Raw genomic sequence first — 455,713 nt, 5'->3', positions numbered from 1 at the left:
CGGCCCGGTTGCGCATTGCGCTGTCTGCCGCGCACACGGCGGCGGATGTGGATGCGTTGCTGGCAGCGCTGGCGGCACATGCCGCCGACTGCGTGGTGGCTCTTCACCAAAAAACCGCAGACACCAGCGTGGCGCCTGCGGCAGTTGTCGCCTGAACATCGACCTGCGACTCAGCCGCCCCCTGGAACCCGCGGACCGGCTGGTCACAGTCAGGTGCTTTCTTTCACGATGCGGCCATTGAGCGGCTGCACTGGGCGGGCGTTGGCGTTATAGAGCTGGCGGAACGCCTTGATCTGCTGGGCACCCAGTTTCACGGGTTCCTTGAGCACCATCCACTGCACGCCTTCGGAACAGGGCGGCGTGGTCAACGACCCTGCAAAGCTGTAGTAACCCTTCTTGGCGGGCAACAGGGTGCTGGCGTCCAGCGTGAGCCCGTCCACCGTCACCTGCTCACCCATACGCGGAAGGTGCGCAAAGATGGGGGCCCAGGCCGCATTCGTCTTGCCCGGCTGGATCAGCACCGCCACCACGCCCAGTCCTCCGTCCGCAGCCTTGTGCACAAAGTGGGCCACCATGGCCGCGTGCTTGCCGCCAATGGCCTCTTCGCTGGGGGTGTGGAAGTGGAACTGCAGCAGCTCCATCGCCTTGCCGTCCACCACCAGCTTGCTGCCCGCAGGCATGTTCACCTGCACCGTGTGCCCGTTGTTGACCAGCGTGGGGGCACCTGCCGTGTACTGGAAATCCAGCGCAGGCAGCGCCTCTTTCACGGTATTGCGAATGTCGATGGGGCTTTGCGCCGCACCACGTGCACAGGCCTCAAAACCAGGCTCCAGCGCGCCCCAGTGGGCGGCGCCGTGTTTGCCCTTGTATTCCCAGTGCGGGTGGGCGCCCTCGGCGCTGGCCCAGGTGGCGGCGCACAGCAGGAGGGCAAACAATGTGGTTTTTTGGATCAAGAAGGGGGGTGTCATGGCTCTTAAGGAACAACAAGTTGATGAAAAACAAGCTGCTGCAAGCAGCCGCGTGATAGTCAGCAGCCTTGCTTAACGGCGGCTTAAACTGCTGGGTGCCACTGACGGCCCAAGGGTTGCTGGCTTAAGAACCTGTTCAGAATCTTTTCGGGGATCGCATTGGAGTGCCATCGTGATGGACGTGGATGCTTCGGAGGCGCCGCATGGGCTCATGCCCATGCAAGCAGCAGAGGCTTCCAATCGCCCGATTTCACTCCAACCCTTCGGGCAAGTGCCTTGCCGGGCGGCCTGCGGCGTTGCGGCACTTGTGCGACCCTGAAAAGATCTTGAACAGGTTCTTAGAACCTGTCTACCATGGCTTTGAAGTGAATTCACTCGACCGAACCGGACCCCCTCCATGCCCCACCTGACCATTGAATACTCGGCCAACCTGCCCCACTACCCAGAGGCCGAAACGCTGACGGCCCTGAATGCCACCCTGTGCGCCCACCCCCAGGTGCAGGACGAGGCGGACCTGAAGACCCGCTTCATCGTGGCCGACAGCTTCGAGATCGGCATCGCGCCCGCCAACCGCGCTTTTGTGCATGCCCAACTGCGCCTGCTCGCGGGCCGCACGCCCGAGGCCAAGAAGGAGCTGTCCGACCGCATCGCCGCCGTGCTGCGCGAACGCACGCCCAAGCCCCAGGGCGTGATGGTGCAGCTGAGCGTGGAGATCGTCGATATGGACCGGGGCTCATACGCCAAGGAGCGGCTCTGAACCAGCGGCGGCAATTTTTGAATAAATTCGGCCCTATCGCTTATCCATAGCCATTAATAGCTATTATTTTGATAGCATAACTCTTTCCCCCCAAAAGGCTGGCGGGTGCCTTGATGCATCAGCCAGGGTCTTCTGCCACCAACTCGGCAGCCAACCAGCCGCGCAGGCTGTTGATGAACGCCCAGCCCTGCACGCGGGGCAGGTCCTGCAGCCGCACCACGGCTTCTGTCACACGCCCCTCGCGCAGCGCCACCGCGCGGCCCACGCCGGGCAGCAGGCCACAGGCCAGCGGCGGCGTGACCCAGCGGCCATCGAGCAGCAGGGCGATATTGCCGAAGGTACTTTCGGTGATCTCACCCGCCTCGTTCCACAACACCGTGTCGAACACCCCGGCGGCCGTGGGCGCAAAGGCCGCGTAGTGCGCGCGGCGCGTGGTCTTGTGGCGCACGAATTCGCCATGGGCCTCCGGTAGTGGGCTGCGCGCCAGCTGCAGGCGCACGGGCTCGGGCGTGGGGGCCAGTGCAAAGGCCTCGGCCCGGGGCTCACCTGCGGCATTGAGCAGCAGGCGCACACGCCAGAGGCCTGCGCCATGTCCCGCTGCCAGCATCCGCACGCACTGCTCGACCAGCTTGTCATCAAAGGGGTAGCCAAAATGCACCGCCGCCGCCTGCAGTCGCGCCAGGTGTTCGGGCAGATGGCGCCACTGGCCGTCCACCAGCGCCAAAGTTTCCAGCAGGTCAAAAGGCTGGCTCGCACGCTCCACGAAGGCGCGCTTGTGGCGCCACTCGTTCCATTCGGCGTCCGCTTGCGCCCCCGAGGTGATGCCACTGCCAATGCCGCAGGTGGCCTGGGTGTGGCCGCCGTCGGTGCGCAGCACCACGGTGCGAATGGGTACGTTGAAGGTGGCCGCCACGCGGTGCTGCCCATCCGCCCCGGCGGCACCCACAGGCCGCACCACGCCCACGGCGCCGCAGTACACGCCGCGCGGTGCGGGCTCCACCGCATGGATCATCTGCATGGCGCGCACCTTGGGCGCACCGGTGATGGAGCCGCAGGGAAACAGCGCAGCAAACACGTCGGTCAGCGTGGTACCGGGCCGCGTGCGGGCCGTCACGTCCGACGTCATCTGCCACACGGTGGGCAGGGCTTCGGTGGCAAACAGCGCGGGCACACGCACGCTGTGCGGCAGCGCGATGCGGGATATGTCATTGCGCAGCAGGTCCACGATCATCACGTTCTCAGCCCGCTCCTTGGGCGACGAGCGCAGGTGCTCAGCGTTGGCCACATCCTGCGCAGGCGTGGCGCCACGTGGCGCGGTGCCTTTCATGGGGCGCGCCAGGATGGCCCCACCCGCCGGGTCACCATGGGCTCCGCTTTCCCAGTCAAAGAACAATTCGGGCGACACCGAAAGCACCTGTTCGTTGCCGGTGTCGATGAACGCGGCATAGCCGCCGGGCTGCGAGCGCTGCAAAGCCTGGAACAAGGCCTGTGCACTGCCCTGCAGCAACGGGCCCGACAGCGGCGCGGTGTAGTTGACCTGGTACAGCTCGCCATCGCCGATGGCCTGGTGGATGCGGTTCAGGGCTGCATCGAATTCCGCGCGCGAGGGGCCCGAGGTCCACTCCACATGGGCCCCATCGGCCGAATCTGCAGCGGCTTCCCCGGGCCACGGCAGCGCTTCGTCATGGACGGCAAACCAGGCCAGCGGCCCCTGGGCGGCATGCACCTGCAAGGCTGCATCGAAGGCCGGAGCCGCCTCGTAGCGGACGTAGCCCACGCACCATGCGCCTGCCTGCGCGGCAGCAAACACGGCATCGAGAACGGGGCGCACCTCGGCCAGGTCGCGGGCTGACAGCACGGCGCGGGGCGCGCGGAAGGCATGGCGAAGGCGGGGCGCTGACGGGGCCAGCGCGGCACTGAAGTCGATGCAGGAATTCATGGAAATGGCGGGCGCGGCGGCAGCACCTTGAAGGAAACAGGCGCCTTGAGGCAAACAAGGGCAGCTGCCTATCGTAAACGCCGCAGGGCACGGACTCTGCGGAGGGTGGGCAGCGCGGTCCTGTTGCAAGTGCAAGCAAAAAATCCATCAAATGCGAATAATTCTTGTTTATAATTTTTGCCACACGGTGCATTGCCATGCACCCCAAGCAGCCAGCCGTCGCCAGCCAGCCTCCTGTCCCCTCAAGGAACCACTGTGCTGCCACCGACCGTGCCAGGCTCTCTGCCTTCTTCTTCGTTGGACGCCGCTCGCGCGGCCCCCCTTCACCCCCTCGCGGCCGCCACACGCCTGGCGCTCGCCAGTCTGGTCACGGCCGGCATCATGGCCCCGGCAGGCGCTCAGACCGCATCTCCGGACGCCACCGACCGCCCCCGTGCCCTGCCCGAGGTCCAGGTCACGGCAGACGGCGATGCAGGGCTGCCCGCCACCATCGGCAACGGGCACACAGCGCGCGGCGGCCGACTGGGGCTGCTGGGCAACACCGACACCCTGAACGCACCGCTCAGCGCCACCAGCTACACCTCGCAGATGGTGCAGGACCAACAGGCCGTCACCATTGCCGACATCGTGAAGAACGATTCGTCGGTCCGGCTCTCGGGCCACTCCGGCGACCAGCTGGACTCGTTCTTCATCCGCGGCTTCCCGGTGGGTGACCAGAACTCGGGCGAAATCGCCTTTGACGGCGTCTATGGCATCGCCCCCAACTACCGCGTGCTGGCCGACTACGCGGAGCGCATCGAGCTGGTCAAAGGGCCCGCAGCGCTGCTGTTTGGCATCTCCCCGGCCAGCAGCGTGGGCGGCACCATCAACATCGTGCCCAAGCGTGCCACCAGCGACCCGCTCACACGCATCTCCGCCGACGTTGGCCCCTCCGCACAGGGGGGTGGCCAGATCGACCTGAGCCGCCGGTTTGGCCCCGAACGCCAGTGGGGCGTGCGCATCAACGGCAGCCACCACCAGGGCGACACGCTGCTGGACAACCAGTCGCGCAAGGCGGACGTGGGAGCGATCGCGCTCGACTACCAGGGAGAACGGCTGCGCGCCACCGTGGACGCCATCGCGCAAAAGGAAAGTGTCGATGCGCCACAGCGTCGGCCGTTTCTGGCCGCAGGGGCCACGGCCGTACCGGTCGCACCCGATGGCCGGCGCAACGTGAGCCAGCCCTGGGAATGGTTTGAAACCACCGACCGCTCCCTGCTGCTGCGCCTGGAATACGACCTGAACGACCAGACCACCGCGTTCGCCAACGCAGGCGGCGGACGCACACGGGTAGACCGACTCTTTGGCAACCCCACCCTGCTCAATGTGCAGGGCGACACCAGCACGTTGCCGCAGCGCTTTCAGTTCGAGGTGGACCGGAGCACGGCGGACGCCGGGCTGCGCACCAAGTTCGCCACCGGCGGCGTCCGCCACACGGTCACGCTGCAGGCCAGCACCTACCACGACCGCCTGGGTCGTGGTTCCGTCAACGGCACCACCGTGTTGTCCAACATCTACGCGCCGGTGAACAGCCCGGCGCAGAACGTGGCCGCCCCGGCCCAGGTCGCGCGGGTGGCCGACACAGAGCTGTCCAGCATCGCGCTGGCCGACACCCTGTCGATGCTGGACGACCGGGTGCAGGTGCTGCTGGGCGTGCGCCGCCAGCGTGTGGAATCCGACAACTTCAACACCACCACGGGCGCCGTCGCCTCGTCGTACGACCAGAGCGCAGTGACGCCGCTGGCGGGCCTGGTGGTCAAGCCCTGGCAGAACGTATCGCTCTACGCCAACTACATCGAAGGCCTGAGCAAGGGCGACATCGCTCCGGCCACGGCCTCCAACGCGGGCGAGGTGTTTGCGCCCTACAAGGCCAAACAAAAGGAAATCGGCGCCAAGTTCGAATGGGGCCGGATGATCAGCTCGCTGAGCCTGTTCGAGATCACCAAGCCCAGCGGCCAGCAGACCAACGGCCTGTTTGCAGTGGATGCCAAGCAGCGCAATCGGGGGGTGGAACTGAACGCCTCCGGCCGTGTGGTGCCTGGCGTGTCCGTCACCGGCGGCGTGACGCTGCTGCAAGGTGTGCTGAGCCAGACTAACAGCGCGGCCACGCAGGGCAAGAAAGCCATCGGCGTCCCCTCGGTGCAGGCCAACCTGGGGCTGGAGTGGGATCTGCCCTGGGTGCCGGGCCTGGCACTGAGCGGGGGTATCACCCACACCGGAAAGCAGTATGTGGACCGCGCGAACACGCTGGGCATTCCATCGTGGACCACCGCAGACCTGGGCGCCCGCTACCGCACACAGATCGCCGGCAAGCCCACGACGTTCCGTGCCAACCTGCGCAACGTGGCAGACCGCGCTTACTGGGCCAGCGTATCGCAGTACGGCAGCCTGGTGCAGGGTGCGCCACGTTCCCTGGTGGTGTCGGCCACCGTTGATTTCTGAGGCACCACCATGCGAGCCCAGCACCATGGTGAGTTGGCGGACCTGGCGGGCATGAACAAAGTTACGGCGGCGCACCGGCATGCACCCCCTGCACGCGCGGCGGCGCCAACGCCGCAGCCCCAGCCGGCAGCCACTGCAGCCAAGGTGTACCCAGCCCTGCCACCGCTGCTGGATGAAGCGGTGGCAGCACTGGTGCACGCATCACCCGCAATGCTGCCGGGCCTGGTTGCCCAATACGGCTCGCCGCTGCACCTCGTCTGGCCGCAGCGGCTGGAAGACAACGTGCGCAAGCTGGTGGCCGTGCTGCAGTCCCACCCCATGCCCTTTGAGATCTTTTACGGGGCCAAGGTCAACAAGTCGCCCGCCCTGGTCCGCGCGGCCGTGCAGGCTGGCATCGGCGTGGACGTATCCAGCCTCTACGAGGCGGGTGACGCACTGCGTGCTGGTGCAGACCCCACGCGGCTGTGCGCCACCGGCCCGGCCAAGACCCGGGCGTTCCACAAGCTGCTGCTGGACAACGCATCCCTCATTTCCGTCGACTCGCTGCAGGAGTTGCAGGACCTGGATCACTGCCTCCAGTCTGCTGGCGCGGGCCAGGGGGCGCGCGTGCTGCTGCGCTACCGGCCCCACTCCTTACCCACCAGTCGCTTTGGCATGGGCGCTGGCGACCTGCGCGCAGGCCTTGCCCGATTGGCCAACCCAGAAGCACGCATGGTTCTGGAGGGCTTTCACTTTCATCTGTCGGGCTATGCGGTCGAGCCGCGTGTGCAGGCCGTGCGCGAGCTGCTGCCCTGGGTGCATGAAGCCCGCCGCATGGGGCTGAGCGCCCGGATGCTGGACATCGGCGGTGGCCTGCCCATCCGGTATGTGGACACCGCCGCCTACAGCGCTTTTCTCGCAGCGCAGGATGGCGCGCACTACCGCAGCGGCAAGGTGCCCACATCGTTCTACCCCTATGGCGGGCCTGTGGACGCCTGCATGTGGATGGAGCAACTGCTGTGCTCGGCGTGCACGGAGGGCATGACCGTGGCACAGGCCCTGAACGCGGCAGGCCTGACACTGGCCATCGAACCCGGGCGCAGCCTGGTGGACCAGGCCGCCATTTCGGTCTTTCGCGCCACGCGGGTGAAACCGCTGGCCGACGGACGGTATGTGATTTTTGTGGAAGGCAGCAGCTTCAGCGCCTGCGAGACCTGGTTCGGCTCCGAGTTCCTGGTGGACCCGGTGCTGGTGCCAGGGAGTGCCCATGGATCGCCCCCCACGCCGCCACAGGCTTGCCATGCCTACATCGCCGGGCACAGCTGCCTGGACGACGATGTTCTGACCCACCGCTGGATCGGCTTTGCGCGTGTACCGCAGGCCGGTGACCTGCTGGTGTATGCCAACACAGCGGGCTACCAGATGGACCTGCTGGAAAACGAGTTTCACCGCCATCCCATGCCCCGCCGCATTGCAGTCACCCGCACTGCGGCAGGTGCCATGGCCTTTTCGCCAGACGACGACCGAACGGAGTAAAGACATGATTCTCAGCAAAGTGACGGACCTGATCGGAAACACGCCCATCCTGGGGATCCCGATTCCTTCGAAGAAAACGCGGCTGCTGCTCAAGATCGAGAAGAACAACCCGGGCGGGAGCATCAAGGACCGCATGGCGCGCAACATGATCGTCGCGGCGATGCGCTCCGGCCGCCTGCAGCCCGGGGGCGTGGTGGTGGAGTCTTCGTCAGGCAACACCGGCATTGGACTGGCCATTGCCGCCATCGAGTTCGGCCTGCGCTTTATCGCGGTGGTAGACCACCATGCCGCGCCCGACAAGATCGCCGTGATGCGCGCACTGGGCGCGGAGATCCGCTACGTGGAGGGCGACTACCGCGAGGACGAGGTGGCCGTGGTGGAGCGCCAGCGCCTGGCGGCCGAGGTGGCCTCCAAGATTCCCGGTGCGGTGTTCATGAACCAGTCGGACAACGTGGCCAATGCGGGCGGCTACTTCGACTTCGTGCGCGAAGTGATCGACCAGGTCCAAGGCCCGGTGGACGCGTATGTGGGCTGCGTGGGCACGGGCGGCTCGATGACGGGCATTGCACGCGGGCTCAAGCTGCACAACCCCCGCACCCGCACCATCGCGGTCGAGCCTGCAGGTTCCATCATCTTTGGGCAGCCAGGGCGGCCGTACTACCAGTCGGGCACGGGCACGCCCAAGGGAGACACCGTGGGCCTGGTGCTGGACTACAGCTGCATCGACCTGGGCGTGCAGGTGACCGATGCGCAGGCCTTTGAAACCGCCCGCTATTTCGCACAGCACACGGGCCTGCTGGTGGGCGGCTCCACCGGCGGCGTGCTCTACAAGGCCCTGGAGTTCATCCACAGCGGCATGATCGCGGGCAACGTGGTGGCGGTGGTGGCGGACGGGGGCGAGAAGTACCTGCACACCGTGTTCAACGAGGCATGGCTCAAGGAACGCAACATCATCGACCCCACGGTCTGGGCGCAGCTCGACGGCTGGCTGGCCAAGGACGTGGTGGAAGAACTGCCGCGTACCAACGACCGGCTGAAGGTGGCCTGAACGTGGATGCCGTGCAAGACCTGGACGTGGTTGTCTGCGGCGGCGGGCGAACGGGGCACCTGAACGCGGTGCTGTTCAAGCAGGTGCCCGGCGTTCGCGTGTCGCTGCTCACCACGCGGCAGGATGTCATCGCGCGCCACCAGAAGAGTCCCGACGGCCTGACCGCCTTGGTGCCGGACTCGCCCCCGCTGCGGGCGCGGCTGGACACAGTGGGCCACGATGCCACCCTGGTCGCCAACGCAGACCTCGTGATCCTCACCGTGCCGGCCCACGTGCGCGCCGCCTGGCTGCGCGGCATGGTGCAGGCGCTCCCGCGCGACAAACCCGTGTATGTGGGGGCCATCCCGGGCTTTTGCGGCTTTGACTGGCTGGCCGAGCAGATCCTGGCAGAACGGCCCAACGCGGTGATCTGGGGCATGAAGGACGTGCCCCACACCGCGTACGACCTGCATCCCGGTGTTTCGGTGCGCATGGGGGGCGCCAAGCAGGTGCTGCACGTGGGCACCCACGCCCGAGAAGGCGCCAGCGCACGCACCGCCCTGCAACGGATGCTGCAGCGCCTGTACGCAGCACCGGTGGAGTTGCTCGACCACTACCTCGAAATCACGCTGACGCCGGGCAATCCCATCATGCACAGCTCGGTGGTCTATGGATTGGCAGGCCCCTACAGCCAGTGGCACGAGCGCACCTTTCCTGCACCCGTCTGCTGGTGGACGGACTGCACCGAGCTGGGCGCGTATTTCCTCGCGCGCAGCGACGAAGAAAACCAGCGGCTGTGCAAGGCCGCCGAGCAACGCCTGGGCATCAACCTGTCGTCGGTCAGACCCCTGCACCAGGAGATCGTCGAAGCCTACGGAGACCAGATACGCGACCCCCGCACCCTGCTGTCCGTGCTGCGCTCCAACCAGGCCTATGACGCGATCGAAGCCCCGATGGTGCAGGCCGCTGGCCAGCCCGGCTACGTGATCGACAAGGACAGCCGCGCGTTCCAGGAGGATGTCGCCTATGGCCTGGCCGTGCTGGTGGAAATGGGACGGCGGCTCAACGTGCCACTGCCCCACATCCAGGAGATCTTCGACTGGAACGTGGGCTACATGCAGGGCCTGCGCGGCTCGGCGCTCGACTACTTCCCATCCACCTGGCCCGCCTGACGGGCGTGCCCAGCCCTGTTGTCCCATGCACCTCTCTACCAACCCCCTGGCCCGGCCGGAACCCAACTCGGCCTTCATTCCTCAGCCACAAGACGCACAGGCTCTCGCGCAGCACAACGCGCTGCGGCGCCTGGTGCGCTGCCTGTTTGCCGAAGGCATTCTCGACAGTGGATCACTGGTCTTTGCTCCGCACGGCAATACGGCCTGGTTCCCGCTGTGGGAGCACCATGCCCTGGTGTATTTCTCCGCGCTGCGGGCTGCGCCCGCCCGCACGTTCCTGCTCGACGGCACGATCACCCTGGTGGAGCCGAGCGGCAAGAAGACGGCCATCGACACACCCGGCCAGCTCATCGATCTGCTCGCGCCCCACTTTGATTTCACCGCCACAGCGCAGGGCCTCGCCGGGCTGAAGAACGACATGGCCAACAGCGTCGCCAATGACGCACTGGCACGCGGCCACCGCCGCCGCTGGAACGAAGAACTGCGGCAAGCCATTTTGGATACCGGCTCCAAGGGCCTGGTGGACTATGTGCGCCACCACCGTACCGCGCGGGATGCTGCGGTGCTGCTGGAGCAGTGGGGCTCGCTCGAAGGGCACCCCTTCTACCCCACCTGGAAAACCAAGCCCCAGCTGAGCCCCACCGAAGTCGCACAGCTGTCACCGGAATTCAATGCGTGCGTGCCCGTGCGCATCGCAGCACTGCGGGCCGACATGGCCTATGTGGAACGCATGCCTCATGTGCAGGACTACCGCACCTGGTTTTCCAAGCAGTTCCCGGACGTGTGGCAGCGCTGGAGCGATAGCCTTCGGGCACGGCAGCAGAACGCTGACGACTGGCTGCCCCTGCCCATCCACACGTGGCACCTGGAGCACTACGTGACGGAAGCCTACGCGGACGAAATTGCCGAGGGGGTGCTCATCACCGACGGCATCGACATCGACACCCGCCCCACCATGTCGTTTCGCACCATGGTGCCGCAGCTGCCCGGGGCCACGCCGTTCATCAAGCTGCCCCTGGCGCTGTGGCTCACCAGCGAACAACGCAGCCTGCAGGCCAAGTCGATCCACATGGGGCCGCGCATCAGCGCAGTGATCGAACGCATCCTGGCCGAGGAAAACGGCTTTGACCGCCGCCTTGAAATTTTTCCCGAAGAAGTGGCGCTGCACTACCGCCACGCAGTCCGCCAGGAGGACCGCCCGGGGAGGCACCTCTCTGTGGCCTACCGAGGGGCCCGCCAGGCGCTGGACCGCAGCGACGGTCTGCTGCCCATCACGGTGGCCACCTTGTTCACGGCTTCGCCGCTGGACGCACGGCCGCTGGTAACGGAACTGATCGAACGCGCAGCGGGCCGTGCCACGCCTGAAACGGTGGGCGCGTATTTCAGGCAGTACGCGCGCGCCGTCACACGGCCTGTGGTCGCGATCTACCTGCTTTACGGCATCGGCCTGGAGGCCCACCAGCAAAACACGTCCGTGCTGTGTTCCGAGGATGGCAGCCCCCGGGGTTTGCTGATCCGGGACTTTGGCGACGGACGCACGTTTGCCCCGCTCCTGGAAGCGCACGGATACACACTGCAGCCCTATGTGCACCCGGGCATCCTGCCCACTGTTTTCCGGGACGACATAGAGCCCGTGCGCACCTTCGTGCTCGACGCCTGTTTTGTGTGCCATCTGCATGAGCTGGCCCTGGCGCTCACGCACGAGTACCAATTGCCCACCACCTGGCTGTGGGAGATTCTTCGCGAGGAAACCGAGGGCGCCTTCGATGCGGTGCAGGCGCGTGTCGAGCCGCAGTTGTGGCGCGCGGAGCGCGAGCAGTTTCTGCACGCGGCCTGGCCCACGCGCTCGGTGTTGCGCATGCACCTGCAGCAATACGCAGACTACCGCCTGCAGCACCGGCTACCCAACCCGCTGGGTGCGGCCCCGACCTGCGGGAAGGTTTGATGGTCTCCACGCCAGCCGCATCCAGCGCCCTGCCCCGCCTGGTTCACGCACTGTTCGTGATCCAGCTCATTTCCATGGGCGCCATGGAAATGAGCGGGCCCTTCTGGCCGGTGCACCTGCAGTCCCTGGGCGCATCGCCCGGCGTGCTGGCGTTTGCGGGCATTGCCGTGTATGTGGGCCCCATGCTGGGCGTGGCGCTCACCAGCACGTTCTGGGGCAAGGTGGGGGACCGCTTCGGGCACAAGCCCATGATGGTCCGTGCGCTCCTGGGGCTGGCCATCACACAGCTGGCCCTGGCCTTTACGCAGGATGTCTGGACAATCCTGGCACTGCGCTTTCTGCAAGGGGCGTGCGCAGGCTATCTGGCACCGGCGCAGGCCTACGGTGTGAGCGCCGTGGTCCCAGCGGTCCGGGGGCGCCTGTTTGCCTACCTGCAGGTGTCCACGAACGTGGGCTCGTTGGCAGGGGCGCTGGCGGGCGGGCTCATCCTGGACCACGCCACGTTCTTCTGGATCAACCTCATCGCAGCGCTGCTGTGCGCACTGTGCGCCGTCGCCGTAGCCGCACTGCTGCCGCGTCGTCCTTTCACAGGCAGCGCCCTGGGCGTGACGGCAATCCCATCGCCACCATCGTCATCAGGCAACGCAGCGCCGCTGCAACCACCATCCTGGTTTGCGTCCCCCGTGGCCGGGCTGCTGGCCGTGTTGGGCATCCTGCTGGTGGCCCGCATGCTCACGCAAACCCCATTTGCGATGTATGTCCGCTCGGTGTTTGCCGTGGACAACTGGGTGGTGGGCCTGTGCTACGGGCTTCTTTCCATGGGGTTCATCGTGTCGGCCACGCTCTGGGCGCGCTACTTCGAGCGCTTGCAGGGCCCCGGCGCCCTGGTCCGCATGGCCTGGGTGGCTGCCGCCTGCGCCTTGCTGACGGTGCTGGCGGGGGCTACCCACAGCGTGGCTTTTTTTATCGCACTGCACTTTGCCTGGGGCGTGCTGCTGGGCGCCACCACACCGGTGCTGATGGCCCAGATTTCGCATGCCACGAGCGGGCAGCACCAGGGGCGCATTCTGGGCGTGGCACAGAGCACCGCCCAGTTCTCGTCCATGGCCGGCATCGCACTGGGCGGGGGCCTGACCCAACTGCTGGGCCTGCACACCACCTACTTCCTCGTAGCGGGGGCCTATGCCTGCGCCCTCGCGGTCATCGTCGCCGTGCTGCGCATGCGCGGCACCCGGCAAGGCGCAGCCGGCCTTGCCGGGCCATGACCTCCACTGCGCATCGCATCTTTTTCCTCCCCACCCCTTCATTCACAAAGAGTCTTTGACATGGCAATGGGTCACCGCTGGCGCATCGCGCTTCTTATCCTTGTGCTGGCAGGCATCGCCGCCGCCGGCATTTTTCTGGTTTCTCCGGCCGCAGCCCCCGAAGGCGCTGCATCCCCCCCGCCCTCCGGCAGCCACCACGTCACGGTGACCGACCTGCTGGGGCGCAATGTGCAGGTGCGGTTACCTGTGCAGCGCGTGATCCTGGGCGAAGGGCGGCAGTTGTACCTGGTGGCCGCACTCGATACGGACAACCCGATCCAGCGCATCGTGGGCTGGCGCAAGGATCTGATCCAGGCCGACCCTGACACCTATTCGGCGTACGCCAAGAAATTTCCGCGCATCGCCGACATTCCCACCTTTGGCGGCTTTGAAGACGGCACCTTCGACATCGAGCAGGCCATTGCGCAGAAGCCCGACGTGATCCTGCTGAACATCGAAGCCCAACGGGCCACCGATGACGCCCGCTACATCGAGAAACTGGCGGCGCTGGGAATTCCGGTGGTGTATGTGGATTTTCGCCATCGCCCCATGGAGAACACCGAGCCCACCATGCGCCTGATGGGCCGGCTGTTTGGCAAGGAAGCGCGCGCCGAAGAGTTCATCGCGTACCGCGCGGCGCAGATCCGGCGCGTGGCAGACACCATCGCCGCCGAGCAGCCCCCGCGCCCCAAGGTGTTCATCGAACGCATCGGCGGCTACACCGAAGACTGCTGCTTGAGCTTTGGCAACGAGAACTTCGGCAAATACGTGGAAGTGGCGGGGGGCACGAACGTTGCCAAGGGCGTGATTCCCGGCACCTTCGGCCAACTCAACCCCGAGCAGGTGATCGCCTCCAACCCCGACCAGGTCGTGGTCACCAGCGCCAACTGGGAGGCCTACGTACCCTCGGGCCACTGGATTGGCGTGGGCCCCGGTGCCGACCTGGCAGAGGCCCGGCGCAAGCTCGAAACCTATACCCGCCGCCCCGCCTACGCAGGCACCCGAGCTGTGCAAGACCGCGCGTTCCATGCCATCTGGCACCAGTTTTACAACAGCCCGTACGAGTTTGTGGCCATCCAGCAGTTGGCCAAGTGGTTCCACCCAGCCTTGTTCACAGACCTCGACCCGGACGCCACCTACCGTGAGATGCACAAGCGCTTTCTGCCCGTGCCCTATGAACCCGGCTACTTCGTGAGCCTGGATGGCGCAACACCCACAGCCTCCGCAGCGCCCTCCACCACCAAGGCTGCCCCATGACGGCCACTGCGATGGCCCCCCCTGCAAGCCAGGGCGCTGGCTACCGTGCCCTGGTGCGCCTCAAGCGCTGGCTGCTGCTGGGGTTTTTCGTGCTGACGACCTTGAGCCTGCTGCTGGACCTGGCACTCGGGCCGGTGGGCTACAGCGTGAGGGACGTGGTGCAGGCTGTGCTGTGGCCCGACAGCGTGCCCGTGCAACTGCGCGTGGTGGTGTGGGACATCCGCCTGCCCACCGCGCTCATGGCGCTGGCTGTGGGTGCTGCGCTGTCGGTGGCGGGCGCACAGATGCAGACCACGCTCAACAACCCGCTGGCCAGCCCGTTCACGCTGGGTATTTCGGCGGCGGCCAGCTTTGGCGCCGCGCTCGGGCTGGCCTTCGGCGTTGCCCTGTTCCCCACGGTGGCCGGGTATGTGGTGCCGCTGAATGCCTTTGTGATGGCGATGCTGTCGGCCGGGTTGATCCACCTGCTGAGCATGAAACGCGGCGTGACCACCGAGACCATCGTGCTGCTGGGAATTGCGCTGGTGTTCACCTTCAATGCACTGCTGGCGCTGGTGCAGTATTTCGCCACCGAGCAGGCCGTGGCGGCCGTAGTGTTCTGGACCATGGGCAGCCTGACCAAGGCCACCTGGCCGAAGCTGGGTGTGACCTGCCTGGTTCTTGTGGTCACGCTGCCCCTTTTTGCGCGCAACAGCTGGGCACTGACGGCCCTGCGCCTGGGCGATGAGAAGGCCGCCAGCTTCGGCATCAACGTGGCGCGCCTGCGGCTGCAAACGCTGGTGCTGATCAGCCTTCTGGCGGCCTTCCCGGTGGCGTTTGTGGGCACCATCGGCTTTGTGGGTCTGGTGGGCCCGCACATTGCACGCATGCTGATCGGCGAAGACCAGCGGTTCTTCCTGCCTGCGTCGGTCATGACCGGCGCATTGCTGCTGTCGATCAGCTCGGTGGTCAGCAAAACGCTGATCCCTGGGGCCATCTTTCCCATCGGCGTCGTGACCTCGCTCATAGGAGTGCCCTTCTTCATCTCGCTCATCCTGGGCCGCAGGGAGCGCTCATGGTGACGCTCCAGCTGCAAGGGGTGGGCGCGCACTATGGCAGCCGCACGGTGCTTGCGAACGTCAACACCCCCGTCTTCCACGCGGGGCAGGTGGTGGCAGTGATCGGGCCCAACGCGGCGGGCAAATCCACCCTGTTCAAGCGCGTGGCCGGCATGCTCAAGGGGCCTGGCCAGATCGTGCTGCAGGGCACCCGCAAGGGGTCCGAGGGCATCTGCTACATGCCGCAGGACATCAGCGCCACCGCGCGGCTCACGGTGGTTGAATCCATACTGCTGGCCGCCAAACAGCAGCACCAGGGCTGGGCGGTGAGCGATGCCGAACTGGCGCAGGTGGACGCCATCACCGTGTCACTGGGCATCGCAGACCTTGCCTTTCGCAATCTGGGGGAACTCAGTGGCGGCCAGCGGCAACTGGTGTCCATCGCCCAGACGCTGGCGCGCGACCCCGAGATCCTGCTCATGGACGAGCCCACCAGCGCGCTCGACCTGCACCGCCAGATCCAGGTGCTGGACTTCATGCGCTCGCTGGCACAGGAGCGGGGGCTGATCGTGTTCATCGCGCTGCACGACATCAACCAGGCCCTGCGCTACTGCGACCACGCCCTGGTGATCGCCAACGGCCAGGCGCAGCACAGCGGGCCTTGCGAGCAGGTGATCACGGCAGCCATGCTGCGCGAGGTCTATCGCATCCGGGCCCGCATTGAAAGCTGCTCGGCGGGCACGCGGCACGTCATTGTGGACGGCGTGGCGTAGTCCGCGCCCGTCGGGTGCGCCACGATTCAATACCTGCGTGATGCCTCAGGCGGCCCCGATGCCAGGGACCAGGCCCGCCGTGGGCAGCCCGTTCCTCAGCGCGGCCGTGAAGGCCAACATGCGGTCAATCGGCTGGCGCGCGCGCGGGATCAGCGCCGGGTCCACATGGATCGCGTTGGCGCCGGTCTCCAGCACCCGCGCCACATCGGCCAGGCCGTTCATCGCCATCCAGGGGCAGTGTGCGCAACTCTTGCAGGTGGCGCTGTTGCCGGCGGTGGGGGCCTCAATGAACACCTTGCCGGGGTTCAGCGTGCGCAGCTTGTGCATCATCCCGTTGTCGGTGGCTACGATGAATTCGGTGGCATCCATCTCGCGTGCGGCCTTGAGGATGGCGCTGGTGGAGCCCACGGCATCGGCCAGGGCGATCACGTCTGCAGGGCTTTCAGGATGGACCAGCACCTTGGCGTGGGGGTGTTCTTTTTTGAGCGCCTCCAGCTCGAAGGCTTTGAACTCGTCGTGCACGATGCAGGCGCCGTTCCAGAACACCATGTCGGCCCCGGTTTCGCGCTGGATGTAGGCGCCCAGGTGGCGGTCGGGCGCCCACAGGATCTTTTGCCCTGCTGCCTTCAAGGCGCCGACGATGTCGAGCGCGCAGCTGGATGTGACCAGCCAATCGGCCCGCGCCTTCACGGCCGCGCTGGTGTTGGCGTAGACCACCACGGCGCGGTCGGGGTGGGCGTCGCAGAACGCGCTGAATTCCTCCACAGGACAGCCCAGGTCGAGCGAGCAGGTCGCATCCAGGTCGGGCATGAGCACCGTCTTTTCGGGGCTCAAAATCTTGGCCGTCTCACCCATGAAGCGTACGCCGCTCACCACCAGGGTCTGCGCGGCATGGTCGCGGCCAAACCGCGCCATCTCCAGCGAGTCGCTCACCAGGCCGCCGGTTTCTTCGGCCAGGTCCTGCAGGTCGGGGTGCACGTAGTAGTGCGACACCATCACCGCATTTTTCTCTTTGAGCAGGCGGCGAATCTTGTCCTTGAGCGCGAGGCGTTCGGCCTGCGTGGGTTCGGGTGGCACGCGCGCCCAGGCGTGTTTGGTGGAGCAGACGGAGCCTTCCTCGGTATCGAGCGGCTGCTCGTACTCCACGTCGATGCGGTTCATTACAGCGGTGGTCATGACAGCTCCTGCAGGCGCATGGAAAAGTCCGTCGCCTTGACGTCTTTGGTCAGCGTGCCGATGGAGATGCGGTCCACCCCCGTTTCGGCCAGTTCGCGCAAGCCTTCGAGCGTGACGCCACCCGATATTTCCAAAATTGCACGGCCCGCGTTGATGCGCACCGCCTCGCGCAGCGTGGGCAGCGGCATGTTGTCGAGCAGCACCATCTTGGCACCTGCATCCAGCGCCTCGGTCAGTTGCTCCAGGGTTTCCACTTCAATCTCGACGAACTTTGCTTGAGCTGCCACAGTCTGGGCGGCATTGAGCACAGCCGTCACGCCTCCGGCGGCGGCGATGTGGTTTTCCTTGATGAGCACTGCGTCGTGCAGACCGATGCGGTGATTGGTGCCGCCGCCCACGCGCACGGCGTACTTTTGCGCCAGGCGCAGGCCGGGGATGGTCTTGCGCGTGTCCACGATGTGGGCGCGGGTGCCCGCCACCACATCCACATAGGTGCGGGTCTTGGTGGCCACGGCCGACAGCAGTTGCAGAAAGTTGAGCGCAGTGCGCTCGGCCGACAGTAGTGCGCGGGCATTGCCTTCCAGCTCCAGCACCACCTGATCGGGCGCGCAGCGCTGGCCTTCGGCCACATGCCAGGTGATCTGCACCGTAGGATCGAGTGCGCGCAGCGCGGCTTCGGCCCAGGGGGCGCCGCAGATCACGGCGGATTCGCGCGCCAGGATGCGGGCACGGGCGCGGCGGGTGGGGTCGATCAGGCCGGCGGTCAGGTCACCGCTGCCCACGTCTTCTTGCAGGGCGCGGTGCACATCCTCGCGCGCCAGTGTCGCCAGGGCTTCAGGAGTCATCGGGTTGTCGCGGCGTTTGTTCATGGGGCGCCAAGCATAGCGGCATCGCTCCCCCCACCGGGGCAAATGCTATAAAGCCCCGCCACCGACGTGCCGGGTGCGGCCCGCACGCCGGCACCCGCAGCCCGCACAGACGGGCCTATCCACAGAGGGAGTCCACATGGAAAACAATGCCACGGCTTCGGCGCAGCCCGCCCCTGCGCACGCGCCGCCATGGGCGCTGGCGGCCGAGCACGCACTGGGCGCAGGCCAATGGCACGGCGCCTGGCGCACGCTGCTGGACGCAGCCCTGCCCGTACCTCCGTCCGTGCAGCAGCAGGTGCTGGCCAGCCTGGATGCCTGGGATGCACTACCAGCCCAGGCCCCGGCAGCACAACGCGCCGCGCTGCTGCACACCGCTCTCGCCGCCGTCCGCGGCGCCCACCACCACACCCACAGCGCAACGCTCACAGCAGCAGGCAGGCAGGCCCGGCGGGTGCAGGGCTCGGGGCTGGTCAAGCGCTTTCGCAAGGGGGCTTTCACCCTGGGCCCGGTGGACGTGCAGGTGGCGCCAGGCCACATCCTGGGCCTGGTGGGCGAGAACGGCAATGGCAAGACCACCCTGCTGCGCCTGCTCGCGGCCGACCTGGCGCCAGACGCCGGCCAGCTCGACTGGGGCGCCACTGCCCGCGACCCCTATGCCTTGCGATCACAGCTGGCTTACATCCCGCAGCGCCCACACCCCTGGGGCGGGCAGCTCATGGACCACCTGCAGTTCGCCGCGCGCAGCCACGGCGTGGTGGGCGAGGCCAACCGCTGCCTGGTGGAGCTGGTGATTGCCCGGCTGTCGCTGCGGCCCTTTCGCGGCCACCAGTGGAAGCAGCTCTCCTCGGGCTACAAGATGCGCTTTGAACTCGCCCGCGTGCTGCTCACCCAGCCATGCGTGCTGTTGCTTGATGAACCGCTGGCCAACCTGGACATCAACGCCCAGCAGACCTTGCTGTCTGATCTGCAATCGCTGGCGCGCTCGCCCTGGCGCCCGATGGCACTGGTGCTCAGCTCTCAGCAACTGTATGAGGTGGAGAAAGTGGCCGATGCCGTGCTGTTCCTGGAGCACGGCCAGCCGCGCAGCGTGCAGGAACGCTTTGCGCAGATGGTGGGTTGCGCGATCGAGTTCGAGACAAGCTGGTCGGAGCCCGCCCTGAGCGCCTGGCTGGGCCAGTTGCCCCCGCACACGCACCAGGTCAACGGGCACACACACATCGTGAGCTTTCAGGGCGACACCAGCGCCGCCGACTTCCTGCGCGCCGCCGTGGATGCGGGGCTGCCGCTGGGCTATTTGCGCGACATCACCGACTCGACCCGCCGCCTTTTCGTGAAAGATTGACACACCATGCGCCGCCTGACCACTGCCTGGGATCAATGGTTTTTGATGCACAGCCCGCTGCTGTGGCAGTTGCGCCTGCACTGGTATCTGCCGCTGGCGCTGCTGTGGTGCCTGCTGATGTTCGGCGGGTGGATTGGCTGGACGGCCGAACCCGCGCGCTGGATGGGCAGCCCCGAAGGCACTGTGGTCGCCACGTGGAACCGGCCCGAGGACACCACGCGGCAGGTGGGCGGCATCATCGCCTGGATGATCGCCTTTGGCCTGGCGCTGTGGTGGCTGTGGCGGGTGCGCATCCACAACCGCTGGCGCGAGATCGCACCCGCGCCGCGCCTGGGCCTGTGGTGCGAATACCTGTGGGGCGCACTTTTTTTTGCCCTGCTGCTGGCCCCAACGCTGCTGCTGGACGCGGCCTACCGCGACCGCATCCAGCGCCTGTGGCAGGGCCAGGACACCGCCGCCCAGCAGCAGGCGGCGTGGCATGTGCGCCGCTGGGAGCTGCTGCTGGCGCCGGACAACGCGGCGCGGCTGGTCGAGTGGACACAGGCCGCACAGGCCATGCAGGCTGCTGAGCCGTCCACAGCCGCCGCCGAGATCCATGACAACGACAAGTGCAACGAGAACCAGAGGTACAGGGAATACGACCCCGGCTGCGCAACCAACGCGCTGCAATCCCTGCATTGGCTGGCCCAGGCCGACACCGATGCCATTGCGCAGCAACTGGCGCACTACGGCGCGGCGCTGAGCCGATGGGGATACGCACCCGTGCGGCGGGGGGCGTCGGCGCAGGACCAGGCGCAGCAGCTCGTCAGCGCCTACCAGGCCGCCCTGCAATCGCCCCTGGCCCAAGAGTGGCGCAACTACAAGGCGCAGCATGCAGGCACCGCGCAGCCGCAGGACCGCGCCCGGGCTGCCCAGTCTCCCGGGGATGGGCGGGATTGCGATGTCGCCGTTTCTCGCGACCCCCGTGCCTGCTTTGCCGGCGACCTCGCGCGTTCGCCCAGCCAATGGCGCGACAACCTGCACAGCGCGCTGCAACAGCACCTCAGTCCGCCGCCCCGCCTGGTGCAATGGGCACACCCCCGCTACGGCATGGCACAGCCCGGCCTCGTCGCCCACCACCTGGAAGGCGCCACGCCGTCGCAAAGGGCGCAGGAGCGCCAGCGCGGCAGTGTGCTGGCCGCCGCCAGCGCAGGCTTCTTCGCGGCGCTGACGCTGATCGCCGCGCGGCTGCTGTCGCTGCGGCAGATTGCTGCCCTGTGTGGCGCGCTCACGCTGGCCGCCCCCGCGCTGATGCTTCTGGGCGTGGCGGGCCTGGCCAACAACATCCTGCTGCCGCTGGTGCCGGCCACGCTGCTGGCGCTGGCCTGGGTGCGGATTGCGCTGCTGCGCCGCCCGTGGGGGGGCTCCACGCTGCTGGGCCTGGGCCTGGCGCTGTCCCTGGCGGGGTCGGCCAGCGTGTGGGACGAAGCCGCCCGCGCGCTGGAGCTGCCCGACGGCTCGTGGCCGGAGCTGCTGATGGGCGCGCCCGCCGTAGCCGTCAGCACGGCCCTGCTGGTGGCCGCCTTGTCGCCCCTGTGGCGCCGTTGGCGCGCATTGCCCGAGCGTTGACACCCGCCCTGGTGGCGCACGCCGTGCAGCCCTAACCCAAGCCAAATAGCTTTCTGGGCATTGCACAGAAAGCGCAATCAGCTATTAAATAAGTAGCAATTTCTCAAGTATGGGGTGTGGCGAGCGCCGCGCCCATCTCGCATAGACTCGGCCGCAATTTCACAGCCCCCGACCGGAACGCCCCATGACCAGCCCTGCAGCCCCCCCAGCCACGCCCTACGGCACATTGCCGCCCGCATCCCCCCTGCCCCAACGCCGCCCGGTCAGCCTGCCGCGCCTGGCGCAGATGCGCGCAGCGGGCGAGAAGATCACCATGCTCACCGCCTACGACGCCACGTTTGCGGCCGTGGCCGATGCGGCGGGGGTGGAATGCATCCTGGTGGGCGATTCGCTGGGCATGGTGTGCCAGGGTCTGCCCAGCACGGTGGGCGTGGCGCTGGACACCATGGCCTACCACACGTCCAGCGTAGCGCGTGGCCTGCACCGGGTGCAGGGCACGGCCTGGCTCGTGGCCGACCTGCCCTATGGAACCTATGCCGAGAGCCGAGAGCAGGCGCTGCGCAGCGCCTGCGTGCTGATGCAGGCGGGAGCGCACATGGTCAAGCTCGAAGGCGGGGGCTGGACAGCGCCCACGGTGGAGTTTTTAGTGCGGCGCGGCGTGCCGGTGTGCGCCCACCTGGGCCTCACCCCGCAGACGGTGCATGCCCTGGGCGGCTACCGCGTTCAGGGCAAGACCGACGATGACGCCCGCACCCTGCGCAAGGAGGCGCACGAGCTGCAAGACGCAGGCGCCGCCATGCTGGTGCTGGAGATGGTGCCCGCCGCGCTGGCCGCAGAGCTGACGGCCGAGCTGCTGCACTGCCACACCATCGGCATCGGCGCGGGCAACGGCACTGCCGGCCAGGTGCTGGTGTTGCACGACATGCTGGGCATGAACCTCGGAAAGATGCCGAAGTTCGTCCACAACTTCATGCAGGACGCAGGCAGCGTGCGCGGCGCCATGGAGGCCTATGTGCAGGCTGTGAAGCAGGGGCAGTTCCCGGATAACGCCTTGCACGCCTGGTGAGCCTTCACCGCATTTCTTCATTTCTTTTCGACCTCTCCCACCCCATGCTGATTGCCCGTTCCATTGCAGACCTGCGCCAGGCCCTGGCCTCCTATCGCCACCCCGCCTTTGTGCCCACCATGGGCAACCTGCACGACGGGCACATCGCCCTGGTGCGCCAGGCCAAGCTCCTGGGCGACGTGACGGTGGCCAGCATCTTTGTGAACCGTCTGCAGTTTTTGCCGCACGAGGACTTTGACAGCTACCCCCGCACCTGGGAGGCCGATTGCGCACAGCTGCAAGCTGCGGGCTGTGATGTGCTGTTTGCCCCGCGCGAGGCCGACCTGTACCCACAGCCCCAGACCTTCAAGGTGCACCCCGACGCAGCACTGGCCGACATGCTGGAAGGCCATTTCCGCCCCGGCTTCTTCACAGGCGTGAGCACGGTGGTGATGAAGCTCTTTGCCTGCGTGCTCGGCCAGACGGGCGGCACCGCCGTGTTCGGCAAAAAAGACTACCAGCAGCTCATGGTGATCCGCCACATGGTGCAGCAGTTTGCGCTGCCGATTGAGGTGGTAGCGGGCGAGACCTGCCGCGCGGCCGATGGCCTGGCACTGAGTTCACGCAACGGCTACCTCAGCCTGGAAGAGCGGCAAGAAGCCGTAGCCCTGTCGCAGGCATTGAAGCAACTGGCACAGCAATGGCTGAACGCTGCGCCCAACGACCGCAGCGCGGTGGAGCCCCGGGCCTTGGACGCCCTGCGCGCGAGGGGCTGGGCACCGGACTACCTCACCGTGCGCCGCCGCGCTGATCTGTTGCCCGCCACAGCGGCCGATGCAGCGGGCTCGCTGGTGGCACTGGGGGCTGCGCGGCTGGGCAGCACGCGGTTGATTGACAACCTGGAGTTTTAGAGCGGCTCACAAAAACCCTGCAGGTCGTTGTCCGGCCTTATCGCTCTGCTTGGACTGCTTGTTGTACTGCCCACGACAGAGCGCGGAGCCAGGGCCATGCTCTGTCGCAGTGAATGCGCTATCGAACAGATAACATCCGACTCCGGGAAACTGCGCTGAAAGGCCCCTCGCAGGGATGGGTGGGCGAGAGGGAAAAACAGCCGATGCGGTGTTGCCCTCTCTGCTCCACCCTCTCTGGCAATGGGAGAACAAGCCAAGCACCCGCCCACCGTCCGCGATTATTCGGCAAAAAATGTCCCTAGCGCTTATCTGCATTGCGCAATAAGCTATTTATTTGATAGCAAAGACTCCTCCATGTCCTGGCACGCCCGCCTGCAGCTCGACTACACGGCACAAAACAACAACGCCCGCACCGTAGCCCGCTATGAGCACAACGGGCCGCTGCGCATCCTGCAAAGCCTGTACCCCGAGGGCGACGCCATCTGCCACAACGTGCTGGTGCATCCACCCGGCGGCCTGGTGGGCGGCGACACGCTGGACATCACCACCACCGTCGGCCCCGGCGCCCACGGCCTGGTCACCACCCCCGGCGCCACGCGCTTCTACCGCTCCACCGGCCCGCTGGCCTTGCAGCGCAGCCACCTCACCCTGGCCGAGGGCGCACGCCTGGAATGGCTGCCGCTGGAGGCCCTGTGCTACAGCGCCTGCCACGCCGAAAACCACCTCACGCTGAACCTCGCCCCCGGCGCCGAATGCATTGCCTGGGACGTGACCGCACTGGGCCTGCCGCACGCGGGCCAGCCGTTTGAGCAAGGCCGCTTCACCCAGCACCTGGAAGTGCCAGGCCTGTGGCTGGAGCGGGGCGTGATCGACGCCGCAGACGACCGGCTGCTGAGCAGCCCCTTGGGTTTAGCAGGCCACCGCTGCATGGCCAGCATGTTCTTTGCCGCAGGCACGCCGCTCGACCGCACGCGCCGCGACGCGGCCCTGGACGCGGCCCGTGCAGTGATGGATCAGCACCCCCAGGTCAAAGCCACCGCCGGCGCCACCAGCCCCAACGAACGCATGGCGGTGGTGCGCGTGCTGGCTCCGCAGGTGGAGCCCGCGATGAAGCTGCTCAAGGCGGTGCGGGTGGCCTGGAGGGAGGTGTTGTGGGGGTTGGACGGGGAAGCGCCTAGGATTTGGGCGATGTGAGGTGGTGGTCTATGAGACGGCAGGACAAATCTTTCGGTTATCAATAACCTCGAAAAATACACGCCCATTTTTCTCTCCAAGGCGCTGAAAGCCGCACTTCTCTGCAACCCTTATAGAGCCGATGTTTTGGCTTCTAGCAGATGCTCTCAGCTTAGAAATGCCTTTTGCGAAGGCATCTTCTACTAATAAGGCAACAGCCTTCGTGCCAATGCCTTTACCCCAAAAGTTCTTACGCAAGAACCACCCACAGTCAGCGCTACCACCGCTGAGCAACGTGAACCCCACGCTCCCCGCCACGATGGAGTCCACTTCGACAGCGTAGAAAAATCGGCTTCTGATCGGCATAACCTGCTGCTCCAGCGCATCCCAGAAAGCAACCTCCGCTTGATAGCGCGTTCGTGGCAACCAATCTACAAACTGACCTACGTCTTGATCTTCCTGCAGCGAACAGAACACCTCCTGATCGCGCGGGAGGAATTCTCGGAGCAGCACGTAGTTCTGAAGCATGGGTTCCTCGCACAACCGAATAGTAGTGAGAACTTCAAGACCGCTATGGCCCCAAGGAGGGGGCAAGCCCCAATCCCCATTCAGAATCAATTGGAGTTCAGTCCCCAAACGGCCTCTTCCAATGTCAGGCCGCCGCTGTCGTAGGCGCCATGAGCAACCCATCCGCCTTGAACATTGCGCGAATCCCCCGCACCGCCTGCCGGATCCGCGCCTCGTTTTCAATCAGCGCAAAGCGCACGTATTCGTCCCCTTGGTCGCCAAAGCCAATGCCCGGCGACACACACACCTTGGCCTTGTCCAGCAGTTGCCTCGCAAATTCCAGCGAGCCCAGCGCGCGATACGGCTCGGGGATGCGGGCCCAGATGTACATGCTGGCCTTGGGGCAGTCCACCGCCCAGCCCGCTTCGGTGAGCCCCTTGTAGAGCACGTCGCGGCGGCGCTGGTACTGGGCGGCGATGTCTTTCACGCACTGCTGGTCGCCCTCGAGCGCAGCGATGGCGGCCACCTGCAGGGGGGTGAAGGTGCCGTAGTCGTGGTAGCTCTTGATGCGGGCCAGGGCGGCCACCAGGTCGGGGTTGCCCACCATGAAGCCCACGCGCCAGCCGGCCATGTTGTAGCTTTTGCTCAGGGTGAAAAACTCCACCGCCACGTCCTTGGCGCCGGGCACTTCCATGATGCTGGGGGCGCGGTAGCCGTCGTACACGATGTCGGCATAGGCCAGGTCGTGCACCACCAGGATGTCGTGCTTCTTGGCCAGGGCGATCACGCGCTCGAAGAAACTCAGCTCCACACACTGCGCGGTGGGGTTGCTGGGAAAGCCAAAGATCATCATCTTGGGCTTGGGGTAGCTGCCGCGGATGGCTTTTTCCAGCTCGGCAAAAAAGTCCACATCGGGCGCCACGGGCACGCTGCGGATGTCGGCACCGGCAATCACCGCGCCGTAGATGTGGATGGGGTAGCTGGGGTCGGGCACCAGCACGGTGTCGCCCCGGTCCAGCGTGGCCAGCATCAGATGGGCCAGGCCTTCCTTGGAGCCGATGGTGACGATGGCCTCGGTGTCGGGGTTGATGTCCACCGCGTAGCGGTCCTTGTACCAGTGGCTGATGGCGCGGCGCAGGCGCGGGATGCCCTTGCTGGCGCTGTAGCCGTGGGTGTCGGGCCGCTGGGCCACTTCGGTGAGCTTGGCGACGATGTGCGGCGGCGTGGCCCCGTCGGGGTTGCCCATGCTCATGTCGATGATGTCTTCGCCACGGCGGCGGGCAGCGAGTTTCAACTCGGCCGTGATGTTGAAGACGTAGGGAGGGAGGCGATCGATGCGCGCAAAGCGGCGCTTGCCTTGAGAAGCAGACATGCTGTGGTGACTTTCACGTAAGCGCCCGGAACCGTCCGAGCGACGTGGCTGGCAGAAAGGCCGGCCCTCTGCCACTTTAAGGCACAACGCGGTCATTTCTCCGTGGATTGCGGCAGTGTCGCACCGCCGCGACACGACACAGGTCAGTGGCCCGTGGTCGTCAGGCGGCAAAGCGCTTGGTGTTCCGCTCGCTAACCAGCGCCCACGCAAACATGCCCACGCCGCCAAGCCCCAGCAACACGCCCACCCACCCGGTAGACGTCCAGCCCAAGCCTGCCGCAATGCCCACGCCGCCCAGCCACGCGCCCAGCGCATTGGCGGCGTTGAAGGCCGAGTGGTTGAGCGCGGCGGCCAGGGTCTGAGCGTCGCCCGCCACGTCCATCAGGCGGATCTGCAGCGCGGGGCCGATGGCCACCAAGGTTCCCAAAAAGAACGTGGCCAGCGCGGCGCTGGCAGGGTGGTGTGCGGCGGGCACAAACAGCGCCAGTACGAGGATGGACCACACCAGCACCTTGCCCACAGCAGGCATCAGCGCCTTGTCGGCCATGCGCGAGCCCACGATGTTGCCCACCACCATACCCAGGCCAAACAGCGACAGCACAAAGGGCATGAGCGCGGGCGGCATGCCGGCCACCTCGATCAAGGTGGGCTTGATGTAGCTGAACACTGCAAACATGCCACCAAAACCGATGGCGCCAATGCCCAGCGTGAACCACACCTGCTTGCGCGCCAGCGCGCCCAGCTCGCGCAGCGGGCTGGCGCCGTGCGACGCGGGCATGGCGGGCACCCAAAGGCGCACCATGACCACGGCGGCCACCGCGATCAACCCCACAAACACAAATGCAGCGCGCCAGCCAAACGCCTCGCCCAACGCGGCGGCAATGGGCACACCCACCAGCGTGGCGGTGGTGAGGCCCAACATGACCCAGCCCACTGCGCGTGCGCGGCGCCCCGGTGGCGCCAGTGCGGCGGCCACCAGCGCGGCCACGCCAAAGTAGGTGCCGTGTGGCAGACCGGTGAACAGGCGCATGGCGCTCAGCGACCCATAGCCCGGAGCCAGCGCCGATGCGAAATTGCCCAGCGCATACACCACCATCAGCGCCATCAGCAGCGCGCGCCGCCCCCAGTGGGCGCACAGCACGGCCAGCACGGGCGCGCCCACCACTACGCCCAGCGCATAGGCGCTGATGACATGCCCGGCCTGCGGAATGCTCACACCAATGTCGCGCGCCACCTCAGGCAGCAGGCCCATGATGACGAACTCACCCGTGCCGATGGAAAAGCCACCGACCCCGAGGGCCAGCACGGCACGCACCAGGGTGCGGTCGTCGGTGGGAGTGGCGGAGATGGACGTGGGGGAAAGGGGCGCGGTCATGGCAACAACAGGGGAGACGCTGCACCGGCAAGCGACGGCAGGGCGCAGGAGGTAGACGAGACAGGGAGAAGGAGAGAAAGAAACGCAGTTACGGGGGTAAACCCGATTTTTGTAACCATAGCATGCAAAGCACCGCCTTGCTGAAGCGGGGAAATATGTAACCCAGGTTCAAAGCCATTTCAGCTATGGCTGCTACGCTGACGCCCTGACCACGCCCTTCCTCCTTTTTCAAGGACTGCGAATGACGACCACCCCAAGCACAGCAGACCACATCGCCAGCACCGTGAAGGTGCTGGCGTTCGACATCTTTGGCACCGTGGTGGACTGGCACGGCAGCATCGTGCGCGAGATGCAGTCGCTGTACCCTGCGGTAGATGGAGACGCGTTTGCGCTGGCGTGGCGCGCGGGCTACCGGCCGGCCATGGCCCGCGTGATGCGGGGTGAGCAGGGCTGGACACTGGTCGACGACCTGCACCGAAGCATCCTCGACGAGATCCTGCCGCGCTTTGGCCTGGCACAACTGTCTGACGCCGAACGCCGCAACCTCAACCATGTGTGGCACCGGCTCGATGCCTGGCCCGACAGCGTGGAAGGCCTCACGCGGCTCAAGACACGCTTCACCATCACCACGCTGTCCAACGGCAACATCGGCCTGCTCACCAACATGGCCAAGCGTGCCAGGCTACCGTGGGACTGCGTGCTGAGCGCCGAGGTGTTCAAGGCCTACAAACCCAGCCCGGAGACCTACCTGGGCGTAGCGCGCGTTTTCGACCTGCAGCCCGAACAGGTGGCGCTGGTAGCTACGCACCACGACGACTTGGCCGCCGCGCGCGCCTGCGGCCTGCGCACGGCCTACGTCGAGCGCCCCCTGGAACTGGGCGCCACCCAGCCCAAGGACAGTACGCCACAGCCTGGCAACGATCTGCACGCCACAGACCTGAACGATCTAGCGCAGATGCTGGGCTGTTGAATGTGCCCCGGGGCACACCCGCGTCGATCAGTGCGCTACCAGCAGCTGCACAAACATCTGCACCTTGGCATGGCATTCGGCGCTGATCGAGGTGAACTCCAACCCCGCCACCCACTCGTCGCCTTCCTGCTTGAGGGTGATGACGCGCGCGTAAACATCAGCCACGCGGTAGTCCACCAGTGGCAGCTCAAACTCCAGCTTGATCTCGCTGTGCGGCTCCAGCGGCTCGATCAGCTCCACCAGCAGGCCGTGGTAGCCGATGTCGCGAATGGCGCCGTGCACGATGTGGGGTACCACGATCTTGTCCTGCATGCGCTGGCACAGGCAGGGCAGGCGCGCATCCACACGGTGGCTGCGGCGAAACTCCTGGCGCGGCACCTTGAGTTTTTGCGATGGGATGGCGATCAGCTCGCGCAGGCTCACCGGCTGCGTGCGGCCCTTGACGTAGACCTGCATGGGGGCAGACGCCGACACCAGGCCCCAGCAGCGCTGGTATGTGGTGTCGCTGATGAGCACCTGGCCGCGCAGGCTCAGCGCCTCGATGCGCGAGGCCAGATTGACGGCCTCGCCGATCACTGTGTATTCGGAATACACGTCCGAGCCAAAACGCCCCGCCATCACCGTGCCCGTGTTCACGCCAATGCCCAAAAAAACCTCGGGCAGCCGCTCGCGCAGGTGGGCGAGGTTCAGCTCGCGCATGGCCATCTGCATCTCCACGGCACACAGCAGCGCGCGATCCACATCGTCCTTGCGCGCCACAGGCGCACCGAACAGCACCATGATCGAGTCGCCCATGAACTTGTCGATGCTGCCCTGGTACTTGAACACCACTTCAGACAACCGCGACAGGCAGCGGTTGAGCGCCGCAATCACCACCGACGCCGGTTGCGAGCCCGACAGAGCGGTGAACCCGCGCAGGTCGGCCAGCAGGATGGTGACCTCACGTGGGGCCACAGACCGGTCATCGGTGGCGGCACCTTCCGGGCCGTCGCCCTGGCGCAGGATGGCAGCCATCTCGGCGAGGGCTTCTTCGCGCAGCGGCGTGCCGGTCTCGCGCTCGATCAGCGTCTGCAGGCGGCGCACCGCATCGTGGTGGAATTCTTTGTGCATGGCGCGGGGGAGGTGGGGGAGTTCGTTGATATAGGGGCATCACCGGCCCCTGCCAGCCAGAATAGGCGGGGCAGAGCCCGACGGTCAACCAGTGAAAACACTCCGGGCAAAACCGCAACAGCGAGCGCGGCCGGCCCCCCCCGCGGTGGAGGGTTGGGGAGAGGGGGAGGCCAAGCGCCACGCGGTACAGCCCCGTCCCCTGCCCCTTTCGCACAAGATGGGAGGAGTGATGCGCCTGCTCAGAACCTGCGCTCTGAATATTTAGTGTTCTTTTGGCATCTAGCGCTTATCCAGAAAGCGCTTATAGCTACCAAAATAGGAGTATCTTGATGGGCAACACTGCTTGTACAGCGTGTGGCTCACTCCGCCCCCACCGCCTGCCGCAGCACACACACAAACTCCCCCGCCGCTTCGTCGTAATCCCAGCGCGCGGCATAGCGGGCCCAGCCCCCCACGGCGGCGCCTGAGGCTTCTACCGTCAGCACCACCAGGCTGTTGGGGCTGCCGTGGCGCAGGCGATGCGACACCGCCGTGCCCGCGCGGCAGGCCCACAGACCCGGCAGGGGCTGCAACACGCTGGGTTCGTGCACGTGGCCTGACAGCAGCATATGGGCGCCCGCCGCGCGCCAGCGTTGCAACGCTTCGTCCGCCCGGTGGGGTCGGTGCGCGCGGTCGGCGGCGTCGCGGGACACCAGGGGGTGGTGGCTGGCCACGATGCGCCAGGCATCTGGCGGGGCGCGCGCCAGCAGCATGGCCACATGATCGATCTGCGCCGACGACAGGCTGCCCCGCTCGTGCCGCCAGGCGCGGGTGGTGTTCACGCCCACCACATAAAAGGCGCCCATCTGCCGCACGGGCTCCTGGTCGATGCCGAACTGGTGGGTATAGCGCTCGTAGGCTCGGCCCCAGCGCATCCACCAGGCAAACAGCGGCAGGTCGTGGTTGCCCGCCAGCACCAGGGTAGAGCGGGCATGCAGGCCTTTGACAAATCGCGCGGCCTGCTCAAACTGCACCGCGGTGGCGCGCTGCGTAAGGTCACCGGACACCACCACCATCGCCACGCCCAGCCGCTGCGCCAGCCGTTGGGCCGCCGCACACACCGCAGGATCGTGTGCACCAAAGTGCAGATCCGAGAGGTGCATCAAAACGGTCATCGGTGCTTTCTGAAGAGGTGTCTTTTGCCCTGGGACGTGCTGGCGTTAGAGGCTGAGAGTTTTTTAGCCGGGCTCGAGTCGCGACGTTTTTGCGTGCAAGGCGGGCATGGATAAAGGACTTTCAGTCTCTCAAACCAGTGTCATGCAGGCATGAGACCGGGCACCGACGCGGGCTCTGGCGCTGCAACTGGCGCACTCTGGGACTCGCCTTCCTGCTCATCATCGCGCATCAAGGTGGTGGGCGCCACCAGCCACAGCGGGCGCTCGCTCAGGCGGAAATGCAGGGGCGGCACCATCCATTCGCGCTCGCCATCAAACGCCAGCTTGACTTGCGGTGGACGCCAACTGGCGGGGGTAACGGTCAGCTCGGTACAGGCCATGCTGACCACGGCATTGTCTTTGTGCAGCTGCCCTGTGGCCGCGTTCCACACCGTGCGCGCTATGGCCCAGCGGCCTTGGGGCTTGAGCATGACCACGGCCAGCTTGCCACCGTCGGCCACTGTTTGCGCCTGCGGCAGGCCCATGCGGTCGAGCTGCAAAGGGTTGTTGCCCACAAACAGCGTGGTGACCAGGTGCTCCTCTTGCTGCGCCTGGGCACCACGGTCTGTCTTCATCACTACGCGCCACCGGCGGCCCGCCGAGGGGCGGAACATGCTCCACACCGCAGCCGCCACGGCCACCCAGCGCTTTCGACCAAAGCGGCGCGAGGCCATTTCGCGGTCGGCCAGCATCTTGGGGTACAGGCCCACACTGGCGTTGACGACAAACATGCGCCGGTTGACAAAACCGCCCTGCACCGGGCGCAGGTCGCCGTTGCGCAGCGCCTGCAGCATGTCTTGCACGGCGGCTTCGGGGTCCAGCGCCAGGCCGTGTTCGCGACTGAAGTAGTTGAACGTGCCCATGGGCACCACCCCCAGTGACACCCCCGCCAGCAGCGCAGCCGAGGCCACGGCGTTGATGGTGCCGTCACCCCCTGCCGCCACCACCAGCCCGCCATCGGCCAGCGCAGCCTGCGCAGCATCGCGCGCCAGCTGCACGATGTCGCCGCGCTGGTCGGGCACATGCCAGACCACGTCGTGCTCCTGCAAGGCAGGCACGCCCTCCAGCTTGGCGCGCAGCAGGTCCAGGTCGGCCCCGGGGCGCTTGGGCACCACCAGGTGGATGGGCCCGTGGGGACGGACAGGATGGGGATGCTCGGAAGGGGTCATGGTTCGACGGCTGCGTCAGGAGGCAACGCCTGGAGCGTCGGGCACGGATTGTGCCCGGGAGCCCCCTGCAGCCATCCTGAATTGTGTAATGCGGTGACCTGAATGATCGCCCCGCCGCGCCCCTGCCGCAGCCAGCAGCTGCGCCCTTGCCCTGTCAGAGTTTGCCGACAGACGCCGCATGGCAAGGGGGCATACACCTTCGCTGTGGCGGGGTGTAGGGAACTCGGTTACAACGCCCGGCTCCCTCCTATTGACTTCCAAAACAAAACGCAGAAAGCCACCAGCACCCGATGACGACAACGACACTCACGACCCCGATGGACCTTGCCGCGCTGGGGGCGCTGCTGGCGCGCTACCCGATGGAATGGTGGGTGGCAGGCATGGTGGCCTCGGCCCTGGTGGGCGCGCTGGCCTTGGTCGGCTTGCGAACCGCGCAGCACCACAGCCCGCCGCTGCGCAGGTTTTTGCCCGCGCAGGCGTATGGGGTGGTGCTGGCCGCCATGGGAGCCAGCGCATTCGCACTGGTGCTGGCGGGCGCCACGATGGCCGAACTGGCCGAAAGCTGGAGCGAGGGCGGCCGTTGGGGAACACTGGACGATGCCATTGCGCAAGGACTGCGCACGCACGCCGACACGGCCGTGCTGCAGTGGTTTGCGGTGCTAACGCACCTGGGCGATTCGTGGGTGCTGACTGGGTGCACCGTGGTGGTGGCGGCGCTGCTGTGGGCGTGCCAGCAGCGCCTACTGGCCACCGGCTGGCTGGTGGCCCTGGCGGGCAATGGTGCACTGACCAAGATCCTGAAAAAACTATTCGAACGCGTGCGGCCGGAACACGAACATGGCATTGCACAGGCCCACGGTTTCAGCTTTCCAAGCGGGCACAGCAGCGCGTCGATGGCGGCCTTCGCCATGCTGGCCTACCTGGCTACCCGCCTGCTGCCAAGGCCCTGGCACCTGCCTGCGGTGCTGGCAGCGGGTGCGCTCATCTTCACCACTGGCTGGAGCCGCGTGGTGCTGCAGGTGCACTACGCCAGCGATGTGCTGGCGGGCTGGCTGCTGGCGGGCACCTGGGTGCTGTGCACGGTGCTGATCATGGAGAGTGTGTCGCGCTGGCGTGGTTCACAAAACCGCCTGGTGCAGGCCTGAGCGTCTGTCGCCTTCATTCAGATGGCGACCAGATTGCGAATTCCCTTGGCTTCCATCTCGCTGCCCGGGCCGCGCGCAATCACTTCGCCGCGCTCCATCACCAGGTAGTCGTCGGCCAGCTCCTGCGCGAAGTCGTAGTACTGCTCGCACAGCAGGATGGCCATTTCACCCTTGTCGGCCAGCATGCGAATGACGCGGCCGATGTCTTTGATGATGCTGGGCTGGATGCCTTCGGTGGGCTCGTCGAGGATCAGCAAACGCGGGCCGGGGGCCAGGGCACGGGCGATGGCCAGCTGCTGCTGTTGCCCGCCGGATAGGTCACCACCCCGGCGCTTGAGCATCTGCTTGAGCACGGGAAACAGCTCGTACAGGTGCGGGGGCACGGGCGTGGAGCCGCTTTTGTAGGCCAGGCCCATGCGCAGGTTTTCTTCTACCGTGAGGCGGCCGAAGATCTCGCGGCCTTGGGGGACGAAGCCGATGCCTGCTCTCGCCCGGTCGTAGGGAGTGGTTTTGTCGATGGGTTTTCCGTCGAACGTGATGCCCCCGCTTTTGATAGGGACGAGGCCCATGAGGCTTTTGAGTAGCGTGGTCTTGCCCACACCGTTGCGGCCTAGCAGGACGGTGACTTTGCCGGCCTGGGCGGTGAGGCTCACGTCGCGCAGGATGTGGGAGCCGCCGTAGTACTGGTTGATGTTTTGGACGGTGAGCATGGTGGTTTCTTGAGTGTTTTTGGCCTATGGCGCTTATTCAGCAAGCGGTAATAGCTATATTTTTGATAGCTTTCACTACCCGTTTGGGCTGAGCTTGTCGAAGCCGGGGCTCTCGTGCTGATCTGGCCGCGTGCCTTTGTTGAGGGCGGGAGCCGGGGTGTGCGCCCGGCGGCGCAGTAACTTTCTCTTGCCTCGCCAAGAGAAAGTCACCAAAGAGAAGGCGACCCTACTGTGCGCGTCCCTTCGCTGCGCTACGGGCAACCTGTGATGCTCGGGCAGAGGGTGCCACCGCAGAACTCGCTGCGCGCCTGTGGCGCTCCGCTCGGACAACTGCGGTGAGTCAGTGCACGAAGTGCGTGTGTCCTTCGGCACACGCACGCACCCCCTGCCCTGCGCTTCTCGGCACGCACAGAAGGGAACCCTGGGGATCGGACATCCATACAGGCCATCGCTGCGCTCGGCCCCATCTCGCGGGCGCAAGCGCCACGCGCTGCGCACACGCGGCCGAGCGAAGCAAAGGCCCGTGTGGATGTTTGGATGTTCGGCTGTCCCACCCCTGCTGGCTGCGCCTGCGACGGGGCGGTTGCGGGGTGAGCATGGGCGTCGAAGCGCCCATGCTTCGTGAACTGACTCGCCGTGGTTGTCCGAGCGGCGCGCCGCAGGCGCAAAGCGAGTTCCACGGCGCACCCCGCAACCGCCCCGCCGCAGGTTTTCCCTTTCGCAACGCGAAGGGGTCGCAGACTGGGGGTCGCCTTTCTTTTGCTTACTTTTCTTTGGCGAAGCAAAGAAAAGTGAGTCGCCTGCCGGGGCGACAACCCGGCCTCCGCCCTCAACACAAGCACACCGCCCAAAACAGCGCGCAAGCCCCAGCTTCGACAAGCTCAGCCCGAACGGATCGCGGGCGTTCACAAGACCAAAGGAACCAGAGCGGCAAAGCACCATCACCGCCCCAAATAAACCTCAATCACCCGCTCATCCGCCTGCACCTGATCCAGCGTCCCCTGTGCCAGCACCGCCCCATCGCACAACACCGTCACGATCTCCGAAATGGTGCGAATGAAAGACATGTCGTGCTCTACCACCATCAGCGAATGCTTGCCCTTGAGTGTCAAAAACAGCTCCGCAGTGCGCGCGGTTTCCTCATCCGTCATCCCCGCCACCGGCTCATCCAGCAACAACAACTTGGGGTCCTGCATCAGCAGCATGCCAATCTCGAGCCACTGCTTTTGCCCATGGCTCAGATTCCCCGCCATGCGCGCCACGCTGTCTGCCAGATGAATCGTGTGCAGGATCTCGGCCAGCCGGTCCGACTGCATTGAGTCGAGACGGAAGAACATGCTCGACGTCACGCCCTTGTGCGTCTTCAAGGCCAGTTCCAGGTTCTCGAACACACTGAGCTGCTCAAACACCGTGGGCTTCTGAAACTTGCGGCCGATCCCCAGGCTAGCGATCTCCGGCTCGTTGTGGCGCAGCAGGTCGATGGTCGAGCCGAAATACACCGTGCCGCTGTCCGGCCGCGTCTTGCCGGTGATGATGTCCATCATCGTCGTCTTGCCCGCACCATTGGGGCCGATGATGCAGCGCAGCTCGCCGGGTGCGATGTCCAGGCTCAGGTTATTGATGGCTTTGAAGCCGTCAAAGCTTACGTTCACATCTTCCAGGTACAGGATGCGGCCGTGGGTGATATCCACCTCGCCGGGCGTGGCGATGCGCGAGAAGCCTGCAGTGCGGCCACCGGATTCGGTCTGGCCCAGCGCAGCAGGTGCCAGCCGGGCCTGAATGCGCCGCGCGCCTTCGTCCATCAGATCAGGCGTCATGGCGCGGCTCCTTCGGTTTTCTTGTTGTTGTTCTTCTTCAACTTCTTCACCAGGCCCACCACACCATCGGGCAGGAACAGCGTGACGGCGATGAACAGCGCGCCCAGAAAGTACAGCCAGAATTCTGGCGCCGTCACGGTGAGCCAGCTCTTGGCACCATTGACGATGAACGCCCCCACGATGGGCCCGATCAGCGTGGCGCGGCCACCCACTGCAGCCCACACCGCGATCTCGATGGAGTTGGCGGCGCTCATCTCGCCGGGGTTGATGATGCCGACCTGGGGCACATACAGCGCGCCCGCCACGCCGCACATCATCGCGCTGATGGTCCAGATGGTGAGCTTGTAGGGCAGCGGCGAGTAGCCCGAGAACATGACGCGCGTTTCGGCATCGCGCACCGCCTGCAGCACGCGGCCGAACTTGCTGCGCACCAGCCAGCGGGCCAGCAAAAAGAACACCAGCAACGTCACGCCCGTGAGCACGAACAGCGTCATGCGCATGTTCTGCGTGGCCAGGGGCATGCCCAGAATGCGCTTGAAGTCGGTAAAGCCGTTGTTCCCGCCAAAGCCCGTCTCGTTGCGAAAGAACAGCAGCATGGCCGCATAGGTCATGGCCTGGGTGATGATGGAGAAATACACACCCTTGATGCGCGAGCGGAAGGCGAAGTAGCCGAACACAAACGCGATCACGCCGGGCACCGCCACGATGAGGATTAAGGTGGCCACAAAGCTGTCGGACAGCGCCCAGTGCCAGGGCAGCTCCTTCCAGTCGAGGAACACCATGAAGTCGGGCAGGTCGCTCTTGTAGTTGCCGTCGCGGCCGATCTGGCGCATGAGGTACATGCCCATCACATAGCCCCCCAAAGCGAAGAACAGGCCGTGGCCCAGGCTCAGGATGCCGGTGTAGCCCCAGATCAAGTCCATGGCGAGTGCGCAGATGGCGTAGCACATGATCTTGCCGAGCAGCGCCACGGCGTAGTCCGACAGGTGGAACATGCTGCCTGCGGGCACCCACAGGTTGAGCACGGGGGCCACGGCGCACACCACGATGAGCGCAACGAAGAAGGCCGACCAGCCGCCGCGCGTGAGCAGCGGCGCCGGAGCAGGAAGTTGGATAGGAGATGGCGTAGTCATATCAGTCTGTCTCTATCGGCCTCAATCGGCCGTACGCCCCTTGACCGCAAAGATGCCCTGCGGCCGCTTCTGGATGAAGATGATGATGAATACCAGCACGGCGATCTTGGCCAGCACGGCGCCCGTCCAGCCTTCGAGGAACTTGTTGAGCACACCAAGGCCCAGCGCGGCATACACGGTGCCGGCCAGCTGGCCCACGCCGCCCAGCACTACCACCATGAACGAGTCCACGATGTAGCTCTGCCCCAGGTCGGGCCCCACGTTGCCCACCTGGCTCAGCGCGCAGCCCGCCAGGCCCGCGATGCCCGAGCCCAGCGCAAAGGCATAGGTATCCACCCGCGCCGTGTTCACGCCCATGCACGAGGCAATGGGCCGGTTCTGCGTCACGCCGCGCACAAACAGGCCAAGGCGCGTTTTGCTGATGAGGAAGGCCACACCGGCCAGCACCGCCAGCGCGAAGGCGACGATGATCACGCGGTTCCAGGGCAGCTGCAGGTTTTCCATGAGCTGCACGCCGCCGCTCATCCACGCGGGGTTTTCCACGCCCACGTTTTGCGCACCGAACACGGTGCGCACCAGCTGCTGGAGCATCAGGCTGATGCCCCAGGTGGCCAGCAACGTCTCCAGCGGGCGGCCATACAAGAAGCGGATCACGCTTCGCTCCAGCACCGCGCCCATCAGGGCCGACGCCATGAATGCCACCGGCACGGCCGCGACCAAGTACCAGTCGAACGCACCCGGAAAGTACCGCTGGAACACGCCCTGCATCACATAGGTGGCATAGGCGCCGATCATCATCAGCTCGCCGTGGGCCATGTTGATCACGCCCATCAGCCCGTAGGTGATGGCCAGGCCCAGCGCCACCAACAGCAGGATGGAGCCCAGGCTGATGCCGGTGAACAGCGCGGCCAGCTTCTCGCCCCACTGCAGACGGCCTTCCACCGCTGTCAGCGCGGCCTGGATGGCGGCTTTGACCTGAGGATCCTGTTCATTGCGCAGCTGCTCCAGCAGCACGGTGCGCGTGCCGGGGTTGCCGCTGGTGGCCAGATACTGCGCGGCCTTCAGGCGTTGCGACGCATCGCTGCTCGCCAGCAGGATGCGCGCGCGGATGGCTTCGAGTCGGGCTTGCAGGTCGGCGTTCTTCTCGGCGGCCAGGGCCTTCTCGATGAGGGGCAGACGCGCCTCGTCGGTCTCTTCGCGCAGCGCGTCGATGGCGGTGCGGCGCTGGGCCACATCGGGCGACAGCAGTTGCAGCGAAGCCAGCGCTGCGTCGAACTCGCCCCGCATGCGGTTGTTGTTGACGATGTCTTCGGCATCGTCGGGCACGAGCACCTCGGCGCCACTCACCGGGTCGTAGCCCTTGTCGTCCTTCATGACGATGGCCTTGTCGCCTGCGATTTTGACAGCGTCTTCACCCATGGCGCGGATAAAGGCCAGCGTGGCGTCGTCGGGGGTGGCAATGGCCTGCTGCAGCGCGGCGATGCGCTCGTCGGTATCGCCACTGGCCATGGCCCGCGCCGCCTCGGCCGTGAGTGCGTGCGCCTGCACGGCTGCACACAGCAGCAGGCAGGCGATCAGGCGAGAAAAAATGGAAGCAAGCATGACGAGGGCTGTATGAAAAAGCAGTGGGCCGCAGAGCACGCACGATCTAAAAGCGAGGGCCGCCGCGCAAGGGCCGCCCCGCCGCGCTGGCGGCGTCCCCCCTCCCACGCGCAAGCGTGAGAGAGGGGGTGAAGGCGCGCAAGCGCCTCAGGGGGGTGCTCAGAGTTTCGACTTGCCGTCCGGCTCGTCCTTCTTCTTGTCGTTGCCTTCGATATATGGAGACCATGGCTTGGCCTTTACCGGGCCGGGGGTCTTCCACACCACGTTGAACTGACCGTCGGCCTTGATCTCTCCGATGAACACGCTCTTGTGCAGGTGGTGGTTCTTCTCGTCCATCTTGCTCACGATGCCCGAGGGCGCCTTGAAGGTCTGGCCGGCCATGGCGGCAATCACCTTGTCGGTGTCAGTGCTCTTGGCCTTGGTCACGGCCTGGGCCCACATGTTGATACCGATGTAGGTAGCTTCCATCGGGTCGTTGGTGAGCGGCTTGTCTTTGTGGCCGGCAATGCCCTTGGCCTTGGCGTAGTCGCTCCACTTCTTGATGAACTCGGTGTTGGCCGGGCTCTTGATGGACTGGAAGTAGTTCCATGCGGCGAGGTGGCCCACCAGCGGCTTGGTGTCCACGCCGCGCAGTTCTTCCTCGCCCACCGAGAAGGCGACCACAGGCACGTCCTTGGCCTTCAGGCCTGCGTTGCCCAGTTCCTTGTAGAACGGCACGTTCGAGTCGCCGTTGATGGTGGAGACCACAGCCGTCTTGCCGCCCTGGCTGAACTTCTTGATGTCCGCCACGATGGTCTGGTAGTCGGAGTGGCCGAACGGGGTGTACTTCTCGTCGATGTCGCTGTCCTTCACGCCCTTGGACTTGAGGTAGGCGCGCAGGATCTTGTTGGTGGTGCGGGGGTACACATAGTCTGTGCCCAAGAGCACCCAGCGCTTGGCGCTGCCGCCGTCCTTACTCATCAGGTAGTCCACCGCAGGGATGGCTTGCTGGTTGGGCGCGGCGCCGGTGTAGAACACGTTCTTGGACAGTTCTTCACCCTCGTACTGCACGGGGTAGAACAGCAGGCCGTTCATTTCTTCAACCACGGGCAGCACCGACTTGCGCGACACCGAGGTCCAGCAGCCGAAGATGACCGAGACCTTGTCCTGGCCGAGCAGCTGCTTGGTTTTTTCGGCAAACAGGGGCCAGTTGGAGGCCGGGTCCACCACCACGGGTTCGAGCTTCTTGCCCAGCACGCCGCCCTTGGCGTTGATCTCGTCGATGGCCATGAGCACCGTGTCTTTCAACACGGTCTCGGAGATGGCCATGGTGCCCGACAGGCTGTGCAGGATACCGACCTTGATGGTGTCCTGCGCGTGGGCTGGCAGCGCAGACAGGCCAGCGAGCGTAGCGACGGCCGCAAGGGCCTTGAGGGAATAACGACGTTGCATGTGTGCTTCTCCGGTGGTGGTTTCAATCAATCCAACAATCAAACCGCTTCGCTCGCCGGGCTCCCTCCGGAGGCCCTGGGTGATCGAGCGATGGAATGGATTCTGGAGAGCGAGGCCTTCTTCGGAAATACGCCGGGTGGCGTACACGGAGGTCCGGCTGCCCATGCGCAGAGCTTGGGCACCTGCGTTGTGTCGGGTAGGCGAAACGCTATGCAATCAGTAGCTAATAGCGCTTTATATATAAGCGCCAGGGGCCAAAAACACTCAAAATCTGCGGCAATCCCGGTGGTGGAGAAACGCCCCTCGGATTTACGATGGGCGGCTAAGGCCCCAATAAGGAATGAACCCATGGTGAAACGACGCACAGTGCTCCTCGGCGGCGCCGCAACAGCGGGCGCGCTGGTCATTGGCTGGGGCGTGATGCCGCCGCGCCAGCGCCTGCACCCGTCTGACCCGCTGCCGCAGACCCGCGGACAGGCCGCGCTGAACGGCTGGGTCAAAGTGGGGGCCGACAACACCGTGACGGTGATGATGGCCAAGTCCGAAATGGGCCAGGGCGCACACACGGGCCTGGCCGCCATCCTGGCCGAAGAGCTGGACGCCGACTGGGCGCAGGTGCGGCTGGAGATGACGCCCATCGACGATATCTACAACAACCTCGCCACGGTGGTGGACGGCCTGCCCTTTCACCCCGACAACGATGGCTCGATGAAGGCCGTGGCCGGCTGGCTGACTGCCAAGACGATGCGCGAGGTGGGCGTGATGATGACGGGCGGATCGAGCAGCATCAAGGACCTGTGGCTGCCCATGCGCGAAGCTGGCGCCCATGCGCGTGCGATGCTGATCCGCGCTGCCGCTGCGCAGTGGGGCGTGCAGGCGACCGAGTGCACGGCCAACGCAGGCTGGGTAGAACACTCTGCAGGGCAGCGCGCCACCTTTGGCGAACTGGCCGCCCTGGCCGCGCAGCAGCCCATGCCGGGCAAGGTCACGCTGAAGGAGCCCGCGCAGTTCAAGCTGATCGGCAAGCCGCTCACGCGCATCGAGGCGCCGTCCAAACTCGATGGCACGGCCGTGTTCGGCATCGACGCCAACCCGCCCGGCCTGCTGCACGCCTGTCTCGTGATGTGTCCCACACGCGGCGGCAAGGTGGCCCGCTTTGATGCAGCCGCCGCCCAGAAGCTGCCCGGCGTGAAGCACGTGCTCGAAGTGGCGCCCTACCACGGCGGCACGGGCGGCGTGGCCGTGATTGCCGACACGCCGTGGCACGCCAAAAAGGCCGCCGCCGCAGTCACCGTGGAATGGGACCACGGCCCCGCCGCCACCTTGTCGAGCGAAACCGTGATGGCGCGACTGGCCCAGGCGCTGGACCAGGCCAAAGGCTTTGGCTACCACAGCGCGGGCGATGTGGACGCGGCCATGCAAGGCGCTGCGACCACCATCACCGCCGACTACCGCGCGCCCTACCTGGCCCACGCCGCGCTGGAGCCGATCAACTGCACGGTGCAGTTCAAAGACGGCGCTGCCACCGTGTGGACATCCACCCAGGTGCCGGGCCTGGCGCGCCGCGCGGCGGCCAAGGCGCTAGGCATCGACGACGAAAAAGTGACCTTGCACCAGCTGCTGCTGGGTGGCGGCTTTGGCCGCAGGCTGGAGGCCGACTACGTGGCCCAGGCCGCCGCCATAGCCAAGGTGGCCGGTGGTGCGCCGGTGCAAACGCTGTGGAGCCGCGAGCAGGACACGCAGCACGACTTCTACCGCCCGGCGTGCATGGCCCGCTTCAAGGCGGGGTTTGACGCGCAGGGCCAGCTGGTGGCGTGGCACAACGTGTCGGTGGGCCAGGCCATCGTGCCGCAGGTGCTGGTGCGCACCTTTGGCCTCGCAGGCGCAGGGCCGGACAAGACCACGTCCGAAGGCGCGTTCGACCAGCCCTACGAATGGCCCCATGCGCGCATTGCGCACGAGATCGTCGACCTGCCGCTGCCGGTGGGCTTCTGGCGCTCGGTCGGGCATTCGCACCAGGCGTTTTTCAAGGAAAGTTTTGTGGACGAGGCCGCAGCAGCGGCCAAGCAGGACCCGGTGGCGTTTCGCGCCGCACTGCTGCAAAAGCACCCGCGCCATCTGAAGGTGCTGCAAAAGGCGGCCGAGCTGGCGGGCTGGGGCACGCCGCTGGCGCCCGGCGCGGCAGGCGAGCAGCGTGCGCGCGGTGTGGCGCTGCACCAGTCGTTCGGCTCCATCGTGGCGCAGGTGGCCGAGGTGTCGGTGGGGGCGGACAAGGCCATACGCGTGCACCGCGTGGTGTGCGTTGTCGACTGCGGTGCGGCCATCAACCCCAACCTGATTGCGCAGCAGATGGAAAGCGGCGTGGTGTTTGGCCTCACGGCGGCGCTGTATGGCGAGATCACCCTGAAGGACGGGCAGGTGCAGCAGAGCAATTTTCACGACGTGCCACTGCTCCGCATGGCCGACTGCCCACGGGTGGAGACCCACATCATCGACAGCGCCGAACCGCCCGAGGGCGTGGGCGAGCCCGGCGTGCCGCCCATTGCGCCTGCGGTGGCCAACGCCCTCTTCGCACTCACCGGCCAGCGCCTGCGCGCCCTGCCACTGAAGCTGGCCTGAATCGATTCAAGGAACCACCATGTCCACAACCTTGCGCATCAACGGCAAAGCTATCGCCGTCACCGCCGAACCCGACACGCCCCTGCTGTGGGTGCTGCGCGGCGAGCTGCACATGAACGGCACCAAGTTTGGCTGCGGCATGGCGCTGTGCGGCGCCTGCACCGTGCATCTGAACGGCGAGCCCGTGCGCGCCTGCATCACGCCCCTGTCGGCCGTGGGCGATGCCGATGTGACCACCATCGAGGGCCTGCAAGGCCCAGAGGCCACGGCCCTGCGCACCGCATGGACGGTGCTGGATGTGGCGCAGTGCGGCTACTGCCAGAGCGGGCAGCTGATGTCGGCCTGCGCGCTGCTGAAGAAGACCCCGAAGCCCAGCGATGCGGACATTGATGCCGCGATGGGTGGCAATGCGTGCCGGTGTGGGACGTATCCGAGGATTCGGGCGGCGATTCATCGGGTGGCTGAGGGGCGGGGTTAATTTTTGGTTGTTTCTGCCGCTGGCGCTTGTCCATAAAGCGCTTATAGCTATTATTTTTGCAGCATACCCCATGCTGTCGGCCATTCGGGCTGAGTTTGTCAGGGTCTGATCGGTTCATCTGCCCGTTCGGGCTGAGCTTGACGAAGCCTGGGCTTGTGCACTGGATTTGCCGCATGCCTGGTTGGAGGGCGGAGGCCGGGGTGTGCGCCCGGCGGCGCAGTAACTTTCTCTTGCCTCGCCAAGAGAAAGTCACCAAAGAGAACGCGACCCTACACGCTGCGTCCCCACACGCCCTTGCGGGCGTGTGGGGAAACCTGCGGTACTCGCGCCCAGCGGGGTCTCGCTCGAACTCGCTTCGTTTCACTGCGCTCAAACAATCGCGAGCCCTGATCCGCTGGCCGCTGCGCTCCTCGGCGCATCCTGAAGGGAACCCGGGGAGCAGACATCCATTCGGGCCATTGCTTCGCTCGGCCCAGTTTGCGCAGCGCGTGGCGCTTGCGCCCGCGAGGTGAGGCCGAGCGAAGCAAAGGCCCGTGTGGCTGTTCGGCTGTTGGATGTTCGGGTGCCCAACCCCCTGCTGGCTGCGCCTGCGGCGGGGCGGTTGCGGGGTGAGCATGGGCGTCGAAGCGCCCATGCTTCGTTAACTGACTCGCCGTGGTTGTCCGAGCGGCGCGCGCCAGCGCAAAGCGAGTTCCACGGCGCACCCCGCAACCGCCCCGCCGCAGGTTGCCCCTTCGCAACGCGAAGGGGTCGCAGACTGGGGGTCGCCCTTTCTTTGGTGACTTTCTTTCGGCGACGCGAAAGAAAGTTACCGCGCTGCCGGGCGCGCTCCCCGGCCTCCGCCCACAAACCAGGCACACCGCCCCCATACACACAACCCAGTTAGAGTATCGACCTCGCGCAACCCCTGGCCCGCCCAGGCCTCTTCTCCTCCCTCCCCATGTCCAACCTCGTCGTCCACGGCGGCACCCCGCTGCGGGGCCGCATCACCCCTTCTGCCAACAAGAACGCCGTGCTGCCCGTGCTGTGCGCCACGCTGCTCACCAACGAGCCGCTGCGCCTGCTGGGCGTGCCCGACATTACCGACGTGCGCAAGATCCTCGACATCTTCCGCACCCTGGGCAGCGATGTGCGCATGGACCACGCCACCGGCACGCTGGAGTTGCACCACCACGCCACCACGTTCGATGCCGCCCTCCACCGCCTGCCCGAGGAAATGCGCTCGTCCATCATGCTGGTGCCCCCGCTGCTGGCGCGCTTTGGCGTGGCGCGGCTGGAGGACAACGTCAAGGGTTGCACCCTGGGCGTGCGCGAGATCGACCCGCATGTGGAGGTGTTCCACCGCTTTGGTGGCCGCGTGGAGCGGGCGGAGGGCTCGCTGCTAATCCGCAGCGCGGGCCGGCTGCAGGCCAACCACCACTGGCTGGACTACGCATCGGTCACCACCACCGAGAACTTCGTGCTGTGCGCCGCCACGGCCGAGGGCACGTCGGTGCTGACGAACGCCGCGTCGGAGCCCCACGTGCAGGAGTTCTGCCGCTTCATGGCCATGATCGGCGTGCGCATTGAGGGCATGGGCACCTCGCGCATCACGGTGCATGGTGGCACCACCCTGCGCGGTGGCGAGTTCCGCTTTGACGAAGACTTTCACGAGATCACGACCTTCCTCGCCTTGGGCGCGATCACCGGTGGCGACGTGGTGGTGAAAAACAGCGCGCCCGAGAACTTTCCGCTCATCGACCGCACGTTTGCCAAGTTTGGCGTCACGATCACGCACGAGGACGGCTGGTCGCGCGCCCGGTGCGACGGCCCGCTCAAGGTGCAGACGCCGTTCACCAGCAACGTGCTGACCAAGGTCGAGGCCGCGCCCTGGCCGTATTTTCCGGTGGATCTGCTGCCCATCTTCATTGCGCTGGGGGTGCGGGCCGAGGGCAATGCACTGTTCTGGAACAAGGTCTACGACGGCGCCCTGGGCTGGGCGGGCGAGCTGTCCAAATTTGGCGCACACGTGTTCCAGTCCGACCCGCACCGGCTCGTCACCTTTGGCGGCAACCCGCTGACCCCTGCGGTGGTAGAGAGCCCTTACATCATCCGCGTGGCCATTGCGCTCTTCATGGTGGCGGCGAGCACGCCCGGGCGCTCGGAGATCCGCAACGCCACACCCATCCGCCGTGCCCACCCGCACTTTGTGGAGAACCTGCGCAGCCTGGGCGTGCAGGTAGAGTGGACGAGCGAAGAGTAAAGAGCGAGGGGGCCTTAGGCGGCGAAAACGCCGTCTGCGTCTTCGTCCGGCTCAATGAGTACATGGACCGCCGGGGCCCCAACCTGCTGCACATCGGCGCAGTACACGGCGTTGCGCCCCGTGCCCTTGGCGCGGTACAGGGCCTTGTCGGCACGGTTGACCAGCTCTTCAAAGCCGATGCCCGAGCCCTTGTGCATCGTGGCCACACCGATGCTCACGGTGACCGAAGCACTCGCACCCTGCTCATTCACGGGCACGCTCAACGCGGCCACATCGTGGCGCAGTGATTCGGCCACACGCAAGGCGCTGACGCCATCGGTTTCGGGCAATACGATCACAAACTCCTCGCCCCCGAACCGCGCCACGATGTCCACACCGCTGCGCTTGCGCGCCGCGCAGGCCTGGGCCACGGCGCAGATCACGCGGTCTCCCGCAAGGTGCCCCCAGGCGTCGTTGACCGTCTTGAACAGGTCAATATCCACCACCAGCAGGGACAGCGGGTGGTCAAAACGCTCGGTGCGTTTGCATTCGTTCGCGCCCAGTTCCATCAGCGTGCGCCGGTTGGCCAGGCCCGTCAGAGAGTCATTGGCGGCCAGCAACTCCAGCGCGGTATTGAGCTCCTGCAGCAGCTTGTTCTGCTCCAGCAGCTGCTGGTTGATCTGCGCAATCTCGTCTTCCTTCTGCTTGCGGTCATGGATGTTGAAGGTGACACCTATCAACCGCTTGCCGGGGGTGGCGCTGCTGCGGTCCATGATGCGGCCGTAGTTGGCAAACCAGATCCACTCGCCCGCCTTGGAGCGCAGCCGGAACTCGGCACGGTACTGCGGCGTGATGCCTGCCACGTGGTCGGCCACCGCCTGCTTGACCTTGTCCAGATCGCCAGGGTGGAACAGGCCAAAGATGTCCTGCACGCCCGTCACGATTTCGTCCTGGGTAAAACCCAGCTCCTCAAAGGTCTTGGAGGCCTTGTGGGTGACCTGGCCGCTGACCAGGTCGTTCTCCCACAGGTCCAGCCCGGCGGCCTCCAGCACCAGCTCCAGCCGCTCCTTGTTCAGGTCTGCTTCATCACCCATGGCGGCAAAAACCCTTGATTCTTCAGGCCGACGGCATGGCCCCGGCGTAACCCATATTGCGCAGCAAACCGGCAAACGACGCCACCACACCCGGGGTGTTGTAAAGCTGGGGGGCCGTCCGTACGGCGATCACGCTGACCATCTGGCCCGTGCTTTTGCCCGTGGTGGGATCGAAGTACAGGGCCAGGTCGTCGCTGGCGTTGGAGAAGCCGCGGCCCGTGCTTTCCGAGTAGTAGCAGATGGAGTCGGGGGCGATGACATCGGGCGCCACGCTCGCAGACGAGTACATGATGAGGTTCTCGTTCAGGTTGTACAGATAGTGCGTCTCGGTGCTCAGGCTCGGGTCCTGTGTGTTGTCCAGGCGGATGATGCCCGAATCCAGCGACGCGCTGGAGGTGGACTGCGTGACCGAGGTGATGAAAAAATTGGTCACCACCGCGCTGGCTGGGCGGCCGGTGATCATGGTGATCACACCGGCCACTGCAGCGGTGGCGGGCGGCGTGGCGGCCTGTAGCAGAAACTGCCCCAGGCCCCGCGCCTGCTCCAGCGTGCCCGGTATGTAGCTGCCCGACAACGCAAAGCCGTTGCCCGCGTTGGAGGGCCACATGGCGATGCCCGAATACCCGCCAAACCCGGCCACCACGCCACCCGCCAGGGTTTCCACGCGCGCAGCGGTGGAGGCGCCCAGCACGGCGGATTCCAGATCCACCAGCGTAGAGGCATCGCTGGCCAGCACAGCGGGGCACGGCGCAAGCTGCGCACCGCCGGTGAAGGTGGTCTGGGGCAGTTCGGGCACGGCACGGCCGGCGCCATCGCCGTTGACCACCCAGACCGCGCCCTGCGACATGGCCGCGCCAATGAGCGGCACCAGCGAATTGATGGGCCCGATCTCCACAGGGATCAAGGCGCCCAGCAGGGCACCGGTGCTGGCCTCCATCACGGCCACGGTGTTGCTGACCGAGTTTTGCACCGCAGACAGCGTGAGGCTGTCGGCCGCATCGGGCGAGCCCATGATGGCGAGCACACAGGCGTTGGTGGCGCCGTCATAGTCCTGCACCGTGACCGTGCCGCTCCAGCCCTGACCAGCCAGCTCCTGAAGGATCGAACAAGCGTCGTGGTAGCTGCCGCCCCCCCCACTGGCCAAAACCGCTGCGCCCGCCGCAATCGACTGGAAATCAGCCAACCCATAGTTATAGACAACACCCATCTGGCGCCCCTCTCTTTTGGTATGGGAGGCACGATACGCCTGCCCGGTTGGTTGTCAATCCGCTGCATCCCATGCGGGCCCAGGGCGCCAACGTGGTATGACCCGGATCAAGGGCACGCAAGTTCTGCGCCCAAGAACCGCACGGCCAACACCCGCAGCTGAGCGCACCAGGGCGGAAAGCACTCTGGCCTCGCGGTGCGCCATCGCCTATGCTCTGTCTGCGTTGCAGTTTTGTTGTTGTTTTTCCTGGCAGATGCCTACCCACACCATGAGCCTCCCCGATAAATCCCCCGTCTACGGCACCGAAGATCTGCTGATCAGCCTGTGCAACTCCGTCACCCGGGTCTTGAACGTGGCCACCCACAGCCAGATCCACTACTCCGGCATGGTGCAACGCATCAGCAAGACGTGCCTCAAGCCCGACATCGGCTGTTTTGTGCTGTTCGATGGCGGCTTCTCGGGGCTGGTCATCATCAACTTCTCGGCCCAGGCCGCGATGGAGCTGTATGCCAACTACCTGCTGAACATGGGCATGTCCAAGGACGATCTGGTCAGCTCCTACACGTCGGACGAAGTGAGCAACGTGATGGGCGAGCTGATGAACCAGGTGGTGGGCGACTTCACCGGCAAGGTGCGCCGCGAGCTGCAGACCCACATCACCCAGAACCAGCCCAAGATGCTGGTGCTGAACAAGCAGGTGATGCTGAGCGTGGACGCCAACCTGGACAAGCCCGAAGCCCGGCGTGTGACCTTCTACACCAGCAACAACAACATCTTCTACCTGGAACTGGCCATCGACCGCACCGAGTTCATCAAGCTCTACGACTTCGAGGCGCAGGAAGTGCCGGATGCCGACGCGCTGATGGCCCAGTCGCAAGAAGCCCCTCCCGTGCCCGCGCCACCGCCTGCGGGGCAGGACGACACAGACGCGCTGCTGAAGTCGCTGGGGATGTAGTTGATTCAAAAATAATAGCTATAAGCGCTTGTCAAATAAGCGCTAAAGCCGATTTTTGACCCAACTAGTCCACTGAAACCGAGAAATCGGCTGTGCGCCGAGGTGGCAGCGGGTGCAGCGCAAGGCGCGGACTGCGGCCAAGGCTGACCGCCTTGGCAAAGTCCGCAACGCCGCGATGCGCCTGCTGCCACCCCGGCCCGAAGGGTGAGGGTCTGGCAGGGCCGCCCTCGTCGTTGCCGTGCTCGCCGGGTGTGCAACCCGGCTGCGCCCGCCGCCTAGAGTGCGGCCCTGCCAGACCCTCACGCTCAGCCGATTTCTCGGTTTCAGTGGACTAGGGCTACCACTCCCTTCAGAAGACATGCGGGGCATGCGTCCTACACCCGCCCCCGCGCAACACTGACCGGGGCCGCCGGGCCAGGGCCTAAGCTGAAACGCTCATCACCCTGCCACTCGGAAGAGCCCACCATGCCACGCGGAACCTGGAGCGCCAAACGCGAGCGCCAGTACGAACACATCAAGGACAGCCTGCTGGAACGCGGCAAGGACGAAGACACGGCCGAGGAAATCGCGGCCCGCACGGTCAACAAGGAACGCGCACAGAACGGCGAAAGTAAAACCGTCGCCCCCAAGACCCTGCATGCCACGCCTGCGCCCGTGCGCGGAGGCAGGAACTCGCACCGTGGCCCGCAGGGGCGCACCCGGGATCAGCTCTACGAAGACGCCAAACGGCAGGGGATCAAGGGGCGCTCAAAGATGAACAAGCAAGAGCTGGAGAAGGCTGTGGGCCGCTGACGCGCGGCCTAGGCGGTCACACTGGCTCTTCAAAATTCATAGCTACCAGCGCTTTAGCAACCAGCGCTAGCGGCCAAAAACACCAAAATCTATCCCTCAAACTGCGGGTGCAGCTGCCGGATGCGGTTCATGGCCATGGCCGCCGCTGCGGTGCGCGTCTCCACCCCCAGCTTGGCGAACACGCGCTCCAAGTGTTTCTTCACCGTGGCGGGGCTCGCGCCCAGGATGTCGCCGATGTCGCGGTTGATCTTGCCCTTGACCACCCAGTACAGCACCTCGGCCTCGCGCGCGGTGAGCTTGAAGGACAGGCTCATGGATTCGATGATCTTCGCGTCCGACACCTCGCGCATCACGATGAGCCAGTCGCCGCCGCCGGCGCTGTCCCCCGCCTGCTGGTGCAGGCGGAAGGTGAGGCGGCGCGCGCCCTGTTCCACCGCCAGACGTGGCGGTTCCGCCAGCGATGCGGCCAGCAGCTCGGCGGCGTTGTCGGCCAGCACATGGCGGCGCAGCCAGGCCTGCACCGGCTCGGGCGCCCATTGGCCAAATGCGGTGGGCGTGCCATCGGGGCTCACTTCGCCAAAGTAGCTTTGCAGCAGCTCGCGCGCCAGCGGGGTTTGCCAGACGATGCGGCCGTCCGACGCACGCACGGTGATGCTGGCGTAGCCAAACGCATCGAGCGCGTTGCGCGCCTCGCGGGCCTGGCGGGCGTCCTGCCGGGCCTTGCGGGCTGCGCCCAGGTGCACGCCCATGCGCGCCATCACCTCGCGGGGCTTGATGGGCTTGGTGACGTAGTCCACACCACCCGCCTCCAGCGCGGCCACAAGGTGCTCGGTTTCGGTGAGGCCCGTCATGAAGATGATGGGGATGTGTGCCGTGGCGGGCGATGCCTTCAGGCGCCGCGCCACTTCAAAGCCGTCCATGCCAGGCATCATGGCGTCGAGCAGAACAATGTCGGGCAGGGCCTGCGCTGCGCGCTGCAGGGCTGCCTCGCCATGCGTGGCGACCAGCACGGTGTAGCCCGACTCATCGAGCGCGTCGTGCAGCACGGCCAGGTTGTCGGGCACATCGTCCACGATGAGCACCACGTCGCTGTCGCTGCGGTCCAGCGCCGCGCCGGGCGCTGCGGATGCGTGAATGGGTAGTGGGTTGGTGGTGGTCATCACGATGGCGCCTGCTCCAGGATCTGGCCCATGGCATCGAACTGGAACTGCTTGGCCAGCTGCCGCATGGTGCCCACAAAAGCGCTGTGCGCGGGCTGGCTGCGTTCAATGTCGTCCAGCGTGTTGAGGATGCCACGGTAGTAGCCCAAAGACACTGCCTGGGCCAAGGCGGCAAGGGCGGTGGTGTCGGGGTATGTGAGGGGCGCATCCGCTGCCGCAGGCAAGGCGGGGGTCGTATTGGCTTCGCCGTATTGCCACAGCAACCCCAAACGGCGCTCCAGCCAGTCGAGCAGCTCGCTATGGCGCACGGGCTTGACGATGAAGTCTTCGGGGCGGATGTCCACGTCGTTGTCCAGCGCCTTGTCAAACGCATTGGCGGAAACAATGGCGCAATGCACGTTCGGCAACCGCATCTGCCGCACGCGCCGCAAGGTCTCCCACCCGTCGATGCCCGGCATGGCCAGGTCCATGAAGATTGCGTGCGGCCGGTAGCCGGTGGCCAGGAGATCCAGCGCATCGTGGCCGCTGGCCGCCTGGCGCAGCTCAAAGCCCAGGGGTTCGAGCAGTTGCACCAGCAGCTCGCGGTCGGGCTCTTCGTTGTCCACGACCAGGATGCGGCGGCGCTCGCCGGCATACCCTCTGCGCGCGCGCTGGGCTTGCACAGCCACAGGCGCCGCCGCCTTGCCCAGCGCATCCCCATGCACCTCGGGCAGAAACAGCTTGACGTGGAACACAGAGCCCACGCCTGGGGTGCTGCTCACCGTCAGCTCGCCGCCCATGAGCGCGGTGAGCATCTTGGCAATGGTCAGGCCCAGGCCTGCGCCCGGCGCGGCCGCGGTGTTGCCACCGCCCGAGCCGCCGCGCGCAAAGGGCTCGAAGATGCGCTCGATCTCCTCGGACGTGAGGCCTGGTCCGGTGTCCTGCACCTCGATGCGCGCCATTTCGCGTGCATAGCGCACGCGCAGCGTGACGGTGCCGTGCGCGGTGAATTTGACGGCGTTGCCCAGCAGGTTGATGAGGATCTGGCGCAGGCGCTTTTCGTCGGCACGCACCACTTCCGGAATCACGCCCAGCACATCAAACTGGAAGGCCAGGCCCTTGGCCGCGGCCTGCAGTTCAAACAGGCTGGCCATCTCATGCAGGCCATCGGAAAAACGCATGGGCGTCACGTCCAGCGTGAGCTTGCCGGATTCGATGCGCGCGATGTCGAGCGTGCCCTCGATGAGCGAGAGCAGGTGCTCGCCCCCCCGGCGGATCACATGTACCGCCTGCTTGCGGTGCGGGGGCACGCCCGCGTCCTCGCCCATCAGCTGCGCGTAGCCCAGGATGGAGTTGAGCGGCGTGCGGATCTCGTGGCTGATGGCGCTGATGTAGCGGCTCTTGGCCTGGTTGGCCTGGTCGGCAGCGCGCTTGGCTTCTTCGGCCACCTGGCGCGCCTGCTCGGCCACGCTGCGCGCGGTCTGCAGGGCCTCGTCGGTCTGGCGGTGCAGCTCGATCTCGCGCACCAATAGGCCCGTCTGCCGGTTGGATTCCTCCTGCGCCACCTGGCGGCTTTTGTGCGCCAGCACCAGCCACCAGGCCACGATGCCCGAAATGACCAGCAGTGCAAGATAGGCCTTGAGCAGGCCCGAGCGCAGCGCCACTTCGGGTGCCGCCATCACCTCGGTGTCAGTGGCCGCCTGGGCGATGGTGTTGAGCTCCTGGTGGTACAGCAGCCCCATCACCGAGGCCAGCAGCGGCGCTATCACCAGCATCAGCAGCAGGAAGTGACCCAGGCCCGTGTCCAGGTAGCGCCACATGGCGCGCGGCAGCACCCAGCGCAGCGCGGCCGACCATTGCACCGCCATGCTCGCGTGGGGTTTGCACAGGTCGCCGCATCGCGCATCGAGCGTGCAGCACAGCGAGCAGATAGCCCCCCGGTAAGCAGGGCACTGGGCCATGTCCGGGGCTTCGTACTCGCGCTCGCAGATCACGCAGCGCTGCACGGTGTAACGCACGTAGCTGCCCAGGTCAGCACCTTGTTTGCCGCTGACCGGACCGTGCATGGGCACCGCCACCACATCGGTCACCGCAGCGGGATCGGGCTGGCGCGCAATGTAGTAGCGCCCTCCAGTGGCCCAGGCAATGAGCGGTGCGGTGACAAAGGCCACCGCCATCGCAATCACCGCCGAGAACGCCTGCGGCAGCGGTCCGAACAGGCCCAGGTGCGCGCTGATGGACAGGATGGACGCGAGCGCCATCGAGCCCACGCCCACCGGATTGATGTCGTACAGGTGCGCGCGCTTGAACTCGATGCCCTTGGGCGACAGGCCCAGCGGCTTGTTGATGACGAGGTCGGCCACCACCGACATGATCCAGGCGATGGCGATGTTGGAGTACAGCCCCAGCACCTCGCCCATGGCGCGGAACACGTTCATCTCCATCAGCATGAATGCGATGAGGGTGTTGAACACCACCCACACCACGCGCCCCGGGTGGCTGTGGGTAAGGCGCGAGAAGAAGTTCGACCACGCCAGCGAGCCTGCGTAGGCGTTGGTCACATTGATCTTGAGCTGCGAGACCACCACAAACAACGCCGTGGCCGCCACCGCCCAGCCGTAGTGGGGGAACACGTATTCATACGCGGCCAGGTACATCTGGTTGGGGTCCACCGCACGCTCGGCAGGCACCATGTGCGTGAGCGCCAGATAAGCCAGCAGCGCGCCGCCCAGCATCTTGAGCACGCCCAGCACCACCCAGCCCGGCCCGCCCACCAGCACGCCCAGCCACCAGCGCCCACGTGTGGCGGGGGTGGATGCGGGCATGAAGCGCAGGTAGTCGGCCTGCTCCCCCATCTGGGTAATGAGCGCAATACCGACCGTGAGCGCCGCACCAAACAAGGGCAGCTGGAATGTGGCGCCCCGCATTGACTCACCACCGTAGTGCACGATGCCAGAAAACGCACCAGGATCGCGCACGATCACATACACAAACGGCACCACCAGCATCACCAGCCACAGCGGCTGTGTCCACACCTGCAGGCGGCTGATGGCCGACACGCCATGCGTGACCAGCGGAATCACCACAATGGCGCAGATGAGGTAACCCCAGGTGGGCGGGATGTCGAGCGCCAGCTCCAGTGCGTAGGCCATCACGGCGGCCTCCAGCGCGAAGAAGATGAAGGTGAAGCTCGCGTAGATCAGCGAGGTGAGCGTGGAGCCGATGTAGCCAAACCCCGCGCCGCGCGTGAGCAGGTCCATGTCCACCCCATAGCGCGCCGCATACACGCTGATGGGCAGCCCCGCCAGGAAGATGATGAGCCCCGTGGCCACGATGGCCCAGAAGGCATTGATGAAGCCGTACTGCACCAGCAGCGTGGCGCCCACGGCTTCCAGGATCAGGAAAGACGCAGCCCCGAACGCTGTGTTGGCCACGCGCCATTCAGACCATTTGCGAAAGCGCTGGGGGGTGTAGCGCAGTGCGTAGTCCTCCATGGTCTCGGTGGCGACCCAGCTGTTGTAGTCGCGGCGCACCTTGACGACCTGCTGCGGCGCTTGCGCGTCGGCATCCGGCCCCAATGCGGGCGCCGAGGCCACGTCGGGCGGGACAAGAGAGGCGGTGGAGGGAGGCATGGACAGGGGTTGCGACAAGCCCTGCAAGTGCAGTTTCCATGCCACGGCCGCCGCGGGTGGGCACCACCCCTGCGCCCTCTGGCGTATGGCGGGCACGGGGCTTGCTGCCTATGATGAATCCGCTGCCCTTCGGACCGCACGGCCATCGATGACGATTGCCCCGTGTGTCCGGCCTGGACAACCCGCCACACGAGCCCACCCCTCCTTACATTGAGCAGAACGACATGGAACTGACCCCTCGTGAGAAAGACAAGCTGCTGATCTTTACCGCCGCCCTGCTGGCCGAGCGCCGCAAGGCCCGGGGCCTGAAGCTCAACTACCCCGAGGCCATGGCCCTGATCAGCGCCGCTGTGATGGAAGGCGCGCGCGACGGCAAGACCGTGGCGCAATTGATGAGCGAGGGCCGCACCGTGCTCACCCGCGCGGACGTGATGGACGGCATCGCCGAGATGATTCCTGACATCCAGGTCGAGGCCACCTTCCCCGACGGCACCAAGCTGGTCACCGTCCATCAACCGATCGTCTGACCCCCTTTCTCTCTGTCCCTCGTTCTTTCTGTGGAGCCCCCATGCGCATCGCACTCTCACACCGCCACACAGCCGCTCTCCTTTTCATAGCTGCCAGCGCAATCAGCACGTGCGCCAACGCCCATACAGGCGCTGAATCCCACATCCACAACAGTTTCTTCAGCGGCCTTGCCCACCCCCTGTTCGGCCTGGACCACCTGGCCGCCATGGTGGCCGTGGGCCTGTGGAGCGCCCTGGCCGCGCGCAGCGCCGGGCGCGAACTGCTATGGGGCCCCGTGGGCTTTGCGGCCATGCTGCTGGTGGGCGCCGTGCTGGGCCTGCAGGGTGTGGCGCTGCCTGCTGTGGAGCCGATGATTGCTGCGTCGCTGCTGGTCACAGGCCTGCTCGTCGTGTCGCGCCTGCGCGTGCCCGGACTGGTGGCGGCGCTGGGTGTGGGCGTGTTCGCTGTCTTCCACGGCGTGGCCCATGGCCACGAACTGGCAGGCAGCGACAGCGCCTGGCAAACCCTTGCGGGCATGCTGACCGCCACCGTGCTGCTGCATGGCACGGGTCTCGCGGCGGGGTGGGCACTGCGCCACCGCCATGTGTGGCTGGCGCGCGCCGCAGGTGCGGGCGTGGCGGTGTTCGGTGGTGCGCTGCTCGCGCAAATGGCCTGACCCGTTGACCCACCAGGAGCACGCAATGATCCCAGGCGAACTCTTCACCGAACCCGGTGAACACCCGCTCAACACCGGCCGCCGCACCCTCACGCTGGTGGTACGCAACACCGGCGACCGCCCGATCCAGGTGGGCTCGCACTACCACTTTGCCGAGACCAACAATGCGCTGGGCTTTGACCGCGCGGCTGCGCGCGGCATGCGGCTGCACATTGCGTCGGGTACCGCCGTGCGCTTTGAGCCCGGCCAGGAGCGCACCGTGGAGCTGGTGGATTACGCCGGCGACCGCCGCGTGTTCGGCTTTCAGGGCCTCACGCAAGGTGCGCTCTAGCACTGAACCGCCAAGATTTGAGCCAAATTGGCCTCTAGCGCTTTATGGATAAGCGCTAGCAGCTATTAAAACAATAGTATTTATCGCCCACCGGAAAGCGGAGCACCCCACCATGGCAACCATTGGACGACGCGCCTACGCCGAAATGTTTGGCCCCACCGTGGGCGACCGCGTGCGCCTGGCCGACACCGAACTCATTCTCGAAGTCGAAGCCGATCACACGCTGCGCGCAGGCAGCTACGGCGAAGAGGTGAAGTTTGGCGGCGGCAAGACCATTCGCGACGGCATGGCACAAAGCCAGCGCAGCAACGCCCAGGGCGCGGTGGACACGGTGCTGACCAATGCCCTCGTGGTGGACCACACCGGCATCTTCAAGGCCGACATCGGCTTGCGCGCAGGCCGCATCGCATCCATCGGCAAGGCCGGCAACCCCGACACCCAGCCCGGCGTGGACATCATCATCGGCCCCGGCACCGAGGTCATCAGCTGCGAGGGCAACATCGTCACTGCAGGCGGCATCGACAGCCACATCCACTTCATCTGCCCGCAGCAGATCGAAGAGGCCCTGGCCAGCGGCGTGACCACCATGCTGGGCGGCGGCACCGGCCCCGCCACGGGCACGCTGGCCACCACCTGCACGTCGGGCCCCTTCAACATGGAGCGCATGCTGCAGGCCGCCGACGCCTTCCCCATGAACCTCGGCTTCCTCGGCAAAGGCAATGCCAGCCTGCCCGATGCGCTGCACGAGCAGATCAACGCGGGCGCCATCGGCCTCAAGCTGCACGAAGACTGGGGCACTACGCCCTCGGCCATCAGCAACTGCCTGGACGTGGCCGAAGAAACCGACACGCAGGTGGCCATCCACAGCGACACGCTCAACGAATCGGGCTTTGTGGAGAACACCATTGCCGCCGTGGGTGGGCGCGGCATCTGCGCCTTTCATACCGAAGGCGCGGGCGGCGGCCATGCCCCCGACATCCTGCGCGTAGTGGGCGAGGACAACTTCCTGCCCAGCTCCACCAACCCCACCATGCCGTACACGCACAACACGCTGGACGAGCATGTGGACATGCTCATGGTGTGCCACCACCTCGATGCCAGCATTGCCGAAGACCTGGCCTTTGCCGAGAGCCGCATCCGCAAGGAGACCATCGCGGCCGAGGACATCCTGCACGACCTGGGCGCCATCAGCATGATGAGCAGCGACAGCCAGGCCATGGGCCGCGTGGGCGAGGTCATCCTGCGCACCTGGCAGACCGCGCACAAGATGAAGGTGCAGCGCGGCAGCCTGCAAGGCGACAGCGCCCGCAACGACAACACGCGCATCAAGCGCTACGTGGCCAAGTACACCATCAACCCCGCCATCGCCCACGGCATCAGCCATGAAGTGGGTTCGCTCGAAGTGGGCAAATGGGCCGACATCGTCATCTGGAAGCCCGCATTCTTCGGCGTGAAGCCCGCGCTGATCCTGAAGGGCGGCCTGATCGCCATGGCGGCGATGGGTGACCCGAACGCCTCCATCCCCACGCCCCAGCCCGTGCACTACCGGCCGATGTTTGGCGCGTTTGGCGGAGCGATTGCCAAGACCTCCCTCACCTTTGTCTCGCAGGCAGGTTTGGCGGCGGGCATCGGTGAGCGCTTCGGCCTGCGCAAAACGCTGAGCGCGGTGCGCAACATCCGCAGCGTGCGCAAGCAGCACATGGTGCACAACAGCTACACGCCCAAGATGGAAATCGACGCGCAGACTTATTCGGTACGCGCAGATGGGCAGCTGCTCACTTGCGAGCCCGCCACCGTACTGCCCATGGCGCAGCGCTACTTTTTGTTCTGAGGCCCACGTCCCATGAGCGCCGTATTGCAAGACCTGATGATCCGCCTGGACGACCTGAGCGACCCGCGCATTGAAGCCTTCATGCAAGAGCACCTGGTGGACATGCGTGCCGTTTCACCGCCTGAAAGCGTGCACGCGCTGGACATGGACCAGCTGCGTCAGCCGAACATCGCGTTCTGGTCTGCCTGGCTGACCGGAGTGGATGGCGACATGCTGGTGGGCACGGGCGCGCTCAAGCGGCTCGATGCCGGCCACGCTGAACTCAAATCCATGCGCACCAGCACCCGCCATCGCGGCCGGGGCATTGCGCGCCAGCTCCTGAACCATTTGCTGCAAGAGGCCCGTGCACGCGGCTTTGCCCGCGTGAGCCTGGAGACCGGCACGCAACCGTTCTTCGAACCCGCGCGGCAGCTCTACCTGCAGAACGGCTTCGTCGAATGCGGCCCTTTTGCCGGCTACTGCCTCGACCCTTACAGCTTCTTCATGACCCGTACGCTGTAAACAAACGCGCTGCCCAGGGTTGAGCCCCTGGCACACAATGCACGTTTGCCCGCTGCAACAAAGAATCTCCATGATCCAAGCCTCCAAACTCATCCCCCAAGGCAAGGGCCTTGCGCCCATACTGGTCAAGCGCGCCACCACCATCGAGCTGGACTGGGACGTGCGCCAGAAAAGCCGCTTTGCCGCCACCGACTCCGCCGGGCGCGAACTGGGCATCTTCCTGCCGCGCGGCACGCTGGTGCGCGGCGGTGACGTGCTGGTGGCCGAAGACGGCTCCATGGTCCGCGTCATCGCCGCACCGCAGCCCGTGCTGGTCATCACGCACAGCACACAGCACGGCACCCCCTTCGACCTGACCCGCGCCGCCTACCACCTGGGCAACCGGCACGTGCCCATCGAGCTGCAGCCCGACCACCTCAAGATCGAACCCGACCACGTGCTGGCCGACATGCTGCGCGCGATGCACCTGATCGTGACTGAGCAGAACTTGCCCTTTGAACCCGAAGGCGGGGCCTATGCGGCGGGACACGGTGGCGGGCACCACCATGGTGGGCATGACCACGGACATGACCATGGGCACGATCACGATCACGATCACGATCACGATCACGATCACAGCCATGATCACAGCCACGCAGCAGCAAACACCGCAGCCCCAGGCCCCGGGCGCACCGTATCCATCCCCGTGGTGGCCCAGGGGCATGTGCACGGCCCCCACTGCAACCACGACCACTGACTCCCCGCTCCATGCGCCTGGACCGCCCCGCGCGCCTGCCCGCCGCCAGCTTCCTGCAGCTGATGTGGCTCGCTTCCCCCGCGCTGCCCGTGGGCGGGTTCTCGTATTCCGAAGGGCTGGAAAGCGCCATTGAAAACGCGGGCCTCGCCAGCGAAACCGCCGTGGGCGACTGGCTGCTGGACCAGTTGCACATCACGCAGGCGCGCGGCGACATGGCCCTCATCGCCAAAGCAGCAGGCGCCTGGCGCCGCGCCGACTGGGCGCACGTGCGGGAACTCAACGACTGGGTGCTACACACCCGCGAAACGAGCGAACTGCGCCTGCAGACCGAGCAGATGGGCCGGTCGATGACCGACTGGCTGCGCAACCAGCACCAGGGTAACGAAGAGTCCCTGCCCGCCATCCGCCACCTGGCCGCCCTGCCCCCCACATACCCCGTGGCATTTGCACTGGCCGCCTCCACCACCCAGGCGCCCGTGCGCGATGTTCTGCTGGCCTACGCCTTCGGCTGGGCCGAAAACATGGTGCAGGCCGCCCTCAAATCCATGCAGCTGGGCCAAAGCGCGGGCCAGCGCATCCTCGCAAAACTGGCCGATGCCATACCTGCCGCCGCCGACCACGCCATAGGCCTGATGGATAGCGAGCGCCAGGCCTTCTCGCCGATGCTGGCCATCCTGAGCGCCCAGCACGAAGTGCAATATTCAAGACTTTTTCGCTCCTAGCGCTTGCGAATCCTGCGCTAGCAGCTATTGATTTGATAGTAAATTACGCCATGACCAACACACTGCACCACATCCCGAACCGCACCAAAAACCTGCCCCCGCTGCGCGTCGGCATCGGCGGCCCCGTGGGCTCCGGCAAGACCACGCTGCTGGAAATGCTGTGCAAGACCATGCGCGATGAATACGACCTCATCGCCATCACCAACGACATCTACACCAAGGAAGACCAACGCCTGCTGACAGTGAGCGGTGCCCTGCCCGCCGAACGCATCCTGGGTGTGGAAACCGGCGGCTGCCCCCACACCGCCATCCGCGAAGACTGCTCCATCAACCTCGAAGCCATCGACCGCATGTTGGGCGAGTTTCCCAACGCCGACATCGTGTTTGTGGAAAGTGGCGGGGACAACCTGGCCGCCACCTTCAGCCCCGAGCTCTCGGACCTCACCATCTACGTGATCGACGTGGCCGCTGGCGAAAAAATTCCCCGCAAGGGCGGCCCCGGCATCACCAAGAGCGATCTGTTCATCATCAACAAGACCGACTTGGCCCCCCACGTGGGCGCCAACCTGGACGTGATGCACGCCGACACCACCCGCATGCGCACCAACGCCCAGGGCCTCAAGCCGTTTGTGATGACCAATCTCAAAACCCTGGCAGGCGTGGCCGATGTGGTGAAGTTCATCGAGACCCGGGGCATGCTGAAAAAATCAGCACCCGCAGTCAGCTAGAATTCGCGCCTTCCCTCCCGGAGACTTGGGTGAGTGGTTTAAACCAGCAGTCTTGAAAACTGCCGACGGGCAACCGTCCGTGAGTTCGAATCTCACAGTCTCCGCCAAAACATCCAACACAACGGGCCTTCACGGCCCGTTGTGCTTTGTGCCCCACCACCCTACCCGCCGTCAGTGGCGGCCTTCGGGCAAGCCAGAAGCATGGGGCGAAATGGGTGTCAGATCTTCTGGTCGGCACACCTCCTCACTGCCGGCCAATCGGACCCACAGGCCCGTTCTTCGGATGATGACGTAGTCCACGCTGACACGTCGGCCCTTGTAGATGAATTGCGCCCCGGGCTTGTACAGAATCATTCTGGTTTTGTAATCAAAAGCGGTGGCCCCACGATGACACCCCACTTGGCTGTGAATGATGCAGCCCCCTAGCGCAACGTGCAGAGGATGGGGTCAAAGAACCCAGTATTCACCTGCTCATTCACGACAAGCCCCATGTCTTGCGGTTAGCGGTGCAGGCACTGGCAGGACGGGAAACGGGCAAAAAAAAGCCCGCTGGGTGCGGGCTGAACACTTGCTTGTGCAAGCGGGAGGGATGTCGACGGGGTATCGACGGACAAATAGTAGGCCGCCCCGTGACCGAGGTGTGTAGGACATCTTCGACTTTCTGAAGGACGTCTTCCAAGCCCGCTGACCCGGCGCGTGCACGCTGGGCGGTCACGCACCATAAATCCGCACACAACCGCGCCCAGAGGCTTTCGCCAGGTACATCGCGGAATCGGCCTTGCGCAGCAGCTCTTCGGCGTTCGTGGCGTCGGCGGACGACATCACGATGCCTACAGAGGCTCCGATCTGGATGAAATGCGATTCAATCTCCGTCGGCTGGGCAATGGCCTGCACCAGGCGCTCGCCCAGCCGGAGAGCGCTGTCGCGGTCAGAGACGCCACGCTGCAGCAGGGCAAATTCGTCGCCCCCGAGCCGCGCCACCACGTCGTTTTCGCGCGCCGCCTGGGCGAGCTGCCGGGCCACCCACGCCAGCAATTGGTCGCCCACGGCATGTCCGAAGCGGTCGTTGATGGGCTTGAAGCCGTCCAGGTCCACATACAACACGGCAAAGCCCTGGCCCTGGCGCCGCGCATCGGGCACCGCCGCCTGAAGGGTTTGCAGGAAGGCCGAGCGGTTCAGCAACCCCGTGAGTCCATCGTGTTCGGCAACATGCCGTATGCGGTGCTCGGCCTGTTTGCGCTGGGTCACGTCGGTGAAGGTGCGCAGCGCACCTCCACCTTTGATGGGCACGGTCTGGACCTCCAGGATGCGCCCGTCGGGCCGGGGGCGGTCATAGACCTGCTGCTGATCGACCCCGCCGTCACTGTTCAGCAGCATGTCTTGGATCTCTTGCGAGGCCCCGTCAAACTCGCCCCGTGCGCGCAGGTAGGCCAGTACATTCACCAGCGAGGGCTTGGAGGCCATCAGTTCGACGGGCAAATCCAGCAGCTCTAGCGCGCGGCGATTGCACAGCTCCACAATGCCCGTGGCACTGATCTTGGCCACGCCCTGGTCCATGTTTTCCAACGTGGCTTCCAGCAGGATGGACTTCTCACGCAGTTGCGCCTCGCTGTCGCGGGCACTGCGCTCGGCCTGGGCAAGCCGACGCTGCTGGCGCTTGAACTCGGTGATATCCACATGTGCATAGAACACGGTCCCGTCCAAACCCTGCTTGGCGATCACGCGGCTCCAGCGGTTGCGGGGCAAGGGCACCTCAAACGGTGCGCCTGCAAATCGCATGTGTTCGTGCAGGATGGTGAGCCCCTCATAAAAGGGCGCCATGTCACCCGGCCCATCCGCAGCCCAGGCCCCCCGGTAAATGTCCTCAAAGCTCAGGCCCGTTGCAGCGGCGCGATCAACAAGGCTGTACATCTGCATGAACGGCTCGTTGACCCATTGAATGCGCTGGTCCTCCCCACAGATCATCAAGCCATCGGGAATGCGGTCAAAAAGCTCTGTACTTTCCACCATGGGGCTGCGCGGATAGCCGGGCTCGTGGATGCTGGCATCGCCCACCTTGTCCAGCTTTTCCTGTTCTTGTGGACTTTGCACCGCCTCTGCACGCCAGACCCGCACGCGCCCCACCCCGGCGATCGGCAACGACGATACGTGGACCCGCAGGCCCCGGTGCTCAAAGCTGTAGGGGCGCGTCTGTGCACGGTGCCGCTCCACGCCTGCCGCGATGTAGCGGTCGATATTGGGCAGCTCCTGCGCATCCAGCCGCTCGGTGTAAAAGCGCCGCAGATTGGCGTGGTAGGGCTCGCCCACGTAGACATGCCCCTCATGCTCCGGGAAGAACTTGAAGAACGTACGGTTCCATGCGAGCGTGCAATCGTTTTCGTCAAACGCGCACAAGGCGACGTCCAGACCATCCAGGGTGTCGCCGAGAGAGTGGATGAGGCTGAAGATGGGATCGTCGGACATGGTGGTTCGGGGATGCACAAACTCGGTTGCCAGAAGCCCGTGCGCTCCACACTGGCCCCGGTGTTCTGCCTACCCAGTGCGGGGCGCAGACCACCAACAGTCCATTGTGCGGACAGGGCCTTACGGCAAACCATCGCCGGGCACCCTTCGTGCAAGGGAGGCGCACTGCCTGTCGCATTCAGTCAACATTTTCTTGACCCTCATCAAGTCATCCAACCAGCTGGAGGGACAACCGCCCTCCCCCCGTGTTACGCGTGGACACCCGCGCTCACAGGGCTTCCGGTATGGTGAGGGTCTTGTTTTCTGGAGCCTCACCCATGACGAAAATCCCTTTTGGCATCTCTGGCAGCCTGGTGGTTGCGGCGCTGATGACGGGTTGCGCCAGCCAAGGCCAGCCCCCGGCCCCCTCTGGCAGCCCGGCGCCGGCAGAGCCCGCGCCAGGCGGCCTGTGCAACGCCCAGCCGGCCCAGTCGGCGGTGGGGCAGAACAGCACGGCATCGGTGGTGGAACTGGCCCGGGTGCGGTCGGGCGCACAAATGGCCCGCGTCCTGCGCCCCGGCCAGATCATCACCAAGGAATTCAATGCCCAGCGGCTCAATCTGGAGGTGGATGCCAACGGCCGCATTGTGGCGGTGCGCTGCGGCTGACCACGCGGGGGACGGTGCGCTGCACACAGCGCCAACCATAGGCAGGTGCGGCGGCGCCACGGCATCGGCGGTAGCCCCGGTCAGTCCGCCAGGAACAGCTCCTGCAGGTCGCTCAGAAAATCAAAGCCCCGCTCTGTCGGGCGAACATGGGTCAGGTCGCGCTCGATCAAACCTTTGCTTTCGGCCGCCTTCAACCCCTTGGCGATGGTGGTCAGCGGCAAACCCGTGCGATCCATGAAATCCTGCAGCGCAAAACCACCGCGCAGGCGCAGGGCGTTGAGCATGTATTCAAACGGAAGTTCGGCCCGGCGCACGTCTTCATCCTGCGCCACAGCCCTGCCGGCCAGGGCGTTGTCCATGTAGCGGCCTGGGTCGCGAAAGCGCACCTGGCGCACCACGCGGTGCGCAAAACTGAGTTTGCTGTGTGCGCCCGCGCCAATGCCCAGGTAGTCACCAAACTGCCAGTAGTTGGTGTTGTGGAAACACTGGTGGCCGGGCTGCGCGTAGGCCGATATTTCGTAGCGCGCCATGCCCACCTGGCCCGTCATCTCGGTGATGCGGTCGAGCATGGCGTAGGCCTGGTCGTCCTCGGGGATGGCCGGCGGAAACTTGGCGAAGTAGGTGTTGGGCTCGATGGTGAGGTGGTAGATGGAGATGTGCGGCGGTTTGAAGGCCAATGCCGTCAACATGTCCTGCTCCAGCTCTTGCGGCGTCTGGCCCGGCAACGCGTACATGATGTCGAGGTTGTAGGTGTCAAACGACGCGGCAGCCTCTTCCACCGCCGCCAAGGCCTGGCTGCGGTCATGCACGCGGCCCAGGGCCTTGAGGTGCTGGTCGTTGAAGCTTTGCACCCCCACCGACAGGCGCGTGACGCCCGCAGAGCGGAAGGCGCGGAAGCGGTCTTTCTCGAACGTGCCGGGGTTGGCCTCCAAGGTGATCTCGCAGTCGGGCGCAAGGAGCAGGCGGGCGCGGATGTCGCCGATCAGCCGGTCAATGGCGGCTGGTGAAAACAGGCTGGGCGTGCCCCCACCGATAAAGATGCTGTGCACCGTGCGGCCCCAGATGAGCGGCAGCGCGGCCTCCAGGTCGGCCATCAGCGCGTCGATGTAGCGCTGCTCGGGCACCCCTGCATTGCCCGCCGCATCGCGGCCACCTTCGCGGTACTCATGCGAGTTGAAGTCGCAGTACGGGCATTTCTTGAGGCACCACGGCAGGTGCACATACAGCGACAGGGGCGGCAGGCTGGGCAGCTGCAGCAGGCCGGGGCGCATGTAGTGCTGGATGTCGCGCACCACGGCGGGTTCGGCCTCAGCCTGCGGCGTGATCGGGATGTGGGCCACGTTCTTGTCGTCCCTTCTACAGCCAGCGTTCGCGCATCAGCGCCAGCATCTGCGCGGCCGAGCGGCCCCGGTGGCTGTGGGCGTTCTTCACTTCCACAGGCAGCTCGGCAAAGGTCTTGCCGAATTCGGGGATAAACATCACAGGGTCAAAACCAAATCCGTTGCTGCCCCGGGGTTCGGTGGTGATCTCGCCCACCACCCGGCCCACGGCAATCAGCGGCTCAGGGTCTTGCGGGCTGCGCACGGCAACCAGGGTGCTGACCATGGCGGCGCGGCGGTTGGCGACGCCCTGCAGCTGCTCCAGCAGGGCGCGCACATTGTTGTCGTCGCTTTTCTCGTAGCCAAACTGGGTGCAGTAGTAGGCGGTATCGACGCCCGGCAGGCCGCCAAAGGCATCCACACACATACCGGCGTCATCCGCCAAGGCGGGCAGGCCGGTGTGGGCCGAGGCAAAGCGGGCTTTGGCCAAGGCATTCTCCACAAAGGTGCGAAATGGCTCTTCGGCCTCACCCACGCCCAAGTCGGCCTGGCGAACCAGCTCGACCCCGAGTGGCGCGAACATGGACTGCAGCTCGGCCAGCTTGCCACGGTTGTTGGATGCTAGAACGATTTTCATGATTCAAATTGGCATCTAGCGCTTATCCAGCAAGCGCAAGTAGCTATCAATTAGTGAGTATCAACGGGTTACGGGGTTTGCAGCAGCGCCCGCTGCTGCAACTGCACCAGCTCTGCGATGCCTTTTTCGGCCAGCGCGAGCAGCTGGTCCATCTCCGTCCGGGTAAACGCCACGCCTTCGGCCGTGCCCTGCACTTCCACAAAGTGGCCTGCGCCCGTCATCACGACGTTCATGTCGGTGTCGCAGTCCACGTCTTCCACATATTCCAGGTCCAGCAGCGGCGTGCCCTGCACGATGCCGACCGAGATGGCGGCCACGGGCTGCACCAGGGGGGACTGCGTGATCTTGCCGCTGGCCAGCAGCTGGTTAACCGCATCCTGCGCCGCGACCCAGGCGCCGGTAATGGCGGCGGTGCGGGTTCCGCCATCGGCCTGGATCACGTCGCAATCGAGCTGGATGGTGCGCTCGCCCAGCAGCTTGAGGTCAAACACCGCGCGCAGGCTGCGACCGATGAGGCGCTGGATCTCTTGCGTGCGGCCGGTCTGCTTGCCGCGCGCGGCCTCGCGGTCGCTGCGGCTGTGGGTGGCACGCGGCAGCATGCCGTATTCGGCCGTGACCCAGCCCTCGCCGCTGCCGCGCTTGTGGGGCGGCACGCGCTCTTCCACCGAAGCGGTGCAAAGCACTTTGGTGTTGCCGAACTCGATCAGCACCGAACCTTCGGCATGCATGGTGTAGCGGCGGGTGATGCGCACGGGGCGCAGCTGGTGGGCGGCTCGGTCGCCGGTGCGGGTGAAGGTGGTCATAGAATTTTCAGTAGAAAAATGGGCGTGCCTCATGCATGACCAAAGGCTCGCCCGAAACGCGCGGCCGAGGCCAGCGATCGCCGTGCGAGGGCCGCCCAGGCTGCGTAGCTGCGTCTCCCTTGCGTGCACTGGCAGTGTCCCTTTTCCCGAATCGCACAGCGATTCGAGAGAAGGGGGAAGACGCGCAGCGACTCAGGGGGGTGTCATGCTTTCCGTGCGGCCGAGCGGCGAATGGCTTCGTTGATTTCGGCGATGGACCGCTCGATGGCGGCATCGTCCAGGTCATCCACCAGGCCATCGAGTGGCCCTGCCTGGATAGTGGACGCAAATACGTCGTCGCTGATACTGTCGGTCGAGACGCCCTGGGTGGATTCGAACGCGTCGGGCGTCTCCCACTCCAGAGCGATCACGGTCACGTTGTCGCTGCTGTCCCCCGCCTTGCGCAGTGCGTCTTCCACCAGCTCGGGCACAGCATGCGACACGGTGTTGCGGCCGAGTTGGGTGGAAATCTCCTCGTCGCTGAGGGTGCCCCACAGCCCATCCGAACACAGCAAAATGCGGTCGCCCTGCTCCAGGTAAACCGGGCCGGTGATGTCATAGATGGGCTTGGTGGGCGAGCCCAGGCAGGTGAACAGCACGTTGCGGTTGATGCGCTCCAGGCCCGGCGGTGGGGAGTTGCGCAGCTCCATGTAGGAATGGTCGCGGGTGCGTGTGAGCAAATCACCGTCGCGCACCATGTACAGCCGCGAATCGCCACAATGCACCCAAGTGGCCGTGCCGCCCTGCAAAACCGCTGCCACCAGCGTGGTGCGCGGCGTGTCGAGCATGCCCTTGTCGGTGGCGTAGCGCAGGATCTGGTGGTGCGCCGCCAGCAGCGCGCCCGACAGAAACTCCTGCACATCCTTGAGCTGCGGCTTGGCTTGGCGCTGGAACAAAGCCGAGATGGTCTGCAGTGCAATCTGTGCAGCCACTTCGCCTTCCGGGTGGCCACCCATGCCGTCGGCCAACACAAACAGGCCCGATTCGCGCGTGTAGCAATAGCCCATGCGGTCTTCGTTCTTCTCGCGGCCACCACGGCGGCTGATCTGGAAAACCGAGAATTTCATAGCGACTCACGCAAAGAGGGCTTCGGGTTCATTTGGGTTTGGCTCCGATACCGGTGGCTTCACCCACCTTTTGCACATTCTTCTTGGTGTCGGACACCAGGGTGTCGAGCTGCAGGCGCATCTTCTCGGCCACCGTCAGTTTGGTGTAGCGGCGCTCGCCCTCGCGGCTCAGTTCCTTTTGCAGCGCAAACACCGACTGCGGGCGCGACAGCGGATCGAGCGCCATGCACCATTCCACCACCTCGATGAGGTTGTCGGAGTACACGCCACGCAGCTTGGTCAAGGCCAGCGAGAGGCGGTCCTTTTCGATGCGCTGGGGCGCCTCGTTGGGCGGAAAGCCTTGCATGCAGGCGTAGATGCAGGCACCAATCGCGTAAATATCGGTCCAGGGGCCCATGGACGAATCGCGCCGGTACATCTCGGGAGCGGCAAAGCCGGGCGTGTACATCGGGCGGATGAAATTGCCCTCTTTGGACAGCACTTCACGCGCAGCGCCAAAGTCGATCATCACGGCCTTGTTGTCGTCGGTGATGAAGATGTTGGCCGGCTTGATATCAAGATGCAGCATCTTGTGCTGGTGCACGATGCGCAGCCCGCGCAGCACCTCGTCGAACAGCGAGCGGATGGTGGATTCGCGGAAGACCTTCTGTGTTTTCAGGTCGCGCGCGGTGATGATGAAGTCCTGCAGGGTCGCACCCTCCAGGTAGTTCATCACCATGTAGACGGTTTCGTTCTCGCGGAAGAAGTTGAGCACGCTCACCACAGAGGCGTGCGAGATCTGGGCCAGCGCCCGGCCTTCTTCAAAGAAGCTCTTGAGCCCCAGGCGGTAGAGCGAGAGTTTTTCGGACTGCACCTTGGGCAGCAGCTCGCCCGGTGCACGCGTGGCCAGCGACGAAGGAAGGTATTCCTTGATGGCGACCTGTTGCCCTTCGGCATCCAGGGCCAGATAGACCACACCAAAGCCGCCAGAAGACAACCGGCGCACCACGCGGTAGCCGCCAATTGCGGTATCGGGCGGCAAAGGAGCCGGCTTGATTTTTGACATATTTTGCGAAGATGACTCGGGGGTGGAGCGGAACCCGGATAATCGCCGGATCGCAAGCAACCATCAAAAAGTCCAATGCCAGTTTACAGCATGACCGGATACGCCAGCGCACAGCATGGCGCATCTGCCACTGGCGCTGAAAACGACACCCGCGCGCCCCAATCACGCAGACTGGGGCTGGAAATCCGCTCGGTCAACAGCCGCTTCCTAGACCTTTCGTTCCGCCTCCCCGATGAACTGCGTGCCATGGAGCCCGCGCTGCGCAGCCTGCTGACCGCCCGCCTCAAGCGCGGCAAGGTTGAAGTCCGCGCCGCCCTGGAAAACGAGGACAGCAACACCCTGCAAGACCCGCCCGCGCGGCTGCTGCAACGGCTCAATTCTTTGCAAGATTCCGTCAAGGCATGGCTGCCGACCGCGGCGCCCCTCACGGTAGCCGACGCCCTGCGCCTGTGCGCCAACGCCCCATCGGGCTCTGAAGACTGGAGCGATGCCGTTCCTGCTTTGGCCGAAGAAGCCCTGACCGCCCTGATGGCCGCCCGCGAACGGGAGGGCAAGCGCCTGGCCACCATGCTGCTGGACCGGGTCAAGCAATTGCGCGCCCTGGCCGAACAGGCCGTCCCCATGGTGCCGCTGCTGGTCGAGCAACAGCGACTGCGCTTCATGGAGCGCTGGAAGGAAGCCATGGCGCTGACCGACGGTGCCACCCTGCCCGAGGCCGCCCGCGACCGCGCGCTGACCGAAGCCACGGCGTTTGCCATCCGCATTGATGTGGCGGAGGAAATCACCCGGCTGGACTCCCACCTGGACGAGATCGAACGCCTGCTCAAGAAGGGCGGCGAGGTGGGCAAGCGCCTGGACTTCCTGATCCAGGAACTCCACCGCGAGGCCAATACGCTGGGCTCCAAATCTGCCGCTCTTGACCTGACCCGCATCAGCGTGGACATGAAAGTGCTGATAGAGCAGATGCGTGAGCAAGTACAGAACATCGAATAACACTCATTTTTTGATAGCGCTTCGCGCACATCAACTATGGACTATCCCGGAAATCTCATCGTAGTTGCAGCCCCCAGCGGCGCAGGCAAATCCAGCCTGGTCAAGGCCTTGCTGGAACTGGACTCCCACGTCCACCTGTCGATCTCCCACACCACCCGCGCTCCGCGCGGGCAAGAAAAACATGGCCGCGACTACTACTTTGCGTCGCAATCCGAGTTTGATGCCATGGTGGAAGGCAACGCCTTCGTGGAATGGGCGCATGTACATGGCAACCGCTATGGCACCTCCAAGAAGGCGATCGAGGAGCGCATTGCACAAGGCTCGGACGTGATCCTGGAAATCGACTTTCAGGGCGCGCTGCAGATCAAGGAAGCCTTCGCGAATGCCATCCTCGTGTTCATCCTGCCCCCCAGCTGGGAAGAACTGCGTTCGCGCCTGGAACGACGGGGCGAAGACTCCCCCGATGTCATCGAAGTCCGTCTCAAGAACGCGGCTACCGAGATGGCCCAGGTGAGCAAATTTGACTTCGTTATAATCAATGAGTTGTTTGAGCGCGCGCTTTTCGACCTGAAAGCCGTAGTTCACGCCCAGCGACTCAAGTACGCCGCCCAGCGCCGCGCCCGTGCTGACACCTTCCAGTCGCTCAATATCACCTGAATCCCCGGAGTAAAACGATGGCACGCATCACCGTAGAAGACTGTCTGGAAAAGATCCCCAACCGCTTCCAGCTCGTGTTGGCCGCCACGTACCGTGCCCGCATGCTGAGCCAGGGCCACGCCCCCCGCATCGAAAGCCGCAACAAGCCTGCCGTGACCGCCCTGCGCGAAATCGCAGAAGGCAAGGTTGGCCTGGAAATGCTCAAGAAGGTTCCTGGTTGAGCTTCTTCCTGGGCGCAGCCCGCAAAGAGCACCGCGACAGCGGTGCTTTTTTTTGCCCCAAAGTCTCCTGATGCGCTCTCGCGCTACATTTAAGGCATGAACGCGGTGCTCAACTCACCTTCTGCAACGCAAGCCCGCCCCGGCGAAGTACCAACGGCGGGAACTTTGTCGGCAGCCGCAGCGGCAGCCAATGCGGCTGCGGCCAGCTTTGCTGCGCTGACAGACAGCCTCGACTACCTGGACGCGACCAGCATCGAACAGGTGCGCCAAGCCTATCGCTTCGCTGACGAGGCCCACCTGGGTCAGTTGCGCAACAGCGGTGAGCCCTACATCACGCACCCCATTGCCGTGGCTGCACAGTGCGCCACCTGGAAATTGGACGCCCAGGCGCTGATGGCCGCACTGCTGCACGATGCCATGGAAGACTGTGGCGTCACCAAAGCAGACCTGATAGACCGCTTTGGCGCCCCCGTGGCTGAACTGGTAGATGGGCTGACCAAGCTCGACAAGCTGCAGTTCAACACCCGCGAAGAGAACCAGGCCGAGTCTTTCCGCAAGATGCTGCTGGCCATGGCGCGCGACGTGCGCGTCATCCTCATCAAGCTGGCGGACCGCACGCACAACATGCGCACGCTGTCGGACATGCCGCGCAGCAAATGGGGCCGCATCTCCTCGGAGACGCTGGAGATCTATGCACCCATTGCCCACCGCCTGGGCCTTAACCAGACTTACCGGGAATTGCAGGATCTGGCCTTTCGGCACCTGCACCCATGGCGCTACGCCACGCTATCCAAGGCAGTCAACAAATCACGCAACCGCAGGCGCGATCTGGTGCAAAAGGTTCAGGCCGAGGTGGACACCGCCTTCTCCAAGATCGGTATGAAGGTCCGCCTTGCCGGCCGCGAGAAAACGCTGTATGCCATCTACCAGAAGATGGACCTCAAGCACCTGAGTTTTGCCCAGGTCACCGATATTTACGGATTCAGGGTGATCGTACCCACGGTGACAGACTGCTACACCGCCCTGGGCGTGCTCCACCAGATGTACAAGCCGGTTCCTGGCAAGTTCAAGGACCACATCGCCATCGCCAAGCTCAATGGCTACCAATCCCTGCACACCACCTTGGTGGGCCCTTCCGGCGTGAACATCGAATTCCAGATGCGTACGGACGAGATGCATGTCATCGCCGAGGCTGGTGTGGCCGCTCACTGGTTGTACAAGGCGCAGGACGGCGATGGCACATCGGCCGAGCGACTAGGGACCAAGTGGCTGCAGTCCCTGCTGGACATCCAGAACGAGACCCGCGATGCCGCCGAGTTCTGGGACCATGTCAAGGTGGACCTGTTCCCGGACGCTGTCTACGTTTTCACCCCCAAGAGCCAGATCATGGCCCTGCCTCGCGGAGCTACCGTGGTGGACTTTGCCTACGCCATCCACAGCAACGTTGGCGACCGCACCACGGCGGCAAAAATCAACAATGAGCAAGTGCCCCTGCGCACCGAACTCAAGAATGGCGATGTGGTGGAGATCATCACAGCCCCGGTATCCACGCCCAACCCGGCGTGGCTGGGTTTTGTGCGCACGGGCCGCGCACGCTCCAAGATCCGGCACTACCTGAAAACGCTGGCACAGACCGAATCGGAAGGCCTGGGCGAGAAACTGCTGACCCAGGCCATCCGGGCGGAAGGCCTGGAGCAGCTCCCTCCCCAGGACGCAGAGACCCAACCGATGTGGGACAAACTGCTGCGCTTTACAGGAAACCGCACCCGCAGCGAACTGATGACGGACCTGGGCCTGGGCAAGCGCATCGCCAGCATCGTGGCCAAGCGACTCATGGTGCTGATGTCCGAACACGGCCATCGTCCTGATGCGCTGCTCATGACACGGGAGCGCTACACATCCCACGAGACGCTTTCGCAAGGAGCGGTAACTCTGGATGGCAGCGAAAATGCCTCGGTGCAGTACGCATCCTGTTGCCGCCCAGTACCTGGCGACAGCATCGTGGGCTATCTGGGCCGTGGCGAGGGCCTGGTGGTTCACAACGCCCACTGCACGGTGGCCAAGCGGCTGCAGCACAAGGACAGCGAGCGCTTCATTGCGGTGGACTGGTCGGACGAGCCCACGCGCATGTTCGAAACCGGGGTCGTGGTGACTGTCACCAACGGCAAAGGTGTGCTCGCCCGCGTGGCCGCTGAACTGGCCAATTCAGAAGCTGACATCACCCATGTGGACATGGATGACGAGGCGGCCCTCGACACCACGGACTTGCGCTTCATTGTGGCGGTGCGAGATCAGACCCACCTCGAAACCGCACTGCGCAACTTGCGGCGCACCCAGGCCGTCATTCGCGCTGCACGCATCACCCCGCAGGCCACGTAAGCACTTCACAGCGCTGAGCGGCGCCATCAACCCATGCTGGGCTTGGCGCAAAGCGGCGCTGCGGACCCCGCTCAGTCCGCATGCGCGGCGCGCTGCGGATACTGCACTGCCACCACTTCAAGGCTTCGCACGCCTCCTGGCGTAGGCAGCAGCACCTCGTCACCCACATGGGCCTTCAAGAGCGCACGCGCCACCGGCGAGATCCAGCTCACCTGCGATTCCCGGCTGTCTGCCTCATCGATGCCCATGATGGTGATCGTGCGCTTTATACCTTCGTCATCGATGTACGTGACTGTGGAGCCGAAAAACACCTGATTGCTGCCCGCATGCAGGCTGGGATCCACCACTTCGGCAATCTCGAGCCGCTTGGTGAGAAAGCGGATGCGCCGATCAATCTCTCGCAAACGTTTCTTGCCGTAGAGATAGTCGCCATTTTCAGACCGATCTCCGTTGCTGGCAGCCCAGTGCACGGCTTCGACCACTTTGGGCCGCTCGTTGTCAATCAGGTCCAGCAACTCATCACGCAGGCGCGCGTATCCTGCCGGAGTGATGTAGTTCTTGCCGCCCGCAGGCAACGCAGGCAACACCAATTCATCCTCATCGGAAGCATCGGTTTCTTTGGTAAAGGCCTTGCTCATGGAAGATCTCCCCCGTCAGCGAGAAACGCTTTGACAAATGAAAAAGCCTGCAATCTTGCGATTGCAGGCTTTAAACATTGGTGCGGCTGGCAGGAATCGAACCCACGACCCCTTGGTTCGTAGCCAAGTACTCTATCCAGCTGAGCTACAGCCGCTAAGCTTCGAATTATAGCATGATTTCTTGGCAACCCTTGAAATCAACTTTTTTCACTGTAACCATGCCGCATGGGCCTGACCAGCAAAAGCTCAACTCAACGCAAGCCGCAATTGTAATGCACTCCAGCGACTCCAAAAGAAGAAAGGCGCACATTGCGACAAGAAAACTGGCCGTGATCGTGATGATCGCCCATTCGAATGAATGGGTGGTAGGGCGTGTTGGACTTGAACCAACGACCAAAGGATTATGAGTCCTCTGCTCTAACCAACTGAGCTAACGCCCCAAGCCATGCTCCAGCGCTATACAACGGGGCAAGCGCCGTATTGTAGGGGCTTTACTTGCGATGGCTGAGTGCGTTGGACACCAGCTTTGATGTGATGTCCACGATCTGAATCATCCGGTCGTACGGCATGCGCGTGGGGCCGATCACGCCTAGCGTCCCGACCACTTTGCCGTCCACCTCATACGGAGCACTGACGATGGACAGCTCTTCAAAAGGCACGACATGGCTTTCACCGCCAATGTAGATGCGTACTCCCTCGGCCTGGCTGGAGATATCCAGCAACCGCAGAATCTGGGTTTTCTGTTCGAACAGATCGAAGGCACGTCGCAAGTTGCCCATGTCGCTGGAGAAATCACTGACCGCCAGCAGGTTGCGCTCACCAGAAATCACGACCTCGTCTTGCGCTTGGGACAAAGCCTCAGACCCCACATTCACCGCAGCCTGCATGAGCGAAGCGATCTCGCCGCGCAGCACATCCACCTCAGATTTCAGGCGCTCACGCACTTGCTCCATCGCAAGCCCCGCGTAATGCGCGTTCAGAAAGTTGGAAGCCTCGATGAGTTGCGACTGGGAGTAGTCCACGTCCGTGAAGATGACGCGATTTTGAACGTCGCCCTCGGGCGAAACGATGATGACCAAAAATCTTCGCTCGGACAGCCTCAAGAACTCGATATGGCGGAACACCGATGTTCTGCGTGGTGCCATAACGACACCGACGAACTGCGAAAGATTGGATAGCAACTGGGCAGCGTTGGCGATCACCTTTTGCGGCTGTTCGGGCGCAAGCTGGGGAGGGGTTAGAGGGTCCCGCTGCACTGTCAGCATGGTGTCCACAAACAGCCGATAACCTCGTGCAGTAGGAATGCGACCGGCTGAGGTGTGGGGACTCGCGATCAGCCCTAACTCCTCCAGATCCGCCATGACGTTACGGATAGTGGCTGGAGATAAATCCAGCCCAGACGCGCGCGACAACGTGCGGGATCCGACGGGCTGCCCATCGGCGATGTAGCGCTCGACCAGCGCTTTGAGCAACAACTTGGCACGGTCATCGAGCATGGAATGATTTTAATGATGTAATTTCGCGATGACGTCCAATTTCCGCCATGTCGCACTGATAGGCAAGTACCAAGCTTCTTCGGCGGGCTCCATCGGTGAAAGCTCCCGCCAGGCCCTGGAAGACATCGCCCATTTTCTTGAACGCCAGGGTTGCGAAGTGATGCTGGAAGCTGAGACCGCAAGCAACACCGGGCTCACACACTATCCAGTCCTGAATGTAGACGAGATAGGCAGTCGATGCGATCTGGGCCTGGTGGTCGGGGGTGACGGCACCATGCTGGGCATAGGTCGGCGGCTCGCCCGGTTTGGGACACCCCTGATCGGCATCAACCAGGGACGGCTTGGCTTCATCACCGACATTCCTTTCGATACCTATCAGGCCACTCTGCCCCCCATGCTCCAGGGCGAATACGAGGAAGACTTGCGACCGCTGATGCACGCAACGGTCGTGCGCGACGAGCGCGTCGTCTTCGAAGCCCTCGCGATGAACGATGTCGTTGTGAACCGAGGCGCGACTTCAGGCATGGTGGAATTGCGGGTCGAGGTCGGCGGCCGATTTGTGGCGAACCAACGCGCAGACGGGCTCATCATCGCCTCACCCACAGGGTCAACGGCGTATTCGCTGTCAGCCGGTGGCCCCATGCTTCATCCCTCCATTCCTGGATGGGTGCTGGTGCCCATCGCCCCTCATACGCTCTCCAACCGACCGATTGTTCTGTCGGATGCCACCGAGGTGGCGGTTGAGGTTGTGAGTGGTCGGGATGTCAGTGCCAACTTTGACATGCAGTCACTGGCCTCACTGCTACATGGTGACCGCATTCTGGTGAAAAGGTCAGAGCACTGCGTGCGGTTTCTCCATCCTCAAGGCTGGAACTACTTTGCCACCCTGCGCAAAAAATTGCGCTGGAACGAAGGGGGCTCCTGACCATGGCGCTCCGGCGGATTACCCTGCGCGATTTTGTGATCGTTCAAGCGCTTGAACTTGACCTAAGTTCCGGTTTCACCGTGCTGACGGGAGAAACAGGCGCTGGGAAATCCATCCTGATTGATGCACTGCAACTCGTTTTGGGCGCACGCTCCGATGCAGGTGTGGTTCGCGAAGGCGCTGACAAAGCGGATCTTTGCGCTGAGTTCGATTGCCCACCCCATCTCCAGCCATGGCTCGAGGACGCGGGTTTTGACATTGATGAGCTGTTGCTTTTGCGTCGGACCGTGGACTCTCAGGGCAAAAGCAGGGCTTGGATCAATGGCACCCCAGCCACTGCTGCCCAGCTGCGGACTTTGGGAGACAGCCTGCTAGACATCCACGGGCAGCATGCTTGGCAAAGCCTTACAAGACCCGACTCGGTACGCGGCCTGCTGGACGCATTTGCAGGGGTGCACACAGCAGAAACCGCAGCGCTCTGGGCCCAATGGCGAAAGAATCAAAAAGCCCTGGAGCAAGCACGCCTAGCCCAGGCTAATTTGCAGCAGGAAAGTGAGCGTCTGCAATGGCAGATCAACGAGGTGGACAAGCTCGCACCCATTGATGGCGAATGGGAAGAACTCGACGCACAACATAAACGCCTCTCACATGCGCAGGCGCTGCTGGAAGGGGCAGAGGGCGCCATCCAAGCCCTCCAAGATGAAGATGCTGGTGCACTGACTGGGCTTGCACGCGCGCACGATCTTCTCCAAAGCCACGAGCATATTGAGCCCGAGTTCGCACCGCTCGCAGACATCCTTTCTTCCAGCCTCGCACAAGCCAGCGACGTGCTCCACTCGCTGCAGCTGTATCTGAGGCACGTGGAAATAGATCCACAGCGTCTGGCCGAACTCGACACCCGCATTTCGCTCTGGATGACCTTGGCACGCCGTTACAAGCGCACGCCAGCAGAGCTGCCGGCTCTACACCAGAGCTGGAAGGAGGAGATGCGCCGGCTGGACGCAGCGACAGATCTGGAACGACTGGAGACCGCCGAGGTCGCCAGTGCCAAGGCCTACCACGCGTCGGCACGCGTGCTGTCTCTGGGTCGCGCCAAAGCCGCCCCGAAACTGTCTCACGCCATTACCCAAGCCATGCAGGGCCTGGGCATGGAGGGAGGTAAATTCGAGGTTTCCATGACCAAGGCCTCAGAGCCCTCGCACCACGGTATCGATGACGTGGTATTCCTCGTCGCGGGCCATCCCGGGATGACACCCAAACCCATCGGCAAAGTCGCATCGGGCGGCGAACTCTCCCGCATTTCGCTGGCCATCGCTGTAACAACCAGTGAATTGGGTATGGCCCCCACGCTCATCTTTGATGAAGTGGACTCTGGCGTAGGGGGGGCGGTGGCTGAAACAGTGGGGCGGCTGATGCAGCAGCTTGGCAGCGACCGTCAGGTGCTCGCGGTCACCCACCTGCCGCAGGTGGCGGCTTGCGCACACCACCACCTCAAGGTGGCCAAACGCAAGAGCCCGAATGGCACCACCAGCGCCGTATCGACGGTACAGGGCGAGAACCGTGTGGCAGAAATTGCCCGCATGCTGGGCGGCGAACGATCCACCCAGACTACGCTCGCCCACGCGAGCGAGATGCTGGATCTCGCGGCCGTTGCACGAGAAGGACATGGCTGATGGCACTTGAAATCGTTTTGATCACGGGTATGTCGGGATCAGGAAAGTCCGTGGCGCTGCATGCGCTGGAGGACGCAGGGTATTACTGCGTAGACAACCTGCCCCCAGAACTGCTGCCAGCTTTTGTGGCGCTGGAACACCGTCACCACGGCAACCGCGTTGCTATCGCGATGGATGTTCGAAGTGCCACCTCATTGCATCAGGTTCCACAGGAGCTGAGTCGGCTAAGGAGCGAGGGCGTTTCGGTGCAATCGGTTTTCCTCGACGCCACCATCGATACGCTTGTCAGGCGTTTCTCAGAAACACGCAGACGCCACCCGCTGTCGCACGACGATCTCCAACAGGGTCGAAAAGCGCTCGTGCAGATTATCGAGTTGGAGCGCGAGCTGCTGGCGGAACTGCGAGAACAGTCGCATGTGATCGACACAAGCACCATACGGGCTTCACAGCTCCAAAGCTACGTGAAGAGTTTGCTTGTCACCACCCGGGGACAGATGACCCTGGTATTCCAGTCTTTTGCATTCAAGCGTGGCATACCGATGGACGCTGACTACGTCTTTGATGTGCGAATGTTGCCGAACCCACACTATGAACCTGCGCTGCGGGATCTGACGGGGCTGGACGAACCTGTCGCCCATTTCCTGCGCCAGCAACCCGATGTGTCGCTGATGCAGGCGCATATCGAGCAATTTCTCGCGCACTGGCTGGAAATGCTTGACCGGAACCACCGCAGTTATGTCACGGTCGCGGTGGGCTGCACTGGCGGCCAGCACCGCTCGGTCTACTTGGTGGAACGACTAGCCGATGTTTTGAGCAGCCGCTGGGCAACCCTGAAGAGACACCGAGAGCTGGACGGACGCTGACATCTACGCAACAAAGCCCGGGTACGCTCACCACAACTGAGCTTGGGTCGAATCAAGCAGCTTGCGGATGGGGGCAGGCAGGCCGATAGAGGACCACTCATTGACCCCAAACCACGCCCCTTCTTCAGTGGGCTGATCCGGAACCTCCCCCGTGACCAACACGGGGTGAAGATGCAAATCCCTGTGTGTCAGCACATGGAGAAAAGGCTGGAGCTCGTTGCAGGCAATGCGAGAAGCATCACCTAGGAATTTGACATATCCGTTCAAAGAGGCGCCGTCGGCGAAGACCGGCACACAATGCATGCCAGCCCATATCCCAGGAGAGGGGCGACGTTGCAACCACACCTGCCCAGCAGAATTTCGAAGAACCAGAAGCTGCCAGGATTCAGACCGGCGTGCCAGCTTGCGCGTCTTGACAGGGTAGCGTTGTGGATCTCCGTCTTTGAATGCCACACAGCGGCCCGCCAAAGGACACCGGTCGCAACGTGGTAATCGTGGCGTACAAATCGACGCTCCCAGATCCATGAGTCCCTGGGTATAGCGGGGCATGGCCGTAAGCAGATTTTTCTGCGGCAGCAGTGACTCCGCCTCCTTCCAGAGCAGACGCTCGTTTCCCGACGACGCGAGGTCCTTTTCAAAGCCGAGCAAACGCGTCAAAACCCTGCGCACGTTGGCATCAAGAATAGGCACGCGTTCAGAGAAACAGAATGCTGCAATCGCTCCAGCGGTGGAGCGACCAATCCCCGGCAAGGTAGCCAGCATCTCGGCGGTGCGAGGAAAGGCGCCTCCGTGCTCTGCCACAACCTGCTGGGCGCAGCGATGCAGGTTACGGGCCCGGGTGTAGTAGCCCAGCCCGCTCCAGAGGCCCATCACTTCATCCTGCTCTGCCTGCGACAGGGCCACTACGTCGGGAAAACGCTCCAGAAAGCGCGCGTAGTAGTCAAGCACCGTAGTAACCTGCGTTTGCTGCAGCATGATCTCGGACAGCCAGACCCGGTACGGATCGCGCGTCTGTTGCCAAGGCAGGTGATTGCGGCCATGAGACGCCTGCCATGCGACCACGAGCCCAGCCACATCCTCCCGCCCGCCGCCGCTCATGCAGATACCAGATGGCTACCCGATGTCACGGAGTCAAGACCGGGCAGAGCAACAAGCTGAGAGGTCAGCTCCTGCAGCCTTTGCTCCAGTTGGACCAACTCATCCTCACTCGCTTCAATTTCCGCAATGCGCTCCACCAAACCGCTGGCAGCCTGCTGGATGCGATCCACAGCCTCGATACGACGCGCAAAACTACGGCGACGCTCACGCAGCTGCGCATCCAGTTGGGCCGTAGCAGATTTGCTCCACAGTTCAAGATCGTTCGCGGCCGATTCGTATACGGTGCGCAAACGCATGGCAAGAGCCCGGACCAGACGTTCCGCAAACTCGGGCTGGGCCAGCTTGAGCGCATTACCCATGCCGAGGTACTGGAGATGGCTCTGTTCGATCTGATTGAGATCGTGCGTAAAGTGCTCCAGCTGCGGAGGCGAGGGGACCTGCAGAGAAAAGCCGAACTCGGCATTGAGTTGCCTGAAGGTGCCACCCAACATGGCCTGAATCTCAGTGCCTGACGCTTGTGCTTTGTCCAGCGTACCGCGCAACTTGTCGAAAGTCTGAAGATAGATTTTCTTCACACCCAGCTTGAGCCCTTTTTGCTGCAGGGTCTGTGCCAATTCCGAAAGCTCGACTTTGAGCGCCTTGGCTCCCAACTGCTGAAATACATCTCGAAGCAGCTTCAGATGGACCGCACGCACCGCCTGGATTTTGGAAGTGCTCAGGTCAAACTCCCGCTGTTCCTGTTCGATGCGGTGCCGCATCGATTCGATCACAGACGCATTCTTGCCGCGCAAGCTTCGCAATTCGGCCATCTGGTCGTCAAGATCTCGGCGTCGGATATTGATGACCCGAGAAGTCTCAGTGCGCAAACTGGCCACGCCGTTGGCCACAGCCGCCCGCAAAATAGACTGCCGCCGCCCCATGATTCCTTTGGCCAGCGCCTCTTCCAGAACAGGCAGGCCGCTGGTCTCCAGCAGCAGATCATCAGCAGTGATCTTGGCGACCAACCCTTTCTGCGCAGACACGGGCACAACCCTGTCCAACGGAACACCCAGCATTTCTGCAGACGTACTGCACTGGCGCTCCATCTGCGCCTGCACCTGCTCTGCAGAATTGAGCGTGTCCCACAAGGTGTCTATCTTGTTGAGCACCACCAGCCGGGCATCCATGCTGTCCGCCGAAATGGCAAGGTGCTCGCGCCAGATGGACAAATCAGAGCGGGTAACTCCGGTATCAGCGCTCAGAATGAAGACCACCGCATGCGCCTGCGGAATCAGGTTGACGGTCAGTTCAGGCTCAGCGCCCACGGCATTCAGCCCTGGCGTGTCCAGAATCACCAGCCCCTGTTTCAGCAAAGGATGGGGAATATTGATGAGGGCGTGGCGCCACATGGGCACCTCCACCAAGCCCTGGGCATCAGGCACAGGGTTTTCATCGGTCAGATCATCGTGCCAAAAGCCCAATGCCCGCGCGTTGTCCAGGCTGACCTTTCGTACTTCGGCCACCTTTTCGAGCGCCTTGGCAATCTGGTCCGCGTTTCCGACATCCAGGGGGATCTCCTGCCACCGGTCCGTTTTAACCCGCCACTCCGCTAGGCTCTGCATCTGCAGTCGGGTTTCAATGGGCAGCAGCCGAAGGCTGGGCGCCACGCTGGCATCGTACCCAAGTTCGGTGGGGCACATGGTGGTGCGCCCCGCACTCGCAGGCATGATGCGGCGGCCATAGTCTGCAAAGAAGATCGCGTTGATCAACTCAGATTTGCCGCGCGAAAATTCGGCAACAAACGCCACCATGACCTTGTCGCTGCGAACCTGCTCCTCCAGGCGTTGCAGCCGCTCCTGGACGGCTGCGTCCATGAGTTCGTGCGAGGACATCCACTCGGCCAGCCGCTTGAGTTGCTGGGCGAACTCACGCCGCCAGGCACCATGCTGGTCGAACTGTTCGTTGAATGAAGGTCCCACTTTGCTCCCAGAGATCTAAGAATGGCCTGCAGGGCAGGCATACACAAAATATAGCATCGACCGCTCGCGGGCCGTCATGCCACGGCGAATTGGTACTTGACCTGATTCAAGGCCGCTGGCACATCGGGCAAAAATAGCTGCTCCGCTGCCCCTGGCGCAGCACCTTTATCGAAGTGCCACAAACATGGCATGGCGCTCCATCGCGTCCATAAACGTTGGTCTGGGTCTGAAAGTGGCCTGCCATTCCATCTGCATTGGAAAAATCGCGCAGCGTGCTGCCCCCCATATCCACGGCCCGCGCCAATACAGACCGAATGGCAGCGTGCAATTTGAGCACCCGCGCAGGCCCGATACGCGACGCACTCGTCGTGGGACGGATTCCAGCCAGAAAAAGCACTTCTGACGCATAGATATTGCCAACCCCCACCACCAGCCGGCCAGCCAAGAGCAACTGTTTGATGGGCATCTGGCTCTTTTTCAGACCAGCCTGGAAAACAGCAAGAGAGAATCCGTCAGACAGCGGCTCCATTCCCAGCCCGCCCAGAAGCTTGGTCGCAACAGGGTCTTGTTCCCCATGAACGTACACCACGGCACCGAATCGGCGCGGATCGTGCAGCCGCAGCGTCCCCTGGCTGGTCAGCATGTCAAAGTGATCGTGGACTCCGGCCGCCGGTAACCCCTGGCTGAAGCGCAGGCTGCCCGACATCCCAAGATGCACAAGCAGAACTCCTCGACTGGTATCGGCCAGCAAATATTTTCCGCGCCGGCGCAGGCCCATCACCTGCTGCCCCACCAAAGTCTGTGGCGCGCACCCCAGAGGCCAGCGCAAGGGTTTGCCGAGCGTGACCGCCTCAATGCGGGCGCCAGTGATGGCCTGAACCAAACTGCGGCGGGTCACTTCCACTTCGGGCAACTCAGGCATACAAAGACCCCGGCAATGGGTTAACAGGCATGGATTATTATGACCCGATGGTGCTATTTCACAGCTTTCGGATTGCCGCATTGACGACCGTGATCGCGGTATCCGCCCACTCAGCATGGGCACAACAGACCGGCAGTGACAGCCGCCCCGCCACAGATGAATCTCCAGTGGTATCCAACCCGGCACTGGATGCTGAATTGTTCTACGAGATTTTCCTGGGCGAAATCAGCGCCCGGACAGGCGACCCCGGTGCTGGTTATGCCTTCATGCTGGAGGCTGCACGCCGCAGCGCAGACGGCCAACTCTACCAAAGGGCCGCAGATATCGCCTTGCAGTCACGATCGGGTGAATATGCACTGGCAGCTGCCAAGGCATGGAAAGAGGCCCTGCCACAGTCGCGCGAGGCGAATCGCTATGTGCTGCAAATTCTTGTTGCTCTGAACCGTATTGGCGAAACACCCGATCTGCTGCGCCAGGAACTCGCCCAATCATCCCCCCGCGCAAAGGCTTCGACCCTATCTGCACTGCCCCAGATGTATGGGCGTGCCAGCGACAAGGCGCTGGCAGCGAAGGTGGTGGAAGCCGCCCTCGTGGACGAGCTTTCCCACCCTGCCACCGGCCCTGTGGCCTGGGTATCCCTGGGTCGCCTTCGCCTCGCGGCGGGCGATAAATCGGGGGCGCTGGATGCCGCTCGGCGCACGCAGGCCCTTGACGACGCTAACGAGGGGGCCGCCAGGCTGGCGCTGGAGCTGATGGAAGAGAACACCCCCGAGGCCGAACCACTGGTAACACAAGCACTTGCCAAACAACCCGTGCCAGAGTTGCGAATGGGCTATGCGCGGGTTCTTTTGGGTTTGCAGCGCTACCCCGATGCTGCCCGTCAACTGGAATACGTCACCAAAGAGAAACCGGACTTGGTAGAGGCCTGGCTGGTGCTGGCCACCCTGCAGTTGCAAGACAACAGGCTCTCCGCTGCAGAGAGTGCACTGCAGCGCTTCATGGAGCTCACCTCCGCTGCTACCGATCCTGAAGTGCGCCAGAAAGGGCTTACGCAAGCCTATTTACTGTCCGCACAGCTCGCAGAGAAGAAGGGCGATTTTGCCGCTGCAGAAGCGTGGCTCAACCGCATCGACAACGTGGACGAAGCCTTCAGTGCGCAAAGCCGCCGCGCGTCCCTGCTGGCACGGCAGGGCAAAGTGGCCCAGGCGCGGGAACTGCTGCGAAACCTGCCAGGAACCTCTGCTGACGACAAACGCATGAAGCTGCTGGCCGAGGTGCAGCTGCTGCGTGACCTTCGGCTTTACCAAGAAGCCTACCAAGTCCAGAGCGAGCTTGTGGCGCTCGCACCTGATGACGCCGAACTGGTGTATGACCAAGCCATGCTGGCCGAAAAAGCGGGTCACCCGGAGACTATGGAGAAGCTGCTGAGGCAGGTGATTTCCCAGAAGCCTCAATACCACCATGCTTACAACGCCCTCGGTTATTCATTGGCAGACCGGGGCGTGCGCTTGGACGAAGCCAAACAGCTGATTCTGAAAGCTATGGAGTTCGCCCCCTCCGATCCCTTCATTACCGACAGCCTAGGCTGGGTGGAATTTCGCATGGGCAACAAGGCAGAGGCCAAGCGGCACCTGGAAACCGCTTACAAAGCTCGCCCGGATGTAGAAATCGCAGCGCATCTCGGTGAGGTGCTTTGGAGCCTGGGTGACAAGGAGGCTGCTCTCAAGGTCTGGAAAGAAGGCGCGCGGACAAGCCCTGAGAATGAAACGCTGAAAGAAACGCTGAAGCGCCTTGGGGTGAGCCTTTGATGCACGGAGTTTCAGGAACTCCTTTTCAACGCGTTGCGCGCGTCATGGTCGGCCCACGTGTCGCCGGAATGCTGTTGTGGGTGGCCTGCGCACTGTGGCTGGTCGGCTGCGCGCAGCCGCCACAGGTACCTGCAGGCGAAGAAGATGCCTGGAATGGGCGTATCGCCCTGCAGGTGGAAGGACAGGCATCGCAGTCGTTCTCTGCAATATTTGAACTGCGGGGCAATGCACAGACCGGGGGGCTTGCACTGATCAGCCCGCTCGGCAGCCGCATCGCACAGCTGGAATGGAAAGATGGCCATGCACAGCTGACCAGCGCGCAGGAATCGCGGACCTCTGATTCGCTCGACGCACTGCTGCAGGATGTGACGGGCACGCGCATCCCCGTGGCCGCCCTGTTCGCCTGGCTCAAGGGTGTACAAACCACTGTGCCAGGTTGGAGGGCCGATCTTTCGGCCCTGGAACAGGGGCGACTGGTGGCACACCGCGACGACCCCGCCCCCCAGGCCACTTTGCGCATCGCACTGACCCGCTAGCCGCCCTCCTCACGCGCCCAATTCGTTGCCATGCAATCCCTGTATGACGTGCCGGCTCCGGCAAAGCTCAACCTTTTCCTTCACATCACAGGCCAACGCGCGGACGGGTACCACCTGCTGCAGTCGGTCTTCATGTTGATCGACTGGTGCGACACCCTCCATTTCGAGCGCCGCGCCGGTGGCGCTATCACACGCGAAGACCTGGGCACGGCACTGCCAGAGCTAGACCTGACGATCAAGGCCGCGTTCGCACTGCAGCAAGCCACCGGCTGCGCCCAGGGTGCACACATTGGCATCTTGAAAGACATCCCCTCCCAGGCGGGCATGGGTGGTGGCTCTTCCGATGCAGCAAGCACCCTGCTTGCCCTTAACAGGTTGTGGGGTCTGAACCTGTCGCAATCGGCACTGGAAGCTATTGGCCTGAAGCTCGGTGCAGACATTCCATTTTTTTTACGCGGCCACAACGCCTGGGTCGCAGGAATTGGTGAGACAATCACGCCGCTTGAGAAAGCACAGCAACTACCGCAAGCGCGCTTTGCCATCGTGAAGCCTGCTGCAGGCTTGGAGACAAAAGCAATTTTTTCGTCACCAAGTTTGAAACGCGATTCAGATAGTGCTACAATCTTAGGCTTTGCTGCAGCACACTTTGACTTCGGTCGAAACGACTTGCAGCCAGTCGCCCAGGCACTTTGCCCCGAGGTTACCAAAGCCATTGAATGGCTCGATGCCCGAGGATTGCAAGGCAGGATGACAGGCTCAGGAAGTGCAGTGTTTGCGCATATGTCACATGCAGTTGACTTGAGTGGAGCCCCACAGGGCTGGCAAGTTAAGGAATGTGAAAATCTGATGGTCCATCCTCTGGCAGGTTGGGCATCAGGCAAGAATTAAGGTTAGCTGCCTTCGGTAGTTGACCTGTGTAGGGGAGTCGCCAAGCTGGTTAAGGCACCGGATTTTGATTCCGGCATGCGAAGGTTCGAATCCTTCTTCCCCTGCCAAACGCTTTCCGCGTACGGGCTTTTATTTCAGACTGCTGGGACGCTCATGCAAGCCAACCACCCCGACTTCATGGTTTTCACCGGCAATGCCAATCCAGGCATGGCAGCTGAAATTGCCCAACACCTCGGCACCACCCTCGGTGCGGCTGACGTGGGTCGATTCTCCGACGGTGAAGTCACCGTTGAAATCAAGCAAAACGTGCGTGCACGCGATGTTTTCGTGGTGCAGTCCACCTGCGCCCCCACCAACGAAAACCTCATGGAACTGCTGATCATGGTTGATGCGCTCAAGCGTGCATCGGCTGAACGCATCAGCGCCGTGATCCCCTACTTCGGCTATGCCCGCCAGGACCGCCGCCCGCGTTCGACGCGCGTGCCCATCACCGCCAAGGTGGTGGCCAACATGCTGCAAGCCGTGGGCGTGGCACGCGTGCTGACCATGGACTTGCATGCCGACCAGATCCAGGGCTTTTTCGACATTCCGGTTGACAACATCTACGCGTCGCCCGTGCTGCTGGGCGACCTGCGCCAGAAGAACTATGAAGACCTGATTGTGGTCTCGCCCGACGTGGGTGGCGTGGTGCGTGCCCGTGCACTGGCCAAGCAGCTCAACTGCGATCTGGCCATCATCGACAAGCGCCGCCCCAAAGCCAACGTGTCCGAAGTCATGCACGTGATCGGCGAAATCGAAGGCCGCAACTGCGTGATCATGGACGACATGATCGACACCGCCGGCACGCTGGTAAAGGCCGCTGAAGTGCTCAAGGAGCGTGGTGCCAAGAAGGTGTACGCCTACTGTACGCACCCCATTTTTTCGGGTCCTGCCATCGAACGCATCGCCAAGGGCTCAGCCCTCGATGAAGTGGTGGTGACCAACACCATCCCGCTGAGCGACAACGCCCGGGGATGCGCCAAGATTCGCCAACTTTCCGTGGCCCCGCTGATCGCAGAGACGATCCAGCGCATTGCCAAGGGTGAGTCGGTGATGAGTCTGTTCTCGGACCAAGACAACCTGTTCTAACAAACGCAGGTCTCGCAAGAGGCCTTCGGCTTGGAAAGACGGTTGAACAGGACACCAAGCCTCCTTCGGGAGGCTTGTCTGTTGGTTCGGGAACGAAGTGTGGCCTGCTATCGCGGGCCTTTTTAAAACAGGGCAAGACTGGTCGCGGTCTGTCCTTTTCAGGAGCTAGTTATGAACTTCGTCGCTTTTGAGCGCGCCAAGCAAGGTACGGGTGCGAGCCGCCGTCTGCGCAATTCGGGCAAGACGCCTGGCATCGTCTACGGTGGCACCGCCGAACCCCAACTCATCGAGGTGGACCACAATGCACTGTGGCACGCCCTCAAGAAGGAAGCTTTCCACTCCAGCGTGCTGGACATGGAAGTTGCCGGCACGACCTCCAAGGTTCTGCTGCGTGACGTGCAATACCACCCCTACAAGCAACTCGTGCTGCACATCGACTTCCAGCGCGTGGACGAAAAGACCAAGCTGCACATGAAGGTGCCACTGCACTACAGCGGTGCTGACGAGTCCAACGCCGTCAAGGTCGACAAGTGCATGGTCAACCCGATCGTGAACGAGTTGGACGTGACCTGCATGCCTTCGGACCTGCCTGAGTTCATCGCTGTGGACCTGTCCAAGCTGGAAAAGGGCGCATCCCTGCACCTGAAGGACATCAAGCTGCCCAAGGGCGTGACGGCCAAGATCCGTGGCGGTCAGAACAACAACCCCGTGCTGGTGTCCGTGGTGCCTCCAGTGGTGGTCGTTGAGACCCCTGCCGAAGCCGCTCCTGCTGCCGACGCCAAGGGCAAGGGCAAGGGCAAGAAGTAATCGGTCAACGACCTCGATGACTTCACCCGGTCAGCCCGCCCTGCGGCGTTGACCCCCAACGGCCCACCTTGTGTGGGCCGTTTTCATTGGCGCAAAGCCATTCGCATCTGCAAACCGTCTGGCTCTAACCACCCCACACCCACCGATAATCCCGCCAATGATCAAGCTGTTTGTAGGCCTTGGAAACCCCGGGCCAGACTACGAAGCCACCCGCCACAACGCCGGTTTCTGGTGGATTGATGCGCTGGCGCGCGAACTCAAGGCCACGCTGGTGCCCGAGCGCAGCTACCACGGGCTGGTGGCGCGCACGACGGTGCATGGGCAAAGCGTCTGGCTGCTGCAGCCACAGACTTTCATGAACCTCTCGGGCAAGTCGGTGGCTTCGCTGGCGCGCTTCTTCAAGATCCAGCCCGAAGAAATCCTGGTGGTGCATGACGAACTGGACATTCCGCCAGGACAGGTCAAGCTCAAGCGCGGCGGCAGCCATGCAGGGCACAACGGCCTGCGCGACATCCATGGCCAGCTCGGTTCCCCTGACTATTGGCGCCTGCGCGTGGGCATCGGCCACCCGGGCGTGAAAAGCGAAGTCGCCAACTGGGTGCTCAAAAAGCCCTCCCCCGACCAGCGCACGCTGATCGAAGACAGCATCGTCCATTCGCTGAAGGCCTACCCGGCCATGCTGGCGGGCGAGATGGACAAGGCCACCTTACTCATCCACACCACCAAACCGCCGCGCCCCAAGCCCCCCCGCCCTGCAGAAGACTGAGCGGCGCGGCTGGAAAAAGGGTAACGACGGTCCGCCGCATCCCTTTCTGTCAATAGCTATTATTTTTATAGCGTCTTACGCTTGATGGATAAGCGCTAGAGCCAAAAAAACACTACAAACTAACTCGAAGCTTGCGTCTGTAACCGCTGGAACTTCTGCCACAGGGTTTCGCGGTTCTCGACGTGCTGCGGGTTCACGGGGATGCAGGCGACGGGGCAGACCTGCACACATTGGGGCTCGTCAAAGTGCCCCACACATTCCGTGCACTTGTTCGGGTCGATCTCGTAGATCTCCTGCCCCAGATAGATGGCCTGGTTAGGGCATTCGGGCTCGCACACATCACAGTTGATGCACTCGTCGGTGATCATCAGCGCCATACGGCCTCCCTGGGCACAGGGCCAAAAACAATGGAGACGGGGTACGCGGCGCGGTTCATGCTCCGTATTATCCCGCGCTGGTGGCATGTGCCTTGCATGCCACACTGCAACCCACCACCGCTGACGGGGATGTTTTTACCGTTATGCTGTGTATACACATTAATTTTGACGCCCGCGCGCCCTAACCCTCTCCTCACCCACCTCACCCATGGGCCTGTTTTTTCTCAAGCGGTTTATTACCCTCCTGGCCACGCTTATCGGCGCGTCCATTGTTGTGTTTCTGGTGCTGGAGATCCTTCCGGGCAACGCCGCCCAAATGCTCATGGGACCCGACGCCTCGCCCGAAGCCGTGGCTGCGCTGGCCAGCAAGCTGGGGTTAGACCAGCCCGCCAGCCTGCGCTACTGGCAATGGGTGAGCGGGCTGGTGGTCGGCAACATGGGCGACAGCTATGCCTACAGCTCACCCGTGCTCGACCTGGTGCTGGAACGCCTGGCCCTCACGGTGCCCCTGGCACTGATGGCCATGGTCATCACCACCGTGCTGGCCCTGGTGGCAGGTGTGTATGCAGCATCGCGCCACAACAAGATCGGTGATGTCGGCGTGATGGGGCTGGCACAGATCGGAATTGCCATCCCCAATTTCTGGTTCGCCATTCTGCTGATCCTGCTGTTCTCCGTGAAACTGCAGTGGTTCTCGGCCGGTGGCTTCCCCGGCTGGACCGAAGACGCTGGCGGTAGTCCACTCGAAGCCCTCAAGGCCCTGCTGCTGCCCGCCATTGCGCTGGCCGTGGTGCAGGCCGCCATCCTCGCGCGCATCACGCGCTCGGCCGTGCTGGAGGTGCTGCGCGAAGACTTTGTGCGCACTGCCCGCGCCAAGGGCCTGTCGCAGCGCGCGGCGCTCTGGGGCCATGTGCTGCGCAACGCCATGATCCCGGTAATCACCGTGATGGGGCTGCAGTTTGCCAACCTGCTGGCCGGCACCATCGTGGTGGAGAACGTGTTCTACCTGCCCGGCCTGGGGCGGCTGATCTTCCAGTCCATCTCCAACCGCGACCTGATCGTGGTGCGCAACTGCGTGATGCTGCTCGCCGCCATGGTGGTCATCGTGAATTTCGTGGTGGACATCCTTTACGCCGTGATCGACCCGCGCGTGAAGGCCTCCGACATCTGATCCCCCCATGAACGCTGTCATTCCTTCGCCTTCTGTCACCTCTGCCCCCAGCTGGCTGCACCGCGCGCTGCGCCACCGCAGCTTCGTGATCGGCGCCGTCCTGTCGCTGCTGCTCCTGCTGGCCGCTGCACTGTCGCTGGTCTGGACACCCTGGTCGCCCTACGAGATGGACCTGGCCTCCAAGCTGCAGTCGCCCACCGGCACACACTGGCTGGGCACCGATGCCTTTGGGCGTGATGTGGCGTCGCTGTTGCTGGTGGGTGCGCGCAATTCCATTCTGGTGGGCGTGATCGCCGTGGGCATCGGGCTGACCGTTGGCACGGCGCTGGGCCTGCTGGCTGCGGCCAAGCGCGGCTGGGTCGAAGAACTCATCATGCGGCTGGCCGACTTTACGTTTGCCTTCCCGGCCATCCTGTCCGCCATCATGCTCACCGCTGTGTTCGGCGCGGGCATCGTCAACTCCATCATTGCCATCGGCATCTTCAACATCCCGACGTTTGCGCGCGTCACCCGTGCATCGGCCAACGCGGTGTGGTCGCGCGAATACATCCTGGCCTCGCGCGCCTGCGGCAAGGGCAGCTTGCGCATCACGCTGGAGCATGTGCTGCCCAACATCCTGTCGGTGCTCATCGTGCAGGCCACCATCCAGTTCGCCATTGCCATCCTGGCCGAAGCCGCCCTCTCCTATTTGGGCCTGGGCACCCAGCCGCCCCAACCCTCCTGGGGCCGCATGCTCAGCGAAGCGCAGACGCTGATGTTCCAGGCCCCGCTGCTGGCCGTCTGGCCTGGTGTGGCGATTGCGCTGGCCGTGCTGGGGCTGAACCTGCTGGGCGATGGTCTGCGCGACCTGCTGGACCCACGCTTGTCGCGCAAGCGCTGAAACCTCCGCCGAACCTTGCACGAACTGTTCTCCATGTCTTTCCTGCTCGAAGTCTCCAACCTCCGCATCCGCCTGCAGACGCACCGGGGCCCGGCCGATGCCGTGCGCGGCGTGAGCTTTTCGCTGGCGCGCGGTGAAACCCTGGGCCTGATTGGTGAATCGGGCTGTGGCAAATCCATCACCGCCATGTCGCTCATGGGCCTGCTGCCTGACAGCGCGCAGGTCACCGGCAGCATCCGCTTTGATGGCCAAGAGCTGGTGGGCCGCACCGATGCACAGATGTGCCAGATGCGCGGCAACCGCATTGGCATGGTGTTCCAGGAGCCCATGACGGCCCTGAACCCCGTGCACACCATCGGCCGCCAGGTGGCAGAGCCGCTGCGCCTGCACCGGGGCATGAATGCGGCAGCCGCACGCACCGAAGCCATTGCCCTGCTGGACCGCGTGGGCATCCCCAACGCCGCGCAGCGCTTTGACGCCTATCCGCACCAGTTCTCCGGCGGGCAGCGCCAGCGCATCACCATCGCAATGGCGCTGGCCTGCGGGCCTGATCTGCTGATTGCCGACGAGCCCACCACGGCGCTCGATGTGACCATCCAGCAGCAGATCCTGGACCTCATCAGCGATCTGGTGGCCGAGCGCAACATGGCGCTCATCCTGATCTCGCACGACCTGGGCGTGATCTCGCAGAACGTGGACCGCATGATGGTGATGTACGGCGGCAGCGTGGTCGAAAGCGGCTCCACCGCCTCGGTCTTCTCGGCCATGGCCCACCCCTACACACGCGGCCTGTTTGCCGCCCGGCCTCACCTGGGCGCCGTGCACGCGCCCGGCCAGCGCCCGCGCCTGTCCACCATTCCGGGCACGGTGCCTGAGCTGGTCGACCTGCCTTCAGGTTGCCCTTTTGCGGGCCGCTGCAGCTACACGGTGGATGCCTGCCACCACAACCAGCCCGAGGCCACGCTCGTGGCCACCGATGCCGATGGCGACCACGAGGTGCGCTGTCTGCGGCGCGAGGCCATTGCCGAAGCCCAGAGTGCCCAGGTGGTGAACATCGTCGAGGTGGCCGCATGACCCAGGCGCTGCACAGCACCCATCCCGCAGAAACGCCGCTGCTGCAGGTCAAAGACCTGGTGCGTGAATACACGCTGCCGCGCGACCATCTGTTCAAGCCACCCGGCAAGGTGCATGCGCTCAACGGCGTGAACTTCTCGATTGCCTCTGGCCGCAGCCTCGGCATCGTCGGCGAATCGGGCTCGGGCAAGTCCACCCTGGCACGGCTGGTGATGGCGCTCGATACCCCCACCTCCGGCACGGTGGAGCTGCTGGGCCGCAACCTGCACCAGTTGCCCGCCGAGCAGCTGCGCCAGGCGCGCCGCGATTTTCAGATGGTGTTTCAGGACCCGTACGGATCGCTGGACCCGCGCCAGACCGTGGAGCGCATCGTGACCGAGCCACTGCAGGCGCAAGGACAGACCACGCGCGCCGAGCAGCGCGAGCAGGCCGCCCAGGTGCTGGCCCAGGTGGGCCTGCGCACCAACGACCTGGGCAAGTACCCGCACGAATTTTCTGGCGGCCAGCGCCAGCGCATCGCCATTGCACGCGCCCTCATCACCCGGCCCCGCCTCATCGTGGCGGACGAACCCGTGAGCGCACTCGACGTGTCGGTACAGGCCCAGGTGCTCAACCTGATGCAGGACCTGCAGCAGCAGTTCGGCATCACCTACATGCTCATCAGCCACGACCTCGCCGTGGTGAATCACTTGTGTGATGAGGTGGTGGTGCTCTACCAGGGCCGAATCGTAGAGCGGGGCTCTCCCGGAGAGCTGTTCCGCAACGCGCAGCACCCGTACACGCAATCGCTGGTGGGTGCGGTGCCGCAGGTGCTGCCGGGCCGTGCAAGGGCGCGCCGTGCCGCTGCTGCGGCCGCAGCAAAAATCGTGTAACCAAATACCGATGTGATGGTGTAAAAAGCTTTTGTGCTCCCCGGTAACCCATTGCAAAGGCGCCGGGGTCTTCGTCTGGTTTTTTGTCTGGAGAGTCCGAACATGCTGAACCGCCGTACCGTCCTTGCCACTGGCGCCATCGCCGCTGTGCCCTTGTCCACCTCGCTTGGCGCCATGGCGCAAAGCCGCAAAGATGCGGTGACGCTGGCGATGACGCTGGAGCCCCCAGGCCTGGACCCCACCGCCGGTGCGGCATCTGCCATCGCCGAGATCGTTCAGTACAACATCTTCGAGACGCTCACCAAGATCAACCCCGACGGCAGCGTGTCGCCCCTGCTGGCCGAAAGCTGGGAGGTCTCGCCCGACCTCAAGACCTACACCTTCAAGCTGCGCCGTGGCGTGAAGTTCCAGAACGGCGAGCCCTTCACCGCTGCGGCCGTCAAGTTCTCGTACGACCGCGCAGGCGGTGAGAAGAGCACCAACAAGGACAAGCGCACCTTTGCCGGCATCACCACCCAGGTGGTAGACGACTACACCGTGGTGCTGCTCAACAAGGAGATCGACCCCGACCTGCTGTTCATCCTCGGCCAGGCCACCTCCATCATCGTGGAGCCCAAGAGCGCCGACACCAACGCGAACAAGCCCGTGGGCACCGGCCCCTACCAGCTGCAGGCCTGGAACAAGGGGTCGTCCGTGGTGCTGACCGCGTGGGACGGCTACCGCGACGCCAAGGCCATCAAGATCAAGCGCGCCACCTTCCGCTTCATCTCCGACCCCGCCGCCCAGGTGGCCGCCCTGCTGGCCGGTGACGTGGACGCCTTCCCGCGCGTCACACCGCGCAGCGTGGCACAGTTCAAGGCCAACCCGAAGTACCAGGTGATCGTGGCAGGCTCGCGCGCCAAGACCATTCTGGCCATCAACAACGGCAAGAAGCCGCTGGACGATGTGCGCGTGCGCCGCGCCATTGCCGCAGCCATTGACCGCAAGGCCGTGATCGAAGGCGCGGGCGACGGCTACGGTGCGCCCATTGGCAGCCACTACGTGCCTGGCGCCTTTGGCTATGTGGACACCACGGGCGTGAACCCCTACGACCCCGAGAAGGCCAAGAAGCTGCTTGCCGAAGCCGGTATCAAGACACCGCTGGAGCTGACCATGACGCTGCCCCCCACGCCTTACGCCCGCCAGGGCGGCGAGGTGGTGGCCGCCCAGCTGGCCAAGGTCGGCATCGTCGCCAAGATCCAGAACGTGGAATGGGCGCAGTGGCTCAGCGGCACCTATGGCAGCAAGAACTACGACCTGACCATCATCAGCCACGTGGAGCCCTTCGACCTGGGCAACTTTGCCAAGCCCGACTACTACTGGGCCTACAACTCGCCCAAGTTCAACGACCTGTTCACCCAGATCAAGAACGCAGCCCGCCCCGCCGACCGCGCCAAGCTGCTGGGCGATGCGCAGCGCCTGTTGGCCAACGATGCAGTGCACGCCTTCCTGTACTCCAACCAATGGATCACGGTGGCCAACAAGAACCTCAAGGGCCTGTGGAAAGACATGCCCGTGTTCGTGAACGACATCTCCGCGCTGTCCTGGTCTTGAGATGGGGCACCCCCCTGAGGCCCTTCGGGCCTTCCCCCCGCTCTCGCATTGCTGCGCAATGCGGGCAGGGGGACGCAGCCCTCGCTGCGGGGCGGCCCTTGCTCGGCTGCCCGCGCCTGGGCCGCGCCAGTTTCGCGGGCAGCGCACAGCGCAGTGAATAGCTGAAGCCCGCAGAAGCAGACAGCTCCCAAAATAATAGCTGCCAGCGCTTTACCAATAAGCGCTAGCAGCCATTTTTATTGATAAAACTCCCCAACCCCCGCCATGACAGCCCTGCACGACCTGCCCGCCCACGACCTCCTTGCCGCCTACCGCCAGCGCACGCTGTCCCCCGTCGAGGTCACGCAGGCCGTGCTGGCCCACATTGAGCGGTGGGAGCCCCACATCCGCGCCACCTACCTGCTGCGCCCTGAGATGGCCCTGGCGCAAGCCCGCGAATCAGAAGCCCGCTGGCTGCGTGGTGAGCCCAAGGGCGCGCTGGACGGCGTGCCCAGCACCATCAAGGAAAACATCGCCACCGAAGGCGATCCAACGCCGCTGGGCACCGCCGCCGTCGAGCTGGTGCCCGCCGCTGCCGATGCACCGCCCGCCGCCCGCATGCGCGAGGCGGGCGCCGTCATCGTGGCCAAGACCACCATGCCTGACTACGGCATGTTGTCCTCGGGCCTGTCCACCTTTCACCCCCTGTCGCGCAACCCGTGGGACACCCGCAAGGGCCCCGGTGGCTCCAGCGCCGGCGGTGGCGCTGCCGCAGCCGCAGGCTACGGCCCACTGCACATCGGCACCGACATAGGCGGCTCGCTGCGCCTGCCCGCCAGCTGGTGCGGCATCTTCAGCCTGAAGCCCAGCCTGGGCCGCATTCCGATCGATCCACCCTACACCGGCCGCGCCGCAGGCCCCATGACCCGCACCGTGGCCGACGCAGCGCTGATGATGCAGGTGCTGAGCCAGCCCGACGCGCGCGACAGCATGAGCCTGCCCTACCAGGACATCGCGTGGAGCCAGTTCAACAAGGGCGCCGAACGCTTGCGCGGCCTGCGCATTGGTTTGCTGCTGGACGCCGGATGCGGCCTGCCGGTGGAGCCCGAGGTGAAAGCCGCCGTAGAACGCGCAGCAAAACTCATGGAGGCGGCGGGCGCCACCATCGTGCCCATGGCGCCTTTCATGACCCAGGCCATGCTCGACGGCATGGACCATTTCTGGCGCATGCGCTCGCACATCGACCTGCAGGCCCTGCCCGCCGCGCGGCGCGACAAGGTGCTGCCCTACATCCGCACCTGGGCCGACAGCGCAGCGGGCATGAGCGGCACCGAAGTCTTCAACGCCAGCCACCAGTTCCACCTGACGCGGGTCAACACCGTGAAGGCCTGCAGTGCCTTTGACTATGTGATCTCCCCCGTGGCGCCCATGCCCGCCTTCCAGGCCGAACTGCCCTCGCCCACCAACGACCCGCTTCGCCCGCTGGAGCACATCGGGTTTACCGTGCCCTTCAACATGTCCGAGCAGCCCGCCGCGTCGGTCAACTGCGGCTACACCACAAGCGGCCTGCCCATTGGCCTGCAGATTGCGGGTGCACGTTTTGACGACCTGGGCGTGCTGCAGGTGGCACACGCGTTCGAGCTGATCCGTGAACCCCAGCGGGCCTGGCCCCAGCCGCCAGCGGGCTGAAAGCATGGCCGGAGGTTGTTGGTAACCTTGGGGGTTTGTTGGCAGACACCGGGCCACCCTGGGCCACCACTCTCCCACCCCCTGTACGAACGCACCACACCGCATGGACATCCTCATCCTGGCGATCCTGATCGCCACCGGCACCTACATGCTCAATGCCAAAGAGCAGCGCAAGCGCATTGCGCTGCTGGGCAGCCACCTGGCCAACTACCAGATCGAAAAGCTCATGGAAGCCCTGACCGACGGCTACCTGCGCGCCCTGGGCGAAAGCACGGACGAGCGCCGCCAGCAGATCTGGAGCCTGCTGAGCACCACCGAGGCGCAACTCACCGAGCAATTCAGCCGGTTTGCCGCCGACTTTGCCAAGGAGCCCGAGGCCACCACACGCGTCAGCCGCCTGGCAATGGCGATCCCCTTTGCCGAGAAGATATTGCCCAGCTTCACCTTCGACATGCGCAAGGCCCTGGCCATCCACGCGCGCGGCATTGCGCACGTGGTGCAGAACACCAGCCACCTCGCGCCCAAGGACCGGGCCTTCATGATGACGGCAGAACTGTTCCTCATGCAGCACACCTGCCACTGGTTCTGCAAATCCAAGACCATTGCCACCGCCCGCATGCTGGCGCGCCACCAGACGCCGCACGAGCAGCTCGTGGCCTCGGTGTCTGCCGACACCCGCAAAGCCTATCTGACGCTGATCAAGGGCGGCTGATCCACCACCCCTAACAATGCCCCATGCCATCCTCCACGCACACCCGCACGACCGATAGCCTGGGCAACCCCGTCACCTTGCAGGACACCGCCAGCGCGGCGGCCTTGAATGACTTTGTCGAAGGCTTCATCGCCTGCGAAGCCCGCGCGGTGAATGTGCTGAACGCAGCCGCAGACACCAGCCCCATCGTGCAAGCCAGTTGCGCGGCGCTGCACATGTTTGCCGAATCGGCCGACGCACCGCGCAACGCACGCCCCTTCATCAACCAGGCGCTGGCCAACGCCCCACAAGCCAGTGACCGCGAGCAACGTTTTGTCGCTGCCGTGGCTGCCTGGGTGGATGGCGACCTGCCCCGTGCGATTGCGCTGCATGAGGAGCAGGCACGCCTGTTTCCACGCGACCTGGCATCGCTCAAGCTCGGTCAATACCATTTGTTCAACCGGGGCGACTCGCCCGGCATGCTGCGCCTGGCGCTGCAGGCTGTGCCTGCCGCCGCCGATGTGCCCTACCTGCACGGCATGCTGGCCTTTGGCTGGGAGCAATGCCATTTGCTCGACCGCGCCGAGGCCTCCGCCCGCCACGCCATCGCCCTTTGCCGCAAGGAGCCCTGGGCCCACCACGCCCTGGCCCACGTGATGCTGACGCAGGGACGCATCCGCGAAGGTACCGACTTCATGGCCAGCATGAGCGACACCTGGACGGGCCTGAACTCCTTCATGGTCACGCACAACTGGTGGCACCAGGCGCTCTTTCTGCTGGAGCAGGACCGGCACGCCGAAGTGCTGGCGCTGTATGACAGCCAAGTCTGGGGGGTGGTCAAGGAATACACGCAGGACCAGATCGGCGCCGTGTCACTGCTCGCTCGGCTGGAGCTGGCGGGCGTAGACGTGGGCAACCGCTGGGCCGATGTGGCCGACCACCTGGCACTGCGTCTGGCCGACCACGTGTTGCCATTCCTGGACCTGCAATACCTCTACGGCCTGGCCCGCGCCGGGCGCATGGAGGCCGTGCACACGCTGCACAACAACATCGCAGCCCACGCCGCCACCCGCACCGAGGCGCATGAACGCACCGTGTGGCAACAGGTGTGTGTACCCGCAGCGCAGGGCTTGCTGGCGCATGCGCAGGGCGACTGGGCGACTGCAGCGGAGCAACTGGGCGCGGCCCTGCCCCGGCTGGTGGAGATTGGCGGCAGCCACGCGCAGCGGGATTTGTTTCACCAGATCTGGCTGGATGCACTGCAGCGCAATGGGCAGTGGGCGGCGGTGCAGAATTTGTTGCAGCCGTTGGTGAATGGGCAGCCGGAATCGAAGAGGCTGGCGCGGCAGGTGGGGGTGGTGAATGGGGTGTTGGGATTGCCGGAGGGTTGCGGCGGACGGGCCTTTCAATGACTCATCAAGGCATGCTTTGGCGCCTCAATGTCTGTTCGAGAGGGCGTCTGCAGGCTTTGCGGACAACCGCCCATAAATGCGAATGCTGGTCTCGTTCACATCGCACACCACTTGCTAGTAGATAAATTTTGCTTGGAAAAAATATGGCTTGCTATGGAGATGCCGCTGTAAGAGCGGTGGCGCTCGTTCGTCAGGGCGATGATCAATCACCGGTTCGCGCGTGGGACACCGCGGTAGTGGAAGCTTTCCCACACAGCAAGTCCTCGCAGGAAAAAGGTTGTCCTCGCAGCGCCTTCCTAGGCCTCTGCGAAAGTGGGCGGGTGAAAGGCGTACCAGCCGGAACCTACACACGGTCGAAGAAGAACAAGGAATACGCACTAATAGCCATGGATCTTCTGAAACAGAATCCTGCCTTGGTAAGCGACGTCAGTCTTCTATGGAATATGGTGGTCGCTGGTACGCCGAAGGCGCCGAATCACCAGATGGCAGTTGTTGGCGCGCTTTGGACGGCTGATCTCCTCTTGCCATAGAAAGCCCGCAAGCTCATTTCAGAGCACCCATTGACGGTCGCTGAACTTCGACCTCACCGCACCACCAACTTCGTCTGGTCATACACCGGCTGCTCCGGCAAATCCGCCAGGTGCCGCACGTCGGCCCAGTCCAGCACCTCCACCGCATCGCCACTCACCCGCACGCGGTTGAGCCCCGCGTTGGGAATGTCGCTCTGGCGCGGGCCGTCCAGCCCGGTGCCACGCGCAGTGCGCCAGATCATGTCGAGCACGCCGCCATGGGTGACCACCATCACCGTCTGGCCGCTGTGCTGCTGCGCGATGCGGTAGACAGCGTCCATCACGCGGGTGTGGAACTGGCGGGTGGTCTCGCCGCCGGGCATGCCGTAGTCGGCTTCAAAACGCAGCCACTGGTTCCATGCGTCGGCGTGCTCCAGCTTGACGTCGTCCACGCGCTTGCCGTCCACCACGCCAAAGTTTTGCTCGCGCAGGGCGCTGTCGGTGAGGGTGTCGATGCGGGCCTGGGGGAACAGCACCTGCAGGCTCGGCGTGGCAGTCTGCTGGGTGCGGATGAGGTCGCTGCAGATGAGGTGGTGCACCACGGGGCGCTCTGCAGCCAGGCGCTCTGCAAGACGGCGGGCCTGTTCGTGGCCAGTGGCGTTGAGGGGTACGTCCACATGGCCCTGAAAGCGCAGCTCGCGGTTCCAGTCGGTCTCTCCGTGGCGGATCAGGATGAGTTCGGTCATGCATGTCATTATCGAATGTACACACATTAATGCAAGCAATTTTGGCCTCTAGCGCTTATCCAGCAAGCGCTAGCAGCTATTATTTTTATAACAAGCACCGCAATCACCAGAAGCCATAGGCGGACAGCCACAGCTACCGCATGGGCACGATGAGCACCTTGCGCCGGGGCTGGCAGCCAGGGCCTTCATAGGCAGCGCTGTCGCGCTCCCAGCCGTGGCCGGGCGAGGTTTGTGCACACACGCGCTGGCCATCGACCAAGCTGCGCCAGTAAAACCAGGGCGCGGGGGCGGCCTGCACCAGCAGCGGGGCCAGCAGGACCAGCGCGAACAAAAAGCGGGGGGCGAAAGGCATGGGCAAACAAAGCATCCAGCGACTGCACCCCATGCTACTGAGCCTGCGCAGGGCCGATGCCCTGAAAAGCGGCGGAATCGTTGGTCAGGGCTTGTCCGCTGTGACGATCCAGCCTTCGAGCGGGTCCAGCCCTGGGGGCAGGCCATAGAGCGCATCGCCCTCGGCATGGCGCTGCTCGGCCCAGGCGGCCTGCAGCAGGCACAGCACAGCGTCCAGGCTGTCGCCGCTGGCGTCCTGAACCAGCGCATCGCGCTGGGCGTGGCTGAGCTTGAGGCGCAGGCCCAGGCGGTTCTGACCCAGTTCCAAGGCGTTGATCAGGTCCTTGCGGGCAATGAGGCGGTCCGGCGTCTGCTTGGCGCGATCGTCGCTTTTGTAGCTGCGCCGCTGCAGCACCTCGCGCGCAAGCAGGCCGGGGTAGGCCTCCAGCGCCACGCGGTGAGGGGCGCCAGGGTGCAGGCCGGGCAGGTGCACACCCGCATCCAGCAGCAGTGGCAGGCCCGCGTGCAGCATGTAGGCCACGGGCGGGTTCACCCATTTCATCGAGGGGCTGGAGCCTGCGGGCCCGTCGGTGGCGCGGTGGGCAAACTTGCCCCCCACAGGGCGTGCATCGCAGAACGCCGCAAACTGCGCGCGGATCTGGTCGCGGCTGAGGCTGCGGTAGTGCTGCATGCACGCCAGCCAGTCGGTGGGCCACCCCAGCGCCTGCACCAGCTCGCGCGGCAGGCCGAAGGGCAGGTCGAACCCGCCCACCCAGTCGCCGGGCTGGGCCAGCCATTGGCCGAACGCGGCCAGGGTGTCGAACGGCTGCAGCGCGGTGAGCGACACGCGCGCGCCCTGGCGCTGGCCCAGCGCCAGCACGATGGGTTTGCGCCGCGTGGGGCTGCTGGAGAAGTCGCAGCCCAGCAGCAGGGTTTGTGGTGCGGCGGCCGTCATCCCAGTGCCAACGCCGTGACACCGGCCGCAATGCACAGCGCGCCAAAAATGCGCGCCACGCGGTCACCCTCGCCCAGCAGGTGCCCACCGATGAGGGCAGCAAACAGCATGGACACCTCGCGCGCCGGGGCCACGTGCGACAGGGGCGCCTGCTGCATGGCGTACAGCACCAGCACATAGGCCACCGGGCTCACCACCGCCACGGCCAGCGCAAAACGCCACTGCGCCAGCCAGAGCGTGCGGGCGGTGGGCAGGTCGCGCAGCACCACGGGCGCCAGCAGGCCCACGCGCACAAAGTTGCCCATGTAGTCCACCAGGATGGGTGACATGAGCAAGAACTTGACGGCATAGCCATCGACCACCGTGTAGCTGGCAATGAACGCGCCTGTGAGCAAGCCATACAACATGCCCTTGTGCACCCGAGCCCGCGCAGCGGGGTCGTGGGCGGCGCGCAGCAGGCCCGGGCCACCCGCGATCAGAAACACGCCCCCGACCACACCCACGATGCCCAAAGCGCCCAGCGCAGAGATCTGCTCGCCCAGCAGCGTGATGGCCACCAGCGACGACAAGAGCGGCCCCGAGCCGCGCGCCAGCGGATAGACCACGGTGAGGTCCGCCACACGGTAGCCGCGCAGCAGGATGACGAAATACGCCACATGCAGCAGCCCGCTGGCGGCGACAAAACCCCACTCCACCGCGCCCCACTGCGGCACCGCATCGCGCCCCAGCCACCAGCCCAGCGGCGCCCAGACGACCATCATGATCACCGAGGTGAAGAACGCGAACCGCGAGTCCCCCCCGGCCTTCTTGGCCACGATGTTCCAGCACGCGTGGATGAGGCCGGCGAGGATGATGAGGGCGAAGGCGGTGAAGGTCACGGTTCAGAAAGAGAGAGGGCTTTTGAATGCAAAAAGCCGCAGCGCTGTAGCGGCTGCGGCTTGGAGGGCGCGAAAGGGTCGATCGATTGAAGGGCTGAATATCGCTCAAGGCATCTGCAACTGGCGCGACCCAAGCCGGGAGCCACCGTGCAAGGGCCGCCCCGCCGCACTGGTGGCGTCCCCCTGCCCGCACCGCCCAGCGGTGCGAGAGCGGGGGGAAGGCGCGCAGCGCCTCAGGGGGGTGATCTCTAAGCTCTTCCGATGATGGAGGCCGTGGCCATCAACTCTTCGAGCAGCGCAAACGACACCTTGCCCGACACCGCATACGGGTCCAGTTCGGGCTTCTCTGAATACTTGAGCAGGATCGAGTGGTTGATCTTGGACAGGTTGACCTGCCCCATCGTCCAGCCACCAAAGCGGCGCTCGGCAATTTCTTCGTAGTGCAGCAGTTCCACGTTCTTGTGGCGCGGGTCCTTCTGGATGTGGCCATACAGCTCGCTCACCGCAGAGCGCCCGCCCTCGATGGCTTGCAGGAACACACCGCCCCCATAGCACAGCACGCCGGTGATGCCGCTGCCTGGGTTGTGCTGGCGCGACTGCGTCAGGATGGCTTCGATGGCGGCGGGCGAGGTATCGACCGCGCGACTGGCGTAAAGCAGGCGTACCAGCATGGTCAGTTCTTTCCAGGAATGAGGGACAAAAATTCACGACGCAGAGCGCTGTCCTTGAGGAACACGCCGCGCATGACCGAGTTGATCATCCGGCTGTCGTTGTCCCGCACACCGCGCCAGGACATGCAGAAGTGGCTGGCTTCCATGACGATGGCCAGGCCGTCGGGCTGGGTCTTTTCCATGATCAGGTCGGCCAGTTGCACCACGGCTTCTTCCTGGATCTGGGGGCGGCCCATGATCCAGTCCACCAGGCGTGCGTATTTGCTCAGGCCGATCACGTTGGTGTGCTCGTTGGGCATCACGCCGATCCAGATCTTGCCGATGACGGGGCAGAAGTGGTGGCTGCAGGCGCTGCGCACGGTGAGCGGGCCCACGATCATCAGTTCGTTGAGGTGCTCGGCGTTGGGGAACTCGGTGATGGGCGGCTGCGCCACGTAGCGGCCCTTGAACACCTCGTTGAGGTACATCTTGGCCACGCGGCGCGCGGTGTTGTTGGTGTTGTGGTCGCCCTGGGTGTTGATCACCAGGCTGTCGAGCACGCCCTGCATCTTGACTTCGACCTCGTCGAGCAGCTTTTCAAGCTCGCCGGGTTCGATGAATTCGGCAATGTTGTCATTGGCATGAAAGCGCTTGCGGGCGGCGGCAAGGCGTTCGCGAATCTTCACGGAGACAGGCGTGCCTTCATCATCCGGCGGGGTGGGCGTCATATCGGCGGCGGGTTGGCTGGACATGGCCAGAATCGTAACAGCGAACGCTGGCGCATGGATTTCAAGGGTTTTAGGCATCCAGCGCTTGATGGACAAGCGCAAATAGCTATCAAAACAATAGCGCAATGCCTTGCAGGATTCCGTCGTTCATGCCACCTGCCCACGGCCCAGGCGCAGGCAAATGGCGCGTCCGGTGCGCGCAGCGCCCCATGGGGGCCTGCTCAATACCTGTTTCCGGTAACCCACAACGCCAGCCGCATGAGGCCAAAGGCAACGCGGTCGAGCACGCGCTGGCGCAGGGGGCGGCCTGCGTACCGGGCCGGGTCCATGCGCCGACCAGCATGCTGCATGGCATGCACCAGGCGCTGGCGCAGGTCGGTGGCAAAGGCGGCGTCTTCCACCACCACGTTGGCCTCGCGCGCCAGCAGCAGGCTCAGGGGGTCGAGGTTGGACGAGCCCACGGTAGCCCAGGGTTTGTCGCCCAGCGCGTCGATGACAGCCACCTTGGCGTGCAAAAAGCTGGGCGCGTATTCATGTATCTCCACCCCCGCCTCCAGCAGCGCGCCATACACCGGCCGCGCCGCGTGGTACTGCATGAAGTACTCATAACGCCCCTGCAGCAGCAGGCGCACGCGCACGCCCCGGCGCGCTGCCATCACCAGCGCACGGCGCAGCTTGCCGCCGGGCATGAAATACGCGTTGGCGATGATCACTTCGTGCCGCGCCGCGCCAATGGCCTTGCGGTAGGCCTTCTCGATGCGGCTGCGGTTGCGCACATTGTCGCGCAGCACCAGCGCAGCCCGCATGGGCGGGCCTGACTCGGCGACCCGGGCCGCGTGCTGGGCGGCGCTGGCCGCGCGCAGGGCCTGCAAGGCCTCAGGCAGGCGGCGCTGGCGCGCGTCGCGCACGGCCTGCATGCGCCACCACAGCTGGTCCATGGTCTCGCTGGCCGACGCCACCAGGCTGCCCGTGGCCAGCACCGCAAAGTCGAAACGCGGCGCATCCAGCGTGCCGTAGTTGGGGTCGTGAAAATCATCCAGCACGTTGATGCCGCCGCAAAACAGCATGCGCCCATCGACCACACACAACTTGCGGTGCAGCCTGCGCCACCGGTGCGGCAGCAGCAACCCCAGCGGGCCGAGCGGCGAGTACACGCGGTATTGCACGCCGGCCGCCTGCAGGCGCTGCGCCCAGTCGTGCGGCAAGGCGCCGGTGCCCACGCCGTCCACCACCAGCTGGGTGCGCACGCCGCGCTGCGCCGCGCGCATCAGGGCCTCGGCCACCGCCGCACCGGCACCGGTGAAATCAAAAATGTAGGTCTCGAACTGGATGTCCGACAAGGCCGCATCCATGGCCTGGATCAAGGCAGGGAACAGCTCCTCGGCCCCTTGCAGCAGGCGCACCTGGTGGTCATCGGCAAACTCGAATCCACGCAGCGTGGCGGAAGACTTTCTTCTCATCTCTGCAGGCCGCCACCAACTCGCGGCGAAACTGGCGCGGCCAAGGCGCGGGACACCAAGCAAGGGCCGCCCCGCAGCGTGGGTGTCGTCCCCCTCAGGGGGAAGGCGCCGAAGGCGACACAGGGGGGGAGCATCACAGCCTGAACTCGGCAATCAGCGGCAAATGGTCGGACATGCGCCACCAGATGCGGCCCTTGGGCACGTGCAGGGACAGCGGCGTCAGGCCGCGCACATAGACATGGTCCAGCTGCGCCAGCGGCAGCCGAGCCGGGTAGGTGAAGGTGCGCGGTGCATCAAACTCGTACAGAAAATAGCCCGCGAGCATGCGCTTGATCTGCTGGCCCCAGTCGTTGAAGTCTCCGGCCACCACCAACGGGGCGCCACCGGGCACCTCGCGTTCGATAAAACGCTGCAAGCGTTCGATCTGGCGGATGCGGCTGCCCGGGATGAGCCCCAGGTGCACCACGATCACATGCACGCGGCGGCCATGGGCGTCCACCTCCACATGCAGCAGCCCCCGCTGCTCGAAGCGGTGGTCAGAGATGTCTTCGTGCTGGTGGCCGATCACGGGCCAGCGCGATAGCAGGGCATTCCCGTGCTCGCCGTGTTTGGTGATGGCGTTGGTGCGGTACACCGCCTCGTAGCCCTCGGGGGCCAGGAACTCGGCCTGGGGCAACTCGGGCCAGCGCTGGAAATACGCCTGTTCCCGCCGGTGAAGTTTGCGCACCTCCTGCAGGCAGACGATGTCGGCGTCGAGCTGCTCCACCGCCAGCCCCAGGTTGTGGATCTCCAGCCGGCGCGCCGGGCCGATGCCTTGTACGCCCTTGTGGATGTTGTAGGTGGCCACCCGCAGAATGTCGTCGTGTTCCATGAGCCTCATCGGAGTAGTTGAGCGCGCTTGCCAGTCCCCATGCGGGGCCTGCGATGGGGGATTGTGTCGCAAGCCGCGCACGCAGCGGGTTTGCCCGGCATTTGCGCCGTGCGGGTCGCCCTTACACTGGGGGCTTCCCCTATCCACGCCAGCAGCAGGGCCGGTACACACCACCGATGGCAACCGAGAAAGAACAATCCGCCCCACCCCAGGTGCTGGCCTTGATTGTTGACAGCAATGCCACATCACGCAGCATTCTGGTGGGGCAGCTGCGTGAGTACGGCGTGACCCGCATCGTGCAATGCAGCCGTGTGCAGGACGCACGCAACCGGCTGGAGCACACCGTGTTTGACTACGTGCTGTGCGAACAATACTTTGGCGAAAGCGGCTACTCGGGCCAGACCTTGCTGGACGATCTGCGGCGCGCACAGCTGCTGCCGTTTTCCACCGTGTTTTTCATGGTCACGGCCGAGGCGTCGTATGCCGCCGTGGCCGAGGCCGCCGAGTCGGCGCTGGACGGGTATCTGCTCAAGCCCTTCACCCCCAGCGCACTGTTTGAGCGCCTCAGCCTGGCGCGGCTGCGCAAGATCCATCTGCGACCCATTTTTGACGCCATCGAAGCCGAAGATTTTGAGCGTGCCGCCCAACTGTGTGTGGAGCGATTTGAGTCTCGCCAACCCTATTGGCTGTATGCCGCGCGCATTGGCTCCGAGTTGCTGCTGCGCCTGGGTCGCCACGACGAGGCCCGCACGCTGTTTGAAGCCGTGATTGCCGCGCGCGCCCTGCCCTGGGCCAAACTGGGCGTGGCACGTGCGCAGATCGAGTCGGGCCAGGCGGCGCGCGCCGTGACCACCTTGCAGGAGCTGATTGGCGAAGACGCCTCGTTTGCCGATGCCTACGACGTGCTGGGCCGGGCGCAGGTGGAGCTGGGCAATTTCTCGCAGGCCATCGAAACCTACCGCACGGCCAGCGGCCTGACGCCCGACTCGGTGGTGCGGCTGCAGAAGCTGGGGATGATGTCGTATTACATGGGCGACCGCGAAACCGCCACCAAGGTGCTGGCGCGGGCTGCCATCCTGGGCATCGACTCCAAGCTGTTTGACTTCCAGTCGCTGGTGCTGCTCACGTTCTCGTACTTTGCCGAGAACGACCGCAAGGGCATCGAACGCTGCATGGCCGACTTTGGCCGCATTCTGGAGCGCCACCAGGGCAGCGCCCGCGTGCAGCGTTTTGCCGAGGTGGCCCGCACGCTGCAGCTCATCCAGCAGCGGCAGTTCTCGCAAGCAGTGGAGTCGGTGCGCAGCATGGCACGCGAGATCACGGCCAGCAGCTTTGATTTCGAGGCCGCTTGCAACCTGGGCAGCCTGCTGGCGGTGCTGGCCGTCACGTCGATTGATCTGGCCGACGGCGAAGGCTGGGTGCGTGCGCTGGGCATGCGCTATGCCAACACGCGCGGCCTGACCGAGCTTCTGGCCAATGCCTGCAACCTGCACACGCCGTATGGCGACCTTGTGCGCGAATGCCTGGTCCACATCAACAAAACCGCCGAGGCCGCCATCGCGCAAAGCCTGCACGGAGACCCGACCGGTGCCGTCCATCATCTGCTGGCAGAGGCCGAGCGAACGCTCAACTCCAAGCTGGTGGACATGTCCCAGCAGGTGCTGCTGCGCCACCGTGCACGCATGGCCTCGCCCGAGCCATTGCAGGAGGCCATTGACGCGCTGCGCGCCCGCGTGGGCTCCACCCCGGCACGGGCTATCCTGGGGCAGGACAGCGAGCGGCACCCAGGGGGCGTGGCCATCCGCTCGCGCAACGCCGCCGAGCCAGCTTCAGCGGCCAGGCCGCCGCTGGGCGACGATCCCAGGGCCCCTGCCAGCGCTGCCAGCGCTACGCCAGACAATCCAGCGGACAAGCTTCGGCTGCGGCCACCAGGGTAGGCCACCGGTCGCTGGCCCTGCGCCTGCCAGGATCAGTACACGGCCACCGATCGTGCATTGCTGGAGGGAGCCAGGCTCACCGGCCTGCCGTAGCGTGCCGCCAGGTCCCGCGTGGCCGCCACCAGTACGCTGGTGTCCACCCCCACAGCGACGAAGACGGCGCCCAGCTCCAGATAGCGGCGTGCCAGCTTCTCGTCCGCCATCAGAATACCCGGGGCCTTGCCCGCCGCCAGCACGCGGCGTATTCCGTCTTCGATCACGGCCTGGACATCGGGGTGCCCAGGGTTGCCAACGTGACCCATGCTGGCTGACAGATCCGCCGGGCCAAAGAAGACGCCATCCACCCCCGGCGTGGCGGCGATCGCATCCAGGTTTTGCATGGCCTGCGTGCTCTCGGCCTGCACCAGCAGACAGACCTGGGCATTGGCCTCCGTGAGGTAGCCCGGGTAGCGCATCCACTGCGAGGCACGCGCCAGGCCTGCGCCCAGGCCACGGATGCCACCTTGCCCGTCGTCTTGGGGGTAGCGCATGGCGCGCACCAGTTGCGCGGCCTGTTCGGGGGTATCCACCATGGGCACCAGCAGCGTCTGCGCACCAATGTCCAGGTACTGCTTGATCAACGCCGTGTCGCCCACGGGCACGCGCGCCACCGGGTGGGGCCCGGTGCCCAACAGGGCACGCGCGCTGGCGATACCTTGCAACTGGGCAAGCATGAGCGGCACATCGTTGGGGGCATGTTCGCCATCGAGCAGCAACCAGTCAAAACCAGCACCCGCCACCAGCTCGGCCGCATAACCATGGGCCAGGCCAAACCACAGACCGATCTGCGGCGTGCGCGCAGCCAGGGCTGCCTTGAAGGTGTTCACAGGGGTGTGCATACCCAAGCCCTCAAACAAAGCGAAAAGCGATATTGCCCAGCGACCCGTAGTCCGCATGGAAGGTGTCGCCCGCTGCGGCGGCCACGGGGCGCGTGAAGGAGCCACCCAGCACCACCTCCCCCGCCTCCAGGCCTTCTCCATACGGGGCGAGCTTGTTGACCAACCACGCCACGCCCGTAGCCGGGTGGTTGAGCACGGCAGCCGCCAGCCCGGACTCTTCGATCACGCCGTTCTTGTAGAGCAGTGCGCCACACCAGCGCAGGTCCACCGCATCGGGGCGCACCGGGCGTCCGCCGGTGACGATGCCGGCGTTGGCGGCGTTGTCGGAGATGGTGTCGAATACCTTGCGCATCACACCCGTGTGGCGGTCGTGCTGTTCGATGCGCGCGTCGATGATCTCGATGGCAGGCACCACGTACTCGGTGGCGGCCAGCACGTCGAAGATGTTTAGCGGAGGGCGCCCAGGTTCTCCACGCAGCGGCTTGTTGAGCACGAAGGCCAGCTCCACCTCCACGCGCGGCAGGATAAAGCGCTGCAGGGGTATGTCGCCACCTTCGGCAAAAAACATGTCGTCCAGCAACGTGCCGAAGTCAGGTTCGGTGATCTGGCTGGCGACCTGCATGGCGCGCGAGGTCAGCCCGATCTTGTGGCCGCGCACCGTGCGGCCCTCGGCGATCTTCATCGCCACCCAGGCGCGCGAGATGGCATAGCCGTCCTGCACCGTCATGCCGGGGTGGCGTTTGGAGAAATGCTCCACCTGCACGCGGGTCTTCTCGGCCTGGTGCAGTTCACGGGCCAGTTGCTGGATCAATGCATCGTCAAACATCTGTTGTTCTCTCTTCAGGGTTGTGCACCGTAGCAACCGCGCGAAGACTGGCGCGACCAAGGCCCGCGGCCGCCGCGCAAGGGCCGCCCCGCCGCGCTGGCGGCGTCCCCCTTGAGAGGGAAGGCGCGAAGCGACTCAGGGGGTGTATTCAAGACTCAGCGGTGAAGCCGATGGCCTTCACGATGGGGCCCCACTTCTCGCCATCGGCCTTGAGCAGCGCCGCCAGTTCGGCAGGCGTGGACGAACGGGCCTCCAGCCCCATGGCAGCCAGCCCGGCGATCACCTCCTTGTCGGCCAGCGCGGCACGAATGGCGGTGTTGGCCTTCTGCACCAGATCCGCAGGTGCCTTGCCCGGCAGGAAGAAACCAAACCACTCGCCGTAGACCATGTCCTTGAAGCCCTGCTCCACCAGCGTGCTCACACCGGGCACGAACTTGTTGCGTGTGGCACCCGAAGTGGCCAACAAACGCACCTTGCCGCCCGCCAGGTGGGGCAAGAACTCGCCCACAGGCGCCGACGCAGCGGCGATCTGGCCGCCCATCAAATCCAGAATGGCAGGCTGCGATCCGCGAAAGCCCACGTGCCTCATGTCCACCTTGCCGGCGCGGGCGATGAGTTCACCCACGAAGTGAGGGACCGAGCCTGGCGCAGGAGAGCCAAAATTTGCGCCGTTCGAGTTGGCCTTGCACCACTCCAGAAACTCCGGCACGGTCTTCACCGACGCTGGCACCTGTGGCCCCACGGCAAACCCCATGTCGAACACCACGCCCAGCGAGACGGGAGTGACATCGACCGCCGGGTCGTAGGGCAGCTTTTTGTAGGTGTGGGGGTAGATGCCCAGCATGGACATGGGGGTGACCAGCAGGGTGGTACCGTCTGCCGGAGCTGCCTTAAGCGTCGCAATGGCGATCTGCCCGCCTGCCCCGGTCTTGTTCTCCACCACAGCCGACTTGGCGTAGACCGGTGCCAGCTGGGTGGCCACACGGCGGGCCAGGGTGTCTACCGTGCCGCCAGCGGCAAAACCGGCCAGTATCTTGACGGTGTCGATGGACTGCGCACGGCCCATCAGCGGCAAAGACCCAGCTGCGCCCGCCAGCGCAAATTGCAAAACACTGCGGCGCGAAGCGGAAAAGGAAGGTTTCATGGTTTGTCTCCAGGTTGTTGTGGCGTGATCACGGTGGAAGCAAAAGCAAAGGCGGAGCACTAGGGCGATGGGGTCCGCCCTCTTGCCGCCTGCCGGTAGTTGGCTTTCAAGGGGTCGGGCACCCGTTCGTCAAATCCAAAGGCGACGCGCCGCACTTCGGGGCTGTCGGTGGGCTGGTGGCCTACGCCCAGGGCTGACGCGCGCGGCGCCGGGATGGCAACCACCGTGCCTGCCAGGCGCCCCAGGCCTGTGATCTCGCACTCCACCAGGTCGCCCGGGTCTACCGAGCGCGAATGGCAAGGCGTCCCCATCAGGATCACGTCGCCCGGCACCAGGGTGATGTGGCGTGCGATATCGGCCACCACGTAGTGCGGGCCCCAGATGGTCTCGTCGCCGATGTGCGCCTCCTGCACCACCAGACCGTTGCGATAGGTGCGCAGCGTCTGTTCGAAAATGTTCACGCCGCGCACAATGCCGGGGCCGATGGGCAGCAGCGTGTCCGCGCCTTTGACACGCAGCATGCTGCCCTGGTCGGTGTCGCGGTAGTTCTGAAGGCCCATGTCCAGGGCAGGGCAAAAGCCTTCGATGTAGTCCCAAGCTTCATCGGGCAACACGTTGCGGCAGGTCTTGCCAATGACAATGGCGTATTCGCCTTCGTAGTTGAGGTACAGGCTGTCAGCGGGCTTGTGGATCTCGCAGCCATGGCCGTTGACCGAAGTCGGCGGCTTGGTGAAGTAGGTGGGCGTCTCGGTCGGCCTGGGCTGGTTACGCGTCTCGAAGCTGCGCGAGCTGTACGAGATGTGCACGGCGATGATCTTGCTGGGCGACACCGGTGGCAGGTGCTGCACGGTCGCCAAGTCCACCACGCGGCCATCGTCCAGGCGCAATTGCCCTTGTTGTGCGCCCTCTTCCACAATGCTGCCCCAGCAGGCACTGCCACCCACCAGAACGCGGCGGCGCTCCATGCGCGGTCCACGCATCACGGCGGGCAGTTCTTTCAGCGGGAATTCGAAATTCATGCCGCCACCTCTTGCATATCGAACCACATATGCACATTGCCGGTGCCGCGCGCGTTCTCGTAAGCGGACAGCGTCTCACCCCGCGCGCGGCAGTCCGCGCCCCCCATGGCACCCACCATCTGCAGGTAGTGGGCGCCAAAGGCCTCCCAGGGGAGCTTTCGGTATTCGTCTTGCCAACGGTCGAGCACAGTGCCGTGGCGGCCCTGCTGCAGCAGCTCGATCGCACCCTTGTCACTCGCGATGTTCTCTGGGCGCGAGACATTGCTCTCATGGAAGATACGCGGGTGGTTGGGCTTCCAGTCGATGGGGTTGAACTTGTGGCTGAGCGCCCCGGAGGCAAGCAGCGCCACACGCAGGTTGCTGCGGCGCACGGCCTCGCCAATGGCCTCTCCCGATTTCACGAAATGCATCCAGTCGCAGTTCTGGCATGAACTCACGGTGACAACCGGCGTGTCGCTGTGCTCCAACCGCAGGTGCTTGACCAGGTTGATGGTGGCGTACTGTCGGCCCAGTTCGGGATGGTTGATGACGCGGTTGTAGCCCCCCAGTTCGCGCGAGACGGCCTCGATCTCCAGCGCCAATCCTGGATGGCCCCGGTAGTTGTAGGGCACGCCGTGCAGATACCAGGGCATCTCATCCGAGATGTAGTTGCCCTGATAGCGTGAGGCCCCATCCACCAGGTGGTAGCCCGTGGTGAACCAGTGTGAATCGAAGATGACGACCACGTCAGGCCGGGCTTCGGCGAGCTTGGCGCGCAGCCGGGCATAGCCGGGGATAAGGTCCGAGTCGGCCCCCGCGCCCTGCAGCACGCGAAACTCTTCGCATTGCATCAGGCCGGGATGGTGCGAGACGATGGCTGCGCCAACAATGCTTCCCATGGTGGTGTTCTCCTGCATGTGATTGGGGTGGGGTCAGCGGTGGCTGAAACTTGCGCGGAACGGCTTTTTGGGCAGCACCACATCCTTGACATCGCAGAAGAACTCGAAGCTCCAGTCCCCGCCCTCGCGGCCCACACCGCTGCGCTTGATGCCGCCAAACGGCGCAGCCAGATCGCGGATGCCAAAGCTGTTGACCCAGATGAAGCCGGTGCGCACCTGCTGCGCCACGGCGCTCGCATGCTCCACCTCGCCGTAGCAGACGCCACCCAGGCCGTAGTCCGTGCCGTTGGCCAGGGCGATAGCGTCTTCGTCGCTGTCAAAGACCTGCAGGGTGAGTACAGGTCCGAAGACCTCGTTCTGCACGATCTCGCTGTCCTGGCGCACCCCAGCCAGCAGCGTGGGCTGGTAATACTGCGCACCGAAGGAATGGTGCGCGCCACCCCAGAGCAGCGTGGCGCCATCGGCCACGGCGCGCTGCACAAAACCGTGCACGCGCTCCACCTGGCGCGGGTGGATGATCGGCCCGACCTCGGTGGCATCCTCGCGCGGGTCGCCCACGGTGAGCTTTTCCACATGGCCGCGCAAGGCCGCTACGAAGGCGTCGTGCACCTTGCGGTGCACCAGGAAGCGCGTGCCCGCCAGGCACACCTGGCCAGCGTTGCGGTACATCAGAGCGCCGGTGGCAGCGGCATTGTCGATGTCGGCGTCCTCCAGCACGATGAAGGCCGACTTGCCACCAAGCTCCAGGCTGCAAGGCACGAGGTTGGCCCCGGCAGACTGGGCAATCCACTTGGCCGTGGGGACCGATCCGGTGAACGAGATACGCGCCAGGCGCGGGTCGCTGACCAGGCGCGCCCCGGTGCTGGCGCCCCCGCCCTGCACGATGTTGAAAACCCCAGGCGGCAGGCCGGCGGCGTGCGCACAGTCGGCCAGCAGACTGCTGGTCAGCGGTGCCCATTCCGGCGGCTTGACGATGACGCAGTTGCCCGCGGCCAGGGCCGGTCCTAGCTTCCAGGTGGCCAACATCAGCGGCGCATTCCAGGGCGTGATGATGGCCACCACACCGGCCGGATCGTGGCGCACGAGGTGGGTGGCCTGATCCGTCTCGATGGGCCGGTCTTGCAGCGTGAGCGCATGCTCGGCGAACCAGCTGATGTTGAGCACGGCGCGCGGCACCACGCCATGCTTCATGCGCGAGAGCAGCACGCCAGCGTCGTTGGATTCGAGCGTGCAGAAGGCCTCGGCGCGTTTTCCAATCTCGGCGGCGAAACGATCCAGGTAGGGTTTGCGCTCCGCCGCCGTGAGCGCGCTCCAGGCAGGGAAGGCGCGCGCCGCCGCGGTGACAGCTGCGTCCACATGGGCAGGCGATCCTTCGCTGATGGAGCCCAGCAGCGCCTGGTCGATGGGCGAGTGCAGATCGAACCGCATCTCGGACGCAACACGCTGGCAGTCGATGTAGTGGTGGGGCGACACCGCGATGCCGGCGACATTCAGCATGTCATTGCTCAAGGGAGTTCTCCAGTCAGACAACAGAGCCGGGCAACCTTGCCCGATCCGTCGCGAAGTATCTGCAGCGCCTTCCTTGACCACAATCAATGCTTTATGACGGATTGTGAAGATGTTCTAATGAATGGCATGAATCCCAGCGATTCCATCGCACCAGCCATGTCTCTGCCCCATTTCACGCCACGCCAGCTCGAAGCCTTTGTCAACGTGGCAGAACTGCGCAGCTTCGCGGCCACCGCAGAGCGTTTGGCCCTTACACCGTCTGCAGTAAGCCAACTCGTGAGCGAGTTGGAAGACGCGCTCGGCTTCAAACTGCTTGAGCGCAGCACGCGCAGGGTTGACATCACCAGCGCGGGGCGGGAGTTTCTGGCCTCGGCAGAGTCGGTGCTCAAGCACCTGCGCATAGCGCAGTCGGCCGCCAGCGATGTCCGCAACCGCGCAGCGGGCATCGTGCGAATCGCAGCACCACTGGTCGTCGCCAGCGTGATCCTGCCCAAAGCCATCAAGGCCTATACACAAACCAGGCCCAAGGTGCACATCCGCATTCGCGACGTGCCGGTGGAAAAACTCGTCGATGCAGTCGCCAGCGGCGACGCCGATCTGGCCCTGGGTCCGGATCGCGCCTGTGGCGATGACATCGTGCGTACCCAGCTGTTCGAGAGCCCCTGGGTGTTGTGGTGTGCGCCCACCCATCCCCTGGCCCACAAACGCAACGTGACCTGGGCGCAGCTGCACGCCTACCCACTGGTGGCTGCCGGGCGGGATCACGAACGCAGCGTGGCGCAGATGCACACCGGGCTGCCCAGCGAGCAGCGTGTGACCCCCGTAGAGATCGTGGACAACATCTCCACCGCCATGGGCCTGGCTGCCGCCGATGTGGCCGCTACGCTGGCGCCCGACTATGTGGGTGCACTGGCCAAGCCACTCGGACTGGTGCGCCGCCGCATCCTGTCGCCCGAAGTCATGCGCTACGTGTGCCTCTACAGCCCCGCACGGCGGGCCACCTCGCCTGCAGCGGAGGGCTTCGCAGACCACCTGATCCGCATCCTCGCCCAGCGCAAGTGAGCTGCCGGCGCCGCCGCGCGCAGTGCGGGGCGCGCACCAACGTCTGCCTACACAAAACGAGGAAGCAGTAAGCAGGCCTCAGCATTGGAGGCCGAGAAGCAGCGCTCGGCCGCGCGCTGCCACGGCAACCATTCGAAAGCATCGTGTTCACGAGGACTCAGTACCACGGGCGTAGCTGCTGGCACACACAAGCCAAACACCCGCTCGCGATTGCGCACGACCCCCGGAGCGTATCGGTGCAGCCATTGCGGCCAGATGTCGTAGACGTTCTCCAAGGCCCAGTCGGTCAGCAGGCAGCCGGGCGCCCGCGCATCAATGCCGGTTTCCTCGGCCACTTCGCGGCGGGCGGTTTCTTCAAACGACTCATCAAGGCGGTCTTTGCTCCCGGTGACAGATTGCCAGTGCCCATCACCGCCCGTGCGGCGGATCAGCAGCACCTCCAGGGCGGGCGTGTGGATGACCACCAGCACCGACTCTGGAAGCTTGTAGGGCCTGTGCTGCGCTGTCGGCACCATGGGCGACACCTTCCCTCTCTACCCGGCCTTGGAACGCGGGGCTGAAGTGGTGGGAACGGGCGGCGGCAGCTCCTTGGCCTGCAGCGCCCTGACCTGCACCACCAACTGGTTGTGCGCGTCCAGGAAGGCAGCGGCAATGACCTTGCCCTCGTTGGTATTGCTCCAGCCCGCACCCGCTGCGCCCCCGAGCTTGCCGAACACGAGCCCGCCCACGCCCAGGTCAGTGGTGCGTGCGGACCCGGTGGCGGCGGCAACCTGCTCGGTGGTTTCGTTGTCGGACAGCAGCAGTGCCGTTTGCGCCTCCTTGAATTTGACCTGCTCCACCATGCCGGCCAGGCCCGCGATGTCGCGCAGCACCGGAATCATGGCAATCACGCCCGCAAGGCCCCGTCCCGCGTCCTGCTCACTGAACGTGAGGCTGGGTGTGAGCGTGTACTGCGCCTCGTAGCCCTTGCCCTTTGCCACGGTGGAGTTGTTCTTGCGCAGCACGCCGGAGTCCTTGAGGTCCTGCTCCTGGATGGTTCCGCGCAGCCCGGCCGACCGGTCCACCACACGAAAGCAGCCACTTTGCTGGGCCAGCAGCTTGACCAGGGGCACGGGGGATGGCGGGAGGCTGTAGCCCGAACCCATGGTGTAGCCGCTGGGGTTTTCTGCCAGCGCCAGCGTGGCCACGGGCGCCTCGCAGCGCACCAGTTCGCGCGCAGCGTTGCTGGCCCCCGCCGGCCCTGCCGAGCCAGTGACCACGGAGCCGCCCTGGCCCAGTTCGGTCTTCTTTTCGCCGCAACCTGCCAGGGCCAGCAGCACGGCGCCCATCCACAAAGCCCGGGTCGTCATTGAACGCATGGAAAGTGTCCTTTCAGTGCCAGCGCCACATCGCCGTGGGCATGGGCTGGCCAAGAAAAAAGCGGCGCAGGCTGCCAAGCCCTTGCCGCTTTGTCGTGCGATGCCACGAGAGTGGATCCGCGCCGGGTTCGGGGAAAGCCCCGGATCAGGCTGCCTTGACAGCGTCGATGTTGCGCAGGCGGATGTGCAGCTCGCGCAACTGCTTTTCGTCCACGGGCGAAGGTGCCTGCGTGAGCAGGTCCTGAGCGCGCTGGGTCTTGGGGAAAGCGATCACGTCACGGATCGATTCCGCACCGGTCATCAGCGTGATCAGGCGGTCCAGACCGAAGGCCAGGCCACCGTGTGGGGGCGCGCCGTACTGCAGGGCATCCAGCAGGTAGCCGAACTTGGCCTGTGCGTCTTCGGGTGTGATCTTGAGCGCATCGAACACCTTCTTTTGCACATCGGCGCGGTGGATACGCACCGAGCCACCGCCCAGCTCCCAGCCGTTGAGCACCATGTCGTAGGCCTTGGCGATGCACTTGCCAGGGTCCGTGTCCATCAGGTCTTCATGGCCATCCTTCGGCGACGTGAAGGGGTGGTGCACTGCGGCCCAGCGGTCGTTTTCTTCGTCATGCTCGAACATGGGGAAGTCCACCACCCACAGAGGCGCCCAGCGGCTCTCGAACAGGCCGTTCTTCTTGCCGAACTCGCTGTGGCCCACCTTCAGGCGCAGCGCGCCGATGGAGTCGTTGACGATTTTTTCCTTGTCGGCACCGAAGAACAGCAGGTCGCCGTCCTGCGCACCCGTGCGCTTGAGGATTTCAGCGATGGCCGCGTCATGCAGGTTCTTCACGATGGGCGACTGCAGCCCTTCGCGACCCTGGGCCACTTCATTGACCTTGATCCAGGCCAGGCCCTTGGCACCATAGATCTTCACGAACTCGGTGTAGGCATCGATCTCACCGCGCGAGATCTGTGCGCCGCCGGGCACGCGCAGGGCAACCACACGACCGCCTTTGGTGGTGGCGGGGGCAGAGAAGACCTTGAAGTCCACGTCCTTCATCACTTCGGTCAGCTCGGTGAATTCGAGCTTTACGCGCAGGTCAGGCTTGTCCGAGCCAAAGCGGAAAGCCGCTTCCTGGTAAGTCATGATGGGGAATTCGCCAAGGTCCACGCCCAGTTGCTGCTGGAACACCTCGGTGATCATGCGTTGGAAAATCGCACGGATTTCTTCTTCGCCCAGGAACGACGTCTCGCAGTCGATCTGCGTGAATTCGGGCTGGCGGTCGGCGCGCAGGTCTTCGTCGCGGAAGCACTTGGTGATCTGGTAGTAGCGGTCGTAGCCAGCCACCATCAGCATCTGCTTGTAGAGCTGGGGCGACTGGGGCAGCGCGAAGAACTGGCCGTCGTGCACGCGGCTGGGCACCAGGTAGTCGCGCGCGCCTTCGGGCGTGCTCTTGCCCAGCATGGGCGTTTCGATGTCGATGAAGCCTTCCTTGTCCAGGAAGTTGCGCACCTGGATGGAGGTCTTGTAGCGCAGCATCATGTTGCGCTGCATGTGCGGGCGGCGCAGGTCCATCACACGGTGCGTGAGGCGCGTGGTTTCCGACAGGTTCTCATCGTCCATCTGGAACGGAGGCGTGACCGAGGGGTTGAGCACGTTCAGCTCGTGGCACAACACTTCGATCTGGCCGCTCTTGAGCTTGTCGTTGGTCGTGCCGTCAGGGCGGGGGCGCACCAGGCCTACCACCTGCACGCAAAATTCGTTGCGCACGTCTTCGGCGGTCTTGAACATCTCGGCACGGTCGGGGTCACACACCACCTGCACGTAGCCTTCGCGGTCGCGCAGGTCGATGAAGATCACGCCGCCATGGTCACGACGACGGTTCACCCAGCCAGACAGGGTAACGGTTTGGCCCATCAGGGCTTCGGTCACAAGACCGCAATAGTGGGAACGCATGGCCATGGCAGAAACTTCCGGCGCCCAAGGGGCGCGTTAAAGGGATTTACTTACTGTGGGAAACAAGCGTGGGGTCAGCCGGAGCGACCACGCCCATCGAAACAATGTATTTGAGGGCGGCGTCCACGCTCATGTCGAGCTCGACGCAGTCGCTCTTGCGCAGCATCACAAAATACCCGCCAGTGGGGTTAGGCGTGGTGGGCACATACACGCTCACGAATTCATCGCGCAGGTATGCCGCCACCTCGCCATTGGGCGCGCCAGTGACGAAGGCCACGGTCCAGACGCCCTCGCGCGGCCACTGCACCAGCACGGCCTTGCGAAAGGCATTGCCGCTTTCGGAAAAAAGCGTGTCGGACACCTGCTTAACGCTGGAATAGATCGAACGCACCACCGGGATGCGGTGCACCACCGCATCGCCCCACTGCACGAGCTTGCGGCCCGCGAAGTTGCTGGCGACGGCACCGACCACCAACAGGATCAGCAGCGTGAGAACCACGCCAAAGCCCGGGACGTGAAAGCCCAGCAGCTTGTCGGGATGCCATGCAACAGGCAGGATTTGCAGGGTCTGGTCCAGCGTGCTCACGATCCAGTTGAGCACCCAGGCCGTGATAACCCCCGGCACAATCACCAGAAGGCCGGTCAACAGCCACTTGCGCAAGGCAGCCATGAGGGTCACTCAGCTCGCAGAGGAGGTGGAAGTGGTAGAACTGCCACCAGCGCCTGATGCTGCTGCACCAGATGCTTCTTTTTTAGGAGCATCACCAGAACTTGCCGGCGCCGCGGCCTCGGTTTTCGGTTCTGTCTTGCTGTCCGTCGCAGGAGCAGAACTGCCGCCGCTGCCACCGCGAAAATCGGTCACATACCAGCCCGAGCCCTTGAGCTGGAAGCCGGCCGCTGTGACCTGCTTGGAAAATGCTTCCGCGCCGCAGGCGGGGCACACCGTGAGGGGCGCATCAGAGATTTTTTGCAGCACATCCTTGGCATGGCCGCAGGAGCCGCATTTGTAGGCGTAAATAGGCATGTCAGTGTGTTGAGGGAAAGTGCAAAACCCTCAATTATAGGCGGCATGCCCATCCTCAAGCCCCACGCACTGGGCATGGGGCAATGCAATCAGCTTGCGCTGCCCTCGTAGTGGGTGACGTGGCCTTTGTGGTCGTCGATCCACTGCGGTGCCAGCGAGCCCCCGATCATGCCGACCAACGCCGCCAGCACCCCAGCCAGTTGCTGCGGGAACGCTTCGGACAGCATGGGGCTGGCCACAAACAGCAGCCACACACCCAGGCCCATGGCCACCGCCAGGATGGCGCCCTGGGTGGTCGCGCGCTTCCAGTACAGGCCGAACACCAGGGGGACAAAAGCCCCCACCAGCGGTACCTGGTAAGCGCCCGACACCAGTTCATAGATCGACGTTCCCTGCATGGTGATCGCGTAAGTGAGCACGCAGGCGGTAAACACGAGCACCGATATGCGCATGGCCTTCAGTGTCTGGGCATCGGTCATGCCAGGCCGCAGGTTGTGCAGGATGTTCTCCACAAAAGTGGTGGACGGTGCGAGCAACGTGGCCGATGCGGTGGACATGATGGCCGACAGCAGCGCGCCAAAGAAGGCGATCTGAAGAATCAGCGGCATGCGTTCCATCACCAGCGTGGGCAGCACTTTCTGGGGGTCGTCCTTGAGCAGCGCCTGGGCGGTTTCGGGCATGACCAACACGGCGGCCGTAACGACAAACATGGGGATGAAGGCAAACAGCAGGTACAGCACCCCTCCGATGACCGGGCCGGTGCGCGCTGTCTCGGCGCTGTTGGACGACATCACGCGCTGAAAAACATCCTGCTGGGGTATGGAGCCCAGCATCATCGTGATCGCGGCGGCAAAGAAAAAGGTCCACTCCTTGAGCCCACCAGTGGGAAAGAACTGGAACTTGCCTTCACGCGCGGCATATTCCACGACCTTGCCCGCCCCTCCGGCCAGTTCCGCCGCGTACCAGGCAATGGCCAGCAGCCCCACGGCGATCACAATCATCTGGACAAAGTCAGTCATGGCCACCGACCACATGCCGCCATACAGGGTGTAGACCAGAACGATGACCGTACCGATGACCATGCCCATGGTGACGGACACATACCCCTGCGTCAGCAGGTTGAACACCAGCCCCAGAGCTGTGATCTGCGCTGCCACCCAGCCCAGGTAGCTGAACATGATGATGGCTGAACAAGCCACCTCGATCACACGCCCGTAACGCTGGCGGTAGTAGTCACCCAGGGTGATGAGGTTCTTCTTATAAAGCTTGTAGGCAAAAAACAGCCCCACAAGAACCAGGCACATGGAGGCGCCAAATGGGTCCTCCACCACCGCACCCAGCCCACCATCCACAAACCGGGCTGACACGCCGAGAACGGTTTCCGATCCAAACCAGGTCGCAAAGGTCGTGGCTATCACCACAGCCAGGGGCAGGCTGCGGCCCGCCACCGCATAGTCGGCCGTGTTGTGCACGCGCGTGGCGGCATACAGGCCGATACCAATCGAGACCAGCAGGTACAGAACGATGAATGTGATCAGCATGGCGCCGCTCCGAAACTCCAAGGAAGGTTACAAAAAGCAGGTGTGCGCCCGGCGTGCCGTGGGCCGACACGCCGAGGCCCCTGCAGATCCAGGGGTGACCACTTTGCTACAAAATTCGTAACAAAAGTTGCAGCGGATTATGAAGGCAACTTTCGTGCCGTTCGCACCGTTTCAGAAAATCCGCATCCGCACAAACAACTGCATCGCCAGAAGGCCCAGCACAAAACCGACGCCGCCATAAATGATGGACTGGAGCAGCCGGTTGGTACGGTGCTGGACTTCCAGCAGTTCGCGCAAGGCTTGCTGCTGGTCCGCCGGGCGCTGCCGCAAGGCGTCGTGCAGCAGGCGCGGCAGCTCGGGAATCAGCTTGGCATAGTGGGGAGCCTCGGCCCGCAGCTCCCGCCACAGGCGCTGCGGCCCCATCTGCTCCAGCATCCACTTTTCCAGGAAGGGCTTGGCCGTGCTCCACAGGTCCAGCTCCGGGTCCAGCTCGCGACCCAGGCCTTCGATATTGAGCAGGGTTTTTTGCAGCAGCACCAGCTGGGGCTGAATCTCGACGTGGAAGCGGCGCGAGGTCTGGAACAGGCGCATCAGCACCATGCCCAATGAGATCTCCTTGAGCGGGCGATCAAAGTACGGCTCGCACACGGCGCGGATGGCCGATTCGAGGTCGTTCACCCGCGTCTCGGGCGGCACCCAGCCACTTTCGATGTGCAGCTCCGCCACGCGCTTGTAGTCGCGCCGGAAGAACGCCACGAAGTTCTGCGCCAGGTACTCCTTGTCAGACTCGGTGAGCGTGCCCACGATGCCGAAATCCAGCGAGATATAGCGCCCAAAGGTGGCCGGATCCAGGCTCACCTGGATGTTGCCGGGGTGCATGTCGGCATGAAAGAAGCCGTCACGGAACACCTGGGTGAAGAAGATGGTGACGCCGTCGCGCGCGAGTTTGGGGATGTCCACCCCGGCTTCCCGCAGGCGCTCGATCTGGCTGATGGGCACACCGTTCATGCGCTGCATCACCATGACCTCGGGGTGGCAGAAGTCCCAGAAAATCTCAGGGATCAGCACCAGGTCCAGCCCCTGCATGTTGCGGCGCAGCTGCGCGGCGTTGGCGGCCTCCCGCACCAGATCCAGTTCGTCGTGCAGATAGTTGTCGAACTCGGCCACCACCTCGCGGGGCTTGAGGCGCTTGCCGTCGGCCGACAGGCTCTCCACCCACCCGGCCATCATGCGCATGAGACTCAGGTCTTTCTCGATCACGGGCAACATGCCCGGGCGCAGTACCTTGACCGCCACCTCGCGCTCGATGCCATGGCGGTCCCGCAGCGTGGCGAAATGCACCTGCGCAATGGAGGCACTGGCCACCGGCACGCGATCGAAGAATGTGAAAACCTCATCCACCGGCCGCCGGAATGCCCGCTCGATCGTGGCGATGGCGATCTCCGGGTCGAACGGCGGCACGCGGTCCTGCAGCCGGGCCAGCTCGTCGGCCACATCGGGCGGCAGCAGGTCGCGGCGTGTCGAAAGCACCTGACCAAACTTGACGAAGATGGGGCCCAGGCGCTCCAGCGCCAAGCGCAGCCGCTGGCCGCGCGGTGCATCCAGGTTGCGTCCGAACGACAGGACGCGCGATACCGATCGCAGCCAGGGCTTCTGGAAACTGTCCAGCACCATGGCGTCCAGGCCGTACCGGAACACCACCCACAGGATGGCGCCGCCCCTCAGGAACTGCTTCATGCGCCAGCCCGGTCGGAACCGCTGTTTGGCGCGGAAGGCGTGGAGGGTCCGGATGGCATGGGCGCGACGGCTGACGACGTTGGTGCAACGCGCGTGCCCACGAACTGGCGCAGCGCTTGCGCAGCGCGGCTCGCCACCTGCGCCACAGTGTGGGCGGGAGCGTCACCGATCACACGCGCCAAGTCCTCCTCAACATCCCAGCGCACGTGATCGACCAGCCAGTTGATTTCGGCGGCCAGTTGCACATCGCCCTCGATGCGGATGGCGGGCTTGTCACCCCGCAGGGCCGTCTGGGCCAGCGCAAAGGGAGAGGTCTCGGTGACGTGAAGCTGCAGATCGGGCGCGGCAGTTTCGGGCGCCAGGTTGAACAGCCCAGCGGGCGTGATGACCAGGGCCATCGAATACGCACGCCACTGCACGCGGGCGATGCGGCCCTTCTGACGCACCAGGCGGTCCATGGCCTCTTTTTCCTGCATCAGTACATGGTTGAGGAACAGCACCATGCGCTGCTGCACCTCATGCACGAGCCACTGGGGGGGTTGGGGGCCGGCGGCCACACGCTCAAAGAGGCCGTCCAGAAACGAAAAAGGGGACTGTGGTGTTGCCATAGTCCCCGATTATTCCCTGAACTGGGATAGCCCCACAGCGGGGCATTTCCTTTATTACTGCAGGGCCTGCACGCCGGCCACCAGCCAGCCGCTGCTGCCGGCCTTGGGCTTGGTCATGTTCCAGACCTCGCGGAAGGGGCTCGGGCCGGCTGAGGGCTCTTCGCGGATCATGCCGGAGAACTCGACGCTGGCCATGTAGCCGTCGCCCAGGTCTTCAATGCCCAGCAACTGGGCTTCGATCATGACCACATCGGTGTGGTTGGGCTGCATGCCACGGTGGTCTTCGCGCTCCGTGAGCTGGGTGCGAATCTCGCCGAGCATGCTGTCGGTCATCATGGAGCGCAGGGTGGCGATGTCCGAACGGTCCCAGGCCGCTTGCAGCGTGACGAAGTTGCGCTTGGCGGCAGACAGGAAGCCCTCGGTATCAAAGCCTTCAGGAATCCCCCAGTTCTGCGAGCCGGACAGGCCCGAGCCGATCACCACGCCCGAACCCGCACCGCCTTGTGCAGCGCGCGAGGCATCAAACGCCATGCTGCTGCGCTCCCAGGGGCGCGCCGAGGCGTCGTTGCCCACGTTGTTAGGGCTGTACTGCGGAGGCACCTGCGCTGCGGCGGGCGTGGCAGCACCCGCGCCCTGGAACGCGAACGGCGCACCACCGGCAGCAGCGCCACCGTTGCCACCGCCACTGCGTGCGCGCATCACCATCTTGAAGATGGCAAACGCGGCCACGGCCAGCAACGCAATCATCAGAATGTTGGCAAACCCTGCACCCAGCCCCAACGAGCTGGCCAGCCAAGCCAAGCCCAGGCCAGCGGCCAGGCCACCCAGCATCGCGCCCCAAGGCTTCTTGGCCGCAGCAGCGGCCGGAGCTGCACCCGCAGCAGGCGGCTTGGCAGCCGCCGCATTGGTCGCATTCTGGGCGGGCGCACCCGGCGCTGCCGACTCACGCTGCGTAACGTTGCTCGATTGCTGCCCCGTCGATTTACCACCGCCCAGTCGCCGGGCGTCGGCATCGGCGTGCGCAAACGCCAGCATCGCAACCAACACCACAGACCACAGTTTCATCATGACTTCTCCGTCTCCGTTAATGACTGAGCGAAACGCTCAGCACTTGATTCCAACATGCAAGGCCACAATGCCCCCAGTCATGTTGTGATAGTCCACATGCCCAAAGCCATTTTTTTGCATGAGGCTTTTGAGCTCTTCCTGCCCGGGGTGCATGCGGATGGACTCGGCCAAGTAGCGGTAGCTGGCGTCGTCGCCCGCCACCAGCTTGCCCAACTGGGGCAGCACATTGAACGAATACCAGTCGTACACCTTTTCGAGTGGCTTTGCGACCTTTGAAAACTCCAGCACCAGCAGCTTGCCGCCAGGCTTGAGCACGCGGCACATTTCGGCAATCGCCTGGTCCTTGTGCGTCATGTTGCGCAGGCCAAAAGCAACGCTCACCACATCGAAATGTGCGTCGGGGAACGGCAGCTTCTCGGCATCGCAGACCAGTGTCGGCAACACCACACCCGCATCAATCAGGCGGTCGCGCCCCACGCGCAGCATGGCTTCGTTGATGTCGGTGTGCACCACACGGCCGGTGGCGCCCACCTTCTTGGAGAACGCCAGCGCCAGGTCGCCCGTCCCCCCTGCAATATCGAGCACCTGGCTGCCTTCGCTGAGGTTGGCCACCATCACGGTGTAGGCCTTCCAGGCACGGTGCAGGCCCGCCGACATGAGGTCGTTCATCACGTCGTACTTGGAGGCCACGGAGTCGAACACGCCGCGCACGCGGCGCGCTTTTTCCTGCTCGTCCACCGACTGAAAACCGAAATGCGTGGTGCTCATAAGATTCATGCTAGGCGCGTGAACGCCAGAGGTACAGCGACAACCCCGCACTGAAATGGGGCATCTGTCGCAATTTGGACAACGCTATTGAAAAGAAATCAGCCGCCAGCGCCTTTCTATATTGCACCAACAGCTATTATTTCAATAGCACCTTGACAGACAAGGGCTTCCGCCGTGTTCTGTGCTCCTCCAGAAAAACACCCGGCCCGCAGCCTCAATGGCTGCCACAGGCATGGCCACCGGCACCACCCTGAGGCGCCATCGGCGCATCGCGGTCCGCCCCCGCAGCGGCCAGCCGCTCGGTGTACTGGGTCCACAGCGCGTCTTGCTTGTCGCCCAGTTCGTAGAGGTAGTCCCAGGTGAAGATGCCGCTGTCATGCCCGTCAGAAAACGTGGGCTTGACCGCATAGTTGCCCACGGGTTCCAGGTTGACCAGCGTGACCTCCCGCTTGCCCGTCTGCAGCACTTCCTGGCCTGGGCCATGGCCCTGCACTTCTGCCGAGGGTGAATACACGCGCATCAGCTCAAACGGAATGCGGAACGTGGTGCCATCGGAGAACCCTACTTCGAGCACCCGCGATGCCTCATGCACCGTGATTGCCTGCGGCGTGGGCGCACCCGCTTTCAAACCTGCCATGGATTCACCTGTGAGAAAACTGTTGTCAGAAACGACCTCTGCGATTGTCCCACCCGCTCTGGGGCACACCGCAAACAGGGTTACCGGGTAGGCAACTGGGCCAGCCGCGATTGCAACTGCGCCTCCAGCGCGGGCAGCAGGGTCCGCACGCCGGCCTCTTGCGCCGCCGGGCTGGGCCGCTGCGCCGCCGCCCACACAGGCGATGGAAAGTGACTGTCCCAGTCAAACCGCGCAATCACATGCCAGTGCAGGTGCGGCACCATGTTGCCCAGCGCCGCGATGTTGACTTTGGTGGGCGACAGGTGCTGGCGCAGGGCCTGCTCCACCAGGGCCACTGCCTCCATGCAGTGCACACGATCAACGGCAGCCAGGTCCGAGAACTCGGCCACATGTGCATTCCACACCACGCGATAGAAGGCAGGAAACCCCGCCTCCTGCGCACGGATGACCCGCAGGCGCTCGCCACGCCAGACCAATGCGCCGCCGTCTTCAGCGCACAAGGGGCAGGTCATCAGACCAGCACCCGCTCAATGCCGCCGTTGTTGGCACGGTGTACGTACTCAGGCATCCAGTTCTCGCCCAGAATCTCGCGCGCCATCTCGACCACGATGTAGTCGGCTTCGAGCAGGCCGTTGTTCAGATCGCCTTCGTAGCGGTTCAGGCCCTGCAGGCAGCTGGGGCAGCTGGTGAGAATCTTCACGTTGTCCTGGGCGCCCACAGCACCGATCTCGCGCAGTTTGGCCTCGCCCTTCTTGATTTCTTCTTCCTTGCGGAAACGCACCTGCGTGGACACGTCGGGCCGCGTCACACCCAGCGTGCCCGATTCGCCGCAACAACGCTCGCTCTTCAAGACCTGCTCGCCCACCAGCGCCTTCACGGTCTTCATAGAGTCCTGCAGCTTCATGGGGTTGTGGCAGGGCTCGTGGTACAGGTAGGCGCCCTTGCCTTGCAACTGGATACCCTTTTCGAGCAGGTACTCGTGGATGTCGATGATGCGGCTGCCCGGGAAGATCTTGTCAAACTCGTAGCCCTGCAGCTGGTCGTAGCAGGTGCCGCAGCTCACCACCACGGTCTTGATGTCCAGGTAGTTGAGCGTGTTCGCCACGCGGTGGAAGAGCACGCGGTTGTCCGTGATCATCTTTTCGGCCTTGTCGAACTGGCCCGAACCGCGCTGCGGGTAGCCGCAGCACAGGTACCCGGGCGGCAGCACCGTCTGCACACCGGCGTGCCACAGCATGGCCTGGGTGGCCAGGCCCACTTGCGAGAACAGCCGCTCCGACCCGCAACCGGGAAAGTAGAACACCGCCTCCGTCTCGGCCGTGGTGGCCTGCGGGTTGCGGATGATCGGCACGTAGTCCTTGTCCTCGATGTCGAGCAGCGCGCGCGCCGTCTTCTTGGGCAGGCCGCCCGGCAGCTTCTTGTTGATGAAATGGATCACCTGCTCCTTGATCGGAGCGGTGCCCACCGTCGCAGGCGGCTTGGCCGTTTGCTTGCGGCCCACCTTGCGCAGCAGGTCCACGGCCAGGCGCTGAGCCTTGAAGCCCACATCCACCATGGCCGAACGCATGAACTTGATGGTGTCCGGGTTGGTGGCGTTGAGCATGGTCATCGCCAGCGCGTTGCCAGGCCGGAACGTCTTCTTGCCCATCTTGCGCAGCAGGTTGCGCATGTTCATGGTGACGTCGCCGAAGTCGATCTTCACCGGGCAGGGACTTTCGCACTTGTGGCACACCGTGCAATGGTCGGCCACATCCTCGAACTCCTGCCAGTGCTTGATGCTCACACCCCGGCGGGTCTGCTCTTCGTACAAAAACGCCTCGACCAGCAGCGAGGTGGCCAGGATCTTGTTGCGCGGGCTGTAGAGCAAATTGGCGCGTGGCACGTGCGTGGAGCACACGGGCTTGCACTTGCCGCAGCGCAGGCAGTCCTTGACGCTGTCGGCAATCGCGCCGATGTCGCTCTGCTGCATGATCAGCGACTCGTGGCCCATCAGCCCGAAGCTGGGCGTGTAGGCATTCGTCAAATCGGCGTGCATCAACGCAGCGTTTGAAGCATTCGAAGCATTTTTGGCCTGCAGCGCTTGTCCATCAAGCGCTGGCAGCTCCTGATTTCGGAGCAACTTACCCTTGTTGAAGCGACCTTCCGGGTCCACCTTGCGCTTGTACTCGGCAAAGGGGCGCAGCTCTTCGTCGGTCAGAAACTCCAGCTTGGTGATGCCAATGCCGTGTTCGCCCGAGATCACGCCGTCCAGGCTGCGCGCCAGCACCATGATGCGCGCCACGGCCTCGTGCGCGGTCTGCAGCATCTCATAGTCGTCGCTGTTGACGGGCAGGTTAGTGTGCACATTGCCGTCGCCCGCATGCATGTGCAGCGCCACCCACACCCGGCCCTTGAGCACGCGCTTGTGGATGGCCACAGCCTCGTCCAGGATGGGCTTGAACGCCGCGCCGGTGAAGATGCCTTGCAGCGGCGCCCGCAGCTGGGTCTTCCAGCTCGCACGCAGGGTGTGGTCCTGCAGTTGAGCGAACAGTGTTTCCACATCGTGCAACCAGCCTTGCCACAGCGCGCGCACCCCTTCCACCAGGGCGATGGCCTGGGCTACGCGCTCCTGCAGCAGCTCGGGCGATGGGACTTCGTCGTCGGCGTCATGCTTGCCCAGGGGCAGGTTGCCGCGCTCGAAGAACTCGGTCAGCGCATCGCACAGCTTGATCTTGTTGCGCAGGCTCAGCTCGATGTTGATGCGCTCGATGCCGTCGGTGTACTCGGCCATGCGCGGCAGCGGGATCACCACGTCTTCGTTGATCTTGAAGGCGTTGGTGTGGCGGCTGATGGCCGCCGTCTTCTTGCGGTCGGCCCAGAATTTCTTGCGCGCGTCGGCCGTGATGGCCACAAAACCTTCACCGCTGCGGGTGTTGGCCAGGCGCACGACCTCGCTGGTCACGCGGGCCACGTCGTCGGCGTTGTCGCCCGCGATGTCGCCAATCAGCACCATCTTGGGCAGGCCGCCGTTGCCCTTCTTGCTCTTGGTGGCGTAGCCCACGGCCTTCAGGTAGCGGTCATCCAGGTGCTCCAGGCCCGCCAGCAGCACGCCACTGCGCTTTTGCTCGGCGAACATGAAGTCCTTGATCTCGACGATGCTGGGCACGGCGTCCTTGGCGTTGCCGAAGAACTCCAGGCACACGGTGCGCGTGTGCTCGGGCATGCGGTGCACCACCCAGCGTGCGCTGGTGATCAGGCCGTCGCAGCCTTCCTTCTGGATGCCGGGCAGGCCCGCCAGGAACTTGTCCGTCACGTCCTTGCCCAGGCCTTCCTTGCGGAAAGTCTTGCCCGGGATGCTCAGGCGCTCGGTGCGCACGGGCGTCTTGCCATCGGCCTCGAAATACTGCAGCTCGAAGGTGGCCGTCTCCACGTCATGGATCTTGCCCATGTTGTGGTCCAGGCGCGTCACTTCGAGCCACTGGGCGTCGGGCGTAACCATGCGCCAGCTGGCCAGGTTGTCCAGCGCCGTGCCCCACAGCACGGCCTTCTTGCCGCCCGCGTTCATGGCGATGTTGCCGCCAATGCAGGAAGCCTCGGCACTGGTCGGGTCCACCGCAAACACAAAACCTGCACGCTCGGCGGCATCGGCCACGCGCTGGGTGACCACGCCGGCTTCGGTCCACACCGTGCCCACCTCGCGGTCCAGGCCCGGCAGGCGGCGCATTTCCACCTCGGTCATGGCTTCAAGCTTTTCGGTGTTGATGACCACGCTCTTCCAGGTCAGCGGGATCGCGCCGCCGGTGTAGCCGGTGCCGCCCCCACGGGGAATGATGGTCAGGCCCAGCTCGATACAGCCCTTGACCAGGCCCGCCATCTCGACCTCAGTGTCGGGGGTCAGCACCACAAACGGGTACTCGACGCGCCAGTCGGTCGCATCGGTCACATGGCTCACGCGGGAGAGGCCGTCGAACTTGATGTTGTCCTTGGCCGTCAGGCGGCCCAGAGTCTTCTGGATCTGGCGGCGCAGCTGCGCGGCCTGCTCGAAGGTGGCATTGAACTCGGCCACTGCGCGGCGCGCAGCGACGACCAGTTCACCCACCAGACGGTCGCGCCCGGCGTCATCGGCAGGGGTGCGGCGCTTTTCGATCTCGCCCAGGCGGTGCTGAAGGGCATCGACCAGCAGCTTGCGGCGGTTGGGGTTGTCCAGCAGGTCGTCCTGCAGGTAAGGGTTGCGCTGCACGACCCAGATATCGCCCAGCACTTCATACAGCATGCGGGCCGAGCGGCCGGTGCGGCGCTCTTTGCGCAATTGGTCCAGCACCTCCCAGGATGAGGACCCCAGCAGGCGGATCACGATCTCCCGGTCGGAGAACGAGGTGTAGTTATAGGGAATTTCTCGCAGACGGGCAGGCTCGGCGGCCTGCGTCTGCAAGGCCGCCAACGCGATCGGAACATTCATGGGGGTCTACCTGGGGTGGGGGCGTGATTTTATGCCACGGTGCCCTCCCCGCGTCGGCCCCCACTCTGGCGCTCAGAACAGCACGCGGCTGCGCAGGGTTCCACCGACCTGCGCAAGCTTGTCCAATGCCAGGTCCGACGAGGCGGCGTCGATGTCGATCACCACATAGCCGATCTTCTCGTTGGTCTGCAGGTACTGGGCCGAGATGTTGATCTGGTTGTCCGAGAAGATGCGGTTGATTTCGGACAACACACCCGGCACATTGCGGTGGATGTGCAGCAGGCGGTGCTTGCCGGGGTGGGCGGGCAGCGCGACCTCTGGAAAGTTCACCGACGAGGTGCTGGTGCCGTTGTCGCTGTATTTCACCAACTTTTCCGCCACTTCGAGGCCGATGTTGGCCTGTGCCTCCATGGTGGAGCCGCCGATGTGGGGAGTCAGGATCACGTTGTCCAGGCCACGCAGGGGGGACTGGAACTCGTCCTTGTTGGTGCGTGGCTCGACCGGGAACACGTCGATGGCGGCGCCCAGCAGCTTCTTGGCCTTGAGCGATGCGGCCAGCGCTTCAATATCCACCACCGTGCCCCGCGCGGCGTTGATGAGGATGCCGCCTGGCTTCATGGCCGCGATCTCGGCTGCGCCGATCATTCCCTCGGTGGACGGCAACTCGGGAACGTGCAGGCTCACGATGTCGCTCTGGCCCAGCAGGTCGTGCAGGTGCTGCACCTGGCGGGCATTGCCCAGGGGCAGCTTGTTGACCACATCAAAGAAGGCCACGTGCATGCCCATGGCCTCGGCCAGCACCGACAGCTGGGTGCCGATGGAGCCGTAGCCCACGATGCCCAGGGTCTTGCCCCGGATTTCATACGCGTTGTCGGCCGACTTGAGCCAGCCGCCCCGATGCGCCACCGCGTTCTTTTCGGGGATACCGCGCAGCAGCAGGATGGCTTCCGCCAGCACCAGCTCGGCCACCGAGCGGGTGTTGGAGTACGGCGCGTTGAACACCGCAATGCCACGCTCGCGCGCTGCATTCAGATCCACCTGGTTGGTGCCAATGCAAAAGCAGCCCACGGCCACGAGCTTGTGGGCCTGGGCAAACACTTCCTCGGTGAGCTGCGTGCGCGAGCGGATGCCCACAAAGTGCACATCCGCGATCTTGCGCTTGAGCTCATCGTCGGGCAGTGCGCCAGACACCGTCTCGATCTGCGTATAGCCCGCCGCGCGGATCACATCCACCGCAGAGGAGTGAATGCCTTCGAGAAGCAGAAATTTGATCTTGTTCTTGTCCAGCGAATTGGTGGCCATGGCAATAAGAAGGAAGGAAATGGAGAAGGAAGAAACCGGCGCGCTGCGGCGCGAACGAACCGGTGCGACAGGGACCAGCGAACAGTCACCAGCATGGTGCATTGCACAAAACCTTGCAAGCCTCGGCAAATGCGCCACACCTTGTCACAAAAGAGTCACAATCCCTCCCCTTGCGGGTTACCCAAGGGGTTTCCCGGTTGTTGCAAGCGCTGGGGTCATGCGACAACGACATATCAATGTCACATCGGCTGCATAGCATCCAGCCTTTGTGCTTTTCGTCATCCTCGGAGGAAATATTCATGCAAACGAAGCATCTGGCGGTCTGCGCTGCCATTGCCCTGTCGGTCTGCGCACCTGCGCAAGCCCAGGCGCAGCAAGTTGAGATTCAGTGGTGGCATTCGATGAGCGCAGCGCTGGGCGACTGGGTCAATGACTTGGCCAAGCAGTACAACGCCAGCCAGACCAAGTACAAGGTCGTGCCCACCTACAAGGGCACGTATGACGAATCCATGACAGGCGCCATCGCCGCCTTCCGTGCGGGCAACGCCCCCCACATCCTGCAGGTGTTTGAAGTGGGCACCGCCACCATGATGGCCAGCAAGGGCGCCATCGTTCCCGTCGCCAAGGTATTGAACGACGGCGGCTTCAAGTTCGACCCCACCCAGTACGTGTCGGCTGTGGCTGGCTACTACACCGCGCCCAATGGCCAGATGCTGAGCTACCCGCTCAACAGCTCCACCACGGTGTTCTATTACAACAAGGACGCCTTCAAGAAGGCCGGCCTGGACGCCGACAAGCCGCCCAAGACCTGGCCCGAAGTGTTTGCCGCCGCGTCCAAGCTCAAGGCCAGCGGTCACAGCTGCCCGTTCACCACCAGCTGGATCAGCTGGACGCAGCTTGAAAGCTTCTCGCTGTGGCACAACACGCTGTTCGCGTCCAAGAACAACGGCTTTGACGGCAACGACGCCCAGCTGCAGGTCAACTCGCCATTACACGTGCGCCACTTTGAGAACCTGGCCAAGGCCTCCAAGGACGGCAGCTTCGTCTACAAGGGCCGTGGCAACGTGCCGGACGCATCCTTCCCCTCGGGCGAGTGCGCCATGATGACGGGCTCCTCGGGCCTGTACGCCCGCGTGGCCAAGGAAGCCAAGTTTGCCTACGGCATCTCGGCCCTGCCCTACTACCCTGACGTGAAGGGTGCCCCCCAGAACACCGCCATTGGTGGTGCCAGCCTGTGGGTGATGTCTGGCAAGAAGGCCGAGGAATACAAGGGCGTGGCCGATTTCCTGAACTTCCTGAACGACACCAAGGTGCAGGCTGCGAGCCACCAGCGCACCGGCTACCTGCCTGTGACCATGGGCGCCTACCAGCTGACTGAGGCGTCGGGCTTCTACACCAAGAACCCCGGCACCGACGTGGCCGTGACGCAGATGATCAAGAAGGCCACGGACAAGTCGCGCGGCATCCGCCTGGGCAACTTCGTGCAGATCCGCGCCATCATCGACGAGGAAACCGAGCAGATCTGGTCGGGCAAGAAGTCGCCCAAGGAAGCACTGGACACCGCCGTGACCCGTGGCAACGAGCAACTGGGCCGCTTCGCCCGCGCCAACAAGTAAACACTGCCGAACATCTGCCGATACCGCCCAGCAGCACTGCCGGGTGGCATCGAAAGCCCGCCGCCCCGTCAACCCTATTGGTTCACGGGGCGGCGGGGTTTTCTTTTTGAGAGTTTCGACATGGAAAAACGCGTTTTATTCCGCTCTGCATGGCTGCCATGGGTGCTTCTGGCACCCCAACTGGCCATCATCAGCGTCTTCTTTTTCTGGCCAGCCGGCCAAGCCCTGGTGCAGTCGTTCCAGATGCAGGACTCCTTCGGGTTTTCGAAGGAATGGGTCGGTTTCGACAATTTCCGGGACCTGTTCCAGGACCCGGGTTACCTGGCATCGTTCAAGACCACGGCCTTCTTCTCGATCCTGGTGGCGGTGAGCGGCATCACGCTGTCGCTGTTCCTCGCGATCTTTGCCGACCGCATCATCAAGGGCGCCATGGTCTACAAGACCGCGCTGCTGCTGCCCTACGCCGTGGCACCTGCGGTGGCGGGCGTGCTGTGGATGTTCATGTTCTCGCCCTCGCTGGGCGTGGTGGCCTACATGCTGCGCCAGTCGGGTTTCGACTGGAACCACATGCTCAACTCCGACCACGCGATGGCGCTGATCGTGATTGCGGCGGTGTGGAAGCAGATCTCCTACAACTTCCTGTTCTTCCTGGCGGGCTTGCAGTCCATCCCCAAGTCGCTCATCGAGGCGGCCGCGATTGACGGTGCAGGCCCCTGGCGCCGCTTCTGGAGCATCCAGTTCCCGCTGCTGTCGCCCACCACGTTCTTCCTGCTGGTGATCAATGTGGTGTATGCATTCTTCGACACCTTCGCCATCGTGGACGCCACCACGCAGGGCGGACCGGGCCGCGACACTTCCATCCTGGTCTACAAGGTGTACCACGATGGCTTCAAGGCCATGGACATGGGCGGATCTGCCGCACAGTCGGTGGTGCTGATGGCCATCGTCGTTGTGCTGACGGTCATCCAATTCCGCTACGTCGAGAAGAAAGTGCAGTACTGATATGAAGCACCCCCTGAGTCGCTTCGCGCCTTCCCCCTCCAGCGGGACGCCGCCCTCACTGCGGGGCGGCCCTTGCTCGGCGGCCCTCGCCTGCGTCGTGTCTTTTGCGGGCGCAGTGGGCCAAGCTTCGATCCTGAAAGATTCCAATGGTTGAACGTAGTCCCTACCTCACCGCGTTCTCGCACCTCATCATGGTGCTGGGCGTGATCATCGTCGGCTTCCCGCTGTACCTGGCCTTCGTGGCCTCCACCCACACGGCGCAGGACATCGTGCAGGTGCCCATGCCCATGGTGCCCGGCGGCAACTTCTGGCAGACCTACCACGACGCCTTGTTCGGCGGCGGAACCGGCGCGGGCTCTACCGCACCCGTGGCGCACATGATGTGGGTGAGTTTTGTCACCGCCATGGTCATCACGCTGGGCAAGATCGCCATCTCGCTGTTGTCGGCGTTTGCCATCGTGTACTTCCGCTTCCCCTTCAAGGGCATCTGCTTCTGGCTGATCTTCATCACGCTGATGCTGCCCGTGGAAGTGCGCATCGGGCCCACCTACCAGGTGGTGTCGGACCTGGGCATGCTCAACACCTATGCGGGCCTCACGGTGCCGCTGATCGCCTCGGCCACGGCCACGTTCCTGTTCCGGCAGTTCTTCCTCACGGTGCCCGATGAACTGGTCGAAGCCGCGCGGGTGGATGGCGCCGGCCCGATGCGCTTTTTCAAGGACATCCTGGTGCCACTGTCGCGCACCTCGATTGCCGCGCTGTTCGTGATCCAGTTCATCTATGGCTGGAACCAGTATCTGTGGCCCCTGTTGGTGACCACGTCCGAAGACATGTACCCCGTGGTGATCGGCATCAAGCGCATGCTGGCCGGCGGCGACGCAGGCAACGAGTGGAACATCGTGATGGCTACGGCCCTGCTGGCCATGCTGCCACCTGCCTTTGTGGTGGTGGTCATGCAGCGCTGGTTCGTCAAGGGCCTGGTGGACACCGAAAAATAAAGATAAAACAGGCCCTACCGCTTCATACATCTGCGCTAGCAGCTACATATTTAATAGCAAAATGGCATCCATCTCTCTTCGCAACATCATCAAGCGCTACGGGCACGGCCCCAAGGCCAACCAGGTCATCCACGGCGTGAACGCCGAGGTCAAGGACGGTGAATTCATCGTGATCGTCGGCCCCTCGGGCTGCGGCAAATCCACCCTGCTGCGCATGGTGGCAGGCCTGGAAGAAATCTCCGGCGGCGAGCTGCGCATCGGCGACCGTGTGGTGAACAACCTGGAACCTGCCCAGCGCGACATCGCGATGGTGTTCCAGAACTACGCGCTGTACCCGCACATGACGAACTTCGACAACATGGCGTATGGCCTGAAGATCGCCAAGGTGCCCAAGGACGAGATCAAGGCGCGCGTGGATAAGGCCGCCAAGATCCTCGAACTGGGCCACCTGCTGGAGCGCAAGCCGCGCGAACTCTCGGGCGGCCAGCGCCAGCGCGTGGCCATGGGCCGCGCCATCGTGCGCCAGCCCCAGGTGTTTCTGTTCGACGAGCCGCTGTCCAACCTGGACGCCAAGCTGCGCGCCCAGACCCGCCTGGAGATCCAGAAGCTGCACCGCGAGCTGGGCATCACCAGCCTGTTCGTCACACACGACCAGGTCGAGGCCATGACATTGGCTGAACGCATGATCGTGATGAACGCCGGCAACATGGAACAGTTCGGCACGCCCGAAGAGGTCTACCACACGCCCGCGTCCACCTTCGTGGCCAGCTTCATCGGCTCGCCGCCCATGAACCTGCTCAAGAACGCGCCGAGCGCCGCCCCCGGCACCATCCTGGGCATCCGCCCCGAGCACCTGGATGTGCGCAGTGAAGGCTGGGCGGTCACGGTCGAGACGGTGGAGCTGCTGGGCGCCGAGCGCCTGATCTATGGCCGCATCAATGGCGAGCAGATCATCGTGCGCGTTGAAGAAGGCACGCACTCCCCTGCGCCCGATTCCGTGATCCATGTTCAGCCCCGCGCAGATCGCCTGCACGCGTTCGATGCCACCACCGGCAAGCGCATCGCGGCCTGAACCGATGCCACCCAAGCCAGCTGCCAGTACCGGGGGCAAGGTTCAGGCCACAGTCCCGGTGCTGGCGTCTCTGGACCTTGCAGAAACCCTGCGGTTCTACACCAGGCACCTGGGCTTTGATCCGCTGCTGGAGATGGACAACTACCTGATCCTGCAGCGCGATGGCTGCGAGCTGCACTTCTGGCCCTGCACCGAGCGCCACATTGCAGAGAACACCTCGTGTTATGTGCGTGCCGACACAGAAGCGCTGCACGCGGATTTCACGGCGCGCGGCCTGCAGCTGGCGCCACCTGTTGTCCAGCCCTGGGGCATGAAGGAGATGTTCGTCATCGACCCCCACGGCAACCTGCTGAAATTTGGTGAACCCGCATGAGCGCCCCATCTCCCATCCTCGCCCCCTGGCCCTACCCCCGCTGGATCGCCCACCGCGGCGCCGGCAAGCTCGCCCCTGAAAACACCCTGGCCGCCTTCCGGCTGGGAGCACAGTATGGCTATCGCATGTTCGAGTGCGATGCCAAGCTGAGTGCCGACGGCGTACCGTTTCTGATGCACGATGCCACGCTGGACCGCACGACCAATGGCGCGCCGGCACTGGGCTCGGCAGCGAGCGCGGTCGGGGGCGATCACCCCTGGGCGGCCCTGTCACAGCTGGATGCTGGCGCCTGGCATTCACGCAGCTACGCCGGCGAGCCGCTCCCCACGCTGGAGAACATTGCGCACTACTGCATCGCCAACGGGTTCTTGCTGAACATCGAGATCAAGCCAACACCCGGTGTGGAGGAAAAGACTGGGCAGGTAGTGGGCGAGCATGCGGCGCGGCTGTGGCACGGCCAGGCGGTGTTGCCCCTGTTCTCGTCATTCCGACCCGAAGCGCTGGCTGGCGCCCGCACCACAGCACCCCACATCCCCCGCGCCCTGTTGCTGGACACGCTGTGGGACGGCTGGCACAACACGGCCCGCGAGCTGGGCTGCGTGGCCATCGTCTGCAACCACGCGCTGTGGGATGCGGCGCTGGTTGCGCGCGTCCACGGCGACGGCCTGCGCGCGCTGAGCTACACGGTGAACGACGACTGGGCCGCACAGCGGCTCATCGCCCTGGGCACGGACGGCATCATCACCGACCGCGTGGACTTCTTTTCGCCCGCCACGCCATAGGGCGCGCCTTCAAACCATCCACGCCCCAAGCCAGTGCCACCGTGGAACCGGCTTCGCCGGGCCAGGGGTGGCGTCCCCCTTCAGGGGGAAGGCGCGCAGCGCCTCAGGGGGTCAGTCCAGCTTCGCGCCCGACTTTTTCACCGCCTCGGCCCAGCGTGGCATCTCGGACGCCAGGAATTTCGCGAAGTCCTCAGAGCCCAGAAACGCCGGGTCGGCCCCCTGGCTCACCATGCGGTTGCGCACATCGGGCATCTGCAGCACCTGGCCGAAGGCCTCGCTGAGCTTGTTCACAGCCTCCTTGGGCGTGCCGGCCGGGGCCAGAAAGCCATAGAAACCCACCACCTCGAATCCCTTGATGCCGCTCTCGATTACCGTGGGCACATCGGGCAGTGCGGGGTTGCGCTCCTTGCTGGTCACCGCCAGGGCGCGCACCTTGCCCTGTTTGTGGTACGCGGCGGCCTGCGGAATGCTCTCGGCCATGAACTGCACCTGCCCGCCCATGAGGTCGGTGAACGCCGGGGCACTACCCCGGTAGGGGATGTGCACCATGAACAGACCCGTGGCGGTCTTGAACATCTCGGGCACCAGGTGGCTGATGCCACCATTGCCCGCCGAGCCAAAGTTGACCTGGCCCGGCTTGGCCCGGGCGTAGTCCATGAACTCCTTGAGGCTCTTGGCAGGCACGTTGGGGTTCACCAGCAGCGCCAGCGGCTGCATGGCGGTGCGCGCAATCGGCACAAAGTCCTTGAGGGTCGAATACGGCAACCGGCTGTAGAGCCCCGGGTTGATCACCATCACACCCGTGTTGGCCAGCATGATGGTGTGACCGTCGGGCGGTGCTTTCATCACGTCCTGCGCGCCCACGGTGCCACCGGCACCGGCCTTGTAGTCCAGCACCACCGGCTGGCCGAGCACGGCCTGCAGCTTGTCCGACAGCAGGCGCGCGTGCTGGTCCAGCGGCCCACCGGCCGGAAAACCGATCACGATGCGAACGGGCTTGGAGGGAAAGGCCTGGGCCTGCGCGGCGGCAGACAAAACAAGGCCTGCGGCAAGGGTGATCCAGGTGCGCATCATCTTCATGGGGGTGTCTCCAGCAATCGGTGGGGTTGTCTTGCGTCAGCGGACTTCCGTTGACACGGGCCACTGACGCGCAACCAAGGCTATCAGACACCAAGGTGAAAGAGGCCCATGGACCGCCCCTCGCAAACCCTCAAAACACGTGACGGCTTGCTGAAAGCTTCAAGCTTTCCAGCCCCGCACCAGCACCCACTGGCAGGTAGCGCAGGCCACAACCAGGGCGGCATAGGTCAGCATCTTGCCGTCACGCCCCCACAGCACCAGCCCCGCTGCGAGCACCGCCACACCCACGGCAAACAGAATCACCCAGCGCAGCCACACCGACATCGCCGAGGCACTGCGGGAGCCCACCAGACGGCCCGAAAGCACCAACACCAGCGCCATGGCGGCGGCGGGTGCAACAAAGTTGAGAAGGTGGTTGGCGATGTCCAGTGGACCCATGGAATTGACCCAAATCAAGGCTTGAACAAGCAAGGCCGCCTGTTCGGGCCAACAATTTTATAATCGCAGCTTATGGCAGTCTGGGCCCTCGGCATCAACCACACCACCGCGCCGCTCGATCTGCGTGGCCGGTTCGCGTTCGCGCTCGACCAGATTGCCCCCACGTTGCACGGTTTGCGCCAGTCGCTGGGCACCACCAGCCGCCACCCCGGGGTGGAAACAGCCATCATCTCCACCTGCAACCGCACCGAAATTTACTGCGCGGGCGAGCAGGCAGCCATGGACCATACGCTGGGCTGGCTCGCACAGAGCGGCGGCGTCAGCCCCGCGCTGCTGCGCTCGCACTCGTACACCCTGGAAGACAGCCTCGTCGCACGCCACGCCTTCCGCGTGGCCAGCGGGCTCGATTCGATGGTGCTGGGCGAGGCCCAGATCCTTGGCCAGATGAAAGACGCCGTGCGCGCCGCCGAAACCGCTGGCGCCCTGGGCACCACGCTCAACCAGCTGTTCCAGCGCAGCTTTGCCGTGGCCAAGGAAGTGCGCAGTAGCACCGAGATTGGCGCGCACAGCATCAGCATGGCCGCCGCCGCAGTGCGTCTGGCGGGCCAGCTGTTTGAAGACATCTCCGAGACCAAGATTTTGTTCGTCGGCGCGGGCGAGATGATCGAGCTGTGTGCCACGCACTTCGCCGCCAAGAACCCCAAGGCCATCGCCATTGCCAACCGCACCCTGGAGCGCGGCGAAAAGCTCGCCACCCGCTTTGGCGGCGAGGTGATGCGCCTGGCCGACCTGCCCGAGCGCCTGCACGAGTTTGACGCCGTCATCAGCTGCACCGCGAGCAGCCTGCCCATCATCGGCCTGGGTGCCGTGGAGCGCGCCCTCAAGAAGCGCCGCCACCGCCCCATGTTCATGGTCGATCTGGCCGTGCCGCGCGACATCGAGCCCGAGGTCAAGGCCTTGGGCGACGTGTACCTCTACACCGTGGACGACCTGGCCAGTGTGGTGCAGACCGCGCAGGCCAACCGCCAGGCCGCCGTGGCCCAGGCCGAGGCCATCATCGACGCGGGCGTGCAGAGCTTCATGCACTGGATGGAGCTGCGCAGCCCTGTCGGCCAAGCCGGTGGTGTGGTACCTCTGATTCAGCAGCTCAACGCCCAGACCGACGAGTGGCGTGCACTGGAAATCGCGCGCGCCAAGAAGCTGCTGGCCAAGGGCGAGGATGTCGACGCCGTGCTCGAAGCCCTCTCGCGCGGCCTCACGCAGAAGATGCTGCACGGCACCTTGGCCGAGCTGCGGGCGGGCGACGCCGAGATGCGCGCCCAGACGGCCCAGACCGTCTCGCGCCTGTTCCTGCGCTCGCAAAGCAAGACGCCCAACAACAACGGCCTGTAGCGGCGCTCGCCCGCTCCGCAGCCGCCCCGGTTTTCATCAAAATCGGCCCCTAGCGCTTGATAGATAAGCGCCACCAGCTACCAAATATGTAGCAAACCATTTTTCCAGAATTCCATGAAACCCTTTCTCCGCAGCCAACTGGAGCGCTACGCACAGCGCCTGGGCGAACTCGACTTCCTGCTCTCGCGCGAAGACATCATGAGCGACATGGCGCAGTACCGCCGCATCTCCGTCGAGCACGCCGAGGTCACGCAGGTCGCAGGCCGCTACGCCCGCTACCAGCAGCGCGAGGCCGACCTGGCGGGTGCGCGCGAGATGCTGGCCGACCCCGACATGGCCGAGATGGCACAGGAAGAAATCACCGCTGCCTCCGCCGAGCTGCTGCAGCTCGAAGACGAACTGCAGCGCCTGCTGCTGCCCAAGGACCCCGACGACGCCCGCAGCGCCTTCGTCGAAATCCGCGCGGGCACGGGCGGCGACGAATCCGCCCTGTTCGCAGGCGACTTGACCCGCATGTACACCCGCTACGCCGCCAACGTGGGGTGGAAGGTGGAGGTGGTGAGCGAGAACGCCGCCGAGCTGGGCGGCTACAAGGAAATCGTGCTGCGCATTGAAGGCCAGCCCGGTACGGGCCCCTCCGGTAGCGGTGTGTATGGCGCGCTCAAATTCGAATCCGGCGGCCACCGCGTGCAACGCGTGCCCGCCACCGAAACGCAAGGCCGCATCCACACCAGCGCCTGCACCGTGGCCGTGATGCCCGAGCCCGACGAGCACGAGGCCATCAAGCTCAACCCGGCGGACCTGCGCATCGACACCTTCCGCGCCAGCGGCGCTGGCGGCCAGCACATCAACAAGACCGATTCGGCCGTGCGCGTGGTGCACTTGCCCACCGGCATCGTGGCCGAATGCCAAGACGGCCGCAGCCAGCACAGCAACAAGGCCAAGGCGCTGCAAGTGCTACAGGCGCGCATCCAGGAGAAGGAGCGCAGCGAGCGCGCCGCCAAGGAGGCCGCGCTGCGCAAGGGCCTGATCGGCAGCGGCGACCGCAGCGACCGCATCCGCACCTACAACTTCCCGCAAGGGCGCCTCACCGACCACCGCATCAACCTCACGCTGTACAAACTGCTGCAGGTGATGGAAGGCGACCTGGGCGATGTGCTGCGGGCCCTGGCCCACGCCCGCGAGGCCGAGCAGCTTGAAGAGCTGGAGATGGGCACCACCAGCTGAGCCCCATTCAAAATTTGAATCAAATTGGCCTCTAGCGCTTATCCATCATGCGCTAGCCGCTATTAAATCAATAGTGACCAACACATCCCCCACCCTCGCCCAGGCACTGAACCAGGCCCACACCCTGGGACTGGCGCGCATCGACGCGCAACTGCTGCTGCTGCACACCCTGGCGCGCCACGACGCAGGCCGCGCCTGGCTGCTGGCGCACGACACGGATGCGATGGAAGAGGCAGCACATGCCCAATTCATCGCCCTGTGCCAGCGCCGCTTGGCGGGCGAGCCGGTGGCCTACCTCACCGGACGCAAGGAGTTCTACGGCCTACCGCTGCAGGTGGACGCCCGCGTGCTGGACCCACGCCCCGACACCGAAACCCTGGTGGACTGGGCCCTGGAAGTGATCGCCCCGCTGACATCGCCGCGCGTGGTGGACCTGGGCACTGGCAGCGGCGCCATTGCGTTGGCGCTGCAAAGCCAGCGCGCTGACGCCAGGGTACTGGCGGTGGACGCGAGTGCCGATGCATTGGCCGTGGCCCAGGCCAATGCACAGCGGCTGGGTTTGCCGGCGCGGTTTCAGCGCAGTGATTGGCTGCGAGGCGTGGATGGTTTTTTTGACGCGATCATCTCCAACCCCCCCTACATCGCCAGTGCCGACCCCCACCTGGCCGCGCTGACGCACGAACCCCTGCAGGCCCTGGCCAGCGGCGCAGACGGCCTCGAAGACATCCGCACCATCGTCGCCCAGGCGCCCGCGCACCTGCAGCCGGGCGGCTGGCTGCTGCTGGAGCATGGCTACGACCAGGCCGAAGCCGTGCAGGCCCTGCTCGCCACCCAGGGTTTTGCCCTGGTACAAAGCCGCAATGACCTCGCGGGCATTGCGCGTTGCACGGGCGGGCAGTGGGCGCTGGCGCAGACAGTGAAATAATCCACCCCATTGCGGGCTTTCAAAACCTCACGCCCGCCAGCCCCTTTCAAGGAGTATTCCCATGAGCGACACCCAACAACGCATCGACACCCTCGTCAAATCCAGCGACATCCTGCTGTTCATGAAGGGCAACGCCAGCTTCCCCATGTGTGGCTTCTCGGGCCGCGCAATCCAGATCCTCAAGGCCTGCGGCGTGGACCCCAAGAGCGTGGTGACCGTCAACGTGCTCGAAGACGACGAAATCCGCCAGGGCATCAAGGAATACAGTAACTGGCCCACGATCCCCCAGCTGTACGTGAAGGGCGAGTTCATCGGTGGCTCGGACATCATGATGGAGATGTACGAGTCGGGCGAACTCAAGCAGGTGCTGGGCACCGAAGGCTGATCGACGCGGCCACTACCCCGTGCAAACCAGGCCGCCTTCGGGCGGCCTTTTTGTTTGCCCGCAACAGTGGCACCAATCAGGGGCTTTTCCGGTGCTGAAGCGGGCATGTTGTGTGCTTGAATGGTTGCGTGACGTAACCATCACAGGAGCATGCAATGACCAGCCATAGCCTTGTTCCCCAGCCACCCGCCCTGCGCTTGCCGGTGGCCCAGATGCGCAATGTGTTCCACCCCGGTGACGTCGAGCGCAAGCTCGCACGGTTGCAGGAGTCGGGCAACCAGCGCGAATACGAAACCCTGCGCACCGTGTACGAACGCATGCTGGAACGTGGTCCGGAGCGCTTTCAGGTCAAGCCCTCGGGCATCCCCGACATGGCCAGCCTGTATGAGCAGTTGCCCAACTTCACCGAGGTGCTGGACGACGTCAAGCGCCACGTGGCGCTGGCGCAGGACAGCAGCGATGGCCTGGAGGTCACGCCCATGCTGCTGCTGGGCCCGCCCGGCATCGGCAAGACCCACTTTGCGCGCCACCTGGCCGAGCTGCTGGGCACGGGCATGAACCTCTTGCCCATGAGCTCCATGACCGCAGGCTGGCTGCTGTCGGGCTCGTCCGCACAATGGAAAGGCGCACGCCCGGGCAAGGTGTTCGAGGCGCTGGTGGAGGGCGAATACGCCAACCCTGTGATCGTGGTGGACGAGATCGACAAGGCCAGCAGCGATGCACAGTACGACCCGCTGGGCGCGCTGTACAGCTTGCTGGAGTACGACACCGCCCAGAGCTTTACCGATGAGTTTGCGGAGGTGGCCATCGACGCCAGCCAGGTGATCTGGATCACCACCGCCAACGACACGCGCGGCATCCCCGACCCCATCCTGAACCGCATGAACGTGTTCGAGGTGGAGGCGCCCACACTGGAGCAGGCGCGCACCATTGCCCGCAACCTGTACCAGGGCATCCGCGCAGGGCACGACTGGGGCCGCCTGCTGGATCCGGAGCCGACGGACGACGTGCTGGACCACCTGGCACAGATGCCCCCCCGTGAGATGCGGCGCGCGCTGATGACGGGCTTTGGCAATGCGCGGCTGGACCGCCGGTCCACCGTGGAGATTGCTGATCTGCCCAAGGCGGCGTCAGGGCGCAGCCGCATCGGTTTCGTGCAATAACAAGGCCCCCGCCGCCAGTCCTGCGCTCGCCTGCAGGACTGGCCTTCGGGGCCCCACCCCCGAAGGCCCACCAGGCCCCCCGGTGTGTGCACACCTGGGGTAGGTGCCTGCGGAACGCCCAGATACACTCAGTCATCCGGTGTGCCGCAGCGCCACGCTCCGTCGCCATTCATGACCCTCTCCCAAAGCCTCTTTGTCATCGGACTGCTGATTGCAGCCAGCGCCTTCTTCTCCATGGCCGAGATCTCGCTCGCCGCAGCGCGCCGCCTGCGCCTGCGGCAGATGGCCGACGAAGGGGATGCCAGGGCGGACCAGGTGCTGCGCATGCAGGAGCAGCCGGGCGACTACTTCACCGTGGTGCAGGTGGGGCAGAACGCCGTGGCCATCCTGGGCGGTATCGTGGGCGAAGGTGCGCTGAGCCCCCACTTCACCACGCTGTTCGGCCTGTGGCTGTCGGAATCAGCCGCGCAGAAGGCGGGCTTTCTCGCCTCGTTCCTGGTCATCACCTCCCTTTTCATCCTGTTTGCCGACCTGTTCCCAAAACGCCTTGGCATGGCCGATCCCGAGCGGCTGGTGGTGCGGCTGGCGCAGCCCATGGCCTGGTGCATGGCGCTGCTGCGCCCTGTGGTGTGGTTCTACAGTCGGGGGGCGGATGCGCTGTTCCGGGTGCTGGGCATGTCGTCGTTGCGGGACGACCGCATCACCTCGGATGACATCCTGGCGATGATGGAAGCGGGTGCGCGTGCCGGTGTGCTGGCCGCCCGCGAGCAGCAGGTCATCACGAATGTGTTCGAGCTGGACACGCGCATGGTGTCCAGCGCCATGTCGCCGCGCGACCGTGTGGCCTTCTTCTTGCGCGACGAGCCGGACTCCGTGATCCGCCTGCGCATTGCGGCCGAGCCTTTCTCAACCTACCCCGTGTGCGAGGGGGACATCGACCATGTGGTGGGCTATGTGGATGCCAAGGACCTGTTCCAGCGCGTGCTGAACAACCAGCCCATTTCGCTGGCCGATGACAGTCTGGTGCGCAAGGTGCTGATCGTCCCAGACCGGCTCACGCTGTCGGAGGTGCTGGAACAGTTCCGCCAGGTGCACGAAGACTTTGCCGTCATCGTCAACGAATACAGCCTGGTGGTGGGCGTGGTCACGCTGAACGACGTGATGAGCACCGTGATGGGCGACCTGGTCGGCCCGGCGGATGAAGAGCAGATTGTGCGGCGCGATGAAAACTCGTGGCTCATCGACGGCGTCACACCGGTCGAGGACGTGCTGCGCGCACTGTCGCTGGACGAGCTGCCCCACGCGGGCGACTACGAAACCCTGGCCGGGTTCCTGATGGTGATGCTGCGGCGCGTTCCGCGCCGGACGGACAGCGTGAGCTGGGGTGGCTACAAGTTCGAGGTGCTGGACGTGGACAGCTACCGCATCGACCAGGTCATGGTGTCCCGCCTCGGTACCGCACAGTCAGCAGGCTCCGGCCAGACCATCCAGGCCACCCCAGCAGACATCGCCACGCCGACTTCGACCTAGGCCTGCGGGCGAATGGGCTCCAGCGGCTTGGCGGGAGGTGACGGCTTTTGCCGCATGCAGAATTTCAGAAATATCAGCCCAATTGGCCTTTAGCGCTTGATGGATAAGCGCAAGCAGCTATATAAAAAATAGCAAATTAGGCAGCGGGCAGCTGTGAACCCTCGGCGAACAACCAGTTGCGCTGTGCGCGAAACACGGCGTCCGGGTACGGCGAACGCCCGCGGCTGCCGTTATAGCGCCCCAGAGCCATGAACAGGTCGCCCCGCTCCCGGTCGATGTAGTGCCGCAAGATCACACAACCAAAGCGCAGATTGGTCTGCATGTGAAACAGCTTGCCGGGGTCACCATCCCCAATCACCCGTGTCCAGAAGGGCATGACCTGCATGTAACCACGTGCGCCCACGCTGGACACCGCGTATTTGCGGAACGCACTCTCCACCTGGATCAGGCCCAGCACCAGGGACACATCCAGCCCGGCACGCTTGGATTCGTACCAGGCGGTCTGCAGGAAGTCGCGGCGGACCTCCCATTCGGGCTTGCGGCGGCGCAGGCGGTCGCTCATGGCGGCGAGCCAGCGCACGTAGTGAATGCGGGCTTCGGTGGTGAAAAAATGGGGCTCTGGCGGTGCCTGGTTGGCAATGGCCGAACTGAGGGCGGTGCGCACAGAGTCCATCAGGGGCTCTTCCAGCTGCCCGCCCGCATAGGCCAGCGAGGGCGCCGCCAGCCAAGCCGCAGGTGCAGACAGAGCCGACAGCGCCGTCAGGCAGACGCGCCGGGATACACAGCCCCCATCATCGGGAGCCCTGCCCACTGCAGAAACCAGCCGCGCCGCGTTCATACCGCCATGCGGCCCTTCACGTGGGCCAGGATGTCTGCCACCGCCACCTTGGTGGCCGCAGGGTCGCGGCGGTGCTGGTACTCGACCACGCCGTCTTTGAGGCTCTTGTCGCCAATGGTCACGCGGTGGGGCACACCGATCAGTTCCCAGTCGGCAAACATGGCACCGGGGCGCTCACCCCGGTCGTCCAGGATCACGTCGACGCCCGCAGCCAGCAGGTCGGCATAGAGCTGCTCGGCCGTGGCCTTGACGGCTTCGCTGCGGTCCATGCCCACGGGGCAGACCACCACGGTGAAGGGGGCAATCGCGTCGGGCCAGATGATGCCGCGCTCGTCGTGGTTTTGCTCGATGGCCGCAGCGGGCAAGCGCGTGACGCCAATGCCGTAGCAGCCCATTTCAAAAAATGCGGGCCTGCCGTCGTCACCAAGGAAGGTGGCGTTCATGTCCTTGCTGTATTTGGTGCCCAGGTAGAACACATGACCCACTTCAATACCGCGCTCAATCGCCAGCTCACCCTTGCCGTCGGGCGAGCGGTCGCCCGCCACCACATTGCGCAGGTCGGCCACGGCGTCGGGCTCCGGCAGGTCGCGGCCCCAGTTCACGCCGGTGATGTGGAAGTCCACCTCATTGGCGCCGCAGATCCAGTCAGCCATCAGGGCGACTTCGCGGTCGGCCACGATCTTCAAAGGCTTCTTCAGGCCGATGGGGCCCAGGTAACCGGGCTTGCAGCCGAAATGGTCTTCGATTTCGCCCACCGTGGCAAAACGGAAACCCGCCAGCCCCGGCACCTTACCCACCTTGATCTCGTTCATGTCGTGGTCGCCGCGCAGCAGCAGCAGCCAGACCTGGGTCTTGACAATTTCGCCGGCTTCGCTGGTTTCGTCTGTGGCCAGCACGAGCGACTTGACCGTAGTGTTCAGAGGCACTCCCAGCAGTTCTGCCACATCGGCGCAAGTGCTCTTGCCAGGCGTGGCCGTTTTGGTCAACGCCTGAGTGGCTGCACCGCGTGGGCCGGCAGGGGCCAGCGCTTCGGCTTTTTCCATGTTGGCGGCGTAGTCGCTCTGTGGGCAGTAGACGATGGCGTCTTCGCCCGTGGCAGCGATCACCTGGAACTCTTCGGAGAGGTCGCCACCGATGGCACCACTGTCGGCCGCCACGGCGCGGTAGGTCAGGCCAAAGCGGTCAAAAATGCGGCGGTAAGCCTGCGCCATGATTTGGTAGCTGGCCTTGGCCGAGGCTTGGTCGCGGTCGAAGCTGTAAGCATCCTTCATGATGAACTCGCGTCCGCGCATCAGGCCGAAGCGCGGACGGCGCTCGTCGCGAAACTTGGTCTGGATCTGGTAGAAGTTCTTGGGCAGCTGCTTGTAGCTCTTGAGTTCCTGGCGCGCGATGTCAGTGATCACTTCTTCGCTGGTGGGCTGCACCACGAAGTCGCGGCCGTGACGGTCCTGAATGCGCAACAGTTCAGGGCCCATCTTGTCGAAACGGCCCGTTTCATGCCACAGCTCAGCAGGCTGGACTACGGGCATGGTCAGTTCCACGGCGCCTGCACGGTTCATTTCCTCGCGCACGATGGCTTCCACCTTGCGGATCACCCGCAGCCCCATGGGCATGTAGTTATAGATGCCAGCGCCCAGCTTCTTGATCAGCCCCGCCCGCGTCATGAGTTTGTGGCTGACCACTTCGGCATCCGCCGGAGCTTCCTTGAGGGTGGAAATAAAGAATTGGGAGGCTTTCATCGGAATCGATTGCAGGCAGAACGGGGCCGTCCACTTGCTGCGCGCTAGGCGCCGTGCATAATGGACACAGTTTAAAAATTTGGGGTTTGATTATGCTTGACCGGGACGGCTTTCGGCCGAACGTCGGCATCATCCTGCTCAACCAGAAAAACCAGGTGTTCTGGGGCAAGCGTATACGCACCCACAGCTGGCAGTTTCCGCAGGGTGGCATTGACCGGGGAGAAACTCCCGAGCAAGCCATGTTCCGTGAGCTGCATGAAGAAGTGGGCTTATTGCCCAACCACGTACGCGTGGTGGCCCGCACCCGGGACTGGTTGCGCTATGAGGTGCCTGACCGGTACATCCGCCGCGATGCACGCGGACACTACAAGGGCCAGAAACAAATCTGGTATCTGCTTCAACTGGTAGGACACGACTGGGACCTGAACCTGCGTGCCACCAACCATCCGGAATTCGACGCCTGGCGCTGGAATGACTACTGGGTTCCGCTGGATGTCGTGGTCGAATTCAAGCGTGGCGTCTATGAAATGGCGCTGACGGAACTGGCCCGCTTCCTGCCTCGCCACGAGCAGCGCAACCGCTACCTGCGCAGTGGCATGCGCACGCGCGAGGGCGAACACGCGGGCACCATGTTTCGGACGGGGTCCATGCTGATCAATCCGGGCATGGAGCTTCCACCGGGGGCCAGTTTCGATCCAGATCCGCAGAACAGTGTGCCCGGAGAGCTAGACGGACTGCCTGCGGTCACCACGCCGCGTTAATTCATTGGCGAGGTGATCGCCAGTCCCATGAAAAACGCCTGCAAATCGCAGGCGTTTTTGTTGGTGGACTGATGGTGTCTTTGAGAAGCTACGTTGGCTGCTGGCTTTCGCCGTCAGCTGGCGGCCAGCACCATGTTGTCTCGATGCACCATCTCTGGCTCGGCAACGTAACCCAGAAGCTTTTCGAATTCGGTCGAAGGCTTGCGGCACAACATTCTGGCTTCGGCCGCAGCATAGTTGGCCAGGCCACGGGCAATTTCGGTGCCGGATGCGTCGCGCACGGCAATCACGTCGCCGCGCGAAAAGTCACCCTCCACAGCCGTCATACCGATAGGCAGCAGACTCTTGCCTTCATCACGCACCTTGGCCGCAGCCCCCGCGTCCACCACCACCGAGCCGCGCAATTGAAGGTGGTCGGCCATCCACTGTTTGCGGGCTTGCTTTTTTTGCGTCTGGGCCACAAGGAGCGTACCCAGCGCCTCCCCTTGAACGAGGCGAACCAGCACATCGGATTCGCGCCCCCAGGCAATGACCGTGGAGGCGCCAGAACCAGCAGCACGCTTGGCCGCGAGGATCTTGGTGATCATGCCGCCCTTGCCAATGCTGGAACCCGCACCACCGGCCATGGCCTCCAGCGCTGGGTCGCCAGCCTTGGCTTCGTGCACAAACTGCGCGGACGCATCGCGGCGCGGGTCGGCCGTGTACAGGCCCTTTTGGTCGGTGAGGATGATCAGCGCATCGGCCTCGACCAGGTTCGCCACCAAGGCGCCCAGGGTGTCGTTGTCGCCGAACTTGATTTCGTCGTTGACGACGGTGTCGTTCTCATTGATCACCGGCACCACGCCCAGGCGCAAGAGCGTCAGCAGGGTCGAGCGCGCATTCAGGTAGCGCTCGCGGTCGGCAAGGTCCGCATGGGTGAGCAACACCTGCGCGCTGCCCATGCCTTGCTCGCGCAGCTTGGTTTCGTACATCTGCGCCAACCCCATCTGCCCAACGGCAGCGGCAGCCTGCAGCTCGTGAACTTCGTTCGGCCGCGTGGTCCAGCCCAGGCGCTTCATGCCTTCGGCAATGGCGCCACTGGACACCATCACAACCTCGCGCGGCAACCCGCCATCGCCACGCACCAGAGCCGCCAGCTGACGACTCCACTCGCCAATGGCGGTTTCGTCGAGGCCACGACCCTCGTTGGTCACAAGACTGGAGCCCACCTTGACCACGATGCGGCGGGCGTCACGCAATACGCTGGAAACCATTTTTTAAGTTTTTTTGGCCGCTAGCGCTTATCCAAAAAGCGCCAATAGCTATTATTAATATAGCAAATGAGAACGCAGACTGTGACTGCAAATCAGGCTGGCGCATCCCCTGCAAAACGTGGATCAATTTCCACTGGCTCGTTCTCCACCCGCTGTTCGGACTGCACATGGCGGAAGATGGCATGGATCAGCGGCTCGCAGCCTTCACGCGTCAGGGCAGAAATCTCAAACACCGGCCCCTTCCACTTAAAGCGCTTGACGAAATCCTTCACACGGGCTTCTCGCCCTTCGGTGGGCACCATGTCCAGCTTGTTCAGCACCAGCCAGCGCGGCTTGTTGTACAACTGCTGGTCATACTTCTTGAGCTCGTTGACGATGGCTTTGGCCTGAGCCACTGGGTCCACCGCATCGTCGAAAGGCGCCAGATCCACAATGTGCAGCAGCAGGCGGGTGCGCTGCAGATGGCGCAGAAACTGGTGCCCGAGGCCCGCACCTTCCGAAGCGCCTTCGATGAGACCGGGAATATCAGCCACCACAAAACTCTGCTCCGGCCCCACGCGAACCACACCCAAGTTGGGGTGCAGCGTCGTAAAGGGGTAGTCTGCAATCTTGGGGCGGGCGTTGGACACCGCCGTGATGAAGGTGGATTTACCCGCATTGGGCATGCCCAGCAGGCCCACGTCGGCCAGCACCTTCAACTCCAGCTTCAGGTTCTTCTTCTCGCCGGGCCAGCCTGGTGTCTTCTGGCGCGGGGCCCGGTTGATAGCGCTCTTGAAGCGCATATTGCCAAAGCCGCCATCACCACCCTTTGCAATGGTGATGACCTCGCCCGGGTTCAGCAGCTCGTAGAGCACCTCGCCCGTTTCGGCGTCTGTGATGATGGTGCCGACCGGCATCTTGAGGGTGATGTCGGCACCAGCCGCACCAAACATATCCGATCCCATGCCATGCTCGCCCCGCTTGGCCTCGTGCCTGCGCGAATAGCGAAAGTCCACCAGGGTGTTCAGGTTCGGATCAGCCACGGCAAACACATGCCCACCGCGACCACCATCCCCACCGTTGGGACCGCCGAATTCCTTGTACTTTTCGTGCCGAAAAGACACGCAGCCATTGCCACCATCACCGGCGGCAATGTCAATAAAGGCTTCATCGACGAACTTCATGGGATATCCAGTTTACAAAAGGGCGCAGCACCGGCAGCAGACTGCCTGATTCTGTCGGAACTGCGGAACGCCTTGCAGGCGCCGTCTGCCGACGACTTGAGCGCCATCGTACAGACCAAACAACAAAGCCCCGGCAAAGCGGGGCTTCGATGGCTACCAGAGGAATGAACCTCAGGCAGGAGTCACATTGACCGTGGACTTGGACAACGCACCCTTGGTACCGAACGACACGTGGCCGTCCACCAGTGCGAACAAGGTGTGGTCCTTGCCCACGCCGACATTGTTGCCGGGGTGGAAACGTGTGCCCCGTTGGCGCACGATGATCGAGCCAGCGCTGATCAGTTCACCACCGAACGCCTTGACACCCAGCATCTTTGGCTTGGAGTCACGTCCGTTTCGCGTAGAGCCGCCGCCTTTTTTCTGTGCCATGACTAGCTCCTTCGATTAAGCAGCAATCGCACCGATTTGCAGCTCAGTGAACTGCTGGCGATGGCCTTGGCGTTTTTGATAGTGCTTGCGACGGCGCATCTTGAAGATGTGCACTTTGTCGTGCTTGCCGTGGGCCACGACAGTGGCTTTCACGGTTGCGCCGGACACCAGGGGCGTACCAACCTTCAGTTCAGCGCCGTTGCCGACAGCCAGAACCTGGTCGATCACAATTTCCTGGCCTACGTCCGCAGCAATCTGTTCTACTTTAATTTTTTCGCCGGAAGCAACGCGATACTGCTTGCCGCCGGTTTTTATGACCGCGTACATGTTGACCTCTTGATATGAGTTCTGCAGACGAATTTCCGCAGAGCCCAAGAGTATAGCGCATTGCAATACAACACACCACCCCCGCTTTCAGCGACAGCGCCGCCGCCTCGATGGTCGCAACGAAGCGCCTCCGGGGCTTCCTATAATCCGGTCTCTTTCTGTGACCACCATCTTGACTGACCACACCGCCCCCGCAGCATCCCCTCTCTTGCTCGTTGCACAAGACATGCACGAGGTCGACAAGGTCATTGGTCAGCGCCTGACGTCCAGCGTCCCTCTGGTGGCCCAGATATCGCAGTACATCATTGCCGCTGGCGGAAAACGCCTGCGACCGGCACTGCTGCTGATGGTCTGCGGCGCCCTGGGGTATCGGGGCGCACATCGGCACAGCCTCGCGGCCGTTGTGGAACTGATCCACACCGCTACACTGCTGCACGACGATGTCGTGGACGCATCCACCCTGCGCAGAGGCCGACCCACGGCGAACGAAACCTTTGGCAACCCCGCCAGCGTGCTTGTTGGGGATTTTCTGCACACCCGCTCCTTCCAGATGATGGTCGAGGCAGGCAGCATGCGGATCATGGAGATACTCTCGGAGGCCACCAACGTGATCGCCGAGGGTGAGGTGTTGCAGCTGATGAACATGCATGACGCATCGCTCGACGAAGCGGGTTACCTGCGCGTCATTCGCTCTAAAACCGCCAAACTGTTTGAAGCCAGCGCACGCCTCGGCGCAGTACTCGCCGAGAGCTCGCCTGAAATTGAGGAAGCTTGCGCAACCTACGGACAAGCGTTGGGCACCGCTTTCCAGATCATTGACGACGTCCTCGACTACGACGGGGATGCGACTGAGATGGGGAAAAACCTGGGGGACGATCTGCGCGAAGGCAAGTCCACCCTCCCCCTCATCGCTGCCATGGAGCGCGGCACCGAAATTCAGGCGCAGGTCGTGCGCCAAGCCATTGAACAAGGCTCGACCGACCAACTGGCAGACATCGTGCAAATCGTCCGCGAGACCGGCGCACTGGAAGTCACACGGGCCGCCGCCTTTAGCGAGGCCCGCCGAGCCATGGCGGCTGCAGAGCAACTACCAACCAATGCATATTCAGCAGCTTTGCTAGAATTGGCCGCACAGTTGCTTACAAGACGCAACTGATCTGCCCATTGCATCAGCTTCTGAGCGCAATAGCGGCACACGGGGTGTAGCTTAGCCTGGTAGAGCGCTACGTTCGGGACGTAGAGGCCGGAGGTTCGAATCCTCTCACCCCGACCATAAATACCAGTGCATTTTCAGCAATAGCACCCTTTTTGTGGTGCTGTTGCCAATCTCGAATCTCTGTACAGCCTTCAGATGATCGGTGATGATAGGATGGTTTCTTTTCCACACCTAACATATTTCCGGTTACATGGCCGCTGTCGATACTGCCCCCAAAGAAGCCTCCGCAGTGGCCCTCCCCGGATTGGGCAGGGCCCTGATGTCTGCTGGCAAGCTGACCCAGAAGGCAGCAGAGGACATTTACAAAAAATCACAAACTAGCCGGACCAGCTTTATTGCCGAACTGACCGGTTCTGGCGCGGTGTCAGCTGCCGACTTGGCCCATACCGTGTCGGCTGTGTTTGGCGCACCCTTACTCGATCTGGATGCGATTGATCCATTACGGCTGCCGAAAGAACTGCTCGACGGCAAGATATGCCAAGCATATCGGGTTGTTGTGCTCAGCAAGCGCAATAATCGCCTGATTGTTGCGACTGCAGACCCTACGGACCAGGAAGCAGCCGAAAAAATAAAATTCACCACCCAGATGGGGGTGGACTGGATTATTGCGGAGTATGACAAGCTCAGCCGCCTAGTAGAAACCACCACCAAATCGGCCAGTGAATCTTTGGAAACGCTGACGGGTGGTGGTGGTGATTTTGAATTTGACGACTCACCCATCGAAGAGGCACCAGACAACAACGATACTGGGGCTACTGATGTAGAAGATGCTCCCATCGTCAAATTCTTGCACAAAATGCTGCTGGACGCATTCAATATGCGTGCGTCCGATTTACATTTTGAACCTTATGAGCATCAATACCGCGTGAGATTTCGGATTGATGGTGAATTACGAGAAATCGCGTCCCCACCAATAGCCATCAAGGACAAGCTGGCATCTCGTATCAAGGTTATTTCTCGCCTGGATATTTCTGAAAAGCGGGTACCGCAAGACGGGCGCATGAAACTCAAGGTGGGCCCGGACAGAGTCATTGATTTCCGGGTCAGTACCCTCCCGACCTTGTTTGGGGAAAAGATTGTTATCCGTATTCTGGACCCCAGCAGCGCCAAGCTGGGTATTGATGCATTGGGCTATGAACCCCAAGAGAAAGAGCGCCTGCTCGAAGCCATTGGGCGGCCCTATGGAATGATCTTGGTCACAGGCCCCACGGGCTCCGGTAAAACCGTTTCCCTTTATACCTGCCTGAATCTTCTCAACAAGCCAGGCGTCAATATTGCCACAGCGGAAGACCCATCCGAAATCAATCTTCCAGGCGTTAACCAAGTTAATGTGAATGAAAAGGCTGGACTAACCTTTGCGGTCGCCCTCAAGTCCTTTCTGCGGCAAGATCCCGACATTATCATGGTCGGCGAAATCCGTGATCTGGAAACTGCGGACATTTCCATCAAGGCAGCACAAACGGGGCATTTGGTGTTATCAACGCTTCACACCAATGACGCCCCCACTACTTTGACGCGCATGCGCAATATGGGGATCGCCCCGTTCAATATTGCTTCCAGCGTTATTCTCATCACAGCGCAGCGCTTGGCCCGCAGGTTGTGCCCCACCTGCAAGGCGCCGGCCGATATACCGCATGAATCGCTGCTCGAAGCAGGGTACAAAGAAGAAGAAATTGATGGAAGCTGGGTCACGTACCGCCCCATAGGCTGCTCCGCTTGTAACAACGGATATAAGGGACGGGTCGGCATCTACCAAGTCATGCCGATCTCTGAGGACATCCAACGTATCATCCTACGCGACGGGAGTGCACTAGAAATCGCCGAACAGGCGAGAGCAGAAGGCGTGCGCTCGCTCCGCGAATCCGGCCTGCACAAGGCAAGACTGGGCTTCACTTCACTGGAAGAAGTGCTTGCCGTCACCAACGAATAACGACTAGAGGGTCCAGCATGGCAACCGCTGCATCACGGGATATCAAGGATTTTGTTTTTGAATGGGAAGGCAAAGATCGCCACGGCAAGATAGTGCGGGGCGAGGTGCGTGCGTCTGGCGAGAACCAGGTGCAAGCCACGCTCCGCCGCCAGGGCGTTTTTCCCACAAAGATCAAGAAACGCCGGATGCGCTCTGGCAAGAAGATAAAGCCCAAAGACATCGCTTTGTTCACGCGCCAGCTTGCCACAATGATGAAAGCAGGCGTTCCACTTCTGCAATCGTTTGATATTGTGGGGCGAGGGAATACCAACGCAAGTGTTACCAAACTACTCAACGACATCCGCTCCGATGTCGAAACAGGCACTTCCCTGAATGCTGCATTCCGCAAGCATCCCATGTATTTCGATAGCCTCTACTGCAACCTTGTGGAAGCAGGCGAAGCCGCCGGTATTTTGGAAGCCCTGCTGGACCGTTTGGCCACCTACATGGAAAAAACGGAGGCCATCAAATCAAAAATTAAATCAGCTTTGATGTATCCCATTTCCGTGATCATCGTTGCCTTTGTGGTAGTTACGATCATCATGATTTTTGTGATTCCTGCATTCAAGGAAGTTTTTTCATCGTTTGGGGCCGATTTGCCTGCCCCTACACTTTTCGTGATGGGTATTAGTGAAATCTTCGTTAAGTGGTGGTGGTTAATCTTCGGTGTGATTGGTGGAGGTTTTTTCTTTTTCATGCAGGCCTGGAAAAGAAATGAAAAGATGCAGATGTTCATGGACCGCGTGCTATTGAAGATTCCAATTTTTGGGGCTTTGATCGATAAATCCTGCGTTGCGCGTTGGACACGTACTCTGTCCACGATGTTTGCGGCAGGGGTGCCACTGGTTGAAGCTCTGGACTCCGTCGGTGGTGCTTCGGGCAATTCTGTGTATTCCATGGCAACCGAAAAAATCCAGCAGGAAGTCTCTACCGGTACCAGCCTGACCGCAGCCATGGGCAACGCAAATATTTTTCCCTCCATGGTCCTTCAGATGTGCGCCATCGGGGAAGAATCAGGTTCCATTGACCACATGCTGGGCAAAGCTGCGGATTTCTATGAGGCCGAAGTGGACGAAATGGTGGCGGGCTTGTCCAGTCTGATGGAGCCCATCATCATCGTGTTCCTGGGTACGCTGATTGGCGGCATCGTCGTCTCCATGTACCTCCCAATCTTCAAACTCGGCCAAGTTGTGTAATGGAGATGCCCGTTTGGTGGAATGCAAGTTTGGGCGGGGTAATGGGACTTCTAATCGGTAGCTTTCTCAATGTGGTCATCTACCGGCTTCCCAAAATCATGGAACGCCAGTGGGCTGAGGAAATCCGGGCAGCGCAGGCGCAGAGCGCGCCAGGAGATGCCGGTGCCGCACCTCCTGAACAGGAGCGGTTCAACCTCATGGTTCCCCGTTCCCGCTGCCCATCGTGTGGGCACATGGTCCAGTGGTACGAGAACATCCCTGTTTTGAGCTACCTTTTTCTGCGCGGGCGCTGCTCCGCGTGCAAGGAGCGGATCTCGGTACGCTATCCCTTGATCGAGATGGCGACGGGGGCCCTTTTCTTCCTGTGCATCCAGCGCTGGGGGATGACGCCCACGGGGCTCGTCTGGTGCGGGTTCTCGGCAGCCTTGGTCGCCTTGGCGTTCATCGACTGGGACACGACCCTGCTCCCGGACGACATCACTTTGCCGTTGCTGTGGGCTGGCCTGCTCGCTTCCGCGCTGCAGTGGATTGAGGTGCCCTTGTATGCCTCCGTGCTCGGCGCGGCAGCGGGGTATCTTTCGCTCTGGCTGGTTTACTGGGGATTCAAGCTCGCCACGGGCAAGGAAGGCATGGGCTATGGGGATTTCAAGCTGTTTGCCGCATTGGGTGCTTGGTTTGGCTGGCAGGCCCTGATCCCCATCATCCTGATGTCCTCAGTCATCGGTGCCGTCATCGGTATCGGGATGAAAGTCTTCAGCAGCCTGCGTGAAGGCGGCTACATCCCTTTCGGCCCCTTCCTGGTCGGCGCTGGTTTTACCGCCATGGTGTTTGGCCCCAACGCTATCCTTAACTCTGTCTTGAACCTTCTGGGCCTATAAACGATGAATCCGCGCAGGCGCCCCTTGCGCCTTGGCTTGACCGGGGGCATTGGCAGCGGAAAGAGCACCGTGGGCGGCATGTTCGCCGCGCTGGGAGGCAGCCTGATCGATGCAGACCAGCTAGCTCGCGACGTGACAGGCCCTCAAGGAGCGGCCATGGACGCAATCAGCGCCACTTTCGGGGCAGACTTCGTGGATGCGTCCGGCGCACTGGACCGCGCGCGAATGCGGGCTCTGGTCTTCAGCCACCCCGAGGCACGCGCCCAACTCGAAGGGATCGTGCACCCTCTGGTTACCCTGCATAGCAACGCGAAGGCCCAGCAGGCTGCGGACCAAGGCCATGCCCTGATCGTGTTTGACATCCCGTTGCTGGCGGAATCCGGCCGGTGGGCCCGCAGGCTCGATGCGGTCGTGGTGGTGGATTGCTCTGAAGAAACTCAGATCCAGCGGGTCATGCAACGCAGCGGCCTGGCGCGAGAGGTGGTGCAAGGCATCATCGCCTCGCAGGCAAGCCGCACGGCGCGCCGCGCCGTGGCAGATGCCGTGATTGCCAACGACAGGGATTGCTCGCTAGAGGACCTGCGCCTGCAGACCCAGCAAGTGGCCACGCTGTTCGGGCTATGATGCGAACGAAACCGTTTGTGCTTTCACCCCATGCCGTGCGCCACCGGCGTCAGAATACTCCCTGAGCCCCCAGGAACCCGCCAGCGTGATCCTTTACGAATATCCCTTTAACGAGCGTCTCAGAACCTATCTGCGGCTTGAGCAGTTGTTCCGCCGGTTGGGAGAACTGATTCCCCGCTCCCACGCGCTCGACCACCACTTTGCGCTGGTAACCATCTTCGAAATCATGGATGTGGCGGCACGGGCCGACCTCAAGTCGGATGTGCTCAAGGACATCGAGAAGCACAAGCACCAGCTCGATAGCTACCGTGGCAATCCCTCGATCTCCGAAGCGGCCCTTGACGCAGTCATTGCCCAGCTCGACCGTTGTTTCACAGCTCTCAACACCCAATCAGGCAAGTCCGGACACTTGCTCACCGAAAACGACTGGCTGATGAGCATCCGCAGCCGGGTGGGCATTCCCGGTGGCACCTGCGGGTTCGATTTGCCTGCGTATTACGCGTGGCAGCACCATGAACCAGGTGTGCGCCAGCAGGCCCTCGAAGAGTGGGCATCGACCCTGGCCCCGCTGGCCGAATCCATTTATGTGTTGCTCAAGCTGCTGCGCGACTCTGGCGTTCCCCAGAAGGTGGCAGCAGAGCGCGGTCAATTTCAGCAGAACCTGCCGCAGGGCCGTACATTCCAGTTGCTGCGTCTGCGCATTGACCCGGCCCTGAACCTGATTCCCGAGATCAGCGGCAACCGCCTGATCGTCTCGGTGCGGCTCATGCGGCTGGAAAGTGACGGGCGCCTGCATGCCAGCAATGAAGATGCGGCCTTCGAGCTGACCCTGTGCGCGTAAGCTGCGGCGCCGGATAGGTAGCAGGCAAGGACATTGAGAACGACGACGAGCATGGCCAACTCTACGCACACCCAACCACGAGCACGCATCGTCACCTGCCCCAGTTGTGGCGGTGACAGTGTCTACAGCCCCGCCAACGTGTACCGCCCATTCTGCAGCGAGCGGTGCAAGCAGATCGACCTCGGCGCCTGGGCCAGCGAGGACTTCCGCATGCCTGCAGAGGCTCCACCCGCCGACGAAACTTATGGCGATCCTCGCCTGCAGCACTGACCTCGACTGGGAATTGCCCAGGATTTCAAACAAAATTGGGCTCTAGCGCTTACCAATGAAGCGCTAGCAGCTATAAATTCGGCAGCAAAGGAAAGTCACTCCGGCGAATATTCCAGGCCACGCTCTTCAGCGAGCCACTGCAGCACAGGGTAGGCACCGGGCAGCACCGGTGACACCGTCAGTGGCATCTGCTGCCACTCCATGGTCTGCCCTTCGCGCATTTCGAATTCGCCCGACCATTCCCAGACCTTGCACCAGTGCAAGCGCACCAGGGCATGTGGGTAGTCGTGTTCCGTGACTTTCCAGACACTGGCAGCGCCGATGGTCACGCCCAGCTCTTCCACCAGCTCTCTGCGCAGCGCCTGCTCCACAGTTTCGCCCGCTTCGACCTTGCCGCCCGGAAACTCCCAATACCCGGCATAAGGTTTTCCCGGCGGGCGTGTGGAGAGCAACATCGCGCCATCGGCCCGCAAGAGGATACCGACAGCCACCTCGGTGTGCTTGCGCGCCGTAGTCGCGGCCGGTGTTGCAGGCGCAGCAGCGGATCCGGCAACAGAATCAACCATCGTGGCGCCCCGCATAGTCACGCGCAAACTGGTAGGCCACACGGCCACTGCGCGAGCCGCGCTCCAGCGCCCAGACCAGCGCCTCGGGCCGGGCCGCAGCAGTCGCGGCGCCAGAGACCCCGAAGGAGGCCAGCCACTGGGCGACGATGGTCAGGTACTCCTCCTGGCTGAAGGGGTAGAAGCTCACCCACAGGCCAAACCGCTCTGACAGCGAAATCTTCTCCTCCACCACTTCACCGGGGTGCACTTCGCCATCAGCGGTGTGGGTGTACGTGAGGTTTTCAGCCATGTATTCGGGCAACAGGTGGCGCCGGTTGCTGGTGGCGTAGATCAGCACATTGGGCGTGGCGGCGGCCACCGATCCATCCAGGATCGACTTGAGCGCCTTGTAGCCTGGCTCGCCGTCTTCAAAGCTCAGGTCATCGCAAAAGATGATGAATTTCTCCGGCCGGTCGGCCACCACATCCACGATATCCGGCAGGTCGACCAGATCCGCCTTGTCCACCTCGATCAGGCGCAGGCCCTGTCCGGCGTACGCATTCAGGCAGGCCTTGATGAGCGACGACTTGCCGGTTCCACGCGCACCGGTCAGCAGCACGTTGTTGGCGGGCTTGCCCAACACAAACTGCTCGGTATTGCGCTGAATCTTTTCCTTTTGCCCGTCGATCTCTTTGAGATCCGCCAGCTGCATCGCAGCCACATGGCGCACGGGCTCCAGGGTGCCGTGGCCACTGCTGCGCTTGCGGTAACGCCAGGCGATGGACAAAGACCAGTCCGGCGCTCCCAGGGGCTGGGGCAGCACAGACTCGATGCGGGCGATCAGCTGCTCGGCCCGCTCGATCAGATGTTCAAATTTTTGATTCATTTCGGGCCTAGCGCTTATCTATCAAGCGCCAAAAGCTATCAAATTAGGAGCATTCTTTACGAACGATAGTCCGCATTGATGGTGACGTATTCGTGACTGAAATCGCAGGTCCACACCGTGTCGGAGGCCTCGCCCCGACCCAGCAGCACGCGCACTGTGATCTCGCTTTGCTTCATCACGCGCTGGCCGTCTTCCTCGCGGTAGGCGGGGTTGCGTCCGCCCTGAATGGCCACGTGTACGTCGTCCAGGTACAGATCAATACCGGTCTGGTCGAGGTCGTCAATGCCTGCGTAGCCCACGGCCGCGAGAATACGGCCCAGGTTTGGGTCGCTGGCATAGAACGCGGTTTTGACCAAGGGCGAATGGGCGATGGCGTACGCCACCTTGCGGCACTCTTCGCCGGTCTTGCCACCTTGTACCTGCACGGTGATGAACTTGGTAGCGCCTTCGCCGTCGCGCACAATGGCCTGGGCAAGCTTTTGCGATACCGCCAGCATGGCGGCCTTGAGGGCCTGGCCCTCGGTGCTTGCCAGAGAAGTGATGGGCGCATGCGCGGCCTTGTTGGTCGCCACCACCACAAACGAATCGTTGGTGGAGGTGTCGCCATCGATGGTGACGCGGTTGAACGAGCCATCGGCCAGTTCGCGAGCCAGCTGCTGCATGACCACAGGGGCCACGCAAGCGTCCGTGGCCATGAAGCCGAGCATGGTGGCCATGTTGGGCCGGATCATGCCCGCGCCCTTGCTGATGCCGGTGATGGACACGGTGGCACCACCAATCTGCACTTGGGCAGAAAAGGCCTTGGGCAAGGTGTCCGTGGTCATGATGCCTTCTGCAGCGCGCGCCCAGTGGCCCGGCTGCGCGTCGGCAATGGCGGCGGGCAGGCCTGCCTCGATGCGGTCATTGGGCAGCGGCTCCATGATCACACCGGTGGAAAACGGCAATATCTGCTCGGGCGCTACGCTGAGCTGGCGCGCGAGGGCAACGCAGGTGGCGCGCGCACGCGCCAGGCCATCAGCGCCCGTGCCAGCGTTGGCATTGCCGGTGTTGATCAGCATGGCGCGGATGGGCTGCCCGCTGGCAAGGTGGTCGCGGCTGATCTGCACCGGCGCCGCACAAAAACGGTTCTGCGTGAACACGCCCGCCACGCTGGCGCCCGCATCCAGCAGGAACACGGTGAGATCCTTGCGGTTGGCTTTGCGCACACCGGCTTCGGCAACGCCAATGCGCACTCCAGCAATCGGGTGCAGATCAGCGGCAACGGGGGCAACGAGATTGACGGGCATGGGGGTCCTTCTGAAAAACTGCGGCCGATTATCCGGAAAACCGTGGCACGCCAATGAAAACACGGGCCGAAGCCCGTGTTGTGTGGATCAGGAAATCAGGCGAGCTTGCCGTGGCACTGCTTGTACTTCTTGCCGCTGCCACAAGGGCAAGGATCGTTGCGGCCCACACGCATGCCCTCCGGCAGCGCCAAGTCCTGCGCCTGCACATCCACCGTGGTTTCGACCTCGCCCGTTTCGGTCGGCGCGGTATAGGTCACGTTGGCAATGCTTTCGCCACGGTTTTCCATCTCTTGCGCGGCCTGGTCCAGCTGCTCCTGCGATTGCACCTGCACGGTCATGAGAATCTTGGTGACTTCGTTCTTGACCTGGTCGATCAGCTGGCGGAACAGCTCGAAGGCCTCGCGCTTGTATTCCTGCTTGGGTTGCTTCTGCGCATAGCCACGCAGGTGAATGCCCTGGCGCAGATAGTCCAGTGCGGAGAGGTGGTCGCGCCAGTTGGAGTCGAAGCTCTGCAGCAGCACCATGCGCTCGAACTGCGTGAAGTTCTCGCGCCCAACCTGCGCCACCTTGGCGTCAAACGAGGCATGGGCAGCGGCCAGCACCTTCTCCAGGATTTCATCGTCGGTGATGGCGCTGGCGCCCTGCACCACCTGCTGCAAGGCAATCGACACCTGCCATTCTTCAGCCAGCACCTTTTCCAGCGCGGCGAGGTCCCACTGCTCTTCCACCGATTCGGCGGGCACATACTGGCGCACCAGATCGGTCATGCAGTCTTCGCGCATGGCAGCGATCACGTCCGACAGGTCGGCAGCATCCAGAATGTCGTTGCGCTGCTGATAGATCACCTTGCGCTGGTCGTTGGATACATCGTCGTATTCCAGCAGCTGTTTGCGGATGTCGAAGTTGCGGGCTTCCACCTTGCGCTGGGCCGACTCGATGCTGCGCGTCACGATGCCGGCTTCGATGGCTTCGCCATCGGGCATCTTCAGGCGGTCCATGATGGCCTTGACGCGGTCGCCCGCGAAGATGCGCATCAGGGAATCGTCCAGGCTCAGGTAGAAACGCGACGAGCCGGGGTCGCCCTGACGGCCCGAGCGGCCGCGCAGCTGGTTGTCGATGCGGCGGGACTCATGGCGTTCGGTCGCAATGATGCGCAAGCCACCCAGTTCCTTGACCTTCTCGTGATCGATCTTCCACTGCTCGCGCAACGCCGCCACCTTGGCAGCGCGCTCCGTTTCAGACAGGGTCTCATCGGCCTCGATGGCCGCCACATCCTTTTCAATGTTGCCGCCCAGCACGATGTCGGTCCCGCGCCCGGCCATGTTGGTCGCGATGGTGATCATGCCCGCACGGCCTGCCTGGGCCACGATGTCCGCCTCCCGTGCATGCTGCTTGGCGTTCAGCACCTGATGCGGCAGGCCTTCCTTGTTCAGGAGCTGGTCGATGATTTCAGAGTTCTCGATCGACGTGGTGCCCACCAGAACGGGCTGGCCGCGCTCGTGGCATTCACGGATGTCCTTGATGGCGGCTTCGTACTTCTCGCGCGTGGTCTTGTAAACGCGGTCCAGCTGGTCGTCGCGGCGGCTGGGGCGGTTCGGCGGGATGACCACGGTTTCCAGGCCGTAGATTTCCTGGAACTCGTAGGCTTCCGTATCGGCCGTACCGGTCATGCCGGCGAGCTTGTTGTACAGGCGGAAGTAGTTCTGGAACGTGATCGAGGCCAGCGTCTGGTTCTCGGCCTGGATGTTCACGCCTTCCTTGGCTTCCACGGCCTGGTGCAGGCCTTCGCTCCAGCGGCGGCCCGACATCAGGCGGCCGGTGAACTCGTCCACGATCACGATCTCACCGTTTTGCACCACATAGTGCTGGTCGCGGTGATACAGGTGGTTGGCACGCAGCGCCGCATACAGGTGGTGCATCAGCGTGATGTTGGCCGGGTCGTACACCGAGGCCCCCTCGGCAATCAGGCCCTGGCTAGCCAGGATGCGCTCAGCGCTCTCGTGGCCCTGCTCTGTCAGGAACACCTGGTGCGTCTTCTCATCCAGCGTAAAGTCGCCAGGCTTGGTCACGCCTTCACCCGTGCGCGGGTCGGCTTCGCCTTCCTGGCGCACCAGCAGCGGCACCACCTTGTTCATTGCGATGTACATCGCTGTGTGGTCTTCGGCCTGGCCGCTGATGATCAGCGGTGTGCGGGCTTCGTCGATCAGGATCGAGTCCACCTCATCGACGATGGCGAAGTTCAGGCCTTGCTGCACGCGGTCCTGCGCTTCGTAGACCATGTTGTCGCGCAGGTAGTCAAAGCCGTATTCGTTGTTGGTACCGTAAGTGATATCAGCGCGGTAGGCTTCCTGCTTTTGCTCGCGCGGCATGTTGGGCAGGTTGATGCCCACCGTGAGGCCCAGGAAGTTGTACAGGCGCCCCATCCACTGCGCATCGCGGTTGGCGAGGTAGTCGTTGACTGTCACCACATGCACACCCTTGCCCGACAGGGCATTGAGGTACACGGGCAAGGTGGCGGTGAGGGTCTTGCCCTCGCCCGTCCGCATTTCGGAGATCTTGCCAAAGTGCAGCGCCATGCCTCCCAGCAGCTGCACATCAAAGTGCCGCATCTTCATGATGCGCTTGGAGCCCTCGCGCACCACGGCAAAGGCTTCGGGCAGGATGTCATCCAGCGATTCGCCCTTGGCCACGCGCTCCTTGAACTCCTGCGTCTTGGCCTTGAGCTGCTCGTCCGACAGTTTCTCGTAGTCGGGCTCCATCGCGTTGATGCGGGTCACCGTCTTGCGGTACTGCTTGAGGAGCCGGTCGTTGCGGCTGCCGAATAGTTTGGTGAGGAAGTTGGTGGCCATGCGAACAGGACCGCCTGCCCCGCTGCAAGCAGCGCGTCAAGCGACCGAAATCCCTAAGATGAATTGAGTTCAGGTGGGTCCATCACCAAGGATTGCAAGCACTGCAATCCCGGGCCGTGAACACCGGACCCGCGATTTTACCTGCCCGCTGCAGGTGTGGCCGGCTGGCCGGGCGATGCGTGCGGCTGGATCGCCGCAACCTGCGCGCCCGCAGCCGTGCCACCAGCGCTGAGAAACTTCTGTGGGTCCTGGAAAACCCCTTGCACCAGCACCTCAAAGTGAAGGTGGGGACCGGTGGAACGCCCTGTGGTTCCCACTTCGGCAATCTTCTGGCCACGGCGTACGATGTCGCCCTGCTTGACCAAGGTGCGCGATGCGTGGGCGTAGCGCGTGACCAGCTGGTTGCCGTGGTCCACCTCGATCATGTTGCCGTAAGCCGGATGGTATTCCTGCGTCACGACTACACCCCCCGCAGCTGCCAGGATCGGTGTTCCGGTATCTGCCTGAAAATCCAGGCCCGTGTGCAAGGCCGACTGGCCGGTGATTGGGTCTACGCGCCAGCCAAACGCCGAGCCCGGCACCCGTCCGGTGACAGGCGCATGGGTAGGAATCATCTTCTTGCGGATGTGCTGGTCAAAAAGGCGCGATTCGAGCACGGTCATCAAATCCACACGCTGGTTGGTCAGGCGCTCCAGCTCGTCAAGGGTGGATTGCAGTTCCTCCATGGAGAGATTGCGTGCACTGACCAACACCCCTCCACGCCCATCGGACTTCTGGACATCGGCCGGCGCCATGCCTGCAAGGCCCAGCACGCGGTCGCCCAAGGATTCCAGCTGCACCATGCGGGCCTGCATCTCGCCAACGCGGCGGGCCATGGCATCCAGATTGGCACGCATGAAACGGTCCCGCTCTGCAAACTCGTCCTTGACGACCAGCCGTACCAATGACCCCACAATGGGCCAGCCTTCACGCGCGCCCTTGAGAAACACCCAGTGGTACAGCGTCACAGCCACCAGCATGAGGCACAGCGACAGCAAGAGCCCTGCCAGGATCAGGCGGGTGCCCGACAAGTGAATGGCCCGGCTGCGCGCCAGCCTGGCGTCCGTGATAATCAGATGCACTACGAATTCTCCACGCCCGAAGACGCACACCATGAACCGCCGCCACTACGCCGTCACCCTGCAGCAAGCCAGCGAGGACTCTCCCACGCTGGCCAAGCTCACAGCGCTGACACGCGACTCCAGTGATCGGCTCAAGGCCATTGAAATGCTGATTCCTGCGGCGCTGCGCCCAGCGATCCAGGCCGGCCCCATTGATGGAGACTCCTGGTGCCTGCTGGTCAAAAGCAATGCCGCCGCGGCAAAAATACGCCAACTGCTGCCTGCTTTGCAGGCGCATTTGCGCAGCCGGGGGTGGGAGGTTAACGCGATTCGCCTGAAAGTTCAAACCTGACGGTCAACGCCAGGATCAGGGAATGCGGTGAGGAACAGGAGAAAACTGGTGCCGGTTGTCGGAATCGAACTGACGACCTACCGCTTACAAGGCGGGTGCTCTACCAACTGAGCTAAACCGGCGAAGGCTGCATTTTATCGTGGAAAAAGCAGCCTCAAAAAAACAAGGGGCGGTTATTTCACCCGCTTGAGCGATGGCCGAGCACCACCCGCAGCCGGAGGTGGTCGCGGTGCGTCACCCCCTTCGTCGCCATCTTTCCTGCCGTCATCCGCAGACACCAACTGCACCACGCGGTCCTCGGAAGTTTGCGCTCCACTTGCAGCAGTAGCATCTTCGGAAGACACCGCTTCTGCCAGCATGGGCGCGATGGCCCCGGCAGCAGCCGCACCACCAGCCAGCACATCCACCGGGGGCGGAAACGCCATACCCTGCCCGTTTTCACGGGCATAGATGGCGATCACCCGCCCCACCGGCACGAGGATCTCACGCGGCTTGCCGCCAAACCGGGCCTTGAACTCGATGAAATCGTTGCCCAGTTGCAAGGCGCTTGTCGCATCAAAACTGATGTTCAGGACGATCTCACCATCCTTCACGTATTCACGAGGCACCTGCACCGAGTCATCGACACGCACCGCCACATACGGCGTCAGCCCGTTGTCGGTGCACCACTCGTACAAGGCACGAATGAGGTACGGGCGTGTGGACGTAGATTCCTGTGCGGTCATGAAGGTGAAAGGCAACTGCTGTGAATAGGGAACGGGGCAGGCCGCAAGTTACTTGCGCATGACCTTCTCGGATGGGGTCAACGCCTCGATGTACGCAGGGCGCGAGAAGATGCGTTCTGCATACTTGAGCAGCGGAGCTGCATTCTTGCTGAGGTCGATGCCATAGTAGTCGAGGCGCCACAGCAGCGGGGCAATGGCCACGTCGAGCATGGAGAAGTTGTCGCCCAGCATGTACTTGTTCTTGAGGAACACAGGAGCCAGCTGCGTCAGGCGGTCACGGATGTGCGCACGCGCCTTTTCCAGCGCCTTTTCGTTGCCCTTGGTCGCGCGCGACTCCAGGATGTTCACGTGCACGAACAACTCCTTCTCGAAGTTGAGCAGGAACAGGCGCACACGGGCGCGGTCTACGGGGTCGCCGGGCATCAGCTGGGGATGGGGGAAGCGCTCGTCGATGTACTCGTTGATGATGTTCGACTCGTACAGGATCAGATCGCGCTCGACCAGAATGGGAACCTGGCCGTAGGGGTTCATCACGCTGATGTCTTCGGGCTTGTTGTACAGGTCCACATCGCGGATTTCAAAGTCCATGCCCTTTTCGAACAAGACAAAACGGCAGCGGTGGGAGAAGGGACAGGTCGTACCCGAGTAAAGCACCATCATGGTGGGAGGCTCCTAAAAATCAAAAGAGTGGGACGCCAAAAGCGCCCACTCTGCAAAAAAACCAAGGCACCCCGAAGGGTGCTTTCAATGGATATGACTGCTGCGCGCGTTACTTCACATCTTTCCAGAAGGCTGCGTTGAGCCTCCAGGCAATCACCGTGAACACACCCAGGAAAATCAGCACCCAGACACCCACTCGCTTGCGGGTGTTTTGCGCGGGTTCTGCCATCCACTGCATGTAGTTCACCAGGTCACCCACAGTCTGGTCGTACTGCAGTGGGGTCATCAGACCAGGCCTGACCTGCTCCCAACCCTTGAAAACCTGGGTCTTGTGGCCATGGCTTTCGTGCTCTTCAAACACTGGGCGGCGATCACCCTGCAGCTCCCACAACACGTGGGGCATGCCCACGTTGGGGAACACGAGATTGTTCCAGCCGGTCGGCTTGGTTTCGTCGCGGTAGTAAGTACGCAGGTAGGTGTACAGGTAATCCGCACCCGAACCACCGGCGCCAGCACGCGAACGGGCGATCACGGTCAGATCGGGGGGATTGGCACCAAACCAGGCCTTGGCCTGCTTGGGATCAATCGCCGCCTTCATGGTTTCGCCGACCTTGTCCGTAGTGAACAGCAGGTTGTCCTTGACCTGCTGATCGGTCAAACCGATGTCTTTCAGGCGATTGAACCGCATGAACGCTGCGGAGTGGCAATTCAGGCAATAGTTGACGAAAACCTTGGCGCCATTTTGCAGCGAGGCCAGATCGTTCGTCTTGACGGGGGCCTTGTCCAGCGGAATGCCACCGCCCGCAGCCAGTGCAGAGCCAGCAGCCAGACCCAGGGCGGCCACCAACGTGAGGATGATTTTCTTCATTGTTGTTATCTCCTGGGGCTCAGTGCGCCACAAAGGTCACGCGGTCGGGCACGGCCTTGGCCTCGCCAATACGGCTCCACCAGGGCATCAGCAGGAAGAACCCAAAGTAGAACAGCGTACCCACCTGCGACACACGTTCGCCAATGGGCGAAGGGGGTTGCACACCCAGGTAGCCCAGGATCAGGAAGATGATCACGAACACGCCGTACAGGTACTTGTGCCAGTCGGGACGGTAGCGGATCGACTTCACCGGGCTGTGGTCCAGCCAGGGCAGGAAGAACAGGATGATCACGGCACCCCCCATCACCACCACACCCCAGAACTTGGCATCGATCGACAGCATCAGCACCGCCGCCACGACGGCAGCACCAGCGATGCCGACCTTGATGAAGCTGGGCAACTTGGCCTTGAACACACCAAAGGCAGCACCCGCCAGCACACACAGCACCAGAACGTACATCATCTCGGTCGTGATGGCACGCAGCATCGAGTAGAACGGTGTGAAGTACCAGACCGGCGCGATGTGCAACGGCGTCACCAGCGGATCGGCCGGGATGAAGTTGTTGTACTCCAGGAAGTAGCCACCAAACTCAGGCGCAAAGAACACCACGGCCGTGAACGCCATCAGGAACATGCTCAGCGCGAAGATGTCGTGCACCGTGTAGTAGGGATGGAAAGGCACGCCATCGAGCGGCTTGCCATTGGCATCCTTGGGCGCCTTGGGGCCCTTGATTTCCACGCCATCGGGATTGTTGGAACCCACGTCGTGCAACGCCAGCAAGTGGGCCACCACCAAGCCGAGCAGCACCAGCGGGACAGCGATCACATGGAAGCTGAAGAAGCGGTTCAGCGTGGCATCGCCCACCACGAAGTCGCCACGGATCAGCAAGGCCAGATCAGGACCGATGAAGGGAATGGCAGCGAACAGGTTCACGATCACCTGGGCGCCCCAGTACGACATCTGGCCCCAGGGCAGCAGATAGCCCATGAAGGCCTCGGCCATCAGGCACAGGAAGATGGCGCAGCCGAAGATCCAGACCAGTTCGCGCGGCTTGCGGTAGCTGCCGTAGATAAGGCCACGGAACATGTGCAGGTACACCACCACAAAGAACGCTGAGGCGCCTGTGGAGTGCATGTAGCGGATCAGCCAGCCCCAGGGCACATCGCGCATGATGTACTCGACCGAAGCAAACGCTAGGCTGGCGTCGGGCTTGTAGTGCATGACCAGGAAGATGCCGGTCACGATCTGGATCACCAGCACAACGAGGGCCAGCGAGCCGAAGATGTACCAGAAGTTGAAGTTCTTCGGAGCGTAGTACTCCGACATGTGCACCTTGTAGGCGTCAAAAGCGGTCGGGAAGCGGTTCTCGAACCAGTTCGTGACCTTGGCGCCTGCCGAGGCGTTGGGGGAGATTTCCTTGAATTCAGCCATGTCGATTTACCTCAGGCCTTCTTGTCTTCGCCGATCAACAGCAGCGTGTCGGACAGGTACATGTGCGGCGGCACTTCCAGGTTGTCAGGCGCCGGCTTGTTTTTGAAGACCCGGCCAGCCACGTCGAACGTGGAGCCGTGGCAGGCGCACAGGAAGCCACCGTGCCAGTCGTCTGGCAGCGAGGGCTGTGGGCCGGTCTGGAACTTGTCTCCGGGCGAGCAACCCAGGTGGGTGCAGATGCCCACGCCCACAAACACTTCCGGCTTGATCGAACGGTGCTGGTTCTTGGCGTACTCGGGGGTGGGGTACGTCTTGCGATCCGACTTGGGATCGGCCAGCTGCGATTCCGTCTGAGCGAGAGACTCCAGCTGCTGGGGAGTGCGCTTCAGGATCCACACAGGCTTGCCACGCCATTCAACGGTCAGCTTTTCGCCGGGCTGAAGGGCGGAGATGTCCACCTCTACAGCGGCACCGGCCGCTCTGGCTTTTTCCGAAGGCTGAAAACTACTGACGAAAGGCACTGCAACTGCCACTCCGCCAGCGGCACCGGCACATCCGGACGCAATCAGCCACGTCCTTTTACTGGTGTCGACTGGTGTGTCACTCATGGGGATCCTCGGTAAACATCGCTATTGTTGGGTCAACCGCGAATTGTAGCGGAGTGAAAATGGTTATTTCAAAGTGGGTGACTGTCTTGACAGGGCACCGCGCCGGGCAATACTCCGGCATCACCATTCAAACAAGGAGCACACCATGGGGATGATGCAGGAGTTCAGGGAGTTTGCGGTCAAGGGCAATGTGATCGACCTTGCCGTCGGCGTGATCATTGGAGGGGCGTTCGGCAAGATCGTGGATTCGGTCGTGTCCGACCTGATCATGCCGGTGGTGGGGCTGGTGTTCGGCAAACTCGACTTTTCCAACCTCTTCGTGGTGCTGGGGTCCGTGCCACCGGGCACGGCCATGACGCTCGATGCCCTCAAGAAGGCGGGCGTGCCGGTGTTTGCCTATGGAAACTTCCTGACCGTGGCCGTCAACTTCATCATTCTGGCGTTCATCATCTTCATGATGATCAAGCAGATCAACCGCCTCAAGCGCGAAGCCCCTGCGCCAGCCCCCGAAGCCCCAGCCGCGCCCGCCGAAGACATCGTCCTGTTGCGCGAGATCAGAGATAGCTTGAAAAAATAACGCCCCTTTGAGTCGCTACGCGCCTTCCCCCTGAAGGGGGACGCCGCCAGCGCGGCGGAGTGTCCCTTGCGCGGTGGCTGCTGGCTCGGGGCGCGCCAGTTTGAAGCCCCATCCCTCAACAATCCGCTATCGAATTGATAGTTTTTTGTTTTTGCGCCTAGCCACAGCGCCATGGGACTGTTTCATCCACAAAGGGTCCGCGCCATGCGCACGGCCTCGATGAGGCTTGCAGCATCGGCAATACCCTGCCCCGCTATGTCAAACGCGGTGCCGTGGTCGGGGCTGGTGCGCACCAGGGGCAAGCCCAGGGTCACGTTCACCCCCTTGTCCACCCCGAGGTACTTCACCGGGATAAGCCCCTGGTCGTGGTACATGGCAATGACCACGTCGAACTCTCCAGCGCGATGGGGCGTACTGCGCGCGCGCCTGAACACCGTGTCAGGAGCGAAGGGCCCCCGTACATCCAGCCCCTGCGCGCGCGCAGCGGCGATGGCCGGCGCAATCACCTCGGCTTCCTCGTTACCAAACAGCCCGCCTTCGCCCGCGTGGGGATTGAGCCCTGCCACCGCGATGCGCGGCGCCCGCCCCAGGCTGCGCACCAGGGCAGCGTGCGTGATTTGCAACGTCTGCAGGACGTTGTCCGTGGTGACCGCCGCAATGGCATCGCGCAGCGACATGTGGATGCTGACCAGCACCGTGCGCAACTCGTCGCTGGCGAGCATCATGCGCACGGGCATTTGCGCCAGCGATACCCCCTGGTGCGCGGCGGCCTCGGCCTGCAGCAGCTCGGTGTGGCCCGGAAATGCCACGCCCGCTGCCGCCAAGGCCTCCTTGTGCAAGGGCCCCGTGACCAGCCCCGCCACCTCGCCCCGCAGCGCCGCGCGGGCGGCCCAGACCACGCTGTCTGCGGCGGCACGGCCAGCGGCGGCGCCAATGTGCCCCCAGGGCTGCGGGCCAGGAATGCCTGGCAACTGCAACACCGGAACACAGCGGGGCGGCACGTCCAGCACATCGGCGGGCGCAGCAATCTGTGCCACGGGTACCATGGGCACGCCGGGCCGCACGATGGCCTGGGCCGCACGCCGCAAGGTGGCGACATCGCCCACCACGAAGCAACCCACCAAATCGGCTGGCGCATCGCGAAAGGCCTTGGCCACGATTTCGGGGCCGATGCCGGCAGGATCACCCTGGGTAATGGCGAGAGGCTTCATGGAAGTTTGATTTCAGATAAAAAGTGACCCTAGCGCTTTATTGATAAGCGCAAATAGCTATTATTTTTATAGCGAAAAACCCAGGCTACCAGCGATCAGGCAGGATTGTCGATCTCGATGAATTGGTGGCCCAGCCCCAACCGCCCTGCAACCTGCGCCGCCACCGCAGGCGCCCCATAACGCTCGGTCGCGTGGTGCCCTGCGGCGATAAAACCCACCCCCATCTCGCGGGCCAGATGCGCCTGGGGCTCGGAAATCTCGCCGGTGATGAACACGTCGGCCCCAGCCGCAATCGCCGCCTCGAAGTAGCCCTGCGCGCCTCCTGTGCACCAGGCCACGCGGCAGACTGGCCGCTGCGCAGCAGCGCCTTCCGGCGGCACCCAGGTGACGGGACGGCCCAGGGCCTGCGCGACATGGTCTGCCAGGGCCTGCCCATCGGCAAACGCGGCAGGCCCGGCAAAGCCCAGATCGTTCTCGCCAAACCGCGCGTCGGCCACGAGCCCCAGCACCCGTCCTAGCTGGGCGTTGTTGCCCAGTTCCGGGTGGGCATCCAGCGGCAGGTGGTAGGCAAACAGGTTGATGTCATGCGCGAGCAGCAACTGCAAACGCTGCTTCATCCAGCCCGTCACCCGGCCGTCTTGCCCGCGCCAGAACAGGCCATGGTGCACGAAGATGGCATCCGCTTGGGCAGCAATGGCCGCGTCGATCAGGGCGCGGCTGGCCGTCACGCCGCTGACGATGCGGCTGATCTCGGCCTTGCCCTCCACCTGCAAGCCGTTGGGGCCATAGTCCTTGAAGCGCTCGGGTTGCAGCAGGCTGTCAAACGCCTGCAAAAGTTTGGTGCGGGAAATGCTCATGCAGCTATTGTCGCGCGTGGCCCACGCCCACACATGGGGGACAATGCTTTTCTCCGGGAGGCAGCCGTGGCATGCACACCGCCCGCCGCCCCTTCTCCAGCCCATCACCTGTACAGAATTTCATGAAACGCATCTGGCTGTTGTTTTCGCAGGCCGTCACGGTGTTCGTTGCGGCCTACTTCGTTGTCGCCACCCTGCAGCCGAGCTGGCTGGGCCGGGGCGCCACCACACGCTCCGGCGCGGGCATTGCGCTGCTCGAAGCACCCCCTGCCCCGGCCAATGCGCAGCCTGCGGCGGGCAGCTTCAGCGCTGCGGCGCGCCAGGCGGCGCCTGCGGTGGTCAGCATCAACACCAGCAAGGCCGTGCGCCATCCGCGCAGCAACGACCCCTGGTTCCAGTTCTTCTTTGGCGACCAGGGTGCCCAGGCGCAGGCCGGGCTGGGCAGCGGGGTGATCGTGAGCCCCGACGGCTACATCCTGACCAACAACCACGTGGTGGAAGGCGCCGACGAGATCGAAGTGACGCTGACCGACAGCCGCCGCGCCCGCGCCCGCGTGATCGGCACCGACCCCGACACCGACCTGGCCATCCTCAAGATCGAACTCGACAAGCTGCCCGTCATCGTGCTGGGCAACTCGGACGTACTCGCCGTGGGCGACCAGGTGCTGGCCATAGGCAACCCGTTTGGCGTGGGCCAGACGGTGACCAGCGGCATCGTGAGCGCGCTGGGCCGCACACAGCTCGGGATCAACACCTTCGAGAACTTCATCCAGACCGATGCGGCCATCAACCCTGGCAACTCGGGCGGCGCGCTGGTGGATGTAAATGGCAACCTCATGGGCATCAACACGGCCATCTACTCGCGCTCGGGCGGCAGCATGGGCATCGGCTTTGCAATCCCCGTGTCTACGGCCCGCATGGTGCTGGATGGCATCGTGCAGGACGGCCAGGTCACACGCGGCTGGATTGGCGTGGAGCCCAACGAACTCTCACCCGAACTGGCAGAAACCTTCGGCGTGAAAGCCACCGAGGGCGTGATCATCACCGGCGTGCTGCAGGACGGCCCCGCCGCCCAGGCGGGCATGCGGCCCGGCGATGTGATCGTGCGGGTTGAAGGTAGGAAGGTGAGCAATGTGTCCGAGTTGCTGACCGCCGTGGCGGGGCTCAAGCCCGGCACTGCGGCACCATTCAACGTGCAGCGTGGCGACAAGATGGTGGAACTGAGCATCAACCCCGGCGTGCGCCCCAAGCCTCAGCGCAATGTGAGGCGGTAAGCCCCCTCTGAGCCGCTGCGCGTTTTCCCAAAGGGAGACGCCTCCAGCGGCCTCGCAAAGCCGGTTCCGCGGTGGCACTGGTATTGGGCACGCGCCAGTTTTTAGGGGCTGCGCGCAGAACACTGCGGCATGGCCGCTGATGCAACCCGTCAGCTATTAAAAATATAGCTTGGAGCGCTTATCCAACAAGCGCTAGAGCTCATTTTCACGAGAAACTCAACCTTCAGGCGTTGGAGGCGGGCTCGCTACCCTCTTCCGGGGCTTTGGTGTGCTTGATGAAGATCTGCGCCGCCCAGATGCCCACCTCGTACAGCAGACACATGGGGATCGCCAGTGACAGCTGCGACACCACATCGGGCGGCGTGACGACGGCGGCGATCACAAACGCGATCACGATGAAGTAGCCACGGAATTCGCGCAGCTTCTGCACGCTCACGATGCCCATGCGCGCCAGCACCACCACGGCAATCGGCACCTCGAAGGACAAGCCAAACGCCAGGAACATCGACAGCACAAAGCTCAGGTAGGCCTCGATGTCTGGCGCGGCGGTGATGCTCTTGGGCGCAAAGCTCTGGATAAACGCAAACACCTGGCCAAACACCAGGTAGTAGCAAAACGCCACCCCGATGAAGAACAGCAGCGTGCTGGAGATCACGAGCGGCAGCACCAGCTTCTTTTCGTGGGAATACAGGCCAGGCGCCACAAAGGCCCACACCTGCCACAGCACAAACGGCAGTGCCAGCAAAAAGGCCGACATCAACAAGATCTTGAGCGGCACCATGAACGGCGAGATCACCGACGTGGCGATCAGCGTGGCGCCCTTGGGAAGGTGGGCCACCAGCGGCGCCGCCAGAAAGTCATACAGCGCGCCAGGGCCAGGGAAGAAGAACAAAATCGCCGCCGCAATCGCGATGGCAATGATGGCCTTGACCATCCGGTCGCGCAGCTCCATCAGGTGCTGCACAAACGGCTGCTCGGTACCGGCCAGCTCGTCTTCTTTGGAAGGGGTTTCGGACATGTTGGGTTTTCGTGGGCGTCAGGGCCGCCCATGCAGCGCGCGGTGCGCTGGTGGCTGCTGCATCAATGGAATTTACGGGGACGGAAACGCGCCACACGGGCCGCGCCGGACTGTGCCTTGGTGCGCACACCGCTTCGGGCCTTGTACCACTGGGGCACCGCACCCCGCTTGAGGCGCCAGTTCTTGCCGGGGTGTTTGTAGGCCGGCACGACGGCGGTCTGGTCCTGCAACGCCGAGCTGGCGGTGTCGGTAGCCTCGGCCCAGTCCTTTTCGAACTCGCTGGCGCTGGTCTGGATGGAGTTGTGCACATCGCGTGCGGCGTTCTCCACCGTGTCCTTCATTTTCTTGAGCTCGTCGAGCTCCATGGACCGGTTGACCTCGGCCTTCACATCGGACACGTAACGCTGGGCCTTGCCCAGCAGGGTGCCCACCGTGCGGGCCACACGGGGGAGCTTCTCGGGCCCGATGACTATAAGAGCCACCGCGCCGATCAGCGCCATCTTGGACAGGCCAATATCAATCATGGATCAAGCGCAAAGCGTGCGGGTGCCAGCGGGAACAGCCCGCTCAGCTCTTTTGCTTGGCTTCGACATCGATGGTGGTCTTGTCGGTCGCAGGGTTGTTGGCAACCTGGCCCGCGGGTGGGGTGGTGGTGGCAGCCGCGTCGGCCGAACCGTCTTTCATGCCGTCCTTGAAGCCCTTTACGGCGCCCCCGAGATCGGAGCCCATGTTCTTGAGCTTCTTGGTGCCGAACACCATGACGACGATCAGCAGCACGATCAGCCAGTGCCAGATGGAAAAAGAGCCCATGGAATATCTCCTAACGAATTGCAATCATTTTAGACGGGGGGCGTGACAGGAGTTCACAGCCCAAGCAGAACTGCGGGAATCTCCCTGCACGACCCGTCAGCCTGGTTCAGCCTTTGAGCCACGGACGGGGACCGCCCATCACATGGATATGGAGGTGGTGGATTTCCTGCCCACCTTCAAGCCCCGTGTTTACCACGACGCGAAAGCCACCCTCCGGGTACGGGTTGCAGCCCTGCTCCATTGCCAGCTTCGGCGCCAGCGCCATCATGCGCCCCAGCACACCCGCGTGTTCCTCGGTGACCTGCGCCATCGAAGGGATATGCAGCTTGGGCACCATCAGAAAGTGCACCGGCGCCCAGGGGTGGATGTCGTGGAAGGCGAAAATTTCTTCGTCTTCATAGACCTTTTTCGAAGGAATCTGGCCTGCGATGATTTTGCAGAAGAGGCAGTTCGGATCGTGCATGAGGAAAATGTCAGTACAAAATTAACAGGTCACCAGGCGCTGCTCGCCATCCAAAGCGGTCGCAACCGGCGCGCGCGAAGCCAGTGCCACCGTGGAACTGGCTTTGCCAGGCCACGGGTGGCGTCCCCCAAGGGGGAAGGCGCCGTAGGCGGCACAGGGGGGCTTCATGTATTTTCAGCGATATTGATGGTGGGCCGCACACCCACATCCTTGCGGTGCGCGTGCAGCCATTCCTGCCCGGCCGTGCGGCCGAGGGCGAAAAGCTTGCGCACAAAGGCCATGTCTGCACGGGCCTTGCTGTCGGCGCCAAAGGGCGCCAGCACGGCGCCGCCGTCGATGCGGTGCATGCGCACGCTTTTGTAGCGGCGCGCATCCAGCTTGCCCTCGGCCAGCAGACGGCGCACGAACTCGATGGCGCGCAACTCGGCCAGCAGGCTGGCATTGAAGGTGACTTCGTTCATGCGCTCCATGATTTCCTGGCCTGAGTGGGGCAGATCCAGATGTTCGATGGGGTTGATCTGCACAAGCAGGATGTCGGAGGTCTCGGTCTGATAGATCAGCGGGTGCAACGCAGGGTTGCCCGAATAGCCGCCGTCCCAGTAATGCTCACCGTCGATTTCCACGGCCTTGAACAGCGCTGGCAGGCAGGCCGACGCCATCACGGCATCCGCGCTCAGCCGGGGGCCAGAGAAGATTTCGCCGCGCCCGGTGCGCACGTTGGTGGCGCACACAAACACCTTGGGCCCGCCCGCCGCAGCGCTGGCGCGGCGCACAGTGCACAACAGGTCAAAGTCCACCTCGCGCTCCAGCAGGCGGCGCAGCGGGTTGATGTCGAGCGGATTGGTCTGGTAGGGCGAGAGCCACTGGCGCATCAGCCCCATCATGGGGTTGGCGGCCGACAGGGGCGAGCCCCACATCAGGCTGCCCAGCGTGCCCACGCCCTCCCACAGCCGGGTAAGCGTTTCACGCGCCTGGACGCAACCGGCCAGGTGCGCTTCGTGCGGGTCTTTGTGCTCCTGCGCGGCTTTGGCAAAGCCGTGCGCCATGGCCACGGCATTCATCGCGCCGGCGCTGGTGCCGCTCACGCCATCAAACTGCCACTGGCCATCCTCCAGCAAGGCATCCAGCACACCCCAGGTGAGCGCACCGTGGGAGCCCCCACCCTGCAGGGCCAGGTTCAGCCGTGGCAGGGATGACAAGTGCGACAGGGACGCCGTCGGTTCAGGCATCCACCGCCTGGTTCTTGCTCATGGCCAGCATGCCGCGCACGATGCGGTACAGGAACCACAGGGAGATCACAACCCATACGGGGTTAAAGAGAAACAATCCCAGCAGCCAGAACGGCGCGGTGACGATGTAAAGCACGCCCGCCCAGATCACGGTGCGGATGCGCCACGAAAAATGATTGGCCTGCCAGGTGCCTTCGGCATCGCCGCGTTTGACGAGATCGAGCACCAGCGCAATGACGAGCAGCAGCGCGCTGGCTTGCGCACCCGGCAGCACGGCCCCCACGGCCACGATGAGGTGCAGCACATAGCTGACCCAGCCGATGTTCTTCAGGCCCTGGGCTTTTTGCTCATTGCTTTGCACGTCGATGATGTCGTTCATGGTGCTCCTTCTTCGGCAGTGCGCGCAACCACCTTGCGCAAGGCTTTTTCCTCGATGCCGCTGGTGCCCTCGCGGCGCTCCAGCTCGGTCAGAACATCGGCAGGCGTGAGGCCATAGTGGGCCAGCGCCACCATGGAGTGGAACCAGAGGTCGGCCACTTCGTAAACCAGCTTGGACTTGTCGGCGCCGTGGTCCACATCCTTGGCCGCCATGACGACTTCGGTGGCCTCCTCGCCGATCTTCTTCAAAAACGCATCCGGCCCTTTGTGCAGCAGGCGCGAGACATAGCTCTTATCGGGATCGCCGCCGTTGGCAGGCTTGCGGCTTTCAATCACATCGGCAAGGCGTGCGAGGGAATCGTTGGAACTCATGGTCTTGTCGTCCATTGCCATTACTTGTAGATGGATTCAGGGTCTTTCAAGACCGGATCGACCGCGTGCCAGGCTCCGTCCTTGAGCACGCTGAAAAAACAGCTGTGGCGGCCTGTGTGGCAGGCGATGCCAGGCTCGTGGCCGAGCTGGGTGACCTTGAGCAGCACTACATCGTTGTCGCAGTCCAGGCGGATCTCGTGCACGGTCTGCACGTGGCCGGACTCTTCGCCCTTGAACCACAGCTTCTTGCGCGAGCGGCTGAAGTACACGGCGCGGCCGAGTTCTGCCGTCTTGGCAAGGGCCTCGCGGTTCATCCAGGCAAACATCAGCACGTCGCCCGTGCCCTGCTCCTGCGCAATCACGGGCACCAGGCCCTGCGCGTCCCATTTCACTTCGTTGAGCCAGTTCATGGGCGGGATTGTCGGTGATTTGAATGACCAGCCCGCCTGCCGGGCGAGCGGTTTTGAGGTCATTTTTGCCTCTAGCGCTTATCCATCAAGCGCTAGCAGCTATCAAAATGAGAGTTCAATGAAAAAACAGATGCTTCACCGGGCAGCTTGCAGCCAATTGCAGCACTGCGCAGCGCGTAAATCTGACTACAAAAACAATAGCTATTAGCGCTTTCACACTCAGCGCCAGAACCACTTTTGATCGAAGATTTACTTCGCCACGGTCAAAAACACCCACTTGCGATCCCAGTTCTTGCGGCCCAGGTACTTGATGGCAAACGCATAGCGCCCCGGGGGCAGAAAATCCTGCGTGAGGGTTTCCTGCTGCGTCACCACGGGCTGGCCATTCACGCGCACGCTTTGCTGCGCTACCAGCTCCGATTCGCTCTCCAGATCTTGGCCGTCGAGGGCATAGACGGTGACATCGGGCTCTTCCTTCTCATCGCCCACCAGCGGCAAACCCAGCGTGTTGGCGCGGGTTTCCACGTCCAGCGCGAGCGTGCCCAACACGGGTTCGCGCACGATCCAGTGCACGTCACGCACATTGCTGTTCAGCGTCTGGAGCAGGGCCTTGAGCTTCTCGAATTCGGCCTTGTCGGCAATCACCTCCACCGGCTTGCCGCCGATGGTCGCGTCAAAGCAGCGGCCAATGCGGTGCACACAGGGCAGGCGCTCAGAAAAACTCGCATACGACGGGGGCGGCACCTGCTGCGCCGCAGCGGGCAGTGCCGTGGCCGCCAGGGCCACCACCAGCGCCCAACGCGCGCCCGCGAATGGCGTCGTCACAGACGCACCGGAATGCCGCGCTCGGCCATGCGGGCCTTGGCCTGGCCCACGGTGTATTCGCCGTAATGGAAGATGCTGGCGGCCAGCACCGCGTCGGCACCACCGGTCTGGATGCCGTCGGCCAGGTGGTCCAGGTTACCCACCCCGCCCGAGGCGATCACGGGCACGCTCACCGCATCGCTCACTGCGCGGGTCAGCTCCAGGTCAAAGCCTGCCTTGGTGCCGTCGCGGTCCATGCTGGTCAGCAGGATTTCGCCCGCACCGCGCCGCGCCATCTCAGTGGCCCAGGCAATGGCGTCCAGGCCGGTGTTCTTGCGCCCCCCGTGGCTGTACACGTCCCAGCCCGCACCCACGGGCTGACCGTTGGCGCCCAGGCGCTGCGCATCCTCGGCCGAGCGGCGCTTGGCGTCGATGGCCACCACGATGCATTGAGCACCGTACTTGGCAGACACGGCGTTGATGACGTCAGGGTTGGCAATCGCGGCCGAGTTGAAACTGGTCTTGTCGGCGCCCGCATTGAGCAGCCTGCGCACGTCTTCCACAGTGCGCACGCCGCCACCCACGGTGAGTGGAATGAACACCTGGCTGGCCACGGCCTCGATGATGTGCAGGATGAGGTCACGGCCATCGCTGGTGGCGGTGATATCGAGGAAGGTGAGCTCGTCAGCGCCCTGCGCGTTGTAGCGCGCGGCAATTTCGACCGGGTCGCCTGCGTCGCGCAGCTCGACGAAATTGACGCCCTTGACCACACGGCCTCCGGTGACGTCAAGACAGGGAATGATTCGTTTTGCGAGCATGTCAGTGAGCGATTCGTTGATTAGGCGCTACCGAGGCCAGCAGACGCCGTGGAACTGACTTCGCCAGGCCACTGGCGTCGTCCCCGGGGGGAAGCGGCGAAGCCGCTCAGGGGGTGATCGGTTTCAGCCGTTCAGTTCGTCGGCACGCGCTTGCGCCGCAGCAAAGTCGAGGTCGCCGCTGTATATGGCACGGCCGCAGATCACACCTTCAACGCCTTCGCTCTCCACCGCGCACAGCTGCTCGATATCGGCCATGTTCGACAGGCCGCCCGAGGCGATCACGGGGATGCTCAAAGCCTGGGCCAGCTTCACCGTGGCGTCGATGTTGATGCCCGAGAGCATGCCGTCGCGGCCGATGTCGGTGTAGATGATGGATTCGACGCCCCAGTCCTCGAACTTCTTGGCCAGGTCCACGACCTCGTGGCCGGTGAGCTTGCTCCAGCCGTCGGTAGCGACCTTGCCGTCCTTGGCGTCGAGCCCCACGATGATGTGGCCGCCGAAGGCGCTGCAGGCGTCCTTCAGAAAACCGGGGTTCTTGACCGCAGCCGTGCCGATGATCACGTAGCGCAGGCCGCCGTCGATGTATTTCTCGATGGTGTCCAGGTCACGGATGCCGCCGCCCAGCTGCACGGGAATGTCGTCGCCCACCTCTTTCAGGATGGACTTGATGGCGCTGTAGTTCTTGGGCACGCCCGCAAACGCACCGTTCAAGTCCACCAGGTGCAGGCGGCGTGCACCGGCATCCACCCATTTGCGCGCCATGGCGGCGGGGTCTTCACCAAAGGTGGTGGATTGGTCCATATCGCCTTGTTTGAGGCGTACGCAGTGGCCGTCTTTGAGGTCGATGGCGGGGATGAGCAGCATGGTGGTGAAGTTCGGGTGAAAAAGGGCGAGACGCAGCTCGGCCCGAACGGGTGGCGGTTAAGGGATCAGGGATTCCAGTGCAGAAAATTGCGGTACAGGGCCAAGCCATGCTCCGCGCTTTTCTCCGGGTGAAACTGGGTCGCAAAAATATTATCGCGTGCAATGGCGGCGGCGAACAAACCGCCGTAGTCCGTTTGCCCTGCGCAGTGGGCAGGATTTTGCGGCACGGCGTAGAAACTGTGCACAAAGTAAAAGTAGCTGCTGTCCGGCACGCCAGCCCACACCGGGTGCACGCCACCGCCGTGGTGGGCGTGGGGCATCTGCCGCACCTGGTTCCAGCCCATCTGGGGCACCTTGAAGCGGCTGCCGTCAGGCTGGGTGCGGCCTGCCAGGTCGAACTTGAGCACATCGCCAGGGATGAGGCCAAGGCCCGGCGTATCCCCCTCGGCGCTGTGGTCCAGCAGCATCTGCATGCCCACGCACACGCCGAACATTGGCTTGGAGGCCGCGGCTTCGAGCACCGATTCCTGCAGGCCGGACTCGCGCAGCTCGCGCATGCAGTCGGGCATGGCGCCCTGCCCTGGCAGCACGATGCGCTGGGCGGCGCGCACGTCTTCGGGGCGCTGGGTGACGACCACGGTCCAGCCCGTGCCCTCGGCGGCGGCCTGCACGGCCTGCGACACCGAGCGCAGGTTGCCCATGCCGTAGTCCACGACCGCCACTGTTTTTGCTTCCATATTCATAGCTACTAGCGCTTATCCATCAAGCGATAGCGCCTGATTTAACCCAAAATTTCACAACGAACCCTTGGTGGAGGGGATGACACCGGCCGAGCGCGGATCACGCTCCAGCGCCGCACGCAGCGTGCGCCCGAACGCCTTGAAGATGGTCTCGCACTGGTGGTGTGCGTTGACGCCCTTGAGGTTGTCGATGTGCAGCGTGACGCCCGCGTGGTTCACAAAGCCCTGGAAGAACTCGAACACCAGTTGCGTGTCGAGCTGGCCGATGCTGCCGGAGGTGAACTTCACATCCATGTGCAGCCCGGGGCGGCCCGAGAAATCCACCACCACACGCGACAGCGCTTCGTCCAGCGGCACGTAGGCATGCCCGTAGCGGCGGATGCCTTTCTTGTCGCCCACGGCGCGCGCAAAAGCCTGGCCCAGCGTGATGCCCACGTCTTCCACGGTGTGGTGGCCGTCGATGTGCAGGTCACCCTCGCAGTCGATGTCGAGGTCGATCAGCCCATGGCGGGCGATCTGGTCGAGCATGTGGTCGAAGAAGCCGATGCCGGTGTGCAGCTTCGCCTGGCCGGTGCCGTCGAGGTTGATGCGCACACTGATGCGCGTTTCGGCGGTGTTGCGGCTGACCTCGGCGATGCGGTCGGCCATCGGGTCGGCCGATGGGGCGGAAGGTACGAGTGCGGAGGAAGTCATAGGGAGGCTTGGAGTGCGGCCAGCATCTGCGCGTTGTCTTCGGCATTGCCTACCGTCAGGCGCAGGCAGTTGGCCAGCAATGGGTGCATTGTAGAAACGTTCTTGACGAGCACCTTGCGGTTTTTCATGCCCTCGTAGGCCTTGGCGGAATCCGCCACACGGATCAGCACCATGTTGGCCTCGCTGTCCCAGCACTTTTCGACACCCGGCATCTGGCGCAGGGCTGCGATGAGCGTGGTGCGTTCGGCACGGATCTCAGCGGCCTGGGCGGCAAAAACCTCGGTATGTTCCAGCGCAAACAGGGCGGCTTCGCAGTTGAGCACGCTCACGTTGTAGGGCGGGCGCACCTTGTCGATCTCGCTCACGAACGCCGAGGGCCCGATGAGGTAGCCAAGGCGCACGCCTGCCAGACCAAACTTGCTGAGCGTGCGCATGAGCAGCACATGGGCGTTGCGCGCGGGCTCGGCCCGCATGCGGTCGATCCAGGTGCGGCTGGCAAAGGGCTGGTAGGCCTCGTCCATGACGACGATGCCGCCCTGAGCGCCCGCGGCGTCGATGATGCGCTGCACTGCGCCCTCGTCCCACAGCGTGGCCGTGGGGTTGTTGGGGTAGGCGATGTAGGTGATGGCGGGGTTGTGCTGCGCGATGGCGGCCAGCATGGCGGGCTCATCCAGCTCGAAGTCGGGCGTGAGCGGCACGCCGACAAAGTCCAGGCCCTGCAGCTGCGCAGACAGCGGGTACATCACAAAACCCGGCATGGGCGCCAGCATGGTGGCGCGCTGGCCCGTGCCGGGCTGTGCGCAGGCCAGGGCCAGCAGGGTGATGAGTTCGTCCGAGCCATTGCCCAGCACCACGCCGTAGCCCTCGGGCATCCCGGCGTATTTCGCGAGCGCCGCCTTCAGGTCCAGCAGGCGGTCGCCGGGGTACCGGTTGAGTGCCACCGCACCCAGGCGCTGGCCCAGCGCGGCCTGGAGGTGCGCGGGCAGGCGGAACGGGTTCTCCATCGCGTCCATCTTGAGCATGCCGGTGGAGGGCTGCACGCCGTAAGCGTGCATGGCGCGCACGTCGGGGCGGATACGGGCCAGGGCTTGGAGAGGAGACGACGCAGGAGTAGTCATTCGGTGGTGTCCAGTTCGTTGGGGGTGACAAGAAAAGGGTTGATCGGCCGCACGGCGTCCATCGGCTGGTCGTGTGGCAACGCTTCGGTGAGCAGGTAGCGGCAGCCCTGCTGATGGGCGGACGAGAGGATGAGCGCATCCCAGTAGCCCAGGCGGTAGCGGTCCTGCAGGTCCCAGGCGCCGTCCACCGTGTAGGAGTCGAGGTGCGGCGGCAGCCACACGCGCAGGCGGCGCACCTGGGCGCGCACCTGCTGCAGCACGTGGGGGCCATCAAAACGCTGGATGGCCTGGTTGTACAGCTCGTTGAGCACCTGCGAGCTGATGCGGCCGCTGCGCGTCTGCCAGCAAAAGCTGATCCATTCACGCGCCCGCGCCTGGCGCCCGGTATCGCGGTCGTCCACGCTGGCGAGCAGGATTTCGGTATCGACAAAGATGGGGACGGTGGCCATGCGTTTTGCCCGGTTCAGCGCAGAAACAGGGTTTCGCGCGGCACATAGGGCCCACTGGACGCGCCCCAGGATTCAAACCCAAGAGCCTCGCGCATGGCCTGTGCGTAGGCGTCTTCCTGGCGCATCTTTTCGGCCAGCCATTCACCGAGCAGGCGCGAGACGCTGCTGCCGCGCTTGGCGGCTTCCACGCGCACCCATTCGGCAACGGTGTCGTCCATGGTCACGGTGATGTTTTTCATGGATTAAATATTACACGAACTTCGTGCACCACGAACTTCGTGTTGATTAAAACACCACAATCAAGCCGCCTTGCGCTGTGCCCCGCCCTGCAGCATCTGGCACGCCATGTCACCCACGGTGCGCAGCGCCTCCAGATGGGCAGGCGACCAGTCGCCCCCCACGCCAATGCGCAGGCAGTTGCGGAACCGCCCGCTGGCGCTGAACACCGTGCCGGGTGCGATCAGAATCTGCCGGGCCAGGCAGGCCTCGTGCAGTTGCACGGAATCGAGCGCGCGCGGCAGCTCCAGCCACAGCAGCAGGCCGCCGGGCGGGTCACTCACGCGCGTACCCTGCGGGAAGTGCGCGGCAATCACATGGCGCACCTCATCCATGCGCGCCGCCACGGCCGCACGCAGCTGGCGCATGGCGGCGGCGTGGCCCGTCTGGGTGATGAGGTCGGCCAGGGCCAGCTCCAGCACGGCGGACTGGCCACCCGCCTGCAGGTCCTTGATGGCGCGCAGCTTGTCGGCCCAGCGGCCGGCCTCCAGCCAGCCCAGGCGCAGGCCCGGCGCCAGCGTCTTGGAGAACGAGTCGCACAACATCACATGGCCTGTGGTGTCGTACGACTTGACGGTGCGGCGCATCTCGTCCACCTCGACCAGATCGTTGTAGATCGCGTCCTCGATGACCGCCATGTCGTGCCGCGCCGCCATCTGCACCAGGCGCCTGCGCTCGGCCTGGGGCATGCAGCTGCCCAGCGGGTTGCTGAGCGTGGGCACCACCATCACCGCCTTGACGGGCTGGGTGTCCAACGCCAGTTGCAGCGCATCCAGCGAGAGGCCGTTGCGCGGGTGGGTGGGAATCTCCAGCGCCTTGAGGTGCAGGCCCTGCAGCACCTCCAGAAAAGAAAAATGCGTGGGTGACTCCAGCGCAACCACGTCGCCCGGCTGCGTCACCGCGCGCAGGCACAGCGCAATGCTGTCCATGCAGCCGCCTGTGATCACGATGTTCTCGGGGTCCAGGCTGCAGCCCAGGCTGACGGCATAGCGCGCCAGGGCGCGGCGCGCGTCCTCATGGCCCGACGAACCGGGGTAAGTGCACAGCAGGTTGCGGTGGCGCTGCGCGGCGCGCACCACGGCGCGGCGCACGCGGTCGGGGTTGAACAGCTCGGGGCCGGGCGTGCCGCTACTGTACGAGATTATGTCCACCGGCTGGTTGCGCCCCAGGATACGCTGGCCCAGCCAGTCCACCGACACCTCGCGCGGGCGGCGCATCGGGCGCGGTGTGCTGGGCTCGGGCAGGCTCACCGGCCGCGCCGCAACAAAAAAGCCGGAGCGCGGGCGCGCGGTGATCAGGCGCGCATCTTCGAGCCAGTGGTAGGCCTGCACCACCGTTGTCTGCGCCACGCCGTGCTGGCGGGCCAGTTCGCGCACCGACGGCAGCTTTTCGCCGCGCGCGAGCGTGCCATTGCGGATCAGCTGCGCGAGTTGCTCGGCAATCTGGAGGTACAGCGGGGGTGCGTCATCGGTGGCCATGCTGCATTCTGTACTGGCCCTCTGGTCGATAGACAGTACAGAGGCATCCCAGTACGACCAGTACAGATGGGTTGGTTTGCTGTTCTGTACTGGCCCAGATTGTGCAGGCCTGTGGCTGGTGGCGCATCGCAGGTGGCCGCACAGTGAAGGCATGAACACGCTGCACACCCCCACCCCACCGTCGCCCGCACTGCCCAGCCAGCCTGCGGTTCCTCTCACGCTGCAATGGAAGCGCCAGCCCCTGCCGCCGCTGCAGGCCGTCCAGGTGCTGGACTTCCGCGCGGGCGAGATCGCCCTGCTCGAAGTCGAACAGGGCCGCGTCTGGGTGACCTGTGATGGTCTTCTGGAGGACTATTTTCTGGAGGCCGGCCAGCGCCTGTCCTTCACCGGACCCGTGCGACTGCGGGTCAGTGCCGAAGGCCACCGGCCCGCGCGGCTGAACTGGGCGCAGCACCGGGCGGTGGCAGGAGCCGCCTGTCCGCCTGCACCCGCCGCATCTCAGCCCAAGGCGTCGGCACCCACACAGGGTGCCCTGCCCCGGGGGGCGATCAGCGCGGCTTAACTCCAGCTTTGAGCCGCATCTCGGCCGCCTGCGCGTGGGCCTGCAGGCCCTCGCCATAGGCCAGCTCGGCAGCAATGGCGCCCAGCACCTGGGCACCGGCTTCGCTCACTTCGATGATGCTGCTGCGCTTCTGGAAGTCGTACACGCCCAGCGGGGACGAGAAGCGTGCCGTGCCGCTGGTGGGCAGCACGTGGTTGGGGCCTGCGCAGTAGTCGCCCAGGCTTTCGGAGGTGTAGGCCCCCAGGAAGATCGCGCCCGCGTGGCGCAGCAACGGCTCCCAGCGGTGTGGGTCCGTGCTGCTCACTTCCAGGTGTTCCGGTGCGATGCGGTTGCTGATGGCGCAGGCTTCTTCCATGTCCTTGGTGAGGATCAGTGCGCCCCGGCCAGTGAGGCTCTTGGCGATGATCTCGGCGCGCGGCATGGTGGGCAGCAGGCGGTCGATCTCGCGCTGCACGGCGTCGAGGTAGGCGGCGTCGGGGCACAGCAGAATGCTCTGGGCCAGCTCGTCATGTTCCGCCTGGCTGAAGAGGTCCATGGCCACCCAGTCGGGCGGTGTGGTGCCATCGGCCAGCACCAGGATTTCGCTCGGGCCCGCGATCATGTCGATGCCCACGGTGCCGAACACGCGCTTCTTGGCGCTGGCCACATAGGCGTTGCCGGGGCCGGTGATCTTGTCCACCTTGGGCACGGTGGCCGTGCCGTAGGCCAGCGCGGCCACGGCCTGGGCGCCGCCGATGGTGAAGGCGCGGGTCACACCGGCCACGTAGGCGGCGGCCAGCACCAGCTCGTTGCGCTCGCCCTTCGTCGAGGTGCCCTCGCCCGTTCCGCCGGTCGCCACGCTGCCACGCACGGGGGTGGGCACGACCATGATGATTTCCTGCACTCCCGCTACGTGGGCCGGGATGGCGTTCATCAGCAGGCTCGACGGGTAGGCGGCCTTGCCGCCGGGCACGTAGATGCCCACGCGGTCCAGCGGCGTGACCTTCTGGCCCAGCAGAGTGCCGTCCTCGTCGCGGTAGCTCCAGCTCTCGCCCGAAGCCTTCTTCTGCGCTTCGTGGTAGCTGCGCACGCGCTTGGCGGCGGCCTGCAGCGCGTCGCGCTGGGCCTGGGGGATGGCGTCAAACGCGGCCTTGAAGTCGGCCTGGGTCAGCTCCAGCGCGGCCATGTCGGGCGCCGAGAGGCCGTCGAAGCGGGCGGTGTACTCCAGCACCGCCGCGTCGCCGCGCTTTTGCACGTCGGCCAGGATGTCGGCCACGCGCTGCTCGATGGCCGCGTCGGTGTCGGCAGACCAATGCAGGCGGGCTGCAAAATCAGCCTCAAAAGTGGCCGCAGCGGTGGACAGACGGGCGGGAGCAGCTACCAAAGTCATAGTGGGTTCTACGGTGGGTTCAGTTCTTGGGGGCAGGGATGGCCGAAGCAAACGCATCAATGATGCGGCGCAGCGGTGCCTGCTTGAGCTTGAGCGCGGCCTGGTTGACCACGAGGTAGGAGCTGATGTCCATAATGCGCTCCACCTCCACCAGATGGTTGGCCTTGAGCGTGTTGCCGGTGGACACCAGGTCGACGATGGCATCGGCCAGGCCGATGAGCGGCGCCAGTTCCATGCTGCCGTAAAGCTTGACCATGTCGACATGCACGCCCTTGGTGGCAAAGAAGTCACGCGCAATCGACGTGTACTTGGTGGCGACCTTCAGGCGCGAGCCCTGCTTGACAGCGCGCTCGTAGTCAAAATCATTGCGCACGGCAACGCTCACGCGGCACTTGGCAATCTGCAGGTCCAGCGGCTGGTACAGCCCCTGGCCACCATGTTCGATCAGGGTGTCCTTGCCGGTCACGCCGATGTCGGCGCCGCCGTATTCCACATAGGTGGGAACGTCGGTGGCGCGCACCAGCACCACGCGCACGTTGGGCTGGTTCGTGGGCAGGATGAGCTTGCGCGATTTTTCGGGGTCTTCGAGCACCTCGATGCCTGCAGCGGCCAGCAGCGGCAGGGTTTCGTCAAAGATGCGGCCCTTGGAAAGCGCCAGGGTGATCATCGTCATGTTTTCTAATTACTCCACTGTTTCTTGCCTGCTACTGCACTGTGATCCGTGAGCGCCCCATGCCAGGGACGCCGTGCAAGGGCCGCCCCGCCGCACTGGCGTCGTCCCCCTTCCCACGCGCAGCGTGAGAGAAGGGGGAAGCGGCGAAGCCGCTCAGGGGGTTGTTCTTCATGCCACTCGTTCGATGTCGGCGCCAATGCCGCGCAGTTTGGCTTCCATGCAGTCGTAGCCGCGGTCCAGGTGGTAGATGCGGTCCACCACGGTTTCGCCGTCGGCCACCAAGCCGGCAATGACGAGGCTGGCCGATGCACGCAGGTCAGTGGCCATCACGGTGGCGCCGGACAGGCGGGGCACGCCTTCGATCACAGCCACCTTGCCATCGGTCTGGATCTTGGCACCCAGCCGCACCAGCTCATTGACATGCATGAAGCGGTTTTCAAAAATTGTCTCGGTCACCGTGGCCGTGCCCTGCGCAATGCAAATGAGCGCCATGAACTGGGCCTGCATGTCGGTGGGGAAACCGGGGTACTCGGTGGTGCGAAAGCCCTGGGCCTTGAGCGTGGCGCCGCCCGCGCTTTGCACGCGGATACCGCCCTCGACCGCTTGCACGGTGGCACCGGCCTCACGCAGCTTTTCGATCACCGCATCCAGGTGGTCGGCGCGGCCATGGCGCAGCACCACATCACCGCCCGTGGCTGCCACAGCGCAGAGGAAGGTGCCAGCCTCGATGCGGTCGGCCACCACGCGGTGGGTGCAGCCGTGCAGTTGGTCCACGCCCTGGATGCGGATGCGGCTGGTGCCATGGCCTTCGATCTTCGCGCCCATGGCGATCAGCATCTCGGCCAGGTCCGAAATCTCAGGTTCTTGCGCGGCGTTTTCCAGCACCGTCTCGCCTTCGGCCAGCGCAGCGGCCATGAGGAAGTTTTCGGTGCCCGTCACCGTGACCATGTCGGTGGTGATGCGCGCGCCCTTCAAACGCGTCCAACCCGCAGGCAACTTGGCGATCATGTAGCCGTGTTCGACCACGATCTCGGCGCCCATGGCGGCCAGGCCCTTGATGTGCTGGTCCACCGGGCGCGAACCGATGGCGCAGCCGCCGGGCAGCGACACCGTGGCCTCGCCAAAGCGGGCCAGCAGCGGGCCCAGCGCCAGCACCGAGGCACGCATGGTCTTGACCAACTCGTACGGCGCCTCGGGCGTGTTGAGCGCACTGGCGTCGATGCGCACCGTGCCGTCGTCGGCGCGCTCTGCGGTCACGCCCATATTGCGGATGAGCTTGAGCATGGTGCTCACATCCTGCAGCTGGGGCACGTTGAGCAGGGTCACCGGGTCGGCGGTGAGCAGCGCGGCACACAACTCCGGCAAGGCGGCGTTCTTGGCGCCAGAGACCAGCACCTCGCCTTGCAAGGTGCGTCCGCCGCGAATCAGGAGTTTGTCCATCTCTATCTAACAACCAAAATATGAATGAAAATGGCCCTTAGCGCTTATCTATCAAGCACCAACTGCTATCAATAAATGAGTAACCAGACAGGCAGTGTCACTGCGCTTGCGCCGCCCACTCGGCGGGGGTGAAGGTCTTCATCGACAGCGCGTGAACTTCATCCGTATGCATTTTCGCGCCCAGCGTGGCGTACACGCGCTGGTGGCGTTGGATGGCGCGCTTGCCCTCGAACTCGGCCGAGACGATGGTGGCGTACCAGTGGCGCCCATCGCCCTCCAGCGTGATGTGTTCGCAGGCCAGGCCGGCGGCGATGATGTCTTTGAGTTGGTCAGCGGTCATGTTGGGCTCGGAATCAGTTGCGAATTTTGTAGCCGGTGCGCAGCAGGTGCACGGCGAGAAAGCTCACGGCCAGCCAGGCGATGCCCACGATGCTGAGGCTGAGCCAGGGCGAGGTATCGCTCTGGCCAAAGAAGCCATAGCGGAACCCGTCAATCATGTAGAAAAACGGGTTGAGGTGGCTCACGGTCTGCCAGAACGGCGGCAGCGACTGGATGGAATAGAACACGCCCGAGAGGAACGTCATGGGCACGACCACGAAGTTTTGGAACGCGGCGAGCTGATCAAACTTGTCGGCCCACAGCCCGGCAATGAGCCCCAACGTGGCCAGCAGGCCCGCGCCCAGCACCGCAAACACCAGTATCCACAGCGGCGCCGCAAACTCTGGCCGCGCAAAAGCCAGCGTGACGATGAACACACCCAGCCCCACCACCAGCCCGCGCACCATGGACGAGCCCACATAGGCCACAAACCAGGCCCAGTGCGACAGCGGCGTGAGCAGCACAAACACCAGACTGCCCATGATCTTGCTCTGGATCAGGCTCGACGAGCTGTTGGCAAAGGCGTTTTGCAGCACGCTCATCATCACGAGGCCGGGCACCAGAAAGGCGGTGTAGCTGATGCGGTCGTAGACCTTGACGTGATCTTCGAGCACGTGACCGAAGATCAGCAGGTACAACACGGCCGTGAGCACCGGCGCGGCAACGGTCTGGAAGCTGACCTTCCAGAACCGCAGGACTTCCTTGTAGAACAGGGTCTGCCAGCCGGTCATAGCGCGACACCTTCGAGTGGGATGTTGGACGCAGACGTACCGGACATCACCTGCAAGAACACATCCTCCAGGTCCGGCCTGCGGATCTCCATGTCATGCACCTCTACGCCCGCTACGCGCAGCGCTGCCAGGTGGCTTTCGATCTCTGCGGCGTCGTGCGCGGGCAGTTGCACGATACGACCGGTGACACGCGCCGCCATCGCCAGGGCGGGTGGCAAAGCCGCATCGGTCTTGAACTGCAGGATGCTGCCTGAAGCCGCCTGCAGCAGTTCGCTGGTGCGGTTCAGCGCTACGATCTGGCCGGACTTGAGCATGGCAATGCGGCCACACAGGGCTTCGGCTTCTTCCAGGTAATGCGTGGTCAGCAACACCGTGTGGCCTTCCTTGTTCAGGCGCGCGACAAAGTGCCAAAGGGTCTGGCGCAGCTCCACGTCCACGCCAGCCGTTGGTTCATCGAGCACGATGATGGGCGGCTTGTGCACCAGCGCCTGCGCCACGAGCACGCGGCGCTTCATACCGCCCGAGAGTTGCCGCATGTTGGCGTTGGCCTTGTCGGTAAGGCCCAGGTTCTCCAGCAGCTCGTCGATCCAGGCGTCGTTGTTCTTCACGCCGAAATAGCCGGACTGGATGCGCAGCGATTCGCGCACGTTGAAGAAGGGGTCGAACACCAGTTCCTGCGGCACCACACCGAGCTTGCGGCGCGCCTCGGCAAAGTCGGCCTGCACGTCGCTGCCCTGCACCAGCACACGGCCGCTGCTGGCGCGCGCCAGGCCCGCGAGGATGCTGATCAGGGTGGTTTTACCGGCACCGTTGGGGCCGAGGAGTCCGAAGAACTCGCCCTCCTCAATGTCCAGGTTGACCTGGTTCAGTGCCTGAAAAGGGCCTTTGGGCGTGGCAAAGGTCTTGGAGATGGCTTGGAAGGAGACTGCGGGCATGAAGCCCCTGATTTTACGGCCTTGCCCCGAACTGCGTTATGGCGGAGGGTATGCAGCCTCAGGACACGGGCGTGAGCAAGGTGCCAACGCCGTACAAGCCCGCCATGCCGCGCAGCGCCGTGGGCAACCCCTGCACGGCAAAGGTCTTGCCCACTGACAGCGCCTCACGCCGGCATTCCAGCAGCACGGCCAGGGCCGAGCTGTCAAACACCGTCATCGCGCTCGCATCCACCACCACACCACTTTCACGGTGCACGCGCAGCCCCTGCAGAAGCATCTGCAGGCAGGCTGTGGCCTGGCGGTGGGTCAGCTCGGGGGGGAGAACCAGCATGGAGGAGGCTCAGCCCTTGGCGGTGGAGTTGGCTTTGTTGCGCGCAGCCAGGGTCTCGATCAGGCCATCAATACCCTTGGCGTTGATCTCCTGGGCAAACTGGCCCCGGTAGGTTTCCACCAGCCAGACACCCAGCACATTCAGGTTGTAGATCTTCCAGCCTGCGCCGTCGCCAGGGGTTTTTTCGAGGCGGTAGTCAAGCTGAATGGGGTCGCCACGGCCCACGATTTCGGTGCGCACCAGCACGTCCTTGTCTTCGGGCGCAGCGCGCAACGGCTTGACCTGGATGCTTTGGTCGTTGACCTGCGCCAGCGCACCCGCATAGGTGCGCACCAGCAAGATCTTGAACTCGTCCTGCAGGCGTTTTTGCTGCTCGGGCGTGGCCTGGCGCCAGCCTGGCCCCACGGCAGCGGCAGTCATGCGGCGAAAGTTGACGTTGGGCATCACGGTCTTGTCCACCAGCGCGATCACCTTGGTCAAGTCGCCGCCCTGAATCGCCTTGTCGGACTTCACAGTGTTGAGCACGTCGGTGGACAGGCGCTTGATCATCGCGTCCGGCGCTTCGTCTGCCGCCAGAGCGGCCAGCGGCAAGCCCAGAGATGCCACGGCGGCAGCACACAGTGCCAGGTGGCCCAGGGAACGTCGGTTCATCATGTCCTCTATCCTCTACTTTCTCATTCAGTCATGAGCCGCCATCCGGCATGCCCGTGTTGCATTGTGGTGGCCGCAGAAACAACGCATGCGTCGCGGGCGTTGCGGTGTGCAAGCAAGTGCAACACGATCGCCCGCGCTATGGCCGCCATCGGCGGGCAGCCCCCTGGAAATCACCTCAACGGGGAGGCTCTTGCGGCAGCACGCCGTCGTTGCCGTCTTTGCCATCCGAGCCCTTGCTGTTCTGGGGCTCGCCAGCCTGGCTGCGCACCTGCAGGAAAACGTCCCGCGTGAAGCTGTACTTGTCCAGCGCGGCACTGTCGAGGACGGAGCTTGCCCGCAAAAGATTGGCGCGCGTGTCCACCACTCGCAGTGCATACAGCGTGTTCCGGGCCGAGACCGGGTCCACATAGCTCACCACGTTGCCCTTCATGTCCACCGGGAGCGCAAAGGTGTCGCGCACCGTGGACGGGCCGAGAACCGGCAGCACCAGGTATGGGCCAGTTCCCACGCCCCATCGGCCCAGCGTCAGGCCAAAGTCCTGCTTGTAGCGGTCTATGCCCAGCTCACTGGCGATATCGAGCACCCCGCCGAGACCCATGAAGGTGTTGACATTGACGCGCATGAACGTCGAGGCGGCAGCCTCCGCGCGCAGTTGCAGCACGTTGTTCACAAACGACCAGACATCGCCGATGTTGGCGAAAAAGTTGCTCACCCCCGTGCGCACGGGGGCGGGCGCGATGTCCTGGTAGGCAATCGCTACCGGCTTGAGCACCATGGCATCAACTTGCTCGTTGAAGTTGGTCATGCTCCGGTTGTAGGATTCCAGCGGATCACGCGGGTCGGGATTGGCCACGGTGGCACAGCCCGAAAGCAGCGCACCGGCCAACAGCAGCGCCGAACCGCCCAGCGCACGTGGCAAGCCCTGCTGCTTGGAGCCGGTGGGCAGGGTGGTTGTTTCAAAGTTCTTCATTTCTTGTCACCTGCCCCTGCGGGCTTACCGCCGTCTTCGGCTTTGCTGTAGAGAAACTGTCCAATGAGGTTTTCGAGCACCACGGCAGACTGGGTCGCGGTGACCATGTCGCCCGCAACAAGGTTCTTCTCGTCCGCCCCGGCCTCAATACCGATGTACTGCTCACCCAACAGGCCGCTGGTGAGAATCTTGAGGGAGCTGTCCTTCGGGAAAGCGTAGCGGTTTTCCATCGCCAGCGTCACCCGCGCCTGGTAGGTCTTGTCGTCGAACGTGATGGACTCCACACGCCCGACCACCACGCCCGCACCGCGCACCGCAGCCTGGGGCTTGAGCCCGCCGATGTTGTCAAAACGCGCCGTGATGCGGTAGCCGGACTGGAAATTCAGGCTCAGCAAATTGGCGGACTGGAGCGCCAGAAACACCAGCGCCACGGCACCCAGCATCACGAACAGCCCAACCCAGAGATCGTTTTTGGAGCGTTGCATTGTTTATTTCCTCTTCACTGCCAGCATCGCCAGCTCAGATACTGAACATCAGGGCCGTGAGGACGAAGTCGAGCCCCAGCACGGCCAGGCACGCCATCACCACGGTGCGCGTAGTGGCACGCGACACGCCCTCGGGCGTGGGCTTGGCAGTAAAGCCCTGCAGCAACGCCACAAAGGTGACGGCAACGCCGAACACCACGCTTTTGAGCACCCCGTTGCCCACGTCTTTCCACACGTCAACGCCGCCCTGCGTCTGGCTCCAGAAAGCGCCGGGGTCGATGCCGATCATGAGCACGCCCACGCTCCAGCCACCAATCACCCCCACCGCACTGAACACCGTCGCCAGCAGGGGCATGGTGATCACGCCGGCCCAGAAGCGGGGCGCCAGAATGCGCTGGACGGGGTCCACCGCCATCATTTCCATCGCGCTGAGCTGCTCGCCAGCACGCATCAAACCAATCTCGGCCGTCAGCGACGTGCCCGCCCGCCCCGCAAACAGCAAGGCGGTGACCACGGGCCCCAGCTCCCGCACCAGCGACAGCGTGACCAGAAGACCCAGCGCTTCTGCTGAACCGTAGCGCTGCAGCGTGTAATACCCCTGCAGCCCCAGCACCAGCCCTACAAACAGGCCGGACACTGCGATGATGGCCAGCGAGTAGTTGCCCAGAAAATGCACCTGGTCGCGCACCAGCGAAGGCCGCATGAAGGTGGCACCCACCATCCGCACCAGCCGTACAAAAAGACGCGCGCCCATGCCAATGTCAGCCAGCTTTTGGCGCACGGCAAAACCGACATCGGAGGGGTTGTACCAGCTCACCGTGCACGCCCTCCCACAGGTCCGAAGTCCTGCACCTCGTCAGGGCCAGGGTAATGAAAGGGTACCGGCCCTGTGGGCAAGGCATTGACAAACTGGTGGACCAGGGGGTCCGTGCTGGCACGCACCTCATCTGGCGTGCCCTGAGCAGCCACCACGCCAGCCCCGAGGATGATCACGTGGTCTGCCAACCGGAAGGTTTCTTCCAGGTCGTGCGAGACCACGATGCTCGTGAGGCCCATGGCGTCATTGAGCTGGCGGATCAGCTGCGCCGCCGTTCCCAGGGAAATGGGGTCCAGCCCCGCAAAAGGCTCGTCGTACATGACCAGCTCCGGGTCCAGCGCAATGGCACGGGCCAGGGCCACCCGCCGGGCCATTCCCCCCGAAATCTCGCTGGGCATGAGGTCACGTGCGCCGCGCAGGCCCACGGCATGCAGTTTCATGAGGACCACGTCGCGGATCAGCGCTTCGGAAAGGTCGGTGTGCTCCCTGAGCGGAAAGGCCACATTCTCGAAAACACTCAGGTCAGTGAACAACGCCCCGAACTGGAACAGCATCCCCATCCGGCGACGGACGGCGTACAAGCCAGACGCATCAAGGCGACCAACGTCCTGCCCATCAAACAGGACTTCACCGCCCGAAGCCCGCTGCTGCCCCCCTATCAGGCGCAGCACCGTGGTCTTGCCCCCACCGGAGGCACCCATCAGCGCCGTGACCTTGCCACGCGGCACGGTCAGCGAAACGTCGCGCAGGATGTCGCGGTCTCCGTAGGAGAACGTGACACTGCGCAGTTCGGCAAGGAGGGAGGGGTCAGGCATGCAAAAAAGATTCAGGATTCCGGGTCATCCGCCACCACACAGTGATTCCTCGGGCCGCAGGAACCCGCGATAGTAGCTCAAGATGCAAACATACATACATGTATGTTTGCATCTTGAAGCATCTGCATCATGAGATGGATGATCGCTCAGACGCCATACAACCCCGGATTGACAGAACCCTCGATTGTGCCAATAAAGATGCGCAGACGTGGAAGGCGGGGCCATCCACCTGGACTGGCGGGCGCGCGCCGGGTCCAGTCGGTGGCCTCGCCCAATAATGCGTCCGCCGCCCCTCCCCTCCCAACTGCCAGGGGCATATCCACCGATCGCTTTACGCCCTGACTAACCCGCAATGAAAAACGGCGCCGCAGCGCCGTTTCGATTGCATGTTCCGCAGCCGATCAGCGTGGCAGATCTGAATAGCCCATGAGGAACTCATCGACTGCACGCGCGGCCTGGCGGCCTTCGCGGATGGCCCAGACGACCAGCGACTGACCACGCCGAATGTCGCCAGCTGCGAACACCTTGGGCACGTTGGTGGCATAACCGCCATCGAAGTCGGTCGTGGCGCGGGCATTGCCCCGGGCATCCTTGTCCACGCCAAAAGCTTCCAGCACGGCAGCCACCGGGCTCACAAAGCCCATGGCCAGCAGCACCAGATCGGCGTTCAGGATCTTCTCAGACCCGGCCACCTCGACCATCTTGCCGTCCTTGAACTCCACACGCACGGTCTTGAGGCCGGTAACCTTGCCCTTTTCGCCGATGAACTCCTTGGTGGAGATGGCGAACTCGCGCTCGCAACCCTCTTCGTGGCTGGAGCTGGTGCGCAGCTTGATCGGCCAGTAAGGCCAGGTCAGCGGGCGGTTTTCCTCTTCGGGCGGCTGGGGCATCAACTCAAACTGGGTGACGCTCACGGCGCCATGGCGGTTGCTGGTACCCACGCAGTCGCTACCGGTGTCGCCGCCACCAATCACGATGACGTGTTTGCCATCGGCGCGCAACTGGCCCTTGAGCTTGTCGCCGGCGTTGACCTTGTTCTGCTGCGGCAAGAACTCCATGGCGAAGTGGATGCCATCGAGATCACGGCCCGGCACGGGCAGATCGCGCGATTGCTCAGCGCCACCGGTCAGCAGCACGGCATCGAACTCCTTGTTCAACTGCTCGGGAGTGACGGTTTCCTTGGCCCAGTTGGTGACCTTGGAATCTTTGCCCAGTCCGTCCTTGGCGGCGCCCACGAACACGCCGGTGCGAAACACCACGCCTTCGGCTTCCATCTGCTTGACGCGGCGGTCAATGTGCGACTTCTCCATCTTGAAGTCCGGAATGCCGTAGCGCAGCAGCCCGCCCACGCGGTCGTTCTTTTCAAACAGCGTGACGCTGTGGCCAGCGCGCGCGAGTTGCTGTGCTGCCGCCATGCCCGCAGGGCCAGAGCCCACCACGGCCACCTTCTTGCCCGTTTTGTGCTTGGCAACGCGTGGCTGTACCCAGCCCTCCTCCCACGCACGGTCAATGATCGCGTGCTCGATGGACTTGATGCCCACGGCGTCGTCGTTCACATTGAGCACGCAGGCGGCCTCGCAGGGTGCGGGGCAGATGCGGCCGGTGAACTCGGGGAAGTTGTTGGTGCTGTGCAGCACCTCGATCGCGCTCTTCCAGTCCGCGTGGTACACCAGATCGTTGAAGTCCGGAATGATGTTGTTTACCGGGCAGCCGTTGTTGCAGAATGGCGTGCCGCAGTCCATGCAGCGCGCGCCTTGCACCTTGGCCTGGCTTTCATCCAGCCCGATGACAAATTCCTTGTAGTGCTTCAAGCGCTCGGGCACAGGCTTGTAGCCCTCTTCGATGCGCTCGTATTCCATGAAGCCGGTAGTTTTTCCCATGACGATGTCCTTGTTTATGAATGCTGTGCGAAAGTGGGTGACGTCGCCTTACTTGGCGGGTGCCACTTCTTTTTTGGTAGCAGCTACCGCTGGTGTAGCGGACTCCTCCAGCACTTTTCGTTCATAAATTTCAGCCAACGCACGCTTGTACTCGGTCGGGAAGACCTTGACGAACTTGCTGCGCGATGCGGCCCAGTTGTCGAGCAGTTCGCGTGCGCGCTTGCTGCCCGTCCAGCGGTTGTGGTCTTCCAGCAGCTTCTTGAGCTGGGCTTCGTCGGTCTGTCCGTTGTGCCAGATCGAGCGTGGCACCGTGGCTTCCTGCTCGGTGGCGGGCAGGATGCGCTCCAGCGTCACCATGGACATGTTGCAGCGGGTGTCGAACTGACCGTCTTCGTCGTACACGTACGCCACGCCGCCGCTCATGCCCGCCGCAAAGTTGCGACCGGTCTTGCCAAGCACCACCACGGTGCCCCCGGTCATGTATTCGCAACCGTGGTCGCCCGTGCCCTCCACCACTGCGGTGGCGCCCGACAGACGCACGGCGAAACGCTCACCGGCAACGCCGCTGAAGAAGGCTTCGCCCGTGGTGGCGCCGTACATCACGGTGTTGCCAACGATGGTGTTGCGCACGGCGTCACCGCGGAAATCGATGCTGGGGCGCACGACCACGCGGCCTCCCGACAGACCCTTGCCCGTGTAGTCGTTGGCGTCGCCGATCAGGTACAGCGTGATGCCGCGCGTGAGGAACGCACCGAACGACTGGCCGCCCGTGCCTTCGAGCTGGATACGGATGCTGTCGTCGGGCAGGCCTTCGGGGTGCACGCGGGTGACAGCGCCGGACAGCATGGCGCCGACCGAGCGGTTCACGTTGCGCGCCACCTCGATGAACTGCACGCGCTCGCCCTTTTCAATGGCGGGCTTGCTGCGCTCGATGAGCTTGCGGTCCAGCGTGTGCTCGATGTTGTGGTCCTGCACGTCCACGTGGAAGCGCGGCACATCGGCGGGCACGTTGGGCTGGGCGAACAGGCGGCTGAAGTCCAGGCCACGTGCCTTCCAGTGTTCCAGTCCCTGGCGCATGTCGAGCAGATCGGTGCGGCCGATCAGGTCGTCGAACTTGCGAATGCCCAGTTGGGCCATGATCTGGCGCACTTCTTCGGCGATGAAGAAGAAATAGTTCACCACGTGCTCGGGCTTGCCCGAGAACTTCTTGCGCAGCTCGGGGTCCTGGGTGGCCACGCCCACGGGGCAGGTGTTCAGGTGGCACTTGCGCATCATGATGCAGCCTTCCACCACCAGCGGTGCCGTGGCAAAGCCGAATTCGTCCGCGCCCAGCAGCGCGCCGATGGCGACGTCGCGGCCGGTCTTCATCTGGCCGTCGGCCTGCACACGGATGCGGCCGCGCAGGCGGTTCAGCACCAGCGTCTGCTGGGTTTCGGCCAGGCCGATTTCCCAGGGGCCACCCGCGTGCTTGATGGACGACCAGGGCGAAGCGCCCGTGCCGCCGTCATGCCCTGCGATCACCACGTGGTCGCTCTTGCACTTGGCCACGCCTGCGGCGATGGTGCCCACGCCCACTTCAGAGACCAGCTTGACGCTGATGCCAGCGTGTGGTGCCACGTTCTTCAGATCGTGGATCAGTTGGGCCAGATCCTCAATGGAGTAGATGTCGTGGTGCGGCGGGGGCGAGATCAGGCCCACGCCGGGCACGCTGTGGCGCAGCTTGCCGATGTAATTGGAGACCTTGCCACCCGGCAGCTGACCACCCTCGCCGGGCTTGGCACCCTGGGCCATCTTGATCTGGATCTGGTCGGCCGACGAAAGGTATTCGGCCGTCACACCGAAGCGGCCCGATGCCACCTGCTTGATGCGGCTGCGCAGCGAGTCGCCGTCCTGCAGGGGCAGGTCGACCTCCACGTTCTCGGCACCGATCACGCTCTTGAGGGTATCGCCCTTCTTGATCGGGATGCCCTTGAGTTCGTTGCGGTAGCGTGCGGCGTCCTCACCACCTTCGCCGGTGTTGCTCTTGCCGCCGATGCGGTTCATGGCCACGGCCAGCGTGGCGTGGGCCTCGGTGGAGATGGAACCCAACGACATGGCGCCCGTGGCGAAGCGCTTGACGATTTCCTTGGCGGGCTCGACCTCGTCGACCGGGATCGCCTTGGCGGGGTCGATCTTGAACTCGAACAGACCGCGCAGCGTCATGTGGCGCTTGCTCTGGTCGTTGATCAGCTGGGCGTATTCCTTGTACGTGTTCCAGTTGTTGGCGCGCGTGCTGTGCTGCAGCTTGGCAATCGCATCGGGCGTCCACATGTGGTCTTCGCCCCGGGCGCGCCAGGCGTATTCGCCACCGGCGTCCAGCATGGTCTCGAGCACGGGGTCGTCACCAAACGCCGCCTTGTGCATGCGGATGGCTTCTTCGGCGATCTCGAACACGCCGATGCCTTCCACGCGGCTGGCGGTGCCGGTGAAGTACTTGCCCACGGTTTCCGTGTTGAGGCCGATGGCCTCGAACAACTGGGCGCCGCAGTAGCTCATGTAGGTGCTCACACCCATCTTGGACATGATCTTGGACAGGCCCTTGCCGATCGCCTTGACGTAGTTGTAGATGGCCTTGTCGGCCGACAGGTCGCCGCCCAGGTCCTTGTGCATCTCGGCCAGGGTTTCCATGGCGAGGTAGGGGTGCACGGCCTCGGCGCCGTAACCCGCCAGCACGGCGAAGTGGTGCACTTCGCGCGCGGTGCCCGTCTCGACCACCAGACCGGCCGTGGTGCGCAGGCCCGCTCCCACCAAGTGCTGGTGGATGGCGGACAACGCCAGCAGCGCAGGGATCGCCACCTGGGTAGCGCTCACGGCGCGGTCGCTCACGATCAGGATGTTGGCGCCGCCCTTGATGGCATCCACAGCCTGCGCGCACAACGAGGCGAGCTTGGCTTCCACCCCCTCACGGCCCCAGTTCAGTGGGTAGGTGATGTCGATGGTCACGCTCTTGAACTTGCCTTGCGTGTACTTTTCGATGTCGCGCAGCTTGGCCATGCCGGCAAAGTCGAGCACGGGCTGGCTCACTTCGAGCCGCATCGGCGGGTTGACCTGGTTAATGTCCAGCAGGTTCGGCTTGGGTCCGATGAAGCTGTTGAGCGACATCACGATGGCTTCGCGGATCGGATCGATCGGCGGGTTCGTCACCTGGGCGAACAGCTGCTTGAAGTAGTTGTACAGCGGCTTGTTCTTGCCCGACAGCACAGCCAGCGGACTGTCATTGCCCATCGAGCCAATGCCCTCTTCACCATTCTTGGCCATGGGCGCCATCAGGAACTTGATGTCTTCCTGCGTGTAACCAAAGGCCTGCTGGCGGTCGAGCAGCGGCAGATCGGCAGGCTGCGGTGCGGCCACTTGCGCGCCCGCGTCAATGCTGTCGAGCTTGATCCGCAGGTTTTCGATCCACTGCTTGTAGGGCTTGGTGTTGACGATGTTGGCTTTTAGCTCGTCGTCGTCGATCATGCGGCCTTGTTCCAGGTCGATCAGGAACATCTTGCCGGGCTGCAGGCGCCACTTGCGCACGATCTTGTTCTCGGGCACCGGCAACACACCCGACTCGGAGCCCATGATGACCAGATCGTCGTCGGTGATGCAGTAGCGCGAGGGGCGCAGGCCGTTGCGGTCCAGCGTAGCGCCGATCTGGCGTCCGTCGGTGAACACGATGGAGGCGGGGCCGTCCCAAGGCTCCAGCATGGCAGCGTGGTATTCATAGAAGGCGCGGCGGCGCTCGTCCATGGTGGTGTGCTGCTCCCAGGGCTCGGGGATCATCATCATCACGGCCTGGCTGATGGGGTAACCGGCCATGGTCAGCAGTTCGAGGCAGTTGTCGAACGTGGCGGTGTCGGACTGGTCGGCGAAGCTGATGGGGTAGAGCTTTTGCAGGTCGGCCGCGAGCACAGGCGAGGCCATTACGCCTTCGCGCGCCTTCATCCAGTTGTAGTTGCCCTTGACGGTGTTGATTTCACCGTTGTGCGCCACATAGCGGTAGGGGTGGGCCAGCGGCCACTCGGGAAAGGTGTTGGTGGAGAAACGCTGGTGCACCAGACCGATGGCCGAGACGCAGCGCTCGTCGGACAGGTCTTTGTAGTACACGCCCACCTGGTCGGCCAGCAGCAGGCCCTTGTAGACCACGGTGCGGCTGGACATGGAGGGGACGTAGTATTCCTTGCTGTGCTTGAGCTTGAGGGCCTGGATGTTGGCGCTGGCCGTCTTGCGGATCACGTACAGCTTGCGCTCCAGCGCGTCCTGCACGATCACGTCGTTGCCACGGCCGATGAATACCTGGCGCAGGATGGGCTCCTTCTTGCGCACGGTGGGGGACATGGGCATGTCAACATTGACCGGCACATCGCGCCAGCCCAGCAGCACCTGGCCTTCAGCCTTGATGGCGCGCTCCATCTCCTGCTCGCAGGCCAGACGCGAGGCATGCTCCTTGGGCAGGAAGATCATGCCCACACCGTATTCGCCCGCTGCTGGCAAGGTCACGCCTTGCTTGGCCATCTCTTCGCGGTACAGCGCGTCAGGGATCTGGATCAGGATGCCGGCGCCGTCGCCCATCAGCGGGTCGGCACCCACCGCGCCACGGTGGTCGATGTTTTCCAGAATCTTCAGAGCCTGCGTCACGATGTCGTGGCGCTTGATGCCCTTGATGTGGGCCACAAACCCGAGGCCGCAGGCGTCGTGTTCGTTACCCGATGAATACAAACCGTGTTGTTGCAGATGCTGGATCTCGGCAGCCGTGGTCATGGCGCACTCCTATATTTTTCGCAGGGAGTGGAAGATTAGTGCATTGCAACATCTTTTGGCAAGAAAATTAATTAGGGTCAGATTCTTAATTTACGAATGAAAATTGAATTTCATTTTTTATTAGGGACACATCAAATTTAATAGCAATTAAACCAACAACAGCAAGCGCTAATGCCATATTTATTCAGACTTTTGGCGAAGCGCCGGCCTACCGGCTTGTCCCTGGGCTACCCGGCGCGGTGTGTGCTTTTGCAACTCTTTAACAAATTCTGCGTCGCCCAGCGCCCAACCACTGAGTGCGGATGACGTCAGCACAGTCTGCTCCTGCGAGCCGATGCCCGCCTGCACCAGCGCGGCGTACGCCGCCTCGCGCGCAAACGGCGTGTTACCCAGCGCCCAGTACAAAGCATGCGGTGTGAGCAAACGGTCATGGCGCAGTCCCAGCCAATGGGCATGGCTGGACCACGGGTAGTCGCCAGGCTGCGCCACCTGCCCGGCCCGCACCGGGTTCAGATCAAGGTAGACCATGCAAGGCAGGAGATACCGCTCGGGCTGCAGCACCGTGGAACGATAGCGCCCCTCCCACAGGGTGCCCGTACGGGCGTGGCGCCGGTTGAAATACTGCACGTAGCGCCGCCCTACCGCCTGCATCATCTGCGGAAGGCCGTCAGCAGTAGTGGGCGTGCACAGCAGATGAAAGTGGTTGTCCATCAGCACATAGGCATGCACAGCAACACCAAATTTCTGCGCATTGTCTGCCAGCAGCGAAAGCATGGTCTCGAAGTCTTCGCGGTCCGCGAAGATGCTTTGGCGGTTGTTTCCGCGCTGGATGACGTGGTGCAGATGACCCGGCAGGGTCAGGCGCGGCAGGCGGGCCATGGATGTGGATGGGAGCTAGGGGGAGGATGATCATAAATCCGTCCCCGATTTCTTCTCACCCCGGCAACAACGTACGGCGCGACGTCAGTCCTGCAACAATTCCACGGCAACCTGGGTATCGCGAGCCTCCGGCTTCAGACCAAAGCGAGCCCCCAGCGCCTTGTCGAGGCCAAACTCTTCCAGAATGGCGCGCAGGCGCTCCGAGGCGCTGCGCTTTTTCTGTCCCGTGTAGCGGGCAATGATCAGCTCATTCTTCATGCTGTGCTCCCAGCCTACCAGCTCCGTCACGGTGACCTGGTAGCCACTCGCCTCGAGGTACAGGCAGCGCAGCACATTGGTGACCTGGCTGCCCAGTTCGCGCGTGTGCAGCGGGTGGCGCCACAGCTCGGCCAAGGGCGTGCGCGACAGCTGCAAGGCCTTGCCCTGCCGCAGGCAGGCGGCCATCTCAGCCTGGCAGCACGGCACCAGCACCATCGCCCGGGCCTGTTTCTGCAGGCCGAAAGCAATGGCATCGTCCGTGGCGGTGTCACAGGCATGCAGGGCGGTGACCACATCGATCCTGGCTGGCAATTCATCTGCACCGGTGGATTCCGCCACCGACACATTCAGGAACGACATGCGTTCAAAGCCCAGCTTCTGCGCCAGCAGGCGGGATTTGTCCACCAGCTCGGCGCGCGTTTCCACCCCGTAGATGTGCCCATGCCCCAGGGCCTTGAAGTACAGGTCGTACAGGATAAAACCCAGATACGACTTGCCCGCCCCATGGTCTGCGAGCGTCGGCCCCTGGTCGGTGGTGGCAAGCTCCGTGAGCAGCGGCTCGATGAAGTTGAACAGGTGGTAGACCTGCTTGAGCTTGCGCCGCGAGTCCTGATTCAGGCGTCCATCGCGCGTGAGGATGTGCAATTCCTTGAGCAGTTCTATCGACTGGCCCGGCCGCAGTTCGGAAAGCTCCGCAGACTCGGCCTTGGAGGCGGCCGCCTTCGGGCGGGAAGCATGTGGCTGCTGCACGCGGGCTGCAGAGAGGTCTTTGGTCTTTCTCATCATCGAACGTCCTGGTTCGCTTCCGGCAGCGATGGCGTGCCAGCGCTGGGGCCCACATCCAGCGCAGACCAGCCCTGCATGCCCAATGCCTGCAGCACCTCAATATTTCGCTCAAAAATTGTTTCCGCCTCCGGAAACACCTCCACGGCGCGGTCGATGCTCTCCTCCCGCAGCAGATGCAGCGTGGGGTATGGCGAACGGTTGGTGCAATTGGTCACGTCATCCACGTCGGTGCCCGCAAACTGAAACTGGGGGTGAAAACTCGCGATCTGCAGCGTGCCGTCGAGCTCCATTGCCTCCAGCAGTGCCTCCGCATCTCCCAGAAAATCGTTGAAATCAAGAAACTCCTGGAGGCAGTGGGGGAGTATCAACAAGGTGGTGTCCCGCGTTTCGGCGGGGGTCGCCACCAGGGCAGACAGCTCACTGCGCAGAAGAGCCTGCACTTCCGTCAAGTCTTCGGTCAGCGCGACCACGTAGTGAATCTGCCCCTTGACATGAACGCCCTTGGCAAATGGGCACAGGTTGAGCCCAATCACTGCCCGCTCCAGCCAACGGACGGTGTTGCGAACGAACAAGTCGGCAGGCTCCGAAGAGGCCGCCGAGGCCGTAAAGGGGGGGGAGGAAGTCATGAAACGGGCGCACGGGGCGCGAAGAAGTGCGGGGTTGATTTTACCGGGCGCCCTGCCCACCCCCACAGCCGCTAGTCGAAAAGCCGCCGCCCCGTCAGGCGCTCATGCTCCCGCGCTGCAAACCGGTCTGTCATGCCCGCAATGAAATCCGCCACAGCCCTTGCCCGCAGCGGGCCGCAGTCCACAGAGGCCTGCTCGGCAAACGCCGCCTTCATTTCTTGGGGGGAGGCCGTGTACGCTGCAAACAGGTCGCGCACGACCTCCTGCGCACGTCCCGTGGTCTCCATGACGCGTGGATGGCGGTACAGGTTTTTGAAGAGGAACTGCTTGAGTTCCAGCGAGCGCGCACGCATGGCATCGCCAAACATCACGAGCGACGGCGATTGGCGCACAGCCTGCACATCAGTGGGCGCGTGCCTGGCCAGTGCTGCCTGCGTGGCATCAATCACGTCATAAACCTGCGCGCTGAGCATGCGCCGTATGGCTTCAAACAACAGGCGCCGTTGCAGCAGCGGCTGCACAAGATCCGGGTACTCGGCCTGGGCCGCAGCGCGGTACTGGTCGAACAAGGGCACGTCCTGCAATTGCGCCAGCGTGATCAGCCCAGAGCGCACGCCGTCATCGATGTCGTGCGCGTTGTAGGCGATTTCATCGGCTAAGTTGCACAGCTGCGCCTCCAGGCTGGGCTGCTCCCGGCGCAAAAACCTTGCACCGACGCCACCGGGCTCTTCCCGCTCCAGCTGCTGTGCGTGTTGCCTGGAACAGTGCTTGAGCACGCCTTCACGCGTCTCGAAGGTCAAGTTCAGTCCGTCGTACTGTGGATAACGCTCCTCCAGCTTGTCCACCACCCGCAAACTCTGCAGGTTGTGCTCAAAGCCCCCGTGCTCCGCCATGCACCCATGCAGCGCATCCTGGCCGGCATGTCCAAACGGCGTGTGCCCAAGATCGTGGGCCAACGAGATCGCTTCCACCAGGTCTTCGTTGATGCGCAAGGAGCGAGCGATGGACCGCCCCAATTGGGCGACCTCCAGCGAGTGCGTCAGGCGTGTGCGAAACAGGTCCCCTTCATGGTTGAGAAAGACCTGCGTCTTGTAGACCAATCGCCGAAATGCAGTGGAGTGCACGATCCGGTCCCGATCACGCTGGTATTCGGTCCGTGTGGGTGCCGGTGTTTCGGGGTAGCGCCGCCCCCTGGTCGCAGCAGGGTGGCAGGCGTACGGGGCTAGGTCAGAGATCGGAATCAAAATTGCGCCCAGCGCTTATCTATAAAGCGCAAATGGCTATATTATTTATAGCAATTGGTGACAAGCACCTTCTAGGCACAGCAGGCATCAATCACTTCGCGCACCAGGCTGTCCGGTGCAGCGCGCACTGCCGCCTTGCCCGGGCCATCGATCACGACAAATCGGATCTCACCGGCTTCAGATTTCTTATCAATGCGCATCAGTTCCAAATAACGGCCGGCATTGTCTGCGGCATCCAGAATGGGCCCCTTGGTGGGCAACCCCGCGCGCTGGATCAGCAGATTCAGGCGGGCCACAAACTCGCCGTCCACCAAGCCAAGCCTGCGAGAAAGCTCTGCCGCCATCACCATGCCGGCACCAACGCCCTCACCATGCAGCCACACGCCATAACCCATGCCAGCTTCAATGGCGTGCCCAAAGGTATGGCCAAAATTGAGGATGGCACGAAGGCCCGTCTCTTTTTCATCTTGGCCGACAACCCAGGCCTTGATCTCGCAACTGCGCCGCACAGCGTGCGCCAGGGCCTCTCGGTCATGCGCCAACAGCACATCCATGTTCAGCTCCAGCCAATCGAAAAAGGCCATGTCCGAAATGGGTCCGTACTTGATGACCTCCGCGAGACCAGCGCTGAACTCACGTGGGGGCAAAGTGTCAAGCACTGCCAGGTCACACACCACCAACTGCGGCTGGTAGAACGCACCAATCATGTTCTTACCGAGTGGATGGTTGATCGCCGTCTTGCCACCCACAGAAGAATCCACCTGGGCCAGTAGCGTGGTAGGTACTTGCACAAAAGGCACTCCCCGCATGTAACTGGCCGCAGCAAAGCCTGTCATGTCACCGACGACTCCCCCTCCTAGCGCAAAAACGGTTGTCTTCCGATCACACGTGTTGGACAGCAGCGAGTCGAAAATGAGCTGCAAAGTCTGCCAATTCTTATGCTCTTCTCCGTCAGGCAGGTGCAACTCATGAATCTGCGCATAACGGCCCGCAAGTGCTTTCCGCAAAGCATCTGCAAACAAAGGCGCGACCGTGGTGTTACTCACAATCAACGCCGTGCTCGCGCGAGGCAAACCGGCGTAGGACGCCGCGTCGGCCAAAAGGCCATCTCCGATCAGTATGCGATAGCTACGCTCAGCCAGCTCAATGGTGACGGCTTGATCAATCTGGGACATGGAATATTGTTGCAGTTTGGTTGAAAGACTGTGAAACATCACAGCCCTGGATCCGTTTTTATCTCAATGAACTTCGCATATGGGCCAGGTTGGTCCCTGCTATCGGGCGGACTACGCAGTGGGTAGCTAGACAGCTAACGCACACGAATCGCATAGGGTCTTGGCCCAGGAAATTGAGGTCTACCGACTCAGTGCGCGCCATTCTCCCTTACCCCAAGGGTCTAACCGTCAATGCATCCCTCTCGAGCGATGTACAGCAACGCTGACCCTCGTCGGCAGCTACGCCCAAGAAAAACAGGGATCAACAAGCCAATTTCTCAAAAAAAAACCCCAGGATATACCAGGGGTTTAGTGTCATCATTGCTCAGAAGGCGTTGCGAAAAGCCTTCTGAGCATGAGGCTGACTACACTCGATCAGGGGCAGATGTAAGCGAGAGGATCTCCTCCGGGCGGAATAGTGCTTGCACTCACTACGGTGATGCTGAATGTCCGTGTCACTTTCGCGGCTCCCTTCGTTGCGGTCACCAGGAACCGCTGCTGTCCGCAGTTCGCCACTTTAGGCACGCCGTTCAAAACACCCGCCGTGCTTGTGGTACCACTGGTCAGCCATGAAGGCAGGCTGGTGAAACTCCAGGTCACATCGCTGACAGATGCCACGAAGGAATACGTAAAGTTCGCACCGACAGGCGCAGAGCCCAACGAACACACCGTATCGGAGTTGCAATCGCCAATCGCGAAGTCTTCAGGCAATCCGCCCACCACCTTGAGCTTTAGGACCGCAGTGTCAACGATCTTGTTCCTGTCGACGACAGTAACGGTCGCACGGTAATCACGCTCTTCAGCGGAGCTGCTTACAGTTCCACTGATCATTCCGGTACTGGAATTGATTGACAAGCCTGCGGGCAAACCGGTAGCGGACCACGTGAATGGCGGCAAACCGCCGCTCGCAGCCAGCAGTGAGGTGAATGGCACACCCTTGGTCACTGTCCCTAGATCGGCATCAGCGAGGGTCAGTGGATCTGTCACAGCCGCGATCACGGAGAATACGTCGATGGACACAATAGGATCCTGAATTCCGTTCGCAACGTTGTTGTCGAAACGATCTGCCGTGAATTCGACAAATATAGGACCAGTTTCTTCACCACTCAGCAAGCTGAACAACGCAACACCTCCAGTAGACGGCAGCTGCAAAATGCTACCCGACTGGTTGCCCGAAACCAATCGGGCGCCATTGGCTGCGTCTGTACCCGCCATGATTCTCGCTTGGACTTTGGCACCAGCAGAATCTGGCATAGGTTGGTTGCCATCGTCGAGAACAAACGCTTGAATACCAACTTGATTGATCAACCCATTTGGATTGGACTTGGTACCCAGGAATCTTTGGCTCACGTACTCTGGAGTCGCAGCAATGACGCGCAGACTTGCGGCCTTCCCGGTCGCAGCGCCCGAGCCTACAGAAATATTGATGCTAGCTCTCTCCACCCGCCCCGACCGGGGGTCTGTGACCGAGCAAGTAATAGTTGCGGTACCTGCTTGATTTCCAGCGTGAAAATGGAACGACGCCCCACCCGAGTTGGCGTCCAATGTAATGCTGCGGAATGCGAGCGGGTTACCGTCGTCATCTTCATGCTCGCTATCGCCATCTAAATAATAGAGGGGACCGGAGCTCAGCCCGTAGTCGGTGTTACATCCAAAGATATTCTCGCCACCAGGAATTGGAGAAGAACCCTTTGTGGCATTCACGTACAAAACCGTCGTGAACGGCGCATAGACTCCAATACCGACAGGATAATTTCCAACATTGACAGGCAGAGTAGTTTTCTCCGCACGCAAAGTGATAGCATAATTTTCATCCGTTTGACCCGGATTCCCCCCGCCGCCACCACAAGCCGCAAGTGCAGCCCCCAGTGCAAGTGGTACAAATTTGATAAATTTCAACATTTATATTCCTATTCAAAGATTAAATTCAGCGAATTGCAGCACGCTCGGTAAGAACTTTTGGAGTAATAAAAATCAACATTTCCTGCTTGTTGGCTTGCTTAGTTTTTGTTTTAAATAAATTACCAACGCCGGGAATGTCACCCAAAAATGGAACCTTTGCCTCAGCATCATCCTCGAATAATTCAAAAATCCCACCAATTACGACCGTACCACCATTTTCAACCAACACCTGAGTTTTGATGTGCTTGGTGTTAATAGCCCGTACATTCTGAAGAATTTCACCTGGACTATCTTTATTTACATCAAGATCCAAGATGATATTACCCTCTGGAGTTATTTGAGGCAGGACCTCCAATTTCAAAACCGCCTTCTTAAACGCGATAACCGTTCCACCATTAGGAGCTGTAACAGGGTATGGAAACTCAGTTCCTTGTTCGATGGATGCTTTGGTTTGATCAGCTGTCACGACACGAGGGCTAGACACAATCTTGCCTTTGCCGTCTGCTTCCATCGCAGATATTTCAAGATTCAAGAATCGATTGGCGGCTGAGTTAAAAATTGATATGGCGAAACTAGCCGGATCGAATCCACCTTGAGCGCTCGCAGGAAGGTTAACAAAAGTACCCGAAGTATTAGTAGCTCCACCAGCGCCAGACGAAGCTACCGCATTGTTATAACTAGTACCGAACGCCATGCTGTTCCCACCGCCGATATTATATCCACCAGTACCACCACGATTAGCACGCAAGTCCGTCCCACCCAATCGAACGCCCAAAGAGCGCCCAAAAGTATCAGATGCCTCAACAATTCTCGCTTCAATCATCACTTGCCGAACAGCGACATCCAGGGTCGAAAGCAACTGACGCACTTCTTCCAGTTTACTTGCGGTGTCAGTCACAAAAAGCTGATTAGTTCTGGGTTCCGCAATAGCGCTACCTCGCTCCGACAGGAATCTATTTGAGGTAGCCCCAGATGCACCACCGCTCGTGGCCGTCAGTTGAGCGACCATATCAACCGCTTTTGCATAATTCATTTGGAACGCTTGCGTTCGAAGCGGCTCCAGCTTTTGAATAGCTAACGCAGCCTCGTAGTCTTTCTTCGTCCTGTCATCAATTTCATCTTTAGGTGCAATCCACAACACAGTGCCAGATTTCCGCATCCCCAAGCCTTTGGCCTCCATTATGATTTGAAGCGCTTGATCCCAAGGCACATCTTTGAGACGCAATGTCAGCGAACCAGTGACCGTATCCGAGGTCACAATATTGAAATTGGTAAAATCAGCAATAACTTGCAGAAGTGATCGAACCTCAATATTTTGAAAATTCAGCGATAGCTTCTCTCCGCTATATCCAGGGCCTTGTGTTAGCTTGTTCAGGTCGATCTTCTTCTGACGGATTTCAACCACAAATTGGCTATCACTTTGATACGCGCTATGCTCCCATTCACCAACAGGATCGATGGTCATGCGGACCCGCTCACCTTGCTGAACGGTGGTAATAGCTTGCACTGGCGTGCCAAAATCACCCACATCCAAACGCCGACGCAACCCTTCCGGCAATGAAGACTTGAGAAAATCCACCACCAAGCCTTTTCCCTGTTGACGAATATCAACGCCCACTTGGCTTGAAGGAAGCATCACCACCACACGCCCAGAGCCATCCGCGCCTCGTCTGAAGTCAACATCTTTCAGCGTCTGAATATCAGAATTTGCAGGATCAGCAAACACTGGCGCAGACACTGCCTGAGTTGCTGAAGTGGCAGACTGCACCGTACCCAAAGAAATCAGTAGTGATTTCCCTTGAATTTCAGCCTGGTAGGAGGTGGATTGCTTAAGATTCAGGACAATTCTGGACCGGTCACCAGCCTGCACCACATTGACCGACTTAACGTTGCCCTGATTCACTTCAAAAACATTTTTTCCGGTTGCATTAGATGCATCCGGAAAGTCCAAGGCAATGCGAGGAGGCGATTGGATGGAAAATCCAGCGGGCACGGTCTTTAGTGGTTCAGAAAAATCAATCCGAACCACATCTACACCGTTCTGCACACTCCCCACTACAGATTGAACCACCACCTGCGCAAACACGCTAATAGGCGTCAATACAGCAAATGTGAATCCCACTGCAATTTGACAAATCTTTGACGGATAAATTTTCAGATATTTCATTTTTTGTCCTCTTGCAGATCGAGGGAGGCCGCACGTTCAATCCAATCACCAGTCGCATCCTGAACAATTTCGCGCAACTGAATCGAATTCTCAGTAATTTTTATTATTCGCCCGTAGTTTTGCCCAATATAGTTTCCAACTCGCACTTGATAAAGTAACCTATCAACTTTTAATAGTGCGGTCGGCGCACCTTTTTTATCAAGACTGCCTACCATTGCCATTACATCCAACGGATACGACTCTAGAGGCTCCTTTCGTCTGGCCATCTCTGGAGCAATTAAAGCTGCGTTAGAGGCAGACTGGGTAGACTCTCGTCTCAACGCCTGTGTGAGCTTTATCGAATTAAACGGTTCGATTCCTGAATCCATCGCATAAGTTTGAGGTAAAAATTGCTTGGGCTCAGTTAAAGGGGTAACTTTAGGTTTGGTTGTTGCCCGCAACTCCGACATCCACTGACGCAATTCGTCATCACCTGAAGAACCACAACCGGGTAAGCCAAGAGCAATCACCATTAATGGAATCAGTCTATGTGACGTCATTTTTTTTCGCCCTTCGCCACCTGCTTTTGAGCCTGAATCTCCTCAGGATCAAGGTACCTGAACGTACGGGCTGTGGCCTCCATAGTTAACGTAGCCCCATCTTTTTCCTTCCCTAGTGGGGCAATGGAAATATCGTTCAAAGTAACAATTCGCGACAGATGCGCAATATCAGATGCAAATGATCCCATGTCGTGATATTTTCCAGTGACACGAACTTGAATAGGCAATTCAGCATAATACTCTTTAACCACCACTTGCCCTGGCCGGAACAAATCAAACTGCAAACTTCTTCCAAGCCCAGCCTGATTGATATCAGAGAGCAACGCTGCCATCTCGGCCTTGCTGGGCAGTTGTTTTTCCAGCTGAATCACGTACTGCTGGACCTGTTCTCGTTGACGCTTTAAAGCCTCCAAACTCACAGCTTTAATCAATTTTGCTTGATAATCTTGGCGTAGGGTTTGCTCTTTAGCGATCTCGGTTTCAAGTTCGACTTCATACTCATTGATCTTGGCAAACCAGAGAACGGCAGCCACTGCAATAGAAATAAAGAGACATAGCAGAATCTTTGGAGCTACTGGCCACAAAGAGGGGTCTTTGGGATCCAAATTCCGAAACTGCCGAGAAATATTTTCCTGCAAGGCAGAGAAATCAATATCTTTTTTTGATTTTTTTGCCATGTTTATTTCCCAATCGCGGCGCTAGCCGAGTCTTTGGCTTTTTGCGCTTCACCAGTACGCATCAGACGGAAGCGCAAATTGAACGTGGACACTCGCCGCTGGTCTCTGGACGACAAAGCAATATTGCTCGCCACAATTTCCACCAATTCCGGCTTTGACAGCCAAGGAGTGTTATCGGTCAAATTCCGAAGCATCTCAGAAACACGCTCGTTGGATTGGGCAACCCCTTGCATAGCGATTACTTGCTCAGTTTGCTTAATGCTTGTCACATACGCGCCTTCTGGTATCTGACGCACGAGTTCATTGAGCAAGTGAACAGGGAGATTTCGATCTGACTGAAGATCTTCCACAGCCTTCTGCCTAGCCCGCAAAGCCGCAATTTCGTCTTCTATGGTGGCAATTTCCTTGATTTGTTCTTCAAGGACCTTAATTTCACTCTGAAGAAAAGCATTTCGCTCTTGCTGTGCGGTGATCATCATTTGAAACCACCAATACACTGCCCCAGCGATTGCCAGACCAATCAGAAATGATGCGAACATCGTCGCCTGAAAGGCTTCCTTCCGACGTTTGCGCGCAGCTTCCCGGTGCGGAAGTAAATTGATCAGAATCACTGCAGGAACCTCCGCATGGCCAGACCGCACGAGGTCAGATAGGACGGCGCCTCACGCACCATTTTTTTCAAACGAACGGAACTTCCGATTTCCATACCGTCAAAAGGATTGACTGCGCTGCACGCAAAGCCGGTCTGCTGGGTAACAGCCTCTGTCAGGCCTGGCAGTGGCGCTGAGCCACCTGCAAGCATGATGTGATCAACACGGTTATGGGGTGTACTGGTGAAGAAAAACTGCAAAGCTCGCCCAATCTCTTGGGCCATGCTGTCTACAAACGGCCGCAGCACAGCCGATTGATAGTCTTCTGGGAGGTCACCATTTCGCTTTTTACTTTCCGCCTCTTCCACTGAGAAACCGTATTGACGGACGATCAATTGGGTCAGCTGCGCTCCTCCAAAAGCTTGGTCCCGGTCATAAAGAACTTCTTCGTTGCGGATAACCTGCATGCTGGTGGTAAGTGCTCCCACCTCAAAAAGAGCAACCATTGCGTCGACGCCTTTCTTGGGCAAGGCCTCAATGAGACGCCCCGCAGCCAATCGGGAGGCATGGGATTCAATGTCCACCACCACCGGCTTGAGGCCTGCAGCCTCTGCCAAACCTTGGCGGTCTTGGACCTTCTCTCGCCGAGATGCGGCAATGAGAACATCGACGTCCCCCGGCGCATTTTTGCTGGGGCCGATGACGCAGAAGTCCAAACTCACTTCGTCGAGCGAGAAAGGAATGTACTGATTGGCCTCCGACTCGACTTGAACCTCAAGCTCTTGTTCTGTCATGCCCCCTGGCAGCGTAATCTTCTTGGTGATGACGGCCGATGGCGGCAGTGCCAAGGCGACGTTCTTCGTGCGCGTTCCACTTTTTTTGACCAGGCGGCGCAGTGCGTCCGCAACTTCGTCGAATTTTTCGATGTTGCCATCCGTGATCCAGCCACGCTCCAGCGGTTCGATCGCGCAACGCTCCAGAACCAAGCCGCCTGCCTTATCGCGCCCAAGCTCCACCAGTTTGACACTGGAGGAACTGATGTCGATTCCCAGCAGCGGCGGAGACTGGCGACTGAACAAAGACCCCATTGAGCTCAAGATTGGTCCCCTGTAACTTGCCAAAATGAGGCAACAAAACTTAACACTTCACATGAATGCTATCAGTAAGATAGTTCTCCAGCAAAGATTTTTCCCCGCGTAACACTTGCGGAGCGTTGCCAAAAGCAGACGAATTTAGCCGCCCTTGCAACACCGTTTGGCAACGATGACGCACCTTTGGGCAGACGGGCACGGGCCGGGCATTGTGATTTTCAGTGGGGTGCAGCGGACATTTTTATAATGGGCCGTCTTACCCCTCCGGAGCGATATGCCGCCCTCTTCATCGAAGTCCTCTGACAAGCAGGACTCTCCTTCCGCTCCCACCCGCCCCACTTGGCTCCGTTGGCTGGTGCGCGCCACTCTTTGGATGGTGGGCCTGGCGACTGCCGCCGCCGTGGGATTGGCTCTGACCATTGCAGTGGCGCTGGCGGTGGCCTATCCGAACCTGCCGGACATCTCTGATCTCGCTGACTATCGCCCCAAGTTGCCTTTGCGCGTTTACTCAGCCGAAGGCGCTTTGCTGGGCGAATTCGGCGAGGAGCGCCGCAACCTCACCCCCATTGGTGAAATCCCCAAAGTCATGAAGGACGCGGTATTGGCCATTGAAGATGCCCGCTTCTTCCAGCATGGCGGCGTTGACTACAAAGGCGTAATTCGCGCAGCCTTGGCTAATCTTGGCCGGGTAAAAAGTCAGGGTGCCTCCACTATCACAATGCAGGTGGCGCGGAATGTTTACCTCTCGTCAGAGAAAACATTTACACGCAAAATTTACGAAATCTTACTGACATTCAAACTCGAGCATTTACTGACCAAAGATCAGATTCTTGAGATTTACATGAATCAGATTTATTTGGGCAATCGTGCCTATGGATTCGCTGCGGCGTCAGAAGCCTATTTTGGCAAGCCCCTGAAATCGGTGTCCGTGGCTGAGGCGGCCATGCTTGCAGGTCTGCCCAAAGCGCCCTCTGCGTACAACCCCATCAGCAACCCCAAGCGGGCTCGCTCCAGGCAGCTTTACATCATTGAGCGCATGGAGGAAAACGGCTTCATCACCGCCGAGCAGGCGACAGATGCCAAGAAAGAAGAACTCAAGATCCGTACCGGCCCGGACAGTACCCGGATTCATGCAGAGTACGTGGCCGAGATGGCGCGCCAGCTGATCTTCACGCAGTATGGCAACGAGGCCTACACACGCGGACTCAACGTCTACACGACACTTAACGCTGCGGAACAAGAGGCTGCGTACGCGGCGCTGCGCCGAGGCATCATGGACTACGAGCGGCGCCAGCAGTACCGAGGACCGGAAAAGTTCGTGGTGTTGCCGACGGCGGCCCAGGAGGTGGAAGACGCCATTGACGACGCGCTGGCCAACCACCCGGACAACGGCGACGTCCTTTCTGCAGTGGTTCTGGAGGCCTCGCCGCGCAAAATTGTTGCAGCCCGCGCGAACGGCGACACACTGGAAATCACCGGCGATGGACTGAAGCCCGCACAGTCCGGCCTGAGTGACAAGGCCGCGCCCAACATCAAGATCCGCCGTGGAGCAGTGATCCGGGTGGTGAAAACACCCAAGAACGCCTGGGAAATTACACAGCTTCCCGAAGTCGAAGGAGCCTTGGTGGCATTGGACCCGCGCACTGGAGCCATCCGGGCGCTGGTCGGCGGATTTGATTTCGACAAGAACAAGTTCAACCACGCCGCACAGGCATGGCGCCAACCCGGGTCGAGCTTCAAACCCTTCATCTACTCTGCGGCACTGGAGAAAGGGTTCACGCCCGCAACGGTCATCAACGACGCCCCTCTGTTCTTTGATGCAGGGGTGACCGGTGGCCAACCATGGGAGCCCAAGAACTACGATGGCAAGTACGACGGCCCCATGAGCATGCGCACGGGACTGGCCAAGTCCAAGAACATGATCTCGATCCGCATCTTGCAGGCCGTGGGGCCGAAGACCGCGCAGGAGTGGGTATCCCGCTTTGGCTTCGATGCTGAAAAGCACCCGGCCTACCTCACCATGGCATTGGGCGCGGGCTCCGTCACCCCCCTGCAAATGGCTACGGCCTATTCCGTGTTTGCCAACGGCGGATACCGCGTGAACCCCTGGCTGATCACCAAGGTCACCGACCACAAGGGCCGTGTCATCTCTGAAACGACTCCGCCGGTCACCAGCGAACAACCGCGTGCCATTGACGCCCGCAACGCCTTCGTGATGAACAGCCTGCTGCAAGAGGTCACGCGCTCCGGTACCGCAGCGCGGGCGCAAGCCACGCTGAAGCGGCCAGACCTCTACGGAAAAACCGGGACCACCAACGATTCTGTGGACGCATGGTTTGCCGGATACCAACCCACGATCGCTGCAGTGACCTGGATTGGCTACGACACGCCGCGTAACCTGGGAAGCCGCGAAACAGGGGGCGGCCTCAGCCTGCCGGTATGGATCAATTTCATGGAACGTGCACTCAAGGGTGTCCCCGTCATGGAGCCCACAGTGCCCGCTGGCGTGGTCAATGTAGGCGGGGAATGGTTCTACGACGAGTACGCGCGCAACAGCGGTATCCCAAGTGTGGGTCTCGATGACCGATCCGCATCACCCGCTGTGGCTCCACAAGCGCCACCGCCCACCGAAGAGCGAAACCGCATCCTGGACCTGTTCCGCAACTGATGGTGTTTGCGAACGCTCTTCCATCTACCTGAGAGACGTGCGCCACCCAGGAGGGTGGCTCAAGCTGAAAACTGCAGTGGCAAACCCGCTTGGGCGGCTGCGTCGCGGCTCAGGCAGTCAAAGAACTCGCCTGCTCCTTTGGTGTCCTGCCAGGCTTGGCCGTCAAACCGGTAGTGGTAACCACCGGACCGCGCGGCCATCCACACCTCGTGCAGAGGTTTTTGCAGATTGATGACGATCTGGCTGCGGTTGGGGAACGTCAATGTCACCATGCCCCCGGAGCGCTGGGCGTCCACATCGGCATCGGTCGCATCGTTGATGCGATCGCAGCTGCGCTCGACGGCAAGCAGCAGTTTTTCGGCGTGGTCCATGAATTCGAGGTCGGTCATTACAATTTGCGCATGTTGAAAGCTTCCCAAATTCTAGTCAGGACGCTTGTCCTTGCTGCCAGTGCGGCAGCCCTTGCAGGTTGCGGTCAACGGGGCCCCCTGTATTTGCCCAGCAGTCCGGCAGCTGCGCAGCGTGCGACCCTGCCCCAGACCTTGACCCCCGGCGTCGGTACCGCCAGCCCTGCGCAGCCCCCCGCAGCCGCAGCGTCAGCGCCGCGCTGAATAGCGGCAGAAGGACCGGTACAACGGTTCTGGCCACCAATACCACCAAGGCACTTGATTTCTATCAAGGACGTCTCAGAGGGTCAATCGTACAGTTCGTGCTTTATTGCACCGCAGGATGGCCATGGCCCTCGAACTCTACCGCGACAAGAACCATGCTTGTCTGATGTTCACCGACCTCATCGAAGAAGACGGTCAGGCCGTTCAGGCCAACCAGTTTCTGATCGTGGACGACGACACCGGCGCCATCATCGACCCCGGTGGCAACCTGGCCTTCAACGAGCTGTTCATGGGGATGACCAAGCACTTCCCACCGCACAAGCTGTCGTACCTGATCGCTTCGCATGCAGACCCAGACATCATTGCCTCGCTGGATCGCTGGATGACCAGCACCAAGGCCGACCTGGTGATCTCACGCGTCTGGGAACGTTTTGCGCCCCACTTCACCAAGGTAGGCAAGACGGAAAATCGCGTCATCGGTGTGCCCGACAGTGGCGGGCATCTGCCCCTGGGCCGCCATGAACTGGTGCTGCTGCCTGCGCACTTCATGCACTCCGAGGGCAACTTTCACTTCTACGACCCGGTCAGCCGCATCCTGTTCACCGGCGACCTGGGGGTGTCGATGATGTCGGGCGCCGAGGCTCGTGTGCCGGTGACCGACCTCCAGGCTCACATCCCGCGCATGGAGGGATTTCACCGCCGCTATATGGTGTCCAACAAGATCCTGCGGCTGTGGGTCCGCATGGCACGGCAACTGGATATCGCCATGCTGGTGCCACAGCACGGCGCGCCCATCATGGGCAAGCAGGCGATCAGCGATTTCTTCAGCTGGATCGAGAACCTCATGTGTGGCATCGACCTGTTTGACGATCGGGCGTACCAGATTCCCACCGGTTACATCGATCCTGTGACCCGGCAGATGCGCGCGGCACCGGCGCGGTAGCCACAGGTCTTGGAATTTCAGGCTAAATTTGCTGCTGGCGCTTTACCATCAAGCGCCAGCAGCTATTATTTATATAGCAAATAATTCCACAAGCACAGCGCTATGACGTGCGGGCGGCTTGGGATGCCTTGGCCCCCGCCGTACCCTGGGTTGGCCGACGCTTGCGCAGCCGGTGCCACAGCCGCCAGCCCAGCAAAGCTGACAAAACCGCCGCATACACCGCCACCTCGCCAAAATCATTCTTGCCAGCGCGCATCCAGAAGAAGTGCAGGATGGCCAGGCCCGCCACTGCGTATACGCTGCGGTGCAGCGCCTGCCAGCGCTTTGCGCCCAAAGCCTTGATCGCGCGGTTGAACGATGTGGCGGCAAGCAGCGTGAGCACCAGCAGCGCCAGAGACCCGACCAGGATGAAAGGCCGCTTGATGATGTCGCGCACGATGTCGGTCCCATCAAAACCCATGTCGAACCAGGCGTAGCTCAGCAGGTGCAGCAGGCCGTAGAAAAACACGAACAGGCCCAGCATGCGCCGAAAGCGCGCAAGCTGGGGCGTGGAAGTCACCACGCGCAGCGGCGTAACGGCCAGCACCAGACAGAGCGCGCGCAGCGTCCAGTCACCCGTGGCGCGGATCAGGGCCTCGGCCGGATTGGCGCCCAGCTGATTGGCCGCCGCAGCGTAGACCAGCCACGCCAACGGAAGCAGGCACAGTGCAAAGACCACGGGCTTGGCGGCAGAATGGAGGAAGAGTTTGCGCATGGTGATCCGCGCCCCTCTTCTGCCGCTTTACCTACACGTCAAGCGGAGAAAAAAGGCGAATGAAGATCAGTAGAACTTCTTGAGGTCCATGCCCGCGTACAGCTGCCCCACCTGGGCTTCATAGCCGTTGAACATGAGCGTCTTGCGCTTTTTGGCAAACAGGCCATCTTCGCCAATGCGTCGCTCGGTGGCCTGGCTCCAGCGAGGGTGGTCCACCTCAGGGTTCACGTTTGAGTAAAAGCCGTATTCCTGCTTGGCCGCCTTGTTCCATGCCGTGCCGGGTTCTTTCTCGACAAAGCGGATCTTGACAATGCTTTTGGCGCTCTTGAAGCCGTACTTCCACGGCACCACCAGGCGAACAGGCGCCCCGTTCTGGTTGGGCAGCACTTCGCCATACATGCCAAAAGCCAGCAGTGTGAGAGGGTTCATTGCCTCGTCCATGCGCAGGCCTTCCACATAGGGCCAGTCGAGCACGCGCGATCCGACAAAAGGCATGGTTGCCTTGTCGGCCAGCGTCACAAATTCCACATACTTGGCGCTGCCCTGGGGCTCCACGCGCTTGATCAGTTCGGCCAGCGAATAACCCACCCAGGGGATGACCATGGACCAGCCTTCCACGCAGCGCAGACGGTAGATGCGCTCTTCCTGCGCGCTGAGCTTGATCAGGTCTTCGATGCCGTATTTACCCGGCTTCTTGACCAGGCCTTCCACTTCCACCGTCCAGGGCGTGGTTTTGAGTGTGTGGGCGTTGCGCGCGGGGTCGGCCTTGTCGGTGCCGAATTCGTAGAAGTTGTTGTAGGTGCTCGCGTCTTTGTAGTCAGTGAGCTTTTCCATCGTGACCGCACCCGCCACGGTGGACTTGGCACCCGCCAGCGCAGCCAGCTTGTTGGGCCGCACCACCTGCGCCTGCTGCGCCAGCGCCTCGCGGCCTGCCCAGGCCGCCATCGCGGCACCTGCAGCGCCGCCCGCCATGAGCTTGAGCATCTGGCGCCGGTCTTCGTAGACCGCGCGGGGTGTGATTTCGGAGGAGTGGGGGTGGTTGAAACCCGAATCGCGCGAAGGGATCAGCATGGAGAGGCTCCGGTCATGGTCTGGTGGAAACAGCTGCAGCAGTAGAGCAGCACAACTGTTAGTTCGTTCCCTAGACCACGCAGGTTACACCGAAGACGCAATAGTTGTCGGCCCCACCCCGATGCCCGACTGAGCCCTCACCCCATCACAGCGTGCCGTAGCTGTGCAAACCGCTCAGGAACATGTTCACCCCCAGAAACGCGAACGTGGTCACCGCCAGGCCCACCAGCGCCCACCAGGCCGACACGGTGCCGCGCAGCCCCTTCATCAGTCGCATGTGCAGCCAGGCGGCGTAGTTGAGCCAGACGATCAGCGCCCAGGTTTCCTTCGGGTCCCAGCTCCAGTAGCCGCCCCAGGCCTCGGCCGCCCACAGCGCGCCGAGCACGGTAGCAATGGTGAAGAACGCAAAGCCCACGGCGATGGACTTGTACATCACGTCGTCCAGGATCTCAAACGAGGGGAGGCGCGCCGCGATGCGCTTGCGGCCCAGCAGGATGCCAGCCACGATGAAAGCCGAAATGCCGAAGTACACCATCCAGTAGCTGCCACCGTTCTCGGTCGCGCCTTGACGGAACACGATGGGCTCGAAACACAGCACCACGCCCAGCAGCCACAGCGGCGCCAGCTTGTACCAGCGGGTTTCGGTGGCCTGCTGCTTGATGAGGTAGGCAAAGGCCACCATGGCGGCCAGCGCAAACGTGCCGTAGCCGATGAAGTTGGCGGGCACATGCAGCTTCATCCACCAGCTCTTGAGGGCAGGCACCAGGGGCTGGATCTCGTGCGCTTCGCGCACCACGGTGTACCAGAGCAGGAAGCCCACGGCGGCACTGACTACCAACATCACGAACCCGCCCAGTGCACGCGTGTCGTACTGCTGTTCGTAATACAGGTAGAACGCCGCCGTCATCCAGCAGAACAGCACGAACACCTCGTACAAATTACTCACAGGAATGTGGCCGATGTCCGGGCCGATGAGGTAGCTTTCGTACCAGCGCACCAGCGTGCCGATGAGCGCCATGGCCACGGCCACCCAGGCAATGCGCGAGCCCAGCATGCTCATGGTGCGGCCCTCGCCGCGGGAGAACATGCCCACCCAGTAAAAGATGGTGCTCATGAAGAACAGCATGCTCATCCACAGGATGGCAGATTGGCTCGACAGGAAATACTTGAGGCCGAACACCGTATCGGCCCGCGCCAGACTACCCGCACCGTCTTGCTGGTACAGGCCGATGGCCAACAGCGCCACCGCAGCCACGATCAGCATCAGCGCGCGCAAGGGGCGCCAGAACCAGCCCAGCCAGATCGTGCACGGAATGGCACCCAGCAAAATACCTTTCTCGTAGACGTCCATGAAGGCGCCGTAGCGCTGCAACGCATACAGCCCGCCCACGGCCACGATGGCGGCAAACAGCCAGTCGAACCAGTTGCGGCGGGCAAAAAAACCCTCGTTCAGGGTGATCGTGGTGGCCGTGGAGGAAGAAGTCGCGGTATTCATGCGGTGCCTTCGCGGGGCGATGCCCCGATCAGTTTTTGTGCGAGCTGGACAAACTCCTGGTCGCCGTCCATGGTCTTGCGGTTGGTGGACAGGGCCATGGTGGCCTGGGTACGCCCGTCCTGCGGCGCCACCCAGACCCAGACGCGCCGTTCGCGCACGTAGAGCATGGCAAAAACGCCCAGGATCAGCAAGGCACATCCCAGATAGACAACATTCTTGCCAGGGGCTCGCGCCACCTGGAAAACACTGGCCTGTACCTGGGTGAAGTCCTTGAGTTCAAACGCCAGCGGTGCGGGGTAGATCTGCGCGTCGCTGAGCGAGAGCACGGCCTGCGTCATGAAGCCCTGCGTCTGGTCGTCCTGCGGAAGCGGCGGCAGGCCCGCACGCTGGCGCGACAACTGCGCCACCTCGAACAGCGTGCCGTTCAAAATGCGCACCAGCACCTCACCCGCCCGCGCGCGCTCGGCCTCGGGCACGTTGGCCTCCATGAAGTCGGACACAGCCTGCAGGCCACCAGTGGGCTTGCCATCGACCATACCCTGGCCTGCGAAGAGGGCCAAGGCCCGCAGTGCAGACTGCTGCAGCTGCTCGGCCAGATCCGGGCGCGAGGTGTCGATGGCCTGCGCCACATAGCGGCGCACGGCCTGCTCGCGCGCCGCGGGGTCGGCCAGGGTGGCCTTCATGCGAACGAAACCGTCCATGCTGCCCTTGTCATCGGCTGGCACCCGCAGGTACCGGAATGGCTCTGCAGGGGTTTCGCGCACGCCCAGCAGAAACACCGGCACGCCGTCGCCCGTGTCCACAGGCAGCATGTAGTTGTGGAACTCACGCGCCTGGCCCGCTGCGTCCCGAAGCTTGTAACTCACGCTCGGGCCCACGTTGCGCAGTTCTTTTTTGGTGACGGTCTTGTTGGCAGCGCCCAGGCGGGATTCCACCGACTCGCGCAGGTCCACCTTGCGCACATCCACACCACTGCCACCGGGGCCTGCAGCCCCGAAGTTCTCGACATTGATGGTACGCAGTGCTGTGAACTCCAGCGTCAGCGTCTCGCTGCCAGGGCCGCCGCCGTTGTTGGTCAGCTGGGTGGAATTGCCGACCACTCCTTCGACCTCAATGGGCTTGGCGCCTGCCACCATGGGCACGCCGCGCAGCTTAAGGTGCGAGCCGCCGTCGTCAAAACTCGACTGGTAGATCTCGATGCCTTTGTAGCTGGCCGGGTGGTTCACCTCCACACGCGCGGGCGTCTTCTCGCCCGTGGCCTTGTCGTGGATGATGATCTCGCTGGCAAACAGCTTGGGCATGCCGGTGGAGTAGTGCTCCACGATGAACTTCTTGAGCTCGATGGCAAACGGCAGGTCCTGCAGCAGCACGCCGTCGGACTGATTCAGGATGGCCGTGCTCGATTGTGTGCCCTCAGCCACCAGCAGGTTGCCCCGAAAGGTGGGGTTGCGCTCGGAAAGCCGGTGCTCGGGCTTCACATCGGCAATCAGGCCGCCGCCCTGATACGGTGTCTTGCCCCCCAGCAACATCTGGGCGCGCACGATGAGATCGCCGTCCAGCAGACCGCCCACACACACCAGCACGATGGCACTGTGCGCGGCGATGTAGCCCAGCTTGTTGGCAGCACCCGCCTTGGCCGCCACCATCCAGCCGGTGCCGGGGCCAGCGGTGGTGTCGCGCTGCTGCAGGCGCACCTTCCATCCGCCACCGGCCAGCAGGGTGCCAATGCGGCGAGCCTCGACCTCGGCAGAACCGCTAAGCGTTGCCTCGGCCTTGTGGTGAAAGGCTTTCAGGCTTTGTTCGCGGATGTTTTCCTTGTAGACCTTGAGGTCAATGAGGATCTTGGGCGTGTTGCGGGCGATGCACAGCGATGTACTGATCACCAGAAACGCCAGGATCAGCAAGAACCACCAGGCGCTGTAGACCGCATTGAGCTGGATGGCGCCAAACAACTCCGCCCAGAAAGGACCGAACTGGTTGACGTAGTTGACCGCTGGCTCGTGCTGCTTGAGCACCGTGCCGATCACCGAGGCAATGCAGATCACCGTCAGCAGCGAGATCGCGAACCGCATGGAGGACAGCAGCTCGATCCCGGCGCGCCAGGCCTGGGAACCAGACTGGATGCGAAGGCCTTGGGTGTTATCGGACATGGATGAAAAAGAAAGGAGACGGCGAGGAGGCGCGAGAGAAGGAAAGAAAAAGGGCGGGACCATCTGTGCGATGGGCCCGCCCGTTTTGGGATTGTTATTGGCGGTAGGTTCCGTGCAACCCGGTCTAGCGGGCCACAAGATTGACGAAAATCAAGTCAATCAGCGCAGGCCAGCGATGTAGTCCGCCACGGCCTTGATTTCCTTGTCGTTCAGCTTGGCCGCCACCTGCGTCATCTGGGTGCTGTTGGCACGCGAGCCATCGCGGAAGGTGTTGAGCTGGGCCACGGTGTAGTCAGCGTGCTGACCCGACAGGCGGGGGTACTGGGCAGGGATGCCTGCGCCATTGGGGCTGTGGCAGCCAGCGCAGGCAGCGATCTGGCGGTCGGCGATGCCGCCACGGTAGATGCGCTCCCCCAGGGAGACCAGGTTCTTGTCCTTGGCGAAACCGGGTTTGGCCGCCTTGGAAGCCACCCAGTACGAAATGTTCTTCATGTCCTCGTCCGACAGCGCGGTGGCGAAACCCTTCATGATGGCGTTGTTGCGCTTGCCGGACTTGAATTCCTGCAACTGCTTGACCAGGTATTCGGGGTGTTGCTGCGACAGCTTGGGGTTGGCCGCAATGGCCGAATTGCCATCGGCGCCATGGCAGGCAGCACACACTGCGGTGTAGCTGGCCTCGCCTTTGACGAGATCCGGCTTGGCCGCTTTGGGGGCATCGCCCGCCGCATAGGCCGAAAAAACAGGTGCTGCCAGTGCGGCAGCCGTCAGCAAAGAGGCGAGCAACTTCATATCGAGGGTCTGTGTTTATGTGCGCAAAACCTCGCGATTCTACAATGAGGCTCCCAAGCCTCCCAATATTCCATGACGACCTCTTCCACCGCGCCAGTTGCTGGCTCCCTTCCGCCCGCTCCCGACGCCAAGATCGCCATGGGCTGGATGCACACCGCCAGGTTCCTGACCACGGCCGCCCAGCTGCACCACCTGCCGCCCATCCATGTGCCCGAGATCGCTTTTGTGGGCCGCTCCAACGCGGGCAAATCCACGTGCATCAACACGCTCACGCAGCAAAAGCAGCTGGCCTTCGCCTCCAAACGGCCCGGGCGCACGCAGCACATCAACCTTTTCTCACTGGGCAAGCACGGCGCGACCGATGCGGTGCTGGCCGATCTGCCCGGCTACGGCTACGCGAAGGTGTCGAGGTCCGACAAGGTGCGTTGGCAGCAGGTGATGGTCAATTACCTGGTGAGCCGCCCTGGACTCACCGGCATCGTCTTGCTGTGTGACCCCCGGCTGGGATTGACCGAGCTGGACGAGGCCTTGCTTGAAGTGCTGCGACCACGGGTCGAAGAAGGCCTGAAATTCCTGATCGTGCTCACCAAGGCGGACAAGCTCACACGCTCGGAGCAAGCCAAGATCCTGTCGATTACGCGACTGAACGCAGCCGGCGGAGAGGTGATGATGTTCTCGGCCCTCAAGAAACAAGGCGTGGACGAGGTGGCACAGCTGCTGTGGCAGTGGGCGCACCCGGTGCAAGCCTCGGGCGACGCAGCCCCTGCCCCCGCCGTTGAGCCCCCAGAGCTCGGTGATTCTGAGGATATTCAGTCAAATTAGGCCCTAGCGCTTATCCATCAAGCGCTATTAGCTATTAAATGCATAGCGCCATGATCCAGACCGTCTCCGCTCCCCTGCCCCACGGAACCACCCTGCACTGCCGCGTAAGCGGCGTGGCGGGCCGCCCTGTGCTGCTGTTTTTGCACGGCTTCCCAGAGGGTGCCTTCATCTGGGATGAGCTGCTGCTGCACTTTTCCCGCCCCGAAAACGGTGGCTACCACTGCGTGGCGCCCTACCTGCGCGGGTTTGGCCCCTCCAGCAGCCCCGCCGAAGTGGATGCCTACCGTGCCAAGCATCTGGTGCAGGACCTGGTGGCGCTGATTGCCCACGAATGCCCCGGCGGCGCGCTGGAATGCCTGGTGGCGCACGACTGGGGCGGCGCCGTGGCCTGGAACCTGGCCAATCAGCAGCCGCAGCTCATGAAGCGGCTGGCCATCATCAACTCCCCCCACCCTGGCGCCTTTGTGCGAGAGTTGGCACACAACGCTGCGCAGCAGGCGGGCAGCCAGTACATGCACTTCCTGTGCAGGCCTGATGCCGAAGCCCTGCTGGCCGAGGACGACTTTCGCCGCCTGTTCGCATTTTTCAACGCCCCAGACGGCAGCGCCCCCACGTGGCTGACCGAGAGCGTGCGCGCCCAGTACCGCGCGCTGTGGCAGCAGGGCCTGACGGGTGCCTGCAACTACTACCGCGCCAGCCCCCTGCGCCCACCCCGCGAGGGTGACCCGGGCGCGCAGGCCATCACCCTGCCCGAATCCATGTTGACGGTGACGGTGCCCACGCTGGTCCTGTGGGGCATGGACGACCCGGCCCTGCTGCCCGGCCTGCTCGACGGCCTGCCGGGCTGGGTGCCGCAGCTGCAGCTGCGGCAGGTGGAGAAGGCCTCGCACTGGATCGTGCACGAGCACCCTGAGCGCGTGGCCCTGGAACTGCAGCGATTTTTGCAATCAAAATGATAGCTACCAGCGCTTGACAGATAGGCGCCAGATGCTGATTTGACTCAAATTTTCAGGCGTAAAAAGACGGTTCGCCTTCGGGCCGTGTCTTGAAACGCTTGTGCACCCAGTAGTACTGCTCGGGCATGGTGTTGATGACGGCCTGCAGCTCGTGGTTCATGCGCAGGGTGTCGGCCTCGGCATCGTCGGTGGGGTAGTTCGCCCAGGCGGGCGAGACCTCGGCCACGTAGCCTGTGGGCGTCATGCGCGAATACACGCCCACCACCTTGGCCCGCCCCAGCCGCGCAAACCGCGACAGCGACGGGATGGTGGCCGCCGTCACGCCGTAGAACGGCACAAACACCGAATCATTGCGCCCGTAGTCCATGTCGGGCAGCAGGTATAGCAGGCCGCCCTTGCGCAGGTTGGCGATGATGGGTTTGACGCCGTCCGAGCGGTTGAGCATGCGCACGTCGCCAAAACGCTGGCGCCCGGCCATGAACCAGCCGTCCACCGCCGGATCGGGATGGGTGGCAAAAATGGACGTGAACGCTCGGCCCGAATGCAGCGGCAGCGCCAGGCCACCCGCGTCCATGCCATAGAAGTGCGGGGCAAACAGGATGGTGGGCGTGTCGCCGTCGAGCTCGTGTACGGCACCTCTGAGTTGCACGCGCCGCTCGACCACCTCGCGGGGCGCGGCCCAGAGCCAGCTGCGGTCCAGCCAGGTCTGGCAGAACACCACAAAACTGGCGCGCGCCACGGCGCGGCGGCGCGCCTCGGTCCAGTCCGGAAAACACAACTCCAGGTTGCGCAGCGCCACCTTGCGCCGGGGCGCCACCAGCACAAAGGCCACCTGCCCCAGCAGCCACCCCATGCCGCGCAGCACGGGCAGCGGCAGGTGCGCCAGCACCCGCATGAACCACACACCCAGGCGGCCCGTCATACGGCAGCTCCCGCAGCAGGCGATGCCTCGGCGCGCGGCTGCTTGTAGCGGGCATAGCCCCACAGGTATTGCTCGGGGCACTGGCGGATAAGGTGTTCCATGGCCTGGTTGATCTGCACAACGGCAACGTCCAACTGGTCCGACAGCGGTTGCGCCAGCGGCTCGAAATGGGTGACAAAACCACGGCCCCAGGGCAGCCGCTCGCAGCGCACCAGCACAACGGCAGCACCCGTCTGCTGCGCCAGGCGCACGGCCAGGGTCATGGTGTAGGCATCGCGGCCAAAAAACGGCGCCCAAAGGCCCTGCCCGTCCGGCGGGACCTGGTCGGGCAGCAGCCCCACGGCCTCACCCCGCCGCAGGGCCTTGATCATCTGGCGCACACCCGCCAGTGTGGTGGGCACGGCCAGCATGCCGGGCCGGTTGCGCGCGGTCTCCATCACCTTGGCCAGCCAGGCCTGGCGCGCGGGGCGGTACAGCACGGTGATGGGGCCGCGCTCCGCGCTCCAGCGCCGGGCCGCCGCCTGGGCCGACAGCTCGAAGCACCCCTGGTGCGGCGTGAGGTACAAAATGCCGCGCCCGGCCGCATACGCCTGCTCCACACAGGCCTCGCCTTCGATGCGGCAGGGCAGTGGCGCCCCCAGCCAGAGGCGCGGCAGCTCGGCCACCATGCGGCCGGCATGGGCCACAGAGGCACGCACGTCGCCGAGCGAATACCCTGCCAGGGCCGAATTGGCCAGAAAGCGACGCCGGTACGTGGGCGACGCACAAAACGCAATCCACCCCATGGCCGCGCCCATGATGTGCAGCAACCACAGTGGAAATACGGAAAAGAATCGAAAGACGACTGGCATTAAAATGACGGGGTCGCTGAGTTAAATGAGCAACTTGCAGGGCGACGTTAAAAAAATCTGCTAAAGCGTTCGCCAGATCTCCTTCGGGGTGAGGGCAACGCCCCAAATGCCGGAACACAGGAGTTTATTCAAATGGCGAACGACTTTCTCTTTACCTCGGAATCCGTCTCCGAAGGCCACCCCGACAAGGTGGCCGATCAGATCTCGGACGCGATTCTCGATGCAATCTTCAAGCAAGACCCCCGCAGCCGCGTGGCGGCCGAAACGCTGACCAACACCGGCCTCGTCGTGCTGGCGGGCGAAATCACCACCAACGCCCACGTGGACTACATCCAGGTGGCGCGCGACACCATCAAGCGCATCGGATACGACAACACCGACTACGGCATCGACTACAAGGGTTGCGCCGTGCTCGTGGCCTATGACAAGCAGTCCAACGACATCGCCCAGGGCGTGGACCACGCGAGCGACGACCACCTGAACACCGGCGCCGGCGACCAGGGCCTGATGTTCGGCTACGCCTGCGACGAAACGCCCGAGCTGATGCCCGCGCCCATCTACTACGCGCACCGCCTCGTCGAGCGCCAGGCCCAGCTGCGCAAGGACGGCCGCCTGCCGTTCCTGCGCCCCGATGCCAAGTCGCAAGTGACGATGCGCTACGTGGACGGCAAGCCCCACAGCATCGACACCGTGGTGCTCTCCACCCAGCACCACCCCGACCAGAGCGAAACGCAAACCAAGATGAAGGCTTCGTTCACCGAAGCCATCATCGAAGAGATCATCAAGCCCGTGCTGCCCAAGGAATGGCTGCAAAACACCCGCTACCTGATCAACCCCACGGGCCGTTTTGTCATCGGCGGCCCGCAAGGCGACTGTGGCCTGACCGGCCGCAAGATCATCGTGGACACCTACGGCGGTGCCTGCCCCCACGGCGGCGGCGCCTTCAGCGGCAAGGACCCAACGAAGGTGGACCGCTCGGCAGCCTACGCTGCCCGCTATGTGGCCAAGAACATCGTGGCCGCAGGCCTGGCGCGCCAGTGCCAGATCCAGGTGGCGTATGCCATCGGCGTGGCCGAGCCCATGAACATCACGGTCTACACAGAAGGCACGGGCGTGGTGTCGGACGAGCGTCTGGCAGCGCTGGTGCGTGAGCATTTCGACCTGCGCCCCAAGGGCATCATCCAGATGCTGGACCTGCTGCGCCCGATCTATGAGAAGACCGCAGCCTACGGCCACTTCGGCCGCGAAGAGCCCGAATTCAGCTGGGAGAAGACCGATAAAGCTGCTGCGCTGCGCGCTGCAGCCGGGCTGTAAAGCCCGCCGCGCGATAGCGCGGTTTTCGGTCTGCGGGCGAAGCTCATATCGCGTCAGCGATGTGAGCGCAGACCAAAAGACCGTCAGAGCCGTCCCACCTCCAAAGCCGCAACGCTCCGCGTTGCGGCTTTTCTTTTGACGCTTCACCACCGCCCGCCAGCGGCCCTCTCCTACACCCACCGCCCGCCCGCACTGACGGCGCTGCCGACGGCCCCTCGGTATCGTTCCTGCACACCCTTTCGCAGCCCCGCGCTGCCTGAACATCCACTGCAAGGAGCGACCACCATGCTGAAGTACGCCATCATTTTTGCCCTGATCTCCCTGGTCGCCGGTGCCCTGGGATTCAGCGGAGTCGCCGCAGGCGCGGCGGGCATCGCCAAGGTGCTGTTTGTGCTGTTCCTGGTGATTGCCGTGGTGTTTGTGGTGCTGGCCGTCATCGGCGTGGGCGCCGCGCGCAAGGTACTCAAGTAACCCACCGCACCTTTGTCACAGCCCCACATTCCCCACACAGCCGCACCATGACCGACACCACCAATATTTTTGAAGCCCTGCGCGAGAGCCACGACCGCCAACGAGCGCTGTACACCGCACTCACCGACACCAGCGGAGACACCCCTGAGCGGCGCGAGCTGTTTGACCAGCTCAAGCAGGAACTGACGGCCCATGAGCGGGCTGAGGAACGGCATTTTTATATTCCGCTGATGGCGCACGACGCGGGCATCGACCTGTCCCGCCACGCCATTTCAGAGCACCACCAGCTCGATGAACTGCTGGAGTCACTGGAAGAGGCAGATCCGGCCACCCCCAGCTGGCTGCCGCTGGCCAAGAAACTGGCGGAGAAGGTGGAACACCACCTCAAGGAAGAAGAACACCGCTTCTTCCAGATGGCTGGCAAGCTGCTGACGGAGAAGCAAAAAACCGCGCTGGCGGCGGACTACCGGGCTGACTATGAGGAGGCCAAGGCCGCCATGGCCTGAGCGTGCCGGGCTCTGCCCGGAGACACGCAAGGGGTCATACGGACTCTTCGGCCTGCACCACGCAGTTGCGACCGCTGGACTTGGCCTTGTACAGCGCCGTGTCCGCGCGCTTGATCAGGGCGTGGCTGTCTTCCTTGTGGTCCCAGGTGGCCACGCCAAAACTGGCGCTGACATGGCCCACCGCGTCGAACGGCACGCCTGCAATGCGCGCGCGCACCGCCTCGGCCATGGCCATGGCGGCATCCACCGGGGTTTCCTTGAGCAGGATGATGAACTCCTCGCCCCCGAAACGCGCAGCGCAGTCGGACGACCGCAGAAGTTCGCGCACGCGCAGCGCCGTGCTCTTGAGCACCACATCGCCCGAGTCATGCCCAAAGGTATCGTTGATGCGTTTGAAAAAGTCGATGTCAAACATCACCACCGACAGACTGCCCTTCTTGATGCGGGTGTCGGCCATCTCGGTCTCCAGCCTCTCAAAGAAGCGGCGGCGGTTGACCAGGTCCGTCAGGAAGTCCTTGGTGGCCAGGTCTTCCAGCTTGCGGTTGAGCCGCGCCATGGGCTCAATCACCAGCGACGACAGCGACAGGTTGAGCCCGACGAAAAGCAGCACAAAACTACCCACCAGCGCCGCCATCACCGTGTTGAAGGTCTGACGCGCCTTCTCCAGCGGGAAATACATCGGCACCTTCACCACCTGGATGCCCACCGTCTCGTTCATGCCCCAGCCAAAGCCGTTCTTGTCGCCATAGACCTTGAGCATGGTGGGCGGCGCCACGGCCGGTGTGCTGTGACAGGCCATGCATTGCGCCTGCTTGATGGTGATGGGGCGGGCCACGTACATGGCGCGGTGCATGCCCTCGCCCACCTCGCCGGTGACCTCTTTCTTGAGGTCGGCCCGGCCTTCGCGGAAGTCGCCGATGATGCGTTCCTCCCACTCGTTGGCACGGTCGCGCAGGTTGGTGGGGTTGAGCACCGCCTCCTTGTACTCATAGCCCGGAAACCGGTTCTGCAGGCGGCGCAGGGTTTCGGTGGCCGCATAGGCAGGCACCGTCTGTGGCAGGAATTTCTCGGCCAGCGTCACGTCCAGGTGGGGCTTGACCAGCTCTGTCGTGTAGTCGCGGATCGCCATGGCCGCGTGCATCATGATCTGCGAGTTGTGCTGCACCTCCTCGATGGCCGACTGCTGCAGAAAGCGGTGTACATAGACTCCTGCCCCCGCCGCTGCCACCAGCAGCACGGCCGCCAGCACCAGGTTGAATTTGAGCCGCAAAGACATGGATTTCCCTTAGGTGCCAGCGTTGTGCCGGCTTGTTGTTGGTGGTGCAACGGCAGCCATCCTGGCCCGCGCGACGCACCCACCGTTCGTGGGACACAAAGTTTGCGTTTGTGCCAGATTTCCGTGCGGCGGTCCAATAGTTTGTGCGCTAAGCCCGCGCTACAGCCCGCGCGCGCTCAGCGACAGATTGCGCCGGTAGGCCGGGCGCACCCGGTACAGCTGCGCGGGCCGGTGGGCGCCGCCGCCTTGCAGTGCTCCCGGCACCGGCTCCAGCATGGCCAACTCGTCCATCTTGCGGCGAAAACTCACTTTGTTGACCGGCTCGCCCAGCACCGCCTCGTACACAGCCTGCAGCTGCGGCAGCGTGAACGGCTCGGCGCACAGGTGCACGGGCATGGACGAATACTGGCTTTTGCTGCGCACGCGGGCCACGGCGGCATCGACCATGGCACGGTGGTCAAAAGGCAGCGCAGGCAATTCGGCCAGGGGTACCAGCGTTAGCGGTGCCTGCTCCAGCACCTCAGGCGGCACCAGGGCACAGTAAGCGACGGCCAGCGACCAGCCCCGGGGGTCGCGCACCGGGCCGGAGAAGGTGGCCAACTGCTCCAGGTACGGGCTCTGCAAGCCCGCCTTGTCGCGCAGCACCCGGGCCGCGCTGGCCTGGGCATCGACATCTTCTTGCGCATGGATGTAGCCACCCGGCAGCGCCAGAGCCCCGGCAAACGGCGCGCGCTCACGGCGCAACAGGGCCACTTGCAACGCCCCTTGCTGCAAGGTCAGCAACACCACATCGACGGTACAGATCACAGTGGGCAAAGCGGATTCGGTCATGCGCCGAGTTTGTCACAAGCATGAACAAACCGGCACCCAGATCGCGAACCACATTCCCTAGCGCAAATTCTTTGAGACCACTACGAAACAAGTGCTTTCAACTCAGTTAGTTTATTTTTTTTACTAACATGATTACACTGCATCCAACAACCCAGGAGAAGACCATGCCCCGCAACATCCAGCTGCTGGTGATTGACCCGCAAAACGACTTTTGCGACCTGCCTGCCGCATGGCAGCCTGTGGATGCGCTCACCGGCCAGCACACCGCCCCCACACTGCCCGTGCCGGGTGCCCATGCCGACATGCAGCGCCTGGCCGCCTTCATTCACGCGCACGGAGTGCCGCTCGACGGAACCACGGTCACGCTTGACTACCAACAGCGCTTCGACATCGCCCATCCCGGTTTCTAGTAGGCCGGTTCGGTTTAAGTCAGGCGCCAACCATCACAAGCAAAGGCAAAACATGACCCTCCTCACATTCTCAGAAGCGCTTCAGGAAGCACAGTCGTTCAGCACCAAACATCTCATGCTCGGTAACGGCTTCAGCATCGCATGTAGGCCACATATATTTGCCTACGGCAAGCTATTCGAGCAAGCCGATTTTTCGACAATCTCTCCAACTGCAAAACATGCTTTTGCGGCGCTAGGTACGCAGGACTTTGAGAAGGTCATTAAAGCTTTGCGCGACGCGAGTGCAATAACGACCGCCTATGGGGGTCCACCAGCACTTGCAGCAGCCTTGGCTGCGGATGCTGACGGACTCCGGGAATTGCTGGTGCAAACCATTGCGGCGACACACCCATCCTGGCCCGGAGACCTTTCTGAAGATGAGTACCAATCCTGCAGAAGTTTTCTACGCAACTTCGACAACATCTACACACTCAACTACGACCTTCTGCTCTACTGGGTGCAGATGCATACAGAGGAAGGCGCTGAGCCAACATCAGATGACGGCTTCCGAAAACCCGAGGACGCCTTTGACTCCGCCTATGTCGTGTGGGAACCAAGCCAGAGCCACGAGCAAAACATGTGGTTCCTTCATGGTGCGTTGCATGTATTCGACGCAGGGATTGAAATCCAAAAATACACATGGCGAAACACAGGAATTCGCCTGATTGATCAGATACGAGATGCCCTGCACAAAAACTACTTTCCGCTTTTTGTATCGGAAGGAACAAGCGCGGAGAAGTACGAACGCATTAGACACAACGACTATTTAGCGAAGGCCTATCGGAGCTTTAGCTCCATCAAAGGCGCATTGTTCATCTACGGTCATTCACTTGCAGAGAACGACGACCACTATCTGCGGTGCATCAAAAAGGGAAAGCTATCGCAGCTATATGTGGGGTTGTACGGGGACCCGAACTTAGCCTCTAACAAATTCATCATGCGTCGAGCGGCAGAGCTCACAAATAGTCGAAGTGCGAGGAATCCGCTCAATGTGAGTTACTTTGATGCTGGTAGTGCCAAGGTATGGGGAAAGTGACAGCCATGAGATCGCCCAATGTTGGAGATCAACTTTCCCAAAAAAGCGAAAGACATTTGAAAAATCTGTGGCACGAATAGGTTGACGACTTCTACAACCAGCCGCTCCATTCAAATCGCTACGGCGGGACGCCACGTGACGAAGACATCTATTTGGTCCCAGCAAGAAGCCGTCAACCTGACGAAGGACGCAAGTTGATCTTCTTATGACAGCCACGGGAAAAGACACACCATGCTCCGCATCACCATCGCCCAACTCAACTTCACCGTCGGTGACATCGAAGGCAACGTGGCCCGCATGGTGGCCGCCGCGCAGCAGGCGGCGCGCGAACAGGCCAACATCATCGTGTTCAGCGAGCTGTCGCTGTGCGGCTACTACCCCGGCGACATGCTGGAGGAAACCGGCTTTCAGCAACGCATCGAAGCCGGTATCTCCGCGTTACAACAGGCCTCTGCTGAATTACCCCAGCTGCACTGGGTGTTGGGCGCGCCCACACCCGCGCACGGCCCCGGCAAGCGCTTGCACAACAGCCTGCTGGTGCTGCAAGGCGGGGCTGTGCGCCTGCAATACGCCAAGCAGCTGCTGCCCACCTACAACATCTTTGACGAGCGCCGCCACTTCGAGCCCGGACCAGACGTGGCCAAGGTGCTGCGCATCGGCAGCACGCAGGTGGGCCTGCTGATCTGCGAAGACGGCTGGAACGACCACGGCGCCGACTACGCCACCAACCCTTTCGAGCGCATGCGCGACGCCGCGCCCGACCTGGTGGTGAGCATCAACGCCAGTCCCAGCCACACTGGAAAACGCGAGCAGCGCCACCAGATCTTTGCCGACGCCGCGCGCCGCCACGGCCTGCCGATCCTGTACGTGAATCAGATCGGTGGGCACGACCAGGTGGTGTACGACGGCGCATCGTTCGCGGCCGAGCCCGATGCGGGTGTCGTCTTTGAAGCGCAGCGGTTTGTGGAAGACGTGTGCACGCTGCAGTTCGACAACGGGCATTTTCTGAGCGCGGAAGGCGCACGCCCCGCCCCCGTGCCCGCACAGGGTCTGCCCACCATGGACTTCTACCGCCAGCAGATCGTGCTGGGCCTGCGTGACTACGCACGGCGCTGCGGCTTTACGCAGGTGGTGGTGGGCAGCTCGGGCGGCATCGACAGCGCGCTGACGCTCGCCTTGGCCGTGGAAGCGCTGGGTGCGGACAACGTGGTCGGCATCACCATGCCCTCGCGCTACTCCAGCAGCGGCTCGGTCGATGATTCGGTGGCGTTGTGCAACAACCTCGGCGTGCGGCTCTTCACCCACCCGATTGCCGAGCTGGTGGCGGGCTATGCGCAGCAGTTCGAGGCCAGCTTTGGCCAACCGCTGCAAGGCCTGCCGCTCGAAAATCTGCAGGCGCGCATTCGCGGAACGGTGCTGATGGAGTACTCCAACGCCTTCGGCCACCTGCTGCTCACCACGGGCAACAAGAGCGAAATCTCGGTGGGCTACTGCACGCTGTATGGGGACACCAACGGCGGCCTGGGCTTGATTGGCGACCTCTACAAGACAGAGGTGTTTGCCCTTTCACGCCACGTCAACGAACACGCCGGGCGCGCGCTGATCCCGCAGGCCATCATCGACAAGGAACCCTCGGCCGAACTGGCACCCGGCCAGCGCGATGTGGACAGCCTGCCACCCTACCCCGTGCTCGACGAAGTGCTCAAGCTGCTCATCGAAGGCGACCGCCTTTCTGCCGCGGAGCACGCGTCGGCCCAGAATTTTGTCGCCCAGCTGCAAACCGACGACGCGGGCCGCGCCCTGGTGCAACGCGTGCGCATGATGGTGGCGCGCAACGAATACAAGCGCCGTCAGGCCCCGCCCATCGTGCGCGTGCGGGCACGGGCCTTTGGCAGTGGGCGGCAGATGCCTATTGCTGCGCGGTATGTGTAATACGGCTCCAGGGTAAAATTACTACCAAAAAGATAGCTGCTAGCGCTTTACAGATAAGCGCTAGCGACCAAAAACACTTAAAAATCACCCGATAACGACTGGAGACACATGGTCGATACCGCCATCTACATCGGGCGTTTTGAACCCGTGCACAACGGCCACATGGCGCTGCTGCAGCGCGCGCTCGACAGCGCGCAGCAGGTCATCGTGGTGGTGGGCTCGGCCTGGCAGGCGCGCTCGCCCAAGAACCCCTTCACCTGGCCAGAGCGCGAGGCCATGCTGCGCAATGCGTTGCCCGAGGTCGACCGCAGCCGCATGGTGGTCCTGCCCATGCGCGACTACTACAACGAGGCGGTCTGGGTGCAGGCCGTGCGCCAGGGCGTGGCGCGGCTGACGACACCCGGTGCGCGGATCGGTCTGGTGGGCCACTTCAAGGACGCCACCAGCGGCTACCTGAGCGCGTTCCCGGGCTGGGAGCTGATCCATGTGGAGCGCCAGGGCCCCATCGACGCCACCGCCATCCGCGACGCCTGGTTTGGCGCCACACCCGACACGGTGCAGTCTGCTCTCGCCCCCCTGGCCGACCAGATGCCTGCCAGCACCCTGGCCACGCTGACCGAGTTTGCGCAGACCCCGCACTACCTGGCGCTGCAGCAGGAGTGGCAGATGCTGCGCGGCTACCGCCAGGCCTGGGCCGCCGCACCCTACCCACCCGTCTTCGTGACGGTGGACGCGGTGCTGCGCTGCCAGGACCATGTGCTGCTGATCCGCCGCGCACACGCACCCGGCAAGGGCCAGCTGGCCGTGCCCGGTGGCTTCATCGAACAGCGCGAAACGGTGTGGCAGTCCTGCCTGCGCGAACTGGTGGAAGAAACCCACTGCCACCTGCCCGAGGCCACCATGCGCGCCGCGCTGCAGTCCGTGGCCGTGTTCGACCACCCCGACCGCAGCCAGCGCGGCCGCACCATCACGCATGCGCACTACTTCGACCTGGGGGACGCGCCGTTTCCGCTGGTGCAGGCCGATGACGACGCGATGCTGGTGCAGTGGACACGCATCGACCAGCTGGCGGGGATGGAAGAAGAGTTCTTTGAAGACCACTTCCACATGCTGAACCACTTTCTGGGGCTGACGGAGCTGCACTGACAACGTGCAGCCAGACTTCAAGCAAGAACAGCCTCTAGCGCTTATCCAATAAGCGCATAAAGCTATTATTTGAATAGCATCAAGTCCCAGCCCTCTCCAGCATGGCATGCAGCAGCACGTTGCACCCGGCCTCGATGTGCTCGGGTTTCGCATCCTCGATCTCGTTGTGGCTGATGCCGTCCTTGCAGGGGATGAAGATCATGCCGCTGGGCGCCAGCTTGGCCATGTAGACCGCGTCGTGCCCCGCACCCGAGACAGCGGGCATGTGGCTGTAGCCCAGCTTGGCTGCGGCGCGGCCCACGGCCTCCACACACTCGGGCTGGAAGAGTTGCGCGGGATAGCTCGACACCATCTCGATGTGCACCTGCACACCGTGCTCCTTGGCCACCTGGTCGGCGAAGGCCTTGACCTCAGCGGCCATGGCGTCCACCAGCGCATCGGTGCTGTTGCGCAGGTCGATGCTGAACTTGACCCGGCCCGGAATCACGTTGCGGCTGTTGGGGAACACCTGCACCATGCCCACGGTGCCGCGCCCGTGCGGCGGGTGGCGGTGGGCGGCAGCGACTACGTCTTGCATGATGCGTGTGGCGGCCAGCATCGCGTCCTTGCGCAGGGCCATGGGCGTGGGGCCTGCGTGGGCTTCCATGCCGGTCACGGTGCAGTCGAACCAGCGAATGCCGAGCACGCCGCTGACCACGCCGATGGTCTTGTCGTTGTCTTCCAGCACGGGGCCTTGTTCGATGTGGGTTTCAAAATAGGCGCCGATGGGGTGGTCGCCGGGCTCCTGGTCTCCGATGTAGCCGATGCGCTCGAGTTCGCCCTTCACCGTCTTGCCTTCGGTGTCGGTGGCGGCGTAGGCGTGCTCCAGCGTGAAGGCTTTGGCGAACACGCCGGAGCCCATCATCACGGGCACGAAACGGCTGCCTTCTTCGTTGGTCCAGAAGGCGACTTCGATGGGGGCCTCGGTCTCGATGCCGTGGTCATTCAGCGTTCGCACGACCTCGATGCCCGCGAGCACACCGTAGTTGCCGTCGAACTTGCCGCCGGTGGGCTGGGTGTCGATGTGGCTGCCGGTCATGATGGGGGGCAGGTTGTTGTTGCGCCCGGGGCGGCGCATGAAGCCGTTGCCGATCTTGTCGATGGTGACAGTCATGCCCGCTTCGCGCGCCCAGCGGGTCACGAGGTCACGGCCCTGCTTGTCCAGGTCGGTGAGGGTCAAGCGGCACACGCCGCCCTTGGGGGTGGCGCCGATCTGCGCCAGCTCCATGAGCGACGACCACAGGCGGTCTCCGTTGATGCGCAGGGTTTCGATGTCGGTCTTTGCGGAGGGGTTCATGGTGACTTTGGGCAATGGCTTCAGGTGGGCTTACAGGGCGTCGAGCGGGTAGACCGGGCGGCGCAGGTTCTGGTAGGGAAACAGGCTGTGGTCGGAGCTCGTGGGGCCCGGGCTGTCGCACTCCACCAAGCCCGCCGACAACGGCACGAAGACAGGCCTGCAGTACATGCGCGACTTGAGCAGCAGGTAGCGGTACGTGGTGGGGTCGAGGCCCACGCAGGAGAACACACCCAGATCCCAGGGCTCGTGGGGCTGCTCCACCACCACGATCTGCGTGTGGCCCAGGTCCAGCCACACAGCCCGCCCCATCGAACAGCGCTGGCCTGTGTAGATGGGGCCGGTGACGGTGTAGCTGCCATCGCTGATAGCCCGCACAGTGCCCTGTACCGGCACAGGATCTTTGTGCAGACCAAGCTGGGTTAACGGCACCTTGTTGCCCAGGCGCAGCGACACTTGCGCGCCCACCCCGGCCGCCACGAGCTCGGCCACGGCCTGCGGATCGCACAGCGGCCCGGTGGCAATGTCCTCCAGGCCTTGCGCCCACGCCGCCTGCAAGACATCCATGGTGTCGCAGGTCCCACCCGACATGCAGTTGTCGCTGTGATCGAGCAGCAGCACGGGCTTGTCGGCACCTTGCGCCATGGCGGCAGCACGGTCGAACGCCGCATTCAGAGGTTCACTCAGGTACACGTAATCGGTGCGCTCATTCCATATCTGGCTTGCCACCTGCTCCAGGGCCACAGCGGCCTGCGCTTCACCGTCAGCAGTAGCTTCGACAGTGGCGACCACGCTCATGCAAGGCGCAGGAATGTCAGCGAGGCAGAACCCGGCAAACACCGTCATGCCCGGCACTCCCTCACGCTCCGCTTCGGTTGCGGCCGCCACGGCGCGCGCCATGGCGCCGTTGAGCGTGGTGCTGCGCAGCGTATGGCTCATCAATGGCAATTGCTTCCAGCGGATGGCCCATTGGCGCCCCTCCTGGAGCATCTGCAGCACCAGACGCGCCACATGCGCACCCGTCTCGTACATGTCGATGTGCGGATAGGTCTTGAAGCCCACCATCACATCGGCGTTGTCCACCATGGCCTGCGTGATGTTGCCGTGCAGGTCGAGCGCCACGCCCAGCGGCACACCCGGTGCAGCGGCACGCACGCGCGCTAGCAGGTCGCCTTCGCCATCGGGTGTGCTCTGCACCACCATGGCCCCGTGCAGGTCCAGCAGGATCGCGTCGCAACCGGGAGCCGCCGCCACGATGCGGTCTGTCAGGACGCGATAGGCCTCGGCATCGACCGTGCCGCTGGGATTGGCCGTGGCAGAAACTGGCGTGATGCACTGCGCCCCGAGGCGCTGCGCCGCATCGATGAACGCCGCCATCGCGGTGCGCATACCCTTGTTGGCCTGGAACGCCGCGTCGTCATAGTCAGGCGCAAACGATGCCAGCGGCGTGGCGACGGGTGAAAAGGTATTGGTCTCGTGGTTGAGACGCGCGATCAGAAATTTCATGACAGCTCGCAATGCAAATCAGACCAGGCCAACGCCCAGATAACGGTCCTTGACCTCTTCGTCGGCCAGGAAGGTGGCGTTGTCCGCCGTGTAGACAATGCGGCCCTGCTCCAGCACGCAATGCCTGTCTGCCAGTTGCGTGCAGACCTCCAGGTTCTGCTCCACCAGCAGGATGGCCACTCCGGCCGCCTTGATGGTCTTGAGCTGGGACACGATCTCTTCAACGATTACCGGAGCGAGCCCTTCCACGGGCTCGTCCAGCATCAGCAGCTTGGGGTTGTTCATCAGCGCCCGCCCGATGGCCAGCATCTGCTGCTCGCCCCCGGACAACTGGCCGCCGCCGTTGGTGCGCCGCTCCTTGAGGCGCGGGAAGATGCGGTAGACATCGTCAAGCTGCCATGGTGAGCGTTTGCGCTGCCCAAGCAGCAGGTTTTCTTCCACCGTCAGCAGCTTGAAGATGCCGCGGTGTTCCGGTACCAGGCACACGCCCTGGCTGGCGATGACGTGGGGAGGCAACCCCTGCACCGGCTTGCCGGCAAACCGGATGCTGCCGCTGGTGGAAGGCACCACCCCGACGATGCTCTTGAGCGTGGTCGTCTTGCCGGCGCCATTGCGCCCCAGCAAGGTGACCAGCTCACCATCGCCCACCTCAAAACTCACCCCTTGCAGCACGTGGCTTTTGCCGTAATGGGCGTGAATGTTGTCCAGCGCGAGAATCATGCTTTCCCCCCCGTGATCATGTTGCCCAGATAGGCCGTGCGCACCCGGTCATCGCTGCGGATGTCGTGCGGCAGGCCTTCGGCCAGCACACGCCCCATCTGCATCACCGTCACCGTGTCCGAGATATCCATCACGATGTTCATGTTGTGCTCGATCAGGACCACGGTGTGCTGGTCACGAAGGCTCTTGATGAGACGCTTCATCTCTTCCAGGTCATCAATGCCCATGCCCGATGTAGGCTCGTCCAGAAAGATGGCCTTGGGCCGCGCCGACAAGGCCATGCCGACCTCCAGCCGGCGCTGCTGCCCGTGTGACAGGTTGCCGGCCGGCGTGTCGGCCAGTGACTCCAGCCCCACCTTTGCAAGAACGGCTTCGACCACTTCCTTCTGCGCACGTGCGCCCACCGGCTCGTGCCAGGGGTTCAGCGCGTGCATGGGGGCCACACCCTGTGCGCCCAGGCGCAGGTTCTCCCGCACCGACAGCGTGAGGAACAGGCTGGTGACCTGAAACGAACGCGCAATGCCCCGTTGCACACGGCGGTAGTCGGGCTCGTCCGTCACATCCTGGCCGTCAAACAGGATGCGCCCGCCACTTACGGTCTTGGTGCCTGTGAGCATGTGAAACAGCGTGGTCTTGCCAGCGCCGTTCGGACCGATCACGGAGTGCACAGTGTTGGCGCGCACCTGCAGGCTCACGCCGCCCAGAGCGGCGAACTTGCCGTAGTGCTTTTCGACATCGATGGCCTCCAGCAGGATCGGAGACTTGGTGTTCATGCCTGTTCTCCCTTGGCCGCTGCAGCCGTTGGTGTATTGCGCTGTCCCTGCAGCTTGCGCCACAGCATTTCACCCAGGCCCCACAGCCCGCGCTGCATCCACAGGCTGACGGCGATCAACGCCACACCCAACAGCAGCAGCCATCGCGGCCACAACTGGGACAGCCAGTCCGCCAGCAGCAGGTAGAACGCCGAGCCCAGCAACGAGGCGAACAGATTGCCGGTACCGCCGATCACGGTCATGATCAGAATCATCTCGCTGGTGTGCAGCTCGGCGTTGGACAGCGGGGCCAGCCCCGTCATCATGGCGTGCAATGCCCCTGCCAGCCCCGTGACCGCACCCGAAATCACAAACGCCTGCAGCTTGAGCAAACGCAGGTTGTAGCCAATGGCCGCAGCGCGCTCCTCGTTGTCGCGCACTGCCAGCAGCGTGCGGCCAAACGTGGAGTTGGACACCTTGAGCAACAGCCAGAAAACGACCAGGAACAGCAGCGACACAAAGCCATAGAACTGCCATGGCGTGGCCAGCGTCCACAGGTCTGCACCAAACAGCGTGAGGTTTGGGCGCGGCACGTCCATCAAGCCGTTGTCGCCGCCCGTGAGATCGGTCGCTGTGTAGGCAATGAAGTAAAACATCTGCGAGAAGGCCAGCGTCAGCATCACGAAATAGGTCCCTCGCTGACGGATGGCCACCCAGCCGACTAGGGCAGCGCCCAGTGCGCCCATCAATGTTGCCAGCAGCAACGCCAGCGGCATGGGCACCGCCCAGCGGCTCAGCATCAGCGCCACCGTGTAGCTGCCCAGACCGAAGAAGATGCCCTGCCCGAAAGACAGCAGGCCCGTGAAGCCCAGCAGCAGATTGCAGCCCATGGCAGCCAGCGCAAAGATCAGCACTTCACTGGCCAGAGAACCGGAATGCATGAGCAACGGCATGGTCAGAACCACCACAGCCGCCAGGATGAAATGGGTGTATTTTTTCATGTGCTTCACTCCTTGCGACCCAGCAGGCCGTGAGGCCTCAGCAACAACACGGCGCCCATGGCGATGTAAATCATCAGGCGAGCGCCTTCGGGCCACAGCGTGCTCATCACGCTTTGCACGATGCCGATCATGAGCCCACCCAGCAGTGCTCCGCCAAAGCTGCCAAGCCCTCCGACCACCACCACCACGAAGGCCACGGCAAGCGCCTCCACGCCCATGAAGGGCTCGGCTCCGCGTATCGGAGAGGCCAGCACCCCGGCCAGGGCCGCTGTGGCGGCTCCCAGCCCAAACACCAGACTGAAGATCCGCAACACGTTGATTCCCAGCAACGAGACCATCTCGGTGGACTCGCTGCCCGCACGCACGGCACTGCCCAGGCGCGTGCCCTCCAGCACCCACCACAGCAGCACAGCGAGCACCGCCGTGAAGCCAATCACAAACAGGCGGTACTTGGGGTAGATGAAGCTGCCCCACATCACCACCCCTTGAAGCGCATCGGGCACGGCCACACTGTCGCCCAAGGGGCCCCATTGCAGGATCACCAGCTCCTGCGCTGCAAGGGCCAGACCCACGGTGACCAGGATGTGAAACTCATGCGCTGACGCGTACACATGGCGCAAGACCAGCTTCTCCGTCGCCCAGCCAATGAAGCCGACAACCAAAGGGACGACCAGCAACGCCAACCAGAAGCTCATGCCCCAACGCGTCATCTGATAGCAGAAATAGGCGCCGATCAGATAGAACGCTCCATGGGCAAAGTTCACAAATCGCAGCAGACCAAAAACAATGGACAGGCCGACTGCCAACAGGAAATACAGCATGCCGATGCCGATCCCGTTGATAACCTGTAGCAGATAGATATTCATACAGTGCTCGGGCAACAGACCCAGCAGGCCGCCATGGGGCGGCCCCTGGGTTCACCAGTTTTGGAATGGCGCGGCGGTTGCGGCTTGCAGGTAGCCGCCCGCCACGCAGGCCTTGCTGACTGTCAGGCGCGCTTGCAGCCTGTCTTGTCCACCGGCAGGAACGACTTGCCCGAACTGAGCACATCCACGTAGTCGTCCTTGTTCTTCATCTTCGACTTGGCTTTGCCCTTGAGCAGGTAGTAGTTCTTGATGACCTGGTGGTCTTCTTTGCGTACCTCTTCTTCGCCCGTCAGGCCCTGGTACTTGTGTCCCTCGAGTGCGGCGATCACGGCCTTCTGCTCGACCGAGTTGGCCTTGATGATGCCGTCGATCAGCAGCTTGGTGCAGATGTACGAGCCCGCGAGGCTGTAGTTGGGATTGATCTTGAGCTTGTCATTGGTGCGTTTGACCAGATCGCGATTGAGTTCGGAATCCACGGTGTGCCAGTACTGGGCGCCGAAGTAGATGCCGTCGCAGAGGTCGGCGCCCAGCGATTCGAACTGTTCCAGGCCCGAAGCCCAGGCCACCAGAATCGTCATGTTCTTGTGCATGCCAAAGCTCACCGCCTGGCGCAGCGTGTCAGCGCATTGCGCGCCAAAGTTCAGCAACAGCAGTACATCGGGTTTGGCCGCGATCGCGTTGGTGATGTAGCCGCTGAACTCCTTTTCCGCGAGCGAGTGGTAGCTGTTGCCCACATGCTCGATGTCCTTTTCCTTGAAGATGTTCTTGGCTGCCGACAGAAGGCCATCGCCAAAGACGTACTGCGGGGTGATGGTGTACCAGCGCTTGGCCTTGGGCATGGACTCAATCAGCGGTCGCACAGTCTGCTCGACCGCGCCGAAGGTCGGCACCGACCAACGGAAAGTCGCCACATTGCAGTCCGTGCCCGTGAGTTCGTCAGCCCCGGCAGTGGTGACAAACAGGCCTCCGGCCTTCTCGGCCTCCTTGCCCATGGCCAGGGCCTCGCCCGACAGAATGCCGCCCGCGAAGAAGCGCGCACCTTGCTGCTGCGCCGCTTCCTGCACTTTGCGCACAGCGGTGGCGGGCTTGCCCTCGGTGTCTAGCAGGGTGTAGGCCAGCGGACGATTCAGTGCCTTGCCATATTGCTCAATGGCCAGCTTCATGCCCAAATCGGCAAACTTGCCGTTCGCCGCAAACGGGCCCGACATGGGCACGGGACAACCGAACTGAATGGCGCCAGCGGCCTGTGCAAACGCACTGCGGGTCAGGCCCATGGACGCAGCCAGCGCTGACAGTGCCGAGACTTGCAATATTTGACGACGTTGCATGAAGGACTCCCTTGAAGGTGAATGGATGGATCGCGTGATTTGCGGCCTCCATAGTGCGCAGCAAAGGGACTTCGTGAACTTTCACGATCTTTCATTTGGATTCATGCGCATCAAGGGTTAACCCTATATTGCACCAAGAGGGTTTCTCCACGCACCGCGACTGCGCACGCAACTGCCCGCCATGCACCATGAAGTGCCTGGAAGGCGGAGTCCGAAGCGTCGGGATTGCGAGACAACGCGGCACCAGGCCGTGCACTCGCCGGCATGCACTCAGTGCAGGCGGGAGACGTCCTGGGTGATTTGCGCGTCAGCTGTGAACACGTAGCCGATCTGGTGAAGGGTCTTCACGGGCAGTGGTTCCGCAAAGGCTTCTGCTGCCTTCTTGCGCAAGCGCGTGAGAAGCAGGTTCAGGCGTTCTGCGCCGTTCTGGGCGCGCGCGCCGAACAGATGATCGCTCAGCTCGCGCTTGGAGACTTGCTGGCCCTGCGCACGCAAGAGCTGCTGGAAAAACATGAACTCATGGGTCGTCAGTTTGAGCTGTTTGCCGTGCGGCGAGCTCAGCGTCCAGTCCTTGACCGCAAGGACCCATGCGGGCGCCGGAGCATTTTGAGCGCGAACTGAAATGTCCAGGCCGGATGCCGCCGTGCGCGGCGCCAGGCGGTTGGCAGTCGCATCAATGTTCGCAGCCAGCTCCCGCAGGTTGACAGGCTTGACCAGGTAACGATCTGCGCCGGCACGCATGCCGGCAAGTCGGTCATTGAGGGCATCGCGAGCGCTCAGAATGATCACACCCACCTCAGGCCTGGACTTGAGCAGCGAGGCCACGCTCAGGCCATCTTCGCCCGGCAGCCCCAGGTCAAGAATCACCACATCCACGGGCCGCACCGTGAATCCCTTGTAGAAGGCTTCCGCACTCTCGGCGCCCCAGACGCTGTAGCCAGAATCGAGCAGGAACTCTTCGATGCTGTGCAACTGGTCCGAGTCGTCCTCAACAATGGCGATGTGGGGTTTTTGTTGGGTCATGCGGGAAGTGCCTTCGGTCCCTGCGCAAGACGCAATATTCAGGCCACCGAAAAGGGAAGTTCAATCACAAAACACATGCCGGTCGGCGACCGGGACTGCAGCGTAATCGTGCCGCCATGCAGTTCGACTATGCCTTTTACCAAGGCCAGCCCCAATCCGGCACCGGGTTTGCCCTCAGCGGTTCGTCCGCGCCGGTACTTTTCAAACACCTTCTGCTGCTCGTCGGGCTGAATACCCGGGCCCTCGTCTTCGACCGACAGACGACAGAGCCCCGCCTCTTGCGTCACACGCAGCAACACCGTCGTCCCAGCCGGTGCATATTTGAAAGCGTTCGACAGCAGATTCATCAGCATCACCCGCAGCAGTACCGGGTCGCCATGCAGCGCCGGCAGATCGGCCTGCACTTGCTGCTGCACGGTATGCGCTGTGGACAGCTGGCCGCCGTTTTCCGTGACCCACATGACCATTTCAGCCACATCCACATCCACGGGCTCGAGCGCGAAGTTCTGGCTGTCGATGCGGTCCTGGGTCAGGCAGTTGTCGAAGAAATAGCTCAAGCGCGCAGAACCGCGCAGGATGCGCTGGGCCAGCGCCTCCTGCGCCGGTATGTCCTTGGAGCGCAGCGCCAGCAGTTGACCTGCGGTGTTGATCACCGCCAGCGGCGAACGCACCTCATGCGAAAGCATGGCAATGAAATGGCGTTGATCGAGGACCGTCTGCTCGATGGAAGCGACAGCACTCTCCAGCTCCTGGGTGCGCTGCGCAACCATGGCTTCCAGGTCTTGTGCATGCTCCTGCATGTGACGCGCCATGTAACCCATCGCATCGGCCAACGAGCGCAGCTCACGGATCGGGCTGGACTTGGGTGCCTTGGCCGTCCAGTCATCCTGGGTCAGGCGAGTCGCCCAGTCGCTGAGCGATTGCAGCGGACGAACCAGGCGACTGGCGACAAACAGCGAGAAAAGTACGGATGCCAGCATCACAGCCAGCGTGGTGTAGATGGTGTTGCGCAACACCCCGCGCAGCGGAGCATCGAAGCGACTCTCCGGCAGCATGATGGCCATAGTGAGCGTCGGCCCCTTGTGCAACACATGCGTCCACCAGCGCATCAGATGCCGCTCGCCACCCACTTCCATGAACTCATGCCCCTCCACCTGACCGGTGCGCAGGATGTGCTGCCCCAGAGCACGCACCACGGGATCTCCACTCTCGTCCATGCGCGGCCGCCGCTCACCGGCAGCCCCCGTGAGCCCCATGGAGGCATCGGCCGAAGACATGGCCAGCAGCTCTCCAGATGCCTCCGCCAGAAACGCCTTTCCGCCAGACTCCGAAGCGACGGTATTCAAGAAATCGTTCAGCTGCGACAGCGAAACGTCTGCCGTGACAATGCCAATCAGATCGCCGTTCCTGGCACGCAATGGTGCGGATGCCCCCATACCGATCGCACGATAGGCGCCTTGCACGTCCTCGATCTTGTAACGATAGGGTGCGTACCATGACGTCCCGTCGTAATCCAGGGCGTTGGTGTACCAGGGTCTGTTGCGCGCATCAAAGTTGATCTCACTGCGCGAAATCAGCGTGGGCTGGCGTGTCAGCTCATCCACCCGAAAGACCTCCATCGCACGATCTCCGCTGATCGTGGCTCGCATCATGCGCAGCGCCCGGTCAATCCCTAGGGGTGGACGGCTGCCGGCGAAGTACTCGCCCTCCCGCGTCCCCAGAGAGATGAACGTCAACTGCGGCTGCTGGTCAATCTGCAGCATGAACTGCTTCATGAGCTGGTCCGGGTGATCGACCATCAACAGACCGGCACGCGCCTGTTCTACATTGAAAGCCACCGCCCGCTGGGGCACATCGAAAAAAGACAACAGCTTTTCGCGCACCCGCTGCGAGACTTCGTCGGCCAATTGGAGTGCAAAGCCCTCCATCGCGCCCACAGCAGAGCGATAAAAGAGGGTGCCGCTGGCCAGCGAGATCGGCAGGAGAATCGCCAGCAGCGCAAAGGTCAAAAAACTGCGCAGCGCGATGCGGCGAGCAAACATGGGCAGCCTGGGTGAAGTGAGCCTGGAAGGGAAATCGGATTCAAGCACAGATCGGCAGAAGTGCCCGCCGTCGACTTATGGAGCCGTACCAGGCTGCGCGCCGCCCCGACGAGAGCCTCCTGAGCAAATCCATGCCGCCTGAGCCCAGTACCAGACTGCAAGCCAGATTGACCGCTAGAGCCCGCCCATCAATCGCCTGCAGCTATCACTCGCCTAGCACCACCTCACGTCCCCGCACGCTCCAGCATGGCATGCAGCAGCACGTTGCACCCGGCCTCGATGTGCTCGGGTTTCGCATCCTCGATCTCGTTGTGGCTGATGCCGTCCTTGCAGGGGATGAAGATCATGCCGCTGGGCGCCAGCTTGGCCATGTAGACCGCGTCGTGCCCCGCACCCGAGACAGCGGGCATGTGGCTGTAGCCCAGCTTGGCTGCGGCGCGGCCCACGGCCTCCACACACTCGGGCTGGAAGAGTTGCGCGGGATAGCTCGACACCATCTCGATGTGCACCTGCACACCGTGCTCCTTGGCCACCTGGTCGGCGAAGGCCTTGACCTCAGCGGCCATGGCGTCCACCAGCGCATCGGTGCTGTTGCGCAGGTCGATGCTGAACTTGACCCGGCCCGGAATCACGTTGCGGCTGTTGGGGAACACCTGCACCATGCCCACGGTGCCGCGCCCGTGCGGCGGGTGGCGGTGGGCGGCAGCGACTACGTCTTGCATGATGCGTGTGGCGGCCAGCATCGCGTCCTTGCGCAGGGCCATGGGCGTGGGGCCTGCGTGGGCTTCCATGCCGGTCACGGTGCAGTCGAACCAGCGAATGCCGAGCACGCCGCTGACCACGCCGATGGTCTTGTCGTTGTCTTCCAGCACGGGGCCTTGTTCGATGTGGGTTTCAAAATAGGCGCCGATGGGGTGGTCGCCGGGCTCCTGGTCTCCGATGTAGCCGATGCGCTCGAGTTCGCCCTTCACCGTCTTGCCTTCGGTGTCGGTGGCGGCGTAGGCGTGCTCCAGCGTGAAGGCTTTGGCGAACACGCCGGAGCCCATCATCACGGGCACGAAACGGCTGCCTTCTTCGTTGGTCCAGAAGGCGACTTCGATGGGGGCCTCGGTCTCGATGCCGTGGTCATTCAGCGTTCGCACGACCTCGATGCCCGCGAGCACACCGTAGTTGCCGTCGAACTTGCCGCCGGTGGGCTGGGTGTCGATGTGGCTGCCGGTCATGATGGGGGGCAGGTTGTTGTTGCGCCCGGGGCGGCGCATGAAGCCGTTGCCGATCTTGTCGATGGTGACAGTCATGCCCGCTTCGCGCGCCCAGCGGGTCACGAGGTCACGGCCCTGCTTGTCCAGGTCGGTGAGGGTCAAGCGGCACACGCCGCCCTTGGGGGTGGCGCCGATCTGCGCCAGCTCCATGAGCGACGACCACAGGCGGTCTCCGTTGATACGCAGGTTCTCGATGTCGGTCTTCACTTTGGTGTCCATGGTGTTCTCCGGATGCATTGCAGCGGTCAGCGTGCAACGGCGGTGGGGGCCAGGTCTTGCGCACGTTTTTGCACGGCCTGGAAGTTGGCGCCAAACGCGGGGCGCTTGATGTAGCGGCCCTTGCCCTGCTCCGCCCGCAGGTCGCCGTTGGCAAACACCACGCGGCCCTGGCTCAGGGTGTGGCTGGGGATGCCGCGCACGGTGCGGCCTTCAAAGATGTTGAAGTCGCCCTTGCTGAACTGCGTCTTGGCCGAGAAGGTCTTGGTGCCTTGCGGGTCCCACAGCACCAAATCAGCATCGGCACCTTCGCCGATGTAGCCCTTGCGCGGATAGATATTGAACAGCTTGGCCGCGTTGGCCGAGGTGATGGCCACGAACTCGCTGGGCGTAAGTCGCCCAGTGTTCACGCCACCATCCCACAGCGCAGCCATGCGCTCTTCCACACCGCCGGTGCCGTTGGGAATTTTTGCGAAGTTCTCTTTGCCCATGGCCTTTTGCGCGGCGCAGAAGGTGCAGTGGTCCGTGGCCGTGGTGTGCAGCTGGCCCGACTGCAGGCCGCGCCACAGCGCCTCCTGGTGGCCCTTGGGGCGGAAGGGCGGGCTCATCACATAGGCGGCGGCCTTGGCGAAATCGGGGTCGCGGTAAACGCTGTCGTCCACCAGCAGGTGGCCCGCCAGCACCTCGCCGTACACGCGCTGGCCGCGCGCACGGGCGCGGGCAATGGCGTCGGCCGACTCCATGCAGCTCACATGCACCACGTAGATCGGCACGCCCAGCACGTCGGCAATGGCAATGGCGCGGTTGGCGGCCTCGGCCTCGACCATGGGCGGGCGCGACAGCGGGTGGCCCTCGGGGCCGGTGATGCCCATCTTGGCGACCTCTTGCTGCAGCAGGTAGACCAGCTCACCGTTCTCAGCATGCACTGTGGGCATGGCCCCGAGTTCGAGTGCGCGCTTGAAGCTGTTCACCAGGGTTTCGTCGTCGCACATGATGGCGTTCTTGTAGGCCATGAAGTGCTTGAAGCTGTTCACCCCCTCGTCCTGCACCAGCGTACCCATGTCGGCGCGCACCTGCTCGCTCCACCAGGTGATGGCGACGTGAAACGAGTAGTCGGCGGCCGACTTCTCCGCCCAGCCGCGCCACTTGCGATAAGCATCCAGGATGGGCTCTTGCGGATCGGGGATCACGAAGTCGATGATGCTCGTGGTGCCGCCGGCCAGCGCGGCGGCCGTGCCAGTGTAGAAGTCGTCCATGGTGACGGTGCCCATGAACGGCAGCTGCATGTGGGTGTGCGGGTCGATGCCACCGGGCAGCACGTACTGGCCGCTGGCGTCCAGCGTCTGCGCCCCTACCGGCGCCTGCGCAGCCGCCCCATCGCCCACAGCCACGATGCGGCCATCGACGCACAACACATCGGCGCGCTGTTCACGGTCGGCGTTGACCACGGTGCCACCGCGGATCACAAGGGCTTGGGTCATGGGGGTCTCCTTCAGGGATGCGGATCAGATCAAAAAAGGGCCCTGCACTGGCACCAGGCCCAGGCAGGGCCAAGGGGTCACTTTTTCTTGGCAGTCAGGTAGTAGTAGGTGCCGGCCACGGCCAGGCTGAAGAACCAGCCAAAGTCAAACAGCGCGAGCAGCAGGCCGGGCACAGCCGCCTTGTCGATCACACCCGACACAGCCAGGTAGCCTGGCAGGCAGGGCAGCACACCCAGCGCAAAGGCAATCAGCGCCTGCACGTTCCAGCCATTGCTGTACTCGTATTCGCCGCCACGGCGGTACAGGTCGTCCACCTTCAGCTCGCTCTTGCGCACCAGGTAATAGTCCACCAGCAGGATGCCCGCGATGGCGCCCAGCAGCGTACCGTAGCCGCCCAGCCAGGTGAACAGGTAGCCGCCCGAGGTGGCCAGCAGCTTCCAGGGCATGAACACCAGACCAATCAGCGCGGCGATCAGGCCACCCATGCGGAAGCTGATCTTGGACGGTGCGACCTGGCTGAAGTCGTACGAAGGCGACACGAGGTTGGCGGCCACGTTGGTGGTCAGGTTGGCCAGCAGGATCACCAGCAGGCCCACGCCCGCAGCCACGCTGCCCATTTGCGTGAGCAGGCCGTCGGGGAACAACTGTGCCTTGCCATACAGGATGGCCGATGCCGAGAAACCAATCACACCCACCATGGAGAACAGTGCCATGGGAATCGGCAGGCCGATGGCTTGGCCCATGACCTGGTCCTTTTGCGACTTGGCAAAGCGCGTGAAGTCCGGGATGTTGAGCGCAAGCGTAGCCCAGAAGCCGACCAGGCCCGTCAGCGCCGCCCAGGTCTTGGGGCCACCCTCGACCACCTTGGCAGGCAGGTTGAAGAGCTGGCCCGAAGGCACCTTCATCATCAGCACCACGACGAGCACGATGGACGCAATAATCATCAGCGGCGCGGCGATCACTTCGAGCTTGCGGATGGACTCTGGGCCCTTCCAGATGAAGTAGATGTGCACTGCCCAGAACGCGAGGAAACACATGAACTGCGAGGTGCTGATGGTCTGCCCCTCGGCCGGGCCCGCGAGCCCCATGCCCAGGATGTTCAGGAAGCCATGCAGCGCCAGCGCGCCGAAATAGCAGTTGATGGAGAACCAGCCACACGCCACCAGGCCCCGCAGCACAGCGGGCAGGTTGGCGCCTTTGACGCCGAACGAAGCACGTGCCAGCACGGGGAACGGCACACCATATTTGGGCCCCACGCGGCCGATCAGCACCATGGGCACGAGCACGATACAGTTGGCCAGGAACACCAGCCACACCGCCATCTGCCAGGTGAAACCCTGGTCCAGCATGGAGCTGGCCATGGTGTAGGTGGGCACACACACGACCATGCCCACCCAAAGTGCGGCGAAGTCTTTCCAGGTCCAGTGTCGCTGCGCGGCGGTGGTGGGGAGCAGATCTTCATTGGCGAGCGTGTTGGAGGCTCCGCCGGGCATTAGCCCCGCCACGTGGGCAGCGCTGCCGGTACTGTTGGTCATGCCTGTACTCCTGTCAAAGACGTCGTTGGGGTTGCACACAACCCGCCGTCTGTTTCAGCGCCCTCACGCTGGCAGATGGCGGGCAAAGGGAAGCGAGCGATGCTAGAGATCACGCAAGAACTGCACCAGATGCAGTGCAGCATGCGTTGCAAATCAGCACCACAACGGGTGCTGTCACAACGCCTTGCAGGGTCTGTGGCACACGCGCGCATGGGCCGCATATCAAGCCGCTGCAGACACGCGCTGCGGGTTGTTGGGGTGCGTGGTCCAGTTGGCGTATTCGCCGGTCACCGTCTTGCCCGTGCGCACATCAACTTCGCCCGGCTCCAGCGCGCGCATGGTGATGCACTCTGGCACGGGGCAGATCGACACGCACAGGTTGCAACCCACGCACTCGGCCTCGTTGATCTCGAACTTGCGCACGCCACCCTCTTTGGTGAAGGTGATGGCCTGGTGCGAGGTGTCTTCGCACACCACATGGCAGCGGCCGCACTGGATGCAGGCATCCTGGTTGATGACGGCTTTTTCGATGTGGTTGAGGTTGAGGTTCTTCCAGTCCTTGACCGTGGGCACGGCCTGGCCCTTGAAGTCATCCAAGGTGGCGTAGCCGTGCTCGTCCATGAAGTTGGACAGCCCATCGCACATGTCCTGCACGATCTTGAAGCCATACACCATGGCCGCAGTGCACACCTGCACCGTGCCGCAGCCCAGCGCAATGTATTCGGCCGCATCGCGCCAGGTGGTGATGCCGCCAATGCCGCTGATGGGCAGGCCCGAGGTCTGCGCGTCGCGCGCGATCTCGGCCACCATGTTCAGCGCAATGGGCTTGACGGCCGGGCCGCAGTAGCCGCCGTGCGAACCCCAGCCGTCGGTGCTCGGGCTCATCACCATGCGGTCCAGGTCCACACCCATGATGGAGTTGATGGTGTTGATGAGCGACACGGCATCGGCTCCACCCGCCTTGGCGGCGCGTGCAGGGTGGCGTACGTCGGTGATGTTGGGGGTGAGCTTCACGATCACGGGCAGCTTGCTGTAGTGCTTGCACCAGGCCGTGACCATCTGGATGTATTCAGGCACCTGGCCCACGGCCGCGCCCATGCCGCGCTCGCTCATGCCGTGGGGGCAGCCGAAGTTGAGTTCGATGCCATCGGCGCCGGTGTCTTCCACGAGCGGCAGGATGTTCTTCCAGCTCTGCTCCTCGCACGGCACCATGAGCGAGACGATCATGGCGCGGTCCGGCCAGTTGCGTTTGACGCGTTTGATCTCTTCGAGGTTGGTGTGCAGCGGCCGGTCAGTGATCAGCTCGATGTTGTTCAGGCCGATCACACGGCGGTCTTGCGACATCAGCGTGGAGTAACGCGGGCCGTTGACGTTGACCACCGGTGGGTCTTCGCCCAGCGTCTTCCACACCACGCCGCCCCAGCCCGCCTCAAAGGCGCGGGTGACGTTGATCTCTTTGTCGGTGGGTGGTGCGGAGGCCAGCCAGAAGGGGTTGGGGCTTTGGATGCCCAGGAAATTGCTGCGAATGTCTGCCATGGGGTGCTCCCGTGAAAACTGGGGTGAGGGGTTCAGGCCACTTCAGGCGCTGAGTGCGGCATGGATGGAAACAGCTGCAACCTTGCCGTGCTCCACCGCTTCCACCGTGAGGTCGCGGCCGCCCACGCGGCAGTCGCCACCGGCCCACACACGCGCCAGGCTGGTCTGGCCTTCGGCATCGGTGGCGATGCGCCCGCCCTCCAGCGCAATGCTTTTGCCCACAGGCTCAGCCACAAAGGTCTGGCCGATGGCCTTGAGCACCATGTCGGCATCGAGCGTGAAGGTTTCGCTGGTTTCCACCAGCTTGCCGCCGCTCAGCGCCGTGGCGGCAAAACGCACGCCCTTGACAGCGCCGCCTTCGCTCAGCACCTCTTTCGGTGCAGCCCAGTGGCGGATGGTCACGCCGTTCGTCTGCGCCCATTGCTGTTCCACGGCCGATGCCGACATGGCCTCCGCGCCCCGGCGGTAGACGATGGTTACTTCTTCGGCGCCCAGCTTGCGCGACTGCACGGCGGCATCCACCGCTGTCATGCCGCCACCAATCACCACCACCCGGCGGCCCACGGGCAGGGTCGAGAGGTCGACGCTCTGGCGCAGCTCGGCAATGAAATCCACGGCATTGCGCAGTCCGGTGGCGGTGGGCTCGGCCACGCCCAGCGCGTTCACGCCCTGCAGGCCCAGACCCAGGAACACCGCGTCGTAAGCACCCAGCAGGCTGTCGAGCGTGATGTCAAGGCCCAGTTGCTGGCCCGTGCGCACCTCGATGCCGCCGATGGACAGCAGCCACTCCACCTCCTTCTGCGCGAAGTTGTTGGTGGTTTTGTAGCTGGCGAGGCCGTATTCATTCAGGCCGCCCAGCTTGGGGCGCGCCTCGAACAACACCACGTCATGCCCCCGCACGGCCAGACCATGCGCGCAGGCCAGGCCCGCAGGCCCAGCGCCCACCACAGCCACGCGCTTACCGGTGGGGGCTGCGCGCTGGAACAGGGGTGTACCGGGCTTTTCAAAAAATGCGTCAGTCGCATAGCGCTGCAGCGAGCCGATCTCCACCGGCTTGTCTTCGTTGGTGTTGCGCACGCAGGCCTGCTCGCACAGCACTTCGGTGGGGCACACGCGGGCGCACATTCCGCCCAGCGGGTTGGCCTCCAAGATGGCACGGGCAGCACCCCGGTTGTTGTCCTGCGCAATGCGGTGGATGAACGAGGGGATGTCGATGCCCGTGGGGCAGGCCGTGGCGCAGGGGGCGTCGTGGCAGTAGTAGCAGCGTTCGGCCTCGATCAGGGCCTGGGGGCGGGTGAGCGGCGGGTGCGCGTCGCTGAAGTTGGAGGCGTAGTCGGCCAGGTTCAGGCGTGCGGCATGAATGCCGCAGGCACGGCTTGCGGGTGTGTCCATCAGGTTTCCTCCGAGAGGGTGAGGGTGGGGGTCTGGGCGCAGGCCATGCAGGCGCTCCAACGCGCCCGTGCCACGCAGCGCTGGCTGCGCATGCGGCTGGGGCCAGTCAATGCAGCGCAGGCGCAGGTGCCTGTGCTTGCAAACTTCGGAGGTTTCATCGTGGGCCTCGCTGTAGGATTCAGGTGCCCGCGGCTTTGGCGCAGCGGTGCCCTGTGTGGTGGGTCAATTTACCAACCCGTAAAAATTTACCAATTGGTAAAATCCCTAGAGCAAACCCCGTGCCAGCCAAATCGCCACAAATCCCCGTCTCACGCCAGCGAAATGCCAGTTTTTGGCCCCTGGCTTGTTCCACAATGGTGCGATGACCGACGCCCGCCCGTCCCCCGCAGACACCGCCCCCCGCGCTCCCAGGACAACGCGCGCCACCTCCAGCGACGAGACAACGCCCCGCGCGCCCACCGCCTCGCGCTTGCTCAAGGAACAGGGCATCCTCACTGAGGCCGAGAACCACTTTGCGCAGTTCGGCTTTGAGGGCGCCTCGCTGGAAAACATCGCAGCCGCCATCGGCATCAGCCGCCACAACCTGCTGTATTACTTTCCGAGCAAAGAGGCGCTGTACCAACGCGTGCTCGACGACGTGCTCACCCAGTGGCTGGCCGGGATGGAAGACTTGTCGCACAGCGACGACCCCCAGCAGGCGCTGCGGCGCTATATCCGCGCCAAGCTGCAGTATTCGCGCACGCGCCCCCAGGGCGCCAAGGTCTTCACCAAAGAGGTGATTGCCGGTGCACCACGTTATGGCAACGCCATCATCGAGCGCGTGGCGCCGCTGCTCAAGACCGAGGTGCGCACCTTCGAACGCTGGGCCCGAGAAGGCCGCATCGCCAAGGTCAACTTCACGCACCTGATGTTCATCATCTGGTCGGTCACGCAGGCCTATGCGGAGCAGGAGGCCCAGTTCGCCCTGCTGCTGGGCAAACCGGCACTGACAGAACGCGACTACGAAAAGGCCGAGGAGCTGATCGTGCGCATGGTGCTCAGCGCGCTGGCGCCCGAGAACCCCCTCTGAAGCAGCCACCAACGCTACCATATTGATAGCTACTTGCGCCTTATAGATAAGCGCTAGAGCCGATTTTTATCTGTAATTTGCGCATCCGATCTTGCGCCGCATGGTGAGCAACACGACGGGCATGGGCGGTACCGCCCCCGCCTTGCCACTGCCCTACCCCTGCTTTTGCTGCCACAGCACATCCAGCACATGCTGGGTGGCCCGCTCGACTGGCCCTGCACGGTGCGCGATACCCAGCGGCCGCCACAGGCGGGGCTGCAGCGGCAGCATGCGGATGCGGGGGTCCCGTGGCACGGAGGTGGAAGCCTCTTGCGGCAGCAGCGTTGCACCATAGCCTGCCGCCACCAGGCTTTTGATGGCGTCGTTGTAGTTCAGCTGGATGCGCGCCTTCGGGTGTTCGCCGGCTTGCGCAAACCACTCGCCCGTCAGCCGTGACAGGCTGGTGCCGTCGTCGTTGAGGATCAGCGGCTGGCTCGCCAGCCAGCCGGGAGTGACCCGCGCGGGCGAAGGCCAGGTGGACGGCACAAACGCCATGACTGGGTCGCGCCGCCACGGCAGCACCGCCACACCGCGCAGGGCGGCCTGTGGCAGGGCCACCAGGCCCACATCCAGCACACCATTGGCCAGCCGCGACATGGTTTCGTGCGAAGTGAGCACGGCCACCTGCACGTCGATGCCGGGGTGGTGCTGGCCCAGCGCCTCCAGGGCCTGGGGCAGCAGGTGCGCAATGGCCCCCGTGGAGGCGCCCAGGCGCACACGCCCCGCCAGCCCCTGCACCTGGCGTTGCACCAGGTCCATCGCTTCATCCGCGTCCGCCAGCAAGCGCCGCGCACGTTCGACCAGCACCTCACCCACGGCGGACGGACGCACCTCGCCCCGCTTGCGCACCAGCAATGGCGCACCGATGTGGGCCTCCAGGTCCGCGATGTGCAGGCTCACCGTGGGCGGCGCCAGGTGCAGCGTGCGCGCGGCTTCTGCGAAGGAGCCCAGGTCGGCAATGGTGACCAGGGTGCGCAGCCGGTCAAGATTGAGTTCGCGCATGACGTTCAGTAAACCTGATTCTGATGTTTGTGAAATTCAACTTTTCAAAGTTTAGACCGGGACCGAAGATTCCACATCCCCTCCATTGCAGGAACCCGCCCCATGACCCCCCCACCCCTTGTCTTCATCGATGGCGACCAAGGCACCACCGGTTTGCAGATCCACGAACGCCTGCGTGGCCGCACGGATCTGCAGCTGCTGACCCTGCCCGAGGCCGAACGCAAGAACGCCACCCGCCGCGCCGAGGCCATCAACAGCTGCGATATCGCCATCCTGTGCCTGCCCGATGCCCCTGCCCGCGAAGCAGCCGCCTCCATCGTCAACCCCGCCGTGCGCGTGATCGACGCCAGCTCGGCGCACCGCACGGACCCGCAGTGGGTGTATGGCTTTCCAGAGATGGGCGCTGCCCAGGCCGCGCGCATTGCTGGCGCCAAGCGGGTCAGCAACCCAGGCTGCTACCCCACGGGCGCCATCGCCCTGCTGCGGCCCCTGGTGCAGGCGGGGCTCGTGCCCGCTGACCTTCCCATCACCATCCACGCGGTGTCGGGGTATTCGGGCGGCGGACGGGCTCGCGTGGACGAACATGAAGGCACGAACGCGGCCAACGCCCCGGCCTTCCAGCTCTACGGCCTGGGTCTGGAACACAAACACACCCCGGAAATCGCCCTGCATGCCGGGCTGTCGCAACGCCCGTTTTTTCTTCCGGCCTATGGTTCGTTCCGCCAGGGGATTGCGCTCACCATTGCGCTGCATCTGCGCCAGCTGCCCGCAGGCACCACCGGAGAGCGTTTGCACGCTTGCCTGGCCCAGCACTTTCTCGGTGCGGACCATGTTGAGGTCCTGGGTCTGGCGCAAGCGCAAGACACCCAGCACCTGGACCCGCAGGCCCTCAACGGCACCAACCAGCTGCAGTTGGGCGTTTTCAGCAACGCCCGCCATGGCCAGGTGCTGCTGACTGCCGTGTTCGACAACCTGGGCAAGGGGGCATCGGGGGCGGCTGTTCAGAACCTGGATTTGATGATCGGACGGGGCCCACAGAAATCCCAACCGTAACCGCCGTCCGGAGACAAGACAGATATATGCGGTCACGCCCAAAGCGACCGGCACTACAAACCACCGCAGCGCGCTCCATCAAACGGCTCTCTTCTGCGACATTTTTCACGATTTGAGACGTTTTTTGGTCTGCTAAACTGGTTTGGTCTACCGTCCCACCTGGGCTCTGGCCCTCCTCCAAACGCCCTTCCATGGCCCAATCCGGCAAAGCCCCCTACTTTTTCGCCCTGGTTTTGGTATTGGCTGTGCTGGGCGTGTATGTGCCAGGACTGAACAACGAGCTGCTGTTTGACGACATTCGGCTCACGGAAGGCTCCATCTTTAGTGGCTACGGCAGCCTGCTGGACCTCAAGGCGCGCATGGTCTCGTACGGCAGCTTCGTCTGGGTCGACCAGATCGCAGGCGCTGGCTGGTGGAAGCAACGCATCGTCAACATTGCCTTGCACCTGGGTGTGGTGGCTGCCATGTATGCGTTCTTCAAAGCGCTGATGGCCAGCACCCGTTTCCCGCAGGACATGGAGGACCAGGCGCACTTTGCCGCATCGCAAAGGGCTGCATTGCAGGTTGGGGTGGCATTGTTTGCACTCCACCCCATGGCGGTTTACGCGGTGGGCTACCTGATCCAACGATCCATCCTCATGGCAACCCTGTTTGCCGTGCTCGCATGCTGGGCCTTTGTGCGTGGGCTGCAAACCAAGCGAATGGTCTGGTACGCAGGCGCACTGCTGGCCTATCTGCTGGCCATGTTGTCCAAAGAGCATGCTGTGATGACCGCCGCCCTGACCATTCCTATCTACATCCACATACGGCGCCCCAGCTGGAAGAGCATTGCCGTCGTGTTGGGTGCTGCACTTTTGCTGATGGGCGTGGCCACTGCCGCACTGCTGCACTTTCGCGGCGACTTGATTGGTCAGCTCTTTGATGCGCAATCTGTGGCCTTTGCGCAGCAGCTCGAAGCGCTTCGCCCGGGCATTACGCAGCAGATTTTTCCCCTGAGCATCCTGAATCAAGCAGGGCTCTTCTTTGCATACGGGCTGCTCTGGATCGTGCCATATGTTGGCTGGATGTCTATCGACCTGCGTCCCGCCTTTCCGCTGGGCTTTGCATCGTCCTGGCACCTGGCTGGCGCGGTGGCATATCTGGCGCTCTTTGCAGGGGCCGCGTGGCTGCTGCTTCGTCGCACAGGCGCATTGAGTCTTGCTGCGGTACTCCTTCTTTTTCCACTTTTGTGGTTTGCCACGGAGTTCATCACCGTCTGGGTGCAAGACCCTTTTGTGCTTTATCGCAGCTACCTGTGGGCAGTGGCGCTTCCTGGCTTGCTGGCGATTGTGCTCACCGGCTTCAAGCCCAAAGCAATCTATGCCCTTGGCGCTGTGCTGGGGTTGTTGTGTGGGGCGCTGGCCCTGGAGCGCAACCTTTCTTTGAGCGACGAAGTGGCCGCATGGACCGATGCTGCCGAGAAGATCGATGTCAAAGCCCCCGCCAATGCCGTTGGGCGCAGCCGCCCTTTTCTGAATCTGGGGGCCTACTACCTGCGCAAGGGCATGACAGACCAAGCGCAGTGGAACCTGTCTACTGCGGCAGCCCTTGGAGACCTGGGCGAACTGGGACGCAGTGCACGCTTTAACGCGGGCGTGGTTCTGCAGCTCAAGAAAAAGCACGCGGAAGCACTTCAGGCTTTTGCCGCGGCAGAGGCGCAGGGGTACGCAGAGCCCGCCCTGTATTACCACCGAGGCGAATCCCAAGCAGCGCTGGGGCAACTTGCACCTGCGCTGGAGAGCTTCCACACTGCCGTGGCCAAGGCTGAAAAAGATCCTCAACTGCAGAGTACGGTACCCACAGTGCGCATACGGCTGGTGGAGACCGCGATGGCCCTGCAAAGGTATGACGAGGCCATCAGCGGGTTTAAGGTGCTGCTGCAGACAAACCCCAAAGATCCGCGCCTGCTGCTCGGCCTTGGCATGGCACGGGTGGGCAAAGGCGAAACCAAGGCAGCCATTGAGGTGTTTGATCAACTCATTGCCACCAACCCCGGCGCCCCGGTCTACTACGGCCGCGCCATCGCCCACCACCGGGCGGGCCAGCAGGCAGCAAGCTTGAGCGACATCGATCAGGCCATCAAGCTGGACCCTCGGAACCCGCAGTACAACCAGATGCGTGCCGTCATCGCTGCCCCAAAGAAGTAGCACAAGTAGCGACCAGACAAGCAGGCTGTGACTTTGCGCGTATTACACATTGGCAAGTTTTATCCCCCACACCGAGGGGGGATGGAAGTGTTTCTTGCCGACCTGATTCAAGAGCAGCGGCGCCAGGGCCTGGATGTCCATGCATTGGTGCACGGCGATCCCCTGCCCGATGATCCCGTCTGGTTGCAGCGGGTGCCTGTGCAGTTCAGCGTGATCTACGCACCCATCGCACTGGGATTTCGAAGAGCCCTGGCACAGGCCATTCAGCGCATCCAGCCTGATGTGCTGCACCTGCACATGCCCAACAACTCTGTTTTCTGGGCGCTCACCCTGGCGCAGGCGCGCGACATTCCGTGGGTGGTGCACTGGCATTCCGACGTGGTGGTATCACGCATCCGCACGGCAGTTGCCATCGCCTACCGCCTTTACAGGCCTTTTGAACAAGCCGTACTCAGCCAGGCGGCGCGGGTCATTGCCACATCCACGCCTTACCTGGAAGCCAGCGAGCCGCTTCGAACATGGCGGGACAAATGCGATGTAGTTCCCCTGGGCCTGGATTGCACGAACCCGGCACCACCCGACGACACCGAACCGCTGAAAAGCTGGTCAGCCGAAGATTGCGGCGCACTGCGCCTGTTGTCGATCGGGCGCCTCACCTACTACAAAGGTTTTGAGACACTGGTCCGCGCTGTGACGGGCCAGCCAGGGCTGGAACTGCTGATCATTGGAGAAGGCGAGTCCCGCCAAGAGCTGGAGACCCTCATTGCAACCCAAACCCGGTCCGGCGAGCCGCCCAATGTGCGCCTTTTGGGGAACGTGGGTGACAACGAGAAACATGCCCTGCTTCAGAGTTGTGACGTTTTCTGCCTTGCTTCGTGCGAACGGACCGAGGCCTTCGGAATGGTGCTGCTAGAAGCCATGCACCATGCCCGGCCTTGCATCGTGAGCGACCTGCCCGGATCCGGCATGCCCTGGGTCGTCTCAAAGGCCGATGCTGGCTTGCGCGTTCCCCCGGAAGACGGTATTTCGGGCTGGCGGGCGGCGTTCCAGCACTTGCAAGACCTGCCCGAACAACGCGCGGCATTTGGTGCGGCGGGACAGCGTGCCTTGCTTGAATATTTCTCGATTGCCGCCTGCGCAAAAGCGCTCGCCACCAGCTATAAGCTGGTGACCCCAGAGGCGGAAAAACCGGCTCGAGGCAAGGACCTCCTGGTGGTAATCCCCGCGCGCAACGAAGCCGGCACCATCGGCAGCGTGCTGCAGCATCTGCATGCGCAGGGCTGGCACGATGTGCTGGTCATCAATGACCAGAGCACGGACGATACGGCAGCCATTGCCAGCGCGGCAGGTGCCCGCGTGCTGAATCCTGTGCTCCCCATGGGCGCATGGGGTGGTATGCAAGCGGGGATTCGCTATGCGTTGCTGCATGGCTACCAAGCAGTCATCACCATGGATGCCGATGGCCAGCATGAGGTCAACGAGATTCCTGTTTTGCTGCGAGCGCGGGATCAGGCCGACCTGGTGATAGGAGCCTACCCAGAGCGCGCCAGTCGCACGCGGCAACTGGCCTGGAACTGGTTTCGCCACCTGGCAGGTTTTGACTTGCGCGACCTCACCTCGGGATTCAGGCTCTACAACGCCGAAGCCATGCAGGTACTCGCATCGCGTGAAGCCACCTTGCTGGACTATCAGGACCTGGGCGCCCTGCTACTGGTGCGCCGCGCCGGCTTGCGTATTGTCGAAGTGCCCGTTTCCATGAATCTGCGCGCGGTTGGCAAGTCGCGAATTTTCAACTCATGGTTCAGTGTGGCCAAGTACATGGCGGCCACCACGCTGCTATGCCTTGCGCGGTGGCAAGTGCGCCGAGCAAGCCGTCGCGCTGCTCCTTGATTCTCAGCAGCGTTTCATTGGCCAAGGCGTGGAAACTCGCCCACCATCACCCCTTGGCATCGGTTTATCTAAGCTAGCTCCCTAACTAAGCGGGGGACCGCAAGCAACGCCCCTCCGATGCCTGCTTTCGGCGACAACTAACGCTACCGGAGTTCTCGCAAAGCAGCGTTATCTGCCTCCAATATGGCCAGCCGCTGATTGAGGCGCCTCACATCTCTTTCCACCCGGGTATTGACAATGTCGGTGTGCAGCGTCTTGACGAGGACGATCACCACAGCCACCAGCAAAAGCAGAGCGGGCGGGTAACTGATGCCCACCACCACCGCGAGACGATCAATCAGACCCGGCCAGACTCCCAAGACGGCCGCAGCCCCCGCGACCAAGATCCAGAACAGGCCGTGCAGAAGGTAGAGGTGATCACGCCGGACGAGCAGCAGAATGACGGCGGCAAGGCCGATGCCCAGCAAGGTGGTCGTGATTTGAAGTGGCGCCATGATTGAGAGTTGTAAGAAGACCAGTTGCATGCAGACGCCTGTGCGTCCGCCGGCCACATTCGCAATGCGCCCCGTCACCTAGGCATCCAAACCTCTGAACGGAGCGATGGATTTTAACGTTCGCCCACAAACCGTTTCCCTCCTTCAGGCCGCTAGATCGTTAGGACACCAACTGGTACCAACATCACTTGCAAAGCGGTTAATTCAGCGTAAGCTCAGCACGCGTTACAGAGAGTAGTGATAGCAAATATCCAACTGGAGGTTCCGATGCGCAAACCCAACATTTACATCTTCATCTGCGGCCTTCTTCTGGCCGCGTCCGCAGCCCATGCTCAAGCCACGCGTACGTGGGTGTCTGGGGTAGGAGACGACGCAAATCCCTGCAGCCGAACGGCTCCTTGCAAAACCTTTGCGGGTGCAATCTCCAAAACTGCAACCAACGGGGCCATCAACGTACTTGACCCAGGTGGTTTTGGGGCAGTCACAATCACCAAGAGCATCACTATTGATGGGGCAGGTGGGCAGGCTGGAGGCATACTCTCTGCCGGGACAAATGGCATCATCATCAATAACGCGGCGGCACATGTTGTCATTCGCAATGTTGTCATCGACGGTGCGGGCACGGGCATCAACGGCATCAATGTCTTGAGCGCGGCGGGAGTCATCCTCGACAATGTCAGAGTGTCCCGAGTTACCGGCCAATGCGTCAATTTTGCACCTACAACCCCGGCAGATAGCAATCTCGCCATTCGCAAATTTCTCGGTGACCACTGTGGTGGCGGGGGCATCTGGATCGTTCCTGGTCCGGCCACATTGGCTACCGTATCTATTTCCGACACTCGTATCGACCAAAGTCAACGCGGTATCCGGGCTGATGACGGAAGCGACGTATCCATCGTGAATACGATCGTGAGCTCCAATACCAATGCAGGTTTTATTTCGAATAGCGTATCGCGCCCTGTCAGCATGAGCATCGAAAATTCGGTCTCCGACGGCAATATTCAAAGTGGTGTGCGCTCGTTTGGTGCGCAATCGTCAATTCGCATTTCGTCCAGCACCATTACCAACAACACCGGACTGGGCCTAGAAACATTATCGGGAGGACAAATCCGGAGTTTTGGGAACAATAGGAATTCTGGAAATTATGGCGGCAACGGAGCACCTACAAGCACGTTGAGTCTGCAGTAAGCAGCGAATAAAAAAGGCTCCATCAAGGAGCCTTTTTTATGTGATGCTGCCGTGCCCGCACATCATGCTGATGGCTTTTCCGACTTCTCGCAAACATCCAGCACAGGCCACCTAAGTCAATTCATCTATCTACTTGCTCTTTCGAGCCGGAACACCTGTGTAGATGCCTGGCTCGACTATTGATCGATGCACCACGCCTCCCGCACCCACCATAACTCCGCTGGCAACTGACACGCCATCGATGATGACAGCGCCAGCCCCCAGCATTGAATATGCTCCCAAGCTGCTTCTTCCGGCAATCGTGCTATTCACTGAGATATGGGCATACTCGCCAACCTGAGCTTCATGCTCAACGACAGCTCCCGTATTGACAATACAACCAGTGGCTATGGACGCCAAAGGACCGATGTGCGCATGATGGCCTACGAAGCAGCCTGCTCCGATGGAACTTCCAACCCCCACACTGGCGAGCGGAGAAACAAGGGAAACCAAAGGCAAACCCAGCTGCTCAATAGCCAGACACTGCTGACTTCGGCGTTTATTGTCACCGGCAGCGGGAAAAGCGCTATATTCTTGAAAATCATCTGTCGCCAGAGACGAAACTACGGAATGCCCTAAAAAACTCTCCCCAGGCCGTGCATTTTCGTCGACAAACAATAAACTGATGTACCCGCATGCCAGCGCCAAATCGGCTGCACTACGCGCATGGCCACCATATCCGAAAATTATCAGTTTTTGAGACATCATTGCAGATTCTTGATTCGATCTACCCTGGAAATTCGGTCCAGAACTTCGATGTGCTCATTCACAACATCAGACCAGGAACGCTGGCTAAGTTGATCATAGGTTATGCGCTGCCGTGCTAGCAACTCCTGCGGATGAGCAAGTCCCCATTCAATGCGCCGTGCGCAGTCCTGCCAATCATAAGGGTCAAAAAAACTAATCTCTTGCAATTGAGGATCTGTCAAAACTTCCTCTGTGACCGGTATACGCGCCATAACCACTGGAGTGTCAACGGACAGCGCCTCAGTAAAGGTAAAGGGACATCCTCCTTCGCTCAGACTTGGATTAACAGCCAATGTCGCCAGCTTGTAACAAGCAGCCAACTCAGCAATACTGAGCTTGGGCAAGCATAGAACATCATTCTCTAATCGATTGATAGAAATAAAATCTTGTATCTCAGGTGCCGAACGCGGATGCCCAGTCAATATCAGTTTATGCGAAATATAGCGATTACGCAAAAGATACTCATATGCCCGAAGCAGGGTAATAATATTTTTATTCGGCCTGAACTGACTCGCATAGAATATAAACTGCAGCTCTCCATTGACCAGTCCAGAGGTATAGTCAATATTGGTGGCACGTAGTAGTGCTTGGAATAGCAGCTTCTGACAATGGTGCTTTGCCGTTTTTTCGGTGTCGGGAAACCCTGTAATTTCCACAGAGCGGTTCAATTTATTGGCAGCATGATGAATCACAGAAATTTTTTCCGCATCAACGCCATAGCGATCCACCAGCGTACCCCATTTCACTGCATCACTGTAGGTCACCAAGTTGTGTGCAGAATGAATCGATTCTTGAACCTTCTCAAAAACCTGCAGAGTGTAGTTTCCATTGACCGATGAGAAACCCACGGGAAAATCAGTCAATACAACATCCGGCACACACATCAACCTTGGGGCCTTGATCTCATTGAACGCTGGCCAGAAGGCCGTAGGGCAGTACCAAGCTGTTACCTCGTGCAGCCGCTCAATGACTTTCTGCATGCGCTGGGACTCAGAGTGCTCCATGTCAGCAAACAGACGCTGAACAAGTCCTATCCCTTGCGGCTCATCCAGCAAAGCTTTCAGCCGAGCTCTTTTGACAGCAATTCTGGGAGCCAGCCGCTGAAATCCGCGTTGAAGGAGAGGTTTCCAGCGATTGACCAGCAGCATGGGAATCCACAGGGGAGCCAGCATCAGAAGCAGGGCCCCCACTGGCAGCGCCTCCACGCAGAACATCAAAAGCGTGGATAAGCTGTTTACCGTGATGCCCCGCCGCTCTAAGCGCATCTGCGCCCTAGTGGCTACTTTATCCATGCCACGAGACAGACGCCGAAGCCAGCTCGAACCTCGCTCGCGTTTCAGGTAACTTTTCCAGGCCTCATAAACGTAGAGCGCGTACGGCTTTCCTTTAGGTCCAATGACGCGCACGCGATCCATGGGAACGTCCTCGCTCAGGAATAGCTGTTCCAATGAATCATGAGACCAACTGGGGCAAACAATCGTGAAGCGCACGTCAGTGCGCCCCTCCGCCCCTTTGAGAAATGCCGCCAAGTATCTACCTAGACCTTCCACCCTCAAATCAACCGTGGGGGGATATGCGACGTAAATTCCGTATTCTTTTACAGGCACGAGCGCACCTCTTCCCAGTACTGGCGTGCAAGCGCCTCCACACTCTGGCCGGCAAGTTGTTGTGGTGAAGGCAGGTGGGCACGCCTGCCAGGGGCGTCAGACTCCATTTGCTTAAGCTGAACCGCCATATCGCGGGGAGACTTGGCGTCCATCCACGCGAGGTTCAGTGCAAACTGCGTATCCATCTCACGCATAGCGGGATAGTCGCTGGACAGCGATGGAACCCCCAAGCAAGCAGCCTCAATCACGCTGAACGTTCCGTTATCAATATTACCTGCATGCCATAGGAACACGGCCCCTTCCACGAGTTCGCGATAAGTGGCGTCTAACAACTCGCCGCACCACTGAACCCGCGCCTTCAACAGTTCACTGCGTTCAAAGACCTTGGCCATTTCTCGCAAATGAGGAGTCTGACTGGTCAGCATGTCCCGGGTGTTGACCCCCGTAACGCGGCAATCCAGCTTTCCGCCCAATTCGCCGTAGTAGATCTCTAAGGCCTGCGCCGCGCGAGCATGATTCTTGTGCAGGGAAGCATTGGTGGTCCAGATAAAGTAGCCCCGACCCGAACCTCGTTCCTTATTGTGGGCTGCCCTGCGTATGGGAAACTCAGGCGCCAACATAGGAACCCGACGAACCAAGCGAGGCTGAAGACCCGCATATTGGGTTGCGTCTCGCCAAGTGAAGTCTGTGGTCACAAGCACGCGCGCAGCAGACTGAGCAGCCAGTAGAAAAAAGTAGTCCGCGCCCTGCGGCATGACGGCTTCATAGCGCTGCAAATAGTCATACACCATGAGCACATTGGGCTTCAGTGGAAGCAAAGGACTCGACAAACGGTCGCTGACGACAAGCCAAAGGTCACAATCTTGCAGCTGCTGAATTCCGTCGTCGGGCACGAGGTATTGCTGCACTAGGGGCTCCCACTCCGGAAAGCCCGCGTACCGCATGGCACGGCGCGCCTCGCCAGCTCGCAGGGACTTCCACTTATATGGCCTTCGCTGGACCCCTTCGGCCAAGTCATCAAAATCAGTTGTCGAATACACCGCAGGGTCGTCCAGATGCAGAAACACAACATCTGTCGGCTCTCCTGCTTGGCGACTGCCGATATACAGCGCCTTGGCTAGCAACAACGCGCCTCGTAGGCTGCCACCGCGATATCCCACAGGCAAGATCACCGCAATGCGTTTGCGCTTCGTCACGAGGGGTCGACGCGCTTGTTCTGCGCGCGCCAGGGCGAGCTCTGAGGCGATGCGGGCAAAACCAGCCTGCCATGCACCTTCACAGTTCGCTGGATTCATCGCATCCAGAAGCATCGTTTGACTTCCTCGGATGCTCCGGATCAGATCTTGGTCGTCATTCAGGATACGTTCAATTTTTAGCCGCGCTTCACGGATGGTTTCGCAACGCCCCGGAAGCTTCGAGCCGCCCATCCGATCCAACATACCACCCCCCATGAATACAAGCGGCATGCCGATGCGAACGGCCTCAAAGGGGTGGTAATGAATATGATGTGATTCTTGGCTGTGATAAAACATGACGCGGCTTTGAGTCATGTTATGAGCATGCTGCTCATTGCTCACGAAGCCGAGAACCCTCGGGTCATCCACTTGAATCGGTTGTGCGCCAGCGACGATATAGGGTAGATCCCCAAAACTTCGGCAAAACGATTCATATATCTGCCGATAGTAAAAATTGAATCCAATATCTGGGCAGACAAAAACAACCTGTTTTAGCGCACCTTCCCAGCTATCCTTATAATCAACACTTTCCATACCCAAAGGGAGATAGCATCTTCTGTCACGAAGATACTTAGCCTCTTGATCCCCCAGATGTGGATAGGCCTCCCCAAAATAGAATCGCCCACCCAAACCCCTCACAGTTGAAGCGATTCCGTAGTGCGCTATTATTTTCTCATAAGTGACTGGTTTTTCCGTCCCGAACGCCCTTAAAATGATGGCCCCACGAAAATAATTCGCAGCAGATACCAAAACCTCCGCTGAATGCAATATCAAGAAAACAACATCAAAGTGTCGATTTGCAATCTCCCAGGCATCTTGGCTTGCTCCCGCATACCAATCCGCCGCATTTAAAACCTGCAGATCATGCACTGATATAGCCAGTCTATCATCCTCTGAGAAGTCAATATTTGCACTCCGAAAGCTTGGGTCAGCTGGAAATATTTTTGGCTGGAATATCTGCTCCACGCCAATGCGTTTCAGCATTGGAATCTCAAATTTTCGTGCTGACGTGTGGTTAAGCAACCACATTACACGCAAGGGCTGATCATTCCTCATGGAATATTATTCACCTTCTTGTACTCGACTACCGCCTTGGGAATGGAGCCGTCAAAAACTATCTCACCACGGTGAAAAACCAATCCTCTCTGGCAAAGGCTATTAAGGGCGCCAAAATCATGAGAAGCCAGCAGAAGAATTTCTGCGCGCTCAATCAACTCCGCAATTCTCTGTCTCGCTTTACCCATAAAATTCGCATCCCCCGCACCAATAACCTCATCCAGCAATAATATATCTCCACCAACCGCAGTAGATATAGCAAATGCCAATCGCACTTGCATGCCTGCAGAATATGTCTTAATAGGATAATCTATAAATTCCCGGAGATCTGCGAATTCAACGATCTCGGCCTGTTTTTCACGCATGAATCGTGGCGTTAATCCCAACAACAGTCCCCGATATAAAATATTTTCACGACCGGTAGCATCCGGCTCGAACCCTAAGCTCAAATCAAATAGCGAACGCACCTGCCCTCGAACATTGACCTGGCCACTGGAGACTGGATACAAACCGGCAACGGTTTTGAGGAAAGTGCTTTTTCCAGCGCCGTTGTGCCCCAGGAGCCCCACACGCTCTCCACCTTTGATTTCAAGAGTTATATTCTTGAGCGCATGAACATCTTTGATCTCACGTGCACCACTTTTCCCAAACGGTCGTGATAATAAAGATTTCAGCGAACGCTCTTTGAACGCAACCGATGCATAATGCAGATTGACTGCTTGAAGATTGATTTCAGGCTGGCTCATAAATAAAAGATAACCTTGCTCTCAGCCTTCCGCCCCACCAACCAGGCGAAAAGACCAAACACCAGAGCTATTGCAAAGGAATAGCTGTAGTTTTCGACGGTAGGCCATGCCCCCTCCAGCAACGGCGCTCTAACCAACTGGAGCACGTGGTAAATGGGATTGAAGTCCACCAGAAAACCCATCCCCCCTTGCCTAAACATTTTGGCTTCAAAATAGACCGGCGATATAAACCATAAGGCCTGCATCAATAGCCCCATAGCGTGGGGCACGTCTCGAAAGCGCACACCAATATACGCCAAGGTTGTAGCCAAGGGCCACGCGATCAGACCCAAAACAGGGAAGATGGTGAGCGTCGCCAACCAACTCCAGCCGAAGTTCTGCGGAAGCACAACCAGCGACCATCCAAACAGAGCAACGCTTGCCAACATCAGAACAGCCAAGCTCCCTAAAACGGTGCGCAGGGTATATATGGCCAATGGGTGTTTACACTGCTTGATATATGCATCTGCCTGAACGAACGATAGGGCTCCCCCCGTAACGTTGGCAACAACAAATTCCCACACAATCAAGCCAGAGAGAATGTAAGGGGCATAAGTTGTGATGTCTGACTTGAACATTTGGCTGAACACCACCGCCAGTAACGCCGTCATGCCGAGGGGTTGAATAATTGACCACAAGGCCCCAAAGAAGGAACGCCGCCAACGCGAGCGCAGGTCAGCCAGAGCGAGATGGGTCCAAAAATAGCGGGATTGCCATATCCCTTTCCAGTATCGATTCATTAAACTAATCCAGTGGTTTGACCGTTGCACCTATCCATCGAATACCCAGCCCTTTGTTGCAGTGGTCCAGCCCCAACGTGGATGCATCCAGACGCAATATCTCGGTACCTCCTACAGATAGAATCGCCGTCAAATGACTAGTTTTTAGCTGAACATCTCCCTCCAGAGGAAGTCCAAATACATTTGCAATTTCCGTCAACTGCCTCCACCCGTCTCCTTTGTGGCGCCATGCAGACAATACCCCTCCTCCGACTGAACTCTGAATCAGTAATGCAGCCATATGGGTATCCCCACCCTTACCCGTGTAACCGAGCACTGCAGAGACATGCGACACCTGCCCAGCTTCAAGGGCATAGGAAAAGCACGCCATAGATTGATTACCAGAGTCCTTTTTCAAAGCTAGGCACAGGTTATCTACAGCGGCTCGCTTACTTCCATCATTTAACGTTTCTGGTGACCCGAGGACCAAAGGGTATGACGACCAGGTGGCTTTCCCGCCCCAAACAGCGCGAGCCAAATCAAGCTTGCCCTGAACCAAATCGGCATTAGACATTGTAAAATTCTGGCCATTTTTTTCGCTTTTTTCCATTTCAGCCGGGGGAAGATCCCGGAACTCACTTTCCGCGAGGAAATTCTGGATATTATGCAATGGAGTGCCATGGTGGGCCAGATCGGGCACATCCAACAATCTCACCTCATTAACTGCTCCATAAGGCCCCAAGCAGATGTAGTCAATCGCATGCCATTGCTTTCGATCCAATACCCAAATCGCACTCAGCGAATTGCGACGCAAATCTCTCCCGGTCTTTTGGCTCTCTCCTACAAGCACATAATCATCGGTAGCAGCCAGCCCGCGCGTATATACAGGTGAGCCTGATTCCCAAAGAGGCTCTGCGCAATCTATATCGATCAGGGCCCCAATTTCAGAATGACAACTTATACGCTGGCCTTCAGAGGTAATCCAAATATTGTGAAGCCCCGTTCTCTCACCGAGAGGAGTGACTGATAACAAGTCAAGATCCGGGTATGAAAAAACAGCCAACTTAGAGCCTTTATTGTGGCCATGCGCTACTACAAACAGTTGATCATTCTGGAGAAATACGGAATTCAGGTGATCGCCTGTAATTTTTTCCAGCGACAATCGGTCCCATCGCGCGTTACTGATACCCGCCTCTTGAAATAGATTGAGACGATTCAAATCAACTATCGAAATAACATTTCTGCCCGTGTTCGTACAAATAATTCGACCATCAGGCGCACACAATATCTGGTGAGGAGCAGATAAGAAACGCCTCCCATTCTGAGTACCTTTGGAGAGCCAGCCCTGTTCAGATTGCGCATAAGATGCTATGTCGATGAGATCTGAATTATTCACACCTGAATGTGAAAGAACCAGCTCCGAATCTCCCGGGAACCAGGATATTCCATAATATTCTGGCTGATCTTTTTTCAAAGGGGTAACGCGCTTCGAATCTAGATCGACCAGCAAAATATAGCCAGTGGTGGCGACTAGCGCATACTTCATTACACAAGATTCTCAAAAAATAGTCGCAAGTGCTTAGCGATATCTTGTACATTTTCAAACGCAAGCGCGGGGAAGCTCGGCAGATTGATTCCTCTAGCCCCTAGATATTCAGCAACAGGAAATACGCCTTCAGCCTGACAATGAGGCATGGTGTGCGCAGGATAGAAAACGGGCCGTGTTTCAACGCCTTGCTTGCGCAGGTGCTGGCGAAGCCCGTCCCGTTGGGTGGCATCGTTCACCAGAACGGAGCACATCCAGAAGGAATGTGTCGTTCCGGACTCTTCACGATGCACCTCCAGCGGCAATCCCTGCAGGGCCTCTTCATACCAAAGTGCAATTTGGCGTTTCTTTTCAAGAATGACGTCTGCTTGTTCCAGCTGTGCCAATCCAATCGCGGCACAGATATTAGTCATTCGGTAGTTATAGGCAACGATATCGTGCCAATATTCCCGGCTTGACGATACGCCTTGATTTTTCAGATGAAATGCTTTCGCGAGCACTGCTGCATCTTTGGCAATTACCATACCTCCTTCGCCCGTGGTAATGGTTTTGTTGCCAAAGAAGCTGAAAGTGGCGACATCACCAAAGGTGCCAACATGTCGCCCTTTGTAATAGCTACCAAAGGCCTCAGCGCAATCCTCAACCAAGAGAAGATTGTTCTCTTTGCAAATTTGAACAATCGGATCCATGTCACAGGATTGCCCATACAGATGAACGGCCATCACCGCCTTGGTTCTTGGTGTTATTTTTTTCCGTATATCTTCGGGGTCTACCTGCCATGTAGCTTGCAACGAGTCCACAAATACGGGAGTTGCGCCCGTTTGGATGATGGTGTTGACCGAAGCAATGTAGGTGAAGGTTGGCACAATCACCTCATCGCCAGGACCAATGCCCAATGCGGCCAGGGCCAGATGAATGGCCACGGTGCCATTGCAGACACTGGTTGCACCTCCTTGCGCACCCACATAATTTGCGAAGGCCGACTCGAACTTGCCAATGAATTCCCCCTTGGAGGAAATCCAAGTGGAGTCCAGGCACTGATTGACGTACTCTTTTTCGCGTCCGTTGAAATAAGGTTGGTATACCGGAATCATGCCTGGCCGATCATTCGTGATGGTTGAAGTATTTAAAACCATTCTGTTTGACCAGCTCGTCGCGTTGTGCCTCCTTAAGGTCTTCCCGCATCATTTCTGAAACCAGCTCGGCGAAAGTGGTAGTCGGTACCCAGCCCAATTTCTGCTTGGCCTTGGTGGGATCGCCAAGCAGTGTTTCAACCTCTGAGGGACGGAAATACCTGGGATCGACCGCCACAATACATTTACCCGTTGCCGTGTCGTAGCCTTTTTCCTCCACACCCTGCCCCTGCCACTGGATATGGATATCGATCTCTTTCGCTGCAAGATCCACAAATTCGCGAACTGAGTGCTGCTCTCCGGTCGCAATTACAAAATCTTCCGCTGTTTCCTGCTGCAGCATTAGCCATTGCATCTCTACATAGTCGCGCGCGTGACCCCAGTCGCGCAGAGCGTTCATATTCCCGAGGTACAGGCATTCCTGTAATCCAAGTTTGATTCTCGCAAGTGCGCGCGTGATCTTGCGTGTTACGAAAGTTTCACCCCTCAAGGGAGATTCGTGATTGAACAAGATGCCGTTGCAAGCGTACATTCCGTATGCTTCACGGTAGTTCACCGTGATCCAATAGGCGTACATCTTTGCAACCGCATAAGGAGATCGAGGGTAAAACGGGGTGGTTTCCTTTTGGGGAACCTCCTGCACCAAGCCATAAAGCTCAGAGGTAGATGCTTGATAAAAGCGGGACTTCTTTTCCAAACCGGCAATACGTATGGCTTCTAGTATGCGCAACGTACCCAAGGCATCGGAATTGGCGGTGTATTCGGGCTCTTCAAACGACACCGCGACATGGCTTTGGGCCGCGAGATTATAAATTTCGTCTGGTTGAACCTGTTGGACAATACGGATAAGACTGGAGGAGTCTGTGAGATCACCATAATGGAGCGTTAAATCCAGCCCTTCGCTATGGGGGTCGTGATACAGATGATCAATACGATCCGTATTGAACAACGAAGCACGCCGGCGAATACCATGAACAGAGTAGCCTTTGCTGAGCAACAACTCGGCCAAATACGCTCCATCCTGCCCTGTAATGCCAGTAATAAGTGCTATTTTCTTTTTCAATTCACTCTCCATAATATAGATTTCTTAGATTAGGAGCACATCCGCCCGTAAGTATCGTCAAATCTCACGATATCATCCTCTCCCAAATAACTTCCCGATTGGACTTCAATAATCTCAAGCGGTACTTTTCCGGGATTAGAAAGTCGGTGGACGTGGCCCACTGGGATATAAGTCGATTCGTTCTCACCCAAGAGAAAGACCTTGTCCCCATTGGTGACCTGAGCCGTCCCCTTAACAACCACCCAGTGTTCGGCGCGGTGGTGGTGCATTTGCAGACTGAGGCTTGCACCAGGATTGACCACGATGCGTTTGACTTGGAACCGCTCACCGCTGTCGATACTGTCGTACCAACCCCAAGGCCGATGTACTTTCCGGTGGGTGTTCGCCAAAGCGCGTTTGTGCGCTTTGAGGTGAGCCACGACATGTTTGACGCTCTGGGTCTGTGACTTGTCGGCAACAAGTACGGCGTCGGGAGTTTCAATCACCACGATATTCTTCAAGCCAACGCCTGCAACCAGACGGCTGCTCGTCATTACTAGTGACCCAGTCGAATCGGTTAACACTGCGTCGCCGACTACGGCATTGCCATTGGCGTCGTGGCTCAGGACTTCCCACAAGGCATCCCAGGCGCCAAGGTCAGACCACCCGGCCTGCAGCGGTACGACACACGCAGGAATATCCAGGTCTGGGCGTTTCGGCAGACGCTCCATGACGGCGTAGTCAATGGAATCCGACGGGCAGGCCGAGAAGGCGCTCACCTCAGGCCGTACAAAATCCAGATCGCACTTCGCCTCCGCCATCGCACGGGTGCACGCCTGGAGGATCTCCGGATTGCAAGCGCCCAACGCTTTCAGCCAGACACTTGCACGCACCATGAAGAGCCCGCTGTTCCACAGATACTCTCCTGAGTCGATGTACCTTTGGGCGGTATCACCATCAGGCTTCTCAGCAAAATTGGCGACACGGTAAGTCCCGGGCTCATACTCTGTGCCCCGCTGAATGTATCCATAACCCGTCTCGGGCCTGTCCGCCACGATGCCAAACGTGACCATGGCACCTTGCGCAGCTATCCCCAAAGCTCGAAGGATTGCAGCGTGCAGGGCGGTCCGATCAGTGAACACATGATCCGCAGGCATGGCCAGCAGTATCGGGTCACCCCCATCACGACAAGCTTGCAAGGCTGCGAGGGTAAGGGCAGGGGCCGTGTTCCGCCCAGAGGGCTCCAGGACGATGCTTGCGCTGTCTATTTTGGCGGCAACCAGCTGACTAGCGGCGAGAAAACGGTGCTCGACGTTGCATACGAGCACAGGCGGTGTCAGCGAAACGCATTCTGGCAGTCCGTGCAGACGCAACACGGTGTCCTGGAGCAAGGTGAACTCACCGTTAAAAGCCAGAAACTGTTTCGGATAGGTTTCACGCGACAAAGGCCACAGCCGGGTGCCGGAACCTCCACACAAGACGACAGGAACCAGTGTGTGCTTCATGAAAAGGGACAAAAAAGGAGCGCTTCAGTGTTCGCTGCGGCCCTAACCGCTTGGAAACTGACCCGTTCAAAATTGGGGGAGCCATGGCGGCAGACTCTGCGCCGCACGCGTAGAAGAAGACTTGACACCGGTCTAGCGGTCCGGCACTTCTTTAACGCATTGTATCTTTGCCCCTATACGCGCCAGCCAAGGTTACATCGGGTTTCCTTCCCCCAGTCTGAAGGTTCGGCTGCCCGCTATGACCGAGCGGATCAATCCACAAGACCTCGTTGCGACGGGATATCGGCCACCAAAAAGTGTGCCGCTCTGCATTGTTTTTCAGACCCGTGTGGCCCCGGCAATCGCACAGCGCTCGACTCGGCTGTAAAGCACACGACCTGCCCGTACGAAAACCGCGCTGTGGCCCTGCTGATCTGTGCCAACTGCTAAGTCAGGGCCGAACAACCATTGAAGCCCACCCTCAAGGGGAGGCACACGCCGAGGTTCGCAGAGGCGTCCCTTGCAACTGAGCGTGCCACTATTGAATCTTCGCGCAAAGCGCCAGCAAGGGGGATTGCGCACGGGTCTCACTGTAGCGTGGCCTGCCCCCAACTCCCGTCACGGCGCTCCTTCAACCAAACAGATATTCACTCTGAAATGGCATAAAGAACATCTTCACGATCACCCCAATTGTTGCAGGTGTTATTACCAAAAACAGATACGGTCTTGTCTTGTGCTTGCGCAGAAAGCAACAACGCGTATATCGTCTTCCCTTGCGCAGTAGCTAGATTGATAGCCCACTGATTGTTGTTTCCACAAGTAGGAGATCCCGTCTTGGTACCAGCAGTAAAGAAAAGAAAATTACTGGCATTAATAATCATCGTAGTGACTTTGCCAGAAGACGTTCCTGCCTGAACATTAAATGCAAGAAGTATGGCACAAGCGGCGAACGAAGCTTTTTTAACTATTTTCATATAAATCCCTCAGTCCAAAAGAAGTTGCAGTATCGGAGCAAGATTAATTGGTTTTTTGTGATATGACGCCGCCAATGTAACTCCACTATATTGACTATACCCGCGCAGCATCACATGGTACGTACCCGCAGCCGGTGTTGGGAACGTACAGCTCTCCTCGTTTCCTGGCAAATAGGGCCTGCAATCGTATGAAGTGGTCGTTGGTACCTGCCCGAACTTGACGAAGAGATCCACATCCCCAATTCCGCCACTTATCTGGACAATCAGGTTTTTGGCACCTGCTGGAATGGTTACAGTGCGGTAGAGAACAGAGCCCGCAGCCCCTGTCAGATTTGTCTCCAGAAGAGGCGTTGTGGCAGGGCCCCCAGCGTTGTTTGACTTGAAGTTCGCGGTCACGGTGGTGTTGGCATTGACCGTGAATGAGCAAGCGCCCGTCCCGCTACAAGCACCTCCGCTCCATCCAACAAAGGCACTTCCGGCCGAGGGGCTTGCAGTCAGCGTCGCGATGGTACCTGGGGTCAGTGATTCGCTACAGGTGCTACCGCAATTGAGCAATCCCCCTGTACGGCTTACTGTGCCCGTCCCCGTGCCGATCTTGGCTACAGAAAGCACGCCTTGGGGAGTTGGAATGAACGTGGCGGTCACATTCCTTGCCGCACTCATGGTTACGGTGCAAGACCCAGTTCCTGAACAATCGCCCCCCCACCCAGAGAAGGTGTACCCAGTTCCCACGACTGCAGACAGCGTGACTACAGTGCCCGCGGCGTAGCTTTCGTTGCAGTCCACGCCACAATTAATACCCGCTGGGGAGCTGGTTACCGTGCCCGTCCCCGTTTTGCTCACACTCAGGTCAAAGGTGCCCGAAGTATCCAGGGGCAGCTTTGTCTGCGCTTGATCTGACATCACAGTGGGAACCCGACCAGCGTTCACACCATAGGCGTGATTGGTTCCAAACGTCCATGCGATATTGCTCATCCCGCCACTGAGCAAATGGCAGTAGCTCATGATGGTCCCATTTCCCTGGCCGGCTCCACCGCCCGTAGTTGACGACAGGCCCGGTAAAAAGCCAAAACGACCTGCCCCCCCGAGGGCGATTCCACACTGCCCAGTGGAGTTGCCCGAATAGCAGCAATCAATCGCGCCACCGGTATTGGGAGTTGGTGCAATATAGGGATTATCGTAATCATGCGTATGGGAGCTACCAAACGCATGCCCGATTTCATGGGCAACTACAACCGAATCCCAAATGACTTGCGGATTTGAAGGGTTGAAATTTCCTTCGATATTTGCACTTACCCCGTAAGCGATCGCTTGGTTGGACAGGCTACCTACATAGGCAATGCCACCTCCAGAATTTTTACCACTTAGCAAGTGAACATGGTGCCGTGAAATAGATGCATTGGCCCCTGCGTTCCAAAAAGTCCGCAACTCATCGAGCATTGCACTTGTGGCGGTCTGGGTCCACGGGTCGGCCGATGTCGTTCTGATCACAATTTGCTTCAGATTGAAGCGGGTAGCCACTTCGGCCTGGTACCTACTGCCGACATAAGTAAGCAGGTCCGTGACGTATGTGAACGCAGCCGATTCAGAGCCAAAATTTTGATAGAACTCGTAGTCGCTATCGATAATTATGTCAGCACGCCGTGGGCTTCCCGCTTTCTCTTCACCCAGGATCTTTTGTGAATTCTCTCTGCCGGTTTTCAGTAGATTTTCAATGCCGAGCTTCCGCTGCCCAGGATCGGATTGAAGAAATTCCGGGCTTACTCCGCAAGAGAATTCTCTGTTGACAAAATCCTTTTGATGATCGACAAGGCGCGAAACAGCTCCCCCTGAGCCGCCGCCCCTTGCAGGCAATAATTCATTAACAACGGTTTCTTTTCCTCGGTGAATGATCGTCCTGATCTCACCACTAGGGTTCACCGTGACGAAGGCGTAGCTATCAGAATTACCCTCGAGTGCTCCCACGAAATGAGCACTGGCAGCAAGCGGAAATGCCCTAGAACCCTTTTCATCAACAACAATGAACTGTGTATCCCCGTTTGTTACTTCCGAACGACGCAATATGAGATTAACAACCGAAGGAAGTTCATCATTTATTTTGAGATTTTGAATATGAAGGGCTTCGCCAGGCTTGATACTCATGGCGGTAAGCGCTAGTTTTTCAGACGGCGCCTCTCCCGGCGTAAGCTCCAGAATCTGCTGGGCATGAGCCCCCACCAAATAGAAGGCAAACGCAGCAACTGCCAGAGATTTGGTGGATCGCCAACTCAATTTATCGAACATTGTTTTATTTTTCATAGTGATAAACGATCACCAAATTAATTTAGCACACCCGTGGTCGCTCCACCCCAACACGTGAGGATTTGCACTCCAAAGACTGCAGCTCAAAAATCTAGCGCAAATGCGTAAGAACATCAAGAGCATCTTCACTAGCCAGGTGCTCCTGAGATGCGGTCCAAATCAGGCAAAAAGGCGTTTCCAATGTTCACGGAACAACGCCCATCCCGCAACATCTGCAAGCCACTTATCAGTGGCGTCCACCACACTCAGTCTGAGTGCGCCTGCGCCTCCCACCCCTTCCCGGCCCCAGGACCATCCAAAGCCCAACCCAGCTACGCTCGCGCCAAGACGCCAGACTCTCAGACGCGCAAAAAATGCACTGCCATGTGAACAGCATTTTTAATGCCAATAGATTATAAATATAGTTTTAATGCATTCAGAAAATTCGCGCATTCAAATTCAGCTCACTCGGCAGCCTACTTTTTCAGGAATGGCTTTAACACAGACTGAAGTGTTTGCATCACGCGCCACGATTGCGATCCCACAATATCCCGGTAAACCTGCTGAAGTTGCATGTGACTTGCACCGAGATGCGCCAGCTGAGTGCGAAGCAAACCATTCTCCGCGTCAACCTCTGCGGCGCTCTCCTGCGCTACCCTCACGGCATTTTTATTCAGTTCTGACGCCCGCAAGTGCGCTACTTCCAGTTGCTCCAATTGAGAACGCAACATCCTGTTTTCAGTCTCAATTCTCTCGTTTTCAGATTTCAACGCTGAAATCTCTAGTTGCGTGGCTTCATTTTTACCCCCGGATGGCTGGCCGTCGGGCGCATATTCTTGGGCGTCCTCGGCCCTTCCGCCAAACCCCTTCACTGAATAGGTTGACCGCGGGCTAGCACGCCACTCCTGAAGACGCTCCTTGAAGAGTTGGCACGCGTATTCATACAACTTTTGATCGTATTCAACCTGCCCGTCAATTATTTCCCTTGCACGATTACTCACTTGATCGACTGAAATTCGAGATCTGTTTTCCATTTCAGGGCCGATTTTATAATCACTCAGATCTGGAATCATGCAACGCAAAAGTTCCAGCGACTCTGGAAAACTCTCAGTGATTCCAAAAAAATCCAAAGCTGCCAGATTCTTCTTGGCACTCTCAAGATGCTGCGCCAGATCATCACCGGAGTAGGTAGAAAGATACATGGTTTGCTGATTACCCAATGCACCATCCACAATCACGGAATTATCTGAACACACAAACTCCTCCAGGGAGGCCCGCTGCGCAAAGACAAGCGCGTCACGCTCCACGGTATTTGCAACCTTATAATGAGGATCATCAGGTTGAAAGTTTTTCTCGTCGTGCCAAGATTTATATTGAGAAATAGTGCGCTTCAACGGATCACGAACAAAAGTTGCCAAAAACGCGCCCGGGCAGAATCGCAGGAGATCTTTATAGTAAAAGTGACCAAAAACAAATGGCGATGCCCCTTCATTTCGAAAATACATTTCAAGCGACTCCGGCTTGTCATTTCTGTCAAGTCCAGTAAAAGCCCGAGATTTCTCAAAACCTACGCCTTGAGACAAAATATAGTTTTCGAATGCGGTCCCGGAGCATTTCGGTATATGCACGAACGCAAATGGAGTCTTAAGGCCGGATAGTTCGCCATGCTGATCGCCATCCGCGGTACAGCGGATATCTGAAAATTTCATAACAAATATATCTATTCGAAGATTAGAGAATTCGAGACACGATCAGAACGGAAATGGACATCAAGATGATGGCGGGAGGGGCGCCATTCAACGCACCTCTTACGCACTTCTCAAAAGCTGGCCTATCTATGCAACGGCGGAGGGCGCAGCACGCGCCCCAACCCCGCCTAATGAAGGCCCACAGACCAGCATGTGGAACCTCTCGACTGACAGCAAGGGCTCATGAATCAATGCAGGCAAGGGCCACTCACTATATCTTTGAACCCATCGTCCGCCAGATCGCAAACCCCCTCTGCAGCGCACCTGTGCAAGCAGCTGCGGAACGCCAGTTAACCTTAGAAACCAAGAAGGCGTAAGTCGTTGATTTACTTCAGTTTTCTCCAAACTGCGCCATTGGTGTTTAGAGGCCGGCGCCACTCTACATTCGCCGGTGCGGTTTTTGCGCCACTACAGTTTAGTCAGTGCGAAACTCGCTTTCGGGAGTAAAAAATGGATCCTTGTCTCCGACAGGCTTGGCAACGTTCAAAGGCTGCCCACCCACACGGCAGCCGTTTCAATCACCTCAACAAAGCGCCCGGCAGAGAACCCATCCGGATACATGGTGTCGTCCTTGCTTGGTTCCGCATATTCCTCCGCACCCTTATCAGAAGCGGCCTGTCCACCAAACAGCCCATGCGGGTCATTTAGAAGCTGCCTGTCGTCTCGCAGCGCAATCAGCACCTCTTCTAGAGAGACCTTGAGGAAGCCTCGGAACTGTTGGTGATCCCATTCGATCGAGGTATCAACGATCCAAGCCGTGACCGTGGGCTGGCTGTTCACGAGACCGAGCGCAGCCGTCAATTCCATGTCACGCCCAAGCGCACGCTGGACAGCGGGGACCTTCCTGCTCAACTGCAAACCTGCCTTTCGCAGCGTAGAAGTTCGATGTGCCCACGCCTCCTTCACTGAGCGGCGTTGGTAGGTTGATTTGAGCTCCAAGACAAATACATGCCCGTCTCGGGCACAAATCAAATCGATTTCCCCTGCGTTGGCATCCTCTGTATCCAGCGCGGGGATCTCGTACCCGACAAGCACGTCGAATCCACGCTCTCTGAAAAGCGCTCCGAGCCGTTCTTCAATTCGACGGGTCTCTTCCTTGGCTTCATTTCTTCGGGCACCCAACCGTCGAAGGTTATTGATGACTGCCGCAGAGTTGTTCTGTACAGCCATCATCCAAGGCAGCTGGAGCGAGAGTCGCCCCATTTTGAACAAGGGACGCTCTTGCCAGCGGGGACGCAACGTTGCATCACCGTCGCGCATCTGCTTCGCCATCGCAGCCCAGTCACATGTCATGAAGTCCAGGATTGCCTCTGCAGATCGTGCGGAGCCACTTGGATGCTCTGCCGTAGCCGTCCAAGGCTTAATGCGATCAACTTTGGCCGCTCGATCCGACCAGGTGAGCGGGAAGCGGTTTTGCATGTCGGGCTGAAGCAAGCCGCCAAATGCCAACCGACCCAAGGCGAGAAAAGAACTTCCTGTCTCGGAAAGGTACTGCTGATAGGGCCTGAGGTAGTCTTCAATGAAAAAGGCCGTCATCAGTTCGGTCGCCATCAGCACATGAAAGAGCGCTGCAGATGAGCCCGCGTCTGTTCGCACCTGCTCGGCCATGCCATAGACCTCTTGCAAGCGAAGCCATGTGCCTTTCGCCTTGGCCAAGGCCTGAAGATTGGCCTCAAGGTGCGCAGGACTTACGCGTGCCAGCAGGTCAAGATCGGCCATGACGGCATCCATTCCCCGGTACAACCAGTACTGGTGCAAAAGGTCGAACTTCTTGCCATCTCGCCGCCACGCAGTCTGGGCATCGGCATCCGCCTCGACGATCTCTAGACGATCTCCATTTCGCTCAAATCGAATGGAGTCGTCGTAACTGAAGGCGTCTGCAGATCTATCTTCGAAAGCGTTCAGTTCGACCTGTGCGCCCAACAATTCGAGAAATGCCTGATAGCAATCGTGTCGCGGCCTCTCCTCAGACGGGAATAAAAATGGAATCAGATGCTGCCTCAATGACGAGGCGATAGACATTTCAGTCAACTGCACATCGGACGGATCGCAGTTGGAAAGTTTCCAGGCCAATATGTCGTCGATGGCATCCCACGCTTCCTGAGCATCGGGCATCTCCGGTTGAGACCGACCATAGACCAAGTCTGGTATCTGGTGCTCAAAGGCGAAAAGGCTTGCATAAACCAGCAAATCCAGAGGAGCGAACTCGGACAATGGCTTGCGAAGACGCCCCACTTCCTCTTGCCGCACTTGATGAGCTTCCCGGAATATGTGAAACACGCGCTTCAGTTCAGCGAGCGCATCATGCTGAGTTGTATTAAGTCCGCTGATCTCCAACCAACGTGGAGAATCCTGTCGCATCACTAGGCCAGAGTGGCGGGCAGCCCACACAAGCACGTCGGGAGCGATTGTGGCTACCTGCGCCACGATCTCAGGGAATGCCAACCGGTCTTGGCCAAAGTAACGCGTTAAGGCCAAGCCAAGGGTCTCTTGGCGCCAAACATCTGCGGGTAGGTCCTTCAGAAACTCCGAGTTCCAGAAGGCTGCTTGTCTATCTCCGCCACTCCACTTGTGCTTACCTTGACCCGTCGGTTTTCCGTCTAGAAATGCCATCGCCGCTTCGTCCGCTGCGGCTGAGATCGTCATGCCTTTTTCGCGAGCTGCTGAGACCAATGTGTCGTAGTAGTGCTCGTTCATCACCGCATGCTACCGAGAACTCAAGCCGAATGGCATGGATTGCCTGGCGGTGAAACAACATGACGGTGGGACGCTACTCGCCCCCCGCCCCCTTAGAACAACACCTTCTGCGCACTCGTCAACGCCACAAAGCTGTCGCCCAACGGCTGAAGCATCGCGTCAGCGATGGGCTGGAGTTGCTTGACGAGATAGTGCTCATAGTCAATGCGAGAATGCCGGGCCTCCAGGGGTTCGGGGCCGCTTTGCGTCATCACGTACTGGATCCAGCCACCACGCTGGTACTGCTGGGGACGGTTCAACTTCGCGTTGTGAGCGTCAGCGATGCGCGCCGCGCGCACCTGGGGCGGCACATTGACCTCGTAGGCATCGAGCCGGTGGCGCAGGCGTTTTCGGTAGACGAGCAACGCATCCATTTGACCGTCCAGCATCGACCGCGCATAGTGGGCAACGAAAGCCTGATAGGGCTCACCGCGGAAGATGCGTGACAGCAAGCCCTCCTGGAACTGGCGTGCCAACGGGGTCCAGTCGCTGCGGGCCATCTCCAGTCCGCGATAGACCATCTCCTCCCGCCCATTTTCATCGACGCTCAGGCCGGCGTAGCGCTTCTTGCTGCCCACGTCCGATCCTCGGATGGTGGGCATGAAGAACTTGGCATAGTGAGTGTCGAACTCGATTTCGAGGAAGTTCTCCAACTGCTGCTCTTCTCGCAGTCTGCGGGTCCACCAGGCATTGATCTCCTGCACCAGGCCGGCCGCAATGGCGTGCGCCTCCGCATTGGGATAGGTGCGTTTGAGCCAGATGAAGATGGAGTCGGTGTCTCCGTAGATGACCTGGTATCCACGCTGCTCCACAAATGTGCGGGTGAGCTTCATCACCTCGTGGCCGCGCAGGGTCACGGCGGACACCAGCTTCGGATTGAAGAAGCGACATTCGGATGCACCCAGAACGCCGGCAAAGGAGTTCATGAGCAGCTTCAGGGCCTGTGATAGCGGCTGGTTGCGCGCCCGCTTGGCCTCGTCCCGGGCAGTCGATAGGGTGGTCACGATGTCAGGCAGGCAGTGCTTCTCGCGCGAGAACAGCGTGCCTTGCGGCCCTTGCACCAACCCGGTCTGTGCGTCGGCGCTCTCTCCCTCTGCCAAGCCTACCGGATCCACCAGAAAGGTCCGGATGATGGAGGGGTACAAGCTTTTGTAGTCCAGGACCACGACGGTGTCGTAGAAGCCCGGCGTGGAGTCCATCACATAGCCGCCGGGGAAGGCCTTGGCCGCGATGTCGCCCACGTTGGGTGCCACGTAGCCCAGGCGGTGCATGCGCGGCAGGTAATGGTGGCTGAACGCGGCGATGGACCCACCAAAGTGATCTATTTGCAAGCCTGTGGTCTGGGCTCGCTCCAGCACGAACGGCAGCAGCTCCAGTTTGTCGAAGATGCGCAGGACAAGCGCGCAGTCGCGGATGTTGTAGCTGGCAAGGGCCGGCTTGTCTTCCTGATAGCGCCGCTCGATCTCGGCCATCTTGTCGTAGGCATCGCCGATCTCCTTGCCCTCACCGAGCAGTTTCTGTGAGACCGCTTCAAGGCTGAACGACGGGAAGCTCCACATGCCCGCCCTGAGCGCTTCAATCCCATCGACGACGACCCGTCCGGGCATGGGCGCGAACAGGTAGCCCTGTCGGCCCGGGTGCGTCCGCCACGCGATGGGTCGGCGCTCACGTCCGAGCAGCAGTTGCACGGAGTTCGCATCGGCCGCCTTCTGCAGCACCCGCAGGTCGAACTGAATCACGCTCCAACCGACGATGACATCCGGGTCATGGTCTACAAACCAGGCATTCAGCTGCTCGATCATCTCCCGGCGAGTCGGACAATAGACAAGTCTGAAGTCCATCGGCGACACAGCTGGCGCCGACACAGACTCTGGTGCTTCCCCCAGCATGAACACCACCCGGTCACCCGCACCATCCAGTGCGATGGAGTACAGATCCTCCGTTGCGCTCGTCTCGATGTCCAGCGACACCACCTTCAACACCGGGCGCCAACCAGACGCGGGCTTCAAGCGGCCGTCGAGGATGGTCGAGCCTTCGCGCTGGCCTCCCTCAACCAGGACACCGGCTGTGATGAACCGCTCCATCAGGTAGCGGTCGTGCGGGCGGATATCCGCTTCGTACAGCGGGATTCCCAGAGGCTGGAGTTCGCGCGTGAGCTTGCCCAGATCGCGGAACCTGCGGGCATAGACACCGAGGACAGGCTCCTGCTCGAACGTCTTTAACCCTAGCTCTTTCACTTCCAGGCCCTGCAGGTTCGCCAGTTGGGCCTGCACCGCAACCCGGTGTCGAACCGGCAGGAAGGCGACCGACGTCTGCTGGGTCAGAAGCACCTTCTTGGGCCCCTCGTCGGTGGACAGCCAGTATTCAAGCTCGGTGCCGTCCGGGAGGTCGCGCCAGTTGCGGGTGAGGAGGAAGCCCCGTAGTTCGGTGGGTGCGAGGGCTGAGGACATCAGGTGGAGCGGCAGACACTAGCGCGTCAATTCTGACGTCTTGGGCGAGATGGGGGTAGCTGCGTGGTGCTCTTGCGCATGATACTGATGTTTTGTACAGTATTGCAAAAACCAACACCGTGAAGGCCATGCACAAACCATCCCGCTATGTATTCCGCCCTGCCCGACCAGCCCCGGCATTGCTGCGTCGTATCTGGGCGTGGTTTTGAGGCTGTACTGCAGCGCTATGGGGAACAGCATTCGCCTACCAAGCTAAAGCTCCACTGCACCTGGAGTGTTGCGTTACCGGGATTTGCGTAGTCTCCGGGGTCAAGGGTACAGGCGACAGCTACAGGCTGATTTGAGTCAATAGCGACCCAGTGTCTGAACGGCAGTAACGACAAACACCGGTCGTTGAACGCCTCGCACCCTGATTAGCGGCTTCCCCCTCGGACCCGGCAGCTTACATGCGCGGCGCCTGCCGGCTTGAGCGACCGCTTGTGAGCGCGACAGCGTACTCATGTTGACCCACTATGGACAGCCACTGACTCCTGGAATGACTACCGTCCCTTACGAACTGGCTGCGTTCATGGCTAGTTCTGGGGGCAAAGCCAACAGACACTGTTGCTCCATTGCCTGCGATTTCCTTGTCGTTGACAGTCAACAAATGGCCCTGGCATGGTGCTCTGCTGGCGTCACGAGCGCCTGAAAAATTTCTTTGTCGAGGTTGTGGCTGCGATGGAGACGCATCAAACATTCCAGCAAATTTTGCGTACATAGTGACGCTTTAAACAAATATTTCTGATGAATTACAAAGAAATTTATTGATTTTCATTGACTTGGATCATGGATAAAGTTTCGGGACATCAACACCCGAACTACTTCATATGACCACCCCACAACGAATCCCTTTCCATTTGGCTTTTCCTGTGCGTGACATCGCCGAGGCTCGCTCCTTCTACGGCGAACTGCTGGGATGTCCCGAAGGACGCAGCGCTCCCGAATGGGTTGACTTTGACTTCTACGGTCACCAGATCGTTGCTCACTTGGCCCCTGACGAATGCGGTCACAAGTCAAGCAGCGCGGTAGATGGCCATGATGTGCCTGTGCGCCATTTCGGCGCCATCCTCCCGATGGATCAATGGCAGAAGATGGCCGACAAGCTTGTTGCGAACAAGACCAAGTTCGTCATCGAGCCCTACATCCGGTTCAAGGGAGAGCCCGGGGAGCAGGCCACGATGTTCTTCCTCGATCCCTCTGGGAATGCTGTCGAAATGAAGTCCTTCGCGGATCTAGGTTCGCTGTTCGCAAAGTAAAGGTGACGACATGAAAAGCCCTATCCTTCTTCCAATCGCAACCGCGACTGCTCTCTTGTGCTTCCTAGGGAATGCGGTCGCCCAAACGGACACCCTGAAGAAAATCAAGGACTCCGGAGCCATCACTATGGGCGTTCGGGATGGCTCTGGAGCCATGTCGTTTACGCTGGGGCCAGGTGTCTACACTGGCTTTCACGTCGAAGTGTGCGAACGCGTCATTGCAGATGTGAAGAAGGCGCTGGGGATTCAGAAGCTGGACGTCAAGTATCAACTTGTCACGCCGCAGAACCGTATTCCCTTAGTACAAAACGGCACGGTGGACATTGAGTGCGGCACCACAACCAACAACACTGTTCGTCAAAAGGACGTCGCATTCGCACCCACGCTCTATGTAGAGGGCGTGCGTGTTGCAGTCAGGAAAGCCTCGGGCATTGCCTCTACTTCTCAACTCGTCGGCAAAACTGTGGCGGCAACGACAGGGAGTACTGCTGTCCAGCAGCTGCGCAAACTCAAGAAAGAGGGGACGGGGGAGATTGATGAATTGCTCGCGAAAGACAATGGCGAGGGCTTCCTACTGCTTGAATCCGGTCGGGCGCAAGGATTCATCGCCGATGGACAAATCCTGGCCACTCTGATCTCCAAGAGTAAAGATCCTTCGCAGTACGAGTTGCTCGACCAGGTTCTCAGCGTAGAGCCCATTGCAATCATGCTCCCCAAAGGAGATCCAGCTTTCAAGAAGTTGGTGGACCAGAGTGTTATTGCAATTGCGCAGAGCGGCGAGGCAGCGCGACTGTATGACAAGTGGTTCATGAAACCAATCCCACCCAGCAATTTGAAAGTGGGCTTGCCTGCAAACGCTTTGACTCAAGCGGCTTGGAAGAACCCATCGGACAAGCCCCTAGAAGCGTACGACGTTAAGTAAGGACGTTTTGATCGGGCGCTCGAGGGAGGCTTTCTTGGTGCGCAAGACGCGTTGGCGCTCCGGAGAGAGGTTGAGAGAGATAAAAGCTTGAGGAGTGCCGATCCGAGTGCGTCAGGCGCTCTCTCAGCGGGCCGTCCTATCGGAATCCTAGGGTTCCGAATCGTGGAAGTGCAGGGCCATCAGAAACAGGGTTGTCTTCTCGTTGGGCACCGCTCTGAAGCTCTGCGGCCTGTCGTCCGTCTCCTTGCGAAGATCCGCTATCGAAGTGAGTGTCCACCCCACAGAAAAAATCCAGCGGACACGGAGGCAACCTCTCTGTCTGCGCAGCAAGGTGATGCCCTGGGTAGCGGCAGAAGCAACCTCCTGCTTGAACCGTGGCTGCAGACTTTTTACAGAGCCGGATGCTGTAGATGCGTCAGCTGAAGCATGGAGGCGTGCCATGGATCGGAATGACTACGCTTTGTTGGCCGCTCGCATGAAATCGACGAATGCACGCAGCTTTCCCGGCATGTGCTTGCGATGGGGGTAATACAGATGAAATGCGTCGTCCATTCCGCTGTGCTGTTTCAGAATCTGCCGCAGCTGGCCGCTGGCCAGCTCGTGTTTCGCAAACTCTTCGAACACGAAGCCGATGCCGAGACCCTGGACTGCAGCATCCACGACAGACCGCATCTCGTCGAATAGAAGACGCCCTTGCACGTCGATTTGCACCATTTGGCCATTTGCATCGAACCTCCATTCGAACCACCGGCCTCCCACGGAATAACGTTGCCGAATGCAGTCGTGCTTCAACAGATCATCGATGGACCTGGGTTCCCTTCGATGCTGAAAGTAGTTCGGGGCGGCAACCAAAATTCTTTTTTGCACCTTTCCCAGCTGCACGGCCACCATGTCGTTCTGCACTTTCTTGCCCATGCGTATGCCAATGTCAAAGCCAGCGCTAACGATATCGCCGAGCAGGTTGTCCAGCGAGATCTCGACATGGATCAACGGAAAACTTTCCAGGAAGGCCTCCAGATGCGGTTCGATCAACATACGGTAGGCAACGTATGAGGAGTTGACTCGTACAGTTCCGGATGGCTGGTCGGTTGCCAGCAAAGCTTCCGACAAGGAGTTTCTGATCAGCGCAAGCGCGGGCGCCACTGTTGAATGCAGTGACGCACCCGCTTCAGTCAAGCTGACACTGCGCGTGGTTCGGTTGAAGAGCCGCACATTCAATTGCGCTTCCACAGTCTTGATGGTACGAGACACCGCCGTCGGCGTAACGCCCAATTCGGCTGCCGCCCGGGCAAAGTTCAAGTGCCGAGCCGCCGCTTCAAACGTCAAAAGCCCAGGTAGATGCACTGGTGGCGAGACTGCAGCCACACCCGCACGGTCCGTCTGCATCGCATCTTTTATTGTGAGCTTTTTGTTCATACTTTATGCATGCTTGTGACTATTTACGTCATTATCTTCGGCCTCCATACTTCCCACATCACACGAATTCAACATGCAACCAAGTTGCTCAATGGAACAAAGCATGGCGCTTCGCAACTCCTCCTCCGATCTCTTCTCTCCCGTGACGATGGGTGCGCTGGCGCTCGCGAACCGCATTGTCATGGCGCCGCTCACACGCAGTCGTATGGGCACTGACGGCGTGCCCAACGAAATGCATGCCCGCTACTACGCACAGAGAGCCAGCGCAGGCCTGATCATTAGCGAGGCGACAAACATCTCGGCCCAAGGGCGGGGCTATGCATTGACGCCTGGCATATGGACGGGCGAGCAGGTCATCGGCTGGAAGAAAGTGACGGATGCGGTGCACGCAGCTGGGGGCCTGATCGTGTGCCAGCTATGGCATGTTGGCCGCTTCTCACATGTGGATCTGCAACCGGACGGAGCAGCGCCGGTGGCACCGTCGGCAGTTCGCGCAGAGGGCCAGACCTATACCGAAAAAGGCATGCTGGATGTCTCGATGCCGCGGGCACTGGAAACGTCGGAGATTCCCGGCGTCATCGCGCAATACCGGCACGCCGCCGAGTGTGCAAAACGGGCTGGTTTCGACGGTGTCGAAGTGCACTCCGCCAATAGCTATCTGCTGGATCAGTTTTTGCGCGATTCGACCAACCAGCGCAGTGACGCCTACGGAGGCTCCATCGAGAACCGCAGTCGGCTCACCTTGGAAGTCACTGCGGCGGTGGTCGAGGTCTGGGGCCATGACCGTGTCGGAATTCGGCTCTCTCCTGTGACGCCGGATGCAGGCAACACGCCTCTCGACAGCCAGGTCATGCAGACGTACGGCTATTTGATCGAGCAGTTGAATCACTTCCAACTGGCGTATATGCACTTTGTCGAAGGCGCTACGGCCACTTCGCGAACCGTGCCCGAAGGTATAGACCTCGACGCATTGCGCGCACTGTTCAAAGGTCCTTATGTCGGCAACAACAACTACGACCTCGCGTTGGCGATGCGCCGCCGCGCAGAAGGCAAGGTCGATGCGGTCGCTTTTGGCCGTCCGTTCATTGCCAATCCCGATCTGGTGCACCGCTTGAAAGCGGGCGCTGAACTGGCTATTGCTCCGCGGGAAACCTATTACGGCAACGGCGCCAAGGGTTATACCGACTGGCCTGTGCTGGCGGACTGAGCAGGTTGGTTGCCGACCCTGCATCCGATGTGGAACCAACGAGTCACTGGGACTCTTATCAGGAGCAATCGATTGAAAGCGAGCTGTATCAAGACTTTGATTTCCGCGGCGTTCGCTGTTGGCGTGGGAGCAACCGCCCATGCCGCAGACGCACCCATCCGCCCTCAAGCCAACCAAACCAACCAAGGAAAAGCCATGAACAAGCCCACGTACGTACACGACTACAAAGCTATCTCCGAAGTGCTCAACAAGTACATCGAGGGATGCAAACAGGCCAAGAGCAGCATCATGAAGTCCGCTTTCAGTCCTCAGGCGACGATGTATAGCGTCGGCCCCGATGGAAAGATGACTGGTGGTGCGATTCCGATCCTGTTTGAGGGTATCGACAAGGATTTCCGGCCCTCTCCTGACGCGACGGCAGCGATCACCCGCATCGAGATCGTTGGTACGGCGGCCAGCGCGCGCATAGACGCCAACGACATGTCAGGCATCTCGTTCACCGACTTCTTCCATCTTTTGAAGGTCGATGGCCAGTGGACGGTGGTCAGCAAGATTTTCCAGGCACATGTAGCGCCTTAACCAGCCACCTGCGCAGCAAGTACCAGACTCATGATCGCGTCGGCCTACCGGTTCCCGCTCCGGTGGATTGATGCCTTGGCATCGGCGGTCGTGGTTCGCACACTTCGCAGCGAATTGAGCTGGCTTTTCGTTGAACACCTTTACGGTGCCAGCCACCACAGGGCGGGTGAGATGACGGCCTGGGTATGTCTGCCCCTAAACATATCCCTACGACCGTAGGGTTTGGCTGAAAGGCGATCCGCATCAAGGCCGCTTTCAGTAAGAACGCAACCATCTTGCGCATCGACGCGGTCGGCAATCATTCGGCCCAAGTCATCTACCGCTTTCTTGCGGCACAGGAACGGGTTTTTCGTTTGACGCGTGAAGCCCGAAGTCCCAGTGCTCGCAGTGAGACCGTCGGCAACACCGCAAGCACCCGCGCATCGGCGCCGACTACGTTCTCCTGGCTCAGCTTCTCACTCACCAAGAAGAAAACCTCATGAATACCCCCAACTCTGCTGTCGCCGCCTCCTGTTTGCCACTGGCGGTTGGTAGCGCTTGCGCGGCCGACCGGCCCGGCGTCGAACACAACACCGCAAAATTCTTGCAATCCCTCGAAGGCAGCAAGACGCTCGATGCAATGACGCCGGCCGAAGCCCGCGCAGCACTTGTGGACGCGCAGGACGCTCCCAATGTTTCCTTGCAAGCGGCCGATGTCAGCGAGAAGACGATCCGCATAAATGGCAGCGAACTGAAGCTGACCATCGTTCGCCCGGAAGGCAGCAAGCACAAGACCCTACCCGCGTTCATGTACTTCCACGGAGGAGGCTGGGTGCTGGGCGACTTTTCCACCCACGAGCGGTTGGTGCGTGACCTGGTGGCAGGCTCGGGCGCGGTAGCGGTCTTCGTCAACTACACCTTGTCGCCTGAGGCGGGGTACGGCGTTGCCATTGAGCAAGCCTATGCCGCAACAAAATGGGTGGCTGAGCATGGTGGGGAGATTAATGTCGACGGCAAGCGCCTCGCGGTCGCTGGCAACAGCGCGGGCGGCAATCTGGCCGCCGTTGTTGCGTTGATGGCGAACGAGAAGGGAGCTCCCGCGTTGCGTTCGCAAGTGTTGCTGTGTCCGGTGACGGATGCAAACTTCGACACGCAGTCGTACAAGGATTTTGCCAACGGCTACTTCCTGACTAAGGACTTGATGGTGTGGTTCTGGGACCACTACACGACCGATGCCAAGGCACGCAAGCATATCTACGCCTCGCCGCTGCAGGCGACGACCGAGCAGCTCAAGGGCTTGCCGCCAACGTTGATTCAAACTGCTGAATTCGATGTCCTGCGCGACGAAGCCGAAGCTTATGGCCGCAAGCTCGACGCTGCGGGTGTGCACGTCAAGTCGGTGCGCTACAACGGCATGATTCACGATTTTGGGCTGTCGAATATTTTCAGCCACCTGCCAGCGCCCCGCAGCGCAATTGTGCAGGCATCACAAGAGCTCAAGGCCAACCTGGGCAAGTAACTTCAGATGCAGGGAACTGCGTTTGTTCTAAGCGAGCAAAGAGGCAGGCACACCTGCTTTCGACCATCTCGGGACGTGAACCGGTCTTTCGGTAGCCTGTTAGGAGCAGCCATATGAACTACGGGTTGGAGCAAGTCTTGAACGCCGGTGTTGAAGCGATCAGCTCCGGGGGAGCCATCGGCGTGGGTGCCTACGCTCTTGTCTTTCTGCTTGCGACGTTGCTATTCGTGCCGGCCTCGCCGCTGACCGCGCTCTCCGGCTTCCTCTACGGGCCGCTTTGGGGCGGTGTCCTGGTCTCTCTTATTGGCCCGGTGTCCGCAACGCTAGCTTTTTCGCTGGGGCGCACCGCGGCGCGTCCCCGGGTGCGTCGGTGGCTCCAGGGGCGCACCAGGTTGGCCGCCATTGATAGGGCCGTCGCGCACGACGGCACTCGCATCGTGCTCCTGCTCCGTCTGGCTTCGATCATTCCGTTCGCGCCGTTGAACTACATGCTCGGTGCGAGCCGGATGCCTTCCCGGCGTTTCGTTCTTGCGACTGCGCTGGGGCTGTTGCCAGGGAATTTTGTGTATGCCTATCTGGGCTCGCTGGTTTCCGAGGCGGGGCAGATACTGCGTGGTCAGCTCGCAGAAGGCGCTGGCGCGCAAGTGCTGGGTTGGATCAGCCTTGCAGCGGCGCTGCTGGCCGTGGGGTTCATCGCCCGAGTCGCACGCAGCGCCATTGACGACTGCCTCGAACAGGATGTCGATAGCGGAGACGTCGCGTTCGCAGCAAAGAAAGCGCCTCGGCCATGAGCGGTAAGCACCATGGGTTCCGGACTTCTGCGCGAACCTTTCCGTTTCTTTCAAGCGCAACGGGAGTCATCCATGAGAAAGCCCACCGTCATTCAAGACTACAACGCCATCGTCCATGTGCTGAGCAGGTAGCCCCGCCTAGTCGCGCGGTCTGCCCCGGTGCCATAGCGTTGGATGCTCAAGGAGTTCACCATGTATAAAGTATTCATTGTCGGCGGTGCCGGCCAAGTCGCACGGCGCCTCGCGCGCCTGCTTGTCGAACGCGGGCATGCACCGCGCTCCCTGCATCGCCACCCCGAGCAGGCTGAGGAACTTGGACGACTCGGCGCGACGCCGGTACTCGGCAACCTGCTCGCGCTCGATGCCCACAGTCTGGCCCTGCTGATGGCTGGCAGTGACGTTGTGGTGTTTGCGGCAGGTGCCGGCGGCCAGGGCGGACCTGAGATGACGCGCGCCATCGATGGCTCCGGGTTGCAATTGGCAGTCGCTGCCGCCAGGCAGGCAGGCATCGCGCGGTTCCTGTTGGTGTCGGCTTTTCCCGAGTCCTTCCGCGGCCGCCCTATGCCCGATACGTTCGAGAACTACATGTCGGTCAAGAAGCTGGCAGACGTCCATTTGGCCGGGTCCGACCTCGAATGGGTGATCCTGCGTCCTGGCACGCTCCTTGACACGCCGGGAACCGGGCAGGTACGCGTCGGTCTTGCCATTCCTTACGGCGACGTGCCGCGCGATGACGTGGCGGCGACCTTGTGCGCACTCATCGAACGCCCGGAGGTCCGCCGCGTCATCATCGAGTTGACGCAGGGCACCGCGCCTGTGAGCGACGCCGTGCAGCGTTTCGCAACCGCCTGAGGAAAGTACGCCATGCATGCACCCGTAAGGCTGCTGTTGGTCGGCGCCACTGGTATGGTGGGTCGCCACCTGTTGGCGCAGGCTCTGAACGATCCCCGGGTCGCCGCAGTGACAGCGCCAGCGCGGCGCGTACTCCCGGCGCATCCGAAGCTGTCGTCTCCGCTCGTAGATTTCGACAGCCTGCCCGACGTGGCCGATTGGTGGCAGGCTGATGCAGCGATCTGCACCCTTGGCACCACGCTGCGTGCCGCAGGGTCCAAAGCTGCATTCCGGCGCGTAGACCATGACTATCCACTAGCGATAGCACGACTCACTCGTGCGGCCGGAACGCCAGTCTACGTGCTGAACTCTGCCATAGGTGCCGATGCAGCGTCGCGCTTCTTCTACAACCGGACCAAGGGCGAACTGGAGCAGGCGTTGACGCGCGTGGGCTTCGAATCGCTGACCTTCGTTCGCCCCGGCGTCATTGGCGGTCGCCGTGAGGAGTTTCGCCCGGGTGAGCGGGCCCTGGCGATGACACTTGGACTGATCGGCCCTCTGTTACCCCGTGCATGGCGGATCAACCCCGCACCTAGCATCGCCCGGGAACTGCTCGAAGCGGCCCTACGTCCGGCCGCAGGCGTCCACCTGGTGCTTTCGGAACGCATGATCTAACCGGCCAACATTTTGATAGGAACCTTCATGGACCCCCACATCGCTTCGGTGCCACTCGATAAAGCGACTCGACTGCTCAACCATGGCCCGACCGTTTTGGTGTCGGCACGCCATGACGGCGTCGACAACGTCATGGCTGCGGCCTGGGCCTGCGCACTTGACTACACACCACCCAAATTGACCGTGGTGCTCGACAAGATTGCCAAGACGCGTGAGCTGGTGGAGCAAAGCGGGATGTTCGTGATTCAGGTGCCTACAGCGGCGCAGCTGGAGCTTACCTATCAGGTGGGGCATCGCAGCCTGTCGAGCGAGCCAGAGAAGCTCGCCGACAGCGGCGTCAAGCTTTTCGCGATGGATGGCCACGATATGCCCTTCGTGGCCGGGTGCTCGGCCTGGCTCGTGTGCAAGGTGTTGTCGGAGCCGCACAATCAGCAGGCTTACGACCTCTTCATCGGAGAGATCGTCGGCGCCTGGGCAGACACGCGCGTGTTCAAGGACGGCCATTGGCACTTCGAGAGTGCCGATCCATGCTGGCGGAGCCTGCACTACATCGCCGGCGGGCACTTCTATGCCACAGGCGACGCCCTCGACGTCGACACAGGTCCGCGCGGCTGACCCGAAGGTCGGCGGCAAGCAGCCTTGCACAGGGCAGCCGTTGCCGCCAGCCCGCGCCGCGACGGTCTGCGCCAGCGGGATCCAAGCATGCCGCGGTGACCAGTGCCGTGGGTTGCTAGCGAGCAATGACTGCACGGCCCCGGCCGCGCGGATCAGCCATGGGCTTTGGTGTGCCATTCACGATGTGGATCGCTTGCACATCGGTGCTGAAAGCCCAGGTAGATACCGAGTAACCGCGTCCAACCAGCTCTGCCGCCAGATCTGATGGAATGGGCGAGAACGGTTCGCCCTCGATCACCGTGCCTTGCGGCAACTGGTGGTGGAAACGGCGATTCCTCACCGCTTGGTCCACATCCATTCCATAGTCGTAGAGGTTCGACAGAACTTGATAGACCGAAGTGAAGATGCGGGAACCGCCAGGCGTACCTACCACCGTGACTGGCTTGCCGTCCTTCAGGACGATAGTGGGTGTCATCGAGGACAAGGGACGTTTGCCAGGCGCAACTGCATTGGCGTCGCTGCCGACTACCCCCAGGGAGTTTGGCTGACCAGGCACTGTGGCGAAGTCATCCATCTCGTCGTTAAGGGCGAACCCAGCACCGCGCACGACGACGCCGCTGCCGTAGGGCATATTCAGCGTGTAGGTGTTCGATACCGCGTTGCCCCACTGGTCAATGATCGAAAAGTGGGTGGTGTGCATCTTCGGCGCACCAGGTTTGACATTGGCAGTGGGCGTGATAGCTGAAGGATTTACCTCGGCGGCCCGCGCTGCAATGTAGGCGGGATCCAACAAGCCAGCCAACGGAACATCGGTGAAGGCTGGGTCGCCCAGATAAGTGGCGCGGTCAGCAAACACGCGCTTCATCATTTCGGCGTTCAGGTGAATGTATTGCGCACTGTTGACACCGACGCCCGAGAACACCGTCTTTGAGAGCGACGCTTTCATGCCAAGCAACTGGGCCAGTGCAATGCCTCCTGAGCTCGGAGGGGGAGAGCTCAGCACCGTCATGCCGTTCCAATTGAAAGACAGTGGATCTCGCCAGACGGGTTTGTAGGAAGCAAGATCGGCCTTGGTGATGATCCCTTTACCGCCGTCCTGCGTCATGGCCGCCACAAGAAGATCGGCGGTCTTGCCCTGGTAGAAGCCATCCGCGCCGCCTGCGGCGATGCGTTCGAGCGTATCGGCGAGTTCAGTCTGTTTGAACAGCCTCCCTTCCGTCATGCCACCGAAATACTCTTTCAGGTTGGCGGGGTACGGCAAAGCGGCGAACGCGTCGAGCATGAAATCCCGCCATCCGATGGCCTCTTTCGCCGGAAAGTGACCGTCTCGCGCAAGCGCAATCGCGGGCGAAACCAGCCGTGACCAGGGCAGCTTGCCAAACTTCTGGTGAGCTGCCCAAAGACCCGCAACAGTGCCGGGGACAGCCACGGCCTGCGCGCCCCAGACGCTACTGTTGGGATCTTGCTTGCCCTCAGAATCCTTGAAATTCAAATACATGTCAGACGTCGCAGCTGCGGGGGCCGTCTCGCGATAGTCCAAGAAGTACGGTTTACCGTCCATGTGGATAGTCATGAATCCACCCCCACCGATGTTGCCAGCCTCCGGGTAGGTGACCGCCAAGGCGAAGGCTGTAGCGATGGCTGCATCGATGGCATTGCCTCCTTCGCTAAGGACTTTCTGGGCAACCTGCGCGCTGTATTCGTCCCCGGTGGCTGCGGCGCCGGCAGTCAGTGTGGCATTGCCGTCACTGCCACCGCCGCAACCCACGAGTGCTGCACCGGGCAGAGCGACCGCGAGGGCGAGAACGTTCCGCCGTGTTATGTGCTGGAAATTTGACATGTTTGTCTCCTGGTTGATTTTCTTGAATGTCAGGCTTGAGCCTTCTTGCTTGCTTCGTAGCGCGCCTTGTTCTCCGCATTGGGCGGATATAGGCCTGGAAGAGCTGCGCCGGACTCCACTTCTTCCATGATCCAGCCCTCCAGCCGTTCCTGTTCGATGGCGAGTTCCACGACCTCGGCGAGCAGAGCTGCTGGAATGAGTACGGCACCGTCCCGATCAGCCACGATGACGTCGTCGGGAAATACAGCCACGCCGCCGCAACCCACCGGCTGCTGCCAGTCCACAAAGGTCAGGCCTGCAACGGAGGGAGGGGCAGCCGTGCCAGCGGCCCAGATCGGAAGACCCGTGGTCAGAACGCCTGCTAGGTCGCGCACTACTCCGTCGCTCACAAGGGCCGCGACACCTCTCTTGGCCATGCGTGCGCAAAGGATGTCGCCCCAGAAGCCGGCGTCGGTGAGGCCGTTGGCGTCGACCACCGCGATACAACCTTCCGGCATCTGTTCAATCGCTGCGCGAGTGGACTTTGGCGAACTCCAGGATTCCGGTGTCGCCAAGTCCTCGCGGGCGGGAACAAAGCGCACCGTGAATGCTCGGCCGACGATACGTTTTGCATCTGGCGCAATGGGGAAGGCCCCGCGAATCCAAACGTTGCGCAAGCCCTTCTTCAGAAGAATGGTGGTCAGGGTGGCGGTCGTAACCCCTTGCAGGGCCTTGAATGCAAGTGCGTCGTCGGAAGAAGTCATGAGGATTTCCTTTGAGGAGGGAGGGGCGTGTTGGAATGGCTCGGGATCAGATGCTGGCGATCAGGCCGCCGTCCACGCGGATGGTCGAGCCAGTGATGTACGAGGCGCGGGCGCTCGCGAGGAATGCGATGGCATCGGCGTATTCCTCTGGTGTGCCGTAGCGGCCCAAGGGAATCGTGGCGGCGCTTTCAGCCTCCACGGCTGTCATGTCGCGGCCCTCGCGCTTGGCGCGAGCGGCATCCAGGAACTGAGTGCGTGCGGTCGCTATTCGTCCCGGAACCACCACATTGACCGTCACGCCCTGGGCGGCCACATCGCGCGCGAGTGTTTTGGACCATCCCACGAGCGATATGCGGGTGGCGTTCGAGAGTCCCAGGTTCGCGATCGGGGCGATCACGCCTGAAGATGTGCTGGTGATCACTCTGCCCCACCCCCGCTCGCACATGCCGGGCAGCAAGAGGTCGGTGATGCCGACCGCCGACAGCACCATCGATTCGAACGCGTCCCTCCAGACCTGCGTGGCGTGTCCGTGGGCAGGCCCAGGGGGCGGGCCACCGGTGTTGTTCACCAGAATATCGATTCCGCCGACTCGCTCAACGACTTCTTGTACGCCCGCAGTCCATTGCGCCGTCTGGCCTAGGTCTAATACAAAGGTATGGGCGATTCCACCTGTGTCGCTCACCCTTTGCGCGGCGGCCGCCAGCGACGGTTCGTCGCGGTCTGCCAGACAAACCGTTACGCCCTCGCGTGCAAGTGCCACAGCGATCGCGCTGCCTAGCCCGCCCCCGCCGCTCAGTACAAGGGCTCTTTTGCCTTTAATTCCGAGATCCATTGTGGTGTCTTCCGTGCTCAGTTGAGTTGAGTGCAGGCTTGGCGGATTCGCTCGCACGCTTGTTCCAACCGTTCGGTGGAGGTGGCGAACGAGATGCGGAAGTACCCTTCGTAGCCAAAGGCGCTGCCCGGCACGACTGCGACGCGTCCCTGCAGCAGCAGGTAGCGGCTTACGTCAGCGTCGTTGTTCAGCACTGCGCCGTCGGGCGTCTTGCGGCCGATAAGCTCGGCGCAGGAGGGGAACAGATAGAACGCACCCTCCGGGCGCCGGCACGAGAGGCCAGGCGTGGCATTGAAAGCATCCAGACACAGGTCGCGCCGCTTGCGGAAGGTGTCGTTGCGCGAGTCGAGGAAGTCCATCGGACCGTCGAGGGCTGCCTGCGCCGCGGCTTGGGCGATGGAGCAGGGGTTGCTGGTGCTTTGCGACTGGATGGTGGCCATGGCCGCGATCAGATCCTTGGGGCCGGCGGCGTAGCCGATGCGCCAGCCCGTCATCGCGTACGCCTTGGACACACCGTTGACGGTCAGCGTGCGGTTGCGCAACGCCGGGACCTCGGCCGCGATGGTGCTGAACTGCCAGCCGTCGTAGCGCAGGTGCTCGTACATGTCGTCCGTGAGTACGTGCACGTGGGGGTGTGCCAGCAACTCCTGGCCCAGCGACTGCAGCTCTTTGGCTGAATATCCGGCGCCCGTCGGGTTGCTCGGGGAGTTGAGGATCACCCACTTGGTGCGGGGCGTGATGGCCTGGCGCAGCTGTTGGGCCGTTATCTTGAAGCCTTGGTTTTCCGGGCAAGGAATCTCCACGGGCGTGCCCCCGGCCAGGCGCACCATGTCGGGATAGGAGACCCAGCACGGTGCGGGGATGATGACTTCATCGCCGGGATTGAGTGTGGCCAGCAGTGCATTGAAGATGACCTGCTTGCCTCCCGTCCCCACGCTGATCTCTGCGCTCTCGTACTTCAGCGCGTTGTCACGCTCGAACTTGCGAACGATTGCGGCTTTGAGTTCGGGCGTGCCGTCGACGTCGGTGTATTTGGTCTGACCTTGGTCAATAGCTGCCTTGGCTGCCGCGTTGATGTGATCGGGGGTCGGGAAGTCCGGCTCGCCTTGCGACAGGCTGATCACGTCCGTGCCGCTACGCCTCATGTCGGCAGCCAGCTTGGTGATGGCTAGCGTTGGTGAAGGTTTGACCGCTCGAAGTAGGTTGCCTAGCAATTGCATTCTTGATGTCTCCAAGTCGAATTCGAAGCGAATATAGAACTGTGGCGACAAAAGAAAAATCAATATATATTTGGATAATTAATCAATGAAAGTTGTTGATGATCCGTGAACTCAAGACACTCGTAGCTGTAGCGAGAGAGGGAACATTTGCCGCGGCTGGCGACAAGGTCGGACTGACGCAAGCAGCCGTCAGCGCCCAGATGCAGAGATTGGAGGCGGAGCTTGGCTTTGCGATCTTTGACCGTGATGGGAGGGCCGCACGTCTCAACGCCAGAGGGCACCTGACGCTGGCCCAAGGGCAGGAGATGATCAGGCTCTACAACGAGTTGTGTTCACAGCGGTTCGGGCGCCCGGCAACAGAACTCATCAACATCGGAGCCATCGCGTCTGTACAGCGCTCCGCGCTACCTGACGCACTGGCACGCTTTCATAAGCGCTGGCCAGACTGTCGTACGCGTGTGGTTCCTGGCCTTTCCATGGAGCTGGTGAATCTCGTTGATGCAGGAAAAATCGATCTCGCAGTGATCATTCGCCCCCCGTTTTCGTTGCAGAGCGATCTGCGCTGGACCACATTGGTCAGTGAACCGTTTCGTCTGATCGTGCCGAGGGCAATTCAAAGTAACGACTGGACGGATCTGTTGTCCAGCCAACGCTTTGTGCGTTACGACCGCACGTCTTTCGGCGGGAGGCAGGTTGACCGCTTCCTCCGCGAGAAGCACTTCAATGTGCATGAAGTGTGCGAGGTGGACGAACTGGAAGCGATAGTGAGGCTAGTGGCGCAGGGTGTAGGTATTGCGCTGGTTCCAGAAACGGCCAGCCTTCGGCGTTGGCCTGCAGCCGTTCGTGCAATCAACCTGGAAAGTGAAACCTTCCATCGGGATATAGGCCTTGTGCATCGTGCGAGCAGGACTTTGAGCGAGCCTGTCAGATCAATGCTGGATATGTTCAAAAGTGAGTACGGCAACACGTCCACCAAAAATGTTGTGGCGTGACATATCTAGGACTGGTCAGCATTGAGTCCCCCTGCATTTGAAAGTAAAGGCCTAGCACCAAGTGAAGGCAGCGAGCAAGAGATGCGCTCCATAGCTTGGGTAGCTCGGATGCACAAGGCATCTGCTGCGTGGTCAGATAGGACAAGGCAGTTCAGGCAGATCGATTGGTTAGGTAAACACCAAATATGGTGATTGCAGCTCCAATCACCATCGGAAGGCTGGGAACTTCGCCAAACGCAATCAGCGCTTGCAAGGCGGTTAGCGCAGGGACTAGATAAACCAGCGCAGCCGCGCGGGATGCCTGCCCTTTGCGCAACAGATAGAGGAGCAGAAGAATTCCGACTATAGAGCTGGCCAAGACTGACCACGCCATGACTGACCAGAACACCCAGCCGAAGTCGATCGTCCAAGTGTCCAATAGAAATGAGAGCGGCAAGGTGACCAACAATGCACCTAAGTACTGGTAGGTCACGACGACACGCAGGTCGTGGCCACCGAGCTTTTTCTTTTGGTAGATGGTCCCGTAGCTAACGGAGATCATTCCCAGGACGTTGATGAGGATGGCCCATGCAGCGATGCTTGCAACATTTGCTGCAAGAACGTTGGGGGCGATGGCCACAGCGACCCCCGCGAATCCTATAAGCAATCCCGCTTTCTGGTTACGACTGAGCCGCTCTCCGATCAGATACACGGCAAGAATGGCTGTGAGCAACGGCTGCAGAGCGGCAATCACGCCGGAAAGTCCTGCAGGGACGCCTTGAGCGATGGCCCACCACACCGCGCCCAGATAGAGTCCGTGCAGCAATACCCCAGAGAGCATTGACACAGCCATCAGCCGAGGATCCCGTGGAAACGGGACGCGCTGAAGCCGGCAGAGCAAAAGCATCAGCACTGCTGCGGCACCAAACCGCACGCTCAGGAACGCCATGGGGCCAGCGACTCCCGCGCCGAATTTCGCGGCAATCCAGCCTGTTGACCAAAGGAAGGCAAATAGGCCTGGAGCAATTCGTTCGAGCAGCATGGTGGCGAGGCCTTTGGTTGGAGTGCATGGAAGTGGCCCGTTCCTGGGCGTGGGCTTGCAGGGAGTTAGACTATCACTGCATCAGCGCGTGGCAATTGGCCGCCAGAGAATGAATGTCATGCAAAAAATGCAGGAATCGGTGCCGGGGATGAGTCTCGATGAGCTCTCCACTTTCGTCGCCGTAGTGGAAGCGCACAGCTTCACTGGGGCAGCAAAAGTCATTGGCCGTGACGCCACGATTGTTTCGCGCCGGATGGGTCAACTGGAAGAACGGCTGGGCGTTCGCCTCTTGTCGCGCACAACCCGCAAAGTCTCACTGACTGAGGTCGGGGCGCTTTACTACCGCAGGGTTCGTGCGCTGCTTGACGAGCTGGAAAGCGCGAGTGAGGAGGCGAGCAACTTCGCGTCGAGCCCACAGGGGTTGCTGCGCGTATCTCTACCTGTCACTTTTGGCAGGCGATGGATTGCGCCACTGCTCCCCGCCTTCCTGCGAGAGCACCCTCAAATCCGGATTGATGCCCGCTTTTCAGATCGCTATGTTGATGTCGTAGCGGAGGGATTCGACGTGGCCATCCGCGTCGGTGTCCTGCCCGACAGTTCACTCATCGCACGTCATATTGCTGCTTTTCGCACATTGCTGTACGCGGCGCCCTCCTACCTCGCTGCCCGTGGAGAGCCCCAGGACCCTAGCGATCTGGAGCAGCACGCTTGCCTGAGTTTCATCAACTACGCTAGTTGGCCAGATTGGATACTAAAAAGAGAGGGGCAACAGCGAACCGTCAGGCCTGCAGGTTCGCTGTCGGCCGACAACTCCGAGTCACTTTTGCAGGCAGCGATTGCCGGTGCGGGCATCATCCTCACACCTGACTGGCTGGCCAGTACTGCAGTGCGAGAAGGTGCACTGGTTCAGATACTGACGGAGTGGCAAGGATGGGGCGCAGGAGGGATCTACGCGGTGATGCCGCCAGGACGATTGATACCCGCTAAAACGCGCGTTTTCGTAGACGATATCACTGCAGCGATCCAAGCCGCGATGGGCTAGCATCGTCCTGATGGATGACCTGCCTCACACAGCTCACAACAGTACTGCAAAGCATTTTTGAGCCTTCTGGGGCGATTCAAAGTGGTCAAACTGGGCCATGCTAAGCGACGAAATCGTATCGGATAAAACGCGGATCTCTTTGCTATCCCTTGAGGACCTCAATCACTTTGTGAACTGCGACCGAGGTGTCATCGGCGTGATACAGCGCGCCCAGCGGTGGCAAGGGTATCTTGCACCGCAGGTTTACCTTAGAGAGAGCACCACTTTCTAACCAAGCGCCCACGATCGAATGAGGGATGGCAGCTAAAGTTTCAGCATCTGAAGTGATTGGCAGGATCAGGCTGGCTGCCATGCTTTGCAAGGCAGCGCGTTTGGGGACCAAGCCTGCGGATCGGCAGGCCTCTTCAAAGGCCTGCGTGGTCGCTAACGGCCCTGTCGGCAGCGACCAGGGGTAGGCGGCCAGATCGGCCAAGTCCACGACCTTGCGCCGTGCGGCAGGATGCTCAGGCGACGCGATAACCACAAGTTCATCAGCCAGCAGCTCGATGAATGTCAGCCGATGTTCGGGCACCAAGTGGGGGCGCCGCAGCAAAGCGAGCTGCGTCAGACCGCCTTGCAAAGACGCCAATACCTCCATCGGCTGGCCCTCATGAAACGAGATTTTCCAGCCGGCCAGTTGCTGGCGCAGGCGCGTCATGTGGGGCCTAACCAATGCGGTCAAAGCAGATGGCAGAGCTCCAATTTGCAACGGCTTTTCGTAGCCCAGCGCAACAGATGCCAAGGCTTCTGCGGTGTAGGCCACGCTACCCAACATCTGGCGTGATTGCTGCGCCAGGAAGCGGCCTGCATCGGTTGCTCGCAGGCCGCGCGCATGCCGCTCGAACAACTGCACCTCCAGCATTTCCTCCAGCTCGCGCAGCACCTGGCTGGCCGCGGGCTGCGTGATACCGACTTCTTGGGCCGCTTCGCGCAGCGTAGTGCTCCGCTCCAGCGACGCGAGCAGCCTTAGATGCCGCAAGCGCAGCCGAGCCATCATGCGTTCGCCCAAAACGAGGGCTCTGGTTTCAGCGTCGTTCTTTTGTCGAGACATAGGCAAAGCTTATCGCAAGATGATAAATCGATTAGAAATTTATCACTTTGCTTCCTAGACTGCGCTACAGATTCTTACGAATGACAGCTTCTCCATGACATCCCAACTTGATTGCTTTCCCCCGATTGAGCATTGCTCTGCGTATGGCACCCGAGTGCCACGGGGGGGCATGAGAAAAGAGGCGCTGCTATGAGCCGTGCTCCTGTCGCGGTGCTGGTCTACGAGGCCCTGGTGGACGTGGGCCCCACTGTGTCCCTGGGTGGCGGGACCTGTGGTGAGCGGCGGATAGTCAACATCACAGGCGGCGAATTCAACGGTCCACGCATCAGTGGAAAGGTGCTGCCAGGTGGTGCAGACCGCCAGCTAGTGAGAGTCGATGGCGTTTTGCTCTTGGACGCGCTGTACGAAATACAGGCGAATGACGGTACGGTTCTGACCGTGCACAACCGGGTGAAGGTCATCCACCGCCCCGGAACCGAGCGCCGCGCTTTCTCGCACATCGACATCAGCGCTCCTAGCGGAGTTCATGAATGGCTGAACGACGCAGTCCTTGTCGGGACGGCTGAGCCGCCATCGCCAGATCGGCCAGCGGTCCGTATCCGCGTTTTCGAGTTGACGTGATTTTCTCAGTTCAATTTTTGGAGCCCACCATGAATCGCCGCTCTCTTCTGCTCGCGTTGCCTTTGCTATCGCTGTCTTTGACAGGCTTGGCGCAGACGCCTTCTGACATTCTGACTTTGTATGTTCCATATCCTCCGGGCGGGCCCTCGGATGTCTTTGCTCGAACGCTCACGCCTGGCCTGTCCCGGCAATTGCACCGCACGGTGGTCGTGGAAAACCTAGCCGGTGCCAGTGGAAGTATCGCTGCGAGCAAGCTGCTCACGCGGGGAACTTCTGGCGACTCCGTGCTGTTTGGCTCACCCACCGAACTCGTGATGGCGCCCGCCACGCTGAAGGCTGTGAAGTACAAACCGAGTGATTTTCGCCTCGTCACTTTGATCAGCAAGCCGCCACTGGGTGTGTATGTCAGGGGCGATTTTCCTGTCAACAGCATTGACGAGCTCGTGGCCTACGCGAAATCGAACAAGGAGAGGCCTTTGAACTACGGCAGCGTAGGCATCGGCTCTGTCTACCATCTGGCGGGGGATGCACTCGTCAAGGGGATGGGCGTGGACATGACGCATGTCCCATATCGCGGCGCCACCCCGTTGCTGCAGGATCTGATGGGAGGGCAACTCGATCTGGCGTTCTTCCCCGTCGATGGAAACCTGGCGAAGATGACCTCGGGCGGGAAGATGCGGGTCATTGGCATTGCCGGGCCGGCCCGCTCGCCACTGTTTCCGAACGCGGGCACATTTGCAGAAAGCACCTCGCTGCCGAAATTCACCACGGTCGATGTTTGGGGGGGCATCTTTGTGTCTAAAACGACCTCCGAAAGTGCTGTTCAAACATTGCATCGAGCCGCACAGGCAGCCATGGTGGAGCCAGAAACACGCAAGGCACTTGAGCTGGCAGCCGGAGTGCCGCTGATGCCCGCGATGTCCCTCGACCAACTTGCTGCGTTCTACAGCACTGAAACGGCCAGGTACCAGGAAGCCGCGAAGCGGGCCAATCTTGAACCGAACTGAGTCCCAAATGAACGCCCCACTCCCGGCGCTCGATGCGATTCGCGCTCATGACGAAGAAATGGTGTCTATCCGACGCCAGATCCATTCCAACCCCGAACTCGGCTATGAAGAGCATGCGACCAGCGACCTTGTGGCTGAGCGCTTAGGTCGGTGGGGATGGACGGTGCACCGTGGTCTTGCCGGCACGGGTGTGGTGGGTACTCTGCGTGTCGGCGACAGCAACCGGCGGATTGGATTGCGCGCCGATATGGATGCTCTACCCATGGCGGAAACCTCAGGGAGACCTTGGGCCAGCAAAGTGTTCGGGAAGATGCATGCATGCGGCCATGATGGGCACACGGCCATGCTGCTGTCTGCAGCCCGCCATCTGGCGGCAACCCGGAACTTCGACGGCGTAGTGCACGCCGTGTTTCAACCGGCTGAGGAGGGCTTGGCCGGCGCGAAAAGAATGCTCGACGAAGGCTTCCTGGACCTGTTTCCTTGCGACGCTATGTTCGGCATGCACAACGCTCCGGGGATCGCGGAGGGCCAGTTCATGGCGATGCCCGGCTATGCGATGGCCAGTGGCGACTTGTGCACCATCGTTGTCAAAGGAGTTGGAGGCCATGGCGCCATTCCCCAATATGCGGTGGACCCAGTCGTTGCCGGCTCTGCTATCGTGCTTGCAATCCAGACCATCGTGTCGCGCAACGTTGCCCCGCTACAAACAGGCGTGGTGACAGTGGGCGCGTTCTTGGCAGGTGATGCACCTAATGTCATACCTGGGACAGCCGAGTTGCGGCTAAGAATAAGCGCTATGCACCCCGATGTAAGGGACTTGCTTGAGCGACGCATCAAGGAAATTGCGAAAGCTCAGGCGGAGACTTTTGGTGCGACGGTGGAAGTTAACTATGTTCGCCGCTATCCCGTTCTCAACAACGCTGCGTATCACACGGACTTTTGTACGCAGGTTGTTCTCGACTGGTTGGGAAAGGATGGTCTGGTGGCTAAGCCTGAGCCCGTCACCGCCAGCGAAGACTTCGCCTTCTTTTTAGAGAAAGTGCCAGGTTGCTACATCAATATCGGCAACGGCGTGGGGAAGGATGGCGGGTGCATGGTTCACAACGGTAACTATGACTTTAACGACCGGGTTTTGTCTACGGGAGCAACCTACTGGGTCAAGCTCGTTGAGCGCTGGTTAGCTCACGTGGAGAAAACGTCCTGATTCTTTCCGTCGCGTTTTTTGGTCCGATGTCTACAGATCTGGGTTGATCGTGTAAACCAACTCTGGAACGTGAAAATTGAATCTCAGTTCTTCGTGGGATTCTGCAGGGTTCGTGCGTCCCACTCCTGGTGAAAAAGCCTAGAGGGACGCAGTCCTACTCCCACCCCAAATGGGGCAATCCGCAATTGCTGTTCTCGCGAAAGGCTGGAGTTTCTTCGCGCTTCATCTGCGGGCCGCTCCAGGCTGGTTTCTGGCACTCGCTCCGTCTTTACGAATGCGTACTATCGGCCACAAGCGGTCATCGATGAAGGTCCTCTTCTCGGCAATCATGGCAACCGTTCTGGAGCGCAGGGCAAAAAAAGCTCTCGCATGCCGCGAATACGCGCGCCTCCACGGCCAGCCGGAGCCGCTCGACGATATCCCGCATCCGCCAGCGCGGATGCCATCATCACCAGACCGAACTACTTTTCGCTCAGCGAACCAGCACGTCCACGTCACGCGCTTTCGCGCGCAGGAACTCGCTGATGATCTTTAGCAACTCATCGCCTACATAATGGACGAAGCGGTCATTGGCGGCCTTGAAAAGGTCGATGTCGAAGATCGCGACGGATAGCAGTTCGTGAGTCCGCACACTGCGCTGCATTTCCCGGCAGCTTGGCTGGTCACCCGCGTGTCGCCCTTGGCAACCGTGCTAGACGGCCATGCCCGCCCGGCTAACGGTGGATCTGACGGCGCGCCGAGGCATTCGGGAGAGCCTCGGTAAACCGCCACGATTCGCCTACCCCGCCCGATACAGCATGAGGCCGGGGCGCCATTTTCTACGCTGACCATCACAAACGACTGCTTGCTGGCAGGCGGTCGCTAAATCTGCGCGAGTCAGGGACTCAATAGGCCCCAAGACCGTAGGAAGTAGCGCTTCATTCCTGCATATGGCTGCTTTGCATCAGCTTGACGTCGGATTCGCTCCAACAGTGTCTTCTGCTTAGAGGTATTAGTCACGGCTTGAAACCCGAGCACCATCGTCTCCAAGGTGTCATATGCCACCCAGCGATTGCGCTTCAGTTCTTCGCGGTTCAAGCCAAGCATGCTCTCAGCTGCCACCACCGCCCGCTTAGCCTTGGCAGAATTGCCCCTCGGGACCAGACGCACCTCTTCGGTCACAGGGTCGGCTTTCCATGCGAAGTACTTTTCTGGATCCTCCACGTACGGATTGACCAGATGCGCATCCTCGAGCGAGAAGAGTTTCTTTATCGTCGCATCGGTGGCCGTGCACGGATCAGGACAGAGGCTCGCGGTCGCCGCTGCGAGTTGCGCAGCGCTCGTCGGAGAAATGCCAGGCAGTATCGGCGCTGCAAGCTTGGCACCTGTGATGTCAAACTTGTTCCCCTTGTGAGTTTGGTTGCAAATTTGACAACTGTAGGTGTAGTTGTCAAAGCAATATGCCAGCCACCAGTACTCGCTCTTGGGTCGAAAATGCTCGACGTCGCCATGTGCGACGACTGCCGTGTCCGCCTCGCAGTACGCGCACTTGTTGAATGACTCCACCTTCAGTCGGTCCTTGGCCTTCCCCCAGACTTGCCTCGCCTTTGGCTTGAAGTCAATGACACCGGTTGCCCCGTCCATGTAATAGTACGAGAGAAGCTTCCCGAGCTTGGTCTGAAGCGCGGCGCCGGTGTAGCCCTTGAGCTCCTTCGTGGTTCTTGTTCTTGGCAGCCGAATCATTTGCTGCTCTCCAACGCTTTGACGCTGGCCTTCAGCTTCGCTACGGACACCTTGGGCCGCTTGCCGCCGGCGCCAATGGAGCTGCGGATGCTCTTCAGGAGGCTCGTCTGCTCCTTTGCATAATTAGGCACAGCGTCCCAGCTAGGTGCCTCCGTCAAGACGGCCTTGCTCGATCGAAGCTCCAGCCTTTCGCTGGAACTGAGCGGTGTCTTCTTCTCGCTAAGCCGCCGAACCTTCGAGCGGGCCTCTTCGACTTCCACCGAGTCGAGCGTTTCAAGCCCAAACATGGGGCTCATCAGGAGCTGGTGCAACATCATCCTGCGAGGCTCGCCAACGAAGGGCTGCAGAATGGGCGTCTCCTTTGGGCCTTCCCTCTTGATCACGAACAGTTCCCCCTCCCCACTCTGCTGAGCAGTAAGCGCGGAGTGAGTGGTCGCGATGAACTGAAAATTCGGAAGGGTGGTGGATAAGAACTCCACGAGCTTGCGTCGCCACACCGGATGGAGATGGAGGTCCAGTTCATCAATCAGCAGGACGCCGCGTGTCGCCAAAGGATTCTTCCGATCCGGGAACGTCTGCGTGATGCGATAGAGAAGGTCCCCGCACCAGGCCGCCATGATTTGGTAGCCGTCGGACAGCTGGCGTAAAGGCACTAGTCCGTCTTCAGTCCTGAACATCATCTGACGGGTCTTTTTATCGATCCCGTGAAAAGTCATACCTGGCAACAGGTGGTTCAGAGCACTCCTGACGGCAACTAACGACTTTGAACCCTCGCGATACTCCAGGTCCATTGCCCACTGCTCGACGGAGACCAGGGGGAAGTCTGGTGTGAACATCGTGCCCAAGCCCTGTGCTCGCGGCGATCTCGCATACTCTTCCGGGAAGAATGCCGGCTTCTTTGAGCGAGAGGTCGCATTCGGGCGACGCGACACGCCATATCCAAGAACAAAGTAGTTCCGGTCGGTATGGGCAATCGCAGCGTCTAGCGCGCCCAATGAGGCTTCGTTACGGGAGTACAGGTCGCGCAGGGTATCGCCCCGATGGATCTCTAGCGAGATCTCGCGCGGCTGCCCGCCGGCAGTCATCAAGGTGCCTTCAATTCGACAGAATCTGGCGCCGTTTCGGACCCAGTCGTCCGCTGAATCGAACAAGTCAGCAAGTGCGTCGCTCCCGGCCAGTAGGAGCGCAATTGCCCTTAGGACGGAGCTCTTGCCGCAACCATTTTCGCCAAGCAGCAGCGTCCAGCGCCTGACGTCTTGCTCGCCCGACGAGAAGTCGAGCTCGAGCTTCTCCATTGAGCGTACATTTCGCAGTGCGATGCGAGCCAAGAACATCTGTACCCCCAATCCTAGTTTCATATAGCCACTCAGAGACCTTGCGGACCCAACCGCGCGTTCACCGTATGGCAACGCAAAGGCACCTTCCAATGTGGCGTCTGTTCCCCGTATGGTAGCCCTCTCCGGGGAGGCAAGGATGTCTGGGCTTCCTCCTGACTCGCCGGCCAAATCTGCGCTCAAGTAGCAGGTCCGTTCTGAGACACTTCATCCCTTCAGGCTACATGGTCAACTGAATCGCCCCGGTTTTGATTTGCCCCCCAGAAGTTGGACGGTTGTACGCGTGCGTAATTCCTAATTCGAAGGCTATCGTGCTGTTCGAGCCACGATTTTTCGAGGTCGTGGGGCACTAGCGTCGCTTGTAGTAGGAAATCCATCGAGGAAGGGAGCACTAACTTTTGATGTGCTGCGTCCAAACATGCAGGCGCGCCATTCCCGAACTGTCGCTGAGTTGCATGTCATCGAAGTCGAGTCGTTTCCAAAGCGGTTTGGGGAATCGCTGCTCGACCTCCGACATGAACCTCCGGGAATCGTGCTTGCCAACAAACTTCTTGTAGGAGGTTCGACTGACATGCAGGTTGTGACGAGCCGCGAGTGACAGCGGGTTGTCATCAAGCATTTCTAGCTCCGCCACTGAATAGATGATGATTCCATCGGCAGCTCTTTTTTTAGGTTCTTGGGCTGCTTTAGAACTTGTGTTTCAGCCTGACCAATGCGCTTCTCGAGAAGCCCATGTTGCTGGGCAAAGTTCACCTTGAACTCGCACCTGGTCCGCGATTCGGGAATGTCTTCCGGCCCACAAAGTAGTAAGTCTGCACGCTGTCCAGACTCTGTAAACGCTGTTCTCCCGGTGTGGCCTTCTATATAGGGCATGCACACATTGCGCAGCGTCTGCTCGAACCCGCCGTTGCGGACCCCGCTCATGAACCATGGCTGCCAGAGCTCGGTCAAACCTCCCTGGAGCCCTTTGCGAAAGCTCTCGTAGTTCTTTTTTCTCATGTCTCCCCCCGTAGTTGTTGAGCCATGCTACTGCGCTGCCTAGTTCGGACAAGAAAAATAGCGCTCCGTTTTCGACTTGGATTCTTGCCTCGTATCAAGGGGGGGGCATGTTGATGTGCCATCGCCGGTTGGATGGCAATCTATCGCTTCCCTTTTTTCGCATTGTCTGCGTAACATGTTGTCACAACCAATTGGATGACACATGAAATTCACGACCGTGCTGCTTACCTCCACTGCAATCATTCTCGGAGGGTGCTCCACCGCTGCAAAAGATATCGCCCCAACCTATGTGTCACCGATTCAATATCAGTCCTACGACTGCCAGCAGATTGAAGCGGAGAACGCCCGCCTGGTAAATCGAGTCAGCCAACTTGGCGGCCGTCTCGACGAAGCAGCTTCGAACGACAAAGCCATCGGTGTAGTGGGCGCAGTGCTTTTCTGGCCAGCATTGTTTGCCCTGGGCGGCACGAAAAATCAAGAAGCTGAGTACGCGCGAATCAAGGGCGAACACGACGCACTGCAGCAAGCTTCCATTCAAAAGAAGTGCGGTATGCAGCAGGCAAAGGACGCAGCGCCAGCTCCGGCGAAGGCCGAAGATACACAGGTTGCAGCTGAGCCAGCGGCAGTGGCTACCGAAGCCAAGAAATAAGGGAGAGGCACATGTTGAAGGCTGCAATCGCGCTATTTACTCTTTGCGCCGCTCTTGGTGCTCATGCTCATTCAGGCGGAACTGACAGTCAGGGATGCCATGTGGATCACAAGGCGGGGATGAAGCACTGTCATTGAATCTGCTGCCGAGTGAGTGTCTCGCGCCATCCGTGCGATTAGCTCTTTTCGGAGCAAGTCGCCACCGTCACCCCAAAAACCTATGACAAGTACGGCCGCATCGTTGGTGATGTGGGGTGCCAGGGCCAGGACGTAGCCACCGAGCAGGTGCGCTCAGGGATGGCCTGGTTCTATGTGAAGTACGGGAAGGGGTATGAGCACCTGCGGGGACTGGAGACCGAGGCCCGAGAAGCGCGGCGGGGGCTTTTGGCTCAGGAGGCTGTGGAGCCTTGGGAGTGGCGAAGGGGGCGATAGCGTCAGTGCACACGTGTGCACAATGCGCAGGCGCAGGGCTGCTGGCCTCAAAATGGTTCAAAAACAGTAGCAAACTTTCTCACTTGTGCTTACATTCGTGCTGCGATAGACATAGCACGATGACAACCAATATTCACGATCTGCAGAATCACCGACTAGCGGTAGACTCCCGGTGGTCGGTTGATTTGAGAAATACAGCGCGGCCGAAGGTCATCTTCGTGGACGACGTAGACTATCAAAAGATAGTGTGCACACCTGACCACATTGCGATGTTTGCGGGCTACGCTGACATCATGAATGATTGGAAACTCGCTATTTTTGTAGCGAGTTTGAGTGGTAGGTACTCTTTTCGTAAGCTACCGACCAAGGGTATTGCGCTGTTGCTGCTGGATGCAAAGACAGGTGTAATCCTAGCGCAGGTGAAGCACAATGCTATAAATAGTGAAGCTACTTTCGCTGGAACTGGCGCCAAGTACGCAATGGATTGTTGGACCAACTGCCGAGACGCACTTGCTGCTGTTGAAAAGGCGAAGTTGTCCGACCCTCTGACTGGTGGAACCGTCAGACACTATGACTACGAGAAAAAGGTAGGGACTCTTGGTATCGATGGCCCATACGCAGGCTATCGGCTGGAGTTCCTGAGGAAGGGGAAAGTTATGTACTTTGATGGCAAGACTGAGGCTGTCCCGGTGGATGTGGCTGCAGCAGATGACACTTCCATCCATGAAGTGCTAAACCAGATTCAAGCGGGACAAATCTCTGCCGCTGCGCCCTTTGTCGGCATGGATGAAGACCTTGCGCCCTCAGAGAAAGAGGAATTGTTCGCTACGCTCGAGCAGGTGTTTTCGCGCTGAAATGGTCATTTTTGGTAGGGGATCCCAGCCACCTCCGGGTGGCTTTTTCACATGTACTTTTGAGCGTGCTTTCTCCAAACCGCCATGGCAATCCCGACCATGGCGCCGAACGCCGCTAGAGCGATTCCACCGGCGGTCGTCGGGATGGGAACTGGAATGGCCTCAACAATCTTGTCTAGATCAACGACCACCCCCGTCTTGTGCTCAATGCGCTCAACGCGCTTCATCAGACGCAGGCCAAGCAGTACAAGCGTGCCGCACACCGAGAACATGATGTAGCCAGCGCGCCGCCAGCACCGCGGGCACCAAAACAGTATCTGCAGTAGGCGTTCCATTGCTCGATTCTGCTACGGCCACCTTCGCGTGGCTTTTTCCATGGACCAGACGCAGCAGACCATATGGGTAGCGCTTAAACCGACCATCGTCGGGTGGCGTCCATCTTCCTTGTTGGCTACTATTCCTCGTCGGCCGTGCTACTTGCTGTTGATTTCCACGCAAACCTAACCCACCGGGGGTGACCACAAGGTGGCCGACGTATCCGCCAGGCTTGGCGTTAGCCAGCACAGCCTGTATCAGTGGATCAAGGCCCATCGACTGCCCGTCGCACAACGGCAAACATCAGATCCCAAAAAGGCTACGCTTCGTCGCGGCGATCCTCATCGCGCGTGCTTGTGCTTGTTCGAACCAGGTTTGAAACTGATGGTTCGGGTTACTGCTGTTTCCCTGTTTGATCTCAGGACTGTGCGGCTGCACTGCGCCGTGGTAGACGCGGTTCTGTGATCTCAGATCTGAAGCACGTAGTGCGGTACCAGCCTTAAGGCCGGATCGCGATCACCGCTTCAGGGGCGGTAGCAGCCACGCACTACGAAAGAACGAGCTGGCTTGGTACGGCGATGGTCGATCCTGTCAGCGACTTCGTCGGATATACCAGTAGAAGAATGTTGTGCGTAGTGTCGAAGGCCTCGCCCAAACATTCATGGTGATCGCCATTTTTGTCGCTGTAAACCAGTGAAGTCGGCGCAGTCATCTTCTTACCGATTGGCAAAAGTGGATACAGCGCGTGATCGGAGTCAATAAGCACATCAACCGGGGAACCGAACTGTGCTGCGAAACTGGGTGACGTCTCGACCCTGCGCACTTCGGCGTAAGCGGGTTTGCCAGGTGGCGTTTTGATTGGTTCAAGTATGTAGACCACGCAGGGTCGATGATTGGTTCGTGCGAACTCGCGAGCAGAAGCGTAGTTGGATGCGCCGAACTTTTTCGCCAGATTCATGGGGGACTTGATGCCCATTGGGCTGTCCGCAGCCATGAGCTGAAAGGTAGTGCCTTGGAACAAGGCGAAGCGAGCGAAGTTGTTGGCCTCTCGCTCGAATTGATCAGCGATCTCCGGCGCTAGCGACTTCTCACAGTCTTGGAAGAACGTGAAGATCTTCCGATGCGCGGGAAGCTCATGGTGTCCGGTCTCATGAAGCTTCAAGAATTTTTGCTTGCTCGGGCCTACGGACTCATCGATGTGGATGATTTGCTCATTCGCATCGTAGAGGCCGAGGACCTTCGATATCGCAGCCTTGACCGCAAAGAAGGCCTTCGCAGTTTGCTGCTTGGCGAAGGCCAGCAAGCGTTCTGGATCAAAAAGACCCTTAGGGGCGACACGCAGCTTGGCCGCCGAAACGATATCGTCCACGGGCGTCGGAAAACGCCCCCAGGCGGCCGCCTTGTTCAGCGACTGCTTGGCGCGCTCTTCAACTGCCCGTAGTTCGTCGGGGCGCAAACTGCTGTCGTCCTCTTTTCTCATGGTGGCTGGTCCATCCTCAAGAATTTCAGATACTTCAAAAGAGCACCCTCTTCCTCAGGGGTCAAGTTGTGCTCCGCGAACGTCGCTACTCGTCCGTGGCGCTGCGTTGCATCGCGTGCAGCGTTAGGGGATAAGTAACCCGCAAGTTCCATCAATTGGACATAGTCGATTTCATAGATTTCCGAAATCGTGTTCAGCACGTTGGGACTTGGGTTGCTGATCTTCCCTGTCTCAAGTTGGCTGAGATACGCATTCGATATCTCCTTTCCGCTGGCCTCTTCCACCTGCCTGAGCGACATCTTGCGATCGTGGCGGATGGATGCCAGGTACTGCCCCAGTGTTGGCTTCACAGTCTCCTCTGCAGCTGCCGACAGCGGCGGACGGGCATCGTCCGTCGCCCGACACCCACAGTCTAGTGCGTTTGCTAAATATTTCAAGCATGCTAGGAAATGCTTGACAGACTTAGCAAGCTCGCTCACATTAGCGGCACTGCGCGAGATTCCTCGCGTTGTAGAAAGGACGGGCCCCATGGCCAAATACTTTGAAGAAGGTGTGGAAGACGTCCAGCACGCGCTGGCTGCTGGACGCGAAATCCGGGCCCATGGCCCGTACGGCATGTTGATCGGCGACGAGCAACTGAATTTCCGCCCGGCGGTGATCGATGACCCGGTTCCTACCGGTCGCCAGATCCTGAGTGCGGCAGGCATCACCGACCCCGTGGAGCACTTGGTGTTCTTCATCACCCTTGCGGGACTGCTGCAGGAGGTGCCACCCGACCAAACGGTTGATCTGCGCGGCGCTGGCGCTGAGCGCTTCCTGGTGTTCCGCAGTGACCGCTCTTTCCGTCTGCTGCTCAACGACCAGACGATTGAGTGGGGTGCGACGCGCATCTCGGGCCTGACGCTGAAGAAGCTGGCGGGGGTTGACCTTGTCACCTTTGTGGTCTGGCTCGATGTGCGCGGGGGGGAAGACCGCTTGATTGGCGACGCCGAGCTGTTCGACCTGTCCTCGCCGGGCGTGGAGCGCTTCTATACCGCACTGCGCACGATCACGGTCAAGGTAAACAGCCGCCCTCACCAAATCCACGCAGAGATCCTGACCTTCGAGCAGATCGTGCAGCTGGCTTTCCCGAATGCGCCGACGACCGAAACGCGTGTGTATACGGTGAGCTTCAAGCGTGGCCCGGCCAGCAACCCCCAGGGCACGGTGGTCCAAAACGGTTCGGTCTACATCAAAGACGGGATGCTCTTCAATGTCACTCCAACTGATAAATCGTAGCCCCGATCTGAAGCGGCTTCGCGACGAGGGGTATGAGATCGAAGTGCGGGCAGGTCATCTGCTTGTCCATTCGGTCCCATACGTGAACGCTCGTGGCGAAACTGCGATGGGCACCCTGGTGTCGAATCTGACCCTGGCCGGTGATATCACTGCAAGGCCTGATTCCCACGTCGCCCACTTCGTGGGGGAACACCCGTGCAACCTGAACGGTACGGAGATGTCACAGATCAAGCACGCGAGCAACAAGACGGACCTGGGAGGTGGCATCGTCACCGACCACTCGTTCTCGAACAAGCCCGCCGATGGCTACGCCGACTATCACCACAAGATGACTCGCTACATTGAGGTAATCAGCGCCCCGGCGCGATCTCGCGATCCCGATCTGAAGGCGCAGACCTTCCGCCCGGTGGCGGCATCAACTGACGAGTCGGTGTTTCACTACGTCGATACGGCATCGAGCCGCGCTGGCATCCAGGCGCTCTCGATGCGCCTTGCTCGCCGCGTAGCCATCATCGGGCTGGGAGGAACTGGGTCGTACTTGCTTGATCAGTTGGCAAAAACGCCGGCGACTGAGATCCATCTGTTCGATGGCGACGTATTTATGCAGCACAACGCCTTTCGGGCCCCGGGAGCGCCGTCGCTGGCCCAGCTGGAAGCAAAGGCTCCAAAAGTTGAATGGTTTAAGGCCATCTACTCGAACATGCACGCGCGCATCGTGGCTCATTATTGCTACGTGGACGAGACCAACATTGATGCCATTCTGGGCTTCGATATGGTGTTCATCTGCGTAGACAAAGGCAGCGTGCGTCAGCTGATCGCAGAGACTCTTGTTGCAAACAGCTCCTCCTTCATTGACGTTGGCATGGGCGTCGAGGTCGCTGGGGAGGCTCGCGAGCTGCTGGCCGTGTGCCGAGTGACTACAGTCACTTCCGCTCGCACGGACCACATCACCTCACGGATCCCCATGGCAGACCGCGACGAAGAGGATGCCTACAACCAGAACATCCAGATCGCGGACCTGAACGCGATGAACGCAATCTTGGCCGTTGTGAAGTGGAAGAAGATCTGTGGCTTCTATACCGATGAAGAGGGCGAGCACCATTCCACCTACTCCACCAGCATGAATCTTCTGACCAGCGACGAGGTGACGGAATGAAGCCGCCGCAGCGCATGTCGCATGTGTTCGTAGAGGAAATTCCCACCACGGTGGAACGGGGCGTCATCTACATTTCCATCGATTGCGCAACTGCTATCCATAGGTGCGCCTGTGGCTGCGGCCAGGAAGTGGTCACGCCGTTTTCGCCTACAGACTGGCGGTTGATTTTTGATGGAGAGTCAGTGTCGCTAAGACCGTCAATCGGAAACTGGCGCTTCCCTTGCCGCTCCCACTACTTCATCGACGAAGGGCTGATCGAGTGGGCGGGAGCTATGTCTGACGCGGACATCAATCGTGGGCGGATGATCGACCGAAGGAACAAGGCTGCCTATTTCAACAAGGCAACGACGGTGAAAGCGCCACAAGTGGACAGCGCAGAGAAGCAGCTGAAACAACGCGGTGAATCCTCAAACACATCCAAGCGCAGCAGCTTATGGGCTGCCCTGAAATGTTGGTGGAGGGCTTGATCGAGACAGCGCCAACTCAATGCTTGGTGCACTGCAACTGCGGTCGCGAAGTCATTTGGCGCTCTAGAGAACGGAGCGGCTGATGGACGGCCTAAGGATGGCTGAAGTCAGCCCCTCAGCAACTGTCGAGAGGCCCCGCCTCAGTGGCTACGTTAGATCCGCCAGAACCTGCTCGAAAGAAGCGCATGTGCTTTCGCGTTCCGCAGTCATTTTGGCAAGGAGCGCTGCAGTCTCATCGGTGTTCCTGCCGTGAGCCGTGATTTGAGCAATCGCCGACTTCACCTGTTCGAACGCACAGTCGTAGATAGGTGAGAGAGACTTTTCGAGCTTGATATCTTGTGAGTCTTCAACGACTGCGAAGTCACGTATTGCGGTCGTCCGTGTCCACCTGACCGGAAGACCGCTATCGCTGCAAAGTGATCGTCGGTTCATCCTGTTTTTCGCGATGTGCACGACAGCCACTTCAAACCAAAGGACGCAGCACCTTCCTAAAAATGTGCTCCGCCTGCTCCTGCCCCCGCGTTGGGTGATTCAACACATCCAGCCAGACCTGAATCACATCAGCCACCATCACCCCGTCTCTCCGCACGGCCCCACGAAACGTCGATTCCGGAAACCTCGCCACCCGCAGCAACACGTGCGGCGCCTCCCTCGGAAACGGCTGGAGGGCATTCCATGGGTTGATCCCTGGAGACATCAGGTCGAACCGAGGCATACGGCGAACGCAGATGTACCTGGGAACGCCGCTCACATGCCCCACACGGAGCCCATCCGCTGCCGCAAACAGTCCCAGGCAGGCATCGCCTTCGACTTTGTTCAAAAGCTCTCGAACACGATCCTCAATTTGAATGTTGACCAAGAACCGGGCAGGTAGGTCTGCTGTGCCGTACGGCGCGACAGAACTCCAGCGCTCAAACAGCTCCTCTCTCTGCACCAGCGTGAGGAACTCCTCGGACTCCAGCAAGAATCTCTCGCGCCGCAGCTGCTGCAAGAACCTGGAGGCAGTCATCGCAGAAACCTGCGCCGCCCGCGCCAGCTCCACCCCATTGCGGTACTGGCCCCGGGGAGCGTTCAGCATCCCCTCTGGTAACTCCGGCGCCAACAAGACCTTCAACATCCACTGGTTCAGGTCAGAAAACAGGTTGTCCGTGCGAATCAGCGTGCCCTTGACCTGTCGTGGTTTGAAGGGCGCGGAGACGTTGAGACCCTCTAGTCCCTCCTCCAGAAACTCACTCGCCCCCTCCGCTGACACGAAGCCCACGGCCACCTCCGCCGCAAACTCCTGTGCAAAAGCCATCACATTGGCAGTGAGCGCTCTCGGCGCATGGTCCACATGCACCACAGCCAGGGGCATGGATCCACGCAACTGAAGGGCATATGCCCGGGCCTCAAGCACGGCTTGGGACAACAATGGAATCACCCGGTCGGCTCGCCCCTCGGATGTGGCTTTGAGTACTACCCCGTATCGCTTACCCCGCCGCCGAACGACGAGGTCTGGCCCCGCACTTCCCGACTCAGCGGCCAGGACTTTCCAGCCCTTGGATTCGAACAGCCCAGCCACGCGCTGCACTGCTTGTGCAGTTCGCTGGGATGTCTTGGGCGAGAGCATGGCGGCGACGGCAGTAACACGGCCATGTTATCTAACACGCGCACGGTAGGCAAATACGCGGATCGCAATCTTGGTGTCGAGTCTCAGCCCCAGGGTTGCGAGCGCCGGAGCAGGAGACCAGAATACGGCATGGCCCACACCAAGGACGCACATCCCCCAAAAGTTCTCACGGACCTGGTCCAGCAGATCGTGATGGAGTCTGGCAATCCTGAAGGCTTCAACGCCGAGGCTTGGCTGCAGGAGTGGCTAACGGCGCCACTTCCCGCATTCGGAAACCGCCCCCCGTGGGATGTCCTGCAAGAACCCGAAGGGCTGGCGTTGATCCAAGCAACGCTCCTGCAAATCCAGAAAGGCAGCTTCGCCTAGTTCCTTCGTGGCGGTCCACAGCGCATGCCGCGCAGTTGGACCTCAGGCCTTCGCAGCCTGGCGCATCTTCTTCTCGGCCTTGGCTGGTCCCATGTTCACCAGTTCTTCAATCTTTGCCAGCTGTTTGGTCCGGGGCTGGGCCTGCCCCTTCTCCCACCGCGAGTAAGTGAGAGGAGAGACGGCCAACAGGGCCGCCATTTGAAGCTGGGTGGCGCTCAGTGCATTGCGCATCTGCGCCAGCATCTCCGGCGCGAACACAAACTCCTCGCGCGCGGCGAGTTTCGAAACTTTGGGTTGATCAGATGGCGCAGCCACGCCCCCAACCTTGGTCTGGCGTTGAGCGGACTTCAGCTGCGAAGTAAGGCTCTTCACTTCGCGCTTCAGTGCCGCGATCTCGGAGCGATGGCCGGTGATGGCCTTGCGCATGCCCTGAAGTTCAGGTTTGAGCTCCTTGCGAGCCATGCGAACAACTTCAGCGCGAAACGCATTCGAAAATGTATTCATGGTCCTGATGGTACGGGATGCCCCTGCCTGCCACCTAGAGCATCAAATCGACACCCCCACCTCGTAAGATTCCGCACCATGACCACCAAACCCGCCTGGACACAGGAAACCCTCGAACAAACGCCATGGGCGAAGGAGTTTAAGAAGGAAGCGCCTGTCAGCTATGCCACGGCCATCCGCTATGCCCTGGAAGGCAGGCTGGAAGTGATCATCGATCACACTACCGAGACAGGTGAGCCGCAATGGGTCATCCGTTTACTGGACGATCCCTCCTTCTGGATGGACGCTGTGCCTACCAAAGCTGCTGCGGTGCAACTCAGCCGTGAGATGGGTTGGAAGATCGTCTGATAGCTGTTGCGATCCATATGCACGCTATCAATCGATAGGCCATCAGCGTCTCAAAAAACAAAACCGCCAGAGGCCTGAGCCCATGGCGGTTTGTTCCGGCGGAGATGGAACGAGCGGTACTTACTTCCCAGCCTTGTCCGCCTTGCGCTTGGCAGCCTTGGGATCTACCACCGCCTTGAACTTCGCACCCGCCACAAACTTCGGCACCGTGCTCGCAGGGATCTTCAGCGCAGCACCGGTGGATGGATTATTGCCCGTGCGTGCCGCACGCTTGGCGGACTTGAAAGTGCCAAAACCCACCAGCTGCACGGCATCGCCCTTCTTGACGGCGGTCTGGATGGTGTCGATCAAGGTTTCCAGCACCGCATTTGCTGCGGTCTTGGACAGGTCATTCTTGGAAGCCAGGATTTCAACGAGTTCTGCGCGGTTCATGGATGCTCACGTGTAGAGGTTGGAAAGGTCTGATTTATACCGCCACCGCTGACACGGCCCTTGCTGGAACTCAATGCTGCAGTGCACGTCTTGGCAAAAACTCCACTCCCGTGCGTTTCACGAGCTCCTGGTAGCTGATTGGCCGCCCCACGATCTCCCCCTCGCGGTTCTCTTGCCAATGCGCCCACGCCTTTTTGGTCGTGGCGTCATAGACCAGCTTGTACAGATAGGTCGGTACCTTCACCCCATTGGCGCCAATGCGCGGCCCCGCATCCGTGAACACTGGCCCGGTGATCACAAACACATCCCCCTTGGCCCGCTTCACATAGTGCCGCGTGTCCTGCTCAATCTTGTTCCAGGCGCCACCGTTGTGCTGAGCGTTTTGGGGAACCATGTTTGCCAGACTGAAGCTCTGCGCCATGGCGGTCGGTGTCGGCATGTCTCCCGCAGGCGCCATATGCCCTCGGGAGTAGCCAGAGTTCTTGTAGTCCTCCAGCTCCGCCCGTTCGCCACTCGGGAGTCGCGCATCAGCAAAGAACCGCTTCGCCCGCTTCTCATCGGCATCCTCAATGAGCCTGCGGTTCAACCGCTGGGCCACAAACACCGGTGTCTTGGTCGTCCCGGAGTGCAGCACCGCAAAGGCCTCGTAGCAAAGCTCCCGCAGTTGCGGCCGGGGCGTGATGGCCGGTGGTTTGCCGTTCGCAAAGAACTGCGGACACTGCGCAAAGGAGGTGGGCTCGGGTGTGAGCAGCGCCGCACTGTCGAACTGCGGAGAACGTGCCCAGGAAAGATTCGGGAGAGCAACGCCGGCAAGAGTCAGGGCCAGCACAGCTGCCAGGCGCACACGGCCTGGCCAAGAGAGGAAGCGATTCACAGAAGAGGCATTCGAGTCAAACTAAACGGAGCCCGATTGGAGCACCGATCACCTCTCGCTTCTGGCCCGAATGCTCGGATCCCGCAGGGTTTTACGGCTGCTTGCAGAGAGGGAGGCCCACAAACAGAAAGGGCTCCCAAAGGGAGCCCTTTCTGCCTGCCCACCCCTGCGGTTCAGTTAACACTCCCCATGGCAGCAGCACCCGCAAATGCAAAGTGCCACCATCATGGGAAGTCCCGCAACTGCTTCAATCCAACTCAAGCAGTTGGTCTGCCAAATTACATGGCGCTGAATTCGCCGTGGGGGATCTGGCCGGTGCGCAGGGCTTCAGCAGCCTGGGCACGCACGGCAGCGCGGTCAGCGGTGCTCTTGTAGGTCACCACACGCGAGCCAGCAGGCTCGATGCTGCGTGTTTGTGCCACGGTAGCGGCTTCAGCAGCCACTTCAGCGCGGGTGCGGTTCGTGTCGAACTTCAGGGCAAATTGCGAGCCATCGGCTTCGTCAGCGTGGGCGCCAAACGAGGCGAAAGCAGCAACAGCAGCGATGGAGAGGAAACGAGCGGTCTTGTTCATGATGAAAATCCTTGAAGGTTAAAAAGCGTCTCAAAAAAGCCGGGTCAAAAACCATTCCTGAACCGGGTTCGGTGAGTCGCCTTGCGGGTTCGGCTCATCGATGGGATGAACTGTACGCCGATGGTGTTCAGAGAAAAACCACTCAGTCGCAAACTAACTGTTCCAGTATTGAAAACAATCTTTCGGAACCTTTCTACGCCGTGCCTCCGCGCCTTCGCGTCTCATTAACCTGGCCTTCAACTTGACTTCAAGGCCGCCAAAAACTCCCGCGCATTGAGCTGGCTCTTGTCCTCCATGCAGTTGTTGAACACCGCATGCGGGTACCTCACCGACCGCGCAATCGGGCTGTATCGCAGGGCGAGCGTCTGCAACTCCGCAGAGGTGTACGCATAGTCAAACCGCTCCGCTGCTGACTTGGCAGGCATCCCGTACGCCACTGTATTGCGCCCATGGAGCCTGAGCAGTGCATGGTCGGGATGGGTGGTCTCCCAGATCGCCCGAACACTGTGCGGCGAACCTTGCGGCCCATCCACGATGGTGTGGACCAGTCCCAGGCTCCTGAGCAGGCCCAAGGTATCTGCCGTCACCGCATCGTTCTCCCACCAACTCGGATGCCGGAACTCAATGTTCAGGGTGTGACCGGGAAGATGCTCCACGCAGTGCTCGATGTGGGCCACAGCAGCTGGGTGGCGCACCACCTTCGGTGAGAACTGGAAGTGCACCAAACCCAGCTTGCCGTTGACCTGCAAGGGCACCAGGCAGGCCACAAAGCGCTTCCACAGCTCTTCCCGAAACTCCGCCCCCATGTCCTTGTAGACCAGGCGCTGCCCAGGCCCCAGAGCCTCCTTGATGTCTTTGGGCAAAACGTCCGTGCTGGTCCATTGCCCGGTGAACAGGCTGAATGCTTTCACGTTAAACACAAACCCAGGAGGTGTGCGTTCTGCCCAGTGCTGGGCCGTGGTGACTGCAGGGATGGCGTAGTAGCTGGTGTCCACCTCCACCAGGTTGAACTGCGAGGCGTAAAAGCGCAGCCGTGCTTCGGGTGTCTTGGCCGTGGGCGGATAGAACTTGCCGCAGTCGAGCAAGGTCTTGTCCGACCAGGAGGCGGTCCCGACCAAGGGGTTGAAGCCATGACTGTGGGGGGAGAAAGAGTGCTCCATGGGGAGGCCTCCTTGGGTTCATCCTGCATGCGCATTCGTGGCAAAAGCTGTATATTTATCCAGTATTCAACCACAGGAGAAGCAGCGCCATGCAAGTCATCGAATCCACCTATGTCGTCACCCTGCGGGACTACCCCGAAGAGATCCCTGCCAAGGAGCGCATTGCCGCAGAAACCCGGTACGCCAAAGCGCTGGAAAAGCAGCTCGGTGGCCCTGAGCAGGTCGCCGCTGCCCTGGACACCATGCACAGCCTGGAAGAGTCGCCACCCGAGGTGGTGTCTCCTGGTGACCTCACCTTGCTCAAGGCCTGGGGCAAGGCCAGTGCGGCGGCCAAGCAGGCTGGGTTCCGGGATCTGGGGGAAGGGGATGGGGCGTACTTTGAAGTGCGGCTGGTGTGAGGGGGGGATCCACTGAGAACACACCATGCCGATCGACTCGCCCTGGAGTTACCCGACCTTGATGTGCACGCCACCTGGCAGAGCCGGTGGTGCGTTCCCGACGGAGACTGTGCTGCCGCTGGAGGCTGAGGCGTATGCGGTCACGCAGGAGGGTGAGGTCTGGCGGGTGATGGTGAAGCACACGGGGGAGGAGCTGTATGCAGGGCCAGGACCCGTGGTGTTGGTGGAGTCGCCTGCGCCGTTTTGAAGCAATTTGATTGCACCGCACCGGCTACTGGTTGTATGGTGCATCAGCCAGCAAGGAGTCGATATGTCGATGGACCGTGCCAACTATCCCGGTGTGCCGGAAGACTTTCCGGTGACGGCAGTACCTTCTGCTGTTGCGGGTGCCCAGCCCAAGATGAACCTGGTTGAGGAAGGTGGGAAGTTCTATGCCCCGGGCACGTCGCCAGGCGAGGTCATGGCGGCCTTCCAGATGTGTGACGATCTGGTCTCTCAGATGGTCGCGTACTGCCAGCGAAAACTCGCCACCTACGAAGGCAACCAGGAGGCGACAGTGAAGGCTGCGCTGAAGGGGCTGCTGGCCAAGCGATGGTGTACCGATGCTCAATGCGTGTGGATCATGCGCAGGGTGGTGGATGAGCTGCAGTGGGCCGTGGGTGATGACGCTTTGGCAACTTGATGCCTAACCGCTGTAACCAGCTCCCCACGGCATTTAGATGTAGTGGGAATCACACCAGCCACCGAGTCAGTTCCATTTACTGATTAGATCCCTATGCCAAACCCAACCTCCGATAGCCGCATCAATGCTCCAGAGCCTGCTTTGCAGCAAGATCTGCGAGGCCAGCCAGACACTGCAGATCAAAAGGCCTACGAACCCGACGATGGGCCTATCACTCCTGCCCAGATCGCGGCACTTCAGGCTGTGGCCGATATGGATATGCCAAAGGGGACCGTTCTGCGCAGAACCTGTCTTTTCTCGTAAGAATGACGTATCGAGAAGGCACTCGTTCGCGCCTTTGTTGACTGCCCTCTTAGGCCGGAGCAAGGGCTCACAGACGGGTGCTGCCGCCCGGATGCAGGTTTCCCCACTCCGTCCGTGAGTTGGTCATCCGCCGCGATGACGAGAGTGTGGTGTTGCCCCCTTTCCCGCCCGACTGGTTCGGCTTCTTTGCGTCCGGGTTGAAAACCTCAGCCGACTTCATGATGGAGTGGGAATGCATGCCGATTCAGGAACGCATGGTTCGATCTCCGGCCTGTTATATGCGGCCCAGGGTAGGCGGATTCATGACTTCCGTTTCGTTCACGCGACTGTCAGAACCGCTACCGGCATGGGGATCGGCGCAGTCTGGTTTGCTGTGGAAGCTGCCACCATGAGCCACAAGCGTGGCGTCAGAATGTACATTGAGGCATCGGCAATTTGTACATCGTAAGCATACGAATTGATGCTCATTTCGAATTTAAACCCCATCATTTTTGATGCGGCTCAGCTCGAAAATCCTGCCAAAGAATGAGGCCTACGGCGTCTGTAGATTGATGACCAATTTTTCATCAGCGCCGTTGTGAGATCCACGTGGCGACGTCAGCGGCTATGGATTGCTCAACTCAGCCCAAAACTGTCGCAATTCGAACCGTACCTACTTGAGGCGCGCGTAACGGTGCCCCTTGAAGGCCTGCCGTAGCCACATGCACCCTATACTTTTGCGGTGCGCACACTCTTTCTGGACTTCGACGGCGTGCTTCATCCTGAGTTCTGCCATGAATCCAGGCACTTCAGTTGCTTGCCATTCTTTGAGCAGGTTCTGCGCGCGACAGCCGATATCGATGTGGTTGTCAGCAGCACATGGCGGCAGCAATATTCCCTGGACGAGTTGCGCTCCCGTTTCTCTATGGATGTCGCCCACCGGGTCATTGGCGTCACGCCTGAGTACAAGCATTTGGTGGACGTGCCCGACTCCTTGCTGGGATACGAGCGTGAAGCCGAGTGCCGCGCTTGGCTGCTAACCCGAGATCGAGCGGTCTTTCCATGGTTGGCTGTCGATGACCGCCCATGGCTCTATCGACCGTTCAGCCGGTCATTGTTTCTCGTGGATGGCAAGACTGGGATGACTGACACTTCTGCTGCGGCGCTGACAAAGCGAATTCACGAGTTGTAGTCAGTCGCGCTGGTTCTGCTGGACGTATGTGGTCCATTGTTTTATGCGAACCAATGCTCGCGGGAATGTGCCAAGCGTGGTGTGTCGATGAATTGCAGGTGATTGAGCGCCTGCGGAAAGAGGACCATTGGCTGCCAACAAACCAAGCACCATGATGTTTTGCCCTATAGGCTAACATTCGATGCAATTAAGTTAGTCTTTAGGCTACCAATGTCTGGCGAACTCAATCACCTTCGTCTCGAGCATCTCCAGACTGCGATATCCAGCTTCTCTGATCTGAGGAAGCGACCACCGCCCCCACAGGGGTGGCTCAAGCTGATCCGCGAAGCCATAGGCCGGACGGGGCGTCAACAGGCCCAGCGACTGGGCATCTCCGGCCCCACACTTCACAAATCCGAGCAGGCAGAGGCCGAGGATCGCATCACCCTGAAGCAGCTCCGAAAACTTGCCGATGGTCTTGACTGTGATCTGGTCTATGCGCTTGTTCCGCGACAGCCCCTCGCCGAAGTCGTTCGGGAGCGTGCTCAGGCCATTGCTACTGACGAGGTTGGTCGAGTGGCCCACAGCATGGGCCTGGAAGGTCAGCGCCCTGGTGCAGAAATGCTTCGTCGCCAGATCGAGCGAAGAACTACAGAGTTGCTGCACGGGCGGTGGTCAGACCTTTGGCGTGAGTCCTGAACTGAATCCGCTCCGCCATGTCGTCGTCCCCGCAGGCCAAATAGCATCCAGCAGGATCTTTACAGCAATGTTCTCTGGTCAGAATTCCCCCTATCTCCCCGCATCCACTCCGCGCAGTGCGGACGTCGTTCTGTACCTGGACCTTGACGGTGTTGTTCACCACGAAAAAGTGCTCTGGCACCCACGCAAGGGTATCTACATGAGCCCGTATGAGGCTGCAGGACACTCCTTGTTCGAATGGGTTCCTATTCTGGAGTCGGTGCTTGAACCCCACCCAACCGTCGCCCTGGTACTGAGTAGCACCTGGTGCATCCGTCCGGGATACAGCGCAACCCTCAAACGCCTTCCGACCTCCTTGCGTGTCCGGTTCATCGGTGGGACGTATCACGGGCGCGTGCATGGTGTGGATCCCTGGAACCTGTCCATGTTTCGCTCTACACCTCGGGGGGTGCAAATTCAAGAAGACGTTCAGCGGCGAAAACCCCGGCAGTGGATAGCTCTCGACGACGACATCGAGGGTTGGCCTGAATCATGTCTACATAACCTCGTCGCATGCGATGGAACGACGGGCTTGTCCAACCCCGACGTCCAACAGGAACTGAGGGAGAAGTTGGGCTGCTGCTTTGCAGCTTTGGACGCCAAGGCCTCGTAATTCCTAGAAGCAGCAGATGTCGGGGAGCTAGGCCACGAGAGGCTCATTGCAGTCCGTCGGCTCACCGTAGCCAGAGGCAGAATTGCAGCGGTTGCTGCCTTCCGACGCCAGAACACGAATGTCCGGTTTGGTTCACACACCGTACGTGCAAGCCCTTCGGATTGACGCTCTGGCGAATGTAGCCCTCCTCGCGCGGCAGGTGCACGAGCATGGTGAAGCGGCTTGACCGTTCCACCAGCGTGCCAATGGCCGACCTGTCCACGCCGATGATCAGGTCCCCCTCCCAATGACCGGGTACAGCACGATCTTCTATCTCAGCGGGGCGGCTGGAGATCATCACCTCTTCACTGACATGTGCCCATGCCTTGGCTTGGGACCTGGCTCGTGGGGTGCGCAAAGCACGCCCTGTACGCAGGTAGCTCACAAGCTCACGCTTGAGGGCGCCTCTGCCCAGGATATAGAGCGCTTGGTAGATGGCTTCGTGGGAGATGCGCATGGACGGATCATCCGGGAGGTCGACCTACAGGCGGTTGGCAATCTGCTCTGGCGACCAGCCATTGACCCATTTGCGGTCACCACGATGAGACTTGTTACGACCGATGAAAGGAGCCTGGCGAGGTCCGGCCACCTCCCGACCTTGGGCATCGTGAATCTTGCCCTCCAGGCTGTCCTGGACATATTCGCGCAGACACTGGTTCATCACGAGCTTGGCAGGCTTGGGCCTTCTGGCGGCCAGATCGGACTTCCACTGCGCGACTGAAGCACGGTACTCGAGCTTGCCACCGCGGGTCGCAGCGTTGCGCGTCAACTCCCGCGAAACAGTTGAAGGGCTTCGACCAATACGACGAGCTATCTCGCGCGCACTGACATCTTGAGCTCGCAGAAGCCCAATCTCTTCTCGCTCCGCGAACGACAGATACCTTCCACATACAGGTTTCGACATGAACAATGGCATGCCTCCACGATGCCGGAACCAGCGCGAGCCCACCGCCTGCGATACGCCAACCGCCTCAGCTGCCCTCTCACTGGTGATTCCGGTTGCAATCTGTACCCAGAACTGGCGCTCGACCTCTCGCCGAAGCGAAGGCGCCCCTGGAGATCGCATCGCCTCTCTCCCCGTCAATTGCTTCATCCATCCTGCGGGTCGCCCCATAAACACCTCCTGGTTGAAGGTGTTGCGACGACCGGTTGAATCCGCCTTGGCTGCCTTGGTCGGAATGGTGAATGACGCCTTTGGGTTTGCGCTGCTCCAGCGCCATGTTCAAGGCCGCGAGCACCAAGTCGGCGGTCATGCGCTCACCCATGGCCCAGCCCACCCCGCGCCGGCTCCAGACTTCAATCACCACCGCCAGATAGAGGAACCCCATCCAGGTCGGTACGTAGGTCATGTCGGCCACCCACAGCTGGTTCGGACCTGTGGCGTGGAAACGCCGGTTGACTAGGTCACGCGCTGGGGCCTGATGCTTGTCCCGGCGGGTGGTGACGGTGAAGCCTCTGCGCTTGCTGATACCGTGGATACCGGCTTCTCGCATGAGACGGGCCACGCGCTGGCGGCTGATGCACACGCCTTGTTCAATGAGCTCGGCCCGCACCCGGGGCATTCCGTAGGACTCGTAGGAGTCCTGATGAATCTGGCGGATGCGCTCGGCCATCACCGCGTTGGCTATGCTGCGCTGGGACGGGGCACGCTCTCGCCAGGCTAGAACCCGCTGGCGGAAACACCGAGGACGCGGCACATGGTGCGAACAGGAAGGTCGGCCTGGTTTGCCATCACGAGTCCGAAGACTTCGTTGAAGTCGCATCGCTGCGACCGGCAAACCAGGCCGTAGCCTTTGCCAAGATGTCGCGCTCCATCTGGACCTGGCGCAACTGCCGGCGCAGGCGAACGAGCTCTTCTCGCTCGGCGGTGGTCAGGCCTTCCTTGCCTGGTAATGGCTTGCCGTCGTCGATGGCGGCCTGGCCGACCCAGTTGGTGATGGACTGGGCCGTGACACCGAACTCACGCGAGAGCTGCGCGGGAGAGCGGCCCGCTCGAACCAGCTCGACCATCTGCTGGCGGAATTCCGCCGGGTATGGCGGTCGTACTTTGGACATTTGAGAGTCCTTGAACACAAAGAATGATGTGTCCACGGAACCGGGTCAACTCCAACTCCAGCCAGACTCGCGCGGCCGAGTTGTGCGCCAAATGGGGCGCAGGGCCATTTGCGTCGGCTTGCCTTTCGTACCTTGAGAAAATCGAACCAGGTTCTGCCAAACTGGCTTTTTTTCAGCGCGTCAAGTAACGCGGCTGTTGTGGCGTTTGATGGAAGCTCTCTCATGGAACTTCAACTTCATTCAACCGCTTTGATGGGCTTGGTGGCTGGTACCCTGGCTTGGGGCTATGCGCGCGCGGTTCACGCTGATCGGAGACACCTTGTACGTTGGGCCTTCACCGCCGCCGTCAGTTGCTTTCTCTTGGGCGTGCTGTTTTCGGTGGTCGTGGAGCGCCCCTTGGTCCAAGAGCTTCTTGCTCGCAAGAGCTTGCTGGGGCTGGCGCTGTTTCTCATGGCCGGAGCCAGCATCGCAGGGCTGTTGAATGTTCTTTGTCGATGGTTCGGCGCTGACGATGCCTGACGTGATGAGTGGGCACAACCAAGACGCTGCATAGTTCAACATAGCACGCTCCATCCAGTCAACATGGAGTTCAGACTATATTGGGCCTTATCAATATCGTCAGAAGTCTAGCTCGTGCCCGCCCGCGCCGAGGACCGAAACTGGCTCGGATTGGCACCCGTAGCCTTTAGGACCAAGCGCCTTAGGGCCGTGGCATCCTCGTAGCCGACCTCTGCAGCGATCTGCTCCATGGTCATCCTGCTGCTCTCGATCAGCATTCGCGCCCGATTCAACCGCACGCCCTGCACCAGCGCCAAAGGGCTTTGACCGGTGGCTGTCCGCACATGGCGAGCCAGTGTGCGTGGTGACATGCCGAACTCGTTCGCCAGTGCCTCCATGCTCGGAGGGGAAGGTAGAGCTGACTCTATATACTGCATGAGGCGGCCGACCAATGCGTCGCCGTCGGCCAGCATCGATGGCACGACGTAGGGCGACTGTGCTTGGCGGCCATCCACGAGAAGCACCTTGCCCACCGCGTTGGCCAGTGCTGGGCCAAATCGCTTCTTCAAGATGCACAGCATCAGGTCCGTCTGCCCGAAAGCAGCGCCGGCTGTGATGACTCGTCCATCAGCGTTGGTGACGACCATGCGATCTGAGTCGACGACGCACCCGGGTTCGATCCGTCGTAGCTCTGCAGCCAGCCACCATGAGGTAGTGGCTCGACGTCCCGACAGCAGTCCCGCGGCTTGCAGCAAAAAGACGGCGGAGCACGACGCTGCGACGCTGCCGCCCGAGGCCACATGGCGCTTCAATGCGGTGATGGCGCGCATTGAGGCGTCATCGCCAAGGCGGCGAGACACCTCCGACGCACTTGTAACGCCCAGGCCCGGAACGACCCACATCGATGCATCGGCTCTGGGATGGGTTCGCATTCGTTGCGCTTCGATTTGCATACCACCGCTGAGCGGCGTTGGTCCTCCATCCGGAGACACCACCCGCCAAGTAGGTCGGGGCAGCTTCAAACGTGGCGCTAGAGCCTGTGTGGCCAGCAGCATGTCTATGCTGGCCGCGACGCTTGCGGCGTATGCACCTGGGAGGACAAGAATCGTGAAATCAGGCATGGCAAAAAAAGCATAAAACATGTCTAAATAGACACTCGAAGTCTAGTCGGAAAAAGGTTGCAATAGAGTCCTTAGCAACATGCAGGTACTGCCATGCCCAACATCCTTGTTCACATCCCACAGGGTTCGTTCCCTGGAGACGCTCGCGCTGCTCTCGTTCGCCGCATCAACGACGCTGCGGTGAAGGCCGAGCAGATTCCAGCCGACCCCCGCAAACGCGCGCTGTGCTGGGTGCTTATTGAAGAGGTTGGCGCAGGGGCCTGGACTTGCGGCGGCGTTGATATGACTGTGCAGATGCTGCCCTGTGTGGCGAGGGTCTATCTGCCCGCTGGCGTACTCGACGACGGATCGCGCGCCGAGTACGTGCAGGCGATGCATGAGGCGTTCACGCAATCCCTGCCGACCGACGATAAGCGCCAACTCGCCACGTCGATCGTGTTGCACGAGGTGCCAGACGGAAACTGGGGCGCCAATGGCGCGATCTGGCGGTTGCCGCAATTTGCCAAAGCGGCCGGCTTTGCCCATTTGCAGCACTTGGTGGCTGCATGACTTCGGTGCAGGGCTGGTGCGTCGTCGGAGCCGGGCCGTCCGGACTGGCTACCTCGCGTGCGTTGGGGCGCCTGGGCGTGGAGCACGTCGTGTACGAAAAGCACAGTGACGTTGGAGGTATCTGGGACAGCGAGAACGAAGGTACGCCACTGTACGACTCGGCGCATTTCATCTCGTCAAAGTGGACCTCGGGATTTGAGGGCTTCCCAATGCGCGACTCGCTCGCCGACTATCCGCACCACAGCCAGATCCTGCGCTACCTGCGCGAGTTTGCCGATGCCTATGGACTGCGGCGTCACATCCGTTTTGGCAGGAGGGTCGAGCACGCTGAGCCGAAAGACGGCGGTTGGGAGGTCCGATTCTCCGACGGTAGTCGCTCGTTACATCGCGGCGTGATCTGTGCGAACGGGGTCACTTGGCTACCATCGATGCCGAGCTGGCCGGGACACTTCGATGGCGATTTGCGTCATTCGGCCACCTATCGCAATCCTCGCGAGTTCGAAGGCAGACGTGTTCTGATTGTCGGGCTCGGCAACTCCGGCGCTGACATCGCCTGTGATGCAGCACGCCATGCCGAGTCTGCGACACTCAGTGTTAGGCGCGGTTATCACTTCCTTCCGAAGCATGTCTATGGGTGGCCGATCGATGTGCACTTCCGTCGACCGGACCTGCTTGCGCCCGATGTGAAGGCGATGGACCTGCGTGCGGGCGTGTTTGCCGTCACGGGCGACGTGACCAGGCTAGGGTTGCCAAAGCCCGACCACGACTTCGGTCAGGCGCACCCATTGCTCAACACGCAGTTGTTGCATCACCTTGCACATGGCGATGTTGAAGTGCGGCCCGATATCCAGCGACTCGACGGCAGCACGGTCCATTTCATTGACGGGACGATGTGTGACGTTGACCTGATCCTCTCCGCTACGGGATACCGTGTCACCGCACCGTACCTCGACGAGTCGGTCTTCGAGATGCGCGGGCAGCGAGTGGTGCACTATCTGAATGTTTTCAATAGGCACCACCACAACTTGATAACGGTGGGATTTGCCGAGGTCGCCGCCGGCATCTACCCACTGATCGACCGTATGGCACATATGGTCGCGCACCATCTTCACGATCGCGAGCACCGACCCAGTGTGGCGCGCGCATTCGAGGCGCTGAAAACCTCCGACGATTTCGACGTCCGTGGCGGTAAACGCTTTTTGTCCAGCGATCGACACGCCAACTACGTCGACTTGGTGAGTTATGCGACCCATGTCGACGAGTTGTGCCGCAAGTTCGGCTGGCCGCTGATTACTGAGCTGGATCCGGGCCAGAGCCTGACATCCGCGAACGCTGCGTCGCGCTATGAATAAGGCCAAATAGCGTCTGAACTTGTTTCAGATTTTTCGTTCAGAGATACATGAAAGAGAAAGCGTAAGAACGCAAACACTTGAACATGACCGCACTCTTTCGCTTCCTCCCGATCACCGTGCTGGGCCAGCTGGCCGCGTGCTACGAGACATTTCCGCCTGTCTCGTCGGCCGTCGTGACCCATTGGCAGGCCGGAAAACCACAAGATGCAGCTCAGCAACTCTCGCCGGAGCAGATCGATTCGGTGTCCGCATGGCTGCAGGATCATCGCTGGGGTTGGCTTCCCGTCACAGCAACCTATAGTCCTGGAACTCTGATTGTGGCGATGCATGCCGACGGAACGTCTTCCCGCATGAACCTCATGCAGAAGGTGCTGATCGTGGGACAGCATCAGCGCAACCTCTCCGAGGAAGAAAGTCGGGCGTTGCATTCGATGATCGGTACGAAAAATGCTCGATAGAGCCTGCAAGACAAGCTCAGACCAACCCGATGGCGCGCTGAAGCTTCCATTGCCGTTGTTCGCGGTGTTTGCGGTCTTGCCGATGTTGACCGCTTGTGGCGGGTCTGCGGTGTCCGACCACATCGGGCAGCAGGCACGCAGCACGGGGGTGGTGGACATGAGCAAAGCGGCGGACTTCGCCTGGACACAGGTGCGCGTCTACACGCCCTACACCACGGAGAAAGCCGTGTGCACGGACCTGGGAGAACTGGCGCCGGACTGCAGGGACAGGGTCACAACGGTCGTGCCCGAAAGCGAATATCTCCTGGTATTCATCGACGAAGGCAAGAAGAGCGCGCAGTATGTGCCGCATGCCCGTCGCAATGGTCACTTCCTGGCCAGCACGGGGGTGCTGAGCCTGCCGCGAGACGCGGCCGTGCTGGAGGTCCGCCCCGCTTCACCAGCCCAAGGTAACGCCATCTACCTGCAACCCCGCGCCCAAGTTCGACCCTGACGGCACACAGGAGCAGGAAGTGGCATGGCTCGTCCGCTTCAACGGCGACGTCTTCGCTGCCGCGAAGATGTCGCCGTTCTGATGCTGCTGTTGGCCTTCGACACCGGGCGCGGCCTGGTCGGCGCCCAGATTTTGGTATCCACCGGACCCAGGGCGGGACGACCTGGGTCCGGTGCTGGCTTGCTACTTCCTTCGTCTCGATAAGTCACCACACGACACGCGGCAAGGTGCGGCCGTGATGGGGTGAATGTCTGTGAGGTCGGCGCACTCCGGTTTGTGTGACGGGTCTGTGGAGGGGAAGGGTCAACTGTAGGCTTGCTCTCTAACATCGTGAAGACCAATGCTCGACACTGGGAGCAGGCGCTCGATGCCGCCACCTGACGTGTTTGCGCTGGGCAGTAACGCGATGCCAAGGATGATTTCGTTGCATGCACCCATTGGCATCCAGGCCTGCAAAAACTAGGTAGATCGGAGTGTCAAAAAGGGCTTCTTCCATCGCCAGATCTGAAACCAATGCTGCATGCAGTAGATGTGCAGCGTGGCCTCCAGTGGACAGGGTGGGTGGCCGCTCTGACCCTCTGGGGAATATGGGGCAATGAGATCGACCAACGCAGCCCAGGGTGCCACCCAGTTCATCTGAGCTGGCAGTTCCTGCTTGCTGGTCTTCTAGATGCTCAGGCTCAGATCAAGGCGGCTTCGCCCATGGCATTTTTAGGACGCCATGGCTGACCTGGATCTATCTGCCAGACTGATCGCGAAGTTTGAAGGATTTCCTTGGTAGCCTTAGATATCAAGGTGCCCTTGCCCCATCTCGTATCTGTACCACCCTTCCGTTCTTCAGTCGGATCACCGACATAAAGTTGCCAGGGCCTCGGTAAAAAGTCCACTCATCCAAGTATTCGCATTGCTCTGAAATGTACTGCCTTGGCGCCTCGTGTGGGTGCATAGACAATGTCCAAACCGCCCGCGGTACACGGATGCAGACGATTTCCATGGTGAGCGGCTGACCGCACTTCAGGACAAGGCTGGCGCGCGATTCGCCAAAATCCACTAGACGACCTCCGCAGCCCAGGCCTTGAGCGTTGGATTGCTTGAACGGGATCAGGAAGCAGACAACGGCTACAGAGAGAATCGCTGCTCTACGCCAAATCCATGATGGGAGCAACATTGTCTGGTGTTTAGTTGGGATAGCAGCGAACTGAGGCATAGTGTTTGAGCACGATACAGATACATGCTCAATGACTGGGCATGCTGACTGAGTAATTGCGGTGTCTTTAGAGCGTTGACGAATACCAACTCGTGAAATTGAGGATTCCACCCTTCAGGGCGTTTTGAGTTGGGTGAGACCAATGGATGCGTAATCGCCTTTGAGGCGATAAATGCGTGAGGTACGACACCTCCGAACAAATCGTCCTCACCATGAAGTCCAATGCTCTTAGCCAGCTCCAGACCCACCACTGTTTCGCTTGGGATGAGATAGGTACGGGCGGGCCACAGCGCCTGGGGAAGTTCATCACTCACTCCGCAGCCTTTCATGTGCGCTATCCGGCGAGCTACTTCGGCCCGAGTCGCAATTTCGTGATGACTCGTATGTCCTGCCAACCCTCGTGTAAAGGGCATCACGACTTCCCGCGTTCCCCGGATGTCTTGTCGAGCGACCGGGAGGTGGCTTCGAGCAGCTTTCTCAAACATGAGAAATCTCCGCGATTAAAGGTCAGAAGCGAAAGGGGCATTTTGGGCTTCAAAGTTCACGATGCCATCGTATTTTTGGAGGGAAGCGCCTCGTGTAGGACGAGCGAGCAAAGAATGCGTGGCCAGTCGCTCCAGTGACGCGGGATATGCCCAGGGGCCGAACTTCAGCGGAGCCCATCAGCCACTTTTGGCCCTGGGCTGGGCGGTCTCCCCTGCGACGACCAGGCGATGTCGGTGTTCAGCGCGGACGATCTGATGGAGCACACCCGCAGGATCCGTTTCGTGGGCGAAAGCACGCACTTCCTCCGTCTTTTCATCCGGGATACCGTTCTTCTCTGCCATATGCACTACAAGCCGCATGAGCGCCGTAATTTCTCGTTCTGAGAGTAGATTCATCTGGAGGTCCAAATGGTGTCTACGTTCACTCTCCGCTGCTGCCATGTTCTGACTGATGAGAATCAAAACTGACAGAAAAATCGCTTCGAGCGACACTCCAAATAGCAGCAGGGTGTATGGAAAAGGATCGAACTTAACGATGAGCTCGTTGAACACTATCCAACCAATAAAAATGAAGGCGTTTAGAGCCAGAAAGCCCACCGTGCCGCATGCCTGAGTTACCTTCGCTACAGCCCGGTAAAGAAGCTGAGTGTTGTTCCTTCGAACGTCCTCGGCGCATAGGATGTTCTCGATATTTCGATAAGTGACTTGCGCAATGTGATCATTGACGTGGTCCACAGAATCTCCTTGAAAATTGGCCAACCCGAAGCCACCAGTTTTTTGAAGTCAAACGCCAGGGGATCCGAATGTCCCTTATAGATCGTTGGGAACTGCATCGTCGATAGACAGGAATGAGGTCGATGTAGGCGAAAGTCGTAGGCAAACGTGGGTGGCCAACAAGGCTCAATGTCCGTACTCCCGACAGTCCGGAGCAATGTGATCACTCCAGCTTTGAATCGGTGATGACCTACACGCTCGATTGAAAGATTCCTGCTCCCGGACGCTGGGTGCATGTCCTACGCTGATGTGACGTTCTGGCAATGGTGGAGGTCACTCCAATGAGAAAGCAAAGTGCAGCGCAAATACCCTCTTGTGAGAATTGCGAGCGCCGGGTTCTTGCGTTCACATACGAAAATTTTCTTGCCTTCACGCACGCGTGTGAGGCTCATACGCAAAGTACCCCAGAGGGCCGCATTGAACGCACCGCAAATCAGGTGACAACGCAACGGCGGCCAGCATTGTTATTTCGGTCCACGCGTTGAGGAGGCCTATATGTCGAAGACCCATCGCTCCGGTTCTGTACTTCTCAAACCCCGTCAACTGAAGCGAATGCGGCAGTGGGAAGCGTTGCAGCGTCCCCGGCGCGAAATGTTTCCGTACCCAGAGCCCGAGCCGCCACGGTGGAAACCGCTGGGATGATTTTTTAGCGCTACGGTGGAGGGGCAAGCCACACGGTCTAGTTGTATCGCTAAGCACTGATTGCCATGCACGCTCGGTGATCCCATTTATGCGCTTGAATGTCTCTTCCTCCACCAGTCCCTAGACGCATTTCGACTAAGTGCCTTTCAAGGAGTTGATATATGAGTTACGACAAAACTATTCACGACGGCGCGTTCATCAGATTGGGGGAGCCTTACGAGCTGCGCGGCTGGCCCCACTGTTGGATGGCAGTGGTGGCAGTCGTGCCCTCGGGCGGCGCAGTCAACAATTACCTTGTTTCCCAGTGAGCGGCGTCATGGCAGAAGACCGGGGCCAGGCACCCACATCTACCCGCACCATGTGGAAAGGGGCTATCAGCTTTGGCCTCGTACATATCCCGGTCGGGTTGTATTCGGCCACCGCGAGTTCGGGCGTTGATTTTGACTGGCTCGATAAACGCTCTATGCAGCCAGTAGGGTACAAGCGAATCAACAAGATCACTGGCAAGGACATCGCCAGCACCGACATCGTGAAGGGCGTGGAGTACGAGGAAGGACGCTACGTCGTTCTTTCACCCGAAGAGATCGCAGCTGCTTTTCCGAAAGTCACCCAGACCATCGAAATCGAAGCGTTTCTTGACGCTGATGAGATTCCGTTTGTGTATCTTGAGCGGCCTTACTACACCGCTCCACTCAAGCGGGGCGAGAAGGTCTACGCCTTGCTCCGCGAAGCGCTCCGCAAAAGTAACAAGGTAGGTGTGGCCAAGGTCGTCATCCAGTCCAAGCAGCACCTCGCCGTGCTCATACCTTGTGGTCGGGCGCTCATATTAAATCTCCTTCGCTGGGGCGGCGAAATTCGATCATTCGAGCAATTGAATCTGCCACCTTTGGACCCCAAGACCGCAGGTATCAAAGATGCTGAAATGGCTATGGCCGTGCAGCTTATCGATGACATGACACAGGCATGGGATGCGGACAGCTTCCGCAACTCCTTTGCTGACCAAATCAATGCGCTGGTGGAGAAGAAGGCCTCAGCCGGAGACATCGCCGATGTTGCGAAGGTGGAGAGCAGCCCGCCGGCATCTGCAGGCGCCGAGGTGTTGGATCTCACTTCGCTCCTGAAACGTAGCCTGGCGGGAAAGTCTTCCCAGTCGCCGGAGAAATCGCGCAGTCTGTCGACAGGCAAAGCCAAGGCATCCGTGACTCGGCTTCCGTCCACGCCCGCCAAGAAAGCTGCTGCCAAGAAGCCCCTTGCCAAAAATAAAAGCGCCCCGTCCGCCAAGCCCACAAAACCCGCCTCCAAAAAAACTGGCCGACGCGCCGCATAACGAACCATGGCTATGAAGGACGCTCTCGATGCGTATAAGAAGAAACGCAACTTCAGCATCACGCCAGAACCTGTAGAAGGTGGGGCCCCTGGTATTGAAGCGCTGCAGTTCGTCATTCAGAAGCACTGGGCGAGTCGCCTGCACTATGACCTGCGGCTGGAAATCGAGGGAACGATGAAGAGTTGGGCGGTTCCGAAAGGACCGAGCTTTGACCCGGCAGAAAAACGTATGGCGGTGCAGGTGGAAGACCATCCCATTTCGTACAACAGCTTTGAAGGCGAGATACCGCCCAAGCAGTACGGTGCAGGCCGAGTCATCATCTGGGACCGAGGCTATTGGGAGCCTCAGGGTGATCCCGCGGAGGGCTATCGCAACGGCAAGCTCAAGTTCAAGCTTCATGGACACAAGCTGCAGGGACACTGGACTTTGGTGCGCATGCACGGCCGTAGCGGCGAGCGCCAGCCCCCTTGGCTGCTCATTAAGGAGCGCGACGGACTGGAGCGTTCTGCACAGATTTTCAGCGTAGTAGACGAAATGCCGGACAGCGTGGCAGCCATCCCGCCGCCCTTGCCGCCTAAGAAGGGCGACACAGTGCCGCAGCAAGATAAACGATCAACAGGAAAACCCGTCCGAACTCGGCCCAGCGCCCCACCAAAGACCTCGAAAAAAGCCCCCGTAGTGCCCCTCCCCACCAAACTCTCTCCCGAGCTCGCCACACTGGTGGAGGGCCTTCCCGCAGATGCGGAAGAATGGATCTGGGAGCTGAAGTTTGACGGCTACCGTTTGATGGCGCGCGTTGAGGATGGCAAGGCGCGCCTGTACACCCGCAATGGCAACGACTGGACTGCTAAGTTGCCGCACCTTGCGCAGGCGGTTGCCAGCCTGCCGCTGAAATCAGGATGGATCGATGGCGAGGTATTGATGCCCGATGCACAGGGCATCCCGGATTTTCAGGCGCTGCAAAACGCTTTTGATGGCGAGTCTACGGACAAGCTGGTTTTCTACGTATTCGATTTGCCCTATGCGGACGGCGACGATCTGCGCAGTCTTTCGCTCATGGAACGCCGAGAGCAACTTGGCAAGGTTATTGGTGCGTCTTCCTCGGACCACATCCGCTTCAGCGAGGCTTTTGATGTCCAGCCCTCGGACTTAGTCTCTTCGGCTTGCCAACTGGGTTTTGAAGGCGTCATCGGCAAGCGAAAAGACAGTGCATACGTGTCGCGTCGCACCAAGGACTGGATCAAGCTCAAATGCAGCCATCGTCAGGAGTTTGTGATTGGCGGATACACCGATCCCCAGGGTTCCCGCTTCGGGTTTGGTTCATTGTTGCTGGGTGTGCATGACGATGATGGCACCTTGCGCTATGTGGGCAACGTGGGCACGGGCTTCAGTCAGCAACTGCTGACGGATTTGCATGCAAAACTGCAGAGGATCAAGGTATCGAAAAACCCGTTTGAGAACGCCAGGGCGGTCGACAAGAAGGCGCACTGGGTCACTCCCCGGCTTCTTGCAGAGGTGTCCTTTGCGGAGTGGACCCATGAGGGTCGCATTCGCCACGCGGTGTTCAGGGGCTTGCGTAGCGACAAAACCCCCAAGTTCATCCCGCAAGAAAAGCCCCAGCCACTCAGCAAGACCACCCCAGCAGCCGACTCGGCTGTGGGCAGCGTGCGCGTGTCCAATGCGGACCGCATCATCGATCCGTCCACCGGCATCACCAAGATGGACCTAGTGCGCTATTACGCCACCGTGGCACCGCTGTTAATGCCCCACCTCAAAGCACGGCCAACTTCACTGGTCCGCGCACCCGATGGGATAGACGGGGACCTGTTCTTCCAGAAACATTGGGATGTTGGGCGCGCAAAGGGGGTGAGCGGCGTGCGAGAGCTTGCGCAAGCGCTATACCCGTCTCACCCGCCCTTGCTAGAGGTGAGCAGCCTGGAGGGCTTGCTCTCAGCTGCGCAAATGAATACGGTGGAATTCCACACCTGGAATGCCCGCAAAGACAAGATAGACCGCCCCGACCGCATTACCTTTGACCTGGATCCCGGAGAAGGAGTGCTGTGGGAACATGTGCAGGAGGCCGCCACCTTGGTACGCGTGATGCTCACCGAATTAGGCTTGCCAGCGTTTCTCAAGACCAGTGGCGGCAAAGGTCTGCATATCATTGTGCCCATCAAGCGCTTGCACGACTGGGACACCGTCAAAGGCTTCAGCCATGAGGTCGTTCAACACCTGGCACGCACCATCCCGCAGCGGTTCGTAGCCAAGAGTGGCCCGAAAAATCGCGTGGGCAAGATTTTTGCGGACTATCTGCGCAATGGACTTGGCGCTACCACCGCCAGCGCCTGGACAGCCCGAGCCCGTCCTGGGATGGGGGTGTCGGTGCCAGTATCGTGGGAAGAGCTAGGCAGGGTCACCGGTGGTGCGCACTGGAACGTTCAATCTGTCGGGCGCAGACTGCGCACCGGTAACGGACCGTGGCGAGACTATGGCGGAGCTGCCGTCTCTTTGTCTGCGGCGATCAAGGCACTCGGTCGCCTCCCCTAAAGCAGATAGGGGTCGCCGAAAGGACGGAGCTTTCTCCATTCTCCGCCGGGTGAAGGAGACATCTCTGACTGAATACGTCCTACAACCAGGCGACAGCAATGAGAACAGACTGACCGATTACTTTCAGGAGAGCTCCATGGCCAGGCGCATTCCTGATAAGGCTGGCAACTGAAACCTCGGATGGCCCACAGGTGTTCATGCTATGACTTCCAGGACCACCATTCTTGACAGGGCTCACCAGCACTCTCTGAAGGCAAGCCCGACGGTTCTAGTATTGGTGGATTTCATCAACCCCATGCACTTTCCGGGCGCGGAGAGCTTGCTCAAGCGTGCGTTACCTGCTGCCAGGGCCACAGCACAGCTTAAAAAACGTTTGGCGTCCAAAGGTGTTGCCGCCATCTATGCCAATGACAACTACGGGATTTGGCATTCAGATTTCAAACAGCTGGTGACGGCCTGCCAAGCTCTGGCCGGGGCTCGTGGCGAGATTGCCACCTTGCTTGCCCCCCAACCGCGCGACCTAACAATTCTGAAGCCTCGCCATTCTGCATTTCACTCAACCCCGCTGGACCATCTTTTACACCAGCTGAAGGCACGCGAATTGATCGTAGTGGGCTTGGCTGCGGACATGTGTGTCCATCTGACGGCGATGGACGCCTACATGCATGGGTACAAAGTCTGGGTGCCGAGCGACTGCACCGCTGCGGAGAAAGACACCTCGAAAGCCGCAGCCCTGCGCCAGATGTCGCGTGTGTTGAAGTGTTCTATAAGAAGAGCCAGATAGTCGAGCTTCGTGCTCCATGGCTCCCCCCAGGCACGGTCCGCAAACTATCAGCGATAGCGATACCCTCGCTATTTACTGTCCAACGCTTTTTGTCGAGATTGCAACCATCGCAGGGACGATGCCATGGGGCATCTTCGGAGCCCGTGAGTCTCCGAATCCGCAGTCGTCATTCGACCCAAGAGTTCGCTTGTCCATGAGTGGAGTGGGGTAAACGATTTATTACATAGCGTTGCGGACAACTACATAAAAATTTCTCGCTTCCAGACGTTTTTCGAGGAGATGCCTGTGCCTTTCGAGTACCTGCGGGAGATCGCTCAAGCTCAGTTGCCGATCACCGTTGAAGATGAGGAGAGCATTGACAAGCTTCGGGTGTTGCGCGCTGCCGATCTGGTGTCCGTTTTGCTGCCACACCCGCTCTCCGGCATACACCATGCGCGCGTGCTAGCACTAACACCAAAGGGACGTGAGGCGCTCGCTAGAGAGCACGAACCTCTGCAGCCCTAGTATTGGGCGCGACAGTGGCAGTTTTCAGGGGCCCCTCGCAGCTCTTGCACATTGTGTCCCTGCAATCTGGGCTGCTGCCCTGCGCAGATGAACGCGGTTAAGTTTCACACCTGAAAGGTCGGTGAAGACAAAATTGACCGACCGACCGACCGCCTCACCGTTGACCTAGACCCAGGAGAAGCCGCTTTGGTACGGGTGATTCGTAAGGAACTGGGCTTGCCTAACGGCGTCAAGGGACTGCACATGGATGTCCATCAAGCGCCTGCAAAAGTGGTCCTCAAATGCGGGCGGGCAAGATTTTGCGGATTATCCGAGCAACAGCTGGGTACCACCGCCGCCAGTGCCTGAGCAGCCTGCGCTTGTACTGGGGATGGGCGTGCCTGACTTGAAACCGGCAGTTAGGACCGGGCTCAGATGTGAAGCGGGGCAAGGTGACCGAATTTCTTGATATCCGAGGGCTCGTTGCGTAGACTGACCGTGACGCACCCGCACTCTTGCGGAAGCGAGGAGAGGCAGTTGCAGATCGCATCCCTGAACATTGTGGCTGTTTCGGACAACCCGAGTGACGTCGAGTTAGTTGCGCAGCTTCTGCAGCGAGCGGCTCTGAATCCCGAGATCCGAGTTGTGGATTCCGAAAAGAGCTTGCGCTCTGCCCTGCAGGACCAGTTACCCGAATTAATCGTTTCGGATTTCAAGTTGCCTCAATTTAGTGGATTGGATGCCCTTCTAGTCGCCAGGGATGTTTGTCCCGATACACCCTTCATTTTGGTGTCAGAGGTCTTCGGTGAGGACCACGTCATCCATGCGCTCAAAAGCGGTGCGACCGACTACGTCCTGAAGCACGATCTTGCAAGGTTGGCCCCAGCTGTGCGTCGCGCGTTGGGGGATGCGCAGTCAGCGCTTGAGCAGCGGAGAACGCTGGAAGCATTGCGTCACAGTGAGTTGCGGTTCAGACTCGCAGCGTCCACGGGCGATGTGTGGGACTGGGACATCGAAACGGGGTTGGCCCAGATTTCGCCGCAGTGGAAGATGCGTTTGGGCTATAGCGAAGAAGATGTCGAGAACACCGCAGAGGGATGGCTTGCGCTTCTAGAACCCGCCGACCGAGTGCGAGTCCTCGCTGCATTCTCCGCACATATCAGGAACCATGTTCCCTATGACGTCGAATATAGAGCCTTGGCAAAGGATGGTAGCTATCGCTGGTCCCACGCCAAGGGACAGGCGGTCTGGAACGCACACGGACGCGCCACCTACATGGCAGGCTCAGTGGTTGATATCACTGAACGCAAGAACGCTGAAATTAAGGTCCAGCGGCTCAATAGGGTCTACGCTGTGCTCAGCGGAATCAACTCACTCATCGTACGAACCCAGAATCGGGAAGAACTTTTCCAGGAGGCCTGCAATATCGCTGTCCATGCAGGAGGCTTCAAGCTCGCATGGATCGGTCTTGTGGATAACGATTCGCAGCGCGTAGCCGCTGTGGCATGGTCCGGGGCGGGGGAGGACTATATCGAACACATCCCAATGGGAATGCGCGTCGAGCAGGAGAGCGAGTACGGAATAGTCGGGCAGAGCATCCGAAAAGGTTTCACAATCCTCGTCCAGAACACCGCCAAAGATGAGCGGATTGTGCTCAAACAGCAGGCGCTCGACCGTGGCTTCGCAAGTTTCGCCGTTCTGCCGCTCTCCATCGCGCAGCAATCCATTGGGGTATTGGTGCTGTATTCCGAAGAAACACACTTTTTCGATGACGAAGAAGTTCTTTTGCTGGAGGAGCTGGCAAACGACATTGCGTTTTCGCTGGATCATTTAGAGAAAGCGGAAGAGCTCAACTATCTTGCCTACTACGACGCACTCACCGGTTTGCCCAACAGGAGTCTGCTTCAAGATCGCATACGCCAGTTGACGCAGAACAACCCCGAGAGTTCTTCGAAGATGGCGTTGCTGTGGTTCAACGTAGACCGCTTCAGGAACGTCAATGACACGCTAGGAAGGCACGTGGGCGATGTACTGCTCAAGCTCGTGGCCTTGCGCCTTTCGGAGGTTGTTGGCCGTACAAACCAAATAGCCAGAATCGGTGCCGACCAGTTCGGGGGTGTTCTTACACACTGCGGGTCGCCTTCGGATGTCGCACATTTTTTGCGTGAAAAAGTACAGCCGCAAATCGACAAACCTTTTCTCGTCGAAGGTAAAGAGCTGTATCTGACTTTGCGCGCAGGAATCGCGATGTTTCCTGAGGATGGGCATGATGCGGATGTCTTGCTCACCAATGCAGAAGCCGCTTGCCGCGAGGCCAGCGCCAGCCAGGGTCGATACCAGTTCTATGCCACCTCGATGAACACTCGGGTGCGCAATCAGTTGAGCATCGAAAGCAAGCTGCACAAGGCGCTGAAGAGCGATCAATTCCTCTTGCACTATCAGCCGAAGGTTGGGTTGCATGATGGAAAGATTACGGGCATGGAGGCGCTAATCCGCTGGCAAGATCCCGAAGTCGGCCTGATACCCCCAGCACAGTTCGTTCCCATCTTGGAAGAAACCGGCATGATCGGTGAAGTGGGGCAATGGGTCATCGAACGGGCTCTTGCCGACCATGCGCAATGGTGCGCCCTGGGGCTCGTACCCCCACGAATCGCGGTCAACGTGTCGGCGGTCCAGATGAGGCGAGCAGATTTCGCGGATGCTGTTCGCAAGAAACTCCAAGCCTTCAATGCAAGCATTCTGGACATAGAAATCACGGAAAGCCTGTTCGTGGAGGACGTGGCATCGTGCGTGCAGTGTCTGAGGAAAATGCGCGAATTCGGTGTTCGCGTGGCGGTTGACGATTTTGGTACGGGCTATTCTTCGTTGGCCTACCTTAAGAAGCTGCCTATCGACTATTTGAAGGTCGATCAGAGCTTCGTCAAAGATGTTATTTACGACCCTGATGCTGCTGCAATTTGTATTGCCATCATTGATCTGGCCCACAATCTCAAGCTCAAAGTGATTGCCGAAGGGGTCGAGACAGAAGCCCAGATGAACTACCTGCGTCGCAAACACTGCGATGAGATACAAGGGTATTACTTCAGCAAGCCCTTATCCATGCAGGACATGGGACAGCTGCTTCATACCGGAGCTTGTATTCCGGTTCCGCGAGAGCCTGATGCTCCGGTGCGAAGAATTCTGGTGGTCGATGACGAGCCGGGCATTCTTTCAGCTCTAAGACGCGTACTGCGGCGGGATGGATATGAAATCCTGGCCGCTTCGAGTGCAAAAGAGGGCCTGAGAATCCTCGGTGATCACGATGTGCAGGTGATTTTGTCGGATCAGCGGATGCCAGAAATGTCCGGCACGGAGTTTTTGTCCCGCGTCCGTGATCTTTATCCAGAAACGATTCGGATCATCTTGTCAGGGTACACCGATCTTGAGTCTATTGCGGACGCGATCAATCGCGGATCCATCTACAAGTTCCTTACTAAACCCTGGGACGATGATTTGCTGCGCGAGAACATTCGTGAGGCATTCAATCATCATGACTCTTTCCGCAACAGAGCCATACCGCGATTAGATTCTCTTTAGCTGGGGCAGGTTGGGCTTGCTCGTACGCTCCAAGATGTTGGCGCCAACATCAAACGGACCATTGATGCCGATCCAGCGTTGACCTTTAGTAGCCTGCCGCAAGTAGAGTGATAGTGTGAGTTCCAAGTACACGAGGTCCGAGCGGAGGGCGCACGGATTGGCCAGACGCGCTAGCGACTACCGTGATGGGTTCTCCTGCGCTTACGCGACTGAGCTCCAAGATGTGGGGCCGGTTTCTTCAGGATGAGCTGAATGACTATTGTCGTCCGCAGCGAACGCTGTTTCGCAAAAACAAACTCTGAGGGCTATAGCTCCCAAAAAAGGAATCGATCAACTTCGGATCTGCTGCCCGGGATGCCCTTCGTGATCCCACAGCTTCCGGTGATCTAAGGCCCACAGCTTAGCCGCCCCCGGTGAGAATTTTGTGCTCCGTCAACTCAAATCTCGGTCTGTTCGGATAGCTCAAGAGCATCGTCGACCTCAATGCCAAGAAAACGGACAGTTGACTCGATCTTTGAGTGGCCCAGGAGGAGCTGGACTGCGCGTAGGTTCTTTGTTCTGCGGTAAATGAGCGTAGCCTTGGTGCGCCGCATGGAGTGCGTTCCATACTCTGTTGGATCCAAGCCAAGCTGCAACACCCAGCGCTCAAGAATTCGGGCGTACTGACGCGTCCCGAGATGCGGCGACTTGTGAAGTCGGCTCGGAAAGATAAAGTCTTCTGATTTCAGCTTGGCGGTCTTGATCCATTGCTGAAGCGCTTCGCGAGTGGTCGCCGTCAGCTCGAACTGGACGGGGTGATGAGTTTTGTGCTGCATGACCGTTGCTCGTGAAGCGACTTGGTCGCCATGGCAAACATCGCGGACTTTGAGGGCGACCAGGTCGCACCCGCGTAGCTTGCTGTCGATTCCCAGATTGAAGAGCGCAAGCTCGCGCACCCGGTTCTCCATCTGTAGGCGCACGCGCAGCGCCCAGATGTCTTTGGGCTTGAACGGCGCCTTCTGACCAACGATCTTTCCCTTGTTCCAGGGCTCGCGATGAACGACGGCTGCAACGGATTCCATGATGGTCTCCCATGGAGTGGGGGGACAAAGACCATGCGCCTTCTAGACGCCGTTGTCCACGAGTGACCACGGTAGCTGTGTCAGTTCTTGCGGTGCAGAAAAACGCCCAGTGATGTTCTTCACTGTCTGCTCTCGATCGCAGCAGTCGTTCAACGACTGCATGTTGTGCGACTGCAATCAGCCTGAAGCCGCCACGCCGAGGTCGGTTCTGCAGCGATTGCAGTCAACCGTGTTTTGAAGTAGAGCGCGTACTATCGGCCATGAGCAGCCAGTGGTGGCAGGTATAAGCGGACGCTCAACGCCGCCGCTCAGCCGACGCCGCAGGCGGTCGGATGCAGCGACTTGTTATGCAACACGGTAAAACTCCTCTTCTGTCAATCCGACGATTCGTTCACTGCCGCCGACGCCCCACTTGAGATCGACGGCAGCTTTGAAGCGCTCCTGTAACGGTGACTTTGACATCCGGCGTAACTCTCGGATGTAACTGCGGAAGTGGCCTTCAATTCCGTCTACGAATCTTTGAGGATTTATTACTGCGGATTGCAGCTTCCCTTTCGGATCAAACTCTCCATCCTTCCTCGGCCAAGTGATGAGGAATGCTTCTGGGCGCGTTTTGCTGAAGTAGATTCCATCCCGAAATACTCCTTCATGTGCAAAACCACATCGCATGAGCTCGTACAGAGCCGAGGCGAATGCCTCGTGCATGAAATCTGGGCCGGGATTCTTAGCAAAAACTGCTTTGAATCCACGTACAAAAAATTCGCGCGATCGCCCCTTGCTGTCGAGCCCTGACAAATAAATCTCAATGGCTTCCATATACGAAGTTGCCAGTGCAACCGCAGCGACCTCACCATGACGAATCTTCAAAAGCTCTTTTGCGGGCAGGATTAGCCAATGAAGCATTCGATCTTCGAAGACATCCACAATGTCTTTGAAAAACGGCGGCTCAAGCTTCTCGTGCGTAAAGCTTGGACTAATGAAGTGCAGCGTCCTATGTCGCATATCGTTTGAGTTAGGCGCCACCGTTGGGGTACCGATGAATGAGTTGCATGTACGCTCGGTTCAGGAACACAGCCACATCAGCCATCGTCTTCATTTCCCTTGAGAGCGACTCGGCAGTAAGCAGTTCTTGGTCGAATATAGTTTCGCCTGTTTCCTCATCAACTTGAATCTTTGGATTCGACCGCAGAAGTCCTTGAACTTCGCCGCCCGCCTTGAGTTCGATGAACGCCGAATGTAGTATGCGATTCCTGTCTCGGCGCAGCTGGTGCAAAACCTTGACAGAGGACGCAAAGGAGTCCTTGAAGTCAGCCTCGAGCTCACTAGGCAGCTTGCACTTTGGCAAGGCCTGCACAAAAAGCTGGTGCACCTTGTCAATGAGCTTCTCGTTCGTGAGGTTCCGTAGGTCGGCTGGTGGCCACTGGGATCGCTCGGGATCCAAAACGAACCAGCCGATCTCACGCAGTTTGTTCTCAATCCACTGAAAGGATACGGCGAACTCTCCAATTCGCTGGTACACGCGCTCTTCGTGGGTCAATGACTGCTCCTGTGGCGCCTAGCGTAAAGGTGACCAGCACGTTGCGGCAAGGGGCAGCACGGTGCAGGATCTCCAACGACACTGTGCGGCCCCTTGCGGCAACGTGTCCGAGTCGACCGACCTGTTAGCCCTCACCCACCACTCCTGATCGTTGGGTACTCAGCCCACGCCTGCTCCATGCTGTGCGCGACTTCATTACCAGTGTTGTACAGCTCCAAGAAGCGATAGGCACGTTGTATGGTTCTCTCATTTTCGTGCCCGGGGAGAATGCCGATATCCCGGCTCTCGCAGTACTGCACGAACACGGCGAACCCTTCGGGCCTAGATTCAAACTCTGGCCGAGCAAAGTGGTGTAGGTTCGCAAAAAGCGACTCAAAGCCTGGATAGGTACCGCTGAGATCTTCCAGCTCGGTGAGTGTTTTGGGCGGTACGTACATGCGTCTCCTTTGGTGAGGGCTAACGGAATTTAGACCGCAAAACCTGCGGGATAAACTGGACCGTGCGGGATAATCTGGGCACTGATTCCTCCTGGAGGCCGCTTGCAGCATAGCTTTGCAAGCGATGAGCTGTTCAAACGTCCAGGTATAAAAATTCCATGAAACCCGGCACGCATTAAGTCAGCAAACTATAGCTTGCCGTAGGCAGACACCGTGATTTCCAGCAGCCGCTGCAGCAAGTCAATGGCGGCTTTCAGGCGGCACTTCTGAACGGCGGCTCTGGAGGAATTGTTAGGACTGCAATGGCCCCGAAGCTGCCGTTGAAAACGCCATTCGGAAGCTGCCATCGATTTTCTGACCGCTGGCTCACAGTCCCAAACATGCCGTTGGAGATCCCGGTCTCTGCCTACTGGCGAGCTATAGTTTGCCAGGTTGATACCTGCCCGGTTTCGCGGAATTTTTGTACCTGGATATTTAAACAGGCGATCACCTGAAAACCTATTCTGCAAGCCACTTCCAGGAGGAATCAGTGTCCAGATTATCCCTCACGGTCCAGTTTATCCCGCGGGTTTGCCGCAACGTACCGGTCACCTTTACGTTAGCCAGCACGAGCGCCGCAGCTCCTCGGTCATTCACACCATGAAGTGTCTCGTTGTTGTAGCCCACCCCCTTACGGACAGTGCTTGCCACGCCATGGCGCGTAGCGCCGTCGATGCTCTGACCAAAGCCGGTCACGAAGTGCAGATCGAAGACCTCTACCAATCTGAGTTTTCGCCTTCGCTAACAACCAGTGAGCGCCGGAGCTACTACGGCCCTACCTTTGACTCTGCGGCCATTCAGTCACAGGCCGACCGCTTGCTCTCCGCCGAAGCCATCGTGCTTGTCTTCCCTACTTGGTGGTTCAGCTTCCCCGCAATCTTGAAAGGCTGGTTTGACCGAGTCTGGGCGCCAGGTATCGCCTACGATCATGCGAGCGATCTCGGCCCAATCAAGCCGAGGCTCCACAAACTTGGGAAGACTCTTGCTATTACTTCGCTCGGCTCGCCTTGGTGGGTTGATCGACTGGTGCTTTGGCAACCCGTAAAGCGCGTTCTGAAAACAGCTCTCTTGGGAACGTGTGCGCCGGCTTGCAGATTCGAAATGCTGTCGCTCTACAAGGCAGAGAATTTAGCGCCTGCCGAAATTGAGCTATTCTGTTCGCGTATTCAGCGAGTGCTTGCAAAATGGTCGTAGTCGTCCAAATCTGCTGGCTGACACTGCTGTGCAGGGGTACTGCGCGACAAAACCTCGCAGTACCTCTGACCTTGAATGTTGAGCGTCCGATTTCATCTGCCACCAAAGACCACTCCTGGCCGAATTCTGCGTACGGTGAGAGACGCTAGCGGACCCCTTGCAGACTTTCGCTTTGCTCTGAAGCGGACAGCATGCTCGCCCCGAAGCGGTCACTTTTGCAGGCTAGCAATCGACCCCCCGTAGACGCAGAGCCTTGCAGATACTTTCTAAACGGGGAGCCTTGTCATCGTCGCTGACGAAATACTGGCCCTGCGTCAGCGCCGCCAAGCCCGAAGGAAAAGCGTAGAGCGGCGGATCGTAATTTCTGATCGAACCCTCAAGGTAGTAATCGAATTCGTTCGCGCTGCCAGGTTTGTTTGAGAACACGCACGGTTGTTCCTTCAACCATTTCGCGAACGCCCGGCTCACCGAGTCAAGTTTGGGAAATTTGACCTTTAGGGGTGTCGGCAGAAAGTGCACTTCGCCAACTGTCCACAGAACCCCATATTTCACCGTGGGGCTGAACACAGTGACGACCGGCGAATTAATCTTGTCAGGGCTCCCGTCCGGCAGAGAAATGACCGGCCCCAAGTCCCTGAAATGGAAGACGGTCGAACTTGAGGTGTGCACCTCTGTGGTCGACGGTGCGGCGGTCCTGAACCACTCAAGAACAGGCGACGGTTCAGCCGGGTCGACGATGAATCTGTAGCTAGTGCCCATCTGGATCTGGTAACGGAGTAATGGCAGGTTATGACCGAATTCTGCCCCACGGTGAAGGACGTTTGGGGCCCTGAGTCGACACTGGGCCCCATTCCCCAAAGCGGTGATTGATCAAGCCGCTTCCGAGAGGCATCATTGTTCAGAATATCTTGAACGACTCAATTTATTCAGTCAGTTTTGCGGTTGCAATTACTCTAAATTTTCTTATGGCACTCGTCGACGATCCAAGAGCCTTTATCGCAAGGATGTTTCAGATGGAAGCCAACGAAGGACGCGGCGCTTTTTGCCAGGTCTTTTCGGAAGGAACAACCGCAGTTCCCATCGGACTGCAGCCTCACGAGCGCGTGTATGCCATCTACAAGTCCAAGTACTATTTCACCTCGGACGCCATGTATGTCTCCGGTTCTCAAAGTAACTTGAGGATCGCTTGGAAGGAGGTCTCTGCCTGTTCAAGTAAACACGGCGATGGAAGTAAGAAATCTACTATTTCAACAGTGCATGGCGAGTCGATTGTCATTGACATGAGGGACCTCGCAAAAGGGTGGTCTGGTCGTGTCTCTCAACTTGTGCACGGCATGATCGACAGATGGGGGAACCCAGGTGCGCTAGGTCTCCCGCTGATGACGGTACAGGATTTTCTTTGTCACCCAGATGCGGACGCTGCATTCGCTCCGAATCTTGAAGAGCGCATTCCGCGCGCGGAACTCACCGAAGCGTTCCAACTACTACTCGGTCTTCCGGGCGTCGAACGTGTTTTCCTTAGCCGCGCCGGAACGGAGGATGAAGAGCTTGCTATTCAGGGAGTCGTCATCGTCTCCACGTCTGAGCCAGATGCATTTGCCGTATTCGCAAGTCGACTGGGTGCAGGCGAGGTAGTCCCAGCGGCTGAAAGTGTTTGGCGAAAAGTAGGAAGTCTCGCAGCCAATCAAAAGGTATTTGAGGTCCTGTGGGTCTAAAACAGAAATCTAGCCATTCCATCGAGGCGACGTCACAAGCGCCATGCCCTCAGACAACTTCCGATGGAAAACATTGAGCATCCGCTTTCATCCGCCGCCACAGTTAGCTTCTGGCCGATAGTACTCATTCGCGAACGCGAAGCGTACGACTGCAACCTGAATCGCCCCGGTTTCTGCGGAGGCTGTTTGGTTTAAGTCAGCCCACTTCCACAGTGGCCTGACTGGCGAGTTGCCGGTAGTAGTTTGCCTCAGCCTCAGCAGGTGGGATGTACCCGATGGGTTCGAGCAGGCGATGGTGGTTGAACCACGATACCCATTCGAGCGTGGCGAACTCGACTGCTTCCTTGGTTTTCCATGGAGCCCGGCGGTGAATCAGTTCGGCCTTGTACAGGCCGTTGATGGTCTCGGCCAGGGCGTTGTCGTAGCTGTCGCCCTTGCGGCCCACCGAAGGCTCGATGCCAGCTTCCGCCTGTCGCTCGGTGTAGCGAATGCTGACGTATTGCGAGCCTCTATCGGAGTGACAAACCAAACTGCCATCGCGCTCAGGCTGACGGGCATAGAGGGCTTGCTCCAGGGCGTCGAGAACAAAGTCCGTGCGCATTGAACTGCTCACACGCCACCCAACGATGCGCCTGGCAAACACATCGATGACGAAGGCTACGTACAGCCAGCCTTGCCAAGTCGAAACGTAAGTGAAGTCGCTCACCCACAACTGGTTCGGCCTCTCGGCCCGGAACTGCCGGTTGACCCGGTCCAATGGACATGGTGCTTTGCCATCACTGACGGTGGTTCGTACGGCCTTGCCGCGCATCACACCACGCAGTCCCGTGCTGCGCATCAGACGCTCTACCGCGCAGCGGGCCACGGTCACGCCTTCGCGCGCTAGTTGCCGCCATACCTTGTCGGCGCCATAAACCTGCATGTTGGCCTGCCAGACTCGTTGAATCTGCGGCATCAGCAATTCGTCGCGTTTCGCTCTAGCGCAGCGTTTGTGAGGCTCGCGCACCAGCGCGGCGTGGCGCCGATACGCTGACGGGGCAACCTGCAAGACCTTGCAGAGCGGCTCGACCCCGAAAGCATTGCGCTGCTGGTCGATAAAGGCCCTCAAGACTTGAGCCGGCGGTCGAGCTCCGCCTGGGCGAAAAACGCGCTGGCCAGCTTCAATATCTCGTTGGCTCGGCGCAATTCTTTGACCTCGCGTTCCAGCTCCTTGACCCGCTGGGCTTCGGCTGTGGTGACGCCTTCTCGCGTGCCTGCATCAACTTCGGCACGCTTGACCCACTGGTTCAGGGTCTGCGGCACGCAGCCAATCTTGGGGGCAATGGATTCGATGGCAGCCCACAGGGATGGGTACTCCCCGCGCTGCTCCTGCACCATCCTCACCGCGCGCTCACGCACCTCAGGCGAGAACTTGTTCGTCTTCTTCATGGCTCAATCCTCTCAGAGTGTTGAGCCTCCTCAAAAACCGGGGCGATTCAGCACTGTCACGCGCATTTGGTTACATTCGGCGGTTGTCTTGCGAAGCAAGCATTCCCAGCATACGAAGTTGCCCACTCAACGCATTTTTCCTTGCCCGACTCAAGCTCATGCACTAAGCTGATTCGATCCAACAGGACAAGCCCTCAGCCCCCATCGGGAGTACGCAGTGCTGGAATCGATGCTAGGGGAGGGTTGCGATGCCCATCGTGCTTTCTCTGAATACCCCTTCAAGTAGTCGTTCGGCGTATCTGTCCACATTGGCGGCAGACAAACGTCATCGCCGGATGGCCTGGGCAGCCTTGTGTGTATCTGTCCTGATTTTCTTAGCGCTTGCTCCGTTTGCGCGTGTGGCACTGCCCCAAGTAAGTGCGTTTATTCCGGTTTACCAGACCGCGCTGATTACCAATGACCTGATCACTGCGGTTTTATTAATGGGGCAGTACGCTTTTTTGCGCTCCCGTGCTCTACTCGTTCTGGGTACTGGCTACCTCTTTTGCGCATCAATGGCCGTAGCGCATGGACTGAGCTTCCCTGGCTTGTTCTCACCTACTGGAGCACTGGGTGCGGGGCCGCAAACCACGGCCTGGCTGTATTTTCTGTGGCACGGCGGGTTCCCCTTATTCGTACTCGCGTACGCATGGTTGAAGGATCGCGAGGCCGTGCCCGTGGAGGTGGGACGAGGGTCCGCACGCGGCGGGATACTTGGCGCCGTTCTGGGGGCCTTGGCGCTTGCCGCAGCTCTGGTATTTTTCACCACTGCTGGTCACGACTCTTTGCCTGCGATCATGAAGGGCAACCAAGATGCTTCGAGCAAGTTCAAGGTGGCCGTCTGCACTTGGTTCTTGTCATTGCTGGCATTGCTTTTCCTGTGGCGTAGAGCGCGCAGCGTGCTCGACCTGTGGTTGATGGTGACGCTGGTGGCCTGGGTGCTGGACATCGCGCTGGCCGCAGTCTTGAATGGTGCTCGCTTCGATGTCGGCTTTTATGGTGGCCGCATATACGGTTTGATGGCCTCCTCTTTCGTGCTTGTGGTCTTGCTGCTTGAGATCAGCCGACTCTACGCAGAACTGGCGAAGGCGAACGTGCGCGAGCGCCAGCGGAGCGCAGAACTGGAACTGGCTCGGAACGCCGCCGATGCTGCGGCGCAAGCCAAGTCCAACTTCCTAGCGGTCATGAGCCATGAGATTCGTACGCCGATGAACGGGGTTATAGGCATGATTGACGTGCTTGCACGTTCCAGTCTCAAAAGCCCGCAGATCGCTATGGTCGACCTGATTCGAGAATCAGCTTTCTCGCTCTTGAGCATCATTGAGGACATTCTGGATTTCTCGAAGATCGAGGCTGGTCATCTAGACGTGGAAAGTGAGCCGATGGCCGTTGGCGAGGTGGTTGAGAAGGTCTGCGCCATGCTCAATCGTCTCGCGGAAAAGCAGGGGGTCGAGCTCACACTTTTTACCGATCCAGACATACCACCAATGGTGTTCGGAGACGCCCTTCGGTTGCGCCAGATCCTGATCAACCTGATCAACAACGCGATCAAATTTTCCGCCGGCGGTCGAGTAGCAGGAAAGGTGGCGGTGCGTGCCTTGCTGGCGAGCGGGGACCACCGGCAGGTGGAGCTGGAGTTTCAGGTCATCGACAACGGAATTGGCATGAGCGAGGCCACCCTTGCCCAGATCTTTACTGCATTCACTCAGGCGGATGTATCGACAACGCGGCGCTTTGGTGGCACAGGGCTGGGGCTGGTCATCTCCAGCAACTTGGCCCAACGCATGGGCGGCAGCATTTCCGTAACCAGCACGCTGGGCGAGGGTTCGACTTTCCTGCTACGCGTGCCATTCACCTGCGTTGCACTTGCCGAGGAGCCGGACGACGCCCTTTCGTCGATGGTTGAGGGTTTGTCCTGTCTGATCATCGGGAATGGGAAGACGCTGTCGGGGGACCTCGCCGTGTACCTGAACAAGGCGGGAGCGAGTACGAAGCACGTGGAAAGCCTAGACGATGCCAGGCAATTGGTTCCAACGTTGGCCCCGGGGCCCTGGGTTTGGATCGTCAATGCAGAGGCGGAGAATCCGCCCACGCTGGAGAGCCTGCGGGAAATCGCCCGCGCCAATCCCGGGCTGACCCCCTGTTTCGTAGTGATTGGCCATGGGCCTCATCGCTATCCACAGCAGTTTGACGCGGACAAGGTCTCCATTGATGGCAACGTATTGACGCGCAGCGCTCTACTGCATGCCGTAGGAATTGCAGTAGGCCGTATTTCCTACCACGACGACGCATGCACGCCGGCGCCCATGCGCTATCCAGGCGCGCAACCCCTGTTGTCACGCGAAGAGGCGCGGCGCCAGCGCCGCCTGATCCTGGTGGTCGAGGACAACGACATCAATCAGAAAGTCATCATGCAACAGCTGTCTTTGCTGGGACTGACTGCGGATCTGGCAAGCGATGGCCTGCAGGCTCTGAAACGTTGGCGGACGGGAGACTATGAATTGATCGTGACGGATCTGCACATGCCTGGAATGGACGGCTACCAGCTCACCTCGGTCATCCGTGCGGAGGAACAGGAACGGCTGAACGCTAGCTTGGCGGCTGGAGAACGTCCTCCCGCGCCCGTGCGCATACTGGCACTCACAGCGAACGCGTTGAGGACCGAAGCGCAGCGCTGCAGGGATGCGGGCATGGACGACTACATGAGCAAACCCGCGCCCCTGTCCGAGTTGCAAGAGCTCCTGGAGCGCTGGCTTCCCAAGCTGGAGCCGGTCTCGTCACTCCGCGGAGGACCGCCCCACGGCACGCCGATAGCCCCCAAGGGACCGGTAGACGTCGAAGTCCTGCGCAGTCTGGTCGGGGACGACCCCGAACTCATACGCGAGTTTCTCCAAACCTTTCGCAGTAGCGCGGCGCGCATCGCGCAGGAGGTGGAGCACGCATTTCGCGCTCGCAACGCCACACAAACCGCATCGGCCGCCCACAAACTCAAATCGGCAGCGCGATCTGTGGGGGCGGTCGAGTTGGGAGAGATTTGCGCCGATATGGAAAGGGCCGGAGGGGCTGGGCAGATCGAAACCCTGATCGTCGGGTTTGATCTGTTCAGTCGCGAAATGCGGGTTGTTGACCAGCACCTTTCAGAGCTCTTGTCCGCTGATGGGCCAAAGGACGCTACATCATGATTGCCAACTCCGCCATCCGCATTCTGGTGCTCGATGACGAGTCCTTCATGCTCAAGCTAATGACGCACTTGCTCGCCAAACTGGGATTTACCAACGTCACCACTTGCGATACCGGGCTGGCCGCGTTGAATGAAGTTGATCAGGCTTCACGAGTCCCCCACCTGATCCTGTGCGACTTGAACATGCCTGGGATGGACGGCTTGGAATTCGTGCGCAAGCTGGTGGAGCATGGGTATGTCGGGAGTCTGATTCTCGTCAGTGGAGAAGACGAGCGGACCCTGCAATCCGCACGGACACTTGTGCAGGCCCATCACATTGAAGTGCTGGGCAGTTTGCACAAGCCAGTGTCGCCGCAGGCTCTGTTTCAGCTTGTCGAGCGGTGGGTACCGCCAGCTGGGGTGGCGCATCATCACAGAAGCCAGGGCTATGGGGCTGAGCGACTGGCCGAGGCCATTCGAGCGGGCGAACTGACCAACTACTATCAGCCAAAGGTGCATGTTTCCACGGGAGAAATGGCGGGCGTGGAAACCTTGGTGCGCTGGCGCCATCCGCAGGACGGAATGGTGTTTCCGGACCAGTTCATTGGCGTCGCCGAGGGCAATGGCCTCATTGATGCCCTTACCCAGGTGGTACTGGGGCAGGCGCTCCGGGATTGCGCAGGGTGGGCGCGCGCGGGGCTGCAGCTAAAGGTGGCCGTCAATGTCTCGATGGATAGCCTCAATGCGCTGGAGTTTCCTGAGCAGATGACTTCGGCCGCTGCCAGTGCCGGCATAGCGCCTCAGTCCATAGTTCTCGAGGTGACGGAGAGCCAATTGATGAAGGACCTGCGCGCTCCCCTGGAGATCCTGACGCGCCTTCGCCTGCGCCGGTTCAAGCTTTCCATCGACGATTTCGGCACTGGCCATTCCTCTTTGGCGCAACTTCGGGACGTGCCGTTCGACGAGCTCAAGATTGATCGCAGCTTTGTCCATGGCGCCCATCACAACGAAACGCTGCGTGCCATTCTTTTGGCGAGTTTGAGGCTCGCCAAGGAGCTCAACATGGAGGTCGTCGCAGAGGGGGTCGAAGATGCTGCGGACTGGTTCTTTTTGCAGAGCGCCGGGTGCGATCTGGCTCAGGGCTACTTCATCGCACGTCCCATGCCAGCAGAACGCGTTGCTGAGTGGGCAGCCGAATGGCCTCACCGCTGGGAAGCCGAGCTTTTGGGGAGGGCTTCAGTTGGGCCAGGCAACTTTTCGATCTAGTCCGTTGACATTTGCGGTCTGACCGGGGCCACGGTTACCACAGGGAGCACGTTGTGTTGCGAAATCGAGTTTCAAAGTCTTCCAACCGTAGTTCAAGAGCGAGAGCGTGTCGGGAGAGGGTTTGGATCGCAGCTTCAATTTCGGCCGCGTCAGGCGTGAACGCACCTGGGCCGGTATTCCCGTCCCGGTTGTCGTGCACCTTCAGCTCCTGCAGGCCCGCAGCATGCTTGGTCTCCAAGGCAACAGCCTTCAGCAAAGTGGAATAGACCTCTCCAATGCGCTGAATCTCCTCAAGACTATCTACATCAGAGGTAGGTAGGGCGGTTTTGGCCGCACTTGGCAAGGCGGAGAGCGTCAATTTCAGGGCACGCCCGGCAGTCTCCGCAACTTCACTGGCAAGATTTGCCAATGCGGTCACCTGAACGGTCAGCCTCGAACTGTGCAAAGCACCGGTCGGTCCCAGTTCCTTGAGGCTCACGATTACCAATACGCCCGTCGTCAAGACGATGGCTTGAGAGCAGTTCGCAAAAAGATATGCTGCTCCGTGGTCCGGTGCGTGAGCCGTGGTTTGCAATGGCGTCTGCATTTGCTCCGCCGGGTTAGGGATCTTTAGAAGCTCCCAGATGCTGCGATTCATTGTGCGCCTGCGTCAATCTGCTCCTAGGAGCGCGAACACCTAACCCCGTTGTTCGCCTTTGAAACGGTGAAGCGGCGTCACAAAGGCGGCCAATGCCATCAAGGCAACCAACAGGATCAAGCCCCATTCGGACAGGGTAGGCACGGAGGTGGCCGCCGGGGCCGCCGCTATAGACCAGACCCGAGCAGAACCAAATGCAAGCGACCGGCTGGTGTCGCCGGCCAGTACGAGAGTGCACGAGTCCGGTACACCCGCAGGCGAGGGGGCGACGGCAAGGCACTGCGCATTGTGATCAACTTCTCCTGTTGCCTGGAAAAAGATCCAGGAATGCCGATCACCTGGCATATGGGGAGAGGTGCCGGTCAGCCAGCGCTGAATCCGGATATCCGTGGTGGTGATGGCGCCGGAGGCGTTGGTGGATACGTTAAAAAGAAAGATGCGGGCAGCCGGGTCGGCGCTGGAATATGTGTGGATCCCATCCGAGAAGCTGAAGGCCGTGACCAGGGGCGCGATGTTCGCGCCAGCGAGATTGGCCGCTAGCGGGGCGGACGTTGTGAACGAGCCTGATGCGCCTATGCCTGTATTGAAGTTCTGACAGGGACCTGTAACACAGAGCGTGAAATTGATGAGCAGGGTGTAGTTACCCGTCGCGGTTGCCACGTAGGTCGTGGGCTGCGCATGGGCCACCGCCGCAGTGCACAGCAGCACAAGCGCCGCGAGCCAGTTCTTTAGGCACTCTTTCATCGGGACCCCTCTCTGCATATTTGAAAAGTGCTCCATAGTACCTACATCCGCCCCGGATGTGGCCTTGCACTTGACATGGTCCAATCGTTCCATGCGTTATACGAGCCCTCTTTCTGTAAGCGGTTGGCCAACCCATCTTGACTGCGTTGGCAAAGTGAAGCCGGTATATTCCTGACACCAGCAGTTGCTAGGATGCGCATGAAGTTGGCATGCAGTCCAAGGACCATTGGGAACAGGTGTATTCGACAAAGGCCACCTCTGGTGTGAGCTGGTTTCAAGAGCATGCTCAGCAGCCCGTTCAGTTGGTCCGTCAGACTGGCCTCGCCCGGAACGCCGGAATCATCGACGTTGGAGGGGGCGCCTCGACTCTGGTGGATGACCTCCTCAATGAGGGATACACGAACGTCACGGTTCTTGACTTATCCGAGGCGGCACTGACTGCATCCAAGTCGCGTCTGGACCAACGCGCAGATGGCGCCTCCTGGCTGGTGGGCGACATCACCCGTGTGGAGCTCCACGTCATGCCTATGACGTCTGGCATGACAGAGCAGTTTTTCATTTCCTCACTTCGCCAGCAGAACGGGAGACCTATGTTCAGGCTGTCTTGCGCGCAGTTAAGCCTGGTGGGCATGTCATCGTGGCAACATTCGCAGAGGACGGTCCTGACAAGTGCAGTGGCTTACCGGTCATGCGGTACAGCGCAGATGGATTGCATGCAGAGTTCGGTGTCCCATTCACGCTTTTGCAGCAGGAGCGCGAGGAACACCACACTCCGTTTGGCACGGTTCAGAAGTTCATCTACTGCCTGTGCCGCAAGGAGCCCAACTGACTTTTGCCTTCCTGCGTGGCCATCCTGATCACCTTCTGAAAAAAGCTCTTGACGGCCGCAACTTGCCGACGAGCGCGAACAATGGGCAGGAGAGCTCAACGGCTCGGATTCGGTCTTCGTAGGAATACATGAACTACTTTCAGGTAGTCCAAGTTTTTGTCCGCATCCCCGGTGGGTTACGGTTGTATGGAAATCAACAGTGCCGCAACACGAGGTCCAGTGCGCATTCTGATAGCCGAGCTCGACGGAAAAACTCGTCGAGCCGCATGGGAAAGTCGTGTTGGCAACCTTGGCGCGGGTGCCCAAGGAGCACTGCGCGCGTAGGACTGCCGCGGGGGACGTAACCCTTGGGAAAGGCAGGCACATGGCGTTCGATGATGTTTTTTTGGCGCCGACAGACTTGTCGGCGACGAGGCGTTCAGCCATCAGGAACCCGTAGGCCGCGATGCTTAAGGCGGCATCGTGGTGGAATTCCCGCCAACCTCGATCTCCTCTAGTCCTGCATCGTCATTCAGCCAGCGCTCGCGCAGCCATGTGAGCGCCTGCTCATCAGAGGACCTGGTGCCGAGCCATTGCATGCAACGCACCGCCCATCTACTCAATTTCCGTGATTGTTGCGAGAGAAGGCGCTCCCTAGACTTTGCAGTGTCCGATGCTATGCACGCCGACAGAGGTCTTGCTGATGCACCGTGGTATCACCGGCCGGTGCCATTCCAACATTGACCAAGGGTTTGAAATGCGTCCTCTGCTGTCCACTTCGCCGTTCCTCCCTACCACGAGTGAGCCCCGCTCCGGCACGCTGCTTTCCAACGTCGATCTTGCCTTCTATCGAGTTCGGGTTCCTGGCACCCCGACCAAAGACAATCTCACTTCCCGTCCAACCGACTTCATTTTTTCGGCGCTCGACGAACTCGTGCTTTGTCAGGGCGATGCGGCCGAGATCGGCCAATGGGCTCACACCGTCGCCTCCGGATCCGATCTCGTCATCGAAGCCATCAACGTTCGCCTGATCGGCACGATCCGGGTACCCGGCGGCAGCATCACGCTACGGTGCAAGAGTCTGGAGGTGGGCGCGGAGGGCGCGATGATCGACGTCTCTCCCGATCCCGACGCCCTTCCCCCTGATCACGCGGCCGTGTGGGTTACCGTGAAGGAAAAGCAGTTCCACTGGACAAGCTTTCCTCCCTACCAGGTGATGAGCCTGGATGGAAGCTTTGGAGGGAACGGCCTGGACGGCGACGTGTTAGCGCGAGCGTTGCGGACGGGCGAAGACATGAGCCCCGCCCTCAAGGCCGCACTAGATGCCGCCGCCATGAGCCGCTTGCCCGTTGGTGCCGAGGGCTTGCCCGGGGGCAGCTTGTCCTTGGTCGCCAGCCGTGTGCACATCGCCAAGGGCAAGGGGCTGCGTCTAGTCGCAAGAGGCGGCGCCGGCCACGGCGGGTGTGTGGGGCAATCCGTCCATGCTATGAGCGCTGAACCCGGCATGTTCGGCCACGCCGCCCCACCACGTCCGCGCCCTGGCACCGGTGGCAGAGGTGGTCCCGGCGGCAAGGGCGGAACCATCCTGACCCGTTGGGGAGAGGTGACGGGTGTCGTGAAGGTGGAGAACCGCGCAGGTCCGGAAGGAAAATCTGGAGAGCCCGGCCGCTACTTCGATCACACAGGTGCGATTCGCCCTGAACTAGGCGGCGATCCGGCGCCGCCGGCCGAACCACCGGAGGGCGGCCGTATCGAGCGCATTTCCCCTGCGTCGATCGGCACCGAGCCCTGGAGCGCATTGTTCCTGCGCAAGGCCATTCAGACCGCGGTCCGCCGCTACTTGATGGATCCCTTGACCGCAAAACCGGATGGCAGTCCCGTCTTTCCGCACAGCTGGAAAGCCAATGGGGAACTCCTGGGATGGCTCGAACACATCCTCGCGCCCTTCGCTGACACGCCCATGTCAGCACCCCTTGAAACCCGCCGCAAGGCCGCGCTCTATCGGCAGGTTGGCGCCCTGCTGCGCAGACACAATCAGGTCCAGACCTACTTCGGGGAGGACGTCAATGCGGTCCCCATGCTGAGCTGGTCGACCTTGAAAGACGCATTCGACAGGGCCATGGCACGCACCACCGACCTGGAGCAGCACGTGCGCGCCCTGGCGGCGGAGGAACTGGCCGTCGACAAGGCCGTCGCTGCGCGGGATGCGGCCATGGCGGCGGTCAAGGCCACCCTCGCCGTCAACGAAGCCACGGTCAAAGGCTGCATGGCGGAACTGCCGACACTGGAGTCAGCAGCGCGCACGGCTGATCGAGCCTTCGAGGCACAGGCCGATGTGCTCAAGCAAACGCTCAAGGAGTTCAAGACCAAGGTCGAACACCATTTCAGCCAGTGCACCTTGAGCAGTGTCATCGACGCGGCCGCGCAGTGCCTGTTCGTCGAAGCGGGCGGCCCGGTATCGATCGCGCTCATGGGTGCGCTGCAGGGTGGCAAGCTCATTGAGAGCAGCCTCAATACCCTGACCGACGACGCAGGCAAGACCGTCCAGAAGGGCATGGTCATCACCAAGGTGTCGGCGGTGGACACCGATCTGGCGGGCGCCGCGCGCAAGGAACTGTTCACCGGCAACCCGCCTGCGCTAACCGACACGACCCGGCATCTGCTCTCGGACATCGGCCTGCTCCAGAAGGAGGTCGACAGCCTCACGCAGGCCTTGGGCAAGGACGCCGTCGGCAAGGTGGACACGGCGATCGCCGCGTTTCGCCGCGCACTGCTCGACAAGGGCACGGCGCGCATGCTTTACACCAATGCAGTCCTGCGTCTGGTCCAGGCCACCGCCGCGGCGCAGGAAGCGCGCGAACGCCAGACCCTCCTTGCCGACAAGCCATCGCTGACCACCCCCGAGTGGATGGACGCGGCCGGCTATGTGGGCGAGCTCTACCACCAGAACGTCGTGCAGCTGCTGGAGATGTCCGACAAGGTCCGGCGCAAGATGAGCTACCTCACGCTTGGCGCCGCAGCGCCCGCCCTGGACGCCTCCAACCCGGCGTTGTGGCTGAGCGGTGGACAGAGCCAGCAAGGCAGCGTCGAAAACATCAAGGAACAGTTCGCGCAATCCCTGGACGCCATCGACGCGTACCGTGAAGGCCAGCCGTCGGCGTTGCGTCCCATCCCCGAATCCGCCCGTCAACGCGGCGTCCTCGTGGCGCGCATCGACAAGGGTCCTCTGCTCGATGCGTTCCGCCAGACCGGGGTGCTGTCCTTCCATGCTTCGCCATCGCCGTCGAGCGATCCGTCGGTAGTGGTGGTAGAGAACGCTTCGTTCTTTCGCAACATGCGCGTCACCCATGTTCAACCGCGCGTCATCGGGGCACGCACCGCGGCTTCGGAAGACCCCAACACCTGCGGCGGAGCGCACTTGCACGTGGGCATCCGCAGCGCCGGCCAAAGCGCCATACAGGACGGATCGGGAACAGCCCATGTCTTTCGTCACCCGTTGCGCGAAACAGGCATCACACATCAGGTGGTCACCCTGGCGGACGCGCTGGACAACAGCGATCTGGGCGCGGGCGACACGGGCAACCTGAAGGATCCGTTCCTCGACGCCATCGGCCTTTTCGGCCAATGGACGCTGACGGTTTCCGAGGATCCTTCCGCCAAGGACATGAATTCGGGGCTGGATCTCAAGGATGTGTCTGCCGTGCTGGTGTACTTCCGCGTGATCGCCCAATCCACAGGCACCCGTTTCGCCTGACCTGCCTCTCCCCGATTTCAACCATTGAGCGCCGCACAGGCCGAAGGATTGCCACTATGACCTCACCCACCGAATCCAGTCTCGAAGTCCGCAACGCCCAAAGGTTCTGGCGCCACGCCAGCGCCGGTACGATGGAAGCCCGCTTGTTGCTCGGCGATTGGTCGCGTCTCGTCGCGGATCCGGCCCTGCGTACCGACACGGCGGCGTGGACGCAGCAGGTCGAAAAAGTGCTGTCGGACCGGGGGTTCTTCACCACGATGGACGCCATCCACGCTGTGCGCGACGATGCGTTCGCCAACGATCGCGGGTTCTGGTCGGGCGCGTACACACTCATTTCATCCGCGGGCGCTGTGTACCAGCTCGACGTGTATGTCCAAACCGCGCGGCTGCGCGAGCGCGTGACGGGAAAGGTCTGGGTGCTCGACGCCCCGATGAAGAACCGCGTTCTCGCCATCGACCTGCCCGATCTTCAGGGCACGCTCTGCTTCGATACGCCGCTGCATTCACAGCCCGACGACGTGTTCGAACTGGTGGCGCCTGATCGGATGGAGTTCCATTGCACGGGCGCACTCACTCGCGGCCCGAAGGGAACCGGCCGCGCCCTCGCGCTCCAGGGCAAGCGAAACAGCTACACCGCAGAAGGCGCGGTGTCGCTGACCGACGGCGATCCGTTGACGGCCTGGGCCGGACAGTACACCCTTGGGTCCTTGCGGGACGGTGAGTGGGCATGGCTCGCCGGCATGCTGTCGGTGGACGCAGGACATGCCATGCCGGGATTTGCATGGGGCAACGTTATCGCGACCGACGTGCAATACGTGCGCAACACGCTGACCGGTCGCATCCAGGGTCAGCGCTGGGCACTGTTCTTTCAGAAAACGAAATCCGGCGATCGCCGCCTCACCGCGTTCTGGGAAGACCAGGGCGAATATCCGTGGGCCTTCGGGTTCTGGGCCACCATCGCACTCGACCATGCCGCGCTCCAGCGCCGCGCCCTCCCTCCCGACGGCGGACCACCGGTGTACGTCGAGTCAGGCAACCATCGGGTATCGAGCACCGCCGTGCTCGACGCCGGTAACGCCACCAGCGCGGGCGATCGTCTGCTTGTGCTGCCCACCGCAGTCGAAAAGAACGATTACCTCGTCGAGTTTCATCCGTTTGGGTTCAACGGACCACCTCCGTCCGCGGAGGCGCCCTATCGCTGGACCATCGGCGATCACGGAACCTTGCCCGAAATACTCGCCGTGCTGGACCCTTCGGATGATGTGGGGACCTACGGCTGGTTCCAGGCCACGCCTGGAGAAACACAGCACGCCGGTCAGTACGAGTTCGTCGTCAACGTGTCTCGCATTGCGACGGACAGCACACCTGCCCTGTCTCTCGACTTTCGCGTGCGCCTGCCGGTGTCGAGCACACCGACCCTCTCGTTGACCCCGGCCGATCTCCCGCCGATCGTGCGTCGCGCGGAGTACAACGTGCTCTTCAGCGCCAGCGGCGGAAGTGCGGGCAGCGTAGCCAACACCATCACGCTTGCCGCAGGCGCCAGGCTGCCCGGCTCGCTGAGGTGGGCAGATGCTGCCGGCAACGCTCGCAATGGATGGCCTGCGTCCGCCCCCTCGCTTACCGGGAAGGTGGGCCTCCAGGAAGCACAGCGCAGCTACAGCGTCCAGCTCGAAGTGAGCCCCGGCCCCGAACGCGTGCAAAACCCCATTGTCGAAACCCGCACATTGACTGTGATCGAGAAGACCGAGCCCATCGAAGAAGTGCGCGGGCTGGGCTGGCTCAATCTCATCGCCGGCTGGGTTACGGCGGGAGGGGTCATTCTTTCGGGCATCTACTTCCTCTACAAGTTCCATCGGCGCAAGAAGGCCAACGCCGATACCCCAGACGCCCCTGCGCGTGATACGGCGGACAGCGCCCGCGCCAACGAGGTGGTGGCCAGGACCCGCCTGTCATTGTCCGACGACGATGCCAGGATGGCGGTCGAGATGGATGCGCTGGACGGGTCTTTGCTTCTTCAGGAACGCAATTCTCGCGATGAGCGTCTTGCGGCTATGGAAGAGCGGATTGCAGAACTGGAGAGTCGCTTGAAGGAGCGGGTTGCGCACAGTACGAAATTGGCGGCCGACTTGCGCAGAGCCCAAGAAGACGGTTCGAGCGAGGAAGAGGTGGAGAGCCTTTCCGAGGAGTTCGCGGAAGCGGAAAAAGACGCTTCCGACGTGGCGAGCGAGCAAGTGGAAGCGGAACGCGCCCAGGAAGAGAGCGAATCGCGATCGCGCCACCAAAAGGCGATGGAGGGCGGTCATGAATAAACACCTCGGCACCGACGTTCCCCCTCTTCGCGTGGGCGCCTGGACGCTATTCGCCCTTCTGGCTCTTCCGGTGTCCGCGTCCACGGTGTACGTTGCACCGTCGGGCAACGACGCCAACCCGGGCACGCCCGCCGCCCCCTTCGCCACCTTGGCCAAGGGCGTTAAGGCCGCCGGCTCCAACGGCGAGGTGCGTGCAGCGGTCGGGCTCTATGAGGCGTCCTTCGTTCTGTCCGGCGGGGTGCGCGTGCGCGGCGGCTTCCGTCCCCCAACATGGTCGACCCCATCCCCTATTCCAGACAGCCTTTGGGAAGCCCGAACGCTGCCTTCGGGCACGGTGAATGCCACCGTGTTGTTCGGCCCGAGTTCTCCCTCCGTTCTCGTGCCTGCTCACGCATCAGGCGCCCTAGAGAACGTGATCGTCGTCGGACCGAAGCTCGCCGCATCCAGACCGGGAACGGGCGCGAGCATCGCAGTGGCCGTCGGCCCTTCAGGCGATCTGTCGCTCGACCGCGTCAAAGTGTTCGCCGGCGTCGGCGCTCCGGGGCTGCGCGGAACCGATGGGGCGGCCGGATCCGGAATCTGCAGTGCAGGTGGTCAGGGGGGTACTTCGGAAGAACGTCATGTCGACGACACTTACTGCGAGAGTCACGCCGGCACCGCGGGCAGCACCGTCCAAGGCGGTGGGTCGGGCGGCGCAGGTGGTAATGCGGGAAGCACAAAATGCAAAGACAACATCGGCGCGGGCCAGGTTGGCTCCGGTGCGTCGGGCTCGCCGGGGATGGTGGGGCCTTCAGGCACCGCGCCCGATGTGCCTCCCGTCGACTGGGGCGCTTTCGGTTGGCCGGCACTGGAGGTTCACTGGTCCATGGGCCGCCTGCCGGCCTCTGGGAACGGAGGCCCAGGTGGGGGGGGCGGTGGCGGTGGCGCGGGAGGCTCGAAGTTTCAAGCGTGGTACTGGTGCGATGCGGAGATTCTCCTGGGCACCCCCGGTGCACCCGGCGGTGAGGGAGGATGCGGCGGCCACGGTGCGGAAGCTGGAGGCACGGGAGGCGGCTCTTTCGGCGTGGTTGCGGGACCGTCCAGCCGTTTGGCGTACGACATGCTCTTCATCGAACAAGGCGTGGGCGGGGTCGGTGGAGCGGGAGGCAACGGCGGCGCGGGGTCCCCTGGTAAATCGGCGCCTTGGCGGCCCGCGCAGCCTCGAAAAAATACGTGCCTGGCGAACCACTTCACGCCCGGACGCGGCGGCGATGGTGGCCGCGGCGGCAACGGCGGCTTCGGCGGCGGCGGCTTGGGAGGCGATGGCGGTCCCTCCGTTGGCATCGTCATCGATCACAGCGCAGACGCTACGCGCGCAGGAGTGTTAAGTGTCGGCGGCGGACGCGGCGGCAAGGGCGGTACCGGCGGAAAAGCCGGCAGCGTTGCCAGCCCCGTCGGTCGGTCGGGTGCAGTCAGCGCCGAGGTGATCCTGATACCCTGACCGGTCTCCACGATGGCCCGCACAGCCGCTTTGTGCGACAGTCGGCGCCCGAAAGCAGAACACCTTGGTGCGAATACTGATCATCGATGACGAAGAGCTGGTACGGCGGCGGCTGCAGCGCGTGGCTACGCGCGTGTACCCGGAGCTGGAATGCACCATGGCCGGCACGCTGGTGCACGCCCGTGCATTGATGGGGCGCCAGCACTTCGACTTGGTGCTGCTGGACGTCGGCCTGCCCGACGGCAACGGTATCACACTGCTTCCCTGGATGCAGACGCATGCGCCGCAAATCGAAGCAGTGGTGGTCTCCAGCCTGGGCGACGACGCCACCGTGCTGCGCGCGATCCGCGCTGGCGCGGTCGGCTACCTGCTGAAGAACGGTGACGACATGGAACTGGAGTTGTCGCTGCGCAGCATGCAGCGCGGCGGCGCACCGATCGACCCGGTGATCGCACGACGCATCCTGGCGCTGATGAATGCGCCTCCCGCCGTTACCATGGTGCCCCGAGCGGCGGGCGTGAATGCAGGCGAGCTCACCGAGCGGGAAATGGATGTTCTGCACCTGGTCGCCCAGGGACACAGCAACCGCGAAATCGCCGAGAGCCTGCAGCTGTCCATTCACACCGTCGAATGCCACGCGAAGAACATCTACCGCAAACTCGCCGTGCGCTCGCGCGGCGCGGCCGTGCACAGCGCGCGTTCGATGGGCCTCTTGCCCTGAGCCTTCGCGTGTTGCATGCGCTGCTCTTCCTGATCGTCGCGCTGACTATGCTACCGGTAGCTGCGGCGCCAGCTTTCGAGCGCATCGAGGCCGTGCGCAGCGACTGGAACGCAACCACGCCGCCGGCCGATGGCTGGGTCCCGGTCACGCTGCCTGACGGCTGGGCTGGGCGCTGGCCCGACTTCGACGGCGTGGTCTGGTATCGGCTGCGCTGGCAGCAAGCCGATACGCGGCAACCGGTCGGCCTGCTGTTGGACTACGTGGTCATGGCCGGCGCGGTCTACCTGAACGGCAGCCTGCTCGGGCGTGATGCCCACTTGTCCGAACCGTTGTCGCGTGCCTGGAATCGACCGCAGTACTGGGTACTGGACTCGCCGCTGCTACGACAGGGCTCCAACGAATTGCTGGTGCGCGTGTCTGGCTTGTCGCCCTACCAGCCGGGGCTGGGCGCGGTCGTGCTGGGCGATCCGACGCCGTTGGCGCTGCAGTACCGCGACAGCGAACTGGTGCGGCGCACCCTGCTGCAGATGGGCATCGGCCTCACGCTGGCAACAGGCGTGCTCTACGGCATGCTGTGGCTGCTTCGGCGCAGCGAGAGCACGTATGGCTGGTACAGCCTGTTCTCTTTGCTATGGCTGCCCTATGCCTACAACTACGTTGCCAACGAAGCCTGGCCGTACCCCGACACCCATGTCTACCAGTTCGCAAACCTGGCGTTCCTGCTGGGCAGCGTCGCTTCCTTCGTGCTGTTCGCCTTGCGCTTCTGCAACATGGCCGGACGCCAACTGCAGCGCGGCACCTTCGCGCTGACCGCGCTGTGCATCGTGGCGCTGGCTGTGGCGCCCGCCAACCTGTTGGCGGGCGTGCGCAGCGCCGCAGTGACTCTCGCGGTAAGTCTCTTCCTGGCTGGCTTCGGGCTGATCTGCCGGCACGCCTGGACTTCGCGACAGCTGGAATCCCGGGTCCTGGCCCTGTGGGTCATACTGCCGACCGTCACGTGCGTCCACGATGGACTGGTGTTCCTCGAGGTGCTTCCCGGCCTGCAGTTCTACTCTCCAGTGGCCTCGTGCGCGATGCTGCTGGGCATCGCGTCGGTCTTGACCTGGCGCCTGGTCACCGGCATGCGCTTGGTGGAGAACTTCAACGCCGAACTGCGCCAGCGCATCGACGCCGCCACCAGCCAGCTCGCTGAGGTGCTGCACCACCAGCACGCCGCGGCGCTGGAGCACACCCGCTTGAGCGAGCGTCTGAGTCTGGTGCGCGACCTGCACGACGGCCTGGGCATGATGCTCAGCGGCCACATCAACGCACTGCAGAGCCGCGCCGACAGCGTGGACGACACCGCGCTGTGGACACTGCGTGAGATCAGCAACGACCTGCGCCTGCTGATCGAGAGCGCCTCGCTCGACGACACCGACCGGCTGGCCGATCGGCTGGTACCGCTGCGCCACCGCAGCACACGGCTGCTCGACGCCGCGGGCATCCGCTGCAACTGGCAGCTTCGGGGACTGGCCGACTGCCGGCTAGATGGACGGCGCAGCCTCGACTTCCTGCGGCTGCTGCAGGAGGCATTGACCAACGTGCTGAAGCACAGTCGCGCCAGTCATGTCACGGTGGAACTCGTTGCGGCGGATGGGTATCTGGGGCTGTCGGTGACGGACAACGGCACTGGCTTTGCGGCCGACGCGCTGCCCCCATCCCATCAGGGCATGGGCCTGCAAAGCATGCGCGCTCGCGCGGAGCGGCTGGGCGGGAGGCTGACAATTCGCGCTGATGCGAAAGGGACGATCGTGAGTATGCACTTCGCGCTAGATGCTGCAGCGATGGCGAGATGAGTAGACAGGGGGGGGTTACGGTTGCATGGAAATCAACAGCCCATCCTCACAATCATGCTCACGCCTCGGAGGCCGCCATGCAATGACGCCTTCCGTTCGCGCGCGCACCTCAGGAGCCGCCAAACAGGTTGCGACGGCCTCATAGCCGGCAGCACCTGGATACGGCGCCACGCGAATCGGTGGGCTGTGATTGGCAGGGCAGAGAAGAATGGACTCTCCCGTGCCAACAGAAGCCAAATCGAGGATGACAGCAGAACGTGTCAACAAGAAGAGCGGACGCTCCATAGACATACGGCGACGCAGATAGGCAGACACCGCCTGTTGGGTGGGCGTATCCAGTCCGTGCTCGACCATGTCGACGACCAGAATGGTCGACCCTTCGGCCTCCAGTCCGATCAGCAAAGCGGTTAGCGCCTCGGAGGCGACAGCGCCGTCTTCGACCAGCCAATCAATCGCGTGGTTGACGCGTAATCGTAGGTTCGAGTCGGCGTCTAAGCGCGCCTTCGCATCACCTGCCGCAACCCGCTCTAGGCCAAGGAACGCCGCCGACGGCAGCATCTCGGCCAAGCGCAGGGCCAATCGCGTTTTTCCGCTGCCCAACGGACCCACGATGTAGTTCAGGGGACGGATGTCGTGCAACTGGAAAAATTCACCACCCCAGGGCCAGGGGAGTTCGAATTCGACGCTCAGCCCACTGGTCGAAACCTGCAAGCGCGTCAACTCTGAGACGGTTGGCCTCTGCCCTCTGTCCAATTTGGCTCGTAGACCACGAACACGTTCGATGGTGTCTTCCAGTCGACGCGCATCGTCTTCAAGCACGGCCTGATGTATGGCCAAGGCAGGCTCAAGTCCCTCGGACTCGCCTTCTAAAACACTGGCCACTTGCGCAATACTCAAGCCCAGCGCACGAAGGGCCACAATTTCGCCGGCACGCTGCATCTCCACCGGTCCGTAAGACCGCCAGCCAGCCTCGGTGCGCGTCGGCGCAATAAGGCCACGTTGCTCGTAAATACGTAGTGCCTTCACGGAGATGCCGAGCCTTCTCGCGGCCTCTGAAGGGCTCAGGAATCGGGTTCGACTGTTCACAAATTCACCTCTTCACATTTGGAAAGATGTTTTTATAAAGGTGGCCCTAAGGGTCGGGTCAAGGGAGTTCTGAAAAAGGTGCGCGAACGTCGGCTTCTGGCTCAACTGGAGCTAGGCTTCGCATGTCCGGAGTTGGCCGATAGTACTCATTCGCGAACGCGAAGCGTACGACTGCAACCAGCCTGGTGCTGCCGTAGCCGTTGCAATCGGCTGGTCCACGGCGGTTGCGTCCTCTCGATGCTAGCAGGCAAATTTCTAGGTCAGCCCAGGAATCGGACGCTCGCGCGAACTCTTACATGGGAGCCACAGCTCCCCACCCCAGTAAGAGCCGCCCCGACGATCGAGTCGGCAAACTTCCAAGAACCCACTCCGCCCCTAGGCGACGGCCGGCCGTCTATGGGCTCTGGGCATGTTGCCCTGAGGGTTGCGAACGTTGAGCGGACCTGCAAGTACCTGGCCGAGGCCAACGTGCAGGTCGTCCGCGCGCCTGGTCACATGACGCATTCAGGCCGGCAACGCCAGGTTCCAGAAAAAATTGCATTCGTGGCCGACCCTGATGGTTACCGGCTTGAACTGGTCAAGCATTCAAGCGCGTGTTGACATAATTAGGTCATTTGTCCTAGGATATTAGGACAAATGACCAAAATCTGCGGAGTCTTGCATGCATGAGCTTTTTTGCCCCCTTCATGCTGAGTGACATGTTGCTCAGCAACCGGATCGTCATGGCGCCGATGACGCGCAACCGCGCAGCACCAGATGGCATACCGTCCCCTCGCATGGCGATCCACTACGGACAGCGTGGAGACGCCGGGCTTGTGATCTCGGAATCTGCTCCTGTGTCGGCTCAGGGGGTTGGATATCCCGGAACTCCCGGGATCTACACGGAGGAGCAGGCGCAGGGATGGCGGAAGGTCACGGACGCGGTCCATGCCAAAGGCGGGCACATCTTTGCTCAGCTACAGCACTGTGGTCGTATTTCACACCCCAGTCTTCAGGTGGACGAAGAGCTACCCGTCGCCCCTTCAGCGATCAAGCCCGAAGGCTTGGCGGTCACATACGGTGGAATGCAGCCGTTCTTGACGCCAAGAGAGCTGACCACCGCGGAGATCCCTCAAGTGGTGGACCAGTTCAAGAGGGCCGCCGCACTGGCGAAAGCCGCAGGCTTTGACGGTGTCGAGATCCACGCAGCGAATGGCTACCTGATTGATCAGTTCCTTCGGGATGGAAGCAATCAACGAGGGGACCGATATGGAGGATCACCCGCAAAGCGGTTGACGTTTCTGCTGGAGATCGTGGCGGCAGTCAGCGAGATCTGGCCGAAGGGCCGTATGGGCGTGCGATTCAGTCCAGAAAACTGCTTCAACGACATGCGCGACAGCGACCCGGCAGCGCATTTTGGGTACTACGCCGAAGAGCTTTCCAAATCGCACTTGGCATATCTTCATGTACTGGAGGGCGACATGTCGGCCGCTGAGCCTCTGGTGGACTATGGTGATCTGAGACGCCGCTTTGGCGGCACTTACATTGCCAACAATGGATACGGCAGAGCCCGGGCCATGGCGGCCATTGAGCAAGGTTCAGCCGATTTGATCGCCTTCGGCAAGCCATTCATTGCCAACCCGGACCTGGTCGCCCGGCTTCGTCATGATCTGCCTCTCGCAACTCCTGATTCGGCGACGTTCTATGGCGGAGACGAGCGTGGATACACGGACTATCCAACGGCCGCTCAGCAATCGCCTTCAACAATGGCCTCAGTATGAAACCCGCTGTCCCCAAACCCAGTACACGGCAGGAGATCGTCGAGAAAGCCGATCTTCTGTTTTATCAACGCGGCTTTGAGAACACCTCGTTTGCCGACATTGCCGATGCAGTGGGTATCTCGCGCGGCAACTTTTACTACCACTTCAAAACCAAGGACGACATCCTCAAAGAAGTTATCGCTCACAGGGCGACCAAGACGCAAGGGATGCTGGACGCCTGGGCACTCAAGGGGCGCACGCCTTCCGAGAGGCTGAAGTGCTTTGCGCAGATGCTGATTGACAACCGCAAGGACATCCAGCGTTTCGGCTGCCCGGTAGGAACACTGTGCGCCGAACTGGCAAAGCTCGAACATCCCTCACAAGGCGAGGCGGGAATGATCTTTGGCCAGTTCCGACGTTGGCTGGCGCAGCAGTTTGTAGAGCTGGGTCGCATCAAGGATGCCGATGCGTTGGCCATGCACCTGTTGGCGCGAAGCCAAGGCATTGCTTCCTTGGCCAACGCCTTCCATGACGAGGCCTTCATCCGTCATGAGGTCAAGCAGATCCAAGCCTGGGTGCTGGATGCAGCGGGTCAAGGCGCGTCGCAAAAGTAGATTACAGATTCCAACTCTGATATCGCTATCAATAGGAGAGAGTTCTCATGCACATTGTCTTGCTCAAGTTCGGGCCCAATCGTTCGCAAGCCGCGCAGTGGATGGCCGGACACAAGGAGTGGATTGAAAAGGGGATCAACGATGGGGTGTTCTTGCTCGCCGGGTCTCTGGAGAATTCGCAAGGCGGTGCGTTGCTGGCAGTCAAGCTCAACAAGGCCGAGGTGACCGCTCGGGTTGAAGAAGACCCTTTTGTGAAGCACCACGTTGTGGAGCCAGAGATCATCAGCATTGCGCCGTCGCGAATGACTGAGGAATTCGCTCCGCTGCTTGCCTAGATTTGGGACTTCAGAGGGTCTCTCGTGGCCGGTTGGCTCCTGCGGTACAGTTCCGTTGTGCGAAAAATCCTCGTCATCTTTCTGATACTGCTGGGTAGCGTTTTCCTGACCCAGACGGTATCGGCAAGTGTCTCTTCTTATGGGAATTGCTGCATTACCGAATGCGGTGATATGGATGGGTGCGCCGTTCCAGGCTGCCAACCCTGCGGCTTGCACCTGATGGCCTCCGCGCTGTCCCGCATGTCGGATTCACCTCAGTCCACAGGCATGCCCGACGGCTCTGTGAAGGACTGGGCTTCTTGGCGGGCATCGGTGTGGCGACCTCCTGACTAGGGTTGGGTTGATTCCTCAATTTCCATCCAACCCTAAACAGGAACATTCCTATGAAGAAGAAACTTTTGAAGTTCAGTGTGGCCGCTCTCTTGCTATCGATTGCAGGCGTGGCCATGGCCCAAACCGATTGCTGCTCAGAACTCGCTGAGTGCTGCCTGGAAATGTTGGGTTGCTGCGATTGATAGCTAGCACCTAGCTACTGCATGAAGGGTCGGCGTCCATGGATGCTGACCCTTTTTTCTGTTCCTAGGACATGCGAGTTTGGCGACCAAAACGCAAGCGCTTTGCGGCCAAACAAGTTCAGCAACCCAGAGGCTACCGTCAGAGTGGGGACGGACCCGATCACGGCACCAGTTCGTGAAACCAGAGTTCCGATGCACCCGAGTCAGTCTGTATTCATCGCCCTCACACTGCGGGGTTGAGCCTTGGGTGAGTCTCTTCGCCCCAGTACAGAAGGATGCCACCGGAGACCAGCATGGCAACGGCGACGAACCAGAAGGCGTTTTCTAGTCCACCTCCCAATGCTGCGGCTGCGCCCAGGCCCAGCGCGCCGATGCCATAACCAAGATCGCGCCAGAACCGGTAGATACCGATGGCAGAAGCGCGCCAACGAGGATGGGCAATATCGGCCACCGCAGCACTCAGATTCGGGTACAGCATGGCCATTCCGAGACCGGCTATGGCTGCGGACAGGCTCCACCATAACGAGCCGCTACCAAGCGGCATGAGCGCAACCCCGGCTCCGCAAACCCACATTCCCCATACATTCAGCAGGTGCCGCCCAACACGATCAGAGAGCCTGCCTGTGAAGAACTGCGCGGCGCCCCAGGTGAAACCGTAGACGCCCACTATCCATCCAATGCCCGGCAGACTCAGCCCTTGCTGGTGCAGGTAGATCGGCCACAAGGCCCAGACGAGTGCGTCCACAAATTTCTCGACCAGTCCGGCCTGGCAAAGGCTCGCCATGCGCCGGTCGCGCCAGCTCATCAGGGCAAACATCTCTGCCGTTGATGGATGCTCGCTCACTGCCTCGGGATACCGTGGTCGAAACACTGTGGCGCCAGCTCCTTGGTGCTTTTTCACCTCGTCGCGCGCCCAGGGCAGCGTTTCAGCAACGGAGGTCCATGCCAGCAATGTCGCCAGACCGATGACCGCCCCGCCAAACCACAGCAGGCCCACGCGCGGCCCCAGTATTGAGGCGAGATAGCCAGTAGCAACACCGGCGATGGCAAGCCCCAGGTAGCCTGAGAACTCATTGAGGCCGATCACAAGGCCACGCTGGTCGGCGCGGGTGAAGTCAAGTTTGGCGGTTTGTGTCATCGACCAGGTCAGTCCTTGATTGATGCCCAGCAAAACCGTGGCGAAGACCACCCAGGACCAGCTCTGCGAAAAGTAGATCAGCGCCGGAATGGGCCAGGCCACCAGCCAGCCGAACAGAAGGACACGCTTGCGACCCAGCTCCTCGGCCAGGCGCCCTGCGGCGAAGTTCATCGTGCCTTTGACGAAGCCAAAAGCCACCACAAACGCCACCAGCAGCATGAACGATCCGCGCGGAACGCCGAACTCGGTCTCGGCCAGCGCGGGCACGACATTGCGCATCATGCCAATGGTCATGCCCACCAGCAGCACCTGCAGCAGCTGCTGCAGAAACTGACCGAGATTGGCGCGGATACCGAAATTCATCGCCAGCTCAGACAGTTGCTGCGACTGGAACCGCGCCACGCAGATTGGCTTGCACGATGTGCTCCATGTCGGCGGGCTGCGGTGGGATGTCGGCAGTCAATGCAGAGACAAAGGCATCCCTGGACATCGAAAGCATGGGATTGAAACGCTTTTCAAAGCCGATGGTGGATGCGGGTTTGCTGGACAGCCCTGCACCGCAGCTACTTCCTGCTTGGTGGCCTGGGTAGATTTCGAGTTCGGCGGGCAACGACAGCAGCCTGGTATGAAGCGTGTCGTAGAGCTGCGCAGCCATTTCACGCTCGTGTCCTGCCAGGTCGGGACGGCCGACTGCCCCCACAAAGAGCGTGTCGCCTGTGATGACGAACCAGGGTTCATCGCCACGTCGCAGGTCTCGGACCAGCAGGCACACGCTGTCGGGCGTGTGGCCAGGGGTGTGAATGACATCCACCAGCACGTTGCCAGACTCCAACCGCTGCCCGTCGCGCAGCGGGGAGAACGCAAAAGCCGTCCTCCCAAGGTTGCTTTCATGAAGGTGGTAGCTGGCACCAGCAAGGCGAGCAAGCTCCGGCCCGCCCGAGAAATGGTCGGCGTGAACGTGGGTGTCGATGACGTGCGCGATGCGTACACCAGCTTTTTCAGCCTCTTGGAGAAACCAGTTCTCATCGCCGGCTACGACATCGACTGCGACAGCCTTTTGAAGACCGGCGCAGCCGAAGAAGTAAGACAACGTGGCGTTAGCGGCAAGGCGTTGGCGAAAGAACATGGTGGTCTCCTTGAGGGGCCCCGTGCCGTTGCTGTCGGGGATATGGAAGGTGGTTTAGTAGTAGCCCGGACCGGGGCGCGGACAAGGAGTCGGTTGATGCGCCCCGGAGTCCATCTCTTCACGCAAGCTCTGACGGGCTGGCAACGGGTAGTCCGCGAGCGCGCCACTCCGCCACCCCGTCGGACAGGTGGAAAGCTTGGTATCCCTTCTTGCGCAGCAGTTCTGTGGCGGCCTTGGCCATCAAGCAGAACGGGCCCCGGCAATATGCCACCACGGGCACATCCTTGGGCAGCTCGGCCAGGCGCTGTTTGAGTTCTTCGAGGGGAACCGAGCGGGCGTGCGGTAGATGCGCCACGCTGAACTCCTCCTCAGGCCGAACGTCCAGGACGGTGATTTCTCCTGCAGCGGCCCGGCGCAGGATTTCGCTGCGGTCAATGCCTTGAATGTCGGCGCCTGGCTCTGAAATGGATGCCAGCGCCATCTGCAAATCGACCAGACGCTCCTCAGCCTCTGTGCGCAGGGTGACCCACAGGTCGGCCACGCTGGTGCTAGCCAGGCGATACACAACGTATTTGCCGTCTTTGCGGGTATCCACCAAACGAGCCAACCGCAGTTCTTTCAGGTGGGCGCTGGCGAGCTTGACGCTGATATCGGCTTGGGTCGCCAGGGTTTCGACGGTCTTCTCGCCCTGACACAGCAATTCGATGAGTTCCAGGCGCTTCGGGCTGGCAATGGCTTTGCCAATACGGGCTACTTGCTCGTAGAGCTGGTTCTTGAGTTCTCTCATGCATTCATTCTAATGATTGTTTGAATGAATGGGAAGTTTCAAAACTGGGCCACTTGGAGGCAACAGAGTTTTTGAAAGCCTGGACACATACAGTGCGAACACCCCGAGAGGAGTGTGCGCACTGGCAGAGTCTGGTTGGTCGTTTCCGACTTCAGGGCAAGTGAATAGATCGGAGGGCGAAAGGGATGAAACGCTGTAGGTTGCTGCGCTGAAGGACATGCGTTCGACAACCTCGCGCAATGCGCCTTCGGGCCTACTGCGGGGCTTGGGTGACGAGCGGTTGGCACCTGCCTTGAAGCAGATGCATGCCCAGATCGATCACGCCTGGACTGTGGCGCAGCTTGCAGCCTTGGCCGCGCTGTCCCGCTCAGCGTTTTTTGATCGCTTCACCCGAATCGTCGGTGTTGCTCCCATGGAGTACTTGCTTGCCTGGCGCATGGAGATTGCACGGGACCTCTTGCGCCGCAAGGGTCTGGGCATCGCCCAGGTTGCCGAGCGGGTCGGTTATGCGTCCACCAGTACGTTCAGCACGGCCTTCAGTCGGCATGTGGGGCAGTCGCCCAGGCAGTACGCGCGGTCAGGAAAGCCAGCAAGCCGTTGAGCTGAAGTGAACAGCGCGCTCCACGCGTGCGCACGGGATCGACAGTCCGTCGCGCGGTGACGGGACACATGTTGGCTCCTGCATTTCGACAGCGAGCACGTAGCGCAGACGGACAGCCGCCAAACTGCAACTACCCGGTGAACGATCGGCGACGATCACTCGGTCGTTCAATTCTTCGGCTACGACTGAATCCAATCAGCCTTTGGACCGACACTGTTGATTTCCACGTAAACCTAACCCAAATCAGTACTCAAGGCGAAATGCAGTACGCGGAGCGGCTAGCTCCTGCCTAAGGTTCTCGACAGGCAGCGCGGCGTGCCAGTTCGTAGACCTCACGGGTCTGAACCATGTACACGGCGGGACCATCGGGGGTAACGATGGTGCCTTTCTGAACGAAGCCTGCCTTCTCATAGCAGCGTATCGCGCGAGGGTTGTCCGGTGATGGGTCGGTCTGAACCTTGGTCACGGCCGGATCGGAGAACAGATGGCTGACCAGTGCCCGCACCAGTGCGGTCCCGAGTCCTTGGTTCAAGTCAACGGGGTTTGCGAGCGATTGGTCGATGCCTCGCACACCGGGATCGGTCTCTTCTTCCCACCAACCATCCCCACTGCCCATTGCGATGTAGGACTGCGCGTAGCCGATCGGTTCTGATCCGATCATCGCGATGTATGGGGTGACTCCTTCAGCGGCGAGCGCACTCGGGCGGTAGTGTTGCAGGACTTCTTCAAGACTCGGACGTGCATCTTCTCCGCCCCACCAATCGACAATGTGTGGCCGGTTGAGCCACTCGTGAAGCATCTCCAGATCGGCCTCGGTCATCAGGCGGAGTGTGACTTCAGCACCTTTGCCTCGCGGTGCAAGGACGTCTTTCTGTATCGCATTCATTGTTGGCGAGAGTAGAAGAAAACATCGGCCATTCGTGGCATACCCACCTTTTCGTAGAAGGCAACCGCGTCTGGCATTGAGGACAGCACCAGCGTCACGCGGGGGCCAAGTTCGGCACGGACTGCTTGCAGGAGCTGTCGGCCCACGCCCTTGCCCTGCGCACTTCGCGATATCGCCAGTTCGGCCAGGTAGGCCACCCAGGCCCCGTCGCTCAGGCAGCGTGCCACACCCAACAAGTTCCCGTCGGGCGCGCGGGCCGACACAACGAGACTCGCACCGGCCAGCATCTGCCGCAATCGCGGTCCGTCGTCGACCGGCCGAGTCGCCCCCAGCCCCGACTCGATCAATATGCGCCGGAACGCCTCCAGGGGCAAGTCTGGTTCGCGCGCGCAGACGACGACAGTCATTGCGCCTCCAGTTCGAAAGGCGGCACCACACGGCCATCGATGTCGGTAAAGCCATAAACCCGTGCCAGGTCACCCACACGGACCACCTGGCCGCTTCGCTCCAGCACCCGGGGATCGCTGGCAAGGGCCACAACCGCACGCCCGAGGTAGCGGGGCGACTCCGTGCGGGTGAGCTCCGGTCGCTCGCGCCAATGGGTCTCGTCGGTCTGGTGACCGGCCAGGACGAACTCGGTGCGCATCCAGCCCGGGGACACCGCCACCGACGCCACCCCATGTGGCCTCAACTCCTGCGCCATGCCGTAGGCCAACCGCGTCATCGCGGCCTTGGCAAGGTCGTAGAACAGGTTGCCCTGCATGTAGCGGTCGCGGTCCCAGAACGTCGTGGTCACGATCAGTCCCCGGCCCTGACGCACGAGCATCGGTGCGGCCAGCCTGCTGGAGAGGAGGTGATTGCGAACGCCACGATCAAACATCGCATCCCAGTGCACCATCGGGCGTTCCCAGAAAGGCGCCTGAAACACGCCATCGAAGGACTCGTGTCCGCCCCAGGCGTTGTTGACGAGGAGGTCCAGGCGACCCTGTTCGCGATACACACGTTCGAAGAGCGCCTTGACCTGCGCTTCATCCGTGTGATCGCAGGCCACCGCAATGCCCCGGCCGCCCGCGCGTGTCACCTCTTCGGCTGTCTCGTCGATGCTGCCCGGCACCCGCTCCAGGTTCGACAGCGATGAGATCTGTTCGTAGCCCGGTGCCGCTTGCTCGCGTCGGCTGCGTCCGGTCACGTACACGGTGGCGCCAGCCGCGCCCAGTTCTGTCGCGCATCCGCGACCAGCGCCCCGGCTGGAGCCCGTCACAACGGCGACGCAATTGGTGAGGCTGTTCATGTGCATGGTGGAGGTGGATTCTGGTAAACCGCGACTTTAGGTCGTGTCGCGGTTCGTTGTATTGGAAGAATCCGAAACGGCGCGTTGCAGAAGCTGCTTCGGCGTCAGGCCGCACAGGGCGCGGAACTCGTTGATCAGGTGTGACTGGTCGTAGTACCCAGCACGCAGGGCAACCTCGGACCATTGATGCGTCTCGGCCGTCCGCAACAAGCGCAGCGTTCCATGAAGGCGTTGCAGGCGGCGCCAGACACTGGGCGCCAAACCGATGTGCGAGGCGAACAGCTGCTGTACGCGCCGTTCGCTGAGGTTCAACTCTGCGGCCAGTTCCCGCACAGAGACATCGCTCATCTTGGGGCCAAGGCGTCTCGCTGCGTACTCCAACAACTGGCGCGAGGAGTCTGGGGGGCGCTGCATTGCCTGTAGCGACTGGAGAACCTGCAGAACCTGCTGAACGCGCGTGGCGTCGTCGTTTGCGGCCACCAGTTGCTCGGGTACGTCGCGATATGCCTTGGTGGCGATCTCGTCCCATTGCACGGTGAGACCCGCCAATTCGTTGGCCGGAATGCCGAACAGGCCCAGTGTTGCCCCGGGGGTAAGCGTGACCGAGAGCCCGTGCATATGGCCACTCATCGTTAGCAAGACCGGATTGGCCCGGGCCCCGGCGACTTGGATGGATGCCGCGCTGCTGTGCAGCACGATGAGCAGGCGGGAGGCCCCGTCGGGCAGCACACGCTCGACGACCTCTCGATCAGGGGCGAACCGCTCCTCGTAGGCCATGACATGGGCCACCGCTGGTTGCAGGGCGGCCGGCACGGAAAACTCAGTCAACGTGCTCGCAGGGACAGTGGTCCCAGGCGCGCACAACGGGTCTTCTGGCAGTCGGATGAATAGGCGTTCAGGCATCTGCAGCTCGGTCACTGCAACGAGTATGGGAGATGGGAGCGACCGGTGGCGGCAGTCTAGCCGCAGCATCGACAAGTGCAAGATGTCGAAAATGATGACCAGAATCGGAACGACTCCAACGTGGCCCAGACCGCGCGTTCAAGACGCCAGCTCAGTCAACTGAAGCTAGCCTCGAACAGCCCCTGCACAGTCTGCTCAGCAGCGATTGCTGTCAGCCGATGGTCCGGCGTCAGTGCACGCTCTCGGCCGCACATCGGGCGTCCAGATAGCCACAAACTCATCGGCCGGTTGCTGCTCTAGGGCAGCGGAGCGACAACATTTCTGACGCCTTGTGTCGCCTTTTAACGGCAACGTGATGAGATGTATCTATGATGAGGAAATAAAGGGCGAAGAGACGTTCCAAGCTGTGCTGCTTGGGTGAGCATCGATGGGAGTAGCCCAGTTCATAGGTGATGTTCTGGGGGACTTTGCTCGGTGAAGATCAGAAAAATAAAAATCAAGAACTTTCGAGGCGTGAAAGAACTTGACTGGAGCCTTCCCAACGCCGACATCTTCTGCCTGATTGGCAAAGGTGATTCTTCCAAGTCCACGATCTTGGAGGCCATCAGATATGCCTTCCACCCGCAGTGGAACCTGACCCTCAGCGACTCTGAATTTCACCAGTGCAAAGTCGCGGTTTCCATCGTCATTGAAGTCACCATTGGGGCCTTGACCGAAGCATTCTGCTCTTTGGACAAGTACGGTCAGTACCTCCGTGGCTGGGATGCTGCCACCCTCAAGCTCACTGACGAACCTGAGGATCACTTGGAGAATGTCCTGACGGTACGGCTGACGGTCGACAAAGATCTCGAGCCCAAGTGGATGGTTGTCTGTGATCGCAACCCTGACGGTGTTCCGTTCAAGCAGGGCGATAGGAACAAGGTCAGTGTCGGCCTCATCGGTGCCTACAGCGAGAAGCAGCTTTCATGGGCTACAGGCACGGCGTTGGCGAAGCTCACCGAAGCGCAGAGTCTGAACGAGCTGCTGGCAAATGCTTCCCGAACAGCCAGGGCTTCATTGGACGGTGATCGGCCTGTCACCCTCAAGAATTTCGATGCGGCGGCTGGGAAGTCGCAGGAGATTGCAAAGCTGTTGGGGGTGCCGGTGTCGGACGCCTACAAGGCTCACCTCGATCTGGCTTCTATCAACCTGAAAGTTGGTGGGTTGGCGCTCCATGACGGTGACATCCCTCTTCGGCAGCTAGGTCTTGGGTCAAGACGAATGCTGCTGTGTGGCATTCAAAAGATGGGTTTGGAAGAGGGTCACATCACCTTGTTTGACGAAGTGGAGTTCGGCTTGGAGCCGCACCGAATCACACGCCTGATCAAGCATGTCCGGGAAGACAAACGAGGTCAATACTTCCTCACCACGCACTCACCCACGGTCCTGCGGGAACTCACCGTGAAAGAGCTGTACGTCGTGCATAGCAAGGGTGGGGTTGTGCAGATCATTTCCACTGCGAAGGAAGGTCTGGAACAGCTTGAAGTGCAGGGAAAGATTCGATCCAGCACCGAAGCATTCTTGGCAAAGAAGGTTGTGGTTTGTGAGGGCGCTACCGAAGTCGGGTTCGTGCGAGGTTTTGACGATCACCAGGTCGGCAAGGGAAAGGACCCACTGTCGTATCACGGCGTTGAGCTGCTAGATGCCAGAGGTGCGAAGAACATAAAGGGTTTGGCTAAGGCATTCAAGGCGCTCGGCTATGAGGTCACAGTCCTTGCAGACGCTGACTCACCTGAGAACTTCTCATCAGCCGACGAAGCCGACCTGGTGAAGCTAGGTGTGCCGGTCGTGGCCTGGGACAACAAGCTGTCCTTGGAAGAAAGGGCGATGAAAGATCTGCCCTGGTGCGCTGTCCTTGCGAGCGTACAACTGGCTCAGACCGAGTTCGCCTACCCAGTTCGAGACCAAGTCTATTCGAGGCTCGTCGCCAAGATTGAACTTGCTCAGGAGGTAGAAAAATGGGTGGAGTCTGAGAATCTGCGAACTGCCATCGGGCTTGCCGCGAAGAAGTCGGAGTGGTTCAAGAACATTTCTAAAGGGGATCGCTGGTTCAGCGCAGCAGCCGCCAATTTTGAGGACGCTGACTTCGCGAAGAAGGATCTGTCAGTAAAGCTGAATAAGCTCTGGGCGTGGATAGAGCGTGTCTGAAGAACTTGCTCTCAAGCTCAACGACGTCACTACCAAGGGGTATGTGATAGCGCCAGCCGGCTATGGCAAGACGCACCTCATTGCCATGGCCGTGAAAGCTGCCACCAAACGGCAACTGATCTTGACCCACACGTTTGCGGGTGTGAATTCCATCAAGACCAAGATGACCGCTCTTGGTGTGCCTGCTTCCAAGTACCAGATTGACACAATTGCAAGCTGGTCACTTCGCCTCTGTCTGGCTTACCCAAAGACTTCGGGCTGGAAGGTAGATCACCCCACAAGCAAACAGTGGAACAAGCTCTACGAGTGCTGTTCTGGGTTGCTGGGTAAGCAGTTCGTTCGCCGCGTCGTCGCTGCCACCTATGCCGGCGTCTATGTGGATGAGTATCAAGACTGCTCGGATCTGCAACATGGCCTTGTCTGTGCCTTTGCTGAGTTCATGCCCTGCCGAATCTTGGGCGATCCGATGCAGGCCATCTTCGACTTTGGTGGTGACGAAGGCAAGCCCGTTGATTGGATGGTAAGTGTCTATCCGACATTCACTTGCCTAGGTCAGCTAGAGACGCCGTGGCGCTGGAAAACGACTGGCGATCCGAAGCTTGGAGCTTGGCTCAAGACGGCGAGGGAGGCCCTGGAAAAGGGGCAGAAGATCGATCTTTCAAACAGCCTGCCTGCCTGTGTGATACGTGCTCACACCACCCCAGAGTTCTTGGAGTCAAAGCAGTATTTTTCGCTCATGGACTTGCTGGGCAATCACGATAGTGTGATTGCTCTGCATGGTGGCGATCAGCAGTCCAAGAACAAGACCCATCTGTTAGCACGAACCATGGGTGGAAAGTTTTCTTCCATTGAAGAGGTTGAAGGCAAAGATCTTCACTCGTTCATCAAGAAGCTGGTTGCAGCCAAAACAACGCAGCAAGGCTTCCTCCTGGCTTTGGATTTTTCCAAGAAATGCTTTACAGGGGTTGGGAAGGCTCTTACCGCTGGAACTCAGAAGGGCGAGGTCGCAAAGCAAAGCAAGGTGACCAAGTATCCGTTGGTCCTGCATGCTGCGAATGCCTACTTGGGCAGTCCAACAAGTGTTCACCTGAGAGCTTTCTTCTTGGCGTTGAAGGACAACCCTGAAACGTCAGCCTACCGTCGTGATCTGCTGTATCGCTTTCTCAACGTGCTGAAGATTCACATTGATGGGGTGGGAGCGAATCTGACGGAAGCTGCGAATAAATATCAGCGCGACATGAGGCACACGGGAAGGCCGATCAGCCACCGCAAGCTCATTGGCACAACGCTGCTGGTGAAGGGATTGGAGTACGACCATGCGGTCATTCTTGACGCTGACTCACTGGACGCCAAGGATCTGTACGTCGCCATGACACGTGGGGCCAAGACCTTGACAATAGTTGGGGAGCAGCGGCACCTGCCGGCAAGGTAACGAAATGACGAAGAAGCTTTTGCTGGTTGATCTGGAGAACAAGCACAAGGTCGATCTCTCACCGCTGGATGAGAGCTTTCGGGCCATCATCTTCGTGGGGGCCAACCAGAACCCTCCCAAAGCTGCGAAGAAGCCTGCCACGGCCCACAGGTTCAGTCGTGTCGACTTCCTGAAGATTTCAGGCGCTGGGAAGAACGCCTTGGACTTCCACATTGCCTTTGAGCTTGGCCGGACCTTTGAGACGGCTCCAGACACAGAGTGCTTCGTGCTAAGTGGCGACAAAGGCTTTGATCCCCTACTGACCCACCTGAACAGCAACGGCATGGCGTGCAAACGGGTGGAGAGCATTGCAGAGCTTGTGCCGGCCAACTTGGTGCCGGTGGTTGCCCGTGACCAGGTGGTGTGTCCTTTCTGCAAGAAGGCCAGCACGATTGAGCATCATGGTGGTTACTGGTGCAGCAATTGTGGAAGGTTCGCCAAAGCGCCAGATCCGAAGCTTCTGCCGTCAAACCAGAAGGGCTACAGGGAGCCGGAACGCAACAGGTACGAGGACAACGCTATTCACTCCGAATGCGGCTGGTGCCACCAGCGAACTGACATGACGGATGGCATCTACGACGACGGTGAATGGATGTGTGGGGGCTGCATTGCTAGATATGCAAGATAGTCAGGTGCAGTCACTTTGTTTAGAAAACCGCCCCCTTGAACGCCTGCTGCTGAGCAGAGTTGTCACTGCTTCGCCGATGTGTGAACGGCTGTTGTCAGCCTGAAGCAGCCCATCCAACTCCCCCATAGCTTTGCCTTATTCGACTAATGTTTTGGACTTTTTAAACAATTTTTATGGACTTTTTTGGTGATTCCCTCAGAATGGACGCGTGCATTGGAAACCAGACCCCCTCCTCTACCCCAGCCATTTAAGAGCACGCGTCAAGAGGGGACGAGGCCTGCTCCAGGGCGCCGAGTACCTGCCTTGGCTTTACATACGCGACGTTCCTTCACGCGGCACTTCGTTGGGTGGGCATGGCATCGTTACGGGTCGCCCGCATCAAGGTCTTTCCGATCTGGAGGCCACCTATCTGTACCTTATGGAACGTCGTGAGAGTGTGGTGGACATTCGAGAGCAATGGCCTATCTTGGATTTGGATAGGACTCTAGAGCTCTGTACGGAACTTGAGGTTCGACACATATATAAGAGAGGGTTGCCGGAGCCCTTCACGATCGACTTTCTGATCACGGAACTGACGGCGGACGGAAAGAGCTACCGTGCAGCGAGCGTTAAGACTTCTGAAGATGCGGCCGATCCGTCAAAGAGATTGCGTTTAGAGGTGGAGCACAGATGGTGTCAAGAACGAGGCATACCTTGGACTTTGGTAGATACGTCGCGCTTCAATAAGACACTACTTGAAATCCTGCGCTTCATGCGTGGGTGGTTTCGCCATCGTTTCAATCCGGAAACACAACTTGATCCACGCTTCTTACTTGCTTTCGAGAGCTTCTACAAAAGCAACGAGTTGCTCAGTGAGTTAGTGGCAAGGCTCACCAAGACTCTTCGACTCCCCAATTCGCAGGTGCTGGACATGTTTCGGTACTGTGCTTGGTCAGGTCAAATAGATATCTCGCTTGGTCATCCGTTGGCGCTCAATCGACCACTGTTTTTGAATCAGAAGAAGCGATGACTGATTTTCGCGCGCTACCCAATCAGCCAACCCTTCATGTAGGCTTGGCACTGCATGACTCCGAACGACCAGGTCGGTATCTTCGCCTAACTCATATTTTTGAGGATGGGGTATATGCGATGTGGGTGGGCACACCCGAAGAAGCCAGGTATGCCAAACGACCGATTTTCTATTCTTGGAATCAACTTAGCGCGCTCACCTCACCTACATCGAAATGGGGTCGCATAGTACTTCCACAACAGCTCTCCGTGCCAGCCGAAAGCGGTAGTTCTCAGGCAGGAAAAATTCAATCAGCATGGGTCCAGATCGCGCCTGTAATACAAGCATTTGAAAATAGGACGAACCTATCGAGACATCACTTTACCGCCTTAATTCGAGAGAGAGCTTTAAGCATAGACGTTGCGGAAAAGACGCTGCACCGTCTCATCCTTCGTTACTACTACTTCGGCAGCACAAAAATAGCACTGGTTGCACTGCCTCGCGGCCCCAAGCGCACCACGAGGGGTCGTGAAGAGTCAGGTGAAAAAGACCATGCAAATGGCGAAATTCCGGATAAGGCCAATAATCGCCGCGGCCGGAAAACTATTCTGAGCGATGAACTAGGTCCTAACAATTTTGTTGTCACTCCGGATGATGTCGACGACATGCTCAGATGCTATAAGCAATTGCTCAGAAAGGGGCCAACAAATAAGACCACTGCGCACGAAACCTACTTAAGCACTTTTTTCCAGAAGAGCCACCCTGATACTCATCGCCAGTACATAAAAAAACAGATATCAGAGCCAGTAACCTATCGCCAGTTTTGCTACTACATAAATGGTGAGTTGCAGCTTACGGAAGACTTAGCACGAAATGAGCGCAGGCTTCGTCGTGACCCTGCCAACACCAACTCGCTAGTTTCGGCAGGTCCAGGTGAAATATATGAGATCGATTCTACCGGAGGGCGACTCTACCTAGTCTCCAGCGAAAAAAATCCTGTAGTGGTAGGCAAACCAACCATTTACTTCCTAATTGACCGGTGGAGTAGATTTGTCGTCTCAGCGTACATCTCTTTGCGCGCGCCTTCGTACGAGGAAGTTCGCAATACGCTCTTAATTGCATTTACCTCTCGCGAAAAACGCTTCTCGAGATTGGGCATAGAAGTTTCTGACAATCAATGGCCTATAGGCTGCATTCCAGCCGTTATCTGTCCTGATCGTGGATCCGACTTCATGAGTGGATCTATGTTGCAAAGCGTGGTCGATGATCTGCGCATCGACCTGACGCCACTCCCCCCTCTATGCCCAGACGGCAAAGCAATAGTAGAGAGGCTAATCCGCACTATCAAGCAGCGCATGGCGGCATCGGGGATGAAAGGTGTTTACGCAGACCGTCCCTTAGATCCTCAATCAAGAAGGGCCGCACGTAAGGCTGAAGCTGCTGCAGTGCACACACTTGCGGATGCGTACCGAGCGTTAATCGAAATTGTGAAGGACTACAACAACCGTCCCCATCAAGCCCTCAAGCGTCGAAAAATCCTTACACAACACGGCATCGAACCTACGCCGAAAAATGCGTATGTTTGGGGACTCGAAAACATAACGGGACTTCGGTCTGCACCGTACACGGAAGAAGACTATTACCGACTGTTACTCAGTTCAGATAAAGCGAGTATTTCAGGAGGTGTTCTTCGCTACAAGACTCGTGTATATCATCCCTCTAACGAGGCCGCAATCGACTACATCAGGCGATCGCCCAGAAACAGGCCTTCTCTGGACATCCGACTCGACAAGACGCAGCCAGCGGTAATCATGATAGCGAGCAGACACGGCGAATGGCCGTGTTTCGTGATGGGCGCTGGTGACGCAAGGGACAGCGAAGGAATTTCAATTGACGAGGAGGAGGCCTTCGCGGCTGTCAATGCACGCCTTTGGGCCCGCTCCGACCATGAAAGTCGACGCGTACGGGTTGCCGCAAAGGCGGCCAAGCCTGTCAACAACCGGCATAAGAGCGCCCCCGCCGAACGTTTACCTAATGTTGATATGCAACGAGCTAGGTATCAAGAAACCGCAAAACTCAAAAACAAGTTGCATGCCCAAACACACACAGAGTTCGAAGAGCACACGGCCAGTGCGTCCGTTGGGAAAAGCTGGAGTGAAGTGGAGCGAGAGGAGAAGGCTCGATTGGTAGAACTAGTGAAGCTAAACAGGAGCAAGCGATGAAGGATGTTGAGATATTCCCTGCGGTGTATCACGATACAGGAGTTTCTCGATTTGCAGGCAATCCGTTCATTGAGGCAATGCCGCCTCTGGAGCAAAGCAAAAGTGACTTTCTGACTAACCTCGCGCACTACCCAGCGAAGCCGTCGGCAACGCTTCGCAGGAGTAGCGAGGTCGTTCGACTGATGGAGCTGTCCACCATCAACGACATCGTCTACCCTTTCCCTGAATATCAAAAGGCTGGCTTCACCCTGGCCAAGATGGCCCGCGACACTTATGTAGCGCGCCACCCTTTGACTACGATGGACCGGCAGAGGAGGCACGCCATTGCCACCACCGGAACCAATGGTCTACCAATGCCCGCTGACTGGAAACCTTCGGCTAAAGGCTACTTCATGATGTCTGTTAGCGGGCAAGGCAAGACTACTTTCGCAGCTGCAGCTTTGCTGAGATACAAGCAGGTTATTTGCCACTCGAATTATCACGGAGCTGATCTGAAATGCCATCAGGTCGTATACGTTCTTCTCAGAGTGCCTCACGACGCAACACTCAAGTCGTTGTGCCTGCAATTCTTCAACGAGATCGACCGACTGCTAGGAACCGACTATTCGCGGAAGGCGGCAGCGCTACGCAATATTGCGCCCATGGTCGACTTGATGAACAAAGTCGCAACAGCTGTCTCCTTGGGCTTTATTGTCGTTGATGAAGATCAGAATTTGCGCAGCGCGCGCGCCCAAAATGCGGAGCTTGTACTAAACCTATTCAGTGAAATCATTGAGCGGCTCGGCATTAGCTTGTTGGCGCTTGCAACACCAGCGGTCCAAGCTGTCGTAGAAGGAGCGGTACGAAACACCCGCAAACTCGCTTCCTTCGGGAGCTTGGTAATTGAGCCGATGGCAAGGAATAGCCCTCAGTGGGAAGAATTCTGCGATACGTATTGGGACTATACGTTTGTCAAGACAAAGACAAAGCTGACGAAAGAAATCCTTGATGCTTGGTACACGGCCTCAGCGGGAAATACGGCCTTCGCGGCGCTCGCGTTCACACTATCTCAGCACAATGAGATTGGCGGGCGCGAAATTATCGACGCTACTGCGTTTCAGCGAACCGCGGCGACTGACATGGCATTTCTTGGACCGGCAATTGCAGCCTTGCTCAGCAAGAACCCTGCAAAGCTTCGAATGTTTGACGATCTGCTGTTCAGTCCTAGGTACAAAGCTATGCGCGCCCTGCTTGGGGCAGAGGAGCCTGCTCGACCCAAAGGGGTAAAAAACGAAGAGTTTGACGATGTACACGAAGAGAGCATGCCCCCCAGTCCCGCTGCGACAAAGAACAAAAAAAGGGCCTCGCCTCGGCCGGTTGACCTCCCCTTAGAGGATCCGCTGGCCCGCTGAGACTACTTGCTGATTGACTGGAGTTAGCAAACGTGCACCGCGCTCGCCTCGCTTCAACAACTATCTGCTACACGCCTGAGCTGCACCATGACGAACTGCTGTATTCATGGCTGTGCAGGTTAGCAATCTTGAATGCGTGGGGAACGGGCCGAGACGCAGTGAGGAAAATTTTTGGCGGCAGGACGGTTACACCCAGCCTTACCCTTCCCAGTCACTTCGATGCCATGAACGAGCGATGCGCGGGGGCGCTGCCACACGACTCTTTCGCCGATCTTGTGGAAGTCAGTACGCTGCTACCGTATCACAGGCCGTTCTTGGATCACGAGCGCTATGCACAACTAATGGAGGACTCGCGCTCAAGTAACTCCCTTGACTTGAAACTGCGGCTTGGTCTCGTTGCAAACCGGTTCGGAATCAACACGCCACACCGCTTTTGCCCCGCATGTGTAGCCGAAGATATTGAGATGAACGGCTGCCACTACTGGCATCGGCAGCACCATCTACCCGGAGTGAACTGCTGCGTCCGCCATTCTCTGCAGTTGCAACAACAAAGTGTCCCAAAGGAAGGCCTATTTGGCCAACCCCTAATGTATCCAGGCCTTCCTAGCGGCGAGGAATGCATAACCCCTGAATGTGGTTTTCAATTCCGATTTGCGCAACTATCAGCGGATCTCCTGCTGGCAGCACTACCGCCGATAAACAATGCCGATCGCTCCAACGTATATCGAAACCGCCTGTCGGCAAAAGGCTTTCAGTCGAGCCGTCGAAGCCTCGACTACCAATTAGTTGCAACTGAGGTGAGGCACTACTTTGCCGACTTCGCTAACTTTCAGCATCAATCACGACTGCTGCAGACCGCCAGAAGTCCTTTGCGCTGGATTGAAGATCTGGTTGAGCGTCCTGACCGCTCATTGCATCCGATATGCCACCTGCTGATGATTGATTTTTTATTTGGCTCCATAGCAGAGTTCAGCTTGGCAGTTGACGCAGAGCGGTCTTCACGCGAAGCGACACGAGGAAGTGCGCACGCGATTCCTCGTGGTGAGACAAAGAAATCCCTACAAGTACCAGGCCTTGAAATAGAACATCTCCTACGCAACCCGTCATTGTCCTGCCGTCAGATAGCTCAACAAACGGGCAAGAGTGTCGGCACCATCGTCAAGTATCGTAGACAGCGAAAAATCGAAGTGAAAGAGCGTCGTAAATTCGTCGGCGCCCAAACTCGAACTTCGATAGGGCACGACTTGTTGTCAGGTTTGGAATTGCAGTCTATTGCCCTTCGTAATGGGGTTTCCGTGCAAACTATATATCGGGAATTAGCGTACGAGAAGGGCACCAAACTGCACCGCCAACGTTCACTTTTCATGGCACAACGAACGTCTCGGCGTGACCGGTGGATGGGAGTGTTAAAAACGCCTGGCGTTGAGGGAATCTCCAAAGCAAGGTCTCTGGGCTTTTCTGACTATGCTTGGCTCTATCGACATGATCGCAGTTGGCTACTTACTTCCAATGCGCAATATCGCAAATCGGTGAGCACGCGTGGTACGGTGAATTGGCCGGCCCGAGATCAGGAGCTCTGCTCGAAAGTTCTCACTAGGATGATCTTGCTATTAAGGGCTGAACCACCCATGCGAATCTCAGTAGCTCGGCTTTGCTCAGGGCTGGGGCAATCCTCTCAATGGCGCCGCGACAAACTACCCCACTTTAAGGCGCTCTTATCACGTTTTTCGGAGACACCTGAGTCGTTCAGAATTCGGAGGGTTAACTTCGCAATCGATTCTTTAGTGCAACGAGAGTCCGACATTAAATTATGGAAAATTCAGCGTGCTGCAGGCCTTCGTATATGGCCTGCGGACCTTATCGCGTACGCTCAACGACGAATCAACGAGCACACCTAAAGGTCTTGGGCACCAACTAACACTCTAAGCCCCTTCATGGTATTCCTGCCATACGTTCCCACCCCTTACCCAGACGAAGTTCTGTGCTCGGTTCTCACAAGATTTGTAGTTCACAATGGTGAGAGTGTTTTTCGAAAAATATCAAATTCTGTAGCCCACCTCAGTCCCAATCTTTCAATTTATCAGGCAAGCCCGCCTCATCCTGCAGTCGTAGCATTCATCACCGATCAAATGGGGCTACCAGGAAATGAAGTCACCGATAGGTTAACTACAAGTCAATTCTTTCGAGTATTCAACACGGCTCACAAGAGACCGCTGGACCTAGAGACAGCGGGGTATGGAACACGAAGTGGGAGACTTCGGTCCCTTGGATTCATTCCTTGCAATCACCAACCCGCTGTGCGTTTCTGTCCATCCTGTCTTGATGAGGACTTCAAAAAATACGGTGAGCCCTATCTTCATCGAATTCATCAGATGCAGCCCGCATTGACATGCACAGTTCATGAAGAATGGTTAAGAATTTCATGCCCCAAGTGCAAAATGCTTGTTGTGCCAATTAACAGAATGGTACTTCGACCTATGCCCATCGTCTGCGAATGCGGCGCGGATCTACGGTCATTGCCGGTCAGAAAATCGCCAGTAAGCAGTGCCTTCAAGCGATTGAGTAAATTTTGTGCGGATTCAATTTTTTCTAAAAATTCACTGTGGTCGCACGCTCAAGTCAAGTCCGCCGCCAGCGAAGCTCTTGGACTATCGCCGCATGACTTCTCCACAGGATATATCAAATCTCTTATCAAAGTTTACGGTAAGCCAATCAGCATTTCTCCTCACAAATTCGTTATCGCGCCGCCGAGCAGCGACTGCCATCTCAGACTCAATCTGGATTTGGGGAGGTTTAAAGCTGAGGACTTTGCATCCCTCTTCACTGCCGCTGGACTAACCTTCGACGAATCCGCACTATTAATTTCAAAAAAAAGAACTGTCGGCATTCACATCAAGCAAAGGAGTCCGAAGTACGTCTACGGTTTGAAGCACGCCGAAGAAGTCCTCCTCAACTTTTCAAAAGCATACCCAGGCGAGGTGGCTACGAAATTCCAGAGATCTCACCCTCGACTCTACTGGCTCCTGAGGATCCATCATCCAGATTCGATTAAAAGATGGTGTCCAAAGTTGAAAACACTGCCGCCCATTGATAGCGACAGAGAGAAGTTAGCCCGACTATTAAAGAAAAATGGAGATTTTAAAAAAATATTCGCCAGTGCATCGCGCCCGCTCTTTAGAGCAATTGTAAGGGACCAGGACTGGCTGATAAGCACTGCAAAATTAAGCCCATCAGATTTTACAGACCACCCACTCAAACCGATCACCAAACTCACATCAGGAAAAACCCCTGACTCCAAAAATTTGAGCACTCCCACCAACAGAAAAAAAGAACATAAAAATTCAAAAATAAATGATATTGAAAGAGACCTCGCATTCGCATTAATGAAGGCGATTCGCATAGAACGGCGTCCTCATAAGATCACCAGATCGAGACTTTCTCAACTATCCTCAAGAGGAGTTTCTTCAATTACCAGAGCAACCCCACCCGGCAGTAGGCTGCACACGATGATAAGCAAAATCAACGCCGACAAAGATCGTAGATTGGCACTGTGGGCAGCACAAGCGTTAGCTCTTGCAGGGGTAAATATGACGCCTACAACAGTTCTGCTAGCGGCAGGGCTCAACACGACTTCCCGTAACAGGGAACACGCGCGCTCTGCAATCGAATTGCTTTCAAGTGGATTAAGTCGTCAAGCAATTCGTGAATCTTTTAACACAGATCCAGAGCAGATAACCAGATTACACCGCCTCAACCGAGCCGATTAAAAACCTCTGAATTAATAAAAGCAACATCTTCTAGTCAAATATCGCGAATAATTATCCGAATAAAATGCTTCAACTGCTCTGCGGAGACGGCTTGCCACCGATGCTGATATCGTACCCCCGACGAACCCGACCTTCTCAGCGCCTAGAACTTCGAGGGGGCCACGACGGCATTTACAGCACCATCAAACACATAAATTATGACGACAGGGCGTAATTCACTCGTCGGCTGAACCTAAAAAGTGAGACATCAATTAAGTGATGCAGCAAAAGTGACTAAATTGACGATTACCCACAGGACCAACCGTTTTAAAAGCAATTGTCTTAGTGGCCATACAGGAGGCATGTGACGGCAGAGGTATATTGCTGCGGAAGCTAGATGCACTTGACCACAAAGTACACTGCAAGGTGACCATGCGTTCCGTGTCTACTTGGTCCGCCCTGAACAATCTGCAAGCCCTTGATCTGACACGTAGTTCTGCTGATTGATGGGTGCAGGATTTGCAAGGTATGGTTTTGCCAGTACCTGTTTTCTTGCAAATCGCTCCGAGGAGTACGATGGGTCCGAAGCCTTCGCAGCCGCAGTCCGGCGAGCTGTTCCGTCCGCGGCTGGACGAGCAGCTCAACATGAAGCACCCACTGGTCAGGCTGGCCGCGCTGATCGACTGGGCCGAGATCGAGCGCACCTTCGCGGTGTCGTTCACCTCCGGTCGTGGCCGTCCAGCCTTGGCTCCGCGCCTGGTGGCTGGGCTGCTGTACCTGCAGCACACCTTCGATGCCTCCGACGAAGCCGTGGTCAACACCTGGGTGGAGAACCCGTACTGGCAGCTCTTCTGTGGCGAGACCTACCTGCAGACCGAGTTGCCCATCGACCCGTCCAGCTTGACGCGCTGGAGTAAGCGTCCGGCAATCCCATCTTGAGATAGACCCAGCGCCGAGGCATCGTGTGCACGATGAAGATCATGCACATCATGGCGAACGAAGCGATCGCCCAACGTCCCAAGCGTCGCTATTACTCCCCAGAACTCAAAGCCCAGATCGTGGCCGAATGCCAGGTCTCCGGCGCGTCCGTGGCCGGCGTGGCACTCGCACACGGGGTCAACGCCAACATCGTTCATCGCTGGATGCGCGAGCAAGCGGACTCCCTATTGCCAGTGCCCCGGAATGAGTTCGTTGCATTGAATCTTCCACTACCAGTTGAACCTAGCCCTGCTGCTGACACCAGATCGCCGCCCGTGGCGCGCTCGATCCACGTTGAGGTTCGACGCAGTGCCGGGGTGGTCACCGTGAACTGGCCACTGGAAGATGCGGCGTCGTGTGCAGCGTGGCTGCGCGAATGGCTGAGATGATCCGGGTCGATGCCCTATGGCTGGCCACCGAACCGCTGGACATGCGAGCGGGCACCGAAACGGCGCTGGCGCGTGTGGTGTCGGTCTTCGGCGCAGCGCGCCCGCACCACGCCTACCTGTTCGCCAACAGAAGAGCCAACCGCATGAAGGTGCTGGTGCACGACGGCATCGGTGTTTGGGGTGATCTCACTTTCGGTGCAGATTACCCGGTTAGGATGCTCGGGTTAACCCTAGATTTGTGTTTTCTGAGGCTAGGTGGTCTGCACTCCTGGCAGTCTTTTCAAAGTGTGGTTTGAAGACGAGCTGTCAGTTGTGAACCGGTGGCCTGCGTGAGTCCCGTTCGCCCATCGACCAAAAACAACGACTTGCAGAACGGCCGATAGAGCCACGATCGATCATCCACCGCCACCCATCTGCGATGTGGCACATCGTTGGCCCAAAGCCAGGCATGGCACTCGGCCTCCCGCTCGTACCCCACCAGCGTATTCGGGACGTTCGTTAGATCGCAATATCTGGGGGTAACACCTTCGATCATGGCGGCAATGTCCGGAGAGAACCTTTCCAATAGATCCTCATAGGCCTGTTCCAGGCGCCAGGTGCTGGTGATCACGATCTGGCACTCGGGCATCCACGCAAGGGCATCTACATGAGCCCGTATGAGGCTGCAGGGCATTCGCTGTTCGAATGGGTTCCAATCCTGGAGTCGGTGCTCCAACCCCACCCAACCGTTGCCCTGGTACTGAGTAGCACCTGGTGCATTCGCCCCGGGTACAGCGCAACCCTTAAGCGCCTTCCAGCGTCCTTGCGTGCTCGGTTTATTGGCGGGACATACCACAGACGTGTGCATGGCGTGGACCCATGGAACCTGTCCATGTTCCGCACCACACCCCGGGGCGTGCAAGTTCAAGAAGACGCTCAGCGCAGAAAACCCAAGCAGTGGATAGCGCTCGATGACGATCTGGAAGATTGGCCTGACTCCTGTCGGCAAAACCTGGTCGCATGCGAGGGAACTACGGGCTTATCCAACCCCGAGGTATAACACGAACTGAGGGAAAAATTGCGCAGCTGTCATGTGGCCTTATCGGCCAGAACCCCATAGCAGCTCGCGGGGTACAGTGGACTTAACAACGGTCCAACTATCGAATCTTCATTCGAGAAAACCCCCGCCGCAAGTGTCTTGGATGCAAGGTTAGACGCATCCTGAATGTACATTTTGACGAGCCTTCAATGTACATTTGGACGGTAAACGCATCATTGCTTTCCCATGCATAGTCCGACCATCCCATTTCGCCTAGTCTCCACTCAGCGCGAAGAGCAATTGGCTCAATTCAACGCCAGGAAAGAAATTGCTTGGTTTGGGTTTAGGGGGACGTTCAAAGAGCCAGGCTTGGCGATCATCAATTTCACCAAAATCGAATCTGGCCTTCAGGGAGGTGGAGGAACCTCCGCAATCAATGGCGGTGTTATCGCCGCAGGTTTTGATGCAGCCTTCGTGCTTGCAGGTTTGGGCCACTACGATTCCAAGGTCGTCGTCACCCTGGAGTTGTCGGTCAAATTTTTGTCCCTTGCACTTGTCAGCGAGTCGCTTGCATTCCAAGCGCATCTCGTTCGATCTGCTAAAAACTTCTCGTTCGCCGAGGGCTTTCTCTCTCAGGCAGGTACAGGACCAGCCCAGCATTTGGCAATTGCCACCGCTATGGTGGCGCCTGCGCGCTAGGCACGCGGCGGGAAGGCGCAAGGCGCAAGGCGCCAAAGGTCTCCTTCCCCTCGGCTGAGATGGAGATTTTCGACAGTCGTTCACCCAAGGCGCGAGCGTTCTAGCTCGTAGAGACACCACCAGCACTGAGGTCGTTTGCTGCTTTCCGATCTTCTATGCCGATTGAATTCCGTGAGACCTTGACCTTAACACCGTGGCAAGGTTCATAGTCAAAACGTGAATCAACCAAAGGAGGCTCACATGGTCCATTTCAATGTTCCTGATATGACGTGCGGCACTTGCGCCCAGCGCATTGGTCGTGCAATAGCTCAGGCCCAACTGCCTGGGGGCATCGAAGTAGAAATCGACGCAGCTGCACGTCAGGTACGCATCCCGGCGCAAGCCGGAGAAAGCACTGTGGAGCTTGTCCGCTCAGCGATTGAGCGTGCTGGATACAAAGCAGACGCGGCGGTGAGTCCTGCATCTCGCCGAACAACCGGTGGCTGCTGCTGTGCGTCTCGGTCCACAACCTCTGTTGATGTGAATCAAGGCGCTGCGAACCGTACGTCGTCATGCTGCAGTTGAACCTACAAGGAGACCATCATGCGTCTGAATATCGTCGCTGGGCTGTTGACAACCCTTTTCGTGGCGGGCTGTGCCGTCGCGCAATCTCCAAAACCTGCGGACGAACACGCAGGCCACCACCCCGGTGATGCGCAGAGCGGTGGCGTAACCACCCAGTCTGCCCCGGCAGCTACCACCCCGCCAACACCGGACGCCTTTGATCGTCAGATGAAGGCGATGCAGGAAATGCACAAAAAAATGCAGGCGGCCAAGACTCCCACCGAACGTTCAGCGCTGATGGGGGAACACATGAAGCTCATGCAGTCAGGCATGGCCATGATGGGCGCGGGTAGTTCTGGTGGCATGGGGATGGGAATGATGCAGCAAGGGGCGCAGACCAAACCTGCCATGCCTGCAGCCTCTGGAAACTCGGGTATGGGAGGCATGATGGGCATGCACGCTCAAATGGAGCGCCGTATGGTCATGATGGAACAGATGATGCAAATGATGGTGGACCGCCAAGCAGCCATGCCATCCAAGTAGTCTCACCGCGAACGTTCTTTGCGGGGGCAAGCTATCACTATTCCAAACGCTGGTGAGCTGCGCGAGGCTTGGTGACTCAGTCACTAACCACAGTGCAGTTGCGCCCGAGCGCCTTTGCCCTATAAACAGCTTGATCAGAGCGTTTTAGCAGTCGGGCGAGGAAATCCGCTCCGGTTTGGTGTACTGCACACGCCAGCCCGACACTGACCGTTACTGGCCCTGCCAATGAGCGCACCCGTCTGGCGCATTTGTGCACCCGCTCAGCAATTCTGGCAGCTGCTTCTGCGTCCGCATCAGGTAACCAAAGGACGAATTCTTCCCCACCGTATCGCACCACCAGGTCCGAACCACGTGCGTCTGCCTGTATCTGGCGAGCAAAGTTCACCAGCACCCGGTCGCCCTCGGGATGGCCATGCGCGTCGTTGATCCGTTTGAAGTAGTCCACGTCCACCATCAACAACGACACGTAACTCTGTCGAGAGGCCGTCCGTTGCCACTTCTGCACGATCAATTCCAGCGCACGGCGGTTTTTAAGACCCGTAAGCGGATCAGAGAGACTCAGTTCCGAAAGCTGGCGATTCTGCAATTCAACCTGTTGATTGCTGGCGGCCAAGCGCTGGGCAAGACCCTGGGCCTCTGCACGGGCCTTGATCAACTCGCCTTCGAAACGGCTGCGTTCGCGGGCCACAAAAAAGGCCCATACGATGTGGTCGCCCGTGTCCAGGCGCTTGCTGACCGCATTGACCATGACAGGAACAGTCTCGCCGCCAACACCGCGCAGGTGGAGGAACACTTCGCGCGCACTCTTGGCGTGATGCAGCGTGGGAAACAGGTGGGTCTGGCTGAAAATTCGAGAAGCTGGTGTCAACAGTTCATCCATGGAGTGGCCGAGCCAAAACGCCTCCGTGCCCCCGATCAGGACAAGGAACTCCCCGTTCATCCGCACGATGTGCCCCACCGGGTCCGTGATCATCATCGCGCAAGGGATGTCATCAACCGCCAGCATGTTCTGCCCTCTCGGTTTCGCTCACGCTAAGGAGAGATATCGCTGCATGGCGGCCGTCACCAGGTGCGGATGACTCATGTGGGCGCAGTGTCCGGTCACGTCCAGCACTTCCAGCGTGCTGTCCCTGAGCTTCTTGTGCATGTATTGCCCCACCGAATGGGGCGCCAACGCATCGTTGCCATGCTGCAGGATCAGACTCGGCCGGGTCACGCGCGACAGCTCCTCTCTGGTATCCGCAAAGAAGGTTGCCTGCGCAAAGATACGAGCCATCGTAGGATCGGTTGAGCAGAAACTCTCAGACAACTCTCCGCCCAGACTGTCTGCCTGCGGCGCTCCCGCCACAATGGGTGCGAGGTAGCTGGACCAGCCCATGAAGTTCTGGTCCATGAGGTCCAATAGGCCCTCCAAATCCTGGCGCTCGAACCCTCCAAGGTAGTCCGGAGCGTGATTGAGGTAGCAAGGCGACGGGCCAACCAGAATCAGGCGGTCAAAAAGTGTAGGTCGCTCGATGGAGGCCAGCAGGCCGATGCTGGCGCTGACCGAATGTCCAACAAAATGCACTCCGCGCTCGATGCCCAATGCGTCGCATACATCCAGCAGATCTTGCACGTAGCCTTTCAGACTTGCGTACTTCACGGGGTCAAAGGCGGCCAAGTCTGATTGGCCGCAGCCGACGTAGTCGAACAAGACCTGGCGGCACTTACCTTCAAAGGCCGGAGTGATATGTCGCCACATATGCTGGCTACACCCAAAGCCGTGCGCATAGACGAGCAAAGGGGCGTCCGGGCGAATTGGGTCGATCATATGAACGTTGTTGCGCTTACGAATTTCCACTGTTGTTCTTTCTGGGCGGTCTGCCCGCAGATTTTGCACGCCCGACGCTTGCACCGCGTGTGAAATGTATGCAAGCGTGCACGATTGCGAGCGCGAAACGACAGGTTTATTGGGAGCACTTGGTTGCGCAACGCAGCGTTCAGCCTCCGGATGCCTCTGCTTTCACTCTCCTTGGCTTACGCATCAGCACATAGGCCGCAGGAATCACGAACAAGGACAGCAGCGGCGCCGTCACCATACCGCCCAGCATGGGTGCCGCGATGCGGCTCATGACCTCCGAGCCTGTCCCGCTGCTCCACACGATGGGCACCAGGCCCGCCAGGATGACAGCCACGGTCATTGCCTTGGGTCGCACGCGCAGCACGGCACCTTCCCGAATCGCGTCCAGCAGCTCTTCCAGTGTGGGCTGCCTGCCGTCTGGACATCTCTCTGCGAGTGCCTGCTTGAGGTAGATGAGCATGACCACCCCGAACTCTGCCGCGACCCCCGCCAGGGCGATGAAGCCCACACCGGTGGCGATGGACAGGTTGTAGTTCATCAGGTAGAGGAACCAGATGCCCCCGGTCAACGCGAATGGCAACGTCGCCATGATCAGTCCCGCCTCACCCATGCGCGAGAAGGTCAAGTACAAAAGCACGAAAATGATCAGCAAGGTGGCTGGTACCACCACCTTGAGGCGAGCATTGGCCCGCTCTAGGTACTCGAACTGGCCAGAGTACGTGATGCTGACTCCTGGCTGCAGCTTGATCTGTCGGCTCACCGCGTCGCGCAGGTCATTGGCCACCGATGCCAGATCTCGTCCCCGCACATCAACATACACCCAGCCCGATGGACGGGCGTTCTCACTCTTGAGCATGGGCGGCCCATCGGTGATGGAGATGCTGGCCACCGTTGCCAGCGTGATTTGCTGCCCCATGGGGGTGGAGATGGGCAACTGGGCCAGCCGTTCGGGCGAGTCTCTCCACTCACGCGGGTAGCGCAGGTTGATGGGGAAGCGCGCCAGGCCCTCGACCGTTTCCGAGACGTTTTCTCCACCGATGGCCCCGGAGACCACGGCCTGGATATCGGACACATTCAGCCCGTAGCGCCCCGCGGCCGTGCGATCGATGCGGACATCGACGTAGCGGCCCCCTGTCAGGCGCTCGGCCAGTGACGAGGCCACTCCCGGAATGCCTTTGGCGACCTGCTCGACCTGTGCCGCGATCCCATCGATCACCTGCAGGTCGTTGCCCGTCACCTTGACACCGATGGGGCTCTTGATGCCGGTTGCCAGCATGTCGATTCGGTTGCGAATGGGTGGAATCCAGATGTTGGACAGGCCGGGGATCTTGACGGCCTTGTCCAACTCTTCGATCAGGCCCTCGGGCGTCATTCCTGGACGCCATTGGTCTCTGGGCTTGAGCTTCACCGTGGTCTCGAACATTTCCAGCGGGGCCGGATCGGTGGCGGTCTCTGCGCGGCCCGCCTTGCCGAAGACGCGCTCGACCTCGGGCACCGTCTTGATCATCCGGTTGCTCAATTGCAGAAGCTCCGTGGCTCGCTGTGCCGACAGGCCCGGCAGGGCTGACGGCATGTACAGCAGATCGCCTTCATCCAGCCTGGGCAGGAACTCGCCCCCCAACCGCGACAGGGGCCAGATCGTGGTCGTCAGCGCCAGCACGGCGATGACCAGGGTGGATTTGGGACGATGCAAGACCCACTCAAGGCAAGGTCGGTACACGGCAATCAGCGCGCGGGTGATGGGGTTTTTCTGCTCGTCAGGGATACGCCCCCGGATCCAGTAGCCCATGAGGACCGGGATCAGCGTGACCGAGAGTGCCGCAGCTGCGGCCATCGCGTAGGTCTTCGTGAACGCCAGCGGTCCAAACAAGCGGCCTTCCTGTGCTTCCAGCGTAAAAACGGGCACAAAGGACAACGTGATGATAAGCAGCGAGAAGAACAGCGCGGGGCCCACCTCCTCGGCAGCTTCGGTGATCACTTTCCAGCGTTCTTCCCCCACCAGTTGGCGGTCGGGATGCTTGTGCTGCCAGGCCTCCAGCTTCTTGTGGGCGTTCTCGATCATCACCACAGCTGCATCGACCATGGCGCCCACGGCGATTGCAATCCCGCCCAGGGACATGATGTTGGCGTTGATGCCCTGGTAGCGCATCACCAGAAACGCCGCCATGATCCCCAGCGGCAGAGAAATGATGGCGACCAGCGCAGAACGCAGGTGCCAGAGGAACAAGACACAGACCACCGCCACCACAATGAACTCCTCTACGAGTTTGGTGCTGAGGTTCTGGATCGCCCGCTCGATGAGTGCGCTGCGGTCGTAGGTGGTGACGATCTCCACGCCCTGGGGCAGGCTGCTTTGCAGCTCGCTGAGTTTGGCCTTTACGTCCTGGATCGTTTCCTGGGCGTTCTTGCCAGATCGCAGCACGACCACGCCTCCAGCCACTTCCCCCTCGCCGTCGAGTTCAGCGATGCCGCGCCGCATTTCCGGCCCGATCTGAACGGTGGCGACATCCCCCAGGCGCACAGGCACCCCTGCGCGCGACACCAACGGGATGGCGCGGAAGTCGTCCAGCGTCTTGAGATAGCCGCTGGCGCGCACCATGTACTCGGCGCCGGACAGTTCCAGCACCGATCCCCCCGTTTCCTGGTTGGCATTCATGATGGCCTCGCGCACCTGCCCCTGAGTGAGGCCTTGGGACGCAAGCTTGATGGGGTCGAGCACGACCTGGTACTGCTTGACCATGCCACCGACCGATGCCACCTCGGCCACGTTGGGTAAGCTCTTGAGTTCGAACTTCAGGAACCAGTCCTGCAAGGCGCGAAGCTGGGCCAGGTCGTTTTTGCCGGTGCGATCTACCAGGGCGTACTGGAAGATCCAGCCCACCCCGGTGGCATCTGGGCCCAACGACGACTTGGCCGTAGCGGGTAGTCGTCCCTGCACCTGGTTCATGTACTCCAGCACCCGCGAGCGCGCCCAGTACAGGTCCGTGCCATCCTCGAACAGGATGTAGACGAATGAGTCGCCAAAGAACGAGAAACCTCGCACCGTCTTGGCGCCCGGGACGGACAGCATGGTGGTGGACAGCGGGTATGTGACCTGGTTCTCCACTATCTGCGGTGCTTGGCCGGGATAGGAAGTGCGAATGATGACCTGGACATCCGACAAATCGGGAAGAGCGTCCACGGGGGTGCTGCGCACACCCCACACGCCCCAGGCCGTAAGCATCACGGTCGCCAGCAGAACCAGGAGTCGGTTCGCCACCGACCAGCGGATCAGACGCGCGATCATGGCTTGATCCTTTCCACGGCAGTGATCACGAAGTCCTTGCCTTGCTGCTGGAAGGTGAACTTCACCTGCTGCTCGGGTTTCAGTGCTTTTGCCAGTTCTGGGTTTGCCAACTTGAATGGCATGGTCATGCCGGGCCACTTCAGTTCAGGCACGGCCTCGTGGGTAAGGGTCAGCTCGGTGGGCGTGACCTCATCGACCACCCCTCGCACCGTAAAGCTCTTGGACGCCGGAGCCGCAGAGGCCGAGGAACCCTGTTCAGCGATGGGTTGCGCGCTGCTGCCTGGAGGCAGTGCGGGCATGATGCCTCGCAGGCTGGCTTCCGAGTCGATCAGGAACTGTGCCGAGGCGACCACCTGTTGTCCTGCGGTGAGGCCGCCTTGAATGACGAGGCGGTCATCGATTTCCCCGCCGAGTTGCACCTGGACGGGGTGGTACTTGCCAGGACCGTCCACCACGTAGACCAACGCCCTCTTGCCGGTGCGGATCACCGCTTCGCTGGGCACCAGCAGCGCTGGTTGTGTGCGTCCGGCCAGGACGATCTGCCCGGACATGCCCGCCTTCAGGCGCTGGGTGGGGTTGGGAAGCTCCAGGCGCACGCGCACCGTGCGGGTGTCCCGGTTGGCCTCTGGGAGGATGCTCACGACCCGGGCGTTGAGGGTTTCGCCCGGAAACGCGGCCAATCGGACCTGGGCGTCCTGCCCCAGTTGCAAGGGACCGCTTTGCGCTTCAGGAACGGCCGCTTCGATCCAGACGCTGGCCAGGCCGTTTACGCGCACCAGACTGCCCCCCGAAGAGACCGTCATGCCCTGGCGCACCATCAGTTCAGCCACCATGCCGGCCTGCGGGAAGGTCACCGTGTAGCGGCCCTGAGGTTCGCCCGTGCGCTCCACCTGGGCCACGAGCGAGGCAGGCATGCCCAGCAGCGACAGCCGCTGGCGCGCTGCTGTCGTCAGCGACTCGTCCTTGAGCGCCCGGACCGCGAGAAACTCGCGCTGCGCAGCCACCCACTCTGGCAGCAGTAGATCGGCCAATGGCGCGCCTGCGGCCACCACGTCGCCCGGGGCCCGGGCATAGACGCGTTCCACGAAGCCGCCCGAGCGGGCCTGGACGATGCTCACATCCCGGTCATTGAGCTGGACCGTGCCCAGCACGTCCACATCGGACCCAATGTCTCGCTGCTCTACCAGGGCGGTGCGCAGGCCGAGGGCTTGCACGGCCTGGGCGGAGACGCTCAGGCCGGAGCTTTCCGGAGTGTCCTCATCCGCATACTTGGGTACCAAGGCCATGTCCATGTAGGGGGACTTGCCTGGCTTATCGAACTTCTGCGTCGGCGACATCGGGTCGTACCAGTACAGCACCTTGCGGTCGGCTTTTGCTGCTTCTGTCGATGCGGGACTGGCTCCCAGTGCGTGGTTGTTCGCGGTGCGCCATTGGGAGACGGTCCAGCCGAGGGCGATGCCTGCAGCCACCAGTGCTACGGCCACAGCGGTCTTCTTGAAAACGTTATTGGTCATGTGGTTCTCCCTTCAGTCGGCGATCAGGCTGTTCAAGCGGGCAATCACGGTGTCCCGCTGTGCCTGCAGATCAATGAGCCGCCAGTGCGTCTCCCGCACTTGGGCCCGAGCCGCCAGCACGGCGCTCAAGTCGCCTTTGGCGGACTGGTAGTTGGCCAGCGCGAGTTCGGCACGCCCCTGTGCCAAGCCCATGCCAGCCGATTGCAGCCGTTCGATCTGACTGTTCAGTGCCGCCAGCTCTGAGGCGCTGTCCTCCAGCTCCTGCAGGTGCCTGCGGGTCACGTCTTCCTGCTCGGCTTCCAGGCGCTGCAGCTCCAGCTGCTTGGCCTTGATCTGGGGTCCCTGGCGCCGCTCCTGTTGCCAGGGAAGATCAAAGGTCACCTGGAAGGACACCATGTCGCCCCAGCGTCGGTCGCGGCGGCTGTAGGCGACTTCCCAGGACCAATCACCCTTGGTTTCTGCCTGGGCTTCGCGCGTTTCCGCCAAGGCCATGGCCTGCATGGCGGGGTACTGCGCCAGTTCGGCATGGCGGTGTACCTCTGCGCGCAACTGGTCCAGGGGGCGGCTCAGCGGCCCAGGAGTTCCCTGAAGCGCCTCGTCGGCGCGAGCGCCAACCCAGCGCCGCAACATCGCCCTGGCCTTGGACCGGTCCCGCTGCAGATCGTCCCTGCGGTCCGACAGCGCAAGCGCCTCCTGCCTGGCCATCAGGAGATCGCCCGCTTGGGCCGTCCCCCCCGCGATGCGGGCAGTCAGGCTGTCCTGCAGGCGCTGGTTCTCACTCAGTAGACCGGTGAGTACCTGATCACGTTGCTCGATAGCCTGGGCCATGATCCACGCTTGGCTCAGCTCCTGGCGGATCTGCAGGCGCTGGACGCCCAGGGCGGCGCGTTCGCGTTCCACCTTGGCCTCGGCGCCGGCAATCTGGGCATCTCGTTTGGCGCGGTTGGGCACCTCCTGCATCAGCGCCAGGCGCTGCATGGTCATGGATTCGCGCGTGAGGCTGAAGCGGTCCATGCCGCTGACGGGAAAGTTCTCGATCCCGACTGAGAGCTTGGGGTCCGGCAGGGTTCCTGCCGACTTCTGGGAACTGCTGGCCGCGTCAATCTGCAGCCGCTGGGCCGTGATGCGAGGGCTGTGCTGCTCGGCCAGGTCCAACGCTTCGGAAAAGCCCAGGGCGTGTGCCTGGTTGCCAGCCAATCCAATGCTGGACAACAGGACCCCGAGAGCGCCCAGGCGCAGATGGTGGAGGTTGCGCACACGGATGCGCGGCGAGAGAGGATGAATGCGCAGTTGCGCAGGCAGGCGCTCGCAGGGAGCGCCGAAGGAGATGTTGGGCATGATGGTCCTCGAAATGAAGGGGCACGAAGTCAGACCTGCGCGCACGCTGCAAGGCAGCGCACACGCCGTGCACGTTCAATTCCGAAAGACCTGATGGGTCAGATAGATGGGGGGAGAGCCCGCTCGACTGTCCAGCTCTGCGTAGACAGCCCGAGGGTCAATATGGCGTTCTGAGTCCAGGATCACGGGCAGCACATAAGCAACCCAGATGGCGTGAGCCGCGAGCGCCTGCAGATCGAGACCTTGTAGCGAGGGGGAGGACAAGCTGTCGCCATCACAATGGGCTCGACACAGCTGAGGATCTTGCTCATCCATGGTTCCCGCCATAGCGTGGCAATCGGGCATGGAGGGCATGCCGACTGAGTCTTCCATGGCCATGCCCGCTTTTTGCATCGATGCCGCATGGGCTGCGGAGTCCAGCTTGGGACAGGCATAGGCCGCCAACGCGAACTGCATCAGAAGCAACGCCGCCACCAGAGCGCTGGTTATCCAGCGGGCTTGGCGCGATATCGTGCTTCTGGCGAAGATCATGGTACGAATGGTATTCCCAGCGGTGGCCGCGAACTTAACCTAGATCAAATCTGAGCGAGCCAAGTCGATTCAGCCCTTGCGAAGCCGCAGGGCGTTTGCGATCACGGACGCCGAACTCAGGCTCATCGCCAAGGCCGCGATCATTGGCGATAGCAGCCATCCGGTGAAGGGATACAGCAGCCCTGCGGCGATCGGGATGCCCAGCGCGTTGTAGAGGAAGGCAAACATCAGGTTCTGCTTCATATTGCCCACCGTCGCCTCCGACAATTCCCGCGCAGTGGAAATCCCTCGCAGATCGCCCTTGACCAGGGTGACCTGTGCGCTGTTCATCGCCACGTCGGTGCCGGTGCCCATCGCGATCCCCACATCCGCCTTGGCAAGGGCGGGCGCGTCGTTGATCCCGTCCCCCGCCATGGCGACAACACGGCCTTCGGCCTGCAGCCGCGACACCAGGGCCAGCTTGTCCGCAGGCTTGACTTCGCCATGGACCTCATCAATCCCCAGTTTGGCCCCCACCGCCTTGGCGGTGGTCATGCCGTCGCCCGTGGCCATGACGATGCGCAGTCCCGCCGCGTGCAACGTTGCCAAGGCTTCCGGCGTGCTGGCCTTGATGGCGTCCGAAACTGCCAGCAGCCCTTGAAGCTGGCCGTCGGCCGCCAGGTACATCACGCTCGCCCCTGTGGCGCGCAAGGCCTCTGCCTGTGCAAGCAGCGGATCCGCAGAAACGCCCACCTGCTCCATGAGGACCGTGTTTCCCAGGGCGAGCTGGCGCCCGGCTACCCGTCCGCGTACGCCGATGCCCGAGCCGGACTCAAAGTCCTCGGGCTTGTCCAGGGCGAGCCCCTTGGCGCGAGCTGCCTGGACAATGGCATCGGCCAGCGGATGCTCGCTGCCTTGGTCCAGACTGGCCGCCAGGCGCAGAACCTCATCCTCGGACAGACCGGGCATGGCCACTACACGTTCGAAGGAGGGCTTGCCTTCGGTGAGCGTGCCTGTTTTGTCCACGATCAGCGTGTCCACCTTGCGCAGGTTCTCGATGGCTGCCGCGTCCCTGAACAGCACGCCGCTGGTCGCCCCCCGGCCTGTGGCCACCATGATGGACATGGGCGTTGCCAGGCCCAACGCACAAGGGCACGCGATGATCAGCACCGCAACTGCATTGACCAGGCCGTAGACCCAGCGTGGCTCCGGACCGAACAGGCCCCACGCGAAGAGTGTGAGCAACGCGATACCCACCACAGCCATCACGAAGTAGCCCGCCACCTGGTCGGCCATGCGCTGCATGGGGGCCCGTGAGCGCTGTGCCTGCGCAACCATTTGAACGATCTGCGACAGCATGGTGGCGGAGCCCACCCGCTCGGACCGGATCACCAGTGCCCCGTTGGTATTGAGCGTGGCACCGATGACGGCATCACCAGGCCCTTTGACGATGGGCACCGGCTCCCCAGTGAGCATGGCTTCGTCCACGGCACTGCTGCCCTCGACCACCACACCGTCCACGGGGACCTTCTCGCCGGGCCGCACGCGCAGCAGATCACCCACATGGACGTGGGACAACGGGACATCGCTCTCCTGGCCGGTGGCGTCGATGCGCCGCGCTGTCTTGGGCGCCAGGCCCAGCAACGATTTGATGGCGGCCGAGGTCTGCGAGCGTGCCTTGAGCTCCAGCATCTGGCCTAGCAGCGTGAGCGAGATGATGACCGCTGCAGCTTCGAAATACACCGCCACGCGCCCCATGGCCTGGAACGAGGCGGGAAACACCCCCGGCGCAACGGTCGCGACCACGCTATAGACAAATGCTGCGCCCGTTCCCAGACCAATCAGCGTCCACATGTTGGGACTGCGGTTCACGACCGACTGCGCACCGCGCAAGAAGAAGGGCCAGCCCGCCCACAGGACGATGGGTACCGTCAGCACCAGTTCAATCCAGCTCTGTGTGACCATCTCGAACCACTGCAACCGGTGCCCAAGCATGGCCAGGACGGTAACCACCACAGTGAGAGGCAGCGTCCACCAGAAGCGATGTCGGAAATCCACGAGCTCGGCGTTTTCTCCCTCATCCAGCGTGGGCAGCATGGGCTCCAGTGTCATGCCGCACTTGGGGCAATTTCCAGGATGGTCCTGTTGCACCTCAGGGTGCATGGGGCAGGTATAGGTTGTGCCCGGTTGCGCCGCTTCGGGCTCAGGCTGAGGCGCGCGCTCGCTGATGGGAGTCGAGAGAAACTTTTGCGGCGCTTCCATGAAGCGTGCTTTGCATTTGGCGCTGCAAAAGTAGTAAGGACGCCCTTCGTGCTCTGTCGAGTGATGCGATTGTTCCGTCACATCCATACCGCAGACAGGATCCTTTAGTCCCGTCGTGGGCAACGACACATGCGTGTGATGCCCTTCATGATGCTGGTGGTCATGATGGACGTGTTCGTGCGGTTGCGCATTCGACATGGATAGCCTCCCTGGGTGTTTTGGCCGTGCAAGATTACTTCTTGCTCGAATCGACGTTGTGGGAGCCGTGCCCCCCGTGTCCGTGGAAAAGGTGCATCAGGGGGCAAGCCAGCAAGAGCAGATACGGCCAGTAGCCCGCGACATGCGACCAGTGCTCTTTGAGAAGAAAAAACATGCCAATGAAAGCGAGCATGACGACTGCGCCAATCAGTCTCTTTCTGCCCATTGAAGCGCTGGCCTTATCCGATTGTCCTGTACTGTGATCGTGGTTCATGGTTTTCTCCATATGAGGTCGTCGAGACAGTGACGAGCCGTATGGAAACAATAAGGCTTAACACGGTGGCAATGTCAAACTGATGACAAGTCCTCTTGACGTGGATCATGTGCCTGCTCAGCCCCCATGCGCACTGCAAACGGCGTCTGAGTAACGCTGCCCTGATTCCCCGACAGCGGTCCAAGGGTCAGGGCAGCGATCGCTGAGTACAGAGAACTATTTCGTGGGTGCTGTGGGTTGCTTGCCATTGCGAACGAGAAACGCATCCAGCACAGCGATTTCCTTTTTTTGCGCGGAAATAATGTCCTGGGCCATGCTGAGTAGTTGGGGATCTTTTCCATCGCGCAATTGGCTCTGCGCCATGTCGATGGCACCTTGATGGTGGATGCGCATCATTTGCGCGAAATCCACATCGGGATTGCCTGACGTCTTCACGGACGCCATCTTGTCGTTGTTCTCTTTCATCATGGACTTCATGTCCATCTTGCCTGCAGGCATCGTCTGATCCATGGCAGCGCCTTTCATGCCAGCGTGTGGGGCAGACTGGGCGTGCAACGACAAGGGAACCACCAACGCGCATGCAAGAAAGGCGGTTGCCGAGACGGTTTTCGAGGGTGGGTGCAGAAATCTCATGGTGGGCTCCTTGAACAGCGTCAATCTGCGTGGGCCATGGCGGCACATTCTTGAGCGCATTTGTGGCAAGCGGCGGCACATGCCTTGCAATGCTCGGCTTCGTGCCTAGCGCACTCATCGCCGCAGGCCTTGCAGATCTGCGCGCACAGCGCACAAATCGCCTCGGCGTATTCGCTTCGGCGCGCCATCACATCGGCAGCTAAGCTGCAAGCGGCCGCACAGTCCGCGTCCAGCGCAATGCAGCGGGCCATCATCTTGACGTCCTCCTCCTTGAGGCACTCTGCGAAACACTGATGGCAAGCCGTCGCGCACGACCGGCAAGCATTGATGCAAGACATGTAGGGGTTCGGGGTGTGATTCATCTGGATCTCCTGATAGGTTTGGATGGCTCAAAAAGTTGAACTTGATCCTACGCAGCGGGCTGCAAGGAGCATCCATCTTCCGCCGCGAGAAGCATTCGGTTCTGTAGGCTCGCGCCGACGATTGACTCAGCCTTCGAGCAATTTGCCGCAATTTCGGTGCAAGATGACGAAGAGGTTTCAGGGTCGTAATCTAGATGTCATATTCGACCAAGTAGTCTTCGCCAAGGCTGTTTGTTACGCCTATTCGCACGGCTGCCGTCCAATCACAGCCCTTCAAAGCTGACGTAACCACCATGCAGTGCACTACGGGCCCAGCTGTGGTACCTCTTACGCCACAAGGCGTCAGCGCACACGCGACGATCGGATGCCAGAAAGAACGCCAGATGGTTCGGCTTCCCCAGTGTTTGATCGCGCAGCGAGCATGCGGCCTGCGGCATCGACTTTGATCATGCCCAATCTTGGATGGCTCCAGTAGCGCGTTTTTCCATCCTCCGTCGCAACTCTGGTGGCCGACGCTTCAACGCGCACCTCGTTGTCGGTAGGTGCGGCAAACGTGGTCGCAGACGCCAGCGACGCTGCTGCGACCAACATAGACACAATCATCTTTTTGTACATGGTCTTACTTTCCTCATCAGTCATTAAAACGTCAGCTGGGCCGACGGCTACACGCGGATACAAGACATCAATGGGCGGCGTGTGGAAGAGGATTTTGGGCTACGGGGACGAACGAGAAGCTGTAGTGCGGATGACGTTTTCGAAATATACGGAACATGCAATGTTCATCGGGTGCTTCATCCCGGTGAGGAGGCATAGACCGTATCTCGAACCAGATCCCTCTGCACTTTTCACCTCGCCCCAAACCTGTCAAAAGCGTAATCGGGAGGTCACCGCTTCGTAGGGGTGCGGGTTCTAGACTTCTCTCCGTGGCGCAGAAAAACGCCACCTGGATGGACCATATCGGGCATCCGGCGCCACAGGAGACCATCATGAAAATTCGTACTGCCATCCTCGTCGCCAGTCTCGCTGCATTCGCTACAGCGTCCTTCGCTACTTCGGTCTACCACGCAAGCCCAAGTCAGGAAGAAGGCGTGAGTCTGGCCCCCGACCACCTGGGCAACGCAGTCAGCCGTCAAGCTGTCGAAAGCACCGTACTGGCCGCGCAAAAGGACGGTTCTCTGTACTGGATCAGCCGTGGTTACCCGGCTACTTATCCGCTCGTCCCTGGCCCCAAGCTGACAAAGACCCGCCAGCAAGTCTTGGATGAGTTGCAGGCCGCCAAGCGCAATCCCGTGACCAGCGATGGCATGCGCGATCTCGGAGGCGAGGCAGGTTGGGTCAACGCCAGCCAACTGCCCTGAACCCCGAACCATCCCCACTACCGCGAATCTCCAAGACCGGCCTGCAGCTGCACTCAAACCATCTCCATTTATCAAGAAGGAAATCCCATCATGAAACTCAAGTCCACCCTCATCGTCCTCTCTCTTATCGCAGCCCCTGCATTTGCTTCGGACCAAGTGGTCAGTAAGACGCGCGAGCAAGTCCGTGCTGAATTGGCGCAGGCTCAGCAGAGCGGCGACATGCTCGCCTTTGGCGAATCGGGTCTTACGCTCAAGCAGATCAATCCTGGCGCCTATCCCGTGGCTACTTCGACTCAGGTCGGCAAATCCCGAGAGCAAGTGCGGGACGAGCTGGAGCAGGCTATCCGTACAGGCGACATCATGGTGGCCGGTGAATTCGGCGTCAAACGCAATGAACTGATGTCAGGCCGCTATCCCATCGTGACAGGCAAATCGCTGAAGACACGTGACCAGGTAAAGAGCGAGCTGGCACGCGCCATCCGCGAAGGCGAAGTCGTCGCTGTGGGCGAAGACGGCCGCAAGCTCAACGAAATCTATCCGGACCGCTATCACGCAGCGCAGCATGCGGCCATGGCCACCACCTCGGACGAATCCTCCAAGGCGCCACGGTTGCAGTGAGTTTTCCCAGGGGGTCAGCGGCTGAGCTGGAGGAGCCTTGCCAAAAAAGGGCCGCCTCCAGCTTGAATGCAAAGCATGCCCACGGCCCCGACAGCAGGTGCGCACGACCGTTGTCTTACAACTCGCTCAGGATCAGACCTGCATGTTCATCACATCGGTGTAGGCCTGGACAATTCGATTGCGGCTTTGCAAGGTCGCCTGGAACGCAATATTCGACTTGACTCCAGCGAGCATGGTCCCTTCCAAGCTGACCGTGGGGTTGCCAAGTGTGACCTCTCGACTCAGCCGACCCGATTCACCTTGCAATTGGCTTGTGATTGTCAGCGCCTGCTTCATGGCGTCTAGAAAACCGCCCCCTTGGATGCTCGGTGCTGTGGACACAGAGTTTCCCAACAAACCGACTGGCGACAGAGCATCCAATGGCTTGGTAGTGACGTTCATGTCGAGGACCTCATGGTTGGACGAAGAATTTGCGAAGTGCCGCCTTGGAGATCTCTACCAAGGTGATGGTCCATCGTAGTTTCTGGCGCCAGACCTGTAGCTTTCGCAGCGCAAGTTATTACCAGCTAGTCCCCCCGTTCGGGATAACAGGCGCTTCATCTTGCCGACATCGCCGTGAATCGAACCCGAGGCCGAAGGAGCCAGACCCAGGCGAACCGCACCATGCCAAAGAACCGGGTCTCACAGCCGCTGCGAAATCTCCAGCAGCGGCTTGATACTGGAACCAAAACGGCTCATCAAAGCGTGGTTCTGCTCCAGTTGGCTATACGGCAGGTACCGGATTCCCAACTCCGAAACGCGGGAGAATGCAGGCCTTTGAAGTTGTTCAGCGACCTTGTCTCTGCGATTGTCTGGAGCCACAAGAAACAATGCACAGTTGACTGCAACCGACGTGCCCAAGGCCAGGTCGAGCATTCGCACGATCCCCGAATAGATGGACGTGGTGTGCTCGACTTCAAATGCGGCCGCGACCTGCGATGTCTGAGTATCAATCCATACGACATCAATGAGTCGAATCGACTCCAGTCCCCTGTCCACGCTGGCAGGCAACTGCGCCAGACATCCGTCTCCCAAAAGGCCGCTGCCGTAGGAGCGACCCCGGTCGTTGGACGCTATCCAGACATCAAACCCGAGAGACTTGCCCAGATCGCGCAATGAAGCCTGAATACCCGTGTGGGTCGCATCGCTTTCGGTCGCCTGGGACATCTCCCGTTGCGATGCGGTGGATTCCAGCCGCACACGTTCAAGGTCTTCTTGCCAGAGTGTCGCCGTCGCCGCATCCATTGCTTGTGGCGGCGCTGCATATCGGCCACTGCCAATGTCAAACATGAGTCCCGCAATCGCACCGAGATCATTCGATAGTTTCAGCCGGTACTGCGCGTTCAAGCGCAGCAAGCCCTCCCGCATAGAGAGATAGTGGTCCCAACGTCCGAGCTTCACGCGCCCGCCAGTCACTGCGTTGAAACCATTGACAATGGCAGTGTTAAAGGGAGAGAGCAGCGTTGGGTGGATGAAATACAGCAAGTTGGCGACTGCTGGGCCCAAGCCTTTGATGCCGATTGCATCGATGCGCTGTATGGCGGCAACGACGTCTTCTGCGCAATCGCAGTGATCGCAGGTGTGAAGGAGATCTGCGAAGGCGAGCTGGTTACTCGTGTTTTCGTAGATGTCCGGAATCCTCAGCTTGGGTTTCCAGAGGAACGCGTGGTCCGCACCTTTGAAAATTTGGCGCTGCTCTGCCACGGAACCCACGATCGTCTCCAGCGAGGAGCCTCGGTAGGCGTTGCCAAACGTTCCTCCCCGGATGTCCTCCACCACCTGTGCCATGCCTCTGCGTATGGAGCGGAAGTTCTTGATCCTCTGATCCCACAGGAACCAGCTGTTGTAGGTGCTGCTCGGATCCGCCTTCCAGCAGTCAATAAGGGTTGCAAAGGGGTCATGCATTTGTCGTGAAGTGCTTGCCAATGGTCTGTGCACTGGGGAAATACATCGAAAAACAGGTCCTGCCATCGGCCGAACTCACTGAGATGCGGCCCCGGTGTGCATGAACAATCGCCTGGGTGATGGACAAGCCCAAGCCTGCACCGTCGGAATCCAGTTGCTTGCGCGACTTGTCTGCCCGAAAGAAACGGTCAAACAGGCGGGGGATCATCTGCGCATCGATAGAAGGTCCAGTGTTGACTACATCCACGGTGGTTCCGTGAACGTCCCCTTGAATGTCAACGACCACCTGTTCTCCAGGGGGGGTGTAGCGAACGGCGTTGGACAGGAGATTGCTCAGCGCCCGGCGAAGCATCAACCGGTCGCCAGTGATCTCCGCCGTTCCGATCAGTTGCAGCCGGACCCGCTTTTCTTCGGCAAGGGCCTCGTAGAAATCAAACAAGGCCTGTGCTTCATCATGAACTGCGATTCTCTCCGTGCTGGGAAGAATAAGCCCGTGGTCAGCCTTGGCCAGGAACAACATGTCAGCCACCATGCGGGCCAAACGCTGGTACTCCTCGGCGTTGGAGGCCAGTATGTCCTGGTACTCCTCGGAGGAGCGAGCTTGGCTAAGCGTGACCTGGGTCTGCGTCATCAGATTGTTGATGGGCGTTCGCAGCTCGTGAGCCAGGTCCGAAGAAAACTCGGACAGCCGGTCGAACTCCTCCTTGAGCCGCCGGAGCATCTCGTTGAGAGTGGTCGCCAAGTCTGCCATTTCCACTGGAAACTCCTGGGTTGGCATCCGCTCGTCCAGTCGCTGTGCCGTGATGGCCATGGCGCGAGATCTCATGGCCCGAAGGGGGGCCAAGCCATTCTTTGCGGCCCACCAGCCCAGGACCCCGGCCACTAGAGTGGCCAACGCCACATAGCCCACAAGCACCCAAATCAATTCGTACATGAAGTGCTTGTGGTGGGCAATGTCTACAGCTACCCAGACCTGCAGCGGCGGCTCGGCGGAACCCGGCAACGTCACGAGTGCCGACATCCCTCGGTATTCCCGCCCCTTCGTTTTCCAGGAGGCAACCCCCAGGCGGGCCCTCTGGGCCAGGGCATGGAGATCATCTGGAAACTGGAAATCCGTGGTCGCGTAAAGCGTGGCCCTGTCACGGAAAACGCTGACAAAAAGGCCCTCATGGCTGTGCAAGACGTCGTCCAGACGCATTTTGAGGTCTTCAGGTGACGTGGATTTTCCTATCACCTCACGTGTGAGGTGGATCTTGTCGCGCAGGGCATCGCGATCCAGTTCCACAAAATGGCGATCGATAGAAATGGCGACGATGGTCCCCAAGCCAACGAGCACAAGCCCAGAAGCCAGCGTAAAAAAGGCCGTCAGCCGTGTCGTCAGCGAGTGCCGGGCTTTCACGGAATCTCCTGTGGCGCTTCAAGCACATACCCCATGCCTCGCACCGTCTGGATCAGTTTGGCGTCATAGGCATCGTCAATTTTGGCCCGAAGCCTGCGCATTGCCACCTCGACCACGTTGGAGTCGCTGTCGAAATTCATATCCCACACCTGCGACGCGATCAGAGAGCGAGGCAAAACCTCTCCTTGGCGACGCATCAGCAGTTCCAGCAGACCGAATTCCTTGGGCGTGAGGTCGATGCGTTTGCCGGACCTGCTGACTCTCCGCCGCAGAAGATCCAGTTCAAGATCGGCCACCTGCAGAATGGTCACCTCGGCGCCACTACGGCCGCGCCGCAGTATGGTACGGGCCCTTGCCAGCAATTCAGCAAAAGAAAACGGCTTGACCAGATAGTCGTCTGCGCCTAATTCCAGCCCCTTGATCCGGTCTTGCACCTGATCCTTGGCCGTGAGAAATAGCACGGGCATCTCAAGGCCACGGCGACGCATATTGGTGAGGACCTGCCAGCCGTCCATCCGAGGAAGCATCACATCCAGGATTACCAGATCGTAGTCTTCCTCTTGAACCATACGCAGACCATCGACACCGTTGTGGACTAGATCAGCGTTGAATCCCGCTTCCCGCAAGCCTTGGCGCAGGTACTCCCCGGTTTTGGTTTCGTCCTCAACGATCAGTATCTTCACGAGACCTCCTTGGCGCTACAAGAGGTCGCCAGTGTGCCCGGAGATTTATGCCTTTCTTGAACATGACAAATATGTAATCAATCCGTTATGTCTTTGGAAGCTAATAACTCACACAATGCGTTGCATCAAAACGCATGGTGAATCTATGAGAAATTCTTGGCTTTCACGACTTAACTCAATCCCTTGGCTGGCCGCAGCATTGCTGGCACCTTCGCTGGCACTTGCTCAGATGCCGGACGATGCCCCCCCAAAGGTGGACTACCAACTTTCGTACCGATCAGCTCTCGCGGGCTATGAGGTCTACAAGGAGCAATCAGTCCAGCCGTGGAAGGCCGCCAACGACAAGGTGGGTGAAATCGGAGGATGGCGGGCCTATGCCAAGGAAATGCGCCAATCCGCACCCGCAGCGGGTCAGGACCAACCAGCCCAAGGCCATGACGCACACCACGGGGGCAAACAATGAGCCGCCCCCTGCGTATGCCCCGCGCCAAACTCGTGATCGCTGTTGCCGCAGTTGCGGTTTTGTCTGGCTGTGCCAGCGTGAACCTGGAGCAAAACATCTCCAGCGCCAACGCAGCAACCAGCAGTTTCACGGACGGCAAACTCACCTTGGCCCGAGCCAAGAATGAGCAAGAGGCCTTGCGCCGGCGTGCCTCGGACTTGTTGGCCAAACCGCTCAGTCAACAGGATGCCGTTCAACTCGCTCTGGTCAATAGCCCGTCCCTGCAGGCCATCGTGGCCCAAAACTGGGCGGACTCTTCCACTGCAGCCCAGTCCGGACGCATCGCCAACCCCATTCTGAGCCTGGAGCGGGTTCGCCTGGGTAGCGAGACGGAGATCGGCCGCATCCTGTCCTTCGGCCTGCTGGACCTGCTGACCTTGCCAACACGCAAAGGCATCGCCGAGCAGCGCATCAAGCAGACCCAGTTGCGCCTGAGCAGCGACGTAGTGGACCAAGTCACGCAGGTACGTCAGGCCTGGGTCCGGGCTGTCGCCGCGCAACAGACCCTGACTTACACCCAACAGGTCGTCGCCAGCGCCCAGGCCAGCGCCGAACTGGCCAAACGCATGCAGTCGGTGGGCAATTTCAACAAGCTCGATCGTGTGCGCCAGCAAGCGTTCTACGCCGACACTGCGACCCAGCTGGCCAGTGCGCAGCACCAGGTCACGGCAGCCCGTGAGGAGCTGGTGCGGCTGCTAGGCCTGGACGATAGCCAAGCCCAACAGCTCAAGTTGCCTGAACGCCTTCCCACACTTCCCAAGGAGCCGCTGTCTCCATCGGACGCTGGCCGTCAGGCTTCGAAGGGTCGGCTGGATCTGCAGATCGCGAAGGCCGATTACGACGCAGCCGCACGCGCGCAAGGCTGGAACACGATCACGACCTTCACGGACATTGAACTGGGAGTACGGCGCGACTCTGTCTTCGATGCGGCCGAGAACACCCACTCAACGCGACGAGGCTTTGAGATCAGCCTGCAGTTGCCCATTTTTGATTGGGGAGGTATGCGGCGCGACGCCATGAGCGCGCAGACCCTGGCTGCGGCCAACCGCCTGGAAGCTACCGCCCGCGCGGCGGGATCCAACCTGCGCGAAAGCTACTCAGCCTATCGCACGGCATACGACATCGCGCGCCACCACCGCGACGAAGTGATCCCGCTGCGTAAGAGCATCTCTGAAGAAAACCAGCTTCGCTACAACGGGATGCTGATCAGCGTCTTTGAACTACTTGCCGACTCCCGCGACCAGGTGAACTCGGTAATGGCGGCTCTGAACGCTGAACAACAGTTCTGGCTAGCGGACGCGGCCCTCCAGGCCTCCCTCATTGGCAAGCCAACCAGCACTGGCGTCTCGGGCGGTGGCGCAGCCGCTGCCGAAGCTGGCGCAGGCCACTGATCCCCTCAAGGAAACCAAACATGAATTCAAGAAGAGATTTTTTCCGATTTGCGGGCATCGCCGGAGGGGCCGTGGCCGCAGCGAGTGTGAGCCGAGTGGCGATGGCAGCACTGCCGGAACCCGTGTACCAGACAAGTCCAGACACCATGGCGCCGCTCGTACCCAACTCCGGGCGTCCTTACAACCCGGTGGTCACGCTCAACGGCTGGACGCTGCCTTGGCGCATGAACCAGGGGGTCAAAGAGTTCCACTTGGTAGCAGAACCCGTCGTGCGCGAAATGGCTCCTGGCTTCAAGGCCCACCTGTGGGGATACAACGGCCAGAGTCCCGGTCCCACCATTGAAGTCGTGGAAGGCGATCGCGTCCGCATTTTTGTGACCAACAAGCTGCCCGAGCACACCAGCATCCACTGGCATGGACAGCGTTTGCCCAACGGCATGGACGGCGTGGCGGGCTTGAACCAGCCAGCGATCCAGTCAGGGAAGACCTTTGTCTACGAATTCGTGGCTCGCCGTCCAGGCACCTTCATGTACCACCCGCACGCCGATGAGATGACCCAGATGGCCATGGGCATGATGGGCTTTTGGATCACGCATCCAAAGACCAAGCATCCGCTGATTGATGAAGTGAATCGAGACTTTTGCTTCCTGCTCAGTGCCTATGACATTGAGCCCGGCGCCGCTACGCCCAAGGTCGCGGAAATGCTGAACTTCAATCTGTGGACGTGGAACAGCCGCATCTTTCCTGGCATCGATTCCTTGAACGTTCGGCTCAACGACAAGGTGCGCATCCGCATCGGCAACCTCACCATGACCAACCACCCGATGCATTTGCACGGACACGAGTTTCTGGTAACGGGCACGGACGGCGGTCCCACGCCCAAGAGCACCCGTCTCTATGAAGTGACAACCGACGTGGCCGTGGGCCAGATGCGCCAGATTGAGTTCCTCGCGGACGAAGAAGGCGACTGGGCGTTCCACTGCCACAAGAGCCACCACACCATGAATGCAATGGGTCACGACATTCCCACCATGATTGGCGTGGACCACCGCGGCGTTGCCAAGAAGATCAACAACCTGATCCCCGACTACATGGTCATGGGCGAGCGCGGCATGGCAGACATGACGGAAATGGAAATGCCCATTCCGGACAACACCATCCCGATGATGACCGGAGAAGGCCCGTTCGGCTCGGTCGAAATGGGCGGAATGTTCAGCGTCCTCAAAGTACGCCGCGACCAGAAGCCGGGCGACTACAAAAACCCGGGTTGGTACAAAAACCCGGAGGGCACGGTGGCCTACGAGTACACCGGTCCGATGGCTGAACCGGCCCGCTTCAAGGCCGAGGGCGGGCAGTCCATGCCTCGCAAAGAGAAGTCCAGCTCGGACACTGTCGTCAAGGTCAAAAAGCCGTCTTCGCACAGCGGCCACTGATCACCACGTTCACATCGCATCCACAACCCAAGGCAACTATGAAACGCACTCTTTCCCTGATCGCGGCCTCCACCCTGGTGGCCCTGTCCTTCAACAGCATTGCAGGCGGCAATCACGGCGGCGGCCATGACGGCGGTGGCGCCCACGGCCATGGCAGCGCTGAATCAGCAATTGGTCAGCCCGGCAAGGCCGCGAAGGTGACCCGCACAATCAACGTGGACATGGCTGACACCATGCGCTTCACGCCCGCCGCGATTTCCGTCAAACAGGGGGAAACGGTCAAGTTCGTGATCAAGAACAGTGGCCAGGTCAAACACGAGTTCAGCATGGGCACCGATGCCGAACTCAAGGAACACTACGAGACCATGAAGAAGTTCCCGGATATGGAGCATGACGAACCCAGCAAGGTGTCGCTGGCCCCAGGCAAGCAAGGCGAAATCATCTGGCAGTTCACAAAGGCTGGTGAAGTCAAGTTTGCCTGCCTGTACCCAGGCCATTACGACGCTGGCATGAAGGGGCAGGTCACGGTGGTGAAGAAGTAAGCGGAAAAGTCCTCCACGCCATTGAACAAGGAGTTCACATGAAAAACGCAAACAGTCTTTTGATCGGCGCCGTGTTGTCGCTGACCACCCTCTTGCCGCTGTCGGCCACGGCGCAAGCCTCTGGAGACGCCGGAAGAGCCGCAACCACGGCCGCAGCCTCCATGACCGATGGAGAGGTGCGCAAGATCGACAAGGACGCCGGAAAAATCACCATCAAGCATGGCGACATCAAGCACTTGGAGATGCCGGGGATGACCATGGTGTTCACAGCCAAGGACAAGGCCCTGCTCGACAAGGCGCAGGCCGGCGACAAGATCCGCTTCATGGTGATCAACGAGGGCGGAAAGATGGTCGTCACTGCCATCGAGCCTGCCAAGTAAGCGCAAAAAGTGTCTCGCTACGCCCTCAAGAAAAGGGGGCGTTCTTCTGTTCGCACGTCAACCCACCAAGGAAAAATCATGAAAACGCTCCTTATTGCCCTCGCCATGACAGCAGCATCGTCCGCATTCGCCGCTGGCGACACCCAGGAAGCCACGCCCTATACCAACTCCAAGGCGCAAGCGCATGGCGAAGACCACAAGAAAGCCCGTCCTGCAACCGGTGTGAAGCAGATCAAGGATGGCGGTACAGCGCGAGGTGAAGGCTCTGGCCTTGCGGACACCAGCAAGGCCGAAGCCCGTGGTCAGGAAAAGGCCAATGCGCGTGAAGCCATGCCGCACAAGGAAGCCACTCCGGGCTCCACGCCTAAGTAATGCAAACGGGTGGGCCACAAGCGTGGCCCACCCAAGTACGGGCGGGCCGCAATCGTGGTGCAAGGTGATGGCTTCGCAAGCCCCCTCAGGGCCTAGTTCAGTGCCCGCTCCGATGTGCGTGGACTCCGCGCATCCACGTCATGAGGTCTAGATGGCTGTTCGTTGGCGTGTCGGTCACACCAGAGTGCGCTCTGGAAACCTTGGCTCCGCGCCGAGTCGGTTTGACGAAACTTGCGTTGTGGTTGGGCTTCGAGGGGCTGTCCGCCGCCAGGTTGTCAAGAATTGCGCAGTTCGAGTGGTCGTCGCCAGCGCACACAGAAACCAACTGCTCCAAGGCTGATTTCATCTCGATAATCTCCCGCAGCTTCTCCTCCAGATCCGCCAGATGGCGCTCCGCAATCGCCTTTACCTGCCGACTGGTGCGGTGCGTGTCACCCCATTGGCCGATCAACTCCGCAATCTGGGGCATTGAGAACCCGAGGCGGCGCGACTGGCGGATGAAACGCAGTACCGAAACTTCGCGCTCACCGTATTTTCGATAGCCAGACTCACTGCGCTCAGCTTCTGGCAACAAACCTGTTTGCTCGTAGTGGCGGATCATCTTGGCCGATACACCTGCCGCTTTGGCCGCTTCGCCGATGTTCATGAGTGTGGTCATGGATGCTCCTGTGCAATGGAATAACACGGTAGCAAGGACTTTGGCCCTTACCACCGTGTCAATGTCAAGCGCTCCGAATACTACGTTTTGTAAAGCCTAGATCAGGCGGGCGGATATCCAGCCTCGGTCAGCGCCTCGACCAGTGTCTTGCGATCTTCCGCGCTTTGCACAGTGACCATGCGTTTGGACATATCCACCTGCACTTTGCATTCAGGGTCTGTCATCTGAAGCGTCTGGCTCACCATACCAGCGCAGTGTCCGCAGGTCATGTCGGGGAGTTGGAATTCATGCATTTTTCACCTCTTGGAAAAGTTAAGAGGCTTTCAGTCTCCGGTTTGCCACTGGGGCAAGGTCAAGTGGCCAGATAGATATCCAAACAAGGAGCGCCGACTCGCTTGCGTCTCCCATCGTGTCAACCCTGAAAGTTCGAACTCTGCCGGTTAACGCCGGAGTTGAACACCACATGGAGATTGCTATGAATACCTCTGCCCATGAAGCGGGGCCGTCCGCCTCACTATCGATCGCACACCTGAATCTTCCGATACTTGGCATGACCTGCGGCTCTTGCGTTGGACGGGTTGAAAAGGCCCTCAAAGCCGTCCCTGGGGTCCGTGAGGTGACCGTGAATATTGCTACTGAGCGCGCCTCCGTGGTTGCCGCCTCCACGGTGCCGGTCCCGGCCTTGGCTGCGGCTGTCGAAAAGGCTGGATACGCAATAGCGGAAGAGTCCGTGGAGCTGTTGATCGGTGGGATGACCTGCGCGTCGTGCGTGGGACGTGTCGAAAAAGCGCTGAAGGGTGTACCAGGCGTCAAGCACGCGGAAGTCAATCTAGCCACGGAGCGTGCGCAGGTTCGTTTCGATGCAGGATTGCCTCCCGAACGCCTGGTAGCCGCCGTTGTTAAGGCGGGCTATGAGGCACAGGTTGCGGATACGAGCACTTCCACTGAACACGACAAGCCGTCGGCGCCCTGGTGGCCTGTCGCTCTAGCCGCTGGTCTGTCCTTCCCCCTGGTATTGCCCATGCTTGGCATGCTGTTCGGTCAAGACTGGACACTCAACGGCTGGATTCAACTGGCCCTGGCCACCCCTGTGCAGTTCTGGCTGGGCGCGAGGTTCTACCGCGCTGGCTGGAAGGCTCTTCGTGCAGGCGCAGGCAACATGGATCTGCTGGTCGCATTGGGTACGTCGGCCGGGTACGGCTTGAGCCTGTACCTGCTGTTCAAGCACGCTGAACACGGCACGCCCCATCTGTACTTTGAAGCCTCTGCTGTGATCGTCACGCTTGTCCTTCTCGGGAAGTGGCTGGAAGCCCGAGCCAAGCGACAAACCACCGAAGCGATCCGGGCGCTGCATGCGCTGCGCCCAGAAATTGCACGTGTGCGCACTGATGCCGGTGACATTGATCTACCACTCTCACGCGTGAAAGTAGGTGATACGGTGGTTGTCCGCCCAGGGGAGAGAGTCCCGGTAGACGGCTCGGTGATCGAAGGCGCAAGCCAGGTGGATGAGTCATTGATCACCGGGGAGAGCCTGCCTGTGGCGAAGCACGTCGGTGACAAGGTGACGGGAGGCTCCGTGAACGCGGAGGGCTTGTTGTTGGTACGGACGACTGCGATAGGCGCAGAGTCAACTCTGTCGCGCATCGTGCGGATGGTTGAGTCGGCGCAGGCGAAGAAGGCTCCCATCCAGCGGATTGTGGATGAAGTGAGTGCGGTCTTTGTGCCCGTGGTGCTCGGCCTTGCTGCCATCACACTGATGGGCTGGGGCTTTGCCACTGGCAACTGGGAACAGGCGATCCTCAATGCTGTCGCGGTACTTGTCATTGCGTGCCCTTGTGCGCTGGGTTTGGCTACTCCCACCGCGATCATGGCGGGCACCGGCGTTGCAGCACGCCACGGTATTCTGATCAAGGATGCAGAAGCACTGGAGGTTGCCCACCACATCGACACCGTGGCGTTCGACAAGACCGGCACCCTGACCGAGGGGAAGCCCACTTTGACGGCTGCGATGCCTGCCGAAGGCCTCCAGGATCAGTTACTGCCGTTTGCTGCGGCCATTCAGAACGGCAGCGAGCATCCACTGGCCAAGGCCGTGATGGACGCTGCACGCACCCAGGGTGTGACCGTTCCTCGTGCCACTGAGGTCACAGCGGTAGCTGGCAGAGGCATGTCTGCTGTCATCAAAGGACGCCAGATCCGCCTCGGGAGTACACGTTACATGGAGGAGTTGGGTGTCAACATGGCCAGTCTGACCGGGGCTGCAGCACAGATGCAGCAAGAGGGCCGCACGGTATCCTGGTTGGCTGACGTGACCGATGCGCCAGAAGTGATGGGACTATTGGCATTTGGAGACACCGTGAAGCCCAGCTCACAAAAAGCCATTGCCCAACTGCATGCTCTGGGCATCCAGACCGTCCTGGTCACCGGGGACAACAAGGGAAGCGCAAGCGCAGTAGCCCGCGCGTTGGGCATCGATCAGGTTCGTGCTGATGTGCTGCCGGAAGGCAAGGCGGATATCGTGGCGCAGCTCAAGTCAGGTGGCAGGCACGTTGCGATGGTGGGTGACGGCATCAACGACGCGCCCGCTCTGGCTGCGGCGAATGTGGGAATTGCCATGTCCACGGGCACCGACGTGGCCATGCATGCTGCGGGGATCACGCTGATGCGTGGTGACCCCGCGTTGATCGCAGATGCCATCGACATCTCCCGGCGCACGTACGCAAAGATCCGTCAGAACCTTTTCTGGGCATTCGCGTACAACGTGGTCGGGATCCCCTTGGCTGCATTTGGCTTGTTGAATCCCATGGTGGCGGGAGCAGCTATGGCCCTCAGCAGCGTGAGTGTGGTGACCAATGCGTTGCTGCTGCGTTCTTGGAAGAGGTAAGGACTAGCGCCAGATCCGACAACGGATCCTGTCAGATGTAGACCGCGTATGTCCATCGCTATCCGGTCGAACTCAAGAGGTTCTGTGAACGTGCTGATGGTGCACATCTGGTGCGTGGGGGTGAGCGTGGGTCATAGGCACTCGATTTTCTTGGTGACCTCGCTCAGCGTGAGCTGCCCGTGCTTCCCTGGGGGTGTGCGCAGCCACTCCAGCACTGTGTGACCGCCGGGCCCTGATCGCTTTGAGAATGCGTGCGAGAGAGCCGCCTGAACCTGTTTGGGTGGCGCACAGGTGCGGACCGCTGCGATTGCTGCATTCTCCTGTTCAGCAAATGCCGTGCGCGCCATGTCGCGCAGTGTCCGGTCACCAGGCAGGACGAGCCGTCGATCAAAAAGCCAGTGTTCTGACTGTTGGATCAGGTCATCGACTGATACCGCTGAGGCGGAAAACTCCCCCAAAGCATCTGCCAGGAGCGGTTTGGTGGTGTCATCTACTACCGCGAAGCCGACACGTTCCCGAGCCCAGAGCTGGTGCTCGTATCGCGTGTCCTTGTCCTTGTACAGCGAGGTCACCGAAGCGATATCCGTCGCATGCATACCAAGCGCTGAGGTCAGGTACCGCAGCAAAACGGAGGGGAGGCCTGAAAAGGCATCGGGGTGCCGCCCGGTGGCGCGCAGCATGACCAGTTGGACTGCAGCGCCAAGGCGTGCAGTCCCTCTGAACCGGGGCGGGCGCAGCTCCTGGATGTCTTCAATGCTCAGCCCAAAGCACTCTTCGACTTCCCGCTTAGATAGCGATTTTGGCAGGGTATCGGCGCCAACGAAACATAGGTAGTAGCTAGACAAGCTGGTCCTCCCGTGGCTGGCGTGGTCGCAAGCCTGCTGCAGTCTACGTATTCGCTACTGATAATTCCAGACAATAAAAAATTGCGGGTTAACCCGTAGCTCTTAACCGGGTTTTCTGCACGGAAAGTGAGATCACCCCGCTTCGGGTGGCGCTGGGCGGTGACGTGTTGGTGCCGATGCAATCTTGACCAGCTAAACCGCAAAGTACCAATCCAATATTGACCAGGGTGTTCCACTGACCTGCTGAGAATTTCAGCAGGGATTCAAGGTGATCACCATGGACATGATTGGCAAGGTCAGGCGCATGAGGCTGCGCGACCAACTCTCCCTCAGCGAGATCGCAAAGCGCACGGGCCTGTCGCGCAACACGGTCAAGAAGTGGCTCAAGGCGCCCGGCGATGTTGCCCCGAAGTACGAGCGGGTGAAGCTCGATGGCAAGCTAACTGCGTTCGAGCCGATCCTGCATCAAGCGCTCACAACCGACAGCCATCGCCCCAAGCAGGGACGGCGCAGCGGCCGTGCCTTGTTTGCTCAGATACAGACCCAGGGCTACCGAGGCGGCTACAGCGCCGTCACCGACTACATCCGTCGCTGGCGGATAGAGTCGGCTGCCAGTCCGGCCAAGGCGTTCGTTCCGATGAGCTTCGAGCTGGGCGAGGCCTTCCAGTTCGACTGGAGCGTCGAAGCCATGGTCGTCGGCGGCGTGTTCTACAACGTGCAAGTGGCGCACCTGAAGCTGTGCGCCAGCCGGGCCTTCTGGCTGGTGGCCTACCCCAGCCAGGGCCACGAGATGCTGTTCGACGCCCACACTCGCTCGTTCCAGGCACTTGGCGGCGTCCCCCGGCGCGGCATCTACGACAACATGCGCACCGCCGTGGACAAGGTGCAGCGTGGCAAGCAGCGCACCGTCAACGCTCGATTCGCGGCCATGTGCAGCCACTACCTGTTCGACGCCGACTTCTGCAACGTCGCCTCGGGCTGGGAGAAGGGGGTGGTGGAGAAGAACGTGCAGGACAGCCGCAGGCGCATCTGGATCGAAGCCGCGACCCGTCGCTTCGGCTCGTTCATCGAACTCAATGCCTGGCTGAGCGAGCGGTGTCGTTCGGTGTGGAGCGACACCACGCATCCGATCCACCGACAGTTCACCGTGGCCGAGATGTGGGAGTTGGAGAAGCCTCACCTCATGTCCATGCCGGCCCCCTTCAACGGCTATGTCGAGCGGCTGGCCCGGGTCAGCAGCACCTGCCTGGTGGCCGCCGCGCGCAACCGTTACTCCGTGCCGTGCGAGTGGGCCGGCCACATCGTCAGCACCCGCGTCTATCCCGAACGAATCGATGTGGCGGCCGCAGATGCCGTCGTAGCCAGCCATGCCCGGCTGCCGGGCAGTGGCCAGACCAGCTACGACTGGCAGCACTACATCGACCTGGTGCAGCGCAAACCGGGCGCATTGCGCAATGGCACGCCGTTCCTGGACCTTCCGGCGCCGTTGCTGCGTTTGCGCCAGTCGCTGCTCAGGCACCCTGGAGGAGACCGGGTCATGGCACAGGTGCTGGCCGTGGTGCCGCAGGCTGGGCTGGAAGCGGTGCTGGTGGCCATCGAGCTGGTACTCGAAGGCAGGGCCCCCAGTGGCAGCATCAGCGTGGAGCACGTGCGCAACGTGCTGGCCCGCTTGAACAACCCGGCCACGCCGGCGCAGGCGCAGACGTCCTTGCAACTCACCCAGGCTCCCAAAGCCGACACCGCGCGTTATGACCGGCTGCGCCCCACCCACACGGACCATGAGCAGGAGGTCGATCATGCGTGAGACCTCCATCGATGTACAGGCCCAACTGAAGGCGCTGCGGCTCAACGGCATGGCCACGGCCTGGGCCGACCTGACGGAGCAAGGTGGCGATACGACCCTGGCCGCATCACGCTGGCTGGTGGAGCACCTGCTGCAGGCTGAAGATGCTGATCGGGCGATGCGCTCCATCGCCCACCAGATGAAGGCGGCGCGCTTCCCGATGCACCGCGACCTGGCTGGGTTCGACTTCACCGTCGCGCAGGTCGACCGCGCGTTGATCCAGAAACTGGCGGACCTCTCGTTCACGCAGGATGCGCAGAACGTGGTGCTAGTCGGCGGCCCAGGCACCGGCAAAACCCACCTGGCCACGGCGCTGGGAATTGCCGGGCTCACCCGGCACGCCAAGCGAGTGCGGTTCTACTCCACGGTCGATCTGGTCAATGCCCTGGAGCATGAGAAGAGCCAGGGCCGTGCCGGACGCATCGCCATGAGTCTGGTGCGCATGGATCTGGTCGTGCTCGACGAGTTAGGTTACTTGCCCTTCAGCCAGGCCGGTGGCGCCTTGTTGTTCCACCTTCTGTCCAAGCTGTACGAGCACACCAGCGTGATGATCACCACTAACCTGACGTTTGCGGAGTGGTCCACGGTGTTCGGCGACGCCAAGATGACCACTGCGTTGCTGGATCGCTTGACCCATCACTGCCACATCATCGAGACGGGCAACGAGTCCTACCGCTTCCGCCACAGCACGCACGAAGCCAAGGGGCGCATCAAGGCCCGTGAGCAGACCAGGAAGGCAGCAGCGGCCCAGGTTAGCGAGACCGCGGAGGAAGGGGCCTCGCCTGACGGCTCGGCAATACCAACCACGAGTTCAAAAAAAGGAGGACCTACCGAAGCATCCACCCTATAGTTATCCACAGTTGGCTTCAAATGGAACCAGCTCTAGCCCCTGGTCAATGTTCGACTGGCACTGCTGATCACGTTTGCACTGGCACTAACACCCTGAGCACTGCCAGTCAAATGCTGCGCTGATTCACCCGCTTTGACAGCGCGTCTGCACTCTCGCGTCGCTCGCTATACCGATCCACCAGATAGTCTGCACTATCGCGGGTCAGCAGCGTGAACTTCACCAGCTCTTCCATTACATCCACCACACGCTCGTAGTAGCTTGATGGCTTCATGCGGCCACTTTCGTCGAACTCCAAAAAGGCTTTTGCGACCGACGACTGGTTGGGGATGGTGATCATGCGCATCCACCGACCCAGTACCCGCATCTGATTGACGGCATTGAACGACTGCGAGCCACCCGAGACTTCCATCACCGCCAGGGTCTTGCCCTGGGTCGGCCGCACGGCCCCCACGGACAGAGGTATCCAGTCGATCTGCATCTTCAGGATGCCGGTCATCGCGCCATGGCGCTCCGGTGAGGTCCAGACCATGCCCTCCGCCCATTGGGCCAGCTCTCGCAACTCCACCACCTTCGGATGGCTGTCGGGCTCTGCGTCCGGCAGTGGCAGCCCTCGCGGATCGTAGATGCGGGTTTCAGCACCGAGGGCGCGCAGCAGTCGCGCAGCCTCTTCGGTCAGCAATCGGCTATAGGAGCGCTCTCTCACAGAGCCGTAGAGCAGCAGGATGCGGGGTGCATGGGTAGAACGCTGTGCGGGCACCAGTCGCTCAAGATCGGCCTGCTCGAAGAGCGTGGCATCAACGTTGGGAAGATCCGGATTCATACCAGTCCTTTGAAGAGTTCACGACCTTGACCACCAGCAGCATGACCGGCACCTCGATGAGCACCCCCACCACCGTGGCCAGGGCCGCACCCGAATGAAAACCGAACAGGCTGATGGCTGTCGCCACGGCCAGCTCGAAGAAGTTGGAAGCACCGATCAATGCTGATGGGCAGGCAATGGCATGCTTTTCTCCCGCTGCGCGATTGAGCCAATACGCCAGTGCCGAGTTGAAGAACACCTGGATCAGGATGGGTACGGCCAGCAATGCGATGACCAGGGGCTGCTGCAGGATGGCCTCGCCCTGGAACGCGAACAGCAGCACCAGGGTGAGCAGTAGCGCAGCAATGGACCAGGGACCAATGCGATGCAGCGCAGCGTCGAACACGGCTTGACCTCGGGCCAGCAGTGCCCGGCGCAACCATTGGGCCAGCACAACGGGAATCAAGATGTACAGGACGACAGAGGTGAGCAACGTGTCCCACGGCACCGTGATTGCCGACAGGCCCAGCAGGAAAGCCACGAGCGGCGCGAACGCGACGATCATGATGCTGTCGTTCAGCGCGACCTGGGACAGCGTGAACAGCGGGTCGCCCCCCGTGAGACGGCTCCACACGAACACCATGGCGGTGCACGGGGCGGCGGCCAGCAGGATCAAGCCAGCGATGTAGCTGTCGATCTGGTCAGCTGGCAGGTATGGGGCAAACCACTGACGTATGAACAGCCAGCCCAGAAAAGCCATGGAGAATGGCTTGACCAGCCAGTTCACGAATAAGGTGACCCCGATGCCGCGCATGTGGTTGCGCACTTCGCCCAGGGCGGCGAAGTCCACCTTGAGCAGCATCGGAATGATCATCACCCAGATGAGCAGGCCCACCGGAATGTTCACGCGGGCGACTTCCCACGCACCAATCGCGCGTGCTGTTCCAGGAAACACCTGGCCCAACCCGATCCCCACCACGATGCACAGCACCACCCACACGGTGAGGTAGCGCTCGAACACGCTCATGCTGGATTTCTGCATCCCGTTTCTCAGTTTGTGACCAGTTGGCGAGCGGTGGTCTGAAGCACCGCCTTGGCCAGCTTGTCTTCGGGAAGGCTAACCAGCAGTTCGAGCCGACGCTTCATGGCGTGCAGCGTCTGGCGGAAGGCTTCAAGTTGCTGCTCGTCCGTGCCGTCGCCCTCGCTGGGGTCTGCATAGCCCCAGTGCGCTGTGGCGGGGTGGCCTAGCCAGATGGGGCAGACCTCGCCCGCCGCGTTGTCGCACACCGTGATGATCAGGTCCATCTGGGGCGCGTCGGGCGTGGCGAACTCATCCCAGCTCTTGCTGCGCAGGCCTTCGGTGGAAATGCCTGCTTTTTGCAGCACCTGCAGTCCGAGGGGGTTGGGCTGCTGGTTGTCGCGTGGGCTGCTCCCAGCGGAGTAGGCCTTGAACCGACCGGCACCCATGTCATTGAGCAGCGCTTCGGCCAGGATGCTGCGCGCCGAGTTGTGTGTGCAAAGAAAGAGAACTTTCAAGGGTTGTGGGGTTGCGCTCATGGTGAACTCCAGGGTCAATGGTGGTGAGATAGGTGAATCTGGGCTGAGCGCACAGGCGCTTGGGGCATGGATTGCCCTACAGGGAACCCTCAGCAGTTGCAGGAGGCGGCCTCTTCAGTGAGGCATAGCGCACCCTGGCAACAGTTTTCTGTCAGGTAGGCCAGCAGACCGTTCATGGTCTGGTACGAGGCGCGATACACCAGGTTGCGCCCGTGGCGCTCCTGGCTCACCAGGCCAGCATGGGCCAACTCTTTGAGGTGAAACGACAGGGTGTTGGAGGCTACTCCCAGCTGCTCGGAGATTGCGCCAGGGGTGAGACCATCCTTGCCTGCCACGACGAGTGCGCGGAAGACACGGAGGCGTACCTCTTGAGCAAGCGCTGCAAGCGAGCGGACAACTTCAGGCTCATTCATTTCTCAATAATACACCAATTATTGAAATATAAGCCGGCTAAATCCACTCCTATTTGCATGGCGAGTGGCGGCTCGGGAAATGCGATTCGCCCCAATGGCCGTGATGAGTGGCACGCTCCAAAATCACACACCCTGGCTCGACCATCGAGGTACGCAGTCCAAAAGGCGCCAGCATCGGTCAGGGGTGGCGGCTTGCATCCGAAATCCTTGATTGAAGGAATCAGTCAGTAGACTGATTGGTCTTCTCTCAGGGCCGTCAACAACAACAGAAGGGATTTCTCGACTGCGGCACGATCCCGCTCACTCAGGCAGGCAAGCAATTGCACTGCGTGGTCATCCAGGGCAGCATTCCAATGATTGACTGACTGAAACCCTTCGTCGGTGAGCGTGACCAACCATTTCCGGGAATCGGCGGGATTGGGCTCCTTGACGACCAGACCACGGGTCGCAAGTGCGTCAACAGAACGCGACACCCAACTTTTTTCGCGTCCAACCCGCCTGCCCAGTTCAGTCATCGCAAGCGTCCCGGAGCGCTCCAGTTCGGCGAGCAGATTGCATTGGCTGTTCATCTTGCTGTTGCGTTCCACTGACCTACTTTGCGATTGTGTGAACAAACGGGCGACCTCCCGCAACAGACTTCCCGAAATGGCCGTTGTCATTTTGGTGCGTATTGCAGTGGATAGTATGAAGTCTTGGTTTTTTTGTGTGGCCAACGCTTCCGCTCAAGAGCCAAGGCGGTCGGCTCATAGCGCCGAAACTAGCTCGTGGAAGTGAGCATGTTCAGCCAACTATGCGGTCTGGCTACCCTCGTACCCTTCGAAGAAGGCGCAGGCCATTGCCCACCACCAGCAAGCTGGCCCCCATGTCCGCGAAGACCGCCATCCACATAGTGGCCGTGCCAACGACAGCCATCACCAGGAAGACGCTTTTGATGCCCAGTGCCAGGGTGATGTTCTGCCAGAGAATGGCGTGGGTGCGCTTGGATAGACGCACTGTCTCGGCGACGCGCTGCAGGTCATCGTTCATGATGACTACATCGGCGGCTTCCATGGCCGTGTCAGTTCCCGCTGCACCCATGGCAAAACCGATGTCGGCCTGCGCCAGCGCCGGCGCATCGTTGATGCCGTCGCCGGTCATGCCGGTAGCGCCATAGCGCTTTTGCATTTCCTTGATGGCATCGAGCTTGGCTTCGGGCAGCAGATCTCCACGGGCGTCATCAATGCCGGCCTGCGCCGCGATGGCTTTTGCGGTGGCCGTGTTGTCGCCGGTCAGCATCACCGAGGTCACACCCAGTGCCTTGAGATCGACGATGGCCTGTTTCGATGTCTCACGGATGGTGTCCGCTACCGCGAACAGCGCCAGGACGCCCGAATCGTCAGCCAGGAGGGTTACCGTGCGGCCTTGCTTTTCGTGGATGACCAGCTCCGCCTCCAGCTCCGGACCACACAGTCCTTGCTCATGGATCAAACGGTGATTGCCCAGCATCAAGCGCATACCATTGACCATGCCTTCGACACCGCGCCCAGGCAAGGCCTTGAAGCTTTCTGCTTCTGGGTCCTTTACGTCCAAGCCCTGGACAATCGCCTTTGAAACCGGGTGATCGGAGCGAGCCGCCAGGCTGGCAGCCATTTGCTGGACTGCTACCTCGTTACCGGCACCCCACACCTGCCACTTCACCAGCTTGGGTTTGCCTTCGGTGATGGTGCCGGTCTTGTCCAGCGCCACCGCCTTCAGAAGCCGGGCATCTTCCAAGTAGGTTCCGCCCTTGATCAAGATCCCACGGCGCGCTCCTGCGGCCAATCCGCTGACCACCGTGACCGGCGTGGAAATGACCAGAGCGCATGGGCAGGCGATCACCAGCAGGACCAGGGCCTTGTAGAGCGCCTCCAGCCAGGTAAGGCCCATCAGGAAAGGAGTGAGGACCGCCACCGCCACGGCAATGGCGAAGACTGCGGGGGTGTAGATGGAGGCGAACCGATCCACAAAGCGCTGCGTCGGAGCGCGCGTGCCCTGCGCCTGCTCAACGGCCTGGATGATCCTGGCCAGGGTGGTGTTGCTCGACAGGGCTGTGACCTCGAACTCCAGCTCACCAGTCTCGTTGATCGTGCCGGCGAACACCTGGTCGCCAGGTGCCTTGTCCACGGGGATGCTCTCGCCAGTCACGGGGGCCTGGTTGATGGCGCCATTGCCCTTGGTCACCTTACCGTCCAGCGGCACGCGTTCGCCCGGCTTGATGCGCACGGTCGCTCCGATGGCGACCGAAGCCACCGGTGTAGCGGTCCATGCTCCGTTGGTGCCCAGTACCAAAGCCTCTTCGGGCGCCAGTTCCAGCAAGCCCTTGATAGCGTTTCGGGCCCGGTCCACTGCCTTGGCTTCGATGAGCTCCGCAATCGCGTACAAAGCCATCACCATCGCGGCTTCTGGCCACTGACCAATGAGGAATGCGCCGGTGACGGCCACCGACATCAGCGCATTGATGTTCAGCTTGCCGCGCAGCAGCGCCGCAATGCCTTTTTTGTAGGTGTCGATGCCGGCCAGCCAGATAGCCAGAGCGGCAATCGCCATGCCGGCCACTTTCCAGGCCATATGGTCGGGCGCGAAGAACGAAAGTACCTCAGCGCCTGTGGCGAACACCAGCGCGGCTACCAGCCGGGAGATGCCGCCTGCAAAACCATGTCCATGGTCGTCGCCTTCGGCTGGTTCGCCCGCCTGTCCGCCCTCGGAGCCATTGGCGCCTGGAACTGGCTGCGGATCGAAGCCCGCTTTGCGCATGGCGTCGAGTGCCAACGGGTAGGTGCCTTCGTTGGCATCGATCTTGAGCGTCCGCGCGCCGAGCTGAAAGCCCAGAGAGCGGATCCCATCCAGAGGCTCCAGCGCTCGGCGAATCTCCGCCTCCTCGGCGCTGCAGTCCATGGTCGCAATGCGAAACACCCGGCCTAGGCTACCCTGGGTGTTTGCCGCAGTGACCACGGGCTGTGGATCGAAACCCGCCTTGCGGATGGCATCGAGCGCAAGGGGCAAGGCGCGATCCTCCGCATCGATCTTCAGCGTGCGCGCGCCGAGCTGGAAACCCAACGAGCGGATTCCCTCAAGCGGTTCCAGAGCCCGCCGGATCTCCGACTCTTCGGCACTGCAGTCCATGGTGGCGATTCGGAACAGCTTGCCCTGGCCCGGGCTGCTTGTGGCTGCAGGGACCACTGCTGCGGTACTGGAACAGCCCGAGGAGCAGCAGGTGTCAACAGTGGTGGGAGGTGTGCTTGTTTCTGATTTCATAGCCCAATTGGAACCCTTCAAGTAGCTTTAAAGTCAAGCAGCAAAAAAGAATATGGCTGCTTTGTCCTGGGTAAATCGGATTTCTTAACGGTCCGTACTCAGTCGCAGGGGCACAGGATCGACCCCACCCCGTCGAAAAACAACATCAATTCGGGGGGATTTCGATTCCCACATTCGTTACCCCGTTTTCTGACGATGCAAAGGGCTTTCCCTGGTGCATGCGTGCAATAGCTCCTACTATGGCCAACCCAAGGCCATGGTTACTCTGCCCATGACTACGAGCCGGATCTGCACGGAAGAATCGGTCAAACAGCTGCGGGAGTAGCTCGGGATCGATAGTGCTGCCGTAGTTGGTGACACTGATCAACACACGGCCCTCATCGATAGTTCTGAGGTTGACTTGGACGATTGAGCCAGGGTTCGCGTATCGGGTGGCGTTGCCGAGCAAGTTCGACAGGGCCCGGCGCAACAACGGCACGTCGAAAGCGCCATGCGCATCGCCGACCACCTTAGCGGTGAGACCAGCCTCGGCCAGTGCCGCTTCGTGGTAATCCAGTACGTCAGCAGCCACTGATGCAAGAGTCGCAACGGGGGCCCGACGTGCTCCCACACCCCGATCCGCCTGGGACAGGAACAGCATGTCATTGACGATGCCCGTCAGGCGGTGCAGCTCCTCCAAATTGGACGCCAGCACCTCGCGAATATCCGCCTGCTCAGGGCGCAGCAAAGCCAGTTCATTGTTGGCAATGAGCGTGGCCAAAGGCGTGCACAACTCATGCGCCACGTCCGCATTGAAGCCTTCCATCTGGGAATAGGCCTTCTCAATGCGAGCAAGGAGCGCGTTGAACTGGTCGATCAAAGGCACGAGCTCAAGGGGCTGCTCGGCGCTGTCGAGACGTTGATGCAGATTGTCAGCCGACACTGCGCGCGTCTGACTGGCCAGTCTTCGGACGGGCGCCAGGCCCAAGTTGACCAGGGAGAATCCGCCTAGCGATACAACGACGGCCCCACCGATGGCTGCGACCAGCAAGGTAAGAGCAAGTCGGTGCAACAACTGGTTGTCGGTTTGGATATCCAGCGACAGCTGAACGCGCAAGTTCTTTGAGGGAGTCTGGTCCGTAGTCTGTGCTACTTCGAACTGCCGTTGGCGCCATACCGTCTTCGCATTCTGGTTGCGGGTGTGGGCGTAGAGAACAATCCCGTCCGCCCGCGCGACTTCGAGCGACAGATCTCCGTGCCCAACAAGGAAGTCATCGAGTTTGTGCGCAAGGTCTTCCGAATCCCCATGCTCCTTGCCATCCACTAGCAAGTGCCGAATGACGTTTTCCTTTTGCGCCAGCGTTTCCTCTTGCCGATCACGAAAGTTGAACTCGGTCACCAGATACACCGCCAGACAGACCACCCCGAGTCCGGCAAAGCTCTGCAGCGCCAGCCACCAAGACAACCGCTGGCGCAATGAGCGATGTTGGGCCAGCTCCTTCATCCGTTGCGGTCCTCCATCACGTATCCCATGCCGCGAATAGTATGGAGCAGCGTAGTGTCAAACGGCACATCGATCTTGGTACGGAGGCGCCGGATCGCGACCTCCACCACGCTGGTATCGCTGTCGAAGTTCATGTCCCACACCTGTTCAGCGATCTCAGTGCGAGAAAGCACTTCGCCTTTTCTTCTCAGAAACAGAGTCAGCAGCAGAAACTCCTTCGCAGTCAACTCCAAGCGCTGGCCACACCGGGACGCTTTGCGCCGTACCAGGTCTAATTCCAGGTCGCCCAACCGCAGTTGCGTGGGCTCTGCGGCATCCCGCGCGCCATGGGTCCGCCGCAGCAGCACCTGGATGCGGGCGCTCAGTTCGGAAAACGCAAAGGGCTTGACCAGATAGTCGTCGGCACCCGTCTTGAGTCCCAATACCCGATCCTCGACGCGGACCCTTGCTGTCAACATCAAGACCGGAGTCTGCTTGGTCTTGCGAAAGGCCGTTAAAAGGCTGAAGCCGTCGATCCCTGGGAGCATCGCGTCCAAGACCAGCAGATCGTGCACGCCTTCCAGAGCCATGTGAAGGCCATCTACCCCGTTGTGCGCAACGTCCACCACGTAGCCAGCCTCTCCCAGGCCCTTGCGCAGGTACTCGGCCAGCTTGACTTCGTCTTCGATGAGCAGAATTTTCATGCCGCCATTCTCGAAGAATGCGGCCAGTTGGTAGTTTACAAATTTGTAATCTGGCTGTTGGCGCCGTGTCGCGCGCGGATTTTTACAGTGTCTCCGTGTCGAAAGGCATAGTCCCGGCAGATCGCCGAGGGCTAACTGATATCAAGGGACAACACCATGACTGTTCGCAAACCCCTCGCCCTCACTCTGATCGCCTTCACAATTGCGGCTCCAGGATTTTCATCTGCCTCGTCGCTGTACCATCCTGCTGGTGGCGAAGTGGGCATGACCACACATCCCGACCACATGCAAAGCGCAATGTCCCGTGGCGATGTGCTTCAGGCTGTCGAAGTAGCGCGCAAGGATGGCACGCTGGCAGTCCTTTCGCGCGGGGGTGCGCTGCCAGTCAAAGCAACAGGCTCAACAAAGACGCGTGAGCAGGTCCAACAGGAATTTCTCAACATGTCGGCAGCTGAAAAGAAGGCGCTTCTGGACATGAACGGCGGCGCTCGCTGATTTCCCAACCCAGTGCCCTTCAGCGGCCATCCAAGCCTCAGTACGCCCTTCATGACGCATGCTAGACTTCAAAAATGCGCCGCTTGATCGCTGTTTTTATGCTTGCATTGCTTCCGTTCCAGTTCAGCTGGTCTGCGGTGGCTGCTTATTGCATGCATGAGAGCTCAACCGCGCAGTCGCAGCACCTTGGGCATCACGAACACAAGCATGAAGCCAAAGGCGGGACTGGTCAGGCCGAAAAGTCCAGCCAGGGAGCCGATGCATTTGATGTTGACTGCTCAGTCTGTCATGGCGCGGGTATCGGGGCCTTGAACTGGTCAGATGCAAAGCCAGTCTTCATCCATGAAAGCCGCGTGGAGCCTCCTTCAGGCAAGCGCCTGCTGGCTGTAACCCCCACGCCCCCAGACCGCCCTCAGTGGTCCGTCCTCGCCTGATCGGCGGGGGCATCTCACTTTTCTTTTTCAGTCTTGTCCGCCATCGCGGCCGAAGCAGTTGCGTGTGTTGCAGCTGGAGTGACTGACGAGTTGCCAGGCAGCTGCACGGTTGCCAGTCCGCCGATTCCCTCGTGTTTTGAAATCACTGGAGAATCGGATGTTCAAGGGTACTTACCTTCAAGAGATGCCGCACGCATGGCGCGGCGGTAGAAAGATCAAGCTCGCGGCAGGCGCCGCAGCTATATGGCTGAGCGCCTCGGGCGGTGCCTTTTCCCAGGGCCTGCCACCAGGGCCAGCCGTTGGCGAACGAGCACCTCAGTCTGCTGCAGCGGCCGCAGCTGAGCCTTTGTCGCTGGCCAAGGCCATCGAACTGGCCCTGGAGGGAAATCCGGAGGTGGCTGCGGCAAAGCGCCAATGGGAGGCAACCGAAGGACAGGTTCTTCAAGGACGCTCGCGCCCCAATCCAGAGCTCGCGTACTCGCTGGAAGACACACGCTCCAAAACACGTACGCAAAGCTGGCAACTCAATCTTCCCGTAGAACTGGGTGGAAAGCGTGCGGCACGCACTAAGGCGGCCGAAAAAACGCGCGAGCAAGCACAAGCCCAACTCGCCGAGCTGCAAGCCACCGTGCGGGCCAATGTCGCTGCCGCTTACTTTGATGTTCTGACTGCGCAGGAACGATTGGTACTGGCCAGAGACAGCGCAGCGCTGGCCAAATCCTCAACGGATACCGTCTCAAAGCGTGTAGCCGCTGGCAAAGTATCCCCTGTGGAAGAGTCCAAGGCCCGGGTTGCAGAAGCCGGCGTTCGCGTCGAACTCGCCCAGGCCGCGAGCGAACAACGCAATGCTCTGTCCCGCCTGTTCGCGCTGTTGGGACAGATCGATGCGCCTTACACCGTGCTGGAGGGCAAGGCCGAGAAACTGCCCTCGGTCCCGAGCCTCGCCGATCTCCAGCCCTTGATTTCTTCTGCGCCAGGCGTGGTACTTGCGCGAATCGAGGTGGATCGGCGCAAGGCATTGACCGCCCTGGAGCAAAGCAAGCGCGTGCCCGATGTCACCGTCAGCGTCGGCATGCAGCGCAGCAACGAAACGCAGCGCAACGTCCTTCTTTTCGGGGTCTCTGTGCCTCTTCCCGTCTTCGACCGCAACCAAGGCAACCTCCTGGAGGCGCTGAAACTTGAGGACAAGGCCCGCGATGAGCTGCAAGCAGCCACCGTGCGCCTGCACAGCGAAGTGGCGCAGGCACGAGAGCGCCTTTCCACGATCACCGCAGAGGTTCAGTCACTGCAGCAGGAAGTTCTGCCCGGTGCGAAGTCGGCCTATGACGCCGCCACCATTGGGTTCGAGAACGGTAAGTTCAATTTCCTGGAAGTGCTCGATGCCCAACGCACTTACTTCACAGCCAAATCCCAGTACCTCAAAGCCCTTGGCGAAGCACACCGTGCAGCGGCTGATATCGACCGCCTGCTCGGGGCCAGCATGGTTCCCGGCCTGATCGCAACGCAACACTGAGCATGACCATGAACACGAACTCCAGCAAATCCACCATCAGTAAAAAACACCTGATCGCCATTGCAGTAGTCCTCGCAATAGGGGGCGGCGCGGGAACCTTCATCTTGCAAGGTGGCGGCAAGCCCAAAGCCGCAGCCACCGAGGACGATGGCCACGGTCACGGCGGCCATACCGAGGCCAAGGGACACGGCGACGGCGAGCACCATGGCAAGGGTAGCGAAAAGGGCCACGACGATGACAAGGGGCATGCCGATGGTGAACACCATGAAAAGAGCGAAGCCAAGGGACCACATGGCGGTACCGTGTTCAAGGAAGGCGACTTCAGCTTGGAAGCATTGTTGTCTGAAGACGGTGGCGAGCCTCGACTGCGAATCTGGCTGTCCGACAAAGATAAACCGCTGCCCCTGAATGCTGCAACGGTCACGGCAACTGTGACCCGCCCGACAGATGAAAAGCAGAAACTGACGTTTGCCGCTGAAAAAGACAGTCTTGTCAGCCGAGAGATCGTTGCTGAACCCCATGCTTTCGACATCGAGATCATTGCGCAGACTGCCACAGAGCCTTTCATGTTCGTGATGAGCAAGGAAGAAGGAAAGATCGAACTGACCGATGCCCAGATAAAGGCTGCATCCATCAGCCTGGACGCTGCTGTGAAAGCCAACATCAAGACGGCGTTGCTCCTTCCCGGGGAGATACGCTTGAACGAAGATCGCACGTCTCACGTTGTTCCCCGGCTTGCGGGAGTCGTGGAAAGCGTCAATGCCAGCTTGGGCCAAGTGGTCAAGAAAGGGCAAGTTTTGGCGGTGATCGCGAGCCCGACTGCTTCCGAGCAACGCAGCGAGCTGCAGACGGCCCAAAAGCGCTTATCGCTGGCAAAGACCACCTACGAGCGAGAAAAAAAGCTGTGGGAGCAGAAGGTGTCTGCCGAGCAGGACTACCTGCAGGCCAAGCAGGCCTTGAGCGAAGCAGAGGTCGCAGTAGCCAACGCCAATCAGAAACTGAGCGCGATGGGCCTGTCCGCCTCGTCGGTAGCAGGACTGAACCGTATCGAGTTGCGAGCGCCCTTTGATGGCATTGTCATCGAGAAGCACCTTAGTCTCGGCGAAGCCGTGAAGGAAGATGCTGCGGTTTTCACCATCTCGGACCTTTCCCAGGTGTGGGCTGAGATCAATGTTCCGGCGAAAGATCTGCCATCGGTTCGTGTGGGCGAAAAGGTCACGATCAAGGCCACCGCCTTTGACGCCTCCGCTACAGGCACTGTCGCTTTTGTAGGAGCGCTCATTGGCGAGCAAACCCGCACGGCAAAAGCCCGCGTGGTTCTTGACAACCCCAAGGGCGCTTGGCGCCCCGGCCTGTTTGTCAATGTTGAGGTGGTGTCCGAAGAAACGGCAGCGCCTGTAACCATCTCGGCCGACGCCGTCCAAAACGTCGGGGAAAAGCCGGTGGTCTTCCTCAAGGTTGATGGAGGCTTTATCGCTCAACCCGTGAAGCTGGGCCGAAGCGATGGCAAGCGGGTCGAAGTCCTCTCGGGTCTCAAAGCCGGTATGCCCTACGCCTCGACCGGCAGCTTCGTCGTGAAGTCTGAACTCGGCAAGGGATCTGCCGAACACACGCACTGATCGCGGAGCGCATACATGTTTGAAAAACTCATTCGATTCTCGATCGAGCAGCGATGGTTGGTGCTTCTAGCGGCCCTGGGCATGGCGGCGCTTGGCGTCATCAGCTACCAAAAGCTGCCTATCGATGCGGTCCCTGACATCACGAACGTCCAGGTTCAGATCAACACACAGGCCGCAGGCTACTCGCCTTTGGAGACTGAGCAGCGGGTTACATACCCCATTGAGACGGTCATGGCTGGCCTGCCAAACCTGGAGCAGACCAGGTCGCTTTCGCGGTACGGTCTGTCGCAGGTGACCGTCATTTTTAAAGACGGAACCGACATCTATTTTGCTCGGCAGCTCGTCAACGAGCGTATCCAGGAGGCGCGCGACAAGCTGCCTGCCGGCATCACGCCAGCGCTGGGGCCCATCTCGACCGGGCTGGGCGAAATCTATCTCTGGACTGTCGAAACCAAGGACGGGGCGAAGAAGCCCGATGGCTCACCCTATACCGCAACAGACCTGCGCGAGATTCAGGACTGGATCATCAAGCCACAGCTGCGAAATGTTCCTGGCGTGACCGAGATCAATTCCATTGGCGGCTTTGCCAAGGAATACCAGATCGCGCCCATCCCTGAACGCCTGGCTTCTCTGGGCGTGACACTGCAGGATGTGGTCACTGCGCTGGACCGCAACAACGGCAATGTGGGCGCGGGCTATATCGAAAAGCGTGGCGAGCAGTATCTGATTCGTGCACCTGGTCAGGTGAAGTCGCTGGAAGACATCGGTAACGTGATCCTCAGCAGCGCCAACGGTGTTCCTGTGCGCGTTCGCGACGTGGCAGAAGTTGGCATTGGCCGGGAACTGCGCACAGGTGCTGCAACAGACAACGGACGCGAAGTGGTCCTCGGCACGGTGTTCATGCTGATCGGCGAGAACAGCCGGACTGTCTCGCAGGCGGTGGACAAGAAGATGTTGGAAGTCAACAAGAGCCTCCCAGAGGGGGTGCACGCGGTGACTGTCTACGACCGTACCGTGCTTGTTGACAAAGCCATCAGTACGGTGAAGAAGAACCTGCTGGAAGGCGCGGTTCTGGTGATCGTGATCCTGTTCCTCTTTCTGGGCAACATCCGTGCCGCCATCATCACGGCAATGGTCATCCCCTTGTCGATGCTTTTTACCTTCACGGGTATGGTTCAGTACAAGGTGAGCGCCAACCTGATGAGCCTGGGAGCGTTGGACTTCGGCATCATCATCGACGGAGCGGTGGTGATCGTTGAGAACTGCGTACGGAGACTTGCCCATGCACAAGCGCACCACGGTCGGCCACTGACGCGGGCTGAGCGCTTCCATGAGGTGTTTTTGGCATCCCAGGAGTCAAGGCGTCCATTGCTGTTCGGACAGCTCATCATCATGGTGGTGTACCTGCCCATCTTCGCGCTGACAGGCGTTGAAGGGAAGATGTTCCACCCCATGGCATTCACGGTGGTCGCGGCACTGCTGGGCGCCATGGTTCTGTCGGTGACATTCATCCCCGCAGCGGTGGCCCTGTTCATCGGCAATCGGGTCAGCGAGAAGGAAAACTTCCTGCTGGGCCATGCCAAGCGCTTGTATGGTCCACTGCTCGACCGTGTCATGGCCGCCAAGGCGGTCGTACTGACCGCAGCTGCAGTTGCGGTGATCTTGTGCGGGTTGATCGCCACGCGTATGGGCAGCGAGTTTGTACCCAATCTCAATGAAGGCGACTTTGCGATCCAGGCGCTGCGCATCCCAGGCACCAGCCTTTCCCAGTCAGTCCAAATGCAGCAGCAAATTGAAAGGACCTTGAAAGAGAAATTCCCCGAGATCGAGCGCATCTTCGCCAGAACCGGTACTGCGGAGATTGCCTCGGACCCCATGCCGCCGAACATTTCGGACGGGTACATCATGCTCAAGCCAATGGCCGAATGGCCCGAACCTCGAAAAACCCGCGACGAATTACTCGCGGCGATTCAGGAAGTCATCGGGAAAATCCCGGGCAACAACTATGAGTTCTCCCAGCCCATTCAGCTGCGCTTTAACGAGCTGATCTCCGGGGTGCGCAGTGACGTAGCCGTGAAGATCTTCGGTGACGACATGGATGTCCTGAACAAGTCCGCAGAAGAAGTCTCCGCAATGCTGCAGAAGATTCAGGGCTCCTCTGAGGTGAAGGTTGAGCAGACGACGGGGCTTCCGATGCTCACCGTGAACATCGACCGCCAGAAGGCTGCTCGCTATGGTCTGAACGTTGCCGACATTCAAGACACCGTGGCCACCGCTATCGGTGGACGCGAGGCCGGCACTATGTTCGAGGGCGACCGCAGATTCGACATCCTGGTTCGTCTGCCTGAATCCCTGCGCAACGATCTCGAAGGGATGAAGCGCCTTCCTATCCCGCTGCCGCGTTCTGCCAATGGGACAGAGGCCAAAACGAACTTCATCCCGCTGGGCGAGGTAGCAACATTCGAGCTTGCTCCTGGCCCCAACCAGGTGAGCCGAGAAAACGGCAAGCGCCGCATCGTCGTGAGCACCAACGTGCGCGGGCGCGATGTGGGCTCTTTCGTCGCAGAGGCTGAGAAAGGCCTGGCCCAGATCAAGATTCCTACCGGCTATTGGACGAGCTGGGGCGGAACCTTCGAGAACTTGCAGTCGGCCACGCAGCGCCTGCAGATCGTCGTGCCGGTGTCCCTGCTGCTGGTTTTCGTGCTGCTGTTCGCTATGTTCGGCAACGTCAAGGATGGTCTGCTGGTCTTCACTGGCATCCCATTCGCTTTGACGGGGGGCATCCTGGCGCTTTGGCTTCGCGACATTCCGATGTCTATCTCTGCGGCTGTCGGCTTCATCGCGCTTTCTGGGGTGGCCGTGCTCAATGGTCTGGTGATGATTTCGTACATCCGCAGCTTGAGGGAAGGCGGCGTTGGTCTTGACGAAGCAATCCGTGACGGCGCGCTCACCCGGCTACGGCCGGTTCTGATGACTGCCCTGGTGGCCTCGCTGGGCTTCATTCCAATGGCCATTGCGACAGGCACCGGCGCTGAAGTCCAGCGTCCCCTGGCCACCGTGGTGATCGGCGGAATTCTCTCGTCCACGCTGCTCACGCTTCTCGTGCTGCCGATTCTTTACCGTCTGGCCCACCGGCCCGATGAGGAAGATGAGGACGTGTCCGCTGAGCCCTCGCATCCCCCAGACGTGTCCGCGTCCGCGTAGTTGAAACGGTCCCGCTCGCTGATCGTGGGGCCGTCCCTTTTCTCCACCCCCAAAGGAACTGTCATGAAACTTTCCCAACTCATTCTCGCCCTGTCTGTGTCGATCTCGGGCGCAGCCTTCGCTGCGGACAATCACGGCCACGACCTAAAGCCGATGCACGGTGGTGCTGTCGCAGAAGCCAAGGAGGTCGAGTACGAATTCGTTGCCAGCGCCGACAAGCTGCAGCTCTATATGCGCGACCATGGAAAGCCCGTTGCCGTTGCGGGAATGACCGCCAAGGTCACGCTGCTGGCAGGCAGCGAGAAACAGGATGTCCAGCTCCAAGCCGGTGACGGCAAGCTGGAAGCCACGGGCAGCTTCAAAGTCCCCGCCGGTACCAAAGTCGTCGTCGCCGTCTCGAAGGCTGGCAAGTCGATTGCCTCCGTCCGCTTCACGCTGAAGTAGTACACGAAGGCCGGCTGGGGGGATTGCCTTCGCAACGCTTCCAGAAGTGATCCCACTTTCCGCAGTCCGTTCACGTCAAAGCAGCTGACTACATATCGGCGAGTTCGGACCGCCCATCGGCAACATGCCTGTGCTGGAGGCCAAAAAAGGAGCGATCCATGTCAATGCAGGCTGCACAGGTCGCGCTCTTTGCCAAGCTGTTCTGGATTTGGATCGGCTTGTTGACCTCCGTGTTTGTGTTTTGGAGGCTGCGGCGTATCTGGCTCAAACGCCACCCGCCAATGGCGGTGAGAGTCAAGTACAGCCGACGCTTGGCCAAGAGACTGAGGGATCGACAGGCAATGCGTTTCAAACACCGAAAAACACCGAAATCGCGGCACCGCCATATGCAATCCAAGGAGGCAGACCGTGGGTGACGGTACCGGGGTCGCTGATGAAGCTTCAGGCAATACGCAACAACCTCCACAGCAAAAAAACAGATCCATGACAAAAATACCTGCATATTCAGGCACCCGCCGCCTCTCCGTGATCCTCAGCTCTGTGCTGGCAGCTAGCCTGCTGGCGGGTTGTGCTACCTCTACTGGGGCCGATCCCTCCGCCGAAGCGCCATACTGCTACAAGACCAGTAAGGGCAGAGTAGTCGCGTGCACTCGGGTACCCGCCCCCAGCCTGAATGCCGACGCTCAGGCGAAGCGCTTTACTCCCGATCCGAATGCGCTCACCGTCTACGTCGTACGGCGCAACTGGGGAGATGGCGGGCGGTTTGTGAAGATCAGCGCGGATAACGCAATGGCCGCCGAGACTCTCCCCAACACGATGGTGCGCTTCAAGTTGAAGCCAGGAACGCATACGTTCACCTTGGATTTCGAAGGAGAGCGTCAAGTCGCAACCGTGGATGGTAAAGCTGGTGACCTACGATTTCTTCGGATCGATGGAACGGTTTGGGCATGGAAGAGCACGTTTGTATGGGCGACTGACGGCGAGGATGCAATTCGGGAAAGGGCTTACAAGGCTCGCCTGGTCGCCGACCTGACGGTCAAGTGACCTCGGGGGAGCAGACAAAAAAATACCGGGGGTTCAGTGAACGTGTTGATGGTGCACGTCAGGAGCATGGGGATGGGCGTGGGTCATAGGTTCATGGGTGTGCTTGTGACTGTGGCTGCCCTTTGGCATCACATCGTGCACATGTGAATGGTGCCCATCGTCGTGCCGGTGGGCATGCTCATGCTCAAGCACTTCGTGTGTGTGCTCGTGACCATGGCCTTCCGCCAAGTGCAGTACCACTCCCGTGGTTAAGGAGTACGCATGGCTCACGGATCGCCAGTTCGTGGACGCCGTGGCCGTGGCCATGATCACCCCCGGCCCGGTGGTTATCACGACAGGATTTATCGGCTTCCTCATCAGCGGCTTCTGGGGCGCGGTCGTCGCGGCGTTGGCAACCTTTATGCCCTGCTACTTGCTCACCGTGATTCCCGCGCCGTACTTCGAGAAGCATGGCAAACATCCTGGTGTGCTGGCGTTCGTTGACGAAGTGACTGCTGCTGCCGTGGGCGCCATTGCCGGTGCGGTGGTGGTGTTGGGCCAGCGATCCGTTGTGGATTTACCCACAGCTGCGCTGTTTCTTGCCACCGCTGCCGTCCTGTGGCGGTTCAAGAAGCTGCCCGCGCCTGTGGTGTTGCTTGCCGCTGCCTTGATGGGTCTGGCCGTGTATCCGCTTGTGGCCCACGTCCAACCCTGACCATTTGACGGAGAACCCCATGAACTACCAAATCCGTCCGCTGACGCTGAACCCCGATCAACTCTCTGGCTTTTCGAACCGTCTAATCACCAGCCACCACGAAAACAACTACTCGGGTGCGGTCAAGCGCCTGAATGCCATACGCAACGAACTCGCAGCGTTGGACTGGAGCAATGCTGCAACTTTCACCATCAATGGCCTCAAGCGCGGGGAGTTGATCGCCGCAAATTCAGCATTCCTGCACGAGCAGTATTTCGACAATCTGGGGGGCAACGGTGTATTGCCTTCCTGCGGGTTGTCCATTGCGCTCACGCGTGACTTTGGCTCCGTGGACGCTTGGCGCAGCCAGTTCACTGGGCTGGCCAAGGCCATGGGGGGCGGATCGGGATGGGCCTTGCTGTCCTGGTCCTCCCGCGAGAGCCGCCTCATCAACCACTGGGCGGCCGACCCACACGCACCTCCTGGCCGGCGCAACGCCCGTACTGGCGCTGGACATGTACGAGCATGCGTACCAACTGGACTTCGGGGCCAAGGCGGGCGCCTATGTGGATGCCTACATGGCGAAATCCAGTGGGACAAGGTCTACAAGCGCTAAGGCGCTGCTGTCGAGGCGGATGCGTTGGCATTTGGCATCGACACAGGCTCTGCGCTGGCCGGTGCGGCAGGTGCGTTTGACTTGCGACTTGAGGAGGACTATCTGCAGAGCCCGCAGGTCATTGCCGGAGTGTCCTCGCGCGATCCGTCGCGCGTGTTGGAGTGGAGCCAGGAACTGGACGCCACGAAACCTGTGCGGCTGTATTGCTTGCGCGGCAAGGACATTGGCCGCTCTACGTTCCTGGCGCTGCGGGCACGCGGCATGAACGCGCGCTACCACGTGGGCGGCATCGAGGCCTGGCAAGCCGCTGCCCTGCCTCTGGAAACGCAAGGAGGTGCCGCATGAAATGGGTCACCCGCGAGCGGCCCAAGATCGACCGCATTGCCTGCCCCTGGCTGATTGCCCGGTTCATCGACAAAGAGCCGGAATTCCTCTATAAGCCTACAGCCTCGGTGCTTCAGGTGGCCCAGGACACGGGAGCGATCCCCTACGACGTGCGCGGCGTCGAATTGACCCACGACGGTGACCTGTGCAGCTTTGACGCCTTTCTCAAGAAGTACGAACTCACCGATCCCGCCCTACAGCAACTGACCGTGATCGTGCGGGGCGCAGACACATCCAGGCTGGACCTGGCGCCGCAGTCTGCGGGCCTCTAGGCGCTGTCGCTTGGCCTGTGCAAGACCTTCAGCGATGACCTTGAGATGCTAGGGCATGGCATGGTGATGTACAACGCGCTCCATGCTTGGTGTAAGTCCTGCTAGGCAGAAACCCACAATTGGCCCCCGAGTATGGCCGCATGACGGCGGGTGCTAGGCGGTGGCTCAGCCGCTTTACCAAGGCGTTGTGAGCGCATTTCCTGTGCATGACGCTTGCTCCGTTGGCCTGCGCGGCGCCCCCGGAAACGAAACTGACCACCGCGCAGATCCGCGCCACGCTGGGCGGGCACCATGTCACCGACGGACGCCATTGGGGGCATGACTATTTCCTGGACGGCCGCCTAGAGCGTTCAGAAAACGGCCGCACACGCGCCGGACGCTGGAGCACGCAGAACAACCAACTCTGCCTGCTGCTGCCCGAGGTCAGCAAGGTCTCGCCCGTCTGCTTTGACGTGGTGCGCGTGGGGGAGGAATTGCAGTATCGCGATGCGGGCAGTGTGGTGTACGCAGGCACGGTCAGAAAGAGTCCGTCTCGTTGAGGCTCCTCGTCAGTCTCTACGGCGTTTGCCCCGCCTTGGCCCCACGCGGGGCCTTCGGCACTATTGGAGGTTGGTCACACTTCCACGCGTTGAAGTAAACCTCATCGCCCACGGCCATGCCGGAGCCCGCGTCAACTCTGGCGAAGTGCCCACGGGTTCGGGTGACTTCCCGCCATCGGATGACTGCAATCTGGTCGGTGGGGCCGAGCTCCATTTGCCGGCAGCGAGAGCCGCTCACCTTCAAGAATTCGTCCGCTTGGATTAATTTGGTAACTTTGCCGACCCTCCAGCCTTCGGACCAAGCGTACCGGTCCTCGTAGACAGGTGTGCTGCAGCCGGAGATCGCAAGGAATGTCAGCGCAGCAGCTGACAAGAGCATTGATTTTTTCATCATGAAATTTCCTTAGCCGCTGTCTCGGTACCGCTCAATGAGTCAATGCCTGTGCTGATGGTGCACATCGGGCGCGTGGGGATGGGCATGAGTCACCGGCTCGTGAAAGTGCACATGGCTATGGCTCCCAGTGGGCATCACGTCATGGGAGTGCGTATGGTGTCCATCGTCGTGACGGTGGGCATGCTCATGCTCCAGCGGGTCATGCGCATGTTCATGCCCGTGACTTTCAGCCAAATGCAGCAGCACCCCCGCAAGCATCAGAAGACCACCGAGCAGCATCAGCCACCCCGCAGACCGTTCACCGAAGCCGAACGCTACAGCCGCACCGATGAAAGGTGCAAAGGCGAACACGGAGCCAGTCCGCGCCGCCCCAAAAGCCCGCTGCGCTAGAAGGTAGAACCGAAGACTCAAGCCATACCCCGTGGCCCCCACGGCAAAGAGCCCTAGAGCTGCCGTCAGGGTGGGCAAAGGCTCGCCCCACGCCATGGCAAGACATGCTGTCGCAGCGGCTCCCAGCGAGGCCTTTGCCATTACGACCTGGCTGGGATCGCGCTCGGCCAGTCCCCGGGACAGGGTGTTGTCCACGCCCCAGGCCACCGTCGCCAGTAGCACGGCAAGCAGACCGAGCAGCTGCGTGCCGCCCTGCAGGCCCTGGTCCATGACCAAAGCCATGCCACCGGCCAGCAAAAGAAGCATGGCTGCCCACACACGGCGGTCCATGGTCTCGCTATACAACCACCACGCCAGAGTGGCTGTGAACAGCGCTTCCAGCGTGAGCATGAGCGACGCGCTGGCGCCACTCGTGTGTTGCAGACCCCAGGACAGGGCGACAGGACCTAGGGCAGCGCCAAACCCCGCCATGCCGATGAGGCGCCAGGCGTCGGATCTTTGCAACCTTGCCTCGTGGGCAGCGGTCCGCAGGGACAAGGCACCAACGACAGCCGCCCCTGCATACAGCAGCGCAGCCGTCGTGAACGCCCCCAGCCCAGCACCCAGCCGTTGAACCAGCGGGGTGCTGATGCCAAACAAGGCTGCGGCCAGCAAGGCCAGCAGACCGCCTCGCAGTGCAGGCAAGGACAGAGAGCCGCGCGCCATGGGCCTTACTTCACCGTGAATCGTACAGTGACGGTCTTTTTGCTGTTGGTCGTGATCAGCGCAACCACCTTTGTGCCCTTGACCAACTTCACGCCCTTGGCCTCCAGCTTGTTGCCGCCTGCAGATTTCAGGGGCGCCTCTGCCTTTTCAGTGCCGTTCAGCACGGTGACCTTGCCGCCAAACTTGGATGCGTCCGCATCCTCGTCGTGGTCCACGATGTAGATTGCCGCGCCGTCAGCGGTGGCGACCAACTCGAACGACAGGTCGGAGGCGGTTTGCACCACGCCGCCGTGAGCAGGCTCGGCTGCACCATGGGCCATTGCAGCAGGCGCACTTGTCAGGGATGCCATCACGATTGCGGTGGCTGCCAGCAGTTGGGAGAAGTTCTTTTTCATGGTCATTTGGGTTTCCTTCCGTTGAGTTTGTTTCACTGGCGCGCTTCAAAAGGCAGCGCACCAAGGCCTATCAAAAAGTGGGTGAGAATTAAGCTGGAGCCTGGGATCAGAAGGCCTCCTGGCCTATGGGTTCGCTTTCGGCTTGCGCGCTGCTGCCCTCAATCAAGCGCCGGGTGGCACTTTCGCCGAAAAGCCAGAACATCACGGGCGTCAGCAGCGTGTCCAGCAAGGTCGAGCTGACGAGTCCACCAAAAATCACGACCGCCACCGGATGCAGGATTTCTTTACCAGGTGCATCGGCCGCCAGCAGCAGCGGGGTCAGCGCAAAGGCAGCCACCAGCGCCGTCATCAACACCGGGGTCAACCGCTCCAGCGAGCCGCGCACGACCATGGGTTGGCCGAAGACCTCACCCTCGAACTTGCACAGGTTGATGTAGTGGCTGACCTTCAAAATCCCGTTGCGTGTGGCAATGCCCGCCAGCGTGATGAAGCCCACCATGGAGGCCACGGACAGGCTCACCCCCGCCAGCCACATCGCGGCCACGCTGCCGATGAGCGCCAGCGGAATGTTGGCCATGATGATCCCGGCCAACACCGCCGACTTGTAGCGTACATACAAAACGAGAAAGATCATTGCCAAAGACACCAGCGACAAGCCGACGATCAGTTGCATCGCTTGCTCCTGGGCCTGGAACTGGCCTTCCAGACTCAGAAAGGTCCCCGGTGGCAATGGCGTCTTTGCCATCACCGCACGAATGTCTGCAATGACTCGGCCCATGTCGGAGCCGTCCGTGTTGGCATAAACGACGATGCGCCGACGACCGTTTTCTCGGCCAATCTGGTTGGGGCCATCGGTTTCCTGGACCGTGGCGATGGCAGACACCGGTATCTGCCCCGCAGGCGTGTCGATCAGCGTGCGAGCCAGATCCTGAGGACTGCGTTTGTCATCGGGCAGGCGCAGCACCAGTTCATAGCGGCGCAGGCCGTCCACAATCTGCGCACCATGGGCACCATCCGTCAGGGCCTGCAGCACCCGCACCGCCTCGCCAGGAGACAGCCCAACCTGCGCGGCCTTGCGGTGGTCCAGCCGTACCGTGATCTGGGGGATCAGCACCTGCTTTTCCACGGTCAGATCCACCAGCCCTGGAACGCCCGAGAGTCCCTGGCGCATCTGTTCGGCCAGGCCCCGCAAGGTGTCCGTATCGTCGCCGAAGATCTTGAGCGCGATCTGCGCCCGCACCCCTGACAAGAGGTGATCCAGGCGGTGGGAGATAGGCTGGCCAATGGCCACCTGGGCTGGAAGGACGGCCAAACGGGCACGGATGTCTGCCATCACGGCCTCGCGGTCCCGGGCGGACCGCTTCAGGTCCACATCAATCTCGGCCGAATGCACGCCTTCGGCATGTTCATCCAGCTCGGCCCGCCCCGTCCGGCGCCCCACCTGGGTGACCTCGGGGACCTCAGCAATCAGCGTCTCCGCCAACGCGCCCATGCGATTGGCTTCCGCCAGCGCAGTGCCTGGGTTGAACACCATGCCCAGCACCAGCGAACCCTCATTGAAGGCAGGCAGAAAGGCGCGTGGAAAAAACGGGACGCTTGCAGCTGCTGCAGCTACCGCCAGTGCAGCGACAGCCATCAGCACCTTGGCGCGAGAAAACGACCAGCTGAGCACTTGCGCATCCCGCCGCTTGAGCCAGGCTACCAACGTGCTGTCACCGTGGTCCAGCCGTTTCATCCCCGGCAACAGGTAAAGGCACAGCACGGGCGTTACTGTCATCGAGACCAGCATCGAGGCCAGCACTGACACGATGTAGGCGATGCCCAGGGGCGTGAACAGGCGCCCTTCGATGCCCGGCAGCGCAAACAGCGGCACAAACACCAGCACCACGATGGCGGTGGCGTAGACGATGCCCGAGCGGACCTCCACGCTCGCCCGGCGCACGACCTCCAGCATGGACAGAGGATTGCCCTGGGCACGGTTTTGCTTCAGCCTGCGCAGGATGTTCTCCACGTCCACCACCGCATCGTCTACCAGTTCGCCAATGGCAATGGCCAGGCCGCCCAGGGTCATCACGTTGATGGACTGATCCATCAACCGGAACACCATGGCTGTCACGGCCAGCGACAAGGGTATCGCCACGAGCGAGATCAAAGTGGTTCGCGCGGACAACAGGAAGGCGAACAACACGATGGCCACCATGATGGCGCCATCGCGCAGAGCCTCGGTCACGTTGCCGATAGACGCCTCGATGAAGTCCGCCTGGCGAAACAACACCTTCGGAGCAGCCAAACCCACGGGCAGCCCTTGTTTGAGGTCCCCCAACGCCGCTTCGATGGCGTGGGTGAGCTTGACGGTATCGGCCGCAGGCTGCTTTTGCACACTGACGATGACGGCAGGCACGCCGCTGTATCCGGCGTCACCGCGCTTCATGGCGGCAGCGAACCGGACATTGGCCACCTGTTCCAGCAAGATGGCTCGGCCGTCCTTCCAGGCTACGGCCACGCCCTGCAGGTCTTCGACACGGCTGGTGCGGCCAATGTGGCGGATGAGGAATTCACGGCTGTTGAGGTCGATGAAGCCACCTCCCGCATTCCCCGCAAAGCCTCGAAGGGCCTGCTCGATCTGCGTCAATGTCACCCTGAACTGCGCCATGCGCGCGGTATCAGGCTCCACCCGCAACTGACGTACTTCACCGCCGATAGGGATGACCTGAGACACCCCTGGAATCGACAGAAGTCTTGGGCGCAGCACGAAGTCCGCGTACTCACGGGCCTGCATGGGTGTCGCTGCGGCGGCCTTACCATCGCCTGCTGCCAACGGCAGTGCGATGAGCATGACTTCGCCCATGATGGAAGACACCGGTCCCATGACGGGCGTAATGCCTCCGGGGAGTTGCTCCCGCACCAGTGCCAGGCGCTCCGCCACGAGCTGGCGGTTGCGGTAGATGTCCGTCCCCCAATCGAACTCGGCATAGAGGATGGACAGGCCCACGCCGGACGTGGAGCGCACGCGCGTGACCCCCGGCATGCCGTTGAGCGCGGTCTCCAGAGGGAAGGTCACCAGTTGCTCGACTTCTTCGGGTGCCATACCTCCTGCTTCCGTCAAGACGGTGACCAGGGGTTTGTTGAGGTCGGGAAACACATCGACCGGCGTGCGCCATGCGGTGATGGCCCCGTAGACCATCAGCAGCGCCGCGACCGCCAGGACGAACAGGCGGTTGTGAAGGCTGTTCCTTACGATCCAATTGAACATTGCGTGGGCTCCGTTCAGCGGATCTGTGCGATCAGCGGCGCACCTTGCACCACCACGCGGTTGTCAGCGCCCAGGCCCTGCGTGACGACCACCGTGGCGGCGTCCAGGGACCGGTACTGCACCGGCTGGGGAATGTAGCGCTCTGCACCGGACTTGATCCAGACCACCGGCTCGTTGGCACTGTTGCGCACGACGGCCTGCGCAGGCAGGACGAAGCCCTTCACCTGCTCGTTCAGCGAGGCCACGACGGTGACGGGCTGTCCGACCGCCAGCGGCAAGGCTGTGCCCGATTGCTCCGGGACGGCCCTGAAAGTCATCGGGAGGACGCCATCACGCAGGCTGCGCGCTGCGCCGATCAGCTGCAGCTTGACGCCAAGCACCCCCTGCAAGTGGGCTGTACCCGTGCGTGCGGGCAAGCCAGGATCTGCCGTAGTGGCCTCCACCAACACTCGTGCAGGGTCAATCACCTCGAACAACACTTCGCGGGCCTCAACCACCTGGCCTTTGGTTGCGTCGGCTCTGGCAATCACGCCGGAGACGGGAGCCAGCAAGGCCTCTCTGGCAGCCAGGCTCGCTCCAATGCTTTTCTCGCGCGCGGTGAGGCTCTGTAGCTCAGCACGTGCGGCCTCGATCTCCTTGCGCGGCACCGTGCCTTCAAGGGACTGCAGCCGCTGCACCCGCTGTGCGGCCAGTTCCCGGCCACTGCGCAACTCGGCCAGCTGGGCCTGCTGGTTGGCCTGGGCATAAGGCTCGGCGTGATGGGCCACATAGGCCAGCACCTCTCCTTGCCGCACGGTCTGGCCGGCGACCGGCAGACCGCGTGGTCCCGCTTCGATCCGTCCCCCATGGATCGCCTGGACACGACCACTCGCATTGGGGTCCACGACCACACGGCCTGACAGCTCGATGGTGGCGGCGGCCTGGGTTTCAGGGGTCAACTGTGTGCGGATACCCAGGCGCCGTTGGGCGAGCATCGGAACGTTGACACTGCCGTCTGGCAACCGCATCAAACCGGATGCGCTGACCGCCGTGGGGGCATCTAGATGCTCACCGTTCGGCCCATGGGCACCTGGCGCTGCGACGGCAACAGGTGGGAACATCGCCGCGATGCACGCGATGGCAGTCAGGCCGAGAACGTGAAGCATGCGGGTCGCCTTGGCTTTTTGGATCAATGAGTTCACAGCGCATCTCCTTTGGAAGATGTGCCTGCAGCCTTGGGCCTGCGACCAAAGAACCAACCGACCGCTGCCAAGACGGCCAGGGCCAGAGCCAGCCACACCGTGCGGGAGGGCCCATGGGCGTGACCGTCGTCGTGGGAGTGACCATGGTCATCGAGCACGGCACCGGCGACTGTGAGGGTGCCGTCAAGCAGGTCAGAGTCATTGCCCGCCAGTACGGTGACCACCATGGGGTGGTCACCGGGCGCCGCCAGGGCCTTGAGCATGTTGGCATCGTCGATGGCGTAGTCCCCCATGTCCGCATGGAACTTGGCAGGCGCCTTGAGATTGCCCGTCTCCACCTCGACCGTGGCGTTGAGCACGGGCTCGTTGGTGGCAAAGCGGTTGATCAGGATGGACAACTCTCCGCCCTGCAGCCGGCCCACCAGCTCGAAGGCTTCCGAGCGGGCCTCAAAACTGGGAACGGAGCCGCTGTTGGCCCCTGCTTGAGCGGGGGCGTCCAGGTGCTCACCATTGGGGCCGTGCGCGCCTGGCGCGGCATAGCTGGGTGTACCTGAAAGCACCAGCACGGCAAAGCCTGCCCCCAGCAATATGCTGCGGTAGCCGATGAGGAATAGATTCAAGAGATTCATGGAAGGATTCCGAGAGATTGCTGGAGGCGCGCGAGGGCCAGGCCCAGTGCCACTTGCTGGCGCGCGAAACTGGTGTCTGCCTGGGTAGCTGCGGCGAGCGCGCGCAACAACTCGGGCAACGGGGTTTCTCCAGCCTTGAAAGATCGGTCAATGAGGGAGGCGCGCTCCCTCAGCAGTGCCGAGCGCTGGCGCTCCGCCTCCAGTTGCTGCTCGGCCGTGTGCACCGCAGCCTGCGCCATCGCTGCATCAGCAGCCAGCCGCTCCTCGGTTCGCTGTTTCGTGGTCAGCGCCACATCCAGCTCACTCAGTGCTGCAGCTTGCAGTGGTTGGTTGCGGCTCGCTGTGCCCAGGGGAATCCGCAGGCCGACCCCGATGCTGTTTTGCGCCGACTCGCCCCTACCAGGAATGTCTTGCCGGATACGCAGTAGCAGTTCAGGCGGGTCGCGCCGTGTGGCGGCCACCACGTCAAGCCGCTTGCGTGCGCGTTCAACCGTTAATGCAGCGACACGCGCATCCGGGTGCGTTTCAACGGCGAAGTGCGCCCCGCCTGGTGAAACTGCGGCACCATCAGAAACCGGGACAGACGTGAGATCAGGCGCCAGGGCTATGCCCGTCAGGGTCATCCATTGCGACTGGCTGGCGCTCAGGCGCTGGCGTGCAGCCAACTGTGCAGATTGCGCAGCCAGAGCCTCGGATTGAGCGGCAAGCGCATCCGCGTGGGCCAGATCACCCGATTTGACACGGCGCCGTACGTCGTCGGAGATCTCGTGCAAAGATCGCACTTGGGCGTCCGCCAGGTCGGACCCGGCCTTTTGCGCGGCAATGCCCCAGGCGGCTTCCCGCACCAGTCCCGCGAAATGCAGGCGCCCCGCTTGAACGGCAGCTTGGGACAGCTCTGCGTCGGCGGCCACAGCAGCGCCGCGTGCATTGCGCTGCCCAGGCAACCACAGCGGCCACGCCAGGCCGGCCTCGGCTTCCCTGCGTCCTGCCGACGTTTGCCAGCGGTCGTCTCGGTAGGAAAACTCCAGTGCGGGGGGCGCAGCCCACAGACTGGAGATAGCCGCCCGTTCGGCAGCAGCCCGCTGTGTCTGACCTTCGGCTTCTCTCGCCTGGGTGGCACGCTGCCATGCGGCCTCCGTAGCTTGTGCCAGTGTTGGAGCCGCGGGCGATGCCGTGGCTGAAAGCGATGGGGCGGTATTGGACTGCGCAACCGCAGCGCCAACGAGGACGCAGCTCAAAGCACAGCCTGCGGCACAACGCACCGCAAGCCCGGAAATAACAAAACGCACGTGATTCCTGACCGATCAAAGGCGGCAAACCAGGATCGTTGACGCATCAGCGCCTGATCAAAGTAGTACCGCACCGATGAACAACCCCGCTTTCGTGTGGAAAGCGCGGCGCTAAGGGTGGATCAGGAAATCAGTCGGGGAGGTCGTCGTAAACCGTCCAGATGAGGGGACGGGCTGACGGATTCGGCGGTCACGGCCGGTGCGGGTGAGCGGTCGAGAGGAAGCGACAGTTGCGGGAAGTGGAGAAGTGCTGCAGTCCCAGGGCCTGCGTCCGCCAGCATGTGCTGGATGGACTCCTGGGAATCGTCTTGGTGCGCCACACCGTGTTCATCATGGTGGTGGGCGGAGCCTTCCAGATGCATTTCAGCATGCACCGCCTGGAACTCGCCCTCGTGGTCGAACGCAGCCGTCTGGCGGGCCGTTGCGAAGGCCTGGCAGAAGAAGGAGCTCAACAGGATGACTGCGAGCAGTCGGCGCATGAAATTGGAAGCAGGCAATTGAAAATTCGTCGCAATGATAGCCGCAGACTGCTGCCTGTCTCGCAGAAACCCACATCTAACACCTGGTATCAGGGGTCTTGCAGCCATGTACAGAGGCACCGAGGAATCCGTACGGTGTAGA

421 protein-coding genes, 6 tRNA genes, 14 pseudogenes and 1 other annotated feature (1 of these 442 only partly in view) are annotated in these 455,713 nt (G+C 61.2%); of the genes and pseudogenes, 196 read left to right on the top strand and 245 right to left on the bottom strand.

From position 1 onward, the window contains the following. On the top strand, positions 1-155 hold the 3' portion of the coding sequence (gene bioF, locus AC2YJX_RS07550; RefSeq protein ID WP_487255676.1) for an 8-amino-7-oxononanoate synthase. It extends 1,114 nt beyond the left edge of the window; only the last 155 of its 1,269 coding nucleotides appear in the window; its start codon lies beyond the left edge, outside the window; its stop codon occupies positions 153-155. A gap of 54 nt (positions 156-209) precedes the next feature. Here bioF and AC2YJX_RS07545 read toward each other — a convergent pair whose 3' ends face one another. Further along, positions 210-968, bottom strand: coding sequence for a carbonic anhydrase (locus AC2YJX_RS07545; protein ID WP_487255675.1), 759 nt, complete (start codon positions 966-968; stop codon positions 210-212). Between the two features lie 397 nt (positions 969-1,365). On the opposite strand from AC2YJX_RS07545, the gene AC2YJX_RS07540 reads away from it, so the two are divergent. Further along, a complete protein-coding gene (locus AC2YJX_RS07540; protein WP_121507342.1) occupies positions 1,366-1,725 on the top strand; it encodes a 5-carboxymethyl-2-hydroxymuconate Delta-isomerase in 360 nt (119 codons plus the stop codon). A gap of 118 nt (positions 1,726-1,843) precedes the next feature. On the opposite strand, the gene AC2YJX_RS07535 is transcribed toward AC2YJX_RS07540, so the two are convergent. Beyond that, positions 1,844-3,664: a chorismate-binding protein gene (locus AC2YJX_RS07535; RefSeq protein WP_487255674.1), complete on the bottom strand. Its 1,821-nt coding sequence runs from the start codon at positions 3,662-3,664 to the stop codon at positions 1,844-1,846. Positions 3,665-3,919: 255 nt separating this feature from the next. Between AC2YJX_RS07535 and AC2YJX_RS07530 the strand changes: the two genes are divergently transcribed. From AC2YJX_RS07530 to AC2YJX_RS07490, 9 genes are read left to right on the top strand one after another with little or no spacing between them, the layout of a single operon-like run. Next, entirely contained in the window at positions 3,920-6,145 is a 2,226-nt protein-coding gene (locus tag AC2YJX_RS07530) for a TonB-dependent receptor (RefSeq protein ID WP_487255673.1), read from the top strand. A gap of 9 nt (positions 6,146-6,154) precedes the next feature. Beyond that, a complete protein-coding gene (locus AC2YJX_RS07525) occupies positions 6,155-7,660 on the top strand; it encodes a Y4yA family PLP-dependent enzyme (protein WP_487255672.1) in 1,506 nt (501 codons plus the stop codon). Positions 7,661-7,664: 4 nt separating this feature from the next. Continuing rightward, entirely contained in the window at positions 7,665-8,708 is a 1,044-nt protein-coding gene (locus tag AC2YJX_RS07520; RefSeq protein ID WP_436131619.1) for a PLP-dependent cysteine synthase family protein, read from the top strand. A 2-nt stretch (positions 8,709-8,710) separates the two neighbouring features. Next, positions 8,711-9,859 (top strand): NAD/NADP octopine/nopaline dehydrogenase family protein, encoded by a 1,149-nt coding sequence (locus AC2YJX_RS07515; RefSeq protein WP_487255671.1) that lies wholly within the window; start codon positions 8,711-8,713, stop codon positions 9,857-9,859. A gap of 25 nt (positions 9,860-9,884) precedes the next feature. After that, positions 9,885-11,804 carry an IucA/IucC family protein gene (locus tag AC2YJX_RS07510; RefSeq protein WP_487255670.1) on the top strand — a complete coding sequence of 640 codons (1,920 nt, stop codon included), beginning with the start codon at positions 9,885-9,887 and terminating at the stop codon, positions 11,802-11,804. Further along, complete coding sequence (locus tag AC2YJX_RS07505) at positions 11,804-13,069, top strand: MFS transporter (protein WP_487255669.1); 1,266 nt, start codon at positions 11,804-11,806, stop codon at positions 13,067-13,069. Before AC2YJX_RS07510 ends, AC2YJX_RS07505 begins: the two co-directional genes overlap by 1 nt. A 60-nt stretch (positions 13,070-13,129) precedes the next feature. Next, positions 13,130-14,365 (top strand): ABC transporter substrate-binding protein, encoded by a 1,236-nt coding sequence (locus AC2YJX_RS07500; RefSeq protein ID WP_487255668.1) that lies wholly within the window; start codon positions 13,130-13,132, stop codon positions 14,363-14,365. Next, the gene (locus tag AC2YJX_RS07495) at positions 14,362-15,426 is read left to right on the top strand and encodes a FecCD family ABC transporter permease (protein WP_487255667.1); all 1,065 of its coding nucleotides are present in this window, start codon (positions 14,362-14,364) and stop codon (positions 15,424-15,426) included. Before AC2YJX_RS07500 ends, AC2YJX_RS07495 begins: the two co-directional genes overlap by 4 nt. Then, entirely contained in the window at positions 15,420-16,175 is a 756-nt protein-coding gene (locus AC2YJX_RS07490; protein ID WP_487255666.1) for an ABC transporter ATP-binding protein, read from the top strand. Before AC2YJX_RS07495 ends, AC2YJX_RS07490 begins: the two co-directional genes overlap by 7 nt. A gap of 45 nt (positions 16,176-16,220) precedes the next feature. On the opposite strand, the gene nadA is transcribed toward AC2YJX_RS07490, so the two are convergent. Both nadA and nadC read right to left on the bottom strand, forming a co-directional pair. Next, positions 16,221-17,351, bottom strand: a complete 1,131-nt coding sequence (gene nadA, locus AC2YJX_RS07485; protein WP_487255665.1) for a quinolinate synthase NadA — start codon at positions 17,349-17,351, stop codon at positions 16,221-16,223. Then, positions 17,348-18,220 carry a carboxylating nicotinate-nucleotide diphosphorylase gene (gene nadC / locus AC2YJX_RS07480; RefSeq protein WP_436131627.1) on the bottom strand — a complete coding sequence of 291 codons (873 nt, stop codon included), beginning with the start codon at positions 18,218-18,220 and terminating at the stop codon, positions 17,348-17,350. The genes nadA and nadC overlap by 4 nt, the downstream gene beginning before the upstream one ends. Before the next feature lie 136 nt (positions 18,221-18,356). Between nadC and AC2YJX_RS07475 the strand changes: the two genes are divergently transcribed. The 5 genes from AC2YJX_RS07475 to AC2YJX_RS07455 all read left to right on the top strand — a co-directional run bounded on the left by AC2YJX_RS07475 (position 18,357) and on the right by AC2YJX_RS07455 (position 24,320). After that, positions 18,357-19,562: an ATP-binding cassette domain-containing protein gene (locus AC2YJX_RS07475; protein WP_121507353.1), complete on the top strand. Its 1,206-nt coding sequence runs from the start codon at positions 18,357-18,359 to the stop codon at positions 19,560-19,562. Between the two features lie 6 nt (positions 19,563-19,568). After that, positions 19,569-21,170 (top strand): hypothetical protein, encoded by a 1,602-nt coding sequence (locus AC2YJX_RS07470; protein WP_487255664.1) that lies wholly within the window; start codon positions 19,569-19,571, stop codon positions 21,168-21,170. A 184-nt stretch (positions 21,171-21,354) separates the two neighbouring features. Continuing rightward, on the top strand, positions 21,355-22,236 hold the full coding sequence (panB, locus tag AC2YJX_RS07465) for a 3-methyl-2-oxobutanoate hydroxymethyltransferase (protein ID WP_487255663.1): 882 nt from the start codon (positions 21,355-21,357) through the stop codon (positions 22,234-22,236). Positions 22,237-22,280: 44 nt separating this feature from the next. Further along, positions 22,281-23,126, top strand: a complete 846-nt coding sequence (panC, locus tag AC2YJX_RS07460; RefSeq protein WP_487255662.1) for a pantoate--beta-alanine ligase — start codon at positions 22,281-22,283, stop codon at positions 23,124-23,126. A 354-nt stretch (positions 23,127-23,480) separates the two neighbouring features. Next, a complete protein-coding gene (locus tag AC2YJX_RS07455) occupies positions 23,481-24,320 on the top strand; it encodes an urease accessory protein UreD (protein ID WP_228898629.1) in 840 nt (279 codons plus the stop codon). A gap of 9 nt (positions 24,321-24,329) precedes the next feature. On the opposite strand, the gene AC2YJX_RS07450 is transcribed toward AC2YJX_RS07455, so the two are convergent. The 3 genes from AC2YJX_RS07450 to AC2YJX_RS07440 form a co-directional block, all read right to left on the bottom strand. After that, complete coding sequence (locus AC2YJX_RS07450) at positions 24,330-24,827, bottom strand: GNAT family N-acetyltransferase (protein ID WP_487255661.1); 498 nt, start codon at positions 24,825-24,827, stop codon at positions 24,330-24,332. 124 nt (positions 24,828-24,951) lie between these two features. Continuing rightward, positions 24,952-26,178 (bottom strand): alanine transaminase, encoded by a 1,227-nt coding sequence (gene alaC / locus AC2YJX_RS07445; RefSeq protein ID WP_228898633.1) that lies wholly within the window; start codon positions 26,176-26,178, stop codon positions 24,952-24,954. Between the two features lie 160 nt (positions 26,179-26,338). Continuing rightward, entirely contained in the window at positions 26,339-27,553 is a 1,215-nt protein-coding gene (locus AC2YJX_RS07440) for an MFS transporter (protein ID WP_487255660.1), read from the bottom strand. Positions 27,554-27,794: 241 nt separating this feature from the next. Here AC2YJX_RS07440 and AC2YJX_RS07435 point away from each other — a divergent pair, with 241 nt between their 5' ends. After that, on the top strand, positions 27,795-28,523 hold the full coding sequence (locus tag AC2YJX_RS07435) for a haloacid dehalogenase type II (protein ID WP_487255659.1): 729 nt from the start codon (positions 27,795-27,797) through the stop codon (positions 28,521-28,523). Positions 28,524-28,550: 27 nt separating this feature from the next. Here the strand turns inward: AC2YJX_RS07435 and AC2YJX_RS07430 are convergent, their stop codons facing one another. The 3 genes from AC2YJX_RS07430 to AC2YJX_RS07420 form a co-directional block, all read right to left on the bottom strand. Next, positions 28,551-29,633, bottom strand: a complete 1,083-nt coding sequence (locus AC2YJX_RS07430) for an adenylate/guanylate cyclase domain-containing protein (RefSeq protein WP_487255658.1) — start codon at positions 29,631-29,633, stop codon at positions 28,551-28,553. 359 nt (positions 29,634-29,992) lie between these two features. Beyond that, the gene (locus AC2YJX_RS07425; RefSeq protein ID WP_487255657.1) at positions 29,993-30,787 is read right to left on the bottom strand and encodes a metallophosphoesterase family protein; all 795 of its coding nucleotides are present in this window, start codon (positions 30,785-30,787) and stop codon (positions 29,993-29,995) included. Between the two features lie 140 nt (positions 30,788-30,927). Next, the gene (locus AC2YJX_RS07420; RefSeq protein WP_487255656.1) at positions 30,928-31,995 is read right to left on the bottom strand and encodes a diacylglycerol/lipid kinase family protein; all 1,068 of its coding nucleotides are present in this window, start codon (positions 31,993-31,995) and stop codon (positions 30,928-30,930) included. A 290-nt stretch (positions 31,996-32,285) separates the two neighbouring features. Between AC2YJX_RS07420 and AC2YJX_RS07415 the strand changes: the two genes are divergently transcribed. Further along, positions 32,286-33,140, top strand: coding sequence for a phosphatase PAP2 family protein (locus AC2YJX_RS07415; RefSeq protein WP_431152048.1), 855 nt, complete (start codon positions 32,286-32,288; stop codon positions 33,138-33,140). A gap of 17 nt (positions 33,141-33,157) precedes the next feature. Here the strand turns inward: AC2YJX_RS07415 and urtE are convergent, their stop codons facing one another. From urtE to urtA, 5 genes are all read right to left on the bottom strand, one after another. Then, positions 33,158-33,850, bottom strand: coding sequence for an urea ABC transporter ATP-binding subunit UrtE (gene urtE, locus AC2YJX_RS07410; RefSeq protein ID WP_055398987.1), 693 nt, complete (start codon positions 33,848-33,850; stop codon positions 33,158-33,160). A 941-nt stretch (positions 33,851-34,791) separates the two neighbouring features. Beyond that, positions 34,792-35,667, bottom strand: a complete 876-nt coding sequence (gene urtD / locus AC2YJX_RS07405) for an urea ABC transporter ATP-binding protein UrtD (protein WP_487255655.1) — start codon at positions 35,665-35,667, stop codon at positions 34,792-34,794. Further along, positions 35,664-36,800, bottom strand: coding sequence for an urea ABC transporter permease subunit UrtC (urtC, locus tag AC2YJX_RS07400; protein WP_431152044.1), 1,137 nt, complete (start codon positions 36,798-36,800; stop codon positions 35,664-35,666). Before urtC ends, urtD begins: the two co-directional genes overlap by 4 nt. 21 nt (positions 36,801-36,821) lie before the next feature. Continuing rightward, entirely contained in the window at positions 36,822-38,402 is a 1,581-nt protein-coding gene (urtB, locus tag AC2YJX_RS07395) for an urea ABC transporter permease subunit UrtB (RefSeq protein WP_487255654.1), read from the bottom strand. A gap of 159 nt (positions 38,403-38,561) precedes the next feature. Beyond that, the gene (urtA, locus tag AC2YJX_RS07390; protein WP_121423059.1) at positions 38,562-39,833 is read right to left on the bottom strand and encodes an urea ABC transporter substrate-binding protein; all 1,272 of its coding nucleotides are present in this window, start codon (positions 39,831-39,833) and stop codon (positions 38,562-38,564) included. Positions 39,834-40,181: 348 nt separating this feature from the next. On the opposite strand from urtA, the gene AC2YJX_RS07385 reads away from it, so the two are divergent. The 3 genes from AC2YJX_RS07385 (at position 40,182) to AC2YJX_RS07375 (ending at position 45,172) form a co-directional block, all read left to right on the top strand. Beyond that, entirely contained in the window at positions 40,182-42,452 is a 2,271-nt protein-coding gene (locus AC2YJX_RS07385) for a xanthine dehydrogenase family protein molybdopterin-binding subunit (protein WP_487255653.1), read from the top strand. 19 nt (positions 42,453-42,471) lie between these two features. Continuing rightward, on the top strand, positions 42,472-42,930 hold the full coding sequence (locus AC2YJX_RS07380) for a (2Fe-2S)-binding protein (RefSeq protein WP_487255652.1): 459 nt from the start codon (positions 42,472-42,474) through the stop codon (positions 42,928-42,930). Between the two features lie 940 nt (positions 42,931-43,870). Next, positions 43,871-45,172 (top strand): UDP-N-acetylglucosamine 1-carboxyvinyltransferase, encoded by a 1,302-nt coding sequence (locus AC2YJX_RS07375; RefSeq protein ID WP_487255651.1) that lies wholly within the window; start codon positions 43,871-43,873, stop codon positions 45,170-45,172. A gap of 14 nt (positions 45,173-45,186) precedes the next feature. On the opposite strand, the gene AC2YJX_RS07370 is transcribed toward AC2YJX_RS07375, so the two are convergent. Together AC2YJX_RS07370 and AC2YJX_RS07365 are read right to left on the bottom strand one after the other, a co-directional pair. Beyond that, positions 45,187-46,245: a sensor domain-containing diguanylate cyclase gene (locus AC2YJX_RS07370; protein ID WP_487255650.1), complete on the bottom strand. Its 1,059-nt coding sequence runs from the start codon at positions 46,243-46,245 to the stop codon at positions 45,187-45,189. 22 nt (positions 46,246-46,267) lie between these two features. After that, a complete protein-coding gene (locus tag AC2YJX_RS07365) occupies positions 46,268-47,452 on the bottom strand; it encodes an S-methyl thiohydantoin desulfurase domain-containing protein (RefSeq protein ID WP_487255649.1) in 1,185 nt (394 codons plus the stop codon). 268 nt (positions 47,453-47,720) lie between these two features. Here AC2YJX_RS07365 and AC2YJX_RS07360 point away from each other — a divergent pair, with 268 nt between their 5' ends. Then, positions 47,721-48,407 (top strand): DUF3334 family protein, encoded by a 687-nt coding sequence (locus AC2YJX_RS07360; protein WP_121422533.1) that lies wholly within the window; start codon positions 47,721-47,723, stop codon positions 48,405-48,407. 465 nt (positions 48,408-48,872) lie between these two features. Then, entirely contained in the window at positions 48,873-49,199 is a 327-nt protein-coding gene (locus AC2YJX_RS07355; RefSeq protein ID WP_487255648.1) for a plasmid stabilization protein, read from the top strand. Between the two features lie 89 nt (positions 49,200-49,288). On the opposite strand, the gene AC2YJX_RS07350 is transcribed toward AC2YJX_RS07355, so the two are convergent. Both AC2YJX_RS07350 and AC2YJX_RS07345 read right to left on the bottom strand, forming a co-directional pair. Further along, a complete protein-coding gene (locus AC2YJX_RS07350) occupies positions 49,289-50,359 on the bottom strand; it encodes a response regulator (RefSeq protein WP_487255647.1) in 1,071 nt (356 codons plus the stop codon). After that, on the bottom strand, positions 50,359-53,970 hold the full coding sequence (locus AC2YJX_RS07345; protein ID WP_487255646.1) for a hybrid sensor histidine kinase/response regulator: 3,612 nt from the start codon (positions 53,968-53,970) through the stop codon (positions 50,359-50,361). Before AC2YJX_RS07345 ends, AC2YJX_RS07350 begins: the two co-directional genes overlap by 1 nt. Before the next feature lie 224 nt (positions 53,971-54,194). Here AC2YJX_RS07345 and AC2YJX_RS07340 point away from each other — a divergent pair, with 224 nt between their 5' ends. The 9 genes from AC2YJX_RS07340 to AC2YJX_RS07300 all read left to right on the top strand — a co-directional run bounded on the left by AC2YJX_RS07340 (position 54,195) and on the right by AC2YJX_RS07300 (position 60,109). Beyond that, positions 54,195-54,497 (top strand): urease subunit gamma, encoded by a 303-nt coding sequence (locus AC2YJX_RS07340; RefSeq protein ID WP_055399013.1) that lies wholly within the window; start codon positions 54,195-54,197, stop codon positions 54,495-54,497. Positions 54,498-54,538: 41 nt separating this feature from the next. Next, entirely contained in the window at positions 54,539-55,153 is a 615-nt protein-coding gene (locus AC2YJX_RS07335; protein WP_487255645.1) for a HupE/UreJ family protein, read from the top strand. Positions 55,154-55,178: 25 nt separating this feature from the next. Then, a complete protein-coding gene (locus AC2YJX_RS07330) occupies positions 55,179-55,484 on the top strand; it encodes an urease subunit beta (protein ID WP_487255644.1) in 306 nt (101 codons plus the stop codon). A gap of 112 nt (positions 55,485-55,596) precedes the next feature. Then, positions 55,597-57,315, top strand: coding sequence for an urease subunit alpha (gene ureC / locus AC2YJX_RS07325; RefSeq protein WP_487255643.1), 1,719 nt, complete (start codon positions 55,597-55,599; stop codon positions 57,313-57,315). Positions 57,316-57,327: 12 nt separating this feature from the next. Further along, positions 57,328-57,816, top strand: coding sequence for a GNAT family N-acetyltransferase (locus AC2YJX_RS07320; RefSeq protein WP_228898679.1), 489 nt, complete (start codon positions 57,328-57,330; stop codon positions 57,814-57,816). A gap of 70 nt (positions 57,817-57,886) precedes the next feature. Then, positions 57,887-58,552: an urease accessory protein UreE gene (gene ureE, locus AC2YJX_RS07315; protein WP_487255642.1), complete on the top strand. Its 666-nt coding sequence runs from the start codon at positions 57,887-57,889 to the stop codon at positions 58,550-58,552. 11 nt (positions 58,553-58,563) lie between these two features. Further along, entirely contained in the window at positions 58,564-59,274 is a 711-nt protein-coding gene (locus AC2YJX_RS07310) for an urease accessory protein UreF (RefSeq protein WP_228898686.1), read from the top strand. 50 nt (positions 59,275-59,324) lie between these two features. Then, the gene (gene ureG / locus AC2YJX_RS07305) at positions 59,325-60,002 is read left to right on the top strand and encodes an urease accessory protein UreG (RefSeq protein WP_228898687.1); all 678 of its coding nucleotides are present in this window, start codon (positions 59,325-59,327) and stop codon (positions 60,000-60,002) included. 19 nt (positions 60,003-60,021) lie between these two features. Then, positions 60,022-60,109: transfer RNA gene (locus AC2YJX_RS07300), tRNA-Ser, on the top strand. Positions 60,110-60,713: 604 nt separating this feature from the next. On the opposite strand, the gene AC2YJX_RS07295 is transcribed toward AC2YJX_RS07300, so the two are convergent. Then, positions 60,714-62,465, bottom strand: a complete 1,752-nt coding sequence (locus AC2YJX_RS07295; RefSeq protein WP_487255641.1) for a diguanylate cyclase domain-containing protein — start codon at positions 62,463-62,465, stop codon at positions 60,714-60,716. A gap of 317 nt (positions 62,466-62,782) precedes the next feature. Between AC2YJX_RS07295 and AC2YJX_RS07290 the strand changes: the two genes are divergently transcribed. Further along, positions 62,783-63,112 carry an I78 family peptidase inhibitor gene (locus AC2YJX_RS07290; RefSeq protein ID WP_082437489.1) on the top strand — a complete coding sequence of 110 codons (330 nt, stop codon included), beginning with the start codon at positions 62,783-62,785 and terminating at the stop codon, positions 63,110-63,112. A gap of 80 nt (positions 63,113-63,192) precedes the next feature. Here the strand turns inward: AC2YJX_RS07290 and hemW are convergent, their stop codons facing one another. The 5 genes from hemW to AC2YJX_RS07265 form a co-directional block, all read right to left on the bottom strand. Beyond that, positions 63,193-64,452: a radical SAM family heme chaperone HemW gene (gene hemW, locus AC2YJX_RS07285; RefSeq protein WP_487255640.1), complete on the bottom strand. Its 1,260-nt coding sequence runs from the start codon at positions 64,450-64,452 to the stop codon at positions 63,193-63,195. A 16-nt stretch (positions 64,453-64,468) separates the two neighbouring features. Further along, positions 64,469-65,068 (bottom strand): RdgB/HAM1 family non-canonical purine NTP pyrophosphatase, encoded by a 600-nt coding sequence (gene rdgB / locus AC2YJX_RS07280; RefSeq protein ID WP_182118292.1) that lies wholly within the window; start codon positions 65,066-65,068, stop codon positions 64,469-64,471. Between the two features lie 68 nt (positions 65,069-65,136). Further along, positions 65,137-65,871 (bottom strand): ribonuclease PH, encoded by a 735-nt coding sequence (gene rph / locus AC2YJX_RS07275; protein ID WP_436131664.1) that lies wholly within the window; start codon positions 65,869-65,871, stop codon positions 65,137-65,139. Between the two features lie 203 nt (positions 65,872-66,074). After that, on the bottom strand, positions 66,075-66,977 hold the full coding sequence (locus tag AC2YJX_RS07270) for a PP2C family protein-serine/threonine phosphatase (protein WP_431152021.1): 903 nt from the start codon (positions 66,975-66,977) through the stop codon (positions 66,075-66,077). A 28-nt stretch (positions 66,978-67,005) separates the two neighbouring features. Then, a complete protein-coding gene (locus tag AC2YJX_RS07265) occupies positions 67,006-68,022 on the bottom strand; it encodes a serine/threonine protein kinase (RefSeq protein ID WP_008905072.1) in 1,017 nt (338 codons plus the stop codon). 75 nt (positions 68,023-68,097) lie between these two features. Here AC2YJX_RS07265 and AC2YJX_RS07260 point away from each other — a divergent pair, with 75 nt between their 5' ends. The 4 genes from AC2YJX_RS07260 (at position 68,098) to AC2YJX_RS07245 (ending at position 72,272) form a co-directional block, all read left to right on the top strand. Beyond that, positions 68,098-69,015: a YicC/YloC family endoribonuclease gene (locus tag AC2YJX_RS07260; RefSeq protein WP_121422508.1), complete on the top strand. Its 918-nt coding sequence runs from the start codon at positions 68,098-68,100 to the stop codon at positions 69,013-69,015. A 36-nt stretch (positions 69,016-69,051) separates the two neighbouring features. Then, a complete protein-coding gene (gene gmk / locus AC2YJX_RS07255; protein ID WP_055399040.1) occupies positions 69,052-69,672 on the top strand; it encodes a guanylate kinase in 621 nt (206 codons plus the stop codon). 17 nt (positions 69,673-69,689) lie between these two features. Beyond that, positions 69,690-69,893, top strand: a complete 204-nt coding sequence (gene rpoZ, locus AC2YJX_RS07250) for a DNA-directed RNA polymerase subunit omega (protein ID WP_005794722.1) — start codon at positions 69,690-69,692, stop codon at positions 69,891-69,893. Between the two features lie 96 nt (positions 69,894-69,989). Continuing rightward, on the top strand, positions 69,990-72,272 hold the full coding sequence (locus AC2YJX_RS07245; RefSeq protein ID WP_055399042.1) for a RelA/SpoT family protein: 2,283 nt from the start codon (positions 69,990-69,992) through the stop codon (positions 72,270-72,272). Between the two features lie 71 nt (positions 72,273-72,343). Here the strand turns inward: AC2YJX_RS07245 and greB are convergent, their stop codons facing one another. From greB to hrcA, 4 genes are all read right to left on the bottom strand, one after another. After that, positions 72,344-72,910 carry a transcription elongation factor GreB gene (gene greB / locus AC2YJX_RS07240; protein ID WP_487255639.1) on the bottom strand — a complete coding sequence of 189 codons (567 nt, stop codon included), beginning with the start codon at positions 72,908-72,910 and terminating at the stop codon, positions 72,344-72,346. Between the two features lie 78 nt (positions 72,911-72,988). Beyond that, positions 72,989-73,065 (bottom strand) — tRNA-Arg (locus tag AC2YJX_RS07235). 208 nt (positions 73,066-73,273) lie between these two features. Then, a tRNA-Ile gene (locus tag AC2YJX_RS07230) sits at positions 73,274-73,350 on the bottom strand. Between the two features lie 51 nt (positions 73,351-73,401). Beyond that, entirely contained in the window at positions 73,402-74,406 is a 1,005-nt protein-coding gene (hrcA, locus tag AC2YJX_RS07225; RefSeq protein ID WP_055399047.1) for a heat-inducible transcriptional repressor HrcA, read from the bottom strand. 28 nt (positions 74,407-74,434) lie between these two features. On the opposite strand from hrcA, the gene AC2YJX_RS07220 reads away from it, so the two are divergent. Genes AC2YJX_RS07220 through rapZ form a run of 3 tightly spaced genes read left to right on the top strand, consistent with a single transcriptional unit; the run spans position 74,435 to position 77,867 of the window. Next, positions 74,435-75,331, top strand: a complete 897-nt coding sequence (locus AC2YJX_RS07220) for an NAD kinase (protein WP_055399049.1) — start codon at positions 74,435-74,437, stop codon at positions 75,329-75,331. 2 nt (positions 75,332-75,333) lie between these two features. Continuing rightward, complete coding sequence (gene recN / locus AC2YJX_RS07215; RefSeq protein WP_487255638.1) at positions 75,334-77,004, top strand: DNA repair protein RecN; 1,671 nt, start codon at positions 75,334-75,336, stop codon at positions 77,002-77,004. Continuing rightward, on the top strand, positions 77,004-77,867 hold the full coding sequence (gene rapZ, locus AC2YJX_RS07210) for an RNase adapter RapZ (RefSeq protein ID WP_121422498.1): 864 nt from the start codon (positions 77,004-77,006) through the stop codon (positions 77,865-77,867). The genes recN and rapZ overlap by 1 nt, the downstream gene beginning before the upstream one ends. Before the next feature lie 27 nt (positions 77,868-77,894). Here rapZ and mutY read toward each other — a convergent pair whose 3' ends face one another. The 3 genes from mutY to mutM form a co-directional block, all read right to left on the bottom strand. Further along, positions 77,895-78,965 carry an A/G-specific adenine glycosylase gene (gene mutY, locus AC2YJX_RS07205; protein ID WP_487255637.1) on the bottom strand — a complete coding sequence of 357 codons (1,071 nt, stop codon included), beginning with the start codon at positions 78,963-78,965 and terminating at the stop codon, positions 77,895-77,897. Further along, positions 78,962-80,923 (bottom strand): dynamin family protein, encoded by a 1,962-nt coding sequence (locus AC2YJX_RS07200; RefSeq protein ID WP_055399056.1) that lies wholly within the window; start codon positions 80,921-80,923, stop codon positions 78,962-78,964. The genes mutY and AC2YJX_RS07200 overlap by 4 nt, the downstream gene beginning before the upstream one ends. Before the next feature lie 106 nt (positions 80,924-81,029). Beyond that, positions 81,030-81,845: a bifunctional DNA-formamidopyrimidine glycosylase/DNA-(apurinic or apyrimidinic site) lyase gene (gene mutM, locus AC2YJX_RS07195; RefSeq protein WP_121422496.1), complete on the bottom strand. Its 816-nt coding sequence runs from the start codon at positions 81,843-81,845 to the stop codon at positions 81,030-81,032. A gap of 29 nt (positions 81,846-81,874) precedes the next feature. Here mutM and AC2YJX_RS07190 point away from each other — a divergent pair, with 29 nt between their 5' ends. The 7 genes from AC2YJX_RS07190 (at position 81,875) to pth (ending at position 87,778) form a co-directional block, all read left to right on the top strand. Beyond that, complete coding sequence (locus AC2YJX_RS07190) at positions 81,875-83,653, top strand: tetratricopeptide repeat protein (protein ID WP_487255636.1); 1,779 nt, start codon at positions 81,875-81,877, stop codon at positions 83,651-83,653. Between the two features lie 44 nt (positions 83,654-83,697). After that, complete coding sequence (locus AC2YJX_RS07185; RefSeq protein WP_487255635.1) at positions 83,698-84,189, top strand: lipoprotein insertase outer membrane protein LolB; 492 nt, start codon at positions 83,698-83,700, stop codon at positions 84,187-84,189. A 30-nt stretch (positions 84,190-84,219) separates the two neighbouring features. Further along, positions 84,220-85,077 (top strand): 4-(cytidine 5'-diphospho)-2-C-methyl-D-erythritol kinase, encoded by an 858-nt coding sequence (ispE, locus tag AC2YJX_RS07180; RefSeq protein WP_487255634.1) that lies wholly within the window; start codon positions 84,220-84,222, stop codon positions 85,075-85,077. Positions 85,078-85,107: 30 nt separating this feature from the next. Continuing rightward, positions 85,108-85,184 (top strand) — tRNA-Gln (locus tag AC2YJX_RS07175). A 46-nt stretch (positions 85,185-85,230) separates the two neighbouring features. Further along, positions 85,231-86,205 carry a ribose-phosphate pyrophosphokinase gene (locus AC2YJX_RS07170; protein ID WP_055399067.1) on the top strand — a complete coding sequence of 325 codons (975 nt, stop codon included), beginning with the start codon at positions 85,231-85,233 and terminating at the stop codon, positions 86,203-86,205. A gap of 171 nt (positions 86,206-86,376) precedes the next feature. After that, positions 86,377-87,012, top strand: a complete 636-nt coding sequence (locus tag AC2YJX_RS07165; RefSeq protein ID WP_055399069.1) for a 50S ribosomal protein L25/general stress protein Ctc — start codon at positions 86,377-86,379, stop codon at positions 87,010-87,012. A 157-nt stretch (positions 87,013-87,169) separates the two neighbouring features. Further along, complete coding sequence (pth, locus tag AC2YJX_RS07160) at positions 87,170-87,778, top strand: aminoacyl-tRNA hydrolase (protein ID WP_055399071.1); 609 nt, start codon at positions 87,170-87,172, stop codon at positions 87,776-87,778. A 119-nt stretch (positions 87,779-87,897) separates the two neighbouring features. Here pth and AC2YJX_RS07155 read toward each other — a convergent pair whose 3' ends face one another. After that, a complete protein-coding gene (locus AC2YJX_RS07155; protein WP_436131656.1) occupies positions 87,898-88,155 on the bottom strand; it encodes a YfhL family 4Fe-4S dicluster ferredoxin in 258 nt (85 codons plus the stop codon). Positions 88,156-88,363: 208 nt separating this feature from the next. On the opposite strand from AC2YJX_RS07155, the gene AC2YJX_RS07150 reads away from it, so the two are divergent. The 9 genes from AC2YJX_RS07150 (at position 88,364) to AC2YJX_RS07110 (ending at position 98,046) form a co-directional block, all read left to right on the top strand. After that, on the top strand, positions 88,364-89,326 hold the full coding sequence (locus AC2YJX_RS07150; protein ID WP_055399075.1) for an ABC transporter permease: 963 nt from the start codon (positions 88,364-88,366) through the stop codon (positions 89,324-89,326). Positions 89,327-89,333: 7 nt separating this feature from the next. Continuing rightward, positions 89,334-90,206, top strand: coding sequence for an ABC transporter permease (locus AC2YJX_RS07145; protein ID WP_487255633.1), 873 nt, complete (start codon positions 89,334-89,336; stop codon positions 90,204-90,206). 33 nt (positions 90,207-90,239) lie between these two features. Beyond that, positions 90,240-91,280: an ABC transporter ATP-binding protein gene (locus AC2YJX_RS07140; protein ID WP_121423058.1), complete on the top strand. Its 1,041-nt coding sequence runs from the start codon at positions 90,240-90,242 to the stop codon at positions 91,278-91,280. Continuing rightward, a complete protein-coding gene (locus tag AC2YJX_RS07135) occupies positions 91,277-92,152 on the top strand; it encodes an ATP-binding cassette domain-containing protein (protein ID WP_055399079.1) in 876 nt (291 codons plus the stop codon). Before AC2YJX_RS07140 ends, AC2YJX_RS07135 begins: the two co-directional genes overlap by 4 nt. A 102-nt stretch (positions 92,153-92,254) precedes the next feature. Next, a complete protein-coding gene (locus AC2YJX_RS07130; RefSeq protein ID WP_121422491.1) occupies positions 92,255-93,745 on the top strand; it encodes an ABC transporter substrate-binding protein in 1,491 nt (496 codons plus the stop codon). A gap of 264 nt (positions 93,746-94,009) precedes the next feature. After that, positions 94,010-95,413, top strand: coding sequence for an amidase (locus AC2YJX_RS07125; RefSeq protein ID WP_487255632.1), 1,404 nt, complete (start codon positions 94,010-94,012; stop codon positions 95,411-95,413). A 103-nt stretch (positions 95,414-95,516) separates the two neighbouring features. Beyond that, entirely contained in the window at positions 95,517-96,125 is a 609-nt protein-coding gene (locus AC2YJX_RS07120; protein ID WP_055399085.1) for a hypothetical protein, read from the top strand. A gap of 23 nt (positions 96,126-96,148) precedes the next feature. Beyond that, the gene (locus AC2YJX_RS07115; protein WP_055399087.1) at positions 96,149-97,516 is read left to right on the top strand and encodes a tetratricopeptide repeat protein; all 1,368 of its coding nucleotides are present in this window, start codon (positions 96,149-96,151) and stop codon (positions 97,514-97,516) included. A gap of 143 nt (positions 97,517-97,659) precedes the next feature. Then, positions 97,660-98,046, top strand: a complete 387-nt coding sequence (locus AC2YJX_RS07110; RefSeq protein ID WP_082437491.1) for a DUF6979 family protein — start codon at positions 97,660-97,662, stop codon at positions 98,044-98,046. Between the two features lie 53 nt (positions 98,047-98,099). Here AC2YJX_RS07110 and AC2YJX_RS07105 read toward each other — a convergent pair whose 3' ends face one another. The 8 genes from AC2YJX_RS07105 to AC2YJX_RS07070 all read right to left on the bottom strand — a co-directional run bounded on the left by AC2YJX_RS07105 (position 98,100) and on the right by AC2YJX_RS07070 (position 104,643). Then, entirely contained in the window at positions 98,100-98,771 is a 672-nt protein-coding gene (locus AC2YJX_RS07105) for a histidine phosphatase family protein (protein WP_055399089.1), read from the bottom strand. A gap of 133 nt (positions 98,772-98,904) precedes the next feature. Then, on the bottom strand, positions 98,905-99,123 hold the full coding sequence (locus AC2YJX_RS07100) for a hypothetical protein (RefSeq protein WP_176888539.1): 219 nt from the start codon (positions 99,121-99,123) through the stop codon (positions 98,905-98,907). An 84-nt stretch (positions 99,124-99,207) separates the two neighbouring features. Continuing rightward, positions 99,208-100,056, bottom strand: coding sequence for a DUF429 domain-containing protein (locus tag AC2YJX_RS07095; protein ID WP_487255631.1), 849 nt, complete (start codon positions 100,054-100,056; stop codon positions 99,208-99,210). After that, positions 100,053-100,934: a DMT family transporter gene (locus AC2YJX_RS07090; protein ID WP_121422487.1), complete on the bottom strand. Its 882-nt coding sequence runs from the start codon at positions 100,932-100,934 to the stop codon at positions 100,053-100,055. The genes AC2YJX_RS07095 and AC2YJX_RS07090 overlap by 4 nt, the downstream gene beginning before the upstream one ends. A gap of 248 nt (positions 100,935-101,182) precedes the next feature. After that, the gene (locus tag AC2YJX_RS07085) at positions 101,183-101,605 is read right to left on the bottom strand and encodes a BLUF domain-containing protein (RefSeq protein WP_055399097.1); all 423 of its coding nucleotides are present in this window, start codon (positions 101,603-101,605) and stop codon (positions 101,183-101,185) included. A gap of 2 nt (positions 101,606-101,607) precedes the next feature. Then, entirely contained in the window at positions 101,608-102,336 is a 729-nt protein-coding gene (gene folE, locus AC2YJX_RS07080) for a GTP cyclohydrolase I (protein WP_055399357.1), read from the bottom strand. A 197-nt stretch (positions 102,337-102,533) separates the two neighbouring features. Next, the gene (gene clsB / locus AC2YJX_RS07075) at positions 102,534-103,772 is read right to left on the bottom strand and encodes a cardiolipin synthase ClsB (protein WP_487255630.1); all 1,239 of its coding nucleotides are present in this window, start codon (positions 103,770-103,772) and stop codon (positions 102,534-102,536) included. Positions 103,773-103,905: 133 nt separating this feature from the next. Beyond that, entirely contained in the window at positions 103,906-104,643 is a 738-nt protein-coding gene (locus AC2YJX_RS07070) for an endonuclease/exonuclease/phosphatase family protein (RefSeq protein ID WP_055399101.1), read from the bottom strand. A gap of 176 nt (positions 104,644-104,819) precedes the next feature. Here AC2YJX_RS07070 and AC2YJX_RS07065 point away from each other — a divergent pair, with 176 nt between their 5' ends. After that, positions 104,820-106,580: a tetratricopeptide repeat protein gene (locus AC2YJX_RS07065; RefSeq protein ID WP_487255629.1), complete on the top strand. Its 1,761-nt coding sequence runs from the start codon at positions 104,820-104,822 to the stop codon at positions 106,578-106,580. Between the two features lie 32 nt (positions 106,581-106,612). On the opposite strand, the gene AC2YJX_RS07060 is transcribed toward AC2YJX_RS07065, so the two are convergent. From AC2YJX_RS07060 to AC2YJX_RS07035, 6 genes are all read right to left on the bottom strand, one after another. Beyond that, a complete protein-coding gene (locus AC2YJX_RS07060) occupies positions 106,613-107,458 on the bottom strand; it encodes an aldolase/citrate lyase family protein (protein WP_487255628.1) in 846 nt (281 codons plus the stop codon). Positions 107,459-107,468: 10 nt separating this feature from the next. Then, entirely contained in the window at positions 107,469-108,284 is an 816-nt protein-coding gene (gene hpaH / locus AC2YJX_RS07055; protein ID WP_487255627.1) for a 2-oxo-hept-4-ene-1,7-dioate hydratase, read from the bottom strand. Positions 108,285-108,432: 148 nt separating this feature from the next. Further along, positions 108,433-109,428: a Bug family tripartite tricarboxylate transporter substrate binding protein gene (locus tag AC2YJX_RS07050; RefSeq protein WP_487255626.1), complete on the bottom strand. Its 996-nt coding sequence runs from the start codon at positions 109,426-109,428 to the stop codon at positions 108,433-108,435. Between the two features lie 59 nt (positions 109,429-109,487). Further along, complete coding sequence (locus tag AC2YJX_RS07045) at positions 109,488-110,447, bottom strand: fumarylacetoacetate hydrolase family protein (protein WP_487255625.1); 960 nt, start codon at positions 110,445-110,447, stop codon at positions 109,488-109,490. Continuing rightward, a complete protein-coding gene (locus tag AC2YJX_RS07040; protein WP_055399359.1) occupies positions 110,444-111,325 on the bottom strand; it encodes a DODA-type extradiol aromatic ring-opening family dioxygenase in 882 nt (293 codons plus the stop codon). The genes AC2YJX_RS07045 and AC2YJX_RS07040 overlap by 4 nt, the downstream gene beginning before the upstream one ends. A gap of 33 nt (positions 111,326-111,358) precedes the next feature. Continuing rightward, positions 111,359-112,822, bottom strand: a complete 1,464-nt coding sequence (locus tag AC2YJX_RS07035; protein WP_377806513.1) for an aldehyde dehydrogenase family protein — start codon at positions 112,820-112,822, stop codon at positions 111,359-111,361. Positions 112,823-112,990: 168 nt separating this feature from the next. Here AC2YJX_RS07035 and AC2YJX_RS07030 point away from each other — a divergent pair, with 168 nt between their 5' ends. Beyond that, positions 112,991-113,896 carry a LysR family transcriptional regulator gene (locus tag AC2YJX_RS07030; protein ID WP_055399361.1) on the top strand — a complete coding sequence of 302 codons (906 nt, stop codon included), beginning with the start codon at positions 112,991-112,993 and terminating at the stop codon, positions 113,894-113,896. A gap of 47 nt (positions 113,897-113,943) precedes the next feature. Here AC2YJX_RS07030 and nudB read toward each other — a convergent pair whose 3' ends face one another. From nudB to serA, 14 genes are all read right to left on the bottom strand, one after another. Continuing rightward, positions 113,944-114,411, bottom strand: coding sequence for a dihydroneopterin triphosphate diphosphatase (nudB, locus tag AC2YJX_RS07025; RefSeq protein WP_055399114.1), 468 nt, complete (start codon positions 114,409-114,411; stop codon positions 113,944-113,946). 18 nt (positions 114,412-114,429) lie between these two features. Further along, entirely contained in the window at positions 114,430-115,245 is an 816-nt protein-coding gene (locus AC2YJX_RS07020; RefSeq protein WP_369801375.1) for a CsgG/HfaB family protein, read from the bottom strand. Between the two features lie 154 nt (positions 115,246-115,399). Further along, positions 115,400-117,202 (bottom strand): aspartate--tRNA ligase, encoded by a 1,803-nt coding sequence (gene aspS / locus AC2YJX_RS07015; RefSeq protein ID WP_055399118.1) that lies wholly within the window; start codon positions 117,200-117,202, stop codon positions 115,400-115,402. A gap of 40 nt (positions 117,203-117,242) precedes the next feature. After that, positions 117,243-117,866 carry a DUF502 domain-containing protein gene (locus AC2YJX_RS07010; protein ID WP_055399363.1) on the bottom strand — a complete coding sequence of 208 codons (624 nt, stop codon included), beginning with the start codon at positions 117,864-117,866 and terminating at the stop codon, positions 117,243-117,245. Between the two features lie 9 nt (positions 117,867-117,875). Next, on the bottom strand, positions 117,876-118,220 hold the full coding sequence (locus AC2YJX_RS07005) for an FmdB family zinc ribbon protein (RefSeq protein WP_055399120.1): 345 nt from the start codon (positions 118,218-118,220) through the stop codon (positions 117,876-117,878). 89 nt (positions 118,221-118,309) lie between these two features. After that, entirely contained in the window at positions 118,310-119,761 is a 1,452-nt protein-coding gene (locus AC2YJX_RS07000) for a high affinity choline transporter 1 (protein WP_055399122.1), read from the bottom strand. A 171-nt stretch (positions 119,762-119,932) separates the two neighbouring features. Beyond that, positions 119,933-121,498 (bottom strand): ubiquinone biosynthesis regulatory protein kinase UbiB, encoded by a 1,566-nt coding sequence (gene ubiB / locus AC2YJX_RS06995; RefSeq protein WP_121422474.1) that lies wholly within the window; start codon positions 121,496-121,498, stop codon positions 119,933-119,935. After that, entirely contained in the window at positions 121,495-122,106 is a 612-nt protein-coding gene (locus AC2YJX_RS06990; RefSeq protein WP_487255624.1) for a ubiquinone biosynthesis accessory factor UbiJ, read from the bottom strand. The genes ubiB and AC2YJX_RS06990 overlap by 4 nt, the downstream gene beginning before the upstream one ends. 54 nt (positions 122,107-122,160) lie before the next feature. After that, positions 122,161-123,174 carry a Tim44 domain-containing protein gene (locus AC2YJX_RS06985; RefSeq protein ID WP_055399128.1) on the bottom strand — a complete coding sequence of 338 codons (1,014 nt, stop codon included), beginning with the start codon at positions 123,172-123,174 and terminating at the stop codon, positions 122,161-122,163. Between the two features lie 36 nt (positions 123,175-123,210). Further along, positions 123,211-123,942: a bifunctional demethylmenaquinone methyltransferase/2-methoxy-6-polyprenyl-1,4-benzoquinol methylase UbiE gene (ubiE, locus tag AC2YJX_RS06980; RefSeq protein WP_487255623.1), complete on the bottom strand. Its 732-nt coding sequence runs from the start codon at positions 123,940-123,942 to the stop codon at positions 123,211-123,213. A gap of 214 nt (positions 123,943-124,156) precedes the next feature. After that, on the bottom strand, positions 124,157-124,579 hold the full coding sequence (locus tag AC2YJX_RS06975) for a gamma-butyrobetaine hydroxylase family protein (protein WP_121507416.1): 423 nt from the start codon (positions 124,577-124,579) through the stop codon (positions 124,157-124,159). An 80-nt stretch (positions 124,580-124,659) separates the two neighbouring features. Beyond that, complete coding sequence (locus AC2YJX_RS06970; protein ID WP_487255622.1) at positions 124,660-125,091, bottom strand: HIT family protein; 432 nt, start codon at positions 125,089-125,091, stop codon at positions 124,660-124,662. Continuing rightward, positions 125,091-129,017 (bottom strand): DUF3683 domain-containing protein, encoded by a 3,927-nt coding sequence (locus tag AC2YJX_RS06965; protein WP_487255621.1) that lies wholly within the window; start codon positions 129,015-129,017, stop codon positions 125,091-125,093. The genes AC2YJX_RS06970 and AC2YJX_RS06965 overlap by 1 nt, the downstream gene beginning before the upstream one ends. A 72-nt stretch (positions 129,018-129,089) precedes the next feature. Continuing rightward, the gene (serA, locus tag AC2YJX_RS06960) at positions 129,090-130,319 is read right to left on the bottom strand and encodes a phosphoglycerate dehydrogenase (RefSeq protein ID WP_121422467.1); all 1,230 of its coding nucleotides are present in this window, start codon (positions 130,317-130,319) and stop codon (positions 129,090-129,092) included. Between the two features lie 299 nt (positions 130,320-130,618). On the opposite strand from serA, the gene ugpB reads away from it, so the two are divergent. From ugpB to ugpQ, 6 genes are all read left to right on the top strand, one after another. Continuing rightward, positions 130,619-131,935, top strand: a complete 1,317-nt coding sequence (ugpB, locus tag AC2YJX_RS06955) for a sn-glycerol-3-phosphate ABC transporter substrate-binding protein UgpB (RefSeq protein WP_055399138.1) — start codon at positions 130,619-130,621, stop codon at positions 131,933-131,935. Between the two features lie 120 nt (positions 131,936-132,055). After that, positions 132,056-132,937: a sn-glycerol-3-phosphate ABC transporter permease UgpA gene (gene ugpA / locus AC2YJX_RS06950; protein WP_121422466.1), complete on the top strand. Its 882-nt coding sequence runs from the start codon at positions 132,056-132,058 to the stop codon at positions 132,935-132,937. A 146-nt stretch (positions 132,938-133,083) separates the two neighbouring features. Beyond that, the gene (gene ugpE / locus AC2YJX_RS06945) at positions 133,084-133,935 is read left to right on the top strand and encodes a sn-glycerol-3-phosphate ABC transporter permease UgpE (RefSeq protein ID WP_121422465.1); all 852 of its coding nucleotides are present in this window, start codon (positions 133,084-133,086) and stop codon (positions 133,933-133,935) included. Between the two features lie 61 nt (positions 133,936-133,996). Next, on the top strand, positions 133,997-135,007 hold the full coding sequence (locus AC2YJX_RS06940; RefSeq protein ID WP_055399144.1) for a sn-glycerol-3-phosphate import ATP-binding protein UgpC: 1,011 nt from the start codon (positions 133,997-133,999) through the stop codon (positions 135,005-135,007). Positions 135,008-135,011: 4 nt separating this feature from the next. Next, positions 135,012-135,380 (top strand): bleomycin resistance protein, encoded by a 369-nt coding sequence (locus tag AC2YJX_RS06935; protein ID WP_121422464.1) that lies wholly within the window; start codon positions 135,012-135,014, stop codon positions 135,378-135,380. Then, positions 135,377-136,162, top strand: a complete 786-nt coding sequence (gene ugpQ / locus AC2YJX_RS06930) for a glycerophosphodiester phosphodiesterase (protein WP_487255620.1) — start codon at positions 135,377-135,379, stop codon at positions 136,160-136,162. Before AC2YJX_RS06935 ends, ugpQ begins: the two co-directional genes overlap by 4 nt. Positions 136,163-136,273: 111 nt before the next feature. Here the strand turns inward: ugpQ and AC2YJX_RS06925 are convergent, their stop codons facing one another. Together AC2YJX_RS06925 and AC2YJX_RS06920 are read right to left on the bottom strand one after the other, a co-directional pair. Then, positions 136,274-137,242 carry a Bug family tripartite tricarboxylate transporter substrate binding protein gene (locus AC2YJX_RS06925; RefSeq protein WP_487255619.1) on the bottom strand — a complete coding sequence of 323 codons (969 nt, stop codon included), beginning with the start codon at positions 137,240-137,242 and terminating at the stop codon, positions 136,274-136,276. Positions 137,243-137,401: 159 nt separating this feature from the next. After that, entirely contained in the window at positions 137,402-137,680 is a 279-nt protein-coding gene (locus AC2YJX_RS06920) for a hypothetical protein (RefSeq protein WP_121422462.1), read from the bottom strand. Positions 137,681-137,752: 72 nt separating this feature from the next. On the opposite strand from AC2YJX_RS06920, the gene hemA reads away from it, so the two are divergent. The 6 genes from hemA to paeA all read left to right on the top strand — a co-directional run bounded on the left by hemA (position 137,753) and on the right by paeA (position 144,302). Beyond that, entirely contained in the window at positions 137,753-139,072 is a 1,320-nt protein-coding gene (hemA, locus tag AC2YJX_RS06915) for a glutamyl-tRNA reductase (protein ID WP_487255618.1), read from the top strand. Between the two features lie 114 nt (positions 139,073-139,186). Beyond that, the gene (gene prfA, locus AC2YJX_RS06910) at positions 139,187-140,299 is read left to right on the top strand and encodes a peptide chain release factor 1 (RefSeq protein WP_487255617.1); all 1,113 of its coding nucleotides are present in this window, start codon (positions 139,187-139,189) and stop codon (positions 140,297-140,299) included. A gap of 73 nt (positions 140,300-140,372) precedes the next feature. Then, positions 140,373-141,224: a peptide chain release factor N(5)-glutamine methyltransferase gene (prmC, locus tag AC2YJX_RS06905; RefSeq protein ID WP_487255616.1), complete on the top strand. Its 852-nt coding sequence runs from the start codon at positions 140,373-140,375 to the stop codon at positions 141,222-141,224. Between the two features lie 61 nt (positions 141,225-141,285). Next, a complete protein-coding gene (grxD, locus tag AC2YJX_RS06900; protein WP_055399159.1) occupies positions 141,286-141,609 on the top strand; it encodes a Grx4 family monothiol glutaredoxin in 324 nt (107 codons plus the stop codon). A gap of 155 nt (positions 141,610-141,764) precedes the next feature. After that, positions 141,765-142,772 carry an AAA family ATPase gene (locus AC2YJX_RS06895; RefSeq protein ID WP_055399161.1) on the top strand — a complete coding sequence of 336 codons (1,008 nt, stop codon included), beginning with the start codon at positions 141,765-141,767 and terminating at the stop codon, positions 142,770-142,772. Positions 142,773-142,943: 171 nt separating this feature from the next. Then, on the top strand, positions 142,944-144,302 hold the full coding sequence (gene paeA / locus AC2YJX_RS06890) for a polyamine export protein PaeA (protein WP_487255615.1): 1,359 nt from the start codon (positions 142,944-142,946) through the stop codon (positions 144,300-144,302). A 136-nt stretch (positions 144,303-144,438) separates the two neighbouring features. Here paeA and AC2YJX_RS06885 read toward each other — a convergent pair whose 3' ends face one another. Both AC2YJX_RS06885 and AC2YJX_RS06880 read right to left on the bottom strand, forming a co-directional pair. After that, on the bottom strand, positions 144,439-145,140 hold the full coding sequence (locus tag AC2YJX_RS06885) for a lytic transglycosylase domain-containing protein (protein ID WP_055399165.1): 702 nt from the start codon (positions 145,138-145,140) through the stop codon (positions 144,439-144,441). Continuing rightward, positions 145,137-146,879 (bottom strand): proline--tRNA ligase, encoded by a 1,743-nt coding sequence (locus AC2YJX_RS06880; RefSeq protein ID WP_055399167.1) that lies wholly within the window; start codon positions 146,877-146,879, stop codon positions 145,137-145,139. The genes AC2YJX_RS06885 and AC2YJX_RS06880 overlap by 4 nt, the downstream gene beginning before the upstream one ends. A gap of 92 nt (positions 146,880-146,971) precedes the next feature. On the opposite strand from AC2YJX_RS06880, the gene AC2YJX_RS06875 reads away from it, so the two are divergent. After that, complete coding sequence (locus AC2YJX_RS06875; RefSeq protein WP_055399169.1) at positions 146,972-147,640, top strand: RNA pyrophosphohydrolase; 669 nt, start codon at positions 146,972-146,974, stop codon at positions 147,638-147,640. Between the two features lie 113 nt (positions 147,641-147,753). Here AC2YJX_RS06875 and proB read toward each other — a convergent pair whose 3' ends face one another. Beyond that, positions 147,754-148,893 carry a glutamate 5-kinase gene (gene proB, locus AC2YJX_RS06870; protein WP_121507427.1) on the bottom strand — a complete coding sequence of 380 codons (1,140 nt, stop codon included), beginning with the start codon at positions 148,891-148,893 and terminating at the stop codon, positions 147,754-147,756. Positions 148,894-148,985: 92 nt separating this feature from the next. After that, the gene (gene cgtA, locus AC2YJX_RS06865; protein WP_487255756.1) at positions 148,986-149,996 is read right to left on the bottom strand and encodes an Obg family GTPase CgtA; all 1,011 of its coding nucleotides are present in this window, start codon (positions 149,994-149,996) and stop codon (positions 148,986-148,988) included. Here cgtA and AC2YJX_RS06860 point away from each other — a divergent pair. Then, the gene (locus tag AC2YJX_RS06860; RefSeq protein WP_233559615.1) at positions 149,925-150,224 is read left to right on the top strand and encodes a hypothetical protein; all 300 of its coding nucleotides are present in this window, start codon (positions 149,925-149,927) and stop codon (positions 150,222-150,224) included. The genes cgtA and AC2YJX_RS06860 overlap by 72 nt on opposite strands. A gap of 3 nt (positions 150,225-150,227) precedes the next feature. Here AC2YJX_RS06860 and rpmA read toward each other — a convergent pair whose 3' ends face one another. Together rpmA and rplU are read right to left on the bottom strand one after the other, a co-directional pair. Next, positions 150,228-150,485, bottom strand: coding sequence for a 50S ribosomal protein L27 (rpmA, locus tag AC2YJX_RS06855; protein ID WP_008905145.1), 258 nt, complete (start codon positions 150,483-150,485; stop codon positions 150,228-150,230). 15 nt (positions 150,486-150,500) lie between these two features. Beyond that, positions 150,501-150,812 carry a 50S ribosomal protein L21 gene (gene rplU / locus AC2YJX_RS06850; protein ID WP_005794184.1) on the bottom strand — a complete coding sequence of 104 codons (312 nt, stop codon included), beginning with the start codon at positions 150,810-150,812 and terminating at the stop codon, positions 150,501-150,503. A gap of 226 nt (positions 150,813-151,038) precedes the next feature. Between rplU and AC2YJX_RS06845 the strand changes: the two genes are divergently transcribed. From AC2YJX_RS06845 to AC2YJX_RS06810, 8 genes are all read left to right on the top strand, one after another. After that, positions 151,039-151,968 (top strand): polyprenyl synthetase family protein, encoded by a 930-nt coding sequence (locus tag AC2YJX_RS06845; RefSeq protein ID WP_055399175.1) that lies wholly within the window; start codon positions 151,039-151,041, stop codon positions 151,966-151,968. 40 nt (positions 151,969-152,008) lie between these two features. Next, a tRNA-Pro gene (locus AC2YJX_RS06840) sits at positions 152,009-152,085 on the top strand. Between the two features lie 133 nt (positions 152,086-152,218). Further along, positions 152,219-153,958 carry a type IV-A pilus assembly ATPase PilB gene (pilB, locus tag AC2YJX_RS06835; protein WP_487255614.1) on the top strand — a complete coding sequence of 580 codons (1,740 nt, stop codon included), beginning with the start codon at positions 152,219-152,221 and terminating at the stop codon, positions 153,956-153,958. Positions 153,959-153,975: 17 nt separating this feature from the next. Next, positions 153,976-155,193 carry a type II secretion system F family protein gene (locus tag AC2YJX_RS06830; protein WP_431151982.1) on the top strand — a complete coding sequence of 406 codons (1,218 nt, stop codon included), beginning with the start codon at positions 153,976-153,978 and terminating at the stop codon, positions 155,191-155,193. Then, on the top strand, positions 155,193-156,071 hold the full coding sequence (locus AC2YJX_RS06825) for a prepilin peptidase (protein WP_487255613.1): 879 nt from the start codon (positions 155,193-155,195) through the stop codon (positions 156,069-156,071). The genes AC2YJX_RS06830 and AC2YJX_RS06825 overlap by 1 nt, the downstream gene beginning before the upstream one ends. 3 nt (positions 156,072-156,074) lie before the next feature. Further along, on the top strand, positions 156,075-156,695 hold the full coding sequence (gene coaE / locus AC2YJX_RS06820; RefSeq protein WP_487255612.1) for a dephospho-CoA kinase: 621 nt from the start codon (positions 156,075-156,077) through the stop codon (positions 156,693-156,695). An 85-nt stretch (positions 156,696-156,780) separates the two neighbouring features. Then, positions 156,781-157,536, top strand: coding sequence for a cell division protein ZapD (zapD, locus tag AC2YJX_RS06815; protein WP_055399185.1), 756 nt, complete (start codon positions 156,781-156,783; stop codon positions 157,534-157,536). A 51-nt stretch (positions 157,537-157,587) separates the two neighbouring features. Continuing rightward, a complete protein-coding gene (locus tag AC2YJX_RS06810) occupies positions 157,588-157,806 on the top strand; it encodes a DNA gyrase inhibitor YacG (protein WP_228898759.1) in 219 nt (72 codons plus the stop codon). Positions 157,807-157,901: 95 nt separating this feature from the next. On the opposite strand, the gene AC2YJX_RS06805 is transcribed toward AC2YJX_RS06810, so the two are convergent. The 5 genes from AC2YJX_RS06805 to AC2YJX_RS06785 form a co-directional block, all read right to left on the bottom strand. Beyond that, entirely contained in the window at positions 157,902-158,372 is a 471-nt protein-coding gene (locus AC2YJX_RS06805; RefSeq protein WP_121508813.1) for an NUDIX domain-containing protein, read from the bottom strand. After that, positions 158,365-159,237, bottom strand: a complete 873-nt coding sequence (locus tag AC2YJX_RS06800; RefSeq protein ID WP_218298710.1) for an ATP-binding protein — start codon at positions 159,235-159,237, stop codon at positions 158,365-158,367. The genes AC2YJX_RS06805 and AC2YJX_RS06800 overlap by 8 nt, the downstream gene beginning before the upstream one ends. Positions 159,238-159,293: 56 nt before the next feature. After that, positions 159,294-160,523 (bottom strand): bifunctional glutamate N-acetyltransferase/amino-acid acetyltransferase ArgJ, encoded by a 1,230-nt coding sequence (gene argJ / locus AC2YJX_RS06795; protein WP_487255611.1) that lies wholly within the window; start codon positions 160,521-160,523, stop codon positions 159,294-159,296. Positions 160,524-160,618: 95 nt separating this feature from the next. After that, positions 160,619-163,372, bottom strand: a complete 2,754-nt coding sequence (secA, locus tag AC2YJX_RS06790) for a preprotein translocase subunit SecA (protein WP_487255610.1) — start codon at positions 163,370-163,372, stop codon at positions 160,619-160,621. 137 nt (positions 163,373-163,509) lie between these two features. Then, complete coding sequence (locus AC2YJX_RS06785) at positions 163,510-164,493, bottom strand: M23 family metallopeptidase (RefSeq protein WP_487255609.1); 984 nt, start codon at positions 164,491-164,493, stop codon at positions 163,510-163,512. Between the two features lie 31 nt (positions 164,494-164,524). On the opposite strand from AC2YJX_RS06785, the gene AC2YJX_RS06780 reads away from it, so the two are divergent. After that, on the top strand, positions 164,525-164,824 hold the full coding sequence (locus AC2YJX_RS06780; protein WP_055399197.1) for a hypothetical protein: 300 nt from the start codon (positions 164,525-164,527) through the stop codon (positions 164,822-164,824). Positions 164,825-164,870: 46 nt separating this feature from the next. On the opposite strand, the gene AC2YJX_RS06775 is transcribed toward AC2YJX_RS06780, so the two are convergent. From AC2YJX_RS06775 to petA, 6 genes are all read right to left on the bottom strand, one after another. Next, positions 164,871-164,946 (bottom strand) — tRNA-Thr (locus AC2YJX_RS06775). A gap of 51 nt (positions 164,947-164,997) precedes the next feature. After that, positions 164,998-165,549 (bottom strand): ClpXP protease specificity-enhancing factor, encoded by a 552-nt coding sequence (locus tag AC2YJX_RS06770; RefSeq protein WP_055399369.1) that lies wholly within the window; start codon positions 165,547-165,549, stop codon positions 164,998-165,000. 48 nt (positions 165,550-165,597) lie between these two features. After that, positions 165,598-166,209 (bottom strand): glutathione S-transferase N-terminal domain-containing protein, encoded by a 612-nt coding sequence (locus AC2YJX_RS06765; RefSeq protein ID WP_007854512.1) that lies wholly within the window; start codon positions 166,207-166,209, stop codon positions 165,598-165,600. Positions 166,210-166,318: 109 nt separating this feature from the next. Further along, positions 166,319-167,077, bottom strand: coding sequence for a cytochrome c1 (locus AC2YJX_RS06760; protein WP_055399199.1), 759 nt, complete (start codon positions 167,075-167,077; stop codon positions 166,319-166,321). A gap of 19 nt (positions 167,078-167,096) precedes the next feature. Further along, a complete protein-coding gene (locus tag AC2YJX_RS06755; protein ID WP_055399201.1) occupies positions 167,097-168,509 on the bottom strand; it encodes a cytochrome b in 1,413 nt (470 codons plus the stop codon). An 11-nt stretch (positions 168,510-168,520) separates the two neighbouring features. After that, on the bottom strand, positions 168,521-169,117 hold the full coding sequence (gene petA, locus AC2YJX_RS06750) for a ubiquinol-cytochrome c reductase iron-sulfur subunit (RefSeq protein WP_055399203.1): 597 nt from the start codon (positions 169,115-169,117) through the stop codon (positions 168,521-168,523). 145 nt (positions 169,118-169,262) lie between these two features. On the opposite strand from petA, the gene mscL reads away from it, so the two are divergent. Further along, on the top strand, positions 169,263-169,694 hold the full coding sequence (gene mscL / locus AC2YJX_RS06745) for a large conductance mechanosensitive channel protein MscL (protein WP_055399204.1): 432 nt from the start codon (positions 169,263-169,265) through the stop codon (positions 169,692-169,694). A 182-nt stretch (positions 169,695-169,876) separates the two neighbouring features. Here the strand turns inward: mscL and pdxA are convergent, their stop codons facing one another. Further along, positions 169,877-170,905: a 4-hydroxythreonine-4-phosphate dehydrogenase PdxA gene (pdxA, locus tag AC2YJX_RS06740; RefSeq protein ID WP_487255608.1), complete on the bottom strand. Its 1,029-nt coding sequence runs from the start codon at positions 170,903-170,905 to the stop codon at positions 169,877-169,879. Positions 170,906-171,000: 95 nt separating this feature from the next. Further along, the gene (locus AC2YJX_RS06735) at positions 171,001-171,762 is read right to left on the bottom strand and encodes a Nif3-like dinuclear metal center hexameric protein (RefSeq protein WP_055399371.1); all 762 of its coding nucleotides are present in this window, start codon (positions 171,760-171,762) and stop codon (positions 171,001-171,003) included. A 122-nt stretch (positions 171,763-171,884) separates the two neighbouring features. Here AC2YJX_RS06735 and AC2YJX_RS06730 point away from each other — a divergent pair, with 122 nt between their 5' ends. Then, positions 171,885-173,036: a S1C family serine protease gene (locus AC2YJX_RS06730; protein ID WP_055399373.1), complete on the top strand. Its 1,152-nt coding sequence runs from the start codon at positions 171,885-171,887 to the stop codon at positions 173,034-173,036. Between the two features lie 223 nt (positions 173,037-173,259). Here the strand turns inward: AC2YJX_RS06730 and tatC are convergent, their stop codons facing one another. The 17 genes from tatC to AC2YJX_RS06645 form a co-directional block, all read right to left on the bottom strand. Beyond that, positions 173,260-174,054, bottom strand: a complete 795-nt coding sequence (gene tatC, locus AC2YJX_RS06725; RefSeq protein WP_055399208.1) for a twin-arginine translocase subunit TatC — start codon at positions 174,052-174,054, stop codon at positions 173,260-173,262. 62 nt (positions 174,055-174,116) lie between these two features. Next, a complete protein-coding gene (gene tatB / locus AC2YJX_RS06720) occupies positions 174,117-174,578 on the bottom strand; it encodes a Sec-independent protein translocase protein TatB (protein ID WP_055399209.1) in 462 nt (153 codons plus the stop codon). A gap of 43 nt (positions 174,579-174,621) precedes the next feature. Continuing rightward, positions 174,622-174,864 carry a Sec-independent protein translocase subunit TatA gene (gene tatA / locus AC2YJX_RS06715; protein ID WP_055399211.1) on the bottom strand — a complete coding sequence of 81 codons (243 nt, stop codon included), beginning with the start codon at positions 174,862-174,864 and terminating at the stop codon, positions 174,622-174,624. 106 nt (positions 174,865-174,970) lie between these two features. Further along, positions 174,971-175,327 carry a histidine triad nucleotide-binding protein gene (locus tag AC2YJX_RS06710; protein ID WP_055399213.1) on the bottom strand — a complete coding sequence of 119 codons (357 nt, stop codon included), beginning with the start codon at positions 175,325-175,327 and terminating at the stop codon, positions 174,971-174,973. Between the two features lie 164 nt (positions 175,328-175,491). Further along, positions 175,492-176,556 carry a patatin-like phospholipase family protein gene (locus AC2YJX_RS06705; RefSeq protein WP_431151970.1) on the bottom strand — a complete coding sequence of 355 codons (1,065 nt, stop codon included), beginning with the start codon at positions 176,554-176,556 and terminating at the stop codon, positions 175,492-175,494. After that, positions 176,549-176,935, bottom strand: a complete 387-nt coding sequence (locus AC2YJX_RS06700) for a DUF4870 family protein (protein ID WP_055399217.1) — start codon at positions 176,933-176,935, stop codon at positions 176,549-176,551. The genes AC2YJX_RS06705 and AC2YJX_RS06700 overlap by 8 nt, the downstream gene beginning before the upstream one ends. Continuing rightward, complete coding sequence (locus AC2YJX_RS06695) at positions 176,932-177,327, bottom strand: phosphoribosyl-ATP diphosphatase (protein WP_252635344.1); 396 nt, start codon at positions 177,325-177,327, stop codon at positions 176,932-176,934. Before AC2YJX_RS06695 ends, AC2YJX_RS06700 begins: the two co-directional genes overlap by 4 nt. Continuing rightward, a complete protein-coding gene (hisI, locus tag AC2YJX_RS06690) occupies positions 177,327-177,725 on the bottom strand; it encodes a phosphoribosyl-AMP cyclohydrolase (protein ID WP_176889144.1) in 399 nt (132 codons plus the stop codon). The genes AC2YJX_RS06695 and hisI overlap by 1 nt, the downstream gene beginning before the upstream one ends. A 240-nt stretch (positions 177,726-177,965) precedes the next feature. Next, a complete protein-coding gene (locus AC2YJX_RS06685; RefSeq protein WP_055399221.1) occupies positions 177,966-178,541 on the bottom strand; it encodes a hypothetical protein in 576 nt (191 codons plus the stop codon). Further along, a complete protein-coding gene (hisF, locus tag AC2YJX_RS06680) occupies positions 178,538-179,338 on the bottom strand; it encodes an imidazole glycerol phosphate synthase subunit HisF (protein WP_055399223.1) in 801 nt (266 codons plus the stop codon). The genes AC2YJX_RS06685 and hisF overlap by 4 nt, the downstream gene beginning before the upstream one ends. A gap of 123 nt (positions 179,339-179,461) precedes the next feature. After that, positions 179,462-180,202 carry a 1-(5-phosphoribosyl)-5-[(5-phosphoribosylamino)methylideneamino]imidazole-4-carboxamide isomerase gene (gene hisA, locus AC2YJX_RS06675; protein ID WP_055399225.1) on the bottom strand — a complete coding sequence of 247 codons (741 nt, stop codon included), beginning with the start codon at positions 180,200-180,202 and terminating at the stop codon, positions 179,462-179,464. Positions 180,203-180,267: 65 nt separating this feature from the next. Beyond that, positions 180,268-180,945, bottom strand: coding sequence for an imidazole glycerol phosphate synthase subunit HisH (hisH, locus tag AC2YJX_RS06670; RefSeq protein ID WP_055399227.1), 678 nt, complete (start codon positions 180,943-180,945; stop codon positions 180,268-180,270). Between the two features lie 51 nt (positions 180,946-180,996). Next, positions 180,997-181,635, bottom strand: a complete 639-nt coding sequence (gene hisB, locus AC2YJX_RS06665) for an imidazoleglycerol-phosphate dehydratase HisB (protein ID WP_121422434.1) — start codon at positions 181,633-181,635, stop codon at positions 180,997-180,999. Beyond that, complete coding sequence (gene hisC, locus AC2YJX_RS06660) at positions 181,632-182,753, bottom strand: histidinol-phosphate transaminase (RefSeq protein ID WP_306553168.1); 1,122 nt, start codon at positions 182,751-182,753, stop codon at positions 181,632-181,634. Before hisC ends, hisB begins: the two co-directional genes overlap by 4 nt. After that, on the bottom strand, positions 182,750-183,202 hold the full coding sequence (locus tag AC2YJX_RS06655; RefSeq protein ID WP_121507442.1) for a PIN domain-containing protein: 453 nt from the start codon (positions 183,200-183,202) through the stop codon (positions 182,750-182,752). The genes hisC and AC2YJX_RS06655 overlap by 4 nt, the downstream gene beginning before the upstream one ends. A gap of 14 nt (positions 183,203-183,216) precedes the next feature. After that, complete coding sequence (locus AC2YJX_RS06650; protein ID WP_015012682.1) at positions 183,217-183,441, bottom strand: hypothetical protein; 225 nt, start codon at positions 183,439-183,441, stop codon at positions 183,217-183,219. 60 nt (positions 183,442-183,501) lie between these two features. Then, a complete protein-coding gene (locus tag AC2YJX_RS06645) occupies positions 183,502-184,956 on the bottom strand; it encodes an aminotransferase-like domain-containing protein (protein WP_487255607.1) in 1,455 nt (484 codons plus the stop codon). A gap of 151 nt (positions 184,957-185,107) precedes the next feature. Here AC2YJX_RS06645 and AC2YJX_RS06640 point away from each other — a divergent pair, with 151 nt between their 5' ends. After that, positions 185,108-185,518 (top strand): DUF2917 domain-containing protein, encoded by a 411-nt coding sequence (locus AC2YJX_RS06640; RefSeq protein ID WP_121507443.1) that lies wholly within the window; start codon positions 185,108-185,110, stop codon positions 185,516-185,518. Here the strand turns inward: AC2YJX_RS06640 and hisD are convergent. The 25 genes from hisD to AC2YJX_RS06515 form a co-directional block, all read right to left on the bottom strand. Beyond that, positions 185,505-186,887, bottom strand: a complete 1,383-nt coding sequence (gene hisD / locus AC2YJX_RS06635; RefSeq protein ID WP_487255606.1) for a histidinol dehydrogenase — start codon at positions 186,885-186,887, stop codon at positions 185,505-185,507. The two genes, AC2YJX_RS06640 and hisD, sit on opposite strands and share 14 nt — an antisense overlap. 19 nt (positions 186,888-186,906) lie before the next feature. After that, the gene (gene hisG, locus AC2YJX_RS06630) at positions 186,907-187,554 is read right to left on the bottom strand and encodes an ATP phosphoribosyltransferase (protein WP_121508815.1); all 648 of its coding nucleotides are present in this window, start codon (positions 187,552-187,554) and stop codon (positions 186,907-186,909) included. 174 nt (positions 187,555-187,728) lie between these two features. Beyond that, a complete protein-coding gene (gene murA, locus AC2YJX_RS06625) occupies positions 187,729-189,000 on the bottom strand; it encodes a UDP-N-acetylglucosamine 1-carboxyvinyltransferase (RefSeq protein ID WP_487255605.1) in 1,272 nt (423 codons plus the stop codon). 97 nt (positions 189,001-189,097) lie between these two features. Beyond that, positions 189,098-189,340 carry a BolA family protein gene (locus tag AC2YJX_RS06620; protein ID WP_010462096.1) on the bottom strand — a complete coding sequence of 81 codons (243 nt, stop codon included), beginning with the start codon at positions 189,338-189,340 and terminating at the stop codon, positions 189,098-189,100. Between the two features lie 13 nt (positions 189,341-189,353). Continuing rightward, the gene (locus AC2YJX_RS06615; RefSeq protein ID WP_121507446.1) at positions 189,354-190,109 is read right to left on the bottom strand and encodes an ABC transporter permease; all 756 of its coding nucleotides are present in this window, start codon (positions 190,107-190,109) and stop codon (positions 189,354-189,356) included. Then, positions 190,106-191,044 (bottom strand): ABC transporter ATP-binding protein, encoded by a 939-nt coding sequence (locus tag AC2YJX_RS06610; protein WP_055399246.1) that lies wholly within the window; start codon positions 191,042-191,044, stop codon positions 190,106-190,108. The genes AC2YJX_RS06615 and AC2YJX_RS06610 overlap by 4 nt, the downstream gene beginning before the upstream one ends. Before the next feature lie 58 nt (positions 191,045-191,102). Beyond that, complete coding sequence (locus tag AC2YJX_RS06605) at positions 191,103-191,375, bottom strand: STAS domain-containing protein (RefSeq protein WP_055399248.1); 273 nt, start codon at positions 191,373-191,375, stop codon at positions 191,103-191,105. A 9-nt stretch (positions 191,376-191,384) separates the two neighbouring features. After that, complete coding sequence (locus AC2YJX_RS06600; RefSeq protein WP_055399250.1) at positions 191,385-192,029, bottom strand: MlaC/ttg2D family ABC transporter substrate-binding protein; 645 nt, start codon at positions 192,027-192,029, stop codon at positions 191,385-191,387. A gap of 175 nt (positions 192,030-192,204) precedes the next feature. Next, on the bottom strand, positions 192,205-192,999 hold the full coding sequence (locus AC2YJX_RS06595) for an MlaA family lipoprotein (RefSeq protein ID WP_055399252.1): 795 nt from the start codon (positions 192,997-192,999) through the stop codon (positions 192,205-192,207). After that, on the bottom strand, positions 192,996-193,484 hold the full coding sequence (mlaD, locus tag AC2YJX_RS06590; RefSeq protein ID WP_121507448.1) for an outer membrane lipid asymmetry maintenance protein MlaD: 489 nt from the start codon (positions 193,482-193,484) through the stop codon (positions 192,996-192,998). The genes AC2YJX_RS06595 and mlaD overlap by 4 nt, the downstream gene beginning before the upstream one ends. A 34-nt stretch (positions 193,485-193,518) precedes the next feature. Further along, on the bottom strand, positions 193,519-194,301 hold the full coding sequence (gene mlaE, locus AC2YJX_RS06585; protein ID WP_487255604.1) for a lipid asymmetry maintenance ABC transporter permease subunit MlaE: 783 nt from the start codon (positions 194,299-194,301) through the stop codon (positions 193,519-193,521). Next, positions 194,298-195,116 (bottom strand): ABC transporter ATP-binding protein, encoded by an 819-nt coding sequence (locus AC2YJX_RS06580; protein WP_487255603.1) that lies wholly within the window; start codon positions 195,114-195,116, stop codon positions 194,298-194,300. The genes mlaE and AC2YJX_RS06580 overlap by 4 nt, the downstream gene beginning before the upstream one ends. Before the next feature lie 401 nt (positions 195,117-195,517). Beyond that, positions 195,518-196,996: a glutamate synthase subunit beta gene (locus AC2YJX_RS06575; RefSeq protein WP_487255602.1), complete on the bottom strand. Its 1,479-nt coding sequence runs from the start codon at positions 196,994-196,996 to the stop codon at positions 195,518-195,520. A gap of 48 nt (positions 196,997-197,044) precedes the next feature. Beyond that, positions 197,045-201,778 (bottom strand): glutamate synthase-related protein, encoded by a 4,734-nt coding sequence (locus AC2YJX_RS06570; protein WP_121422425.1) that lies wholly within the window; start codon positions 201,776-201,778, stop codon positions 197,045-197,047. Positions 201,779-201,958: 180 nt separating this feature from the next. After that, positions 201,959-202,657 (bottom strand): transposase, encoded by a 699-nt coding sequence (locus AC2YJX_RS06565; RefSeq protein ID WP_487255601.1) that lies wholly within the window; start codon positions 202,655-202,657, stop codon positions 201,959-201,961. An 84-nt stretch (positions 202,658-202,741) separates the two neighbouring features. Beyond that, positions 202,742-203,698, bottom strand: a complete 957-nt coding sequence (locus tag AC2YJX_RS06560; protein WP_487255600.1) for a class I SAM-dependent methyltransferase — start codon at positions 203,696-203,698, stop codon at positions 202,742-202,744. Continuing rightward, on the bottom strand, positions 203,698-204,327 hold the full coding sequence (locus tag AC2YJX_RS06555; protein ID WP_487255599.1) for a DUF1415 domain-containing protein: 630 nt from the start codon (positions 204,325-204,327) through the stop codon (positions 203,698-203,700). Before AC2YJX_RS06555 ends, AC2YJX_RS06560 begins: the two co-directional genes overlap by 1 nt. A 71-nt stretch (positions 204,328-204,398) precedes the next feature. Further along, positions 204,399-205,568 carry a deoxyguanosinetriphosphate triphosphohydrolase gene (locus AC2YJX_RS06550; protein ID WP_228898903.1) on the bottom strand — a complete coding sequence of 390 codons (1,170 nt, stop codon included), beginning with the start codon at positions 205,566-205,568 and terminating at the stop codon, positions 204,399-204,401. 74 nt (positions 205,569-205,642) lie between these two features. After that, positions 205,643-206,746, bottom strand: a complete 1,104-nt coding sequence (gene aroB, locus AC2YJX_RS06545) for a 3-dehydroquinate synthase (RefSeq protein WP_487255598.1) — start codon at positions 206,744-206,746, stop codon at positions 205,643-205,645. Between the two features lie 414 nt (positions 206,747-207,160). After that, on the bottom strand, positions 207,161-208,687 hold the full coding sequence (locus AC2YJX_RS06540) for a putative Ig domain-containing protein (protein WP_487255597.1): 1,527 nt from the start codon (positions 208,685-208,687) through the stop codon (positions 207,161-207,163). Positions 208,688-208,712: 25 nt separating this feature from the next. Beyond that, positions 208,713-210,854 (bottom strand): type IV pilus secretin PilQ, encoded by a 2,142-nt coding sequence (locus AC2YJX_RS06535; RefSeq protein ID WP_487255596.1) that lies wholly within the window; start codon positions 210,852-210,854, stop codon positions 208,713-208,715. Then, positions 210,851-211,393, bottom strand: a complete 543-nt coding sequence (locus tag AC2YJX_RS06530) for a pilus assembly protein PilP (RefSeq protein ID WP_487255595.1) — start codon at positions 211,391-211,393, stop codon at positions 210,851-210,853. The genes AC2YJX_RS06535 and AC2YJX_RS06530 overlap by 4 nt, the downstream gene beginning before the upstream one ends. Continuing rightward, a complete protein-coding gene (locus AC2YJX_RS06525; protein WP_487255594.1) occupies positions 211,390-212,070 on the bottom strand; it encodes a type IV pilus inner membrane component PilO in 681 nt (226 codons plus the stop codon). Before AC2YJX_RS06525 ends, AC2YJX_RS06530 begins: the two co-directional genes overlap by 4 nt. Before the next feature lie 2 nt (positions 212,071-212,072). Next, entirely contained in the window at positions 212,073-212,681 is a 609-nt protein-coding gene (locus AC2YJX_RS06520; RefSeq protein ID WP_121422416.1) for a PilN domain-containing protein, read from the bottom strand. After that, a complete protein-coding gene (locus tag AC2YJX_RS06515) occupies positions 212,678-213,757 on the bottom strand; it encodes a pilus assembly protein PilM (protein ID WP_055399276.1) in 1,080 nt (359 codons plus the stop codon). The genes AC2YJX_RS06520 and AC2YJX_RS06515 overlap by 4 nt, the downstream gene beginning before the upstream one ends. 268 nt (positions 213,758-214,025) lie before the next feature. Between AC2YJX_RS06515 and AC2YJX_RS06510 the strand changes: the two genes are divergently transcribed. Continuing rightward, positions 214,026-216,419: a penicillin-binding protein 1A gene (locus AC2YJX_RS06510; RefSeq protein WP_055399278.1), complete on the top strand. Its 2,394-nt coding sequence runs from the start codon at positions 214,026-214,028 to the stop codon at positions 216,417-216,419. Positions 216,420-216,478: 59 nt separating this feature from the next. Here the strand turns inward: AC2YJX_RS06510 and cyaY are convergent, their stop codons facing one another. Continuing rightward, positions 216,479-216,808: an iron donor protein CyaY gene (gene cyaY / locus AC2YJX_RS06505; protein ID WP_055399280.1), complete on the bottom strand. Its 330-nt coding sequence runs from the start codon at positions 216,806-216,808 to the stop codon at positions 216,479-216,481. 12 nt (positions 216,809-216,820) lie between these two features. Here cyaY and lptM point away from each other — a divergent pair, with 12 nt between their 5' ends. Both lptM and AC2YJX_RS06495 read left to right on the top strand, forming a co-directional pair. Next, the gene (gene lptM / locus AC2YJX_RS06500; RefSeq protein ID WP_228898816.1) at positions 216,821-217,030 is read left to right on the top strand and encodes an LPS translocon maturation chaperone LptM; all 210 of its coding nucleotides are present in this window, start codon (positions 216,821-216,823) and stop codon (positions 217,028-217,030) included. A gap of 124 nt (positions 217,031-217,154) precedes the next feature. After that, complete coding sequence (locus tag AC2YJX_RS06495; protein ID WP_218298730.1) at positions 217,155-217,973, top strand: oxygen-binding di-iron domain-containing protein; 819 nt, start codon at positions 217,155-217,157, stop codon at positions 217,971-217,973. Positions 217,974-218,073: 100 nt separating this feature from the next. On the opposite strand, the gene AC2YJX_RS06490 is transcribed toward AC2YJX_RS06495, so the two are convergent. The 5 genes from AC2YJX_RS06490 to AC2YJX_RS06470 all read right to left on the bottom strand — a co-directional run bounded on the left by AC2YJX_RS06490 (position 218,074) and on the right by AC2YJX_RS06470 (position 224,232). Continuing rightward, on the bottom strand, positions 218,074-218,727 hold the full coding sequence (locus tag AC2YJX_RS06490) for a protein-methionine-sulfoxide reductase heme-binding subunit MsrQ (RefSeq protein ID WP_121507459.1): 654 nt from the start codon (positions 218,725-218,727) through the stop codon (positions 218,074-218,076). A gap of 66 nt (positions 218,728-218,793) precedes the next feature. Next, a complete protein-coding gene (msrP, locus tag AC2YJX_RS06485; protein ID WP_055399284.1) occupies positions 218,794-219,798 on the bottom strand; it encodes a protein-methionine-sulfoxide reductase catalytic subunit MsrP in 1,005 nt (334 codons plus the stop codon). Positions 219,799-219,943: 145 nt separating this feature from the next. Next, positions 219,944-221,293, bottom strand: coding sequence for a c-type cytochrome biogenesis protein CcsB (gene ccsB / locus AC2YJX_RS06480; protein ID WP_121507460.1), 1,350 nt, complete (start codon positions 221,291-221,293; stop codon positions 219,944-219,946). Then, the gene (locus tag AC2YJX_RS06475; protein WP_487255593.1) at positions 221,290-223,443 is read right to left on the bottom strand and encodes a cytochrome c biogenesis protein ResB; all 2,154 of its coding nucleotides are present in this window, start codon (positions 223,441-223,443) and stop codon (positions 221,290-221,292) included. The genes ccsB and AC2YJX_RS06475 overlap by 4 nt, the downstream gene beginning before the upstream one ends. A 159-nt stretch (positions 223,444-223,602) precedes the next feature. Further along, positions 223,603-224,232 (bottom strand): c-type cytochrome, encoded by a 630-nt coding sequence (locus AC2YJX_RS06470; protein WP_055399289.1) that lies wholly within the window; start codon positions 224,230-224,232, stop codon positions 223,603-223,605. Positions 224,233-224,304: 72 nt separating this feature from the next. Here AC2YJX_RS06470 and yihA point away from each other — a divergent pair, with 72 nt between their 5' ends. Further along, positions 224,305-225,054 carry a ribosome biogenesis GTP-binding protein YihA/YsxC gene (yihA, locus tag AC2YJX_RS06465; protein ID WP_121422409.1) on the top strand — a complete coding sequence of 250 codons (750 nt, stop codon included), beginning with the start codon at positions 224,305-224,307 and terminating at the stop codon, positions 225,052-225,054. 50 nt (positions 225,055-225,104) lie between these two features. Further along, positions 225,105-226,010, top strand: coding sequence for an alpha/beta fold hydrolase (locus AC2YJX_RS06460; RefSeq protein WP_487255592.1), 906 nt, complete (start codon positions 225,105-225,107; stop codon positions 226,008-226,010). Positions 226,011-226,062: 52 nt separating this feature from the next. On the opposite strand, the gene AC2YJX_RS06455 is transcribed toward AC2YJX_RS06460, so the two are convergent. Both AC2YJX_RS06455 and AC2YJX_RS06450 read right to left on the bottom strand, forming a co-directional pair. Then, a complete protein-coding gene (locus tag AC2YJX_RS06455; RefSeq protein WP_055399296.1) occupies positions 226,063-226,932 on the bottom strand; it encodes a lysophospholipid acyltransferase family protein in 870 nt (289 codons plus the stop codon). Continuing rightward, a complete protein-coding gene (locus AC2YJX_RS06450; protein ID WP_487255591.1) occupies positions 226,929-227,783 on the bottom strand; it encodes a lysophospholipid acyltransferase family protein in 855 nt (284 codons plus the stop codon). The genes AC2YJX_RS06455 and AC2YJX_RS06450 overlap by 4 nt, the downstream gene beginning before the upstream one ends. Positions 227,784-227,915: 132 nt before the next feature. Between AC2YJX_RS06450 and metK the strand changes: the two genes are divergently transcribed. The 3 genes from metK (at position 227,916) to AC2YJX_RS06435 (ending at position 230,074) form a co-directional block, all read left to right on the top strand. Continuing rightward, entirely contained in the window at positions 227,916-229,097 is a 1,182-nt protein-coding gene (gene metK / locus AC2YJX_RS06445; protein WP_056060126.1) for a methionine adenosyltransferase, read from the top strand. A 285-nt stretch (positions 229,098-229,382) separates the two neighbouring features. Beyond that, positions 229,383-229,568, top strand: a complete 186-nt coding sequence (locus AC2YJX_RS06440) for a DUF1328 domain-containing protein (RefSeq protein ID WP_055399302.1) — start codon at positions 229,383-229,385, stop codon at positions 229,566-229,568. A 47-nt stretch (positions 229,569-229,615) separates the two neighbouring features. Further along, entirely contained in the window at positions 229,616-230,074 is a 459-nt protein-coding gene (locus AC2YJX_RS06435) for a hemerythrin domain-containing protein (RefSeq protein ID WP_487255590.1), read from the top strand. A 34-nt stretch (positions 230,075-230,108) separates the two neighbouring features. On the opposite strand, the gene AC2YJX_RS06430 is transcribed toward AC2YJX_RS06435, so the two are convergent. Then, positions 230,109-231,350, bottom strand: a complete 1,242-nt coding sequence (locus AC2YJX_RS06430; protein WP_228898826.1) for a diguanylate cyclase — start codon at positions 231,348-231,350, stop codon at positions 230,109-230,111. A 159-nt stretch (positions 231,351-231,509) separates the two neighbouring features. Further along, on the bottom strand, positions 231,510-232,181 hold the full coding sequence (locus AC2YJX_RS06425; protein WP_487255589.1) for an NUDIX hydrolase: 672 nt from the start codon (positions 232,179-232,181) through the stop codon (positions 231,510-231,512). Between the two features lie 164 nt (positions 232,182-232,345). On the opposite strand from AC2YJX_RS06425, the pseudogene AC2YJX_RS06420 reads away from it, so the two are divergent. The 4 genes and pseudogenes from AC2YJX_RS06420 to AC2YJX_RS06405 form a co-directional block, all read left to right on the top strand. Continuing rightward, positions 232,346-232,588: pseudogene (locus AC2YJX_RS06420) on the top strand (cysteine hydrolase); the annotation flags it as partial. A 55-nt stretch (positions 232,589-232,643) separates the two neighbouring features. Next, positions 232,644-233,666, top strand: coding sequence for a DUF4917 family protein (locus AC2YJX_RS06415; RefSeq protein WP_487255588.1), 1,023 nt, complete (start codon positions 232,644-232,646; stop codon positions 233,664-233,666). A 231-nt stretch (positions 233,667-233,897) separates the two neighbouring features. Next, entirely contained in the window at positions 233,898-235,598 is a 1,701-nt protein-coding gene (locus AC2YJX_RS06410) for an NAD+ synthase (RefSeq protein WP_487255587.1), read from the top strand. 108 nt (positions 235,599-235,706) lie between these two features. After that, entirely contained in the window at positions 235,707-236,744 is a 1,038-nt protein-coding gene (locus AC2YJX_RS06405; RefSeq protein ID WP_487255586.1) for a bifunctional nicotinamide-nucleotide adenylyltransferase/Nudix hydroxylase, read from the top strand. A gap of 79 nt (positions 236,745-236,823) precedes the next feature. On the opposite strand, the gene AC2YJX_RS06400 is transcribed toward AC2YJX_RS06405, so the two are convergent. The 15 genes from AC2YJX_RS06400 to AC2YJX_RS06330 all read right to left on the bottom strand — a co-directional run bounded on the left by AC2YJX_RS06400 (position 236,824) and on the right by AC2YJX_RS06330 (position 254,895). After that, positions 236,824-238,080, bottom strand: coding sequence for a Zn-dependent hydrolase (locus AC2YJX_RS06400; protein ID WP_487255585.1), 1,257 nt, complete (start codon positions 238,078-238,080; stop codon positions 236,824-236,826). A gap of 30 nt (positions 238,081-238,110) precedes the next feature. Further along, a complete protein-coding gene (locus tag AC2YJX_RS06395; RefSeq protein WP_409860041.1) occupies positions 238,111-239,583 on the bottom strand; it encodes a M81 family metallopeptidase in 1,473 nt (490 codons plus the stop codon). Positions 239,584-239,601: 18 nt separating this feature from the next. Beyond that, on the bottom strand, positions 239,602-240,303 hold the full coding sequence (locus AC2YJX_RS06390) for an ABC transporter ATP-binding protein (RefSeq protein WP_055399322.1): 702 nt from the start codon (positions 240,301-240,303) through the stop codon (positions 239,602-239,604). Continuing rightward, positions 240,300-241,076, bottom strand: a complete 777-nt coding sequence (locus tag AC2YJX_RS06385) for an ABC transporter ATP-binding protein (RefSeq protein WP_487255584.1) — start codon at positions 241,074-241,076, stop codon at positions 240,300-240,302. Before AC2YJX_RS06385 ends, AC2YJX_RS06390 begins: the two co-directional genes overlap by 4 nt. Next, on the bottom strand, positions 241,073-242,056 hold the full coding sequence (locus tag AC2YJX_RS06380) for a branched-chain amino acid ABC transporter permease (protein ID WP_487255583.1): 984 nt from the start codon (positions 242,054-242,056) through the stop codon (positions 241,073-241,075). Before AC2YJX_RS06380 ends, AC2YJX_RS06385 begins: the two co-directional genes overlap by 4 nt. Positions 242,057-242,061: 5 nt before the next feature. Beyond that, on the bottom strand, positions 242,062-242,922 hold the full coding sequence (locus AC2YJX_RS06375) for a branched-chain amino acid ABC transporter permease (RefSeq protein ID WP_487255582.1): 861 nt from the start codon (positions 242,920-242,922) through the stop codon (positions 242,062-242,064). Positions 242,923-243,044: 122 nt separating this feature from the next. Next, positions 243,045-244,250: an ABC transporter substrate-binding protein gene (locus AC2YJX_RS06370; RefSeq protein WP_487255581.1), complete on the bottom strand. Its 1,206-nt coding sequence runs from the start codon at positions 244,248-244,250 to the stop codon at positions 243,045-243,047. Positions 244,251-244,520: 270 nt separating this feature from the next. Continuing rightward, a complete protein-coding gene (locus AC2YJX_RS06365) occupies positions 244,521-245,273 on the bottom strand; it encodes a response regulator (RefSeq protein WP_487255580.1) in 753 nt (250 codons plus the stop codon). A 38-nt stretch (positions 245,274-245,311) separates the two neighbouring features. Beyond that, positions 245,312-247,315, bottom strand: coding sequence for an ATP-binding response regulator (locus AC2YJX_RS06360; RefSeq protein ID WP_487255579.1), 2,004 nt, complete (start codon positions 247,313-247,315; stop codon positions 245,312-245,314). Between the two features lie 224 nt (positions 247,316-247,539). Next, positions 247,540-248,796, bottom strand: a complete 1,257-nt coding sequence (locus tag AC2YJX_RS06355; protein WP_487255578.1) for a Zn-dependent hydrolase — start codon at positions 248,794-248,796, stop codon at positions 247,540-247,542. A 26-nt stretch (positions 248,797-248,822) separates the two neighbouring features. Next, positions 248,823-250,274, bottom strand: coding sequence for a dihydropyrimidinase (gene hydA / locus AC2YJX_RS06350; protein WP_487255577.1), 1,452 nt, complete (start codon positions 250,272-250,274; stop codon positions 248,823-248,825). Positions 250,275-250,351: 77 nt separating this feature from the next. Further along, positions 250,352-251,809: an NCS1 family nucleobase:cation symporter-1 gene (locus tag AC2YJX_RS06345; protein ID WP_121507475.1), complete on the bottom strand. Its 1,458-nt coding sequence runs from the start codon at positions 251,807-251,809 to the stop codon at positions 250,352-250,354. Between the two features lie 222 nt (positions 251,810-252,031). Beyond that, the gene (preA, locus tag AC2YJX_RS06340; RefSeq protein ID WP_426306522.1) at positions 252,032-253,345 is read right to left on the bottom strand and encodes an NAD-dependent dihydropyrimidine dehydrogenase subunit PreA; all 1,314 of its coding nucleotides are present in this window, start codon (positions 253,343-253,345) and stop codon (positions 252,032-252,034) included. A gap of 42 nt (positions 253,346-253,387) precedes the next feature. Then, a complete protein-coding gene (locus tag AC2YJX_RS06335) occupies positions 253,388-254,737 on the bottom strand; it encodes an NAD(P)-dependent oxidoreductase (protein ID WP_487255576.1) in 1,350 nt (449 codons plus the stop codon). After that, positions 254,737-254,895, bottom strand: coding sequence for a hypothetical protein (locus AC2YJX_RS06330; RefSeq protein ID WP_487255575.1), 159 nt, complete (start codon positions 254,893-254,895; stop codon positions 254,737-254,739). Before AC2YJX_RS06330 ends, AC2YJX_RS06335 begins: the two co-directional genes overlap by 1 nt. A gap of 203 nt (positions 254,896-255,098) precedes the next feature. On the opposite strand from AC2YJX_RS06330, the gene AC2YJX_RS06325 reads away from it, so the two are divergent. Next, a complete protein-coding gene (locus AC2YJX_RS06325; protein WP_176888401.1) occupies positions 255,099-255,806 on the top strand; it encodes a TetR/AcrR family transcriptional regulator in 708 nt (235 codons plus the stop codon). Between the two features lie 153 nt (positions 255,807-255,959). On the opposite strand, the gene AC2YJX_RS06320 is transcribed toward AC2YJX_RS06325, so the two are convergent. After that, the gene (locus AC2YJX_RS06320; protein ID WP_228898844.1) at positions 255,960-256,847 is read right to left on the bottom strand and encodes a LysR family transcriptional regulator; all 888 of its coding nucleotides are present in this window, start codon (positions 256,845-256,847) and stop codon (positions 255,960-255,962) included. 102 nt (positions 256,848-256,949) lie between these two features. On the opposite strand from AC2YJX_RS06320, the gene argC reads away from it, so the two are divergent. The 3 genes from argC (at position 256,950) to AC2YJX_RS06305 (ending at position 261,976) form a co-directional block, all read left to right on the top strand. Continuing rightward, the gene (gene argC / locus AC2YJX_RS06315) at positions 256,950-257,900 is read left to right on the top strand and encodes an N-acetyl-gamma-glutamyl-phosphate reductase (RefSeq protein ID WP_487255574.1); all 951 of its coding nucleotides are present in this window, start codon (positions 256,950-256,952) and stop codon (positions 257,898-257,900) included. A gap of 191 nt (positions 257,901-258,091) precedes the next feature. Next, on the top strand, positions 258,092-260,086 hold the full coding sequence (locus AC2YJX_RS06310) for a tetratricopeptide repeat protein (protein WP_055401366.1): 1,995 nt from the start codon (positions 258,092-258,094) through the stop codon (positions 260,084-260,086). An 81-nt stretch (positions 260,087-260,167) separates the two neighbouring features. After that, entirely contained in the window at positions 260,168-261,976 is a 1,809-nt protein-coding gene (locus AC2YJX_RS06305) for a glycosyltransferase (RefSeq protein WP_487255573.1), read from the top strand. Positions 261,977-262,119: 143 nt separating this feature from the next. Here AC2YJX_RS06305 and AC2YJX_RS06300 read toward each other — a convergent pair whose 3' ends face one another. Further along, the gene (locus tag AC2YJX_RS06300) at positions 262,120-262,470 is read right to left on the bottom strand and encodes a DUF2304 domain-containing protein (RefSeq protein WP_121508820.1); all 351 of its coding nucleotides are present in this window, start codon (positions 262,468-262,470) and stop codon (positions 262,120-262,122) included. Between the two features lie 267 nt (positions 262,471-262,737). Here AC2YJX_RS06300 and AC2YJX_RS06295 point away from each other — a divergent pair, with 267 nt between their 5' ends. Then, positions 262,738-263,658: a right-handed parallel beta-helix repeat-containing protein gene (locus tag AC2YJX_RS06295; RefSeq protein WP_121507482.1), complete on the top strand. Its 921-nt coding sequence runs from the start codon at positions 262,738-262,740 to the stop codon at positions 263,656-263,658. Positions 263,659-263,787: 129 nt separating this feature from the next. On the opposite strand, the gene AC2YJX_RS06290 is transcribed toward AC2YJX_RS06295, so the two are convergent. From AC2YJX_RS06290 to AC2YJX_RS06225, 14 genes are all read right to left on the bottom strand, one after another. Beyond that, on the bottom strand, positions 263,788-264,402 hold the full coding sequence (locus tag AC2YJX_RS06290) for a NeuD/PglB/VioB family sugar acetyltransferase (protein ID WP_487255572.1): 615 nt from the start codon (positions 264,400-264,402) through the stop codon (positions 263,788-263,790). Then, positions 264,402-265,859, bottom strand: coding sequence for a glycosyltransferase (locus tag AC2YJX_RS06285; protein ID WP_199727034.1), 1,458 nt, complete (start codon positions 265,857-265,859; stop codon positions 264,402-264,404). Before AC2YJX_RS06285 ends, AC2YJX_RS06290 begins: the two co-directional genes overlap by 1 nt. Before the next feature lie 182 nt (positions 265,860-266,041). Next, the gene (locus AC2YJX_RS06280; protein WP_487255571.1) at positions 266,042-268,342 is read right to left on the bottom strand and encodes a glycosyltransferase family protein; all 2,301 of its coding nucleotides are present in this window, start codon (positions 268,340-268,342) and stop codon (positions 266,042-266,044) included. After that, positions 268,339-269,088 carry an ABC transporter ATP-binding protein gene (locus AC2YJX_RS06275; RefSeq protein ID WP_431151929.1) on the bottom strand — a complete coding sequence of 250 codons (750 nt, stop codon included), beginning with the start codon at positions 269,086-269,088 and terminating at the stop codon, positions 268,339-268,341. Before AC2YJX_RS06275 ends, AC2YJX_RS06280 begins: the two co-directional genes overlap by 4 nt. Further along, positions 269,085-269,867 carry an ABC transporter permease gene (locus tag AC2YJX_RS06270; RefSeq protein ID WP_121507487.1) on the bottom strand — a complete coding sequence of 261 codons (783 nt, stop codon included), beginning with the start codon at positions 269,865-269,867 and terminating at the stop codon, positions 269,085-269,087. The genes AC2YJX_RS06275 and AC2YJX_RS06270 overlap by 4 nt, the downstream gene beginning before the upstream one ends. 4 nt (positions 269,868-269,871) lie before the next feature. Beyond that, complete coding sequence (locus tag AC2YJX_RS06265) at positions 269,872-271,392, bottom strand: hypothetical protein (protein WP_487255570.1); 1,521 nt, start codon at positions 271,390-271,392, stop codon at positions 269,872-269,874. Further along, positions 271,392-272,486, bottom strand: a complete 1,095-nt coding sequence (locus AC2YJX_RS06260) for a DegT/DnrJ/EryC1/StrS family aminotransferase (protein WP_121507488.1) — start codon at positions 272,484-272,486, stop codon at positions 271,392-271,394. The genes AC2YJX_RS06265 and AC2YJX_RS06260 overlap by 1 nt, the downstream gene beginning before the upstream one ends. Positions 272,487-272,496: 10 nt before the next feature. Further along, positions 272,497-273,600 (bottom strand): GDP-mannose 4,6-dehydratase, encoded by a 1,104-nt coding sequence (gene gmd / locus AC2YJX_RS06255; RefSeq protein WP_487255569.1) that lies wholly within the window; start codon positions 273,598-273,600, stop codon positions 272,497-272,499. 17 nt (positions 273,601-273,617) lie between these two features. After that, positions 273,618-275,072, bottom strand: a complete 1,455-nt coding sequence (locus tag AC2YJX_RS06250; protein ID WP_487255568.1) for a mannose-1-phosphate guanylyltransferase/mannose-6-phosphate isomerase — start codon at positions 275,070-275,072, stop codon at positions 273,618-273,620. 626 nt (positions 275,073-275,698) lie between these two features. Continuing rightward, complete coding sequence (locus AC2YJX_RS06245; protein WP_147433773.1) at positions 275,699-276,025, bottom strand: hypothetical protein; 327 nt, start codon at positions 276,023-276,025, stop codon at positions 275,699-275,701. A gap of 9 nt (positions 276,026-276,034) precedes the next feature. Next, positions 276,035-278,323 carry a M12 family metallo-peptidase gene (locus tag AC2YJX_RS06240; RefSeq protein WP_487255567.1) on the bottom strand — a complete coding sequence of 763 codons (2,289 nt, stop codon included), beginning with the start codon at positions 278,321-278,323 and terminating at the stop codon, positions 276,035-276,037. Between the two features lie 458 nt (positions 278,324-278,781). Continuing rightward, complete coding sequence (locus tag AC2YJX_RS06235; RefSeq protein ID WP_487255566.1) at positions 278,782-280,014, bottom strand: hypothetical protein; 1,233 nt, start codon at positions 280,012-280,014, stop codon at positions 278,782-278,784. A 522-nt stretch (positions 280,015-280,536) separates the two neighbouring features. Further along, positions 280,537-282,750 carry a hypothetical protein gene (locus AC2YJX_RS06230; RefSeq protein WP_487255565.1) on the bottom strand — a complete coding sequence of 738 codons (2,214 nt, stop codon included), beginning with the start codon at positions 282,748-282,750 and terminating at the stop codon, positions 280,537-280,539. A gap of 92 nt (positions 282,751-282,842) precedes the next feature. Next, on the bottom strand, positions 282,843-285,239 hold the full coding sequence (locus tag AC2YJX_RS06225) for a DNA polymerase II (protein ID WP_487255564.1): 2,397 nt from the start codon (positions 285,237-285,239) through the stop codon (positions 282,843-282,845). Positions 285,240-286,105: 866 nt separating this feature from the next. Here AC2YJX_RS06225 and AC2YJX_RS06220 point away from each other — a divergent pair. Further along, positions 286,106-286,534: a VOC family protein gene (locus AC2YJX_RS06220; RefSeq protein ID WP_057226003.1), complete on the top strand. Its 429-nt coding sequence runs from the start codon at positions 286,106-286,108 to the stop codon at positions 286,532-286,534. A 10-nt stretch (positions 286,535-286,544) separates the two neighbouring features. Then, a complete protein-coding gene (locus AC2YJX_RS06215) occupies positions 286,545-287,456 on the top strand; it encodes an amino acid ABC transporter substrate-binding protein (protein ID WP_057226005.1) in 912 nt (303 codons plus the stop codon). A 453-nt stretch (positions 287,457-287,909) separates the two neighbouring features. On the opposite strand, the gene AC2YJX_RS06210 is transcribed toward AC2YJX_RS06215, so the two are convergent. Then, positions 287,910-288,872, bottom strand: a complete 963-nt coding sequence (locus AC2YJX_RS06210) for a LysR family transcriptional regulator (RefSeq protein WP_082606835.1) — start codon at positions 288,870-288,872, stop codon at positions 287,910-287,912. A 103-nt stretch (positions 288,873-288,975) separates the two neighbouring features. On the opposite strand from AC2YJX_RS06210, the gene AC2YJX_RS06205 reads away from it, so the two are divergent. The 7 genes from AC2YJX_RS06205 (at position 288,976) to AC2YJX_RS06175 (ending at position 295,068) form a co-directional block, all read left to right on the top strand. Next, positions 288,976-290,079, top strand: a complete 1,104-nt coding sequence (locus tag AC2YJX_RS06205) for an alkene reductase (RefSeq protein ID WP_057227156.1) — start codon at positions 288,976-288,978, stop codon at positions 290,077-290,079. 195 nt (positions 290,080-290,274) lie between these two features. Further along, positions 290,275-290,658 (top strand): nuclear transport factor 2 family protein, encoded by a 384-nt coding sequence (locus tag AC2YJX_RS06200; protein ID WP_487255563.1) that lies wholly within the window; start codon positions 290,275-290,277, stop codon positions 290,656-290,658. A gap of 478 nt (positions 290,659-291,136) precedes the next feature. Beyond that, positions 291,137-292,156 carry an alpha/beta hydrolase gene (locus AC2YJX_RS06195; protein ID WP_487255562.1) on the top strand — a complete coding sequence of 340 codons (1,020 nt, stop codon included), beginning with the start codon at positions 291,137-291,139 and terminating at the stop codon, positions 292,154-292,156. A 113-nt stretch (positions 292,157-292,269) separates the two neighbouring features. Beyond that, positions 292,270-292,947 carry a TVP38/TMEM64 family protein gene (locus tag AC2YJX_RS06190; RefSeq protein WP_487255561.1) on the top strand — a complete coding sequence of 226 codons (678 nt, stop codon included), beginning with the start codon at positions 292,270-292,272 and terminating at the stop codon, positions 292,945-292,947. A gap of 192 nt (positions 292,948-293,139) precedes the next feature. After that, on the top strand, positions 293,140-293,799 hold the full coding sequence (locus AC2YJX_RS06185) for an SDR family oxidoreductase (protein WP_487255560.1): 660 nt from the start codon (positions 293,140-293,142) through the stop codon (positions 293,797-293,799). A 12-nt stretch (positions 293,800-293,811) separates the two neighbouring features. Then, positions 293,812-294,453: an NAD(P)H-binding protein gene (locus AC2YJX_RS06180; protein WP_487255559.1), complete on the top strand. Its 642-nt coding sequence runs from the start codon at positions 293,812-293,814 to the stop codon at positions 294,451-294,453. Between the two features lie 27 nt (positions 294,454-294,480). Then, positions 294,481-295,068 (top strand): flavin reductase family protein, encoded by a 588-nt coding sequence (locus AC2YJX_RS06175; RefSeq protein ID WP_487255558.1) that lies wholly within the window; start codon positions 294,481-294,483, stop codon positions 295,066-295,068. A 115-nt stretch (positions 295,069-295,183) separates the two neighbouring features. Here the strand turns inward: AC2YJX_RS06175 and ggt are convergent, their stop codons facing one another. Genes ggt through AC2YJX_RS06155 form a run of 4 tightly spaced genes read right to left on the bottom strand, consistent with a single transcriptional unit; the run spans position 295,184 to position 299,703 of the window. Next, a complete protein-coding gene (ggt, locus tag AC2YJX_RS06170; protein ID WP_487255557.1) occupies positions 295,184-296,908 on the bottom strand; it encodes a gamma-glutamyltransferase in 1,725 nt (574 codons plus the stop codon). Positions 296,909-296,937: 29 nt separating this feature from the next. Beyond that, on the bottom strand, positions 296,938-297,651 hold the full coding sequence (locus AC2YJX_RS06165; protein ID WP_057226016.1) for a ribonuclease activity regulator RraA: 714 nt from the start codon (positions 297,649-297,651) through the stop codon (positions 296,938-296,940). A gap of 46 nt (positions 297,652-297,697) precedes the next feature. Then, entirely contained in the window at positions 297,698-298,483 is a 786-nt protein-coding gene (locus AC2YJX_RS06160; RefSeq protein ID WP_487255556.1) for an SDR family oxidoreductase, read from the bottom strand. A gap of 17 nt (positions 298,484-298,500) precedes the next feature. Continuing rightward, entirely contained in the window at positions 298,501-299,703 is a 1,203-nt protein-coding gene (locus AC2YJX_RS06155) for a pyridoxal phosphate-dependent aminotransferase (RefSeq protein ID WP_487255555.1), read from the bottom strand. 98 nt (positions 299,704-299,801) lie between these two features. Here AC2YJX_RS06155 and AC2YJX_RS06150 point away from each other — a divergent pair, with 98 nt between their 5' ends. Then, a complete protein-coding gene (locus AC2YJX_RS06150) occupies positions 299,802-300,695 on the top strand; it encodes a LysR family transcriptional regulator (protein ID WP_057226022.1) in 894 nt (297 codons plus the stop codon). Between the two features lie 151 nt (positions 300,696-300,846). Here AC2YJX_RS06150 and AC2YJX_RS06145 read toward each other — a convergent pair whose 3' ends face one another. After that, a complete protein-coding gene (locus tag AC2YJX_RS06145) occupies positions 300,847-301,716 on the bottom strand; it encodes a DMT family transporter (RefSeq protein ID WP_057226024.1) in 870 nt (289 codons plus the stop codon). A gap of 118 nt (positions 301,717-301,834) precedes the next feature. Between AC2YJX_RS06145 and AC2YJX_RS06140 the strand changes: the two genes are divergently transcribed. Then, complete coding sequence (locus AC2YJX_RS06140) at positions 301,835-302,758, top strand: LysR family transcriptional regulator (RefSeq protein ID WP_487255554.1); 924 nt, start codon at positions 301,835-301,837, stop codon at positions 302,756-302,758. Between the two features lie 142 nt (positions 302,759-302,900). On the opposite strand, the gene AC2YJX_RS06135 is transcribed toward AC2YJX_RS06140, so the two are convergent. After that, the gene (locus tag AC2YJX_RS06135) at positions 302,901-303,848 is read right to left on the bottom strand and encodes a LysR family transcriptional regulator (protein WP_057226025.1); all 948 of its coding nucleotides are present in this window, start codon (positions 303,846-303,848) and stop codon (positions 302,901-302,903) included. Positions 303,849-304,037: 189 nt separating this feature from the next. Here AC2YJX_RS06135 and AC2YJX_RS06130 point away from each other — a divergent pair, with 189 nt between their 5' ends. From AC2YJX_RS06130 to AC2YJX_RS06120, 3 genes are read left to right on the top strand one after another with little or no spacing between them, the layout of a single operon-like run. Further along, positions 304,038-304,469: a DUF3237 domain-containing protein gene (locus tag AC2YJX_RS06130; RefSeq protein ID WP_487255553.1), complete on the top strand. Its 432-nt coding sequence runs from the start codon at positions 304,038-304,040 to the stop codon at positions 304,467-304,469. A 29-nt stretch (positions 304,470-304,498) separates the two neighbouring features. Next, positions 304,499-305,476: a tripartite tricarboxylate transporter substrate binding protein gene (locus tag AC2YJX_RS06125; protein WP_487255552.1), complete on the top strand. Its 978-nt coding sequence runs from the start codon at positions 304,499-304,501 to the stop codon at positions 305,474-305,476. A gap of 7 nt (positions 305,477-305,483) precedes the next feature. After that, positions 305,484-306,680: a M20 aminoacylase family protein gene (locus AC2YJX_RS06120; protein ID WP_487255551.1), complete on the top strand. Its 1,197-nt coding sequence runs from the start codon at positions 305,484-305,486 to the stop codon at positions 306,678-306,680. A 472-nt stretch (positions 306,681-307,152) separates the two neighbouring features. Here the strand turns inward: AC2YJX_RS06120 and AC2YJX_RS06115 are convergent, their stop codons facing one another. From AC2YJX_RS06115 to AC2YJX_RS06095, 5 genes are all read right to left on the bottom strand, one after another. Beyond that, complete coding sequence (locus AC2YJX_RS06115; RefSeq protein ID WP_487255550.1) at positions 307,153-307,323, bottom strand: diguanylate cyclase; 171 nt, start codon at positions 307,321-307,323, stop codon at positions 307,153-307,155. 233 nt (positions 307,324-307,556) lie between these two features. Continuing rightward, positions 307,557-308,402, bottom strand: a complete 846-nt coding sequence (locus AC2YJX_RS06110) for an HNH endonuclease family protein (RefSeq protein WP_487255549.1) — start codon at positions 308,400-308,402, stop codon at positions 307,557-307,559. Further along, positions 308,399-309,736, bottom strand: a complete 1,338-nt coding sequence (locus tag AC2YJX_RS06105) for an AAA family ATPase (protein ID WP_487255755.1) — start codon at positions 309,734-309,736, stop codon at positions 308,399-308,401. The genes AC2YJX_RS06110 and AC2YJX_RS06105 overlap by 4 nt, the downstream gene beginning before the upstream one ends. Positions 309,737-310,127: 391 nt before the next feature. Beyond that, positions 310,128-310,355, bottom strand: a complete 228-nt coding sequence (locus tag AC2YJX_RS06100) for a hypothetical protein (protein WP_487255548.1) — start codon at positions 310,353-310,355, stop codon at positions 310,128-310,130. A 2-nt stretch (positions 310,356-310,357) separates the two neighbouring features. Further along, on the bottom strand, positions 310,358-310,735 hold the full coding sequence (locus AC2YJX_RS06095) for a hypothetical protein (RefSeq protein ID WP_487255547.1): 378 nt from the start codon (positions 310,733-310,735) through the stop codon (positions 310,358-310,360). Between the two features lie 202 nt (positions 310,736-310,937). Between AC2YJX_RS06095 and AC2YJX_RS06090 the strand changes: the two genes are divergently transcribed. The 4 genes and pseudogenes from AC2YJX_RS06090 (at position 310,938) to AC2YJX_RS06075 (ending at position 312,669) form a co-directional block, all read left to right on the top strand. Next, positions 310,938-311,384 carry a hypothetical protein gene (locus AC2YJX_RS06090; protein WP_487255546.1) on the top strand — a complete coding sequence of 149 codons (447 nt, stop codon included), beginning with the start codon at positions 310,938-310,940 and terminating at the stop codon, positions 311,382-311,384. An 11-nt stretch (positions 311,385-311,395) separates the two neighbouring features. Further along, positions 311,396-311,521, top strand: a complete 126-nt coding sequence (locus tag AC2YJX_RS06085; RefSeq protein ID WP_487255545.1) for a YHYH domain-containing protein — start codon at positions 311,396-311,398, stop codon at positions 311,519-311,521. Between the two features lie 72 nt (positions 311,522-311,593). Continuing rightward, positions 311,594-311,815: pseudogene (locus AC2YJX_RS06080) on the top strand (thermonuclease family protein); the annotation flags it as partial. A 218-nt stretch (positions 311,816-312,033) separates the two neighbouring features. Then, on the top strand, positions 312,034-312,669 hold the full coding sequence (locus AC2YJX_RS06075) for a hypothetical protein (RefSeq protein WP_487255544.1): 636 nt from the start codon (positions 312,034-312,036) through the stop codon (positions 312,667-312,669). Positions 312,670-312,716: 47 nt separating this feature from the next. Here AC2YJX_RS06075 and AC2YJX_RS06070 read toward each other — a convergent pair whose 3' ends face one another. Beyond that, entirely contained in the window at positions 312,717-313,004 is a 288-nt protein-coding gene (locus AC2YJX_RS06070) for a hypothetical protein (protein WP_487255543.1), read from the bottom strand. Positions 313,005-313,194: 190 nt separating this feature from the next. Here AC2YJX_RS06070 and AC2YJX_RS06065 point away from each other — a divergent pair. After that, a pseudogene (locus AC2YJX_RS06065) lies at positions 313,195-313,317 on the top strand (helix-turn-helix domain-containing protein); the annotation flags it as partial. A 214-nt stretch (positions 313,318-313,531) separates the two neighbouring features. Here AC2YJX_RS06065 and AC2YJX_RS06060 read toward each other — a convergent pair. Continuing rightward, complete coding sequence (locus AC2YJX_RS06060) at positions 313,532-314,464, bottom strand: ImmA/IrrE family metallo-endopeptidase (protein WP_487255542.1); 933 nt, start codon at positions 314,462-314,464, stop codon at positions 313,532-313,534. Continuing rightward, on the bottom strand, positions 314,461-314,814 hold the full coding sequence (locus AC2YJX_RS06055) for a helix-turn-helix domain-containing protein (protein ID WP_110958827.1): 354 nt from the start codon (positions 314,812-314,814) through the stop codon (positions 314,461-314,463). The genes AC2YJX_RS06060 and AC2YJX_RS06055 overlap by 4 nt, the downstream gene beginning before the upstream one ends. Positions 314,815-314,992: 178 nt before the next feature. Here AC2YJX_RS06055 and AC2YJX_RS06050 point away from each other — a divergent pair, with 178 nt between their 5' ends. The 3 genes from AC2YJX_RS06050 to AC2YJX_RS06040 are packed head-to-tail and all read left to right on the top strand — an operon-like array spanning position 314,993 to position 317,365. Further along, positions 314,993-315,742 (top strand): multiubiquitin domain-containing protein, encoded by a 750-nt coding sequence (locus AC2YJX_RS06050; protein ID WP_487255541.1) that lies wholly within the window; start codon positions 314,993-314,995, stop codon positions 315,740-315,742. Continuing rightward, a complete protein-coding gene (locus AC2YJX_RS06045) occupies positions 315,717-316,898 on the top strand; it encodes a ThiF family adenylyltransferase (protein ID WP_487255540.1) in 1,182 nt (393 codons plus the stop codon). The genes AC2YJX_RS06050 and AC2YJX_RS06045 overlap by 26 nt, the downstream gene beginning before the upstream one ends. Beyond that, positions 316,895-317,365, top strand: a complete 471-nt coding sequence (locus AC2YJX_RS06040; protein WP_487255539.1) for a ubiquitination-like system serine protease family protein — start codon at positions 316,895-316,897, stop codon at positions 317,363-317,365. The genes AC2YJX_RS06045 and AC2YJX_RS06040 overlap by 4 nt, the downstream gene beginning before the upstream one ends. Before the next feature lie 463 nt (positions 317,366-317,828). On the opposite strand, the gene AC2YJX_RS06035 is transcribed toward AC2YJX_RS06040, so the two are convergent. Beyond that, positions 317,829-318,719, bottom strand: a complete 891-nt coding sequence (locus AC2YJX_RS06035; RefSeq protein WP_487255538.1) for a hypothetical protein — start codon at positions 318,717-318,719, stop codon at positions 317,829-317,831. Positions 318,720-319,103: 384 nt separating this feature from the next. On the opposite strand from AC2YJX_RS06035, the gene AC2YJX_RS06030 reads away from it, so the two are divergent. After that, complete coding sequence (locus AC2YJX_RS06030) at positions 319,104-319,340, top strand: MbcA/ParS/Xre antitoxin family protein (RefSeq protein WP_487255537.1); 237 nt, start codon at positions 319,104-319,106, stop codon at positions 319,338-319,340. A 42-nt stretch (positions 319,341-319,382) separates the two neighbouring features. On the opposite strand, the gene AC2YJX_RS06025 is transcribed toward AC2YJX_RS06030, so the two are convergent. Continuing rightward, positions 319,383-319,844 (bottom strand): helix-turn-helix transcriptional regulator, encoded by a 462-nt coding sequence (locus AC2YJX_RS06025; RefSeq protein ID WP_487255536.1) that lies wholly within the window; start codon positions 319,842-319,844, stop codon positions 319,383-319,385. A gap of 78 nt (positions 319,845-319,922) precedes the next feature. Here AC2YJX_RS06025 and AC2YJX_RS06020 point away from each other — a divergent pair, with 78 nt between their 5' ends. Next, positions 319,923-320,192 (top strand): hypothetical protein, encoded by a 270-nt coding sequence (locus AC2YJX_RS06020; RefSeq protein WP_487255535.1) that lies wholly within the window; start codon positions 319,923-319,925, stop codon positions 320,190-320,192. 120 nt (positions 320,193-320,312) lie between these two features. Here the strand turns inward: AC2YJX_RS06020 and AC2YJX_RS06015 are convergent, their stop codons facing one another. The 4 genes from AC2YJX_RS06015 to AC2YJX_RS06000 form a co-directional block, all read right to left on the bottom strand. Then, a complete protein-coding gene (locus AC2YJX_RS06015; RefSeq protein WP_487255534.1) occupies positions 320,313-320,624 on the bottom strand; it encodes an HU family DNA-binding protein in 312 nt (103 codons plus the stop codon). Positions 320,625-320,694: 70 nt separating this feature from the next. Further along, on the bottom strand, positions 320,695-321,498 hold the full coding sequence (locus AC2YJX_RS06010; RefSeq protein WP_487255533.1) for a DNA/RNA non-specific endonuclease: 804 nt from the start codon (positions 321,496-321,498) through the stop codon (positions 320,695-320,697). A 278-nt stretch (positions 321,499-321,776) separates the two neighbouring features. Beyond that, positions 321,777-322,070, bottom strand: coding sequence for a DUF4148 domain-containing protein (locus AC2YJX_RS06005; RefSeq protein WP_487255532.1), 294 nt, complete (start codon positions 322,068-322,070; stop codon positions 321,777-321,779). A 236-nt stretch (positions 322,071-322,306) separates the two neighbouring features. Further along, positions 322,307-323,230 (bottom strand): DUF72 domain-containing protein, encoded by a 924-nt coding sequence (locus tag AC2YJX_RS06000; protein ID WP_487255531.1) that lies wholly within the window; start codon positions 323,228-323,230, stop codon positions 322,307-322,309. An 89-nt stretch (positions 323,231-323,319) separates the two neighbouring features. Here AC2YJX_RS06000 and AC2YJX_RS05995 point away from each other — a divergent pair, with 89 nt between their 5' ends. The 6 genes from AC2YJX_RS05995 to AC2YJX_RS05970 all read left to right on the top strand — a co-directional run bounded on the left by AC2YJX_RS05995 (position 323,320) and on the right by AC2YJX_RS05970 (position 327,114). Next, a complete protein-coding gene (locus tag AC2YJX_RS05995) occupies positions 323,320-323,628 on the top strand; it encodes a hypothetical protein (RefSeq protein ID WP_099729482.1) in 309 nt (102 codons plus the stop codon). 25 nt (positions 323,629-323,653) lie between these two features. After that, positions 323,654-323,875, top strand: a complete 222-nt coding sequence (locus tag AC2YJX_RS05990; RefSeq protein ID WP_487255530.1) for a hypothetical protein — start codon at positions 323,654-323,656, stop codon at positions 323,873-323,875. A 63-nt stretch (positions 323,876-323,938) separates the two neighbouring features. Next, complete coding sequence (locus AC2YJX_RS05985) at positions 323,939-324,310, top strand: hypothetical protein (RefSeq protein ID WP_487255529.1); 372 nt, start codon at positions 323,939-323,941, stop codon at positions 324,308-324,310. Between the two features lie 1,024 nt (positions 324,311-325,334). After that, positions 325,335-325,784 carry an HAD domain-containing protein gene (locus tag AC2YJX_RS05980; RefSeq protein WP_487255528.1) on the top strand — a complete coding sequence of 150 codons (450 nt, stop codon included), beginning with the start codon at positions 325,335-325,337 and terminating at the stop codon, positions 325,782-325,784. A 210-nt stretch (positions 325,785-325,994) separates the two neighbouring features. Continuing rightward, entirely contained in the window at positions 325,995-326,462 is a 468-nt protein-coding gene (locus tag AC2YJX_RS05975) for a mobile mystery protein A (RefSeq protein ID WP_487255527.1), read from the top strand. A 67-nt stretch (positions 326,463-326,529) separates the two neighbouring features. Beyond that, positions 326,530-327,114, top strand: coding sequence for an HAD domain-containing protein (locus AC2YJX_RS05970; RefSeq protein WP_487255754.1), 585 nt, complete (start codon positions 326,530-326,532; stop codon positions 327,112-327,114). A gap of 178 nt (positions 327,115-327,292) precedes the next feature. Here AC2YJX_RS05970 and AC2YJX_RS05965 read toward each other — a convergent pair. Both AC2YJX_RS05965 and AC2YJX_RS05960 read right to left on the bottom strand, forming a co-directional pair. Continuing rightward, positions 327,293-328,246 (bottom strand): annotated as a pseudogene (locus tag AC2YJX_RS05965) (IS30 family transposase); the annotation flags it as partial. A gap of 63 nt (positions 328,247-328,309) precedes the next feature. Further along, a pseudogene (locus AC2YJX_RS05960) lies at positions 328,310-329,208 on the bottom strand (IS3 family transposase); the annotation flags it as partial. Between the two features lie 222 nt (positions 329,209-329,430). Between AC2YJX_RS05960 and AC2YJX_RS05955 the strand changes: the two are divergent. Beyond that, positions 329,431-329,727: a hypothetical protein gene (locus AC2YJX_RS05955; protein ID WP_487255526.1), complete on the top strand. Its 297-nt coding sequence runs from the start codon at positions 329,431-329,433 to the stop codon at positions 329,725-329,727. Between the two features lie 107 nt (positions 329,728-329,834). Here the strand turns inward: AC2YJX_RS05955 and AC2YJX_RS05950 are convergent, their stop codons facing one another. Further along, complete coding sequence (locus AC2YJX_RS05950) at positions 329,835-330,659, bottom strand: GlxA family transcriptional regulator (RefSeq protein WP_487255525.1); 825 nt, start codon at positions 330,657-330,659, stop codon at positions 329,835-329,837. Between the two features lie 261 nt (positions 330,660-330,920). On the opposite strand from AC2YJX_RS05950, the gene AC2YJX_RS05945 reads away from it, so the two are divergent. The 4 genes from AC2YJX_RS05945 to AC2YJX_RS05930 all read left to right on the top strand — a co-directional run bounded on the left by AC2YJX_RS05945 (position 330,921) and on the right by AC2YJX_RS05930 (position 333,679). Beyond that, positions 330,921-331,376 carry a tautomerase family protein gene (locus tag AC2YJX_RS05945; RefSeq protein WP_487255524.1) on the top strand — a complete coding sequence of 152 codons (456 nt, stop codon included), beginning with the start codon at positions 330,921-330,923 and terminating at the stop codon, positions 331,374-331,376. Next, positions 331,373-332,728 carry a flavin-containing monooxygenase gene (locus AC2YJX_RS05940; RefSeq protein ID WP_487255523.1) on the top strand — a complete coding sequence of 452 codons (1,356 nt, stop codon included), beginning with the start codon at positions 331,373-331,375 and terminating at the stop codon, positions 332,726-332,728. The genes AC2YJX_RS05945 and AC2YJX_RS05940 overlap by 4 nt, the downstream gene beginning before the upstream one ends. Positions 332,729-332,811: 83 nt before the next feature. Next, positions 332,812-333,186, top strand: a complete 375-nt coding sequence (locus tag AC2YJX_RS05935) for a hypothetical protein (RefSeq protein ID WP_487255522.1) — start codon at positions 332,812-332,814, stop codon at positions 333,184-333,186. 82 nt (positions 333,187-333,268) lie between these two features. Further along, positions 333,269-333,679, top strand: coding sequence for a hypothetical protein (locus tag AC2YJX_RS05930; protein WP_487255521.1), 411 nt, complete (start codon positions 333,269-333,271; stop codon positions 333,677-333,679). Positions 333,680-334,043: 364 nt separating this feature from the next. Here AC2YJX_RS05930 and AC2YJX_RS05925 read toward each other — a convergent pair. The 4 genes and pseudogenes from AC2YJX_RS05925 to AC2YJX_RS05910 all read right to left on the bottom strand — a co-directional run. Further along, positions 334,044-334,327: pseudogene (locus tag AC2YJX_RS05925) on the bottom strand (IS5/IS1182 family transposase); the annotation flags it as partial. Positions 334,328-334,469: 142 nt separating this feature from the next. Then, complete coding sequence (locus AC2YJX_RS05920) at positions 334,470-334,847, bottom strand: DUF2845 domain-containing protein (RefSeq protein WP_487255520.1); 378 nt, start codon at positions 334,845-334,847, stop codon at positions 334,470-334,472. Beyond that, the gene (locus AC2YJX_RS05915; RefSeq protein ID WP_487255753.1) at positions 334,799-335,299 is read right to left on the bottom strand and encodes a DUF3182 family protein; all 501 of its coding nucleotides are present in this window, start codon (positions 335,297-335,299) and stop codon (positions 334,799-334,801) included. Before AC2YJX_RS05915 ends, AC2YJX_RS05920 begins: the two co-directional genes overlap by 49 nt. A 249-nt stretch (positions 335,300-335,548) precedes the next feature. Further along, positions 335,549-336,106: a DUF1003 domain-containing protein gene (locus AC2YJX_RS05910; RefSeq protein WP_057228256.1), complete on the bottom strand. Its 558-nt coding sequence runs from the start codon at positions 336,104-336,106 to the stop codon at positions 335,549-335,551. 842 nt (positions 336,107-336,948) lie between these two features. On the opposite strand from AC2YJX_RS05910, the gene AC2YJX_RS05905 reads away from it, so the two are divergent. The 6 genes from AC2YJX_RS05905 (at position 336,949) to AC2YJX_RS05880 (ending at position 345,504) form a co-directional block, all read left to right on the top strand. Beyond that, a complete protein-coding gene (locus AC2YJX_RS05905; RefSeq protein ID WP_158004173.1) occupies positions 336,949-337,095 on the top strand; it encodes a hypothetical protein in 147 nt (48 codons plus the stop codon). Positions 337,096-337,103: 8 nt separating this feature from the next. Further along, a complete protein-coding gene (gene ku / locus AC2YJX_RS05900) occupies positions 337,104-338,114 on the top strand; it encodes a non-homologous end joining protein Ku (RefSeq protein WP_057228257.1) in 1,011 nt (336 codons plus the stop codon). A 6-nt stretch (positions 338,115-338,120) separates the two neighbouring features. Continuing rightward, positions 338,121-340,661 carry a DNA ligase D gene (gene ligD, locus AC2YJX_RS05895; protein ID WP_057228259.1) on the top strand — a complete coding sequence of 847 codons (2,541 nt, stop codon included), beginning with the start codon at positions 338,121-338,123 and terminating at the stop codon, positions 340,659-340,661. Between the two features lie 202 nt (positions 340,662-340,863). Further along, complete coding sequence (locus AC2YJX_RS05890) at positions 340,864-341,445, top strand: cysteine hydrolase family protein (protein ID WP_057228261.1); 582 nt, start codon at positions 340,864-340,866, stop codon at positions 341,443-341,445. 279 nt (positions 341,446-341,724) lie between these two features. Further along, positions 341,725-341,949 carry a hypothetical protein gene (locus AC2YJX_RS05885; protein ID WP_228896126.1) on the top strand — a complete coding sequence of 75 codons (225 nt, stop codon included), beginning with the start codon at positions 341,725-341,727 and terminating at the stop codon, positions 341,947-341,949. Between the two features lie 516 nt (positions 341,950-342,465). Then, a complete protein-coding gene (locus AC2YJX_RS05880; protein WP_218299978.1) occupies positions 342,466-345,504 on the top strand; it encodes an EAL domain-containing protein in 3,039 nt (1,012 codons plus the stop codon). Between the two features lie 437 nt (positions 345,505-345,941). Here the strand turns inward: AC2YJX_RS05880 and AC2YJX_RS05875 are convergent, their stop codons facing one another. From AC2YJX_RS05875 to AC2YJX_RS05860, 4 genes are all read right to left on the bottom strand, one after another. Beyond that, on the bottom strand, positions 345,942-346,565 hold the full coding sequence (locus AC2YJX_RS05875; RefSeq protein ID WP_487255519.1) for a tyrosine-type recombinase/integrase: 624 nt from the start codon (positions 346,563-346,565) through the stop codon (positions 345,942-345,944). 345 nt (positions 346,566-346,910) lie between these two features. Beyond that, complete coding sequence (locus tag AC2YJX_RS05870; RefSeq protein WP_487255518.1) at positions 346,911-347,588, bottom strand: hypothetical protein; 678 nt, start codon at positions 347,586-347,588, stop codon at positions 346,911-346,913. After that, the gene (locus tag AC2YJX_RS05865; RefSeq protein WP_487255517.1) at positions 347,578-348,102 is read right to left on the bottom strand and encodes a hypothetical protein; all 525 of its coding nucleotides are present in this window, start codon (positions 348,100-348,102) and stop codon (positions 347,578-347,580) included. The genes AC2YJX_RS05870 and AC2YJX_RS05865 overlap by 11 nt, the downstream gene beginning before the upstream one ends. A 131-nt stretch (positions 348,103-348,233) precedes the next feature. Further along, positions 348,234-348,539, bottom strand: a complete 306-nt coding sequence (locus AC2YJX_RS05860) for a hypothetical protein (protein ID WP_487255516.1) — start codon at positions 348,537-348,539, stop codon at positions 348,234-348,236. Between the two features lie 639 nt (positions 348,540-349,178). Here AC2YJX_RS05860 and AC2YJX_RS05855 point away from each other — a divergent pair. Then, positions 349,179-349,772, top strand: a complete 594-nt coding sequence (locus AC2YJX_RS05855; protein WP_487255515.1) for an NAD(P)H-dependent oxidoreductase — start codon at positions 349,179-349,181, stop codon at positions 349,770-349,772. 222 nt (positions 349,773-349,994) lie between these two features. Here AC2YJX_RS05855 and AC2YJX_RS05850 read toward each other — a convergent pair whose 3' ends face one another. Continuing rightward, a complete protein-coding gene (locus tag AC2YJX_RS05850) occupies positions 349,995-350,531 on the bottom strand; it encodes a hypothetical protein (RefSeq protein WP_487255514.1) in 537 nt (178 codons plus the stop codon). Positions 350,532-350,737: 206 nt separating this feature from the next. Here AC2YJX_RS05850 and AC2YJX_RS05845 point away from each other — a divergent pair, with 206 nt between their 5' ends. Next, positions 350,738-351,487 (top strand): hypothetical protein, encoded by a 750-nt coding sequence (locus AC2YJX_RS05845; RefSeq protein WP_487255513.1) that lies wholly within the window; start codon positions 350,738-350,740, stop codon positions 351,485-351,487. Positions 351,488-351,683: 196 nt separating this feature from the next. Here AC2YJX_RS05845 and AC2YJX_RS05840 read toward each other — a convergent pair. Continuing rightward, positions 351,684-352,915 (bottom strand): IS3 family transposase gene (locus AC2YJX_RS05840; protein WP_487255512.1). Its coding sequence is split into 2 segments (ribosomal slippage): positions 351,684-352,627 and positions 352,627-352,915, totalling 1,233 coding nucleotides; the frame shifts between segments, so codons are not numbered across the junction. Then, positions 352,521-352,637 (bottom strand) — a sequence feature (AL1L pseudoknot). (Overlaps the previous gene by 117 nt.) A 248-nt stretch (positions 352,916-353,163) precedes the next feature. On the opposite strand from AC2YJX_RS05840, the gene AC2YJX_RS05835 reads away from it, so the two are divergent. Both AC2YJX_RS05835 and AC2YJX_RS05830 read left to right on the top strand, forming a co-directional pair. Next, positions 353,164-356,136, top strand: a complete 2,973-nt coding sequence (locus tag AC2YJX_RS05835; protein WP_487255511.1) for an MASE4 domain-containing protein — start codon at positions 353,164-353,166, stop codon at positions 356,134-356,136. After that, the gene (locus AC2YJX_RS05830; protein ID WP_228896838.1) at positions 356,133-357,380 is read left to right on the top strand and encodes an EAL domain-containing response regulator; all 1,248 of its coding nucleotides are present in this window, start codon (positions 356,133-356,135) and stop codon (positions 357,378-357,380) included. Before AC2YJX_RS05835 ends, AC2YJX_RS05830 begins: the two co-directional genes overlap by 4 nt. 34 nt (positions 357,381-357,414) lie before the next feature. Here AC2YJX_RS05830 and AC2YJX_RS05825 read toward each other — a convergent pair whose 3' ends face one another. From AC2YJX_RS05825 to AC2YJX_RS05815, 3 genes and pseudogenes are all read right to left on the bottom strand, one after another. Next, positions 357,415-358,017, bottom strand: a complete 603-nt coding sequence (locus AC2YJX_RS05825) for a hypothetical protein (protein WP_487255510.1) — start codon at positions 358,015-358,017, stop codon at positions 357,415-357,417. A gap of 39 nt (positions 358,018-358,056) precedes the next feature. Beyond that, the gene (locus AC2YJX_RS05820; RefSeq protein ID WP_487255509.1) at positions 358,057-358,854 is read right to left on the bottom strand and encodes an IPTL-CTERM sorting domain-containing protein; all 798 of its coding nucleotides are present in this window, start codon (positions 358,852-358,854) and stop codon (positions 358,057-358,059) included. Positions 358,855-359,783: 929 nt separating this feature from the next. Then, positions 359,784-360,076 (bottom strand): annotated as a pseudogene (locus AC2YJX_RS05815) (hypothetical protein); the annotation flags it as partial. Positions 360,077-360,272: 196 nt separating this feature from the next. Here AC2YJX_RS05815 and AC2YJX_RS05810 point away from each other — a divergent pair. The 5 genes from AC2YJX_RS05810 (at position 360,273) to AC2YJX_RS05790 (ending at position 369,668) form a co-directional block, all read left to right on the top strand. Beyond that, positions 360,273-363,323: a hypothetical protein gene (locus AC2YJX_RS05810; RefSeq protein WP_487255508.1), complete on the top strand. Its 3,051-nt coding sequence runs from the start codon at positions 360,273-360,275 to the stop codon at positions 363,321-363,323. Between the two features lie 56 nt (positions 363,324-363,379). Then, positions 363,380-365,632 (top strand): hypothetical protein, encoded by a 2,253-nt coding sequence (locus AC2YJX_RS05805; protein ID WP_487255507.1) that lies wholly within the window; start codon positions 363,380-363,382, stop codon positions 365,630-365,632. Further along, positions 365,625-367,112 carry a hypothetical protein gene (locus tag AC2YJX_RS05800; RefSeq protein WP_487255506.1) on the top strand — a complete coding sequence of 496 codons (1,488 nt, stop codon included), beginning with the start codon at positions 365,625-365,627 and terminating at the stop codon, positions 367,110-367,112. Before AC2YJX_RS05805 ends, AC2YJX_RS05800 begins: the two co-directional genes overlap by 8 nt. Before the next feature lie 67 nt (positions 367,113-367,179). After that, entirely contained in the window at positions 367,180-367,833 is a 654-nt protein-coding gene (locus tag AC2YJX_RS05795; RefSeq protein WP_487255752.1) for a response regulator transcription factor, read from the top strand. An 8-nt stretch (positions 367,834-367,841) separates the two neighbouring features. Next, entirely contained in the window at positions 367,842-369,668 is a 1,827-nt protein-coding gene (locus AC2YJX_RS05790) for a sensor histidine kinase (RefSeq protein ID WP_487255505.1), read from the top strand. Between the two features lie 15 nt (positions 369,669-369,683). Here the strand turns inward: AC2YJX_RS05790 and AC2YJX_RS05785 are convergent, their stop codons facing one another. Beyond that, on the bottom strand, positions 369,684-370,754 hold the full coding sequence (locus AC2YJX_RS05785) for a MerR family transcriptional regulator (RefSeq protein WP_487255504.1): 1,071 nt from the start codon (positions 370,752-370,754) through the stop codon (positions 369,684-369,686). A gap of 237 nt (positions 370,755-370,991) precedes the next feature. Here AC2YJX_RS05785 and AC2YJX_RS05780 point away from each other — a divergent pair, with 237 nt between their 5' ends. The 5 genes from AC2YJX_RS05780 (at position 370,992) to AC2YJX_RS05760 (ending at position 373,957) form a co-directional block, all read left to right on the top strand. After that, positions 370,992-371,354 (top strand): VOC family protein, encoded by a 363-nt coding sequence (locus AC2YJX_RS05780; protein ID WP_487255503.1) that lies wholly within the window; start codon positions 370,992-370,994, stop codon positions 371,352-371,354. 65 nt (positions 371,355-371,419) lie between these two features. Next, positions 371,420-372,514: an alkene reductase gene (locus AC2YJX_RS05775; protein ID WP_487255502.1), complete on the top strand. Its 1,095-nt coding sequence runs from the start codon at positions 371,420-371,422 to the stop codon at positions 372,512-372,514. Continuing rightward, a complete protein-coding gene (locus AC2YJX_RS05770) occupies positions 372,511-373,107 on the top strand; it encodes a TetR/AcrR family transcriptional regulator (protein WP_487255501.1) in 597 nt (198 codons plus the stop codon). The genes AC2YJX_RS05775 and AC2YJX_RS05770 overlap by 4 nt, the downstream gene beginning before the upstream one ends. A gap of 47 nt (positions 373,108-373,154) precedes the next feature. Beyond that, on the top strand, positions 373,155-373,442 hold the full coding sequence (locus AC2YJX_RS05765) for a YciI family protein (protein WP_228898044.1): 288 nt from the start codon (positions 373,155-373,157) through the stop codon (positions 373,440-373,442). Positions 373,443-373,825: 383 nt separating this feature from the next. Further along, on the top strand, positions 373,826-373,957 hold the full coding sequence (locus tag AC2YJX_RS05760; protein WP_255669814.1) for a hypothetical protein: 132 nt from the start codon (positions 373,826-373,828) through the stop codon (positions 373,955-373,957). 223 nt (positions 373,958-374,180) lie between these two features. On the opposite strand, the gene AC2YJX_RS05755 is transcribed toward AC2YJX_RS05760, so the two are convergent. The 3 genes from AC2YJX_RS05755 to AC2YJX_RS05745 all read right to left on the bottom strand — a co-directional run bounded on the left by AC2YJX_RS05755 (position 374,181) and on the right by AC2YJX_RS05745 (position 377,008). Further along, positions 374,181-375,458: an MFS transporter gene (locus AC2YJX_RS05755; RefSeq protein ID WP_487255500.1), complete on the bottom strand. Its 1,278-nt coding sequence runs from the start codon at positions 375,456-375,458 to the stop codon at positions 374,181-374,183. Between the two features lie 7 nt (positions 375,459-375,465). Beyond that, the gene (locus AC2YJX_RS05750; RefSeq protein ID WP_487255499.1) at positions 375,466-376,221 is read right to left on the bottom strand and encodes an MBL fold metallo-hydrolase; all 756 of its coding nucleotides are present in this window, start codon (positions 376,219-376,221) and stop codon (positions 375,466-375,468) included. Between the two features lie 118 nt (positions 376,222-376,339). Beyond that, positions 376,340-377,008, bottom strand: a complete 669-nt coding sequence (locus AC2YJX_RS05745; RefSeq protein WP_228898050.1) for an ArsR/SmtB family transcription factor — start codon at positions 377,006-377,008, stop codon at positions 376,340-376,342. Positions 377,009-377,249: 241 nt separating this feature from the next. On the opposite strand from AC2YJX_RS05745, the pseudogene AC2YJX_RS05740 reads away from it, so the two are divergent. Beyond that, a pseudogene (locus tag AC2YJX_RS05740) lies at positions 377,250-377,609 on the top strand (helix-turn-helix transcriptional regulator); the annotation flags it as partial. Between the two features lie 289 nt (positions 377,610-377,898). Here the strand turns inward: AC2YJX_RS05740 and AC2YJX_RS05735 are convergent. From AC2YJX_RS05735 to AC2YJX_RS05720, 4 genes are read right to left on the bottom strand one after another with little or no spacing between them, the layout of a single operon-like run. Then, a complete protein-coding gene (locus tag AC2YJX_RS05735) occupies positions 377,899-378,495 on the bottom strand; it encodes an AacA4 family aminoglycoside N(6')-acetyltransferase (RefSeq protein WP_487255498.1) in 597 nt (198 codons plus the stop codon). Further along, on the bottom strand, positions 378,492-378,902 hold the full coding sequence (locus AC2YJX_RS05730) for a GNAT family N-acetyltransferase (protein WP_487255497.1): 411 nt from the start codon (positions 378,900-378,902) through the stop codon (positions 378,492-378,494). Before AC2YJX_RS05730 ends, AC2YJX_RS05735 begins: the two co-directional genes overlap by 4 nt. Further along, entirely contained in the window at positions 378,899-379,792 is an 894-nt protein-coding gene (locus tag AC2YJX_RS05725; protein WP_487255496.1) for an SDR family oxidoreductase, read from the bottom strand. The genes AC2YJX_RS05730 and AC2YJX_RS05725 overlap by 4 nt, the downstream gene beginning before the upstream one ends. 30 nt (positions 379,793-379,822) lie before the next feature. Further along, a complete protein-coding gene (locus AC2YJX_RS05720; protein WP_487255495.1) occupies positions 379,823-380,599 on the bottom strand; it encodes a helix-turn-helix domain-containing protein in 777 nt (258 codons plus the stop codon). Positions 380,600-381,163: 564 nt separating this feature from the next. On the opposite strand from AC2YJX_RS05720, the gene AC2YJX_RS05715 reads away from it, so the two are divergent. The 12 genes and pseudogenes from AC2YJX_RS05715 (at position 381,164) to tnpB (ending at position 394,985) form a co-directional block, all read left to right on the top strand. Beyond that, positions 381,164-382,876, top strand: coding sequence for an ATP-dependent nuclease (locus AC2YJX_RS05715; RefSeq protein ID WP_487255494.1), 1,713 nt, complete (start codon positions 381,164-381,166; stop codon positions 382,874-382,876). Next, positions 382,869-384,308: a DEAD/DEAH box helicase family protein gene (locus AC2YJX_RS05710; RefSeq protein ID WP_487255493.1), complete on the top strand. Its 1,440-nt coding sequence runs from the start codon at positions 382,869-382,871 to the stop codon at positions 384,306-384,308. The genes AC2YJX_RS05715 and AC2YJX_RS05710 overlap by 8 nt, the downstream gene beginning before the upstream one ends. Positions 384,309-384,312: 4 nt before the next feature. Continuing rightward, positions 384,313-384,975 carry a PIN domain-containing protein gene (locus AC2YJX_RS05705; RefSeq protein WP_487255492.1) on the top strand — a complete coding sequence of 221 codons (663 nt, stop codon included), beginning with the start codon at positions 384,313-384,315 and terminating at the stop codon, positions 384,973-384,975. Positions 384,976-385,393: 418 nt separating this feature from the next. Beyond that, a complete protein-coding gene (locus AC2YJX_RS05700; RefSeq protein WP_082564904.1) occupies positions 385,394-385,984 on the top strand; it encodes a TnsA endonuclease N-terminal domain-containing protein in 591 nt (196 codons plus the stop codon). Further along, positions 385,981-388,185, top strand: a complete 2,205-nt coding sequence (locus tag AC2YJX_RS05695) for a hypothetical protein (RefSeq protein ID WP_487255491.1) — start codon at positions 385,981-385,983, stop codon at positions 388,183-388,185. The genes AC2YJX_RS05700 and AC2YJX_RS05695 overlap by 4 nt, the downstream gene beginning before the upstream one ends. Continuing rightward, positions 388,182-389,576 (top strand): AAA family ATPase, encoded by a 1,395-nt coding sequence (locus AC2YJX_RS05690; protein ID WP_487255490.1) that lies wholly within the window; start codon positions 388,182-388,184, stop codon positions 389,574-389,576. The genes AC2YJX_RS05695 and AC2YJX_RS05690 overlap by 4 nt, the downstream gene beginning before the upstream one ends. Before the next feature lie 32 nt (positions 389,577-389,608). Beyond that, a complete protein-coding gene (locus AC2YJX_RS05685; protein ID WP_121508537.1) occupies positions 389,609-391,474 on the top strand; it encodes a TnsD family Tn7-like transposition protein in 1,866 nt (621 codons plus the stop codon). Positions 391,475-391,510: 36 nt separating this feature from the next. Further along, positions 391,511-391,969, top strand: a pseudogene (locus AC2YJX_RS05680) (TniQ family protein); the annotation flags it as partial. A gap of 84 nt (positions 391,970-392,053) precedes the next feature. Continuing rightward, the gene (locus AC2YJX_RS05675) at positions 392,054-393,343 is read left to right on the top strand and encodes a hypothetical protein (protein WP_233559561.1); all 1,290 of its coding nucleotides are present in this window, start codon (positions 392,054-392,056) and stop codon (positions 393,341-393,343) included. Positions 393,344-393,898: 555 nt separating this feature from the next. Continuing rightward, positions 393,899-394,243: pseudogene (locus AC2YJX_RS05670) on the top strand (transposase); the annotation flags it as partial. Positions 394,244-394,293: 50 nt separating this feature from the next. After that, complete coding sequence (tnpA, locus tag AC2YJX_RS05665; protein WP_121508535.1) at positions 394,294-394,689, top strand: IS66-like element accessory protein TnpA; 396 nt, start codon at positions 394,294-394,296, stop codon at positions 394,687-394,689. Continuing rightward, positions 394,677-394,985, top strand: a complete 309-nt coding sequence (tnpB, locus tag AC2YJX_RS05660) for an IS66 family insertion sequence element accessory protein TnpB (protein WP_199727070.1) — start codon at positions 394,677-394,679, stop codon at positions 394,983-394,985. Before tnpA ends, tnpB begins: the two co-directional genes overlap by 13 nt. Here tnpB and AC2YJX_RS05655 read toward each other — a convergent pair. Beyond that, on the bottom strand, positions 394,970-395,299 hold the full coding sequence (locus tag AC2YJX_RS05655; protein WP_233559560.1) for an HAD domain-containing protein: 330 nt from the start codon (positions 395,297-395,299) through the stop codon (positions 394,970-394,972). The genes tnpB and AC2YJX_RS05655 overlap by 16 nt on opposite strands. 36 nt (positions 395,300-395,335) lie before the next feature. Here AC2YJX_RS05655 and AC2YJX_RS05650 point away from each other — a divergent pair, with 36 nt between their 5' ends. The 4 genes from AC2YJX_RS05650 (at position 395,336) to AC2YJX_RS05635 (ending at position 397,492) form a co-directional block, all read left to right on the top strand. Next, positions 395,336-395,728: an HAD domain-containing protein gene (locus AC2YJX_RS05650; protein ID WP_225584681.1), complete on the top strand. Its 393-nt coding sequence runs from the start codon at positions 395,336-395,338 to the stop codon at positions 395,726-395,728. Positions 395,729-395,953: 225 nt separating this feature from the next. Beyond that, entirely contained in the window at positions 395,954-396,406 is a 453-nt protein-coding gene (locus tag AC2YJX_RS05645) for a PaaI family thioesterase (protein WP_055400385.1), read from the top strand. Positions 396,407-396,646: 240 nt separating this feature from the next. Then, complete coding sequence (locus tag AC2YJX_RS05640) at positions 396,647-396,970, top strand: heavy-metal-associated domain-containing protein (RefSeq protein WP_082437546.1); 324 nt, start codon at positions 396,647-396,649, stop codon at positions 396,968-396,970. Positions 396,971-396,988: 18 nt separating this feature from the next. After that, positions 396,989-397,492 carry a hypothetical protein gene (locus AC2YJX_RS05635; protein ID WP_487255489.1) on the top strand — a complete coding sequence of 168 codons (504 nt, stop codon included), beginning with the start codon at positions 396,989-396,991 and terminating at the stop codon, positions 397,490-397,492. A 76-nt stretch (positions 397,493-397,568) separates the two neighbouring features. Here the strand turns inward: AC2YJX_RS05635 and AC2YJX_RS05630 are convergent, their stop codons facing one another. The 11 genes from AC2YJX_RS05630 to AC2YJX_RS05580 all read right to left on the bottom strand — a co-directional run bounded on the left by AC2YJX_RS05630 (position 397,569) and on the right by AC2YJX_RS05580 (position 410,324). Then, complete coding sequence (locus tag AC2YJX_RS05630) at positions 397,569-398,498, bottom strand: sensor domain-containing diguanylate cyclase (protein ID WP_121508533.1); 930 nt, start codon at positions 398,496-398,498, stop codon at positions 397,569-397,571. Positions 398,499-398,519: 21 nt separating this feature from the next. Further along, positions 398,520-399,332, bottom strand: a complete 813-nt coding sequence (locus AC2YJX_RS05625; RefSeq protein WP_055400391.1) for an alpha/beta fold hydrolase — start codon at positions 399,330-399,332, stop codon at positions 398,520-398,522. Between the two features lie 139 nt (positions 399,333-399,471). Continuing rightward, complete coding sequence (locus AC2YJX_RS05620; RefSeq protein ID WP_487255488.1) at positions 399,472-402,618, bottom strand: efflux RND transporter permease subunit; 3,147 nt, start codon at positions 402,616-402,618, stop codon at positions 399,472-399,474. Then, positions 402,615-404,132, bottom strand: coding sequence for an efflux RND transporter periplasmic adaptor subunit (locus AC2YJX_RS05615; protein WP_291467618.1), 1,518 nt, complete (start codon positions 404,130-404,132; stop codon positions 402,615-402,617). The genes AC2YJX_RS05620 and AC2YJX_RS05615 overlap by 4 nt, the downstream gene beginning before the upstream one ends. A gap of 12 nt (positions 404,133-404,144) precedes the next feature. Further along, entirely contained in the window at positions 404,145-405,470 is a 1,326-nt protein-coding gene (locus AC2YJX_RS05610) for a TolC family protein (RefSeq protein WP_199727069.1), read from the bottom strand. Between the two features lie 75 nt (positions 405,471-405,545). Continuing rightward, a complete protein-coding gene (locus AC2YJX_RS05605; protein WP_121508529.1) occupies positions 405,546-406,001 on the bottom strand; it encodes a hypothetical protein in 456 nt (151 codons plus the stop codon). A 69-nt stretch (positions 406,002-406,070) separates the two neighbouring features. Continuing rightward, positions 406,071-408,440 carry a heavy metal translocating P-type ATPase gene (locus AC2YJX_RS05600; protein WP_121508528.1) on the bottom strand — a complete coding sequence of 790 codons (2,370 nt, stop codon included), beginning with the start codon at positions 408,438-408,440 and terminating at the stop codon, positions 406,071-406,073. Positions 408,441-408,474: 34 nt separating this feature from the next. Next, positions 408,475-408,666 carry a DUF2933 domain-containing protein gene (locus AC2YJX_RS05595; RefSeq protein ID WP_055402945.1) on the bottom strand — a complete coding sequence of 64 codons (192 nt, stop codon included), beginning with the start codon at positions 408,664-408,666 and terminating at the stop codon, positions 408,475-408,477. 264 nt (positions 408,667-408,930) lie between these two features. Next, positions 408,931-409,347: a DUF305 domain-containing protein gene (locus AC2YJX_RS05590; protein ID WP_063459418.1), complete on the bottom strand. Its 417-nt coding sequence runs from the start codon at positions 409,345-409,347 to the stop codon at positions 408,931-408,933. 20 nt (positions 409,348-409,367) lie between these two features. Beyond that, positions 409,368-409,709 (bottom strand): four-helix bundle copper-binding protein, encoded by a 342-nt coding sequence (locus tag AC2YJX_RS05585; protein WP_055401394.1) that lies wholly within the window; start codon positions 409,707-409,709, stop codon positions 409,368-409,370. 342 nt (positions 409,710-410,051) lie between these two features. Then, positions 410,052-410,324, bottom strand: coding sequence for a hypothetical protein (locus AC2YJX_RS05580; protein ID WP_131798409.1), 273 nt, complete (start codon positions 410,322-410,324; stop codon positions 410,052-410,054). A 371-nt stretch (positions 410,325-410,695) separates the two neighbouring features. On the opposite strand from AC2YJX_RS05580, the gene AC2YJX_RS05575 reads away from it, so the two are divergent. After that, positions 410,696-411,067 carry a hypothetical protein gene (locus AC2YJX_RS05575; RefSeq protein ID WP_082836304.1) on the top strand — a complete coding sequence of 124 codons (372 nt, stop codon included), beginning with the start codon at positions 410,696-410,698 and terminating at the stop codon, positions 411,065-411,067. Positions 411,068-411,157: 90 nt separating this feature from the next. Continuing rightward, complete coding sequence (locus tag AC2YJX_RS05570) at positions 411,158-411,685, top strand: DUF4148 domain-containing protein (RefSeq protein ID WP_055401389.1); 528 nt, start codon at positions 411,158-411,160, stop codon at positions 411,683-411,685. 132 nt (positions 411,686-411,817) lie between these two features. Here AC2YJX_RS05570 and fliE read toward each other — a convergent pair whose 3' ends face one another. The 4 genes from fliE to AC2YJX_RS05550 form a co-directional block, all read right to left on the bottom strand. Beyond that, positions 411,818-412,126 (bottom strand): flagellar hook-basal body complex protein FliE, encoded by a 309-nt coding sequence (gene fliE, locus AC2YJX_RS05565; RefSeq protein ID WP_055401387.1) that lies wholly within the window; start codon positions 412,124-412,126, stop codon positions 411,818-411,820. Between the two features lie 240 nt (positions 412,127-412,366). Then, positions 412,367-413,629 carry a hypothetical protein gene (locus AC2YJX_RS05560; RefSeq protein ID WP_063459333.1) on the bottom strand — a complete coding sequence of 421 codons (1,263 nt, stop codon included), beginning with the start codon at positions 413,627-413,629 and terminating at the stop codon, positions 412,367-412,369. Further along, positions 413,622-415,028 (bottom strand): heavy metal sensor histidine kinase, encoded by a 1,407-nt coding sequence (locus tag AC2YJX_RS05555; protein WP_063459332.1) that lies wholly within the window; start codon positions 415,026-415,028, stop codon positions 413,622-413,624. Before AC2YJX_RS05555 ends, AC2YJX_RS05560 begins: the two co-directional genes overlap by 8 nt. Then, complete coding sequence (locus AC2YJX_RS05550; protein ID WP_121508527.1) at positions 415,025-415,711, bottom strand: heavy metal response regulator transcription factor; 687 nt, start codon at positions 415,709-415,711, stop codon at positions 415,025-415,027. Before AC2YJX_RS05550 ends, AC2YJX_RS05555 begins: the two co-directional genes overlap by 4 nt. A gap of 253 nt (positions 415,712-415,964) precedes the next feature. Here AC2YJX_RS05550 and AC2YJX_RS05545 point away from each other — a divergent pair, with 253 nt between their 5' ends. The 6 genes from AC2YJX_RS05545 (at position 415,965) to AC2YJX_RS05520 (ending at position 420,331) form a co-directional block, all read left to right on the top strand. Then, positions 415,965-416,174, top strand: coding sequence for a hypothetical protein (locus AC2YJX_RS05545; RefSeq protein ID WP_233559558.1), 210 nt, complete (start codon positions 415,965-415,967; stop codon positions 416,172-416,174). Beyond that, positions 416,171-417,604 carry a TolC family protein gene (locus tag AC2YJX_RS05540; RefSeq protein WP_121508526.1) on the top strand — a complete coding sequence of 478 codons (1,434 nt, stop codon included), beginning with the start codon at positions 416,171-416,173 and terminating at the stop codon, positions 417,602-417,604. The genes AC2YJX_RS05545 and AC2YJX_RS05540 overlap by 4 nt, the downstream gene beginning before the upstream one ends. A 20-nt stretch (positions 417,605-417,624) precedes the next feature. Continuing rightward, positions 417,625-419,037, top strand: a complete 1,413-nt coding sequence (locus tag AC2YJX_RS05535) for a multicopper oxidase family protein (protein ID WP_100409526.1) — start codon at positions 417,625-417,627, stop codon at positions 419,035-419,037. A gap of 38 nt (positions 419,038-419,075) precedes the next feature. After that, positions 419,076-419,579, top strand: a complete 504-nt coding sequence (locus tag AC2YJX_RS05530) for a cupredoxin domain-containing protein (protein ID WP_055394787.1) — start codon at positions 419,076-419,078, stop codon at positions 419,577-419,579. 38 nt (positions 419,580-419,617) lie between these two features. Next, a complete protein-coding gene (locus AC2YJX_RS05525) occupies positions 419,618-419,959 on the top strand; it encodes a copper-binding protein (RefSeq protein WP_121508525.1) in 342 nt (113 codons plus the stop codon). Between the two features lie 78 nt (positions 419,960-420,037). Then, the gene (locus AC2YJX_RS05520; protein ID WP_015012914.1) at positions 420,038-420,331 is read left to right on the top strand and encodes a hypothetical protein; all 294 of its coding nucleotides are present in this window, start codon (positions 420,038-420,040) and stop codon (positions 420,329-420,331) included. A gap of 97 nt (positions 420,332-420,428) precedes the next feature. Here AC2YJX_RS05520 and cueR read toward each other — a convergent pair whose 3' ends face one another. Next, positions 420,429-420,989 (bottom strand): Cu(I)-responsive transcriptional regulator, encoded by a 561-nt coding sequence (gene cueR, locus AC2YJX_RS05515; protein WP_369882074.1) that lies wholly within the window; start codon positions 420,987-420,989, stop codon positions 420,429-420,431. A gap of 101 nt (positions 420,990-421,090) precedes the next feature. Further along, entirely contained in the window at positions 421,091-421,282 is a 192-nt protein-coding gene (locus tag AC2YJX_RS05510; protein WP_056419638.1) for a heavy-metal-associated domain-containing protein, read from the bottom strand. A 182-nt stretch (positions 421,283-421,464) separates the two neighbouring features. On the opposite strand from AC2YJX_RS05510, the gene AC2YJX_RS05505 reads away from it, so the two are divergent. Continuing rightward, positions 421,465-423,873, top strand: a complete 2,409-nt coding sequence (locus tag AC2YJX_RS05505) for a heavy metal translocating P-type ATPase (protein ID WP_121508966.1) — start codon at positions 421,465-421,467, stop codon at positions 423,871-423,873. A gap of 131 nt (positions 423,874-424,004) precedes the next feature. Here AC2YJX_RS05505 and AC2YJX_RS05500 read toward each other — a convergent pair whose 3' ends face one another. Further along, positions 424,005-424,718 (bottom strand): DUF4158 domain-containing protein, encoded by a 714-nt coding sequence (locus tag AC2YJX_RS05500; RefSeq protein ID WP_158603293.1) that lies wholly within the window; start codon positions 424,716-424,718, stop codon positions 424,005-424,007. A gap of 277 nt (positions 424,719-424,995) precedes the next feature. Here AC2YJX_RS05500 and istA point away from each other — a divergent pair, with 277 nt between their 5' ends. Continuing rightward, positions 424,996-426,522 carry an IS21 family transposase gene (istA, locus tag AC2YJX_RS05495; RefSeq protein WP_422190491.1) on the top strand — a complete coding sequence of 509 codons (1,527 nt, stop codon included), beginning with the start codon at positions 424,996-424,998 and terminating at the stop codon, positions 426,520-426,522. Continuing rightward, positions 426,515-427,411, top strand: coding sequence for an IS21-like element helper ATPase IstB (gene istB / locus AC2YJX_RS05490; protein ID WP_422190493.1), 897 nt, complete (start codon positions 426,515-426,517; stop codon positions 427,409-427,411). Before istA ends, istB begins: the two co-directional genes overlap by 8 nt. Before the next feature lie 106 nt (positions 427,412-427,517). Here the strand turns inward: istB and arsH are convergent, their stop codons facing one another. The 8 genes from arsH to AC2YJX_RS05450 all read right to left on the bottom strand — a co-directional run bounded on the left by arsH (position 427,518) and on the right by AC2YJX_RS05450 (position 435,619). Beyond that, positions 427,518-428,231 (bottom strand): arsenical resistance protein ArsH, encoded by a 714-nt coding sequence (gene arsH / locus AC2YJX_RS05485; protein WP_055396770.1) that lies wholly within the window; start codon positions 428,229-428,231, stop codon positions 427,518-427,520. Then, positions 428,206-429,252 carry an ACR3 family arsenite efflux transporter gene (arsB, locus tag AC2YJX_RS05480; RefSeq protein ID WP_197506379.1) on the bottom strand — a complete coding sequence of 349 codons (1,047 nt, stop codon included), beginning with the start codon at positions 429,250-429,252 and terminating at the stop codon, positions 428,206-428,208. Before arsB ends, arsH begins: the two co-directional genes overlap by 26 nt. Positions 429,253-429,260: 8 nt before the next feature. Then, positions 429,261-429,767, bottom strand: coding sequence for an arsenate reductase ArsC (locus tag AC2YJX_RS05475; protein WP_063459417.1), 507 nt, complete (start codon positions 429,765-429,767; stop codon positions 429,261-429,263). Positions 429,768-429,856: 89 nt separating this feature from the next. Further along, positions 429,857-430,180, bottom strand: a complete 324-nt coding sequence (locus AC2YJX_RS05470) for an ArsR/SmtB family transcription factor (protein ID WP_063459325.1) — start codon at positions 430,178-430,180, stop codon at positions 429,857-429,859. A 224-nt stretch (positions 430,181-430,404) separates the two neighbouring features. Further along, positions 430,405-430,839, bottom strand: a complete 435-nt coding sequence (locus AC2YJX_RS05465) for a MarR family winged helix-turn-helix transcriptional regulator (RefSeq protein WP_024815622.1) — start codon at positions 430,837-430,839, stop codon at positions 430,405-430,407. A 142-nt stretch (positions 430,840-430,981) separates the two neighbouring features. Continuing rightward, positions 430,982-433,378 carry a heavy metal translocating P-type ATPase gene (locus AC2YJX_RS05460; RefSeq protein ID WP_255424298.1) on the bottom strand — a complete coding sequence of 799 codons (2,397 nt, stop codon included), beginning with the start codon at positions 433,376-433,378 and terminating at the stop codon, positions 430,982-430,984. 220 nt (positions 433,379-433,598) lie between these two features. Next, the gene (locus AC2YJX_RS05455) at positions 433,599-434,936 is read right to left on the bottom strand and encodes a heavy metal sensor histidine kinase (RefSeq protein WP_082836287.1); all 1,338 of its coding nucleotides are present in this window, start codon (positions 434,934-434,936) and stop codon (positions 433,599-433,601) included. Beyond that, positions 434,933-435,619 carry a heavy metal response regulator transcription factor gene (locus AC2YJX_RS05450; protein ID WP_063459324.1) on the bottom strand — a complete coding sequence of 229 codons (687 nt, stop codon included), beginning with the start codon at positions 435,617-435,619 and terminating at the stop codon, positions 434,933-434,935. Before AC2YJX_RS05450 ends, AC2YJX_RS05455 begins: the two co-directional genes overlap by 4 nt. Positions 435,620-435,775: 156 nt before the next feature. Between AC2YJX_RS05450 and AC2YJX_RS05445 the strand changes: the two genes are divergently transcribed. The 7 genes from AC2YJX_RS05445 (at position 435,776) to AC2YJX_RS05415 (ending at position 444,372) form a co-directional block, all read left to right on the top strand. Then, entirely contained in the window at positions 435,776-436,114 is a 339-nt protein-coding gene (locus tag AC2YJX_RS05445) for a DUF4148 domain-containing protein (RefSeq protein WP_069103149.1), read from the top strand. A gap of 74 nt (positions 436,115-436,188) precedes the next feature. Next, complete coding sequence (czcI, locus tag AC2YJX_RS05440) at positions 436,189-436,548, top strand: cation efflux protein, CzcI family (RefSeq protein ID WP_082836286.1); 360 nt, start codon at positions 436,189-436,191, stop codon at positions 436,546-436,548. Positions 436,549-436,705: 157 nt separating this feature from the next. Further along, complete coding sequence (locus AC2YJX_RS05435) at positions 436,706-438,061, top strand: TolC family protein (RefSeq protein ID WP_082836285.1); 1,356 nt, start codon at positions 436,706-436,708, stop codon at positions 438,059-438,061. Positions 438,062-438,063: 2 nt separating this feature from the next. After that, positions 438,064-439,680 carry an efflux RND transporter periplasmic adaptor subunit gene (locus AC2YJX_RS05430; RefSeq protein WP_082836284.1) on the top strand — a complete coding sequence of 539 codons (1,617 nt, stop codon included), beginning with the start codon at positions 438,064-438,066 and terminating at the stop codon, positions 439,678-439,680. Between the two features lie 15 nt (positions 439,681-439,695). Continuing rightward, positions 439,696-442,884, top strand: coding sequence for a CusA/CzcA family heavy metal efflux RND transporter (locus tag AC2YJX_RS05425; protein WP_063459323.1), 3,189 nt, complete (start codon positions 439,696-439,698; stop codon positions 442,882-442,884). A gap of 63 nt (positions 442,885-442,947) precedes the next feature. Further along, positions 442,948-443,328, top strand: a complete 381-nt coding sequence (locus tag AC2YJX_RS05420; RefSeq protein WP_063459322.1) for a hypothetical protein — start codon at positions 442,948-442,950, stop codon at positions 443,326-443,328. Positions 443,329-443,736: 408 nt separating this feature from the next. Beyond that, positions 443,737-444,372 (top strand): hypothetical protein, encoded by a 636-nt coding sequence (locus tag AC2YJX_RS05415; protein ID WP_233559556.1) that lies wholly within the window; start codon positions 443,737-443,739, stop codon positions 444,370-444,372. 33 nt (positions 444,373-444,405) lie between these two features. Here the strand turns inward: AC2YJX_RS05415 and AC2YJX_RS05410 are convergent. Next, a pseudogene (locus tag AC2YJX_RS05410) lies at positions 444,406-444,615 on the bottom strand (EamA/RhaT family transporter); the annotation flags it as partial. Position 444,616: 1 nt separating this feature from the next. Here AC2YJX_RS05410 and AC2YJX_RS05405 point away from each other — a divergent pair. The 5 genes and pseudogenes from AC2YJX_RS05405 to AC2YJX_RS05385 form a co-directional block, all read left to right on the top strand. Further along, positions 444,617-445,066: pseudogene (locus tag AC2YJX_RS05405) on the top strand (chromate transporter); the annotation flags it as partial. Positions 445,067-445,085: 19 nt separating this feature from the next. Further along, a pseudogene (locus tag AC2YJX_RS05400) lies at positions 445,086-445,454 on the top strand (Fe-Mn family superoxide dismutase); the annotation flags it as partial. A 231-nt stretch (positions 445,455-445,685) separates the two neighbouring features. Further along, positions 445,686-446,006, top strand: coding sequence for a rhodanese-like domain-containing protein (locus AC2YJX_RS05395; RefSeq protein WP_051022504.1), 321 nt, complete (start codon positions 445,686-445,688; stop codon positions 446,004-446,006). Beyond that, positions 446,003-446,422: pseudogene (locus AC2YJX_RS05390) on the top strand (chromate resistance protein ChrB domain-containing protein). Before AC2YJX_RS05395 ends, AC2YJX_RS05390 begins: the two are co-directional and overlap by 4 nt. 101 nt (positions 446,423-446,523) lie before the next feature. After that, the gene (locus AC2YJX_RS05385; protein WP_015013008.1) at positions 446,524-446,856 is read left to right on the top strand and encodes a hypothetical protein; all 333 of its coding nucleotides are present in this window, start codon (positions 446,524-446,526) and stop codon (positions 446,854-446,856) included. A gap of 433 nt (positions 446,857-447,289) precedes the next feature. Here AC2YJX_RS05385 and AC2YJX_RS05380 read toward each other — a convergent pair whose 3' ends face one another. The 7 genes from AC2YJX_RS05380 to AC2YJX_RS05350 all read right to left on the bottom strand — a co-directional run bounded on the left by AC2YJX_RS05380 (position 447,290) and on the right by AC2YJX_RS05350 (position 455,544). Next, the gene (locus tag AC2YJX_RS05380) at positions 447,290-448,345 is read right to left on the bottom strand and encodes a DMT family transporter (RefSeq protein WP_015013010.1); all 1,056 of its coding nucleotides are present in this window, start codon (positions 448,343-448,345) and stop codon (positions 447,290-447,292) included. 5 nt (positions 448,346-448,350) lie between these two features. Next, the gene (locus AC2YJX_RS05375; RefSeq protein ID WP_369801407.1) at positions 448,351-448,746 is read right to left on the bottom strand and encodes a hypothetical protein; all 396 of its coding nucleotides are present in this window, start codon (positions 448,744-448,746) and stop codon (positions 448,351-448,353) included. A gap of 100 nt (positions 448,747-448,846) precedes the next feature. Then, positions 448,847-451,993, bottom strand: a complete 3,147-nt coding sequence (locus AC2YJX_RS05370) for an efflux RND transporter permease subunit (protein WP_121508519.1) — start codon at positions 451,991-451,993, stop codon at positions 448,847-448,849. 14 nt (positions 451,994-452,007) lie between these two features. After that, the gene (locus AC2YJX_RS05365; protein WP_121508963.1) at positions 452,008-453,138 is read right to left on the bottom strand and encodes an efflux RND transporter periplasmic adaptor subunit; all 1,131 of its coding nucleotides are present in this window, start codon (positions 453,136-453,138) and stop codon (positions 452,008-452,010) included. Positions 453,139-453,170: 32 nt separating this feature from the next. Then, complete coding sequence (locus AC2YJX_RS05360; protein ID WP_063459316.1) at positions 453,171-453,803, bottom strand: hypothetical protein; 633 nt, start codon at positions 453,801-453,803, stop codon at positions 453,171-453,173. Then, positions 453,800-455,041, bottom strand: a complete 1,242-nt coding sequence (locus tag AC2YJX_RS05355; protein ID WP_487255487.1) for a TolC family protein — start codon at positions 455,039-455,041, stop codon at positions 453,800-453,802. The genes AC2YJX_RS05360 and AC2YJX_RS05355 overlap by 4 nt, the downstream gene beginning before the upstream one ends. A gap of 173 nt (positions 455,042-455,214) precedes the next feature. Then, positions 455,215-455,544: a hypothetical protein gene (locus AC2YJX_RS05350; RefSeq protein WP_233559555.1), complete on the bottom strand. Its 330-nt coding sequence runs from the start codon at positions 455,542-455,544 to the stop codon at positions 455,215-455,217. Positions 455,545-455,713 lie beyond the last annotated feature (169 nt).

This window comes from Acidovorax sp. SRI_002, from assembly GCF_057586455.1.
This window is presented reverse-complemented; position numbering and strand designations above follow the sequence as displayed.

Bases quoted from the DNA above. Each gene is read 5' to 3' on its own strand.
- AC2YJX_RS06830 (WP_431151982.1), top strand. From the start codon at position 153,976: ATGGCAACCGCTGCATCACGGGATATCAAGGATTTTGTTTTTGAATGG.
- AC2YJX_RS07040 (WP_055399359.1), bottom strand. From the start codon at position 111,325: ATGGGAAGCATTGTTGGCGCAGCCATCGTCTCGCACCATCCCGGCCTG.
- arsH (WP_055396770.1), bottom strand. From the start codon at position 428,231: ATGAATCCGGATCTTCCCAACGTTGATGCCACGCTCTTCGAGCAGGCC.
- AC2YJX_RS07110 (WP_082437491.1), top strand. From the start codon at position 97,660: ATGGCTTGCTATGGAGATGCCGCTGTAAGAGCGGTGGCGCTCGTTCGT.
- AC2YJX_RS05570 (WP_055401389.1), top strand. From the start codon at position 411,158: ATGAAACTCAAGTCCACCCTCATCGTCCTCTCTCTTATCGCAGCCCCT.
- mutM (WP_121422496.1), bottom strand. From the start codon at position 81,845: ATGCCTGAGTTGCCCGAAGTGGAAGTGACCCGCCGCAGTTTGGTTCAG.
- AC2YJX_RS07185 (WP_487255635.1), top strand. From the start codon at position 83,698: ATGGTCGGCCCACGTGTCGCCGGAATGCTGTTGTGGGTGGCCTGCGCA.
- AC2YJX_RS05640 (WP_082437546.1), top strand. From the start codon at position 396,647: ATGGTCCATTTCAATGTTCCTGATATGACGTGCGGCACTTGCGCCCAG.
- AC2YJX_RS06345 (WP_121507475.1), bottom strand. From the start codon at position 251,809: ATGACCAACAGTACCGGCAGCGCTGCCCACGTGGCGGGGCTAATGCCC.
- ugpA (WP_121422466.1), top strand. From the start codon at position 132,056: ATGGAAAAACGCGTTTTATTCCGCTCTGCATGGCTGCCATGGGTGCTT.
- AC2YJX_RS05940 (WP_487255523.1), top strand. From the start codon at position 331,373: ATGACTTCGGTGCAGGGCTGGTGCGTCGTCGGAGCCGGGCCGTCCGGA.
- hemA (WP_487255618.1), top strand. From the start codon at position 137,753: ATGGCAGTCTGGGCCCTCGGCATCAACCACACCACCGCGCCGCTCGAT.
- AC2YJX_RS06025 (WP_487255536.1), bottom strand. From the start codon at position 319,844: ATGAATACATTTTCGAATGCGTTTCGCGCTGAAGTTGTTCGCATGGCT.
- AC2YJX_RS06860 (WP_233559615.1), top strand. From the start codon at position 149,925: ATGCCCACCGCGACCACCATCCCCACCGTTGGGACCGCCGAATTCCTT.
- AC2YJX_RS06230 (WP_487255565.1), bottom strand. From the start codon at position 282,750: ATGAACGAGCACTACTACGACACATTGGTCTCAGCAGCTCGCGAAAAA.
- czcI (WP_082836286.1), top strand. From the start codon at position 436,189: ATGCGCCGCTTGATCGCTGTTTTTATGCTTGCATTGCTTCCGTTCCAG.
- AC2YJX_RS06195 (WP_487255562.1), top strand. From the start codon at position 291,137: ATGAATACCCCCAACTCTGCTGTCGCCGCCTCCTGTTTGCCACTGGCG.
- ureC (WP_487255643.1), top strand. From the start codon at position 55,597: ATGGCAACCATTGGACGACGCGCCTACGCCGAAATGTTTGGCCCCACC.
- AC2YJX_RS07430 (WP_487255658.1), bottom strand. From the start codon at position 29,633: ATGCACAAAGAATTCCACCACGATGCGGTGCGCCGCCTGCAGACGCTG.
- yihA (WP_121422409.1), top strand. From the start codon at position 224,305: ATGACGACCTCTTCCACCGCGCCAGTTGCTGGCTCCCTTCCGCCCGCT.
- AC2YJX_RS05575 (WP_082836304.1), top strand. From the start codon at position 410,696: ATGAAAATTCGTACTGCCATCCTCGTCGCCAGTCTCGCTGCATTCGCT.
- AC2YJX_RS07245 (WP_055399042.1), top strand. From the start codon at position 69,990: ATGAACGCGGTGCTCAACTCACCTTCTGCAACGCAAGCCCGCCCCGGC.
- nadA (WP_487255665.1), bottom strand. From the start codon at position 17,351: ATGACCACCGCTGTAATGAACCGCATCGACGTGGAGTACGAGCAGCCG.
- AC2YJX_RS07510 (WP_487255670.1), top strand. From the start codon at position 9,885: ATGCACCTCTCTACCAACCCCCTGGCCCGGCCGGAACCCAACTCGGCC.
- AC2YJX_RS07155 (WP_436131656.1), bottom strand. From the start codon at position 88,155: ATGGCGCTGATGATCACCGACGAGTGCATCAACTGTGATGTGTGCGAG.
- AC2YJX_RS07035 (WP_377806513.1), bottom strand. From the start codon at position 112,822: ATGCTGAATGTCGCCGGCATCGCGGTGTCGCCCCACCACTACATCGAC.
- AC2YJX_RS05770 (WP_487255501.1), top strand. From the start codon at position 372,511: ATGAAACCCGCTGTCCCCAAACCCAGTACACGGCAGGAGATCGTCGAG.
- AC2YJX_RS07270 (WP_431152021.1), bottom strand. From the start codon at position 66,977: ATGAAATTCTCGGTTTTCCAGATCAGCCGCCGTGGTGGCCGCGAGAAG.
- argC (WP_487255574.1), top strand. From the start codon at position 256,950: ATGACCCCCCCACCCCTTGTCTTCATCGATGGCGACCAAGGCACCACC.
- AC2YJX_RS06895 (WP_055399161.1), top strand. From the start codon at position 141,765: ATGACCAGCCATAGCCTTGTTCCCCAGCCACCCGCCCTGCGCTTGCCG.
- AC2YJX_RS06880 (WP_055399167.1), bottom strand. From the start codon at position 146,879: ATGAAAGCCTCCCAATTCTTTATTTCCACCCTCAAGGAAGCTCCGGCG.
- rph (WP_436131664.1), bottom strand. From the start codon at position 65,871: ATGACCACCTTCACCCGCACCGGCGACCGAGCCGCCCACCAGCTGCGC.
- AC2YJX_RS05450 (WP_063459324.1), bottom strand. From the start codon at position 435,619: ATGAAAATTCTGCTCATCGAAGACGAAGTCAAGCTGGCCGAGTACCTG.
- AC2YJX_RS05860 (WP_487255516.1), bottom strand. From the start codon at position 348,539: ATGTACGTACCGCCCAAAACACTCACCGAGCTGGAAGATCTCAGCGGT.
- rpmA (WP_008905145.1), bottom strand. From the start codon at position 150,485: ATGGCACAGAAAAAAGGCGGCGGCTCTACGCGAAACGGACGTGACTCC.
- AC2YJX_RS05975 (WP_487255527.1), top strand. From the start codon at position 325,995: ATGTCTGGCGAACTCAATCACCTTCGTCTCGAGCATCTCCAGACTGCG.
- AC2YJX_RS06650 (WP_015012682.1), bottom strand. From the start codon at position 183,441: ATGAAAAACATCACCGTGACCATGGACGACACCGTTGCCGAATGGGTG.
- hpaH (WP_487255627.1), bottom strand. From the start codon at position 108,284: ATGTTTGACGATGCATTGATCCAGCAACTGGCCCGTGAACTGCACCAG.
- argJ (WP_487255611.1), bottom strand. From the start codon at position 160,523: ATGCCCGTCAATCTCGTTGCCCCCGTTGCCGCTGATCTGCACCCGATT.
- AC2YJX_RS05810 (WP_487255508.1), top strand. From the start codon at position 360,273: ATGCACCGTGGTATCACCGGCCGGTGCCATTCCAACATTGACCAAGGG.
- AC2YJX_RS06110 (WP_487255549.1), bottom strand. From the start codon at position 308,402: ATGATTCGGCTGCCAAGAACAAGAACCACGAAGGAGCTCAAGGGCTAC.
- AC2YJX_RS05990 (WP_487255530.1), top strand. From the start codon at position 323,654: ATGCCGATCGACTCGCCCTGGAGTTACCCGACCTTGATGTGCACGCCA.
- hisB (WP_121422434.1), bottom strand. From the start codon at position 181,635: ATGACTTCCTCCGCACTCGTACCTTCCGCCCCATCGGCCGACCCGATG.
- urtD (WP_487255655.1), bottom strand. From the start codon at position 35,667: ATGACGCCTGATCTGATGGACGAAGGCGCGCGGCGCATTCAGGCCCGG.
- tatC (WP_055399208.1), bottom strand. From the start codon at position 174,054: ATGTCCGAAACCCCTTCCAAAGAAGACGAGCTGGCCGGTACCGAGCAG.
- AC2YJX_RS06050 (WP_487255541.1), top strand. From the start codon at position 314,993: ATGGCCAAATACTTTGAAGAAGGTGTGGAAGACGTCCAGCACGCGCTG.
- AC2YJX_RS05520 (WP_015012914.1), top strand. From the start codon at position 420,038: ATGAAAACGCTCCTTATTGCCCTCGCCATGACAGCAGCATCGTCCGCA.
- AC2YJX_RS06615 (WP_121507446.1), bottom strand. From the start codon at position 190,109: ATGACCGGCTGGCAGACCCTGTTCTACAAGGAAGTCCTGCGGTTCTGG.
- AC2YJX_RS05425 (WP_063459323.1), top strand. From the start codon at position 439,696: ATGTTTGAAAAACTCATTCGATTCTCGATCGAGCAGCGATGGTTGGTG.
- AC2YJX_RS06150 (WP_057226022.1), top strand. From the start codon at position 299,802: ATGATCCGTGAACTCAAGACACTCGTAGCTGTAGCGAGAGAGGGAACA.
- serA (WP_121422467.1), bottom strand. From the start codon at position 130,319: ATGGCCACCAATTCGCTGGACAAGAACAAGATCAAATTTCTGCTTCTC.
- AC2YJX_RS07085 (WP_055399097.1), bottom strand. From the start codon at position 101,605: ATGCTGGTACGCCTGCTTTACGCCAGTCGCGCGGTCGATACCTCGCCC.
- AC2YJX_RS05645 (WP_055400385.1), top strand. From the start codon at position 395,954: ATGCATAGTCCGACCATCCCATTTCGCCTAGTCTCCACTCAGCGCGAA.
- AC2YJX_RS06710 (WP_055399213.1), bottom strand. From the start codon at position 175,327: ATGCACGATCCGAACTGCCTCTTCTGCAAAATCATCGCAGGCCAGATT.
- AC2YJX_RS06120 (WP_487255551.1), top strand. From the start codon at position 305,484: ATGAACGCCCCACTCCCGGCGCTCGATGCGATTCGCGCTCATGACGAA.
- AC2YJX_RS06765 (WP_007854512.1), bottom strand. From the start codon at position 166,209: ATGATGGTGCTTTACTCGGGTACGACCTGTCCCTTCTCCCACCGCTGC.
- AC2YJX_RS06030 (WP_487255537.1), top strand. From the start codon at position 319,104: ATGGCCCACACCAAGGACGCACATCCCCCAAAAGTTCTCACGGACCTG.
- AC2YJX_RS07525 (WP_487255672.1), top strand. From the start codon at position 6,155: ATGCGAGCCCAGCACCATGGTGAGTTGGCGGACCTGGCGGGCATGAAC.
- AC2YJX_RS06525 (WP_487255594.1), bottom strand. From the start codon at position 212,070: ATGGCAAAAAAATCAAAAAAAGATATTGATTTCTCTGCCTTGCAGGAA.
- AC2YJX_RS07220 (WP_055399049.1), top strand. From the start codon at position 74,435: ATGACGTCCAATTTCCGCCATGTCGCACTGATAGGCAAGTACCAAGCT.
- AC2YJX_RS07345 (WP_487255646.1), bottom strand. From the start codon at position 53,970: ATGCCTCCCTCCACCGCCTCTCTTGTCCCGCCCGACGTGGCCTCGGCG.
- AC2YJX_RS07190 (WP_487255636.1), top strand. From the start codon at position 81,875: ATGGATTATTATGACCCGATGGTGCTATTTCACAGCTTTCGGATTGCC.
- AC2YJX_RS06280 (WP_487255571.1), bottom strand. From the start codon at position 268,342: ATGAGGAATGATCAGCCCTTGCGTGTAATGTGGTTGCTTAACCACACG.
- AC2YJX_RS07065 (WP_487255629.1), top strand. From the start codon at position 104,820: ATGGCAACCGAGAAAGAACAATCCGCCCCACCCCAGGTGCTGGCCTTG.
- AC2YJX_RS05835 (WP_487255511.1), top strand. From the start codon at position 353,164: ATGCCCATCGTGCTTTCTCTGAATACCCCTTCAAGTAGTCGTTCGGCG.
- AC2YJX_RS06555 (WP_487255599.1), bottom strand. From the start codon at position 204,327: ATGACTTCCTCCCCCCCCTTTACGGCCTCGGCGGCCTCTTCGGAGCCT.
- AC2YJX_RS07370 (WP_487255650.1), bottom strand. From the start codon at position 46,245: ATGGGTGATGAAGCAGACCTGAACAAGGAGCGGCTGGAGCTGGTGCTG.
- AC2YJX_RS06335 (WP_487255576.1), bottom strand. From the start codon at position 254,737: ATGGACACACCCGCAAGCCGTGCCTGCGGCATTCATGCCGCACGCCTG.
- AC2YJX_RS07295 (WP_487255641.1), bottom strand. From the start codon at position 62,465: ATGTCCGACGATCCCATCTTCAGCCTCATCCACTCTCTCGGCGACACC.
- AC2YJX_RS05375 (WP_369801407.1), bottom strand. From the start codon at position 448,746: ATGACCATGAAAAAGAACTTCTCCCAACTGCTGGCAGCCACCGCAATC.
- AC2YJX_RS07520 (WP_436131619.1), top strand. From the start codon at position 7,665: ATGATTCTCAGCAAAGTGACGGACCTGATCGGAAACACGCCCATCCTG.
- AC2YJX_RS05675 (WP_233559561.1), top strand. From the start codon at position 392,054: ATGCCCATCGTCTGCGAATGCGGCGCGGATCTACGGTCATTGCCGGTC.
- AC2YJX_RS07060 (WP_487255628.1), bottom strand. From the start codon at position 107,458: ATGCACACCCCTGTGAACACCTTCAAGGCAGCCCTGGCTGCGCGCACG.
- AC2YJX_RS06405 (WP_487255586.1), top strand. From the start codon at position 235,707: ATGGTCGATACCGCCATCTACATCGGGCGTTTTGAACCCGTGCACAAC.
- AC2YJX_RS05875 (WP_487255519.1), bottom strand. From the start codon at position 346,565: ATGGAATCCGTTGCAGCCGTCGTTCATCGCGAGCCCTGGAACAAGGGA.
- AC2YJX_RS06645 (WP_487255607.1), bottom strand. From the start codon at position 184,956: ATGGCCACCGATGACGCACCCCCGCTGTACCTCCAGATTGCCGAGCAA.
- AC2YJX_RS07455 (WP_228898629.1), top strand. From the start codon at position 23,481: ATGTCCTGGCACGCCCGCCTGCAGCTCGACTACACGGCACAAAACAAC.
- AC2YJX_RS06330 (WP_487255575.1), bottom strand. From the start codon at position 254,895: ATGAAACCTCCGAAGTTTGCAAGCACAGGCACCTGCGCCTGCGCTGCA.
- AC2YJX_RS05435 (WP_082836285.1), top strand. From the start codon at position 436,706: ATGTTCAAGGGTACTTACCTTCAAGAGATGCCGCACGCATGGCGCGGC.
- AC2YJX_RS06165 (WP_057226016.1), bottom strand. From the start codon at position 297,651: ATGACTTCTTCCGACGACGCACTTGCATTCAAGGCCCTGCAAGGGGTT.
- AC2YJX_RS06145 (WP_057226024.1), bottom strand. From the start codon at position 301,716: ATGCTGCTCGAACGAATTGCTCCAGGCCTATTTGCCTTCCTTTGGTCA.
- AC2YJX_RS06935 (WP_121422464.1), top strand. From the start codon at position 135,012: ATGCCACCCAAGCCAGCTGCCAGTACCGGGGGCAAGGTTCAGGCCACA.
- ubiE (WP_487255623.1), bottom strand. From the start codon at position 123,942: ATGAGCACCACGCATTTCGGTTTTCAGTCGGTGGACGAGCAGGAAAAA.
- AC2YJX_RS05445 (WP_069103149.1), top strand. From the start codon at position 435,776: ATGACTGTTCGCAAACCCCTCGCCCTCACTCTGATCGCCTTCACAATT.
- ggt (WP_487255557.1), bottom strand. From the start codon at position 296,908: ATGTCAAATTTCCAGCACATAACACGGCGGAACGTTCTCGCCCTCGCG.
- AC2YJX_RS06190 (WP_487255561.1), top strand. From the start codon at position 292,270: ATGAACTACGGGTTGGAGCAAGTCTTGAACGCCGGTGTTGAAGCGATC.
- AC2YJX_RS07010 (WP_055399363.1), bottom strand. From the start codon at position 117,866: ATGGCTGCCTTGCGCAAGTGGCTGTTGACCGGCCTTCTGGTGATTGTG.
- rplU (WP_005794184.1), bottom strand. From the start codon at position 150,812: ATGTACGCGGTCATAAAAACCGGCGGCAAGCAGTATCGCGTTGCTTCC.
- pdxA (WP_487255608.1), bottom strand. From the start codon at position 170,905: ATGAAGCCTCTCGCCATTACCCAGGGTGATCCTGCCGGCATCGGCCCC.
- recN (WP_487255638.1), top strand. From the start codon at position 75,334: ATGGCGCTCCGGCGGATTACCCTGCGCGATTTTGTGATCGTTCAAGCG.
- AC2YJX_RS06470 (WP_055399289.1), bottom strand. From the start codon at position 224,232: ATGAAGTTGCTCGCCTCTTTGCTGACGGCTGCCGCACTGGCAGCACCT.
- mlaD (WP_121507448.1), bottom strand. From the start codon at position 193,484: ATGCAACGCTCCAAAAACGATCTCTGGGTTGGGCTGTTCGTGATGCTG.
- ugpB (WP_055399138.1), top strand. From the start codon at position 130,619: ATGCAAACGAAGCATCTGGCGGTCTGCGCTGCCATTGCCCTGTCGGTC.
- AC2YJX_RS06295 (WP_121507482.1), top strand. From the start codon at position 262,738: ATGCGCAAACCCAACATTTACATCTTCATCTGCGGCCTTCTTCTGGCC.
- AC2YJX_RS06140 (WP_487255554.1), top strand. From the start codon at position 301,835: ATGCAAAAAATGCAGGAATCGGTGCCGGGGATGAGTCTCGATGAGCTC.
- ccsB (WP_121507460.1), bottom strand. From the start codon at position 221,293: ATGAATACCGCGACTTCTTCCTCCACGGCCACCACGATCACCCTGAAC.
- AC2YJX_RS05970 (WP_487255754.1), top strand. From the start codon at position 326,530: ATGTTCTCTGGTCAGAATTCCCCCTATCTCCCCGCATCCACTCCGCGC.
- panB (WP_487255663.1), top strand. From the start codon at position 21,355: ATGACCAGCCCTGCAGCCCCCCCAGCCACGCCCTACGGCACATTGCCG.
- ugpE (WP_121422465.1), top strand. From the start codon at position 133,084: ATGGTTGAACGTAGTCCCTACCTCACCGCGTTCTCGCACCTCATCATG.
- AC2YJX_RS05730 (WP_487255497.1), bottom strand. From the start codon at position 378,902: ATGACTGTCGTCGTCTGCGCGCGCGAACCAGACTTGCCCCTGGAGGCG.
- folE (WP_055399357.1), bottom strand. From the start codon at position 102,336: ATGTCCAGCCAACCCGCCGCCGATATGACGCCCACCCCGCCGGATGAT.
- ispE (WP_487255634.1), top strand. From the start codon at position 84,220: ATGCAATCCCTGTATGACGTGCCGGCTCCGGCAAAGCTCAACCTTTTC.
- AC2YJX_RS07165 (WP_055399069.1), top strand. From the start codon at position 86,377: ATGAACTTCGTCGCTTTTGAGCGCGCCAAGCAAGGTACGGGTGCGAGC.
- AC2YJX_RS05705 (WP_487255492.1), top strand. From the start codon at position 384,313: ATGACGAAGAAGCTTTTGCTGGTTGATCTGGAGAACAAGCACAAGGTC.
- AC2YJX_RS06105 (WP_487255755.1), bottom strand. From the start codon at position 309,736: ATGTTCTTGGCTCGCATCGCACTGCGAAATGTACGCTCAATGGAGAAG.
- AC2YJX_RS05505 (WP_121508966.1), top strand. From the start codon at position 421,465: ATGAATACCTCTGCCCATGAAGCGGGGCCGTCCGCCTCACTATCGATC.
- AC2YJX_RS06250 (WP_487255568.1), bottom strand. From the start codon at position 275,072: ATGAAGCACACACTGGTTCCTGTCGTCTTGTGTGGAGGTTCCGGCACC.
- AC2YJX_RS07355 (WP_487255648.1), top strand. From the start codon at position 48,873: ATGCCACGCGGAACCTGGAGCGCCAAACGCGAGCGCCAGTACGAACAC.
- AC2YJX_RS06600 (WP_055399250.1), bottom strand. From the start codon at position 192,029: ATGATGAACCGACGTTCCCTGGGCCACCTGGCACTGTGTGCTGCCGCC.
- AC2YJX_RS06235 (WP_487255566.1), bottom strand. From the start codon at position 280,014: ATGAAATTTTCAGATATCCGCTGTACCGCGGATGGCGATCAGCATGGC.
- AC2YJX_RS07505 (WP_487255669.1), top strand. From the start codon at position 11,804: ATGGTCTCCACGCCAGCCGCATCCAGCGCCCTGCCCCGCCTGGTTCAC.
- ugpQ (WP_487255620.1), top strand. From the start codon at position 135,377: ATGAGCGCCCCATCTCCCATCCTCGCCCCCTGGCCCTACCCCCGCTGG.
- AC2YJX_RS06580 (WP_487255603.1), bottom strand. From the start codon at position 195,116: ATGCCTGACCCCTCCCTCCTTGCCGAACTGCGCAGTGTCACGTTCTCC.
- AC2YJX_RS06605 (WP_055399248.1), bottom strand. From the start codon at position 191,375: ATGCTGGTTCTCCCCCCCGAGCTGACCCACCGCCAGGCCACAGCCTGC.
- AC2YJX_RS05535 (WP_100409526.1), top strand. From the start codon at position 417,625: ATGAATTCAAGAAGAGATTTTTTCCGATTTGCGGGCATCGCCGGAGGG.
- AC2YJX_RS06925 (WP_487255619.1), bottom strand. From the start codon at position 137,242: ATGAAGATGATGCGCACCTGGATCACCCTTGCCGCAGGCCTTGTTTTG.
- AC2YJX_RS07470 (WP_487255664.1), top strand. From the start codon at position 19,569: ATGCGCCGCCTGACCACTGCCTGGGATCAATGGTTTTTGATGCACAGC.
- AC2YJX_RS05780 (WP_487255503.1), top strand. From the start codon at position 370,992: ATGCTAGCAGGCAAATTTCTAGGTCAGCCCAGGAATCGGACGCTCGCG.
- AC2YJX_RS07340 (WP_055399013.1), top strand. From the start codon at position 54,195: ATGGAACTGACCCCTCGTGAGAAAGACAAGCTGCTGATCTTTACCGCC.
- AC2YJX_RS06735 (WP_055399371.1), bottom strand. From the start codon at position 171,762: ATGAGCATTTCCCGCACCAAACTTTTGCAGGCGTTTGACAGCCTGCTG.
- AC2YJX_RS07310 (WP_228898686.1), top strand. From the start codon at position 58,564: ATGCGCCTGGACCGCCCCGCGCGCCTGCCCGCCGCCAGCTTCCTGCAG.
- AC2YJX_RS05630 (WP_121508533.1), bottom strand. From the start codon at position 398,498: ATGCTGGCGGTTGATGACATCCCTTGCGCGATGATGATCACGGACCCG.
- AC2YJX_RS06265 (WP_487255570.1), bottom strand. From the start codon at position 271,392: ATGAAGTATGCGCTAGTCGCCACCACTGGCTATATTTTGCTGGTCGAT.
- AC2YJX_RS05530 (WP_055394787.1), top strand. From the start codon at position 419,076: ATGAAACGCACTCTTTCCCTGATCGCGGCCTCCACCCTGGTGGCCCTG.
- AC2YJX_RS05475 (WP_063459417.1), bottom strand. From the start codon at position 429,767: ATGAGCGCAACCCCACAACCCTTGAAAGTTCTCTTTCTTTGCACACAC.
- AC2YJX_RS05580 (WP_131798409.1), bottom strand. From the start codon at position 410,324: ATGTACAAAAAGATGATTGTGTCTATGTTGGTCGCAGCAGCGTCGCTG.
- AC2YJX_RS07135 (WP_055399079.1), top strand. From the start codon at position 91,277: ATGACCCAGGCGCTGCACAGCACCCATCCCGCAGAAACGCCGCTGCTG.
- AC2YJX_RS07350 (WP_487255647.1), bottom strand. From the start codon at position 50,359: ATGACCACCACCAACCCACTACCCATTCACGCATCCGCAGCGCCCGGC.
- AC2YJX_RS06360 (WP_487255579.1), bottom strand. From the start codon at position 247,315: ATGTTTGCTCGCCGCATCGCGCTGCGCAGTTTTTTGACCTTTGCGCTG.
- AC2YJX_RS05995 (WP_099729482.1), top strand. From the start codon at position 323,320: ATGCAAGTCATCGAATCCACCTATGTCGTCACCCTGCGGGACTACCCC.
- AC2YJX_RS06320 (WP_228898844.1), bottom strand. From the start codon at position 256,847: ATGCGCGAACTCAATCTTGACCGGCTGCGCACCCTGGTCACCATTGCC.
- AC2YJX_RS06780 (WP_055399197.1), top strand. From the start codon at position 164,525: ATGAACCGCCGCCACTACGCCGTCACCCTGCAGCAAGCCAGCGAGGAC.
- AC2YJX_RS07545 (WP_487255675.1), bottom strand. From the start codon at position 968: ATGACACCCCCCTTCTTGATCCAAAAAACCACATTGTTTGCCCTCCTG.
- AC2YJX_RS05540 (WP_121508526.1), top strand. From the start codon at position 416,171: ATGAGCCGCCCCCTGCGTATGCCCCGCGCCAAACTCGTGATCGCTGTT.
- AC2YJX_RS05690 (WP_487255490.1), top strand. From the start codon at position 388,182: ATGAAGGATGTTGAGATATTCCCTGCGGTGTATCACGATACAGGAGTT.
- AC2YJX_RS06700 (WP_055399217.1), bottom strand. From the start codon at position 176,935: ATGAACGACATCATCGACGTGCAAAGCAATGAGCAAAAAGCCCAGGGC.
- AC2YJX_RS06885 (WP_055399165.1), bottom strand. From the start codon at position 145,140: ATGAACGCGGCGCGGCTGGTTTCTGCAGTGGGCAGGGCTCCCGATGAT.
- AC2YJX_RS05850 (WP_487255514.1), bottom strand. From the start codon at position 350,531: ATGGGCACTAGCTACAGATTCATCGTCGACCCGGCTGAACCGTCGCCT.
- AC2YJX_RS06530 (WP_487255595.1), bottom strand. From the start codon at position 211,393: ATGACGTCACATAGACTGATTCCATTAATGGTGATTGCTCTTGGCTTA.
- AC2YJX_RS06990 (WP_487255624.1), bottom strand. From the start codon at position 122,106: ATGGCAACACCACAGTCCCCTTTTTCGTTTCTGGACGGCCTCTTTGAG.
- AC2YJX_RS05360 (WP_063459316.1), bottom strand. From the start codon at position 453,803: ATGAATCTCTTGAATCTATTCCTCATCGGCTACCGCAGCATATTGCTG.
- AC2YJX_RS06175 (WP_487255558.1), top strand. From the start codon at position 294,481: ATGGACCCCCACATCGCTTCGGTGCCACTCGATAAAGCGACTCGACTG.
- AC2YJX_RS06540 (WP_487255597.1), bottom strand. From the start codon at position 208,687: ATGTTGAAATTTATCAAATTTGTACCACTTGCACTGGGGGCTGCACTT.
- AC2YJX_RS06395 (WP_409860041.1), bottom strand. From the start codon at position 239,583: ATGAAATTTCTGATCGCGCGTCTCAACCACGAGACCAATACCTTTTCA.
- AC2YJX_RS07440 (WP_487255660.1), bottom strand. From the start codon at position 27,553: ATGACCGCGCCCCTTTCCCCCACGTCCATCTCCGCCACTCCCACCGAC.
- AC2YJX_RS06205 (WP_057227156.1), top strand. From the start codon at position 288,976: ATGGCGCTTCGCAACTCCTCCTCCGATCTCTTCTCTCCCGTGACGATG.
- AC2YJX_RS06455 (WP_055399296.1), bottom strand. From the start codon at position 226,932: ATGACGGGCCGCCTGGGTGTGTGGTTCATGCGGGTGCTGGCGCACCTG.
- AC2YJX_RS06070 (WP_487255543.1), bottom strand. From the start codon at position 313,004: ATGGAACGCCTACTGCAGATACTGTTTTGGTGCCCGCGGTGCTGGCGG.
- aspS (WP_055399118.1), bottom strand. From the start codon at position 117,202: ATGGCCATGCGTTCCCACTATTGCGGTCTTGTGACCGAAGCCCTGATG.
- AC2YJX_RS06370 (WP_487255581.1), bottom strand. From the start codon at position 244,250: ATGCAACGTCGTCAAATATTGCAAGTCTCGGCACTGTCAGCGCTGGCT.
- AC2YJX_RS05610 (WP_199727069.1), bottom strand. From the start codon at position 405,470: ATGCCCAACATCTCCTTCGGCGCTCCCTGCGAGCGCCTGCCTGCGCAA.
- AC2YJX_RS07140 (WP_121423058.1), top strand. From the start codon at position 90,240: ATGTCTTTCCTGCTCGAAGTCTCCAACCTCCGCATCCGCCTGCAGACG.
- AC2YJX_RS05470 (WP_063459325.1), bottom strand. From the start codon at position 430,180: ATGAATGAGCCTGAAGTTGTCCGCTCGCTTGCAGCGCTTGCTCAAGAG.
- tnpB (WP_199727070.1), top strand. From the start codon at position 394,677: ATGGCTGAGATGATCCGGGTCGATGCCCTATGGCTGGCCACCGAACCG.
- panC (WP_487255662.1), top strand. From the start codon at position 22,281: ATGCTGATTGCCCGTTCCATTGCAGACCTGCGCCAGGCCCTGGCCTCC.
- AC2YJX_RS07020 (WP_369801375.1), bottom strand. From the start codon at position 115,245: ATGACGACCCGGGCTTTGTGGATGGGCGCCGTGCTGCTGGCCCTGGCA.
- AC2YJX_RS05735 (WP_487255498.1), bottom strand. From the start codon at position 378,495: ATGAATGCGATACAGAAAGACGTCCTTGCACCGCGAGGCAAAGGTGCT.
- AC2YJX_RS06355 (WP_487255578.1), bottom strand. From the start codon at position 248,796: ATGGACACCAAAGTGAAGACCGACATCGAGAACCTGCGTATCAACGGA.
- AC2YJX_RS05750 (WP_487255499.1), bottom strand. From the start codon at position 376,221: ATGTTCTTTCGCCAACGCCTTGCCGCTAACGCCACGTTGTCTTACTTC.
- AC2YJX_RS05805 (WP_487255507.1), top strand. From the start codon at position 363,380: ATGACCTCACCCACCGAATCCAGTCTCGAAGTCCGCAACGCCCAAAGG.
- AC2YJX_RS05385 (WP_015013008.1), top strand. From the start codon at position 446,524: ATGACGCTTGCTCCGTTGGCCTGCGCGGCGCCCCCGGAAACGAAACTG.
- AC2YJX_RS05760 (WP_255669814.1), top strand. From the start codon at position 373,826: ATGAAGAAGAAACTTTTGAAGTTCAGTGTGGCCGCTCTCTTGCTATCG.
- murA (WP_487255605.1), bottom strand. From the start codon at position 189,000: ATGGACAAACTCCTGATTCGCGGCGGACGCACCTTGCAAGGCGAGGTG.
- AC2YJX_RS05725 (WP_487255496.1), bottom strand. From the start codon at position 379,792: ATGCACATGAACAGCCTCACCAATTGCGTCGCCGTTGTGACGGGCTCC.
- AC2YJX_RS07030 (WP_055399361.1), top strand. From the start codon at position 112,991: ATGTCTCTGCCCCATTTCACGCCACGCCAGCTCGAAGCCTTTGTCAAC.
- AC2YJX_RS05930 (WP_487255521.1), top strand. From the start codon at position 333,269: ATGTTGACCGCTTGTGGCGGGTCTGCGGTGTCCGACCACATCGGGCAG.
- AC2YJX_RS06005 (WP_487255532.1), bottom strand. From the start codon at position 322,070: ATGAACAAGACCGCTCGTTTCCTCTCCATCGCTGCTGTTGCTGCTTTC.
- AC2YJX_RS06425 (WP_487255589.1), bottom strand. From the start codon at position 232,181: ATGACCGAATCCGCTTTGCCCACTGTGATCTGTACCGTCGATGTGGTG.
- arsB (WP_197506379.1), bottom strand. From the start codon at position 429,252: ATGCAGAAATCCAGCATGAGCGTGTTCGAGCGCTACCTCACCGTGTGG.
- AC2YJX_RS07475 (WP_121507353.1), top strand. From the start codon at position 18,357: ATGGAAAACAATGCCACGGCTTCGGCGCAGCCCGCCCCTGCGCACGCG.
- AC2YJX_RS07380 (WP_487255652.1), top strand. From the start codon at position 42,472: ATGTCCACAACCTTGCGCATCAACGGCAAAGCTATCGCCGTCACCGCC.
- AC2YJX_RS06920 (WP_121422462.1), bottom strand. From the start codon at position 137,680: ATGGGTCCACTGGACATCGCCAACCACCTTCTCAACTTTGTTGCACCC.
- AC2YJX_RS05455 (WP_082836287.1), bottom strand. From the start codon at position 434,936: ATGAAGGAGCTGGCCCAACATCGCTCATTGCGCCAGCGGTTGTCTTGG.
- AC2YJX_RS06570 (WP_121422425.1), bottom strand. From the start codon at position 201,778: ATGACCACGGCTGCCGAGATCCAGCATCTGCAACAACACGGTTTGTAT.
- AC2YJX_RS06970 (WP_487255622.1), bottom strand. From the start codon at position 125,091: ATGACCTGCCCCTTGTGCGCTGAAGACGGCGGCGCATTGGTCTGGCGT.
- AC2YJX_RS06135 (WP_057226025.1), bottom strand. From the start codon at position 303,848: ATGTCTCGACAAAAGAACGACGCTGAAACCAGAGCCCTCGTTTTGGGC.
- AC2YJX_RS07330 (WP_487255644.1), top strand. From the start codon at position 55,179: ATGATCCCAGGCGAACTCTTCACCGAACCCGGTGAACACCCGCTCAAC.
- AC2YJX_RS06875 (WP_055399169.1), top strand. From the start codon at position 146,972: ATGCTTGACCGGGACGGCTTTCGGCCGAACGTCGGCATCATCCTGCTC.
- AC2YJX_RS06125 (WP_487255552.1), top strand. From the start codon at position 304,499: ATGAATCGCCGCTCTCTTCTGCTCGCGTTGCCTTTGCTATCGCTGTCT.
- AC2YJX_RS07495 (WP_487255667.1), top strand. From the start codon at position 14,362: ATGACGGCCACTGCGATGGCCCCCCCTGCAAGCCAGGGCGCTGGCTAC.
- AC2YJX_RS06325 (WP_176888401.1), top strand. From the start codon at position 255,099: ATGACCGACGCCCGCCCGTCCCCCGCAGACACCGCCCCCCGCGCTCCC.
- prfA (WP_487255617.1), top strand. From the start codon at position 139,187: ATGAAACCCTTTCTCCGCAGCCAACTGGAGCGCTACGCACAGCGCCTG.
- AC2YJX_RS06975 (WP_121507416.1), bottom strand. From the start codon at position 124,579: ATGGCAGGTTTGAAAGCGGGTGCGCCCACGCCGCAGGCAATCACGGTG.
- fliE (WP_055401387.1), bottom strand. From the start codon at position 412,126: ATGAACGTCACTACCAAGCCATTGGATGCTCTGTCGCCAGTCGGTTTG.
- AC2YJX_RS05615 (WP_291467618.1), bottom strand. From the start codon at position 404,132: ATGACCAATAACGTTTTCAAGAAGACCGCTGTGGCCGTAGCACTGGTG.
- AC2YJX_RS05825 (WP_487255510.1), bottom strand. From the start codon at position 358,017: ATGAATCGCAGCATCTGGGAGCTTCTAAAGATCCCTAACCCGGCGGAG.
- AC2YJX_RS05950 (WP_487255525.1), bottom strand. From the start codon at position 330,659: ATGCAAATCGAAGCGCAACGAATGCGAACCCATCCCAGAGCCGATGCA.
- preA (WP_426306522.1), bottom strand. From the start codon at position 253,345: ATGGCAGACATTCGCAGCAATTTCCTGGGCATCCAAAGCCCCAACCCC.
- AC2YJX_RS05890 (WP_057228261.1), top strand. From the start codon at position 340,864: ATGACTTCCAGGACCACCATTCTTGACAGGGCTCACCAGCACTCTCTG.
- AC2YJX_RS06575 (WP_487255602.1), bottom strand. From the start codon at position 196,996: ATGGGAAAAACTACCGGCTTCATGGAATACGAGCGCATCGAAGAGGGC.
- AC2YJX_RS07070 (WP_055399101.1), bottom strand. From the start codon at position 104,643: ATGGAACACGACGACATTCTGCGGGTGGCCACCTACAACATCCACAAG.
- AC2YJX_RS07435 (WP_487255659.1), top strand. From the start codon at position 27,795: ATGACGACCACCCCAAGCACAGCAGACCACATCGCCAGCACCGTGAAG.
- AC2YJX_RS07125 (WP_487255632.1), top strand. From the start codon at position 94,010: ATGACAGCCCTGCACGACCTGCCCGCCCACGACCTCCTTGCCGCCTAC.
- istB (WP_422190493.1), top strand. From the start codon at position 426,515: ATGCGTGAGACCTCCATCGATGTACAGGCCCAACTGAAGGCGCTGCGG.
- AC2YJX_RS07170 (WP_055399067.1), top strand. From the start codon at position 85,231: ATGCAAGCCAACCACCCCGACTTCATGGTTTTCACCGGCAATGCCAAT.
- hisD (WP_487255606.1), bottom strand. From the start codon at position 186,887: ATGACTTTGGTAGCTGCTCCCGCCCGTCTGTCCACCGCTGCGGCCACT.
- AC2YJX_RS06440 (WP_055399302.1), top strand. From the start codon at position 229,383: ATGCTGAAGTACGCCATCATTTTTGCCCTGATCTCCCTGGTCGCCGGT.
- AC2YJX_RS06305 (WP_487255573.1), top strand. From the start codon at position 260,168: ATGGAAGTGTTTCTTGCCGACCTGATTCAAGAGCAGCGGCGCCAGGGC.
- AC2YJX_RS06535 (WP_487255596.1), bottom strand. From the start codon at position 210,854: ATGAAATATCTGAAAATTTATCCGTCAAAGATTTGTCAAATTGCAGTG.
- gmd (WP_487255569.1), bottom strand. From the start codon at position 273,600: ATGGAGAGTGAATTGAAAAAGAAAATAGCACTTATTACTGGCATTACA.
- AC2YJX_RS05620 (WP_487255488.1), bottom strand. From the start codon at position 402,618: ATGATCGCGCGTCTGATCCGCTGGTCGGTGGCGAACCGACTCCTGGTT.
- proB (WP_121507427.1), bottom strand. From the start codon at position 148,893: ATGGTTTCCAGCGTATTGCGTGACGCCCGCCGCATCGTGGTCAAGGTG.
- hydA (WP_487255577.1), bottom strand. From the start codon at position 250,274: ATGACCCAAGCCCTTGTGATCCGCGGTGGCACCGTGGTCAACGCCGAC.
- AC2YJX_RS06410 (WP_487255587.1), top strand. From the start codon at position 233,898: ATGCTCCGCATCACCATCGCCCAACTCAACTTCACCGTCGGTGACATC.
- AC2YJX_RS06800 (WP_218298710.1), bottom strand. From the start codon at position 159,237: ATGAATCAAAAATTTGAACATCTGATCGAGCGGGCCGAGCAGCTGATC.
- AC2YJX_RS06595 (WP_055399252.1), bottom strand. From the start codon at position 192,999: ATGAAGAACTTTGAAACAACCACCCTGCCCACCGGCTCCAAGCAGCAG.
- AC2YJX_RS05605 (WP_121508529.1), bottom strand. From the start codon at position 406,001: ATGATCTTCGCCAGAAGCACGATATCGCGCCAAGCCCGCTGGATAACC.
- istA (WP_422190491.1), top strand. From the start codon at position 424,996: ATGGACATGATTGGCAAGGTCAGGCGCATGAGGCTGCGCGACCAACTC.
- AC2YJX_RS06260 (WP_121507488.1), bottom strand. From the start codon at position 272,486: ATGATTCCGGTATACCAACCTTATTTCAACGGACGCGAAAAAGAGTAC.
- alaC (WP_228898633.1), bottom strand. From the start codon at position 26,178: ATGTCTGCTTCTCAAGGCAAGCGCCGCTTTGCGCGCATCGATCGCCTC.
- AC2YJX_RS07500 (WP_487255668.1), top strand. From the start codon at position 13,130: ATGGCAATGGGTCACCGCTGGCGCATCGCGCTTCTTATCCTTGTGCTG.
- AC2YJX_RS07005 (WP_055399120.1), bottom strand. From the start codon at position 118,220: ATGCCTATTTACGCCTACAAATGCGGCTCCTGCGGCCATGCCAAGGAT.
- AC2YJX_RS05600 (WP_121508528.1), bottom strand. From the start codon at position 408,440: ATGTCGAATGCGCAACCGCACGAACACGTCCATCATGACCACCAGCAT.
- AC2YJX_RS06760 (WP_055399199.1), bottom strand. From the start codon at position 167,077: ATGAAGAAAATCATCCTCACGTTGGTGGCCGCCCTGGGTCTGGCTGCT.
- AC2YJX_RS05830 (WP_228896838.1), top strand. From the start codon at position 356,133: ATGATTGCCAACTCCGCCATCCGCATTCTGGTGCTCGATGACGAGTCC.
- hisG (WP_121508815.1), bottom strand. From the start codon at position 187,554: ATGATCACCCTGGCGCTTTCCAAGGGCCGCATCTTTGACGAAACCCTG.
- AC2YJX_RS06040 (WP_487255539.1), top strand. From the start codon at position 316,895: ATGAAGCCGCCGCAGCGCATGTCGCATGTGTTCGTAGAGGAAATTCCC.
- AC2YJX_RS05560 (WP_063459333.1), bottom strand. From the start codon at position 413,629: ATGCATGACCCCTTTGCAACCCTTATTGACTGCTGGAAGGCGGATCCG.
- AC2YJX_RS06390 (WP_055399322.1), bottom strand. From the start codon at position 240,303: ATGATTCTCGCGCTGGACAACATTCACGCCCATTACGGCAAAAGCCAC.
- urtB (WP_487255654.1), bottom strand. From the start codon at position 38,402: ATGCTTGCTTCCATTTTTTCTCGCCTGATCGCCTGCCTGCTGCTGTGT.
- ureG (WP_228898687.1), top strand. From the start codon at position 59,325: ATGACCAACACACTGCACCACATCCCGAACCGCACCAAAAACCTGCCC.
- AC2YJX_RS07540 (WP_121507342.1), top strand. From the start codon at position 1,366: ATGCCCCACCTGACCATTGAATACTCGGCCAACCTGCCCCACTACCCA.
- tatA (WP_055399211.1), bottom strand. From the start codon at position 174,864: ATGGGCTCTTTTTCCATCTGGCACTGGCTGATCGTGCTGCTGATCGTC.
- AC2YJX_RS07335 (WP_487255645.1), top strand. From the start codon at position 54,539: ATGCGCATCGCACTCTCACACCGCCACACAGCCGCTCTCCTTTTCATA.
- msrP (WP_055399284.1), bottom strand. From the start codon at position 219,798: ATGCTGATCCCTTCGCGCGATTCGGGTTTCAACCACCCCCACTCCTCC.
- AC2YJX_RS06160 (WP_487255556.1), bottom strand. From the start codon at position 298,483: ATGGATCTCGGAATTAAAGGCAAAAGAGCCCTTGTACTGAGCGGCGGG.
- AC2YJX_RS06825 (WP_487255613.1), top strand. From the start codon at position 155,193: ATGGAGATGCCCGTTTGGTGGAATGCAAGTTTGGGCGGGGTAATGGGA.
- rapZ (WP_121422498.1), top strand. From the start codon at position 77,004: ATGGCACTTGAAATCGTTTTGATCACGGGTATGTCGGGATCAGGAAAG.
- mscL (WP_055399204.1), top strand. From the start codon at position 169,263: ATGGGGATGATGCAGGAGTTCAGGGAGTTTGCGGTCAAGGGCAATGTG.
- AC2YJX_RS06490 (WP_121507459.1), bottom strand. From the start codon at position 218,727: ATGCGCAAACTCTTCCTCCATTCTGCCGCCAAGCCCGTGGTCTTTGCA.
- AC2YJX_RS06210 (WP_082606835.1), bottom strand. From the start codon at position 288,872: ATGAACAAAAAGCTCACAATAAAAGATGCGATGCAGACGGACCGTGCG.
- ureE (WP_487255642.1), top strand. From the start codon at position 57,887: ATGATCCAAGCCTCCAAACTCATCCCCCAAGGCAAGGGCCTTGCGCCC.
- tnpA (WP_121508535.1), top strand. From the start codon at position 394,294: ATGAAGATCATGCACATCATGGCGAACGAAGCGATCGCCCAACGTCCC.
- AC2YJX_RS05635 (WP_487255489.1), top strand. From the start codon at position 396,989: ATGCGTCTGAATATCGTCGCTGGGCTGTTGACAACCCTTTTCGTGGCG.
- urtA (WP_121423059.1), bottom strand. From the start codon at position 39,833: ATGCAACGTCGTTATTCCCTCAAGGCCCTTGCGGCCGTCGCTACGCTC.
- AC2YJX_RS07490 (WP_487255666.1), top strand. From the start codon at position 15,420: ATGGTGACGCTCCAGCTGCAAGGGGTGGGCGCGCACTATGGCAGCCGC.
- AC2YJX_RS06730 (WP_055399373.1), top strand. From the start codon at position 171,885: ATGAAACGCATCTGGCTGTTGTTTTCGCAGGCCGTCACGGTGTTCGTT.
- AC2YJX_RS06380 (WP_487255583.1), bottom strand. From the start codon at position 242,056: ATGAAAAAATACACCCATTTCATCCTGGCGGCTGTGGTGGTTCTGACC.
- AC2YJX_RS05985 (WP_487255529.1), top strand. From the start codon at position 323,939: ATGTCGATGGACCGTGCCAACTATCCCGGTGTGCCGGAAGACTTTCCG.
- AC2YJX_RS07120 (WP_055399085.1), top strand. From the start codon at position 95,517: ATGGACATCCTCATCCTGGCGATCCTGATCGCCACCGGCACCTACATG.
- pilB (WP_487255614.1), top strand. From the start codon at position 152,219: ATGGCCGCTGTCGATACTGCCCCCAAAGAAGCCTCCGCAGTGGCCCTC.
- AC2YJX_RS06200 (WP_487255563.1), top strand. From the start codon at position 290,275: ATGAACAAGCCCACGTACGTACACGACTACAAAGCTATCTCCGAAGTG.
- AC2YJX_RS07115 (WP_055399087.1), top strand. From the start codon at position 96,149: ATGCCATCCTCCACGCACACCCGCACGACCGATAGCCTGGGCAACCCC.
- petA (WP_055399203.1), bottom strand. From the start codon at position 169,117: ATGAGTGACACACCAGTCGACACCAGTAAAAGGACGTGGCTGATTGCG.
- hisF (WP_055399223.1), bottom strand. From the start codon at position 179,338: ATGCTCGCAAAACGAATCATTCCCTGTCTTGACGTCACCGGAGGCCGT.
- AC2YJX_RS07360 (WP_121422533.1), top strand. From the start codon at position 47,721: ATGAGCCTCCCCGATAAATCCCCCGTCTACGGCACCGAAGATCTGCTG.
- AC2YJX_RS06450 (WP_487255591.1), bottom strand. From the start codon at position 227,783: ATGCCAGTCGTCTTTCGATTCTTTTCCGTATTTCCACTGTGGTTGCTG.
- AC2YJX_RS05800 (WP_487255506.1), top strand. From the start codon at position 365,625: ATGAATAAACACCTCGGCACCGACGTTCCCCCTCTTCGCGTGGGCGCC.
- ligD (WP_057228259.1), top strand. From the start codon at position 338,121: ATGGCTATGAAGGACGCTCTCGATGCGTATAAGAAGAAACGCAACTTC.
- AC2YJX_RS06695 (WP_252635344.1), bottom strand. From the start codon at position 177,327: ATGGCAATGGACGACAAGACCATGAGTTCCAACGATTCCCTCGCACGC.
- AC2YJX_RS06640 (WP_121507443.1), top strand. From the start codon at position 185,108: ATGAACACGCTGCACACCCCCACCCCACCGTCGCCCGCACTGCCCAGC.
- grxD (WP_055399159.1), top strand. From the start codon at position 141,286: ATGAGCGACACCCAACAACGCATCGACACCCTCGTCAAATCCAGCGAC.
- AC2YJX_RS07450 (WP_487255661.1), bottom strand. From the start codon at position 24,827: ATGCTTCAGAACTACGTGCTGCTCCGAGAATTCCTCCCGCGCGATCAG.
- AC2YJX_RS06400 (WP_487255585.1), bottom strand. From the start codon at position 238,080: ATGAACCCCTCCGCAAAGACCGACATCGAAACCCTGCGCATCAACGGA.
- AC2YJX_RS06310 (WP_055401366.1), top strand. From the start codon at position 258,092: ATGGCCCAATCCGGCAAAGCCCCCTACTTTTTCGCCCTGGTTTTGGTA.
- AC2YJX_RS05525 (WP_121508525.1), top strand. From the start codon at position 419,618: ATGAAAAACGCAAACAGTCTTTTGATCGGCGCCGTGTTGTCGCTGACC.
- AC2YJX_RS05820 (WP_487255509.1), bottom strand. From the start codon at position 358,854: ATGGAACGATTGGACCATGTCAAGTGCAAGGCCACATCCGGGGCGGAT.
- AC2YJX_RS07130 (WP_121422491.1), top strand. From the start codon at position 92,255: ATGCTGAACCGCCGTACCGTCCTTGCCACTGGCGCCATCGCCGCTGTG.
- AC2YJX_RS05700 (WP_082564904.1), top strand. From the start codon at position 385,394: ATGGAACGTCGTGAGAGTGTGGTGGACATTCGAGAGCAATGGCCTATC.
- AC2YJX_RS05430 (WP_082836284.1), top strand. From the start codon at position 438,064: ATGACCATGAACACGAACTCCAGCAAATCCACCATCAGTAAAAAACAC.
- AC2YJX_RS06940 (WP_055399144.1), top strand. From the start codon at position 133,997: ATGGCATCCATCTCTCTTCGCAACATCATCAAGCGCTACGGGCACGGC.
- AC2YJX_RS05855 (WP_487255515.1), top strand. From the start codon at position 349,179: ATGAAGTGTCTCGTTGTTGTAGCCCACCCCCTTACGGACAGTGCTTGC.
- AC2YJX_RS06610 (WP_055399246.1), bottom strand. From the start codon at position 191,044: ATGCCCGCAGTCTCCTTCCAAGCCATCTCCAAGACCTTTGCCACGCCC.
- pth (WP_055399071.1), top strand. From the start codon at position 87,170: ATGATCAAGCTGTTTGTAGGCCTTGGAAACCCCGGGCCAGACTACGAA.
- AC2YJX_RS07420 (WP_487255656.1), bottom strand. From the start codon at position 31,995: ATGACCCCTTCCGAGCATCCCCATCCTGTCCGTCCCCACGGGCCCATC.
- AC2YJX_RS05755 (WP_487255500.1), bottom strand. From the start codon at position 375,458: ATGAATTTCGGTATCCGCGCCAATCTCGGTCAGTTTCTGCAGCAGCTG.
- AC2YJX_RS07150 (WP_055399075.1), top strand. From the start codon at position 88,364: ATGGGCCTGTTTTTTCTCAAGCGGTTTATTACCCTCCTGGCCACGCTT.
- paeA (WP_487255615.1), top strand. From the start codon at position 142,944: ATGACCCTCTCCCAAAGCCTCTTTGTCATCGGACTGCTGATTGCAGCC.
- AC2YJX_RS05420 (WP_063459322.1), top strand. From the start codon at position 442,948: ATGAAACTTTCCCAACTCATTCTCGCCCTGTCTGTGTCGATCTCGGGC.
- AC2YJX_RS06805 (WP_121508813.1), bottom strand. From the start codon at position 158,372: ATGGTTGATTCTGTTGCCGGATCCGCTGCTGCGCCTGCAACACCGGCC.
- AC2YJX_RS06755 (WP_055399201.1), bottom strand. From the start codon at position 168,509: ATGGCTGAATTCAAGGAAATCTCCCCCAACGCCTCGGCAGGCGCCAAG.
- AC2YJX_RS05765 (WP_228898044.1), top strand. From the start codon at position 373,155: ATGCACATTGTCTTGCTCAAGTTCGGGCCCAATCGTTCGCAAGCCGCG.
- AC2YJX_RS06565 (WP_487255601.1), bottom strand. From the start codon at position 202,657: ATGGCCCGCCTGCCGCGCCTGACCCTGCCGGGTCATCTGCACCACGTC.
- urtE (WP_055398987.1), bottom strand. From the start codon at position 33,850: ATGCTCACCGTCCAAAACATCAACCAGTACTACGGCGGCTCCCACATC.
- ubiB (WP_121422474.1), bottom strand. From the start codon at position 121,498: ATGAAGCAGTTCCTGAGGGGCGGCGCCATCCTGTGGGTGGTGTTCCGG.
- AC2YJX_RS06085 (WP_487255545.1), top strand. From the start codon at position 311,396: ATGTTGAAGGCTGCAATCGCGCTATTTACTCTTTGCGCCGCTCTTGGT.
- AC2YJX_RS06300 (WP_121508820.1), bottom strand. From the start codon at position 262,470: ATGGCGCCACTTCAAATCACGACCACCTTGCTGGGCATCGGCCTTGCC.
- AC2YJX_RS05380 (WP_015013010.1), bottom strand. From the start codon at position 448,345: ATGGCGCGCGGCTCTCTGTCCTTGCCTGCACTGCGAGGCGGTCTGCTG.
- AC2YJX_RS07385 (WP_487255653.1), top strand. From the start codon at position 40,182: ATGGTGAAACGACGCACAGTGCTCCTCGGCGGCGCCGCAACAGCGGGC.
- AC2YJX_RS07000 (WP_055399122.1), bottom strand. From the start codon at position 119,761: ATGCTGATCACATTCATCGTTCTGTACCTGCTGGTCTCGATTGGTATC.
- AC2YJX_RS06095 (WP_487255547.1), bottom strand. From the start codon at position 310,735: ATGAGAAAAAAGAACTACGAGAGCTTTCGCAAAGGGCTCCAGGGAGGT.
- AC2YJX_RS07100 (WP_176888539.1), bottom strand. From the start codon at position 99,123: ATGCCTTTCGCCCCCCGCTTTTTGTTCGCGCTGGTCCTGCTGGCCCCG.
- ku (WP_057228257.1), top strand. From the start codon at position 337,104: ATGGCAGAAGACCGGGGCCAGGCACCCACATCTACCCGCACCATGTGG.
- hisH (WP_055399227.1), bottom strand. From the start codon at position 180,945: ATGAATATGGAAGCAAAAACAGTGGCGGTCGTGGACTACGGCATGGGC.
- AC2YJX_RS06705 (WP_431151970.1), bottom strand. From the start codon at position 176,556: ATGCCTGAACCGACGGCGTCCCTGTCGCACTTGTCATCCCTGCCACGG.
- AC2YJX_RS05745 (WP_228898050.1), bottom strand. From the start codon at position 377,008: ATGAGAGAACTCAAGAACCAGCTCTACGAGCAAGTAGCCCGTATTGGC.
- AC2YJX_RS06060 (WP_487255542.1), bottom strand. From the start codon at position 314,464: ATGAGAAAAGAGGACGACAGCAGTTTGCGCCCCGACGAACTACGGGCA.
- AC2YJX_RS06845 (WP_055399175.1), top strand. From the start codon at position 151,039: ATGCACGAGGTCGACAAGGTCATTGGTCAGCGCCTGACGTCCAGCGTC.
- nudB (WP_055399114.1), bottom strand. From the start codon at position 114,411: ATGGTGCCGACAGCGCAGCACAGGCCCTACAAGCTTCCAGAGTCGGTG.
- AC2YJX_RS06270 (WP_121507487.1), bottom strand. From the start codon at position 269,867: ATGAATCGATACTGGAAAGGGATATGGCAATCCCGCTATTTTTGGACC.
- AC2YJX_RS05585 (WP_055401394.1), bottom strand. From the start codon at position 409,709: ATGAATCACACCCCGAACCCCTACATGTCTTGCATCAATGCTTGCCGG.
- AC2YJX_RS07265 (WP_008905072.1), bottom strand. From the start codon at position 68,022: ATGTCAAAAATCAAGCCGGCTCCTTTGCCGCCCGATACCGCAATTGGC.
- AC2YJX_RS07425 (WP_487255657.1), bottom strand. From the start codon at position 30,787: ATGACCGTTTTGATGCACCTCTCGGATCTGCACTTTGGTGCACACGAT.
- AC2YJX_RS06180 (WP_487255559.1), top strand. From the start codon at position 293,812: ATGCATGCACCCGTAAGGCTGCTGTTGGTCGGCGCCACTGGTATGGTG.
- AC2YJX_RS05945 (WP_487255524.1), top strand. From the start codon at position 330,921: ATGCCCAACATCCTTGTTCACATCCCACAGGGTTCGTTCCCTGGAGAC.
- AC2YJX_RS06510 (WP_055399278.1), top strand. From the start codon at position 214,026: ATGCCGCCCTCTTCATCGAAGTCCTCTGACAAGCAGGACTCTCCTTCC.
- AC2YJX_RS07260 (WP_121422508.1), top strand. From the start codon at position 68,098: ATGCCAGTTTACAGCATGACCGGATACGCCAGCGCACAGCATGGCGCA.
- lptM (WP_228898816.1), top strand. From the start codon at position 216,821: ATGTTGAAAGCTTCCCAAATTCTAGTCAGGACGCTTGTCCTTGCTGCC.
- AC2YJX_RS05935 (WP_487255522.1), top strand. From the start codon at position 332,812: ATGACCGCACTCTTTCGCTTCCTCCCGATCACCGTGCTGGGCCAGCTG.
- AC2YJX_RS06365 (WP_487255580.1), bottom strand. From the start codon at position 245,273: ATGACCCAACAAAAACCCCACATCGCCATTGTTGAGGACGACTCGGAC.
- urtC (WP_431152044.1), bottom strand. From the start codon at position 36,800: ATGACTACGCCATCTCCTATCCAACTTCCTGCTCCGGCGCCGCTGCTC.
- nadC (WP_436131627.1), bottom strand. From the start codon at position 18,220: ATGAACAAACGCCGCGACAACCCGATGACTCCTGAAGCCCTGGCGACA.
- tatB (WP_055399209.1), bottom strand. From the start codon at position 174,578: ATGATTGATATTGGCCTGTCCAAGATGGCGCTGATCGGCGCGGTGGCT.
- AC2YJX_RS07145 (WP_487255633.1), top strand. From the start codon at position 89,334: ATGAACGCTGTCATTCCTTCGCCTTCTGTCACCTCTGCCCCCAGCTGG.
- AC2YJX_RS06090 (WP_487255546.1), top strand. From the start codon at position 310,938: ATGAAATTCACGACCGTGCTGCTTACCTCCACTGCAATCATTCTCGGA.
- AC2YJX_RS06240 (WP_487255567.1), bottom strand. From the start codon at position 278,323: ATGAAAAATAAAACAATGTTCGATAAATTGAGTTGGCGATCCACCAAA.
- AC2YJX_RS07290 (WP_082437489.1), top strand. From the start codon at position 62,783: ATGACGAAAATCCCTTTTGGCATCTCTGGCAGCCTGGTGGTTGCGGCG.
- AC2YJX_RS06620 (WP_010462096.1), bottom strand. From the start codon at position 189,340: ATGACCGCTGACCAACTCAAAGACATCATCGCCGCCGGCCTGGCCTGC.
- AC2YJX_RS06985 (WP_055399128.1), bottom strand. From the start codon at position 123,174: ATGATGAAACTGTGGTCTGTGGTGTTGGTTGCGATGCTGGCGTTTGCG.
- cueR (WP_369882074.1), bottom strand. From the start codon at position 420,989: ATGACCACACTCATGAACATCGGCGAAGCGGCCAAAGCGGCAGGTGTA.
- AC2YJX_RS06045 (WP_487255540.1), top strand. From the start codon at position 315,717: ATGTCACTCCAACTGATAAATCGTAGCCCCGATCTGAAGCGGCTTCGC.
- AC2YJX_RS07045 (WP_487255625.1), bottom strand. From the start codon at position 110,447: ATGAATTTCGAATTCCCGCTGAAAGAACTGCCCGCCGTGATGCGTGGA.
- AC2YJX_RS06220 (WP_057226003.1), top strand. From the start codon at position 286,106: ATGACCACCCCACAACGAATCCCTTTCCATTTGGCTTTTCCTGTGCGT.
- AC2YJX_RS05915 (WP_487255753.1), bottom strand. From the start codon at position 335,299: ATGCCCTTTACACGAGGGTTGGCAGGACATACGAGTCATCACGAAATT.
- AC2YJX_RS06810 (WP_228898759.1), top strand. From the start codon at position 157,588: ATGGCCAACTCTACGCACACCCAACCACGAGCACGCATCGTCACCTGC.
- coaE (WP_487255612.1), top strand. From the start codon at position 156,075: ATGAATCCGCGCAGGCGCCCCTTGCGCCTTGGCTTGACCGGGGGCATT.
- AC2YJX_RS06375 (WP_487255582.1), bottom strand. From the start codon at position 242,922: ATGAATATCTATCTGCTACAGGTTATCAACGGGATCGGCATCGGCATG.
- AC2YJX_RS07050 (WP_487255626.1), bottom strand. From the start codon at position 109,428: ATGAAACCTTCCTTTTCCGCTTCGCGCCGCAGTGTTTTGCAATTTGCG.
- AC2YJX_RS06035 (WP_487255538.1), bottom strand. From the start codon at position 318,719: ATGCCCCTGGCTGTGGTGCATGTGGACCATGCGCCGAGAGCGCTCACT.
- AC2YJX_RS07535 (WP_487255674.1), bottom strand. From the start codon at position 3,664: ATGAATTCCTGCATCGACTTCAGTGCCGCGCTGGCCCCGTCAGCGCCC.
- secA (WP_487255610.1), bottom strand. From the start codon at position 163,372: ATGGCCACCAACTTCCTCACCAAACTATTCGGCAGCCGCAACGACCGG.
- AC2YJX_RS06115 (WP_487255550.1), bottom strand. From the start codon at position 307,323: ATGCAGCGCAGTGTGCGGACTCACGAACTGCTATCCGTCGCGATCTTC.
- AC2YJX_RS07320 (WP_228898679.1), top strand. From the start codon at position 57,328: ATGAGCGCCGTATTGCAAGACCTGATGATCCGCCTGGACGACCTGAGC.
- AC2YJX_RS06495 (WP_218298730.1), top strand. From the start codon at position 217,155: ATGGCCCTCGAACTCTACCGCGACAAGAACCATGCTTGTCTGATGTTC.
- AC2YJX_RS06275 (WP_431151929.1), bottom strand. From the start codon at position 269,088: ATGAGCCAGCCTGAAATCAATCTTCAAGCAGTCAATCTGCATTATGCA.
- hrcA (WP_055399047.1), bottom strand. From the start codon at position 74,406: ATGCTCGATGACCGTGCCAAGTTGTTGCTCAAAGCGCTGGTCGAGCGC.
- AC2YJX_RS06965 (WP_487255621.1), bottom strand. From the start codon at position 129,017: ATGAATGTTCCGATCGCGTTGGCGGCCTTGCAGACGCAGGCCGCCGAG.
- AC2YJX_RS07365 (WP_487255649.1), bottom strand. From the start codon at position 47,452: ATGGGTGTTGTCTATAACTATGGGTTGGCTGATTTCCAGTCGATTGCG.
- AC2YJX_RS06435 (WP_487255590.1), top strand. From the start codon at position 229,616: ATGACCGACACCACCAATATTTTTGAAGCCCTGCGCGAGAGCCACGAC.
- AC2YJX_RS05370 (WP_121508519.1), bottom strand. From the start codon at position 451,993: ATGTTCAATTGGATCGTAAGGAACAGCCTTCACAACCGCCTGTTCGTC.
- AC2YJX_RS05365 (WP_121508963.1), bottom strand. From the start codon at position 453,138: ATGCTTCACGTTCTCGGCCTGACTGCCATCGCGTGCATCGCGGCGATG.
- AC2YJX_RS07095 (WP_487255631.1), bottom strand. From the start codon at position 100,056: ATGACGGCCGCCGCACCACAAACCCTGCTGCTGGGCTGCGACTTCTCC.
- cyaY (WP_055399280.1), bottom strand. From the start codon at position 216,808: ATGACCGACCTCGAATTCATGGACCACGCCGAAAAACTGCTGCTTGCC.
- AC2YJX_RS05465 (WP_024815622.1), bottom strand. From the start codon at position 430,839: ATGACAACGGCCATTTCGGGAAGTCTGTTGCGGGAGGTCGCCCGTTTG.
- AC2YJX_RS06430 (WP_228898826.1), bottom strand. From the start codon at position 231,350: ATGTCTTTGCGGCTCAAATTCAACCTGGTGCTGGCGGCCGTGCTGCTG.
- AC2YJX_RS05510 (WP_056419638.1), bottom strand. From the start codon at position 421,282: ATGCATGAATTCCAACTCCCCGACATGACCTGCGGACACTGCGCTGGT.
- AC2YJX_RS06015 (WP_487255534.1), bottom strand. From the start codon at position 320,624: ATGAACCGCGCAGAACTCGTTGAAATCCTGGCTTCCAAGAATGACCTG.
- AC2YJX_RS07415 (WP_431152048.1), top strand. From the start codon at position 32,286: ATGACGACAACGACACTCACGACCCCGATGGACCTTGCCGCGCTGGGG.
- AC2YJX_RS05650 (WP_225584681.1), top strand. From the start codon at position 395,336: ATGAGCCCGTATGAGGCTGCAGGGCATTCGCTGTTCGAATGGGTTCCA.
- AC2YJX_RS05905 (WP_158004173.1), top strand. From the start codon at position 336,949: ATGAGTTACGACAAAACTATTCACGACGGCGCGTTCATCAGATTGGGG.
- metK (WP_056060126.1), top strand. From the start codon at position 227,916: ATGGCGAACGACTTTCTCTTTACCTCGGAATCCGTCTCCGAAGGCCAC.
- AC2YJX_RS07105 (WP_055399089.1), bottom strand. From the start codon at position 98,771: ATGACCGAACTCATCCTGATCCGCCACGGAGAGACCGACTGGAACCGC.
- AC2YJX_RS05695 (WP_487255491.1), top strand. From the start codon at position 385,981: ATGACTGATTTTCGCGCGCTACCCAATCAGCCAACCCTTCATGTAGGC.
- AC2YJX_RS06285 (WP_199727034.1), bottom strand. From the start codon at position 265,859: ATGGATCGCGTGCGCGTCATTGGACCTAAAGGAAAGCCGTACGCGCTC.
- AC2YJX_RS05595 (WP_055402945.1), bottom strand. From the start codon at position 408,666: ATGGGCAGAAAGAGACTGATTGGCGCAGTCGTCATGCTCGCTTTCATT.
- AC2YJX_RS06130 (WP_487255553.1), top strand. From the start codon at position 304,038: ATGAGCCGTGCTCCTGTCGCGGTGCTGGTCTACGAGGCCCTGGTGGAC.
- AC2YJX_RS06155 (WP_487255555.1), bottom strand. From the start codon at position 299,703: ATGCAATTGCTAGGCAACCTACTTCGAGCGGTCAAACCTTCACCAACG.
- aroB (WP_487255598.1), bottom strand. From the start codon at position 206,746: ATGTCCCAGATTGATCAAGCCGTCACCATTGAGCTGGCTGAGCGTAGC.
- AC2YJX_RS06000 (WP_487255531.1), bottom strand. From the start codon at position 323,230: ATGGAGCACTCTTTCTCCCCCCACAGTCATGGCTTCAACCCCTTGGTC.
- AC2YJX_RS06655 (WP_121507442.1), bottom strand. From the start codon at position 183,202: ATGGCCACCGTCCCCATCTTTGTCGATACCGAAATCCTGCTCGCCAGC.
- AC2YJX_RS06100 (WP_487255548.1), bottom strand. From the start codon at position 310,355: ATGCTTGATGACAACCCGCTGTCACTCGCGGCTCGTCACAACCTGCAT.
- hisC (WP_306553168.1), bottom strand. From the start codon at position 182,753: ATGACTACTCCTGCGTCGTCTCCTCTCCAAGCCCTGGCCCGTATCCGC.
- AC2YJX_RS06770 (WP_055399369.1), bottom strand. From the start codon at position 165,549: ATGACCGCACAGGAATCTACGTCCACACGCCCGTACCTCATTCGTGCC.
- rpoZ (WP_005794722.1), top strand. From the start codon at position 69,690: ATGGCACGCATCACCGTAGAAGACTGTCTGGAAAAGATCCCCAACCGC.
- hisA (WP_055399225.1), bottom strand. From the start codon at position 180,202: ATGCTGCTCATCCCCGCCATCGACCTCAAAGACGGCCACTGCGTACGC.
- AC2YJX_RS06215 (WP_057226005.1), top strand. From the start codon at position 286,545: ATGAAAAGCCCTATCCTTCTTCCAATCGCAACCGCGACTGCTCTCTTG.
- rdgB (WP_182118292.1), bottom strand. From the start codon at position 65,068: ATGAAAATCGTTCTAGCATCCAACAACCGTGGCAAGCTGGCCGAGCTG.
- clsB (WP_487255630.1), bottom strand. From the start codon at position 103,772: ATGAGAAGAAAGTCTTCCGCCACGCTGCGTGGATTCGAGTTTGCCGAT.
- AC2YJX_RS05885 (WP_228896126.1), top strand. From the start codon at position 341,725: ATGCCTGTGCCTTTCGAGTACCTGCGGGAGATCGCTCAAGCTCAGTTG.
- AC2YJX_RS06225 (WP_487255564.1), bottom strand. From the start codon at position 285,239: ATGTCCTCAGCCCTCGCACCCACCGAACTACGGGGCTTCCTCCTCACC.
- AC2YJX_RS05590 (WP_063459418.1), bottom strand. From the start codon at position 409,347: ATGAGATTTCTGCACCCACCCTCGAAAACCGTCTCGGCAACCGCCTTT.
- AC2YJX_RS05845 (WP_487255513.1), top strand. From the start codon at position 350,738: ATGGCACTCGTCGACGATCCAAGAGCCTTTATCGCAAGGATGTTTCAG.
- AC2YJX_RS06415 (WP_487255588.1), top strand. From the start codon at position 232,644: ATGACCCTCCTCACATTCTCAGAAGCGCTTCAGGAAGCACAGTCGTTC.
- AC2YJX_RS06185 (WP_487255560.1), top strand. From the start codon at position 293,140: ATGTATAAAGTATTCATTGTCGGCGGTGCCGGCCAAGTCGCACGGCGC.
- gmk (WP_055399040.1), top strand. From the start codon at position 69,052: ATGGACTATCCCGGAAATCTCATCGTAGTTGCAGCCCCCAGCGGCGCA.
- AC2YJX_RS06245 (WP_147433773.1), bottom strand. From the start codon at position 276,025: ATGAAAATAGTTAAAAAAGCTTCGTTCGCCGCTTGTGCCATACTTCTT.
- AC2YJX_RS06290 (WP_487255572.1), bottom strand. From the start codon at position 264,402: ATGTCTCAAAAACTGATAATTTTCGGATATGGTGGCCATGCGCGTAGT.
- mutY (WP_487255637.1), bottom strand. From the start codon at position 78,965: ATGAGCGGCGGCGGGCGGGAGGATGTGGCTGGGCTCGTGGTCGCATGG.
- AC2YJX_RS06560 (WP_487255600.1), bottom strand. From the start codon at position 203,698: ATGAGAAAGACCAAAGACCTCTCTGCAGCCCGCGTGCAGCAGCCACAT.
- AC2YJX_RS06020 (WP_487255535.1), top strand. From the start codon at position 319,923: ATGACCACCAAACCCGCCTGGACACAGGAAACCCTCGAACAAACGCCA.
- AC2YJX_RS07375 (WP_487255651.1), top strand. From the start codon at position 43,871: ATGTCCAACCTCGTCGTCCACGGCGGCACCCCGCTGCGGGGCCGCATC.
- AC2YJX_RS05920 (WP_487255520.1), bottom strand. From the start codon at position 334,847: ATGTTGCTCCCATCATGGATTTGGCGTAGAGCAGCGATTCTCTCTGTA.
- AC2YJX_RS06475 (WP_487255593.1), bottom strand. From the start codon at position 223,443: ATGTCCGATAACACCCAAGGCCTTCGCATCCAGTCTGGTTCCCAGGCC.
- AC2YJX_RS05955 (WP_487255526.1), top strand. From the start codon at position 329,431: ATGGAACTTCAACTTCATTCAACCGCTTTGATGGGCTTGGTGGCTGGT.
- greB (WP_487255639.1), bottom strand. From the start codon at position 72,910: ATGAGCAAGGCCTTTACCAAAGAAACCGATGCTTCCGATGAGGATGAA.
- AC2YJX_RS06460 (WP_487255592.1), top strand. From the start codon at position 225,105: ATGATCCAGACCGTCTCCGCTCCCCTGCCCCACGGAACCACCCTGCAC.
- AC2YJX_RS05775 (WP_487255502.1), top strand. From the start codon at position 371,420: ATGAGCTTTTTTGCCCCCTTCATGCTGAGTGACATGTTGCTCAGCAAC.
- AC2YJX_RS06385 (WP_487255584.1), bottom strand. From the start codon at position 241,076: ATGAACACCAAGTCTCCGATCCTGCTGGAGGCCATCGATGTCGAAAAG.